This is a genomic window from Cutibacterium sp. KBN10P07758 (genome assembly GCF_050286205.1).
Lineage (GTDB): Bacteria > Actinomycetota > Actinomycetes > Propionibacteriales > Propionibacteriaceae > Cutibacterium > Cutibacterium acnes.
In genome coordinates this window covers 171219-630606 of record NZ_JBNNQV010000001.1, presented here as the reverse complement: position 1 = coordinate 630606, position 459388 = coordinate 171219, and the positions used below count along the sequence as shown (strand labels likewise).

The following is a 459388-nucleotide window of genomic DNA, read 5'->3' as shown; positions in this document are numbered from 1 at the left end:
GCTCCCATCGATCCCATACCACGGTAAGTCTTGAACTGTTTACCGTTGATGAAGGCGAGCTCGCCCGGAGACTCTTCGCAACCAGCCAGTAAAGAGCCAAGCATGACGGAATCAGCTCCGGCGACCAGGGCCTTGGCGATGTCACCAGAGTATTGCAACCCACCGTCACCGATAACCGGCACATCATACTGACGAGCAGCCTTGGAAGCTTCAAAAATCGCGGTCACTTGCGGGACGCCCACCCCGGCAACGACGCGGGTAGTGCAGATTGACCCCGGCCCAATACCGACCTTGATGCCGTCAACCCCGGCCGCGCACAGCACCTTAGCAGCCTCATAGGTAGCGATATTGCCCGCAACGACGTCAACCCCCCGGGCAGCTGGCTCGGCCTTCAGCCGGGCGATCATGTCAAAAACACCCTGGGTGTGACCATGAGCGGTATCGACGACGATGAGGTCAACCCCCTCCTCAACCAAGGCCATAGCGCGATCCCACGAGTTGCCGAAGAACCCGATCGCAGCACCCACACGTAGCCGTCCTTGCGGGTCCTTGGTGGCGTTGGGGTACGTGTCAGTCTTGACGAAGTCTTTGAGAGTGAACAACCCACGCAACTTACCGTCGGCGTCGACAAGCGGCAACTTCTCAATCTTGTGGGCAGCCAGCAAAGAAAGAGCGTCAGACGGGCTGGTTCCCACTGGAGCGGTGACGAGTGGGGCTGCGGTCATGACCTCGCGGATAGGACGCTGTGGATTGTCCTCAAAGCGCATGTCACGGTTCGTGATGATACCGACCAGGTTTTCCTTGTCGTCGACGACGGGCACCCCGGATATCCGGTAGGTGTGGCAAAGCTCCTCGGCGTCAGCCAGGGTGGCATTCGGGGAGATCGTGATGGGCTCGTCAATCATGCCGGCCTCAGAACGCTTCACCTGATCGACCATGGCAGCCTGATCCTCAATGGACAGGTTGCGGTGCAGGATGCCAAGGCCACCTTCACGCGCCATAGCGACCGCCATCCGGGTCTCGGTGACGGTGTCCATCGCCGCGCTGACGAGCGGAATCGCAATGGAAATGTTGCGGGAAACCCTCGTCGTCGTCTTGACCTGGGAGGGAATGACGTTACTCTCAACTGGCTGGAGCAGGACGTCATCGAAGGTGAGGGCCAGCGGTGCCAACTCCTCAATCGTGGTCGGGCGGGAATCCGAGGTCATAAGCCACCTTTCGCCGGGATGCTCGCTATCCTATCGCCGCTCGCGTCGACGGTCTTCACCCGTAGCCTGGTCTCCGGCCTTAAGCGAGGTGACCCCGTCAGTTCGCCGCTGTCACGAAAGCCCATGCTTTCGGAATCCGCCAGACGATGAGATACCCCACGATGACCAGCGGCAGGCACACGTATGGCGACCAGTACCACTGCATCATGGTGAGTATGGCGGTAGCAACGACGCCACCAATGACAGCATCGCGATGGGTTCGCCGCAGCTGAACCGAGGCGAGCAACGCCAGTGGACCGATGAGATACCAGGGCTGCAAAGATGCCCCGAAAGCGGCAAAGACAATCATGACGCCCGCCTGCAGCCGAAGCGGGCTACCAATACGGCCGGTCACGACATTGACCGCGTTACGGCTACGCGATGCAATTCGGCCTAGTCGGATATGACAAGGCGGAATGGGGCCCCACCGCACCCAGCACCACATCATGGCAGCGACGGTAAGGGTCAGGCTGACACCAGTCGCCGGCCCAATGAGCCTATTCAACGGAATACCTCCGCTGCCTCGCAAAAACTGTACGACAAGCGCTATCGGAGAGTCGCTGGTCACCGATACCGGGCTACCAGCCGTGCTATTGAGCCAGCCCATGCCTAACCCATGGATCGCGGAAATCCCGCCGAATACAGTCAAGGCAGGAATTGCACCTGCTGCGATACGCGCGAGTAGCGCCGTCCAGCAATTGCGCGTCAACCACCGACGGCCGCCATGACGCACCGCATTGACGTGAACCAGGGCGACGATGCCAACCCCGGCCAACACGCCAGGCTGCTTGACGCTGCCAGCCAGCCCGACGAACGCCCCACCAAGAACGAGCCCGAGCCATCCCCGGCCAATCAACGCCAGACGTATGGCCACAACGAGTGCGACGAGGGACAAACCCACCTGGAGTCCGTCGTTGTGCATGCCCCCCACCACGCTCAACGTCGTCAATGGACAGCACACCGCCAGCCAGAGGGCATGATCCGGGTCGGTTCCGGCGTAGCGTGCTAAGCGAGGGACGGCCCAAACCATGAGTGCAACACCGATGAGGGCGGGTACTCGCATGAGCATCACTGACCACGTGGGATCTGCGTGAGCGATCTTCACCACGGCTGCCTGAATCCACAGTGACCCGGGGGGATACACCGCCGTCGTTGCTTGCCACGGCGTGTCAACAGCCTTGCCGAGAACTTCAGCCAAACCTTGTGGGACGCGGTATGGATCCATCCCCTGGGTGAGAATCCAACCTTGAGCCGCGTAAGCCCAGCCATCTTGGCTCAACAGCGGCGGGCTAAAGAGCAGTGGCAAGGACCAGACGACCAAAGTCAGCACGCGGCGTCCCACGAGTTTACGAGAACGCAACCACGCAATGATGATGGCGATCAGTCCTGCGATACCGCTGACAGCCACTGCCACACCGACCGGACGCACGTGCGTGGGCACACCACCTTGCGGAGATCCCCACCCCCACAACGTCACCATGACAGAGCCGACAAACCCCATCGTCAACACCTCAACCAGACGTCGCCAATCCGGCTGATTATGCGCCAGGACAGGCTGAGGCTCATCGGGGGGAACGGTCGCGATCATCACCACTCAGCGTAAGGGAACCACACCGTAAGACATCGCGAAGACGCGTCAGTGTCGAAGGTTTTGGACAATGTGACACACCCACCCGCTAAGGTAGCCAAGGCGGTTTTGCTCCGCCGCAGGCGCGGCCTTGCCCGCGGTCATGGTGATGACTGGGCGGCCGCGCTCGCCGAGTCGCTGGTGCCGGTGCGCGCTGAGATCGGTCATCACAGATGGCTGGTACCACACCGTGGTGTTGCCGGGCTTGGTGTCCAATGTCGTCAACGGATAGGACCATTCGTGCCACTTGGCATCATGACATCTCCCGTTTCCGCGAATCTCGAGGCCCTTGTCCCAACTCCACTGAGCTTGGATCAAGCCATCGACAACATTGTCTCCCCCATCGCTACTGCTATTTCTGACGCGGTGTTCTGGGCTATTCCACTGCCCGGGGGAAATGAGTTCCCGCTCATTCTGGCTTGGTTACTTGGAGCCGGACTCTTCTTCACCATTTACCTGGGCTTCCAACAGCTGCGTCCAGCATCGATCCGTCACTCCAGCCACGTGATGCGGGGCCACTTCTCCCGACACACAGACCCCGGTGACGTCACCAGCTTCCAGGCCCTCGCAACCGAGTTGTCAGGAACCGTCGGCCTGGGAAACATCGCCGGTGTTGCCATCGCGATCGCAACCGGCGGCCCGGGAGCCTCATTCTGGATTGCGGTAGCCGGATTGGTGGGCATGAGCGTCAAAATGGCTGAGGCCACCCTTGGAGTGAAATTCCGCGTCATCAACGAGGACGGAACCACTTCTGGTGGCCCGATGTACTACCTACGTGACGGTCTTGCGTCGATCGGTAAACCCACATTGGGCCGCGTCCTTGCTTCTCTCTTCGCCATCTGCACTGCCTTCGGTGTCATTGGCGCCGGCAATATGTTCCAGTCCAATCAAGCTGCCTATCAGCTCGCAATGTTCGCCGGCGGTCAGGACTCCTGGATCGGCCCCCACATGTGGGTCGTCGGCGTGGTCTTCGCGATACTCGTCGGGATTGTCATCGTCGGGGGTGCCTCCAAGATTGGCGCCGCGACCTCCAAGATTGTGCCATTCATGGGCATCCTCTACGTCATCATGTGCCTGGCCGTCATTGGCGCCAACATCTCCCAGGTCGGCAGTGCCTTTGAGGCCATCTGGTCCGGCGCCTTCACCGGTCACGGTGTCGCCGGGGGAATCCTCGGAGTCCTGATCGTCGGCGTCCAGCGTGCGGCATTCTCGAATGCGGCCGGTATCGGTACCGCTGGCATCGCCCACTCTGCGGTAAAGACGCGTCGTCCAGCCCAAGAAGGCTTCGTTGCCATGTGGGAGCCCTTCATCGACTCAGTCGTCATTTGCACCATGACGGCCATCACCATCATCATCACCGGGGTCTATCGGAACAGTGGTGCCGATGGCGTGCAAATGACCGCCCAGGCATTAAAGACCGTTGCCCCGTGGTTCAGCTCCTTGCTGACGCTAGCCGTAGTGTTATTCGCATTCTCGACGATGCTGTCCTACTCGTTCTATGGCAAGAAGGCCGTAGGCTACCTGTTCGGCAATTCGACCACCGCCGAGCGCATCTACAACGCACTCTTCCTCATCTTGCTGGTAGTCGGAGCTGCGACAAATATGGCATCGATTCTTGATCTGGCCGACGCCATGCTTTTCCTCATGGCGCTGCCGAACGTGCTAGGAATGTACTTCTTAGCACGCGTCGTGGCGCGCGAGATTAAGGGGCACCGGGAGCGTATCGACGCCGGAGTCATCCCGCAGGTTCCCGAGGATGCCCAAGTGGGCATGATGGTGGTCAATGAGGCAACCCCCGAACAGCTCGAGAATGCCGATACCGAGTATGCCCTGCGTGCCGCAGCCCAGGATGCTCGCAGTAAGGAGCTTCAGCTAGGACACACTGCCCCCGATACCGAGCGCGACTACCTGCAACACCTGCCGGAAGACCATGAGATTTTTAACACCATGGACCGGGAAGGCAAACCGCTCAAAGACCAGCGTCACGAGTCGTAGAGCCTGGAAATGGGGCGCCTCGCAATCCGCAAAGCTTCACGGCGCTGCGAGGACTACTTTCTGAGCACCAAGCCTCCTTAGAATGAAATTCCGCGTCATCAACGAGGACGGAATCGCCTCTGGTGGCCTATTCTGCGTGACGGACTGGCCCCCATCGGCAAGCGCGACCGCCACTCCGCACACAGATAGGCCGACCGAACCCCGAAGGGCTCGGCCGGCCAATCGTCGTGGGCATCTGCCCGATAATTCTCAGCCCTGGGTGTTCGGGTTCGGCATCTGGGTAGGCGGCTGCTGACCCTTGTCATTGCTGAGCTGGTTCTGCAACTGGCCCTGTGCCAGGAGAGCGGACATTTGGGCCTGCTGGATGGTCGCGAAATTCTGGGCCTGGTTCATCGACTCACGGTGCATGAGAAGGGCCTGATCGGCGTACAGACGCTGTTCGACCTCCTGCTTGAAGCTCTGCAGCTTGGCCTTCTCCAGAGCAGAAACGGTCAGGCTCGTGACAGAACCAGCATTGTTAACGACCCTCAGCTCGGCGTCCATCGTCGTAAGAACCGCGACGATTAACAGGAGCAAGGCGAGGACGCCCAGCACCGGTTGATGCGCATTGAACATGGAAATCATGAGGACGAGCCAGACTATTGCCATGATTGCGCGACCTGGGTGGAACTTGCTGTTCACGCCAACCTCGCTGATGGAGCCGAGGGGCATGGCGGCATCGTCATGCCCCAGCGGAATCACACCCAGGAGCGTATTGGACTTTCGCGCCAGAAGGCGCCGGCTCGTCACGGTCAGCTCGGTCTTGAGCCAAGCCGTCATCAATGATGGGGAATAGTGGGTGACAAAGACATTCGTCTCCCCAGGAGCGAAACTGAATTCACTTTTGCTGCGGTCTCCCTGCTGCGTGCTCTGGAAACCGGGTTGGTACGGACTGCTCACGATCTAACTCCAAATATGCACTGCGGGATGACTCGTACGCCATCACCAATGCCAATCTCGACGGGGAAAAGGTATCCTCTCTCTCCCCCCCCCCCGATGGACTTGTCCAGTCTTTCGAGTTAATCCGCTCAATACTTCCGTTTCTTTGTGACAAACATCAACCCAGATATGGCGAGGGCCCCGAACCACGACGGTCCGGGGCCCTCGACGCGACGAGGTCACTTGTCCTCGTTGTCCTCCTCGGGCTTATCGACGACGAGGGTCTCTGTCGTCAGGAGCAGCGAGGCGATAGAAGCGGCATTGGCCAGGGCCGAACGGGTCACCTTGAGAGGGTCAATGACGCCGTCAGCGATGAGGTCCACGTACTGTCCGGTCTTGCCGTTGTAACCGTGTCCGGGCTCCATCTCAGCAACCTTGGAGACGATCACGTAGCCGGGCTCGCCACCATTCTCGGCAATCCAGCGCAGCGGCTCACGAACGGCCTTAGCGACAATCTGCACGCCGGCCTTCTCGTCACCCTCGAGGTGGAGATCCCCGTCGAGCACATGGGCAGCGTGGATAAGGGCAGAGCCGCCGCCGGCGACGATACCCTCCTCGATGGCTGCACGGGTCGCGGAGACAGCGTCCTCGATGCGGTGCTTCTTCTCGTTGAGCTCGACCTCTGTGGCCGCACCCACACGAATGACGCACACACCACCAGCGAGCTTGGCGATACGCTCCTGGAGTTTCTCGCGGTCCCACTCGGAGTCCGAGTTGTCGTACTCAGCACGCAGCTGGATGACGCGACCCTCGACGTCGGCCTTATCACCGGCGCCGTCAACGATGGTGGTGTTGTCCTTGGTAACGACAACCTTCTTGGCACGGCCCAGAACCTCGAGGCCCACCTGGTCGAGCTTGAGCCCAACCTCGGGAGCGACGACCTGACCACCGGTGAGAGTGGCGATGTCCTGCAGCATTGCCTTGCGGCGGTCACCGAACGCCGGAGCCTTGACTGCCACCGAGCTGAAGGTACCGCGGATCTTATTGACGACGAGGGTGCTCAGAGCCTCCCCGTCAACGTCCTCGGCCACGATAAACAGGCTGCCGTGGGCGGCAATAACCTTCTCCAGCAAGGGGAGCAGGTCGTTCATCGACGAGATCTTGCCGGAGTGAATGAGGATGTAAGGATCCTCAATCACAGCCTCCATGCGGTCCTGGTCGGTGACCATGTAAGGCGACAGGTAACCCTTGTCGAACTGCATGCCCTCGGTGAAGTCAAGCTCAGTGCCGAAGGTCTGCGACTCGTCGACGGTGATAACCCCGTCCTTACCAACCTTGTCGAAGGCCTCAGCGATGAGGGCGCCGATGGTCTCGTCACGGCTGGAGATGGTGGCAACGCTGGCCATGTCCGAGGTGGTGTCGATGGCGCGCGAGATAGAGCGGAGCTCCTCCACGACGGCGTCGACGGCCTTCTCGATACCGCGCTTGAGGCCGACCGGGTTTGCCCCGGAGGCCACGGCGCGCAGCCCCTCGTGGACGAGAGCCTGGGCTAGCACGGTAGCGGTGGTGGTTCCATCACCGGCCACGTCGTTGGTCTTAGTGGCGACCTCCTTGGCGAGCTGGGCGCCAAGATTCTCATACGGATCAGTGAGGTCGACCTCCTTGGCGACGGTCACACCGTCGTTGGTGATGGTCGGGGCTCCCCACTTCTTGTCGAGGACAACGTAACGGCCCTTAGGACCGAGGGTCACCTTGACGGTGTCGGCAAGAGTGTCGACACCGCGCTCGAGGGAGCGACGGGCCTCCTCGTCAAACTGAAGTTGCTTAGCTGCCATGTATCAGCGCCTCACTTCTCGACGACGGCGAGGATGTCACGGGCGTTGAGGAGCAGGTACTCCTGACCGTCGTACTTGACCTCGGTGCCGCCGTACTTGGAGAAGATGACGACGTCACCCTCCTTAACATCCATGGGAACACGGGTGCCCTTGTCGTCGACGCGACCGGGGCCAGCGGAGATGACCTTGCCCTCCTGCGGCTTCTCCTTAGCGGTGTCCGGAATGACGAGCCCGGAAGCGGTGGTCTGCTCGGCCTCGAGAGGCTGGACGAGGACGCGGTCCTCGAGCGGCTTGATCGTGGTTGCCACGTCAAGACCCCTTTCTACTGAAGACGGATTATGTCGTTGTCTCTCGCCAGGGGTTGCGAGCCCCGAGCGCGACGGGCCGTCGGCGTCGCGGGTGCCTCAGGTCCGTTGGCACACTCACCACGAGAGTGCCAACCACGAAAGTACACCCGGAGTTGGCACTCAGGCAACGGGAGTGCCAGAAATGACCCGCCAAAAGTCAGCAACCTCAGCAAGAGCTGTGGTTCTTCCAGAAGTCATCAGGGTTTGACGGAGGCTGCTGACCCGGCTGCGAGCCCTGATAAGGGATCGGGTTCTGGCCGGTCTGGGGCGCACTCGTCGCGCCGCCCGAGACATGACCTAGCGGCTGATTGCCCCAGTGCTGACCCGGCTCCTGTTGCCTCGGATCCTGGTAACTCGGATCCTGGTAAGGAGGCTGCACGTAAGGGTCGCCCTGGTAAAGCTGACCGTTCCACTGCTGCGGCTGTCCCTGTGGCTGTCCGTCACCTGGGTACTGCATGGTCCACGGAGCGCCACCATTCTCCGGCTGCCCTGCCTTCTGTCCCTTTTTCTTGTTAAGGATGACCACAACAATGCCGACAATGGCCAGGACAGCGACGGCGACAACGATCCAGGCCCAGGTCGGTATGCCGTTGGAGCGTTTACTCGTCGCGGTCAGCCCCGAACCGAACAACAAATCGTTCGGATCGGTCCAGGTAACGGTGTTCCCATCAACCTTGCTCGATCCAGAATGGCTGAGGACCTTGCCCGGGAAAGTCACAGACACCTTAAAGTCGCTGAACATACTCGCATCAGGGGTGCGGTCGGAGCGCCCGCTATCGCGGAACAAGTCCGAGGTCATCTTGAAAGACACCTCGTTTTTGTCGAAGGTGATCTGCATGCCAACCTCTTTGTCGAGATTAGCAGCGGTGGTCTCCCCGGCAATGATGCACCCGATGTAATTATCGTCCTCGAACTTCTCGACCTTGCCGTCCGAGCCGGTACCGGCGGACCCCTTCGAGTTGTTGCAGTCGGAAAGCTCAGAGACGAGGGGGTCATCCGACGTGCTGGCTATTGACTTGGAGACACCAACCGTGCTTTTGAGGTGAACGTGATTCTCATCCTTGATCTCCATGGCAGTGTCAAATTTTGCGCACCCGGCAAGCAACAAGAGGGGTGCGATAATCAAAACGAGACAGCGTCTCATATGACGCGAAGCATTCAGCATGGGCATATGAAACCACGAACGGGAGCGGTAGGGGTAACTTCCGTACAAATGTGCTGACAGTTTCTCACTACCCAAGGCGCACGGAATGCCTAGAACCAGTAGCTAGGCCCCGCGCAAACCTCCATTAGCTTCCCGGCGCTGCGCCCCCATCACGCGGGCGAGCCCACCACCTCCTATTAATGATCATTGCAGCCACGGCACCACCACTAGCCAGCGTCACCAACGCACCAATACCCCACACCCAGCCGGGCAGGCCGCCCTGGCTCTTGCCTGATGCCGTCAACCCATCTGGGGAAAGAAGATCGCTGACGTCAGTCCACGTCACCGTGTCCCCGTCAACTTTGCTCGATCCAGAATGGCTAAGCACCGTGCCGGGAAAAGTCACCGACACCTTAAAATCGCCGATACCAGCCATGTCACCGACGCCAGAAGAATTAACACCTGGCACGAAATCGAACAAAGCTGATCTGTCAAGGTGGAACCGAATTATCTCATTGTCGAAAGTGATGCCGATTGGGCCATTTTCCTTGTGCCCTCTGAACACATCTGTGGACGGATCCGCAACGCTATGTGGTCGGCCTGACTGAACGGTGATATCGGTTGCCGTCATGGTGCCAGTGACCGTACAGCCGACATACGTACCGTCGTCGAATGGTTTAACCTTCACCTTGCCAGTCAGGCTGGCATTCGGTGGAGTCAACTCGGAGCAGCCGCGAAGCCGCTTGGCGAGTCCTTCAGACTGACCACTTCCATCACGATCAACGCTAGATTTGAGGACTCCAAAGGCGACGGTACCGTCGATATGGTCTTCGTCTTTAATGACGAAGCCAGCATTGAACTTCCCACAGCCGGACAGCAGGACGAGCGGGGCCAGCAGCAAGGCAAAGAAGTATGTCGCTGAGCGCCGTGTGGTCAACATGGATTCATGACATCACATCTGAGCCTGCTCCGAGCAGGCCACATGGCAGTCTCACGCGATCACATACCAGCGCCTTGGTTCTTCCGGTCGTCGGGGTGCATACGACCGTCACGCGATTCGGTCCCGAAGGCTTAAGCTTGCGTCGCCATGTAACAGGGTCTACGTCGACACCGCGTTTCTTGATCTCCACCGTTCCGACGTGGTGATGATGAACCCAGGAACGCAACGCTCTGACGTCAAGGGGCAGGACCTCTTTGACCGCAAACCATGTCAGCCACGGCGAGGCAACGGGTTCTTCTGCAGTGAGATAGGCGATACCCTCCGACACCGCGTGCAACGATCCATCGATCGCCGAGAGGCTGCCAGCGCGGATTGCTGCTGGGTGAGGCTCAGCCACGAAGGTGCCAAGTTCACCAGCTGCAGGAGCCGGAGATCCGCCGGGCAGCTCGTGAATCCCGGCAGGCTCAATGAGTACTGCCCGATCGCCCGGCCACTGATCCTCAAATCCAGACCACACCGTCGCCTCAACCAGGTCTCCACGATGTCCGACATACGTGACGGGAAGGTCTGGCAGCTGGGAGCGGTCGACGCCAGGCCCTAGCTTGACGACCGCAGGCACCGATTCAAGCACTGTCACAACAAATGACCATGGCGGCTGCACATCTTCTAACCGCCAAGTTCGCCCCCTGCCCGTGCGCCGAGCCGGATCGAGCATGACGACTGTGTTGCCGCGAGCCCGGAAGTCAGCGAAGACCGCCATAGCGTCAGCACACATCACGTGCGCTTCGGGCAGATTATGGCGCGCTAGCTCGGCTGTTACCGGATCAATCTCGGCGGCTGTCACCTCGAGGCCAGTATCAAGACATGCCCGCGCATCCGCCCCGCAGGCGCATCCAAGATCGACGACGTGGGTAAATCCGGCTTCTTTGAGGCGATGTGCACGCCACCGCGATACATCTCCACGGGTGGCCTGCTCTAGACCGTCACGGGTCCACAACATTGACGCTGCAACCGGCCCAATTTTCGCAACAGCCCGACGCCTCAGACTGATTTGGTCTAGTACCGCTGCGGCGAGATCGCCATCTATCTGTTGACGCAACCTGGTGGCAGCCAACAACGAGTCGGGATCAGCTTCAGCACCCGCTAACTCAAGAGCTTTGCGCCCCTCGCTACTAACCAGACGCCGTGCCACGGTGTAATCCACGTTGTCACCCTAGACGTACTTTCTGACAGTGTGGGTAGAATCTTCGGTCGAGACATTGCATTCGCATTCACCGCTTTCTATACGAGGAGCAACCAGTACCGTCGTGGCCGTCACCACCTACGAGAATCGATCAAGATTTACCCAGCGCCTACAGTCCCGGGGGTCAAAGAACACGACTTCCGGGGGAGATCCGTCGCGCCGTTCAGCAGGGTGGTACATCCACCATTTCATCGGTTCAGCATTCCAGTTGGGCGCCATGGCGACGACCTATTACGCGTCACGCACCGAGCCTCTCAACTGGGACGCCCACACGAACATCAGCTGGGCGCTGCTCTTTATTGCGATCATCGTGACTCCCGGCTTGTTAACCTTTGTAGAATCCTTCGTCGAACCGGACGGTTCTGGGCAGGACGTCGTCGCTGGGGTTACCATCATGCTGGCTCTCGGCAGCATTATAACGATGGGGGTCCTCGCGGATACCCCAATCGTGACAACACCGGTACCGTTCTCGATCCTGTTGCCGGTAAGCCTCGCGCTCACAGCCATTGCCCCATGCAGCCTGCCAGGGAGCAACCCTCGAGCAGACAGTATGTTTACGGAAACTCACTACGGAGCGTGGAGTTCTCGCTGGGTGGCTCCGGTGGTTTGCCTCATTCTGTGGATCATCAGGCTAGCCAGCTGACCACGATAACGCCCGCAATTGACGGATTACGCGGTTACCACTGGACGAACGACGGGGATGCCGCCGTCGCTGAGCACCCGGGCACGGAACCCATAGACGCGCTCCAACACGTCCGGGGTGAGGACTTCCGAGGGTGATCCTTCGGCATGCACCCCGCCCTCGTGTAACAACACCAGGCGGTCACAATAACAGGCAGCCAGATTCAGGTCGTGGAGGGCGACGATTGCCATCCTGTGCCCGCTGTCAGCGGCTCTGCGCACTAGGCGCAACACCTCGATCTGATTGTGCAGATCTAATGCAGAGGTGGGCTCGTCGAGCAGCAAGACCTGAGGATCTCGAACTACCATCTGCGCCAACGCCACCAATTGCCGTTGTCCGCCAGACAGCTGGGAAATGAAGCGGTGGGCGATATGGGCAATACCGACGCGCTCCAAGACATGAGCAGCACGTTCCACCGTCGCTTTGCTCCTGCTGCGAGCCGAGGTCAGGACCGACTCAAGGACGGTCAGGGATGCGGTGGCAAGCACGTCCTGGGGTAGGTAACCCACGACATCGCGCAGTTGGGCTCCGCTGACATGGCCATCGTCATCGCTGATGATCACCTCTCCCGAGGTAGGGGTCTTCAGCCCGGCGATCGCCTTGATGAGCGTGGATTTTCCCGCTCCGTTGGGTCCGAGCAGCCCAGTGACCGTCCCCCGCTCCAGCGGACCGAGGCTCACCCCGTCGAGCACGTGACGCTGCCCGTAAGACAAGTGCAGGTTAGACAGGCGGATGTTCACGATGCCCCTCCAAAGACACGATGCCGAGTGAGGATGAGGGAAACGAATACTGGCACCCCCACTAGCGCGGTGATGATCCCAATAGGTATCGCCACCCCAGGGATGATGGTGATCGACAGGGCATGGGCGGTGGCCAGTAGGAAGGCCCCAGTAGCTGCGGAGGCAGGGGCGAAGTATCGCTGCTCCTCGCCAACCAGGATGCGGGCGACATGGGGACCGACCAGACCGACGAATCCGATGACCCCAGCAAAGGCGACGGTAACCGCTGCCAGCAGTGACGCCAGAATAAGGATTCGCGACCTCAGCCGGGGCACATTCACCCCCATGGCGGCAGCACGTTCATCTCCGAGTCTCAACGCGGTCAGCTGCCCCGAATGCCTGATCGTGATGGGAATAGCGATAGCCAGGACGGCGGCGATGATGGCATTCGAAGTCCACGTAGCCCGTTGAAAGGAGCCCATCGTCCAGAAGACGATCTGTTGGAGGGCCTCCGGGGTGGCTCGGTACTGCAAGAGCGCCAGGAGCGCATGGAATCCGAATACCAGGGCGATACCAAGCAGGATCATGGACTCCCGGCCATCTTCACGGCGGCGTGAGACAGCGGCAACAATGGCAACCGCAACAAGGGATGCCACTGCTGCGCAGACCGCCACGTTGAATTGGGAATTGGGAATGATCGTCCAGTCCAAGACGATAGAGGCGGCCGCCCCAAAAGCTGCTGCTGCAGAGATCCCTAACGTGAAAGGTTCTGCCAGCGGGTTGTCCAGGATGGTCTGCATGTGCGCGCCTGCGAGCGAAAGGCACACCCCAATGAGTACCGCCATCACCGACGACGGAATGCGCAATTGCCACAGCACCATTCTGGTCTGAGCATCCACCGTGGAGGGATTGACCAGTGCTCTCAGCAGCTGGGGAAGAGTGATGTCCACGGGGCCAACCACGATGGTGACTAGGAAAGCAGCCACCGCAATGACCGAAAGCAGGACAATGGCCCAGCGCTTCCAACGGGCACGCCGGTAGTATCCCCTCACCACAGCCACCATTCCGGTGGCAGGATCCTCCCGGGCAAGGGACATGTCAGTGTTACTCACGTCGGATTCACTTCTTCAGCGTGACGAAAAACACGCCGCGGTAGCCAAAAGGCAAGTAGTCCTCATGGAATTTAGCGAAATCCTTCGTTGGGTCGACACCCTTGAATTGTTTCGGATGTTGCCATGCCGCGAACTGCTCAAGTGCGAAAACATTAAAGGGAGAGTCGTAGAACTGATGATAGACGGCATGCAACTTTCCGTCCTTCGGGGCCTTGAGTAAGGAAAATCCCGGGGTCTTGAGCAGGCCAGCCAAGGTCCTCTGTGCATCGTCATCAGTGACGTTATATCCAAGTTCGACGTGAGGAACCGACTCCGGTTTCTTCGGATCCTTAGCCCACGAACCACCGGTGGCGATGATGTGTTCAGGTTGGGTTGCCACAATCTTTTCTGGGGTGACGTCACCTGCAGATGTCCAGAGGAGGTCCGCCCCAAGGTTGTGGCCTCCGGCAGCGGTGATGACGTCGCCCAGATTGAGATTCGCATAGGTGGAGCAACAGTCCTTAAGCCCGGCAGCACGCCACAGAAATGTGCGAGGTTTGTCACTGTCCCGGGAGACTCTTCGTGACACGTCATCAACCTTCGATTGATAGAATTTATTGAATTCCTTAGCTCGGGAAACAGCCTTTCCACCAAAGATTTTACCGAGTGTCGCCATCGATTTCGTGGTGTTTTCTAGAGGCTTCCTGCGGAAGTCGATGAAAACATATGGAAGCTTGGCGCGGTCCATTTTCTGAAGAAATCCAGCCTTCTCCGCAGCCTCTTTCTGGTCCAGAGTCATGACCACCGCATCGGGCTTGAACGACAGCATATTCTCCACAGTGACGTCCCCTTTCGCGATACTGCCAATCATCGGAAGTTTGCTCACCTGTGGGCGGGCCTGACGCAATGCAGATTCGAAGCTGGGCGCCGCCTTGTGTAAATCAGCGCCGATGGCTACCACATCCTTAGCCGGATTCTCCTTGTTCAGGACACTGGTGACCATCAGCGCGCGCCCCTCAGCCAAAAGAATGCGCTTAGGTTGGGCGTCAAAGGAAACCGTACGCCCTGCAACATCGGTGACACTCAGAGCGGGAGTATGGCCACTCGACGCCTTCTCCTGGGCACCACCGGCGCAGGCACCAAGACCTAACGTAAGAGCAATCGTGGCAATGGCGCCGAGAGTTCTTGTGACATTCATGATGATGGCGGGCCTTCCTGTGGGGGGCGTACAGCGCCGATACAAAGTGGGCTTAAGGTTAGCTTTACCTAAGCCTCGGTGCAAGCATGACGCCGCGCATCCACGAAGCCCCCAGCGTCAAAGGTTTACACCGAGTATGACCACCCGGTCGGTCGACCATCGTGATAGGGCAGACAGCCGTGGAACTGCGGAACATCAGGATCAAAAACCAGCGGCAGAAAGTAGCGGTCCCCCTCCCACATCGGTAACTCGTCGAGCGAGTCGACGCGCTCCCAGGTCAGTGGCCCCTCTTCATTGGCGTCAGGGATGGCGTCGGCAAGGGGATGCCAGGAGTCGACGACGAAGATGAAACCGAAATGGTCTTCTCCGTGCCGCCCGAACCCCGGCCACGAGACGGTGCCACGTAGGCGCATAGCGTCAACCTCGATCGCAGCCTCCTCGCGCAGCTCGCGCCTCATACCGGCGACGACGTCCTCCCCCGGCTCAACTTTGCCTCCCAGCCCGTTGTACTTGCCGAGCTGCTCATCGCCAGGACGTGCAATGCGATGCACCATGAGGACACGCTCGGCATCGGGGTGCATGACGAAACCAAGGGTGGTGAGGATCGGGGTCATCATGGGCTAATCCTCCCACCCGGCAGCAAGATCAGATCATGTCCACTTTCGAAGGCATGCGGCACGATCTCGTAGGCGAACTCCAGCGGGTCGCGCGTTCACATTCCTGCCCCGACTCAGACGAGCACCGTCTCGATAGGCAATCCTGAATCAGCCGAAATATCCATGGCCGACGCAGGCAGCCCCGCCTTGATAACCTGCACACCTAAGGCCGCGATCATAGCCCCATTGTCGGTGCATAGGCCCGGACGTGGCCGTCGCAACTCAACGCCGGCGTCCGCCATCCGCTCAGCAAGCAGAGTCCGCAGACGAGAGTTCGCCGCGACTCCGCCGCCGATGAGGAAGTGAGTGAGGCCATACTCCTGGCACATGTCGACGGCTTTCGCAGTGAGAACGTCGGCAACGGCCTCCTGGAAACTGGCGGCGACGTCAGCGATGCGGAACTCAACTCCGTCACGCTGCTGGGTCTCCACCCACCGACTTACCGCGGTCTTAAGGCCGGAAAAGGAGTAGTCGAAGCGATGTTTAACCATGTCGTGGCGAGCCGTCAGTCCGCGTGGGAAACGAATCGCTGTCGGGTCCCCCTCGGCGGCAGCCTTGTCGATGACCGGCCCACCCGGGTACGGCAGGCCAAGCACGCGGGCCACTTTGTCGTAGGCCTCACCAGCAGCGTCGTCGATCGTCGAGCCGACCTCAATAATGTCTGTGGCGATGTCGTTTACCCGCAGCAAGCTGGTATGGCCGCCTGAGACGAGCAGAGCCCCACATGGCATCGGCAGCTCACCGTGCTCAAGCAGGTCGACGGCGACATGTCCAGCCAGATGGTTGACGCCGTACAGAGGCTTGTTGAGCCAGCTTGCTAAAGCTTTGGCCGCCGACAGGCCGACGACGAGTGCCCCAGCCAGGCCTGGACCGGCTGTCACAGCGATGCCGTCGAGCTCGGACAGATCCACCCCGGCGGTCGAGGCGGCCTTGTCCAACACCGGGACGATGGCCTCCAAGTGGGCTCGGGATGCCACTTCCGGCACGACTCCACCGAAGCGCACGTGCTGTTCCATCGAAGAGGCGACCTCGTTGGCGAGCAAGTCATTGCCCCGAACGATGCCAACTCCGGTCTCGTCGCACGATGACTCGATGCCCAGAATGAGCGGTTCAGACATGGTTCTCCTCGGATGGGGTTGTGGTCTCGGCGCGGGGCAAATCAACGGACATGACGAGGGCGTCGATCCCGCCGCCGTAGTAGTTGGGTCGCTGCGAAATCGTCTCGAAGCCGAAGCGTCGGTAGAGAGAAATGGCCGGGTCGTTATCGCGGCGGACCTCAAGCATCATGGTGTGACACCCCCGGGACGTCGCCCAATCCAGGCCACGGGCGAGCAGTTCGACGGCCAGGCCGCGCCCACGCGCTGCGGGCGTCACCATGATCCGGTCGAGGTCCGCGACGTCGAAACCGTGGAAGGTCGCGACGGCAGCAACCTCGTCATCCCCAGCGACTAAGGTGAGGCGGTGATCAGCCGGGGCGATCCCTTCGGCCCAGGAGGCACGCGACCACGCTGGGTCAAAGCTGGCCTGCTCAACAGCCATAACGGCGTCAAGGTCGGCCATGCGAGCGGGTCTCGTCATCACCTGAGGCCGGGCAGGGTGAGGCGGGTCGGGGTCAAGGTGGCCTTACGCGCCGTCGGAACGGTGGCATCAGGATCGCGCAAGTAGAGCGGCTCCAGCCCGACGTCAGGCATAGCCTGCCACGACGCCGCAAGCACCCCGGCGTCCAGATGCTCAGGCGATCCCGGGGTCGGCGTCAGACCGCGAACCAGACATCCCGGACCACCGATGGGCAGATCCTTCGGCAGGTCCTCAGGGCGAGTGACATTGGGGCCGTCGAGACGATGCCCGGAAGCGTCGTAGCGAGCCCAATACAGCTCATGGCGACGAGCGTCAGTACATACCACGAACTCCCCATCGACCCCAGCCCACTGCCGGGCCAGGATGTCGAGGGAACATACCGGGTGCGGGGTAAGACCGGCCAGGTGTGCCAGTACCCTTCCTGTTGCCACCCCAACCCGCAGGCCGGTGTAGGGGCCAGGGCCGACCCCAATAGCGACCTCTGCGATGTCGGTTAAAGCAATCCCGGCCTCCTCACAGCCGCGATGGATGAGGGGCATGAGCTGCTCAGCATGGGCACGAGGATCGTCGTAGTGCAGGCTGACGAGCACCTCAGATCCACGTGCCAAACCGACGCTGACAGCCGTCGACGTGTCGATTCCCAAGACGATGGTGTTCATCAGTTGTTGTCTCCGGTCTGGTCGGGAGAAATGGTGTCGAGGGGAAGTTCGGACAGCAGCGACAGGTCGACGTCTTGCCAGCGCGGGCCGAAGCCTTCCAAATAAACTACACGGGTCTCGTCGGCAGGGTCCCCGCTGCGACGGATGTCGACGTCGAGGTGGGAGCCACCGAGATCCTCAGCTATGCCAGCTCCCCACTCAATGAGAGTAACCGCCTGGTCCATAGTCTCGTCAAGGTCAAGGTCAATGAGCTCGGCGGCCGAGCCGAGACGGTAAGCGTCAACGTGGACTAACCCGGGCCGCCCCTCAGATCCGGCGTGGCGGCGCGCCAGCACGAAGGTCGGGGAGATAACGGGCCCATCGACGCCGAGCCCCCTACCTATCCCCTGCGCCAAGGTGGTCTTACCGGCACCGAGATCTCCGGAGGCCAGCACAATGTCTCCGGCACGCAACTGCGCCGCCAGCGCTGCTCCGAAGGCATGCATAGCCTCAGCGGTGGGAACGACGACCCGGGTGGGTAGTACACGAACCCAGCCACTGTTGTAGTGATAGGCCGGGCCGGGGGAAGCCTTGAGGCCCGAGACGACAAGGACGCGCGACTCCAGCTCCGTAGCGATCTGTTCAGCCCCACCGATGAGGGCTGCAACGACGTCGGCATCGTCAGGGGTAGTCAGGGCCAGATCGGTAACGTCGGCGTGGCCACCGTCATCCACCAGGTGAGCTAGACCGACAATCTGGGAACCGACGCGGGCAACAATGCCGAGACCCTGCGTCAGCCACGTCGAAACAGTCTGTGCCTCGAGATCAAGGGCGCGCGCAAGAGCCGCGGCGTCCTGCGGAACTGCGACGGCAAGTTCCGGGATCGCCTCTTGCAGGCTGGTCTGTTTATCCACGAGAACCCAGGATAGTCGTCGAACCTCACCTCAGCCTCGCCGTCCCAAGTCCTCCGGCAGGCAGCGGGACAGGTGATCCAGCCCAAGCCTTCTCACGAGCCAGACCCGTGGTGTAGCGTCCGCGACTATGCCACCAGCGACGCCACGCTGGCTAACAAAAGCTGTGGGAGGTAACGATATGGCGTCAACGCCGCGACGGAGATGGGCATGGGTGCTGCTGTTGGTCGTCGCATCGTTGGTGATCGTCGGGGTGTACCGCAAGGCTGTTCCACAAGAAGGATCGACGGCCTATGGCCAGGCCGCAGAAGCTCTCGGTGACCTCCCTGTCAAGGGACGTGCGCCGATGACCGGCTATTCGCGGGACCAGTTCGGGCCAGCGTGGAGCGACAACTCTGACCCCGCCCTCACCCATCCCTGGGGCCATAACGGCTGCGGTACCCGCGACGACGCCTTGGCTCGCGACCTCGTCGGGGCGAAGCTGAAATCCGGCAGCCGATGTCGAATAGTCTCCGGCGAGTTACACGACCCCTACACGGGACGGACGATACAGTGGAGGCGCGGTCGCAACACTTCAGCTGTGGTACAGATCGACCATGTTGTCGCGCTCGGAAACGCCTGGGTCACAGGGGCTCAGCAGCTGCCCATGGACCGGCGTCAGGCATTAGCGAACGACCCCCTCAATCTGCTAGCCGTCGAAGGACAGGCCAACCAGAACAAGGGGGCCGGGGACGCGGCGACATGGCTGCCGCCACACAAGTCATATCGCTGTGACTACGTGTCTCGCCAAATCGCTGTCAAGCGGAAATACCATCTCTGGGTCACCTCAGCGGAACGCAACGCGATGATTCGGGTGCTCTCGACGTGCCCGAACCATGCGCTGCCCGCCCGGTAAGTGGTCGACTCACCAGGTGTCGTTTCCGGAACGGCCGTATTTAGCCTCAATGTCGCGACGATCGCGGCCACGGAAATTGTGTCCGCGCGAGTCATGCCCACGATCATGGTGATCACGGGAGTCGTGACCGCGATGACGGCCCCCGTCGAATCCACGTCCACCGCGGTTGCGTCCGCCCTTGCCACGACGAGGCTTTCCGTCACGAGCCTTCTTGCCGCGCTGCTGCTTGGGAGCGACGAGAGCCTCGTAATCCTTCTCGTCAATAGGAGCGCCCAGGGCCGGGCTGCAACCGGCCACCTCGGCAACGTGGTCGTCGCCACGCGTGACCTGGGCCTCTACCGGCTTCACCCCGGCTTGACGGTACAAACGAGCCATTGTGCGACGCTGATGCGGCAGGACAAGAGAGACGACGGCCCCGTCGTGTCCGGCGCGAGCGGTACGGCCGGAGCGGTGCAGGTAGTCCTTGAAGTTCATCGGCGGATCGACTTGCAACACCAGAGTGACGTCATCGACGTCAATTCCTCGGGCCGCGACGTCAGTGGCAACCAAGACCGGCAGGGAACCGTCCTTGAATGCCGCCAACACGCGGGCACGGGCACCCTGGGTCAGGCCGCCGTGCAGAGCACCAGCCATGACGCCGGCCTCACGCAGTTGCTCGGCCATCCGGGAGGCACCTCGCTGGGTTCGAGCAAAGACGATGGTGTGGCCGCTACGGTTAGCGATCTCGCACATCAGCCCGACCTTCTCGTGAGGCTTGATCTGGAAAGCGTGATGGGTCATCGTCGCGACCGATCCCTTGTCGGGGTCGACCTCGTGGATAACCGGCTCGTGCATGTACCGCCTAACCAACTTGTTAACGGCACCGTCGAGGGTGGCAGAGAACAGCAGGCGCTGCCCGTCAGCGGGAATGGCATCGAGGATCGAGCCAACGGCCTCCATGAATCCCAGTTCAGCCATGTGATCGGCTTCGTCGAGGACAGTCACGGCGACACCGGAAAGGTCGGCGTCACCAGTCTCCAAGAGGTCGACCAGACGCCCCGGGGTGGCGACAACAAGGTCGACTCCCCTCTTAAAAGCCTTGGTCTGCGGGCCGTAGCTCATACCACCCGCGATGAGGATGGTCGATAGCCCCATTGAGGACGCCAGCGAGGACAGCACGTCGGCAATCTGCATGGCCAGCTCACGAGTGGGAGAAAGGATGAGAGCTCGAGGCCGGTTATCCTCACGCGGGGTGGCCGACAGGCGCGACAGCAGCGGGACACCAAAGGCCAACGTCTTACCCGAACCCGTTGAGGCGCGGCCCAACACGTCACGCCCAGCGATGGCGTCGGGGATGGCGGCGATCTGGATGCGGAAGGGATCGGTAATGCCAGTCTTGGCCAAAGCAGCAACGATCTCGTCGGGCACGCCAAGGGCCGAGAAACCGCCCTCGTGATCAATACCGGTGACGTCGAGATCGGTCAGCTCAGTGGCCTCCCAATCCATATTGTCGTCGTCGTGGTCGTCACGGGACCAGTCGTCGCGGCGGTGATCCGAGCGGTCTGGCCAGCGGTCATCACGGCGATCATCGCGCCAGCTGTGACGGTCCTCACGCCAGTTTCGGGAGTCCCGGCGGTCGAAGTCACGGCCGCCATTACGGCGATCCCAGTGGTCATCGCGGTCGCGCCGCTGTCCACGACGGTCCTCGCGCCAATCGTCACGGTCCCATGACGATCCGCGGCGGTCGTCACGCTTCCAATCACGATTAGCGTGGTGGCCCGGTCGACGCGATTTGTGGGAGCGGAACTCGCCGTCATCGGGCCACCTGCGGTCGTCGCGACGATCCCAGTCACGGCGGTCGTAACGACGGTCCTGACGGCCATCAGACCACTCATGGTTGCGTCGATCCTGGGAAAAACGGCGGTCTCTGCTACCGCCAGCGTCATCGCGACGCACGTCTTCCCGGGGAGTCCATGCCTCGAAGTTACGACCCCGGGAATCGGTGTGCCCGTTGCGGACACCTCCCCTAGTACGTGGCTTGTGCCCGCGGGCAGCTCGCTCAGCTGCGGTCCAGCGGCGCTTCGGGCTGCCGTCAGCCTTGAAAGATTTGGGATTGCGTTTTTTGTTGCTCAATGGGGTGTTCCCTCATGGTCAGCGGACTCCTCGGCCAGGGGCGACCGGCATCACTGCACACAAACGGCGCAGTGCCACTAACGGGGGTCGCGGAATCTGACCGCAGCACGCCGAACCCAAAGCGGGTCTCGGTGATGGAATCCTGGATGGCTGTCTGTCTCGATGGCTGGGCGAAATAGCTGCCGTGCAGGTGAATGCAATAGAACCGGAGCCGGTAACCCCGCCACGCCCTCAAGGCGCATCGAGCAACTGAAACGCATCATAGGCTCGAACGAATCGGGCCGTCGCCAACGTCAGCACTCTACCCAAAAAGGTCGTATCGACGAAATCGACCGCATTCCTCAACGAACGTCAGTCGCTGATGGTCGTGTTCCACGAGTAGGGCCGGTGGATCGTGGCACCGAGGGTGGAACCAACCATGACCGATCCCACGAGCGCAGCCACAACCCACCATCCGCTGTGAACCAGATCCATCGTGCCGGACATGATTCGACTGGTAGCCAGCAAGGCGAGCAGCGATCCTATCGTGCCAGCGATGACCGCGACGACACACGTCATGGCGACCTCGAAGAAGATCACACCGTCCACCCAGCGCGGTGTCAGTCCGAGGCGTCGCAGGTGCGCAGTGAGTCGCCTCTGCGCCAAACGCTCGTCTCGGGCCAGGGAGCCAGCCATGATGACCGTCATCATGGTGAACAGCCCGGTAGCGACGAGGGTCGCCGCGGGTAAGGGAACCTTGGGCGCCATTCGTGGGGCCATGACATAAGACGGGTCAATGTGGTGCGTCGTAGCCCAGTGGTAGGCGGTGTCCTCCTGATTTGGGCTCAGGCCGACATATAAGAATCCCCTGCTCACCGACGAGTCACTGGACTTAGCTGGTGGGGTATACCCATGCCCGATGACCTTAATCTGGCCAAGCCAGCCAAGATCTCTGGGCACAGTGATTTCGGTGCTGGAGGCCTGCTCATCGGTAGTGACCCGCAAACTTCCGGCCGTTTGCAACTGACGACGCTGCCTATCAGTCAGGGGGAAAATACTGGCGACGTCGTCGACGTTGTGAAAGGCCCACCACGCCACAGAATTGCCAGCGCGGTCGTCGCTAGAACCGTATGTCATCGGCACTTTACGGGCACCGTGCAAGTCGTCGTCGAACTGCTTGACGAGATTGCCGGGCAGGGAAGGGGAGAACCCCGGCTCTGCCAGAAAGTAGGCCATACCGTGCGGGATACCCGTGGAACTAGTGGCATTCATCTGTGCGAACAGTGAGGCGACAATAAGCAGACCTGTCGCAGTAGCGGCAACAAGCCCTGCCGTGAGCCCTGCGAACAGTCCGTGCCATGAACCCCGAGAGCGAAGGGCACGAGACGCGGCGAGCCTGCGGCCCGGTGAAACGTCGCGTCCTGAGACCAAAGCTAGTAACCACGGTGTCACCAGTCCTGCCGCCAACGACGAGAGCGCGGAAACGATGGCCACCGAAATCAGCGAGACTTTCGCTGCCACTGAAGCCCATACCAAGAGGGCGCAGGCCACGATAGCGCCACTCCATGCCAACAGACGAGCCATTTTCACATTGATGCGTTTGCCATGAACCTTGCGTTCCCGCTGACTGCTCGGGGTAACCATGACGACGGCGGTCACGATGGCGGCACCCAGGCAGGTGACAGCGCTCATAGTGGGTGATGAGACAGGTGACAGCGGGTTATCGGAGAAACGGGCCAATAATGGCCGAATAGCTATGACGAGCAGCTCACCAGTAACAAGGCTTGCTGCCGCAGTAGCCATGCTCATGAACAATGTGACGACTCGCAGCGACAGAGCTAGTTTGCGACGCGGCACGCCCATGGCAGTAAGAGGTGCGATGATTCGGCGCGCCGACGTTGTGGCGGCCGCAGCAGCCAAACCCGCCCCCAAGCCGGCGACGAGAAACCAAGCCAGATACTGCTCGACGATTTTCTTTCCAGATAGCGGTGCAAATTCCTTGGAGAGGAGTTGCTCCCTCGTTGTACATGCATCAGAATCGAGAGGATCGGAGCCCAAATCGTCATTAACCTTGCTGCACGTTCCAGCTGAATCAGACGAGGTAAAGAAAATAAGATAGTTTCCACTCAACCCAGATATTTTAGCCTGTTTTTGAGTCAGAGGCCACGCCTGCCATGTTCCAGAGCGAGACAGAATTTCACGAGAAGACTTATCGAACGTTGCCCCAACTGTTCCGACGATAGTGAGATCGTAGTTCCCAGGCTCCAGGACGAGCTTATTCTTGCCACCGATCCCTTGCCTCAGGGATGGAGTAACAACAATTTCAGAGGGTTTTGTAGGCCATTTTCCAGAGATTAAAGCGTATCTTCCCTTAGTATTGATTCCCGGCATGCTGGATTCCTGATAGAGAACCTCCTCAGGCAATCCCTTCACGGAAACTTGAGTTTCGAGATATGGATTGATTTGGCGGACTTTCCATCGATTAATAGGCACGGTAGGAGATGACGACCCAGCAAGAACTGAAAATCCTGGACTTACCAAGCCATCGGCTGCCCCGAGCGTCGATGTCACCGATTGTTCCGGGCTCAGGTTGATGGAACGATTCACCCCGAGGCTGACGGTCATGATAAGTAAAGCAACAGCCATAGGAACCATGCGCAACCAGCTTTTCCGGGAGCGCAACATCAAGGCAGCCAGATTCCACACCCACATCAGCAGGAATCCTCCAAGTGACCATCGACCAATTCGCAGGATCGGTGCGCATATTCCTTGGCTGTAGGGTCATGAGAAGAGAGCACGACGGTGCGACCCTTCTCATCTTCAGCAAGTGCGCGCAGCAGTTCAAAGACCATCTGGGAATTGCGCCGATCGAGCTGGCCAGTAGGCTCATCGGCTAGCAGTATTGGACGGTCTCCAGCTATGGCGCGGGCTATCCCGACCCGTTGGGCTTCACCACCGGATAGCTGTCGAGGATAGCGATCCTGGAGGTGGGCGATCCCAACCCGTTCGAGAGCCTCGATCGCCATAACGCGGGAACGAGAGCCGAATCCACGAACTCGAAGAATGAGTTCGACATTCTCCCGAACCGTGAAATCGACGATGAGGGAGTGCTCTTGGAAGATCATTCCGATGCGATTAAGGCGAATATCGTCGCGCTCGGACGTCGACAGGGAATAAATGTCGCTACCTTCAACGAACACCGTTCCCGAGGTCGGCTTCAGTAAGCCTGACATGATGTTGAGCAATGTCGTCTTCCCTGATCCGCTCACCCCATGCAGCAGGGTCATTACCCCAGGCTGCATGGAGACGGTGACGTCATCCAGGACGAGATTGCGATTGTGCGTGGTCGAGAAATTGTGAGATACCCCCGATACGACGATTGATCCACCGCCAGCACTAACCTCCATGACGATGGCGGTGGATCGATCCAAGGGAGACCGCCGACTCAACACCCGCGCCCAAGAGCGAAGGATGATGCCTGATTGTCGTCATACCACCAGAAATAGGGGTCATCAGTCTTGGGGCTATAATCCCAACAATGACCTCTTTGATGTGCATCGTACCAAAATGCAGCTGACCAGTTCGTGTGATTCTTCACCGAACTCAGTGTATCATTGTTACCCTTGCTAATATTCCAACTTCCAGTCGTTGTTCGATATCCGATACGCGCCTTGTAACCTGGCTCAGCGAATAGCTCAAGGCTACTTGAATGAGCCACAGAGGGCGCGACAGCAAAACTCCCCCTAACATGACAATGAGGACTCCTACGCTCACTAATTTGGGCAATCGAATCATGATGACTCCTCGTTGAGTAGGTTGTGGATATTCGCAACCTGACAGACAGCTGCCGTTAAGATAACCTACGCATATCTGACGTGGCAAAGGACGACCAGGCTCACACAACGTCCCCGCGAACCGCAGGTGATCTCGTCACCCCGAGTTCACCACCCCGACACCGCGACCCCGCCAAGATGTCGCGTGTCCCGGTTACCATGAAGTTGTGCGTGTTGCGATCATCACGGAGTCATTCCTGCCCCAGGTCAACGGGGTGACGAACTCAGTACTGCGGGTTCTGGAGCACCTTAGCACCCATGACCACGATGCCATCGTGCTCGCCCCCGGTGATGCCCAGACCCCACACGAGTACGCCGGATTCCCCGTCATTCCGTTAGCCTCCCTGCACTGGCCGGGTTACCAAGACGTCCGTGTCTCCACTAGCCCGCAGTGGACGATGGAACGTTACCTATCGGAGTTCGAGCCTGACGTCGTGCATCTGGCCGGACCATTCATGATTGGGTATAAGGGCGCCATGGCGGCAGCCTCCCTCAGGATACCTATAGTGGCGATCTATCAGACCGATATCCCCTCCTACGCGGGCCGCTACGGGCTGGGCAAGCTCGAGTTCTACGGCTGGTACCGCGTGCGTCAGATTCACTCCCTCGCTGTGGCGACTTACGCACCCTCCACCTTCTCCCGCGACCAACTCGTCAGCCATGGCGTGCCCCGGGTAGACATCTGGGGACGTGGCGTCGACAAGGTGCGATTCCATCCGTCAAAGCGCTCCCAACAACTGCACGATGAATGGGCTCCCAACGGCGAGGTAGTCATCGGATACATGGGGCGTCTAGCTGCCGAGAAACGGGTCGCCGATATGACCAACCTCGCTGACATCCCCAACACCAAGCTCGTCATCGTCGGAGATGGCCCGGCTCGCGCCGAGGTGGAAAAGCAGCTTCCTCATGCTGTTTTCACCGGCGGTCTCGGCGGGGAGGACCTCCCCCGTGCCGTCGCCAGCATGGATGTGTTTTGCTCGACGGGCGAACTCGAGACCTTCTGCCAGGCTGTCCAGGAGGCCAAGGCCTGTGGCCTCCCAGTCATTAGCCCGCGCAAGGGCGGTCCCATCGACCTCATTGACCCGTCTCGCACTGGATGGCTTTACGAGCCTGGCGATATGACCGACTTCCGCTCTCGCGTCGTCGATCTCGTCGGTGACGACTACAAGCGACACGCCATGGGCATAGCAGCACGAGCGTCGATCGAGAACCGCACCTGGGAGAACCTGTGCGCCGAACTCGTCGAGCACTACAAAGAAGCAATTCGGCTAGCTGGACGCTCAACGAGGATTCGTGCAGTCCTCTGACACCCCTTTTGGACCTCCCATTCTGGTGCGAAACCGGGGCTCATCAGCGTGACAGAACCGTTGTGACGGTTCCGGGCAGCAATTCGGCAATTTGGTCCGGAGCGTACGGCCCTGGCATTGAAATAGCCGTGGCGGCTTGCATTCCGGCGGCGCATAGAGCCGCGTCGTCAGCAGGTAGTCCGGCGGCCATGAGAGTGCCGCACATTCCGGCCAAAACGTCACCAGACCCACCTTGAGCGGTCCATGCGGGACCAGGAAGAGCGGCACGAACGCCCCCGTCAGGACGGGCAACCCATTGGATAGAGCCTTTCAGCAGGACGGTCGCGCCGAACCGCTGAGCGGCACGGACAGCCGAGCCTCGCGGATCGGCTACTACCTGACTGCGCTCTATCCGCAGCATTCGGGCCAGCTCCCCAGCATGGGGCGTAAGTAGACATCCCTCCGGCAACTCTGCCGGGAGGAGGGCCAGGGCATCAGCGTCGATCACCATGGGGACGCCTTCAGCCGCCCGTTGACTAAATCGGTCGGCGTTGCCATCGTGAGTGCCCCAACCAGACCCGATAACCCAGGACTGAACGCGACCCTCACCAATAACAACGGATGGAGCCCGGCTCAGAATGAAAGCCATGATGGCACTTGGCCCAGAAAACCGCACCATTCCCGGGCCAGTGCGCAACGCTCCGAGAACGCCGAGCACAGCAGCCCCCGGGAACTTCTCGGATCCGGTATCGATGCCGACAACCCCGCGAGAGTACTTGTCGTCAAGCGCGCCAGGTACCGGCCACAGCGACGCCATCTCGGCGAGGTCGCAATACTCATCGACATCATCGAGACACTCGCCATCATCGTCGACAAAGTCGAGGCCGATGTCATGAACCTCCAACTCTCCGCAATAGCGGGCGGCCGGGTGAGCAATATGGCACCACTTGAGGCTGGAAAAGGTTATGGTGTATGCGGCGTGAACACAGGACTCCACCTCACCAGAATTCGCATCTAGGCCCGATGGTAGATCGACCGCGAGCACTGGGATCTGGCGAGCACGCAACCAGGTGTCGATTCGCTCTAGAGACTGCGGAATACCTGGACGGCCTCCAATGCCGAGAACAGCGTCAATCGCGAGATCGTACGAGTGACTGGTGACCTCTCCGAGTGAGACACGGATGCAACCAGCGTCGAGCGCGGCAGCCATGCCAGCCTCGTGCGGTTGGCCCATGACCTGAGCGAGTTCGACCCGCCACCCGCGCTGGGCCAAAGCCGCAGCTGCGAACAGCCCGTCACCGCCGTTATTCCCACCACCAACGAGAACGAGAACACACTGGGACGCTGCCCAATCAGGCATGATCTCATCGACGGCTCCGCCCAGCAGAAGCTCCTGAGCTTTTCGTGCGACGGCCTGAGCGGCAATGTCCATGAGGTCTTGTCCCGGGTGGGCATCAAACCACCTCTGCTCAGCTGCTCGGGTGGCCTCGGCGGTACAGACACTTGCCATGACGATCCCCCTTCAGCCCCGCCCGGGGCTCTCGCTGCAGATTGGTATTCATTCAACCACGATGACAAGGGCGGGATGGGGAGGCGCGACTTAACCTTCGCAGAACACCATCGCCACCGCGACACCGGCATCGTGGGTCAGTGAGAGATGAACCCTACGCACACCCAACTCCTCGGCGCGTCGAGCCAGCGATCCACGAAGTTCGAACCTCACAGCTTCACCGTCAGTGACCACCTCGCAGTCTTGCCAGGAGAGTCCTTCTCCTCCACCCAACGCCTTGTACAGGGCCTCCTTAGCGGCAAATCGGGCAGCCTGAGAGCGCGCCGGCATCACAGCCTCAGTATGAGTGAGCATCTTGCGGACCATCCCCGGGTGGCGTTGTACAGCAGCCTCCCACCTGGAGATGTCGCAGACGTCCACCCCGATTCCGATGATCATAGGGTCAAGATTAGGGGTCCGGTCAGTTCCGAGCACCTGGCGACTGCCGCCCGACGTACGAACGGCACATCACCAAAGGTGTCCCCGGGGGCACCTAGTCTGAGTGAGCTCACTCCACCGTGACGGACTTGGCCAGATTCCTTGGCTGGTCAACGTCATGACCCTTGGCGGTGGCCAGTTCACAGGCAAAAGCCTGCAATGGCACTGCGGCTACCAACGGTTGGAGCAGGGTCGAGCAAGCCGGAAGCCCGACGAAGGTGTCAGCGTACGGTTTGACGTCGTCGTCCCCTCGCTCGGCAAGCACGATCGTCCTAGCGCCACGGGCACGGATCTCCTGGATGTTCGAGACCACCTTGTCATGAAGCTGATCTCGCCCCTTCGGTGGCACAACGACGAAGACCGGGGTGCCCTCCTCGATGACGGCTATGGGGCCGTGCTTGAGCTCGCCAGCAGCAAAACCCTCGGCATGCATATAGGCGATCTCCTTGAGCTTGAGAGCACCCTCAAGGGCCACTGGGTAACCGACGTGGCGCCCAAGGAAGAACACCGCTTCCTCTTCTTTCGCCATCACACGAGCCAACTCATAAACCGGTTCGATCTCGTCGAGAACTTCCTGAATCTTGCCAGGCATCTGGTCGAGCTCAGACATTACGCCGCGGATTTCGTCTCCGTACTTCATGCCACGCACCTGAGCCAAGTAGAGGCCCAGCAGATAGCAGGCGACCACCTGGGTGAGGAACCCCTTGGTTGAGGCCACGCCAATCTCGGGGCCAGCGTGGGTGTAGATAACAGCATCGGACTCGCGGGGAATCGTCGCGCCGTTGGTGTTGCAGATCGCGATGACCTTGGCATGCTGCTCACGAGCATGTCGGATGGCCATGAGAGTATCGGCCGTCTCACCAGACTGGGAAACTGTCACGACGAGCGTCATCGGGTCGATGATCGGGTCGCGGTAGCGGAACTCACTTGCCAGATCGACCTCGCACGCGACCCTCGTCCAGTGCTCGATGGCGTACTTGGCAACCATGCCGGCGTAATACGCCGACCCGCATGCGACGACCACAATTTTGTTGATGCGGCGCAACTCCTCCGGCGAGATATGCACTTCGTCAAGGACTAGATCACCACGGTCGGACCAGCGGCCCAATAACGTGTCGGCCACCGCACGTGGCTGCTCGAAGATCTCCTTGCGCATGAACCAGTCGTGACCCTGCTTCTCAGCTGCTGACAGGTCCCAGTCGACGTGATAAGGGCGGGCCTGGCTGGGGTTGCCCTCGAAGTCAGTGACGGTGACCCCGTCGGGGGTGAGCACAACAATCTGGTCCTGGCCCAGTTCGAGGGCCTCGCGGGTGTGCTCGATAAACGCTGCGACATCAGAGGCTAGGAAATTCTCTCCCTGCCCCAGCCCGACGACGAGCGGAGAGTTGCGACGAGCGGCCACCACTGTGTCAGGGGCGTCCGGGCTGACGGCCACCAGTGTGAAAGCTCCTTCGAGTCGTGACGCCACCGCCCCCATGGCCTCTGTCAGCGAGGACCTTCGCTGCATCTCCAAAGCGAGCATGTGAGCGGCAGTCTCGGTGTCAGTCTCCGACGAAAAAGTGATGCCCTCGCTCTCAAGCTCAGCGCGCAGCGCGGCGAAGTTCTCGATAATGCCGTTGTGAACGACTGCGACGCGGCCGTCGAAGGACATGTGGGGGTGGGCGTTCTCGTCAGTGGGAGCGCCGTGGGTGGCCCACCGAGTGTGACCGATACCTTGAGTGGACTCTGGGAGCGGATGGACTGCCAGCTCCTCTTCGAGGTGAGTTAGCTTGCCCGACTTCTTGGCTCGGTACAAGTTTCCGTCCGCCACGACCGCCAACCCGGCCGAGTCATATCCTCGGTACTCAAGACGCCGGAGCCCGTCGATGATGACGCGTTCAGCCTGCCGATGGCCGCAATAACCAACAATTCCGCACATGGCAAGAAACGTACATGAATCATGAGCGTTCCGCGACTTGAAACGCCTGAACGTTTGAACAACACCTCGCACGACCATTTGCACGTATGCGCTACTTCGCTATCTGAAGCCTCACGTGACCCCGACGATTCATAGCGTCAAACTCACATCCTGCATCGACGCATATGGAGAAAACATGAAAAGATCGAAAAGGATTGCAGCAGCCCTGACCTCGCTGACGACCATCGTGGCAACCGCCTTCGCGACCATCTCGGCAGCCCCGGCGCACGCCGCTGACAGCGACACTTCAGTTCCGCCGGAAATAACTATGCCCGGCAGTCCGGACGGTATTCCATCTGCCGGCAACGGCCCGATCAAACTGTTCACCTATCCTGCTTCTGTTTATGCCTTAGCCCACCCTGGCACCAACCCGCAGGGGGCCAACAATTTCAGCTGCAAACCGCGCGAAGGTCAGAACCCCGTCGTCCTGCTTCCCGGCACCAATTCCGACGCCTATGCGTCATGGTCGATGTACGCGCCGAAGCTCACCAAACTCGGCTATTGCGTCTTCTCCCCCAACTTCAACGGGCTCAAGCTGCTGCCAAACTTCGCCTATACCGGTGATATCCGCGTCTCTGCGAAGGCCGTCTCCGGCTTCGTTGACCGTGTCCTCACGGCCACCGGATCCAAAAAGGTCGACCTCATCGGGTGGTCCCAGGGTGGCGGCCCGCTGCCGAATTACTACATCACCAAACTCGGCGGTGACAAAAAGGTCAGCAAGCTCATCGCCCTTGCCCCGTCGAATCACGGCGTCGGACCCCGAGCCGTCTCAAGGTTCGTGAACGAGTCCATCTCTGAGGCAAAACACAAGAAGATCGAGGCCACCTTCGCCAAAGCCCACATCGCCAGCTATGAGCAGCAACTCGGCTTCTCCAACTTCAACAAGGAGCTCTATGGCAACGGTCCGGTGACACGCCCCGGCGTCAAGTACACAGTCATCGAAGGCCGCTACGACGACGCGGTCGTGCCATTCACCAACGCTTTCTTGAACGAGCCTGGTGTCAAAAACATCCTCGTTCAGGACACCTGCCGGAACGATCACGCCAGCCACGTCAATTTCACCTATGACGTAAACGTCTACCAGATGGCCGTTAATGCCCTGGATCCTGATCACGCACAACCAGTGACATGCGTATTCCAGCCGTTCATCGGCTAATCACCTGATACCGCCCCAACCCGACTGTGGGGCCTTCATATCGAAGGCCCCACACTTTGTCGTGAGGCCAGCGTCGCACCCCCTGTCGGCACGATAACCAACAACCGTAGATACAGATACATCTGAGGAGATCCATGAAGAAAAACTGGTTACTCACAACCCTCCTTGCCACAGTGACGATCGCCATGGGAACGACGACCACCGCCTTCGCCAGCCCACCTACCGACATCACTCCCGAACATCCAGGCGGGGTTACCGCGCCTCACAGCCCCGACGGAATCCCCTCGAATATTGAGGGACCAAGTACGCCCAGCTGGACCTCTGCAATCAGGTTCGCAATGAAGAATCCCGGCGCGAAGGTCCCGGGCACCAACGACTTCGCCTGCAAACCGAGGAAAGGCACCCATCCCGTCGTGCTCATCCCGGGCACATCCGAGGACGCCTTCATCACGTGGTCGTACTACGGCCCCCACCTCAAGGCAGCAGGATTCTGCGCCTACACGTTCAACTACAACCCGGAAACACATCCGCTTGTGGAAGCTGCTGAGACCAGCGGCAACATCTACTCCACGGCAGCCTTCATGGCCCACTTCATTGACAGGGTGCTCAAGACAACCGGTGCTCAGAAGGTCGATCTCATCGGCCATTCGCAGGGTGGCGGTCCCCTGCCGCGCGCGTACATCAAATATTACGGAGGCGCCAAGAAGGTCCATCATCTCGTCGGTTTAGTTCCTTCCAACAAAGGAACAAGCATGCTCGGCCTGGAGAAGTTCCTCAATGCCAGTGGAAATCCGCTCAACACTATTTTCAATGCCGTAGCGCAGTTTCACAATCTGGGATCCCTGCCCCAACAGTTGCAAGACTCCACATTTCTCAGGGAACTCAACGCGGATGGAATGACCGTCCCCGGCATCACATACACCGTCATCGCCACCCGGTTCGACAACCGAGTATTTCCGTGGACGAATACCTTCATCAATGAGCCCGGAGTCAAGAACATCGTCATCCAAGATGTCTGCCCCTTAGACCACAGCGCCCACACGAATATCCCCTATGACCCGATGACCTTCCAGATTGTCATCAATGGCCTTGGACCCCGAACGGGCCGCCCCGGTCATCTGCACCATTCGCCCATTCAGGCCCAGGTAGTTCGCCGGCAAGACATTCGATGGGCGTGGTTCGACGCTACTCGGAAATGTGCCCACCAATGACGCATTAACTACGTCCCCAACGTCGCGGTGAAGTACAGTCACTACGACCAACCATTCGGAGGCGCCCGATGAACTTGACCCCCACCACCCCCGTTGACGACGACAACACCGAACCGGGGCCGTTCATCGAATTATCGCGAGAATCGTGGGCCGCACTTTCGGACTCGACCGAGATCGATATCGACGAGGCCACCCTGGACCACATCCGTGGTCTCGGCGACCCCACTAGTCACCGCGACGTCGTCGAGGTGTACCGCCCGTTGACCCAACTCATCCACCTGTACTGCATGCACACGGGCGCCCTCTTCGACGCCTCCAATAACTTCCTCCAACTCACCCGCCACGGTATGAAGCGCACCCCCTTTGTCATCGGGATCGCTGGGTCGGTGGCCGTTGGCAAGTCGACCGTGGCTCGTCTGCTACGGGAGCTCCTGGGACGTTCCCCGCGCCGTCCGGTCGTGGACCTCGTGACGACCGACGGATTCCTCTACCCCAACCGGGTACTCGAGGAACGCGAGCTGCTTTCCCGCAAGGGATTCCCTGAATCCTACGACCGCAAGGCTTTGCTGAGGTTCGTCGTCGATGTCAAGTCCGGGATGCCTGAAGTCACCGCACCGGTTTACTCTCACGTCACCTACGACATCGTGCCCAACCAGCAACTCGTCGTCCGGCAACCCGACATCCTCATTATTGAGGGGCTTAACGTTCTACAGCCACCACGACCGCGCAGCAGTGGGACAATGGGACTAGCCCTGAGCGACTTCTTCGACTTCTCGGTATACGTCGATGCTGAGGAGGCCGACATCATCCGGTGGTACATCAACCGGTTCCTCACCCTGCGGCAAACCGCGTTCACCGACCCCCACTCGTTCTTCGGTGAGTACGCACGAATGCCCGACAACGAGGCCATCACCATCGCTAAGGAGATCTGGGACACCATCAACGGCCCGAACCTGGTGCAGAACGTGCTGCCCACCCGCGGCCGGGCTACCGCGATCCTGCATAAGGGTCCCGACCACGAGGTCCGCAATGTGTGGATCAGGAAGGTTTGAGTCGGTGTCGTCTCCTCGGGTCTGCCCCTCAGAGGCCCTACCGGTCACATGACATGCCAGGGAAACGGATCCGCGATTCGCGACGCCGCCAAGGCCTGGTCGATCTGCCCCTCGCAGCCCGGCGGCGCTACCACAACGTGATCCGGCGCCTCGATCCCCACAACCACGCTGTCACCGAACTCGTTGGCGATGGGGCGCCCCACTCCTTTCGCCAACGGCCATGACGACACCAGCCACGACGAACCAGCTACGACTAGGACGTCACCGTCGCGGGAGAAAGAAAGCTCACCAACGAGGGCCGACGCCAATCTTTCGGTGCCGAGACGATATGCCGCGTCAAGATCTTTGACCTCGGCCAGTGCGGCGTCATTGAGCAGCTCAACGTCGCCGTCGAACCAGGCCAAAGCGACAACCAGCCCGGGAACGGTCTGGCCAGTAACGTTCGAGACGAAAGGCCGCGCGTAGTCGAAACTGCGTCCGGCGCGCTCCTGATTCCCCACTACTTTGACCACGACGTGCGCAGCGAGGGTGGCGTCGGTCAGGCGAGTGGCACCGTCGAAAAGAGACCGCACCATCCGCGTGACAAGCTCGTCGGCAACCAGCTCCCAGTCGTCGCGGTGATGGCCACCCAACTCCTCAGCGATCAAAACTAGCGGGATATCACCGATAGCAGTCGTAGCAACCTGAGACATCAGCGTCGATGCCCATAGCCGTCAAAGACTCCTCGACCATCGATCGCAGACGGTTCGCCGCCCCGACGTCCAGACCGGGCAGGTCGGCATCTGGGCGGCGACGAAAGACACTCACAACGCCAGGCTCATCTTGACGGTCTCGGCCAACTCAGAGCAGATCTGATCAGCTTCCTCCTGGGTACCAGCCTCGACCATGACCCGCACGACCGGCTCAGTACCCGACGGACGCAACACCACTCGACCGGCGTCACCGAGCTTCTGGTTAGCGTCAGCAACCGCTTTATTAACGTCTGGATCGATACCAGCTCGCAACTTGTCGACGCCACGCACATTGATGAGCGCCTGCGGCAGACGGGTCATCACCGAGGCGAGCTCCTTGAGGGTCTTGCCGGTACGAGCGACGCGCGCAGCCAGGTGCAAACCGGTAAGAACACCGTCACCAGTGGTTGCGAACTCACTCATAATGACGTGCCCGGACTGCTCGCCACCCAGCGAGAACCCATTGGCGTTCATCGACTCGAGGACGTAGCGGTCACCCACCTTGGTCTGATCGACGTGAATATCGTGCGCGCGCATTGCGATGATGAGGCCAAGGTTGCTCATGATCGTCGCGACAACGGTGTTGGAGGCCAGACGGTGGTCCTCCTGCAAAGCCAACGCGAGAATCGCGATGATGTGATCCCCATCGACGATATTGCCTTCGTGGTCGACAGCCAGGCACCGATCAGCGTCACCGTCAAAGGCCAATCCCATGTCAGCCCCAACCTCAACAACCTTGGCCTGCAGCTTCTCCGGGTGGGTGGAACCGCACCGCTCATTGATGTTGAGGCCATCGGGCTGGTCATGAATCGCGATGACCTCGGCACCCTGAGTAGTGAAGGCAGCCGTCGCCGTATGGAAGGAGGCACCGTTTGCGGTGTCGAGGACAATCTTCATCCCCTTGAGAGTGTCTTGCTGGCGCAGCGAGCGCACCAGGTGATCGACGTAGGTGTCGACAGCCTGCGGGGTGTAGCGGATACGTCCTACCTTGTCGCCAATAGGGCGGGCCCACGGCTCACCCATACGCTGCTCAATGGCGTCCTCAAGATCGTCGGGAAGTTTCACGCCCCCGCGGGAGAAGAACTTGATGCCGTTATCAGGCATGGGGTTGTGAGATGCCGAGAGCATCACGCCCAAATCAGTGCGGTACTCGTTGACGAGGTAGGCCGCCGCGGGAGTCGGGATCACGCCGACGCGCAACACGTCAACACCGGCGCTGGCTAGCCCAGCGCAGACAGCGGCCTCGAGGAATTCGCCGGAGGCGCGAGGATCACGTGCTACCAGCGCGGTAGGTTGGCGGTGTCCGAAAGCACCCGCCTCGCCCAGAACGTGCGCGGCCGCGACCGAAAGGTCAAGGGCCAACTCGGCGGTGAGGTCTTGATTAGCCACACCGCGCACTCCGTCAGTTCCAAAAAGTCGTGCCATGAAGTTTCACTTTACCCACCGCTCACGCCAAGTGAGCGGAACACCCGCTGAGCGTGGGCATTTCGAGTGACTCGGTGGTAGAGGCCATGTCACCCTGTGCAACAGCCCCACCAGTCCATCCAGGAAATCACGACAGGTAGTCACCACGCCCGTGAGACCCCGAAAAACGCCTCGGGGTGGTTCTCCCCTGGGGGAGAACCACCCCGAGTTCCAGAGAAAGACCGGATCAACGCTTCGAGTACTGCGGAGCCTTACGGGCCTTCTTGAGTCCAGCCTTCTTGCGCTCTTTGACGCGGGCGTCGCGGGTCAGCATGCCGGCCTTCTTGAGGGCCGGACGCGAGGCCTCGGGGTCAACGTTATTGAGCGCACGGGCGATACCCAGACGCAGCGCACCAGCCTGTCCGGTGACGCCGCCACCACCGATGCGGGCAATGACGTCGTATGCACCCTCAACACCAGCGGTAGCGAAGGGCTCGGTCACAATCTGCTGATGGACCTTGTTCGGGAAGTAGTCCTCCAGAGTGCGGCCGTTGATCTTCCATTGGCCAGAGCCGGGAGTGATGCGGACGCGGGCGATGGCCTCCTTGCGGCGGCCGGTGGCAGCACCGGGGGCGATCATGGCGGGGCGCTTGGAATCACCGGCAGCCACGGTCGGGTTGGAGTCGGTGCGGTAGGCGATCTCACGGTCGCCTTCGGTGAACGGGGTGACCTCGGTGTTCTCGAGGTTCTCGGTTGGGGTGTCAGTCACTGTCACAATCCTTCGTGGGCGATCACTGGGCGATCTGGGTGATCTCGTAAGGCTGCGGGTTCTGCGCAGCGTGCGGATGCTCAGGGCCGCCATACACCTTCAGCTTCTTGAGCTGCTGACGCGACAGCTTGTTCTTGGGCATCATGCCCCACACCGCGCGCTCCACGGCACGGCGCGGGTTCTTCGCAAGCATCTCGCCGATGCTGGTGACGCGCAGGCCACCCGGGCGTCCGGAGTGGTCGTAACGCAGTGAGTCGGTGGCCTTCTTGCCGGTCAGCGCAATCTTAGAGGCGTTGACGACGACGACAAAGTCACCGGTGTCGATGTGGGGGGCGTACTGCGGCTTGTGCTTGCCGCGCAGGAGGTTGGCAGCAGTGGTAGCCAGACGGCCCAAGACGATGTCCTCGGCGTCAATGACGTACCACTTACGCTGCACCTCGCCGGCCTTGGGGCTGTAGGTGGTCACAGGTACCTTCTCGAACTCGGTCCCATACGTAGGATCACGCACAGGGATCTTGCAACGTGGTGGTGCTCTCGGGCGACTCCTTCACTCGACGGCGTGACACGCCGGAGACCGGAACCGCATCACGACATCGCTGTGTCGGACAGGCGGAGCGACCGCGGCGGTCAACTCCCGTTTGCTCGAAGGCAACACGGGTATTTTACACATGTGCCGCGGGAAGAGCGAATCGCCGGGCGGAGGTCGATTCCCGCCCGGCGTCTTCCCGGTCAGCACCCGGTAAGGGGCATCCTCACCGGCCGAGTCGATCCAGAGGAGGCAGACGAGGACGAGTCCCACCCAGGCCGGATGGCAGAGTCGGCACTCGCTGACGCAGATGGGCCGGACGATCCTCCGGAGCTACTCGGGGCGCTGCCGCGAGCCGCCTCCACCACGACACTTCGCGTCACCGTGTTGCCGAAAAGGTCGCTCGCCTCTACCACGATCCGGTGGTTACCCGCCGACCTCGGTGATCCTGAGAGGGTGGCTGCCAACGAGGTCAGTCCGTTCACCGACATGTCGTTGGTCCAGCGCAGCCCGGCAGGCAACGCACCGCGAAGTCGCCAGGACACCGGCTGGTCACCGGACACTGAGATCCTCACCGGAATGATCGGGTGCGAGACCGTCACGCGTTGGCGTGCCGGTTCGACCACAGTGAATCGGGGAGCGATGGCAGGACGCACCAGGTCGTTGTTCTTGACCGCGAAATGCTGGGTAGTCGTGTTGCCGGCATAGTCGGTCACTTTCATGATGAGAGTCCCCTGGGACGAGGGGAAGGAATGGAAAGCGGTGGGGTCGTCGGGGCAGTGCCCCATCCCCCACGCACCGATCCGCCGCGACGAATCGTCGTGAGTTTTCTGGATGTACCGTCCGTCCCCTTCCACATAATCTGGAGGCCGTACCAATCGGGTGAGGTGAGGTTCCTCATGTGGAATCCTGACCGTTTCCTCTCCACGACGATATCGTCGAGGGTCACCGGCGCGGCCCAAGAGTCATGGGTGTGACCGCGATAGCTCAATCCCAATCCGTGACCGGCCGTCACCGTGAGGTCATAGGGGTGCCCCTCGCGTATCGGAACCGGCACCCTGGCACCGCCAGCAGCGCAGGGCACGTCGAGTCCGTAGGGCTGGTTGTCGATGTCGTCTTTCGCGATGTCGACGAGGTGGACGTCGACGCGACAGGTCGACACTCTCACACCCTTGGCGTCCCAGGTGACGTCGAGTACCCCCGGCCTGACAGCATCAGTAAGCAGCTTCGACGCCGTTGCGGCCTCGGCCACCTTGATGTGGCGAGGCTGAGCGGAGTAGTCGTAGCTCACCGTCGAGGGGCTGACATTTGGCCGTCATGACCCACAGCACGCACCCTGAAAGTGACTTTCCCGGTCTTCTTCGGCACCGCCTTAAGATAGGCAAGATCGGTGTAGCCAGAAGCTAGATGGACGATCTTGCCGTCCGGGCCCATCGACTCGACGACGTACCCTGCTACGTCGTCGAAGGGCGCGGCGTGCCAGGATAAAATGGCTTGGCCGTCGTCGTACACCGTGTCGAGTTGCACCTCACTCGGTGCCGCAGGCACCCCCGAACCGTCACGCACTGAGATGGCACCGACATTCATCTGGTAGTCGGGGGCGGGTGCGAACTGCAATCCGAGGGTGGTCAGCGTTCGGCCTGCGAACCGGCCTAAGCGCAGGGTGGAGGTGTGCCAGCCGCCTTTGACACCGCTACCGGGCACGTCAACCGTGACGACGCGCCCCGGGTCGTCAGCGAAGACGAGGGCGGCTTTCATGGTGCCATGGTCCTTCGAGCTCTTGCGGAAGGTGATGGGCATGCTCGTGTCTGCCGTCATGGCCAAGCGGGTCTTGAACAGCCGCAACGTCGTCGTCTTGCTCATCATCCCGTGGACGACGAGCGATGACCCGCCACACCACGCTCCGACTTGATGGTACAGCAGGCTGACCGGAGCGCCATGAACGTCCTTGCGTCGGTCCGACGGGCCATAGTCGAAGTCAACCGACGGACGTGTCCCCTCGGTGTCGATCCACCACTGCCAGCTCGGCAGGATCGACTGGGCGTCCATGTCGGTCCATGATGCAGCAGCCGAGACGTCGCCCGCCGAGTACCACTTCATGCCGTGCCCGGTATTGAAGTCGGTGTGGAACTGTCTCCCGCCGATGACCGAACGAGCCGGAATGAAGTCGGCGGCCCCTACCCAGGACGATGAGTCCGCTACGCCAACCTCCGGACGGGAATGGCCAGGATGGGCTCCGGTGTCCTTCGGATTCGACGTCACTCCTGAGAAGTACATCCGCTCACGCTCAGCCACCATCCACTGGTAGGGATCCTGTTGGAAAAGTGGTACGTCCTTGTCCGCACCCTTGGGTTTGACCGCATCAGCCAGACCTCGCTGGTACATGTCGCTGGGGGTGAAGAGTGCAACCGAGGCCTTGGGGCTGTGATTTCGCCTCGACTCGTAGAGACTCGGAAGTTCGGTAGCTGACCGATGCTTGCCGTTGAACCCCGCCTGATTCGCCTCGACACCGAAGAACAAGGACTGGTATGGATCGTATCCTTCAGCCTTGGCCGCCTCGACCGAGCGATCTTGAGTCCCGGGCCAGTTGTAGTTAAGGAACACTGAGTTCATGATCCTGCCGTGGTCAAGCAGACTGGCCTTGGACGAAGACCACGTACCTGGAGTGTTCGTGTACCACTGGGTGTAGAGGCCTTTCGACGTGAGATAGCTCATGAACGGCCGGAAGCGCGAGTCCTGAAGGTTCCCCTCCTCCTCGTTGAGGAAGTACCCGTCGTAACCGAAGTACTTAGCCATCTCGACTAGTTTCTCGGCGATGATGCACCCCCGGGATGTCGGATCCTTGTCGAAGGCTTCCTTAAAAGTCAGCCCGGGGCGGAAGGCCGGGTCGAAGTAGATCGTCGCGATGGACTTGACGCCGTTGCGATGGGCGGCGTTGGTGTACGCGGGATTCGGAATGTCGACGACGCCGAACTCGAAATTGCGCGTCCGCCAGTCACTGGTGGCAGGGTCATAGAGGGACTGTGGAGTCCGTGCGGTCGCTGAGCCGTGCCAGGGGCTCCAGTAGTCGGCATACTGCCAGAAGTTGAGGACGTTGTGGGCGAACCCGTCATTGGCACGGAAATTGCCGAAGAAGGAGTTTCCGTAGTCGCCCTGCATGAGCATGACCTGGGCCTTGGCATCCAGCTCCGGATGGGCCTGGGTAGACGGATCGTGAGGGATACGAGGTTGCAGGGGCACCTCGGCACGCAGGTACCGGGCGTAAGGGTCGGTCTGGGGACTCCGCGTCCGGATGTCCTGAAGTCGATGCCCAGCGTTGCGGGGTTGGGCCGATGCCAGGGCATGGGCTCCCACGGGTGCTACGGAGTCATCGGCGACGGCAGGGGGCGTCAAGGCCGCGAGCCCCACCAGGGCAGCGACCCCAGCGATAAGCGCTCGTTTCACGGTGTTCCTTTCTACGGTGAAAGCACCACTCATGATAAATCGATTTAGCTCTGCACGGAGGGCGCTCGGGTAATCAACCCGGCACGTACCCCTGTCACGACATGGAGTTATATGTTAGATTAGGCTCGCCTAAGGCGAAGGGATGTGACAATGACTGCTCCACGACACGGTGAGGCCTCCGATGACTCCGACGTCCGGGAGGACACGGATCACATCGCATCAGCCCTGTCGCAGCGCTGTTCTTCCCTAGCCCGTCGCATCCTCAGCGGTGCCGGCATGGCCACAATGGTGGCCCACACCATGATCTCTGCCGGTGAAAGCCCAGAGAAGTGGACCTGCGATCTCCAAGCCCACGGCGTTACGGCGTCGGGGCGTTTCGTCGTCGCCCAGCGCTCCCATCCCGCCCAGGCCCTCTGCCAAGTCCCGGCCGGACTGCCCACTGATGTCCGGCTGGAGATCTCCAAAGACGCCCCAGAACCGGCCATCCGCCTCCTGGCAGCCACCCTCCATGTGCTCGGAACAATTACATGGCTGACCCCCGCCCAAGTCGACCACCTGTTGGCCACGGACGTGCTACCAAGCGAGGTATCGATCATCGCTGGATTCGACGACGCCCTCATCGGGGTCGTCGCCCCGTATCGCGCGATCCTTCATGACGCCATGGGCAGTACCGAGATCGACGTCCCCGCTCTCATTGACAACATCCCCGACGACAAAGTCTTCCCGTCCGCCGATGATGAGCTTTCCGCCTTAGACATCGTCGCCTCACTCGGCAATGCCCACCTCTCGCAGCTGTGCGACGGGGTACGCAAGAAAACTGTATTCGGCTGCAGTTGCTGGTCTCGCACAACTCATCACGCGTGCCCGCACACCGTAGGCCGGGTATTCTGCGCTGACATCGATCGCACCGGATTGACCCTCATGTACGTCAACCCTGACCAGACGGGTGCGATGTTCATACCTTTGGAACAGGACGCGACGTCCCTCACCGAGCTGGAGGCCGCCGTGACCCGGCTCCCCCTGAACTCGGATCCAGTACGCCCTACGCGTGTCTGACAGCCGGATCCGGGAGCAGCGTGGGCCCCCTCTCCCCCGAGGGGGCCCACGCCTGAATCACGGCGGTCAGTTGTACCGGAGGCGACGTAGTGCGGGAGCATGAGATGCCCGCACGTGACTCAGCGAGCCTGGTAAGCAGTGCAGCTCGCGGCGTCGCTGATGGCAACCTGCTGGGCAGTGCACATGAGCTTGTCATTGTGGACACACTCAATACGCTGACATGCACCGACGCGGCCATCAGCTGAGGACAGACCGGCGCGAGCATCGAGATGGGTGACGGTTGCGCACGTGGGCTGCCCGGAAGCTCCACCGACGGTCACCGCGAAGGCGGTGCAGCCGGAATCATTAAAGGCGCAATCGGTAACGGAACAAGAAACAACAGGAGTTGCGGTAGACATGTCGAGACCTTTCATAAATGACCACCGCGTGTCTGACATCGCCAACAATAAGCACTGAAAATATCGCCCACAAGCAAGGCTAGGCTGATCTCAGATCGCCTAGCGACAAGGAATGACGCCTGGAATCAGCGAAGCCCGACCTCTGTTTTCCCAGCCTCTTTCTGGCCCATTTTTCACAACACTACCAATGTCAAAATATTCATGCTCGCCAACTTTTGACGTAGATCGCCGCTCCATCACCTCAGCCGGCGAACACTTCAATCACCGCGTCGCTCAGAGTCATCGACTATCATTCGACCCCGTGCGACCCGATCCCGCTCCCCTCGATCCGACCGACGCCTCCCCCGCCCAGGCCCGCCGCCACCAGCCGGGGCTAGGGGTCGAGGTGTCAGCCGGGGCACACCGCTCGGGCGACCGGGTCCGGCGCGGTGTCGTCTCCTTCGTGCGGCGATCCCCCCGGATGAACGTCTCTCAGCAACGGGCCATGAATACCTTGGCCAGCACGTACCTCATCGACGTCCCCCGCGACGCCACCAGCACCTCGGTCGCCCCTGGATCCCGTCTAGACCTCCCCGCGATCTTCGGTCGCACCGCCCCGCTTACCGTAGAGATCGGAGTTGGGTCCGGCGACGTGCTGGCAGCGCTAGCGGCCGCCCATCCCGAACGAGACTTCATCGGTTTCGAGGTCTACCTGCCCTCCATCGCGACGACCCTCAACAAGCTCGAGAACGCTGGTGCAAGTAACGCCCGGGTCATCATGGCCGACGCCACAGCAGGGCTGGACCACCTCTTCGGACCCGCCGACCTCGACGAATTGTGGACCTTCTTCGCTGATCCATGGCACAAGAAGCGTCACCACAAACGTCGCATCGTCAACCCCGACACAGCCCGTTTGGTGACGTCCCGGCTGCGTCCGGGCGGTCTGTGGCGTCTGGCCACCGACTGGGACGACTACGCCCACTGGATGCTCGAAGTACTCTCAGCCGAGCCGCTGCTCAAGCCGGTCGACGCCGGGCCGGACGGTTTTAGCCCGCGCTGGCCCGAACGGCCAGTGACCCGCTACGAGAACAAGGGGCTGACGGCCGGACGCACTATTCACGACCTCACCTGGCGTCGCGTGGACGAGTCATGACCCGCTGGCGCCTGGACATCGCCTATGACGGGGCGAACTTCTCGGGGTGGGCCACCCAACCCGATCGCCGCACCGTACAGGGTGAGCTGGAAACGTGGATTCCCCGCGTACTCCGTCTCGACCAGCCCACTCCCCTAACCGTGGCGGGGCGTACTGATGCTGGCGTTCATGCCCGCGGCCAAGTGGCCCACGTCGACCTGCCCGACAACGTCGACACCTCAGCGATGCTGCGTCGGCTGTCCCGGGTCCTCACCCCCGACGTCGTCGTAAAGTCGGTGCGCCCCGTCCCCAGCACGTTCGACGCCCGGTTCTCGGCACTATGGCGTCGCTACGTTTACCGCCTGTGGGACGAGTCCTCCCGTCCTGACCCGGTGACCCGGTTCCACGTGGCACCCGTGCGGGGACACCTCGACCTCGACCGCCTCAACACCGCCGGCACTTCCCTTCTCGGGCTGCGCGACTTCGCGGCCTTCTGCAAACACCGCGAGGGCGCCACAACAATCCGTACCCTCCTCGACTGCCACGCCAAACGGCTCGACGACCCGTGCGGCACCGTCGAAGTGACCGTCCGCGCTGACGCCTTTTGTCACTCCATGGTGAGATCCCTCGTCGGAGCTCTCACCGCAGTCGCCTCGGGGCGGCGCAGCCAAGACTGGCTCGACAACGTCGCGGCCAGTACCTCGCGGGCATCATCAGTGCTCGTCATGCCGGCCTGCGGACTCACCCTCGAAGAGGTCGGCTACCCGTCCGACGAGGATCTCGCTCAACGCGCTGCCCAAGCCCGTTCCCGTCGAAGCCACAACGACATCTGCGACACCTGTTGGGAGGACCGATGAGCCAATCCAGCCATGACGACCATTCCCCCACCCACTACTTCACCACCCCAGAGGGACCCACCCGCACCCGCACTATCGCCGTCAACGTCTGGGATGATTCCATGACTATGACGACGGCCGGCGGAGTGTTCTCCGGGACTCGACTCGACCCGGGTACCGCTGTCCTTATGCGGTCAGTAACTCCTCCACCATCCGACGGCACGTTCCTCGATCTCGGCTGCGGGTATGGTCCGATCGCCTGTGCGCTGGCCCGGGCCTGCCCCGGCTCCCACATCGTCGCCGTCGATGTCAACGACCTGGCCATCGACTTGACGACCCGCAATGCCAAGGCCCTCAGGGTCGGCGATCGCGTCCACGCCTGCCGTCCTGAGGAGGTCGACCCTGACCTTCGTTTCGACGAGATCTGGTCAAACCCGCCGATCCGGGTAGGCAAGGCGGCCCTACACGAGATATTGACAACGTGGCTGACGCGCCTGAGCGACGAGGGAGTCGCGCACCTCGTCGTCGGGAAAAACCTCGGCGCAGACTCTCTCACCAGCTGGCTGTGCGAGCAAGGATTCGACGCGGCCCGAGTCGCTTCCGCGAAAGGATTCCGGGTCATCGACGTCCATGCCTGACCTGGTCGTAAACTAAAATAGTGCCACTAGGAAGCGAAGCCGACAACGACTGGAACCGGCGCTGAACCGTGTCAAGATTGGTGACGAGGACGGCCGACCCGGTCATTGAGATTCCTGTAGCAGCCGCCCCAAGCAGTACGAGGACCGTCCATCCGTGGTCGTGGTGGGCCTGGGCGGCAGGCTGCGGTATCGCCATCAGCCTCACCAATAATCCACTCCTCGTCGTCCTCATCACGGCAGCCGTCACCCTCGTCGTCGCTGTGCGCCGCACTGACGAACCGTGGGCCAGGTCCGCAAGGGTGTATGCCGGCATGGCCTTCACGGTCATCATTATTCGCGTATTCTTTCAAATTCTTATGGGTGGTGACGGGAAGGGAACAGTGCTCTTCCGTCTTCCCGAAGCGTCCCTGCCCAACTGGGCTGCCGGGATTCGCCTCGGCGGGCCGGTCACTGCTGAAGGGCTGGCCGCCACCGGTTACGACGCCCTCCGACTAGCCGGAATGCTGGCCTGCTTCGGTGCCGCCAACTCGTTGGCCAACCCCAGACGCATCCTCAAGTCCGTGCCAGCGGCACTGCACGACATTTCGGTGGCCGTCGTCATCGCGCTATCGGTCTTTCCTCAACTCATCGCCTCGGCGCAGCGGGTCCGACGAGCCCGACGGCTGCGCGGGGACACACGTAAGGGGATCCGCGCTCTGGGAGCCGTGATCGTTCCGGTGTTGGAGGACTCGGTGGAGATGTCGATGTCCCTGGCCCGCGGGATGGAGTCCCGCGGATACGGGCGCACCCGTGACGACCGTCGCGTCCGCCCGGGAACCCGCGTTCTGCTCGTCGTGTCCGTGATGGCACTGACCCTGGGGTGCTACGGCGTCCTGGCCAACCCGACCGGATCCTTCAGCACCGACCCGTCAACGTGCGCACCCGGCAGCCTGTGCTCATGGCTCCTCATGGACCGGATGGGTCAGCACATCGGCACCGTGCTCATCGTCGCCGGGATCATCGGGTCGGTCATCGGATTACGGATCTCAGGACGTCGTCTTGGGGTGAGTCGATACCGCCCCGATCCGTGGACCTGGCAGGCGACGGCGTCATGCCTGTGCGGAGCAGTTGCGATAGTCGCCATGATCTGGCTATCCCGCGCCAACCCCAAGGCCATCACCGTCTCTACTTCGCCGGTAGTTTGGCCGCCACTGGAACCAGCAATGCTCCTCCTCGTCGTGGCAGCCGTCTTCCCTGGGGTCTTTACCCCCGCACCCCAAAGATCCACCCAGGCTGACCCCGAGCAGGCCGCATCGTGGACATCCCGACAAGACGAGGTACCCCAGTTATGAGCGATGTCATCACCCTGTCGAACGTGTCGATCACCCACCCCGGGGCCTCGACTCCGACCCTCAAAAATATCAATCTCGCCGTCGCGGAGGGGGACCTGACCCTGGTCGTCGGGCGCACCGGCACCGGTAAGTCAACGCTGCTGGGAACCCTCAACGGGATCGTCCCACACTTCAGCGGCGGGCGCCTCGATGGCACCGTGACGGTTGCCGGGCGCGACACCCGCACACACCGCCCCCGCGAACTGGCCGATGTCGTCGGTGTAGTCGGACAGAACCCGGTTGCCGGGTTCGTTACCGATACCGTGGAGGACGAGATCGCCTACGGCATGGAGCAGCTGGGCATTTCGCCGTCCGTGATGCGCAAACGGGTCGAGGAAACCCTGGACCTCATGGGCATTGCCGATCTGCGCCGCAGGGCCTTGCTGAGCCTATCTGGCGGCCAGCAACAGCGGGTGGCCATCGCCGCCGTTCTGGCCGCGCAGCCTCGCATCCTTGTCCTCGACGAACCAACCAGCGCCCTCGATCCCACGGCAGCCCAGGACGTTCTTGCCTCTATTACCACGCTGGTCCATGACGTCGGCCTGACCGTGATCCTCGCCGAGCATCGTCTAGAACGCGTCATGCACGCCGCCGACGCTCTCTGGTGGCTACCCGGTGATGGTTCGGTCGTCCAGGGACGGCCCGAGGAGGTGTTGGCTCGCGCCGACGTCGTCCCGCCACTGGCTGCCCTAAGCCGCGTCATGGGATGGCCGACTGTCCCGCTGTCGGTACGCGAAGCTCGCCGTCGAGTCGGTCCACGTCCGGGCCTCCCACGTGCTCCCCAACCCTCCGAAGCGATGACTTGGCACGGCGGTGGCGACGAGGTATTGCGTGTGGAGACGCTTGGGGTCAATTACGGCCAGGTGTGCGCCGTCGATGCCCTGACAACCACCGTGGAGCGCGGCACCATCACCTGCCTCATGGGTCGAAATGGATCAGGCAAGTCGTCTCTGATGTGGGCGATCCAAGGGGCGACAAAGTCCTCAGGGAGGGTGCTGGTCAACCACGAGGGTTCTTGGGCTGACCCCCGCAAAGCCGACGCCGCGACGGCTCGACGAATGGTGAGCTTAGTACCGCAGTCAGCCTCCGACCTGCTCTACTTACCGACCGTCGCTGAGGAGTGTGCCCAGGCCGACAAGGAGTCCGAGGTGCCTGCCGGCACCACGCGCGCCATCTTGTCCCGTCTCAGGGTGGAATTGCCGGAAGATCGCAATCCCCGGGACATGTCGGAAGGCCAGCGACTGGCCCTCGTCCTAGCGGTCCAGCTGTCCAGTCGCCCCGATGTCGTCCTCCTTGACGAGCCCACCCGCGGCCTCGACTACGCCATGAAAACCGAGCTAACCAGAATCGTCAAGGGTATTGCCGCCGGCGCTACTGGCGATCCAGCGGCGGTATTGCTGGCCACCCACGACGTGGAATTCGCCGCAACAACAACGGATCGCACCATCGTCATGGCCACCGGCCACATTGTTGCCGACGGATCCACACGCTCAGTGTGCACCTCCTCGCCCGGATTCAGTCCACAAATCGCCAAGGTCTTTCACCCGGCCGATGTGATGACGATCGCCGACGTCGAGAGGCTCGTGAACACCCCGGCAGGAGACCGCCGATGAGCAGGAGGCAGCACGTCGCCGTCCGCACCTCAGCGACTTCTCGAATCCTGCTCATCATCACCGCCATGATGGGGTTGCTGGCCTTCTGCTGGCCGCTCTTCCTCAATCCGGGAGGCGCTGCCGACTATGAGACGCGCACCCCATTTCTTTTCGCCGCGATCCTGCCCGTGGTGTTGGCGGTGGTGGTCTCGCAACTCAGTTCGGACGGGATCGACGTCAAGGCCCTCGCCATGATTGGTGTCCTCACCGCATGTGGGGCAGCGCTACGCACCATCAGCCCGTCGATGGCAGGGATCTCCTTCGTCTTCATCCTCATGATTGCCGGGGCAAGGGTGTTCGGTGCGGCGTTCGGTTTCGTCCTCGGCACCACGACAATGTTCGCATCCGCCCTGCTCACCGCAGGTTTCGGGCCGTGGCTGCCCTACCAAATGATCGCCTCGGGGTTCGTCGGGCTGGGAGCGGGGCTGCTCCCCCGGGCGCGGGGAAGAGCCGAAATCGCCTGGCTATGTGGTTGGGGATTCGTGTCAGCCTTCGTCTACGGGTGGCTGATGGATTTCGCCTTCTGGCCCTTTAACCTCGGCACCAGCACCCAGCTATCTTTCGACCCGCACGCATCTCCACTGACGAACCTGTGGCATTTCGTGTTATTCAACATGGCGACATCCATGGGATGGAATCTGGGACGCGCACTCACTAACGTGGTGTGCCTAGCATTGTTAGGAGGCCCGATTCTCCGGGTATTACGGCGGGCCTCCTGACGCGCCCAGTTCGTGCCAGATGCAATCAGCCTCGGCGCGGAGGAAAACTAACTTACATTTCCGCAAGCGCCTCCGGCCCCTCAGGCAGGACCTGTCCGCCATCCACCACGATCGACTGACCGGTCACATAGCGCGCCCCATCCGAGGCGAGATACGCCACTGCCTCACCGATGTCCTTCGCCTCGCCCAGCATCCCCAGCGGCACAGACTTCGCCATCTCGGCGAGGTAATCATCACCGAGCGCCTTCAGACCTGGGGTCATAATATTGCCCGGCATCACGGCGTTGATGGTGATCTTGTCGCCTGCCAGCTCCATCGCGGCCGAGCGGATGAATCCCATCTGTGCCGCCTTGGTGGCGCCGTAGTGGGACCACCCCGGGTAGCCGGTGATGTTGCCAGTGATCGACGACGTGACCACGATGCGCCCGCGACCAGATTCACGCAGGGCTGGCGTTGCCGCTTGGACGACGTGCATCATCCCTTTCACATTCACGTCAAAGATGAAGTCAATTTGGTCATCGTCAAGATCGGCGAGACGGACCTGGGGATACACACCAGCGTTAGCAACGAGCACGGACAGGCCACCACACTCGGCAGCAACATCATTCACCACGCGAATGCAGGCTTTCTTGTCCCGCACGTCGAGTTGGTACACATCGAGTCCGTCTTCGCGCGCCTGAGCACACCTTTCCTCGGTCACACCAGTCACCGCGACACGGGCGCCGTGGAGTGCGAGTACCTCCGCGATTCCGCGACCTATTCCAGCGGTTCCACCGGTCACCAGCGCGGTACGACCAGCAAGCAATCCAGTCATTGTCACTCCTCCAACACCGTTGATCGCAGGAGACACAATTCATGGTAACAAACTGGCGCGGAAACACCGCGAATCGGTGTCCCCGACCGGATTCAGGCCACCGGGGTAATCTTCGTCAGCACCTCGCCCCAGGTGCGGTCGAGACGCCGCCCACCTACGACGATCCCGACGTGCAGCACCAGGAAAGACCATCCCAGCCCGCCAACGAAGGTCAGCAGGATGCTCCACCACGCATGTCCCGAAATCGCCACCAGCACCACGAGGGCAATCATTGGAATAGCAACGAGAATCCCTGCCCCCATACCGAGAAGGGCACCGAGACAACCGGCTCCGACCGACGATCCTGAGTTAAACCCGTTGCCCTTGCGGCTCTCGGCAACTCGCATCGGATTGACGACACTCGTCCACGAGCCGATCCCGGTCGAGAGCAGGAGAACCCCCAAAGCCTCTGCACTCACGACCGGCAGCAACTTCCACTGACCACACCACCAGGAGGCGATGACGGCCAGCGCCAAGCTGACCGGCATGGTGACGAGGAGATACGCAATCGCGCGACCGCGGCGATCCTCCACCCCCGTAACCGATGACTCAATGTGGTGCCACAGAGCCGTTCCGTCGTAGCTGATGAGCGACCCGGCATACATCGGCGTCGCAACGAGCATCGCGGCGAAGGGGATCGCGGTAAAGATGAGAGCCGTCTGCGGACCGTGCACCTCGCCCCCACCATGGACGAGCATCGGGGCACTAGCCAGCAACGGGACGAGGAAGGTGTTGAGGAGCAGAGACGTCATACGGGGGGCCCGCTTCAGGTACCTCAGGGTGCGTCCAGTAATCGCCCCGGTCGGGGTGGCCGGCATCATCCGGTCGATCCCATTCGCCGCCTTTACCTTCTCAACGCTCCCGCCGTCCCCGGTCGGTGCGACGAGGCGACGTGCGACGATGGCCTGCCACGCCCACACCATGACAGCGACCGTGGCGATGCTGACGACGAGCTTGATGGCGAAGGCTAGCCAGCGGCCATGGGCAACCTCCCACGGCATTGACCATGCCCAGCCCAACGGGGTCCACCCGATGATTCGCCCGACGTTGACCGGAACCGTGCGGGTGACTGTGGCGGTCCTCGTCACGACCTGCATCCCGAGGCCTAGACCGCAGCACAACAGCATGACGAGGATCATCATGGTTTCACGGAACCGTCGCTTAGCCATCACAGCCGACATCGCTACCAGCAGGAGATTCGACGCGATCATGGCAGCTGACCATCCCAGCAGGACACCGAGCACAGCCGTCACCATCGCGACAGCTCCGGCACTCGACCACGCGAGGACGTGCGAGACCGATGCCACAAGGGTGACGACCCCTCCCCAGCTCAATAGCCCGACGACAACGAAAGCGGGCATGAGTTCCCTCGCCCGCCTCGAAAAGACCGCATATCGCGACGGATCTGTGTAGGTGGGCTGAGCACCAAAAAGCACCGGCACAGTGATCCAGAAAACGATCAGCGACGCCCCCGCTACGGCGGTGCTAGCACCGCGAGGGTCGATAGCGAGTTGCCCGGCTGCCCGCACATAGGCGAAATAGTTCCCACCGAGGAACAGGGACACGAGGACCAGAAAGATGAGTCCGAAGATCTCGGCCGGCTTGGCACCCTTGCGAAGGGGGACCAGGGTGGTGGCCCACTGGTGCTTCAGGACCTGCGCAACCACGTAAGACCCTCCCCCATGTTGGCGTTGCCGCCGACGAGTTCGACGAACCTATTTTGCAAAGACTTGCCCTGGCATACGTCGTCGAGGGCACCAATAGCGTGGAGACGTCCCCCGGCGATAACGGCCACCGAGTCGCACAAGGACTCGACGAGCTCCATGACGTGGCTGGATATGACGACCGTCCCGCCACCGTCAACGAAGCGGCGCAGGATTGACCGAATGGTCTGACCCGAGAGTGGATCGACGGATTCGAGGGGCTCGTCGAGAACGAGAACGGCAGGATCGGCGATAATGGCGCAGGCCAAATCAATCTTCTTGGTCATACCCGCGGAGTAGTCACACACCAGGAGGTCGGCAGCGCTTGTCAGGCTGAGGGCGTCAAGGAGCCCCTCTGCGCGTTCGTTGATGGTGGCCTCGTCAAGTCGGTGTAGCATCCCGCAGAAGCGGAGTAGCTCGCGGCCAGAGAGACGGTCGAAGGTCTTCATCCCGTCGGGCAGGACACCCATCTGGGCCTTCGCCGCCGCCGGATCAGCCCAGACGTCATGGCCGAGCACCTCAACCCGACCGGCATCGGGACGCAGCAGCCCGGTAACCATCGAGAGGGTCGTCGTCTTGCCAGCGCCGTTGGGACCAACGAAGCCGAACATTGATCCGCGCGGAACCCACATGGTGAGGTTGTCGACGGCGACCTTGGGCCCAAACCGTTTGGTCAGTCCCTCGATCATGACCGCGGGTTGGCCCGGTGGCCGGGTGTCCGCAGGGACGGAAACAGCTGCCTGTGGGATGGTCCGGGATCCGGTGGGGTCATCACTCATATTACTCATCACATCATCTCAAAGGGCCAGTCTTACAGGCCACCCTCAGAAAAAGTCAGAATCATTCATAACAGTCTCTCTGTATCCGATCCAACTTGTTTGATCCTTGGCGACCGGAACATATAACAACACGTGGGGCCACACGCCCCACGACGCATAACCTTACAGTTAACCGCCATCGAGACTCAAACAGCTTAATCTTAGTTATACCCATACCAGTACGCTGGATATCGTCGCTATGAGCGATCGGGGAAGCCGACCCGGGCGAGGTGCCCAAAAAACCATCACCAACACCACGACACCGGGCGCGACAAGGCGAGACATTCATGTGGACACTGAATCCCTCTCAAAACTCACACAGATCAGCATGCAGAGCGCTACTCATGAACACGAAGGGCGAATGACAATTTGTCGTGATGAATTATTACAGATGACGCCATCGTTGATCACCCGCCTATCACGAATCAAAGTTATTTCCGTGCGTGATCCAAAAGTTAACGTCACGCTGTCCAGAAGATCTTTCCTAACTCGTGCTGCGGTCATCACATGGCGTTCTCCGTATCAACGGCATGTAAAAACATCGGTCTCATCACACACGGCGACCCATCCGGGATGGTGCCCTGAAATCCGGCAGAACCGGGCAAGCCCCGCATGTTTCCGTGGCGTCAAACCGTCACCTTCGCCTCCAATAGGCGACGTCCGAACACGCCCTTCGAAGCCCCGCCCCTCATAGGCTACGGCCGAATAGGACCAGTTCCTCCACAGCGCGTGAAAAATCTCGCAAACACGGGAATGATGGAAACAGGTTCGGTGTTGTACCACGTAAGCGGCTCTGCCAAGGGCCACGTCATGACGGACGTCGTGACGTATCTCGTTCCACAGGAGGAAGAATGGCTGTTTACACCCTTCCCGATCTCGACTACGACTACGGAGCACTGGAGCCCCACATCTCGGGCAAGATCATGGAACTGCACCATGACAAGCACCACAACACCTACGTTCAGGGTGCCAACACCGCCCTGGAGAAGCTGGCCGAGGCCCGCGAGAAGGGCGACTTCGGAACCATCAACAAACTCGAAAAGGACCTGGCCTTTAACCTCGGCGGCCACATCAACCACTCCGTGTTCTGGAAGAACATGTCCCCTCATGGGGGCGGTCGTCCGGAGGGCAACGAACTCGCTGCTGCGATTGACGAGTTCTTCGGTTCCTTTGACAGCTTCAAAAAGCAGTTTGAGGAAACCGCTAAGGGCGTTCAGGGCTCCGGCTGGGGCATGCTCGTGTGGGACGTGATGGGTCAGCGCCTCAACACCATGCAGCTGTTTGACCACCAGGGCAATCTGCCGTCAACCCAGATCCCGGTCGTCCAGCTCGACATGTGGGAACACGCTTATTACCTGCAGTACCAGAACGTCAAGGCCGACTACGTTACCGCCTGGTGGAACGTCGTTAGCTGGACCGACGCCGAGCAGCGGTTCGTCAAGGCCCGTTCGATCACCGGTTTGTTCTGATCCGTAGGCCCTGACGATCCCGTATATTTTTCATCGTCGCTGGCTGCGTCCCCACCCGGACGCGGCCAGTGATGTGCCCAGGTTGCACCAACGTGTCCGGCGAATCGGATCGGACTGCATGAACGTGCACCCGAGCTGAGCGCTTGAACTCACGCGTCCATATGCCGCTGATAGCTTCGACTGCGCGTGAGGCACTGAGGCCCCGCGCCCACCACGAGGTGGTTCGCCCACATGACGGAGCCGTCCATGCGCAAAGCCGAGCATCGCCATTCCCTATCCCGGACGATGGCCGCACTGACCGCGGTCGCCTGTGCCTCAACCTCCCTTGCCGCCACACCTGGCACAGCTGCGGCAACGTCACCGTCACAGACACCGAAAGCGATGTCATCGACGCCTTATATCTTCCCGGGCAACGACGGAAAAGCCCACAAAGTCGCTTGGGACAAGCACTCGTTCACCATCGACGGAACCCGGTTGTCGATCTGGTCCGGGGAACTGCACTACTGGCGCCTCCCCTCCCAGCAAGCGTGGCGCGACGTCATGCGCAAGGCTCGCGCAAACGGTTTCAACGCCATCTCGTTGTACTTCTTCTGGGGCCTGCACCAAGAATCCGCTGACGGCAAGTTCGACTTCTCCGGCATTAAAGACATCGACACACTGCTCACCATCGCCGAAGAGGAGGGTCTGTACGTCATCGCCCGGCCCGGCCCCTACATCAACGCCGAAATCTCCATGGGGGCCTCCCCGCCACCATGAGCAACCAGCCCGGACCTCTGCGTGGCACTGCGAACCTGGCGCGCTCAAAACAATGGCTGCATGCATTCGACGCCATCGCCCGCAAGCACCAAGTGACGACCGGCGGCGGTTCCCTGCTCATGTACCAGGTGGAGAACGAGCTGCTCGACGAGAGCTCCGACCGATCCGCCTTCCTCAAGGCGCTGACGAGCTACGTCCGGGCCGACGGCATCACCGTCCCGCTGTTTACCAACGACTACTCAATGGCCGGGCATTTTTCGGACACCTCGAAGTACGGCACCGACTTCTATGCCTATGACTCTTACCCATTAGGCTTCACGTGCAACGGAAAGCGCAATGCCCTGAGCGACCACGAAGCCGAGTTCCGGGCCATAGCTCCCACCACCCCACAGTTCATCACTGAGGCCCAAGGCGGGGCCTTCACCCCATGGGGTGCCCCTTTCACCTCCAGCGCCTGCGCCAAATTCGCCGATCCCGCATTCACCCGACAGTGGGGCGTTTCCACCATTGGTAATGGCGTCACGGCATTCAACTACTACATGCTCGAGGGCGGGACGAACTGGGGATGGACAGGGGCCCCTGCGTCCGGCTTTACCTCCTACGACTACGGCGCCGCTCTCGACGAAGAACGCACCCTCACCGACAAATTCGCGGTGCAGAAGGAGATCGGTTACTTCCAACGCGCCCTGCCATGGCTGGCAGCCACCAATCCGGTAAGTGCCCCCGAACCTACAGACGTCAAGGGCTCCCCAGTCCACGCGTACCAGCGCACTACCGGCGCAACCGGACCACGCTTCATCGGCTTCCGGTTGGGCGACTCCAACGCGACGACCGACACCACTTTCACCACCCCGCTTGATCTTGACTCCGACGGCTCCGCCAACCGCCAGCACGTCGTCGACGACCGTGATTCCGCCATCTCGTACCAGGGTTCGTGGGTGCAGCGCAGCGATCCCGGAGCCTCGGGCAAAACCCTGACGGTCTCGTCCCGCAAGGGGGACACGGCGACCTTGGCCTTCACCGGCACCGGGATCTCCGTCATCTCCGGTACCGGCACCGATCACGGCATGGTCTCCCTCCGCGTCGACGGCGACGCCCCGGTCGAAGCGACCGGTCACGTCGACTCCGACCAGAACCGGCCTGCCCAAAAAGTGCTCCACGAGTTCACCGGCCTGTCCGGCGGGCGCCACACCCTCACTGTCACCAATCTCGGCAAACCGGCGCAGGGCGGGAAGGGCACCATCGTCAGCCTCGACGCCCTGCGCGTCACCGACGACTCAGCAGCGGACGCCCACGGTGAGAAACCCTCGAACCCGGCCCGGCAGTGGGCCCGTGTCCCACAGGACACGTCCACGACCCTTCACTTGCACGGTCGTGACGCTCTCATGATGACCGCCGATTTCCCCATCGGCAACCACAAAGTGCTCTACACCACCTCCCAGCCGTTCGGGGCCCCGGTCGTCACCTCCGGGCGCGGCACCGTCGAGTACCTCATCGGTCACCGCGGTGACCCAGGCGAGACCGTCCTGCAATTCAAGGCAGGATCTTCCGCGCCCACGGTTCGGGGCTCCGGAGTACGGACCGTCTGGAACGCGACCACCGGTCAACTCCGCCTCAATTACACCCACACCGGCACTCCGTCCGATATCCGCATCGGTGAGGGCGACGACGCCTTGACCTTGCGCGTCATCGACCGGCAGAGCGCCCGCACCACCTGGCAACTCGAGAGCACTCTCAACGGCCGCACGGTGCACACTGACGTCGAGGGCGCCTACCTCGCCGGCCGGGCTGTCACCAGTGGCAGCACCGTCGCCCTGAGCGGCCAGATGGCCGAGCCCGGTACCGTCTCCATCATCCCGGACGCCACGATCACTTCAGCCAGCTGGAATGGTCGGCCCCTGCCACACTTCACCGACGCGCCAGTTCCCGGCCCGGCCGCCGTCTCCGCCCCCACCCTGCACTGGGTCTCCAAGACAGGCGCTCCGGAGGCTGCCCAGGGCTACGACGACTCGACGTGGAAGGTAGCCAGCTCCACGACAGAACGCACGCCATGGCAGAAACCGACGCTCGGCGGTGCCGCCCTGGACTCGAATCTCCTCGGCTTCTATGAGGGTTCGGTCTGGTACCGGGCTCACTTCACCGCCGACACAACACGTACGCTCAAGCTCAATGCCAACGGTGGTCAGGGCGCACCCAAGCCCAATGGCGTCGACCCGGCCTTTATGCAAGTTTGGATCAACGGCACCTACGCCGGAGCCTATCGCGCGGTCGGAAACACGACGAGCATCGAGCTCCCTTCCTCGATCAAGGCCGGCGATCCGGTCGTCCTCTCGGTCGTCGTCCACAACCTCGGCCAGAACCTCGACTGGTCCGACAACGGGTTGTCGCGCCAGTCACGCGGTCTCAACTCCGCCAGCCTGCCTGCGAAGGGGGCGGTCACGTGGCGGGTCCGTGGCGCACTAAGCACCGAACAGACCGGCGATACCGCCCGGACGATGTACAACAATGGTGACCTGTACGGCGAGCGCGCCGGATGGTACCTGCCGGGCATGCCCGACAAGGACTGGACAGCGGCCACGACGATGACCGTCGACCATCCGGGCATCCGGTGGTACCGCTCCACCTTCAACCTGTCGGTGCCCACCGGTCAGGACACCACCTTCCAGGTCGTCGTCAAGCCTTCTGGGAACGGCAAGGGTCCTGGCGGCGTGGGAGCCGACCATTCCCAGGCGACAATCTTCGTCAACGGCTGGAATACCGGCGTCTACGTCGGTGACGTCGGACCACAGACCCGCTTCGTCATTCCCGCCGGGTTCATCAACCTTCACGGTTCGAACACCATCGCCGTCGCTGTGGCCGCCAAGGAAGCGGGTTCCGGTCCTGCGTCGATCACCGTCGAGCCGACCCATTCGGTCACGGGGTCCCTCGTCGGGGACCTGAACAAGGCCCCGGCCTACAGCCCACGGACACCCGACCCCGCCACAGGCACTGTGCCCTCCTTGGTGCCGCTGCCCGCCTCCCTCAAGACCGACAGCGGAGCACCCTTCACCCTCAAGGACTCCACCGTCATCGTCGCCAAGGGTCAGGCCAGCGAGAGCGCCAAGTTCCTGGCAACGATCCTGCGTCGCTCCACCGGCTTCCCCCTACCGATCGTCTCGAGCGGCAGCGGCCACAACTCGGTCATCAGCCTGACCGTCGACCCGCACACGAGAATCGGCACGTACACCCGACAGGAAGAGGCATACTCGCTCGTCTCACGGGCCGGATCCATGACCGCCCGGGCCGTGACGAGCCATGGTCTCTTCGACGCCGTCCAGACGATCCGACAACTCTTCCCGCCACTCATCGAGTCGACCCGGCCCATGATGCGGTCATGGACGGCCCCGGCCGTTACGATCACTGACGCCCCACGGTTCAGCTACCGCAGTATCCAGCTCGATCCGGCACGTTCCTTCCTGACCGTCAACGAGGTCAGGTCAGTCCTCGACGTCATGGCAGCTCACAAGATGTCGGTGCTACACATGCACCTGGCCGACGATCAGGGCTGGCGGATCCAGATCACCAATAAGGGCCGCGCACCCGGCGACACTCTCGACTACACGAAACTCACCTCGGTGTCCGGACACACCGCAATGGACACCCAGGAGTACGGCTACCGCGATGAGCTGGGTCGCACCGGGTTCTACACTCAGCAGCAGTACCGCAGCATCGTCGCCTATGCCGCTGCTCGCCACATCATGGTGGTCCCCAAGATTGACTCGCCGGCCCACTCCAACGCGATGTTGCACGCCTTCCCCGAACTCAACAGTGCCAACTCGCATCCGGAAACCACGGTCTACGGGACGGTGCCGCAGAACGGCACTAGTGCCGTCGGATACTCCTCCCTGGACGTTGACAATCCCAAGACCTGGACGGCTCTTGCGCACATCTTCGGCCAAATCGCCCAGATGACTCCTGGCCCGTATCTCCATATCGGCGCCGACGAGTCCCACTCGACCCCACATGATCAGTACGTCAGATTCGTCACTCGGGTGGTCAACCTCGTCCACAGCCTCGGCAAGAAGCCGGTTGGCTGGAACGAGTATTCCATCGGCGGTGTGACCGCGGGCGACGCCATCCAGTACTGGGTCGGTGACACCGAGAACACCCGTCGTGCCGTCAGGGACAGAGGAGCCAAACTCATCATCTCGAAGAGCGACGCCGCCTATCTGGACCAGAAGTACACCCCGGACACTGCGATCGGCCTCGTCTGAGCCTCAAACGGCCATGGTGGGCTGCGTACTTACTACGACTGGGATCCGGAGAGTGTCATCCCCAAAACCACCGATGACGACATCCTCGGGATAGAAGGACCGCAATGGTCCGAGACTATTCGCAACGGCAGCCAATCACAGTATCTGGCCTTCCCCCGTGCCCTCGCCCATGCCGAGATCGGCTGGACACCGCAGTCGCGCAGATCGGTCGGTGACTTCCTCAACCGGATGGCCGACGACGGTGCACGCCTGCTGGCCATGCAGTCGAATTTCTACGACACCCCTGAGGTCACATGGGCCAGCGATGCTGCCGGGACCCCGAGCGTCACCGCGCCGGGTCGTCACGGCGAGGTCACCCTCGCAACCCTGGCAGCGCCGGGGACGAAGGCTTCCCCAGACGGTTCGTCGGTGACCGTCGATTCCACTGCGGACGCCGATGGCACGTCTGCCTCGACGATCAGTTCCCTCACTGCAAGCGTCGATCTGGGAGCCGAAGGTGGCGTCCAGAAGGTACGATTCGTCGATCAGCACCGCCGTGGCCTGCTGACCGCAGGTGGGCTGTATGACCTGCGCGTCTCACACGCCTGGAGCCACACCGGCACCTTTCCGATCACGGTGAAGCTGTCGGACGGCCGGGTCCTCGTCACCTCGGTGGCGGTTCGCGACGGAGCCCCGGCACAACCCACCGGCCCCGTCGTGGGCCCCTGCGACAAACCAACCGTCTCCTTCCCCTCCGGCAGCTCCGTCCGCGACGATTCTCGACTCGGCGTCTCGTTCACGCACCTAACACCGAACACTTGGGTCGACGTCCTCATCGACGGCACGAAGATCGGCACGGTGCACACGAACGCCAGCGGTTCGGGCACCCAGGACGTCCCCATCACCTATCAGACCCCCAGCGGAGCGCACCTGCTGCGCATCGCCGGACCCGACGGACGTTTCGTGGAGAAGGTGTTCACAGTCACGTCCAAGACGCCGCCCTTCCTCAACGCCATCACGAGCGGAGTCACCGCCAAGGCTTCCAGTGAGGCAAGCAATGAGACCGCTCCCAATGGCCGGGCATCGGCTGCCGTTGACGGTAATCCAAACACGTTCTGGCACTCCCGCTGGGAGGCACCCGTTGCGACCTATCCGCATACCTTGACGGTCGACCTCGGTCGCAAGTACGCATTGTCGGCGATGAGGTGGGTCTCCCGCCGGGGCAATCCCAACGGCCGAGTCAAGACTCTCGTCTTGGAGTTCTCGACCGACGGTTCCCATTGGACCGGCAGACAACCAGTCGCTCTGCCCTCCAGCTCTTACCCAACGATCGTCAGCCTTCCGAAACAGGCGGACGCACGGTATGTGCGAATCACGATGGCCTCACCTCAGGACGCCTCCCAGCCCTTCGCGGCGATCGGTGAGGTGACCTTCGCTGGCCTCGCAAACGGCCATGCCGATCAGCCCCGGCACGATCCGACGGCGCACACGTGGGCCCCGCCGGCTCACTGTCAGGTGACGCCCGAACCTTCTCCCACGGGGCGCCCCACCACGATACAACCCACCGCGACTCCCGCGAGCGGTTCCACAGCGACCCCGACCGGTACCGCTTCCCAGGCAAGTACGAGGCCCACGAGGCTTCCTGCGACGGGACGCTAAGGACAAGAGTTCCTTTCATGACGCACGCGCAACTAGATGTGTCCCCATGTGTCCGGAGTGCCCGCGCCCAGCCGCCCGCGACACTTCCGGGCTGAGACACGGTCTGGTCTTACGAGGGGCCCGTCACAGCGATGGGCCCCTCGTCGTGCATCCGGGACAGGATTCACATCACCCTCGAATCCCAGCGCCGCGACCCCCATGACCAGTACGGTGAACAGATGGGCCGGAAACCACAGTAACGGTCCTAGAACCACGGAAGGGCATATCGGTCGACCGACGGGTCCGCTCTACATTGCTTCGTGGTGCACTGTCCGCCACCGGAAGGGGCTGCCACAATGGCCGCCAACATCCCGCTTACGAACACCGCCAGTTTGACGCCCGACACGCAATTGGCGTCAGCACCAATCTCCCCCGAATCCAGACGTTTCCTGCGCCATGTCACAGCCGCCACCGCTTTCGGTGGCGGGCTCGACGGCTTCGACCTGGGCGTCATTAGCGTGGTCATCTTGCACATCAATCACGACCTCGAGCTCACCCCCGCTATGGAGGGGCTCGTCGGTGCCGCGAGCCTACTGGGCATCTTCATTGGTGCCCCACTCTTCGGCTTCCTCACCGATAAGTTCGGACGCCGCAGGATGTTCCTCGTCGACATTATTGCTTTCATCGTTATCGGCGTCGGGCAGGCTTTCGCGACGGGTGGAGTCTCCCTAGGGATCCTCAGATTCCTTTTAGGGATGGCCATCGGAGCCGAATACTCGATCGGAGCACCGATGCTTTCAGAGTTTGTTCCGGCCCGGGAGCGTGGATCGAAGCTGGCCTTCCTCGAACTATGCTGGCGCATCGGCTTCCTTATCGCTGTCCTATTGGGGTATGCGCTGCTGTGGTCTGGAGTGTCGTGGAAAGTCATCTTGGCCACTTCAGTAATCCCAGCCCTCATTGTGCTCGGGCTGCGAATCGGTCTTCCAGAATCCCCGCGCTGGTTGCTGCGTCACGGCCGTGAGGCCGAAGCACGTGAGATCGTCGAAAAGCACATGGGTCCGAAATACTTCGCCGCCGAACAGCTCAGCGACGAGTCGGTGGACGGGAAAGGCTACCGCAAGCTGTTCCGCAAGGGTCAACGGCGGCGCACGATCTTCGTCTGTATTTTCTGGACGTGCATCGTCACCCCGTATTTCGCGATCTTCACCTACGCTCCGAAAGTGCTGGAATCCCTCAACGTGAAGTCTCAAGCCGGCGGCACGATCCTCTCCAATACCATTGGCGTCGTTGGCGCGGTCGTCGGTCTGCTGGCGATCGATCGCATCGGCCGCCGACGTATGCTCATCGGGCCGTTCTGGATGCAGACCGCAGTCTTGTTGATTGTCGGGCTGTGGACCGACGCGCCGCCGTGGGTGCTGGTGGTGGGCTTGGCTCTTTTCGCCTTGGTCAACTCCTACAGCGACATTCTTACTGCGGTGTACCCTTCTGAAATCTTCGACACCGACATTCGATCCAGTGGCGTAGGGTTCGGGTCGGCAGTCAGCCGCATTGGTGCCTTCCTTGGCACCTACCTGCTGCCCATTGGCATCGGGACAATCGGGGTCAAGTGGTGCATGGTCATCGCGGCAGGTCTATGCGTCGTTGGCGCTGTGACCGGCCAGACGCTGGCACCTGAGACCATGAACCGGCCCCTGACGAAAACGGCAACCGGAGAGTTGTCACATGCCTGACCCTGGGCCCGGCGCTCAGGCTGACAGCCCAAATGGGCGGTACATCCAACTCTGGATGCCCGATCCCGTCAGCCAGGATTTCCAGACACTAGCAACAACGATCGGGGCCAGAGCGAGGGCGGTATCAATGCTATTGAGCCTGGTGCGATCGAGTACCTCGGTGACGGGGACGAAGGCGACGTTACCAGCGGTGTTACCGGGTCGTGACGCGCAGACGTCGAGCTCTTTTCCCTGGTGTATCACCCGGAGCCAGCTGTGTCCGGTGTGATACCACGGGTGGTGATCCAGACGGACCCGTGCTGCGTGGACTGGACGCACCTGAAACCCCAACTGCTCGAGTATCTTTCCCAGCACAATGTTGTACTGACCTGAATGGCCGTGCCCAGCCGCTAGCGAGGTCTCGGGGCTGAGCCAGAGGTGCCAACACGAGTAGTGGGTGTACATCCGGTGCACGAGTTGGGTTGCTTCATCGACAAGCTCCCAACCCGCCTTCCCGGACGCCCGGCACGCAGCAACGGCGTCGTCGACGGTGCGCACAGGTCGGCCAGCGGGGCCGTCAGGCATGGCCGGCTCAGGGCCGGGAGCCGCCAGGACGACGGGGGTGACGGCAGCCGCCACGCCGGCCAGCACGAGTGGGATCTTCCTCATCACTGCTCCTGGGAGTCGTCGGTTGGGGCGAGGGGGTCTTGGGGGTCCCGCCGCGCGTTGCGACGGTTCACGAGGCGCTGTTTCCAGTAGGGCTTGGCGTCGGGGCGTGCAGCAATCTCGGAATGGATCATGAGCATTGTCTTCACGCTGGCGTCCCAAGTGAACTGTTCAGCTCGGTGTCGCGCGGCGTCCCGCAGTTCTGGACCGAGCCTGGCCGCAAGGCGCTGGGTGGCGTCGGCTAGGCCCACGGCGTCGGGGCTGCCGGCCTCCCCGCTTGTCACATCGACGATCTCGTGGGCGCCACCCCGGTTCGCGGTGACGACCGGGGTGCCACAGGCGAGCGCCTCCAGGGAGGCTAATCCGAAGGTTTCTGCGGGACAGACCGACATCGAAATATCGGCTGCTGCAAAACGCCGGGCAACCTCGTCACGGCCCACGACGAACCCGTTGAAGAAGACCGGAGCGTCGCCGGCCTGCTGTTTCATGGCATCCGTGTCTGGGCCGACCCCGTACATGTCAAGGCGCAGTGGGACCCCGCGTCGATGCAATTCGAGAGCAGCAGCGACGGCCAGCTGGGGGCTCTTTTCGTGGCTCATCCGACCGACGTAGCACAGTCGTAAGATATCGTCAGGGCGCGGAGTTGGCAGTCCTGGTTCACGTTTGTTGGGGTTGAAGGTTTCTAGGTCGACGCCGAGGGGAACCTTGACGAGGCGGGCGCCGGTGTCGGCGAATTCACCCGCAGAGTAATCAGAAGTGACGACGACGACGTCGAAGGACTTGGAGAGACGACGATTGAGGGCACCAACGGCGGCTGCGACGCCGAACTGTCTGCGTACCCACATGGTGAGCATGTCGTCGAGACGTTCGTGACTAAATAGCACCGATCCGATGCCTCGACGTGAAGCCCAGCCGGCGGCCGGAGTGAGGGTCCACTTGTCAGAGGACTCAATGGAGGTGGGGCGGAAGCGGTCCAGGATGTCGAGGGCTCGCCACGGCGTAGCGATCATGCGGTAACCCGCAGAAACGCGCGGGGCTGCGATCTCGACGGTGATGCCGGATTCTGATTCGGTGATGCGGTCTTTAGGACCCGGTATTACCAGGATTCGCTCGTGACCGGCCGCAACGTACCCCTTTCCGAGAGCGTCGATGGCCACCTTCATGCCGCCGGACACCGGGCCGACAAAGTTGGCGAGCTGAGCGATACGAAGAGTGGTCACCTCTCTAGCCTATGCGGTGAATCTGAACCTCGATACTAGGGGTTGGCTCGGGACACAGGCATAATAAACGCCGGTCCTCACTAGTGAGGACCGGCGTTTTGAAGGAGGATCAGGCCTCAGGCTTCTCCTCGGCCTTCTCGTCAACCTCGGCGGCCTTCTGCTCGTCGGCCACGGGAGCCTGTGCAGCGGCGTCCTCGGCTGGGGCTTCGGGCTCGGCGTCCTTGGCCTCGGTAGCGGTGTTGATCTGCGCCTTGGCGTCAGCAGCGCTGGCCGGAGCCTTCGGAGCGACCTTGTCGCTGATGACCTCGATAACGGCCATGGGGGCGTTGTCACCCTTGCGGTTGCCGATGCGAGTGACGCGGGTGTAACCGCCGTCACGACCCTCCATGCGGGGGCCGATCTCGGTGAAGAGGATGTGCACGATGCCGCGGTCGGTGATCGTGCGGTTCACGAAACGACGGTTGGCAACAGTGTCGGTCTTAGCGCGGTTGATGAGCTTTTCGGCCAACGGGCGAACGCGCTTGGCTTTGGTGACGGTGGTCACGACGTGGCCATGTTCGAAGAGCTGGCTGGCCAGATTGCGCAGAATGATGCGCTCGTGAGCCGGGGAACCGCCAAGACGGGGACCCTTTGTGGGCTTCGGCATTCTTTTCTCCTTGTGTGTCGGTGTGGCGGGCAGGTGGACCCGCCGCAGTCCGGCTGAGGGAGGACGGGCGTCCTCCCCTCCCCTTTCCCGTCATGTGACAGATGGGGGTGTGGCCAGGGTCCACCCCCCTGGCCTCCCCTCCGAAGAGAGGAAAATCTTGAGTTGTCACGGTGTGGGGGTCTCCCCCGCGACCACCCCCACCAAGTCAACCCCAAACGCAACTAACAACACACTTGCGACTGCGAAAAAGGCCAACCCACGCGGGGGATGCAAGGGGGTCGCCCCCCTTGCACTTAATAAATCAGTACTGCTCAGTCTCCGCGTAATCGTCATCATTGGCCTCGTCGTAGGCCTCAGCTGCGGCGAGTGGGTCAAACCCCGGAGCCGAGTCTTTGAGGGCTAGGCCAAGCTCGGTGAGCTTTTCCTTGACTTCGTCGATCGACTTGGATCCGAAGTTACGGATGGCCAGCAGGTCCTGCTCAGACCGCGAGACGAGTTCTCCAACAGTATGGATGCCCTCACGCTTGAGGCAGTTGTAGGAACGAACGGTGAGGTTAAGCTCCTCGACCGGGGTGCCCAGGCTCTCGGCGTACTCCTCGTCGACTGGGCCAGAACCGATCTCGATGCCTTCAGCTTCAACGTTGAGCTCGCGGGTCAACCCGAACAGCTCAACGAGGGTCTTGCCAGCGGAGGCAATGGCGTCGCGAGGGAGGATGGACGGCTTGGTTTCGACGTCAACGACGAGCTTGTCGAAGTCCGTGCGCTGCTCGACCCGGGTGGCCTCAACCTTGTAGGTGACCTTGAGAACCGGGGAGTAGATCGAGTCGACGGCGATGCGTCCGATCTCGGCATTCGGATCGTCGTTGAGGGCGCTGGAGACGTAGCCGCGGCCACGTTCGACAATAAGTTCCATCTCGAAGCGGCCATCGTCGTTGAGGGTTGCGATGTGCAATTCCGGGTTGTGGATGGTCACACCGGCCGGCGGGTTAATGTCGGCAGCGGTGATCTCGCCGGCACCGGTCTTCCGCAGATACATGGCGACCGGCTCGTCCTCCTCCGAAGAGAGCACAAGGCCCTTGAGGTTCAGAATGATCTCGGTGACGTCCTCAACACAGCCCTCAATAGTGGAGAACTCGTGCTGGACTCCCTCGATCTTGATGCTCGTCACAGAGGCGCCCGGGATGGACGACAGCAGGGTGCGACGCAGCGAGTTGCCGATGGTGTATCCGAAGCCTGGCTCCAGAGGCTCGATGACGAACTTCGAGCGGAATTCGGAGATGGACTCTTCGGTGAGAGTGGGGCGCTGTGCAATGAGCATATTTTTCTACCTTTCGCGCCAACCGCTATATGAAGGCGCACAGGGGACACGTTGACGGGGATTCCCGCCGCGATATTCGGTTGTGAGGGTGGCGGCCGCGGCATCCGCGGACCGCCACATCGGGGGTTACCCCTCGCAATTCTCCCAGCAAATTCAGCCCAAAAACGCGACCACCACCATACAGGAAGTCACGAACTGGAATTGACCCGCCCGGGGGTTGCAAGGGGGTCGCCCCCCTGCGTAGATCACTTCGAGTAGAGCTCGACGATAGCCTGCTCGTTGACGTCAATGACGATCTGGTCACGGGTAGGCAACTGGTGAACGAGAATACGGCCCTTATTGGGACGAACCTCGAGCCATGCCGGGACGTCGCGAGTCTCGAAGGTCTCGCGAGCGATGACGATCGGGGGGAGGTCCTTGGACTTCTCGCGAACGTCGATGATGTCGTGGGTGCTCACCCGGTAGGAAGGAATGTTGACCTTCTTGCCATTGACCAGGAAGTGGCCGTGGCTGACCATCTGGCGAGCCTGACGACGGGTAGCAGCAAGTCCAGCGCGGTACACGACGTTGTCGAGACGCGACTCGAGGATCTGCAACAGGACGTCACCAGTCTTACCCTGGGCGCGGTCAGCCTCCTCGTAATAACGACGGAACTGCTTCTCCAGGACGCCGTAGGCGTAACGAGCCTTCTGCTTTTCACGCAGCTGCAGCGAGTACTCGGAGTCCTTGGTGCGACCGCGTCCGTGGACACCCGGGGGGTACGGACGACGCTCGAAGGACTTGTCGTTGCCGACAAGGTCAGTCCCGAGGCGACGGGACTTCTTGGTAAGGGGGCCGGTGTAACGGGCCATTGTGTATCAGTCCTTTGCTCTCGGAGTGGATCAGACGCGGCGGCGCTTCGGCGGGCGGCATCCGTTGTGCGGAACAGGGGTGACGTCGGAGATCGGGCCGATCTCCAAACCGACAGCCCCCAGGGAACGGATGGCGGTCTCACGACCGGAGCCGGGACCCTTAACGAAGACGTCAACGCGCTTCATGCCATGCTCCATGGCACGACGTCCAGCAGCCTCAGCGGCCATCTGAGCGGCGAACGGGGTGGACTTACGGGAGCCCTTGAAGCCGACAGTGCCGGCAGAGGCCCACGAGATCACTGCACCCGAGGGGTCAGTAATAGCGATGATGGTGTTGTTGAACGTGCTCTTGATGTGCGCCTGACCGGCGACGACGTTCTTCTTCTCCTTGCGGCGCACCTTGGTCTTGGGTGCACCCTTGTGGCCTGCAGTAGCCATGTGATGTCTCTCCTGAAATCAGTGTGATCTGCGCGTCGGTGACGGTTGGTGAGTGCCCTGTAGGCGATGACTCACTTGGCCTTCTTCTTGGCGACGGCCTTCCTCTTACCCTTGCGGGTACGGGCGTTGGTGCGGGTGCGCTGACCACGAACCGGGAGTCCGCTGCGGTGACGACGGCCCTGGTAGGTGCCAATCTCGATCTTGCGGCGGATGTCAGCAGCCACCTCACGGCGAAGGTCACCTTCGACGTGGTAGTTGGCCTCAATGTGGTCACGCAGTGCCACGAGCTGATCATCTGTCAGCTCGTGGACGCGCAGGTCACCGCTGATTCCGGTGGCCTTCAGGGTCTCGGTGGCGCGGGTGCGACCGATTCCGTAGATGTAGGTCAGGGCGACCTCGAGGCGCTTGTCGCGCGGCAGGTCGACTCCGATGAGGCGTGCCATGTGGCATCCCTTTCTTGTTCTTTCGACCCGATTGCTCGGGCCGCGAAGGTGTCCGACGTGGAGCGCCCTCGTCATTCCTGAGAACGATGGACAGTGTCTGACTGTCCGACGAGGCCCCGGCCTTCGTCCGGGGGTAGTAGCCCGAATCCGTGCTCGATGGGTTCGAGCGGGGTTCCGGGACGTGCTTCCACGGTGTCCCGAGCATTGCCCGGGAGGTCTGCACCAGCGTGTGCTAGCGGTGCGTTTATTTACTTGTGGAATTAATGTGTTCACCGCTCCCACCTGGATGATGGGCCTGACGGTGGACCTCAGGGGCCGAACCCCTGCATTCCTGCTGACCGTCGCGATGACGATCTGCGATCCCGTCGCGGCGTGGGCTCAGCCCTGACGCTGCTTGTGGCGCGGGTTATCGCAGATGACCATCACGCGGCCGTGGCGACGAATGACCTTGCACTTATCGCAGATCTTCTTGACGCTCGGCTGAACCTTCATGAGATTCTCTTTCGCGTAACGGCCCCCTGGTGGGAACCTGGGTGGTGCGCCGCTAAGCGCTTGGCAATGAGCCGCAGCTCACTTGTGGCGGTAGACGATCCGGCCGCGGGTGAGATCGTAGGGCGACAGCTCAACAACGACACGGTCCGACGGCAGGATTCGGATGTAGTGTTGACGCATCTTGCCGCTGATCGTGGCAAGAACGCGGTGCCCATTCTTGAGTTCGACGCGGAACATGGCGTTGGGCAAAGCTTCAACGACAGTTCCCTCCAGTTCGAGTGCTCCCTCTTTCTTGGCCATTACGTCCCATCTGTCCGCTACCCACACCCCCTGCGGGCGTGGTTGTGGCTCCGCACACACGAAGCCAGCAGTTGACGATACCTTCTCAACGTCGTCTCCCCAAATTGAAAGGAGCTAAAGGGCACCGGCAGTAACTCACACAGAGGGCACGCGTCCCGCCCGTAGTCCACAGTGCTGCCGGAACCCACGGCCCCGGCAGCACTACAGATCAACCTCAGTCAAGGGGCCCGAATGGCACTCCGCGCTTCTCGAGTTCGGCCTGACCGCCATCGGGCTCCGACAACACCCACAAACCTTTACTGGTTACGGCAACGGTGTTCTCCCAGTGGCTAGCCCACGAGCCGTCCACCGTGACAACAGTCCACTCGTCGTCCAGGGTCGCGGTGACCTCCGTGCCGAGGGTGGCCATCGGCTCGATGCACAGCACCATGCCCTCAACGATCTTCGGGCCACGTCCGGCCCGCCCCCAGTTGGGGACATCCGGATCCATGTGCATCTCGGTACCGATCCCGTGGCCGGTGTACTCACGAATAATGCCGTAGTCACCGTCATGGGATTCCAGGGATGCCTGCACCGCTGCGGAAATGTCGCCGATCCGGGCTCCAGGCGCGACCTTGGCGATACCGGCCCACATCGACTCACGGGTCACCTCGGATAAGGTCCGAGCCTCCTCGCTGACATCTCCCACGAGGACGGTCCGGGCAGCATCTCCATGCCACTCATCAACGATGGCGCCATAATCGATGGAGACGATGTCGCCGTCCTTGAGCTCCCGCTCGCCGGGGATGCCATGGACGATCGTCTCGTTAGGGCTCACACAGGCAACACCCGGATAGGGCGGCAGACCCCAGTCACCCCCGTAATTGAGGAAGTTTGACCTGGCGCCATGCTGCTCAAGGACGTCCCGACCGGCTCTATCGATGTCGGCGGTGGTGGCCCCGGGCACAGCGACCGCTCTCATGGCTTCCAACCCCTCAGCGACGACGAGGCCAGCCCGTCGCATCGTGCGAATCTGGTCGGGCGTCTTGATCTGGAATCGGTTGCGACCCAACACGTCAGTTCTTGGAATCGAGTGCGGCGAAAATGCGCTGACGCACCTCGTCGATCTCGCCGACTCCATCCACCGGGACAAGGATGCCGGCCGAACGGTAGTGCTCCAGCAGCGGCTCAGTCTGGGAGGAGTAGACCTTCATCCGGTTACGGATAGTTTCCTCGTTGTCGTCAGCACGTCCCTCAATCTCAGCACGCTTCAACAGACGCTGAGTGAGCAGCTCAGGATCGACGTCAAGGCTGATGACGGCGTCAAGCCGCTGGCCATGCTCCTTGAGGTAGGCGTCAAGGGCCTCGACCTGGTGCATATTGCGGGGGTACCCGTCGAGCAGGAAACCGTTGGCAGCATCGTCCTGATTGAGGCGATCAACAACGATCGCGTCGGTTAGCTCGTCGGGGACGAGGTCCCCGGCGTCCATGATGGCCTTGACCTTCTTGCCCAGCTCGGTGGCGTTCTTGATATTGGTACGGAACATATCGCCGGTAGAAATCGCGGGCACGCTGTAATGCTCGGCGATGGCGGTGGCCTGAGTCCCCTTGCCTGCTCCCGGGGCGCCCATGATCAGCAATCTCATGATGACAGGAATCCTTCGTAGTGTCGTTGCTGCAACTTGCTTTCGACCTGTTTAACGGTGTCCAGCGCCACACCCACGATGATGAGGATGCTCGTACCTCCGAAGGGGAAGTTCTGATTCGCATGGAGGGAAACGAATGCGAGCGTCGGGATCATCGAAATGAGGCCCAAGTACAAGGACCCAGGTGCCGTCAGCCTCGACAACACATAGGCCAAGTAGTCCTCGGTGGGCTTCCCGGCCCGGATGCCGGGAATAAACCCACCATACTTCTTCATGTTGTCACTCATTTCGACTGGGTCGAAAGTGATGGCCACGTAGAAGTAGCAGAAGAAGATAATGAGCAGAAAGTAGGCGATGTTGTACACCGGATGGTCACCACGCGTGAAGTAGTGACCGATCCACTTTGCCGCAGACGTCTGCGGCCGGAAAGTTGCGTAGAGCACCGGAAGGTACAGGATCGACGAGGCGAAGATGACCGGGATAACGCCGGACTGGTTTACCTTGAGCGGAATGTACGTCGTCGAGCCACCAAACATTCGGCGCCCCACCATCCGCTTGGCGTACTGCACCGGGATACGTCGCTGGCCTTGCTCGATGAACACGACCGCAGCCATGACGGCTAAACCAATCGCGATCACCATGCTGAAGATAAACCAGGCGTGAGCCTGACCGGCACCATTTCGAGCGACCTTGATAGACCACAGCGAGTCAGGGAAACGCGCCGCGATCTGGGTGAAAATCATGATCGACATACCGTTGCCGATACCGCGGTCGGTGATGAGCTCACCCATCCACATGACGATGGTCGTACCGGCCGTCATGGTCAGGATCATGACGACGACTTCGAAGACCGAGGTGGAGTAGACGACTGGCAAACTGCAGGTGAATAGACGACCGGAGGTGGCAAGCGTGACGAAGGCCGTTGCCTGCAACAGGCCAAGCACGAGAGTGAGGTAACGGGTGTACTGGGTAATCTTGTTCTGACCGGACGCGCCCTCCTTCTTGAGGGTTTCCAGCTTCGGAATCACGACCGTCAGCAGCTGCAGGATGATCGACGCAGTGATGTAGGGCATGATACCCAAAGCGAAGATCGCCAACTTCAGCAAGGCGCCACCGGAAAACAAGCTGATCATCGAATACAGACCGGCGGAGGAACCGGAGCTCGCCTGGGTGACACAGGTGTTGATGTTCGTCACATTGACGTTCGGAACGGGGATGACAGACCCGAGCCGGAACACCGCCAGGATGAACAACGTGAACAGGATCTTGCGGCGAAGATCCGGTGTTCGGAACGCATTGGCGAAGGCGGAAAGCATCCGGGCCCTCTCCCATCTCGTGGACTACTGACTATGCACATCCAACCCCCATGACGCGCTGCTGGCAAATGTCTGGGAGCATGGACGCAGCGGAGGTAGCCTATCAACTTACGAGGGCAATACCCACGCGCCGTTCATCGTTACTTATCCGACCCCCTTCTGGAGCGCCATGAGACCGCCGATCATCATCTCCTCGCACCGGGGACGGATCGGCGTCGGGGTCATCGTGGCGGTGATCATCGTGCTGACGATCCTGGACCTCATCAGGTCTGGCCTTGCTGGATTGACTAACTTACCCGCCCTACTGCTCTTCGTGTGGCTGGTGTGGATCATCTGGGGAGTAGCCGAGATTCGGATCGACGACGAGGGGGTAAATATCGTCAACCAATTCCGCATCTGGGACGTGCCCTGGCGTCGGATCACCGGAGTAACGGGACGTTGGGGCCTGTCACTCACCGCTGAGCGTCGTCCGGATGCCGAGGGAATGCGCAAGCCGAGGACGATCTCAGCGTGGGCCGCCCCGGCTCGGGGCACAGCAACCGCAATGAAGGGCAATGCCGACCACATCCCGCAGATCATCATCGACTCTGAGACACCCATGAGGTGGTCCCTCGACTCTCATTCGACAGCTCGTCTTATCGAGATGGAACGGATCGAGCGTCACCCATCTGGTGCGGTAGCTTCGGCTGAAGGGCACGAAGCGGCAGGCTCAGGCACGAAGTCCTACGACGGCGAGATCCACGTGCACCCCAATTGGATGACGATTTGCGTCACTGTAGTGCTCGTCGCGACCGTTATCATCGTCTGAGGCTCACCGTACTCGGTTCCGCGGGCGAGGTTGCGACATCACCAACAGCGTGAATACCAACCGCCTGACGATCACGCTTTTTGACGCGCATGTTCATCAGATCGAGTGCAAACGCACACATGGAACCACCCAGCGCCACCACAAGAGTAATCATAAAGATCTGGTGATACCCCACATAGGCATTTCCACGATGTTTTTCAATTATTCCTGCGGTAAGTGGGTTAGCCCAGAAGATCGAGGCATACGCCAAAAATGATCCCACCGCCATCGCAGACCCATTGACGTGCTCGGGAAGATTCAATTCAGCGACCGGCGCCAAGAGCACAGCCTTACCCATAAAGATACCGAACGCCATGACCATTAACAGGATCATCGCTGGCCACATCATCCCGTCACCAACTGGCAACAACCTCACCGCCAAAGTACCGATCGCAGTAATCAGCAACGCGATACCCATCATCCTGGTCGATGACTTAAACAGGTAGTCAGCGAGTACCCCGGCCACCAGCCCGGAAATGATCCCCAACAATCCAGTATTGAAGATACCAAAGGCGCCGGCCACAGCATCAGAAGCCTTGAATACCAACGAAAGGTAGGGCGCAGACGAGTAAATGAGGTTAACGTAGCACCAGTAAACGCACAACCCAGCCAAGCCCGCAAGCCACATCCGAGGCTTTATCAGCACTGCTACCAGACCCTTGAGCGCCTCCACATTCGCTGATTCTCCCTTGCCTGCGGTGTCACCCGCCACGGCATTCTTAGGGACCCGGCGCAGCAACGCGAAGATGAGTGGTACGAGAACGAGAGTGTAGGCGATCGCGAATCCGCGCATCACCGTCGTGGTATGACCAGACCAAAGCGCCAATGCACCAATTACCACGACATTCATGAGAAACTCAACACCGCGGCGAATTGACTCCAGCAGGCCCATTGCCAAGCCCCGACCCTTCTTGTCCGCATCTTGGGACATGAAGGCGACGCCATTGACCACAGCTGGCCACCCGATAGCGTCCCACACACCCCACGATGCCGCGATGACGATCATGACGTCGAAGGACAAGTTGGGGATGGAGAACAGAATGAGACCAGTGACGAAACGCCACGTACACCACGCGCACAAAATCGAACGAACAGTGAAACGGTTGTTGATCCAGCCGCCCGGCACATAGAGGAACATCGCAATGCCGAGCCACCCCATCAGGATGCCAAATTGGTCGATCCTGATTCCGAGGGTCTCCGTAAGAGGGACGATGAGTGACCCCTTGAAAGCCTCGAATGCCGAATAGGTCAGCTGGCCCGCCAGCACCACCGTGAGAAACGGCACCGCCCTCGCGCCTCGCAAAAACACTGGGAGCCGGCTATTTTTTCCCGATTCAGATACGCTCGGGTCAGCTAAGAGAACAGTTGTCTCCATGGTTTTCCACTTTTTAGTGTGCCGCGACAGTGCCGGCCAGCAGATCTGGGACGTCGGATATCACTCCATCGACTCCCCAATTGAACAATTGGTTCGCACGATCAGCCCGGTTGACCGTCCACGCATTGACTCGAAAACCAGCTTCCTTGAACTGCACAACACTCCGCTCGGTAAGTGCAGAATCCTCAGGGTGGATGTAAGTGGCTCCCACAAGCTCCAGCATGGAACGCCAATCGTCATAGAGCGCCGCCGTCTCATACAGACATGCCACGTCCCATTGCGGAGCCGCTTCCTTGAACTTGGATAACAGCACATGGTTGAACGAGCTCACAATCACCTGACGTCCAGGCTTGAGTCTTTCAAGCTCTGCGATCACGGAATCGCGTAACTGAAGCGAACTGCGAGCTCCCTCCTCGTTCGACTTGATTTCAATATTGGCGTTGACACCAGTCTCATTCATGAAGTCGATAAGGTCCGCTAACCGCGGCAGCGGCTCCCCGATGAACTGGGGCGAAAACCATCTGCCAGCGTCAATGGCAGGTAGATCCGAGGCGGTCAACTCATTATAACGACCGCGGCAATTCGTGGTTCGATCCAAGGAGCTATCGTGGATGAGTACCGCGGTACCGTCACCAATGATATCAACATCGGTCTCGATCCACTTGATACCAGCTTCCACAGCGGCTCGGAAAGCTGACATCGTATTCTCAGGCGCACGAGAACTCAATCCTCGGTGCGCAATAACTCGTTGAGTAGACATACAAGATTTCCTTGCGTATAACAGTTGTGCCAACGTCGGCGGCACAACTGTAGCAGAACCTTGCGAAACACCATGCCGGGAAAACATTCCCAGCACGGTTCTCAACACAGATATGTCATCGTCACTTCTGGAAGCCGATGTCCTCTGCGCGCACGGTCTGGAAGGTGGAGGCACCGAAGTTCGCCAGGTTCTTCGGAACAGCAGTAAGGGACATACGTCGGTACAGTGGCAAAGTCATGACGTCATCCCAAATGGTCTTGTCAGCCTGGTTAGCCAACTCGCGGCGCTTTGAGACATCAGACTCGGTGTCGATCTTCGAAATGAGTTTCTCAACTTCTGGATCGAGGAGCTGAGAGAAGTTGGACTGCGACGGCTGCTTGGACCCCTCCGCAGCAGCGCCATAGATCTGGCGGATGTTAGCCATCGGGTACGCGGTGCCCCAGGTGAAGGCGATGACGTCGAAGGAGTGGCTGCTCAAGGTCTGGATGAAGGAATCACTCGGGGTGTTGACCAGATTGACCTTCACGCCGATCTTCGCCATGTCCTGCTTGAACAGCGCACCCTCGTTCTCGGAGGTGGGGACGCCAGTCAACTTAGCGTAATTAATGGTCAGAGTCTTGCCATCCTTGACGCGGTAGTCACCCTGCTTCTTCCAGCCGGCCTCGCCCAGACCCTTCTTAGCAGCTTCAGGATCGTAGTTGTAACCCGCAGAGTTATCCCGGTAGCCGGCCTGACCCGGCATAAACAAGTGGTTGCCCAGCATCAGAGTGTCAGGACTAACCGGCAGGCCCGCAAGGTCCGACTTGGCGATAGCGGGACGGTTGATGCCCTTGACGATAGCCTGACGCACCTTCTTATCGGACAACATCGTCGACTTGGTGTTGAAGGTGAAATGGCGCCTCTGCAACGAACCAGCCTGACGCATCTCGACATCTGGACGCTTCTGGGCAGTCCGATAGCCATCCTTAGTGGTGATGTTTGAGGCGGCGTCAATCTCCTTGTTAGCGAACGCCTTGGTCTGGGTGGCGCTATCCATCGCCTTGAAACTGACGGTATCGAGCTTCGACTTGTCGCCCCACCACTTGCCATTGCGCTTGACGGTCAGAGTCTTGGACGCCTCATCGACTTTCATCGGGATAAACGGGCCAGTGAGCCAGTCGGGGTTTAGCGTCTTCCACCCGTCGTTGAAGGTGTGGGGATCCTTGACGCCCTCCTTCGGCAGCACCGTGCTGAGGACAGTCGTCCAGTCGGGGTAGGTGGTCTTAAACGTCAGGACGACATCAGTGTCCTTGGCGCCTTTCTCCACCGAAGAAATCTGGTTGAAACCGTCGGTGCTGGCCGGCAGAAAGTCCGGAGCGAACCCGCTATTCGCCTTCCAGGTAGCCCGGTAATCGGTGTAGTCAATGGTGCGACCCGAGTTCCACTTAGCCTTCGGGTTGAGGTGCAAGGTCACGACCTGCTTACCACCCTTGGTCTCCACGTCCGTCGAGAAGATGTAATTCGGGTTCGGCTTCGGGGTGCCGTCTTCGGTGATATCGAAGTTGGTGGCACCCACGAACCGCCATATCGTTGTGCCCAAGTCAGCGGTGTCGCCGTTGACGTTCAGGGGGTTCCACTCCGTCGGCAGCTGCTCGATGGCCAGACGCAGCGTTCCGCCGTCCTTGAGTTGACCGCGGTCAACCACGTTGAGTTGAGCCATCGGGGCCGACTCCGATGTCACCCCCGACTGCTTACTTCCGCCAGACTGGTTCTTCTGTCCGCACCCGGTGAGTGCCATAACCAACACGGCCAGCACTGCCACCGGGGTCACGATTGCCTTGCGCAAGATGTCCTCCAGTGAAGTGAATGGCAGGACGCTCCTGCCATCATCCGGCCTCTGCGTCGAAAACCGGACATCACACCCTACGAAACCACCGTGAAGATCATCAAACCACCCTCAGCAAGGCAATCCGCCCCAACATCGTCGAGGAAGAACATTGGAGGGCCCGGCAACCTATGCCGAGCCCCTCCACAATCCATCAGATCTTGACGTAGCCGAAATCCTCAGCGCGGGTGGTTTGGAAAGTCGCGGCGCCGTAGTTCGTGAGGTTCTTCGGGGTTCCGGTGAACAGGAAAGACACAATCCGGTCAGCAGCCGAATATTGGCGCACCGCCGACCAGACACCAATCGCAACACTGTCGATCATGCCGATAGTCGTTCGGCAAATCACTAGACGAACCGACACACCGATGTGGGTGCCAATATAGGGAGTTGATCGCGTCACCATGTGGGGTCCAGCCCCAGTTCCAGTGGAGGAAGACCATCTTCAACCATCGCTCGTACCGCACCCATGTCGGGGTTGATGTTGTAGTTGGTCAGTGACTGATTGATCGCCTTCAAATTCGTCTGGTTGAAGGCGTTGCGCGGATCCAAGGCATACGAGGCGAGCAAGTATGCGACAACACGACGTAATTAATGAGGCGACGCACCACGTATTTGAGCACAATCGTCCTTTCTCACAGTGTGCATTGCCTGTGGCAAGCGGGCCACCGGCGAGTGTGACGACGTTCCACGCGGCAAGACTTGCCGCCACACACAGGTGTGAGGTCATCACGGCACGCGAGCCGCACGGTGTGCGTGATCACACACCTCGCCCCCGCGAGCGTCTGTTGAGATTAAATAAGTGAGGTAGGTCGTCTCTGGAATTGTGCTGTCCGTTGATAGACGACGGGAGGGATGGGAAACACTGTGTTTCCCATCCCTCCCGTCGTCAAGCGGTCGTATCTATGACGAGAAGAGGTCAGCGTTTGGTAACGCTGCCACCAGCTTTCTCGATTTTTTCCTGAGCCGACTTTGACCAGGCGTCAACCACAAGGTCAACCTTGACGGTCAACTCGCCGGTTCCGAGAACCTTGACGAGTTCGTTGTCACGCACCGCACCAACGGAGACCAGGTCGTCAACAGTAATCTTGCCGCCCTTGGGGAACAGAGCCTCGACCTTATCCAGGTTCACGACCTGGTACTCGGTGCGGAACGGGTTGTGGAACCCGCCCAGCTTCGGGGCCTGCATATGAATCGGCATCTGGCCGCCGGCGAAGAACTCGGGCACGTTCTTGCGTGCACCGGTACCCTTGGTACCGCGACCAGCGGTCTTACCCTTGGAACCCTCACCACGACCAACGCGGGTCTTGGCCTTGTGGGCACCAGGAGCGGGCTTGAGGTCATGGAGCTCAATAGCCATGTCAGTCCACCTCTTCCATGGTGACGAGGTGACGAACGGTCCGGACCATGCCGCGGAACTCCGGGCGGTCCTCCTTGATGACCGTGTCACCGATGCGCTTCAGTCCGAGGCTGCGCAGGGTCTCACGATGATTTGGCTTGGTAGCGATGCCAGACTTGATCTGGGTGATCTTCAGCTTGCTCATCAGTTAACACCCGCCTTTTCCTCCATGCGGGCAGCAGCGGCGGCCTCGTCGGCCTCCTTGCGCGCACGCAGCATGGCTGCTGGGGCGATGTCCTCAACGGACTTACCGCGGCGACGGGCGACCTCTTCGGGCTCCTCGAGCTGCTGCAACGCGTCGACGGTGGCGTGAACCACGTTGATCGCATTGGAAGACCCGAGGGACTTGGCGAGCACGTCGTGCACGCCGGCACACTCGAGAACAGCTCGGGCCGAGCCACCGGCAATAACACCGGTACCAGGGGAAGCCGGACGCAGCATCACGACACCGGCGGCCTTCTCACCGATCACCGGATGGGTGATAGTACGACCGACCAGCGGCACCTTGAAGAAATGCTTCTTGGCTTCCTCAACGGCCTTGGCGATAGCTGCGGGCACCTCTTTAGCCTTGCCGTAGCCGACGCCTACGCTGCCCTCACCGTCACCCACGACGACGAGCGCCGTGAAGCTAAAGCGACGGCCGCCCTGGACCACCTTGGCGACGCGGTTAATGGCCACGACGCGCTCGAGATATTCGTTCTGATTGCGGTTGCGATCGTTCTGGCCACGACGGTTGTCACGGCCACGACGCTCACCACCTGCACCGCCACCGCGGCGCTGGGTTCCACTCATCGTTGCTCACTTGCCTTTCGTGGGTCAGAAGTCGAGACCGGCCTCACGGGCCGCATCGGCCAGCGCGGCGATCCGCCCGTGGTACTGGTTTCCGGCCTTGTCGAACACGACCTTGGTAATGCCAGCAGCCTTGGCGCGCTCACCAATGATGGTGCCGACGCGGGCCGCCTTCGCGGTCTTGTCTCCGGACATCTCGCGCAGCTCGGCCTCCATAGTGGAAGCCGACACCAGAGTGTTGCCGGCAACATCGTCGATAACCTGAACGAAGACATGCTTCGACGAACGGGTCACGACCATGCGAGGACGCTCGACGGTCCCGAAGATCTTCTTGCGACCACGGGCCTGGCGACGAGCACGTGCCTTGGCGCGGTCGGACAGGCTCTTGCGAACAGTCAGGGTGCTTGCCATGTCACTTACCTGCCTTTCCAACCTTGCGACGGACGTTCTCGCCCTCGTAACGCACGCCCTTGCCCTTGTAGGGCTCCGGCTTGCGGATCTTGCGGATGTTGGCCGCGGTCTCTCCCACGACCTGCTTGTCAATGCCCTGAACCGAGAACTTTGTGGGGTTCTCGACGGCGAAGGTGATTCCCTCCGGGGCGTCGACGATCACCGGGTGTGAGAAACCGAGATTGAACTCGAGCTGCTTGGGGCCCTTGGACAGCACGCGGTAACCCACGCCCTGGATCTCCAGCTTCTTCTCGTAGCCCTCGGTCACACCAATGACCATATTGTTGATGAGGGTGCGAGTCAGCCCGTGCAATGAGCGATTCTCACGCTCATCGTCGGGACGCTCAACGAGGATCGCGCCCTCATCATTCTTGCTCACGGTGATGGGTTCGCGAACGGTGAAGTTCAGGGTTCCCTTGGGACCCTTCACCTCCACGTACTGCCCATCAAGCTTCACCTCGACACCGGACGGGACGGCGATGGGAAGCCTGCCAATGCGCGACATTGATTACTCCTATCTGTCTCGTCGACGGTCACCACACGTAGGCGAGGACTTCCCCGCCCACGGACTTCTCATGGGCCTGCTTGTCAGTGAGCAGCCCCTGAGAAGTGGAGATGATAGCGATGCCCAGGCCGCCGAGTACCTTCGGCAGGGCGGTGGACTTGGCGTAAACGCGAAGTCCGGGCTTGCTGATACGACGGACGCCAGCGATCGAACGCTCGCGGTTCTCGCCGTACTTGAGGGTGAGGGTCAGGGTCTTGCCGACCTCGCCCTCCTTGGGTTCGTTGACCTTATAGTCGGCGATGTAGCCCTCGGACTTGAGGATACCGGCGATTCCCGCCTTAATCTTCGAGTGAGGCATCGACGTCTGGTCGTGGTACGCCTGGTTGGCGTTGCGCAGACGGGTCAGCATGTCTGCGATGGGGTCAGTCATGGTCATGGCTGGTTTGGCCTCTTTCTCACAACGGTTTCCCTGAATGCCGCCTCCGTGGGGACCGGCTCGGGACCTTCTGTGTTGTTCAGGTAGGTATGGGGCGGGTTACCAACCCGCCGGGGCCTTATCGGGCCCGTGGATCAGCATCCTTAGACGGACGCGCGGTCACCAAGAAGACTTGGTGACACCCGGGAGCTGACCGGCGTGGGCCATCTCACGCAGGCAGATTCGGCATAGACCGAATTTGCGGTACACCGAGTGCGGACGACCGCAGCGCTGGCAACGGGTGTAAGCACGGACACCGAACTTGGGCTTGCGGGCCGCCTTGACCTTCAGAGCTGTCTTGGCCATCAGATCCTCACTTCTTCTTCTTCTTGGCGTAGTAGGCGGGACCGCGCTTGGTCTTCGCCTTCTTCGGATCATCCTTCGCCTTGAACGGGAATCCCAGGTGTTTGAGCAGGGCCTTGCCCTCCTCGTTGGTCTGCGCGGTGGTCACGAAAGTGATGTCCATGCCACGGATGCGGTCGATCTTGTCCTGGTCAATCTCGAGGAACATAACCTGCTCGGACAGGCCGAAGGTGTAGTTACCCTTGCCGTCGAACTGGTTCGAGTTGAGACCACGGAAGTCGCGGATGCGCGGCAGGGCCAGGGTCAGCAGACGGTCGGCAAACTCCCACATGCGGTCCCCGCGAAGGGTGACGTGGCAGCCGATCGGCTGTCCCTCGCGCAGCTTGAACTGAGCGATGGACTTGCGAGCCTTAGTAACCTGCGGCTTCTGACCGGTGATGGCGGTGATGTCGCGAATAGCACCATCCATAACCTTGGAGTCGTGAGCGGCATCACCGACGCCCATATTCACCACGATCTTTTCGAGACCGGGGATGAGCATCGGGTTACGGTAGCCGAACTCCTCCTGCATGGCAGCGCGAATCTGCTCGCGGTACTGCTTCTTCAGACGAGGCATCTCGTGCGCGATAGCGTCGGTGCTCACTTGGCCTCCTCCTTCTTGAGGTAGCGGACGCTGCGCTGGGCGGCGTACTCAGAGCCGTCGGGGCGACGCTTGGTGACGTCCACGCGACGGTAACCGACGCGAGTCACGACGTCCTTGCCGTCGATCTTGGTCACGAGCTGAACGTTCGAAACGTGGATCGGAGCCTCAGACGAGATGATGCCGCCCTTAGTGGTGCCGCCCTGTGGGGTGGGCATGTCGCGACGATGATGCTTACGAATGTTCACACCCTCGACGACGACGCGCTCACGGGCCGGGTCCACCGAGAGGACCTCGCCGATGGCACCCTTGTCGTTGCCAGCGATGACCTTGACGCGGTCACCCTTCTTGATCTTGAGCGACTTCATTCAGATCACCTCCGGGGCAAGCGAGACGATGCGCATGAACTTCTTCTCACGCAGCTCGCGGGCGATGGGGCCGAAGATACGGGTACCACGAGGCTCCCCGTCTCCCTTAAGGAGGACGGCAGCGTTCTCGTCGAACTTGATGTAGGACCCGTCCGGACGGCGGTGCGACTTGACGGTCCGAACGACGACGGCCTTGACGACCTCGCCCTTCTTCACGTTTCCGCCGGGGATGGCATCCTTGACGGTGCACACGATGGTGTCACCGAGGTAGGCGTAGCGACGCTTCGATCCACCGAGAACACGGATGCAAAGAAGCTCCTTCGCACCAGTGTTGTCGGCGACCTTGAGTCGCGTCTCCTGCTGGATCATGTCTTCTCCTTTGTCCCACTGGTTCCCTCCCGGGCCTGGTAGGACTGTTGAACACGAACCCCCTGGATTTTGCCAGAGGGTAACCCGCACCTCAGGGGGTACGCGGCTGTCATCCGCGAGAGGTCCCGCCACCCTCGGGCGGCGCACGGTAACCTTCGACTCCGCAGAGTCGGGGCTCCGCACTGTGCTTAAAGGTGGGCACAGTCGCAGGACAACTTCAGCAGTTTAACTCTCGTCGCGACAAATTGCCAGTCGTCGCGTTGACTCATCAAAGATGGCCGCGTGGGTCGTGACGTGGATGGGGCCAACCCTCAGGAGCCACCACCCCCAGCATCTGGGCAGACGTGCAGGTCGTCAATATCCAGAACCGGTAACGAACCATAACGCACACGCAAGCGGCTGGCAGACAAGGTGAAACGTTGGTTTGAGATTGATCCTCTGGGCTGTGGTTGGCTCCTCCAACGCTAGCCCGCCTTAGCCTAACTACGAAACGCAAGCCAAGGCGCTTACTCCCCCTGTCCCCACACACAACAAGGCGACCCACCCTTTCGGATGGGTCGCCTTGACGTCAGTGTGGTGATCGCCTCACCAACCAATCACTTAGCCTTCTCGATGATCTCGACGAGGCGCCAGCGCTTGGTGGCCGACAGCGGACGGGTCTCCATGATCCGAACGCGGTCACCCATACCGGCCTCGTTGTTCTCATCATGGGCCTTCAGACGCACGGACTTTGTCATGACCTTGCCGTACAGCGGGTGCTTGACGCGATCCTCAACCATGACGGTGATCGTCTTGTTCATCTTGTCGGACACGACGAGTCCCTCACGGACCTTGCGGCGGGTCGTCCGCTCAGCGGTGTTCTCGCTCATGCTCAGGCCTCCTTAGTGGAATCGGGATCGTCGACGATATTGAGGTTGCGCTCCTGGAGCACGGTGTACACCCGGGCAATATCCTTGCGGACCTCACGCAGGCGAGCCGTATTCTCGAGCTGACCGGTGGCCGACTGGAAACGCAGCCCGAACAGCTCCTCCTTCAGTTCACGAACCTTGTTGCGCAACTCTTCACCGGAAAGCTGGCGCAGCTCAGCAGCAGAAAGCTTCGGCATCAGTTGTCACCACCTTCACGGGAGATGAAACGAGCCTTCATCGGCAGCTTGTGGATGGCCAGACGCATGGCCTCGCGGGCCACGTCCTCCGGCACACCCGACAGTTCGAAGAGAACTCGTCCAGGCTTGATGTTGGCGATCCACCACTCAGGCGTGCCCTTACCGGAACCCATGCGGGACTCGGCAGGGTGCTTGGTCATCGGGCGGTCCGGGTAGACGTTGATCCACACCTTTCCACCACGCTTGATGTAGCGGGTCATGGCAATACGGGCAGCCTCGATCTGACGGTTAGTCAGGTACCCACCCTCGGTGGCCTGAATGCCATAGTCACCAAAGGCCAACTGGGTGCCACCCTTAGCAGCGCCGGTCCGCTTGGGATGGTGCTGCTTACGGTACTTCACTCGACGAGGAATCAACATGTCAGGCTCCTGCGTTCTCGGTCTGCGGGGCCGGAGTCTCAGCAGACTGCTTGGCGGCCTCGGCGCGACGCCGTCCACCGCGACGGTCAGGACGATCGCCCCGGCCACGACGGTTTCCACCGCGTCCACCACGACCGCCCTGGGCAGCCTGGCGAGCAGCCTTCTGGGCAGCGCGCTCCGCGCGAGTGCCGGTGACGTCGCCCTTATAAATCCACACCTTGACGCCAATGCGGCCGAAGGTGGTGCGGGCCTCGAAGAAGCCGTAGTCGATGTCAGCGCGCAGGGTGTGCAGCGGCACACGGCCTTCGCGATAGCCCTCGGAACGGCTCATCTCAGCGCCCCCCAGACGTCCGGAGCACTTGATACGAATACCAAGAGCGCCGGCGTTCATGGCGGACTGCTGAGCCTTGCGCATGGCGCGACGGAAAGCGACACGGGCAGCAAGCTGCTCGGCGATTCCCTGTGCGACCAGCTGAGCGTCAGTCTCAGGGCTCTTGACCTCGAGGATATTCAGCTGGATCTGCTTGCCGGTGAGCTTTTCGAGCTCACCGCGCACGCGCTCGGCCTCCGCGCCATTGCGCCCGATAACGATGCCCGGGCGAGCGGCGTAAAGAAAAATGGTCACGCGCTCGGAGCGACGCTCGATCTCGATGGACGAAAGACCGGCGCGCTCCAGATTCTTGTGGAGCCACTCTCGGATCTTGACATCCTCACCCACGAGCTCGGCGTACTGCTTCTCGGCGTACCAGCGGGTCTTGTGATCGGTCGTCACACCGAGACGGAAACCATGGGGATTGATTTTCTGGCCCATGTCAGGCTCCCTTCTCGGTCTCGGACTTGGCTGCAGCTGCTGGACGTCCCGACTTGGCCTTCTTACGGGCCTGACGGGCTTCCTTGGGCTCAACAACCACGGTGATGTGAGCGGAGCGCTTCAGAATCCGGCTAGCGGATCCCTTGGCGCGAGGACGGATGCGGCGCATGGTGATGCCCTCGTCGACAAAGGCCTGCGAAATGTACAGGTCGTCGGCACGCAGGCCCTCGGTCTGCTCGGCGTTGGCCATGGCTGAGGCAATAACCTTGCGAATCGGCTCGGCCGCGGCCTGCGGCTGGAACTTCAGCATGGTCACTGCATCAACGGCGTCCATACCGCGAACCAGGTTGATAACACGACGGCACTTGCTGGCGCTCATCCGGACGTGACGCGCAATAGCGTACGAGCCGGGTCGATCGCCGAGCAGGGCGGCGCGACGGCTGGGCCTCTCAGTTTTGCTCATGAATCAGATCCCTCTCGTCAGCGCCTGCGCGCCTTCTTATCGTCCTTCACGTGACCCTTGAAGGTCCTGGTCGGGGCGAACTCTCCGAGCTTGTGCCCAACCATCGATTCGGTCACGAAAACCGGGACGTGCTTGCGGCCGTCATGCACGCCGATGGTGTGCCCGATCATGTCGGGGGTGACCATGGAGCGACGCGACCAGGTCTTAATGACGTTGTGTGTGCCCGCCTCGTTCTGGGCAGTGACCTTCTTGGCCAGATGCTCGTCGACGAAGGGGCCCTTCTTCAGACTGCGTGGCATGTCTCAGACTCCCAATCAGCGCTTCTTGCCGGACTTGCGGCGACGCACGATGAGACGGCTGCTCGCCTTTTTCTTGTTACGGGTGCGACCCTCGGGCTTACCCCAAGGGCTCACTGGGTGACGACCGCCGGAGGTACGGCCCTCGCCACCACCGTGCGGGTGGTCGATCGGGTTCATGACCACACCGCGAACGGTCGGGCGAATGCCCTTCCAGCGGTTACGGCCAGCCTTACCCCAGTTGATGTTGATCTGCTCGGCATTACCGACCTCACCGATGGTGGCGCGGCAGCGAATGTCGACCATGCGCATCTCACCTGAGGGAAGACGCACAGTGGCGTATTTACCCTCGCGAGCGACCAACTGCACCGACGCCCCGGCGGAGCGACCCATCTTGGCGCCACCGCCCGGACGCAGCTCCACAGCGTGAACCGTGGTACCGACCGGAATGTTGCGCAGCGGCAGGTTATTACCCGGCTTGATGTCAGCCTCAGGGCCGGACACCACGACGGTTCCCTGGCCAACACCGTCAGGGGCGATGATGTAACGCTTCTCGCCGTCGGCGTAGTGGAGCAGAGCGATACGAGCGGTGCGGTTCGGGTCATACTCAATGTGAGCAACCTTGGCCGGCACGCCGTCCTTGTCGTAACGCTTGAAATCAATGATGCGGTAGGCCTGCTTATGTCCACCACCAATGTGACGGGTGGTAATGCGGCCTGTGTTGTTGCGACCACCCGTCTTGGGCTTGGCAACGAGCAGGGACTTCTCAGGAGTCGAGCGGGTGAGCTCGACGAAGTCCGACACGCTCGAGCCGCGACGGCCCGGAGTGGTGGGCTTGTACTTGCGGATACCCATTGGTACTTCGTTCCTTCTCTCGCGGCTCAGGCGACCGGGCCGGTGAAGATGTCGATGCGATCACCCTCGGCAACAGTCACGATGGCGCGCTTGGTGTCGGGACGCTTACCCACGCCAGTGCGAGTGCGGCGTACCTTCCCCTTGCGATTCATCGTGTTCACCGAGGTGACCTTCACACCGAAGATCTGCTCGATCGCAATTTTGATCTCGGTCTTATTAGCAGTCGGCTTGACCACGAACGTGTAGGTGTTCTGGTCGAGCAGACCGTAGCTCTTCTCGGAGACGACCGGGGCGAGGATGATGTCCCGGGGATCTCGGATCTTCAGCTCGCTCACTTGGCGTCCTCCTTCTCGGAGTCGGACTTAACGGCGTTGACGAAGCCAGCGGCCTCAGCAGCCGCGGCGGAACGGAACCACACCTCAGCGATGGTGCGCCCGTACCACGGAGATGACGGCTCGTGGAACTTCATGGAGTCCTCGTTGCCCTTGATGTCGAAACCAGCCGGCGGGTTGTCACCACGGAAGGAGTCCTCACCGTAGGGGTGCTGATCGGCAACATTGGTCTCAGGGACCTCAGGTTCAGCGGACAAGGCCTGGGTATTAGCGCTGCGGGCACCGACGAAAGCGTCGAGGCCAGCCTGGCTGAACACGATGGTCCGGGCGTTGACGACGTCATAGGTGTTGAGCTGATCGGCAGCCAGAACGTGAACCTCGGAGAGGTTACGCACCGATAACCAGTCGATTTCGTCGCTGCGGTCCAGGACGACGAGCACCTTACGAAGCTCAGCCAGACCGGACAGCACAGCCTTGGCCTGCTTAGTCGAGGGCTTGTCACCGTCAACCAGCGAGGTCACGACGAAGATGCGGTTGTCGCGAGCCATATCAGACAGGGCCCCACGCAAAGCAGCGCCCACCATCTTCTTAGGGGTGCGCTGAGCGTAGGAACGCGGCTGCGGACCGTGAACGGTGCCGCCACCGACCCACTGCGGTGCACGAGTCGAACCCTGACGAGCACGACCGGTGCCCTTCTGGCGCCACGGCTTCTTGCCGCCGCCAGAGACCTGGCCACGGGTCTTCGTAGCGTGGGTGCCCTGACGAGCAGCCGCAAGCTGGGCGACGACGACCTGATGAATCAGCGGAATGTTGGTATTCACGTCGAAGAGGTCACCGGGAAGCTCGGCCGATCCGGCCTTCTTACCCTTGACGTCAAGGACGTCGATGGTCTTGGTCTCGTTCATGCGGCATCCCCATTCTTGGCGGCCTTCTTGGCGGCACTGCGGACGACGAGCAGGGAACCCTTCGGGCCGGGAACCGCGCCGCGGACCAGCATGATCCCGCGCTCGGCGTCGACGGAGTGAACCTGCAGGTTCTGGACAGTCACGCGCTCGACACCCATGCGGCCGGCCATGCGGAGGCCCTTAATGACCTTGCCTGGCGTCGAGCAGCCGCCGATGGAGCCTGGCGAGCGGTGCTTGCGGTGCACACCGTGGGTAGCACGCAAACCACCGAAACCGTGACGCTTCATGACGCCAGCGGTGCCCTTGCCCTTGCTGGTGGCGGTGACGTCGACGAAATCGGACTCGGAGAACACGTCAGCAGCGATCTCCTGGCCCAGGGTGTATTCGGAGGCGTCGGCGGTGCGCAACTCGACGAGGTGACGTCGAGGGGTCACACCAGCCTTCTCGAAGTGGCCAGCCTCCGGCTTGGTGACGTTCTTCGCCTTGACGGCCCCGTAGCCAAGCTGGACGGCGGAGTAGCCATCAGTCTCGGGCGTGCGCACCTGAGTGACGACACACGGTCCGGCTTGGATGACGGTCACGGGAACGAGCCTATTGTGCTCGTCCCACAGCTGGGTCATGCCGAGCTTGGTGCCCAGCACGCCCTTGACAGTGCGTTCATTGGTCATGGTGCTCAACCTCACGGAAGCTTGATCTCGATGTCGACACCAGCCGGCAGGTCAAGACGCATCAGCGAATCGACTGTCTTTGGGGTCGGCTCGAGAATGTCGATGAGCCGCTTGTGGGTGCGCATCTCGAAGTGCTCGCGGCTGTCCTTGTACATGTGGGGCGAACGGATCACACAGAACACGTTCTTCTCGGTCGGTAGCGGCACCGGGCCGGCGACCTTAGCGCCCGTGCGGGTCACCGTGTCGACGATCTTGCGCGCCGACGAGTCGATGACCTCGTGGTCGTAGGCCCGCAGCCTGATGCGGATCTTTTGTCCCGCCACAGTTGTTCCTTCTACTCGTCTCTGCCGCGTCCAAGATTCCCTGACGTGGGAGTCCGGTACGCCCAGAGGGTTCCGGCGTGAGGAGCGAACTCCTCATTGGTCCCAACCTCACGATCCCGCAGATCCGGAAACCGCAAGGTCACGTCGCTCCCCTCCGACCCACGCGCTCGGGTGTGTCGCGCATCGCAAACCGCAGAACACCACCGCTCACTAGCCGTCGAGGACCCCGTGAACACTGTGGATTTGTCGGCAGTCATCCGATACTGACCCGCTTCCATGGGCCCGGCAGCGGACTCACCTTGGTGGTGACACCTCTACCGTATGGCTGCAGTGGCCGGGCCCGACCTCGAAAGATCATTGGGCGGGGCGCACTACAACCCCGTTCGGAGCAACTTCTACAGTGTGTCACCGACAAACCAGCAAGGCAAATCAGGACCGTCAGACCCCAACAACGACTCGGCAATTGAATGGTGTTCAATTGTTATCCGGTTGCCAACGCCGAGGAGTCGCCAATGTCATCGCAAAACCCCACAACTGTGGCCTGGTGGAGTGTGCGCATGAGAGCCACTGGGACCCTCGATGACGAGCCCTATCACGTCAGCGGAGCCGAGTCACTCGTTGCACCGGGAATGATCGAGCAGACCGTGGCCGGTCTAACACAACGTGCCCTTGCGCCGGGGCATACCGTCAAAGCCCGGCAGGTGCGAGTCAGTCTGGATCAACTCGACGTCGAGCCCACCATCATTCCTGCTCTTCCCACTGAGCTTAAGGAATGTCCTGATCCCGTGGCGGCTCGCCAGTACTTTGTCGACGTCTTATCCCGCTTCGTCCCCCATCCTGCCGAAGCACTGCGTGTTCTCACCGAAGGCCCAACCATGCGAGGAGCTGCCATGGTTGAAGCGGGAACTGACCGTCGGTTAGAGGCCGACCCTCTGCGTGGGGTGCGAGTTACGAAGTTCGGAGATCTCACCGAATCGGCCCCGGGAGCGTCTTTGGCACACAAGAAACACCATCATGAAGCCGTGTTGTTGGCTAGCAAAGTCGCAGCCGCACCAGGAGTACTGGCGGAATTCTGCATTTCCGACGACCCCCATTACACCCGCGGCTACGTTTGTGTCGACGGGGTCTACACGACGGTGACCAACGTCAAAGCTGACGGCGACCCCAATGGTGGACGCGTCATCCTCGTCGATACGGCACGTGCCGACCCGACCACGATCACCACGTGGCTCGAAAACCACCCCGTTCTTATCGGCCCTGCCACGGCCAGCAGCCAGAAAGCGACCTCCTGGCATGGTCACCTCTGCGGCCGTCTCAACGCATGGCGCGCTGCTGGCCTCGAGCGCCGTCCCCGCACCTTCTGTTCTGCCCAGGATCCTGACGCCGTCACAACCGACGGGCCTGCCTTGCTGTTCTCCTCATCGGACTACCTCGGCCTGTCGACCGAGCCTAAGGTTCAGCAGGCTATGAACAACACTGTCAGAAGGCTCGGGAGTAGTTCGGGTGGCTCTCGCCTCACGACGGGCACTTCCGTAGCTCACCACCAGGCTGAACATGAGATCGCCGCATGGTTGGGATACCCGCAGGCCGTGTTCATGGCCAGCGGCTACCAGGCCAACATCGCGACCATACAGTTGCTTGCCGACCCTCACGTCACCGTCATTTCTGATGCTGAGAACCATGCCAGCCTGATCGACGGGTGCCGCTTGGCGCGAGCGCGCACCGTCGTCGTCCCCCACGCCGACCTCGACGCTATCGACACAGCCCTTGATTGCGTCACGACCGACAGGGCGCTCGTACTCACCGAAGGCGTCTACTCCATGGGCGGCGACGTCGCCCCTGTCGGCGAGCTCGTCGAGATTGCCCACCGCCATGGTGCTCTGGTTGTCGTCGACGATGCTCATGGGATTGGTACGGTCGGGCCTACTGGCCGCGGCGCGACCGAAGAACTCCCGGCATCACAACGACCCGACGTCTTGTTGGGAACAGCAAGCAAAGCTCTCGGAGTCGAGGGTGGTTTCGCATGCGTCGACGAGACTCTGGCTACCCTGATGCGCAACTGCGCACGAGGGTACGTGTTTTCCAGCGCCCCTTCCCCTGTCGTCGCGGCAGGCGTGGCCGCAGCCGTGGAGTACCTACGAACTGACACACGTCGGGTCTGTAGTCTTCAAGCTAACGTCGCCCAGGCACGTCTCCTCCTGGCCGAAGCCGACCTCATCCCGCCCTCGGCCGCCCATGATCGCGGCCCGATTATCCGGATCCCCGTGGGACCGGAATCTCGTGCTGTCGCAGCTCAGGAAGAGCTGGCTCGTCGCGGCCTCATGGTCGGTGCAATCCGCTACCCCGCAGTCGCGAGGGGCGACGCCATCCTGCGTATTTGTCTCACGGCACGTCACACTGACGAGCACATTCGGATTCTCGTCACGTCCCTCCGCGAAGTCCTTGACGGCGCTCTCAGCGACGCACCACGGTGACGTTCTTCGGGAGGTCGTAATACTGATGAAGGCGGGCCTCGGTGGTTCCACGGCGGCCCGCATAGTCGGGCAACCAGTCTGGGGCGGGCAGCGCCTTCGGGACGACGACTGTGTCGCGCTCCCCACGGCGTGCCGCGTCTAGCTGGGCGTTGACCGCTCGCCAGACACTACCGTTGAGTGTCGCTCCCTCGAGCATCTCCCACGCTCCCAATGGGCCGGTACCCAGACATGACGCGGTAGTAACCATAGCCAGAACCGTCGCGAGTTGCGTCTCCGATACCGCCATAACTCGCGCGCCAGATTCCGAGGCTGGAATACAGCTGTCGCCCTGGGTTGTGCCACCCCGCATCAGCCCGACTGCAGCCCATGCCCATATCAGCGCACTCACGGTAAAAACCACTAGGCCGAGGAAGGACGTTCGTCCCCCTGGAGAACCTTGAATCAACGGCAGCGCATAGTAACCAAACGCCGCGCCCGTCGACACCCCCACCATGCCGCATCCCGGTATCCGAGCAATCATCACTGTGAGCACTACAAGGATCGCCATCACGATGCCGAAGCACACCCCGCTCAGCACTCCGGTGGCCGAGAAGTACAGTCGAATATCTCCCACGAGCTTTCGTTGCGCGAGTACCGTAATAATTCGCAGGCTGGCCGCGGCTAGCCCGACAGATGCCACACAGAACAGGGCGAGCAGGATCCCGATAGCGCGGCGGTGGAATCCGCGCCTCATGACTACCAGGCACAGAGCGATAACTGACAGCACGATCGCAAAGAACACGACCGGGTAATTGCTGAGCGAATGACTGACGGAGTGGACGATGAATGACACTCGTTTGGGAATCTCCCCGGTTGATTTCGGGTACGGATATGGGTCTCCCACTCGGTGACGACGTGCCCACAAACCCGGCATTCCCATTCTCGCGGCATTTCCCACAGCCGCCACGATCAGAGCCACCGCCCACCGAGTAGTCCATTTCCCAGCAGGTGTTATGAGAGCCATGGCAACAATTGCTCCGACGATTCCCGGCGCATTCAATTCATGGTGAATGCTTGCTACACATGACAGCACCACCGCTATCCACAAAACCCAGCCGTGGTCGACATTCGGTCCCCGCTGGGACCACAGCAGAAGGATAGAAACGATACCGAGCGCTAGACTCCACATATAGCCGATGTTCGCAGCAATGAACATGATTGTATCCCCACCCATATGTGGCTCGAACCCAATCACGGCCATTGGTGCGAGAAATGCACCGATGCCTGCTAAAAGGTCAGCACCGGGCGACACTACTTCCCGTAGATCTCGAATAAGGCCTCGCACCATGAGCCATAGTGCCAGCGACGCCGTCACAGACGAGAGTATGAGGGGAACGCGAATCCATCCCCCCATCGCCATGACGAGTTGCACCATCATGTCCGAGAAACGACCATTGCGCTCTACCAGATCGCAGACGGTGAGCCGCGCAAAATCCGCCCAGTCAATACGCCCGCCGGGAGTACCAGATCGGGTGGCGAAATACAAATCATCGATATCCCACACAGGCGTTCGCCACACCAACGCCCAATAACAGGTGACGAGCACCCAGAACCACACTATTGGGCGTCGCAGAAGTGGATGACGCCGCAGCACAACCCCCGTCTCCCCGTGTTCAGTCATTACTTCTGGTCTATCTCAGCCTCGAACCTTTGCATACGACGAAGAGTCGACTCCTTGCCCAGAATCTCCATCGCCTCGAACAGCGGCGGGGACACCCGCGAACCAGTCACGGCCACCCGAACCGGCGCAAAGGCTAGGCGGGGCTTGATGCCCATCTCGTCGCACAGTCGGGCGCGCAAGGCAGCTTGGATAGCGTCAGCGGAGAAATCATCAAGTCCCTTGAGCACCTCAACAGCGGCATGCTGGATGTCGTCGGCTCCTGCCTTGAGCTTGGCCACAGAATCCCCATCGAAGACCAGGGCGTCGTCGTCAGTCAGCAGGAAGGCCAGCTTGGGCAGAGCCTCGGACAACAACGTTAATCTTTCCCGAACTAGCGGCATCGCGGCGTAAATGACACAGCGATCCTCCTGGGTCAGATCACGACCCAGAACTTGTCGCGCCTGGCCCATCTGGTCGGCGTAGTCGAGCACACGATCAGTGAGGACCTCAGCGTCAAGGCTGCGAATGTACTGACCGTTGAGCCAGTCCAATTTAGTGACGTCGAAGACCGGGCCGCCTGTAGAAACGTCTCCCCAATCGAACCGGGACACGAAGGAATCAAAGTCCTCCATTTCCTGGCCCTCAGCAACCGTCGGGTAGGCCAACAATTGAAGGAAATTACGCAACGCCTCAGGAAGATAGCCTTGCTCACGGAACCACATCAGCCGAGCAGCCGGGTTCTTACGCTTAGAAATCTTGGATTTATCAGTATTACGCAGCAGGGGCATATGAGCGAACCTCGGCGCTTCCCATCCCAGCCACTTGTAAAGCAATAGATGCTTGGGCGTCGACGAAATCCATTCCTCACCGCGCACAACGGTATCGATACCCATCAGATGATCGTCAACGACGACGGCCATGTGGTAAGTCGGGAACCCGTCAGCTTTGAGGATCACCTGATCGTCAGGACGAGGAGCACGCACCGTGCCCCGGATAAGGTCATCAAACTCCAGATCGACATCCTCAGGAATAAGCATCCGAACCACCGGGGTCTCGGTGAAACCTGGCAGTTTAGCTCTTTCCTCTTTCGACATCCCCAGGCACATCCGGTCGTAACCGGTCTCCGGCGACTTCGCCGCAGCACGCTCCTCGCGCAACTGCTTGAGCCTCTCCTGGGAGCACCAGCAACGATAGGCGTGACCGGACTCGATGAGTTTCTCAACGAGCGGTTTGTACGTGTCTAACCGCTCAGACTGCTTGTACGGCTCATACGGGCCACCGACGAGCGGGGACTCGTCAGGAGATAACCCCAGCCACTCGAGTGTCTGATAAATCTGATCCTCCGAACCCGCCACCAGACGAGTGCGATCAGTGTCCTCGATGCGCAGCACGAACTGGCCACCGGTGCGTTGTGCCCATGCCTTGTCGAACAAGGCCATATAGGCCGTACCGACGTGAGGATCACCAGTGGGCGAGGGGGCAACGCGCGTGCGCGCGGGATGCAAATCAGTCATGATGACACGAAGTCTATCGGGATCCGCTGACAGACTCCGGTAAAGTTCCCGCCATGGCAGAACCTACTGGAAACCCGGCTGAGTCCAGCTCGGACTTCATTCATCAGGTTGTTCGCGCGGACATCCACCAGGACACCTACGGCGGGCGCGTCCAGACCCGGTTCCCACCTGAGCCTAACGGCTACCTCCACATTGGCCACGCCAAGGCCATCGTCACCGATTTCGGCGTTGCCGAGGATTTCGGCGGCACCTGCAACCTGAGACTTGACGATACTAATCCAGGCACCGAGGAAACCGAGTATGTCGAGTCGATCGTTGCAGACATTGAGTGGTTAGGTTACTCCCCGGCCCACGTTGTCCACGCGTCAGACTATTTTGAGCAGCTTTACGAGTGGGCGAAATACCTCGTACGTGAGGGGCTGGCCTACGTTGACGACCAGTCCCCCGAAACTATCCGCGAGCAGCGCGGCGGCTACGGTAAGCCGGGCATTGAAAGTCCCTATCGCAACCGTCCTGCCGAAGAATCCCTTGACCTGCTGAGGCGGATGCGTGCCGGGGAATTCCCCGACGGTTCCCGCTGCCTGCGCGCCCGCATCGATATGCAGGCCGAAAATATGTGGCTGCGCGACCCAGTCATGTACCGGATCCGCCACCAACCCCACCACTCCACCGGTACCGAGTGGTGCATCTACCCCACCTATGACTGGGCACATGGTCAGTCTGACGCTATTGAGGGCGTGACTCACTCGTTGTGCTCCCTAGAGTTCAACAGTCATCGTCCGCTCTACGACTGGTTCCTTTCTCACCTGCCCCTGGACGGCCCTGCCCCCAAGCAGCGCGAATTTGCCCGTCTCGAGTTGACCCACACCATCACCTCGAAGCGCCGGCTCAAGTCCCTAGTAACCAACAACATCGTTGACGGATGGGATGATCCGCGTATGCCCACCCTGCGCGGTATGCGTCGCCGTGGATACCCAGCAGCCGCCATTCGAGCCTTCTGCCAGGCCGTCGGCACTACCAAGAACAACTCGGTCAAGGCCATTGAGGAGTTTGAGTCCTTCATGCGCCGCGAGCTCAACGCCACCGCTCAGCGACGCATGGCTGTGTTGCACCCCCTCAAGCTTGTCCTTGATGGCTGGCCGACTGACGACGACGGCAACCCGGTGGTGGAATGGTTCCAGCTGGTCAATAATCCGGAGAATCCTGACGACGGTACCCGTCGCGTCCCCTTCACCGGAGAGCTCTGGATTGAGGCCGATGATTTCCGCGAGGACCCTCCCCGCAAATTCTTCCGCCTCTCCCCTGGACATGAGGTGCGCCTGCGCGGCGCCTACCTGGTGACAGCCACCGACGTCGTTAAGAATCCTGACGGAACTATTGCTGAGGTTCACGCCAGTTACGACCCGCAATCGCGCGGCGGAACCGCCCCTGACGGCCGCAAGGTGAAATCGACGATGCACTGGGTTTCGGCTGGCCATGCCATTCCCGTGACAGCCAACCTGTACGACCGCTTATTCAGCGCTGAGATTCCCGGGTCGCAGACCGGGGAAGCCCTTGACGATCTCAACCCACATTCCCGCGAAACACTCACCGAGGTCATGGCCGAACCGGCCCTAGCCAATGTGGCTCCGGGCGAGGTGGTGCAATTCGAGAGACTGGGATACTTCGCTGCAGATCACGACACCGCCGTGTTCCATCGCACCGTCGGTCTGCGTGACGAATGGGCCCAGCTACAAAAGCGCCAGGCCTGACTAGACAATGTTGCCGACAAAAATCCATCGATTTATCCCCCAACGCTCACCTCATTCGGTAACGATGGTGTCGCTTCCCAACCCGTTGGAAGGACACCATCTATGCATGACAACCCCCTTGGTACGAGCCTGTCGCGCCGCGCCCTGTTGGCCGGCTCGCTGGGAGCTGGACTCGCCATGACAGCAGTTGACCGCTCCTTCGCATCACCGATCCCCACAGTTTCAGACTCCACGCTCAGCACGGCGGCGCTCACAGTGTTGGCGACGACCGATATCCACGGTCATGTCTTCGACTGGGATTACTTCGCTGACGCTGCCTTTCCGCCTTCGGGGAGCGTTCCTCGGCTCCCTTGGGTGTGAGCCGCGTGGCCACGATCGCGAAACAGGTCCGCGCAGAGCAGGGCGCCGACTCCGTCGTCATGCTCGACAACGGCGACACCATCCAGGGCACCCCGCTGACGTACCTTTCAGCGAAGCAACCCGACAAGCTCGGTCACGATGAGGTCATGGCTCGCGCCTTCAACCTGGTGGGTTATGACGCTGCAAATATCGGCAATCACGAGTTCAATTACGGGATCGCAGAATTGTTCCGCTACCACAACGACCTCAAAGCCCCGCTGCTATGCGCCAACGTCATTGATGTCAAGACCGGCAAGCCCCTCACCCAGGGCAGCCTCATGCTGACCAAAAACGTTGCCGGTCACGAGGTGAAGGTTGGCATAGTCGCGGTCACTACCCCCGGCTCAATGGTGTGGGACAAGGCAAATCTGGTCGGCAAGGTCGATATCGCTGATCCAGTCAAGACCGCCGCTCGATACTCAGTACGTCTTCGCAAAGATGGTGCCGACGTCGTCGTCGTGCTCGTTCATGCCGGGCTCTCCGAAGTTCAGGCTGCCCCGGTTTACCACGGGCTGCCCGAGAATAACGCCACCGTGTTGGCAAAGTCCGTTCCCGAGGTTGACCTGGTTGTCATCGGTCACACCCATCAGGATGACCCCGTTGAGATTGTTGACGGCATCTCAGGGCACAAGGTCGTCATCACTCAGCCCGACTACTGGGCTCGTTCGGTATCTCAAGTGACGATTCCGCTGAACTTCTCCGCCACCAAGGCCACGATCCGCCACGATCAGATCACGGTCAGGCCGCGTTACACCCGCGATGTTGAGGAGGACACAGAGTTCGCCTCCGACTCCCAACTACAGACCGACCACAAGGCCACCGTCAGGTACGTCAACTCAGTTGTTGCCACCTCGACGGAGACGCTGACAACTGAGCGTTCGATGGTCGAAGACACCCCGATCCTCGACTTCATCGGCAAGGTCGAGGCCGACACCGTTGCCAAGGCGATCAAGGGCGGCACATATAACGGCATCCCGGTCATCGCCCAGGTGTCACCGTTCTCCCGCACTGCGGCCTTCCCGAAAGGTGACGTCAAGATCAAGGACATCGCCGGGCTGTACGTCTTTGACAACACGTTGGCCGGAATCCTGCTTACCGGTAAGCAGCTCAAGGACTACCTGGAGTACTCCGCGAAGTACTTCAAGCAGGTCAAGAAAGGGGCCGCCGTCAATCCGGCTCCGGCCAGCGAAGGCGGCGACACTCAGGCCGATTACCAGGGCAAGCCGGTATGGGATTACAACTATGACGCCGTTACTGGGGTCACGTACTCCATCGATATTTCCCGGCCGGTCGGCGCGCGTATCCTGGGCTTGTCGTGGCAGGGTAGGCCGGTCGCTCATGACCAGAGGTTCGTGCTGGCCATCAATAACTATCGCATGAGCGGTAGCGGGGATTACCCGCACGTGACCGAAGCTCCAGTCGTCTGGGACGAGATCCTCGAGATTCGCCAGCTACTCATCGATACTGCCATGGCAATGAAGACGATCGATCCGAAGGACTTTTTCGATCGCAACTGGTTCCTCACCACGACCGGCGAGACATGGCCAAGCAGCGGCAAGCCAGGTGACGGCGGCACATCTGGTGGGTCCCAACCGGGATCTGGCTCTCCCAATCATCCGACAACCCTGCCCGGCACTGGCGTCTGACTACGTGTGAACATTGTTAAGCCTCGGCCCACCTCAAAGGTAGGCCGAGGCTCTTCTTATCCGGGCAACGTGGAAGAGTGCGATCATGGCAGGTAAAGACCGCACGTCGTCGATACTGGAAGGATGTAGCGCTGACTACCCAAATCGTCCCGTGGGTTCCTAAGCATGGGTACCCGGCTCGGCTGGCCAACCGGAGTTGGCCGGCGAAAGTACTGCGCCGTGCCAGCATCGTTGGCCTCATCTTTGCCCTGTTCGGTCTATGGACGGCTTTAACGCCCTCACTGGTTCCCCGGACGTGGTGGATGGTTGCGGTCAATGTGTGGTTATCAACACTCTTTGCATACGGGATCGGCGGATTCATTGGCCGAATCTCGCGATGGTTAGCAGAGATCACTCGGTTACATGTGACAGTGTCGACCAGCGCCGTGCGAGGGATTCGACGTAGTTGGTATGCAATCCTCACCCTTATATCGCTCGGAATGTTCATATGGTGCACCCGACAGCAACGTTCTGTATCCGACGCTGTCGGGCTGCCACGTAAGGTGTGGTTCGCGCAGACGGTCGGGGTATTGACGGGCCTCGTCTTCTTCGTCACAACAGTGCTACTTATGCGTTTCATCGCTCACGGCATCCGAACTCTGTACACCGGTGTGCACCGTTTCATCGCCCAGCCAGTTCTCGCCGTCGTTGTCGTTGCTTTAAGCGTGGCTTTACTGCTCTGGGCGACCAATAACGTCATCGTGAGAACCACCGCCAACGGCGTCGCCCATGTCATGGCACAGACGAATGCCCAAACAGCAGCCGGACGCACCCCGCCGACGTCTCCCCTGAGGTCTGGCTCCCCGGCTTCCCTCCAGACCTGGGACGGACTGGGCCGAGAAGGCAAAGACGTCGTCACCGACGGGCCGAGCGCCGCCATGATCAGCGATGTCATGGGGAAACCGGCGAAGGAGCCAATCCGGGTATATGCCGGACTCAATGCCCAACGTGATTACACCGCGGAGGCTCGTGGCGTGCTCGCTGAGCTCATTCGCACCGGAGCGTTTCACCGTAAGGTGCTCGTCATTCAGAACGGCACGGGTTCCGGCTGGGTGGAGGAATGGTCAGTGTCTGCGGTCGAATATTTGACCCGCGGCGACTGCGCCACCGCCACCATGCAGTACTCGTACTTAGGCAGCGTCGGGGCCTTCCTCCTTGACCGCGAATCACCAAAGCAGGGAGCCCGAGCACTGTTCACCATCATCTATAACTACTGGAAGACACTTGATCCGCAGACTCGTCCCAAGCTCTACACCAGCGGGGTATCTCTGGGGTCCTTCGGAGGGCAGGCAGCCTTTGCGTCGATCAATGACATGGTGTCGAAGGTCGATGGCGCTGTGTGGGTGGGCACGCCCGGTTTCACACCAATTTGGAAGGACCTCGAAAAGCATCGACGGGAAGGGTCTCCCGAAATCGTCCCAGTGATTGGCAATGGCCGGGTTGTACGTTTCATAGGCAATCCACGCGAAATCACTCATGATCACTGGGGAGCCCCCTACCCACCCTGGCGTTCACACACCCGCATTGCCTATGTCCAGCATCCTTCAGACCCAGTGACGTGGTGGTCCCCTGAGATGATTTGGGCTGAACCCGACTGGATGCGCGAGAGAGCTGGCAACGACGTCAATCCCCACATTCTGTGGACACCGTGGTCAAGTTTTTGGCAGGTAACCGCCGACATGACCCTAGCGACGACCCCACCAGGCGGCCACGGTCACAATTACCACAGCGAGTTCATCCCCATCTGGGCTGCTGTGTTGGGGATTTCCTGCGACGACAACACCGTGGCCGCGGTCGCCAAGGCAATTCCTAAGACGTCAGCCCCTCGGTAACAGGCGGGGGCTACCCGGATGTACTTTGCTGCCTATTGCCAAGTAAGCAGAATTTATCTGTATTCACATGCGACGAGGCCCGTTCCCCTAGGGGAACGGGCCTCGTGAAAAGCTCAGATCACATCACTTGATGATCTTGGTGACTCGACCAGCACCGACGGTGCGGCCGCCCTCACGGATAGCGAACTTGAGCTGATCCTCCATGGCAACCGGGTGAATCAGGTGCACAGTCATGTCGGTGTTGTCGCCAGGCATGACCATCTCGGTGCCCTCGGGGAGCTCAACAGTGCCAGTCACGTCCGTGGTACGGAAGTAGAACTGGGGGCTGTAGTGGGAGAAGAACGGCTTGTGGCGGCCACCCTCATCCTTCTTGAGGACGTAGACCTGGCCCTCGAAGTCGGTGTGGGGGGTGGTGGAACCAGGCTTGGAGAGGACCATGCCGCGAACGACATCCTCCTTCTTGGTGCCACGGAGCAGAACGCCGACGTTCTCACCAGCGCGGCCCTCGTCGAGGATCTTGCGGAACATCTCGACACCGGTAACGGTGGTCTTCTGGGTCTTCTCGTGGATACCGACGATCTCGACCTCTTCGCCAGTCTTGACGACGCCGCGCTCGACACGACCGGTGACAACGGTGCCACGGCCGGTGATGGTGAAGACGTCCTCGATCGGCATAAGGAAGGGCTTGTCGAGATCGCGCTCAGGCTGCGGGATGTACTCGTCCACGGCGTCCATGAGGTCGAGGATCGACTGGGTCCACTTCTCATCACCCTGGAGGGCCTGGAAGGCGGAGATGCGAACGACAGGGCAGTTGTCGCCGTCGAACTCCTGCGAGGTCAGCAGCTCGCGGACCTCCATCTCGACGAGCTCAATGAGCTCCTCATCGTCAACCATGTCGCACTTGTTGAGGGCGACGACGATGGCGGGCACGCCCACCTGACGAGCGAGCAGAACGTGCTCGCGAGTCTGAGGCATCGGGCCGTCGGTAGCAGCAACCACGAGGATGGCGCCGTCCATCTGAGCAGCACCGGTGATCATGTTCTTGACGTAGTCAGCGTGCCCAGGGCAGTCGACGTGAGCGTAGTGACGCTTCTCGGTCTGGTACTCGATGTGAGCGATCGAAATGGTGATGCCGCGCTGACGCTCCTCGGGAGCCTTGTCGATCTGGTCGAACGGCGACTCCTCGTTCAGCTCCGGGTACTTGTCGTGCAGCACCTTGGAGATCGCCGCGGTGAGGGTCGTCTTGCCGTGGTCGATGTGTCCGATGGTGCCGATGTTGCAGTGCGGCTTGGTCCGCTCGAACTTGGCCTTTGCCACTGGGGCTCCTTCTGGAATGTCGCCCGCTTGTGCACGGGACGCGTCATGTGGATATTCCTGGGAGGTTCCCAGGAACGTTTCTGGACGGGCCCCCGACCAGAGGTCAGGGAACTTGTCTTATTATTCTGCACGCGCCCAGGGATAGTCAAACCAGGTTTTCCCCTCCTGCTGGCCGCAACGCGCCAGCCGCTGCCACGACTGCACGCCGGATCCATGACCCGACGCGCTACGTGGCAGCGGGCACCTCCATCGCTGGAGGAAAGGGCGCTTACTGCAGATCGTTTTCTGTCCACTGGCCACCGCCACTACGGTCAGGGGGGGTATCCGCCCGGCGACGGAGGCACCGGAGCGCCGGGCTGTGATGCCCATTGCTGATTCTGCGGTGTTTGACTCTGCGCAGGAATTCGGTACTGCCCGTTCTGAGCAGCCTGCTGACGCGCAGCCTCAGCACGCTTCTTACGCCATGCCCGAATAGCATCGAGCTTGAAGTAGGCCAGAACAGCAGCGGCGACAATGAGAACCCCGATAACGACCGCGGCAACGACAGGACCGGTCCGCAGGGTACTCGCACGGGTGCGGAACACCGTAGATTCGCCGGGTGTCCACGTCTTTTCGGAGCTGCCATCATCGAACTTGCCGTGATCGGTGATGATCTTTATTTCGCCTCTCGGCATCCAGTCCAGGGGGGTGATCACGATCATCCAGTGGTTCTTGAACGTCGTCGGCTTCAGTTCGTTCTCTACGACCAGGGGAGAATCGCTCCCCGAGTACTTCTTACTGAAGGTGAGCGCGTCGTCGGCGCTCCCCCTGACCGTGTACTGGGTGGTGCTCTTGTCGGATTTTTGCTCGACCGACCAGTTCCTGACACCCCGGAGCAGTTTTTTGACCTCCTCCTTGTTGTCCCCCAGGACAGCATTGTCGAAGGTCAGATTGGCCTCGTACGAGACCTCTTTCCCCGGGTTAAGGTGTATCGCTGTACTGGTCTTCTTGGTCTCCAGCGGCACATCCAACGTCAAAGGCGCGTCGCCCCTGATGATCTGAGTGCTCGTCTGACCCTCGTCCGATGGCGCAGAAGAGTCCTCATCCACCCACTGCGAAGGGTGGGTGACCACCATCACCGGGTCCCCGGCGTCGCGGGAGCAGATAGCCGAGCAGGAGACCTGACTAGTCAAGGACAGCGGGATCACGAATGCCGCTGTTGCCCCACTGCTCGGGTCGCTCTGCTTCGCCTGTCCGGGGGAGATCTTCAAACTGCCAGACTTGTTGCCGAGAGCCTGAGCGACCCTCTTGTCGACCTCATCCAGAGAGCCGGCCTTGATGGTGACCTTCTTGCCCACTGGGTAGGTCGACGAGAGCCGTTGGCGCACATTCTCAGGCAGGTCGTCACTCTTCGCGTCGGCGGCCTCACCATTGCCATCCTTGGTGACCTGGTCTAGGAAAGCTTTGACCTTATTCTCCTTGTCAGCGCCCCAGGCCTGCTCGGAGAAGTACCAGACAACGGCACCGACGTCCTTCATGCTCTTGAAATTCAGCTGAACGACAACCTGGTCGAAACCGTTGTCAGCCACGTGCTCGATGTCCAGCGGCGTCTGCGAGGTGAAGTTCTTGCCTCCGATCGTCAACGTCATGTTGTTCTCGGAGTCGAGGACGTTCCCAACGTTGCCGGAATCGACGATTCCGTCCTGTTCCAAACCGTCCGGCAACCACTCAAGAAGGTCATGGGACGTGAAGTTCTCCTTGCCGACGACTCCGTTAACCAACGGGGTGTTGATGTTCTGGATGTCAGAAGTCGGATCCTTGGAGCCGCCAATGATGGCACGCACCTTGGTGAGGTAGTCCTGGGGACTAGAAAAGTCGAGCTGGAAGGAGGCAACCATCGACTTTCCCTGCATGTGCAAGCCGTTGTACGTCAGCTGCGAGGGAACATGCTTCTTGATACTTGCGTCATAGACGCTCAATGGCTTGGCAAACATCTGCTTGGCTTCGTCGGAATCGTCATTGGTGAAGGTCACCGTCAAGCTCCGGGAACCCGAACCATCGTCGTTGACCTTGAGCGTTGTACCTATGACAGCACCGCACCCCGACAACACGAAGGCCATCGCCACGCACAGTGCCACGATGCCACGTCGCATTGGCGCGCTAAGACGCCGCTCGCTCACCGTCGGACTCATGACATGATCCCCCTGCCGACCGTGCCGCAGAGCAACCAGAGTACGGCAACCACTACCGCGTAAAAGCCAGTCCCAATGACGTGCGGGACGAGCGGGAAACGAGAATATGGGGGGAATCCTCCGGTCTTGTTCACACCAGTGTAGAGAAGTAACTCACCAAGGAACTGGCACATCGCGCCGAGCGCCCCCAGCATTACAAGCCCTACCAGGACCAGTGCCCCGGAGGGCACAAACCACAGGACACTGACGACTGCGACGACGAAGGTGGAGGACAGGGTCGCAACCGAGTTGACGGTATAGGCAACCTCCCAAGTCTGCCTGGACTGACGCCACGCGTATACCATCTTGATGAAGAGCGGACGTACAGCGAACACCACGGCGACGGCCAGGAACATGGTTATGAACGCCTTCAACCATGCACTGAAGTCGAATCCGGTGATCTCATAACTCTGATTGGGGTCGTCCATACCGAACCAACCAAGGAAGCTGTGAGTAACGTGGTTGGCGCCGTTGTCAATGGAGGACATCACCCGCCACAGCAAGTTGGCATAGGCTAACCCGGCAAACCCAGCCTGAGCAAGACCAGTCCAGAGCCAGAACTTCCGGGAGGCCATGGACAGATCAAACGCTTCTAGGACATCACCTCTCCAGATCCGACGGAACACTCCCCACGCGTCAGCGAACCAGTTACTAGACGGTTGTACCGCGAGCGCCCCCTGATACGGCTGCTGCATCATCGGCGCTTGACCAGCGGCGGGCATGGTCGGCAGGGGCTGCGTGATGGTGTACCCGCCCTGCTGCGGACTCGTCTGGTAAGGGCCCGGGTGCCCAGGGTTCGGCGCCATGCCGGGCTGGACGCCAGAACGCTGGCCCGGAGCCTGCGCCGGGTAGGCAGGTGCCGTGCCAGGTTGGGGCACGCTCTGCTGCCCAGGCTGGACACCCGGATGACCCATCTGCTGCCCGGGCTGAGGACCTGGACCGTAGGGACCGGAATGGCCCTGGGGCTGCCACCCACTCTGCCAGCCTGGTCGAGGGCCATTGAGCTGATCAGGGCGAGGGCTGCCCTGGGGGCCCGTGAATCCCCCAGACTGGTGGGGCTGATTCGGGAGTGGCGGATTCGGCGGCATCGTCTGCGGCTGTCTCTGAGGCTCTCCGCCCACACTCGCCGGACCTGCAGCAGGCTGTCCGAAGCCCCCGTCGGGACGCCCGGGCTGGTCTGCCGGACCAGTGCCGCGACCATCAGCGAGAATCTCCGGCCCCGAGGATGGTTGCGGTGTCGGTGTCGGCGCTGGACGGATCACCGTCTGCGAAGGATCAATGGAATCGTAGGCGTTGTTGGATTGGTTACTAGTGGAAAGCTGATCGTGTTGTTCCTTGTCGTGACCGGATTCATCCGTCATGGAGGTCCCCTTAGTTCATGACAGGGGATTTGAATTCGTCAATCCTCGGCTCGTAATGTCAAATTCCGGCAAAAGTATAACCCTATCCGAGTCAGGTGATTACATGCGTATGCCTTGCTTGGGCTTCATGAACGTTTTGGCCCGGCCCCACATTGTGGGGCCGGGCCAAAACGTTCATGAAAAAGTGAGCTTACTTGCCTCCGTTGGCCTTGGCGATGATCTCGTCAGCAACAGACGACGGGCACTCGCCATAGGAATCAAACTCCATGGAGTATGAAGCCTGTCCGGAGGTCTTTGAGCGCAAGTCACCGACGTATCCAAACATCTCGGACAACGGAACCAAAGCGCGTACGACCTTGTTTCCGTGCTCCTCAACCATCTCTTGGATCTGACCGCGGCGGGAGTTGAGGTCGCCGATGACAGTACCGAGGTAATCCTCAGGAGTCGTCACCTCAACAGCCATCAATGGCTCGAGCAGACCCGGGTTAGCCTTGCGAGCGGCCTCCTTGAAAGCCATCGAGCCGGCGATCTTAAACGCCATCTCGGAGGAGTCGACCTCGTGGTAAGCACCATCGAGCAAGGTAACCTTGACGTCCTCGACCGGGTAGCCAGCGAGGACACCGAACTGCATAGACTCCTGAACACCGGCATCAACCGAGGGGATGTACTCCTTGGGGATACGGCCACCGGTAACGGCGTTGACAAACTCATAGCCGAACCCGGGCTCTTTCGGCTCGATCGCGATGATGACGCGGGCGAACTGCCCGGAACCGCCGGTCTGCTTCTTGTGTGTGTACTCGTACTTCTCGACAGGCTTGCGCAGGGTTTCGCGGTAGGCGACCTGCGGCTTGCCGATATTTGCTTCGACGTGGAACTCGCGCTTCATACGGTCGATGAAGACATCCAGGTGGAGCTCGCCCATACCGGCAACAATGGTCTGACCGGTTTCCTCGTCAGTGTGGACGCGGAAGGTCGGGTCCTCCTCGACGAGACGCTGGATAGCGTTCGAGAGTTTCTCCTGATCCGCCTTCGACTTCGGCTCGATAGCCTGCTCGATCACGGGGGCCGGGAAGGTCATCGACTCCAGGATGATGGGGTTCGTCTGGTCACACAGGGTCTCGCCGGTGGTGGTGTCCTTGAGGCCCATGACCGCGCAGATCATACCAGCCCCAATGCTCTCGATCTCCTCGCGCTTATTGGCGTGCATCTGGTAGATCTTGCCGATGCGCTCCTTCTTGCCCTTGGTGGCGTTGAGCACCTGGTCGCCAGCATGGAGAACGCCGGAGTAGACGCGCACAAAGGTCAGCTTGCCCAAGTGCGGGTCAGAGGCAATCTTGAAGGCCAGAATCGACAGCGGCTCGTCATCACATGGGCGACGCTCAAGCTCGACGGACTCGTCACCGGGCTTGAAACCGGAGATGGCGGGAACGTCAGTCGGGGATGGCAGGTAATCGACGATGGCGTCGAGTAGCGGCTGCACACCCTTGTTCTTGAAGGAGGTACCACAGGTGACAGCGGTGAAGGCGGAAGCCAACACACCGCGACGGATGGCGGCCTTGACCTGATCGACGGTCACGGCATCGGGGTCCTCGAGGTAGAGCTCCATGAACTCTTCGTCGTTCTCAGCGACAGTCTCGAGCATCTCGGCTCGGGCGGCCTTGGCCTCGTCCTTCATGTCGGCCGGAATATCCTCGGTCTCGTAATGAGCACCGAGTTCAGTCTCGCCACGCCACGTCTTGGCATTCATCTCGACCAGGTCGACGATGCCCATGAACTGGTCCTCGGCACCGATCGGCAACTGCAGCAGGACCGGGATAGCGTGCAGACGCTCCTTAATGGTTTTGACGCAGTGGTCGAAAGAAGCGCCGGTGCGGTCCAGCTTATTGATGTAGCAGATACGCGGCACGCCGTACTTAGCGGCCTGACGCCACACAGTCATCGACTGCGGCTCGACGCCCGCCACACCGTCGAATACGGCAACAGCACCGTCGAGGACACGCAGGGAACGCTCCACCTCGACGGTGAAGTCCACGTGCCCGGGGGTGTCAATGATGTTGATCTGGGTGTCATGCCAGAAGGTGGTGGTCGCGGCGGAGGTAATGGTAATGCCGCGCTCCTGCTCCTGCTCCATCCAGTCCATGGTGGCGGCACCGTCGTGGACCTCACCGATCTTGTAGGACTTGCCGGTGTAGTAAAGGATGCGCTCGGTCGTCGTCGTCTTGCCGGCATCGATGTGGGCCATGATGCCGATGTTGCGAACCTTGCTCAGGTCAGTTTTGGCCACTGTGTTTGACCTCGAATCTTGGAGTAAGTGGTCTTCGTATGATGCTCGACGCAGATGAACCTGTGGTGAACCGCAGGTTTTCTGGGCTGGACGTGATGGTGCCCCCTCCCCGGACGGGAAGGGGGCGAACGATCACCAGCGGTAGTGGGCGAAGGCGCGGTTGGCCTCAGCCATCTTGTGAGTGTCCTCACGGCGCTTCACCGAAGCGCCCAAGCCGTTGGAGGCGTCGAGGATCTCGTTCATGAGGCGCTCAGCCATGGTCTTCTCACGACGCTCGCGGGAGAAATTCACCAGCCAACGCATCGCCAGAGTGGTCTGACGGGCAGGCTTGACCTCGACCGGCACCTGGTAGGTGGCACCGCCGACGCGACGAGACTTGACCTCCAGCGAGGGCTTGATGTTGTCGAGCGCGCGCTTGAGAGTCTGTACCGGATCAGTGTTGTTCTTGGCCCGGCAACCCTCCAGAGCGGTGTAGACGATGTTCTGGGCGACAGTCTTCTTGCCGTCGAGAAGGATCTTGCTCACAAGCTGGGAAACGAGAGGAGATCCATAGACGGGATCGACCATCACTGGGCGCTTCGGCGCGGGTCCCTTACGAGGCATGAATCACTTCTCCTTCTTGGCGCCGTAACGGCTACGGGCCTGCTTGCGACCCTTAACACCCTGGGTGTCGAGGGAGCCGCGGACAATCTTGTAACGCACACCCGGGAGGTCCTTCACACGACCGCCACGCACAAGCACCATGGAGTGCTCCTGGAGGTTGTGTCCGACACCGGGAATATAGGCCGTGACCTCAATGCCCGACGAGAGGCGCACACGGGCGACCTTTCGCAGCGCCGAGTTCGGCTTCTTCGGCGTCGTGGTGTACACGCGGGTGCACACGCCACGACGCTGCGGCGAGCCCTTGAGGGCAGGCGTCTTGTTCTTGCTGATCTTGTCAGTGCGGCCCTTGCGGACCAGCTGCTGGATTGTAGGCACCGGCTGGTATCTCTTTCCGTCTGGTGGGTTCGGAATTCCCTGGCTTCGCACTCCGCCATCGCTGCGTCGGGATCACCGCTGCCCTCGCTGCAGATTGGGAGTGCCGTGCGAACTCCGCACGGGCAAACCTTCTCGCAGCAACTCGAGCGGTCGTGAATCGCCATGCCAGGGCACGCACAAGCGTCCGGACGAACCGGACATGCCTTAACAGGGTATCCCCCTGCATTGCGAGGGTCAAACCTGACAACGCTACGACAAAGCACGCCAGGGAAACCCCGTAAGCACCGTCGGGTGAGAAACCACTACCGGTATTCTTAGGCGCCGGTCTGCGGAAGGGACATCGGACGGCCCGCGGGGGCACCCATGCCGCCCGCAGCAAGGAAGTTCCCCCGACCGTTAGCCCAGCCAGGGAGCGTACCGTTAACCTGAATACTGCCCCTGGCATGGAGCGACGGGAACACGATCGGCGGAATGCTCACCGCACCACCCTCAATCTTAGGAAGAATAATGGGGCGTCCGCTGATATCGGGCAGGGTGATTGTGCCGCCTTTAATGTCAGGAAGGGTTATCGTCCCACCCTTGATGGTCGGCAGAATGATAGGACCGGCGCTGATATCGGGAAGATAGATGGTGCCACCGTGGATTTCCGGAGGCACGATACCGTGATGGCGAGGTGACCAGGTGATTCCGCTTGATGGACGATTAGCCAGACGAGAATGCGCAGTTGCCTTGGACGTCGGCACTGGAATCGGGGCGCTCTCCGCTCGCGCATCTGGGGTCGTCACCGCGAAAACTGCCATTCCCAGGCACGCCGCGACCGCACCCGCCAGAACTGTTCGCTTCATACCGTCATCCCCTCGCAATACCAATGGTATCCTTATGCCTTCGAGTCTACGACATCAGGCGGATGGGCAACAATTCGATGTTGTCTCAGATAGTGAAGAACCCCGCGTCCTCAGACGCGGGGTTTCACAGACAAGAAGAGCAACTCAAACTGTCAGACACCAGTATGAGGCAGAGTACCTAACCCACCAGCGACACGCACAACACCCTGATCACTTCCATCAGTAACGACAGTGGCCGCCGACGTAGTAGCAGCACCCGGAACCGGCTTGACAGTAGCCTCACCGGAAGTCGGGGCCGGGGTCGGGGTAGGAGTCGGCTTCAGGGTAGGAGTCGGAGTCGGCGTGGGAGTAGGAGTCGGCGTCGGCTTAGGAGTGTCGCCACTCAGCAGGTAACCGGCCCCATGATGCAAATGCACACGAACCGTCCGAGCGGTGTTTCCATGATCAGTGAACGTCAAAGTGTAATCACCCACGGGAACATTGCCGGGGAAGGTGAAATCAGAGGTCTCGCTGGCCCACTGGTACCAGATCCTCTGCGAATCCAGCAGATCACCATAATCCTTGGTATCACCATCACGAACCAGCGATGCAGACAGCGTATCGCTAGAGTTAAAGCCCTTAGTGACCATCCGGACATACTCGTCGGCCGCCCACTTGGTGGGGTTCATGGTCGCCTTAGTGCTGTAGGACGTGAAAGAGGAACTGCCACTATCCGAAACGCGCTCACCAGAAACATTGGCACAGTACGCCCAAATGGTGTACGTGCCCGTGGAGGTCGGAGTGTAACTAACCCGCTGCTGTTCATCCTTCACAGTAGTCCACGTCTCCGGAGGCGCCGATTCACCCTTAGCGACACCCCATTTAATCTGCGACGCCCCATCCATATCGCACTTGTCAAGCCGGAAGTTGAGTGGCTTATTCACATCAACATGGTCGGGAGCGTCGATACCAAAATAGTCGGGCAGCGTTGCGTGGGCCGACGCAGCACCAGCGAACGGAGTAAGTGCAAGAGCCAGCCCAGTCAAGCTCGCCCCAATGACATGCTTCTTCACGATCGGAAACCTTTCAGTAAGCGCCATACAGCGCCGCAGACATTCTTCTGACAGCCACGGATCGGGCAACTGCGCTAGAAATACTGCCCCCCCCCCCCCCCGCGATTTTGTCAACATCATTCATAAAATAGGTAGCAGAACACAAATGCCCCACCCCAAAACCCCAACCCCCTCAAACAAACCTGACACCACGAACCACAGACAAGCCACACGACACACAGGCCCAGCCACCGCGAACACGGAGACCAGACCTGTCCGTACAGTGGTAGCTTGAGCTAGAAATGGCTGCGGCTTATGCGCCCGCTCAGATGCCCGTCTGCGGCAAACCAGTGATCGTCAGCTGTGGAGTCCTCGTGGCATCCCGGGAGACCGCACCAGAATCCATCGTCGGCATCGGCGTAAACGGCTCAGGAGCTGTCTTCTCATCCACCCTCTTGACAAGCTGGCGAGCACTGACCACCGCAGATGACTGACTACCGCTTCGGCCACCGACGACCCACGTGTACCTCACCGGCTCAGAGACAACGGCCTTGCCATCAATCACCTTGACCGGAACTCCCCTCAGACGGACCTTCATGGTGTAGGTACCCGGCTTCCCAAACAACCAGTTAGTGTGGACATGGCCCGGTTTCTTCTGCGAGATGAACTCCCCCGAGGCCAGCACCCATGAGCCAGACGCCAGCGGGGAACGTAGTTTACCGATCCCCTGCATGAACATGTACACCTTCCCCGGCCCCTTCACATCGACAAACTCGAGGTCAACAGCCCCGAAATCAGGTGCAACGCCATAGGTGTCCCAGCCCGGGAACAGTACCTCCTGTTGATTGTCGCCATTTTGGGCCAGAAGATACCCCTCGGGCGCGAAGCGGTCGTGCATGCTCTGGGGTAATTTCCGGTAGGCATTCTCCCCGACGCGCAATGTCACCGCCTCGGGTGCCCGGTAAATGGCCTGGCCACTGCGGTCATCCTTGATGACCATCGACAGCTTGCGGTTGCGGGCGATACCAGCGAAGACGTCAAGATGACCTTGGGTAATCTCGACCTTAGTGTCATCAATCTTCGGCGTTGCCGCGTCGTGGGGCGCACTGGACGGCTCTTCCGACGGATCGCGCAACGGCTCAGCGGAAGGCTCGTCCGAGTCGTCAGAAGCACCAGGCCGCTTGTCGTCGTCGGACTTCAGCACCTCCCACGACAGGGTGAACGGCTGCGACGAAACTTCCTTCCCGTCAATCTTCTTACCGACAGCAACCCCACTCATGGTGTATTTGCCGGCGCGAGTGAAAAACCAGTGGGCATGCTGATGACCCTTAATCGGCAATGAAGCCCCTTTGACAACCTGATATGTGTCACCGGCAAGGAAGGTGCCAAGCTTGCCGTTCTCGTCTGCCTCAGGTGAATTACCGACGAGGTACATCTTGCCTGGACCCGTGATCGAGGTGAAGTCAACGCGCAATGCGTCGAACCCATTCTTTGTGAAGCCCGGAGCATTCCAGCCAGGTTCAAACCATTCGGCGGTATTCTCACTGCCGGTGTAGTAGCCCTCAAGAAGTGACTCACTCAGCCCCGTGAGCCTGTACTGCCTGCCGTACGTGTCCGACTGGATTTGGAATTCGACCTCGTTTGGCTCATACATCCGCGAGTGGAGCCCATTGGCAACCTTGACGACGGGAACACCGCTGTCAGTGGTGATGTAAAAGGCGTCCGTGTGATTTTTACTCAAGACCACCTTTGCGTCCGTGGCCCATGACATCGGCGCAAACAGCGACGCAATCACGGTCATGAGGACGGCTAATAGCACCGGCCTTCGTAGGTTTTTCTTAGTCTGCATATCACTTCTTTCCAACGCGACGGGTGGTTCATAGACGGGCAGCCCAGGAGTCACCTACGCATATCCCTGGCGAGAGAACCACCATCATGCTACATGATATTGATAGTCTTTCGCATTAATAGCTCAAGCCTCCACCCCACGAAGCTCCAAGGCCCTGCTTACAACCTCCCGCCTCATGCAAAAAGCCTCTCCTCCCTCACATGAGGGAGGAGAGGCTCGCAGTCGGCGTTGATAAACCTCAGCCCAGATCGCCCAAGTCCAAGTCATCCAGCGGAACAGCCTCGCCCGATCCCGAACCGAAGTCGTAATCGAACGGGTCATAGTTCATCGTAAACGCAGCAGCCTTGGCCTCCGCAGTCGGCTCCACCCGCATATTGCGGTAGACCTCCAAACCAGTACCGGCCGGGATGAGCTTACCGAGGATGACGTTCTCCTTAAGACCAACCAAGGTGTCCGTCTTGCCATTGATCGCGGCATCAGTGAGAACCTTAGTGGTCTCCTGGAAGGAAGCCGCCGACAACCACGACTCGGTAGCCAACGAAGCCTTGGTGATGCCCATCAGCACCGGCCGGCCCTCGGCCGGACGACCTCCCTCAGCAACCGCCTTACGGTTAGCAGCCTCGTAAGCACCGCGGTCCACGAGCTCACCTGGCATCATCTGGGTGTCACCCGACTCAATGACGGTGATCCGGCGCAACATCTGGCGAATGACAATCTCAATGTGCTTCTCGTGGATACCGGCACCCTGGGTGTTGTAAACCTTCTGCACCTCCTTGACGAGGTACTCCTGCACCCGACGGACACCGGAAATACGCAACACATCCTGCGGATCGGCGGTGCCACCCATGAGCTGCTCGCCAGCGGCGACTCGCACACCGTCGCGGATAACGCGGTGGGTACCGTCGAGATCAAACTCGAGACGGGCACGGCGCGGCACGACGTACTCGACGTCGTCCTCACCGTCGTCACGTACCAATACGAGCTTGCGGCGGTTGTCGGATTCGTCGATACGGATGACACCCGCAGCCTCAGCCAGCGGCGACTTACCCTTCGGGCTACGGGCCTCGAAAAGCTCGACGACACGGGGGAGGCCCTGGGTGATGTCGTCACCAGCAACACCACCGGTGTGGAAGGTACGCATCGTCAGCTGGGTTCCGGGCTCACCAATCGACTGAGCGGCGATAATGCCAACAGCCTCACCGACGTCGACCAGATGACCGGTCGACAACGAACGTCCGTAGCAGCGAGCGCAGCAGCCCTGGGCAGCAGTGCAAGTAAGCACAGAGCGCACCTTGATCTGCGAGATTCCAGCCGCGATGAGCCGAGAAATCTCCTCATCACCAAGGTCAGAGTTGGCCTCCACCACAACATTGCCGTTAGCATCGACGGCGTCAGCAGCCAGGCAGCGGGCATACACCGCAGTGTCCAGCCCCTCAACACGCACCAGATTGCCGTTGCCATCGTCAACAGCAATCGTCTTGGGCATACCGCGGGTAGTGCCGCAATCGTTCTCCCTCACGATAACGTCCTGGGAAACATCGACCAGACGACGAGTCAGGTAACCCGAGTCCGCGGTGCGCAGAGCGGTATCGGCCTGTCCCTTACGACCACCGTGTGTGGAGATGAAGTACTCCAAAACCGTGAGGCCCTCACGGAAGTTCGACTTAATCGGGCGAGGAATAATGTCACCCTTCGGGTCAGCCACCAGGCCACGCATAGCGGCAATCTGGCGCATCTGCGTCATACTGCCTCGAGCACCCGAATCCACCATCATGTGAATCGGGTTGGTCTGGGTGAAGTTAGCCTCCATGGCGGCGGTCAGCTCGGCAGTGGCCTCGGTCCAGATCTGGATCAGATCCTGACGACGCTCCTCCTCGGTCACGGCGCCACGGTCGTACTCACGGTCGACCTTGGCAGCGCGAGTCTCATACCCAGCCAGGATCTCCGGCTTGGTCGGCGGAGTCTGGACATCACCGATGGAAACGGTCACGCCGGACAAAGAACCCCACTTATACCCGATGTCCTTAAGGTTGTCGAGGACGTGCGCCACTTCGAGCTGGGTCATGCGCTCGCTGAGGTCATTAACGATCTTGCCGATCTGCTTCTTGCCAACCAAGAAATCAACGTACGGGTAGTCGTCCGGAAGTACCTCGTTAAACAGCGCCTGTCCGAGAGTGGTATCGAGGATCACCGAGCCGTCGGCGCGAACCGTCTCGTCGTGCGGCGGCACAATGCCCTTAAGGCGCAGCTTGATCTTGGCACCAATCTCGAGCTCGCCAAGATCGTGGGCCATAATGGCCTCCGCAAGCGAGGTGAAGGCACGCCCCTCACCCTTGAGACCGTCAAGGGCCATCGTCAGGTAGTAAGCACCAATGATCATCTCGTGCGAAGGCAGAGCGACCGGGCGACCATCAGCTGGCTTGAGAATGTTGTTCGTCGACAACATGAGGACGCGGGCCTCAGCCTGGGCCTCAGGGCTCAACGGCAGGTGCACAGCCATCTGGTCACCATCGAAGTCGGCATTGAAGGCCGAGCAAACGAGCGGGTGCAGCTGGATAGCTTTACCTTCAATGAGCTGAGGCTCGAAGGCCTGAATACCCAGGCGGTGCAGCGTCGGTGCGCGGTTCAGCAGAACCGGATGCTCCTTAATGACCTCCTCGAGGACGTCCCACACCACCGGACGTTGACGCTCAACCATGCGCTTAGCAGACTTCACATTCTGAGCGTGCTCAAGGTCAGCCAGACGCTTCATGACGAAAGGCTTGAACAGCTCCAACGCCATCGTCTTCGGCAAACCACACTGGTGCATCTTGAGCTGCGGACCGACGACAATGACCGAACGGCCGGAGTAGTCGACGCGCTTACCAAGCAGATTCTGACGGAAACGGCCCTGCTTGCCCTTAAGCATGTCCGACAGCGATTTCAGCGGGCGGTTACCCGGACCGCTCACCGGACGCCCACGACGACCGTTATCGAACAGCGAGTCGACAGCCTCCTGGAGCATTCGCTTCTCGTTGTTAACGATGATCTCCGGGGCGCCAAGATCAACCAACCTCTTGAGGCGGTTGTTTCGGTTAATGACGCGACGGTAAAGGTCGTTGAGGTCCGAGGTGGCGAAGCGGCCACCGTCGAGTTGCACCATCGGGCGCAGGTCCGGCGGGATGACCGGCACGCAGTCCAGCACCATAGCCTCCGGCGAGTTACCGGAATCGAGGAAAGCCTGCACCACCTTAAGGCGCTTAAGGGCGCGGGTCTTCTTCTGGCCGCGACCAGTCTTGATAATCTCGCGCAGCTTCTCAGACTCACTCTTGAGGTCGAAATCGTGCAGACGACGCTTAACCGCCTCGGCACCCATCGAGCCCTCAAAGTACTTGCCGAAGCGCGACTTCATCTCGCGGTAGAGAATCTCGTCACCCTCAAGGTCCTGAACCTTGAGGTTCTTGAAGCGATCCCACACCGCGTCCAGACGATCAATCTGGCGCTGAGCGCGGGTTTCAATATGCTTGAGCTCCTTCTCGGCACCGTCCTTGACCTTGCGCCGCACGTCAGCCTTGGCACCGTCGGCCTCGAGCTGAGCCATGTCTTCCTCAAGCTTGACCCGGCGGGCCTCCAGCTCGGAATCACGACGCTGCTCCAGCCGCGACCGCTCGGTCTGCACCTTGGCCTCCAGCGACGGAAGGTCACGGTGGCGAGCCTCATCGTCGACGGCGGTGATCATATAGGCCGCGAAGTAAATGACCTTCTCGAGGTCCTTCGGAGCGATATCGAGCAAGTACCCCAGACGGGAGGGAACCCCCTTGAAATACCAGATATGGGTCACCGGGGCAACCAGCTCAATATGTCCCATACGCTCACGACGCACGTTGGAGCGGGTCACCTCGACCCCGCAGCGCTCACAGATGATGCCCTTGAAGCGGACGCGCTTGTACTTGCCGCAGTAGCACTCCCAGTCCCGGGTCGGTCCGAAGATCTTCTCGCAGAACAGGCCGTCACGCTCGGGTTTGAGGGTGCGGTAGTTAATGGTCTCGGGCTTCTTGACCTCGCCGTGGCTCCACGCACGGATCTGGTCGGCCGTGGCCAGGCCGATCTGCAACCGGTCGTAGTAGTTGGTGTCCAGCACGATTGTTCTCTTTCCCCCACTCGGGTGGGTGGTAGCCCCTCCTCGTCAGGAAGGGTTCCAGTCGGGGTGTCTGTGTGAGTCGGGTTGTCCGGGCCCGTCCCCACCCCCGTCAAACGGACTGTGTTCAGGGGTCGGGGGCAACGCCGTCACCCCCGACATATGGGCAGGTCAGTCGGCCATAGCGTTGTCGGCACCAGGACGACGCCCAATGTCGATACCCAGACCAGACCGGGTGTCTTCCTCAGAGCCGCGCAAGTCGATCTCTTGGCCCTCCGAGTTGAGCACCTCCACATTCAGGCAGAGTGACTTCATCTCCTTGACGAGCACCTTGAAGGATTCAGGGATACCCGGCTCAGGAATGTTCTCGCCCTTGACGATCGCCTCATAGACCTTGACACGGCCTGGAACGTCATCGGACTTGATAGTGAGCAGCTCCTGCAAAGCCCAAGCGGCGCCATAGGCCTCCATGGCCCACACTTCCATCTCACCGAATCGCTGACCACCGAACTGGGCCTTACCGCCAAGCGGCTGCTGGGTGATCATCGAGTACGGGCCGGTGGAACGGGCGTGGATCTTGTCGTCAACCAGGTGGTGCAGCTTCAGCATGTACATGTAGCCGACGCCCACCTTCGAGGGGAAGGGCTCGCCGGTACGGCCATCGAAGAGGGTCGCCTTACCGTCGGTGTCAACGAGCATCTCGCCATCGCGGGTTGGGTGGCCGTACTGCAGCAAACCGGTGATCTCCTGCTCGGTGGCACCGTCGAATACCGGGGTGGCCAGACGGGATTCCTCAGGAATATCAATGAGGCCAACCTCGCGCAGACGCTCGGCCCAATCACCCTCGGCCTGGGTGATATCCCAGCCGGAGTGAGCGATCCAGCCCAGGTGCATCTCAAGAACCTGCCCGACGTTCATTCGGGAGGGCACACCCAACGGGTTGAGGATGATGTCGACAGGGGTGCCGTCCGGCAGGAACGGCATGTCCTCGACAGGTAGAATCTTCGAGATGACGCCCTTGTTACCGTGGCGTCCGGCCAGCTTGTCACCGATGGAGATCTTGCGCTTCTGGGCGACGTAGACGCGAACCATCTGGTTAACGCCCGGCGCCAACTCGTCACCGTTCTCGGTGTCGAAGATGCGCACCCCGATGACAGTGCCTTCCTCGCCGTGAGGAACCTTAAGGGAAGTATCACGGACCTCGCGGGCCTTCTCACCGAAGATCGCGCGCAGCAGACGCTCCTCAGGGGTCAGCTCGGTCTCGCCCTTCGGAGTGACCTTGCCAACCAGGATGTCGCCAGTGCCGACCTCTGCACCGATACGCACGATGCCGTTCTCGTCAAGGTTGGCCAGCATATCCTCGGAAACGTTCGGAATATCCCGAGTAATCTCCTCAGCACCCAGCTTGGTATCACGAGCGTCGACCTCGTGCTCCTCGATGTGGATCGAGGTGAGAACGTCATCAGAGACGATCCGCTGGGACAGAATGATGGCGTCCTCATAGTTGAGGCCTTGCCAAGGCATGAATGCGGCCAACATATTGCGACCGAGGGCAAGCTCGCCGTTGTCGGTCGACGGGCCGTCGGCCAGCGGGGTGCCAACCTCAACGCGCTGCCCCACCTTGACCAGCGGACGCTGATTAATGCAGGTACCGGCATTCGAGCGGCGGAACTTTTCCAGCTTGTAGGTCTGGTAAGTGCCGTCGTCGCAGGCGATGTCGATAAGGTCAGCGCTCACCGACAGCACCGAACCGGCCTTCTCAGCAAGAGTGACATCACCGACGTCAACCGCACAACGGTATTCCATACCGGTTCCGACGAATGGAGCCTCAGTGCGCACCAGCGGCACAGCCTGACGCTGCATATTCGCGCCCATGAGGGCTCGGGAAGCATCGTCGTGCTCGAGGAATGGGATGAGAGCAGACGCCACCGACACCATCTGGCGCGGGGACACATCCATGTAGTCGACCTCGGAGCTGGGAACCTCGTCGGCCTCACCGTGGCGCTGGCGCACCAGCACACGATCGTTGGCGAAATGGCCATCGTCATCAAGCTTCGCGTTGGCCTGGGCAATGACGTGACGATCCTCTTCGTCAGCGGTCAGGTAGACGACCTCATCGGTAACATGCCCGTCAACGACCTTGCGGTATGGGGTCTCGATGAACCCAAAAGCATTGACGCGAGCGAAGGAAGCCAGCGAACCAATCAGACCAATGTTCGGACCCTCAGGGGTCTCAATCGGGCACATACGACCGTAGTGCGACGGGTGAACGTCACGGACCTCCATGCCGGCACGGTCACGAGACAAACCGCCGGGGCCCAAGGCCGACAGGCGACGCTTGTGGGTCATCTCGGCCAGCGGGTTGTTCTGATCCATGAACTGCGACAGCTGGGAGGTTCCGAAGAACTCCTTGATCGCCGCCGTCACTGGGCGGATGTTAATCAAAGTCTGCGGGGTGATGGCCTCAATGTCCTGCGTAGTCATGCGGTCACGCACGACGCGCTCCATACGGCTCAGACCGGTACGCAACTGGTTCTGGATCAGCTCGCCGACGGTACGCAAACGACGGTTACCGAAATGGTCAATGTCGTCGGGCTCAACGACGATGTCGTCCTGTCCCTCCCGCGGCAGAATCGCGGTGCCCTCGTGCAGGGCGCACACGAAGTGGATAGCAGCGACGATGTCGTCGACCGTCAGAACCTGCTGATCGAAGGGCAGGGACAGACCGAGCTTCTTGTTGATCTTGTACCGACCAACCTTGGCCAGGTCGTAGCGCTTCGGGTTGAAGTAGTAATTCTCGAGCAGCTGCTGCGCGGCGTCACGGGACGGCGGCTCGCCAGGACGCAGCTTCTTGTAGATGTCAAGGAGAGCTTGATCCTGAGTCTCGACGCCATGGTCCTTCTCAAGGGTCTGACGGATCGACTCATGAGTGCCGAACTCCTCGAGGATCCGGTCGGCAGTCCAACCGAGGGCCTTAAGGAAGACGGTCACGTTCTGCTTGCGCTTACGGTCCAGACGGACGCCGACGGTGTCACGCTTGTCGATCTCGAACTCGAGCCAGGCGCCACGCGACGGGATCACCTTACAGGTAAAGATGTCCTTGTCGGAGGTCTTGTCGGCAGTCTTTTCAAAGTAGACACCGGGGGAACGCACCAACTGGGACACCACGACACGCTCAGTGCCGTTGATAATGAAGGTGCCTTTGGAGGTCATGAGCGGAAAGTCACCAATAAAGACCGTCTGAGACTTAATCTCCTCGGTCTCATTGTTCATGAACTCCGCAGTCACGAACAGTGGGGCTGCGTAGGTGGTGTCGCGGTCCTTGCACTCGTCAACGCTGTGCTTAGGATCTTCGAAACGGTGATCCCGGAAAGACAGGGACATCGTCTGGGAGTAGTCCTCGATCGGAGAGATCTCCTCGAAAATCTCCTCGAGCCCGGACTTGGTATTAATGTCGGTACGCCCCTCTGCAAGGGCGGCGTCCACACGGGACTGCCATATCTCGTTGCCAACGAGCCAGTTAAACGACTCGACCTGAAGATCGAGAAGGTTGGGAACTTCCAACGGCTCGTGAATCTTGGCGAATGAAATTCGTCCCGACTGGGGCGAAATGGCGCTGGTGTTCTTCGACGCGGTACGCGTGGCGGCCAATGTGCGGTCCTTCCGAGAACTCCTACAACCGACCTGTCGGCCGGTCTGGGGGCATGACAAACCGCCCATGTCAAGCATGGGCGATCGCTGGCAATGGTGCAATGAGCTATTGTAATACGCCTTATTACTTTACCGCAAGTCCACGCCAGCTAGCCTTCACCACGGAGGGAACTCTATAAGGCAACGATCTCCTCTTCACTGAGACCTGGCCGTGATGGGGGTTTACCTGCCAAGCACGTGGGGCCACCCTCAAAGAGGAGTGGCCCCACGTAATGAACTTTGTAAGCAGTCACATGCTCACTTGAGGGTGACGGTGGCACCGGCGGCCTCAAGAGCCTCCTTGGCCTTCTCGGCGTCCTCCTTCTTGGCCTTCTCGAGGACCGGCTTCGGGGCGCTCTCGACGAGGTCCTTGGCGTCCTTCAGGCCCAGGCTGGTGAGGCCACGGACCTCCTTGATGACCTGGATCTTTTTGTCGCCGGCCGACTCGAGGATGACGTCGAACTCGTCTTTCTCCTCCTCGGCAGGAGCGGCCTCGCCACCGGCAGCCGGAGCACCGGCAGCAGCGACAGCCACCGGGGCGGCGGCGGACACGTCAAAGGTCTCCTCGAACTGCTTCACGAACTCAGAGAGCTCGATGAGGGTCATCTCCTTGAAAGCGTCAAGGAGCTCTTCGTTGCTGAGCTTCGCCATGATCGGCGTCCTTTCACTCGTTGGTGTTGTCCTGGGCGGCGGACGCCTCAGGGGTCTCGGTTGTCTTGGGCTCCTGGTCGGAAGCCTCTCCAGCTCCACCGATCACAGACGGCTCGGCAGCAGCCTTCTCCTGCAAAGCGCCCAGGCCGCGGGCGGCCTTCGACGGCAGGGCGTTGAAGACCACAGCGGCCTTCGTGAGGTTGGCCTTGAGGCCACCGGCGAGCTTGGCGAGGAGGACCTCGCGGGACTCGAGATCGGCGAGCTTCTTAACCTGGTCGGCGTCAAGGACGTTACCGTCCATCACACCGCCCTTAATGACCAGGAGCGGGTTGTCCTTTGCGAAGTTCTTCAAACCCTTGGCCACGGAGGCCACGTCACCGTTAATAAAGGCGAGGGCGGTGGGGCCGACGAGCTGGTCGTCGAGTCCCTCAATACCCGCCTCCTTGGCGGCAATGCGGGTGAGGGTGTTCTTCGCAACAGCGTAGGTGGCGTCACTCCCCAGTGAACGGCGCAGATCCTTGAGCGCCGACACGGAGAGACCGCGGTACTCGGTCAGCACGGTGGCGCCGGCCGAAGAAAACTTCTCCTTCAGCTCGGCGACCGCAGCGACCTTGTCAGGCCTAGCCATTGGGTCTCCTTCCCACTTCTCGTACGTCGCGCTGGCAGTCTGGACTGCTAGCGCCGGAGCCGTAGGGAGGACAAAAAGAAACCCCGGTGCGCAGGCGCACGACGGGGTAATAAATCATCTCGGCGTTCACCTGCGCGGGCCATCCATCGCTCCGGATGCTTGGCGGGAAACCCCGACCAGCGGTCTACGGCAACTCATACAGAATAGCTGGCTGTAGGTGGAGTGCCAAATTACCGGATAAGACAGCTCCAATCGCCCCAATAACATGTCCATCTGTGGATGCGCCCAGAAACTCCCCAGTGTGATGACGCCATGACCACCATGGTCACGTCCACACGTTTGGCTGAGGCACACCTGGGCAGGCGGTGGCTCGCGGAAGACGCAAAGACGGCCCCCGCAACGTCGTTGTGGGGGCCGTCAACAGTCAGTCAGTCTGCGTCGCGAGCGGCGACAGGATCGATCTGCACACCGGGACCCATCGTCGAAGAAACGGTAATTTTACGCAGGTAACGACCCTTAGCGGCGTTCGGCTTAAGACGCAAGATCTCGTCGAGAGCAGCGAAGTAATTCTCGGCCAGCTTCTCCGACCCGAAGGACACCTTCCCAATAAGGAAGTGAAGGTTGGCGTAACGATCGGTACGGAACTCGATCTTGCCGCCCTTAATATCGGAGACAGCCTTAGCGACATCCATGGTGACAGTACCGGTCTTAGGGTTCGGCATCAGGCCACGCGGACCGAGCACGCGTCCCAGACGGCCAACTTTGCCCATCATGTCCGGGGTAGCAACCACGGAGTCGAAGTCCAAGTACCCGCCCTGGACCTTGGCGATGAGATCGTCGTCACCGACCTCGTCGGCGCCCGCCTCGCGGGCAGCCTCGGCCTTCTCACCGGTAGCAAAGACGAGGACCCGTGCCGTCTTGCCAGTGCCGTGAGGAAGGTTGACGGTACCGCGAACCATCTGGTCGGCCTTCTTGGGGTCGACGCCGAGACGGATAGCCACATCGACGGTCTCGTCGAACTTGGCCGACGCGCCGGAAGCCACCAGGGCCAGAGCCTCCTCCGGGGAGTACAGCTGGTCGAGGTTCACCTTCTCAGCGGCTGCGCGATATGCCTTGCTGCGCTTCATATCTGGTTCCTTTCACCAGGTGTGGTGAGGGCAGCGCGTGCCCCTCCACAAAAATTGTTTGTGGGAAAACTGTCTGCGGGTTGGGCGCCTCAGACCTCAACCTCGACGCCCATGGACCGAGCAGTACCAGCCACGATATTCATGGCCGCCTCAATGTCGTTGGCATTGAGGTCTGGCATCTTAGTCTCGGCGATCTCACGGACCTGATCCTTGGAGATCTTGCCAACCTTGTGGGTCGCCGGGTTCTCCGTGCCCTTCTTAATTCCGGCAGCCTTCTTAATGAGCTCAGCAGCCGGCGGGGTCTTGAGGACGAAGCTGAACGTGCGGTCCTCGTAGATGGTGATTTCGACCGGGACGATGTTTCCACGCTGTCCCTCAGTCTGAGCGTTGTAGGCCTTGCAGAACTCCATGATGTTGACACCATGGGGGCCAAGAGCCATACCAACGGGCGGGGCCGGGGTGGCCTGTCCCGCTTGCGGTGCGACCTTGACGACGGCCGCTACTTTCTTCTTAGCAGGCATGTTGGGTCCTTCTTTCGGTGGTGACGACACCGGTCGGTGCCGTCAGTGTGAGTCCGAGTGTGACGAGCACCCGGACGCAGACGCACCGGCCAAGTCTAAGCAACTCGGCCGGTGGGGCCAAAATCAGGTTCAGATCTTCTCAATCTGGTTGAACTCGAGGTCCACCGGGGTGGAACGGCCAAGGATCTCAACCAGAGCCTTGATGCGCTGGTTATTCGTGTTGATCTCCGTGATCTGGGCTGGGACACCAGCGAAAGGACCATCAGTGATCTGCACCGATTCGCCGACCTCGTAATCGGCAACCTCAACCTTTGGCTTAGCCTTCGGCGAGGAAGTTTTGTCAGCGTTCTCACGACTAATCCTGGCGACAACCGACGGCGTCAGCATCTTGACGACCTCATCAAAAGTTAACGGGATCGGAGTGGTGGATTGCCCGACGAACCCGGTCACCGACGGGGTGTGGCGCACGATACCCCACGAGTCGTCAGTGAGGTCCATCCGCACCAGCACGTAACCAGGCAAATACACCCTGGTGATCGTACGGCGCGCGCCGTTGCGGATCTCGACGACCTCCTCGGTCGGGACGACCGTTTCAAAGATGTAGTCCTCCATGTTGAAGTTCTGCACCCGAGCGTCCAGGTTCTGTTTCACCTTGTTCTCCATGCCGGAGTAGGTGTGCAGCACGTACCACTCGCCGAACTTCGAGGACAGCTCACCGCGCAACTCTTCAATGGCAGCGTCAACGACATCCTGATTATCAGCATTATCAGCTTCAGAAGACTCATTCTCGTCGGCGTCTTGCTCATCGTCAGCAGCCTGACCGATGCCGAGGTTACGGGCGATGTCATCATCTGAGGCCTCGGCAGGCTCGTCGTCACCAAGATCAAGGTCGATCTCGGGCTCCTCAGCAGAGTCCTCCTCGCTGAGGTCCCCAAGGTCGATCTCGACCTCGTCGTCCTTCTCCTCGGCGGTGTCGGGGGTTAACGCGTCAAGGTTAATCTCGACGTCGTTAGTTTCACTGAAATGGGGGCTGTCACTCACAGGTCAATTCTCCAATGTGATCGTCAGTGGCCAAAGAGCTTGATGACGACCCATCCGAAGACGACGTCCAAGCCACTGACGTAGGCGATGATGAGCAGAACAAAGACGAGGACGACGAGGAAGTACTGTCCCAGCTCGTCGCCACTAGGCCACTTGACCTTGCGCAACTCAGCAACCGACTGCTTAGTGAAGGTCACCGGGCCAATGCGTTGCTTGCCCTGATCGGCGGGCTTATGGTGAGAACGCTCCTTGCGAACCGGAGCTTTCGTCAGCTTACGCTTCGGCTCGGGGCCAGCAGACTTAGCCGCAGACGCGGTAGCGGGCTCCTCATCAGCCGCGCTAGCTTCCTTGCGCACGGGCTTGCCGCGGCGGGCTGGTTTGCCAGCAGAATCCTTCTTGCGCACCGGCCGGGAAGAACGAGCTGACGCAGCGACCTCCTCCGCTCCTTCGAGCTGGTCGGGGTCGTCAATAACCATATCTTCGGGATCGGCCTTATCGGGAGTCTTATCGACGACATCGTCTGGGGTCGTCAACTCTTCAGCCTCTGGGTCGACAACGTCGTACTCGTCAGTCTCCGGAAGGTTGTTGGATGCCAGATCCTCGCCCCTTGGAGACAGCTCGCCCTTGACGGAAGGATCGTCTCCGTCGCTGAGGTTTCGCTTCTCGTCGGTCACGCTATTCCTTCGGGTCCTGCCTGACGGTTGGTGCCGTGGACCAGGACTTCGCCACGGCTGCGCACCAGGGATACGCCCCGCACATGCGTCTCGCAGGGCACGAGGGACTTGAACCCCCAACCTGCGGTTTTGGAGACCGCTGCTCTGCCAATTGAGCTAGTGCCCTTCGGCGATGCCTGGGTGACAACGCCAGCACAGGGAGTATAGGAGAGAACTCGGTCCCGCGTCGAATTAGGCACGATAGAAGCCTACAGAACTTCCGTTCAACCATCCATCGGGTGGTGGCCGCAGTCATTTCAACTACGCGGTCGTCGTGGTCCACGAACATGCCCCTTCCTGCTGCCAACTCAGCGCAGTCGTTGGGCATCAGAAATATGACAGCGGCCGCGCACCGTTACCGGGTGCAGGGCCGCTGTAAGCCTTTCATCAGGCTGCTTTTGTAATCGGCTTCAGCCCTTCAGCAGCTTCTCGCTAGCTGCGAGCAAGACGCAAGTCGACACACCCTCCATGGCCGCACGCAGCTCGTCCATGCCAGGAAACGACGGGGCCAGACGAATCGTGCGATCGTGCGGATCGCGGTGCAACGGGTGAGACGCTCCAGCTGGTGTCAACGCGATACCAGCTTCCTTGGCCAGGGCAACAACTCGTGACGCGGTACCGTCCATAACGTCGAGGGTGATGAAGTAACCACCAGTCGGGTGAGTCCAGGATGCGACACCACGTCCGCCCAGACGATGAGTGAGGACCTCATTAACGACAGCGAACTTCGGGGCAAGGATCTCGCGATGGGCACGCATGAGCTTGCGGACCCCCTCAGCGTCACGCAAGTACTGCGCATGACGCAATTGATTAACCTTGTCAGGGCCAATCGAGCGGACTGCTGCGTGTCCCAGGTACCAGTCGAGGTTGGCCTTAGAAGAAGCCAGGAAGGAAACGCCGTCACCAGCGAAGGTGATCTTGGACGTTGAGGCCAGCTCGAAAACACGGTCCGGGTTGCCCGCTTCCTCAGCCCACTGGAGCACCGGCAGGGCAGGGTGCTCAGTGTCGGTGAGGTGGTGCAGGGCATAGGCGTTATCCCACCAGATACGGAAATCTGGCGCTGTCGGCATGGATACCAAAGCCCGGACTGTGCGCTCGTCGTAAATGGCGCCATTCGGGTTGGCGTACATCGGCACGACCCACATGCCCTTGACCAACGGATCGGCAGCTAGCTTCGCAACCTCGTCGACGTCAGGGCCATGCTCTCCCAGCTCCACTGGGATCATGTCAATACCCAGATGCTCGCAGATGGCAAAATGCCGGTCGTAACCGGGAACGGGGGCGATGAACTTGACGTTCTGGCCGGACCAGGGTTTCTGTCCGGCAATACCGTGAACGAAAGCGAACATCGCCAGATCATGCATGATCGACAAACTGGAATTGTCGGCAGCAATGATGTGGTCGACGTCGACGCCCAACAACTCACCGAAAATACGGCGAATCTCAGGGAGACCTCGGTTACCGCCGTAGTTACGAACGTCGCGGCCGTCCTCGGCATGAGAAGAGACGTCAATCGTCAGTAAGTCTGCGTTGAGGTCAAGCTGAGCTGGAGAAGGCTTGCCACGGGTGATGTTGAGACAGACACCACGGGCGACGAGGTCGGCATGCTCGCTGCTCAGCTGCTGATGCAGGGCGGACAGGTCATCGTGGGACAGGTCAATCAACGGGGTGGTCATGCTCCTAATTCTGTCCCCTCGCCAGTTCAGGACAACACGCGACCCTCCAGCCCTGCTGCAGTAAGGCTTGAAGGGTCGTGGCGTCTGGCAATGCTAGGACGCGTCAGATCGTGCAGCCGATCAAGCGCGGCTCGGGCACCAAGGTGATCCCATAAACGTCGCGGACTCCGTCAATAACAGTGCGTGCGAGGGTGGTGAAGTCGCCTGAACTGGCACCGCCACGATTCGTCAAAGCCAGGACATGTTTGGTCGACAAACTCGCTGGCGCGTCCTCAGCCACTTTGAACCCCTTACCATAACCGGCGTGGTCAATAAGCCAGGCCGCACTCGTCTTGACCCGACCGTCGGACTGGGCGAAGGCCGGGGCCCCTTCCGGAACCTGGTCCGGAGACACCAGGGGGTTGGTGAAAAAGGACCCGGCACTCCAGGTGTCATGGTCATTGGGGTTGAGGACCATCCCTTTGCCGGCACGGACCGCTAACACCGTCTCACGCACCTGGGAGGTATCGACCCTCTCCCCCGGCTCTACCCCCAAACGTCGCGCTAATTCGGCGTAGCGGACTGGCAGAGAGCGGGTACCGAGGTTGAATTGCATGGTGACGTCGAGGACGACGTAGCGATCGGGCTCAGCCTTGAAACGGCTCGAGCGATACCCGAAATCACATTGGTCAGCGGTAAAAGTGCGCTGAGTATCGTCGACGCGGTCCCACGTACGCACCCGCGCGATAAACTCCCCCACTTCGACGCCGTACGCACCGACGTTCTGGATGGGCGTCGACCCGACGAGACCGGGGATGCCAGAGAGAAACTCCGGGCCGATCCATTCCTGCTCAATGGCATGGACAACGAAATCGTCCCAAACCTGGCCTGCGGCGACCGTCACCAAGGCACCCCCACACGATGACACCTCCGCGGACAGTCCCGAGGTAGCGACGCGGACGACGGTGCCGTCGAACCCATTGTCACCGACGAGGACATTCGAGCCACCGCCGAGCACCAGGCACGGCTCGCCGCGCCGATCACAGTCACGAACAGTTGCCAAGAGTTCGTCGTGGGTCGTCGCGATGACAAGGTGACGCGCCGGGCCACCCACCTTCAAGGTCGTCAGGGGGGCCAGCGGCACGTCCTCGCCACCGGACAGACAAGTCGTCGTTCCAATGACCTCGTGATGAATCGTGCTGCAGGCCTCAGTGGGGTCGTCGTCCTCGTAGGGGCCAATGACCGTGGTGCTCATTGCTCCCCCTGCCTTACGACCACTTCGACCCGGCCCAGGACCGATTGGCCATCGCACTTGACGTCGACAGCCAGAGTCGCCGCCTCCTCGCTGACCTTGCGCACCGTGGCGGCGACCTCGATAGCGGTGCCCCCCTCGGTATCCGGAACCTGGACCGGTCGGGTGAAGCGCGCTCGCTGCGAAACCACCCGCTCAGGGCCGCCGACCCAATCGATGACAGTGCCAAGAGCCGCACCCATAGTCCACATACCGTGGGCGATAACTCCGTCCATGCCGGCCTCGCGGGCAGCTCGATCACTGTAGTGGATGGGGTTAAAGTCGCCGGATGCGCCTGCGTAACGGACCAGAGTAGTCCGAGTAACGTTGATGGCTCGCGGGCCGAAAGTCTGCCCCTCCGACAGCTGTACGCTCATGCGTTCCCCTCTGGACGGGTATGCCACAACGTTGAAGTGGCATTGCCCAAGTGCTCGCCGTCGACGTGATCCAACGAGACGTTAATGCCGATGATGTCGGTATTGCCTCGGGTACGCACAGAAGTGATAGTGAGGGCGGCTGTCACCTCGTCGCCTTCATGAAGCGGACGGATCCAGTGAAAGGACTGGTCAGTGTGGATCATGTGCTCCAGGCGCAGGTCAAGCTGCTCGTCGTCGAACAACGCCTCCCACGCCCGAGACGCCAACACCATCGCGAAGGTGGGCGGAGCAATGGGGTCGTCGCCTCGATAGGCCGGAGCGTTATCCCCCAAAGCAGTGGCAAGCTCCCGGATTTTCTCTGCGGTAACAAGGTACGGGTCTGTCGTCGGGTAGGTGCGCCCAACGTCATGAGAACTGATCGACATGTCGTCAGGCTATCCCAGACCCCGCCGCCACAGAATACCTCGGAGCATTTAATTGCTCATAACACACAGCACGAGGGGCCGCCTCTAAAGCAGCCCCTCGTTTAAGGTTCTTGGGTTCAGGTCCCGGTCTCAGCGGGTCTCGCGGTGCGCGGTGTGCTTGCGGCAGCGCGGGCAGAACTTCGCCATCTCCATGCGATCAGGATTGTTTCGGCGGTTCTTCTTGGTGATGTAGTTGCGCTCCTTGCACTCGGTGCAGGCGAGCGTGATCTTCGGGCGAACGTCGCCGGACTTCTTGGCCATCTTTCCTACTTTCGAGCCGTATGGAGTGTGCGCTCCCGAGTTTCCCCGGTTAAATTGGTAGCGGGAGCGGGAATCGAACCCGCGACACAGCGATTATGAGCCGCTTGCTCTACCCCTGAGCTACCCCGCCAATGTGATCCTCGGCACCGCATCTTGGCCCGGCCCACCGGGCGAGTGGGGCCGATTCACACTCAGAGCCCCCAAGCAGAATCGAACTGCTGACCTTCTCCTTACCATGGAGACGCTCTGCCTACTGAGCTATAGGGGCAACGGATGAGAAAACTACACGAGCTTTCGACCGTTGGCAAATCAGAACCCGAGTCTCCTCAACCCCCGGGATTAAACCCCGAAACCGGCTTTCAGTCGAACCGAGCCGTCCCGCCTCATCACATCTCCAACCGACCAATGTCAGCCCGAGACCCGGTTATGGCGAAACCAACCCCCGAATCCATCCGACCCGGGGGGTTGCGTGGCAGGTGTTGGATTCGAACCAACGTAGGCGAAACCGACGGTTTTACAGACCGCTCCCTTTGGCCACTCGGGCAACCTGCCGTGCTGGCGTTAACCAGCGATCGATAATATTAGCAGGCAGGCCGCAGTCATGACCAATTGGTATGTGAATCAGGCCGCACTCGTACCACCCACCACCAGAGACGTCACCGGTTGCACGAGATCGCCCAGGACAACCGCCTCCGTACTCCGCGTGTGACACACTCCTGCATATGCGCATCGCCAGCTTCAACATCAACGGTATCCGAGCTGCCCTGAAGCGGGGATTCTCCGAGAGGATGGAGGCTCGTGACTGCGACGTAATCGGACTGCAAGAAGTGCGTTGCCGTCCTGCCGACCTACCCGAAGGAGCCTTCGGCGACCGTCACGTCTCCTGGGCACCCGGCTCGCTGGCCGGACGCAACGGCGTCGCTCTCCTCACCCGTACCGCCCCGGCCGAGGTCCGGTCCTGGGGAACCCACCTCGTCATGGCACCCGGCCAGGCTCCTACACCCGCACAGGCACTCACAGGCAACACCGACGGCCTCCCCACCGAATTGCTGCCCTTCGCCGACGAGGGACGTTACATCGAGGTCGACCTGGCCGATACTCCCCTCACCGTCGCTTGCCTCTACCTGCCCAAAGGCGCCACCCCGGATCCAGCCAACGAGAAAACCATCGCCAAGCAGGACCGCAAAATGGCCTTCCTGACAGGGTTCCGCGACCACCTAGTCCGACGCCGCCAAGAATGCACCACCCAAGGCCGTCACTTCCTCGTTATGGGTGACTTCAACATCGCCCACGAAAACGCCGACCTCAAGAACTGGAAAGCCAACCAGCGCAATGAGGGATTCCTACCCGAAGAGAGGCAGTGGTTTGACACCATCCTGTCCCCCGACACCCTCATTGACGTTGTGCGCGCCCAGCACCCCGACACCAACGGGCCCTACTCGTGGTGGAGCTGGCGCGGCAAGGCCTTCGTTAATGACGCGGGCTGGCGTATCGACTACCACCTGGCGTCACCAGAGTTGGCGAGCAAAGCCATCACGGCCGAGATTGATCGTGACCCCTCCTACTCCGAGCGCACCTCCGACCACGCAGCAGTAGTCGTCGACTATGACCTGTAAGTCAGGACGGGTCGAACATCCCCTCAACCTGACGAGCGGGCACGTCAGCCACGCTCTCGTGGGACCAATGCGGGTTGCGGTCCTTGTCGACCAGCTGGGCGCGCACCCCCTCACAAAAGTCCGAATTGCGCATAAAGGACCGCCCCAGAGCACGATCAGTCTCCAACACCTCGCCAAGACCTGACGCGGATTCAGCCCTCACGACAGCGGCCAATGCGACAGCTACCGACAACGGACAGCGCGTCGCGATGTGCTCAGCCGTCTTACGCGCGGCCGGCTCGGGACGATCAGCCAATCGACGACACACCTCGACGGGATCATCAGTGTCATAACACTCCTGAATCCACACCGCATCGCGCGCCAACTGACAAGCGACCGGATCGACGTCAACGGGCTCGCCGTCGGCGTCGACGACCTCATCTACCAAACCGGCCCACAGCGCCGAAGCCGCATCGATGAAGGCCCCGGTCATGGCTATATGGCGGCCGACAAGGCGCGGGGCCCGAGAGAGCTCGAAACACGCACCCACGTCAGGCCATAGACCAATACCCGTTTCCGGCATCGCAAGGACGAGGTCGTCGCGAGCCTCGACCCGCTTAAGGCGCAGTGCCAACCCAAGCCCGCCGCCCATGGAAATGCCATGCAGATGCGCGGTCCCCGAATGCACCTCAGCAATGGCAGCGTCAACGTCGTACTCACCATCCAACCAGTCACCAGCGGCCTCGGGATCCTTTAATACCAACGATCTGAGCTCGCGAATGTCAGCTCCCGAACAGTAGCCGCGCTCTCCCGCACCGGATAGATCGATGCTGCGCGGCGATCCCTTGACGGCCTCCCCAATAGCCCCCAGCATCTCACCAGATAACGAGTTGATCGCTCGGGGACGGTCCAAGATGATCGTGACATCGTCGGTACCGCTGATCTTCACCTCATCCATATCCCCAGCCTGCCACGTCAAGAACTCGCGTCGTCACTTTCCGCTCCCAACAACCACGGCTACCGCCATCGAACTATCCGCTGCATACCGGGCGCTCTAACAGTCAATGGACCTTGTGGGGTGCGGAACGTGAACGTCTTTGTGCGTCCACCCTTGTCCCAGGCTGTGTTCGTGCCACACCAGGCGGGCCGCCAGCACCAGGACCAGCGCAACACCAAGAGCTGCGGCACTATTGCGCCAGGACAGGTTGACCGCATCGAAGGACAACATGATGACGGTGGTCCACACCGCAGGGCGAACGAAGCGGGCAGCTTCGTCGATCAGGGGCAGTAGCAGCGCCCCCCACAGCACATACCAGGAATGCAGTGCTGGGGCACATAATGCCACGGCAAGAAATCCCAGCGCCAGGAAAGACAGCGGCTTGCACGGTAGCAACCGGACGGCCATGACCACCAACAGAAACACACCGACGAGCATGCCAATGGCCTGAGAAATCGGAATGACAGCTGCCGCTGCTTGATGTGCGCCAAAGGAACCAAGCACCATTCGCACACCCATGCCGACCAGAGTGAAGGGCGACACCGTCAACACCATACCAGGAACGTTGACGGCGTGGTACCAGCCAAACCCTAAACCCGATGCCCACGAAATACCCGAAAAAACAGCCACCGAGATAGTGAGGGACCCTACCGTTCGCCCCAAAGCCGGGAAAAGGTGGCGCGGATGCCACGACGCCATAGGATGACGGATCAGCGGCAGAGCAACTGCGACCATAAATGCCGGCTGTTTGACGGCCGCCGCGCCCCCGACAAGTACCGCGCCAATCGCCCATGACCAGCTCGTCATGCAAGCAATCCACAACCCGATAACAACCAGCCCCATCATGAGGGCGTCATTATGTGCTCCCCCGATGAAGTCCACCACGAGGATGGGGTTGAGGGTGGAGAACCAGGCTGCAAAGTGCGGGTCTCGTCCGACTCGACGCGCCACCCGGGACAACAACAACCCTATAGCGATAACGCCTAAGAGAGCCGGAACACGCATAAAGACCGACGACCAGTAGGGATTGTCCCCAGTGAGGTGGACGATCCCATGTTGGACGACGAGGGCTAAAGGACCGTAGGGGGTCTTGGTATAACGCCATTCCTGGGCAACTTGGTCGGCGAAGGCCCCAGGTAGCAACCCGGGATACCCCTCATAGGGGCTGATGCCGTTTTCCAGCAGCCAGCCCTGGGCAGCATAGGAGTAGGCGTCGTGGCTGAAGATGGGTGGAGCGAGTAGGAAAGGCAGACCCCACACGCCGAGTACAGCCCACGGGTGTAGTCCAGCACGAATACCTGGAAGGTGTTTAAAGCATCGACGCGCATGCTTCGGCAGCGGTTCCGCAGTAAGGTCACGCGGCTCGCGACCAGGCCGCAGGCGCAGCCAGGAATCGACCAGCAAACCAACGCCGACGAGGACAAGCAAGGTCCCGACGATACGCCACGTTGATCCGCGTAAACCAGCCTCGTTTAGTCGAGACCACCATGGCGAGTTCAGTGGCAGATAGGCCGGGGTCAGTGATCCGGCCGTGATGAGAATCGTCCCGACCAGCCCTTCCAGGACCGACCAGGACCTCCAGGCGCGCACATAGGCAAGCCATCTGATCCGTCGCCGCCGCCCAACCGGCTGCTTCACCGATCACCGTCCAATCCCCACGCGCTGACCAAATCGGTGCGCGACAACGATTCCGAAACACGCTTGTCACTCCAGGACAGGGCGTCAAACGGGCAGGACTCGATGCACATGCCGCAATACATGCACAGCCCCCAGTCGATAGCGAACTCGTCGAGAACGGCTACCGTGCGGGGACGGCGAGCATCGCAGTCCGGAACCGCTTCGTGGTGAGCGTCGATGGTGATGCACCAAGCCGGACACTCGCGGGCACAGATCATGCAGGAGGTGCACGCGTCGACGTCAAGGTTGATAGCCGAATGTCTCATGCCTGCCTGCCTGACGCCGTGCTTGCCATTCGACGGGCAGCTGATCGCGGGCGCCGGCCAGACATGGCCGCGATGACCTCGGCATCCGGAATATCCTCACCGTCTTTGATACGCCGCCACGTCTCAGGGTCAGGAACGCCGACCGGCAGACGTCGACTCGCGGACTTCGAGCCAGCCTGGTCAGCCGCACCCGGCCACACGGTGTCAGCTCGCTGCGCCAACACAGCTTCCTTGCGCAGGGGCGGTTTCGGTGCATCGTGGACAAGGAGGGCACGATCATCTGCCCCAGGGCCGACAAACCTCACACCAAAAAAGTCGTGGATCTCCCGCTGATACCAGGATGCCCCGGCCAGCACGCCGACAATCGAGTCCAAGGTCCCGCCGTCACGAGGCACACGGGTGGAGATAGTCACGTCGTCGCCGTCATGATTCTCGAGGCGACAAACCACGATGATGTCGGGATCCTGGCCGCGCTCCCCTGTCCCGTCGATGGCCGTCAGATGAGCCAGCCACGGGTGAGTGGACACCGCCTGGGCAACAGCGTCGTGCCAGCCGATTGCAGGGACATCGCTGGTCGTCATGCGGCCTCCCGGGACGAGGCCAACAACCCGGTGAGCGTTTCAGGTCCGGGGGGACAGCCCGGAATCCAGTGATCGGCGTCGACCCCCGCATCCGGAAGTCCAGCGACAACACCAGCTGAATCCCAGTACGGTCCGCCTGCACAGGCGCACGCTCCAAAAGCCACCACGTCAACGGGATGGTTGCGCTTGAGTTCATGGACAGTGTCAGACACCACGGGCGCCAGACCAGTTGTCACCGTCCCGGAAACGAGCACCACTATCGGGGCGCCGTCTGGGATCTCTTCGCGCACCGGAGCGTTGGCCAACACGGCAGCCCCACTCTCGACCCCACAGCAGGCCAGCGCGAGGTCGACGACGTACACGGATCCGTCGGCGAACCAGTCGATGAACTTCACCAGGTCATCCTACCGAGGATACTGTTCATCACATTCGCGTGGCAGCGCGCAGCCGGGACCGAAGTTCGATAAGCAAAGGCTCGATGGTAGCGTTAGTAGCTGGTTCCGAAGCATCCAGACGCGCATCGTCGGTGCGGTCGTCCGCCACCCATATGACACGTCAACAACGGAATCCCGCGACGAGAAAAGAGGTCAGAGTGCCTTCCACCGACACGGCACATCACACCACTGACGAGCGAGAGGTCCAGCCCCTCGACCGAGTAGTCATTCGATTCGCCGGCGATTCCGGCGACGGCATGCAGTTGACCGGCGACCGCTTCACCGCCGAGTCCGCCATCCATGGCAACGACATTTCGACCTTGCCGAACTTCCCTGCCGAGATCCGCGCCCCCCAGGGCACGATCCCCGGCGTCTCAAGTTTCCAGGTGCACTTCGCCAATTACGACATCGCCACCCCGGGTGACCAACCTGACGTCTTGGTCGTCATGAACCCCGCCGCCTTGGCCGCGAACCTCGGCGACATCCGCCGCGGCGGACTCATCATCCTCGACTCCGCCGAGTTCACCGCGAAAAATCTCAAAAAAGCCGGATACACCGAGGATCCGCGCAATGACGGCACGCTGGAGTCCTACCAGGTCGTCGAGCTCAACCTCACCGGGCTGGCCGTAGCTGCCGTCGAACCTTTCAACCTTGGCCGCAAGAATTCTGAGCGCGCCAAAAACATGTTCGCCCTCGGACTGCTGACCTGGCTATACGGACGTCCCCTCGGCCCCTCGGAGAAGTTCCTAGCTAGCAAGTTCGCTTCCAAGCCGGACATTCGGGACGCCAACTTTGCCGCGCTCAAGGCCGGGCATGCCTACGGCGAGACGTGCGAACTATTCCGGGTGCGCTACGAGGTGGCCCCGGCCCCGATGCCCGAAGGCACCTACCGTCAGGTCACCGGCAATCTCGCCACCGCGTACGGTCTCATCACGGGTGCCAACCGGGCCGGGCTGCAGCTGTTCTTAGGCTCCTACCCCATCACCCCGGCCTCCGACATCCTCCACGAGCTGTCTAAGCGCAAGGCCCACAACGTCGTCACCTTCCAGGCCGAGGACGAGATCGCTGGGGTCAGTTCTGCCATCGGTGCTTCCTTTTCCGGTTCGCTGGGCGTGACAACGACGTCGGGCCCCGGCATGAGCCTCAAGTCCGAGGCCATCGGCTTGGCCGTCATGACGGAGCTGCCGCTGGTGGTCGTCGACGTGCAGCGCGCCGGACCCTCCACCGGTATGCCGACCAAACCTGAGCAGGCCGACCTGCTACAGGCAATGTTTGGACGCAATGGCGAATCTCCCGTCCCGGTGCTCGCAGCGAAGTCCCCGTCGGATTGCTTCGACACTGCGCTGGAGGCTTGCCGTATCGCGGTGACCTATCGCACCCCCGTGATCATGCTTTCTGACGGCTACCTTGGCAACGGTGCGGAGCCGTGGAAGGTGCCTGATCTGGCTGAGATCCCGCGCATTGACCCCCATTTCGCGACCGAGCCGAACACCACCGCTGCCGACGGCTCGCCGCGGTTTATGCCTTACCGCCGTGACCCGCAAACCTTAGCGCGTCCGTGGGCGCTGCCCGGCACCAAAGGTCTGGAGCACCGCGTCGGTGGTCTGGAGAAGTCAGCCCACACCGGCGCGATCTCCTATGACCCGGCCAACCACGAGGAGATGGTGGCCACTCGGGCTGCCAAGGTGAAAGGCATCGCAAAGACCATTCCTCCGACTGCCGTCGACGATCCTTCCGGTGACGCCGACGTGCTCGTGCTCGGATGGGGTTCCGCGTACGGCCCGATCACCGCCGCCGTACGCCGAGTACGTGCTCGCGGCCTGTCCATCGCCCAGGCTCACGTGCGCCACCTTAACCCGCTACCGGAGGATCTGGGTGACGTGTTGCGTCGATACCGGCAGATCGTCGTCCCCGAAATGAACACCGGCCAATTCGCGATGCTGTTGCGCTCGAAGTACCTCATCGACGTCAAGACGATCTCGCGGGTGCGCGGGCTACCAATCTCGCCGGTGGACCTGTGCGATGAGTTGTGTCGCCACTGTGGTGACAGCAAGGGTAGCGACGATACGAGGGAGGCCTGAGATGACTGACATCACCACCGAGGATCGTCCCGCCGGCCTGGCGGATGTGCCGTTGGCGATTGAGCCGCTCAAGCGTCGGGACTTCGCCTCTGACCAGGAGGTGCGTTGGTGCCCCGGATGTGGCGATTACGCGATCTTGTCCACCTTCCAGGGTGTGCTGCCCAACCTGGGTATCGCCAAAGAGAACGCCGTCGTTATCTCGGGGATCGGCTGTTCCTCCCGCTTCCCGTATTATATGAATACTTACGGTATGCACTCGATCCATGGCCGTGCCCCGGCTATTGCGACGGGTGTGGCGGTGTCGCGTCCCGACCTGGCCGTGTTCGTCATCACTGGCGACGGCGACGCGCTGTCGATCGGGGGTAATCACCTCATCCACGCCATGCGACGCAACGTCAACCTGACGATTCTCATGTTTAACAACCGGATTTACGGTCTGACGAAGGGTCAGTACTCCCCTACCTCGGAGGCTGGCAAAGTTACGAAGTCCTCCCCGATGGGGTCGATCGACGCACCGTTCAACCCGTTGGCAGTGGCGTTGGGGGCGGGCTGCTCCTTCGTAGCTCGTGCCGTCGACTCTGATCGGAAGCATCTCGCCCAGGTACTCACCGCCGCCGCCAAGCATCGGGGCACCTCGTTTGTCGAGATGTATCAGAACTGCCCGATCTTCAATGACGGGGCGTTCGATGACTACAAGGGGCCCGAGGCCACCCAGCACCTCATCCGACTGGTTGATGGGGAGCCGGTGCTCGTCGGAGCTGACAATTCCCGCGGCGTGGTGCGCGACCCCGTAAGCGGCGAGTTAACGGTGGCTGACGTCGCCGAGGTGGGCATGGACCACGTGCTCGTTCACGACTCCCATCGCGCCGACCCGTCGCTGGCCTTCGAGTTGGCGCACTTGGACGACGGCACCGTCGTCACCCAGACCCCGGTCGGGATCTTCTACGACGTAGACCGCCCCACCTATGACGATCAGGCTCGCGCCCAAGTGAAACTGGCTTCCGGGGATGCGACCGACCCTGGCTCCCGTAACGCCGCGCTGCAACAGCTGCTACTCGGCAGCGACACCTGGCAAGTGCAGAGCTGACAACTCCCTGAGGCGAGGCCGACCGCGATTCTAACGTCGGTACCTCGCGGTTCTGAGTGCTGCTGCCCGGTCGATGTGGGGGTGACCTTGGTGGGAGGTACTATGTTCGTTGTCGGCCTAATGGGTGGGTTGATGCCTAGGTGGTGTGGGGAAGCTGGTGGGAGTCCGGCACTGTCGCGTAACCGTGACCATGCCTGTGTGGTGTGGGAGTCGGGGTACCAGGTCACGTGGGGGTGGTGTGGGGTTCCGTTGCGGGTTACGGGGTCGGCATCGACGCGTGAACGTCTGTGTTGTCTGTGGAGTCCCCTCGGGACGTTTCCGTGGAGGGACAAGATGATAGAAGCAGCAACAACGAAACGTAGGCGAGTGTTGGGCTCGCTGGTGGTGGCTGCGGTGGTGACTGGCACGGTGGGGGGTGCCTGTCCCGGCTCTAGCAGCGGGTGGGCCGAAACCCGCCGATTACGCTGCCCAGGCCGGTAAGGCAGCCGACTACATTAACGGGCATAGTGCTGATCTGACGAAGGGTGATTTGGGTCCGGAGTTGGACGGGGCGCTGGCGTTGATTTCTGCCGGCAAGACCGATGCGAAGCTTTTCGGCATGATCAAGAAAGATATTAAGGCTAAGGGGCCGTCGTATTGCACTTCTAAGAATGTGGGTGGGTGTGCGAAGGTGACGATCACCTTGCTGGCAGCTGGCGAGCCGACCACCTATGGGGGAACTGATTACGCTAAGCCGGTGACGTCGTTGCCGGATTCGGCACTCAAGGAGCGCCCGTTTCATCAGGCGTTGGACATGATCGCGTTGGAGCGGCTGGGCAAACCGATCCCGCAGAAGCTATTCAAGTCGATCACCGACTATGTCTCGGCGCGTCCCGGGCGGAATTATCCGAGTACTGATGGTCTTATGCTCGCCGCCCTGTCGCATGTGGTGTCTACAGCATACGGTCAGGAGGGGATTACGGCTGTCAAGGCGGCGCTTGTCAAACGGTTGGATGCCGATCGTCAGACAGATGGGTGGGGTTGGCCAGACCACGGTGCGAATGTGCGTGCGACGACGCGAGTGGCACCGGGTTTGTATCGGGCCGGTGACGCGAACCACAAAGACCAGGCTGTCAAGGGTCAGGCGTGGCTGGCCGGTCAGCAGCAGGTTGACGGCTCGTTCCCAAGTAATGTCGTTAGTCCCGCGTGGACGATGATGGCGACGGTGCAGGCGGTTCCGGTGTTGCGGGGTTTGCAGTCGTTGGACACTATTGGTGCTAATCCGGCTCGGGCGGTCACGGTTGATGGGTGGGTGCCGCCTCGCCGGTTGGTGAAGATGACTGTGCTGGGAGACTCCTACTCGGCAGGCAACGGAACCTTGGTTGATGGGTATCCGGCTGATGGGTCGTATCGCAGCCCTAAGAATTATGGTTCGGTGCTTACGCGCCGGTTGAATCGGGAGTTCGGGGACGATACCACGTTTCAGACTGATGTGCGGGCCTGGAGTGGCGCCCAAATCACTACCGGGGACCACACTATTGTCAGTCAGGCCGACGGAATGGATCCCCACACACATGTGGTCCTCATGACCGCCGGAGGCAACGACCTAGACTTCACCAGCGTCGTCGAAAACTGCTTCATTGAAAGAGTGTGGTCAGCAGCCGAATGTGGCGGCTCTGTTGATGCGTCACGCAAGAAGATTGATGCCACGATGACGAAAACGACGACGTTGTTGTCGCATATTCAGCAGCGGCTGGCCGATCCGGCTCACACACGGGTCATCCTGATCGGATACCCCTACCTCATCCGGGCGGACCGTGATGCCCCGGGAAGCGACGTGCCGTCTACTCGGGTGCGGGCCGCCGAGGACGAATTCCGCACCAAACAAACCGCCACAGTCAAGGCCTGGAACAAAACCCATGCCCTCAAAGTGACCTACACCCCCACCACCAGCCTGTTCAACACCCACGAACCCGAACCGCTGGTTCATAACGGTGACCAGAATCCGCAACGTTGGATCAACGCCGTCTTTGAGACCGCTGGCTACTCATATAATGGAAATGGCGTCATATTGTCAGAGCCAAGTCAAGATGAAAAGAATTGGTACCATCCGAATGTGGTCGGTCATGAGAAGATTGCTGGGTTGGTCCATGATGCGCTCCTGTCGAGAACGGTCAGGAGTGCGAGCTTGTCTGAGAGTGTTGCGCAGGTGGCCTCGGTGCCGGGGGTGCGGATGCGTGCCGCGGTGATCGGGCAAAGCCAGGTGCGCCGGGGTAACCCGTTGAGCCTAGACGCGTCCTCGTCGTATACAGCCTTTGGCCATATCCGCCGCTGGCAATGGGACTTAGACGGTGACCGACACTACGAAATCGATACCACCACGCCTGAGATCACTCGCACCCTCACCCGAATCGGAACATACCAGGCACACCTGCGCATCACCGATACCACCGGCACCACTGACACCCTCACCTTCCCAATCCAGGTCACCCGAGACGGCGACGGCGTACCCGATACACAAGACAACTGCCCCACCATAGCCAACCAAGACCAAACCGACACCGACCACAACGGCATCGGAGACGCCTGCGACCCCCACACCACCAGGACACCACGATGACCACCCACAAAAACACACACGAACAGCAATACCGCCACGCACCCCTCAACGGCCTCATCATCGGAGCCATCATCGGGGTTGCCTGGGTCCTCGTGCTTTTGATTCCTGGTTTGTTCGCGAATGACCCTTCGAGGCGAGCGAAAATGGATCTTGTCGCATTGATGTTGCCTATTCTTGGATGGATTACCGGGGCATGGGAACGGTCCTTTACTTCCCGTGGGGATCCAGCAAAAATAGAGCATGGAATTAAGGTGATCGGTGCCGCAATGATGACTGCAGTAGGAATTATGACGGCAGCCACTTTTTATACGCTAGTTGCAAGTCAAGATACCCTCCATGTGCCAGCTCGTGCCGCATACAGCACTAAGGCGTTTATCCTGTACCTGCTTCCATTAATGATGTTTCCTTGTGCCGGATGGGCACTCGGGGGTGCGCGAGTAAATAATATTCATGATACTCGATGGATCATTTCTAAGATGAGTATCATGGCGGGTGTAATGCTGTTCTTGTCTGTGACTTTCTGGTTTACCACGAGTTTATTTATAGAAGCATTATTTTTTCGAGTTCTGAGCGTATTCCCAAATAACGCGCGCCCTTGCAACAATCCGCGCCGACCATGACGAGATAGGGGACGCCTATGATCTTCTATACCGCTACTAAAGAGGCAGCAACGACCACCCACAAAAACACGGTTGAAGAGCAATACCGCCACGCACCCCTCAACGGCCTCATCATCGGAGCCATCGTTGGAGCTGTCTGGGCGCTCGTGGTCTTGGGATACCTCATATCTCTACTCCTCACAGAACAAGATACTGAGCTCTGTCCACCTGAACTCGTCATGTCGCCTATTTTTCCTGTGGCTGGGTGGCTTACCGGACTGTGGCAGCGAACCGCCGTCGACTGCGACGATATAACGAAACAAAAACGCAGAGTTAAGGCCATCACTGCCGTCATGTCGAGCCTTGCCGGTGTACTCATGGGCTCCATCGAGCGTTTCCTGACAACTCTGAGGTTCATCAACGGCAAGGAAACCCTCATATACTATCTTATTCTTCTCGCGGTGTTCTCCCTGATAGGGTGGATTCTTGGCACGGTAGACATTACCCTCAAGGAGAACGGTAGCCACTTTCTCATCAAGATGGGCGCGGCCACAGCAATCGCACTATTCACATCCGTGGCGGTGTCCTTTTATGTGTTTAACGCCATGCAGATAATTTTTTTCTTTGAGGTTTGAATAGTTTGGATCGTTGATCTAGGACGTTGAGGACTTGACCGGCGGGCATGATTCTCGCTGAGAGTAGTAGTAAAGCTTTCTCTAGTAAAGATGGTCATGCTCCGCTTATAGCCAGACGCTCGTGAGAACTAGATCAAAATTCGGAGACTACCCGCTATCGAGAAGCAAAGATGATCACTCCTAAAAGCACCATTGATAAGCAGTACCGGCGCGCACCCCTTAACGGTCTCATCATCAGCGCCGCCTAAGCTCCGGAAATTTTGCTCTCCATGTTGAGGCTGGGGAAGTCCTGATCGTCGCGCGTCGAGGGCTTCCCGTCACCCAGCTGACGCTCTATGCAGGCGGTCGCCGAGCAACCAAGCCCGCCCGCCAAGAGTCAATTTTCGATACCAGCGATCTGACCACAACTGCGATCGACAGCGAGACTGTCCTCAACGACCTACGCGGCAAACGATGACTCGTTGGTATCTCGACATCTCAGCCACTGCCTTCGACCTCCAAGTCAATGCACTAGCCATCTACGACCAGCGGTTGCAATCAGCGGCACGCGACTGCGGCCTGACGGTCGTCGCACCTTCCTGAGACGGAACGCCGAGTAGTGGCCGAAGCTGTGATAGGCGGAAATGCATGGCTAGCGCGCCGGATAGGGTGGACCTATGACCGCATCCTTCCAGGACCGGGACCCCGACGTCCGCCCAGCTGATGACCTCTTCCGCCACGTCAACGGGTCGTGGCTATCAACAACGACCATCCCCAACGATCAGGCGAGCACCGGATCGTTCCGGGTATTGCGTGACAACTCCGAGGCCGCCGTTCACGACATCCTTGAGGAACTGACCTCCGGCGACGCCCACGAGTTGCGGCAAGCGGCCAGCGCGTCAACTGACCACGAAGTCAACCTTATGGCCGAGCTGTACCGCCGATTCATGGACTCTGCCGCCGTCGAAGCCGTCGGCACGATCCCCTTGACGCCGATCTTGGCACGCATCGATCGCGTGACAACGATATCGGAGTTCATGACATTGCTAGGCCAGCACTACCGCGAATCCCTCGGCGCCTTGTTCTACCTTGCCGAGGAGTCGGATCCCGCCGATCCCACTCGTTACGTACCGTGGATGGGTCAGGCTGGACTAGGCCTGCCCGACGAGGCCTATTACCGTGACGACGACAAGGCTGAGGTCCGCGAGGCGTATGTGAGCCACGTCACCCGGATGCTCACCCTGGCCGGGCTGGACAACGCCGCCGACCAGGCTCAGGCCGTCATGGATCTAGAAACCGAAATCGCGTCCCACCACTGGGATCAGGTCCACTGCCGAGATATGAAAGCAGCCTTTAACCCCAAGACCTTTGACGACCTGGCCTCGACACATCCTGGCCTGCACCTCGAGCAATGGCGCCAAGGTGCTCGCATCCCCGTCGAAGTCCTGGCCACCGTCATCGACAACCAGCCATCCTTCTTCGATGGGGTCGAGGGAATGCTCGTCGACGAACGCCTTGACCAGTGGAAGTCGTGGGCACGCTGGCACGCCATATCTTCCCTGGCCTCCTATCTCAGCTCAGCCTTCGTCGATGAGAACTTCGACTTTTACGGTCGTGTCCTCAACGGCACCCCTGCGCTCAAGGCTCGATGGAAGCGCGGCGTCTCCTTCGTTGAATCGGCCATGGGCGAGGCCGTCGGCAAACTTTATGTCGCCAGGCACTTCCCTCCAGCAGCCAAAGAGCGAATGGACAACCTCGTCGCCAACCTGCTGGCGGCATATCGTCAGTCCATCTCGACACTGACATGGATGAGCGAGTCGACCCGAGCTGAAGCCCTTGACAAGCTCTCGGCCTTCCGCCCGAAGATCGGCTACCCGGAACATTGGCGCGATTTCTCGGGACTCCGGCTACCTGACGGAAGCCTGGTCGACGCCGTTCTAGCCTGCAATTCATTCCAACTCGACCGCACCATTGAGAAACTCTCGGGCCCCATGGATCCCGACGAGTGGCTCATGTTCCCGCAGACGGTCAATGCCTACTACCACCCATTGCGCAACGAGATCGTCTTCCCAGCAGCCATCCTGCAGCCGCCATTCTTCGACGTCGAGGCCGACGACGCCGTCAACTACGGCAGGATCGGGGCCGTCATCGGTCACGAGATCGGTCACGGTTTCGACGACCAGGGCTCGACCTGCGACGGTGCAGGCAGACTGCGTGACTGGTGGACCGCTGAGGATCGCACCGCCTTCGAGGAACGCACCAAGGGTCTCATCAGCCAGTATGACGCCCTTGTGCCGCTGCAACTACAACCGGACGGCCCACACGTCAACGGATCACTGACAATAGGCGAGAACATCGGCGACCTCGGCGGAGCGGGAATCGCTTTCAAAGCCCTGCAGATTTCTTTTGCGGGAACTGAGCCCGAGCCGATCGACGATGTGCCGTGGCAGCAGCGATTCTTCCTGTCCTACGCCCGGATCTGGCGCGAGAAACAGCGCGACGAGGCCCTACGCACTCAAATCGCCACAGACCCACACTCGCCCACCGAGTTCCGGTGCAACCAGATCGTCCGCAACATCGACGCCTTCCACGAAGCCTTCGGGGTGACCGAGGACGACCCGATGTGGCTGGCTCCCGAGAAGCGGGTCACCATCTGGTGATGATAATGCCCCCGAGTCCCACCAACTCGGGGGCATTTCTTTTGCTCAGGTCACATCGTCATGGTCACTATTCGCGCAGCAACTCGTAAGGCTTGTGAGTCTTCACTGAAACAATAGTGCGCGGCAAGCACCCCAGCGGTACGGCAGCAAGAAGGACCAGAGGGAACCACGCTCCTTGCTCCAGCACATCAGCCAACGGCACCGGGGACATCGCCACCGGCCCCAAGTTCACCCCAACAGCCGTCAACGCCATCGCTACACCACACAGCACCAGCCCGACGATGACAATTCCCAGCGCCATCACCACACCAATAAAAAGGGCCTCCATTTCAAGGCAACCGAGAATCCACTCCCCCGAGCGGCCGAAAGCCTTAAATACTGCAATCTGAGACCCCCGCTGACGCGAGATCGTCGAGCCAACACTGACCCCAAGCACCAATGCCGCCACACAGATGACGACGATGAGGATCGTCTGCATCCGCTGGACATCAGAGGTCATCTGATCGGCGTATCCGACCACATCAGCCTGGCTGGTTGCGGAAAATCCTGCCTGGCTTAGCTGCCGATGGACGTCAGCGACGTGGGCGCGCGAATCAGCCTCGACATAGGCCCTCGACACGCCCTGCTTATCAAACGCTTGAGGGGACATCCCTGCGTTGGCAGCCTCCCAATTCTTGGCGTCGTCAACATTAACGTAGACCGTATCGGGACCGTCATTGTTCGGACGGCTGGAGTCGTAAAGGCCAACAACCTTGAGCTTCGTCGGGACAGCCTCAGCTTCAGATGCCTTCGTCTTGCGCTGGTACGACACATTGATCGTCGTCCCCAGCAAAGCTTTGAGATCATGACCGTTTACCGCATCTGGCACGATGACTTCCCCTGGCCGCACTGGCCTGGTGGGGCCGTCAAAGGCCACCGCGGCGGGAGGAACATCGGGAATCTGTGCCGTGGCCCATACGATCTGCGGAAGCCCATTGTCGTCGTCGCAGAGCAGTCCAGCCTGCGACCACTCGTAGACCTTCGCCACATGGTCCATGCCCATCATCTGCCGGCGAGCTGCCGCGTTAATCGGGCCACTAGACCCACGCCCCGTACTGTCAACAACAACATAGTTGAGTCTCTTGCCCGCGTCAGCGGCGTCAATCTGGTCACGAACATGGCCTGCGACGATGGTGTTCATTGCTAGAGCGCATCCTCCCAGCAAGGCCAGGACGATGATGAACCAGCGCTGTCGGGGCAAGCTGGAGCGTCGCAAGGACACCCAGGCGTGACGCGATGCTGACATGCTCATCGTGTCGCCTCCACCGTGACGCTCAGATGTGGAAGGTCGATCGGTTGGTGCGATGCCATGATGATCGTTCCTCCGTCATCCAGGTAGTCCTGAAGCAGTTTCTCCACGGCCCACCGATTGTCGTCGTCAAGGGATGCCGTCGGCTCATCTGCCAGCAAGACTGCGGGCCGCGACGCCACAGCCCGGACGACGGCCACCCGCTGCTGCTGCCCACCGGACAACGTGCTGGCCTGCTGATTGGCCAGGTCAGCCATGCCGCAAGAGGCCAGCAACTGATACGCGATCTCGGCTTCGGCGCACAGAGCGACGTTCTCCCAGACAGTGAAGTACGGGGTGAGGAATGGGTACTGGAAGGCGTAGGCAACCAGCCCCTCACGGCGAGCCTGCTCAGGATCACGGTCGCCATGACCATGAGCAATGGTGATGTGCCCGCTCGTCACTGGAAGCAGGCCACCGATCATGGCCATCATGGTCGACTTACCCTGACCGGATGCTCCCTTAATGAGACATGCCTGACCTGCGTCAACAGTCGCATCGGCGCAATGAATCGTGCACCCCCCACGCGCGGAATCGCCCGAGGGGAATGTCTTGGTCACACCTTGCCAAGAAACCGTCATGTCACCACGCCCAATTCCCGGAATACCTCAACAGGTACGCCGATTCGATACTGCACTTGTCCTTGACCGGCTTTCCATTGCGAATGAGCGCCGGACCAAGGTCCTTCCTCGGACATGGCGCATCCGCGAGACTGTCGCCGATGCGTTGCAACTGGGAACGAGACAATGTAGAGACGGTATTCGCCGCCGACAAGGCCATCGCGATAGTCGTACTCGGGCCACTGTAGGTCTCGAGATGGCGCAAATACCCGTCCGAGATCGACTCCCACCCCCATTTCTCGGCGTCCTTAGCATTGCTGAATAGGTCGGCACTGGCCAGCGCCTGCATCGCCCACCGAGCTTCCTCGGAAGAAGTCGTCTTGACCTTCCACGGTGTGAGGCACAACCCGTCGTTGGACAGGCCGATCTCCCGCCTCATCGTCGCGATGGGCAGATCCGTCATCACCGTCTTTCTCGTGATGCAGCCCTTCGGCAGGCGGGTACGTTTGTCGACCTCTGATCTCTCCTTGTCGGACAACGCGTTGAGGGTTTTCAGGGATGACGCCGCCATGAGTTGGTTGACGTGGGCCTGCCGACTGTCTCCACCATTCACCAAATACGGGCGCAAAGCCGCGACCAGATGATCATGAGCGTAGCCATCGTCGTCGGGTAGATCGTGACCGTCGATGAGCCGGAGGTACTCATATGTGCTCTTGAGCGTCCCAGTGGCTGACGAGTTCGTCGGCTCGCGAATGAGAGAGTTCGAGGGGCTGAAGACCGTACCGAGGTTATCGACAACGGGTGCCTGCGCATCATCTTGTCGAAAGCACGCAGTGGGCAGGAGAAGCAAGATGGCTGCTATCCCCACCAAGAATCGCTGGAAAGACACATTGCGAACACTATGACGCAACAGGCTCAACCCGACGATCTTGACAACGTCAACGGTGAACATGCTTGTCAAGCCGGCATTGAAACTGGGCTAACAGCTGTGCCCTGATGTGACGAAGTCAACAGAAAAACATCGAAAACACTCGCAACCTGTGACCCACGTAGGAGTTACTCTGCAGCCACGGCGAGACCGCACGACACGATATTCAACATTAGGAAAGATCGCATCATGCCCGAATCACAAGCCTTTGCCTTGCAGTCCACCACCGAGATTCTCAAAAACAAGTTCGATTGCGCCCTCCTCCGTCACGACGCCTGGTGGCTCGTGTTCATCGCGGTGCTCATCGGGCTGGGTGCCACCCTCCTTGCTGGTATGGCCATCTGGTGCGTCGTCAACCAGCACGGGAAGTTCACCGGCCACTGGAAATGGGTGAAGTACGGCATCTCCATATCTATGGAGTGTGCACGCTAATGCGTCCATCCGATGATGCCGACCGACTCCCCTCCCCGCGAGGGGGCCAGTCCTCGCGAGTACATCGAAGTTCGAGGGTCCGTTTTCTTGTCACGAGCCCGTCATCGAGATCAAGGATTTGGATTTCTACTACTCTGACAAGCCGGTCCTCAACAATGTCACTCTGGCAATAACCCAAGGATCTTGCCTTGCGCTCATTGGCCCCAACGGATCGGGAAAGTCCACGCTGTGCAAGATCTTGCAGGGCATCCTCGCTGCCCCGAAGACGGCGACGACCAATGTCCTCGGCTACCCCTGCGGTTCCCGAATCGCGTGCAGGGCGATCTCCTACTGCGCCGACAACGATCACCTACCGCAATTCCTCACCGGGGCGGAATTCATCTCGTACACCCTGTCTCTGAGGTCCCCATCGGTTCTCGGGAAACCACGTCTGCGTGGTGCGACCGCTGACATCTTCGAACGTCTGGGAATGGCGGGTCGCCATGACGATCTTATGGAGAGCTATTCCCACGGCATGCTCAAGAAAACCCAAATCGCAGCTGCGCTCCTTGCCCACTCCCCCGTGATCATCATCGACGAGTCGCTCAACGGCATCGACATCGAGGCCCAGATGACGATCGAGGACGCCCTTTTCAACCACATCCGGCAAGGCGGTACCCAGATCATCTGCAGCCACGATTTCGCCATGCTGGACCGCTGCGCAACCCACGTCGCCATGCTCGACTATGGGAATATGGTCGAGTTCTCCGCCGTCGACCAATTGCGCGCCCGACATGCCACCATCCGTGACCTCATCGTTGGGTATATGGGGCTGGGATGACCGAGACTGACACCATCTGGGTAGCCAGTGCGGGAAAGACTTCACCCACGCAAGGCCGAATCACCGTCACACCGGCGCCTCGAACCCGCCTCCGTGAGAACCTTTCACGGACCATGACCATCATGCGCTTCATGGGGGCGTACCTGGTCCGTGTCGTCGTTGGAAAGGGGGTCCTCAAGTCACGTGCCGCCCGTCTCGGTGCCTTCGCTTGCGTCATGCTTTTCCTTCTCACCGCGACCATTCTCGCGGTGATCCTCACCCATGATGGGGCAGGCGAAGCAACAACCCGAGATCTTGTCCTGACCGTCAGTTCCCTGTCCTCGGTGGTGTGGACCGCAGCTGCCTTCCTCATCGTCAAGGTGCTCATGGCTGACGCCGGCACCATGATGGCCATCACCCACCACCTTCCCATCACGAACCGGGAGCGACAGCGCGCTGTGGGGGTCCTCGATGGAGCTACCACCCTGCTCATCGTCATCATCGGGATGTTCGCCACCAGCGTCTCGACCCTGGTGAACTTCGGCATCTCAGCCATCCCAGGATTGACAATGTGCGTTGTGATGCCAGCCACCGCCACCTATACGGTGCTGGAAATGTCCCATCGATGCTGCGACCTGGCACTCGCCCGCACCCCATTGGGCCCCGCCCGCCAGCCGATCCTTGCCGTGGTTCTCTTCTTCGTCGTCCTCGCACTGTGGCGGTCGATGCCCACAATGCTAGCTGCCATCACCTCCACACCAGAGCCATTTACCGTCTGGAGCCTCGTCTTCCACGACATCGGCTTGCACTACGGCGCTCCCGCGGTGATCGGTTGCTTCGTCGTTCTGCTCGTGCTGAGTCTCCTACCTGTCATGGTATTGCCGACATCACCGTTGGATGTACGGCATCGCTTCGTGATGTTTCCCCTCGCAGGCATCAGCAATCGCTTCCGCAACGCGGCACCCCAATTCCAAGCTCTCTTCCGCAGCCGATACAGCCTGCAAGCCGCGGTGCTCTCGGCAGGATTCGTCATACTTCTGGCAACCAGAATCGCCAGTCCGTCGTCAGTGTGGGGGGCGGAACCCATGACCATTGGTGGATTCTTCCAGTTCGCCACCCTGGCACCGACCTTCCGCACCTTCGAACCGCGGCTACCAGCATCCCGCTTTTATCTCCGGATGCTCGCAGCACAATACGCCCTCGTCTCCCCAATGCTTGTAGTGGCAGTGCTGATCGACGTATTCACTGGCCACCCAGCCCACTCCACAGCCCTCGCTGTGGCGGGAGTATGCGGATCAGCCCTCATCACCATTGCTGTTGGGATTTTTATTCCAGCTCGTGACGACAATCCCCTGTCGATCCTGCTGGGTTGCGCGATCATGCTGGCTATCGGAACGGTACTCGTAGTGTTCTGTGGAATCCTCCACCTTCCTGCCACGGCATCCATTGGCCTGGGTATCGTCAGCGCAGTCTTGCTCATCACCCACAGCATCATCACCATTTCTGATCAACGGAAGGCAGCCCGATGAAGAACCCCAAGGTCTACCTGACAAGCCTGATCATCACGATTATTGCCACACTAGCGCTGGCCACCGGAACCATCCTCATCCTGATGTTTTCGGTACACGACAACGAGTCAGCTCACCTGACTGGGCTCTTCGGCTCGGTCTACTTTCAATCGTCTGTGGAGCACTCTCACAATACTGTCAAGGCGACGATGGGAGTGGCGTCCCTGCCTCGCCTGGGGGCGGTCGCCGCAGTGATCTTCGCCTTCACCTTGCTGGTGTCTTTCATCGTCATCAAGCTCAAAACATACCGTGAGTCGCTGCTCCACTGAACCACCAACTTGGGCATCTGCCCGTCACGTGCGTCCGTGGCCCTTATGCCATCACGTAGCCGTGGCGGGGAGCATTCCCGTGTCCATTCTGGTTTTTGGTTGGGTGTTCTGCATCCTCTCGCACAGCGATCCCGTCTTATTCACCAACGCCTTCGTGATCGTTGTGGTCGGCGTCCTTGGGTCCTACCTCATCCATGAGATCGGCCACTGGTTGGCCTTGTCGGTCACATCTCCGGATGCCGAAGCTCGCTGGGAGTCGACCCTGCTGCGAATCTCCCTTATCGTTCGCGGTAGCTCATCCCCGCGAGCAATCGCGGTCAATGCGGCTGCCGGCCCCCTAGCGTGCGTCGCGTTGGGTGCTCTTACCTTGCTCATCGGTGGTGGTCTTCCGTCTGAAGCGAGGAGCACCGTGAGGGTGATCGGATGGATCTACGTGGCACACGCGGTATTCCTCATCCCGCCATCAACAGATGGCAACACCGTTCTGGCGTCCCTCATGCACCACCGCTGACGGCCACGATCTCACATCACCCTCGTGCCTCGATCGCCTCAGCCATCGCCAGGGCTCGACGAGCAGTATCGACGTGAAGGTTCTCAATCATGCGGCCCTGGTAGGTCACGACGCCCGAACCGTTGCCGTTCTCCCATGCGTCGATGATGCCGCGAGCCTCGGCGACCTCCTCAGCGTCGGGGGCGAAGACCTCGTTGGCCGGGCCGACCTGGCCGGGGTGAATGAGCGTCTTGCCGTCGAATCCCATGAGCTGGGCCTCACGGCACTGGGAGGTGAATCCCTCAACATCGCGGACGTCGTTGTAGACCCCATCCAGAATGGCGGTACCGGCTGCCCGAGCCGCCAGCATGCACATCTGCAGCGCCGTCACCACCGGGGCGCGGCCAGCCACGTGAGACGCGCGCAGCTCCTTAGTCAGGTCGTTAGTGCCCATGATGAGCACCGTCAGACGGTCGGAGGCCTCCGCGATGTCAAGGCAATCCAGCACCGCCCGTGGGGTCTCGATCATGGCCCATAATTTGACGCTCTCATCGGCCCCGGCGGCCTCCATGTCAGCGACAATAGCGTGCACGTGCTCGGCAGAGCCGACCTTGGGGACAGCGATAGCGTCCGGGCCAGCGGCAACAGCGGCAGCGAGATCATCGTGATACCACTGGGTGTCCATCCCGTTGACACGGATGGCAACCTCCCGGTAGCCGTACGGATGCTCTTTCACAACGCCAGCCGCGCGCTCACGGGCCTCAACCTTGAGATCGGGGGCCACCGCGTCTTCTAAATCAATAATGATGCCGTCGCAGTCGATGCTGCGGGCCTTCTCCAGCGCCCTGGCATTGGCGCCGGGCATGAATAAAACAGAACGGCGAGGGCGCAAAGAATCCATGCCCACAATTGTGCCGCAACCGAATCCAGCGCCGAGAGCGGGCTGAAGTCCAGTCATTGTGACCGTGAGTACTCGGTCACAATGACTGGACTTCAGCGACGACGCAGCAGATACGTATCGAACACCCACCCTAAACGCTTCTCAGCGTCGGCACGAGCGCTCCGGATCTCCTCGCGAACCTCAGCAAGGTCCCCACTGATGAGAATCTCGTCGGGAGTGCCGATGTAGGCCGCCCAGTAGATATCGATATCTGTGGGATCAATGAGGCTAAAAGTCTGACGCCCGTCAAGCATGACGATCACATCGTCAACACCCTCCGGCATCCCGTTGGCCAGCAACCGGGCAGGCGAGATCTGCAGCGCGCGGCCTTGCCGATTGAGCGGAATCTGGTGACGCGACGCCAGGGACAGCGAACTCGAAATACCAGGAATGACGTTGAGCTCAATCGGCACACCCCCGTCAGCGTCAACGGCAGCGATGAGTTTCTTGACGATGGCGAGAGTGGACTCGAACAGGCCCGGGTCACCCCACACCAGAAATCCACCGCGTTCACCGTCGGCAAGGTTGTCAGCGACGGCATGGGTCCACTGATCGAGTCGCTGGCGACGCCACTTGGCGACGGCCGCTTTGTAGTTCTCGGCGGTCTTCCATGGACGCGGCGGATCCTGCAACTCGACGATGTGCAACCCATCGAAGTCGGCGTCGGGGCGGTGACGACGCAGCACCTCACGGCGGAACTCGACGAGATCATCGACGTCGTGCTCCTTGAGGACGACAAAGAGGACGTCGAGGTGCTGGATGGCGTCAACAGCCGCCAAAGTCAGCCAATCCGGGTTGCCGGGGCCGATGCCGATGAGGTCAAGACGACGGGACACAATGTCTCCTTAGTAGTTTCGAACGTGGCGTCAGGACGAGCGAGAAACCACCTCGTCGCACAGCGCCTCAAGAGCCTGCTTGGCATCCCCGTCAGGCAGCGGAGTCAAGTGGGTACGGGCGCGGTCCGCCCGGCGCTGAATCTCGACACGAGCCTCGTCGATAACGTGGTTGGGGCGCAGCTTGTCCAATACATCAGACAGCACGGCGTCATCGGACAGATCAGCATCGAGCATCTCCTTAAGCTCGGCGTCCGCCGGATCGTCAGAAGCGCGCAGCAAAAGGGTCGGCAAGGTCGGAACCTTCTCGCGCAGGTCAGTACCTGGGGTCTTGCCAGTCACCGTCGACGTGATGTCAATGAGGTCATCGGCAAGCTGGAATACCTCCCCGATGTCCTCGCCAAACTGCTCCAAGGCGGCGACGTTCTCGGCGGACGCATGGGAGACCATCGCCCCAAAGACAGCAGAGGCTGCAATGAGTGACCCCGTCTTATCGGCAACGACCTTGAGGTAGTGGGCCAACGGATCTTGCCCCTGCGAAGGACCACGGGTCTCGGCAATCTGCCCCTGTACCAGGCGGGAGAACGTTCGGGCCTGCAACTTAACGAAGTCGACTCCCAACTCCGCTACGGCCAGGGAAGCCTTCGAGAACAGGTAGTCGCCCACCATGATGGCCACCGAGTTGCCCCACCGCAGGTTCGCTGAAGGGGCACCGCGACGCCTAGACGCCTCGTCCATAACGTCATCGTGATACAGCGAGGCAACGTGGGTGAGTTCCATGACAACAGCGGCACGCACCAGGTCGGCGTCGTTCACCGCGTCACCAAACTGGGAGCACAACACCACCAGCAGCGGGCGGAACCTCTTGCCACCGGCAGAAATGATGTGGTTGGCCGCCTCAGTCACGAAGGGGGTGTCAGCGCCGGCCTGACGACCCAGCTCGTCCTCAATGAGGGCAAGTTTGGCGCTCACCAGATCGGTGAACTCGCTGCTGGCGCTATACGACACAGTTCTCCTCTTCCAACCAAGCGATCGCCCGGTACTCGTCCGGCTGTCGCCTCGACGTGGCCTGGTCATCTTTCACTTTACTGGCTTGACGGTGCTCGCGTCTTGCCGAAGTGCCGTTGTCATGGTCTACAGATGTAGCCAGGCCGGGGTCGCAACACTTCCAGATAGCGGCCCCGGCCCCCATTAACAAACTCAGCGCAGGAAGGTGCTCGCCTGGTTGAACAGGTCAATAATCGGCTGTGGGGCAACACCCATGACGATGGTGAACACCGCACACACGATGAGGGTGATCCATCCGGCGATGGAGGGCTCGGCAACCTCCACGGGGTCGTCGCCCTCTTTCGCGGACCGGAAAAACACCACGACGATGATGCGCAGATAGAAGGCCGCTGCCACCAGGGAGAACAGCACCCCAATCAACACCAGCCAGGCGTATCCGCCACGCCATCCGGCCAGGAAGACCACCAGTTTGCCGGTGAAACCTGCCGTCAACGGGATACCGGCGAAACTCAGCACAAAGATGACGACCAGCACACCGATCCACGGATGACTACGACCAATACCCGCCCACGAGGCGATCTCAGTGGATTCGCCACCGGCGCGACGCACCATGAGGATGAGCAGCCAGAAGCCGATCGACGCCAAGCCATAGGCCGTCATGTACACCAGCACCGACGACACCGAACCCGTCTGGCCCTCGGCCATGCCGGTCTGGGTCGTCCAGGCTCCGACAACACCGACCAGCACGAACCCAGCATGGGCGATAGCGGAGTAGGCCAGCAGACGCTTCATATCGGTCTGCGCGAGACCCACGATGGCGCCCACACCCATCGAGGCCACAGCCACGACGGCGAGCACGATCTGCCAGTCCCATCTCATCGCGCCCAGACCGACATACAGGACGCGCATCAGACCGACGAGGGCGACGAGTTTGGTCGCGACAGCCATCCAGCCGCTAACCGGCGTCGGAGCGCCAGTGTAGACATCGGGGGTCCAGGAAGCGAACGGAACCGCGCCTATCTTGAACAGCAGCCCGACGGCCACCAGGATCATGCCTGCGACGATGAGTTTCGACGAGCCGACCTGAGTGACGCCCGCTGCGGCTAGATCGCCAAGCTTGAAACTGCCGGCGCATCCATACAGCAGCACGATGCCATAAAGGAACAAGGCCGAGGACAGCGCGCCCAGCAAGAAGTACTTCAGAGCGGCTTCCTGAGACAACAACCGACGACGCCGCGACATCCCACACAGCAGGTACAACGGCAGAGAGAAGATCTCCAAGGCAACGAACATCATGATGAGGTCATTAGCCGCGGCGAAACACATCATGCCCAACGCCGCGAACATCAGCAGCGGGTAGACCTCAGTGTGCTCGCGATGCTCCTGCTCGGCCTTAGCCTCCAGCGGGGAACCAGGCACCGACGACGCGCTCGCCACAAAAGCCGTCTGGGTGGTGCCGACTCGCTCAGCGAAGAGCACCACGGTCCCAAGACCGGTCGCTAGCAGAATGACCCACGTAGCCAGAGTCGGTCCGTCGGGGGCCAAAGTTCCCTGCCCGGCAACAATTCGGGTGCCACGGGCAATAGTGGTTAGCGTCGAGGCGATGGCAACAACCAGAGTGGCGACCGTCACGATGATCTGAGTCGGACGACGACCCGATCGGGGAACAAAGGCCTCCACCAGCACCGCCACGCACGCCCCTGCCATGAGGACGAACACCGGCGCCAGCGGCCCCCACTCGAGGTGCGGAGCCGCGACGTCGAGGAGCGCTGGCAGCCCAGACGCAGTAATCAACAGGGCGGGATTCACTTGAGACCCTCCTTGACGACGGGTGCCGGATCGGTGGCGTGGACCTGAGTCATGGTGGCCGTGGCCGCTGGTTCGATGGCGTGCAGCATCGGCCTGGGGAAGAACCCGAACACCAGCAGCAAAATGATGAGAGGTGCAAGCACCAACTTCTCCCGCCCGTTCAGGTCACTGACCTGCTCAGAGACACCCTGCACCGGGCCGGTCATAGTGCGTCGGTACGTCACCAGAACGTACACCGCAGCCAGCACCATGCCGATGGTGGAAATGGCGACATAGATTGGGTGACGCGACCAAGCACCAGCTAAGGCCATGAACTCGCTCACAAAGTTTCCCGTGCCCGGCAACGACAGGGTTGCCAGCCCGGCGAAGAGGAAAGTTCCGGCAAGTACCGGGGCGACCTTCTGGACACCACCGTAACCGTCGACCTTCGCCGTCCCGCCCCTGCGCACCAGGAAACCAAGCACGAGGAACAACGCTGCCGTCGAAAAGCCGTGGTTGAACATGTAGAAGATCGAACCTGTGATCGACGTCGTCGTCAGCGCGAAAATGCCAATGACCATAAAGCCGAAGTGACTTACTGAGGTGTAGGAGACGAACCTCATGAGGTCGCTCGAGGTCGCGGCCATCATGGCACCCCACAGCACCGAGATAATCGCCAGGGTGAGGACGAAGGGGGTGGCCCAGTCGGAGGCGGCGGGGAACAGGCCCAGACACAGCCTCAGCATTCCAAAGGTGCCGATCTTGTCGAGCAAGCCGACGAGCAGGGAAGACGCCCCCGCAGTGGCCTGTTCGGCGGTATCAGGCAGCCACGTGTGCACCGGGACCATCGGGGCCTTGATCGCGAAGGCGATGAAGAATCCGACAAATAATTCCTTACCAATCGCCCCCGAGAAGTCCACCTTTGCCAGGTCGCTCAGAAGGAAGGATCCGCCGTGCACCCCGACGCCGATGACAGCGAATAGCATGACCAGCCCACCAGCCAAGGAGTACAGCAGGAACTTCATCGCTGCTCGGCCTCGTCGTGGACCGCCCCATCCTGCAATGAGGAAGTACATCGGGATGAGGGTGGCCTCGAACATGAGGTAGAACAGCAAGACGTCGGTGGCAGCGAAGCAATAGATTGCCAGTCCCTCAAGCATGAGGGCCAAGCCGAAAAACGCCCCAGTTGACCAGCGAGCCGTCTCGTCGTCGCCCACATGCCACTCGGCGAGTAGCACCACCGGCACGAGGATGACGACCAGCAGGATCATCGTCAGGGAAAGGCCATCACCACCTAGCGCATACCAGGCTCCGACAGCGCGGATCCAGCGATGGGTTTCCGAAAGGTTGGTGCCATTGACGCCGACGATGAAAGCGTAGACGCCCAGTACCAGAGTGACCAGAGAAAACACCATGCCGGTGGCTCGGGCCGCAGCCCCGCGCAGCATCATGGTGATAACGCCGCCGACGAACGGCAGCAGCGCGATCACTGTGAGGATCGGGAAAGACATGTCAGCTCCTCCAGCGCTCAGGCCATCCGGCCCAGGACGACGACGAGTCCGACGACCACCACGCCGACGACCATCATGAGGCCGTAACTGCGCACGTAGCCGTTTTGGACTTTGCGGATGATCTGGGAACAAGCCGTGGTGACGGAGCCAGCGCCGTTAACCAGACCGTCGACCACCGACCGATCGAAGCCCGCGACACCGCCGGCCAGCCAACGCCCCGGCTTCACCACGACAACATCGTTGATGTCGTCGCCGTAGATGTCGTGACGACCAGCGACAAGCAGCGGATCGTGAGTCTCGGGCTCCTCGTTCGGCACATTGTGACGGTTGAGCAACCAGCCTGCCACGATGCCGAGGATCACCACGACGAGGGTGACAACCCCAATCACGCCCATATGCCACATACCGACGTGCTCAACCTCAGCGCCCGTAGCTGGAGCCAACCAGTCGCCGATCCAGTTGTTCATAAAAGCACCGGCGAAGATCGACAAAATAGCCAACACGATGAGAGGGATCGTCATGACTGCCGGAGACTCGTGCGGGTGGACGTCCGCGCGCCAACGCTTAGTCCCCAAGAAGGTCAGCATCATGAGGCGAGTCATGTAGTAGGCGGTGATTCCAGCGCCGATAAGGGCCAGCACCCCGAAGACCGCGCCCTTATCGAAGGCGGCCTCGATGATGTGGTCTTTGGAGAAGTAGCCGGAGGTACCAGGGATACCGATAATGGCGAGGTAGCCGCACGCGAAGGTCCAGAAGGTCATAGGCATCACCTTGGACAGCGCACCAAAGTGGTACATGTCCGTGTCGTCACCGGTACCGTGCATCACCGAGCCGGCCCCAAGGAACATGTTCGCCTTAAAGAAACCGTGGGTGAGCAGGTGGAAAATCGCCAGAGCCGCACCAGCCGGTCCCAAACCTGCAGCCAGCATCATGTAGCCGATCTGGCTCATCGTCGATCCGGCGAGGACCTTCTTGATGTCCTTCTTCGCCGAACCGATCCAGGCGCCGAACAACAAGGTAACGGTGCCGATGATCGCCACTGCCAACGAGGCTGCACCCGTGTGGGCATAGATCTCGTGAGAACGTACCACCAGGTAAACACCAGCGGTAACCATCGTCGCAGCGTGGATCAGGGCTGAGACCGGCGTCGGGCCCTCCATGGCGTCAAGCAGCCAGGCTTGCAACGGCACCTGAGCGGACTTACCACAAGCAGCCAGCAGCAGCATGAAGCCGAGCAACGTGGCCCAGGTTGACGTCAGCCCCGACGCTTTAGCTGAAACATCGGAGAAGCGCACGCTGCCGAACTGGGCGAGCATCGTAAAGATCGCCATCGTCAAACCGAGGTCGCCGATGCGGTTCATGATGAAAGCCTTATTACCGGCGCGGGCAGCAGCGGGACGACCAAACCAGAACCCGATAAGCAGGTAGGAGGCCAGACCGACACCCTCCCAGCCGACAAACAGGATGAGGTAGTTATCGGCCAACACCAACGTCAGCATCGCGGCAATGAAGAGGTTGAGATAGGCGAAGAACCGACGACGATCGGTGTCATGGGCCATATACCCGATCGCGTAGATGTGGATCAGCGAGCCCACGAAGGTGATGAGCAGCACAAACAGGATCGAGAGCTGGTCAATAAGCAGCCCCACTCGCAGATCCCACGCCCCGACGTCGATAAATCGGTAGACCCCCACGTCGACGGCACGAGACGCGCCGCCACGTCCGAGCAGGTCGATAAACAGGACCAACCCGATAACAAAGGCGACGATTGGGGCCACAGTGGCCAACACATGTCCCCACGCGTCGCTGCGGCGTCCCAACACCAATAGCAGCGCGGCAACCACCAGTGGCACCGCAATCATGAACCAGGCCACGTTGAACAAGCCGGTTTCCAAGACAGTCACGGTACCTCCCTCAGAACTTCAGCAGGTTGGTGTCGTCCACCGAAGTGGTGCGACGGGAACGGAAAATGGTGACGATGATCGCCAAACCGACGACCACCTCAGCAGCTGCCACAATCATCACGAAGAAAGCTCCGACCTGTCCGTCGAGAGAGCCGTGTACGTGAGCGAAAGTCACCAGCGCCAGGTTCGCGGCGTTGAGCATCAACTCCACCGACATAAAAGCCACCAAGGCATTACGCCTCGTCAGGAAGCCCACGATGCCGATAGCGAACAAGATCGCCGAGAGCACCAGGTAGTCATTCGGATTCATTCGAGTTCTCCTTGGACCTCGTGGCGGGCGGCACTGATTGACGCAAACGCCCGATGCGTCGGAGCCTTCAACTCACCGGCGTCGATAATGGCACCGCGGGTCGCCAAGGTTCCCGAGATCGAGTCCTGAGCCACCGTGCCGTCAGGCAGCAGAGCCGGAGCACCAATCTGATTCGTGCGGGCGTAGACACCGGAGTTGGGACGAACACCGGGGTGAGAGCCATGCTCGGCGTAGGCAGCCATACGGTCTGTCACCCGTTCACGCTGGGACTTCTTCTTGTCGGCCTCGCCATGAGCCAACACCATCGTGCCGACGGCAGCAGTGATGAGCAAGGCCGAAGTAGCCTCAAAGACGATGACATACTTGGTAAACACCAGCTCGGCAAGCGACTTGACGTTATTCCCACCAGCTGTGTTGGCCTGCCCCAGGCCCACCGGATGGTCAGTGCCGATAACACCGGTCGTCACTGCATTACCGACAGCCAGGATCAGCAGCACCACAAAGGCCAAGGCGGCGATCATGGCGGCCACCTTGTGACCCTTGAGGGTCTCTTTGAGGGAGTCGGTGGAGTCGACGCCGACAAGCATGACGACAAAGAGGAAGAGCATCAGGATGGCGCCGGTGTAGACGATGATCTGCACCACGAAAAGGAAAGGCGCTTCCTGGCTGGCGTACTGCACGGCCAGACAAATCATGACTACGGCCAGCGACAACGCCGAGTGGACAGGCTTCTTGGCAAAAACCATCACCAAGGCCGCAAGCACCATGATCGGTGCCAACAGCCAGAAGGCCCACTGGGATGCCGTCACCATAGGTACGAGACCGGCGAGCAGGGGGAGTCCCGTAGTCATCAGGCGGCCTCCTCATCCTTGTGTTGGGTGTCGTTGTCATCGTCCCGGTGCGCAGTGGCACCACTATTGGCCGGACCGGTCCGTACGTCGTCCTGCCCAGAGGGAGGAAGACCGTTGAAGTAGTCATCTTCGTCATCACCGAGACGGCGCGGGTGTGGCGGCTGCTCCATGCCCTCCTTGAGGGGAGCCAGCAACTCGTCCTTCGTCCAAATGTGCTTGGCACGCGAGGTGTCGGCCATCTTGAAATCGTTCGTCATCGTCAGGGCACGAGTTGGGCATGCCTCGATGCACATTCCGCACAAAATGCAGCGCAGATAGTTGATCTCGTACACGCGACCGTAACGCTCACCGGGCGAGTAACGCTCCTCGTCAGTGTTATCTGCCCCCTCGACGTAGATGGCATCGGCCGGGCACGCCCATGCACACAGCTCACAACCCACACACTTTTCCAACCCGTCAGGCCAGCGGTTGAGCTGGTGACGGCCATGCATGCGCGGCGGCATCGGCTTTTCCTTGCCCTTCTCCGGGTATCCCTGGGTGAAGGACTTGCGGAACATCGTCTCGAAGGTGATCCCGAATCCGGACCAGGCTCCCATCACAGACCTCCGTTCTCGTCGTGGTCTCGTCGAGCCACCGTGGTGGCCGTTGCAGCCCCAGCCAATGGGGCCTGCACCTGATGTGGCAATGGCGGTACCGGATAGCCACCGGCGAAAGCGTCGAAGGGTTCGTCAGGAGCCTCATCGGCCGTGGAATCAGTCTTACCACCCATGAACGCCCACACGATGAGAGCGACGAGGATGACGCCGACGACCACCAAAAAGACCGGGTTTCGACCCCATCCTTGATTGATGACGGTGCGCCAGGCAGCAATCATCAGGACCCACCCCAGCGACACCGGGATGAGAACCTTCCAACCCAGATCCATGAAGTGGTCATAGCGGAACCTCGGGATCGCGGCACGCACCCACACGAAGAAGAAGATGACGAGCTGGGTCTTGAGGAAGAACCACAACAGACCCCACCAGCCCGAATCGATGACGCCGAAGTAGTTCAGCGGCCACGGAGCGCGGTAGCCGCCCAAGAACAACGTGGTACAGACCGCCGACAGGGTCGCCATGTTGATGTACTCCGCCAGGAAGTACATGCCATAGGGGAAGCCTGAATACTCAGTGATGTAACCGCTGACGAGCTCCGATTCGCACTCCGGTAGGTCGAAGGGCAGACGGTTCGACTCACCAAACATCGTGATGACGTAGATGACGAAGCTCGGGATCAACAGCAACCAGTAATGCCCGGCGATATGGGTATTGAACCCGCCAACGACCAGGTGATTTGCCTGGGACTCGACGATCTGCGACGTCGACATCGAGCCAGAGAAGATGAACACCGTCACCAGAGACAGGCCCATCGCGACCTCGTAGGAGATCATCTGAGCACTGGAGCGCAGCGAGCCAAGCAAGGAGTACGTACCCGCCGACGACCAGCCGGCCAACACCACGCCGTAGATGCCGATGGACGCCACCGCAAGGATAAACAGCACGGCAACCGGCACGTCAGTAATCTGGAGCCTGGTGGTGTGACCGAACATCGACACTTGACCACCAAGAGGGATGACGGACCAGGACGCGAAGCAGGCTATGCCCGCTATGACCGGCGCCAGGTTGAAGACGATCTTATCGGCACCCTTCGGGGTGAGCATCTCCTTGAAGATGAGCTTCAGGCCGTCACCAACAGCCTGAAACACGCCACCAGCCCACGCCGAGTTCATGATCGGGCCGATGCGGTTCTGCATCTTGGCCAACACACGGCGCTCGAACCACACGTTGAAGATGGTCCAGGCCAGCAGGATCACGAAGAGGATGACGACCTTGACGATGATGAGCCACACCGGGTCGATGGTGGCCTCGAGGGGACTCATGCCACACCTGCCTCTCGGGAAGTTTCGGTTTCAACGGCGCTCAGCGAGACAACGGTTCCGGGAGCGTCGGGGACGGTGGTGCGGCTCTGAGGGGCAGTCGAGTCACCACGCAGCGACGGGATCCACACTGCCTCAGCCGTCATCGTCGTGTCGATCTTGACCGGAACTCGCAGACTGATAGGCCCACAGACATCAATAAGCTGCCCATTGGTCACACCAAGTTGCTCGGCCGTCAGCGGGTCGATGACGGCAACCGGCGCAGGTGCGGTAGCGACCAGTGCGTCGGCACCGGTCAGGCTTGCCGAGCCCTCCAGCAGCTGACGCCAGGTCTCCAGCACTCGGCCAACCGAACCGGCCTCAACCATGGGCGCCTGCGGTACGAGCGGGGAGGTCGACTCCATCTTGGGGTGACCGCCCGACCACTGCCCCAGGTCTCGCCACGCTTTGTGAGCCTGGGCGACCGTCGCTAGACCGGAGACCGACCCCATCTGGGAACTCAGCGCGTCAAGGACGCGGATCTCGTTCATAGGGGTCGCGGGCTGCTTGTTGACCACCCTGACACGGCCAGGGCGATGCTCCCAGTCAAGGAAAGTACCGGAGGTTTCCTCCAGCAGGCAGACCGGCAAGACAACGTCGGCTCGAGCTGAGACCTCAGAGAACCGCTGTTCGACAGACACGACGAACCCGCAATTCTCGACGGCCTCGCGAGCTCCGGTCGGGTCAGGCATATCAGCCAGCTCGACGCCAGAAACGACCAGCGCGTCGAGCTTTCCGGCCTGAGCGGCAGCCAGCATTCCGGCGGTGTCAAGGCCAGGCTGGGTCGGCAAGTTGGTGACTCCCCACGCGGCCGCGATATCGACGCGCGCCTTGGCGTCATCGACGAGACGTCCACCTGGCAGTAACTGAGGCAGCAGGCCAGCCTCGATGGCACCCATCTCGCCAGCTCGACGCGGCACCCAAGCCACCCGAACCGTCGAGTCAAGATCGTTGATGGCCGACAGGGTGCCGGGCCGGGTAGCGGCCCTCTCCCCCACCAACACGATGGTGCCCTCCCCAATGGTCCCATCGGCGACCAACTGGGCAAGAGCTTCAGGCTCCTGACCGGGCAGACAGCGAGCCAGCTCGGCACCTATCTTCGCCGAACCATTGGATAGGTGAGTTCCGACTACGGTGATCGTCGCCTTGTGACGACGCCACGCCTTCCGCAGACGCAGGAAGATCATCGGACACTCGTCCTCAGGCTCCAAGTCCACCAGGACTACCCGCGAAGCCGTCTCAAGGTCGGCGTAGGTGACCGATTCCTCGAGGCTGTGCCCGGCGACCCTGGCAGCCAGATAGGCGGCCTCCTCAGCTGAGTGTGGACGGGATCGGAAGTCGACGTTGTTGGTGCCGAGCACGACTCGAGCAAATCGCGACCAGGATAGACACGTCTCCACCGGGAGGCGCCCGCCGGTAAGGACACCGACGCTGGTACCGGCTTTCGTCAATCCAGCGGCGGCCGTCTGCAAGGCCTCAGCCCATGACGCCGGTTCCAGTACGCCGTTGTGACGCACCAGCGGAGTCGTTACCCGGTCGTCACCACGGCCGTAGCGGAAAGCGAAGCGACCCTTATCGCAGTTCCACTCCTCGTTGACGTCTGGCAGGTTGCCGGCGTTGCGGCGCTTGACCTCGTAATGACGGTGGTCGGTGCGCAGCTGGCAACCGGCCGCGCAGTGCTCACAGGTCGTCACCGTCGAGACGAGATCGAAAGGACGGGAACGGAAGCGGTACTCGGCGCTGGTAAGAGCTCCTACCGGGCAGATCTGGATGACGTTACCGGAGAAGTAGGAGTTGAAGTCGTCACCCTGATAAGCACCAATCTGGGAGACGGCACCGCGCTCCTGCAGGTTGATGAAAGGATCTCCGGCGATCTGGTCAGCGAACCGGGTACAACGCTGACACAGCACGCAGCGCTCGCGGTCTAGCAGCACTTGGGCCGAGATATTGATCGGCTTGGGATAGGTGCGCTTGACCCCGTCATAGCGAGACTCACCACGTCCGTTAGCCATCGCCTGGTTCTGCAGGGGGCACTCGCCGCCCTTGTCGCAGATCGGGCAATCCAGCGGGTGGTTAATGAGGAGGAACTCCAGCATGCCCTTCTGGGCTTTGCGAGCCATCTCGGAGCTGACCTGAGTCTTGACGACCATCCCCTCAGCGACCGGCATGGTGCAGGAGGGCTGTGGCTTGGGGAACCCACGACCGTTACCAGCGTCGGGGATCTCGACAAGGCACTCTCGGCAGGCACCGGCCGGGTCAAGCAGCGGATGATCACAGAACCGTGGGATAGCGGTGCCGATGGATTCGGCAGCGCGAATAATGAGGGTCCCCTTGGGTACGCTCACCTGCTGACCGTCGATGGTGCACGTCACGAGTTCGACGGGCTTGTTTTCGCTCATGCTCCGGCCCCCTCCAGGACTCGGCGATCGGCGTCGTTGAAGATCGAGCTGCGCTCATAGGGCAGATACTGCCAAGCGGGAATCCCCCGACATCCAGCTTCGAACTCGTCACGGAAGTGGCCAATAGCCCCGCGCAAACAGCCCACGGCACCGTCGGCCAAAGCGCAGAAAGAACGGCCACCGATATTGTCGGCAATGTCCATCAACTTGTCGACGTCACCCTCTTGGCCCTCACCAGCCTCGATGCGACGCAACATCTGGACAACCCACCAGGTGCCCTCACGGCACGGGGTGCATTTACCGCAGGATTCGTGCTTGTAAAACTCCAACCACCGCAACGTGACGCGAACCACCGAGGTCGTCTCGTCGAAGCACTGCAGAGCTTTCGTGCCGAGCATCGTCTTGGCCCCAGCCATCCCCTCGTAGTCGAGCGGGAGGTCGATGTCGTCCTTGGTCAGGATCGGGGTCGAGGAACCACCGGGGGTGAAGAACTTCAGTTCATGTCCCTGTCGCATGCCACCGGAGATGTCGAGGAGCTGACGCAGCGTAGTGCCCATCGGGGCCTCATACTGCCCAGGGTGAGCCAAGTGCCCAGACAAAGAGTAGATGGTGAAACCATCGGACTTCTCGGTGCCCATGGACTTGAACCATTCCTTGCCGTTGCGCAGGATCGACGGCACCGTCGAGATGGACTCGACGTTGTTAATGACCGTCGGACTGGCGTACAGGCCGGCAACGGCCGGGAAAGGCGGGCGCAGACGAGGCTGACCACGACGCCCCTCCAAGGAATCCAGCAGAGCCGTCTCCTCGCCACAGATGTAGGCGCCTGCGCCGGCATGGACGACAACGTCAAGGTCGTACCCGGAACCGAGGATGTTTTTGCCAATGTAACCAGCCGAGTAGGCCTCCCGCACGGCCTGCTGCACGCGTCGGACGACGTGCAGCACCTCACCGCGGATGTAGATGAAGGCCATCTTGGCCTTGATGGCGTAGGAGGCAATGATGACGCCCTCGACGAGGGTGTGCGGGGAGGCCATCATGAGCGGCATGTCCTTGCACGTGCCCGGCTCAGACTCGTCGCCGTTGACAACGAGGTAGGTCGGGTTGGGATTGTCCTTAGGCACGAAGGACCACTTCATGCCGGTGGGGAACCCGGCGCCACCACGGCCACGCAGGTTAGCGTCCTTAACCAGCGAGACAACGTCGTCAGGCGGCATCGTCAAAGCCTTACGAAGGCCGGTGTATCCGCCCTGTCGCTCGTAGTTAAGCAGCTTCCAACTGCGCTCTTCATCCCAATTGGCCGACAGAACCGGGGTCAGTGGATCGGTCACTTCTTCTCCTCTTCCACGGGCTCAGCGGGAGCGGGCAGGTTATTCGGATCTGGAGCCTTCCAGCCGCTCTGCTTAGCTAGCCGGACACCCTGCAGAGATGCCTCACCGGCGCTAGGGCCCTCGTCAGCCCGACCATCGGGGAAGCCAGCGAGCACTCGCTCAGCCTCACGCCAGCTAGTGATCTTCGCACCGCGGGTGGAATGAACCTCTTCGTCGCGAGCCAAGGAATCCAAGATTTCCTCAGCGCGGATCGGAGTCATGTTATCCATGTATTCCCAGTTGACCATCATGATCGGCGCGAAATCGCAGGCAGCATTACACTCCACCCGCTCAAGAGAGAACTTGCCGTCGGGGGTTGTCTGCCCCTCTTTAATGCCAAGCTTCTTCTCGACACGGGCAAGCACCTCCTCGCCACCCATGACGGCGCACAGCGCCGTGGTGCAGACACCGATGTGATGCTGGCCCGCAGGGTGCTTCTTATACATGGTGTAGAAGGTCGCCACCCCGGATACCTGGGCGGTGGTAATGCCGAGCACTTCAGCCGCAGTCTCAATGCCGACCGGCGAGATGCGTCCGTCCACCGACTGAACCAGGTGCAGGATCGGCAGCAACGCCGAACGGGAGTCGGGGTAACGCGAGGCGATCTGATGCATCTCCTCGATGGTGTGCTCGTCGATATTGGTAGAACGGTCGGTCTGATCGACTCCGCCGGTCCCCGAGAAGTCCGAGTGGAAAGACTCGACGTAGGGGTATCCCAGGTTGACGGGTTCGCGATCGCTCATCGGTCGACTCCTCCCATGACGGGGTCCAAGGATGCCAGAGACGGCACCACGTCAGAAAGCATTCCGCCCTCACACATGGCGGGCAGGGACTGCACGTTGACGAATCCGGGATCGCGCAGGTGGGAGCGGTAAGGCCGGACGCCACCGTCAGAAACAAGGTGGCAGCCGAGCTCGCCGCCGGCTCCCTCAATGGCCTGGTACACCTGGCCAGCAGGCACCCGGAAGCCCTCGGTGACAATCTTGAAGTGATGGATGAGAGCTTCCATCGACTCGCCCATGATATGGCGAATGTGCTCATTAGAATTGCCCTGACCGTCGGGGCCCAAAGCTAGCTCAGCCGGCCATGCGATGTGCGGGTCCTCGACCATATGACGGTCACCCTGGGTGTCCTCGAGGCGTTTGAGGCATTGCTTGAGAATGCGCACCGACTGGTCCATCTCTTCCAGGCGGATGCGGAAACGCCCGTAACAGTCACAGGTATCCCAGGTGGCGACGTCGAAGTCATACGTGTCGTAATCGCAATAGGGCTGGGTCTTGCGCAGGTCCCACGGCAGGCCGGTAGCGCGCAGAGCAGGACCAGTAACTCCCAGGGCCATACAGGTAGACAGATCAGCGTAACCAATGCCCTGAGTGCGGGCCTTAAAGATCGGATTCTCATTGCAGAACTGACCGATCTCGGGGAGGTACTTTTCCATCCGCTTGATGAGGTCACGCAACTGGTCGAGCCCGGTCTCGGGCAGGTCGGTAGCGACGCCGCCAGGACGAATCCACGCGTTGTTCATGCGCAGACCAGTGACGGCCTGGTTGAACTCCAGAATGATCTCGCGTTCCCTCAGGCCAACCTCAGCCACCGAGGAAGCACCAAGCTCCAGACCGCCAGTACCCACCGCAATGAGGTGGGATGAAATGCGGTTCAACTCGGTAATCATGACCCGAAGTACGCGAGCACGCTCGGGGACATCGTCGGTAATACCGAGCAGTTTCTCGACCGCCAGGCAATACACCAACTCGTTGAAGAAGTTCGCAACATAGTTGCACCGGGTCATGAAGGTGACGCCCTGAGTCCAGGTGCGAAATTCCATGTTCTTTTCGATACCGGTGTGGAGGAATCCAATCCCGACTCGCAGGTCTGACACTGACTCGCCATCAAGCTCAATGATGAGCCTCATGACACCGTGAGTGGACGGGTGGGAAGGCCCGAAATTCACGACGACGGTCTCGTCGCCTCGCTCGGCAGCCTCATCAACGATCTGGGCCCAGTCGCCGCCCTGGGACAAGTACTCGTGATTCTCGCTCATCAGTTGTAGCTCCTGCGCTGGTCCGGCGGTGGCACGACGGCACCCTTGTACTCGATCGGGATACCGCCAAGCGGGTAGTCCTTGCGCTGCGGATGGCCGACCCAATCGTCGGGCATGAGGATGCGAGTCAAGGCCGGGTGGCCATCAAAAATGACCCCAAACATGTCCCAGGCCTCGCGTTCCTGCCAGTCGGCGTGCGGGTAAACCGACACGACGCTGGGAACGTGTGGCAGGGAATCGACGTCGCTGCGCCCGGTACGAGCAACGTCCTCCTGACCGGGATCGGCCAGCGCCACCTCAAGGCGAATGCGACGGTTATGGGTCATTGACAACAAGTTGTAGACAACGTGCATTTCGCGTCCTGCCATGTGCGGGTAATGCACGCAGGTCAGCGATGTACAGCTTTCGAACCGCAGGGCGTCATCGTCTCGAAGAACCTTGACGAGTTCGAGGAGCTTCTCAGGACGGACGAAGAAGGTGATCTCCCCACGATCAACCACAGTCAGGCCGTCAGAAAAGTCGGGGACGAGCTCCGCCATGCGATCCGCAACCTCGTCGAACCAGCCGCCATAGAGGCGCTCAGAGTTGCCAGAGATTTCGACGGTGCGAACGATGCCGCCGTAACCAGACGTGTCTCCGGGGCCGGAGGTCGCTCCCCACATACCCTTTCGGGTATCGATGCGACGATCGGTCCACTCACGGCCCTTCGCGGGGGTGTGGACCTGGTCGGGATGGCTGGGATCAAGGAAGTTGCGGCCATCGGGGATGCGATCCCCGGAGTCCGAGCCGCCTGCGGCGCCGCGCGGGGTCGGCTTGTCACTCATCGCATGAGCCCCTTCTGCTCGAGAGTGGTCTTGGCGTCGAGGGCCTTCTTCTCCTTGGCTGCCTCGACCTCGGACATGTGGCCCATGAGTGGCCAATGCTGGATCTGCTCACGGATCTTGAAGACGGCGTCAATGAGCATGTCCGGGCTGGGCGGGCAGCCTGGCAGGTAGACATCCACCGGGACGATATGGTCGCATCCCTGGACGACCGCATAGTTATTAAAGATGCCGCCAGAGGATGCGCAAGCCCCCATCGAGATAACCCACTTGGGTTCGGGCATTTGGTCGTAAAGCTGACGGACCACCGGGGCCATCTTCTGGCTTACCCGGCCCGAAACGATCATGAGGTCGGCCTGACGGGGAGAGGCCCGGAACACCTCGTGGCCCCAGCGCGCAGCGTCGGCACGCGGGCCACCGTAGGAAATCATCTCGATGGCGCAGCACGCCAGCCCCATCGTCAGCGGCCAGAAGGAGGTCTTGCGGAGCCATCCGACGATGGCCTCCATCGAGGTCATCACGATGCCAGCTGGGACGTCGGCGTCGTACTCAGCCATCTCGCGCATCCTTTCTTTCTAAGACGTTGAGTGACGTGGCTCGCAGGCCACTCAACATATTGCTGAGCGCGACCCCCAGGCCGCGCGGGAAGATCAAGTCCAATCCAAGCCGCCACGACGGCGGATGTAGAGGTAGGGGATGAAGACCATCGCCACGAACAGCACCATCTCCACCAACGCGAAGACGCCGAGGTGGTTAAAGTCAACCGCCCACGGGTAGAGGAACATGATGTCGATGTCGAACACGATGTAGAGCATTGCCACGACGAAGAACTTGACTGGGAACTTTCCGCCTCCTGCCGGTTGTGGCGTCGGCTCAATACCGCACTCATAGATCTCGTGTTTGGCACGATTGGGTCGCTTTACCGCAAGAAGGACGTTGACTGTGATCGTCGCCAGCACGAAGACCGCGCCGAGGATGACCATCCCCACAAGGGGAGCATATCCGTTCATCTCACCACCTTTAGTCACCACCATTCGTTCAGACCATACGACTCTGATCTGACACCCTGGTACTTTGGGTTACCTAACTTCAGGCTTGGCGGCACGAAAATGCTGCCGCAGGCCACGAACTCACAACGACGGGACAATCCTCGTCAGGGTGTTGATAATACGGTCATCAAGATCTCCACTCCTAGCATCAGTGAGGTTTGCCAGCAGCTTGTTCACAAATTTCATGAGTCGACGACGAGGAAGCCCGTACGTCGTGCACATCTTCATGACACGTGGATCGCCGATGAGCCGCACGAAGATCGTCCCCAGCCGGTAGTAACCACCGAAGTGGCGTTGCAGAGCGCGCGGATATCCCTGGAGTGCCTTCTCAGCAGCCGGAGTTCGGTGACCACGGTAATGAGCCTCAGCGATAGCATCAGCCGCCATCTCACCGGCCTCCATGGCGTAGTCGATGCCCTCACCATTAAATGGGTTGACCATGCCACCGGCATCACCCACGAGTAGTAAACCGTCGCGATAGTGGGGTTGACGATTGAAAGCCATCGGCAGGGCGGCACCGCGGATCGGCCCCTCCCGGTGTTCTTCGTCGAGGGTCCATTCAGCAGGCAGATGAGACAGCCAACGTTTCATAAGGGAGCGGTAATCAGTGCGACCAAACGCGGCAGAGGAATCAAGCATTCCCAAACCGATATTGACCGTTCCATCCCCCTCAGGGAAGGCCCAGCCATAACCCGGCAAAAGGTCAGATTTTTGCGGGGCACCGTCCCACAGCTCTAGCCAACTCTCCAAATTACGCGAGTCAGACAGCGCAGAGCGGTAATAGGCGCGTACCGCCACGCCCATCGGACGATCGTCGCGCTTATGCAGTCCCATCGCTAAGCCGAGGCGCGAAGAGTTGCCATCAGCCGCTACGACAACGGGGGCGGAATACTCGGTGCCATCGGAGGTCCGGACGCCGCAAATGCGGCCACTAGGATCGAGGATCGGATCAGTGACATTGGCACCCTCAACGAGAGTGACTCCCTGCGACTCGGCGTGGCGGGCCAGACGCTCGTCAAGAACCGTGCGTCGGCACACCATGCCGAAATTGGGGTAGTCGGCCAACTCGGGCCAGGGAAGAACGAAGGGGGCGATACGTCCACCGTGGATCCGCAGCCCCTCCGTGTGTTTCCAGCCAGCCTCTTCGGAGACGTCGATACCCAGCCGGATGAGCTGCTTGACGGCGCGCGGAGTCAGGCCATCACCGCAAACCTTGTCGCGGGGGAACGTCACCTTCTCCAGCAGGGTGACATGCAGCCCCCTGCGGGCAAGGTGCGCAGCGGTCGCTGAGCCACCAGGCCCAGCACCGACGACGACGACGTCGGACTCCATCTGGCTCGTCACGTGGACCCTCCTCATTAACGCACACCGACGATCTGCACGGGCGAGTCTAGGGGTTATCGGCTACATGCGCGTCGCCGCATCAGGTTCACGAAACCGAAAGGCAGACCCACCCCCTACCGGGCATACCGTTGCCGCCGACACTTCGATGACACTATGCAGTGCTATACTTCAGCTGAAAGTCTATATGATTTTCGTCAATTCCCATACGTACGACATATCGGGAGATCGTCATGTTCGTCCAAATCGCTGCCAGCCTGGCAGCCGCATCGTCCATTGCACTCGGCATACCAGGAGCTGCCACACCCATCGATGAGAGCCAACTTCCAGTCGGTCCTCAGGTCTCGGTGACCGACTTCGCACAGCACACTGGACCGTTCGCTGCATCTAGCCCTCTCACCATCACGGTCAAGCCGGGCGCACCATGCGTGCGAGCCGATGGTTATCAGGAATCCATGGTGACCCGCGTTCTCGACGACAAGGGTCACCAGGTGTGGACCGGAACGTTCGACGAGTCGAAGCTCATCGGCGGTACTGGCCTCGGCACCGCGACATTCCACGTTGGGTCTCCCGCCGCGGCGTTCAACTTTCACGGCAGCGAGCGCACCACCTACCGGACTCTCAGCTACTGTGCCTACCCGCACTACGTCAACGGCACCCGGGAGCGTCTGTCCCAGGTGAGCGTCAAGACATTCATGGTGGATCCCGCCCTCAACTGAGTCAACGCGCGTGGGCAGCGCCAACGGGGACGACCTCGTTTGGCATGGTTTGTCGTCCCCGTTGGCGCTCATAGCGATGAGACGGTGCTGCCCATGTGGACATCTCGGTTATCCTGCCACCGTGATCGTTGACCCAGGTTCAGCCCGCCTATGTGCCCGCACCGTCTCGATCTCGGACCCAGGTCCGCTCGAAAATTACATGACGCCGAACGACTCGGTGTGCTTTTTGCACCGCAACTACGGAATGGTTGGGCTAGGTGAGGTCACGCGATTCGAGACTGATTCCCCGGCCGCCGCCGATGTCTGGTGGGAGGCATTGTGCGATGATCTCGAGCACGAAACTGAGATGCCTGGTGCTGAGGCCACTGGACCAGTCGCCTTCGGATCCTTCACGTTTGACCCAGACCGGTCATCGTCACGGTCTGTCATGATCCTTCCCAAAACGATCATTGGACGCTGGCCCGGTTATTCGTGGCTCACCCAACTCTCCTGGGACAGCATCACCGACGATTCTCCCCATCAGCAAAGCGTGCCCCGGCCCCCCGGGGCCGTGACGGTACGTGACGGTGTCGTCAGCGAGCGAAGTTGGCGCCAAGTGGCGCGACTTGTCCAGGACATCATGAGCCCCGGAGAACTCGATCAGATTGTCCTCATGCGTGACGTCGAGGCCAAAGCTGCCTCCTCTATCGACCCGCGATGGATCGTCGAGACTCTGCGTCGCCAATTCCCCAACGCATATACCTATCTCGTCGAGGGATCCGTCGGCACCACGTCGAAACTCACCGTCGGGGTGAGCAAGTCCTTAATCACATCCCGGGTACTGACGCACTCCCCCGCCACCGACGCCAATCACCAGACCCTGCTCACTGCGCTTCAAGGCAAAGGGCCTCTGGCGGCCTATCATGACGAGATCGTTGGGCGAACCTGCGCACGTCTCGAACAATTCTGCGACACGGTCCACGTTCCCGACTGCCCGGGATGTGTCTACAACGATGCCTCAACCTACCTCGTTACCGACGTCACTGGTATCAACTCCCCCGATCAAGGATCCTGTCTGGCCCTCGTGCAGGCGCTGTGCCCGCCAGCTTTTGTCACCGGACTGCCACCACATTGCGCCCTGTCCGTGCTGGCTGAGGTTGAGCACGTCGACCGTGGCCGCGTCTCCGGCCCAACTGGCTGGGTCGATTCCTTGGGCAATGGCCAGTGGGTCACCGACTGCCGTGGCGGTCAGATCGACGCAACCGACCCTTCACTCGTCCATATCTTCTCCGGCCACCCCGTCGGCCATGACGACGACGCGGACGTCTTGTCGGCCGAGGCAGAGCACCGCATCGATGTGCTGCGGGACCTCTTCTTGACGTAAGTTGAGGCCTCACCATATGAAAGCGGTGGGACGCGTCGATAGCTGACGTCGATCCTGCCGGACGATTACCGCCGCTTACGCTCGATGACCTTCTTCTCAGCCTTGCCGCCCCGAGTGTCCTGACGGGCCTCGGCCAGTTGACGCTGCGACTCCTCGCGCATCTCAGCCAGGTCCTGCTGGTTCATACCGCCCATCCGCAGGAATCCAAATACCACCACGGCAATGAACACCGATACCCATGGCGACCACCCCAACACTAACGGGATGGTGATAAGAGCAACCATGTCGAGCCCGCGAATAAGGTTAAACATCAACCCGGGAGGCATTGCGCCAGCCTGAGTTGCGACCATCGGCGAGGAGTAATCAGCTGGTTTTGCACTGACCCACCGAATCGCACCAGCAAGGCCACCAGCAGCCGTCACCAAGCCGTACATGACGGCCTGCTCCCACGGCCTTGATACCGCCGAACCGACGCCGTGGAAGGCTGGGATAACGGCAATCGCCCACAACGCTGCTACCACGGCAGGCACCACCGAGGCCGCCGAAATGACCTGGCTGGTAGTGAAAGGTAGACAGCGCACCAGCCCCTTGCTACGAGTGAGCACTCGCAGACTGGTGAAGAAAGGCACCAAAGCCGCGACAAGCACCAGGGCCGACACAGGGACCGTCAGGGCACCGAATCCCAGAGCGGAGACGGCATAGGGAACCACGGCCGTCACGATGAGGGTGAGCAGCGGCTTTGGGGACCGCATGACACGCTGCACGTCGCGCCACACCAGGGCTCTCAAACCCTCGCCTCGTCCACGGGTGGGGCGCACCTGGCCGCGTTCGATGGCTTCTCGCTCCTGAAGAATGTCGCGTATGAGGGCGAAGTCAAGAGCGAAGGCGGCCCCCTGCATACCGGAGGCCAGTGAGCCACCGGCCATGAGACGGGCGCGTCGGATTCGGTTCAGACGCAGTCGTGCTAGCACGAAGGTGACAACAAGCAGTACCGCTCCAGCTCCGGCCACCGCCCAAGCGGAAGTGAGGTTTGTGTCACTCGACATCGGCACCGCATACCACCCCGACGCCGTCGAGATAACCCCCAGCAGTACCGCCAGACCAGCCAGTCCAGCCACAGCTTCGACGGCCTTCACTGGCCAGGTACGTTCAGTGCCCTGTTCAGCGCCCGCAAAAGAGACAACTCCGGCAGCACCCAGGGCGCTCGCCAGGGTCCAGGCGACGACGGCCTTCCCAGCGGCCCCAGTAAGGGCAGCCACCAGGGCGCCCAGGACGGCACCAGCGATCACCGAAACGAGCACCGCAGCTCGTAGCCGTTTGGCGAGAAACTTGGCTCGGTCAATCGGAGCGTCCATGAGCCAGAATCCCTCAGCTGCCGAGGCAAGTACCGGCCCAAACACCCGGGCCGCGGCCAGGGCAAAGGCCAACACTCCTGACAATGCCGCCCACGCCAGCAGACCGCGAGCCGTCTGGCATCCCGTCGAGGTGCAGCCCGAGGCCTGCCCTTGGGCCTGCACGATGAGGCTGATGACCATGGCAAGGACGACGACCAACGAAAAGACGAGCACGTAGGCGTCGCCAATGGCCTGCCAGATATTGCGGGTGGTACGGCCTTTACGCCAGTCGCCCATCAGGAGGGAGAGCTGACGTTCGTCGGCCTGACCGCCGAAGAATTCGTCGGGGCGGTGAGCGATGACCAGCTCCGGGTCGGGGACGACCGCCGCCTCAGCTCTGGCATTCTGTGGTTCGGACGGGGACGCCTTGGGGCGGGGCTTGGAGTGCTTACTGTTGCGCCGACTCATCCGCGCGGGCCTCCCAATTCGACAGTTCGGGCTCCCAGGGTCTCGACAAGGGCTGGCTCGTGGCTGGCCATCACGATTGCCAGGCCGTGATTCATCTCTTCGCGCAGCCTCTTACCAAGCCATGCGACACCTTCGACGTCAAGGCGGGCCTCGGGCTCGTCCAAGACGAGGAGTTTGCGGGAGCGCACGAGGGCCGTTGCCAAGCCCAGTCGGCGCCGCTGACCGGAGGAGAGAGTGCCGGGAAGCTGGCCGGACTGTGGGACGAGCTGGACTTCCTCGAGCACCTCGTCAACGAGAGCGTCCGCGTCGACCAGCCCGTGAGCGCGGGCAAGTAAATCGAGGTGTTCTACCACCGACAGATCGGGGAAGAAGTCAAGGTCGTCAATGACCGTAGCAACGTTGCGACGAAACTCCGGATTCGTCTCGGAAACCTTTTTACCAAGCACCTCGATCGTTCCAGAGCTTGGGCGGTCGGCTCCCACCAGCATTCTCAACACCGTTGACTTACCGGCTCCGTTGCGGCCAGTAAGAGCGACGGCTTCCCCCTCATGAACGGTGAGGGAGAGGTGATCAATAATGATTCGGTCACCATAAGACTTCGAGATGTCCTTAGCGATGAGGACAGTAGAGCGGGATGCCATGCTGGCCATTCTCCCGCACTTGCAAGACCCACCTCAACCGGCATTGACTCATGGACCAACCTGCCCGAGGGGGTCAAGGGGACACGCAAGGCTACAAGACCACCCAACCCGCCCGAGGGGGTCAAGGGGGAGTCGCCTCCCCCCTTACAATAAAACCCGTGTTGACAACCCGAGCCACCCTGGACAAACACCACACTGACGTCGCATCGATGTTCGACGGGGTGGCGAAACGCTATGACCTCATGAACCAGATCATGACGCTCGGGGCGATCGACACTTGGCGCGACCTCGTCGTCGCTGCGGTAGAGCCGGAACCCGGCCAGACCATCCTCGATTTGGCGGCTGGAACCGGCACCTCCTCAGCTACGTTTGCCGCCCGCGGCGCGCAGGTTTATCCCACCGATATTTCCACCGGGATGCTGGCGGTGGGTAAGCAGCGCCAGCCCCATCTGCACTTCGTCGCCGGGGACGCCACCTGCCTGCCCTACGCCGACAACTCCTTCGACGCCGTGACGATCTCCTACGGTCTGCGCAACGTCGAGGACCCACAAAAGGCACTGCGCGAGATGCTGCGCGTCACCAAGCCTGGCGGCCGGGTCGTCATCTGCGAGTTCTCCTACCCCACCTGGGCACCGTTCCGCCACGTCTACACCAAGTACCTGCTGGCGGCGATCCCGGCCATGGCCAAGCTGGCCTCCTCGAACCGGGATGCCTATGACTACCTGGCCGAGTCGATCCTCGCCTGGCCCGACCAGCCTCATCTGGCAGACATGATGGCCGAGGCCGGCTGGCAGGCCATTGCGTGGCGCAATGTCTGTGGCGGCGTCGTCGCCTTGCATCGTGGTTGGAAGGGCAGTGACGAGAAGGAGATGGCCTGAGGTGAAAGGTCCCTCCTCCCCGATCCTCCTCGACGCCTGGGCAGCTCGCAGCTGCCCGGTCAAGACCCAGAACGCCTATGACCCCACCCTGTCAGAACCGGTCGGCGATCCGCGTGACGACGAGCTCTTCGCAGGGGCGGAGGCCCACCTGACGGTCATCTGTGACGCCCTGGCAGCCGTCACGGACGCCGTCGATCTGCGCTCGGTCACCTTGAGCGTGGCCGGTCGCCGGGTCGCCACCCGCAGGGCCATCGAGGCCGGTGCACCCGTCATCGTCTGCCCTGAGTTGCCGTCGTCCCCGCAGGAACACCGCACCGGCTCCCCCAACGCCTTGGTGCTGGCCGGCAAGCGTGCCGACGGCGGGCCTGGATATTTGCCGGTCATCGTCAAGTACTACCTGGTGCTGGAGAGCCACCACACCCTGGCGGAATTCACCTGGGTGTCCCCCCTGAATGATCCGGATCCTCGCCACGCACGGATGTCACTGGACCAGACCTTCCGCGCGGGCCGGGAACGCGCCCTCATCCAGGCCGCCCATCACTGGAGGCTCCTCGAGGGCCTGGGCCTGGTCGCCACCCCTGACGAGTGCCCCAGCCATCGACGTCTCGTGGGGCTGGTCGGCCACGACGAGATTGGGATCCTCGACGACAACTTGGCCGTCTCCTGGCTCGATCTCGACCACAAGTTCATTCGCACCTTCTCGCGCTCGTCCGCCTCGGGATGGCGTCGCCGCAGCGTGCTGGACCGATACGACCACGAGCACACCTTCCGGGTGTCGGTGGCCGAGCACGCCATCGCCGGCGGCGAGCCGATGGTCGCCCCGATCGTCGTGCGTGAGTGCGAGTCCTGTCAGTGGTGGGCCATCTGTGAGCCACGTCTCGACGATGCCGATCTCTCCCTGCGCATCTCCAAGGCTCCCCTGGACGTCCGGGAGATCTCGACCCTGCGTCGTCTCGGGGTTTCCACCGTCGACGACCTGGCCGACGCCGACCTGGACGAGCTGCTGCCGGTCTACCTGCCTGAGGTTCAACACCGTCCCCGACCCGAACAACGACTCCGGGCGGCCGCCCGTCGCGCGCGCCTCATCCGTCAGGGAGTCCTGCTGGAGCGCAACGATGAGGGACCCATCGAGGTGGCCTCGTCCCGACTGGAACTCGACTTCGACATCGAGACCTCTCCGGATGGCCGGGTCTATCTGTGGGGTTTCGAGGTCAGTGATCCTGAACGCCTGCTCGACTCGACGACCGGTGACGTGCCCTATTACGTCGCCTTCAGCGAGTTCGCTGACATGGGCGACGACGATGAGAACGCACTGGCCGCCCGCGCCATCGCCTGGCTCGACGAGATCCTCTCGGCCCACCCGGAGACGATCGTGGTCCACTACTCCGACTACGAGATCGTCCATCTGCGTCATTTCGGCCACGTCTGCCAGGACGTGGAGACTCGTCAAGCGGTACGTCGGCTGCTGGACTCCGGCCGTTTCGTTGACCTCTTCACCACCATCAAGGCGCACTTCTTCGGGGTCAACGGGATTGGTCTGAAGGTCGTTGCCAACGCCGGCGCCGGGTTCTCCTGGCGTGACCCGGACCCGGGTGGCCTCAACTCCCAGACCTGGTGGGACCTCGCCGTCCATGACCCCGATCCGCAGGTCCGCGAGTCCTCCAGAACCCGAGTCATGGAATACAACGAGGACGACGTGAAGGCTACCCTCGCTGTTCGCCGTTGGCTTGCCGAGAGGCCCTCCGAGTAATCCTGGGACGCCTGGTCACGACGTTTCGCCGTGACGGGTGTCGCCATCGGCATGAGGTCAGGCAAAGATGATCCTGGCATGGCAAAGGTATACGGTTTTGTTGACACGTCCCTGACGATCCCTATCCGCTCATCTGGAAACCCATGCGTTCCTTGACACGAATCCTTCGATTCACCTCGCAGCTGTGGAAGTTCTACCTCGGGGTCGTCATCTCGGCTGTCATCGTCGCAATCACTCAGCTGGCCGTACCCTTCGTCATCGCCCGGGCCACCGACCTCGCCGTGGCAGGCGTGCGCGGCAACGACCACCACATCCGCGACATCATGCTTCTCGCGGTGGTCACCTCGTCCTCGACGTCGTCAACTCCCTGCTCACCAACGTCAACGGATGGCTGGGCGACATCATGAGCGCCAAGATGCGCCAGATCCTGTCGACCCGGTACTTCAGCAAGCTGCTGGAGCTGCCGCAGTCCTGGTTCGACGAGGAGCTTACCGGATCGATCACCTCCAAGCTCACCCGATCGATCACCAATGTCACCGACTTCGCCAAGGCCTTCTCGAACAACTTCTTCACCCTGCTGCTGACGACGTTCGCCGTCCTCATCATTTCGGCCATCTACTACTGGCCGCTGGCCCTGCTGTTGGCGATCGTCTTCCCGATCTACGTCTGGTTGACGGCCTTGACGTCACGCAACTGGCAGACCCATCAGGACGTCATCAACCACCACATCGACACCGCCGGCGGGCGGTTCCAAGAGGTCGTCTCGCAGATTCGCGTCGTCAAGTCCTACGTCACCGAGGCCAGCGAGCAGAAACAATTCAACAACCACTACGACGCCACCGTCGACGCCACCCGCCAGCAGTCCAACCACTGGCACCTCATGGACACCGTGCGGAGGGTGGTCCTCAACGTCATCTTCTTCGGTATCTACGCCATCATCTTCGTCCGAACCGCCAAGGGATACTTCGGCGTCGGGGACATGATCCTGCTCATCCAGCTCATGACGATGGCTCGCCAGCCGGTGCAGATGATGAGTTACATCATCGACGTCGCCCAGCGCGCCGTGGCCGGGTCCAAGGACTACTTCTCCGTCATGGAGACCCGTCCGGCCCACGTACCGCAGACCGCCACGACGACCATCCGCGAGCCCGAGCCGGGCGTCCCGATGATCTCCTTCAACGACACCGTCTTCAGCTACGACGGCACCAATCGGGTCATCGACCATGCCACCTTCGACGTCAGTCCCGGCGAGAAGGTGGCACTTGTGGGCGAATCCGGGGGCGGAAAGTCCACCTTGGTGAACCTGCTGCTCGGCCTCTACCCGGTCACCGAGGGCGCCATCATGGTGGCCGGCAACGATATCTCTCAGGTGACCCCGGATGCCTTGCGACGCCGTATCGGAGTGGTCTTCCAGGATCCGGCACTGTTCTCCGGATCGATCCGGAAGAACATCGCCTACGGCACCGAGGCCACCGACGCGCAGATCCGCGACGCTGCTCACCGCGCCTACGCCGACCGCTTCATCAAGCGGTTCTCCCAGCAGTACGACACCCTCGTCGGGGAGCGCGGTATCAAGCTCTCCGGTGGCCAGAAGCAGCGCATCTCGATTGCCAGGGCCCTGCTCAAGGACGCCCCGATCCTCGTTCTCGACGAGGCCACCTCAGCCCTGGACACCAAGTCCGAGCGGTGGGTGCAGGCCGGTCTGGAATCCCTCATGGCCGACCGCACCAGCCTCATCATCGCCCACCGCCTCTCGACGATCTCCAGCGTCGACCGGATCGTCACCCTGGACGCCGGTCGCGTCGACGAGATCGGCACCCCGGCCGAGCTGGCCGCCTCCGGAGGTATCTACGCCGAGTTGTTGGCCCTGCAGGCATCCAGCTCGAAGGCCGACCGCAAGAGGCTGGAGCGATTCGGCATCAAACTGTAATGAGGACCGCGCCGACGATGGCACCGACGCAGCCGCGTCACGAACGGCGAATCGTCCCGACGCGTTTTGGGCCGGGCCGCAGCGGTGTCACGGGGTCGTGGATCAGGTAGCTCTCATGTCGAAGTGGTAACGGCGATGGATGGCGGCCCCCAGCAAGGATCCACCGAACATCCCGGCGGCCAACGCACCGAAGACCCACCACGCGGCCCCAAGCAGGTCCAAGGCTCCCGACAGGATCCTGCCTGTGAGCCACACCGCGACAACCGAGGAGATCACCCCGCATATCAGGGCGGCCAGCATTGTGGTAGCCACCTCCACAAGGATGACCTGGTCCACCCAACGCCTGCCCAATCCGATGCGTTTGAGGCTGGTCACCAGATCACTGTTGGCGGCTCTCTCCTCCTTCGCCAACAGGCCCGCCATGATGGCCGACAACACGATGAAGGTGACGGTCGCGACGATGGTGATCGTTGGCAGCGGGACATCACCGAGGATTCGGGGGGCCATGACATAAAATTCCCCCAACCCGTGCGCCTGCGCCCACTCGTTGGTCAGTCGATCCTGATCGGGGGTCAGCCCTGTGAACAGAATCGCCGATCCAGCGCCTCGTGGTATTCCTGCTTTCGGACGCACGGAGATGCGCTTGACCCAGCTCAGATCATCCGTCAGCCCGACGGTGTGTGCCGGGTCGGCCCTGGAGGGATCATTGGTCAAGTACCCGCCTGATACAAGGACGTCACGTTGGGCGTCGTCAAGCTTTGTGACGACCGCAACATCGTCAACCTTGGAGAAATACCACCATGATCCGCTGATGTTGGCGTCATCGACCTGGTGGACGGTGATGTTTTTGGCGCCTTCCAGGGCATCGGAAAACTGCTTGACCTGAGCCGACTCCAGGGCGGGCACACCCTCCATCGAGACATGGAGCAAGGCCATCCCCGGGGGCATACCGGTGCTCGTCTGCCCGTTGGCCTGGGAGAACAACGCTGAAACGATGAGAAGCCCGGTAGCGGTTGCGGTGACCAGACCCGCCGCCACACCTGCGAAGACGCAATGCCACCCGCCCCGGCTGGAAAGAGCTCGATGAGCAGCAAGAGCCCGGCCTACGGGGCGATGTGTCCGGACCAGACGAGAGAGCACGAAGGGTGCCCCCAAACCACCGGCCACTGCACACATCCCAGCGACCACAGCGACCGCGGTGAAGGTTGCGTCAGCCCCCAGGAGACCCCACAGGCACACTGCGCAGCCCAGTACCAGAGCCGCCCACCCCAGCCGACGAGCCGTGTTCATGTTGATCCCTCGCCGCTTCACGGTCTTACGACGGGAGGGAACCATGTTCACCATGGCCGCAGGAAGTACCCCGATGACCAATGCCATCACCAACGGGACCGTGGGGAATCGCCAAGGCCCCAACGGAGCAGAAGCCCTGGGGGCCATGTACCACCGCGCCGCAGCGACCACCGCCTGGCCCAGGGCCACAGACATCAGCGAGACGGTTTCTGCAACGAGGAGGGCCACCGTCTTACTCATGGCCGATACCGATCGACGGCGTACCCCGATAGCCAGAAGGGGGGATGCGATGCGTCTGAGTAGGGCCGTCAGTGCCGCGCCGGACACGACTGCCCCCAGCAGGCCAAACACCAGCCATGCCAGGTTCTGATCCACGAATGCCTTCGGCGTCAGCCCGTGAGCTTCGCTGGCAGAACGGGTCTGTGTGGTATCGCAGTCACCTGCAAGCTTCAGGGTCTCGGCGAGGAGACTGCATACGTCACCGGGCTCCTGGGAGGTGAACCCAATTTGCCCATTGCCCCTGATACCGGCACGTCCAGCGTCATCGCGGGAAATCCGCCATGACTGCCATGTGCCTGGAGCCGCAAGAACCAAGGTCGCAGCCCGATCGTAGACGGCTTCGACATGGCCGGTGACCGTGAGGTGGAGATCACCTGCCTTGGCAGACAACCGCGATCCATCATCAGCGCCAAGAGTACTGGTGGCCAGAACCTCCCCGGCCTTCGCCGGCCAGCGACCCGAGGTCAGCCGATAGCGACCTTGCGTGGCCGAACCGGCCATGGGCATCTCTTGGTAGGCGACGTCATCGTACTGTACAAGGTTGATATTGCTGTAGAGCTGGGGAAAGGGCGCCGATGCCTGCAACGTGTTATTACGGGGTATCGGTACGGGGGTACCTGGAGGCACGTCTTCCTGCAGCGAGAAGAGACCGCTGGTGGAGCCGTAGCTCGCGATGTTCTTCTGTTCATCGGACAGTTGCCGAGCATTGGTGATGCCGCTGGAGACAGTCAGAGCTACAACGACCAGAGCCAGCGGAATGACGCGAAGCCACGTCCGCCAGTTCGACACGACGAGCCGGGTGACGTGGACGATCCACATCTCATACCTCCTCGAGAACCCCGTCCTCCATGTCGAGAACCCGGTCGACATAGTCGCAGGCTCGCGGATCATGGGAGGACAGCAGGACTGCACGATCAGCACCGTCGGTGACGATGTGACGCAAGACCTTGAAGATCATGTCAGTATTGGCCCGGTCGAGCTGGCCAGTCGGTTCATCGGCGAGCACGATTCGATGACCGCCAGCAATCGCACGGGCGATCCCCACCCGCTGAGCCTGACCCCCAGACATCTCAGCAGGGCGTCGATCTGCCAATTCAGCGACCCCCACCTCTTTGAGAGCATCCATGGCAATGGCCGCAGAATTTTTAATTTCACGCGCCCGCAGGACAAGCTCAATATTCTCACGGGACGTAAAATCGGGGACGAGCCCATGATGCTGAAAAACCATCCCCATTTCATGAAGACGAATGGCGTCCCGTCGTGATTCTGAGATTTTCGTGATGTCCACTCCGTTGATGCACACCGTCCCGCGCAATGGAGACAGGAGCCCAGAGAGCACATTGAGCAGGGTTGTCTTTCCGGAACCACTCACTCCGCGAACGAGTATCAGCTCACCGGTGTGCAGCACAAGATCGACACCTTTGAGTACCTCGTCACCCTTAACATAGGAAACATGGACATCACTGGCCTTGAGGGGGTGAGCCACCCCCTCAAGGCCTTGTCGTTGCGATGTCAGCACCGATGACCCAATCCATAGGATGAGGCTTCATCATGATCTTTCCACCAGAACGACGAATCATTCGTCCACGGCTTATAATCCCAGCAATGCCCCTTCTGGTTTACATCATACCAAAATGCGGCACCATAAGGAGTCTGATTTTTTACAGAACTGAGAGAATCATTCTGATTTTTGTTAAAGTTATAGTAACCTACCTTAGTCTGTTTCGCAATGAGACCATGGAAATTCGAGTCGGCATACATTTCCAACACAGCCTTCGACGGCGCCGGCGCTGCCGCCAAAACAGTGACACCCATACACGCCGCCACGACCCCCCCCCCAACTATTTTCCTATTAACGGACATGGCTAAAGCCTCCATTCTTGATCGCCCGCTGCGCTGCGGCGTGTGATACTTAGGTTACCTAACCTAAGACAGCCTGTCAAGAGTGGGTCACAACGGCCGATCCAGCATCGCCCCGACCAGAAATCCCACAGCGCACAGCAACTCCGCCAGCCCGGTGTTCTTGAGGACCGGCACCAGGGCCATCCCGGTGGCCTTCGTGGCCAAGGCCTTCACCGGGGAGACGAGCAGAATGACCATGAGCAGGCCCAGAAGGACCCACCAGGTCGACAGGGCCGCGACGACGATGACACCGACGCAGGCCAGGGCCACCAGCACGAGGTACAAGATCCGCGTCCCCTGATGGCCCAGCTTGGTGGCCACGGTGTGCTTGCCACTGACGCGATCACCGTCGATGTCGCGCAGATTGTTGGCCACCAGCACCGCACAGGCCATCGCACCGATGACACAGGCCGTCACCCAGCCAGCCGTGCCGACGTGATCGGCCTGGACGTACACCGTGCCGCCGACGGCGACCAGCCCGAAGAAGATGAAGACGAAGGTCTCCCCCAGCCCGGCATAGCCGTAGGGGTGTGAACCACCGGTGTAGAACCAGGCCGCAAGGATGCAGGCCAGGCCCACGATGATGAACCACCAGTGTCCAGTCATGATGGTGATGATGAGTCCGGCCACCGCCGAGACCCCGAAGCACGCGAAGGCAGCAGCTTCGACGTGCGAGGGTTCAGCGACTCCTGACCCGACCAGCCGCAGCGGACCAACCCGGTCCTCCCCGTCGGAGCCGCGAATACCGTCGGAGTAATCATTGGCGAAATTCACCCCGACGACGAGCCCCAACGCCACCACGAGGCATAGGGTGGCCAGTTCCCACCGCGCACCACCGTCGGCAATGGCGATCGCGGTACCCGCCACCACCGGAGCAATCGCGGTGGGGAGGGTACGGGGACGAGCCCCCTCTAGCCATTCGGCTGCAGTGGCCATGGACAACTCCCTGAGTCAGTGGTGGAGACGCGGATCGTGCGTCAGGCGGGCACCACACCGAAGGACTTCTCGGAACGTGCACCAGTGGCGACCATATCGCCGCTGCATGTCCAACCCGTATCTGCACCAGTGACAGAAACGATGGATAATCACAGATGCCCGATACCCCACTCGAGTTCGGCAGGAGTCGTCACCGTGAGAACCATGTTCGCCAGCCTGAGCATTCCGAATTATCGGATCTACTTCTCCGGCACTCTCCTGACGAACATGGGGCAGTGGATGGCCCGTACCGCCCAGTCGTGGCTGGTGCTCGTCATTCTGACCCACGGCAATGCGGCGGTGCTCGGTTGGGTGATGGCGGTGAACTTCGCGCCCATCCTGCTCGTCACGCCGTGGGCTGGCGCTTTGGCTGACCGAATGTCCAAGCGTCGCATCATGGTGACGGCGCAGATCGTTCTGGCGATTGACGCCGCGATTCTTTCCACCCTCGTCCTCACCGGGGCGGTGCGCCTGTGGATGGTGTTCGTCATCGCAGCCATGGATGGCCTCGCCGGCGCGTTCTACAGCCCGGCCACCCAGGCCTTCGTCTCCGAGCTCGTCCCACTGAAGAACCTGCCCAACGCCGTGAGCCTCAACTCTGCCTCCTTCAACGGCGCCCGCCTGCTCGGCCCTGGCGTCGGTGGCCTGCTCATCGCCGCCGTGGGAGTCGGCTGGGTGATGGCCATCAACGTCCTCTGCTTCATCGGGTTCATCACAACCCTGTTGTTCATCAGGGCTGACCGTCTCTACGTGTCCCCACCCTCAGCCGAGAAGGCACGGGTGCGCGACGGCGTCCGGTACGTCAAGCGTCGCCCCGACCTCGTCATCCTGCTGGCGATCGGGTTCATGATGGGAACCTTCGGTTTCAACTTCAACATCTCCGATGCGGTCATGGCGACTCAGGCCTTTGGCAAGGGATCTGGCGAGTACGGTCTGCTCGGTTCGCTCATGGGTATCGGCTCGATGGTTGCCGCTCTGGGAGCGGCTCGACGCAGGCCGCGGCTGCGCTGGGTCGAGCTGGCCCTGCTGGTCTACAGCGTCAGCATGGGTTTGTCGGCCCTGGCCCCGAATTACGGCATCTTCGCCGTGCTCAAGATGTTCGTCGGGTGGGGAGCCATCTCGACTCTCATCACCGCCAACGCCATGGTGCAGACCTCGGTTACTCCGCACATGCGTGGCCGGGTCATGAGCCTGTGGGCAACACTAGTCATGGGCGGCACCCCGCTCGTCTCCCCGGTCGTCGGGTGGATCGGCAATGCCATCGGACCGCGCGCCACGGTCGCCTGGGGCGCCATCAGCCTAGGCATCACCTTTGTGGTCATCACCGCCGTCATCATGCACAACGACCGCATCCGGGTCGTGTTCGATCCCTCCAAGCGGGCCCCGTGGCTGCGACAGGTACGCGGCAAGGTAACCATCGACTACGTCCAGCAGACGAAGTGAGTTAGCCAGTTGTGCCACAGCAAGTGAGTGCGTTAATCCATCTGATCGAGCCCCTGGAAAACCGGGGTCAAGATGGTTCACTAGTGCCATGAAGAAACTCATCAACGCTGTCGAGGATGTCGTCGTTGATTCCCTGCGCGGCGTAGCGGCCGCCCACCCACACTGCCTGAAAGTCGATCTCGACCATCGCATAGTGCTGCGCGCCAGTTGTCCGGTGAACGGAAAGGTTGGTCTGGTCTCTGGTGGCGGTTCCGGACACGAGCCGCTGCACTCGGGCTACGTCGGACGGGGGATGCTCGACGCCGCATGCTGCGGCGAGGTCTTCACCTCCCCCGTCCCCGACCAGATCACCGAGGCCACCAAGGCCGTCGATGGTGGGGCTGGCGTACTCCACATCGTTAAGAACTACACCGGTGACGTCATGAACTTCGATATGGCTGCCGAGATGGCTTCGATGGAGGCTGGCACCCGCGTCGAGTCCGTTGTGATCGCCGACGATGTTGCCGTACAGGACTCCCTGTACACCGCTGGGCGTCGTGGGGTCGGCTTGACGGTGCTGGCCGAGAAAATCCTCGGCGCAGCTGCCGAGGACAAGCGCGATCTCGACGCCTTGCTCGAGCTTGCTCAACGCATTAATGACGGTGGCCGCTCGTTTGGTGTGGCCCTGACCTCCTGCACTGTCCCGGCGGCCGGCAAGCCCACTTTCGACCTCGACGAGAACAAGATCGAAATGGGCGTCGGCATCCACGGTGAGCCTGGTCGCGAAACCGCCACGTTGGGCACTGCCGCCGAGGTCGCTGCCCAGATCGTCGAACCCATCCTGGCTGACCGTGACTTCACTACAACCCCGGTCATTGCCATGCTTAACGGCATGGGCGGCACCCCTCTCATCGAGCAGTACCTCGTGTGGGGAGAAATCGCCAAAATTTTGGCGGGAAAAGGCGTCAAGGTTGCCCGCACCCTGGTCGGCAATCACATTACGAGCCTAGAGATGGCAGGATGTTCCTTGACCTTACTCTCCGCTGACGACGATCTCCTGACACTGTGGGATGCCCCGGTGGAGACTCCTGGACTTCGATGGGGATGCTGATGTCTGAAATTTCTGCCGCAACTGTTTCCGAGTGGCTCAAGAACTACTCGGCGGTCATCTCGGAACACGCGAATGAGCTCACTGACCTGGATCGTCAGATCGGTGATGCTGACCACGGATCGAATATGGCTCGCGGAATGACCGCAGTGGCCGCCCTTGATCCCGAGCCCTTCGCGTCTGCCGCTGGGCTCCTCAAGAAGGCGGGGATGACGCTGGTGAGCACCGTCGGTGGCGCTTCAGGCCCCCTCTACGGCACCTTCTTCTTGCGTCTATCGACGGTTATCAAAACCGACGGCGAGCCCACTGCCCAGCTGCTCGCCGATGCCCTCGACGCTGGCTTGGCTGGCATCGTGGCCCGTGGCAAGGCTGAGGTCGGCGACAAAACCCTGGTGGACGCCCTGTCCCCCGCCGTTGACGCCGCTAAACAAGTTGCTGCTGACGATGGCTCTGCCGCCGAGGCGCTCGCTAAGGCAGCCGAAGCCGCTAACGAAGGCCGCGATGCGACTATCGAGATGGTGGCTCGTCGCGGCAGAGCGTCATACCTTGGAGAACGAAGCAAGGGGCACCAGGACCCAGGAGCCACCTCGATGGCCCTGCTCGTGGCGTCCGCAGCACACTGCCTATCAGGAGCCAATCATGAGTGACCAAGGCGTCGGAATCGTCATTGTCTCCCATAGCTGCCCATTAGGCCGAGCTGCGGCCGACCTGGCATCCCAGATGCTGCCCGGCCCGGAAATTCCACCCATCGAAGTTGCCGCCGGTCTTGATGACACCACGTTAGGTACCGACGCCACCGCAGTGAGCGCAGCAATCGAAAAAGTGGGCAATTGTGACGGGATCCTCGTTCTCGTCGACATCGGATCGGCAATTCTCTCGGCCGAGATGGCCTTAGACCTCCTCGATGCCGATATCGCTAGCAAGGTCAAGATCTCCACTGCCCCGCTGGTCGAGGGGGCTGTAGTCGCGGCCGTCATGGCATCGACGGGGGCCGAGTTGGAGGTCGTCGCCGCCGAGGCGGAAAAAGCCTTGGACCCGAAAGTCTCCCAGCTCTCTAACGATTGAACCTATTAGACGGTGGTGCCCGGTTCGCCCAGGCACCACCGTTTCACATTCTTAGACTGGCCTTCTGACGAGGACGGTGGCTGTCACAGCTGCCAGTTGACCAGATCGTCTTCACCAAGCTCACCGTCGGGCCACACTGCCCGCACAACACCAGCTGCCGCCAGCGCCTTGCGACAGCCAGAACACGGCTTATCAGTCACGTACGCCGTGGACCCGGCAGTATCCCGAGTGGCGAAGAGTAACGCGTTCATCTCGGCATGAATGGCTATGCAGAACCCGGGGGAACCGGGCACGTCGTAGTCGGAGAATGCCGGCACCTCGCCATAATCCAGCCGGCCCCGCGGGCAAGCCCCCTCCAGACAGTCCGGACGACCGGGAGCAGCTCCGTTGTACCCCGTGGCAATGATGCGATGCTCGTGGACGAGCAAGGCCCCCACTCGACGACGGGTGCATTTGGCGCGTGCCGAGACAGCCTCCGCTATACCCAGGAAGTATTGGTCCCAATCGGGCACTGTCACGACTTTGCCGTTCACCTCGGCCATCGTGGGCTCCTCTCGCTCAACTCCATACGTTCACATCTGTCAGACGCTGCATTGACTGAATCATCATGTTCGACCTTAACCCGGGTCAGACGTCAATATCTTCGTAAGAACGCGGGTCCTCGATGGGTTCCAAATGGCCGCTCACTCTCATCTCAGGCCATTCTTCAAGGATCTCATCGATAAGGTCCTCCATAACGTCATGGCCCTGCTTGACCGTCCAGGAACCCGGAACGAGCATGTGGAACTCGAGGAATTGTCGGTACCCGGCCTCTCGGGTGCGCACCGCATGGAACGTCAGGTGGTCATTGGAATGGGCGGCAAGGAAGTCCCGGATAGCCGCGTTATCCTCTTCGGGCAAGGAGACATCGAGCAGGGCAGTACCAGACTGTCTCACGAGTTTGGCCCCGGTGACAAGGATGTTGATCCCTACCGCGAAGGCGACGATCGGGTCGAGCCGCTGCCACCCCGTCAACCAGACCAGTCCGACTCCTACCAGGACGCCGAGGGAGGTCCACACATCGGTAAGGAGATGCTTGCCATCGGCGATAAGTGTCATCGATCGACGCTTGCGACCATTCCTAAGCAGAACCCACGCCACTGCCCCGTTGATGACCGAGGCCAGTACCGACACGAGAAGGCCGACACCGGCGTCCGCGATGGGGCGCGGATAGAGGAACCGCTCAACAGCGCTGTATATGATGACCGCGGCGGCGATGAAGATCATCATCCCCTCGGCACCTGCTGAGAAGTACTCGGCCTTCGAGTGACCGAATTGGTGATTCATGTCCGGTGGACGGATCGATACCTTCAACGCGACCAGGGCGATAATTGCCGCCACAAGGTTCACCAAGGACTCGGCAGCGTCCGAGAGCAGACCGACCGATCCAGTAATGTGCCAAGCGAGGGTCTTCAGCAGGATCGTTGCGATGGCTGCCGCGATTGACAACCATGCAAAACGGCTAAGATCCTCCGGCGGCCGGTGCCGCGAGGTGACCGCGGGAATGTCGGGAATCGTCGTCACCCGAGCATTGTCCCAGCCCCATCTGTACTCCCCAAACAGGACGGTCAATCATCTGTCCGGAACGCAATGTCGGCATAGCCAACGACCAAGGGACGGCCATGCGCACCGCACGGCACGACCACTATGGCGGAGGGGCGTCACGAAGTTGAAACCTGCCTGGTGAATGATGGAGATGTAAGCATGTACTGCGAAGGTACTTCGTGACGACTGCAGGAGGTTTCTATGCCCATCAAGCCACATAAGCTCGGGATTATCGGGGTCGGCCGAGTCGGGGATGCAGTGCTGTCCGACGCCATGATGAGTGGACTCTTCGGTGAGATTTGCGTCATCGACGTCAATGAGAAGTTGGCCGCCGGTCAGGCCCTCGATCAGCATCACGCCACCGCACTGCCCAACGTCACCAATGTCGCCGTGTACGCCGGTGACTACGACGACCTGTCTAATGCCGACGTCATCATCATGACTGCCGGCCCGTCTATCGACGCGTCCAACGGCCCGGCAACCGGCGCTGCACGGCGTGAATTGGCCGCCACTAACGGCAAGATCATCCGCTCCACCATGACGCAGATCACCGGCCGCAACCACGACGCAGCCATCATCATTTGCTCCAACCCTCTTGATGCCTTGGTCCATATCGCTAGCACCGAGTTCGATCACCCGCAGGGGTTGGTGCTCGGCACCGGAACGATCCTTGATTCGGCCCGCATGTGTCGCGTGGTCGCCGACCATCTCGGCGTCGATCCAGACTATGTGCGTGGCTACATGATCGGCGAGCATGGCCCGTCCGGGTTCCCGATGTTCACTGGAGTCAATGTCGGCGGCGTCGGATTCGACGGGCTGGCCAAGCTCTTCGATGCAGACCCGATGGACCGCGACGAGCTGACCACGCGCATTAACGATGCCGGTACTGCCGTATTCAATTTGAAAGGCTGGACGAGCGCTGGCATCGGCCAATCGGCCATCACCATTGCGCGCTCTATCCTCCTCAATGAACACGCCGTCTACCCGGTTTGTACCACCTTGCACGGCCAATACGGTCACGACGGCGACGTGTCTATGGGCGTGCCGTGCGTTATCGGCGCCACGGGTGTCGAACGCATCCTCGAGGTGCCGCTGGATGACTGGGAGCAAGAGCACCTGGCCAGCACCATCAAGGCCATCCAAGAGACCGTCGAGGCGGCTTCCTGAGCGCGCTTCGACGAAGCTCGTAGGATTGAGCTATGGAACTCCCCTCGTGGCTCGGTATCCCTACCCTCGCATTCGGATTGGGGAGCCGAACCCCCCAGCAGGGTCTAGTCCTTGCTGGGGGAGGGTCCAGAGCCTCCTTCCAGATGGGTGCGCTGCGGCACCTTTATGACGTCGTCGGGATTACCCCCACCTCGATGGTGGCCACTTCGGCCGGGTCAATTGTGGCCTGTACCCTGGCTCAATGGACCGATCCAGCCAAGCAATCGGCGGCACTGCGTCAGCTAGAGGCGATGTGGCTCGAGATGACCGATCAGTCCGACATGTTCACGCCGCGGGCATGGTTTTCTCGGTTGCTCGAAATAGGCCCGGAATGGATGTCGTTGCTCAACCGGGAAGCCGCTAAAACAAAGAGCCAACGTCCCTGGCTGAGCTTGCCATTTCATCGCGGCCCGGAGCAGACGAAAGTCCCTGACCCCGCAGAACCTGTTGCCGGCCGTGACGACGACCGCCTCACCGGTCAGGCAAGGACCTTGGAAATCGCCACTCGTGACGACCCCATTACAGGTGGTTCCTGGACCCCAGGTGTCATCTTGCAGTTGCTATCAGCCCTGTCCCGATTAAGTCGCGACGGCGGTGATATTTCGACGATCGTGCGAGGGGCTGAGACCTCGGCGTCAACCTATCGTGCCGGACCTATCTTGGCGAAACTGCTCGATCGTGGCTTCTTCAAATCCGAATTATTGGCAACCTCAGGAATGTCGGTACGCATTGCCACAGTCGCCCTAGAATCCGGAGAGTTGCGATACATGACCGAGTCAGGAGTGCTCGTCGACCGTGACAACAACCCCATCGGCTCCTCAACCTTCGATGTCTCTCGCGGGGTACTCGCCTCCTGCTCCATTCCCGGGGTCTTCCGTCCCGTTGACCTCGACGGAGAGCACTACGTCGACGGTGGTCTGCGGGAAAATGTGCCCGCCGAGATGGCAATCGGGCACCTTGGTGTGACGAACCCTTACATCATCACGTGTTCGCCGCAGGGGACCGCACGAGAGTCCGATTTTGGCTCTCGCAACATGCTTGATCTAGTAATGAGAACGGTGTCGATCCTGACTGACGAGACCGAGCGAGACGAGGTAGCCTATGCCCTCAACGCTGGCGCCGTCGTCATCGGTCCCGAGATTTCAGTACACGACTCGATGACGGTCGACCCTGGATTGCTGCGTATCAACCGCGATTACGGCTGGATGTGCTCGGCAGAGAAGCACATCACGCCGGGCCCCGACGAGCACGAACTCATCAAGGATGCGGTACGCACTCGAGTGCGCGGTTGGCAACTCGAACAGGCCTGGCTCAAAGAAGAAGCCTCCCGCGAGGACATGGACGAGATGCAACACCTCAAGGACCACTTGCGTGACATCGCGGCCCGGCTGCCACGCGATCTAGCTCCTGACGGGGTTGAGACGTGGGGGCGGGTTCTCGAAGGACATGGCCACCCGCAGGCACCCGAGGATGTCGTCATCCCCTGGCAGGTGTAAAAGCCCCAGGAACGTCCGGATACGACACGACGGCGGCGAACGTCACGTTCACCGCCGTCGCAGCATTTCGTCGATGTTTCAGATGAGCTCGTTGAGGTCGGCTACCGAATCAAGAATGATGTTAGGACGGTAGGGGTACTGTTCGACTTCTTCACGCTTGGTGATACCCGAGAGCACCAGGACAGTCAGCAACCCAGCTTCCATACCAGCAACCATGTCGGTATCCATTCGGTCACCGATCATGGCGGTGGTCTCAGAGTGGGCCTCAATGCGATTCAAAGCCGAGCGGAACATCATCGGGTTCGGTTTTCCGACGATGTATGGCTTGTGCTTCGAGGCAGCCTCGATCATCGCGGCGACGGCACCGGTGGCAGGCAGCGGGCCCTCTTTGCTGGGGCCAGTCGCGTCGGGGTTAGTGCAGATAAACCTGGCACCGTCGACGATGAATCGAACGGCCCGGGTAATGGCCTCAAAGGAGTAGGTACGAGTCTCTCCGAGGACGACGTAGTCAGGGTCGATGTCGGTGAGGATAAACCCGGCCTCGTGCAGGGCCGTCGTCAGGCCAGCCTCGCCAATAACGTATAGGCGCGCGCCGGGCTGCTGGTCGGCTAGGAAATGGGCGGTAGCCAAGGCGGAAGTCCAAATATTGTCCTCCGGCACCGTCAAACCAGAAGCCTGCATCCGGGCAGCCAGGTCACGCGGGGTGAAGATGGAGTTGTTGGTCAGCACCAGGAATCGCTTCGAGGTGTCAACCCAACGATTAATGAGATCGCTGGCGCCAGGCACCTCATGGTTCTCGTGGACGAGCACGCCGTCCATGTCGGTCAGCCAGCACTCGATGTCTGCAGGATCTCTCATAGCCCCTAGCTTATCGATCGTCAACCGACCTCGGTGCATTACGGGCAGAACCTGAACGCACCTACAATCACCTAGCCGTGATGTCGTACGGGGCGAACCATCTCACCTCATATGCTCAGACACCAGTCTTGGGCAGTGTTCTCAACCCGACAACATTTTTCTTACCGGACGGAGCGGTGATTGCGACGGCTGGATTCCCCGGGACCGTTCCGGCATGAATCGACGGGAGGGACGAGGGTGCCGTGGTGGGCGGAACGATCGTCCGGTGGATGTCAGCCCCGATCGCGAACGGGGACCCGTCGGTCGGCACCGCCATTCCCCAGAAGTCGACGAGTCCTTCCATCGGTGCAGTATTGCCGGGCAGGACGTCATTTGACAGCGGAAGCGCCCTGCCAATGGCGGGGGACGTGGGGCCCAGTCGGTACAGGCCTCCGGTAGGCCAGCCATGGGCCCGGGCGGTCTCGTCGGCCAACCCCGGCAAACCGTTGATGTCACCGGGCCAGTTGGAATTCGGATGAGTGAGATTGTGGGTAACGACGTTGCCAGGACGTCCGACTGCTTGATTCCCGTTGGCGTCAAAGCTGTACGGTGCACCGTTGACACGGATGATGTTGTTCACGATGCCCACCTTCGCATCGGTCGTGAACGGGGCCTGCAATCGGATGCCCGCGCCATCTCCCTTATTGCTAGCGCGGAAGATGGTGTTGCCGTAGATCCACAGGCCGCTCACCTGTCCGGGAATGCCGGAGCCGTCGTCGTAGGACGACACCATCACTTCGGGGGCACTGCCGAAGGCGCGTCCGTTGCCGGCGATGACGTTGTTGCGGATCGTGGCGCTGGCCTTGTTCTGCGCCGAGATGACCGATACACCATAGTTGGCGTTGTCGTGCAGGTAGTTGTTCTGGATCACCGAGTTGACGGTGTTGCGGTCGGCGTCCAGGCCGGTGCCATCGTTGCCGGTCCACCCCTCACGGTTTCCCCAGGCGTTGTTCCACTCAGCGGTGACGTTCCGGGTGGTGTCCCACCAAGCGCCTGCGCCGTTCATGGTGTTGCTTCCGGGGGTCGGATTCGGGTTGCGTCCCGAGCCGTTGCGGTACAGATCGTTCTTGCGTACCACGACGTCGGTCGCCCCAAAGACACCGATTCCCATGGCGTCGTTGTCATGCAGTGACGAGTTGGCGATCACGGCGTTCTTAATGCCGTCTCGCGGAGTCACGTGCGGGTAAGGTTTGGCGTCAGCAGCGAAGCAGGTCGGCACCGAATAGCCATCGCGGGCGACCCCTGCTTCAAAATCCGACCACGGGTACAGCTGGTGATAGCCGAGCTGCACCCCAGCGTAATGAGTGTGGCTGGTCTCCACCTGGTTGATGGTGACCTGAGAAATCTGCGCCTTCGCCGAACACGGCATGACGGAGATCCCGCCGACGCCCATGACCCACATGTTCTTCGTGACCGAGTTGGCACCCCCGGTCCAGACGTTTTGCTGCGCGGTGACCCTCTGAATCGTCACACCGGTGATGTGTTCGCCGTTATGCGCCTCGACGGAGATGTCATTGAAATAGCCGTTGCGAACGGTGAGGTCCTGGATGACGAAATGCGACTTGTTGTCGACCTCGATAGCTGAACGCCGATTGCGCACCGAGGCCTTGGCGTCGATCACCGGAGCCTTCCCCGCACCGTAGGCACCTAGCAGAGTGTCGGCACCGGCGCGTCCGGAGGCATTGATGACGACAGTGCCAACGCACGTACTACCACGACGCAACAGCACTTTCCTGCCTGGGCCAAAAGCACTTTTGAGCTGGGTTAGGGAGTTCAACGGGCTCGTTTCGGTCCCCCTGCCGGGCGTGGGAGCCGAACAATCGACATAGGTCGTGGTGGTCGTGGCAGAAGCGGTGGGGGCTGCGACTGCGCCTGGAGCACCGCCAATGAGTGCTCCAAACAGTGCCAGGGTGACAGCGGTACGAAACCTCATCGGCTCTCCTACGGTGCGGCGCTGGGACCATCAGGTGAGAACCAGCAGCCTTGCTGACCCTCATGACGTGCCGACCATGTCGTCGGCTCCAATGGCATGTGACAGTCAACGCCGTCACGCCAGAGTTGTCAAGATCTCTTTCGGAACTCCGTCAGACCCGCGCTCAGACTTGTCGAGTCGAGGCCTCCGGCTGTGCCAACGCAAGCTCCACAGCTCCTTGGACCACAGCATGAGCACCCGCTCGGGACGCCTCAATGCATGGCAGATGAGGTAGATCATCGCGAAGACTGGCCCGCAACCGGCGAGCGATGCGAACATGGGCGGGGCGAGCATGGCCGCCAATAACCAATAGTCCAGGATCGAGGGCAGCCAACAGTGCAGCAACCCCCGGGACGATGGCGTCGGCAAAAGCGTCGACGGCCTGCTCAGCCCAGACGGGGGCGTGCGGTGATCCAGCAAGTTCGAACAATGCCTCGGCCGAGACGTCGTGCCTGGCAGCAGCGTCGACCAGATCCAAGTGCGCAGTGGCCCACCCTGCCCCTGGCAGATAACTCATTTCACCGGCATACCCGGCAGAACCGCGAATAGCGCGTCCGTCGAGGATGATTCCCGCTCCCACCGAGGCATCGATGAGCAGCGAGACCATCGATTCTGTGTCTGCCAGGCCACGCACATGCTGCTCGGCCAGAGCAGCGAGTACTGCGTCGTTCTCGATCATGACATTACCCACACGCCCGTCATGAAGAGCAGTGAAGTGGTCAGGGTCAGAAATTTCTGGCAGGGACTCGTTGTGACGCAACCGACCGTCGGGTCCGACGCTACCAAGAGCACCAATGACCATCGTGTCAACGGAATCCAGGCCCAGCTCTTGTAGCAGGTCGTCGAGGGCTTCATCGAGCAAAGCACCGGGGGAGCCGCCACGTAGAGGTCGCGACGTGCTGATCAACATCTCACCGTGCCAGTCAGCCAGGCCTAGCTCGACGTCCTGCAATCGGATGGCCGCCCCGGCCTGAACTCTCTTCGTGGCGTTCAGCGTAAACATCCGGGAGCGACGCCCTCCCCTGCCCCCGGCGTGCATCGATTCCTGCTCGAGGGCATCACCCTGTTCTAGGAGCGAGTTCATGGCGGCACTGACGGTGGGGCGGGTCAGACCGGTGAGCTCCTGGAGACGTCGGATTGTCACGGGTTGAGTTGCCGTTACCAGACAATCCAGTACTGCCGCCTGGTTGTGATCGCGCAAGTCGGTCAGCGACCTGCCGCCAAGCTGTTCAGCGCCGTCGGAGCGTCCTTGACCCATCAGGAACCAGCTTTCCACGAAGATTCGTCCATTTTCAGGCTCAGCTTACTTGCCTCAGATTGAGTTACGAATTACTCTTTCTAAACATCGTGGACACCGTCGCCCCGACGGAACTCGCATCGATGAAGATGGAGGAAGGCCGTGCGTGAGAGCTGTACAGCGGTGGTAACCGACCTCTCCACTCGCATACGTCCAGACTCCGTGCCCCAATCGCTATCGGAGCAATGGTTCGCCTCCGATCAGGCGGTGCGCGCCAAGTCGCCTACCGGTGTGGCACGGAAGGCTCCGAGCATGTGTACGATCGCGTCACCGCCTCCGTCATGGTGCTGGTCGACGATCATGAGATCGCCGCCAACTGCTGGCGCGTCATGGAGGTTGCTGCCCCGCTGGTGCGCTACCCGGAATCCGGTGGCGTCTACGAAATCGACGTCCCCGGCCTAGTACCCGACCGGCTTGACCCGCTAGGACGCTTTGGGGCCCGGTTCCTGCCTGACCAGTGGCAGTCATTGGTGGTGGAACTCACGACCCCACTCGACCCCGGAAGTCACACCCTAGACATTCGTTTTGTCGACGACGACGGGCTCATCGCCGACGCCACGCAACGCCTCGAAGTGGTCTCGGTGACCGGGGCCGTGGCGAGCTTCCACCACTCCGAGTGGATCCATGTTGATGCGCTTCAGGCGTGGTCCGACGTGGAGGCCTTCGATGAGCGCCACTGGGACCTCATTGACAAAGCCGTCGAGCTGGCTGCCAGCGCGGGCGTCGACACCCTGTTCACCCCTGTACTGACCCCTCCCATCGACGTCGATCCCACCAGTCCGCCGCTGGCCACTCAGCTAGTCGTCGTGCACCGTCAGGGCGACCGCTGGAGCCTCGACTTTGACCGTCTGGATCGTTGGAGTCGCATCGCTCGACGTCACGGCATCACCCACCTCGAGTTCTCCCACCTGTTCTGTCAGGGCGAAGTCGACCGTCCGGCTGACGTCTACGATGCCAACGGCAACCACCTTTTCGGTTCCCATCTGTCTACTGAGGGGTACCGCGATTTCCTGGCCGTCCTGTTGCCGGCCCTAGACCAGTGGTCACGACGCCATGGCTGGTCTGATGCACTGTACTGGCATGTCTCGGATGAGCCCCGGGCCAATCAGTACACCTCTTACCGTAAGGCCGTCGACATGGTACGTCGCACCGTCCCCGGGGCCACCGTCATCGACGCCGTGGACGATCCGAGGTTCGCCACCGTCGTCGACGTTCCGGTGACCATCTACGGACACCTCCTCGAGTGCGAGGCCGCTGGACTTGACGGCATGTGGGTCTACACTTCCTGCGCCTCGACTTTCTGGGAACCGAATCGCCATCTCGGCATGCCGCTCACCCGGCTACGTGCCCTGGGACTGCTGCTGTGGTGGCACCACACCCCCGGTCTGCTGCACTGGGCCCTCAACTTCTGGTTCGATCAGTTCTCGCGCTACCTCGTCGATCCCAACGCCGACACCTCGGCTGACTTGGCTTTTCCCTCCGGTGATAGCTCGGTCATCTACCCTCGTGTCGATGGTTCCCTCGTGCCTTCGCTGCGATTGAAGGTTCTCGCACAGCTCCACGAGGACGTCCGACTGTTGCGGCGTGTCGAAGATGCGGTCGGCCGCCCTACCATCGTCGACCTCATCGAACACTTGGCCCCCGGATCCACCGCCGATCTGGATCACCGTTACCCCTTGGAGCCTGATTTTTACCGGTCTCTGACCGCCAATTTGCTTCGCCTGCTCAAAGATATCGATGGAGCCACCGTATGAAAGTCGTCACCACATCCGGCCATCGCCGCCACTCCTCCACCCAACCCAAGCTGGCGCCGTGGTTGTTCCTGTTCCCGGCTTTGCTGCTGTTCGTCTTCATCTTCGTGTTGCCGATCGCCTATACGATCATGCAGAGTTTCTTGAAGCCAGGACAGAAGAAACTCCTGTACGCCCCCAGCGGGCACACCGCGCCGCAGTTCGCCGGAATCTCCCAGTACACAGCAGCCTTTCAGGATTCCCACTTTCTGCTGTCAATCGGGCGAGTATTGCTCATCGGCGTGGTCCAGGTACCGCTCATGCTGCTGTTTTCAGTGTGTCTGGCATTATTGCTGGACGCCCGTAGGGTGAAAGCCCGGCAGGGATTCCAGCTGGCCTATTTCCTGCCCTACGCGGTGCCCGGTGCGATCAGCGCCTTGATGTGGACCTTCCTGCTCCAGCCGCAGCTGTCACCGTTCACCTCGTTGTTCCAGAAGATGGGTCTGAACCTCAACCTGTTAGCCCCGTCGGTAGTACCTATCTCGGTAGGGAACATGATCACATGGGGCTTTGCGGGCTACAACATGGTGGTCATCTACTCCGCCCTGAAGGCCCCGCCCAACGAAATCCTCGAGGCTGCCCATGTCGACGGTGCCAGCTCTTGGCGCACCGCCTGGCAGATCAAGGTACCGATGGTGCGCCCCGCAGTCATCATGACCGCAGTGTTTTCCATTATTGGCACCATCCAGTTGTACAACGAGCCCGCGATCCTGCGAAACTCCGCGCCCCGCATCGACCCCGATTTCAGCCCGATTATGGCGGTCTACAACTTAGTAACCACGGGTGACTACTTCGGTGCTGCTGCTCGCAGCGTCATTCTTGCCGTCATCACCCTGGTGGCCTCGTTCGGATTCCTGAAGTTACAGTCACGCCGCGGAGGTGCCTTCGATGAGTGAGCAGAACCTCATGGAGTCGACGGACCACGGCACCACAGGTGTCGTGCCACCGGTCAAGCGCAACCGCGGCAAGGGAGGCAAACCACAGTTCGGCCTCACCGGAGCCTCGATGCTGGTCGTCATGATCATCGCTGCGCTGTATTTTCTTGCCCCGCTGTGGTGGTTTCTCGTCTCGGCCACGAAAAGCAACGGTGGGCTGTACTCGGGTAATCCATTCTGGTTCCATGACTTCAGTCTTGCGGAAAATTTCACCGACATCGTCCACCGCGACGGAGGCATCTACTTCCGCTGGCTGCGAAACTCCATCTTCTACTCGCTAGTTGCCGGGGTGGGTGCCGGACTGATCTCGGCCATGGCCGGGTACGCGCTGGCCAAGTTCCGGTTCCGTGGGCGAGATGCGGTGTTTAACTGTGTGCTGGCGGCGACCCTGTTGCCGATCATGCTGCTGACCGTCCCGTTATATCTCATGTTCTCAAAGGTCGGTCTGGTGGACACAATCTGGGCGATGATCCTGCCTAGTCTCATCAACCCTTTCGGCATTTACCTGTGCCGTGTGTACTCGGCAACCGTACCCACCGAGGTGCTCGAAGCAGCTCGTCTGGACGGCACGAGTGAAGCCGGCATTTTCTTCAAGATCGTGCTGCGCATCATCTCCCCCGCACTGGCCACGGTGTTCCTTATCCAGTTCGTGAGCACCTGGGCCAATTTCCTATTGCCAACAATGATGTTGACCACGCCCGAGAAACAGCCGTTAGCCGTCGGACTCGTCACGTGGCAAGCGACCATTCAGACGGGCAACCCGGCACCTACCAACATTCTCATCTTCGGGGCCTTTTTGTCAGTGCTGCCACTTGTGGCCCTCTTCCTTCTATTGCAGCGCTACTGGAAGACCGGTCTAACGACCGGCGGAATCAAGTAAGGAACAAAACATGGCAAACTTGCACAGTTTCAGTCGCCGTGGACTGTTGCTCGGAGGCGGTGTCGCTATGACGACCATGGCTCTAGCAGCATGTGGCGAATCCAAGAGTGCATCCAGCAGCAGTACGAGCAGCGGCGCCTCGGACGCGAAGGTTTCGTTGACCTTTTGGGGGTGGGCCCCCGGATACAAGGAGGCCGTCGAGCTGTGGAATAAGAAAAACCCGAACACTCAGGTCACGTGGATCGCCACCGAAGCCAGTCGCAAGATTTACCCGAAGATGCTCACGGCGGTCAAAGCCAACAACGCTCCCGACCTCGCTCAGGTAGGTTACGAGGCGCTGCCCTCCTTTGTGATCCAAGATGCGGTTCAAGACATCAAGGAATGGGCTGGTGACGTCGACAAGAATTTCACCGCAGCTGGTGCTAAGTCCGTCAATCTCGGCGGTGCCGTCTACGGAATCCCAGTGGATACTGCGCCAATGGCCATGATCTACAACAAAGCCTTATTGGACTCGTTGAAAATCAAGGCGCCCAAGACCTGGGACGAGTTCGCCAGCGCAGCTCGGGCTGTCAAGAAAGCCGACCCGAAGGCCTCGTTGACCTACTTCAGCTCCGACCCGAACTTCCTGGCTGGTTTGGTCCGGCAAGCAGGCGGACGCTGGTACGACGTCACTGATTCCACCGTAAAGGTCATCATGACTCAGGACGCCGCCTCGAGGAAGGTGGCTGACTTCTGGCAAAAACTCATCAACGAAGGCAGCATTCCCGTCCACGAGGGCTACACCCCGCAGGTGTACAAACAGATGAATGAGGACACCCTTATTTCGGAACTCTACGGCATCTGGGACACTGCACTCATCGCCCAGAACGTGCCCAAGGGGAAAGGCAAGTGGGCCGTTGCTCCGCTGCCAGAATGGCCGGACCGTCCCGGTGGAGCCGACATGGGAGGGTCAGCCACAGTGGTGCTCAAGGGTTCAAAGAACGCAGAAGCGGCCGCTAGGTTCGCCACGTGGATGAGCACTGACCCGCAGGCCGTGTCGATCTTGATTTCGAAGGGTGGCCTGTGGCCGGCCTCAACCACGGGGCTGGCGAATAAGGCCCTGCAGAAACCTGACGCCTTCTACAGCAACGACAAGGTTTTCGTCCCCTTCATCGACGTGGCGAAGAACCTCAAATACGACTGGGTTTGGGGACCCACCCAGGTTCAAGCTGGGCAAGACATGGAGAACAACTTGGTCAAGGTCTCAAAGTCGTACCCCATTACCAAGGCACTGGCTGACACCCAGGAGTCAACCTTGGCCAAGCTGAAGAAGCAGGGCATCAAGGTCGGCTGACGCTCGACGACACCTGACCGACTGCAGTCGGGAACCGAATCACCAGTGCGGATGAATCCACACTGGTGATAGGTACGTTACGCGAGAATGTCATCGAAGAACGCAGCGTGCACTTCATCACCTCGATGACAGGTCCGCTGCTGTCGGACGCCAGGAATGCCGTCCACCTTCCCTGCCAGTGCAAGCTGTGCCCCCACTGGGACTCGAACCCAGGACCCGCGGATTAAAAGTCCGCTGCTCTAACCATCTGAGCTACGGGGGCTCCCCTAGTGTAGCGATGCTTCCTTCATCATGCGAAGCGACCCGGGTATTCGGCGGCCGATTCTCGGTCCTTTGCCGCAACGCGTGTCGATACCTACTCCTAAACATCAACCTGTACTTCAGAGTTGGCATGAACTTTTTAGACTCGCCGCGGCAATGGCAACGCCCAGGACGATCACCTTCATGGCGTCCGGTATAACCCCTAGTCAAAGCCGATTAGGAGACCCTCAGCGTCGCCAGCGAACCCCAAATAACATCTTTGAGATTCTCAGCCATTTCTCGGCGTGTCGACTTGCAGGCGACGAAAAAACTCTTCGGAGCAAGTAGACGAAACCCGTTTTGACAACTTGAATTGCCCTTGTCACGCGAGGTGTTCCTGGTTGGGTCGGTGGACGGATCCGGGGAAGAGCCAGGAGTGCCCCATAGGGAGGCGGGTCCACACGCCGGAAGGAGTCAGTTCCATGGGTGTTGTGCGCCCGCTCCGGGCCGGGGTCGCAACCCTGGCCACCGCTGGTCTCGCCATCGGCGGCAGTCAATTCTTTGCCCCCCCAGCCCAAGCCACCAACAGTTCAGTAAAGGCCCGAGTGTCCGCTCGCACCGCCGTTAACATCAGGGCCCAGGCGGGCATACACGGAAAGATCGTAGGCGTACTCGAGAGGGGCCAGCAGCTCAATCAGACCGGCGTCCCCGTCAATGGCTGGGTCCCGGTCGCCTACCGTGGCCACACTGCCTTCATCGACCACCACTACCTGTCGTCAGTCGCCTGGCGCCCATCTCCCTCCAGCCCCTCCGCCTCCAGCTCTCCAGTCGGAATTGCCCAGGCAACCACGTACGTCTATGTTCGCGCTGGGCACTCTATGCAGGCCGCCAAGGTGGGTGTGCTCTCCCCCGGTGAGAAAGTCGGCGTAACCGGACGCTCCGCACAGGGCTTTAGCGAAGTTGTCTACAACGGCGTTCACCGGTGGGTTGGTTCCCGCTATCTGAGCCCCACCGCCGCCAAGCCCTCCCCGAAACCGGCGCCGGCTCCCAAGCCATCCAAGACCGTCTACACGACAGCTAACCTCAACCTACGAAACGGCGCCTCCATGAGCGCTGCGGTGTACACCTCAGTCTCACGTGGCACCGCCCTGGCAACCACCGGGCGGACTACCTCCGGATGGACCCAGATCACCCATCGGGGACGCACCTTGTGGGCCTCCAGCAAGTACCTCACCACTACTACTCCGCCCACACCGGCACCCAGGCCCGCCCCCGATCCCTCGGTGTCGCCTCGTGGCGCTCGGGCCGCCATTGTCAACTACGCCACGGCTCAAGTGGGCAAAGCCTACATTTGGGGAGGCGAGGGCCCCGACGGCTTCGACTGCTCGGGCCTAGTGTTGAAGGCCTACCAGCAGGCGGGAATTAACCTGCCCCATTACTCGGGGTCACAAATCGAGCGCGGTCATCGCATTTCCCTAGACCAAATTCAGCCCGGGGATCTTTTCGCCGCCTCGGGTGGCGGTCACGTCGGCATTTACGTCGGCAACGGGTACATGGTGGAGGCAGCCAATCCTCGTGCCGGGGTGCGTCTGAGCCCCATCCGTTCCTCGATGTACCCAGTTCGCATCAATTCAAACCTCCTCAACTGAACCAGCGTGACGCCGGCAATCCCTATCGGTTGCCGGCGTCTGCGGTGCCACCAAGGTAGGCACGCTGGTAAGCGCTCGTCTGCCCAGAAGGCCAGCATCCGGTGGGGCAATTTCTCGCCAGTGATATGACCTGGCTATGATGGCCCAGTTCGACGGTTGCCATCGCATTGATATGCATCCGTTGAGTCCCGGTCGTCCAGAGGCCTAGGACACCGCCCTTTCAAGGCGGCAACGCGGGTTCGAATCCCGTCCGGGATACCCTCAAGGGTCCTGCATCGACATCGATGCAGGACCCTAGTTATGTCCGGCCAGGTTGGTTTGTCAGCCAACCCACCGTTTCACGCCTCAGATCCAAATCATGTCATCGGCACGCTTAGGCGAAAGGATGCGCGTCATACCCGCCAGCGGCCCGCCCAACCATGGCGACCTTCAGTTGATCCGTCCTGCTCATCTCTCTTAGCACAGCAGCAGACACACTAGGTGGGCGCCCAAAACTTCTAGTTCGCTTACAGCGAACCCGGCATCCCTGCAAGATAGCCCCACTAGGCCATGCAAATACCCTAGTCACAGCTGTTTTAACCCGGCATCCAGAGGTCGATTTCCCTTCAGGGTTACATCCTTGCTATATTTTTCGAGCTGCCTGAGGCAGTGGTCGGGCTCACAAGAGTCAAGGCCCCGTAGCGCAGTTGGTTAGCGCGCCGCCCTGTCACGGCGGAGGTCGTGGGTTCAAGTCCCATCGGGGTCGCTGAAGCGGTGATGAGTTCATCACCGCTTTCGTGTTCATGCGGCCTTTGCGTGGGCACGATGGCCGGGTAGCTCAGTTGGTAGTAGCGTTCGCCTGAAAAGTGAAAGGTCACCGGTTCGACCCCGGTCCCGGCCACCTTGCAAATGACGAGGTCGCGTCAGCGCCTTTCCTAACCTCATTTGACCGAACCGCTCATGAGGCCAGAGACGAAGTACTTACCCAGGGCGATGTACACCACAACGGTCGGCAAACAGGCAATGAGCACACCAGCCATGATCTGCGGATAATTCGGGTTCTGTCCGGAAGCCAACGCATTGAGGCCGAAGGTGACCGGCCCGTTGTTCTGGTTAGTCAGGAACAGCGCAAAGAGGAAGTCGTTCCAGGCACTGGTGAACTGCCAAATGAGCGTCACGACGAAGCCTGGAATGGACACCGGTAGGACGATCTTGGTGTACGTCGAGATCATGGCAGCGCCGTCCACTCTGGAGGCCTCGACTATTTCCGAGGGCACTGCGGTCGCATAGTAGTTGCGGAAGATCAGAGTGCAAATGGGGATGCCATACACGACGTGGCACAGCACTAGGGTCGGGATCCCGGCGAACCACGGAGCTCCCTGCTGAATGTCTAACATCATGCCTGACAGCGGAATCATGATGGCCTGGTAGGGAATGAACATCCCGAACAGGAACAGCACAAAGATCACATGGGATCCAGGGAACTTCCACTTCGCGAAGACATAGCCGTTGAGGGATCCCAGAATGGCAGAGATGATGGCGGCCAGTACGGCCATCACGAGAGAACGTCCTAGAGCTGGCGCCAGGGCGCCCCAGGCGGCCTGCCAGCCTCCAACTGACCACACCCTAGGGAATTTCCACGCCGTCGTTTGGTCGTAGACAGACGGCGTCTTGAAGCTCGTCACGAGCAAGGCATAGGCAGGGGTCAGCACCAGCACGGCGAAAATCACCAGCAGCACATAGCGCACGGCGCTCATAGTCTGCTGGGCCGCCGTGCGACGCCGGCGACGTTGAGGGGCGTCAGCCAGGGTCCCACCGGGAACAGTAGCGTCACCACGTACCTCATCCGGAAGCGCTGTACTAGTCATCAGCGTCCTTGTCTCTCGGTGCGATTGGTGTACACGAGGTACGGGACGACGACAACGGCCACAATGACCAGCAGGATCGTCGCGTTGACGGCACCCGCCGTCGGGTTATTGAGCTGGAACATTTGAGTCCACATCAACGTGGCCGGGACCTCTGCGGTGTAGGAACTCTGCCCGGCAATTGCGTAGATAAGGTCGAACATTTTCATCGACATATGGCCAACGATGATGAGAGCGCTCAGAGCGATCGGCGAGAGCTGCGGGAAGAGAACGTTCCAGTAGAGCTTGAACTCGGACGCACCGTCGACCCGAGCTGCCTCACGCTGGTCTTCGGAAATACCGCGGAAACCGGCCAGGAAGAGAGCCATGATATAGCCGGACAATTGCCAGATAGCTGGGATGGCCATAGCCGCCATATTGAATTTACCCGACGAATACCAGGATGACTGCAGCCCGGACATTCCCATATGAACAAAAAGCTGGTTGAGACCGGCGGCCTGACCATCCTTAGCAGGAGACAGGAGCCACCGCCAGATGACACCAGCAGCCACGAAAGAGACTGCCATCGGGAATAGTAATATCGACCGGAAGAATCCCTCGCCGCTAACACCTTTCTCCAGTAGGAGAGCCCACAACAGGCCAAAGACCATGGTTCCAGCGACGAACACCACGGTCAGCACCAGCAAGTTCCACATGGCGTGCTGATACCGGCCATCGGCTAATAACTGTGAGTAGTTAGCCCAGCCACCGGGAGCCTTAACTCGCCCCGATTTCGTCTTTACCCGCGCCAACGATGCGAAGACCGTCTTACCGATAAACCCATAGACAAAGACGCCAACGAGAATGATCGACGGCAGCACGAGGAGAAAGCTCGGAAGCCAGCGCCTCACTCTTTTCATGATGAAATCTCCTGATTTTTTGGGGGATGAAGAGCGCTATATAGCACCCCTCATGTGAGCGCAAACGCGCAACGTTAGATCAAGAACAGTTCCGGTATGGGGTCCGACCTGCGGACCCCATCCATGGCTCACTTGCCGTATTTGTCGTGTGCAGTCACCAGCGCGGAAGCCAGGTTGTCGGCGTTCTTGTCCTGGTAGAACTTGCTCATCGCAGTGTTGATCTCGGAGCTCCATGCCAGCGAGACAGCCGCACCGTGAGCGATCGACGAAACGATCGGCACCTCTTTGAAGTCCTTCATCGCGGTCTGCTGGTACGTGCTGAAACCGTCAGGCTTGACGTCGGTACGAGCCGGGATAGATCCCTTGATCTTGTTGAACGTCGACTGGGCGTCGGCCGAACCGACGAAGCGCAACCAATCCTTGGTTGCCTCGGGGTTCTTGGTGCCGGTGGGCAGGGTGAAGGAGTCAGCCAGGAAATCGTAGACGACCTCCTTGCCGGGCACCACGAAAGCGGTGTAGTCGGCGTTGTACTTCTTGCCCTTCATGTCGAACTCCGCAACGGCCCAGTCACCCATGACGTTGTAGGCAGCTTTGCCGGAAGCCACCATGTCAGTGGCAGCCGGCCAGTCGTCGCCGTCGGAAGCGGTATTGGTGAAGGTGAGGGCCTTCTTGTAGTCCTCGATGGCCGCCTTAGCCTCGGGGCTGTCCCATGTGCCATCGGGAGTGAAAAGCTTGTTGTAGCCGTCGGCGCCCATATCAGCAGCCAGAATCGACTCGAAAAGTTCGGTCTGAGTCCAGGTGCCACCGATCGACAACGGGGTGGCGACGCCAGACGCCTTAACCTTCTCCATATCAGCAATCCAGCCCTTGACGTCAGTCGGAGTCTTGGTGACGCCGGCCTTCTTGAGGAGGGCGGAATTAGCCCACACCACATTGGCGCGGTGGATGTCGACCGGCACCGAATAGATGTGGCCATCGACAGTGAGACGGTCAGCTAGGGTCTTTGGGAAAACCGACTCGCCACCGAGTTCCTTGATAATTCCATCAACGGGCTCGATCTGCTCATTGTCGATATAGTCGGTCAGTTCAGCGCCAGCGTGACCTTGGAAGGAACTCGGAGGGTTGCCGTTCTTAAGATCGGAAGCCAGCTTGGCCTTAGCGTTAGACCCAGATCCACCAGCAACGGCAAGGTTTTTAAACCTATCGTGCGGGTACTTTTTGGCGAACATCTTCTCGAGAGCCTGCAAGCCCCTCGCCTCGGAGCCGTCGGCCCACCAGGTAAACACACCAACCTCGCCGCCGGCGCCGCCTGCCTTGGGAGTCGACGAGGACGTCGTCGACCCTTGACTCGCATCCTCGTCGGTCGTCGTGGAACTGCAGCCAGCCAGGACGAGCATCGATGCCGTCGCCAAGGCTGCGATCTTCTTCGCGTACATTCCAAACCTCCGTGTGGTTCGGTCAGATCGCCGTCTCCCGGCGCCGATGCCGCAGAGTCGATCTGTACCTGCTGGGCGACGGTGCCCAGCACAGGAAGTGTGTCATAAAAATGTTAACGACGTCCAAAAACGTGTCAGATGTGAGTTATTACGCTAAATAGGCGTCAACCCAGCGCTCCATTTCAGCGAAAACACCAGCCCGCACCGACGGAGCAGAGAGCACCACATCATGGAGTCCACCCCGGACACGGACCAAGGTGAGATGGCGACCAAGGTTAACTGCTGCGCGCGCCAACCGATCGACGTCGAGAACGGTATCAGCGGTCTTCATCGACGGCTTCCACGTCGCCGAAAGGTCGCTGCGAGCAGAAATGAGCACCAACAGCGGGACGTCAATGTGCAGCCCCTGAGCCACCTTCTGATGACCATCGAGGATAGCTGCCAACCACCCGGCGCGAGTGACGAAAGGAGCCCATGACGGATCCTTGACCTCCGGGACGTCCCATTCCCCGCCAAACTCACGACGGATTGAGTGACCAAAATTGTCCCGGGACGGGATAGGCAGCACAGTCGTCGGTTCTGCGACGCGGACTGATCGTGCCACCGGCCCAGCTAGAGCTCGGGTAAGGAACGACCCCTGAAGGTCGATCCACGGTGAGTTGAGAATAACCCCGTCAACCCATCCCGGATGACGCGACACCCACAACGGGACAATAAGCCCCCCTGTGGAGTGACCCATGATCGTCACCGAGTCGTGATCGGCCCGCAGCAATGACACCGCAGCGTCAATTTCCTCATCGTATTCGGCCAAGTCACGAACCCAGCCAGCCATCTGACCGGGAACAAGATTTCGCCCGTACCGACGCAGATCGAGCCCGAGGAAGTCATACCCCCAGCTCTCCACCACCTCAGCTAGATGAGCTTGGTAAAAGCAGTCCGACCAGCCGTGGACGTAGAGCATGGCACGGCCATGACGCGGCTCACCACGACGCACCACACTCGCAGTTAGAAGCCCGTCGGGATCCCCCACAGCCTTAGCTGCATGCGGGAGCCCGATCCGAGCGTATTCAAACCCGTCGAGTAAGGGGTCGTTCAGCCACCTCATGGCCGCATTACCGGCTCAGTCCTCCTCGCCGTAGTGGGCGTACTTCTCAGCCAAATCTGCGTACTCATCCGACAAGCCGTCCTCGTCATGAGGATCCTCCTGCTGACGGCTCTCGCCTCTCAGCTCTCGCTCCAGTGACTCGAGATCCATGTTCACCGAGCGATACTTCAAATCGCGGGCAACCTTGGTCTGTTTCGCCTTTGCACGGCCGCGCCCCATGTGGGTCGACCCCCTCGCTTCATCAATAGCGGCATTGCCGCCCAAAATCATCAACTATCGTGGTGCACAGGCTACCCGAGCGATGACCCACGTACCAAAGTGGGCCACCGCAAATTGTGTTTCCAGGCGAACGGCCTAGCAGCAAGGATGGCTCGAAACCAGCACCGCCCCCAGCTCATTCGTCGCGTCACGATGGGAAACATGACCGCACTGCCAAGCGGAAAGACCACGCTCGGCAAGCAGATCGATAGCTGCAGAGATGTTCGCGTCTGGCATGACGACGACCATCCCGACTCCCATATTGAGGGTCGCTTCGATGTCAGGCTGTGAGACGTTGCCCACCTGCTGGACGAGGTTGAAGATCGGCGCTGGTGTCCACGTGGACCGGTCGACCGTAGCAACGAGATCATCAGGCAGGACACGGGCCAGGTTGTTAGCTAATCCCCCGCCGGTGACGTGACTCATAGCGTGCACCTCGATCTGGCGGATAAGGGCCAGCAGATCAGCTGCATAAACCGTCGTCGGCTCCAACAGCTCTTCGCCAAGGGTGCGACCCAACTCATCGACATGACGGTTCAAAGCCCAACCAGCGTCAGCCAGCAGCACCTTACGGACCAGTGAGTAACCGTTCGAGTGCAGCCCCGAGGAAGCCACCGCCAACAAAGCGTCGCCCTCCTGCACGCGCTGCGGGCCAAGAATGTCGTCATACTCGACGGCGCCCGTAGTAGCGCCTGCGACGTCGTACTCGTCGTCGGTTAGCAGACCCGGATGCTCAGCTGTCTCGCCGCCCAACAGGGAACAGCCGGCTTGAGTACACGCTGCGGCGATGCCCTTGACAACAGCGGCAATCCGGTCGGGGTCGACGTGGCCGCATGCAATGTAGTCGGTGACGAACCACGGCTCAGCACCCACCACGACGAGATCGTCGACGAGCATGCCGACGAGGTCAAAACCAATGGTGTCGTGAATGTCCATGGCCTGGGCAATGGCCACCTTGGTGCCAACCCCATCAGTCGAGGTAGCCAGCACCGGGTGACGGTACTGGCCCAGGACGGAAGCGTCGAAAAAGCCAGCGAAGCCGCCCAAGCCGCCAAGGACCTCTGGACGACGGGTGGCGGCCACGTGGGCCTTCATCAGGTCAACGGCGCGCTCACCAGCCTCAATGTCGACTCCGGCACGGGCGTAGGCGGACTCGTTGCTCACTGCTGCTCCTGGTTCGGGTTGGTGTGGGTGGCGTCGGCTAGCACGGCTCGCGCCGAGACAGGCACCGGTACGGGATAAACGCCGTCAAAACAAGCCCGGCAGAGGTTATCGGCGTCAACGTGGGTGGCACGGACGAGGCCGTCAAGGCTGACGTAGCCAAGCGAGTCAGCGCCGATAGATCGGCAGATGTCCTCGACGTCAAGACCCGGGGCGATGAGCTGAGCGCGAGTAGCGAAGTCAATGCCGTAGAAGCACGGCCACTGCACCGGCGGAGAAGAGATGCGCACGTGCACCTCGGCCGCACCAGCCTCACGCAACATTCGGACCAGCTGACGCTGGGTATTGCCGCGCACGATGGAGTCATCGACGACGACGATGCGTCGTCCCTCAATGACGTCACGCAACGGGTTGAGCTTGAGCCGAATACCCAAGTTGCGCAGGGTTTGAGAGGGCTGGATGAAAGTCCGGCCCACGTAGGAGTTCTTGACAAGGCCCATGCCGTAGGGGATGCCGGACTCGTCGGCATAGCCGATAGCAGCCGGGGTGCCAGACTCTGGCACCGGGATGACGAGGTCGGCGTCGGCAGGGTGTTCCTGGGCCAGGATCTTGCCGACTTTGACGCGAACGTTGTGGATACGTCGTCCAGCAATAACGGTGTCAGGGCGAGCCAGGTAAACGTATTCGAAGACGCACCCCTTGGGCCGGGCCGCAGCGAAACGGCTGGTGCGCAACCCAGCCGCGTCAATGGCGACCATCTCGCCGGGCTCGATCTCGCGAACGAAAGTACCACCGACGATGTCGATAGCCGCAGTTTCGGAGGCGACCACCCAACCACTAGATAGGCGCCCCAGCACCAACGGTCGGATGCCCTGCGGATCACGAGCAGCGCACAAAGTGTGGTCGTCCATGAAAACGAGACTGAAGGCACCCTGAAGGTGGGGCAGGACCTGGGCGGCGACTTCCTCAAGAGTGCCGTCATAGGTCGTCATGAGGGCTGTTACCAGCGAGGTGTCGTTGCTGGAGTCCATCCGGTCTTTGTGGGGAACCTCGGTATCCGGGGCACGCTCAGCGATGAGGGCTTCGAGGGCGCCGGTGTTGGTGAGGTTGCCGTTATGGGCCAGAGCTAGCCCGTCACCACCTTGACGCGACCTGAACGTCGGCTGGGCGTTGTCCCAGATACTCGCACCAGTCGTCGAATACCGGGTGTGCCCGACGGCCATATGTCCCTGGAGGGAATTGAGGGTGGCCTCGTCAAAGACCTGGGACACCAACCCCATGTCTTTAAAGACCATCATGTGGCGACCGTCTGACACCGCCATGCCAGCTGATTCCTGGCCACGGTGTTGCAGGGCATACATGCCGAAGTAGGTGAGTTTAGAAACCTCCTCACCGGGGGCATAGATCCCGATGACGCCACAGGCGTCTTGGGGCCCGTGGTCCTGGGGGTTGAGGTCTGCGGTAAGCCTTCCGTCTGCGCGCGCCACATCAACACGCTATCGCACACCGAGGCAACTCACCGTGAATTGTGCGTCGGAGCGTCGGCGTCACCACACCCGTTCTCGACGGCGACAAGCGAGTTCAGTGTGTCGGGGCTACCCTCGATGCCGCCGGTAGGGCCAACAAGGTCGCCGCCACACCGACGCCCCACGTCACCGCATAGGCCGGAGTTGCACCACCCCAGTCAGCCAGCCGCCCGGCCAGGGTCGTCCCGAAGGCATACCCAAGGCTGTTCATAGCCGCTAGCAGAGTCATAACGGTGCCAATCCGTCCAGCCGAGGCCGACCTCTCCGCCACACTGAACAGGGTGATCATGTACGGGGCCGCCGCCATACCAAGGATGATGAGGATCGGCACCAACGGCCCAAGGCGATCGACCAGCAGCAAGGGGGCTGCAAAAAGGGCCAATCCGGCAGCGAAAAGACGCCACCTGGCCGGCAGGTCCAGACGATGAGCCAACCGTGGCAGAGCCAGCCCAGCAGCAGCGCTACCCACTGAAAGCAAGGCGTGGAACAGCCCTGCCAGGCCTGGACGTCCGGCGTCGGTGGCGAGGCTGGTCGTGCCGGTCTGCACAGACCCAAACACCATGCCCATAAAGATCATGCCAACGCAGGTGGCCGCGACACCTGAGGTGAATAGCGGGCCGGGGCCACCACGATCTGACCGTGCCGGGGCCCCGGCACGAATCGTTCTGCCCGGATGAACCTCAACGAGTTTCGACGTCGGGTCCAGGGCAAACCAACTCCCCAACACCACCAGCATGGCGCCGGCGACGATAAGCCCCGGAACGGGACCGGCCAGCACAGCGAGAGCGCCGACCGCGGCCGGGCCGAGAGCGAAGGAGGCTTCGTCAATGGCACCTTCCCAAGCAAAAGACGTTTCGAGGATCCCCGCCTCCATGGTGGGATTTGCCGCACCCATGGCGCGCCAACGAACTCTCGCCATCGTGCCAATCTGCGGAAGGAAAAACCCCGCTAAACCACCCATCACGGCCACTACCGGCCATGCGGCACCCATGACTGCAGCCAGTCCCTCAGCGATCAGGGCTGTGCCACCGACCAGAGACTGCGCAAGCAGCACGACACGCTGACCGTGACGGTCCGTCAGAGCACCAAAAAACGGGGAACCAATAGCGATAGCCAAGGCGACCACGCCGGCAGCCAGACCACCGGGGCCCAGCCGCCCCGATACTTGCGGACTGGACACCAGCAGCAGGGTGCCCAACTGGCTCATAGCTAGGGGCAAACGAGCCAGAGCGGAGACGGCGACGAACGTCCCGCCAGGCAGCGAGAACAGGGTGCGGTAGCTCACGGAACTGGAGGGCATGAGGCGGACCTCTCAATGACAGGGACAACGTGCTGCCCGCGCCTGCCCACCCTTCTGACGCGAATCCCGGTGATCGTCACACAAACGGGGCAACTCCCCGCTGAACGTCCCAGGCCCTGCCTGCCGGCACAGCCGACGGCAGGGTTATCCTACGCGGGAACACCGTGCAGTGGAACTTCGCTCCTCATTCGGCGAGGCCAGCAAGCATGAGGGCCTCGGTGAGGATCGCCCGACGGAAATCACCCAGGTGCAGGGACTCGTCGATGCCGTGCATACGCGACTCCGGGTCAGTAACAGCAGTCACCAGGACGGTGGCCTCCGGGAAGGCGTGCTGCAAGTCAGTCACCAGCGGGATAGCGCCACCAGTGCCCATCTCGACCGGCTCCTGCCCCCATGCCAGCCTGAAGGCCTCCTTGGCGACCTCGGCCTTGTCACCGGTGAAGGGGACGACGCCCGGCTGTCCCAACTGACCACGGGTCACCTTGATATGAGCACCGAACTCGACGTGGGACTCCAGATGCTTGACGAGGGCCTCCATAGCCTCGCCGGCGTCTTGGCCGGGAGCGACACGCAGGCTGAGCTTGGCCCGAGCGCTGGCAGGAAGGATATTGATGGCGTCCTTGACCGGAGTGGCGTCAATAGCAATGACAGTCACCGACGGCTTGGTCCACATCTTCTCGACTGCACGTCCGCGCCCGACCCACTGAACACCGTCGAGGATGCCGGTCTCCGCACGCAAACGATCCTCCGGGTAATCCAGTTCAGGGCCCGCGAATCCCTGCAACCCGTCGACGGTGACCTCACCGGTCCCGTCGTGAAGGGTGGCGATAAGTCGACACAGGGTGGTCAAGGCATCGGGCACGATGCCGCCAAACTGGCCGGAATGCAAGGCGTGGTCGAGGGTGGAGACCTCGACGATGCAGTCGACGACGCCGCGCAGGGTGGTCGTCACGGAAGGGACGCCCTGCTCCCAGTTGACCGAATCGGCGACAACGATGACGTCGGCGGCCAGCTCGTCCTTGTGCTCGGCGATGATGACCTCCATAGAAGCCGAGCCGATCTCCTCCTCGCCCTCGACGAAGAGGGTGACGCCGACTGGGGGCTTGCCGTCGAAGGCACGAATGGCGGCCAGATGGGCGGCGACGCCACCTTTGTCGTCGGCGGTGCCACGACCATAGAGACGCTCACCTTTGGCGGTGGCGACGAAGGGTTCAGTATGCCACTCATCAAGGTTGCCGGTGGGTTGGACGTCACCGTGGGAGTACAGCAGGACAGTGGGCATACCCTCAGGCGCCGGCCAGTGGGCGATGACAGCGGGAAGGCCGTCGTTCTCCGTGACGACGGTGACGTCGGCGGCACCGGCCTCCTTGGCAGCGGCGGCAACGAACTCGGCTCCGGACCTCACGCCGTCGGGCCGCTGGGAACTAACCGACCGGACTGCCACGTGGCGGGTGAGTTGCTCAACGGCATCGTCGAAACCAGAATCAACCTTGGCAGACAGGTCCTTGAAAGTATGAGAAAGATCCATGATCAAAGTGTAGGGCCGTCTCCGCGCCTCATCGTCGGATTATGAGGCGGTTACATACCCGACTGCTCCATACCTCAAGCAAACAGGAACCACGCGGACGCGGGTAGGACCCGACCGTCCCGAAGTCCAGACCCCCATCGGTCAATTCCCGTGATCTTTGCGAAGGAAGGGGGCGAGGATATCCATGGGCAATGGGAACACGACCGTCGAGTTCTGATCGGCTCCCAGCTCAAGAAGCGTCTGCAAATACCGCAACTGCAGGGAGGCCGGGCTCTTCGAGAGTTCGTCGGCCGCCTGCCGCAACTCGCCGGACGCCTGCATCTCGCCGCGTGCGTTGATGACTTTCGCCCGCCGCTCCCGCTCCGCCTCCGCCTCACGGGCCATGGCCCGCTGCATCGCCTCCGGAATCTCCACGTCCTTAATCTCCACGACGGACACATCGACACCCCACGGGTGCGTCTGCACCTCGATGATCTCACGGAGGTCCGTGTTGAGTTCCTCCCGGTGGGCGAGGAGGGTGTCGAGATCCGCCCGGCCTAGGACACTTCGCAACGTCGTCTGAGCGATCTGGCTCGTCGCGATCGCGTAATTCTCCACATTCATGACAGCATCCATGGGGTCCGTCACGTTGAATAGGACGACGGCGTTGACACGAGCCGGCACGTTGTCACGGGTGATGATCTCCTGCGGCGGGATCGTCAGGGTTACGGTGCGTTGGTCGACTCTGTGCAGCTTGTCGAGGCCGGGGAAGATAAACACGAGCCCGGAACCGTGCAGCCCGCGCAGTTTGCCGAGCCGGAAAACGACGCCGCGCTCATATTCGGGGATGATCTTGAAGCTCGATATCAGGAACCCGATGACGAGGATGACGAGCGCGATCGTGGTGAAGGTCCATTCGAGATCACTCATGTTCTGCTCCTGTCGGCATCGACGTCGTCCGCACCTCGGTAGTACCTGCCCCGGTCATACGTGCCCCGCACCTCGGCCTCGACCGCAGCCGCCTGCTCGACCGAGCGGTACCGCGTCCGTCCGGACCTCCAACGGGACCCGTACCTGGCAATAAGACGGTCGGCCTCGTCACCGGCTCGGTCTGTCGTCGCCTGCCCATGAACGCCGAGCACGCGGACACGACCGTCGTCGTGCGCCGTCCCGGTATCCGGCACTGACGTCTCCAGCGGCAACCCCTCTGGGATGTCCACTGGGCGCCGGCGTATGGATGCAGCGGTAGGAACGAGAGCCAGGCAGACGATAGCGATAGTCGCTATAAGAGTGACCACCTCCGCCACCGTCCGTGCCACGAAGAGCATGCCACCTGGCAAGGCCAGAGCAGCGACCATGACGCACACCGTCATACCACGATGGAACAGTCCGGCCTCGGAGTACGGCCACGGGTCGACGGGCATGGTTACCTCACGCACCGTCATCGTCGGCGAGCAAGTGTCCTTGACGGGGCATCGACCACAAATCTCGTGCTGACCGCGGTACCTGACGACCCGCTTCTGCGGATCGAAGCTCGCGGGCCACAGCCAGTGGTCCTCATGGCACTTCCATCCGTCCCGATCGTCGTGGTAGACGAAGTTCGTCGTCTTCCACTCCCGACTCATCCGGGCGCTGTGGCGACCCAAGACATCAAGCAACCAGGCCACGGTAAGCAGAAAGAGGGAGTAGCAACAGGTGAGCACCACCTGGAGGGACGGGCTCACCTCGTCGCCTCCGGCAGCTCGGCGTGTCCTTGCTCGCCCGGGGCCTCCTCGATGAAGAGCCGCTCCACCGGCAGTTCATCGACGGTCCTCCCTTCCCGGTGGTGCATCAGTCCCTGGAATGTCATCCACAAGAACGGCAGCACCCCGCCGATGATGAAGACGAGGTCCCCCGGCATGCGGAGCCACTCGAGGACGACGTTGCGGTGCTCGGTGATGTAGTTGAGCTGTCGGGCCTCGAAATAGCCTGCGTCCACCGAGTGGTATAGCTGCAGGATGCCAAGCGGCAGCAGGGTGACGACGACCATCCAGGCGAGCCCGATGTTCGTGCACCAGAACGAGATTTTCGCCAGCCTGTCGTTCCACGCAGGGATGAGGTACCTCAGCGCGAACATCGCCAAGGCCATGGCCATCATCCCGTAGACGCCCATCATCGCCCCGTGGGCATGGTTGGCGGTGAGGGCGGTGCCGATCTCGTAGTAGGACACGATCGGCAGGTTGATGAGGAATCCGAAGACACCAGCACCGACGAAGTTCCAGAACCCGACTGCAACGAGGAACATCACCGTCCAGCGATGCGGGAACGGCGTCGACGATCGCGACTCACGCCGGGCTCCAAGCTGCATGAATCCCCACGCCTCGACCGTGAGGAACGTCAATGGGATGACCTCCGCAGCCGAAAAGAAAGCGCCGATGGCCATGTGCGCGCTCGGGGTGCCCGAGAAGTACAGGTGGTGCATGGTGCCGAGCACCCCACCGGCCGAGTAGAGGATGACGTCCATGTAGATGACACCCAACGCCACCTTCTCGCGGACGACACCGAGCATGACGAAGATGTACGCCACCATGACGGTGGTGAAAAGCTCGAGGAAATCCTCGACCCAGAGATGGACCACCCAGAAACGCCAGAACTCAGCCACCGAGAGCTGAGTGTGCGTCCCGGCGAGGAGACCCACGGCGTAGAACATCGGGATCGATAGGGCCGAGAAGAAAAACACCCACGGCATATTGCCGAACGATTCGGCCCTCATCCGGGTATGCATAGCACGCCAGATAATGAACACCCACAGGAACATGCCAAGGGTGAGCAGGAGCTGGAACATCTTCGACAGGTCGATGTACTCCCACTGCTGGCCGAACACCGGACCTTTAGCCCACGAAACTCCGTAGACCGACAACGCCTCACTGGTAAGGGAACCGAATACGACGAAAGCTACTGCCCCGAGCAGCACGTAAGTCAGCACGTGTTGCCTCCTAGGCTCCTTACCCGAGACGAAGGGAGCCAGGAAGATGCCGCCGGCAAGGAAGGCTGCCGCCGTCCAGAACAACGCCAACTGAACATGCCAGGTTCGGGCAAGGTTATAGGGCAACCAGGCCGCCAAATCGAACCCAAAGAAACTCGAAATATCCGCCCGGTAATGCTCTGCCGCCGCACCAACAAGGGTCTGGAAAAGGAACAAAACAGCAATGACGAAGAAAAACCATGAGGTGGCGCGTTGCGACTTGGTAAGCCCAACCTGGCTGGGAGGGATGAAACTCAGTGACGGAGTCTCCGACTCGTGCCAACCGATGTTCTTGCTCCAGCGCCCATATATTGCGAACATGACTCCGGTACCGCCGATGAGGACGATAAGGGAAAGCACGGACCAGACAACCATGTCGGCCGTTGGACGGTTCGCCACAGTCGGGTCTGCCGGCCAGTTGTTTGTGTACGAATAGCTGTGGCCGGGCCGATCTGCGGCCGCTCCCCATGCGGTCCACGCGAAGAAGTCGGTCAAGTGCCTAGCTTGTGCCGGGCCCTTGATGTCGTCGGCTAGCAGACCGAGGTTGTGCGAATTCCTCCCGAAATACGTCGTGTAGTAGGAAACGAGATGGTGGTATGCGGCGGTCTGCTGACGTGATAGGACGAGCACGCCGGTGCGGGAGTCGTAGCGGTTGGTACGCCAGTCCTTGATGTTGGCCTGGTGCGGTTGATTCTCTCTAGCTTTGATTCGAACATCCAGGGTCAACGTCGCGGCACGACGCAGATAGTCGGCGGTGAAGTCGGGGCCAAGGTACCCACCGTGGCCGACGATGGACCCATACTCCATGAGGCCTCGGTTATTGAAGGCTTCCTGCCCGGCAACGATGTCGTCATGAGTAAACAGCACCTCTCCGGTGGTGGAGACAACCTTGTCGGGTATGGGTATGGAGTCGTTATAGGTGTGATACGCGAGGATGCCCATCACCGTGAATCCCAGGATCATCACAAGGGCGATCCCTTGCACCCAGCCTTTGCTGACGACCATCGGTCGACGACGGGTATCCTCGGGTTTCTTGCCTTCATCGCCCATGGCATAAGCCTATCGTTTATTGACGATACAATCATCATAAATGATGAGCGTGTCCGCCCCCCTACCACGGCACGATGCCAGGACAGCCCGTTTCGGGAAGCGCCCCCTATCCTTGTGCTATTGCTCTTGCACTGCAGCGGATGTCACCGAGGAGGGCCCGTGATCCTGCTGGTTGACAACCACGATTCCTTCACCTTCAACCTGGCACACCTATTGGCCGAAGTCAGCGGGATCGAGCCAGTGGTGGTCCGCCCCGAGGAGGTCGAGCGTGCAGGGATCCTCCGCCGACTGGCTGATGGCGAATTCGACCACGTGGTTATCGGTCCAGGACCTGGCTCCCCGCACAACGACAAGGACTTCAAGACCGCCGGACAGGTGATCGATGCCTCCAACAAGCTCCCCCTGCTCGGGGTGTGCCTGGGCCACCAAGGCCTCGGGTTACGTCACGGTGCCCAGTTGCAGACCATTCGGCCCCATCACGGCATCGTCAGCCGAATTCATCACTCCAGGCGCGGAATCTTCGCCGGATTACCGCAAGATTTCGAGGCAACTCGGTATCACTCACTGTGCTTGACCACGTTGGGTGACCAGATCGTCGAACATGCTCGCGCCGAGGATGGCGCCATCATGGCGTTCGAGGTTGCCGACCGGCCACACTGGGGCGTGCAATTCCACCCAGAGTCAGTCATGACGCAGGTCGGATGTCAGTTAATGACGAACTTCCTGGCGATCGGCAGCCAGCCACGACACAGCGAGGTACGCGACAAACGCGAACCGCGCAACATCCAGTCACGAAAGTGTGCCCGGACTACGGCACGGTGGACAATCCACCACCAAACGGTGGACATCGACCTCGACGAAGAAGCCACCTTCAGCCGCCTCGCTGGCGACGGTGACGCCTTCTGGTTGGACTCGGCCACCACGCGTGGCGACACCGGCCGTTGGAGTGTCATGGGCACGGCGTCGGGGGCGGCATCCGAACTGGTCAGTTACGACGTCATCACAAACACGTTGACGGTCAACGGGCGAACCCAGTCTGGTGATGTGCTGGACTTCTTGGAACGCCGTCTTGCAGATGGAGTATCACGGAGGGACCCGGAACTAGATGACATCCCATTCACAGGTGGCTATGTCGGTTTCCTGGGCTATGAGTGCAAGGCGCTGACCTTGGGCCCGAATGCGCACTGCAGCGAACTGCCCGATGCCATGTGGATGCGTCCGGCCAGCTGGATTGCGTACGACCACTACCGGCATCACGCTCACCTCCTAGCCTTGGACGACCGTGACACGCCCGGCTGCAATGAGGCCGCTGATCTATTGGACGCACTGGCTGCGACGCTGGTGAAGCGACCAGGTAGCAGCGAAGAGCCCGCACCGCTAACCGTGCCTGTGGAAGGGTCGTGGCGGCTCAGCCGAGGGGGCTACCAGGACCGTGTTGCCGCAATCCAGCAGGCGCTAACGCGCGGTGACTCGTACGAGGCCTGTCTGACCGACACGTGGACCTCCCGGTGCGACGTGGACGGCTGGCGGTTGTACCGCGCACTGCGGCGTCGAAACCCAGCCCCCTATGGGGCGTATCTTCGGTTTACCGACCCGCGTGTGGAGGTGTGCTCTTCATCCCCGGAACGGTTCCTGCGAGTACGCGACGGCATCGCTGAATCCAAGCCGATCAAGGGGACAATGGCTCGCTGTGATGATCCGGTGGAGGATGCCCGGGGAATTGTCGATTTACAACATGACGCGAAAAACCGCGCCGAGAATCTCATGATCGCTGATCTGGTGCGCAACGACCTGTCGCGCGTGTGCCAACCAGGCACGGTGGAGGTACCACGTCTGATGGCGATCGAGTCATATGCGACGGTGCACCAGATGGTGACCACGGTGCGCGGACGATTGCGTGAGGACGTCGGATTGGTCGACGTACTGCGAGCGACCTTCCCTGGTGGATCGATGACCGGGGCACCGAAGGAACGGTCCGTAGAAATCCTGGACGGTCTGGAGGTCGGCGCCCGGGGAATCTACTCGGGAATCCTGGGATATCTCGGCTTCGATCGCACCGCCGACCTCAGCATCGTGATACGGACGGTGATCCGAACGGGGTCGCAGGTAACGGTCGGTGCCGGCGGCGCAATCGTCGCAGCTTCCCAGCCTGACGAGGAGTGGCGCGAGAAAAACCTCAAAGCGGCGGCACCGTTGGCTGCGCTGACGCTGTCAGCCGGGCCAGGAATTCCCGTCACTCCCCCATAGCAGTTGGAATCGGCTTGCGCCAGGCTCGTTCGATCTCGTCAAGGGGGAGGCTGAACAGACCGTTAACCTCGATCTCACCGTGATCTATGACCTCGCCAATACGGGCAGTCGGCACACCGTGCTCCTGGCACAGCTCCTTGAACTCACGGTAGCCGTTACCGCACAGCGAAACGATCGCTCGGGCCGGGGTCTCAGAGAACAACATCACCGACGGTTCACCCTCGGGCAGACTCACCGACACGCCAAGACCCCCCTGTAGGCAGCTTTCCACAAGCGCCTGCGCCAGGCCACCGTCGGACAGGTCGTGAGCGCTAGACAGCAGGCCGCGCTTCGACGCTTCCACCATCACCGCGGCCAGAGCCTTCTCGGCATTCAGGTCGGGCATCGGGGGCATACCACCTAGGTGGCCAGCGTGGATGACGTCCTCATAGACCGATCCGCCGAACTCGCACTTCGTCGTTCCTAGCAGCAAGACAGCGTCGCCGTCGTGTGCGAAGGCCGACGGGATACGACGATGCACGTCATCAATAACGCCGAGCACACCAACGAGCGGAGTAGGCCGAATCGACTCATCTCCAGTGCGGTTGTGCAGGGAAACGTTACCGCCCGTAACCGGCACGCCAAGCTCGCGGCAGCCGTCAACCAGACCAAGGATGGTCTCGTCGAATTGCCACATGACATCGGGATCGTACGGGGAGCCATAATTGAGGCAATCAGTGACAGCCACCGGAGTTGCGCCAGAGACAGCCACATTCCGGTAAGCCTCGCAAAGAGCCAGCTGGGCGCCAAGATACGGGTTAAGGGTGGTCTGGCGTCCGTTAGCGTCCAAGGACAGCGCGATGCCGAGGTTGTCGTCAATACGAATCATGCCGGCATCGTTCGGCTGAGCGAGCACAGTATTGCCACGCACGAACCGGTCATACTGGTCGGTGATCCAGGAACGGTCGCACAGCTGGGCGGAGCCAGCAAGGGCCAGCAGGGCCCCGGCAAGACCCTCACCAGAGTTATCGCGCGGCAACGCGTTGGCGTCGTCCTCGTTGAGCTCATCAATCCACCACGGACGGGCGGCCGGCATGTCGAGAACAGGTCCGTCGTGAGCAACCGTCCGCGGATCGACGTCGACAATCCGCTCGCCCTGCCAATCAATGTGAAGTCGACCGGTATCGGTGACCTCGCCAATGACAGTGGCAGCGACACCCCAATGGGCGCAGATCTCCATGAAGCGGTCAAGCTGATCGGGGCGCACCACCGCCGCCATCCGCTCCTGGGACTCGCTCATGAGGATCTCTTCAGGGGCGAGGTTCGGGTCGCGCAGCGGAACGCGGTCGAGCTCGACGTGCATGCCACCGTCGCCAGCACTGGCCAGCTCGGAGGTGGCACAGGAGATTCCGGCGGCACCGAAATCCTGCAAAGCCTCAACTACCCCGGCGTTGAAGAGGTCAAGGGTGCACTCGATGAGCAGCTTCTCCATGAACGGGTCGCCCACCTGGACGCTGGGTCGCTTCGACTCGCCCTCTGCAGCGAAAGATTCCGAGGCAAGGATCGACGCGCCACCGATACCGTCGCCACCGGTGGCCGCACCAAAGAGAACGACGAGATTGCCTACACCCGAGGCTTTGGCGAACTGTAGGTCCTCATGACGCAGCACCCCGACGCACAGGGCGTTGACGAGCGGATTGCCGTAATAGGTGGGGTCGAAGAGGGTCTGGCCGCCGATCGTGGGCAGGCCGAGGCAGTTGCCATAGTCGGCGATCCCAGAAACAACACCGGGCAGCACACGTGCGGTATCTGGAGCATCCAGCGGGCCGAAAGCCAAAGCATTCATGACGCCGACCGGGCGAGCACCCATCGCCATGATGTCGCGAACGATGCCACCGACTCCGGTAGCTGCGCCCTGGTGGGGCTCGACGTAGGAGGGGTGGTTGTGGGACTCCGCCTTAAAAGTGACGGCCAGTCCGTTGCCAATATCGACGACACCAGCATTGTCCCCGATGCCAGCTAGCAGCGGGCCGAGCGGCGTCTGCTGAGGCAGGTCACCGAATCGGCGCAGGTATTTCTTCGATGATTTGTAGGAGCAATGCTCCGACCACATCACCGAGTACATGGCGAGCTCGCCGCCGGTCGGGCGGCGTCCCAGGATCTCCCGGATGCGCTGGTACTCGTCGGCGGACAACCCCAACTCAGCCCAGGGCTGCTCAACGTCGGGGGTGCTGACGGCGTTCTCCACTGTGTCTGCCACAGGACAAATCTAGCCGTTGAGCGACGTCATTGCCGCCTCGACCACAGATGCAGGTCACTCAAGGCGCATCGGAGTGACAGAACGTCTTACCATGAGCCAGGTGAGTACCACCACATCGAGCCCTCGTCGTCGCGTCACCATGACATGGGTTGTGTGGATCACAGCCGTGATCGCATACGGGTTTGCGGTCATGCAGCGAACCTCTCTCGGCTTCATGGGGCTAACGGCAGCCGCCCATTTCAACGCCCCCGCCTCCGTCGTCGCCACCTTCATGGTGTTGCAGCTAGCGGTCTACGCGGTGCTCCAGATTCCAGCCGGTATTACCGTCGACCGACTGGGATCAAGGGTCGTCATTACCGCTGGGTCAATCGTCATGACCGTAGGACAGGTCGTCATGGCACTCACCGGAAGCGTCGGCGGAGCAGTGCTGGCTCGCGTCCTCGTCGGATGCGGCGACGCCTTCATTTTTGGTGCCGCGATACGACTAGTGCCAGCTTGGTTCCCTCCCAAACAGACCCCTCTGGTAACCCAACTCACGGGTTTGCTAGGCCAGTTCGGACAGGTCGTCTCAGCCGTTGGCCTCGTGGCCATGGTCAACAGCAGCGGGTGGCGTTCCACCTATCTCCTGGCAGCCGGTGGTGCTGCGGTAGCGGCTGCGTTGGCATTCCTCCTCATTCGTGACGCCCCGCCCGGGGTGGAGCCGGAACGTACCGATGGCAACGTCAAACAACTCCCCCACCAGGTCGCTGAGGTCATCAGTCACCCCTCGACGCGACTGGCTTTTTGGGCACACATGTCGTCGAATTTCGCCGGAATCGTATTTTCGCTGATGTGGGGTATGCCCTACCTCACCCACGCTGAGGGACGCTCAACGGCCACCGCCTCGACACTCATGACGGTTTATGTCATCGCCAATGCCATCGCCGGACCAACGGCGGGCATCCTGACCAGCCGACATCCCATTCGTCGTGGCACCCTCATCGAGGCCATGATCGCTGCCTCCGCGGTGGCGTGGCTGATCGTCCTGGTGTGGCCAGGGCCCGCTCCGCTGTGGATGCTCTTCCTCCTCGTCATCTGCCTGGGCATCTCTCTGCCTGGCGGAAACGTCGGCTTCGATGTGGCCCGCACTTTTCAGCCAGGCAACCGGTTGGCCACCGCGACCGGTGTAGCGATTACGGGCGGCTTCTTCTTCGGTCTTTTAGAGATCGAAATTATCGGCCTACTACTCGATATGCTGTGCCCTGGCGGTCGCTACACCCTCAGCGGGTTCCGCTGGGCGATGTCGACCCAACTCGTCCTCTTTGCCATCGGGTTGGCTGGGTTAGAGGTCAACCAGCGTCGGCTCTACCAGATCATGGCTGACAACGGCGTCACCGTGCCTACCTGGCGTGAGGCCTTGGCACGGCAGTGGCGGGTCGTCAAACAGCGTCGCCGTTAAAGCCGTTACTCAGCTATTGAAATCACGGGCGGTTTCGGCACGAGATGCCGCGTCGCGACGTTCCCTAACCATCCGGGTCAGACCGCCAGTGGCCGATTGGTGACTCGCCAACCAACGGTCAGCAGTCTCGGCGGTATCACCGTCAGGGAACAGCCCGACGACTAAACGCTGGGCCATCTCGATCGGGAACTCCTGCCAGATCTGCTCAAGATCATCGAAGTAGGAGCCATTGAGATTGGCAAACGTCTGGGCACCCAGCGGGGTACGCAAACCCTCGATGAGGGCCAGACAGTGCTCATTGGACAGCTCTCCCGGGGTGCGCAGGCGACGATAAGCCTCCTGCTTCGCGGCATCGTCAGGACGAGCGGTGAGGGCCGCCATGTGATGGGCAACACCGGTCTTGGTGTGGTCACGCTCTAGCTCGGCATCCAGGTCTTCGACGCTAGCCTGGCCCAGAGCGGCCAGAGCCATCCAGGACTGCCACCTCATTTCTGGATCGACGACCAGGCCGGCGACATTGCCGTCAAGCAGGCCACGAACCCGTCCAGCCGAGTCCGGATCGGTAGCTGACAAGGCCAGGGCGTGACGCGCCCACAAGCGCTGTAGGTCGCTACCCAGCTCGGACTCGTCGAGTCCCTGCCAGGCCCGGGCTGCCTCGGCGCGCCGTGCGGTCTTGCGAGCAGAATCAGGAAGATAGTTCTCGACGGCCATTCGTAGCTGCTGCAATACGGTGGCGAGGATGGCCGGTTCGGTCTCTTTGGGACCATGCGCAGCAACGGCGTCAAGGTAATCCTGAACCTTAAGCTTGGCGTCGCGCACGGAGTTCCACAGCATCGACCAGACCAGAGCGCGAGCCAATGGGTCGGCCAGACCCGACAGGTGAGCAAGGACGGTCTTCGTACCAGTAGCGCCAAGACGCACCTTGGCGTACGTGAGATCGTCGTCGTTGATGAGGATGAGGTCGGGGGCCGGTTTGCCCGCCGCCTCAGGAACCGGGGTGCGTGGGGAGGAGATAGTGAGGTCGATGAGGTTAGTGCGCACCAAATCTTCGCCGTGCAAGGAGTACAGCCCGACGCGCAGGGTGTGGGGACGATTGACGTCGCGGCCGGTGCGGACGTCAATCGAGTCACGCACGACAGCCAGCTCGGAAACAACGCCGTCACTGATAGTAAGTTCCGGCAGCAGGACGTCGGGACCAGCAGTCTTAAGCCAAGCGTCGACCCAGGCGCTCAGATCACGTCCGCAGGCCTTTTCGAGGTGACGAATGAGGTCGTCAAGGGTGGCTGATGAGAAGGCCAATTCACGAAAGTAGTGGCGGGCCGCGCTAAAGAACCGCTCAACACCGACATGGGCCACCAACTGCTTGAGCACCGAGGCGCCTTTGGCATAGGTAATGCCGTCGAAGTTCTGACGGGCAGCTTCCAGATCGACGATATCAGCGACGATCGGGTGGGTTGTCGACTGCTGGTCGGCGGTGTAGGCCCAGGCTTTGCGCCCGACGGCGAAGTTCGTCCAAGCCTCGCGGTATTCGGTGCCGGCAACCGAGGCGTGGGCACCCATGTACTCGGCGAAGGACTCCTTAAGCCACAGATCGTCCCACCACTTCGGGGTAACGAGGTCGCCGAACCACATGTGAGCCATCTCGTGGAGGATGGTGTTGGTGCGACCTGCAAGCTCAGATCGAGTAGCTGGGCCGCGATGGATGTAGTTCTCGGTGAAGGTCACCAAACCCGGATTCTCCATCGCACCAAGGTTGTATTCCGGCACGAAAATCTGGTCGTACTTACCCCATGGGTAGGGGTAGCCAAAGGTGCGATGGTAGAAGGCCAAACCCTGCTTGGTGATCTTGAAGATCTCCTCATGGTCGACGTACTCGGCCAGCGAGGCACGAGCCAAGATACCCAGCGGAATCGATTCGGAGCCGTCACGAGAGTGCCACTCGTCTTGGAACCTGACGTAGGGGCCGGCAGCAATGGCGGTGAGATAAGTTGACATCCTCGGGGTGAGGGCGAAATCGTGCAGGAGGCCATCTTCCTCCTCCCGAATGTCTTCGTGAACCTGATTGGAGGCGACCCGCCAGTCGCTCGGGGCGATGACGTCAAAGTCGACGTGGGCTTTGAGATCGGGCTGTTCGAACACTGAGTACATCCGGCGAGAGTCGGCGGCCTCAAAGTGGGTGTAGAGGTACACCTTGCCGTCGGCCGGGTCGACGAAGCGGTGCAAGCCCTGCCCAGTGTGTTGATAGGGCAGCTTGGCGGTGACGATGACGAGGTTCTCGCGGTGAGTGTGGAGTCCGTGCAGCTGAATACGCGATCCGTCGTATTCCGGCTCGACTTCCTCGCCGTTGACGATGACCGATTCGATCTCGCCGTCGAGCAGGTCCAGGAAGGTGTCGGGCTCCGTGGTGGAGAACCGCACTCTGGTGTTGGAGGTGAAGTGGGTGGCGCCATCAGCGTCAGCACCGCGTACGTCGATACGGACGTGGTACCTCTCGACTTTGATGATCTCAGACCGGTGACGGGCTTCCTCGCGGGTCAAATTCATCGAACTCACACCACCAGAGTATGGCAGTGGCGCATGCCATGAGCATCCAGACCGAGCAGTTCCTCCCGGTGAAGCTGCGCCCCGGCTCGACCAGGGTGTCTGGTGTTCGTTCTTGGCGGGTGCGAGCCGGTAGCCAAGGAGCGGTGTCAGGGTAACTGATCCAGCGATTCCTTTGGGCAGTCAACCTGCTGGACCGTCACCCCATGGGCCACGTCGTAGATCCGACACGCGACCGAGGAAGCAGATTTTCCCGCGTCAGGTGGAAGCAGGGAGCCAGACTTCATATGCCTATAGAAGTCGACACGAAACCGGGTCCCCCGACGCGAACGCACCACCCAGTAGCCGCCAATAAGGATGTCCACCGGTCTGGTCTCGTTGAACCATGTCTGCGCGGCGTCCGCACGCGCAGCAGGAGAGGTGAGCCCTCGTGAGTCCAGTTTCTTACGCAGCGCATCGGGCACGGCGTAGTCGGCGCATGCCGCGGCATCCTCATCCGTCTCAGACTGGATCGTGCTGCAACCCGCCAAACCGAAGCAAAACAGCACACACGCAGTCACCACAACCAGGAACCGAGGACTCCTCATCGGTGCCTCCTCAGTTCTCGCAATGCAGCCACACGCCGCTCAGGTAAATGAATATCCACGATACCAGCACCTCTTGAAGTATCCACGAAGGCTGCCCGAGACAGAAGCTTGGAGCGTCGCGGTGAAAGCCCCGATCGGTATGCCCCCGGAAGCGACCAGACATCTTAGCCACGAGCGCGAGGGTATTCATCAGCGAAAACAAACGAGTCTCGCACCGGCACGTATCGGCATCAATACCCGTTACGCGAAATGAGGTTGGCCCGGCCGGGTACCGAGAAAGAATGGCATCGTCGGCGCTCCGATGGGCCACCGACCACCAATCGCGTATACACGAAAGGGCGAACCATTGTTGAATAAAGAGTTCACGGTCGATGTTCTGGTCATCGGATGGGGTAAGGCCGGCAAAACGATCGCCGGACGCCTGGCGGCGGAGGGACGCAAGGTCGCCCTCGTCGAGAGATCAGCACAGATGTACGGGGGGCAGCTGCATCAACATCGCGTGCGTGCCTACCAAGGACCTCATCGACTCGGCATCCAAGCGGGACGGTCGCGACCCCGCCTCCTACTTCACCTCAGCCGTCGCCGACCGAGACACCCTCATCGCCACATTGAACCGCACCAACCATGCCATGCTGGAGGGCAAAGTGCTCCTCCTCGACGGGGTAGCCAGCTTCACTGGGCCGCACACTGTCAAGGTGGTCGCGGGAGACGATGAGATCACCGTGCGAGCGGAGACGATCATCGTCAACACCGGATCTCACCCAGCCAACCTTCCGGTTCCCGGAGCCGATGGCCCGCGAGTCCATGACTCCACCACGATCCAGCACGTCGACCCCCTGCCGTCGCAGCTCGTCATCGTAGGCGGCGGGTTCATCGGGCTGGAGTTCGCCCAGATGTTCGCCCGATTCGGCTCCCAGGTGACCCTGCTCGAGGCCGGCGAGACCTTCGTCCCCGCCCTTGACACCGACATCGCCGAGCGTGTGCGCAACATGCTTGAGGGTGAAGGGGTCACCGTCGTCACCGGAGCGCAGGTGACCTCCTGCGATGAAACAGGTGACCATGTCGACGTCGTCACCGACGATCAGACATTCGCCGCCGACGCGGTGTTGGTGGCAGCAGGCAGACGCCCAGCAACCGAGGATCTCGATCTGACCGCCGCCGGGGTGGCCACCGATGAGCGGGGCTACATTACCGTCGACGATCAGCTGCGCACCAATATTGACGGAGTGTACGCAGTCGGTGACGTCAATGGTGGGCCGCAGTTCACCTATATCTCCCTTGACGACAACCGGGTGTTGTGGGACACCTTGCACGACGGGCCACGTCGCCGTGACGATCGAGTGGCCGTCCCAGCGACCACTTTCCTCGACCCGCCGCTGTCCCAGGTCGGCATGACGATGCGCCAGGCCCGGGAGTCCGGTCGCTCCGTGCTCGTGGCAACCAAGGACGTCGCCACGATCGCCGCCATGCCGCGACCTAAGATTGTCGGCCAAACCGAAGGCGTCATTCGAGTTCTCGTTGATGCCGACGACCACACCGTCCTGGGTGCAACCCTGTGGTGCATTGATTCACAGGAACTGGTCAACTTTGTCTCACTGGCCATGCGGTTGGGAGTGCGCTACGAAACGTTGCGTGACGGGATCTGGACCCACCCGTCCTCGACCGAAGCTTTCAATGAGGTACTCGGAGTACTCGAGCCTCTCACCTGAGAAGTGATCGAAGTCCAGTCATTGTGACCGAGTAGTCACGGCCACAATGACTGGACTTCGTTCGGTTTGACCTCAGGAGGCCTGGGGAGCTGAGACGACCTCAGGTTTGATGTTTCCGGTCTCGATCTTGACGACGTGACCGGCCTTGCCAACGGTCACTTTGGCGCTCATGGCTGCGGCCAGATTGATGCGCTGCCATCCACCCGAGGACGAGTCGAGGGCATACCCAGCATCGATTTCGGTGGCGGCCAACACCTGACGGCGCTGGGCATCGGAGAGGGTCGGGAAGGCAGTGCTCAATAGATTCTCGGCACCAGTCGGGACGACCGGAGCAGTAGTGGCGGGGGCCGGGCCACCATAGGCGGAAGCCTTGTCGAAACCGTAGGTCATGCGGGCGCGATAGGCCTTAAGAGCCGAGGCGCGATCGACCACCGGCGTCGTGGACACCGAGTCGGTGAAGGTGTTGTAGTAGCCATTCTTGTCGTTGGCACCCACATTTCCGATGCATGCCTGCACAGTGTCACCATGACCGTCGGCCTCACAACGGCGGGTGAGGTATGCCATGACCTCAGTGCGGGCGGCCTTGAGGGAGGCAACGTACAACCTATTCGTGGTCAGCGCGGCGGACACGTTGCTGTGGCCCTCGATGCGCCCACCCATGATATCCATCGGGTAGTGCACGCCGAGCACAGCGCGATTGTTGCCGGCCTCGGATGCGCGAGTAAGGATCTCGGGACCCAGCTCAGGCAAGATCTCGGCCATCGCCAAACCATAGGCATAGGCAGCGGTGGTGTGGCCCGACGGGAAAGCCTGGCTGACGGTCAGATTGGTACCCGAGGCGCCGTCCATCAGGTCGTAGCCGGCAGTAAGGAGGGCCCGTCCACCCCTCTTGTGATTCACGTCGATCCGGCTTGGCACCCGCGCAATGGCAAGGTTTTTCTTAAGGCCGCGTAGATTGTTCGGATTCCCGGAATCGGCAAAGCTGCGATCAGCAAGGTAGGGGCGCGGGTAATTGAAGTACTTCTTGGCGGCCCCGGTGCTTTTATTCGTCACTTCCTGAAACCCTGTCGACCACAGGAACCGGGCAACGTGGGTGAGGCTGCAGGAGTGAACATTCGCCGGGGTGCACTGGGCGAGCCCCTCGGCCACATACTTGCTAAGCACCGGGCCGAGGGAATCGTTATCTTCTTGCAACGGGTCCGTAAACATCGTGGCATCGCGCAGGGCACGCCACTGCTGGGATCTGCCCTGTCGGTCAGCGGCTTGGTTCGCCTCGTCAACCCCGGCCTTGTTGATCTGCTCAACGCCCTCGTCGTTGCGAGCCAAGATCTTCGAGCCTTGAGGGGTCACGTCACCGCGAAAAGCAGTGTCGAAGTTCTGCTTGTCGAGCGGTTTGGGGGTCCAGTAGCGGTCGTACTCGCTCAAGAGGGCGACGTGCGGATCTGCGGATTCATCGGGTTGGGCCGCCTGGGCGGGGCTCACCCCCACACTGCTGACGAGCGCCGTCGCACAGGCAAGGCCTAGGACAGAGGTACGAAGAACTTTCACCAGTTGACTCCTAGCGTGGTAATGGGCTGCTCGGACGTAGCCACAGGACTGTCACGAATTGACGGTATGGGGACGAGGTGACGGGCAGTGGTCTATAAGGTGACGAATTACCCACACGTCATAGGCATGTTGCCCGATAGTCTGCGCGAGAGCGCGTCTCCCATGACAGAATCCCGGAAGATACGTCATATGTTCGACCCTCCTGGAGAAACAGGACCGACGTAGCACCGAGACGTCTCCGCTGAGCGCGGCGACCGCGAGGTGGTGTGCCGTTTGGGGTCCTTCGGGGGTAGTGTGTTCGTTGTCGGCCTAATGGGTGGGTTGATGCCTAGGTGGTGTGGGGAAGCTGGTGGGAGTCCGGCACTGTCGCGTAACCGTGACCATGCCTGTGTGGTGTGGGAGTCGGGGTACCAGGTCACGTGGGGGTGGTGTGGGGTTCCGTTGCGGGTTACGGGGTCGGCATCGACGCGTGAACGTCTGTGTTGTCTGTGGAGTCCCCTCGGGACGTTTCCGTGGAGGGACAAGATGATAGAAGCAGCAACAACGAAACGTAGGCGAGTGTTGGGCTCGCTGGTGGTGGCTGCGGTGGTGACTGGCACGGTGGGGGGTGCCTGTCCCGGCTCTAGCAGCGGGTGGGCCGAAACCCGCCGATTACGCTGCCCAGGCCGGTAAGGCAGCCGACTACATTAACGGGCATAGTGCTGATCTGACGAAGGGTGATTTGGGTCCGGAGTTGGACGGGGCGCTGGCGTTGATTTCTGCCGGCAAGACCGATGCGAAGCTTTTCGGCATGATCAAGAAAGATATTAAGGCTAAGGGGCCGTCGTATTGCACTTCTAAGAATGTGGGTGGGTGTGCGAAGGTGACGATCACCTTGCTGGCAGCTGGCGAGCCGACCACCTATGGGGGAACTGATTACGCTAAGCCGGTGACGTCGTTGCCGGATTCGGCACTCAAGGAGCGCCCGTTTCATCAGGCGTTGGACATGATCGCGTTGGAGCGGCTGGGCAAACCGATCCCGCAGAAGCTATTCAAGTCGATCACCGACTATGTCTCGGCGCGTCCCGGGCGGAATTATCCGAGTACTGATGGTCTTATGCTCGCCGCCCTGTCGCATGTGGTGTCTACAGCATACGGTCAGGAGGGGATTACGGCTGTCAAGGCGGCGCTTGTCAAACGGTTGGATGCCGATCGTCAGACAGATGGGTGGGGTTGGCCAGACCACGGTGCGAATGTGCGTGCGACGACGCGAGTGGCACCGGGTTTGTATCGGGCCGGTGACGCGAACCACAAAGACCAGGCTGTCAAGGGTCAGGCGTGGCTGGCCGGTCAGCAGCAGGTTGACGGCTCGTTCCCAAGTAATGTCGTTAGTCCCGCGTGGACGATGATGGCGACGGTGCAGGCGGTTCCGGTGTTGCGGGGTTTGCAGTCGTTGGACACTATTGGTGCTAATCCGGCTCGGGCGGTCACGGTTGATGGGTGGGTGCCGCCTCGCCGGTTGGTGAAGATGACTGTGCTGGGAGACTCCTACTCGGCAGGCAACGGAACCTTGGTTGATGGGTATCCGGCTGATGGGTCGTATCGCAGCCCTAAGAATTATGGTTCGGTGCTTACGCGCCGGTTGAATCGGGAGTTCGGGGACGATACCACGTTTCAGACTGATGTGCGGGCCTGGAGTGGCGCCCAAATCACTACCGGGGACCACACTATTGTCAGTCAGGCCGACGGAATGGATCCCCACACACATGTGGTCCTCATGACCGCCGGAGGCAACGACCTAGACTTCACCAGCGTCGTCGAAAACTGCTTCATTGAAAGAGTGTGGTCAGCAGCCGAATGTGGCGGCTCTGTTGATGCGTCACGCAAGAAGATTGATGCCACGATGACGAAAACGACGACGTTGTTGTCGCATATTCAGCAGCGGCTGGCCGATCCGGCTCACACACGGGTCATCCTGATCGGATACCCCTACCTCATCCGGGCGGACCGTGATGCCCCGGGAAGCGACGTGCCGTCTACTCGGGTGCGGGCCGCCGAGGACGAATTCCGCACCAAACAAACCGCCACAGTCAAGGCCTGGAACAAAACCCATGCCCTCAAAGTGACCTACACCCCCACCACCAGCCTGTTCAACACCCACGAACCCGAACCGCTGGTTCATAACGGTGACCAGAATCCGCAACGTTGGATCAACGCCGTCTTTGAGACCGCTGGCTACTCATATAATGGAAATGGCGTCATATTGTCAGAGCCAAGTCAAGATGAAAAGAATTGGTACCATCCGAATGTGGTCGGTCATGAGAAGATTGCTGGGTTGGTCCATGATGCGCTCCTGTCGAGAACGGTCAGGAGTGCGAGCTTGTCTGAGAGTGTTGCGCAGGTGGCCTCGGTGCCGGGGGTGCGGATGCGTGCCGCGGTGATCGGGCAAAGCCAGGTGCGCCGGGGTAACCCGTTGAGCCTAGACGCGTCCTCGTCGTATACAGCCTTTGGCCATATCCGCCGCTGGCAATGGGACTTAGACGGTGACCGACACTACGAAATCGATACCACCACGCCTGAGATCACTCGCACCCTCACCCGAATCGGAACATACCAGGCACACCTGCGCATCACCGATACCACCGGCACCACTGACACCCTCACCTTCCCAATCCAGGTCACCCGAGACGGCGACGGCGTACCCGATACACAAGACAACTGCCCCACCATAGCCAACCAAGACCAAACCGACACCGACCACAACGGCATCGGAGACGCCTGCGACCCCCACACCACCAGGACACCACGATGACCACCCACAAAAACACACACGAACAGCAATACCGCCACGCACCCCTCAACGGCCTGACCACCGGCACCATCGTCGGAGCCCTCTGGGCACTAGCGATCTTCGGATACCAAGTATCCTCAATATTAGCAGGTGCAGACAGTAAACTCAGCTCACCTAGATTATTCATGTCATTTATTTTTCCTGCAGTTGGGTGGCTCACTGGGCTGTGGGAAAAGGCCGCAGTTTCCCGAGACAATGTGACAAAACAAAAACGCAGAGTTAAGGCCATCACTGCCGTCATGTCGAGCCTTGCTGGCGTGCTCATGGGCTCCATGGAATATTTTCTTACAAGCCTCAGGTTTGCTAGCAGCAAGGAAAAGCTCATACACTACCTTATTTTGATTGTGGTGTTCTCGCTAACAGGTTGGATTCTTGGTACGATAGGCACCATCATCAAAGATGATGGCCATCGTTTTCTTATCAAGATGAGTATCGCCACAGCGGTCGCACTGTTCACATCTGTTGCGGTTTGGTTTTTGTATTCAGTTTCATAAGAGTGGCATTTTTCTTCGAGTTTTGATGGACGTAAGTTACGTAGGCACAGCTCTTAGCAACAACAGTAATCTTGGGGAATCGCCCGAGCCGCGGGAGGCTACAGTGTTCCCAGTTACCACGCGGCGCCACCTCCACTGCTGTTACAGAACCAGACCCCCACTGACGCGAGGCAGCAATAAATATTCACACTAATACAGACGAGGAGCAATACCGCCGCGCACCCCTAACCACCGACACCATCGCCGAAGCCCTCTAGGTGGTTATGTTTTTGCCGCCTTTCTTATTTCCGATAGGCAACTACTCACGTAACCCCTGTTCGATCGGCTGTCGTGATCGTCCCGAATACTCTGGTGGGCACGCCACCCACTCTCCCCATACCCTTGACTCCATGAATGATGCCGTGTGCAGTGATTCCTCCCCAGTCCTCGCCGTCGACGCCGGACAGTCCAGTACCCGCGTGCGGTGCGAGCCAGGGCCATGGGGGCCGGGCTGGATCGTCACCTCGTCAGGGGTGCGCACCGCACTCCCGCTAGCCCAGCAGTTTGCGACCATCATGCACGACGTCGCGACGGCTCACCCGGAGATCACCCAGTCCGAATGCACAGTAGCTATCGGATCATCGGGGGCCCGCGACGACGAGGACCCCATTCCCGTCTTGCACGCTCTCAAACCCTTCGGCGTCAGTCGAGTACTGCTCGCCCACGACTCCATCACCTCTTACCTCGGTGCTCTCGGTGACCAACTGGGCGTCGTTACAGCGTCGGGCACCGGAGTCATCACTCTGGCCGTAGGCCGCCACAACGTGGCCCGAGTCGACGGCTGGGGGTACATCATCGGCGATGCCGGATCAGCCTTCTGGCTGGGCCGTCATGGCCTGGATGCTGTCATGCGCGCCCACGATGGTCGCGGCGAGCCGACAGTCCTTAGCCACACCATCGGCAACGACTTTGACGACATCGAGGCTGCCTACCTGGAACTCCATGCCGACCCGCTCATGGTCTCACGGATCGCGGCCTACTCAGCCACAGTCACCGCCGCAGCCGAAGAAGGGGACCACGTCTCCCGTGATATCTGCGTGCGCGCAGCCCATGAGCTAGCCCACTCCACCGTTACCGGTCTGCGCCAGACCGAACTCACCGACGCCGACAGCCCCGCCGTCGGTCTACTGGGCGGGGTTATGAAGTCTCAGCTCATCCATACCGCGATTACCAGGGAAATCTCTGCGGCGATGCCGGGAGCGCGAATCGTCGAGCCTCTCGGCGAGGGACTCGACGGCGCCGCTGCCCTACCAACCGTCAGTCCCGAGTCCCCGCTCGGCCAGCGCATCCACGTCGCCCAGTGAGCCACAACACCGCAGAATTCTGACGGCGGGGTGGACCATGAGGACCACCCCGCCGTACGTCTCCAGGACGAACACCGCTACAGCTGGGCGGACAAGAATGTCATCAACGATCGAAAGAATCCCAGCCCGTCGGTCCCGGCGCCGGTGAGCTCCTCTACAGAATGCTCCGGGTGCGGCATGAGCCCGACCACGTTGCCCGCCTCATTAGTGATGCCAGCGATGTCGTGGACCGATCCATTCGGATTAGCGGTGTAGCGGAAGACGACCCGATTATTGGCCTCCAGCGCAGCTACGGTTGCAGCGTCCGCCACGTAGTTACCCTCGCCGTGCTTAGCAGCAATATGAATGCGCTCGCTGGGACGGAAGTCGCAGGTCCACACGGTGTCCACGCTGGCAACTTGAAGCTGCTGCACCGAACAGTGGAAGCGTCGTTTCTCGTTACGCATCAGGGTGCCAGGCAGCAGATGGGATTCGCACAGTACCTGAAACCCGTTGCAGATACCGAGCACTGGCAGGCCCCCATCGACAGCTCTGCGAATAGACGACATCACTGGCGAGGCAGCAGCCAAAGCTCCTGCACGCAGGTAATCACCATAAGAGAAGCCTCCCGGAAGGATGACGGCGTCGACCCCAGCCAGATCGGTCGAGGCGTACCACAACGACACAGGCTCAGCCCCGGCCAGGCGAACGGCCCGCGCTGCATCCTGGTCGTCGAGAGTGCCAGGGAAGGTGACGACTCCAATGCGCACCATCGTCAGTCCTCCACGTGCACGTCGAAGGATTCAATGACGGTGTTGGCCAACAGCTCAGAGGCCACCTGACGGATCTCGTCGAGACGATCTTCCAAACCCTCACCAGTGATCTCGAAACGCTTACCCTGGCGCACCGTCAAGCCGTCATGGCCAAGCCGAGCGAGCACCGACGTGATGGCCTTGCCCTGGGGATCCAAGATTTCGGGTTTCGGCATGACCTCCACCACTACACGTGACATAGCCCCGATCTTATCGGCACTACAGGACTCCGACTCGCCAGGAACGTCGAGGGCCACCGGTGCAGCGTCCCCGGACTCCCCGGAAACGCTATCCCGCGAAGCCCTCGCGTGCTTGTCATCGTCGGCCTCATTGTGAGGCGTCTCATCGCTGACCTCATCAGACACGTGCCCGCCAGTCAGACGTGCCCAGGCCTCCTCATAACGCCGACTGGTGGCCTTGACGACCTCCTCTGGGAGGGCAGGCGGCTCCTGGTCACTAGCGCGATCCCAACCGGACTCATTCGTGAGCCAATCGCGCACATATTGCTTATCGAAGGAATCTGCCCCCTTGCCGGGCTGCCACGTCTCAGCGTCCCAGAATCGCGAAGAATCAGGGGTAAGCACCTCGTCAGCTAGCACGATGGTGCCGTCGACACGACGCCCGAATTCAAACTTGGTATCGGCCAGGAGGATGCCTCGCTTCCGAGCGATCTCCTCTGCACGCTGGTAGACCCGCAGCGAAAGGTCATGCAGCTGCGCTGCAACATCGGGACCGACGAGTTCTACCAGGCGTAGATAGTCGATGTTCTCGTCATGTTCTCCCTGCGGGGCCTTAATTGCCGGGGTGAAAATGGGCTCTTCGAGCCGGGACCCATTCTGCAGCCCCTCGGGAAGGCGGATTCCGCACACGGCCTGGTTGCGCTGATATTCGGCCCACCCTGAACCGGTGAGGTAGCCCCGCACGACGCATTCGACCGGGAACATGTCGAGTTCCTCAACGACCATGGCGCGCCCTGCGACCTCGGCGGGGACATCCACGCTCACGAGATGGTTATCGACGATGTCGGCCAATTGGTCGAACCACCACAAGGACATATTCGTCAAGATGGCTCCCTTGCCGGGAACATCGGGGGTCAGGACGTGGTCGTAGGCGCTAATCCGGTCCGTAGCGACCATAAGCAGGCGGCCCGGCTGATCGGGAAGACGATAGAGGCGTCGGACCTTGCCCTCAGCCAGCAATGGAAGATTGAGGTGCGAAGTGACCATGGGGGCATCATGCCACGGGTGCGGGCCCTGGCGACACAGAGAGTCCCGAGTTCACGATCTTTATAGTTATTGGCTATAGATACTATGTTTAGTGATAGCCTTGATCTATCACATCGTCGACGAGAGAGGATACCCATGAGTCTCATCAACACCAAGATCCTTCCGTTCAAGGCCAACGCTTTCCGCAACGGGGACTTCATCGAGGTCTCCGATTCCGACATCAACGGCAAGTGGGCCGTGTTCTTCTTTTACCCCGGTGACTTCACCTTCGTCTGCCCCACCGAGTTGGGCGACCTCGCCGACCACTATGAGGAACTGCAGGCCATGGGGGTCGAGGTGTTCTCGGTGTCCACCGATTCGCACTTCGTGCACAAAGCGTGGCATGCCGACTCCGACACCGTCGGCAAGGTGAACTACACGATGATCGGCGACCCGAACCTGCAGCTGACCCGCAACTTCGACGTCGAGCGCGAGGGTGCCGGACAGGCCGATCGCGCCACCTTCCTCGTCGACCCTGACGGCATCATTCAGTTCTACGAGCTCACCGCTGAAGGAATTGGACGTAATGCCACCGAGCTAGTCCGCAAGGTTAAGGCCGCCCAATACATCTACACCCACCCAGGCGAGGTGTGCCCCGCCAAGTGGGAAGAAGGCGATGAGACCCTCGCCCCGTCGATCGACCTCGTCGGCAAGATTTGAGTTCCGACCCGAGCATCTGCTGCAGGGGCGCTCGTCCCTGCGGCGGATCCCCAGACCGGTACCCTTCCCTCCCCCTCCTCACCCCTTCAGGAGAACCATGCTTGATAACGCCCTGACCACTCAGCTCAAGACCTACCTCGAGATGGTGCGCGAGCCGATCGTCCTGGTGCCTTCCCCATACCGGGGTGACGACGCCGCAAAATCGTCAAAGTCGGCTCACATGGACGAGCTTTTATCCGAGATCGCCGCCTTGTCTGACAAAGTGAGCGTCGGTAAGCCCGTCGACAATGAGCGCACCCCCTCCTTTGCCATCACCCGCCCCGGTAGCCCCATCGACATCCGCTTTGCGGGCCTGCCGATGGGCCACGAATTCACCTCACTCGTGCTGGCCCTGCTGCAGGTAGGTGGACACCCCGTCAAGGAGGAGCAGTCCCTCATCGACGCCGTGCGCGCGGTCAAGGGTGAGCACCACTTCGTCACCTACATGTCACTAACCTGCCAAAATTGCCCGACGGTAGTGCAGGACCTCAACGCAATGGCCGTCCTCAACCCGAATATTCACCACACCGCCGTTGACGGTGGCACCCACACCAATGAGGTAGAAGCCAAAGGAATCGCCTCGGTGCCGGCCATCTACCTGGACGGCGAGGACTGGGGCTCCGGGCGCATGGACATGGCCGAAATCCTCGAGCGTCTCGACGCCGACGCCGCCCAGGGAGCCAAGGAAGACCTCTCGCAGCGCGACCCCTACGACGTGCTCGTCGTAGGGGCGGGTCCCGCCGGTGCCGCGGCCGCCGTGTACGCGGCTCGTAAGGGCATTCGCACCGCCATGGTCGGGTCTCGAATCGGCGGCCAGGTACTCGATACCGAGGCCATCGACAACCTCATCTCGGTGCCGCACACCACCGGTCCGCGTCTGGCCGACGCCCTCCGCAGCCACGTCAACGACTACAACATTGACGTTATTGAGCGTCAGACCGCCAGCGCCATAGAGACCACCGGCGGTATGACCACCGTGCATCTGACCGACGGCGACCTGCGGGCGCGCTCAGTCATCGTGGCCACCGGTGCCCGCTGGCGCAACCTTGGCGTGCCTGGCGAGAAGGAATACCGCACCAAGGGTGTGACCTACTGCCCGCACTGCGATGGCCCGCTATTCACAGGCAAAAAGGTGGCCGTCGTCGGAGGTGGAAACTCCGGCATTGAGGCCGCTATCGACCTTGCCGGCGTCGTCGACCACGTCACCGTCGTGGAGTTCCTCGACGCCCTCAAGGCTGACGACGTACTACTACGCACCCTGAACTCACTGCCGAACGTCGACGTCATCACCTCGGCCCGCACCACCCAGATCCTCGGCGACGGATCCAAGGTGACCGGTCTGGAGTACGAGGACCGCACCAGCGGCGACGTTAAGACCATCGAGCTAGCAGGTGTGTTTGTCCAAATCGGTCTGCTGCCCAACACCGAATGGCTCGAAGGTGCCCTGGAGCGCAACCAGCGGGGAGAAATCGTCATCGACGAGCGTGGCACCACCTCAGCCCCCGGAATCTTCGCCGCCGGTGACTGCACCACTCAGCCGTACAAGCAGATCATCATCTCGATGGGGGCCGGCGCCACCGCTGCTCTAGGCGCCTTCGACCACCTCATCCGTCAAAATCCGACACAGAACTGAGGCCGTGTGAACCTTCATGATCTGCGGTATTTCGTCGCCCTGGCCGAAGAACACCACTTCGGCCGGGCTGCGGCGTCATGCGGTGTCAGCCAGCCCACCCTCTCAACTCAAATCCACCGGCTCGAGAACGAGCTCGGCGTGGTGCTGGCCGTGAGGGTGGGACGACGCATCGAGATCACCCCAGTGGGGGAACGCATCGCCCAAGCTGCCCGTGACATGTTGGTGCTATCCGACGACATCCGGACCATGGCGCGGGAGGAAGCCGACCGGATGACCCTCCAGCTGAGGGTCGGGGTATTCCCCACCTTAGGGCCGTTCGTGTTGCCTCAGGTGATCGCCCGATGTGACCAGCACGAGCCTGGCGTGAACATCCATATCGTCGAGAAGCGCACGGCAGAGCTGTTGGAGGCAATCCGCAACGGACAGTTAGACGTCGCCGCAGTGGCAGCCCCCGTTAATGATGACTCTTTGGTGACTATTCCCGTTTTTCGGGAGGAGTTCTTGCTCGTGACGGGGGCTGACGATGAGTTGGCCCGTGAGGAACGACCAATCAATCCGCACGACGTTCCCACCGAAGGGCTCATCCTCATGTCGGAGGGACACTGTCTAAGAGACCAGGTGCTTGAGGTGTGCAGCCCGTCTCATCCGCTGCCTCCCGACACCCTCACGGCGGGATCCCTCGAGACGCTCCGCGAACTCGTATCGGTGGGCGCCGGTCGAACCCTCATGCCGCGCAGTGCGATCTCGGCACCACTTCATGCGGACCCGCGCATCGTGGTGCGGGAGTTCACCCACCCCAGACCCCACCGCGACATCGTGGTGGCTGGCAGACCGGCCACAATGCACCGTCCGGCGGTGCAGACCCTGACCACCATCCTGCGGCAGCTACCAGGTGACGTCGTCGAGCCTCTCGGCGTTGCCGGAGCATCGTTGTGCTCTCACGGGATGTGATGACAACGTGGTGCGTGCCCCGGCACGATCACCTCACAACACCAGACCAGGCAGGTAGTTGGCAGCCTTCGGGTATTCCCGAACAATGTCCTCCACCTTGGCGCACAGCGCCTCGACCTGATCCTGGGCGCCACCAGTGAGATCCAGCGGAGAGGACACCAAACCACGTAGCTGCTCCTTGGTGAGCGGGATGCGCGGATCGGCGGCCAGACGGGCGAAAAGGTCGTTACCAGTGCGACCGGTTTCGCGCATGTCGAGGGCCACGGCTACGGCGTGTTCCTTGATGGCCTCATGGGCGTCCTCCCGACCGACGCCAGCACGCACACAAGCCATAAGGACCTTAGTAGTCGTCAGGAAGGGCAGGTAGCGCTCACGCTCAGCCTCAATGACAGCGGGGAACGCCCCGAAGTCGCCAAGGATCGTCAAAAAGGTCTCAAAAGCACCATCAATGGCATAGAAGGAATCGGGCAGCGCCACACGACGCACCACCGAACAGGACACGTCACCCTCGTTCCACTGCACTCCCGCCAGACCGGTGGCCATAGTCAAATAGCCACGTAACACAACAAGGAAGCCGTTGACCCGCTCGCAGGAACGAGCATTCATCTTGTGCGGCATCGCCGAGGAACCCACCTGGCCGGGCTTGAACCCCTCGGTGACAAGTTCGTTACCGGCCATAAGGCGGATAGACGTCGCCAGGTTAGACGGGCCTGACAGCACCTGCACCAGAGTTGACATGACCTCAAAGTCCAAGGACCTCGGGTAAATCTGACCGGTCGAAGTGAGTACCTGGTTAAACCCCAGATGATCAGCAACGCGATGCTCAAGATCGTCAAGCTTGGACTCATCACCGCCAAGCAGGTCAAGCATGTCCTGGGCAGTTCCCATCGGGCCCTTGATACCACGAGCCGGGTAGCGCTCAATGAGCTCGTTGACGTGATCCCATGCCACCAGCATCTCATCGATAGCGGTGGCGAACCGCTTGCCCAGGGTCGTCACCTGGGCGGCAACATTGTGAGAGCGTCCAGCAATGGCTTGATCGGAGAACTGAGCGGCCAGGCGCGACAGCTGGTTGAGCGTGGCAACCATTTTGTCGCGCACTAGCCGCAGCGACTCCAGCACCTGCATCTGCTCAATGTTTTCGGTGAGGTCACGGCTCGTCATGCCCTTGTGAATGTGCTCATGACCGGCCAGGGCGTTGAACTCCTCAATCCTGGCCTTGACGTCATGACGAGTAATCGCCTCCCGCTCGGCGATCGAGTCAAGGTCAACGTCGTCGAGAACCGCCTGGTAGTCGGCCAACACCTGTTCGGGATCGTCGCCACCAAAGCTCACACCGAGATCGGCTTGAGCTTCCATGACGGTCAGCCAGAGTCTGCGCTCAGCACGGATTTTGTTTTCCGGCGTCCAGATGGAACGCATGGCCGCGGAGGCATAACGGGTGGCAAGGATATTGGGTACGCTCATGAAGACTCCCCGTCGGTCAGGTTGGTGGAATTCTCGGACTGCGGTGCGCGTCCGTCAGCCATTTCGTCAACGGCCTCGAGCTCGGCTGCATGGCGGGCAATGTCCGTGCGGTGGAACCCGTCACTAACCTCCAACTGGTCGATCCTGCGGTAGGCGTCAGCGCGGGCTCCGGCCAGAGTTTCGCCGTGGCCGAGCACGACGAGAACGCGGCCACCACTGGTAACGAGGCCGTCCCCTTCGATACGAGTCCCAGCGTGCAAAACGTCCTCGTCGTCAACCGGGGCGACGACCCGGCGCCCTTTCGCCGGGCAAGCGGGATAACCCTCGCTGGCCATCACGACGCCGACGGCTGCGCCACAACGGAAGCGAAGACCGTCAACACCGGACAGGTCTCCACGAGCCGCGGCAGCCATGATCTGGGCCATAGGTGACTCCACCATACTCAGTAGTGGCTCAGTCTCGGGATCGCCCAATCGCACGTTGAACTCAACGACTTTGGGACCAGCAGAAGTGAGCGCCAACCCCACGTAAAGCAGGCCGACGAATGGGGTACCGCGATCCGCCATGGCCCTCAGGGTTGGCGAGATGATGGTAGTCGACACCGTCTCGACGAGATCGTCTGGGGCCCACGGCAACGGGGTGTAGGCACCCATGCCACCGGTGTTCGGACCAACTCCCCCATTCCCGACCCGCTTAAAGTCCTGGGCCGGCTGCATCGGAAGGGCACGGGTGCCATCACAGATAGCAAAAAGACTTACCTCCGGGCCGTCAAGGTACTCCTCAACGACCACCCGGTGATCGGACTCGAAACACCGTTTGGCATGAGCGAGAGCCTCGGCGCGATCGTGTGTGACGACGACTCCCTTGCCCCCGGCCAGACCATCGTCCTTGACCACGTATGGTGGCCCGAACTCGTCAAGGGCAGCCGAGACGGAATTGGCATCGTCGCAAGAACGGGAGGCTGCCGTCGGCACACGGGCAGCAGCCATCACTTCCTTGGCGAAAGCCTTCGACCCTTCCAACTGGGCGGCCTCGGCACTTGGACCGAAGCAGTCGATCCCGGACTCGCGCAGAGCATCGGCCACCCCGGCAACCAGCGGCGCCTCCGGGCCGACGACGACGAGGTCAGCTTCCAGGCCACGCGCCAAGGAGACAACGGCATCACAATCGCACGGATCCAACGGATGATTCGTGGCGAAGGATGCCGTCCCCGGGTTACCGGGAGCGACGTGGACGGCGGCAACCTCTGGGTCACGATGGCAGGCCAAGGCAAGGGCATGCTCGCGGCCACCGGACCCAAGGACGAGAACAGTCATGCTGGACACGGGGACTAGCCTAGAACCTACAGCGTCTATTCCCGTCAGCCGGGAGGAATCAGTCAATGAGGTCGTTGATCACGACTGACTCGTCGCGTCCGGCCCCCACGCCGATCCCGGAGACCCGAGTACCCACAAGCTCCTCTAGACGACGCACGTAAGCCTGACAGTTGCGCGGCAGATCATCGAAGGAACGTGCCGTAGAAATGTCTTCACTCCAGCCATCCAGGAACTCATAGACCGGCTTGGCGTGGTGCAAATCGGACTGGGTGACGGGCGTAATGTCGGTACGCTCACCGTCAATGTCGTAGCCCACGCAGACCGGGATCCTCTCCCAGCCTGTCAGCACGTCAAGCTTGGTGAGGAACAGGTCAGTCACCGAATTGATCATGACCGCCTGCTGCACCACCAGCGCGTCAAACCAGCCACAGCGACGCGGACGCTTAGTCGTGACACCGTACTCACCACCTTCACTGCGCAGCCGCTCACCATCATCGTCACAGAGCTCGGTCGGGAACGGACCTTCACCAACGCGAGTGGTGTACGCCTTAGCGATGCCAACAATGCGGTCGATGCGAGTCGGTCCGACGCCTGAGCCAGTACACGCGCCCGCAGCGATCGGGTTGGACGAGGTGACATACGGATACGTGCCGAAGTCAACGTCAAGATGATGGGCCTGGGCGCCCTCAAAAAGTACGACCTTGCCCTCGTCAAGGCCCTTGTTGAGAACTCGAGCCACGTCAACGACGTAGGGGCGGATGCGCTCGGCGTGGGCCAGCAGACCGTCGGCAACCTCGCCTGGATCGATAGCGCGACGGTTGTAGATCTTCACCAGGATCTGGTTCTTTTGGTCTAGAGAGGCCTCGACCTTCTGACGCAGGATCGATTCGTCGAAAAGATCCTGGACGCGAATGCCCATCCGATTGATCTTGTCGGAGTAGGTCGGCCCGATGCCACGACCCGTGGTGCCGATACGTCGACTGCCAAGAAAACGCTCAGTGACCTTGTCGAGAGTCTGATGGTACGGGGTGATGAGGTGCGCATTGGCGCTGATGAGCGGGTGCGGAATGTCTACGCCGCGGCCGCGCAAGGCATCGATCTCATCGGCCAGCACGTCAAGGTTGAGCACGACTCCGTTGCCGAGCACGGCCGTGGAGTTCGGGTTAAGGACCCCAGACGGAAGCAGGTGCATGAAGAACTTCTCGTCATCGACGACGACAGTGTGTCCAGCGTTATTGCCTCCCGAATACCGCACGCAATAGTCGACGCGTTCGGACATGAGATCGGTGGCCTTGCCCTTGCCCTCGTCACCCCATTGGGTACCCATGACGACGATTCCAGGCATGTGTTCCTCCATTTCCTCGCACCACTGTGCGGGTTGCCTCTGGTTGCATCGGCACATGCCGCTGTGCAACCAAGGACACTTTACGTGCCCATAACGACAATGGGCGCGCCGGCCCAGGCCGATCCGTTCCGCCCGCACCAGCCCAGGCCTTTTCGCCAGTGACGTCTCTAAGCGACGGTTGCGCCACCATCCGCCGGATCACCAGCGTCGTCAGCAGGCAGGACCGAAATCTCCATGAGATTCAGGCTGGCCCCCTCCAGCGGAAGGCGAGACGCGAGCGGGCCGAAGTGTGGGTCGCTGCGGTGACCGTCAAAATTGATGCGCTTGTAGCCGGCATCTTCGGCCCAGGTGATCACCGATGACATTGCTGAGGCGACGGCGTTGTCTCCAGCGGGGGTACCAGCCTGCACGGTTTCTGCCACCACGGTCGGGTTCTCGTCCACAAAAACGAAGGCCACCGCCGCGGGTTGACCATCAACAAGCGCTACTCGAGTGGCTTCGGAGTCGAGGTCTTCCAGCTCCTGACGCAGCGCCTCGTGGGCCGCCTCGCTGTCGTCGACCGGGGACCATGATGCGTGCATCCACACGTACATCTGCTCCCACAACGTCTCGAGCACGCCGGGGGCCAGGGTTGCGCCCGAGATGGCTCCGCCCGGGCCAAGGCTGACCCCCTCCAGCACCTCAACCGCTCGTCCAAAATGACGGCGAGGCAGCTCGAAGGGCGGACACGATGCGTAGACCTCTCCACCCAAGGAAAGAATGAAGCTCTCAGCGTCAGAACCAGCAATGGCCTTGGTCGCCAATGGTCGATCTACCCTCTGCTGGATCTGACGCACCAGCCGCGTACCGATCCGATGGCCCCGAGAGTCAGGATGGACCTCAACGTCGATAAATCGACGAGTACGGTGAACTACCGCCAACCACGAAACCGCATATCCGACGATTCGATTCTCGTACAGCGCAACCCTGGCGACGACATCCGGACGGTCGACGCGATCAATCAGAGAACCGGGTTCTCCAAAGGTGATCACCTTGACGTCCTCTGGCCGCATATCGCGGAAAACAACGTGCCCACTCATGTCGCCCTCCTGGGTCTGGCGACGCCTCTGACGTCGCTGTGTCTCCATTCTTCCGCCTTTTGCCACCTCACGTCACCCAAGCTGATTTTCTAGTGTCGTCATCATGACGTCCATGCCATGATTAACGGCATGTCAGATACGAACGATGCCGTCCACCTAGCCGATAACCTCAATCCGGCAGCTGAGCGGATGTTCAAGTGGATTCTCTCCTCAGACCTTGCCCCCGGGGACCCCATCCCGATCGAACAGGACCTCGCGACCCAGTTCGGGATGGCCCGTGGCACAGTTCGTGAAGCGGTGCGCGAATTACGCGCCCTAGGAATCCTTGAGGTGCGGCGTGGACTGGGGACCTACCTGTCTACGGCATCTGCTTCGACGATTCGGCCCAGTCTCGTCTACCGGAGCGTCAAACAGATCACCACTGACGAGAGCGGCACCAGGGATTTCATCGGTCTGCGAGAAATGGTAGAGGTGCGGGCCCTTATGGAGTGCTCACTGGTCACCGAAGTCACCGGCCGCATCAGCGCCGAGACCGGACGGGCCCTGCACGCCCTGGCAGCCCGGATGGACGACCCTAAGGACTCCGCCGCTGCGGACCGCCAGTTCCACCGACTGTTGTACGCGGACATGGGCAATCAACTCGCCCGCGAACTGATCGACGTCTTTTGGGACTCCCTCAATCTCGCTGGGCTGATGCTTCCACCAACTAATACAATGCCGGCCACCCGTCACGCCCACGACCTCATCGCCGACTGCGTTATCGGCCATGATCCACAGGCCAGTCGCGAGGCTATGTGGGACCACTTCGCCGCCATTCGGGAGAGGTTGGGAGGGGCACCCCGCACCTCCTGAAGAATGCACGCCACGCAACTTTGAAACAGTCAGCCTGACCTGACTAGCGGAGGATACGCGCCGGTGTGACATACCGAGAAACGTCCCGGCTTCGGCCTGGGAAAGGTGCTCGTCACGGGCAAGGTCACCTCAGCGCGTCACGGAACCATCCAGTGATCGAGGTCGGATGGGTGATCGCGGTCCCTACCACAACGGCGTGGGCTCCCAGGTCCATCGCACGGCGCGCTTGATCCGGGGTGTGGATACGTCCCTCAGCGATGACGGGACGGTCACCATCGAGCTTCTTGACAAGGGCTTCAATAACCTCATAGTCGGGCCCGTCGGTTTTGGGGCGCTCCCCGGTGTAGCCGCACAGCGTCGTCCCGATGAGGTCGGCTCCCGCTTCAGCAGCGAACAATCCGTCATCAACCGAGCCACAATCGGCCATGACGACGACGTCGTATTCACGCTTGAGGCGTTCGATCGTCTCGGCCAGGCTCAACCCGTCGGCACGTTCGCGTCGGGTGCCGTCGAGGGCGACGACGTCAGCCCCGGCAGCTGACACGCAGCGTGCATGGCGCAGGGTCGGGGTGATGTAGATGCCCTCATCACCCTCCTTCCAGATACCAACCACTGGGACGCTCACGCGCCCCTTGACGGCGGAGACATCGGAGAGTCCCTGGGCACGCACCGCCACTGCTCCCCCGGCTTCGACCGCAGCCGCCATCTGGGCCATCGTCTCGGGGTGGCGCAGCGGCTCGCCCGGGTAAGCCTGGCAGGAAACCACAAGCCCTCCTGCCATAGAGGCGATGATCCGGTCGGTGAATCCGCTCATACTTGAATCCTCCTCACATCGATGCTTGTCATTCACGCGAGCTGGCCAACACGACGCAGCACTTCGGCAACTCTCTCCACGTTGTCCCCAGTGAGGGTTGGCAGTGGCACACTCATAGTGTTGGTTTCGATAATGCCGAGAAGCTGCATGGCCGTCTTGAAAGCGCCCACACCAGCGGCCGGACCGACGACACCCTGCGGTGCGAACGCGATCTCCATCAGCTCGGCAGCCTTGTCTTGTTCAATGCGGACCGTCTCCCAATCCCCCTCACGGTAGGCCTTGTACATGGCGACGTAGCTGGTCGCATCAACGTTAGCCAGCCCAGGCACGACGCCGTCAGCACCCGACATAAAGGCCCCGTCGACGACAACCTCGTGGCCGGTGAACAGGGACAGCGGGGAGCCGGCAGCACGGTTTGCCAAGGCGAGACGGCGGAAGGACACGTCGTCAGCCGAGGAGTCCTTGCAGCCTGCGATGACCCCCTCGCGCCCCAACTTCATCATGAGGTCGACGGGCACCTTGACGTGCACACACACCGGGATGTCGTAGACGAACAACGGCAGATCGGTGGCCTCGTGCAAAGCGCGGAAGTGGTTCTCGATCTCGGTCGGCCCGGTGATGGCGTAGAACGGCGCGGTGGCGACAACGGCGTCCACCCCAATCTCCTCGGCCTGACCGATGTGACGGATGACGCGCAAGGTCTCTGTGTCAATGACGCCAGCCAGCAGCGGAACCCGACCGTCGATGATCCGCTTGGCCTCGGACAGGACACGTCCACGCATCTCGTCGTCGAAGAAGGCCACCTCGGACGTGGAACCGAGGACGAACAGACCGTCCACCCCTTGCCCGATGAGGCGGTTGATGAGCTTTTCGTAGGAGGCGACGTCCAGGTCACCGTTGGGGGTTAGTGGGGTGACGACCGGGGGAATGACGCCGTGGAACTTCGTGGTCATGGTGTTGTCCTTCGTGTTGTTCGTGGATGTCGTGTCGTTGATGGGTGTCATGCCGTCGCCATGACGTCATGAATGGAGGTGATCATGGCCAACCGCCGCTCGACGGTGGCATCAGCGGGGGTCTGGATCTTGATGCCTTGGTAGGCCTGAAGGCCTCGGGCCGCATCTAGGAAGGAGCCGACGAGATCCGTAGTCAGGAGGCTGGTGGGTTCGTCGTTTCGCAGCGGAAGGTGAGCGTCTCCCCAGGCCGGGCCATATTGGGTGGCGTCCGGACCAGCACCCGAGAGCATCACCCCGCCGAGCACACCGGCATCAGCCAGCCGGGCGACCTGACGCGCAGGGAGCTCGGGGTCATGGGACTCGACAACGCTGCGGCCCCAGTTGATCGTCAGGTGCACCCTCGTACCGACCACCGCGGTGATCTCGTCGTCCAGACTGAGGAACTCCTTCTCGCCCGGTCCGACGCCACCAGCCGCGTCACAGTGCTCGACGACGATGGCAAGTCCAGCGTCCTCGAAGAGACCGGAGAGCTCAACCAGCGAAGAAGCAAATGCTTTCGCGTCGGCCTTACGACTCGGGGCGGAATGGACCTCGACCCACCTGACGACGGGGTGTCCGACCATCTCGTGCAGGGTTCGCACGTCGTCAACGAGGTTGGTGAACCACTTGAGTGCTCGTTGACGCCCCTGCTCGTCGGAGGACGCCAGACCGAAGTCCGGATCACCGGCCAGCTGACCCATGGTTCCCGGAATGGCCGTCACGACGCAGTGGGCGAACCGGTCGCGCAGTTGATCGGCGAGCCATCGGGGATCGGCGTCGAGGCCGTCCCGGTACGGGATCTCGATACCGTCGACCCAACCGGTCTCGGCCAGGCTCCGGTACAAGCACTCCCGCTCAGCGATGGCCCGTGGCATCGCGGCGTATGCGCCAACGATGGTCGGAGCAGTCATGATACGTCCTCCTTCTCGCTCGCATCACGAGGCGACGATAGTGTCAGGGTTCCGGGAAACAGCAAGCTCTTCATCGACGTGATCCATCCGGTCAGCGGGACGCACGTGGTCGGGGCGCAACAGCTTCTGCATCCGGAGCGGGAAATTGATGGCGATAAGAACGATGATCACCGCGGTGAATACGAAGGACAAGATGAACAGGGTCCATCCGAGGCCCCAGCTGGAGGGCAGCACACCGCCAACACCGGTAGCTGGATCACCTGCCAGGGCAATGCCGAGGACCGGGGCGATAGCCCCACCAAGAGCTCCGACGTTATAAGAGAAACCCAAACCAGCAGCGCGCTTCTCGACCGGAAAGTAGTTCGAAATGAACTTCGGTAGCAGACCAGAGATACCTTGTCCGAACATCTGCTGGACAAAGATGAAAACTCCAAGAAGCACGACCCATATCACCGAGGAATGCACCATGCCTCGGCTGACGAGGAAGACCGGCAGGACGAGGAACTCCGAGATGAGCAGGGAGACCCAATAGGCCTTGCGGGTTCCGAATCTGTCACCGATAAATCCGGCCATGATGCAGCCCGCTGCCGCGCCAAAAGAAGTGGCGGTCACGAGATTGGAAGCGGTGTCGCTCGCCAGGCCCAGGGTTTGGCGATAGTAGGTAGGCAACAGAGCCTGCAAAGGCCAGGAGTAGAGGAAGGCGACAAACACCGTGATCATAACGGCCACACCTGTCGGCCAACGCGGTCCCTCGAACTGGACCATGAAGCTCACCATGACGGCCGCGACAACGACCCACAGCAATGCCAACACGAGCCCCGGGACGCCGCTCTTGAACAGGTAAATGACGATTAGGCATCCGAAAGTTGTGAGGGCCAGAACAATGTTAATGATGCTTCGCTTCGGGTTACGTGCGAAGAGCATGGTGAACATGTCAGTCTTCTTGACAGTCTCGCCGACAGCGGCGCGAGCGGCCTCCTCCTCGCGCATTTTTACAAAGTCGGCGGCCTCAGGAAGGGCACGACGCAGCCACAGGGCCAAGGCGATCGGAATAATGCCAAGCGCGAAGAGTATTCGCCAGGTATGAGGCTCAGCGGAGGTACCACGGGTAAGGTACTCGATGAGGGCATACACCTGAGCCGTCACACCGGCGCCAAGGGAAAATCCGGAAATAAGGAACCCGGAGGCCTTATTCCGCAGACGCACTGGCCAGGACTCAATGACGTAGGTGGCTGAAGAGCCGTACTCACCGGCCATACCCATGCCGATGCAGACACGGGCGACGAAGATAACCCAGAAAGCCGGGGCAATGGCACAGACGACCGATCCACCCGCATAAAGCAGAATTGAGATGACCATAGCCTCCTTGCGGCCGATCCGGTCACCGATAGCTCCCAGCAGCAGTCCGCCGAACCATCGCGCAATAAAAGCAGCGGACACCAGGGTCGCAGTCGCCGCTGGTCCGACGTGAAAGGTCCTGCCGATCTCGGTGAGGACCAGCGTGATCATGACGAAGTCGAATCCGTCCAGCAGATAACCGATCCATGCTGCCCAGAAGGATTTCCACTGCGTGCCAGTCAACTCGTCACGCCATGATTTCCTGGCTGCTATGGCCTCGACGTTGCTCATACGCCCATCTCCATTGATTGGTCGGGTTAACCCGTCGCATTACATTGGACCTTGGATGTCCTATCTCAAGGATGAATCACCAGAATCATGTTGTCAACCTGCCGACGTCTACGTGACGATAACCCCATCACTCCTGATGATCGGAGTCCTGCTCATCAGCGAGCTCTTCATCCACGTCGACGTCTACAGCATTATCAGACGGCACATCATCTCCACGCAATGCCTGCCAGGCCTCGTTGCTCAACTCCCGCAAAAGGGTGTCGGCATCGTCGGACTCATCCCCAAATCCAAGCCGCTCGGCCGCCATGGCCAACGCATGGAGGCAACGAAACACACCTTGGTTAGGCAGATAGCCCCAATCCACTGGCCCTTCGCCGTCCCACCCAGCGTCCCGGAGCTGCTCAAGGCCAAGGTCACGACCCGTACGGGCATAGGCGTACGCGGCGACATCAGCGGCATCTGTATCGCTCAACAGCGACCCTTCAGCCAGGAGGGCCCAGCACAGGGATGAGGAAGGGTGCTCCTTGACGACCGTCATGAACTCCCCACGTCCACGCTTAGCAAGTTTGCGAATGGCCGGGTCGGGCGGCAACCGCACGCCGTGATCCTGTCCCTCGATCTCAGTGGTCAGATCGGTGTTTTGCTCCTCAGCCATGATCCCAAGCCTAGGGCGAAATGCGCCGCGGCGCTTATTCGGGCCGCCAATAAAGCCCTACGACAATAAACTTGTTTCAGCCAAGGAGAGGATTATCACCATGTGCCGACCCGTCAGATGTGGCATTTGTGGCAAGACGACTTGGGCCGGATGTGGCGAGCACATCGCCCACGTCAAGGCCCAGGTGCCACCCTCGCAGTGGTGCGATGGAACCCACACGACTGCTGAGAAAACTGCGGCCCAGTCACCACATTCGCGCTCCTGAAGGTGGCGCTGACTCGCTCATTCGTGGCGCAACCCTGCCCTGACCTACACTTCACTGTGGTGTGTTTGCACCCACCAACCACCCGCGGCCCCGTCGCGGTATCTCCATCCTCGATCTGAACCGGAGTTCTGCATGCCCGTACGCAAGGATCTGCGCAACATTGCCATCGTGGCCCACGTTGACCACGGAAAGACCACTTTGGTCGACGCTATGTTGTGGCAGTCGGGAGCCTTCCGCGAGGGTGCCGAAGTCGAGAAACGCGTTATGGACTCGATGGATCTTGAGCGCGAGAAGGGGATCACGATCCTCGCCAAGAACACCGCCGTCAAGCACGTCATGAGTGACGGCGAGGAAATCACCCTCAACATTATCGACACCCCCGGCCACGCCGACTTTGGCGGCGAGGTGGAACGCGGCCTAGAGATGGTCGATGGCGTCATTCTGCTCGTCGACGCCTCCGAGGGGCCACTGCCGCAGACCCGCTTCGTGCTGCGCAAAGCACTAGCCAAGAAGCTGCCTCTCATCTTGGTGCTCAACAAGGTTGACCGTTCCGACGCCCGTATCGACGAGGTTGTCGAAGAAACCTACGACCTCTTCATGGACCTTTCCGACGACGACGATGCCTCCCTGCTTGACGTCCCGGTGGTCTATGCCTCCGCGAAAGCCGGACGCGCATCCCTCAACAAACCCGGGGATGGCGAGTTACCCGATTCCCCCGACCTACAGCCGCTGTTCGATTGCATCCTCGAGAACATCCCAGCCCCCACCTACGACGAGGGCGGGGTGCTACAGGCTCACGTCACCAACCTCGACGCCTCCCCCTATCTTGGCCGTCTAGCCCTGTGCCGTGTCGTCTCCGGTGAACTCACCAAGGGACAGACGGTGGCCTGGTGCAAGCGCGACGGCTCGGTCCAAAACGTCAAGCTCTCCGAACTACTCATGACCGAGGCCCTGGAACGCGTCCCCGCTGAGAAAGCTGGCCCCGGTGACATCGTCGCTATCGCTGGTATCCCCGAGATCACCATCGGCGAGACCCTCTCAGATCCCGAGAACCCGGTCCCTTTGCCGCTCATCCACGTCGATGAACCGTCGATGTCGATGACGATCGGTATCAATACCTCACCGCTGTCAGGTCGGTCCGGTGACAAGCTCACCGCTCGTCTTCTCAAGGCTCGTCTCGATCAAGAACTCATCGGAAACGTGTCGATCAAAGTGGCTGACACCGACCGCCCCGACATGTGGGAAGTGCAAGGCCGCGGCGAATTGCAGCTGGCCGTCCTCGTCGAGCAGATGCGCCGCGAGGGATTCGAACTCACCGTTGGCAAACCGCAGGTCGTCACCAAAACCATTGACGGCAAGCTGCACGAACCTTTCGAGCGCGTCACCATTGATGCCCCAGAAGAGTTCATGGGCCCCGTCACCCAGATGATGGGCCTACGCAAGGGCCAGATGATGCACATGGTCAACCACGGCTCCGGCTGGGTGCGCATGGAGTTCGTCGTCCCAGCCCGTGGCCTTATCGGCTTCCGCACCGAGTTCCTCACCCAGACCCGCGGTCAGGGCATCATGAACCAGATCTTCGAGAACTTCCAGCCCTGGGTAGGCGAATTGCGCACCCGTCAGAGTGGCTCGATGGTCGCCGACCGTCAGGGGGTCGTCACCTCCTACGCCTTGTTCAACTTGCAGGAGCGCGGCACGATGTTCGTCTCGCCGGGCGAGGACACCTACGAGGGCATGGTCGTCGGCGAAAACTCGCGCCCCGACGACATGGACGTCAACCCCACCAAAGAAAAGCACCTCACCAACGTGCGCTCTTCCACCGGCGACGAGTTGGAGCGCCTGATCCCGGCGACGAAGCTCTCGATGGAGCAGCAGCTTGAGTTCTGCCGCGAAGACGAGTGCCTGGAGGTCACCCCAGACGTTGTGCGCATCCGCAAGACCGAACTCAATGCCCACGAGCGGGCCAAAGCCCGCACCCGCGCAAAACATAGCTGATAGACGCCTCAGTGCTGCAGCTCCCCCTAACTAGGGGTGCTGCAGCATCATCGTCATATCACGGCGAAACACCCTGCCACCGCGGGCCCGGGGGGGGGGAGAGAGCAGAAACCAGGTCAAAAAATGCGAGCTACCAGGCGTAGCATTTTCATGTCCACGTCCCGAAAGGTTGTGATCAATGCGATCCCCCCGCGCTGCCAGTCTGGCTGCCGCGCTGGTGATGTCACTGTCTGCTGGGGTCGTCGGCGTCGCGAACGCAGAACCAACGGCTTCGCCCGAACCAAGACAGTCTTCGCCCGCTGTCGCTTCTCCAGCCACCCTGCCAATCTCGAATACCGGTGCTCACCTAGACCGTCGCTGCATGAAGGGAACCGTTATCTGCGCCTCCAAGAAGCAGCGCAAGCTCTGGATGGTGCACAACGGGCGCATCCTCATCACCCTTGACGCCCGCTTCGGTCGGGCCAGTGAGCCCACTGCCGAGGGCGTCCATACCATCTACTGGAAAGATAAGAACCACGTCTCCAGTGTCTACGGCTCCCCGATGCCATACTCGATGTTCTTTTACAGGGGCCAGGCCATTCATTACTCTTCGGACTTCTCCCGTCGTGGCTGGAATGGGGCCTCCCATGGCTGCATCAACATCCGCAATATGTCTGGTCTGAAGTGGCTGTGGAACCGCACTCCAACTGGCCGCAAGGTCATCGTATTCAAGTGATGTGACGACGCATGGCCCGGCTCCCATCAGGGAAGCGGACCATCTCGTCTCCTAGGCCACGACCGACAATGTCACAGGGGGGACTCGTAGCCCCTAGACATGGCACCGGCGCCCCACCACCACGGTGAGACGCCGGTGTGTTTCTTGGTTCGAGGATCAGCCCAGAGCCACCAGGCCCTGACCACCCTGGACGGCATCACCGACAGCCACCAGGATCCCCTTGACGGTTCCGTCCGCCGGGGCATTGATCTCGGTCTCCATCTTCATGGCCTCGAGGGTCAGGAGCACCTGACCGGCCTTGACGGCATCTCCTTCGGCCACCAGGATCTTGGCAACAGTCCCAGCTAGCGGTGCGGGAACCTCGCCCTCACCGGCCTTACCGGCGCCGCCACCGGATGCCTTCATCGGGCCGCCGGCACCGCCACCAAAGAGGATCGGCGCCATCGGCGCATTGGCGGTCTTATCAACGTCAACGTCAACGTCGTATGCGACGTCATTGACGGTCACCTTGAGCTTCATGTCAGTTTCTCCAGGTCAACGAATCGAATGGTTCTGCTGAGCCCTGCGGCCCTGACGGACCCAGGTCTCACTCGGGGCGAAACGGACGGCCTGAACCTTTCCGTCGTTGCCCAGGTAAGCCGAAACGGCGGCGCAGATGGCGGCGAGCACGTCCTCAGGAACGCCCTTGCTCGTCTTCTTGAGCCGGGAAACCTCGGCTTCCAGCGCCGCGAGTCGCTTGTTCAGCGTCTCGATGACGAGTTCATTGTTCTCACTCATCTTGTCCTCCCATCAGCCTTCTTCGCTCAGCAAGGCATGACGCCGTGCTTCTTGGCCGGACGGGACTGACGCTTAGTGGCGTAGGTCTCCAGAGCGGCGGTGATCTTGCGACGGGTGTCCGCGGGATCGATCACGTCGTCAACCTGTCCACGGGCGGCAGCCACGTAAGGCGTGTTGAAGGCGTTGCGGTACTCCTCGATCTTCGCGGCACGGGTGGCTGCGGGATCCTCAGAGTCCTTGATCTGGCGACGGAAAATGACGTTGGCAGCGCCATCGGCACCCATCACCGCAATCTCCGCGCTCGGCCAGGCATAGACGGCGTCAGCACCCAGGTCACGGTTGCACATGGCCAGGTAGGAGCCGCCGTAAGCCTTACGCAGCACCACGGTGATCTTCGGGACGGTGGCCTCGGAGTAGGCATACAGCATCTTCGCGCCGTGGCGGATGATGCCGCCGTACTCCTGCTGGACACCAGGCAGGAAGCCAGGAACGTCAACCAACTGCACCAACGGAATATTGAACGAGTCGCAGAAGGTAATGAACTCGGCAGCCTTGTCCGAAGCATTGATGTCAAGGCAACCCGACATCACCTTCGGCTGGTTGGCCACGATGCCGACGGTACGACCATTGACCCGGGCAAAGGCGGTGACGATGTTGGTCGCCCAACCGGCCTTGACCTCTAGGTAGTCGCCCCAGTCGACGATCTTGGAGATGACGTCGCGGACGTCGTAGCCCTTCTTACCATCCAGCGGAACGATGTCGCGCAGCTCAGGCTGCGGGGAGACATCGTCATTGGGGTTGGAGATCTGGGCGTCCTCAGTGTTGTTTTGCGGCAGGAAGCTCAGCAACTTCTGCGCGATGAGCACTGCGGCGTCGTCATCTTCGGCCACGAAGTGGATATTGCCCGAGGTGGACATGTGCGCATCCGCACCACCCAGGTCGTCAGCAGTCACCTCCTCACCGGTAACCGACTTGATGACTCCGGGGCCCGTAATGAACATGTGGGCCTTCTTCGTCATGATGATGAAGTCGGTCAGGGCCGGGGAATAGGAGGCGCCGCCGGCGCAGGGGCCAGCAATGATGGCGATCTGCGGCACGACGCCCGACAGCTTGACGTTCGCGTAGAACATCTTGCCGTACCCGGACAGCGAGTCGATGCCTTCTTGAATTCGGGCGCCGCCCGAGTCATAGAAGAACAGAAACGGAGTGCCGGTCAGCAGGGACTGTTCCATCGTCTCGACGACCTTCGTCGACTGGGTCTCGCCAGCCGACCCACCCATGACGGTGAAGTCCTGAGACGCGATGTGGACCGGGCGACCATGGATGGTCGCACGACCGGTGACTACGCCGTCGGCGGGAACTTCGGCCTTGTCCATGCCGAAAAGGGTGGTGCGGTGCTTACGGAACGCACCCACCTCATCGAAGGAATAAGCATCAACGAGGTTGTCGATCCGTTCACGGGCTGTCTGCTTGCCCCTGTCACGCTGCTTTTGCAGGCGATCCTCGCCCCCGCCAAGCTCCACAGCGTGGCGCTCGTCGGCGAGCTGCTCGATCCGGCCGGCCATGGTATCGGCCAGCTTGATTGGTTTCTTCTCAGCCATAGTTGGCGATCATCCTCACGCAGGCTCGACGGTCACCTGGTGGCTGTTGCCACCGACCGTCACGTTGTAGTTGACCGGTCCGGCGATGCCGGCAGCGCCGGTGCCTTCCTTCTCGGCCTTCAGCTGTGCCTCGGTCATCGCGACGCTCTTCGGGCCCTGTGCGCGTTCCTTGAGGAACTTCGGGGCAACTCCCGGGAACAGGGCGTTGGTAAGAACGTCCTCGTCGGAGCCGTCGAAGCCCTCAAGACTCTTGGCCTGCTCGACCAGCTGGTCCCACTCAGGCTCGAGCAGGTCGGCGGGACGGCAGTCGATCGGCTCCTTGCCGGTCTGCTTCTTGGCCATCTCAACGATCTCGGGATTGAGCTCGCCAATGGGCTTGCCGTAGTAGCCAAGCATGAGGTCGGCAAACTCGGCAGTGAGGTTCTTGTACGAACCATTGCCCATCAGGACGTTGAACACCGCCTGGGTTCCCACGATCTGGGAGGACGGGGTGACCAGCGGCGGGTAGCCGGCATCCTTACGAACGCGCGGCACCTCCTTCATGACCTCATCCATGCGGTCTCCAGCACCCTGGGCCTCGAGCTGGGACTCCATGTTGGAGAGCATTCCGCCCGGGATCTGGGACTGGAAGATGTTGGTGTTGACCAGCGTCTTCGACTCGAACTTCTTGTACTTCGGACGCACCTTCTTGAAGTGGTCGCGGATCTTGAGCAGGCGATCCATGTCGAGGCCGGTGGTGTACTCGGTGCCCTCGAGCATCTCGACCAAAGACTCGGTTGGGTTGTGCCCCGGGCCGAGCGACATCGACGAGATAGCGGTGTCGACGACGTCGACACCAGCCTCGATGGCCTTCTGCAGGGTGACCAGGGTGACGCCCGTGGTGGAGTGGCAGTGCAGGTTGATCTGCACGTCCGGATGGTTCTCCTTAATGCCCTTGATGATGTCGTAGGCAGGCTGCGGCTTGAGCAAAGCAGCCATGTCCTTGAAGGCGATCGAGTCGGCACCCATGTCGATGAGACGATCGGCCTGCTTGACGAAGCTCTCTGGGGTGTGAATCGGGGAAGTGGTGTAGCAGATGGTGCCCTGGGCGTGCTTGCCGGTCTTCTTGACGGCTGCCATCGCGTGCTCAAGGTTGCGAGGATCGTTCAGAGCGTCGAACACCCGGAACACGTCCATGCCGTTCTCGGCCGACTTCTCGACAAACTTGTCGACGACCTCGTCGTTGTAGTGGCGGTAGCCCAGAAGGTTTTGGCCACGCAGCAGCATCTGCAACCGGGAGTTCGGCAGCAGCTTGCGGAAAGTACGCAGACGCTCCCATGGGTCTTCGTTGAGGAATCGGATGCAAGAATCGAAGGTAGCTCCGCCCCAGCATTCAACGGACCAGAAGCCTGCCGCATCAATGTCGGCACAGGCATCAACCATGTCCTCCATGGCCATGCGAGTGGCAAGCAGGCTCTGATGCGCGTCGCGGAGCACGAGCTCGGTAACGCCAATCTTTCGTGGACTCATGAATCTAATCTTTGCACCTTCCCCGAAGCTTTCACCGACTTGGGGTCAAAGTTCCACACCCTAACAGTGTTCAGCCACGAAGGCGTTCACCTGAGGACACCGAGAAGAGGTACCCGGACGGCGCCACGAGCCTGCCGCCACGGGATCGCCTACGCGGATTCACTGACGCCATTTCCCGTCGGAGCCCGACTCCTTCAAGGCGGCCCGAATCGGCACTTTCGCACCGAACGGGACCGCCGTTTTATCCGAGGAAAAACGCATATGTCGAGAGCGTTGCTGCTGATAGTCCGACCCAACCATGGGCCGGACTCCGGCGTGGTTCAGCGTCCGGCCGCCACCTCGGCCCCGAGACGACGGATCTCAGCCAGCACCGAGACGTCCAATTCCTCGTTCGAGGCGTCTGCGAGTTTGTGCAGCCCAGCAACGACGTCGGTCAGCTCAGCGGCCATCGCCTGGCTGGCGCCGATCTGCTCCTCCACCCGCGGAACGAGATCAGCCACCCCGGCCGATAGCTCCCGTTGGCTGGCCATCTGCTGCCAACTGGTGAGCAGGGCGGTCGGCATCGCCATCAGATCAGCTAGCTCCTGGGTGCGGGACGCGGCGCGATCGGCCAAGTCGCGCACCTCGTCGAGGCGACGGTTCGCCTCCGACATGGCTTCCTCCACAGCCCGAGAAAGGTCATCGATGGCGGGGAGGGCACGTTGCCAACCGTCCACCTCGGCCCACAGCTCGGAAACAAAGCTGCGGGTCGACTCGACCTGGATGTGGGCCACCGCCAGGCCGAAACTCGTGAGATCCGCGCTGGTAGCCATGGCGTCGAGGTCGGCGACTACCCCGTTGACCAGCGGCGCTATCTCGGCGTCCATCCGGCTCCACAGGGTGAGGACAGTCACCAAGGGCCGCAACGACGCCTCAGTAGCTTCACGGGAATCAGTAATGACGTCAGCAGTGCGCTGCGATTCGGTCATCGCCTTACTCAGGGTGCGCGCGGTCCGACCGGCTTTGGACGAGAGGTCGCTTAGCCCGTCGAAGGTCTCCAGCCAGGTCTCGACCAACTGTCGAGCCCGGTTGACCTGGCTCGACAGCTGTCCCAAAGTCGTCTCGTCAACCATGCCACGGCAGGCACGGTGCTGCCGCCGACGTACCGACACCTCCTGAACCAACGCCTTGCGCATGAACGTCCCGTAGTCGGGGTATCCGGCCTGTTCGAGGGCCGTCTTGACGGCATCAAGACCACGGCGGGCTCGTTCAGGAGCACCGCATCCCTGTTCACCGGCAATCCACTCGGCGTCACGACCCGCCTGGTAGACGGTCTCGGCCGCCTGAAGCATCTCGGGCACCTGCGGGGTGACGCGCACCGACAGGTAGCCCTCCCCCAACGGCACGACGGTGGCCAGCACCGTGTAGGTGGCACCATCAGCAGCGAGGTTGTGGACGTAGGCGCAAAAAGGTTCCCCGGTTTTGATTGTCGTCCACATGGCGAGGAATGCCGCACCGGGCATCATCGGGTGACGAATAATGTTATGAGGCGCTCCGATGAGGTCATCCCAGGAGTACCGGGAGATGTCTACGAAAACCGAGTTGGCTTTCTCTATGACCCCTTTGGCATCGGTAGTCGAGAAGAAGATCTCTTCCGGCTCGACGATACGGTTCTCTCCGGTCGGTTCAGGTCGAGACATGGCCCTCCTTGGTCAGTATGTGTATGTGTGGTTCAAGGAAGTCCTCGTCATCTCACCATGTACATAGTCGCCGCCGCCACCGCCCAACGGCCAGAGGATTTCCCCGTCAGGCGCATAGTGGTCTAAACGGAACCTGCGGTCAACTCCAACCCATTAACACGTCGACCGCAACGAATCTCTCCTGCACGATGGCGGTGTCGGCCGCGAGCGCAAGGCCAGCCGCAAGCGATATGGAAGGCGTAGCACCCCTCGACGCTCCCCGGCCCTTCTTCCGCGCCCCCGAGTCACAGGCAAAGAGCGTGAATTCAATAGGGTAGAGCGAAGCACTTGGGACGAACTACATGGGCACTTCACTTGACATGAAACCGATTACCACCAAGGAACAGCAATCAGAACCAAAATGACTATAAAATACCCGTATGCGTCATGCTATCCGCTGCTGTCGGAATTGGCGGCACACTCCTAGTACAGCACCGTGATGACGAACTCCAGGTAAGCACTGTCGGCATGGCGACCTATTTCGCCGAAGCCTGGGGCCACGCCATTTTCAAGGCTTACAACGACGACAAAGCCGGACTGAACGAAGGAATCCTTATTTCCGATGGACCCCTTCCTACGCGATCGTCCCGTTCGACCGGAGAACCGATCATGACGGTCGTCATGGTCCCCGTCAACGGAAAATTGCTCGTCGACTGGAACGCCACGGTGCGAGCCAACAATTCCCCGCTCCCACCACTACCATCACACCGATGACGTGAAAAATCCCAGCCAATCCTCACAACAGAACTGGCCGGGATTCTTCACAAAACAACTCAGGCGCTGACCGAAGTACCCTTCGAACCCAGCTGCTCACAAGCCTCAACAATCCGGGCGGCCATACCAGCCTCAGCCTTCTTGCCCCACGAACGCGGGTCGTACATCTTCTTGTTGCCGACCTCACCGTCAATCTTGAGCATGCCGTCGTAGTTCTTGAACATGTGCTCAACAACCGGACGCGAGAACGCGTACTGAGTATCGGTATCGATGTTCATCTTGATAACGCCATAGGACACCGCGTCGGCGATCTCCTGGGCAGTCGATCCCGACCCACCATGGAAGACCAGATCGAACGGCTTCTCCTTGCCGTACTTCTTGCCGCACTCGTCCTGGATCTCCTTGAGGATTCCCGGGCGCAGCTTGACGTAACCCGGCTTGTACGCACCATGGACGTTCCCGAAGGTCAGAGCGGTGGTGTAGCGGCCCTTCTCACCCAGGCCCAGCACCTCGAGGGTACGCATGCCGTCAGCAACGGTGGTGTACAACTTCTCGTTGATCTCGCCGGTCACACCGTCTTCCTCGCCACCAACAGCGCCGACCTCGATCTCGAGGATGAGCTTGGCCTTCGCGGTGCGCGACAGTAGCTCCTCGGCAATCTGCAGGTTCTCCTCAACCTCGATGGCCGAGCCGTCCCACATATGAGAGTTGAATAGCGGGTCCTGGCCCTTGTCGACGCGCTCCTGCGAGATGGCAATAAGCGGGTTGACGTACTTATCTAGCTTCTCCTTCTGGCAGTGGTCAGTGTGCAAGGCCACGTTGATCGGATAATTCTTAGCAACGACGTGGGCGTACTCCGCGAGAGCAACCGCACCGGTCACCATGTCCTTCACCGTCTGGCCGGAGGCGTACTCGGCGCCACCGGTGGAGATCTGGACGATGCCGTCGGAACCGGCCTCAGTGAACCCCTGCAGAGCAGCATTGAGGGTCTGGGAGGAGGTCACGTTGATGGCCGGGTACGCGAAGCCTTGTTCCTTCGCGCGGTCAATCATCTCGCCGTAGACCTCAGGTGTTGCGATGGGCATGTTAGGCCTTTCCTATATGAACTCGCGTTGACAAGAGCTATTCTTCCGCAGGCACCCTCCCGATGTCAGTTCCGGCACCCGGCACGCTCATAGGTGCTGCGCAGCGCACATTAGTCGGCGATGCCGGCACCATCCTGTTCCACCCGAACGTGACCACCTGAGGCCGTGGAAATCGCCGCATCAATGTCAGCTAGCCGACTATCAAGCCAGGACAGTGGAACCTCCCACTGCCTGCCGTCATCGGCATAGACAACCAGACCGGGACCAGACCCAATCGACGAGCCCCCCACCTTGACCGCAGATAAATCATCCCAGTGAACCTCGTCCATAGACGTCGCCACAGGCCCTTCAGACTCGCAGCGCAATGCTCGTCGCAAGAGCAAGCCACGCGAACAGACGATGAGCGCGGGCCCCTCCCCGACGTCGAGAAGATCCTTGCGAGCGGCGTGCAGCCGCAGATTCTGGATGACGAAAAGCACGAGGAATAGCACCACCCATGCCCCGAGCATCCACATCACCATCGATAACTGGAAGGCGTCGGCCGTCAACGCCCACAACAAACCACCAATGACGACGACAATAAAGGCCTGCACCGCCAGGCGAAATCTCGTCGCATGATGATGAGCAACCCGGGAGGCACTAGGCACTGGATTGAATGCCACAACTAGTCGGAGTGGTTCCTCGGTGGGTTGCGTGCTCATGACACGAGCCTAGAGGGTGACGGTTCTCCCCGATCAGCTAGTGCGTGGCTTTGGACACCACTGCGTCGTCCAGGCGTACATAGCAATCGCGGCAGCCGCACCAGCATTCATGGAACGCGTTGACCCGTACTGGGTGATAGCCACCAACTGCTCGCATCCTTTGACGACCTCGTCGGTCAACCCGGGACCTTCCGATCCAAAGACCAAGCAACAGTCCTGCGGCAGCTGGACCGTCTCCAGTGGCACCGATCCAGGCAGATTATCCACTCCGACGGGAGTGACGCCGTGCTCGTCAAGCCAGTGTAGGAAGGAGGGGACGTCAGAGTGATGGTAAACGTGCAAATACCGGTCAGTCACCATTGCGCCACGTCTATTCCAACGACGCCGCCCCAAGATATGAACGGCCGCGACATTAAAAGCGTTGGCGGTACGCACCACCGACCCGATATTGAAATCGTGTTCCCAGTTCTGAATAGCCACATGCAACCGGGAGCGCTGGGCGTCAAGGTCGGCGACGATGGCCTCCATCGTCCAGTAGCGGTACCGATCAATAACATTGCGTCGATCGCCTGAGGCCAACAGCTCAGGATCGAGTCTCGGGTCATCAGGCCACGGTTTGGGCATCGGCCCAACACCTACGACTGTAGTCCCTAACTGGCTGGGAGTCTGCAGTGAAGGGGCATCAGCGAGTTCATCAGCGGACGAGGCACACACGGACCAAAGATAGTCTTGACCCTATGTCGAGTCTCCTCATGACCCTCCCAGCCCTGCTCACCCCAACCTGGATGGACCCTCAGGCCATCATCCAGGGCACCGGTGCTGCTGCTCTGTGGATCGTCGCGCTGATCGCCTTCGCCGAATGCGGCCTTGCCGTGTTCTTCATGCCCGGAGACTCTTTGCTTTTTGCTCTGGGAATGTTTGCCGCCGTGGGCGTTAACTCAACCGTCCCTTTGGTCCATTACGGATCTGTGACGACGACCCTCATCATCGTCAACGTGGTCCTCATCATCTGCGCTATCGCAGGAAATATCTGCGGTTACTGGATCGGCTACCTGGTTGGCCCGAAGCTTTTCCGAGAGCGAGAAGGATTCATGGGTAAGGTGTTCTCCCCTAAACATGTGGACACCACCCATGAGTTCTTCCGCAAGCATGGTTCCGTAGCGCTCATCCTGGCCCGTTTCGTACCGATCGTGCGCACCTTCGTCACCATGATTGCCGGCGTGGGACGGATGACGTTTCAGAAATTCATCACCTATACCGCTATCGGCGGCATACTCTGGGTGCTCATCGCTGTCCAGGCTGGTTATTTCCTCGGCCAAATCCCCGTCGTTCGGAACAATTTCGAGGCGGCTCTGCTCCTCATCATCGTGGTGTCAGTGCTGCCGATGGGTGTCGAATGGCTCAAGGCCCGACGCAAGGGTCAGGTCAGCCAGCCACAATCAGCTCGGCGGTCCCGCGTCGAGTGAAGGCCGAGCTGAACGTGCCGTAGGTGAGGGAATCGACTCACCTACGACGGGAGTTCGCTTGCCACGGCTGGACCTGCCCCGGCGCTAGCCATCCTTCCTCTGGCGGATTTGCGATCACCTTGTCGCGTTCGGCGACAGCCTTAATCCACGTGTTAACTGGTGCGCTCCAAACGATAACCAACACCACCGCGACGGCCATGACCCCGATGACGTCAAACCCTCCTATAAACTCTGCGCCACGAGAAAGCCACCACATCCAACCCAGTGAGAGCACCGTGAAGAGATAGCGGTCGATGGCGTGGCCTCGACCCATCGTCACCGTCAAGACGCAACCCGCCAGTGGAGTGAGCAGATAACCGGTCCAGCCTCCCGAGTCCATGCCCAAGGCGAACGACGTCAGGATCGGGCCGAGGGTCGATTGGCTCTCGCTACGCCCAGCCACCCACAACCCACAGATGATGAGAGCCCACATGGTCGACAAACCGATCACAATGACCCGTGCCACAACGATCAGTTTGGGCATCCCTGGCAACGACGGCAGATAGCCATACCTGACTGTTCCCTCAGAGGTCGTATGGGTCATGGTGACATCATGTCACTTAGCGACAACCCGAACGAGAACCGTCATCGCCGCGATGTCTCACCAGGTCGCTACCCAGGACAACACCGCTGACCAGATGAGCACTCAGGAGAAGAAGGTCGCTCCGCCAGGCGGCCCCGGCGAGGATTCGGTGTCGCCATCGTGGAAAGGACGAGCATCTGCCAACAGCTTCGCCAGTGCATCACCAGCGATAAACCGGAACGGGACAGCCGCGCCGCTACAGCGTCGAGTCAGGTCCTCCTCGTGCAGCGGTCCGTTCGAGGCGGCCAGGACAATATTTCCGTAGCGACGCCCCTTGAGGGTCGCTGGCTCCGCCGCCATACAGACGTTGGAAAACACTTCTTTAACGGACCTCACGACTCGCTTAGTCCACACAAGGGGTGCGGAGTCAGCTAAGTTCGCTACCCCGATACCGTCGGAGTGCAGGATGCGGGATACATCGGCAAAGAACTCGACAGTGACGAGGTCGCCAGGAACCCGAGCGCCGTCGAAGGCATCGAGGATGACGACGTCAGCGAAATCCTCCCGCATGGCCGCGACCCCCGATCGTCCGTCTACCGGACGCACCTTGATCCCTGAACGCACCGGTAGCGGAGCCTTGAGACGGACCTCAGCCGTCAACTCGGCGTCGGGCTCACAGACGATCTGCGGGCTGGTCGGACGGGTCGCCGCGACATACCGCGCGAGGCACATCCCTGCCCCACCGAGATGGATGACGCGCATCCTCTCCCCCGCTGGACGGTGAACATCGAGATGATCGGCGATGCGTTGCATATAGTCGAACTCCAGACGGGTGGGATCGTCGGGATCGATCCACGACTGATCCGCGTCACCGACGCGCACCATCCACGCTCCCGCCACGTCCGGGTCGGGCAGAAGTCGGCTCATCGAGACCCCAGCCTTCCGGCCAGCCAATCGTGCACCCAGTCCGAATTATCGGCCATCCACCTCGAGATCGCAGTGTCCTCCTGGCCACCACGCTTAGTGGTATCGACCATGAGGTGCTCCAGACTAGACAGGTGGGCGTCGTCGATTGCGAGGTTCCGGATGAGCTGAGCGGCCTTGGGATGGTCCTTCTCAAATCCGGGGCGACCGAAACTGTAAATGAGCTCCGCGTTGGAGATGGCGTTCTTGGGATCATCGAGATCGCGTACCGGGTAAGCATCATAAGCCCAGTGCGGCCGCCAGAGAGTGACCGCGACGTTATTCCCTGCCTTGGTGGCTTTCTGGAGCTGGGCCAGCATCGCCGGCGTCGACGAGGTCTTGAGGGTAATGCTCGACAACCCGTACATCGGCAACGTCTGATGAGCGATGGTCTTCGTCATCTCGGCACCCGGTTCAATGCTGTAAATGACGTTCCCGTAAGCGCTACCAGTTTTCTTGAGATCGGCGATGGAATGTGCCGGTGAGTTTTTATTCACGGCAATAGTGAGTTTCGCATTGTCGTACCAGCACCCGAGATTCTCCAACTTCGGGCCGTACTTGCGGATGTAGCCAGCCTGGGTCACCGGAAGCCAGGAATCAGTGATGATGTCGATGTCACCGCCAGCAGTCGCCTGATACCCGACCCCGGCGTCAAATCCTTTAATGGTGACGGTGTAGCCGTCCTTCTTGAGGACTTGCTTGATGAGACCAGCTGTCGCCCAGGACTCATCCCATCCGTTGAACGCACCGATCGTCAGGGAGGTGTTGGTATCGGGCTTCATTGCGGTGATGTCCTTGGAACGAGCTCCTGGGGTGCAATGGGTCCACTTCTGGTCAGGCGTAGCACCTGCATGGGCCTCGGGGGTCGCCTCAACTCCCGAACGTGATCCGTTGGCCGCCTCGTCACCACTGTTGTAGACCCCGGCTGTCCCGGAACACCCCGCAAGTCCCAACCCGATCAGGCCTGCCAAGAACGCCATGGCTGCCACACCGTGCGACATCATCCATCTCCCATCCATCCAGCGCCCGATGTGGCGCAAGCCTTCAGAATCTCGTCGGAGGGCCGGTGCCGACTGTAGTCCGCGCCGGGCGACACCCAGCCTGGGATGCTTAAACCATGACCTTATTGTGTCCCTGCGGATCAGGACGGAACCTCGACCAGTGCTGCGGACCAATCCTCGACGACCCGCGTCACGCCGAAACCGCCGAAGCACTCATGCGGTCGCGCTACACCGCGAACACCCTGGGACGGTGGAATCACCTGTGGGCAACCTGGCACCCCCGTACCCGTCCCGATGTTGTCGATTCGCAGGGCGTGGAATGGACGGGTTTACAGATCCTTGCCACCAAGGATGGCCAACCGGGCGACATCACGGGAATGGTGGAATTTCGCGCCTCGTACCGGGCCGGGAAGCGCCACAACGTCCTCCATGAGGTGTCCCGTTTCCAGCGTCGCGCAGGCCGGTGGATGTATGTCGACGGGGACGTCGACTAAGCACTTAGTTCTTGCCAGACTCCGCCGCGGCCGAAGAGACGACGCTATCGAGCCATGTGCCGTGCGCACCGGACGTGGCATGACAACCACCGGGCACTGCGCGTTGCGTCTGATGTCTCAGATCCCAACACCGCACAACGGAGTGGGCTTGATAGTGCTGGCCGTCGTAGTCGTCTCCTCCTGGCTCACTCCGCTTGACGGGCGGCGGACTTCTTGGCACGGTCACGGCTGAGCGGATCAGTGATGGCCTCCAGACCCTTGCCCTCGGCGTCAACGCCCATGAACAAAGCGACGAGACCACCGGTAAGCATGATGCCGGCACCGATGAAGTAACCGCCGACAAGGGGGGCCGCGCGAGGAACCGTCACCGATGAGGTTACCGAAGATGAATGGAGCGATAGCACCGGCAATCTGGGCGATCGAGAAAAAGTAGCTAATAGCCTGGCCACGAACTTCCAGCGGGAAAATCTCAGACACTGTCAGATAGGCCGAGGAAGCTCCGGCACTAGCAAAAAAGAAAGCGACGCACCAGAAGATAGTGTGGGTGGTCGGCGTCAGGGCGTCACGCTGGAACAGTATCGCACTGATAGCCAGCACTAGAGCAGCTATTCCGTAGGTGGCGAAAATCATCTTACGTCGACCAACAGTGTCGAAGAATCGTCCCAGTAGAATTGGGCCGAGTAGGTTTCCGACCGCGAATGGGATCATATACAAGCCGACGTCAGATTTAGACACTGAATAGAACTGCGACAGCACGATCTCATAGGTGAAAAAGATGGCGTTGTACAGGAAGGACTGGGTCACCATAAGGGTGACACCCAGCACAGTGCGCTTCCAATAGCGACGCAGGAACACCTCGACCAGCTCAGCACCAGACTCCTTAAACTCTACCCAACGCTGGGAGAAGTTGCGGCGACCTTGACGCCTCACCTCGGGTTCCAAGGTGATGGCCTGGTCGTCGCTAACCGGCTCAAGTTCATGCCCCGACTCCCGAACATCCTGCTCGATCCCGGCAACGATCTCTTCGGCCTGCTCACCGTAACCGTGCGTCAGCATCCACCGAGGCGACTCCGGAATGTGCTTACGAATAAGGATGACAACAATGCCGAGAACCGAACCAATAAAGAAGCCAATACGCCAGCCCCAAAACTCCGCGACCTTCGTCGGGTCAAGGAGGTAAATAGTGGCGACCGAACCGAGCATGACGCCAGCCCAGTAGGTGCCATTGACAGACAAGTCCACCCGACCGCGATACTGGGCTGGAATGAGCTCATCGATGGCCGAGTTGATCGCTGAATATTCACCACCAATACCAGATCCAGCAATAAACCGGCACACATAGAGGAACCACGTCGAGAAGGACAAACCTGCAATACCCGAACCAAGAAGGTAAACCAGGAGAGTCAGAGTGAAGAGTTTCTTTCGACCAATACGGTCGGTAAGTTTGCCGAAGAAGAGAGCACCAAGTACTTGGCCAAGCAGGTAGAAGGTTGCTGCCGCGGTAACCTCGGTGGTGGACATGTGCAGCGGTTTTGCAAAGCCATTTGCTGCGACGATCTGCACCTCAATACCGTCGAGGATCCACGCTGTTCCTAGACCGACGATAACCATGGTGTGAAATGTCGACCACGGCAGCCGATCGATACGGGCCGGTATCAGTGATGTGATCGTTCGCTCAGTGGCTTGGGCGTCTGACACAGCGGTCCTCCTCCATGTGGGGATGGCGTGAGCAGGGTATACCCACACACTCCACCAAATAGTGAGAAACATCACAGCAGGGGCGTTGGTTCAACTGACCCAACGCCCCTACGAACTGTCACAACGCCGTCACACGGCAAGCGTTCGCCATCAGAGAATCACCAAACCGTCACCGGCCTCGTTGATGTCAAAGGTCGCCGTATCGCCCTCCTGCACTTGCCCAGACAACACCTTGCGAGCCAGCTGATCATCGATGGTGGTCTGCATCAGGCGACGCAGTGGTCGGGCACCGTAGATCGGGTCGAAACCCGCCATGGCCAGCCAGTCCTTACCGGCGTCGGTCACGGCAATGGTGATGCGCCGCTCGGCCAGCCGTGAATTGAGCTTAGCCAGGTTCGTCTCGACGATCCGTCCCAGATCGGCCATCGACAACGGGTCGAACATGACCACATCGTCGAGTCGATTCAGGAACTCGGGTCGAAACGCCTGACGCACCGCCCCCATGACGGCCTCACGCTTAGCATGGTCATCAAGGCTCGCGTCTGACAGGAATTGGCTACCCAGATTGCTCGTCAAGACCAAAATGGTGTTGCGGAAATCCACCGTGCGTCCTTGGCCGTCAGTCAGACGACCGTCGTCGAGCACCTGCAACAAAATGTTAAAGACGTCGGAATGAGCCTTTTCCACCTCGTCGAGCAAGATAACCGAGTAGGGGCGACGCCGCACAGCTTCGGTAAGCTGACCGCCCTCTTCGTAACCGATGTAACCCGGAGGGGCACCGACCAGACGTGAGACGGAGTGCTTCTCCATGTACTCACTCATGTCAATACGCACCAGAGCGGTCTCGTCGTCGAAGAGGAACTCCGCCAGGGACTTGGCCAACTCGGTCTTGCCGACGCCCGTGGGGCCCAGGAAGAGGAACGAGCCAGTCGGACGGTTCGGGTCGCTGATTCCGGCCCGGGAGCGACGCACCGCATCCGAGACGGTCTTGACAGCTCGATCCTGACCAATAAGACGTTCGTGCAGCCGCTCCTCCATATGGAGCAGCTTCTCCTGCTCGCCTTGCATCATCCGCCCCACGGGGATGCCGGTCCACGAGGAAACAACCTCGGCAATGTCGGAGGTACCGACCTCCTCGGACACCATCCGTGGGGTCTCCTCCTCAGCCTTGGCAGCAGCCTCCATCTCCTTCTCAAGGCCGGGAATCTGACCGTAGAGGATCTCGGACGCTCGCCCGAAGTCGCCCTCGCGCTGGTACTTGTCGGCCGCAGTCCGCAACTCGTCAATCCTTGTCTTGAGCTCACCGACCTTGTTGAGACCAGCCTTCTCAGCCTCCCAGCGCGACTCCAGGCCGCGCAGGGTCTCCTCCTTGTCAGCCATGTCAGCGCGCAACCTCGTTAGGCGCTGCTGGCTGGCCGGGTCGTCCTCCTTCTCGACGGCGAAGATCTCCATCTTCATGCGGTCGACTTCACGGCGCAGGGTGTCGATCTCCTCCGGAGAGGAGTCAATCTCCATGCGCAGCCGAGACGCAGCCTCGTCGATAAGGTCAATGGCCTTGTCAGGAAGCTGACGGGCGGTGATGTACCGGTGAGACAAGCTGGCGGCCGCGACAAGGGCTCCGTCAGTAATACGCACCTTGTGGTGGGCCTCGTAGCGCTCTCGCAAGCCGCGCAGGATGGCAATAGTGTCCTCAACCGACGGTTCACCGACAAAGACCTGCTGGAAACGACGCTCCAGAGCTGGGTCCTTCTCAATATGCTCGCGGTACTCGTCGAGGGTAGTGGCACCGATCATTCGCAGCTCGCCACGGGCCAGCATCGGCTTGAGCATATTGCCAGCGTCCATTGCTCCCTCTCCGGAAGCCCCGGCGCCGACGACGGTGTGCAGCTCATCGATAAAGGTAATGATCTGCCCCTCGGCCTCCTTGATCTCGTTGAGGACGGCCTTGAGGCGCTCCTCAAACTCGCCGCGGTATTTAGCCCCGGCAACCATGGAGGACAGATCCAAAGAGACGACGCGACGCCCTTTGAGAGAGTCGGGAACGTCCCCGGCGACGACGCGCTGAGCCAACCCCTCGACGACGGCAGTCTTGCCGACCCCCGGTTCACCGATAAGGACCGGGTTGTTCTTAGTGCGTCGCGCCAACACCTGGACGACGCGGCGAATCTCCTGGTCACGACCAATGACGGGGTCGAGCTTGCCGGCACGGGCGCGCTCGGTGAGATCGACGGAGTACTTGGCGAGAGCCGATTCGCCTCCCTCGGACTCCTCGGAGGTGACACGACGGTCTCCACGACCTTCATTGAAGGCCGCCGCGAGGGAGTCGGGCTTGAGGCCGAGCCCTGCCAGGCCGTTCTGGACGTCGGAGGGAACCGCCGTCAGCGAAATAAGAAGATGCTCGGTAGCGACGAAGGAATCGCCCATGGCCTCGGCACGGTTCTGCGCGTCGGCGATGACTCGGGCGAAGGCCCCGGACAGCTGCGGCTGAGCTACTGAGGCGCCGGTACTTGACGGAAGGGAGCGCATCGCTGCGGTAGCGACGGCGTCGACCTGCTGAGGATCAATCCCCAAGCCAGCTACCAACGGACTGACAGTGTTGTCTGGGATCGTGAACAGTGCGTGAAGAAGATGCGAGGGCTCCACGGATGGGTTCCCGTGGGCCAACGCATGCCGAGTAGCGGCGGTGACCGCGTCACGGCTCATCGTGGTGAGATTGGTGTCCATTACGTGCCTCACTGAAGTTGAGTTGCTATGACTCAAGTATGACTCCTGACGGGACACAATCAAGTGAAGTTGAGCGTATATGACTCAACTAGCCCAAGGGAGTCGCTCCCCTACCACCTCGGAACCACTGTGAGGTCCAGCCGCTCCGCGTCGTCACGGTCAGAATGACTGGAAGAGGACGGCCTCCCGTCCCAATTGTCAGATGACACGAACGACCCTCAGATGAACGCTCGTTCTCACCTATAGGAAAAGCGGAAGCTACCGCCACCACCCTGGCAAGATATTCCCCATGTCCGATCTGCGAACCGTCCCCAAGCACACCGCCCTCCTCATCGGGCTCATGATATTTGGGCTATTTTTCGGCGCCGGAAACCTCATCTTCCCGGTCGAGCTAGGGCGCCTCGCCGGCCACAGCGCCCCCGTAACCGCCGCAGGATTTCTCGTCACCGCAGTCGGGATCCCCATCGTGGCCATCATCTCTTCCGCCGTGTCGGGATGCTCCAGCGTCCACGGCATGACCTCGCGGGTGTCCTCTCAATACGCCACGATCTTCACCTGCCTGCTGTACCTGACCATCGGCCCAGCCTTCGCCATCCCGAGAACGGCGACCGTCTCCTACGAAGTCGGCGTGGCGCCCTTTATCCAAGGCCACGGCCCGGCACTGCCGATCTTCACCATCGTGTTCTTCGCGATGACTCTGGTCGCAGCCCTCAAACCCGGAAAGCTCATGGACTGGGTAGGGCGATATCTGACCCCACTGTTCCTTGCCCTGCTAGCCATCCTCATCGTGGCAACCCTCATCCATCCCATGCCCACCGTCGCGAATCGTCCCCCGCAGCCCCCGTACGATCACCAGCCCTTCATGCACGGCTTCCTCGACGGCTACAACACCATGGACGCGCTGGCGTCCCTCGCCTTCGCCATCGTCATCATTGAAGCAATCAATCAACGCGGCTCGACGGGCCGTCACGATGTCACCCATATCACAATCCGCGCCGGGCTGGTTGCCACCATCCCGCTGACCCTCGTCTACGTATCCCTGGCATGGCTCGGGCGCACGTCCACCCTCGTCGTCCCTAACGCTGCCAATGGCGGCGTCGTCCTGGCTGGGGTTTCACGCCACTACTACGGCACGGCCGGTCAGGTGTTGATAGCCGCCATCGTGCTGGTAGCCTGCCTCAAAACAGCGATCGGTTTGGTCGTGGCCTGTGCCGAGATCTTTCGTCGCATGTTCCCGGCGGGGCCGTCAGTGCGAAGCTGGGTCGTCATCTTCAGCGTGGCGTCAGCCATCATCGCCAACGCCGGTCTGACGACGATCATCGCCTGGTCGACCCCCGTCCTCATGTTCCTCTACCCGTTGGCAATCACGGCGATCATTTTGGGGCTGCTTGACCCGTGGCTGGGTGCCAGCCGCCTCCCCCACCGCATCATGACCGGATGCGTCGTCCTGGCTGCCCTGCCAGACCTGGTGCGCGCCCTGCCGATCCAAGGGTCAGGAACCCGCGCTATCACCCACGTGGCCGACATGGTCCTACCCTGGGCGTCCGACGGTCTCGGTTGGGGGCTTCCCGCCATTATCGGTCTGGCCGCCGGTTGGGGAGCCAGTCTCATCTTGGGTCGCCCCCGTCGTTGGGGCACGAGTAGCTGAGTGGCTTTACGCTTGCGAGAGCAAGTCTTCGAGCTTGACCAGGGTGTCGTGCCAGTCGTCGACCGCGACGCACGGAATACCCATCGCCTTGACAGGATAGTCGTTGCCGTGTTCGTCAAGACGATCACCGTAAAACAGCACATCCGCCTTGGATAGGCCCGTCATCTCAAGCAACTTGGCTATACCGAAGGACTTGTCTCGACCAACTCGAGTGATATCCACGGAGGTAGACCCCCCAGCGCGCACCTCAAGATCAAGGAGCTTCCCAGCAACCGCCTCACGCAGTTTAAGCTTCTTGTCGCCGCTGGGATCCCACGCTTTCTTCGCGTCGACGGGGGCCTGCTGACCCAGTGCGGAAAAAGTGATCTGCGACTCGCGGTCTTCCAGTACCGGACCCCAGGTGTGTTCCTCCCACAGCCCGAGGTCACGGGCGCAGGTTTCGACAGCTTCCATAGCACGGGACTTCTCGTCGTCGGTCAAAGCCTCGACGTAAATACGCTGCCACTCACCGTCAACACAGCGGTAGTACTGAGTACCGCAGGCGGGCAGCAGGTGGAGCCGATCCAGCCGGGGTGCGTCGACGAGAGCCTCGACGACCTGAGTCCGGAACTGACCGAACTGGCCACCAGAGATGACGCATACACTCGTGCGATCAAGCAAACGAACAATGATGCGGGCCATCTCCTGGGGAAGGCGAGTTTTCGAGGGGGCCAACGTGTCGTCTAGATCAAACGCGACAAGTTCAGGAATCACCCTCGAACTGTACAAGGCCGACGAATGCTCACGCACGACAACGGGCCCGCACGTTTCCCAGCGGGCCCGTCTGTCGAAGGGTCAGGACACCGATGCGGCGTAAATCGAGTCGATAGAGGCACGCAGAGTCTGATCGAACTCCTGCTGCGACTGTGCGACGTTTAGCCCCTCGGCCAAAGCACGAGAGAAGCTCGCGATGAGTCCCCTGTTGCGGGCCAGCTTCTTGTTGGCCTCCTCACGGGAGTACCCACCAGACAGGGCGACAACGCGCAGGACCTTCGGATCCGCAATGAGGTCGGCATACAGGTCTTCGGAACTCGGGATCGTCAGCTTCAACATGATTTTGGCATCGAGCGGCAGAGAGTCGATGTGGGCGCGGATGAGGTTGTGCAGCCTTTCCTCAGCCTTCTCCTTATGTAGAGCGTGGATGTCGACCTCGGGTTCGAGGATCGGCACAAGACCCGCAGCGCGCACCTGTTCGGCCAGTTCGAACTGCTGGTCGACAATCTTTTCAATGCCAGCTTTGTCATCATCCAGGATAACAGAGCGCTCTTTGGTACCGAAGATGTGCTTGTCCTCGACGGCGCGATGCAGCAACTCGTCGAGGCCGGGAATCGGCTTCATGAGACGAACGTGGCGGTCTTCGTCAGCCAGGCCCTTATCAATCTTGAGAATGGGAACAATGCCCTTCTTCTCCCACAGGTAATCACCGGTGGGGATTCCCTCGATCTTGCGATCCATCGTCATCTCGAACAGGATCGCCGCGAGAATATGGTCGCTAGTAAAAGACGGGCTGGTGATGATCCTGGTCCGCATCTCGTGGACGAGATCGAACATCTTGTCCTGATCGTCTCCATAAACCTCAGGTTCTACCCCATATGCCTTGAGGGCCTTCGGGGTAGAACCGCCGGACTGGTCCAAGGCCGCAATGAATCCGGGCGCAGTACCCATGCGTTCAGTCTGCTGAGCGCGCGCATTAGTGGCTGTCATGGCGACATCTCCTTCGACTTCGATGACGTCTTCCAACGTACCCGAAAACGTGGGTCACGAAAGGTTTAGCGAGGGATCTCGTGCCACTCCCGAGCCATCCTCACCAACCCCGGGGCATGACAATTCCCAGCTTCGATCCGATCAATCGTTACCGCGATGAGTGTGGCCGATCCGGTATCAGTCATTGACTGAACGAAACCATGCAAAATGGGCCCCTGCATCTCTAACCGGGGTGCTCCCTCAGCGCTCGGCGCCCACTCGGTGCCGGCAAAGTGATCGGCCCCTGGCACAGCGAAGTCATCAGCGAGGTCCGCGCGATCTGCATCAAGCATGTGGACGATGACGCGGGACTCCTCCGTCAGGGTGGCCAGGGTCGTCGAACCATTACCCAACGACACCGACACAACAGCCGGGACGACTGACACCGACGCCAGGGAGGAGACCGTCAAGCCCTCGGGCCCAGCCGCTCCCATCGTCGTGAGGATCGCCACTCCAGCAGGGTACCCGCGAAATGCAGTGGCCAAATCGTTGGCTAGCTCGTGGGCAGAGGTCGGTGCGGGGTTCGGCGTCGTCACCCGCTTGAGTTTGTCACTCATTTTCACGATTGTCGCCAGAAAACTGCCCTCAAGGATCATGCACCCATGACCGTCTCGACGACGAGAACCACGTTGAGAGCCGAGACTGCTGCCACGACGATCCACGCGATGGCGGCCATGACACGCCCATTCGTCCATTGGCCCATCAGCCGCCGATCGCCGGTGAACCGAGCCAACGGCACCAACACGAGCGGCAACCCCATGCTCAACAGCACCTGGCTCCAGACGAGGGCCTGAGTCGGATTGGCTCCGGATGCCAGAATGATTAGCGCCGGGATGATCGTCACAAGTCGCCGGACCAGCATCGGCACCCTCATATGGAGAAGCCCGGCCATGATCTCAGCTCCGGCATACGCGCCAACGGAGGTTGAAGCCAGACCTGACGCGAACAGCCCCACCGCGAAAATAAGCCCCACTACCGGCCCCATTGAGTTACTCATGGCTGCATGAGCCTCAGCTATGCCGTCGATACCCTTAACACCTTGCAGGCTCGCCGCAGCCAACAGCAGCATCGCAATATTCACCGATCCTGCCAGCACCAGAGAGACCGCGACATCCCATCGGGTTGCTCGCAACAGCGTGGTGATCCGTTTTGGCCTGTCGTCGGTCCCGTGGCGATCACGCACCAGGGAAGAGTGCATGTATACCGCGTGAGGCATGACTGTAGCGCCCAGCATCGACGTGGCGAGCATGACGGTTTCAGTACCTTCAAACCGGGGCACTAGGCCTGACGCGACCCCACCCCATGACAGCGGGGAAAAAGCAAGACCGGCGGTGAACCCGATGGCGATGACGACGAGCATCCCGATAATGACGATCTCGAAGGTGCGCTGGCCATGACGCGACGGGATCGCCAAAATCGCCAGCGACAACGCCCCGGTCATAAGTCCACCTACGATCAGTGGGAGCCCGAACAGAAGCTGCAGGGCCACCGCCCCACCGATGACCTCCGCCAGATCAGTGGCGGCAGCGACAAGCTCGGCCTGAAACCAATAGGCCAGACGACTACCACGACGCGGCAGTGCCCCTCCGACAAGTTCGGGCAAGGAATGTCCGGTAACCAATCCGAGCTTGGCGGACAAATACTGCACCAACATCGCTACGACGTTGGCGACGACGAGCACCCATACCAGCAAGTAGCCGTAGCCGGCTCCGGCTGCCAGGTTCGCGGCGACGTTTCCCGGGTCGACGTACGCCACGGCGGCGACGAAAGCTGGCCCCATAAGGCGTATCACTCGGTTGCTCACATCGCCATCATGTCCCCTCAGGCAAGGAGCCCCAAAACGCCACAACTGTCACCCGTCAGGCGGCGAGCTGAATCGTCATGAAATCCACCGACGGAAGGATGTCACACGCGTCTGGTAGCCGTAGGGTCAGGAAAGTGAGCAGCGCTTCGATACCCCCACGACGCCCCCCGGGACGTTTGCGTCGTGGTTACCGATGGCTGCACGCCCACCCCATGATCCTCGATTCAGTAATGGCCTTCCTCGTCCTCATCGCCGCATTCGCGACGTGGGGACACGACACCAACCACAACACCGCTTACCGCGCATGGATGGCGCTGTGGGTACTGACTGTCTGTGCGTCCTGGGTGTGGGCCCGCACCAAGCCGGAAGTGACCGCTTCGGTGCTAGTCGCCTCACACATCCTTCAGCTAGCGGTCTACCCGTTCCCGTCACCGCAAAACACCCTAGTCCCCCTCATCCTCTATCAGGTGTCACTGAAGACCGACCCGCCCCGGCGCAGATTCTGGCTGGCCATGTGCGTCGTCGGCCCGGTTTCCGCCGGGGTGAGCTGGGGATTCGCCCCGACGACCTCCGAACCCATCAGCTATAACACTCACCTCATCCGCTTCTCCGTCATCATCATCGCGTGCATGGCCAGTTGTTTGGCAGCGTGGTTTGCCGGCAGCGCCACGAGAGACCGACGTCAAACCATGGCAGCGTTGCGCCAACGTGCCATCGACCTGGAGCGCGAGCGCGACCAAAGCATCAGGCTAGCCACCCAGGAGGAGCGGGCCAAGATCGCCCGGGACATACACGACATTGTCGCCCACTCCTTGTCGGTCATCGTGGTGCAGGCAGACGGTGGCGCCTACCTGGCTCACCATGAAGAGGCCGGCGATATCGAGACCCGACTGTCAGCCAGTGGGCAGGCCCTCGACACGATCGCTACGACGGCCCGTCACGCCCTTGACGAGACTCGACGTCTCGTCGGTGTGCTGCGTGACAACGATGCTGGCCCGCAGCTGTCCCCCACTCAGGGCCTTGACGACATCCCCAACCTCATCAGGGAGATGAAGGGAGCTCTCGCCATCACTCTGACGATCAAAGGCCGCTCGGAATGTCACGAACCGTTGTCCCAAGGCGCCGAACTCGCCTGCTACCGCGTCGTCCAAGAAGCCCTCACCAATGTCCTTAAACACGGCGGCCCGACGGCAACCGCCCACGTCACCATCAGCCACCACCCCGATGATGTCACCTTGGACATTCTCGACGATGGCCGCGGTACTAGCGTCACGGGTATCGAGCGCGCCGACGGGGCCGGACATGGCCTGGTGGGGATGCGAGAACGAATGTCCGCTTGGGGTGGCACCCTTGAGGTAGGGAGTCGCCCGGGCCACGGGTTCCGAGTCCGTGCCGTCATCCCTACCCGTTGATCGTCAGTTTGAGCCCCGAAGGACCACGCCATGACCGACCCGATCCGACTCCTCCTGGCCGACGACCAGCAGATGGTGCGCGCCGGGTTCCGCCTAGTCCTTGACGCCCAGCCGGATATGTCCGTCGTCGGGGAGGCTAATGACGGAGCTGAGGCCTTACAGCTCGTCGACGAGTTGGCCCCCGATGTTGTCCTTATGGATATCCGGATGCCTGTCCTTGATGGTTTGGGCGCCACCGAGAAGATCATGACAAGCCACCCTGAGGCCAAGATCCTCGTGCTGACGACCTTCGACCTTGACGAGTACGTCCACTCTGCGCTGCGAGCAGGGGCGTCCGGATTCATGCTCAAAGACGCTGGGCCCACCGAACTACTAGCCGCCATCCGCGCTGTCCGCGACGGTGACTCTGTCGTCGCCCCGTCGGCCACTCGCCGCCTCATAGAGAGGTTCATCCCCCGTCAGGGCGAAGGGGCTGCGACCATAACCGACCCGAAGCTCGTCGAGACTCTCTCAGACCGGGAGCGCGAGGTGCTTACCTGCGTCGGCGAAGGACTCACGAACGCCGAGATCGCCGAACGGCTCTACCTGGCCGAGACGACCGTCAAAACCCACATTGGCCACATCCTGTCAAAGCTGGGGCTGCGCGACCGCGTCTCCATGGTCATCACGGCCTATGATGCCGGTCTGGTGCGTCCGGGTCGCTGACCTTTCAGTTGACTACGGCGCTGCCGAAAATGGGCACATCCTCCTGCGGTAGGAGAGCCGAAACCACCCCCGGGACCGATGTGTGACGAGGGAAAACACCCTTAGCGTCAAAGGTGTTGTTAAACCTCTGACACAGGAGTTTCCATGTCTGCCTCAGTGACGGCCGCAACCACCATGACGTCTCGCACGGCCTCAGCGGTCCGCACTCTCGACCTCACTAAAACATACGGGTCCGGGACGACCCTTGTGAGAGCCCTGCGGTCGGTGACCCTCGACATACCTTCCGGACGGTTCACCGCAATCATGGGAGCGTCAGGTTCGGGCAAGTCGACCCTGCTGCACTGCATCACCGGGCTCGACTCCCCTACTTCGGGCCGGGTGTGGATTGGCGATACCGAGATCACCCATCTCGACGACGACGCCCTCACCAAGCTACGTCGCCAGCACGTCGGGTTCGTGTTTCAATCTTTCAACCTCATGCCCACTCTCAGCGCTGCTGACAACATCACCCTGCCGCTGCGTCTGTCGCACACCAAGGTCGACAAGGAATGGTTTGACCACATCACCGGAATGCTCGGCATTACCGAGCGTCTTGGCCATAAGCCGTCGCAGATGTCTGGCGGACAGCAGCAGCGCGTCGCCGTCGCCCGCGCCCTGGTGACCCGCCCCGACGTCATCGTCGCCGACGAGCCGACCGGCGCCCTCGATTCGGAGGCCAGCGGCGATCTGCTCACCTTCCTGCGTCACTGCGTCGACGATCTTGGTCAGACCGTCGTCATGGTCACCCATGATCACGACGCCGCTGCCAGGGCCGACGACATCGTCACCGTAACCGACGGCCAGGTCTCGACCGCTCGCAGCCAGGAGGCCCTGGCATGATCCACGAACGTCGTCGTCTTATACCCACGATGATCGCCGTCATCATTGGTGTGGCCTTCGTAGCCAGCACGCTGATGTTGATGGACTCGATCAAGGCCTACACGCTACGTATCCAGGCAGCAGCTGTCGGGGACGCCACCGCAGTGGTGACCGCTAAGGAGCCCTCGAAGCCTATGTCCTCGATAACTGTCGACAAGGTTGCCGCAGTGCCCGGCGTGACCTCAGTGGAGCAGACCCGTAACGCCTTCCTCCAGCGCACCGACAACGGGCAGGCCTCCTTCGTCAACGGTCACCTGGTCCCGGCCCATCCCCACTTGGTCAAGGGCCGAGCACCAGCCAAGCTGGACGAGGTAGCCGTCAACCAATCCACTGCCGGCAACAACGCCGGGATCGGATCGAAGATCATCGTCAACGACCCCTCCCGAAACGGTGCGAAGCCCATTACCCTCACCGTGGTTGGTGTGCTCGACCCGGACGCCCGCACCACGACCACACCGACTTCCCCGGAAATTTACCTATCGGCCGCCAATCTGGGACGCATCAGCGGTCATTCCGGTGCCAATACCGTGTACGTAAACTCTGACCGCCCTGCCTCGCAGATCGCACAGGAGGTTTCGAAGGTTGTCGGCACCACAGCAACGGTCCGCACCGCCGACGACGAGCGAGCCTATGAGGCCAACCAAGCCTCCCAGGGATTCGCCGCCATGACGACCTTCATGGGAGCCTTTGCCGTGATCGCCCTGGTTGTAGCCGCGATCGTTATCGTCAACACCTTTACGATCCTCGTCGTACAACGCACTCGCACCCTCGCCCTGGCGCGCTGCATCGGTGCCACCCGAAAACAGGTGCGACGCTCGGTTCTCGGGGAAGCGCTCATCGCCGGTCTCATCGGGTCGGTTGTCGGAACTGCCCTGGGTATCGGCGTCACCCAGCTCATGCTTATGGGCCTCAAGGCTGCTGGATCCCCGATCGACACCTCAGTGAGCGTCACCGTGACGTCCTGCATCATCCCAATCCTTGTAGGTGTGGTCGTCACAACTCTGGCTGCCTTGCCTCCGGCACGACGCGCCACCAAGGTCACTCCAGTGGTGGCACTCCAGCCGGTGACTGAGACGCCCACTCGCAAGATTGGACGGGTCCGCGTCGGGTTCGGAACGCTGCTCTTCCTCGCTGGTACTGCCCTTGTCATCACCTGCGCAACGAGCGATATGGAGACGAAGAACGCCGTGATGTGCGGGGTCGCCGGCGGGTTCATCAGCTTTGCCGGAGTGCTCGTGTTAGCTCCTGTCCTCATCGGAAGCCTAGGCCGAGCCATCGGTGTCGCTCGTCCTGGCGGGATTCCCGGGGAGCTGGCTATCGAGAACACCCAGCGCAACCCACGCCGCACTGCCACAACGGCGTCGGCTTTGCTTATCGGCGTCACCCTCATCGCCACCGTTGCGACGGGTGCCGCCACCGGTCGGGCCTCCATTGGCAACATGATGAACGGGCATTTCCCCGTTGACGCTACTGTGAGAGCCCAGGGCCCGCTCAACAACGCCACCATTGGCGACGTCAAGAGGTCCGACGGTGTCTGGCAGGTCGCCACTGTGACGACGGTCCCCGGCACGGTTGAGGCCGGTGGCAAGGCCACAAAGGTCGCTGTCCAGGCAGCGTCTCCGGAGTTCCCCAAGGTCGTCCGTGACGAGTCCGCTGCCAAGGGACTCGACGACAGCCACGCTGTGGGAGCGCTGCCTGGGGCCGCCGATGGCAGCAAGATCACCGTCACCGTTAATGGGAAGAAAGCCAATCTGACCCTGGTACGACATGGCAAGGACAACGAGGGACTCATCGTCACCCAAGGCATCCTCACCAAGCTGGCGCCCCATGCCCAACCCACTGAAATCCAGGTGCGTTATCAGGACGGCACCGATCAGTCCAAGGCCACCCAAGCCCTGTCCAAGTCGATGTCGACCCACCCAGGGGTAACGGTAACGTCATCGGCCGATCAGAAAGCCCAGATGGACAAGATCATCAACATCATGCTTGGGATGGTCGTCGGGTTGCTGGTGATTTCGGTCATCATTGCCATAGTCGGCGTCGCGAACACCTTGGGTCTATCGGTGGTAGAGCGCACCCGTGAGATCGGACTGTTACGCGCCCTCGGCCTGACTCGCGCACAGGTCCGATCGATGTTCGGCAAAGAAGCGCTCATGCTCTCGGGCATCGCAGCGATCCTGGGCATTGCCCTGGGGATCGGGTACGGCATCGCCGGATCCCACGCCCTTTTTGGCTCCCTCATGACCGTCGAGACATCCGTGCCATGGTTGCAGCTGCTCATCGTCGCCCTCGTTGCCGTGCTGGCCGGATGGCTGGCATCGGTGATCCCAGGCCGTCGAGGAGCCACGATCAAGCCGGCCGTCGCACTAGCTGAGGAGTGAGCAGACCTAGCGCCCTCGTGGTGACTGAGTGAGGTTTACAGCAAGCCCTGCTGCTGTAAAGCCGGGATAACCCGGTCACACAGCAGCGGGGCCTGACGCACGTCGTCATAGCAGTGGTCGAGGTCAGTCCACTCGTACTCGACGATCTCGGAGTCTGGGACGGGCTCAGGCCAGATCTCACGCCAGTTGCACACGTAGACCACACACCGGATGCCGTCAGCGTCATGGTTAGCTGCGGGGGCGTCAAAGGTGCCGAGGTGCTTGAGGTCGTCCGGATCAAGAACCAGACGGGTTTCTTCTCGGGCCTCGCGAATGGCGGCCTCCAGCGGGGTCTCCCCCAGCTCAATCTTGCCTCCCGGCAAGATGACGTGATCGGCCCCCTTCTTGCGGACGTTGAGGCAAGTCCGGCCTCGCATCAGGCACACGGCGGCTAAGCTGAATATCACGCGGTCAGGGTATCGGCCGGAACCATCCCGCCAGGTCACCACACACTGGACGGACGGCGCCACGTCGCGCCCACCCTTCGATCAACACCGGTTCCCATTGACACCCGCCTCTAAACTCACAGACCGTGACCGAACCCGACCAGCAACTGCATCGCAGTCTGCGCAACCGACACATCCAACTCATCGCCTTGGGTGGCGCAATCGGAACCGGTCTGTTCTACGGAGCAGCCGACTCTATCGCGGCCGCCGGACCGGCGGTCATCGTCAGTTACCTCATTGGTGGCGTAGTGATCTATCTCATCATGCGAGCTCTTGGCGAAATGAGCGTCCACAACCCGACTTCGGGTGCCTTCAGTGAGTACGCGCACCAGTGGTGGGGAGATCTCCCCGGGTTCATCTCCGGCTGGAACTACTGGTTCAACTACATCTTCGTGTCGATGGCCGAGCTCTCGGTGGTCGGGATCTACATCAACTATTGGTTCCCTGTCGTCCCCCGGTGGGTGTCAGCGGCGGTACTGCTTGCCATCGTCACAACCGTCAATCTCCTCCACGTCCGCGCCTACGGAGAAGTGGAGTTCTGGTTCGCCATCATCAAGGTCGTCGCGATTATTGCCATGATCGTCCTGGGCCTGTGGATTATATTCTTCGGCACCGGCTCCACCCCGGCGACTGGCATCGGCAATCTGTGGCGCAATGGCGGATTTTTGCCTCACGGCGTCACCGGGATGCTCGCCGGGATCATCGTCGTCATGTTCTCCTTTGGCGGCACCGAGCTCATCGGCATCACCGCCGGTGAGGCCGAAGATCCGCAGCGCTCCATCCCCAGGGCCATTAACCGAGTCGTCGGGCGCATCCTGCTGTTCTACGTCGGTGCGCTCATCGTCATGGTGGCGATTGTCCCGTGGACGAAGATCGACGGAAATGCCAGCCCCTTCGTCCAGATTTTCGACCTCGTCGGGATCCCGGGAGCGGCAGCCATCCTCAACCTCGTCGTTCTCACCGCAGCGATCTCGGCGTATAACTCTGGTCTGTACGCCAATGGACGCATGCTCCACGCCCTGGCCCATCAAGGGGATGCCCCCGCCTTCCTCGGCAAGGTAAATAAGGCCGGGTCGCCGTGGGCCGGGGTACTTCTGTCTAGCGCCGTAACAGCTATTGCAGTGGTCGTCGTCGGGCTGCTACCGGAACAGGCGTTCGTGTACATCATGTCGATCGCCATGATCGCCGCAATCATCAACTGGGCGACGATCATCATCACCCAGATGCTCTTTCGTCGCCGTCTCGATCCTGAATCCCGCTCCGAGCTGCGTTTCACGATGCCGGGAGCCCCCGTCACCAACTGGATCGTGCTGGCCTTCCTGGTACTCATGGTCGTCGTCATGACAACCATGCCGCCCTACCGGATCGCGGTGGCTATCGGCCCCATCTGGCTGGCTGTCCTGGGCCTGGGGTGGCAGCTGTCACGGCGCCGTCAGACTTTGTAAACGATCGGGTAAAACGACCGATAGGCGGTGACCCGAGGCTGTTTAGACCAGCACAATCACCTGTACTAGTAGGATTTTGACGACGGTTCCTAACGCGAAAAGGGCACCGTAGGCCGACTCGATCCGTTCGTCATTAACGAGAGAGTTGGCGTAGCTAAGGATGGCGGGCTGACCAACGAAGCCTGCAAAAGCACCCGTAGCGCGCTGGGCCGAAAGCTTCATACACCAGGCTGCTGCGATGACGATCGCACCACCAAGGACCAGGGTCACAGCCGAGACGGCAATAACCGCCAGACCCGTCCCGCTCACCGCCTGGGACAAGAATGCTGGCCCGGACGCCAGCCCGACGCAGGCCAGGAAGATCATGAGCCCGAGCTGACGCAGAATCGCGTTCGTCGCGTGCGGCAATTGCCACCGCAGCGGCCCCGTACGGTGAATCGATCCTAAGATCATGCCCATGACCAGCGGCCCAGCAGCGGTTCCCAGCTCGAACTGCAACCCCCTGGGCAGGGCCACCATGAGGGCACCGAGCAATAAGCCAAGAGCGGCACCCAATCCCAAAGACAGAGCATCCACTTGGGAGACGCGAGCCTCAGAGTCGCCAAAGAGGTCCGCAGCGTCGGAAAGGCGATGAGCTGGCACAACACACAGCACCCGATCTCCTGGCTGCAGGACGATATCGCTGCGAGCCAACATATCGAGGTCACCGCGACGTACTCGCGTCACCTTGCCACTGGTACGTCCGCGCACATCGATGCTGCCTAAGGTGCGGCCCACCAAGGCCGGGTTGGACACCACAAAGCGCCGGAAATCGAGCTCGTTGCGCTCGTTGGTGAGGGTGCGCTCGGAGACGTGCCCGAGGTGCTCGACAGCACGATTGACGTCGTCAGGGTTTCCGACCACCAGCACCTGATCACCGACGTGGAGATCGTCGTCGGGGGTGGCCAATCGCATCTCGCCATCGCGCAGCAGATAGGACATCCGAACCTGGTCGTCATTAAAGCCAGGGGTCTGCCGGATCGATGTCTCCCGGTCGACGACTGTCGACACCGCGGTAAGCCCAGCCTCAGCCATTGAGGTGTTGTCTTTGCTGGCCGGCCAGCATCTCTTAGCAATGATTGCGACCATAATGAGCCCGACGACGACGCCCACGGGATAGGACAGCGCATACCCCACAAGAGTATCTGCGGCTCCATGGGTAGCCATCGATGCGGCGTCAATGGCTGGTGAGGTGAGGACACCGGCGTACAGACCCGCAACGTGAGCCGGGGTTAAACCGAAGAGTCGCCCCAGGCCGAGTCCAGCTGCGGCCATCACTGCCAACCCGACGACACCGGCGAGCATGAGGCCCCACTGACGTTTGAGGTCAGATAAGAAGGTCGATCCAGCAGCCAGGCCCACGGTGTAGCAGAACAGCACGACGCCTAGGCCTTTGATCATCCCCAGGTTTTGACCGAAGCGAGGATCAAGGGCCCCGACGACCAGCCCCATAAACAGGGCTCCAGCGGCACCAAATCTCAACGGGCCAAACTTGATTTGGCCTAGCAAGGCGCCGGAGGCCAGGACGATCAGGATCGTCAGCAGTTGATGCGTGGCAAGAAAGTCGGTCAGTACTGTCATGAAGCTCCTGGCATCGTGCCGACGTTCCCGCCGCGACGGCAGGATGCGCGTCGCAGCAATCCCGGTCGATCCGGGACTTAACCCTTGAATTGTAGGCCTTCGCTCAGACACAGAGGTTGCACACAGCTGCATGGATTGATGCCGCCCAACGCGAAGGTGCCGCCACAACGAATCGCGACGGCACCCGTGATGCGCTCCATCAGGGCTTGACCAGGATACGGATCGGGTTGCCCTGGTGGGACTCGAGCTCCGCGATGCCGCTCTCGACATCCTTCAACGGGATGACCCTTGAGATGGACTCCGTGAGGTCCAGGCGGTGATAGGACAACATCTCGGCGAGCAGGGCGATGTCCTGAGACTTGTAACCAAGGTGGCCAAGGACCTGCTTGCGTTGCAGGTTGAAGTTGAGGAATGGACCAGCGTCGATGTCCTGGGCGGACAGCCCAACCGAAACCGCCTTGCCATCAACGTCGAGGGAGTCGACGCAGGCACGCAGCGTCGGCTTGATGCCGACGGCGTCGAAGGCAACGTCGATCATGCGGCCATGAGTGATGTCCTCGATTTTCTGCATGAGCTCGGGGTCGTCGCTACGCAGAGTGTGGTCGGCGCCGACTCGCTTAGCGCGCTCGAGGACAGCGTCATTGAGATCAATAGCAATGACGGGGACGCCGCCGGCAAGCTTGGCTAGTTGGACGAGGTGGGTTCCGACACCGCCGACGCCCCACACGGCCACGGCATTGCCCATGTGGACCTTGCCGGTACGCACGACGGCAGCATACGGGGTAGATACGGCGTCTGCGAGCAGAGCGGCCTGGTCCAGTGGGACGTTGTCAGGGATCTTCGTCATACCGGAGGCCTGCGCAATGTGGTACTCAGCCCATGCGCCGTCGTAGGCAAAAGCCATGAGGTTCAGATCCAGACAGTCCGTGAAGGCACCGCGGCGGCACTTGCGACACTTGAGACAAGGGCGACCGGCGGATGGGATGACGCGGTCACCCTCCTTCCAACCGATGACGCCCGCACCGAGCTCGACGATGGTTCCGGATGCCTCATGGCCCTGAGTCACTACTGGCAGAGCTGCAGGGAACGCACCGCTAATGAGACTCAGGTCAGAATGGCAAATACCGCAGTAAGCGACCTTGACAAGCACCTCACCGGGTCCCGGGTGCGGGATCGGGATATCTTCGAGGGTGATAGACCGATCTGCGGCGTGGAAACGTTCAGCAAGCATGGTTTCTGTCATCGTTGATCCCCTCTGTGAGCGCGCCGACCCCATTGCCAACTGCCAACGCTATTGATGCCGAGGTTAATACGCCATCCTGCGGTTTGCTCGCTACTTCAGCCGATCAGGACAGTGCGGCCTCGACAGCCTCCGCTAGCACCTTGTGCCCTTGCTCGGATGGATGATCCCCGTCGTCAGTGAGCAGTGCTGTGTCATCACGCGTGCCATCTGCTCCCCTAAACGGGGTACGGAAGTCGACGTAGACCGCTCCGACCTCGTGGGCGATCTTCTTGACGTTGGCGTTGAAGGCCTCGGTGATCATATCGGTCACCTTGACGTAGTCGGGCCCGTTCTCGCGGCCCGCCTTGCCGTCCAGCCCCACGTCCCAATACCCGGTGACGACAACAGTCGCTCTCGGCGTCTTCATCGCGGCCTTGACGCGTTCCAGGATCGTCCGCACTCGATCAGTCACACCGTTAACATCATCAGCTATACATGACGCATCAGAATGAGCACACTGACCCACCATTGTGTCGAGGTCGAAGTCGTTCGCACCGATCGTCACTATCGCTAGATCAGACGTTGCCAGCAGAGCCTTCGCGTTATTGGACTCAAGCTGGGTCAATAGGTCAGCGGTCTTGTATCCCGATACCGACTCGTTATGCACAGCAGCCTTCACCCCGGCTTTACGTGCCATATCGGTGCCGACTCTCTCGATGAACGTCGTGCAGCCGGTACATGTGCCGCCCTGCGGCACCGAATCACCCAGGCCGAGGGTCGCCAAAGTTCCGCCATGCTCTGTCACCTGCCCAGCTGCGTACGCCGCAGGTGTTGGAGCTTGTAACGGCGTGACCGTCGACGAGACAGCAGAGAACGCGCTCGTTGCCGGGCCCGGCGCGCTCGCGGCGCTAGACCTGTAGCAATTCTGAAACACCGACCCGAAGGCATGGGTATAAGGTCGCAACCCGATCGCTATTCCCGCCACGATCACCACAGCGACCACAACACTGAGAATCTTAAGAATTCTCTTCATACTCTCATCCTGCCTTACCAAGCCTCACCTGCATACCTCTCGCAGCAGGAGTCCAATCTGCATTCAGCAGATTCACAGCAGGCCACACCATCGTGGTCTGAAGTCAACCACGATGAGAAGGCAGTGCCAACTGGGCATGAACGACCGTCCGACCCATATGCACCCGGCCGGTCGACTCAGCAGTAAAGACTCTCGGATCTTCACTGCCCTGGTAACGCGCCACTTGCATCCCACGCACGGTGTCGGTGAGCTCGTCCACCTGCTCCGACAACTGTTCGATCCTACGTTCCATCTGAAGGATCCTTCGGATGCCGTTGAGGTTAATCCCCTCTTCCTGGGACAGATGCTGGACCATCCGCAACGCAGCAACGTCACGCATCGAGTAGCGACGCCCCCGCCCCCGAGTGCGTTCGGGCACTACAAGCCCGAGCCGATCGTAAGTGCGCAGGGTCTGAGGGTGCATTCCGGCGAGCTCTGCCGCCACTGAGATGGCGAAGATGGCAGCGTCCTTGTCGATCACCGCAAGATCAACAGCGTCGGATAGATTCCTGCTGCGCCTCACCATCTCACTTCACCTCCCATGGTCGCGGAGTGGCCTGGGGGAGGGAGTCACGAAGTCTCTCCACGACATGCCGGGCGTCGTCGTCAAGACTCTCCGGGACAGCAATCTCAACGGTGGCGAGTAGATCCCCCCTGCTGCCGTCGGAACGCGGCACTCCACGCCCCCGCACCCGGAAGGTACGGCCATTCGGTGTCCCAGCCGGAATACGCAGTCGAACGGTCGTTCCCGCTAGAGTCGGCACCTCCACCTCGGCGCCCAGAGTGGCCTCTGGAAAGGTCACTGGCACGGTGACGGTGAGGTTGTGGCCGTCACGACCAAAGATCTCGTGTGGACGCACCGTCACCTTGACGTAAAGGTCACCCGCTTTCCCGCCATTCTCGCCAGGAGACCCCTTGCCCTTAATGCGAATGCGCTGACCATCCTCCACCCCGGCAGGGATGCGGATCTGCATAGACTTGGTGGACTTAGCCCGACCCGATCCGTGGCAGACCTGACAGGGGTCCTCAACGATCATGCCTCGACCGTGACAATCCGGGCAGGGCTCGGTCATCTCGAACACCCCACCAGCCGAGCTAGCATGCATACCCGACCCTTGACAGGTCGAGCACACTCGCGGAACGGTACCAGCCCGAGCTCCAGTCCCCCGACATGCCTGGCAGGGTGCCTGAGAGACCATGTCCATAGTGACGGTGGTCCCAGACACGGCATCGTCGAAGGAAATCGTCGTCTCCCCCTCAACGTCAGCTCCCCGACGTGGCGACCGGGACGCTGTGCGACGTCCCCCGCTAGCCCCAAAGAGATTGCCGAACAGGTCACCGAACCCGTCCCCGTTGGAGGCAGTACGTAGAAAATCCTCCACGTTGACGCTGGTCTGCGCTCCACCACGCGGGAACCGGAATCCACCTGCTGATCCGAACAGGCTACGAGCCTGGTCGTACTCCTTGCGCTTCTTGACGTTCGACAGCACGTCGTTGGCCTCCGAGGCCTCCTTGAAACGAGCCTCAGCGGCTTTATCACCAGGGTGGGAGTCGGGATGGTTGTCCCGGGCGATCTTGCGGAACGCCTTCTTAATTTCTTCGGGCTTCGCGTCCTTGGAGACACCGAGGATCTTGTAGTAATCCTTCTCAGCCCAGTCCTTGGTACTCATCTAATTCCTCCCTCCCTGGCCATCGTCGGATTTGCGGTCATGGTGGCCTCATCGTAGTCGGCCAAGATCGCCGTCACTCGTTACGCGGCGTCTCGTCATCCTCGTCAGCCTGAGCGGACTCGCCATCAGCCTGGCTGGATTCATCGGCTGAGGTCGCGTTGGGATCCGGGTCCGAGACGGCCACACGTGCCGGACGCAGGACGCGATCGCCAAGCTTGTAGCCGGGCTGCATTACCTGGCTGACGGAGGTGACGGAGACCCCCTCCATCGGCATCTGCATGAGTGCCTCGTGGAGGTTCGGGTCAAAGACGTCACCCACCTCGCCGAAACTGGTCAGGCCGTGATTATTGGCGACCTTCTCCAGCTCGTCGACGACGAGCTTGAAACCGCCCTCAACCTCACCGTGCTGACGAGCCATGGCGATTGAGTCGAGCACCGGCATAAGGTCGGTGATGACCTTGTCCACACCGGACTGACGCGACAGCGCGCGGTCACGGTCAACACGCCTCTTGTAGTTGACGTATTCGGCCTGTAGACGCTGCAGGTCCTCGGTACGCTCGGCCAGCAGAGCCTCGAGTTGGGACTCACGGGACAGTTCCTCCGGAGCCGGCGAGTCAGTGGCCGACTGATCAGCGTCGATGTCGACGTCACCAACAATGTCGGCAAAACGCTCGTCGACGTTGTCGTCGCGGTTCTCGTCGGCCTGGTCGTCGTCGGGATTGACGTTCTTATCAGTCATCTGTGTTCCTTCACGTGAGTGCCGGCCGCCGGGCCATCGCGATGGCGACCCGGCGGCGGGGCTGGGGTCAGGCCGTGGCCCCGGTCACTTTTTCTCGTCCTCGTCGTCGACGATTTCCGCATCCACGACGGTGTCATCACCAGACTCCGAGCTGGCCGACTCTGCGTCTTGGCCCTGCGGGTTCTCGGCCTGAGCCTGCTGAGCGGCAGCGTAGATCGCCTGGCCCATGGCGGACGCCTTCTGGTTGAGGTCGTCCATGGCGGCCTTAACCTCGTCGTCGTTGTCGGTGCCCTTCAGGGTCTCCTTCAATGTGGCGATGGCCTCAGTCACCGGAGTCTTGGTGTCCTCGGGGATCTTGTCGGAGTTCTCGTCGAGCAGCTTCTCGGTACGGAACGCCAGGGCATCGGCCTCGTTACGCATCTCAACGGCCTCGCGACGCTTCTTGTCAGCCTCGGCGTTGGCCTCAGCCTCCTTGACCATGCGGTCGATCTCGTCCTTGCCCAGGGCGGATCCGCCGGTGACAGTCATGGACTGCTCCTTCCCGGTGGCCATGTCCTTGGCGTGGACGTGGACGATGCCATTGGCGTCGATGTCGAAAGACACCTCGATCTGCGGGATGCCGCGCGGGGCCGGCATAAGACCGGTCAGCTCAAAGTTGCCCAGCGACTTGTTATCGCGGACGAACTCACGCTCACCCTGGAACACCTGGATCATCACCGACGGCTGATTGTCCTCAGCAGTAGTGAACACCTCCGAACGCTTGGTCGGGATGGTGGTGTTGCGCTCGATGATCTTGGTCATCACGCCGCCCTTGGTCTCAATGCCGAGGCTCAGCGGGGTGACGTCGAGGAGCAGTACATCTTTGACCTCACCCTTCAGCACACCGGCTTGCAGGGAGGCGCCGAGGGCCACAACCTCATCGGGGTTGACGCCCTTGTGCGGATCCTTACCAGCGAGTTCCTTGACGAGCTCGGCGACAGCGGGCATACGGGTCGAACCACCAACGAGGATGACCTCGTCGATCTGCGAGACGTTGAGTCCGGCATCCTTCATGACGGCGTTGAACGGGGTGCGGCAGCGCTCGAGGAGGTCGGAGGTCATGCGCTGGAACTCAGCGCGGGTCAGCTTCTCGTCAAGGTGGAGAGGCCCAGCAGCACCAGCGGTGATGTACGGCAGATTGATATGGGTTTCAGAAGCCTGCGACAACTCAATCTTGGCGCGCTCGGCGGCCTCCTGCAGACGCTGCTTGGCCATCTTGTCGGCAGCCAGGTCAATGCCGTTAGCGTTCTTGAACTGGGTGACGAGCCAGTCGACGATGCGCTGGTCCCAGTCGTCACCGCCGAGGTGGTTATCGCCGTTGGTGGCCTTCACCTCGAAAACGCCGTCGGAGATGTCGAGCAGGGAGACGTCGAAGGTGCCACCACCGAGGTCAAAGACCAGGACGGTCTGGTCCTTGTCGGTCTTGTCGAGGCCATATGCCAAGGCGGCTGCGGTGGGCTCGTTGACGATACGGTCGACGGCCAGACCGGCGATCTCACCGGCCTCCTTGGTGGCCTGACGCTGGGCGTCAGAGAAGTAAGCCGGGACGGTGATGACGGCGTTCGTCACCGGCTCACCGAGGTAAGCCTCGGCATCCCTCTTGAGTTTCTGCAGGATGAACGCACTGATCTGCTGAGGCTTGTAAGTCTTGTCGTCAACACCCATGGTCCACGCTTCACCCATATGGCGCTTGACGGAGCGGACAGTGCGGTCAACGTTGGTGACGGCCTGGCGCTTGGCGACTTCGCCGACGAGGGTCTCGCCGGAGTTAGTGAATGCGACCACCGACGGGGTGGTACGAGCACCCTCAGCGTTCGGGATGACAGTGGGCTCGCCGCCCTCAAGGACGGCGACGCACGAGTTGGTGGTTCCGAGGTCGATACCGACTGAACGGGCCATAGTTGGTTTCCTCCTGATGGACGAATGTTCTGGGACTACATCCCCTTGAGCGACTTCGACTCAACTCTAGCCCCTGAGTCACGAGCACTCAAGTTGACGTTGGCTGATTTTTCATGAAGTTGAGTTCGCTACACTCAACCGACGATCCGGCGGGAGTATTCCCACCCACCGAAAGTCTCGTCAGGACATCCTCAGACGGCCCCTTCCGACCATGAAAAATGCCGGACGGCGAACCGTCCGGCAGCTTCCGCACTTCACGTCAGTGAAAATACGGGATAAGCAGGTATAACCCATACAAGACGATGAGGCCTGCGACGCCAATCGCCGTCCAGCCCAGAGCCACCAACCCGGCGGCACCGTCGCTGCCAGCCTCCGCGCGCGCATGCGCCCGATCGAGCATTAGTGCCCCACCCGAAACGACGGAGACAATGAGAACGGTGGCCACGACGGTGACGACGGACACCAGCCCTAGCGAAGTCCAATCAATATTCATGCTGCAGTCCCTCCGGCTACGGCGGAGCCCTTACGGACGCCCACCTGGGTGGAGTCATTAACGTTCCTATGGTCAACCTTGTGCTGGTTGGCCTGACGGACAATCAGTGCGGCCATGACAGCCAGCAAGCCGAGGTCGACAATGACGCCCCAAGTGCCGGCACCGGCGACGGCTGAGGTGACGGCACCAACGAGAGCGGCCGCCGGCAGCGTGACGAGCCACGCGATAACCATCTTTCCAGCGGTGGCCCAGCGAACCTCAGTGTGACGGCCGATACCCGAGCCCAGAATCGATCCCGAACAGACATGGGTGGTCGACAGGGCGAAGCCCAGGTGCGAAGAGGCCAGAATCGCGGCAGTGGAGGCCGTCTCAGCCGCAAAACCCTGCGGAGACTCGATATCACATAGACCTTTGCCCATGGTCCGCATGATGCGCCAACCACCCGAGTAGGTACCTAGACCGATGGCGCACCCCGCAGCCAGGATGACCCACCACTCTGGGCCAGTGCCGGAGGCCTGGTATCCAGCGGAAATGAGGACCAGGGTAATGATGCCCATCGTCTTTTGACCATCAGAGGTGCCATGCGCGAGAGCGACCATGGAAGCTGAGACTCGCTGGCCGTTAAGGAACATCCGCGAAGAGTGGTGGGCAGTGTGGTTGGTGATGCGGTAAGCCAGCCACGTGGCCACTAAGGCCGCGATACCCGCAACAAAAGGGGCAACCAAGGCCGGTAGAACGATCTTGCTCATGATCTTGCCAGCGTCGATGCCACTCATACCAGCCTCAACCAACACAGCACCGATAAGGCCACCAAAGAGAGCATGGGAGGAGCTGGATGGCAGACCGAACAGCCACGTTGCCAGATTCCAAATGATGGCACCGATAAGTCCAGCAAAGACCATGGGAGCAGTCACCAGGTGATCGTTGACGATACCGCCCGAGATCGTCTTGGCGACCTCAGTCGACAGGCACGCGCCAATGACGTTGAGCACAGCCGCGATGATGACGGCCACCTTGGGCTTGAGTGCCCCGGTTGCCACCGACGTTGCCATAGCGTTGGCTGAGTCGTGGAAGCCGTTAGTGAAGTCGAATGCCAACGCCGTCACAACGACGATGACCACGATTAACAGAGTCGAACTCATGCAAGATCCTTCGTGCGGGCCGTAACGCCCCCGGACGGCAAGCTGGGATCCCCCGCCCCTTACCGGAGCGGGGAGGACGGTCAGCCAGAACCCGGGAGCAGCTCCAGCCGGCTGACACGTTACGCCCAGTTGGCCTATCTTCGCGCGGCGGGATCACCTCAGATGACATCAAGGTAAACGATTTTCACCCGACACGCTGCCGTCCGACACAAAACTCCGTCGTGTAAACCCGACTTCACGCGGTGTTTGACAGCGCAGCTCCAACTATCGCACCGCTCCGCTAGCGCTGTTGTTAGCCAAGAGTTCACCATGACTTCACATCAGCCCCGGCCGCAGCAGGCGTTACACCGTTGCCCATCTTCACAGGAAGATAACAGGAGACCCATAAGGCAAAACGGACTTTCCACGTGAAACCCTTAATCCATGGCATTCCCCACGCAACCTTCCAGATTCACCCGCGCTGACGGGTCCCCCATCCGCGTCCTGGTCGTTGAGGACGAACCGAGCCTCACTGGGTTGCTCTCCATGGCCATGCGTTACGAGGGATGGGACGTCACCACCGCTAATTCCGGTGCTCATGCCGTCCACGAAGCACAGGCCACCCGCCCTGACGTCATCGTCCTCGACATGAGGCTGTCTGATTTCGACGGTCTCGAAGTCATGAGGCAGATCCGAATAAACCAGCCCACTGTTCGGGCGGTTTTCCTTACTGCCAAAGACGCCGCTAGTGGCCGTATCGCTGGCCTCACCGCCGGCGGGGATGACTACGTCACCAAACCTTTCTCCCTCGAAGAGGTCATCGCCCGGTTACGCGCCCTCCTGCGCCGTTCGGGGGCCACCGAACCCAAGCCCGACTCCATGTTGACGGTTGGAGACCTCACCCTTGACGAGGACTCCCGGGAGGTACGCCGAGCAGGCGAAGAAATCCACCTGACGACCACCGAGTTCGAGCTGCTGCGCTACTTCATGCGCAACCCCAAGCGAGTGCTCTCCAAAGCCCAGATCCTTGACCGAGTGTGGAATTACGATTTCAGAGGTCAAGCCAATGTCGTCGAGTTGTACATCTCTTACCTGCGCAAGAAGATCGACAGGGGACACAAACCGATGATCCACACCATGCGTGGGGCAGGTTACGTTCTCAAACCTGCAGAATGAGAGCGTCCAAGCGATTTCTCTCCTAGCCCGCCTATAGGCGATCACCCGCTCGCCTCGCGCTGGAACGAATCCCCCCAAAGCACAGGCCTGCATGACATCTGGATCTATGACCTCTCGAGTCCTCCCCAATGACCTCAAGTTAGCATCACGTCTATAAAGCTTCTATCCCCTTCGTGAGGCAATATGCCCCCAAGATTGGGATGACGATAAGACGAATAAATGTAATAACGGTACACGCTGTCGTCATTAATGACAGCGTATACATTAACCCCGAAGACCTCAAAGACTGGAACAGTCTCACAGGGCAAGAGAGAATCTTGCCGGTGAGACGCCGTGGTGAGCGCAAGAATACTATGACAGAAAGCCACTTGACTACCATCTAGCTATTAGCATGGGTCTTGCAGGGGCATGAATTACCTCCATGAAGGATAATGCCGTATGTGTCAAAAGGATGCCCACGAGCTGATTGACATGGCCACCGACTTCATGAATCGGCGTCCCCAGCTTTCACGTGGCGGCCATTTTGAAATCCTTGAACATGATGGCATTAGCCGCCTTTTCTATCACAGGGCTTCCTGCTGCCACTGGTATGATGTTCCTCATTCGGGGAAGCATTGCACGTGGTGTAGCAGGCTCAGCGTCGAAGAGCGCAGACGCCGCCTGATGGGACTGCTGGAACAGGAGACCACTAACGACAAGCCAGTAGGCTGGAGGCACTTACCCAAGACAAGGAGCTGGCATGTCCTCTGCCCCACTGTCTGCCACCGAGTTGGCCGGCATGATCGATCACACCCTGCTGACCCCTGAGGCCACCCACAACGACGTCGCCAAGCTGGTCGCCGATGCCAAAAAATATGGGACGTGGTCGGTGTGCGTATCGCCATCGATGCTGCCGTTGAACCTCGACATGGGTGACGTGCATCTGGCCGTCGTGTGCGGGTTTCCGTCAGGCAAGCACACCAGCGCAGTAAAGGCTGCTGAGGCTCGTGAGGCCATCGCCGCAGGGGCCGAGGAGGTCGACATGGTGATCAACCTTGGTCTGGTAAAGGAGGGACGCTGGGAGGACGTCACCGCCGATATCGCTGCCGTCAAGCAGGCCGTCCCGGATCCGAAGATCCTTAAGGTCATTATCGAGTCGGCGGTGCTGACCGACGACGAGATCGTGCGGGCATGCCAGGCTGCCGAGAAGGCCGGCGCCGACTTCGTCAAGACGTCGACGGGATTCCACCCACGTGGCGGCGCAAGCGTCGAGGCCGTCAAGGTCATGGCTGACACTGTTGGTGGACGTCTGGGCGTCAAAGCGTCCGGCGGCATCCGCGACTACCAGACGGCATGCGCGATGGTCGAGGCCGGGGCGACGCGTCTAGGAGTTTCCTCGACCGCCAAGATCCTTGCCGGAGCTCCCACGGAGTGACGCCGTGCGTAGCGTTGACGCTGTCAAAGCACGGGCTGAGTCGACGACGGATTAACCTCAGCCGCGCCCTTGGCGGCAGCCTCGCGACGTTTCCAGTTAAGCAGCCACGAGACCTCGTTGCACAATAGCTGGCGTCGCGACGCCGAGTAGTACGAGCGCGGCGAATGGCCCAGACCGTCATATACGACGCTATTGCCCATCACCCAGCACATCGGGTGGAATTCCTCTCCGGTCTCGTGGAACAGCAGCGGGGTCGCGAGCGGGTTGATGTCCAGGTCGGAGTAGCGCTCGTCATAGACCACTACCTGCTCAACACCACGCAGAATCGGGTGATCTGCCGCTTCCGGCATGGGCTCAAAGACGGCGTAGGACCTCTCAGGATGTCCGCTCACTCCTAGCACCCACTTACCGCCAAGAATGGACGACCACAGGTCCCAGTCACAGAAGGTGTTGCACGCAGTGTGTAGTCCGAGGATTGGCTTGCCAGCCTCGTGATGTTCCAGGATCTTGCTGTGGGCGCGCGACCACTCCGGGATGTAGTCCCACTCTTCCTCCGGGTCGCCACCCCCGGTATTAACGATGAGCAGATCCGCGCCGGCGAGGTGATCCAAGGCCTCCGGATACGATCGCCTCACCTCCACCTGATGGCCCCGCTCAGTCAAGACCTGGGAGACAGCCTCGGAGGTTGCGTCAAAATCGTGGATGTTGTCCGCATAACGCCCAGCTCCCGACAACACGAGAATGTGTCCCATCGGACTTCCTTCCTGATTCTGGGTAAACCCAAGGAATCACACTAGGAGACTAACTCGCAAAGGGCGAACCGGTGACGTTACAGCTTGGTGTCGAAATCTCCTCCCGAAACGAGGGCAGCGTCGTTCCAGGACATCCACGCCCAGAGTCAGCCTTGATAAGCCTCGATAGTGATGACAACTCCGTCACCTAGATCGACCGAATCACCGATGGACAGGTCGACCGTCTGGCCGCTCTCCAACTGCAACGGCTCCTGGCCGATGCGGCAAACGACGGTGCCGTTCGTCGAATGCATGTCAGTGACCTCGATCCCCCACTGGCCAGGAGCGACCTTGACGTGGGTACGGCTAATGTCCTGCCCCGGCGACGGCACCCGCATGATGTCCTCGCCATTATCGCCTCGCGGAGCCCGCCCAATAAGAACAGGACCGTAGAGGTGGGTCACCTCTCCGGTGCTCGAGACGAGGGTGGCAGCCGCAGCGTCCGACTGCGAAGACAGACGGTCGCTCGTCGAGATCGACGCAAAGCGCCAGTCGCCATGGGAATCATCCTGAGAGCGAACTGGGGCAACAGCATCCTCACCGTCAGACTCCCGGGCCTCGTCACTTGTGGCGGACTCGGTGACAGACGCAGGCCCGACGGCGGTCTCAGGAACCTCGCCCGGGGCCGGAACCTCCACGAATCCGGGAGCGCGGTCCTCATCATCGGGTGCCTCGCCTGACCCGGCGTCCTCACCCGTCTCATCAGAGCCCTCAGACTCGTCAGCCTTGTGAGCCTCGTCCGACTCTGATGTCCACGGCTTGAGCGCATCGTCACCTAACACGCGTGGACGATGGACTTCGTCGGTCTGCGGTACGATGAAGGGCTCAACATTGCCGGTGGCATCGATGATGAGTTTGCTCGCCTGGGCAACACCTAGCAGCAATGGCATCGATAGTCCCTGCCCAGCCTGCTCCATTTCGACGACGATGGTCGCCGGGTTCAGTTTCTTCTCGCTCCACGTCAACAGACCGTCACCGTGGTTGACGATCTCGCCGGTGGAGGCGTCCTTGACGACGATCTGGCCACGCGCCAGGGAATACATCTCCCCATCCACCCAAAAGAACGCCCCCAAGCTGGGCATCTTGGCCAGCCCGATGATCGAGAGGGTTTCAACAAGCGACTCGGGATCCTTGGCCTCGGCTACGTGCCGCCAGATGGACGACACCAGGCCGGAGTGGCGCGGGGCAGCTGGCTGCATGACGACGAGACTGCTCGGCCCAGTCAGCACCACCCAGGAACCAGGGATGTAGGTGGCACGCCAAGCACCGAAAGTCTGGGACATTGATCCTCCAGAAGTCGAGGCACGATTAATGCCATTATTCCGCGACTATGGACCCGAGTCGACGAACCCCCTCCAATCGGATGCGAAGTAGCCGGTACATACCGCCGTGTATGCGGCCTCTCCACCACGATGGAGAGGCCGCAGAATCACACATCAATAATGCGATGGCAGATCACTTCTCCTGCTGGGAGATGACTGCCTGGGCCGCAGCGAACCGCGCGATCGGTACACGGAACGGCGAGCAGGACACGTAATCGAGCCCAGTCTTGTTGAAGAAGTGGATCGAGTCCGGATCGCCACCGTGCTCACCGCAGACCCCGACAGACAGCTCTGGATTAGTCTTGCGGCCCTTTTCAACGGCTCCGGCAACGAGCTGGCCGACGCCCTCTTGGTCGATCGAGGCGAACGGGTTGTCCTTGAGGACCTTAGTGCGCAGGTACTCAGTGAGGAAGCCATTCTCGGCGTCGTCACGGCTGATGCCCAGCGTGGTCTGGGTCAGGTCGTTGGTACCGAAGCTGAAGAAGTCAGCAACTTCGGCAATCTTGTCGGCAACCAGGGCGGCACGCGGCAACTCGATCATGGTTCCGATCTTGACGTCGACCTTGGTACCGGCAGACTCGAACTCTTCATCGATGGCCTGCTGAACGATCCGACGATGGGTCTCAAGCTCGATTGGGGTGAAGACCAACGGGATCATGATGTGGATCTGGACGGTCTCACCCTCCTTCTTGAGCACCGACAGGACAGCGCGAATAATCGCGCGGGCCTGCATGTCAGGAATCTCCGGGTAGAGCATGCCAAGACGGCAACCACGGGTACCGAGCATCGGGTTCTGCTCGTGCAGCTTCTTCACCTGGGCCAACAGACGACGTTCCTTGTCGAGCTCACCAGCGTCAGCACCCTGGTTCTCCATCTTTTGAACCTTGAGGGACTGCTCAACGAGGTTCGGCAGGAACTCGTGAAGAGGCGGGTCAAGCAACCGGACAGTGACGGGCAGGCCCTTCATCGCGGTGAAGATACCCTCAAAGTCATCCTGCTGCATAGGCAGGATCTTGTCGACGGCTGCCTGACGCTCCTCCGGAGTGTCCGCGGTGATCATCTCGTGCATGGCCGGCAGACGATCAGCACCGAAGAACATGTGCTCGGTGCGGCACAACCCGATGCCCTCGGCACCCAGCTCGCGAGCCTTGGCAGCGTCGGTGGCATTGTCGGCGTTGGCCTCAACACCTAGGCGACGGATCTCGTCGGCCCAGGAGAGCACCTCCTGGAAGTCCGCGTTGATCTGCGGTGGAATGAGCTTGAGGCCGCTGGCGAAGACCTCACCAGTGGATCCGTCAAGGGTGATCATGTCCCCCTCGTGGATGACGGTGTCACCAATGGTCAGGGTGGCGGCCTTAGCGTCAATCTTGATGCCACGAGCGCCGGCAACGCAGGGCTTGCCCATGCCACGGGCGACAACGGCCGCGTGGGAAGTCATGCCACCGTGGGCAGTCAGAACGCCCTGGCTGACGATGACGCCGTGAATGTCGTCAGGGGTGGTCTCAAAGCGAATGAGGACAACCTTCTCGCCCTTAGCGCCACGCTCAGCAGCAACGTCAGCGTCGAAGACAGCCTCACCAACAGCAGCACCCGGGGAGGCCGGCAAGCCCTCGGCAACTGGCTGCTCGCTGTGGTCCGGGTCGATCGCCTCGTGCAAGAGCTGATCAAGCTGAGCCGGCTCGATCCGCATGAGGGCTTCTTCCTTGGTGATGACCCCCTCGTCAACGAGGTCGCGAGCCACCTTGAGGGCCGCAGCAGCAGTGCGCTTACCGTTACGGGTCTGCAGCAGGTAGAGCTTGCCATTCTCGACGGTGAACTCCATGTCCTGCATATCGCGGTAGTGCGACTCCATCTTCTTCATGGTGTCGATGAGGTCGTGGTAGGCCTCCGGAAGCACTTCCTCCATCTCGGCGAGGGAACGCGGGGTGCGGATACCAGCAACGACGTCCTCGCCCTGAGCATTAACGAGGAACTCACCATAGAGCTCCTTCTCACCGGTGGCAGGGTTACGGGTGAAGCAGACACCGGTAGCGGACGTGTCGCCACGGTTGCCGAAGACCATCTGCATGACATTGACGGCGGTACCCAAGTCGTCGGGAATCTTGTTGGCTTTGCGGTAGACGAAGGCACGCGGGTTGAGCCAGGAACGGAAAACGGCGTCAACGGCACGCATCAGTTGCTCACGCGGATCGGTTGTCCAGTTCCCACCGAGCTGCTCGTTCGACAGCTTCTTGAAGGTGTCAACGAGACCCTTGAGGTCATCGGCACTCAGATCGGTGTCGGACTCGACGCCTTTCTTCTCTTTAAGGGCGGTCAGGGCATCCTCGTAAATGTGAGCGTCGATACCCTCGACGACCTCGCCGTACATTTGGATGAAGCGGCGGTAGCAGTCCCACGCAAACCGCTCATTGCCAGCTTCCTTAGCGATGGCCTCAACGGTGTCGTCAGAGATGCCGAGGTTGAGGATGGTGTCCATCATGCCGGGCATCGAGATCACGGCGCCAGATCGCACGGAGACCAGCAGCGGCTTCTTGTCGTCACCGAGGACGCGACCGGTGCGCTCCTCAAGTCGCTTAAGGCCGTCCCATACTTGGGACTCCAGATCTTCGGGCCACTCACCCTTCCTCGTCATGGTGTCCACGCAGGCTTCGGTGGTGACGGTAAACCCGTCGGGCACCGGGACGCCGAGACGCTTCATCTCGGCAACTCCTGCGCCCTTGCCGCCGAGCAGCGGTTTCATTTCCGCACTGCCCTCGGACAAGTCGTACACGTAACGGTCAGTCATGACTGATCTCCTTCGATCTGTGTCAGCCTGTTCAGCAAATCACGGCGATCGGGCCCGTGCGACTGCGTAGCGGACCCGAGGCCCAGCCCTCAGTTGGGCCGGATATGGTCATTCTTTCACGCTGGTGGGGCATTTTCACTAGCAGCAACCACCGAGAATGACGAATATCACCAAGTCATCGTCATATCGCGCGGTCTCCGGCAGCGGTGAGTACAGCGGCGGTCCCTGATGCGCAGCTCTCATTCTTCCTCACAGCGCGTGAAAGCACGGACCACAGAATTACGACGAGCGCAAGCTCCGCCGCCATCACGCCTTCCGACCTCTGTGACTCTTCGCAGTCAGGGGCGCATGCGATACGACCCCGCAGGCTTGCGCAACCGGGTACCCGCCGTCTTGGCTCGCTGATCAACGACGTCAATGACCTTCGTCGCCGACTCCTCCAAGGCCAGGCCGGTCGTGTCAATGATGGGGCACCCCAGCCGACGCTGAATCTTGCCACCCTCGTCCAGCTCCTCGTAAATCGCGGCGAGGTCCGCGTACCCGTCCTCATTACCAAAACCGCCCAATCCACGCACTCGGCGACCACGGATTTCCAGCAGACGCTGAGCGTCAATCGTCAACCCAACAATGCGCCATCGGTCCACCGCAGCGAGCTCGGTCGGCGGAGCGATGCCAGGAACCAGCGGGACGTTAACCGTCTTGTAGCCTAAGTACCCCAGGTAGATCGATAACGGCGTCTTTCCTGATCGGCTCACACCTACCAGGCAAATATCAGCCTCGGTCAGGCGGTCGGGAATAGCGCCATCGTCGTTACGGACTGCGAATTCCATCGCGGAGATCCGGGTGAAATAGTCGGCCTCAACACCCACCGGACGGCGCGGTACCGCGTCGGCATCTAGGCCAGAGGCCTCCTCCATCGCCTCGAGCATCGGACCCATAAGGTCGAGCTCACGAATGCCCATCTCTTCACACGCATCGGAGACCATTCGGCGCATATCGGGCAGCACCAAGGTATGCACAACGCACACCCACTGCCCAGCCTCGTGAGCCTCTGAGACAGCCTCAAGGGCCGAAACCATTTCCGGGACGGTGCCGATCATGGGGTGGCGCACGATGTGCCAATGGGCCCCCTCGAACTGACTGCGGGCGGCCCGAGCCAGACGAACGGCGGTCTCACCCGTCGAATCAGCGATGACGTGTATTTCCAGGGGCGACTCTGCCATGTCGCCATCTTAGGACTGCCACACCCTGACTCTATGCCGCCACTACCGCGCAACGACTATCCATAGCTGCGGAGAAACATCCCAACAAGACAATGTTAACGTTACCATCAGCGCTTACTGACAGCTCCGAACAGCATCGCCAAGTCGGCGCCCTCCCGATCTGGGAGACTGCCACCATGGATGCTGCCACCCGGGACCCCGTTGACGAGCTCATCGCCGCCGAATCACCGCACGCCAACTCAGTGTGGGTGTTGGGGCGTCCTTCCTTGATGCATATGGCCGAGGGACGGGTTGCGGCGTGGGCTGATGACTGCCGCGATCTCGCCGACATCCCTGAAGCCATCCGCCTCAACCCCTTAACCGCAGGCGACGTTTCAGACAGCCCCGTGGTGTGGATGGGCCTGCCAGCCAGCCTCGACGAACTCGACGAACTGTTAGGAACGCTGTGGCGCATCCTTGGCCCCGATGCCCATGTCGTCGCCGGTGGGCGCATCAAGCACATGAGCCGGTCGATGAATGACGTCGCCGCCCGCTGGTTTAACGAGGTCCACGCCAGCCTCGGGGTGCGCAAAGCCCGTGTGCTGCACTTCTCGTCACCTCGGCAGCGCCCCGCCATCACCGGTACATGGCCGCGCACCAACACCGTCAACGGATTGACGATCCGAGCCCACGGAGGTGTCTTCCACACCGCCGGAGTCGACGCCGGAACCTCCCTGCTACTCGACTACCTCGACGCCATCGCAGCCGACGTCCACTCCGACGCCGTCGATCTGGGGTGCGGGAATGGTGTCATCTCCGCCCATTTGGCGCGACTGCTCCCCCAGGCCACGATTCACGCTACCGACGTGTCATGGCAAGCCATTGATTCCACCCATCTCACCGCTCAGGCGAACCAGCTCGACATCGTCACTCATTGGTGCGATGGTCTAGTCGATATACCCAATGAGAGCGTCGACGTCGTTGTCACCAATCCGCCCTTCCACCGTGGCACCGCCCAGGATCACGCCCCGACCCTGGCCATGCTGGCTGACGCCGCACGCGTGCTACGCCCCGGCGGGACTCTGTGGTGTGTATACAACAACCACCTGCCGTGGGCGTCTCATGTCCAGCGCACTGTTGGGCCGACCCACCAAGTCGTGCGGAATCGTCGATACACCGTCATCCGAACAGTGCGTCGATAAGCCGAAAGCCCTCAAGCCCGCACCGCGCCAAAGGCCGTGACCTCGACCAAACCCGCCCAAACGCACCTACCGTAGTCTCATGAATTCTCGCGTCATCCTCGTCAGCGACGATCGCTCCAGCCTTCGCTCCCCCGACACCCTGCTATGGCCCGATGCGGCCTGTATGCGCGGCATTCACACCGGTGAGTGGACCGCCCATATTTTCGAATACGCCATGTCCTTCGAGGGCAATATGACGCAAGTGCGTGAGCTCGCTGCCGCCAACGGTGTCGGTGTGCTGCATCCCCACGGCGCCCTGGCCACCGATCCGCCTGGTCTCATCGTCTGCGACGTTGACTCGACCGTCACACGCACCGAGGCCATCGATCTACTCGCCGAGTGCGCCGGGAATGCCGATGAGGTCCGCGAGATCACCGCCCGCGCCATGGTCGGAGAACTGGACTTCACACAGTCCCTGTACGCCCGAGTCAGGTGTCTGGAAGGGTTGCATATCGGGGCCCTCGAAGAGGCGTGGAAAGCCACCGTCATCACCCCTGGGACAGCCGAGCTAGTGGCCGCTGCACATGACGTTGGGGCTGCCGTCGGATTGGTATCTGGCGGGTTCACGGCCATAGTCGATCCGTTGGCCGAACAGATCAGGGCTGATTTCGCAGCGTCCAATGAGCTCGAGATCGTCGATAATCACCTCACCGGACGAGTGGTTGGTGACATCATCGACCGGGCTGCAAAGGCAACCTGGCTACGTCGCTGGGCCTCGGAACGTGGGGTCGCTCTTGAGCGAACAATCGCCCTAGGGGATGGAGCTAACGATCTTGACATGTTCGCTATCGCTGGGCTGCCGATTGCCTTCTGCGCTAAGCCGGTCGCCGTCGAGGCTGCACGAAACACCATCAGGTGTGAGCGGATAGACACAGTCCGCGCCGTGTGGGCCCACTGACCATGATCATAAAGAGCATGAGTACCCTTCCTGGAACCCTTCATTCGGCCCATAATGGCACTTGGCAGGTAGCAGAGCATGGCTGCCAAGTGTTGGCCTGGCAAGCCGACGACAAGCCCGTCATCTGGTTCGACGCCGAGCATGCTGACGAGTCCGAGGCCGTGATCCGGGGAGGAATCCCGCTGTGTGCCCCGTGGTTTGGTCACGGCCCCAACAATGATCAGGACCCCCAGCATGGTCTAGCCCGTCGCACCGACTTCGAAGTAACGGTCGCTGATCCCTTCCGCGTTGTCGGGGTTGCTGAGACCGCGTCCATCGGAATCCGTCACGAGGTTGTCATGACGAACACAGCCTTAGAAATGACGCTTACTCTCACCAACCATGATCAGAAACCACGCGTCGTCGAGGGGATGTGGCACACCTACCTGCGCGTCGCAGATGCCGCACAGGCACGGGTCAGGGGCGTTCGCGGCGCCAGCTGGCACAACTTCGCGACCGGCGACAAGGGGTCCTTCGACGCCAATGAGCTTGCCGTAGCTCCTGATACTGACACCGTCATCCAGGGAGTCGGGCCCGCCCTAGCCCTCCTCGATTCAGCGTGGGGACGCCAGATCCACGTGGAGACAACAGGGTGTCCCAGTGCCGTGGTCTGGAATCCACGCTCCTCGTCGACACATGCCGATAACCCGACAGCCCAGGCATGGCGCGATTTCGTATGCGTCGAGACCGGGGCCTGCAAGGACAATGCGGTCATTGTTGCCCCACACAGCGACCTCACCATGTCCACACGGATCAGCGTCGAAACGTTGTGATCATGGCCAAGATCGGACGCCGCGGAGGCCACACTCGACCAGACATGTGGGGCAGTGTCACGAACATCCGTGCAAACACTTCACCTGTCCACGAGCAACAGTGCTCACCCGACTCCAAATAGCAGGGGTAGCTCATCCCGTTCTAAAGAACGCCATATACAGTGATGTCACGGTTTCGGACCGCCTTCACCGGGAACGAAACAGTGTTTCTTCGACGGTTCACAGGTAGTGCTGTGTGCCGTCACCGACAACCAGCCGCACGGCGGCAGGAGGACAGATGTCAGAGCGGATTGCCAACGCAGCCCTGCGTCAGAAAGTGATGAGCGCGGACGACGCGGCTGCCCTCATCCATGACGGCGACCAGATCGGATTCGGTGGATTCACTGGGTCGGGCTACCCCAAGGAACTTCCAGGCGCACTGACCAAGCGCATCCAAGAGTCCCACGGCCGTGGTGAGAAGTTCACCGTCAACGTCTTCACCGGAGCCTCGACCGCTCCTGAACTCGACGGCGCCCTCGCCTCTGTCGACGGCATCGGCTGGCGTATGCCGTACCAGTCCGATCCCCAGATGCGAAGCAAGATCAACGACGGCACCTCCTTCTATACCGACATCCATCTGTCGGAGTCGGGCATGATGGTGCGTCAGGGCTTCTTCGGCAAGGTCGACTTCGCCGTCATCGAGGCCACACGAATCACCGCGGACGGGGATGTCGTCCTCACCTCGTCGGTTGGCAACAACGCGGTCTACTGTGACACCGCCGAGAAAGTCATCATCGAGGTAAATTCGTGGCAGTCCGAGGACCTCGAAGGAATGCACGACATCTACGGTGGTTTTGCGCTTCCTCCGAACCGGGTGCCGATCCCGATTACCCATCCCGGTGACCGGATCGGTGACAAGTTCCTCCACATCCCCCAGAACAAGATTGTGGCGATCATCGAGACCGCAGGCCCCGACCGCAACACCCCGTTCAAGCCGATCGACGACGACTCTCGCAAGATCGCCGGATTCCTGCTCGACTTTTATGACAACGAGGTCAAGCAGGGACGCATCCCCAAGAACCTGCTGCCGCTCCAGTCCGGCGTCGGCAACATCCCGAACGCCGTTCTTGACGGCCTGCTTCACTCCGACCTGGAGCATCTGACCTCGTACACCGAGGTGATCCAGGACGGCATGATCGACCTCATCGACGCCGGCAAGCTTGACGTCGCCTCCGCTACCGCCTTCTCGCTGTCGCCTGACTATGCGCACAAGATGAACGAGAATGCAGCCTTCTACCGCGATCACATCATTTTGCGCCCGCAGGAAATTTCGAACCACCCCGAGGTCATTCGCCGCCTCGGCGTCATCGGCGCTAACGGCATGATCGAGGCCGACATCTATGGCAATGTCAACTCGACCCATGTCATGGGCTCGCGGATGATGAACGGCATCGGTGGATCCGGCGACTTCACCCGCAATGCCTACATTTCGGCCTTCGTGTCCCCATCGACAGCCAAGGGTGGCGCCATCTCGGCGATCGTCCCGATGGTCTCCCACGTCGACCACACCGAGCACGACGGCATGGTTATCATCACCGAGCAAGGCATCGCTGATCTGCGTGGCCTGGCCCCACGCCAGCGCGCCCCGAAGATCATCGAGAACTGTGCCCACCCGGACTACCGTCCGATGCTGCTCGACTACTACGAGCGTGCGCTGCGCGACTGCAAGTTCAAGCACACCCCGCACCTGCTGGGTGAGGCGTACTCATGGCACACCCGGTTCCTCGAGACCGGCACCATGAAGAAGGACTGAGGTCTTACTTACAACCCTGACCCACATTCGCCCCAGGACCGTTTCGGTTCTGGGGCGATCATTATGTGCGGCAGTCGCGGCAAGTGACGATTTTCGTCACGTCACGTCATTGTGCGCGGCCGTGGCTGCGCACAGGTCGACATGCAAAAACTCCCGCCCGGGCCCGTGGGCAGGCATGTCAGTGCTGCCACCGCAGGTAAGGCGGGAGTTTTGATCATCGGCAGCTGCGTTCGCAGTCCCGAGTATTTTCTAGGGCACATCCGAGTGCCAGCAGGGTGGCCTCGTCGTACAGCCGACCGCCAATCATGATGCCGATCGGCAGCTCGACACCATCGATCCTCGTGTTGTGCAGCGGCAGGCTCATTGCCGGGCGCCCGGTGATATTCCACAAGCTGGTCCACGGTGTGAAGCGACACTGGGCGTCAAAATCGGCCGCCGGATCCTCATCGTCCCGCAAAGCCCCAACTGGCAAAGGAGGCTGGGCCAAGGTCGGGCTAACAATGACGTCGAACCGCTGCCAATGCTGCCCGACTTGACGGGCCACCATCTGGATACCGGCCAACGCCTCGGCCAGCTCGACTCCGCTGCGACGTCGGCCCCCGGCCCGCAGCCAACGAGACATGGGTGTGAAGAGCTCCTCACGTTCGGACAGGACCGGTATCGCCGCCGCCCCCACTCCCACACGCACCGAAAAGAGTCCCACTCACGCGGGCCGAACGGGGCACTCGTCTGCTCGACGACGTGGCCCATGGACTCCAAGGTGGCGGCCGTCCGGTCCAATGCGGCCAGGATGTCCGGATGGACCTGGACGTCAGCGATAACCGGTTCGCGCAGAATTCCGATGCGCAGCCGTCCCGGATCACGGCCACAGGCCGACAAGAAGGTCTCGGTCGGGGTCGGGGCGTAGAAGGGGTCCCCCCGGCCACGGCCCGGACAGCACGTCAAGAGCGGCTGCGGTGTCGCGCACCGTGCGGGTCAGCACCCCACCGCAGACCAGCCCGGGACCGTCGATCCCGTAAGGACCGGCCGAAACTCGCCCACGGCTGGGTTTGAGGCCGACGACACCGCAACATGACGCCGGGATGCGTATCGACCCGCCGCCGTCGGAGCCTTGAGCGATCGGCACCTGACCAGCCCCGACTGCGGCCGCAGCACCACCAGAGGACCCTCCCGCCATTCGGGTGTGGTCCCACGGAGTGACGGTCGCCGCCCGACCATCCGGCTCGGTCTAACAAGGAAGCCCAAACTCGGGAGCGGCCGTCGTACCGATCGGGATGGCACCGGCGGCCTTGAGCCGAGTGACGATGCCGTCGTCGTGGTCCGAAGGCGTCCCGCCGACAGCTCGGCTACCGACGGCTCGGGGCGCCCCGGCTAAGGCGTTGAGGTCCTTGACCGGGCAGGGAACACCGAACAGCGGGCCGGGACGGGCTTGTCCGGCATCGAGTTGACGCTGGAGTTTTCGGGCGGTGTTCCGAGCCCCGGTGTCATCGATCCAGGTCCAAGCGTGACATTCGTCGGCATGTGCCGCCTCGAGGGCGGCGTCGACAATGTCAAGGATCCCGACGTCACCAGCGGCGATACGGGTGGAGGTTTCCAGGGCGGTCAGTGGATCCATAGTCATGGTCCTACCACGTTCGGTGTCTTTTCCTTCGAGGCCCAGTCATTACGCCCGCATATCCGTATAAAAAATGGACTCTGGCGCAGCAAGCTAACCCGCTAGCCATGCCAACTCATATTCACGAGATTGGCCACTACGTCTAGGCTGGAATAACCCGTCACCAGGAGGATCGTGACCGAGCAGTCCACGCACCCAAAGCCCCGCCATGCCGAGCCAGAGGACGTCTCCCCGAGCGCACCGCCACGTGCCAGCGCCGAGACGATTGCCACCCTTCCCCCACCCGAAGTCCCCGAAGCCCAAGCCGCGTCGTCGGCAAAGGTGGGACGGATCGCCGCCGGGCTCTACCTCGCCGCAGCAGTCGCTGCCGCCGCTGCGCTTTTAATCGCGTGGTGGCAGTCCATCCATATGCAGACCTTCATCCAGGCCACAAACCTCATGACGTGGACCCACCCTCGTCCCGGATCCCTAGCATCAGTGCTCCTGGCCACCGCCATGATGTCCATCGCCGCCGCGATGGTGGCCATGCCCGGGATCCTGGCCGTCAATACCTGGCTGGGACGCCGGTGGGTACGTTGGGGTGCCATCGGCGGCGTTGCCGTCGGGTGCGCGGCAGTGACCCTCAACTGGGTGTCATGGATCGGGATGCCGTTCCTCATAGCCGCCGGCCTCATGGTCTGGCTGCCGCCGGTGAGACGCTGGATGGACTCGCTGCGACCAGTCACCCACGAAGCCGAACGTCCGACCTTTCCAATGAGGTACGGCAGGGTTCCCCAACACTACTGAGGTATGCGGGTTCGCACAGCTCTGACGTGGTGCGCTAGGCTATCTCAAGTCTTCAGACATTGCGGGCGTAGCTCAATGGTAGAGCGCCAGCTTCCCAAGCTGGATACGCGGGTTCGATTCCCGTCGCCCGCTCCATAGCCAGCAACGCAGACGGGCTCGACGACGTGAAGACGTTGCTGGACTAACGAGCAGCCCCGATGCTGGCCAAGAAAGTGGCTGAGCCACGATGCCCTCTTCGAGATCGTCCGGGCCATACATCGGCCACAGCACCTCATCGCACCGAACCCCCTCGTAGAAAAGGCGCACCAAGGTTTCAAAGGCGTCCATGCCTCCCACTCCGTCGTAGAAAGTCAGGAGTGCAGCGGGGCCTTCCTACCGTGGTGCGAACCATACGTCACTGGATGGCCGGATCCTACGCATGTGCGACAGCCACATGGTCATGTTGTGGGCACCACAGCGACATCGGGGGCTGCCACAGCCAGACGACGGTCACACGTCAACAGACACGCACCCAACAGACGCGCCAGCACCACGTACAGCGCGTCATAAGCAGACACGTTGTGCCGCATCTCCCACGCATCCACCATCAGTGGTTCCACCGGATACAACTCCACCTTGAATGCTCGGAAGTCCGACAATATCCGCATTGCCTCCGCATCGGTGATGAGATGCCCCAAGGAAAGGTTTCGTACGACATGGGCAATCTCTGCAGGCAGATGTTGGGGAGCAATGAACTCCTCGCCGCCCCATTGCTGCCATGCCGCATGCCCAACCGTGCTACCAACGAGCATTTCGGCGAGCACGGACGCATCGACGACGAGTGTCATCGTCCTTCCCGGCCTTCTTGCAACACCTCGACCATCGGTGGCAAATCCGTCCTAGCAGTCTGCGCCATGATGCGCTGCATCAACTGCTCGCGTGAGGGATTCTTGAGCGTGTTCTGTAGCACTTCCAGGGTGTATTCACTCAACGACTTGCCTTGCAAAGCCGCTCGCGCCTTGAGTTCCCTGCTGGTCTCCTCCGGGACGTTGCGAATCTGAATGGTCGCCATGCACTAAGCATAGCTGCCATGCACAGCGCATGCATATGGTTCTGTCGGCCTCGGCTACGACTGGCTCGGGTGTCCAGGACACCGGCATCAAGTTCAGACGATTCAACCCCAGCACTGAGATGCTTCAGTCACATAAGCTTGGACAGGAACTAGTTATTAAGTATCAGCTTTTGATGACGATCCTGGGATTCTGAGACGGATCAAGCCACCACAACGTGGCCTCCCACTCCGAATGAGAATTCACCCGCACACATCCGCCCGCGTGACTCCCAGCCGCACGAGGTTGAACAGCATGAGCTTGGTTGGCATGAGACCGAACTGGATGACCCGGCCGTGGCGCTGCCGCCACCGCGTCAACCGGAACCGCTAATTGCTTCTCGTCCCTGGTACATCCGGTCGCAGCTACGGCTGTCGCTGCCGCAAGAACGCAGGCAACTCCACGTCTCAGCCCAACCCCGTCCGCAACGTTGTCAAAAGATGCTCAATGAACCCCTCAGCATCAACTTCGCACAACAGGTCGACGTTGGGCTCTTTGCCCCAGCGCCCCAACTCGTCACCGACGGTCTGGCCACGGGTGAGCGTCCCGGTCAGCTCGACGTCGACGGCCAGTGGCCGCGTCGTCGCAAATCTCCCGGTCACCGCGTTGGCGACGACGAGCGGGTCGTGCAAGTACGCACACCATCCCAACCCGTCAGCCTCGTGGAACTCGAAGTAGAACCTCAGCGCGTCGGCCAAGACTTTCACAACCGGATGTTCCCCTAGCTCCTTCACAGCCCGACGATCCCTCTCGTCCAGCCTGATGACCTCAGTGGCCTGCAACGCCCCAAGCACGACCCGTTTGGACGCCTTCCCCCATGCCTCGAACACCTCATGGCCGGCCTCCGGGTCCACCGCGATGTTCCACTCGCTCGTCGGGCCGGTGTTGCCACGGTGGTTGATCGCTCCACCCATGACGTGCAGCCCCCGCAACAACTGCGGCAAGTCCGGTTCTTCCCGCAGCGCCAGCGCGAGGTTCGTCAGCGGCCCGGTGACGATGCCGACCAGCTCGCCGGGGTATTTCCGGGCAAGATCCACCCACAGTTGCGCACCGCTGCGCCCATCGGGGTGACGTCCGCAGTCCCCCAGCTGGGCATGCCCCAAACCGTGGGGTCCATGGGTCTCCTCGGCGGTCATCACCGGCTCGACGAGGGGCGCGTCCGCCCCACGCGCCACCGGGGCATCCATCCCGAGCAGCTCGGTCAGCCCCAGGGCATTGCGCAGCACGTCGTCCTGACCGACATTGCCAGCTGTCGTCACCACCCCGACGGTCTCGACATCGTCGCGGCTCGCCAGGTAGGCCAGCGCGAACGCGTCGTCAATCCCAGGGTCGCAATCGAGCAGAACCGGCAAGAAACGTGTGGGCATGGCGTCAGAATAGAGGCCCTCCACCGCACCACCGATCGTTGAGTCGTCCCACCTCACCTTCTGCTGAGGCTGTTCGGGCTGGTCAGAGCGCCTTTGCTCCAGGACTCGCACATCCGCGTGTCCTGCCCCCTCATTGTCCAACGGGTATGTGCCACACATTTCACTGTCCCCTGGTGCCGCCCTGCCCGAATCTTGGAAGGAATCATGCTCGACTGGGTGGACCTCATCATTCGTATCGGAGTCGGCGTCGGCCCCGGAACCCTCATCGAGATAGGAGCCGACGGATTCGGTGCAACTGATCCCCCATACCCTCCATACGGACACGTCTCGTAGCATCCCCAGTCCGGCCTGGAGCCCCTCGGTTTGGTCGTGAGCCTTCCTGGAGGACACTTGGCCTTGTCAGAGCAGGTCGTCAGCCACGTGCGTGACGACGCTGGCGAGCGAGTGTGAGGAAGTCATGACCATCGAGGAGAAGGAACCGTCCCGCGCTGAGAGGATCCTTGCGGGCACCGTCGCGTTTACGATCTGCATGGCCGTGGTGTTCGCGATCGTGGCGATCTTCATCGGTTGGCGCTGGTCGCTGAGGATGTTCGTCGGAGTCCTGCTCATCGGAATCCCCGGCGAGATCCTGCTGGAACTGGTTGGCGAGAACCGAATGTTCCCCCGCGGCGGAGGCAAACCGGGCCAGACACGAGCTGCACGTTTGCTCATCCTGACGCTCATCCTCGCCGCGTGGGCTCTCATCGTCCTCGCCCTCACCGCCCTCATCCAACCGTGGTACGGCGCCGTCGGGGAAATAGCGTGGGTCATGGTGATCGGGATCCTCGCGATCCTCATCCAGGGGATCCGGGACACCCGGAAGAAGAAGTCCTAGCCCCTCGCCATGATCACAGCGCCGAGACTCCTCCCTGGCGGCCTTTTGTACCTCTCACGCCAGGTGCTCAGGACGTCGGAGACCGTCGGCTGCTTGTCCGCGGGAACGCCGGACTGGAACTCGTCGTCGTGGATCTCCATGTCGAAGTGGGCCGACACAGCACGTACTCTCCTCTAGAGAGGCCTAGACCCCTTGGAATTGTCGAACATGTCGTCAAGGTGGGTGGGCAGGATAGTCTGGCCACACTGGCTGGATCCATCGAGATTGTGGGGCAATGGCTGCCTTGCAGATACCAATCCGATCGGCGCGACCGGTCACTGGCCCACACCCGCAGCACGAATCTCACCAGGAAAGGAAGCGTTGACCATGAAGATCAACGACAACGGCCCCAAACCGAACGCCTTCGACATCGAGACCGCAACGAAGGAGAACACGAACTACCGCACCACCGCCTGGACCGGTAAGTACCTGCAGGTGACGCTCATGTCCATCCCGGTGGGAGAGTCCATCGGCCTGGAGGCCCACCCCGACACCGATCAGTTCCTGCGCCTGGACTCCGGCAAGGGGCGCTGCGTCATGGGACCGGCTGAGGATCAGCTCGACTTCCAGCAGGACGTCAGCGACGGCTGGTCCGCCCAGGTCCCGGCCGGCACCTGGCACGACGTCATCAACACCGGTGACGAGCCGATGCAGGTCTACGCCATCTACGCCCCGGTCCACCACACCCCGGGCATCGTCCAGGAGACCGCTGCCAAGGCTGAGGAGGACGAAAAGTCCGGAGCCGACGTCCCACCGGAGTGGAGCGTCCAACCCGACAAGACCGCTGACGATCTGCACGCCTGAGGAATACCATCCGTCAGAGACCAGGCCGTCGCCAACGAGGGCGACGGCCTGGTCTCTGACGGAACGGCGTCATCACCGGTGTCACCGCCCCGACACATGGATCTCCCTCATCGACCGCGCGATCCTCGGATTCGCCGGGGCCTGCCTGGCCATGGCGTCGATCGGTGCCGTCACTGTCGTACTGACCGGCCGAGACCGTCAGCTCACCCTGGCCTTCAACTCCGCAAGCTGGGCCGTCGTCGCCCTCGACTTGTGGAGGCGGGATCGCGGGATGGGGATGCTGCAGGAGGATTCGCGGTCTGGGAATGCGATCACTTCTGTGCGACCGAGCCGGGAAACAGCCCGAGCTCCATGCCGGCGATGATGAACTCAACCTTGAGATCGAGGTTGCCGCGCTCACCCATCGACTGCACCCCGAACACATCCGGATGCCCTGCCGTCATCTCCCCGATCCTCTCAACGCCGGTCCGTCCTCCTTCATCAGCGGTCAGATAAGGCTGGATCGACACAAAGGTCTCCAAGGTGGTGTCCCCGACAAAGTCGAAGGCGAAAGCAGCCCCCTCGACCCCTCCGGGGACACCAAGCTCTGCCAGTCTCTGCACGATCGCCGCGATACGAGGCATCGCTGCCCCGAAGGCCTCTGGCTGAGCCATGAGCACCAGCGGAGCCTCTGGATACCGCTCGCACAACGCCCACTGGCGGTCGACAACCTGGCGCAGGGCGTCCTGCCAATTGGAGAAGTCGGGATCCGGCTCGATGTCCACCGCGATCTCCGCAATTGCGGCCAACTGCAATTCCTGACGAGAACTGAACTCCCGGTACAGGGCGGTGGCCTTCACCCCGAGACGATCAGCAACAGCCCTCAGGGTGAAAGTCTCGATGCCCTCGGCCAGGGCCGCGTCAATCGCCTGACGTCGCGTGAACGCAGGCTTGCGCCCTGGCCGTTTGCTGATCATTCGCGGCCCACGAGCGACCACCCCTCGGCCCGCTCCCGGGCATGCCACAGATCGGCGTAGACACCGCCGCTGGCAATGAGGTCGTCATGGGTTCCCACCTGGCAAACCCTACCGTTGCGGTCGATGACGACGATGCGATCCGCCGAACGGATGGTGTCGAGCTTGTGGGCGATGACGAGGATTGTCGAGGACTCGCGCAGCTGGGCCAGGGCGGCCTCGACGTGGGCCTCGTCCTCGGGATCGAGTGCGGAGGTGGCCTCGTCGAACAGCAGGATCGGGGCGCGTTTCAGCAAGGCGCGAGCCACCGGAACCCGTTGCCGTTCACCGCCAGACAGACGACGACCACCCTCACCGACGCTGGCATCCCATCCACCGGGCAGGCGAGCTGCGATCTCGTCGACCCCGGCCAGGGATCCTGCCTTCCATACCTGCTCGTCAGTGGCATCCGGGGCACCGATGCGAATGTTCTCCGCCAGGGTGGAGTCGTAGAGGTAGACGTCCTGGAAGACCATGGCGAGCTGACTCATGAGCTGCTCGGTCGTCTGGTCGCGCACGTCCAGTCCCCCGACACGCACCGTCCCCAAGTCGACGCCCCAGAACCGCGCCATGAGCCGGAACAGGGTCGTCTTGCCAGCCCCCGAGGGGCCGACAATGGCCGTCAAACCCCCCGCTGGAGCAGTGAACGTGACGTCATGGACGACCGGGTGCTCCTTGTCATAACCGAAGGAGACGTCCTCGAGGGACACCTCACCGGGAGCTGTCATGTCGCTCGGGGCCTCGGGCTCGGGCAGCACCTCCGCCGAGAGGATCTCGTCGACCTCACTGACCGGCTTGCGCGCGGTCTCGACGGACAGAGCAGCCGAGACGACGTCCTCCAACACCTTGGCGTAGCGCAGCGAGACGCCGACGAAAGCGACCGTCGCGACCGGGGCGAGGGTGCCGTTGCTGCCCATGCGCGCGGCCAGCACGATGAGGACGACCGCGACCGGCTGGGCACCCAGACCCGAGAGGAAGTTCGCCGTCACGCCCAGCCCCAGACACTTACGAGCGGCGCGTTCATTGGCCCGGCGTGCATTCCGAAGCGGCTCGTAGCCCTCGGCTCGTCCGGCGGCCCTCAGCACTGGTTGGGTCTCACAGAACTCGACGATGCGGGCAGCCAGTTCCTGCTCGGTCGGCTGGACCACCGACTCACCGCGAAGCCACAAGGCCCGCGAGGCGATCATAATCAGACACATCGCAGGCATCGAGATGAGCAGGGACAACCCCAACTGCCACGACCAGAACCACGAGAGCACCATCATGACGACGGTGGTCGCGGCACCGCGCACGAGTGGGGCGGTGAAATGTGCCAACCCCTCGCCCAGGTGCATGAGTCCCTGAATGAGAAGGCGGGACAGGCGGCCGAGGAAACTCGAGCGGAACCATCCCAGTGGCAGGCTCGCCACCTGGTCGCCGATGCGCACGCTGAGTTTTCCCATGACATCCATCGCGGCGAGATAGCCGATCGTCGACTGGAAGTACGTCACGACGGCCCCGGCAACGGCCAAGGCGGCGAGCACCCACACCCAGCCCTGCCAGGTCAGTCCCATCGAGGATCCACCCTCGACGAATGCCGTGATCGTCGGGATGACGGCAAACAGGCCAACCCCCTCGAGGGTTCCCTGAAGACCTGCCAGCCACAGGGAGCGACGGAACTTGGCAGCCCCTTCCTCGGTGAGAAGGGGCCTGAAGGTGTTCAGGAGCAGGATGTCGCCCGCCCAGGAAAGGCGGGAGTTCATGGTCGTGGTCATCGGGTGGCTCCTTCCATCGCTCGCCCTGCCGACAGACGCGCCCAATAGGGCTGATCGGCCAATTCCTCGGACGAACCGCAAGCTGCGATGCCACCGTTCTCCATGACGCAGATGACGTCGGCTCCGGCCACCGACTCGGCGTGGTGACCGATGGCGAGCACGGTTCGGCCTCGGGCCAGTGCGGCCAGGGCCTGCTGGATCTCCGCCTCGCAGTCCGGATCGGTGGCGGCCGTCGCCTCGTCGAGCACGAGGATCGGGGCGTCGGCGAGCACGGCGCGAGCAATGGACAACCGCTGTTTCTGACCACCCGAGAAATCAGTGTCATCCCCCAAGACGGTGTCGAAACCCTTCGGCAGGGCGTCGATGTCGTCAAGGATGTGGGCGGCACGAGCAGCCTCGCGCACCTGATCGTCGGTGGCGTCGGGACGAGCCAAGGTGATGACGTCACGAATGGACCGACGCTGCATGTACGGATCCTGGAGGACGAAGGACACCAACCGGTAGAGGTCATTCTGGGCAACGTCCTTGAGGTCGACCCCACCGATGCGCACCACCCCGGAATCCGGGTCGCGAAAGCGAGCGAGCATCGTCGCCAAGGTCGACTTGCCCGACCCCGACGGCCCGACCAGAGCCGTGACAGTTCCTGGACGCAGTGTCAGGTTGACATGACTCAGCGCCGGAATGACGCCGTCAGGGGTGAGGTAGGAGGAGCTGACGTCGTCGAAGGTGACCGTCATGTCGTCAGGAATCCGCACGCTGACCTGTGGATGGCTGATCTGCTCGATGGACAGCACGTCCTGCAGACGCAGAGCCGCGTTGCCGGCCTGTTGGTAACCCCATGCCATGTTGCCCAGTACCTCGATGGTGCGCGGCAGGACCAGGGCGATGAGTCAACAGGTGGGGACGTCGGTGACGCCCACCCAGCCGGCCTTGGCCATGAGTAGACCGAATCTTAGATTGATCGCCATGAGAGCTGCCACCGAGATCACCGACAGAGACAGGGCCGAGCCTTGATGAGCGGGCCACACCAGTCCCAGTAGAACCGGGCGAACTCCTCGCACGCACGGGTGAAGCGACGATGGGCCTTGCCGGTCTGTCCGACGTTCTTGACGACGTGGATCCCCTCCGTCAGCTCGATCGACGAGGACGAGATGTCGGCGAGCTTGTCGTCCATCTCGGCGGTCTTGGTGGCCATGTCTCGCATCGTCACCCACTGCAGCAGGGCGTAGATTGGGAAGGTGGCGATGGAGAGAAATCCCAGCCGCCAGTCCACCACGAAGGCATAGACGAGCAGTACGAGCGGAACTCCCACGGCTGCGGTTTGCTCAACGGGCGCATGGGCGACGAGCATGTGGATCTGGACGGTGTCGTCCTGGATGGCCTTGCGCACCCGACCGGTTGACGACGAGCTGAACCAGGCCAGTGGGGCCTTCGAGATGCGGTCGATGATGCGGTCCTGGAGTATGTTGCGCAGCTTGATGTCGGCGATGTGAGTGATGACGAGGGCCAACACGTAGAGCAGGGCCTGGAGGCAGAAGGCCATCCACAGCACATTGGCGGTGCGGGTGAGCGCCTCGTGGTCGACGTGGTCACCTAGCAGGATCGCGCCGAGTCTCGTCAGGGCGACGTACGGGGCAAGGGCGACGATGCAGGACGCAATGACGAGGATCCGCGCGATCAGGACGTACTCGCGGATAGGTTTCATGATCGACGACAGGGCCTTGCCACCGGCACGGTGCTTGGTCTGGTAGTCGCGAATATCTTCCGGTGCGGCAGCGCCGGGGCACACCTGCGGGGACGTGGAGGTCTTGCTCACTTCGTCAGTCCTGCCCGCTGGAAGTGCTTGCGACCCACCTTGATGCCCAACCAGCCACCGGCCAGCCCCAGCAGGAAGACGATGACATAGAGGAACAGGGTGCGTGGGTCCACAGCGCCGTGGAACCCCCGAGTGCGGGGCCGATGGGTGGCGGTCAGCGCGCTTCCAGCCATGGCGCGGGCCATCGGGAGCGGGTGGATGTCACCTTGTCGGGCCACGGTCACCTCGTCACAATTCGTAAGGCAACCCTAACTCATTAGTTATCCTCGTTAATAAATAGGAGTCATTCACGTCCTGGCAAGGAGATACACTCACAGGCCAGACAGGCGGTCCTACTGGTGACGCCGGAGGGCACACCACGTTCGGAGGAATCGCGGCCTCGTGCAGGCGCGATCACCACGGGCATTGCCCGTCACCACCTCAACGCGAACACCACAGGACTCGCCCTGCCCCCACGGCTACCCTTGAAGTGAGTTGATCGAGAGGAGACCCTCGTGGGAATCGGAAGCAACATCGGCAAGGCCCTGCTGGCTCAGGCACCCGACATGGCACCCGGCGCGGCCGTCTCGATGCTGCGCAGCATCCTGGGATTCGCCATCGACGGTGCCTCGTCGCTGCCAGGAGCGCGTCAGGCCGCTGGCAAGACCCTCACCAAGCACGACGGTGACGTCGAACAGGCCATCAGCTCCCTCGTCAACCAGCACATCGCCATGGCCGGTGCACAGGGATTCGTCTCCAACCTCGGTGGCGTCGTCACCTTGGCCGTGACTATCCCCGCCAATATCTCGGGCGTCGCGATCGTCCAGGCCCGCATGGTGGCTGCCATCGCCCACCTGCGCGGCTACGACCTTGACGACCAGCGCGTCCGGACCGCCATCCTCGCCACCCTCATGGGTCAGCGTGAGGTCGACAGCCTCATTCACGAGGAGAAGCTTCCGACGACCCCGATGGGCATCGCCACCGCCCCGGTGGGGGACGCCGATCTGGAGAAGGTTGTCGCCCGTAACCTCGTCAACGTCCTCATGGGCCAGGTTGCGGGCAAGAAACTGCCGGTCTTCGTCTCCAAGCGCGTGCCCGTGTTAGGTGGTGGAGTCGGAGCCACCACCGACGGGTTCACCACCTGGAGCGTCGCTCGTTACGCCCGCAAGCAGTTCCCGACCCGCCGCCCGCGCGGCTGAGGCCAGGATCTGTGTTCGGCCCGGGAGGCGTCAGAAGGTTTGCCGACGGCGTGCCCCGGGCCGACGTGTGCGGCTGCGACGAAGCAGTCCGACAGCCCGCGCAGCCGTCGTGCCGATGAGCAGACCCAGCGCGATCGAGCCAATGATTCCCGTGGACTCCAACGCCGTCGCGCCAGCCACGGGGGTGCCCGCGCCCAGTTGGGTCAGGGACACCAGGCCCAGGGATCCCGGGACCAACAACCAGAAGCTCGGCAGGAAGAGCACCAGACGCGGTAGTCGCGGGCGATGCATCTCGATCACCGATGATCCGAAACTCGCCACGGTCGCTCCCAGCAGGCCGCCGCCCCAGGTGGCCCCGGCAACCGTCTGGCCGATGATCTGGAAGGTCAGGGTGGTGGCCAACATGAGGGCCACCCACGGGACGAGGTATCTGGGTATCGACTCCATGAGACTCATCCCGGCGGTCAGGAGCAGGACGCCGAGGAATGGCACCCACAACCCTCGCCAGGGAATGATCTGGTTGTTGAGCTGGTCGACGGGGACCTTTGTCAGCCACGCCGCACCGAGAACACCCGCTGTGAACATGGCCAACTGGGCGGTCCCGAACCCCAGACGCGACGCGCCCGCCATCATCGCCCCTGCCGCCAGTTCAGCCACCCCGGTAACGATGAGGGCACCGGGAAGCAGCACCGCGATGGGCGGCAGCAGGCTTCGCAGCGGCCCCTCGATGAGTCCGAGTCGCGCGACCCAGAAGGCACACAGTGCGACGACAAACGCGGCCAGGAACGGGGTGAGGACGGCCAGGGCCTTCCTCTTGCCGGACAACCATATGAATCCGGCGGTGACCTGACCGGCCAGCACGGAGAACAGCACGCTGGGCCACAACGGCTGCAGTACCAGGGCGATGCCCGAGGCGACGCACACCATGCCACCATGCAGACCCAGGCGCGGGTAACGTGGCGGGATGGAACGCAAGTCCCGCAGTTGCTCGAGGGCCTCGACCGGGCCGATGGTGCCGTCGAGGAGCTGCTGACGGATACGAGCTGTGGTGGCGCTCTGGTCCAGACGGATGGTTCCTTCCACCGATTCGAAGGTTGCGGGGGTGCCACCTCCCAGGCTCACCACGACCCCGGTGGGCCAACCCTGTACCTGGACGTCGGGGCATCCCAGGTACCGACCGACGCTGCGGGTGTCGGCCTCCACCTCGTGCACCGGCTGACCACCGGCGATACCGGCTGCGGCAACGTAAGCCAGCAGTCGGCGGACGCCATTTTCGTCGAGCTCGTCCACTCCAGGTCCCATCGTCGATACCGTCGCCAGGATCAATCGTCGCGCACCTTGGGCCCTTCGGCACGCCAGTGGCCGAAATCAATATACGGGTCAGGGACGTAGGGATTTCACTCCGCCCAGCCCTCGTGCATACCCGACAACCCCGAGGAGGGCACAGACGGCAGCACACACCACAGCCACAACAGACACCCCCCGCACACTTCCCTCGACGGCAGCTGTTTGTCCTAGATAGCCGCCGGGGAGAAATCGCAGGAAGGTGTTTGACTGCGCGACGACCATGATCAGGTAGGCAAGGGGGCCGCACAATGGCCCACTTTTGCGCGACAGCACCCCCGTGGCAAACAATGCGACACCGGTGCACAGCAGGCAGGTGACCGAGAACCCGATGAATGGAGACCACGGCAGCTGAAACCGCGCGGGCATTTCCGGTACTAACACGGAATCACCATCGGGTATTAATTCGACGGGAAGCGACCGCAGTATCCACCCCGTGAGCAGTGGAAGGGCAGCGGCGCACAAGCATATCCACAGCCCCATTGACCCATACCCAATTTCCAGGGAGCGAATCGAAGCTCTCTCGACCCACCCCATGCCCGACGAGACGCACCACATGATGGTGGCGCAACCGACCAGACTGGTCAGCTCGAGACCTGTCACAGGGCGATCCCACACGTCCCCCGATGCCACCGACAGACGCGTCTTCCACAGGAAAAAGGCCACGACAACGGCCGCAACCGGCACGGCAACAAGGGCTACGGCATGGCGCCCTTTCAAGAAAGTCACGATGCTCATCATCGGTGCAGATCGCTGGAGGTCAACGAGCACCCCTCGATCGCCTGACGATGGTGCGTGTACCACTGGCGAAATGCGGTGACATCCATGCCGTCAAGGTCATTTCGTTCCGAACTTGGCGCATCATCATACTGGAATCCAGCCAGCCGAAGAATGGTGCGTTCCACGGAATTAACGCCGTCGAAGGCCTCGATCTGCTGGGGTGTCATCTCTGTAGAGAAAGTACATGCGTCTTGACCGGAAAAAGACTGAGCCAGACCCTGAGCCGTCATATCCGATAATTGTTGCGCAGAATCATATACGGTCGCATGTCCGAGATCCATGACGAACTGCTTGCTGCGTGCGTGGTATCCAGGCTCAGCAAGTAGGACGTCGTGAGGTACCGCCGTAGGCGGCATGACGGACACGACGCGCTGAGCGGGTTGCGCGTAGGACAAGGCGAGACTGCGATGTGCCGGCATGACGCACACCCGTACGTCTTCGTGTGACGAACACCCGAAGGCCAGTGGCGCATCGCGGAACAACGGCACTGGCATGACGACCCCCAGGGCAGCGATGATGAGCGGTGGGGCGACCAGGGCCACACATGGCACCACCCGACGCCACGTAAAACCGCCGGAGCGAACCGTGGACCAACGGCTGGCAGCCAGGATGCACGAGACGGAGACGATGCAAAAGAAGATGGTGCGCATGGTCACGGCCGAGGCCGTGGCGGTGTGGTTGCCACTCGGCTCTGCCATGTCCATGGACCACGCGAAGGCCACCGAGCCATACCCGGTGTTGGCAAAGAGATTCTCGTTGACAAGGACCGGTATTCCGACCACAGCGATGCACACAACCGGCGCCACCACCCACACGATGGGGTGGGACACCATCGCGGCTACCAGGTGAGCAACGGCCACCAGAGCCGGGAAGGACAGCAGAACGACGATAAGGTCTGCGACCTCGGGGGCAGTCGGGGATGCGTTGATCCAGGCCTTGACGACCAGGGGCGCCGCAACGACAACGGTCCCGATGAGCAGGGCAGCCGCCTGACGCCAGAACCAGTGCCAGTGGATGCTGAGAATGGACCTTGCCGGAGCAACCCCGACAATCATGTCCGACGGTGCCATGCGGGCCGCCGATCCTGCCCCGATGAGGCCGGCCACGATGGCCCACAACATACTGGACTCCCGGATGGTGACGGTGACGTCCTGCACCTGCCACACTCCCCAGGACCATGATCCTCGCAGCGCAATGAGACTGCAGACGGCACCGCTGGCCGTTACGAGAATCGCATACCATGATGGGAAGGGGAATGCCACGCGGTGGAGACCACGCAACGGGCGTATATCCCGGGGCGACACGGACATCAGGCTGCCTCCCCGAGGAGGGTGAGGTACCCAGCCTCAGCATCGTTGGCGTTACGGACTGGATGCTTTTGACCAACAGATTCCAGGTCAGAGTACGAGCCCTCGAAGATCAACTCTCCCTCGGAAAGGACGGCAAGCTGCGACACGAATTCCTGGAGGTCCTCAAGCAGGTGCGTCGAAACGATGACCGTCCGATCCTCGGCAAGTTCACCGAGGAGGGATCGCACCCCGATCCTGGATGCCGGGTCGAGGCCGACTGTCGGCTCATCGAGCAGCAGCACAGCCGGATCTCCGACAATTGCACACGCGATTCCAAGCCGCTGGCGCATTCCACCCGAAAGAGACTGGACGCGATCATCGGCGCGGTCGACAAGCCCCACACGATCAAGGGCCGCACCTGCCCGTACACAGCACTCCCTCGGTTCAACTCCTCGCGCCCATGCCGCATATTCCACGGCCCTCCGGATGCGAAAATGCAACGGGAGGGAAAACCGCTGGGGCAAGAATCCGACCATACTACGAATGGTATTGACGTCATCGCTGACATCGACACCATTCACCCGAAAATGACCGGACTCCGGTTCCCGTAGTGTTGCGAGAATACTGAGAAGTGTCGACTTTCCAGCCCCATTCGGGCCGAGCAACCCCCACAACCCAGAGTCAAACTCACAGGAAATATCGACGAGGCTACGCCGACGACGATACCGGTGCGATATGTGCTCGAGTTCGATCATTCATCCGACCCGAGTGTAACCCGATTTCGTCTGGGCTCCAGTCGAACTATCAACCCTGGTATAGACATCCCAGCCGTGCTTACCATGACCAGTAACGGTCAGGGATGCATTCTTTACATTAGTCCTGCGTGCGGATGCCATACGACTATCCGGCCAATGCGAGATCTGGTGATACTCAGGGACTGCCACGGATCCTACGGTGTCGGCGCAGCTCTGACGCCCACCAGTCCCGGACATCGTCGTGCCATGCTGGACAGGCTTATTTGCAAACAAAGAACAATGGCTTGCGTTAGCCTGCCCGGCGATCATCGTCATCCCAGCGCTCACCGTCATAACACCTAATACGATAGTAGAAACCAGCTCCTTGCGAGATCTCATCTCCATCACCATTTTCTCAACTAAAGATGCCACGCGGCTACATAGCCATAATCCATACCTTCAAGGCAGCGGTCATAATATCACGTATCCACCCCTGTGGCCAGTTAACCCGCTGCGACCTGTCGTACCAGTGAAGACACGAGGGCACAGCAGTAGCGCCATGGCGCGTGACGATCACACGCTAAAACAACCTCGTCCGCGGTGAAAACACCGCACTGACATCCTCGACCAGCGGCCAAGGTCGATCAGTACAGCATTGCCGAGGCCGGGTCCGAGAGAATCTCCGCAACGTCATGGAGGAAGGTCGAGCCCTCCTCGCCGTCAATGAGGCGATGGTCGAAGCCGAGGCTCATCGTCGTCACCCACCTGGGCACGACCTCCTCATCGTCACCGGTCCCGACGACCCACGGACGTCGAGCGATCGTCCCGAGAACGAGGATCGCCGATTCGGTGCGGTTGACGACCGGAGTCCCTGCGTCAAGGCCAAACACCCCAACATTGGTGATCGAGAAGGTGCCGTCGGTGTAGTCGGTGGGCTGGAGCTTTCCCTCCTTGGCGATGGCGACGATGCGGGTGATCTCCTCGGCCAGCTCGAGCATCGTCATGTCCTGGGCGTTGCGCACCACGGGCACCATGAGGCCGCGCGGGGTGGCCGCGGCGATGCCGAGGTTGATCTGGTCGCGGAAGACGATCTGGTCGGCGGCGTCGTCCCAGCGGGCGTTGACGACCGGGGTGCGTCCCATCGCCAGGCACACCGCCTTGCACCAGATGGTCAGCGGGGAGACGCGCAGTCCCTTGAACCTGCGGTCGGCACGCAGCCGGGCGACGAGGTCCATCGTCGGGGTGACGTCGCAGGTGAGGAAGGCCGTCACGAGGGCCTTGGTGTCCAGGGAATCCTTCATCGCCTTGGCAGTCACTTTGCGGACGCCGCGCACCGGGACCCTGCGAGTGTGGCCGTCAGGCTCGGTCGGGGCACCGCCGAGGAGACGACGAGACATCACCGACAGGGTCGCGAACTCAGCGTCGCCAGCAGAGGCACCGACGACAGGTGGTTCAGGCGCGGCTTGACGACCGGCCTCCGCTGCCGCCTTGACGTCGCTCCTCGTCACCGCCCCCTGCGGGCCGGTGCCCGTCACCGTCGAGAGGTCGATGCCGAGGTCGGCAGCCACACGTCGGGCCGGGGGCTTGGCGAGGACATGCCCGGCGCGGTCCATGCGCGGCGGATCCTGGCGCCTGGGCTGTGTCGGCTGCACAGGTTCGGGAACGGGCTCGACATCAGTCTCTGGACCGGTCTTGAGGGTCGGCGTCTGGGGGGCCTTCTCGGGTGCCCTTTCAGCCGACACCGCAGCTCCCCTGCGACGACGGCGTCGACGTCCGGACTCCGCGGTCAGGTGACCGACGAGGAACTCCGGCTCCTCCTCGGGTTGGTCGTCGGAACCGTCGTCAATGGTCACCAGTGGCTCTCCCACAGCCACCGTCTCGCCGGGCTCGGCACACAGCTTCGCCACGGTCCCGGCGAAAGGGCTGGGGAGTTCGACGATCGACTTGGCCGTCTCGACCTCGCACAGCACGTCGTTGATCTTGACGGTGTCACCGGGAGACACCCGCCAGGAGACGACCTCTCCCTCGGTGAGCCCTTCGCCCGGGTCCGGCATGCAGTAGTTCTTCACGTGAATGCCTCTCAGAATCAGAAGGCCAGGGAGCGGTCTACGGCGTCGAGAATGCGGTCGACGTCCGGGATGTGTTCCCCCTCGGCCTTGGCCGGCGGGTAGGGGGTCGACCAGCCGGTGACTCGCAGTACCGGGGCCTCCATAACGTAATAAAGCTCCTCACCCAGCCGAGCCGCGATCTCCGCGCCGACACCCTGGGTGCGTGGCGCCTCCTGGACGACGATGGCCCTTGTCGTACGGCGCACCGATTCGTAGACAGTCGCCATGTCGAGCGGGGAGAGGCTACGCACGTCAATAACCTCGAGTTTTCGCCCCTCCTGGGACGCCTCCTTCGCCGCCTCCAAGCAGGTATCGACCATCGGGCCGTAGCAGATCAGGGTGACCTCCTCGCCGGAGCGCGCGATTCGGGCCTGGTGCAACCCCAGCGTCGGTGTCTGCGCAACGTGGCCACGGGTGTAGTACCGACGTTTCGGCTCAAAGAAGATCACCGGGTCGGGGCTGTCAATGGACTGACGCAGCATCCAGTAGGCGTCGTCAGGGTTGGAGCAGGTAACCACCTTGAGACCAGGCGTATTCGCATAGAAGCCTTCCGGCGACTCGGAGTGGTGTTCTGGCGAGCCGACACCGCCTCCGAAGGGGATGCGGATCGTCACCGGCAGGGACCACCGGCCACCGACGCGAGCCCGGTATCGGGCCAGCTGGGAAACGATCTGGTCAAAGGCTGGGGCACTGAAGCCGTCAAACTGGATTTCCACACACGGGCGGTACCCGCGCATGGCCATACCAATCGCTGTTCCGACGATGCCTGACTCTGCCAACGGCGTATCGATGACTCGACGGCCACCAAACTGGGCTTTGAGGCCGTCCGTGATGCGGAAGACACCACCGAGGGTCCCGACGTCCTCCCCCATGAGGACAACACGATCGTCGGCTGCCAGAGCATCGGATAAGCCAGCGTTAAGGGCCTTGGCAAGGGTGGTCTCCCCCTGCGGACGCGCACTGCGCAATACTTCCTCGCTCATCACTTATCCTCCTCCCACGACGCGATTTCCTCGGCGTCAGCCAGGACGTCGGGGGTCGGCTCGGCGTACACGTCCGCCATAAGGTCAGCCATCACAGGCGTGGCATTCTCGTGAACAGCAGCGCGAACCTCAGCACCGAAGGCGTCCTCACGCTCAGCGAGGCCGTCAAGCCACACCTGGTTGATAATCCCGCGGTTCTGCAAATACGTGCGCAGCCGGACGATGGGGTCGGTCTTACCCCACGTCGACTCCTCTTCTGCGGTGCGGTAGCGGGTGGGGTCGTCGGTGGTGGTGTGAGCACCCATCCGGTAGGTCCACGCCTCGACGAACACCGGCCCCTTTCCGCTACGGGCATATTCGAGGGCCGATCGCAGCACGGCCATCATGGCGATGACGTCGTTGCCGTCGACTTGCACGGCAGGGATGCCGAACCCGGTGGCGCGGCGGAAAAGAGACGTGGGCGACTGCACCGTGGTCGGCTCTGAAATCGCCCACTGGTTATTGACGCATACGAATACCACGGGGGCGTTCATCGAAGCCGCAAAAACATAAGCCTCGTTCGTGTCCCCCTCGCTCATCGCGCCGTCACCGTGGAAATCCAGCACGGCAGCCGGATCACCTCCAGCCTCGACGTCACGCTGGACACCCATGGCATAGCCGACGGCATGCAGGGTTCCCGACCCGATCATCACTGGATATGCGCTGAAGTGGGTCGCGACGGTATCCCAGCCGCAGTGAGAGGTCCCGTCCCAAGCTCCAAGGATGTCAGCCAGACTGACGCCCATGGCGTGGGCCAGGCCCTGCTCGCGGTAGGTCGGAAACACCTGGTCTCCCTCTCTCAGTGCCAACCAAGCGCCAGCCTGGGTGGCCTCCTGTCCCAATAGCGGCGGCCACAAACCCAATTCGCCGTGGCGCTGCAGGGCGGTAGCCTCGACGTCGAAGCGTCGCGTCATGACCATCATCTCGAGAGCCTTGACGAGGTCGTCGTCGACCAGGTCAACAGGAAAGTCGGGGTGTGTGGTGAGGCGTCCCTGCTCGTCGAGGATCCGCACCATTGCAGGATCAGGACGATTAACGGGGTGTTGCCGCGCCGGAAGGACGAACGGATCCGTGCCGCCTTCGTCGGCACAAATGGTCTCGGTCACATCTTCCTCCTGGTTAAGTGTTCCGTAACTCAATTCTGAACGCCAACAAGTCCCGTTTCCAAGCGAAACCTACCGTTCCGTAAAGAGACACCAAAGATGAGGTTACCGTTGCGTAGGTTGTTCCTGGTTCCTACCCCGGACTTCGATTGGTGCCAGAACGTGCGTACCCTCAAACGGTGAGCAAAACAGTGGCAGTCATCGGTGCCGGAATGACGGGCCTGGCAGCCGCACACCACCTACACAGCCACGGCTGTCGTCCCGTCGTCCTCGAAGCGGGGCAGGGCGTTGGCGGCCAGGTCAGGTCCCGTCGTCTTGGTTCTGATGTGGTCGACATGGGACCTGAAGCCGTGCCTCTTCGCGCCCCGGGCGTCGCCGCACTCGTTGCGGAGCTGGGACTAACGGACTCCATGCGTCATCCCGTTCCTGGGCGCGTCTTATTGTCGAGCCGGCGTGGAGTCGTCGAGATGCCGTCCGGCGTAACACCAGTAGGGCCCACGAAGTTCCTCCCCACTATTGCCTCGCGCATCCTCTCCCCTGCCGGACTGTTACGGGCCGGGCTCGAACCTTTCAACGCTCACCCGCACCTTGACGACGTCAGCGTCGGCCAATTCATCGCCGAAAGATTTGGTGACGAGGTGAGCCGCGCCGTCGTCGACCCGCTACTGGGGGGTATTCACGCCGCCGACCTCAACACGTTCTCGCTAGCAGTTGCCGCCCCCGCTTTGGAGCAGACGGTCAGGAACGGCGACTCCATCGTCGCCGGAACTCTCAAACGCAATGCTGCCGGACGGTGGTCGCAGCTCCGCCATCATTCACAGCGATCCGGTCCGCGCACCCCCGCCACCGCCACCTGGAAACACGGCCTGATGATGTTGCCGGAAGCATTGGCTAGGGAGCTCACCATTCATACGAATACCCGTGCCAGGGGAATCCGTCAGGTCGGCCACGAATGGGTAGTCGATGTCACTGGTCCGCATGGCGTTGGATCGGTTGCTGTTGATGACGTCATCATTGCCACCCCCGCCAGGGTTGCGGGTGCCCTGCTTGCTACCGCATGCCCGCGAGCTTCCGAGCTGCTGTCGCAGTGTGAAAGCACTACCGTTGCCACGCTGGTTATGCAGGCTGACCTTACTGACCACCCGATCGCTACGGCCCAAACGTGGTTCATTGGTTCGGCATGGTCTGCCCTGGTGCGTCAGGTGACCAATCTCTCGACGACGTGGCACCTCGCCAAACCCACCTTTCGGATCGCCATGGGTCGGCAGCGTGGAACCCCCATCGACGATCTATCTGACGACGACCTCGTCGCCATGAGCGTGGCAGAGTTGAGACGTCTCGGACTGGCTCTTGACCCCCACGACTACGTCATTGAGCGACACCGCGGCGCCATGCCGCAACCAGCTCCTGGCCACCGGGAGCGCATGGCCCAGCTCGCCGCGACCCTCAACGGCACCGGTCTCCATGTGGGAGGGGCCGGTATCGACGGTGCCGGAGTTGGCACCGCAATTGCTGCTGGACGCCGTCTCGCACGCCACATCACCTCGAAGGAGGAGAATTAGTGACCATCACTGAGCACCCTGACCACCTGACCCGGCCCGGCAGTGCGCCCACAGGACACCCCGGTGGCCATCCGGGAGGTCATCCAGGCCACAGCCCGCTCGTCCGCGAGATCAAGCACGACCTCAACAACAAGCCTTTCATCGTCATCTGGGAGGTTACCCGCGCCTGCGCCCTGGTCTGCCAGCATTGCCGCGCCGAGGCCCAGCACCATGCCGCCCCTGGCCAGCTCACCAACGCCCAAGGCCACGAACTCATCGATCAGCTGACCAGCTACGAGCGTCCCTACCCGATGCTCATCCTCACCGGCGGTGACTGTTTCGAGCGCCCTGACCTCGTCGACCTCATCGAGTACGCCGTCAGCAAGGGCCTGCACGTGTCGATCTCGCCATCAGTGACCCCGCTATTTACCCGCGACAGGGTCAGGGCGGTGCAGGAAGCTGGGGTGTCGATGATGTCGATGTCCTTGGATGGCGGCTCAGCCACGACCCACGACGCCTTCCGGGGTTTCCCTGGCACTTTCGACCACACCGTCGAGGCCTGCCACATGCTTCGCGAGCTAGGGATGAAGTTCCAGCTCAATACGGTGTTCACGGCTAAGAACATCCACGAGGCGCCACAGATGCTTAAGAACGCCATCGACCTCGGGGCGATGATGTTCTACACATTCATGTTGGTGCCGACCGGGCGTGGCGCCCAGCTCGATATGCTCTCGCCCCTGGAGCGCGAGGACGTCCTGTATTGGCTGCACGACAACTCCACCCGCATTGCCATCAAGACGACCGAAGCCCCTCAGTATCGGCGCATCGCTTTCCAGCGCGACGCCGTCCGCCAAGGCAAGGAGCGGCCGGTTCGCCACGGCGAGCTCTACGAGTGGCTGACCCGCGAAACCAACGAGCTGCTGGGCGAAACCATTACAGAACCGCGCCCGCCACGCACCCCACTGGCGATCAACTCTGGATCTGGGTTCGCGTTCATCGACCACACCGGTGATGTCTACCCGTCAGGGTTCCTACCGATCCACTGTGGGTCGATCAAGGAGACGCCCTTCCCTGAGATCTATTGCGGATCGCCGGTTTTCCAGGGGTTGCGCAATCCGAATGGGTTCTCCGGCAAGTGCGGAGCATGCAATTTCAACCACTTCTGCGGTGGGTCTCGTTCGACCGCCTACGCCTTGACCGGGGATTATCTCGCCTCTGATCCTTCGTGCGCCTATGTGCCGCCGGGGTATGACGGTGAACTACCCGAAGGGGTTCCTGCCGAGGGGATTCCGCAGATCTGAAACCTGGACGCCGTGACGGATTCGTCACGGCGTCTGCCGTATTCCGGGCATGGTCGACCAGTGCACATTGATCAGGGGCAGCGTCGGTCGTGGCTGAACGAAAGCAGATTTGCCTCAACTTTGGCCGCTTTCAGGTCAAGGTGCCGACACAGCGAATTCCTGGCGGTGAAGTTCGCCAGAACCATTGCCAGGACGGCCAAAAATAGGCGAAGCTAGCCTTGTACGCTTTTGGGCACACAGCATCATTCGGACGAATCCAGGGGGAGCCCATGAATCACCGACGCAGGGCTCGCATTATCGGCCTATCGGTACTGTGTATGGCCGCGGGCAGCTTCGTTGCCAAGCCTGATTTCGCAGCACCGAGCACGAGTGGCACCTCGTCCGCGCCGGTCGCGTCGTGCAATGGCGACAAGAACGTCGACATTTTCAACTTCAACGACTTTCACGGCCGTATCGCTACCGGAGCCAACCTCTTCACCCCTGTCGTCGAGGCCCGCAACGCCAACGGAGCCGACAAGGTCCTGCTGCTCGACGCTGGCGACAATGTTGGTGGATCGACCTTCGAGTCTGGCTCCCTCAACGACGAGCCCACCATCGACGTGCTCAACGCCGCTGGTGTCGACGCCAATGCCGTCGGCAACCACGAGTTCGACAAGGGCTGGAAGGACCTAGCCGAGCGCATCGTGCCTCATCTCAACAGCCCCTACCTCGGCGCCAACGTCTACGAAAAGGGCACCACGAAAGTGGCGGCTCCCCTCAAAGCGTCGACGATCATTGTCAAGGATGGGGTGCGCATCGGTGTCGTCGGCGCTGTCACCCACGACCTGCCCTCCTTGGTCTCCCCTGCCGGCATTTCCAACCTCACCATTGGTGATCCGGTTAAGGCTGTGAATGCCGAGGCCAAGCGTCTCAAAAGCGAGGGCCTGGCCGACGTCGTCGTTGCCGAATACCACGAAGGCGCTGCCGACGGTTCCGGGGATGCCGCCAGCCAGGGCGGCAACTTCGCACCGGTCTACGCTGACACGTCCACCGATGTTGACGTCGTCTTCAACGGCCACACTCACCAGGTGTACTCGTGGAAGGACAAGGCCGGCGCCCCGCTCCTGCAGGCCGGCTCCTACGGCCAGCACCTGGCCAAGGTGAACGTGGCGTGGAATTCACAGCAGAAGAAACTGTGCTCTACCGGCGCCTCATTCATTGACCCGGCCACAACCCCGGCTGACGACCCAACGATCGCCAAGATTTCTTCGATCTACGACGACGCCAAGGCCAAGTCGGACAAGGCTGGCACTACCGTCATTGGGCATGAAACCGCACCGATCACCACGCCGTCGAACACATCCGATCAGTAGTTCGGCGCCGAGGTCCGCGACCGTGAATCGACGATGACCAATATGGTCGCCGACATGTTCAAGGACACCTTGGGCAAAGACGACCCGAACTTCATCGGCCTACAAAACCCCGGTGGAACCCGCGCCTCTCTGCTCGACAAGGACATCACCTACAAGCAGGCAGCCCAGGTACTCCCCTTCGCTAACACGTTGACGACCACCAGAATCACCGGCGCCCAGTTCAAGAAGGTGCTTGAGCAGCAGTGGCAACGCGCCGGGACGGCGAGGTCCCGTCACGTCCATACCTGCAGCTCGGCGTGTCCTCGAACGTCACCTACACCTACGATGAGTCCCGCAAGGAGGGCGAACGCATCACCTCCGTGTGGGTGAACGGCAAGCCGATCGACCCCAAAGGCACTTACTCCGTGGGTTCCGGTTCCTTCCTAATCGCCGGTAGAGACAATTTCACGGAGCTAGCCAAGGGTTCTAAACCCGTCGATAGCGGCAAGATTAACCTATCCGCTTGGGTGGATTGGATCAAGGCCCGCAAGACCCTTAAGCCAGACTTCGCCAAACGCGCTGTCTCCCTGACAACCTCGCTCCACGAGGGCACGTCCAGGGACACCACCTTCACCCTCGGTAAACCTGCCGATAAGGCTGTTGCCCCGACACCGTGGATTTCACCTCCAAGGATGCTGTAGTCAACACGATCATGAAGGCCCAGATCGTCCAGGACGACAAGACCGTCGACGTCGCCACCACTCCGGTTAAGGACGGCTGGTCCTCCGTGTCCGTCAAAGTACCGACCGCCAAGGGGCTGGTCAGCGGTGAGGCCACCACCGTTTTCACCTTCCCGGATTCCGGCACCACGGTGCGCTTCGCCGCCAAGCTGTCAGTACCGTCCGGCGATCATCCTGGTGGCGCTGTGATCCCGGCCCCGAAACCGGGCCAGTCTGGCACCCCGGGCCACGACGTCAATCTAGGAACCCCCGGATCTGACAAAGGCTCCAGCAACGGCAAACCCGGCCTGCCGAAAACTGGTGTCTGATCCGAGGATCGACACAACCTCATACTGAAAAACTCTGGCCTGAGGGGGTCCCGGGCCAGGGTTCTTGTGTGTCTGAGTTGGGGCAGCAAAGAGATGAAGTCTGCCGACGTGGTGGAAATGCCGGTCATGACCGTGAGTGCTGCCAATTGTCGCAGCAACAACCACCATTAGAATCGCGATTACCGCACCACGTGATGGTGGCGAGGACGGTATTCAATCCCGCCTCCGGGATTCAGGGTGTGCCTCGGATACGTCGCCGTCAGGCAGGTGACTCCTACCAGGCTTGTGAAGCCCGACATAGCGTCCTCCCTGGGCCTCCAGCTCGGCCGGGGATCCGTTCTCCAGGATCTGGCTGTGTTCCAGCACGAGCACCCAATCGGCAATCTCCACCGTCGACAGACGATGGGTAATGATGACGGCGGTCCGGTCGGCAGGGATCGTCCCCAAAGCCCGCTGCACCAAACGCTCCGAGGGAGCGTACAGGGACGAGGATGCCGACTGGAAGGTGTGTAGCTCGAAGAACTGACGAGGGTACAGCAGGAAGGTCGTCAGGACACCGACCGTCGTTCATCTGCGCAAGGCGAAGTAGCCGCCGGTGAGCAGCATGAGGCCGACGGTGATGTTGCCGATCAAGGTGATGCCCGGCATGAAGATCACGAAGAGCCGCATCGCCCGGACACTGATGCCGCGACACCGGTCAGCCAGCTAGGTGAAGATCTCCTGATTACGCGGCTCGCGATAGTAGGCCTGGACCGCCTCGATGCCGGTCATCGTCTCGGAGAGCTGGATGATGACCTGGGCCGAGGCGTTGCGGACCTTGCGGAATGTGCGGCTCGACTCCGCCGAAAACCACTTCACCAGCGGTGAGACGAAGAACAGCGACGCCAGCAGATGAGGCCCAGTCGCCAGTCCATGACAAGCAGCAGCATGGCACCGGTGGCGATGGGGTGAGGACGGCGGACATGCGGCCGTCGGACCCATGCCCCATAAGCTCGGCGATGCGCTGGTCCTCTGCTGCGCGCTTCTCCTCGGCGGTGGACATCTCGAAAGTGCTGTCGCGTTCAGCCTTCCCGTCGGTCGCGATCAACCTCCTCTCCCGGATTCTCCACGGACTCGCCGGACATCCCCCTGCTCAGCGTCGTAGGCGCTCAGCAGCTCTCGGTACTCCGGGACTGTCGCCAAGAGCTCCGAGTGCGTGCCGACGCGGATGATCGTCCCTTCCTGCGGCAAGGCGACCAACGAGGCGCCTGAGATGTACTAACCGGAGACGTTAGTTGAGCTGTTTGTCGAGTGAGCTCGCATGATCTGGGCGGCGAGGTCGTGGAACTGTTCGACCGCTTCAGCTGGGTTCAGAATGCGGATGTGGTCGCCGAGATAGAGGAGCTGTCGCACCGATTCGACATCGGGGTAGCGGACAGTGATCAGAGTCCACGCATCCTCGGTATAGGTGACGTTGGCCATGCGGGTTCCGAGAATTCGTTGGGCCAGGTCCAGGCGGGTTGAGCGCAGCAGCGCATGCACCTCGACGCCGGGGGTCGGCTCGAAGCTGGTCACCAGGTCGTGCCATACCGACCGCAGGTCTTAGTCTGGTCGGAGCACCGCGACATCCGTGAGGGGATCGCGCTCTTCGATACGGCTGGTGTTGAACATGCGGGGGGTGCCCATCGACGTCGGCCACGAGATACCAGGAGCCAGCCTTGTTCACGAGCCCGTACGGGTCCGCGGTGAGCCATTGCCCGCTGGTTTCTCCGCTCCGTCGGTAGCACAGGCGGATGCGACGTCGCTCTCTCGCTGCGGTCAGCAGGCCGAGTTCCTTTCCGGTCGTGAACCACCCTGATGGGTCGATGAGGAGTACCTCGGACAGGGGCGGGGTACCAAGCACCTGTCCTCGCGTGGCGACGGCCGTCATTTTCTCCTGGGCGCTGGCGTGGACTGCCTGCAGCCCGACCTGCTCAAGAAGGTCGGCGTCCAGCCCCGCGACAGTGAGCAGCTGAAGCTCTCCCGGATCGAGACGAGCGACGTCCAGCCGAGCCCGGCCGTCCAGCACGATCGCGCCACCGTGTGAATCGGAACGCCCGCAACTGGCAATGCTTCGACGTCACGCAGGATCGTGCGCGGTGAAATCTCGAATCGTCGGGTCAATTCTTGGCTCGTCATCCGCTCATGGGTCTGTAGGAGCAGCAGGATCGACAACAGCCTCGAGGACTTCATGGCCCCGATCCTCGCAGAAAACATGACATGAGTTGTCCTGTTTTGGTGATCGGCTAGTGCCAAATGATCCACTGACCCGAGAGACACCCATGTCGGCACCCAACCTGTTCCTGACCTACGTCAGCGACGCCAAACGGTCCACCGCCTTCTACAGCGACTTGTTCGACATCGAGCCCAACTTCACCAGCCCGCGCTACGTCGCCTTCGAGGTGACACCCGGGGTGCTGTTCGCCATCTGGACCGGGCAAAGGGGACACCACCCGCGACACGCCCCGCACGAGCGAGATCGGACTCATGGTCCCCGGTCGTCCGCGGCGGTCGATGACGCCTACCGAGAGGGGGTCGCGAAGGGCGTACACGTCATCGAGGAACCGCACGACGACGTGTTCGGCCGCACCTTCGTGATCGCCAACCCCGACGGCAACCTCATCCGGGTCAGCCCCGTCGACTGACCCGACAACCGATCCCCACGTGGCGGCGAGCACCAGCGCGGCGTCACCGTGGAGCGGGTCCTGTCCGACAACGGCGGCGTCTACCGCTCACACCTGTGGCGCAACACCTGCAACGAGCTCGGCATCAAGCACAAGCGCACCCGCCCGTACCGGCCGCAGACCAACAGCAAGATCGAACTGTTCCACCGCACCCTGGCCGACGGCTGGGCCTACGCCCGCTGCTACATCTCCGAGGCGGAGCGCCGTGGCAAGCTCGGCGACTGGCTGCACTACTACAACCACCACCGGCCCCACCCGGCCTGCGGGAACCAGCCGCCCTTCTCACGATTGACCAACATCCCCGGTCAGTTCACTTAGAGGTGAACGTACAGGTAGTCACCCACGCAGACGACGTGCCCACCACGACCTAACCCTGATGGACGACATGGCAGCGCCGCCCGGCACAAGGCAGGGACCGAGCTACTGTTCGTTGTCACCACAGTCGTGGTTGGTGGCCACGCCGCACGGCGCTGGAGAACCCTGACCTGCCACAGTTCATGCAGCATCCGTGGTGGATACGGGCAGAACCCGGGGCCGCCACGTGCAGGAGATCTCTCGTGGGTGGTTCGGATCGAGGGCGTTGAGCACCATCTGGTAGGCGACGGGATCATAGGGTAGGCGGCCGTGGCCATAGGCATCCAGAGGGCAGGCGTCCTGCACGGTCATGTTCTTGGCGCCCTTGAGAAAGGCTTGCGTGTAGGGCGTGACCGTCGTGTCGAGCCGGGTGGAGATGACGGTGTAGGCGATACCCGGGACGGTGTCGCCGTCACGGTAAACCTGTTGCATCAACGCTGATCCCTTGAGCTGCTGGCCGTAGGCCTCCATGTTGTGGTCGTAGCTCCACGTGCTAAGGAAATCCTTCACAGCCTCGGGCAGGCCGTCGACAAGCTTGTAGAGACCGACGGCGGTGGTGCCGTGGTTGGCGGCCACCAGTCCGATCAGCTTGTCGACCTTGGACGCTCCGCCATACATCTTGATGTAGGCGTTCGGCAGGATGCCGCCACCCTGCGAATGTCCGACGACGTCGACCTTCTCAGAGCCCGTCGCTTTCCGGACCCGATCCACAAAGGCACCCAGCGCCTGCGCGGAGGCGCGCACGTCACCGGTGAAGCCCCAGCCCTCGTCGAGGATCCCCGCGGGGACATTGGTGGTGAAGGTGTAGACACAGTACCCCTCATGGGCCAGATGGGGTCCGTAGAAGGACCATGTGGCGAACGCATTGCCGCCAGTACCGGGAATCAGGATGACCGGTCGGTCGCCGGGCTTGACCTTGCAGGAGAAGTCGTTCACACCCCGCGGCGCCACACCCAGGTGCTTCTCGCTGTAGGAACGCGCCATCGACGACGTATGGAATTCCGGCCCGACGCCGTTACCGGGAATACCGTCGGGGCTGTGGGCTGCCTGGACCAAGGGATGGATATCCCCCGGCGAAGTAACAGCCTGCGCAGTCGGCGCGGCAGCCATCAGGACGGCCACACTCGCGGCCATGACGGCGAATCGTGCGTTGATCTTCATCAGTGACTCCTCAGCGGAACACGGGGCGAATTTCGTGAATCATATTGATTCAATTCGAAAAGGGTAGCCTACAAAAATTTCATCTCAAGGGGTAGCCTAAACGATACATCACATTGAGAATTCTCCTAACTCGGTCAGTGAGGTCAACGCCCCTAAGGTAACCCCCGAGAGATTCCATACGACTTGGCGGTGGGGATCAGCGGGGGCGCAACTCCCCGTAGGGTGTCCTGCTGCTTGCCCTCGGCGTTCCACGATATGACCTGCGGCAAGCCCCTTGGCCTTCTAGCCAGACAGGCGCCATACTAAGGCCAACTGAAGCTATCCACACAACCCAACCCCAGCTTAAGGCTCCATGCAAGAAATAATAACCGCACAACTGTGAACGAAAGTTATCTGATATGACCGAACGCTATACTTTCGTGAGCCCGCCGGTCATGCTAATTTCGCGGCTACTTGGCGCGCTATAGCTCCGTGTATCACGCTCGTCACCCCACCGAAGAGCCCTCTTCATATATGCTGGTACCTCGCCAGTCATCTCCAGCCCGATTCATCCTGGCGGCTGTTGGTAGTTGACATTAGAAGAAGGAATTGCCATGCGTCGAAAGTCTGCCCTCGGATTTGTAGCTTTGTCCCTGTTCGCCACAGGGATGGGCGTTGCCACAGCAGTGCCGGCAACTGCCTCGCCGGAGGATACGGCAGCGCCAGTTCGCGTCGACGCTTCACGGTGGACCACCCAGGGGCGTTGGGTGACCGACGCCCAGCACCGCGTGGTCATCACGCAGGGGATCAACGAGGTCGCCAAGAGCGCCCCCTACGCCCCCGATGCCGTCGGTTTCGGTGAAGACGACGCAGCCTTCCTCGAGGCGCAGGGGTTCACCAGCGTCCGGCTGGGGGTGCTGTGGGCCGGCGTCGAGCCTCGGCCGGGCGTCTACGACGACGCTTACCTGGCCCGGGTCGAACGCACCGTGCGGATCCTCAACGCCCACGGCATCGCCAGTGTCCTCGACTTCCATCAGGACATGGTCAACGAGAAGTATCAGGGGGAGGGGTGGCCTGCCTGGGCCGCGCTCGACCACGGCATGCCCAACATCGTCAAGACGGGCTTCCCCGGCAACTATTTCCTCAACGAGGCCGTCAAATACTCCTTCGACTCCTTCTACGACAACGCCAAGGCCTCCGACGGCATCGGTGTTGCCGACCACTACGCCAGCGCCTGGCGACATGTGGCCGAGCATTTCCGAAACGTGCCCGGCGTGCAGGGCTACGACCTGTTCAACGAGCCGTTCCCGGGCCACCGCTACACGCGGTGCCTCACGCAGCTCGGTTGCCGCGCTGCTGACGCGCGACTGTCGGCCGTCCAGCAGAAGACTGTCGACGCGATCCGCTCGGTCGACAAGGCCACCACTGTCTGGTACGAGCCGATGCAGTTCTTCAACATAGGTGTCGGGACCAACGTCCGGCTCACGGGATCCAACCTGGGGTTGAGCTTCCACGACTACTGCACCAGCCAGGCCACCCTCCACTCCTATGTCGGATGCACTGCGCCCGACAACCGGGTCTTCACTAACGCAGAGAAGCATTCACGTCAGACCGGGTCGGGGCTGATGCTCACCGAGTTCGGCGCCATCACGACCCCCGCGGTGATCACGTCCCAGATGGACCTGGCAGCTCGCAACCGGGTCGGCGTCCAGTGGTGGGCCTACACTGCCGGTGATCCCACCACAGCCGGCCCGGGCACCGAGCAAGCCCTCGTCGACGACCCAGCTCGGCCACCCCAGGGGACCAACGTCGAAAGCGCCAAGCTGGCGCTGATCGCCGTTCCCCACCCGGACCGTGTCGCGGGCACCCCATCCGCGTACCACCACGACCGGTCCCGACGCGTGTTCACCATGACCTGGACCGCCCAGCGGCCCGACGGGTCGAGCGCGGAGGAGTCGGACGAGACGACTGTGGTGGTCCCTGCCATCTCAGCGCCCCACGGGTACGACGTGCAGGCGTCCGGCGCCCACGTCACCTCCCACCCAGGCGACCGGGTGGCGCGGTTGCACCTCAACCAAGGCAGTACCACGGCGAAGGTCACGATCACCCTGCGCTAACCCTTCAAGCGTCTTCAGCACCGACCTATAAGTCTCCCAGACACTTTTACGACCGGCCCTCCCCCTTGGGGTGGGCCGGTCCTTTTCGTGTCGTGGGATGCACCTGGCAGCACCACCTCCGGCCCCCATGGAGAACAGTAGGTATCCTCGCAGGGTACTACGGCCAAGGCATATTTGACGTTCCACGCTTGCCACTGCCGTCTTAGGGCCATACTGCCGCCACGCAGCTGAGACGGTGACCAATCGGGTAAGGTGACTGGTTGCCGTAGCCCATGTGAGGCCGGTGATAGTTGTAGTGGCGTGCTCAGCCCCCTGAACTCACCCCGCCGTTCAGCCTCAGAGGTGTAGCAAGCGGACGTAAGCTCAGCTAATCGGTCAAGGCGTGGTGGAATCTCTCGGTCTTCCCATTGACATATACGCGATATATCCGAGTCCACTGGCGTGTGATACCCAGTATCAGCGCCACGAGGACGGTCAGCCACTCCAACGTCACCTGCAGCGCGTGGGCATGGGGAGTGAGCAGGGCGTTGAAACGCACGACCACCACAGCGAGGGAAACTGCCAGAATGAGGAATAGGCACGACGCCGCTACCCCGCCGACGAGAGTCAGCACGTTTGAGGCAGTGAGCAGGTATAACCCCATGGCAGATACAACTCCCGCAGTCGGCAGGTTCGTGACCGTGGGAGGTTTCGCGGACGGGGTGCCCGCGACACGGTCCGGGCGGGGAACGGCGATCAGCGCCAGCTTGACGCCTTCGACGTTAATCCCCTCTGTGATGACCACGCGGCGCTGTACGTCGGTCACCCAGCGTCACTGAGTGGTCCACCGTGAAGCGACAACGCAAACCGGCGCTGCCGTATCCGCCGGCGAGGCAGTTGCCGGTGTTGCTGCGGCAATGCCCATACCTGTGGCGAACAACAAATCCGAGGAATGAGTAGAGCTTCCGGTCAGATTGAATAACTTTCGTTCACAATCGTGGCGGGGAGGTTAGTAAGGGGTTCTGACGAGAGAAGGACTTTGATAGTCACTGATCGGCCCCAATGGCTGTTCCACATCCCTCGAGGAGGATTCCCATGAAGCGTTCGGCTCTTATCATCCCGATTTTGACCGGGGCAGTGCTTGCACCGGTGGCGCCCGCGGTCGCCGTGGCGGCGCCAGCTCCGGTGAGCCAGTCTGCTGCGCGCCAGCATGCCCAGGTCGACGCCGAGCAGGCACTCGCGCAGGTCAATGCCCGCATCGCCGAGCTGCATAAGATGCCCCAGGCGCAGGTTCCCGCAAGCGAGGCTCCGAAGGTCAACTACGGCGAGGAGATCCGCAAGCTCCTCGACACGGCCTTCGAACTGCGCACCGCGATCGAGTCGATCATTGCCGGCAAGGTGCCGCCGGTGGATCTGTCCACCATCCCGGCTCGTGTCGACCTGCTGACCACCAGCGTGAAGACCATCCAGCAGGCCAACCATAACCTGGTCAACAAGGTGGAGGCTGCTCACGTCGAGCTGGGCTTCTCAATCACACGCGCCCTGATCCGCACGATCAACCCAACCAGCACCGCAGCGCAGTTGGCCGAGAGCAAGGCCGACGTGCTGTCCACGTACGCGAAGGTCGCGGCCTACCGCGACCTCAAGCCCACCGACGCGGCGACCGTGTACGTCAAGAACGGCCTCAACACGAAGATCTGGCAGACACGGATCAACCGTGACAAGTACCTCCTCGGCAAGAACGCAGAGGGGTACAAAGCGATCAACAAGGCACTCACCCACGCAACCGGTGTGTGGTTCAATCCCGCCACCACCGTCAAGCAGGTCGACGACGAGGTGAAGGCTCTGGACCTCGCTTTCCAGGCCACTCTGGACCGGGGGCCGGCTGATGGGAAGCTGCGTACCAACTGACCCACCCTCCCGGGACTTCCGTAGAAGGAGACTGGCTCGCCTTGCCCGTGAGCCCGGTCTTCTTCTCCCCTATTGACGTGTCGTCCAGGGCTTGGTCCGCGACGGATTCGCCCCACGGGTCGTCCACTTGGTGGATCATTTGTGGCACACGAGAGTTCACAGCCGTGACCGTTCAGGAACGGTCACGGCTGTGAACGCGTCCAATCGGTGCAGCGTCGAGAGGCGTTCGGCGTCGTTGCCCAGAAGGGTTCGGGCGGTATTGGTTGTCGTGGTGGAGCCAGAGTCCAGCACGCTGCGTCGTTCGGTTTCCGAGGTGTAGCAGCGGGCGTTGACGAAGTGGCCACTGGCAGTGGCTTGGCGGGTGACGTCGAGTGCTCCGGTGCGCCAGGGTGCCGCGGTGTCTAAGCCAAGTTGCGTGGCCCAGTCCTGGGAGGTGACCCCAACGGGCATGGCCAGCTGAACCCCTCGTTCGCGGTCGGTCGTGACTCAGGATCTCGTGGTTTGAGGATATTGCAGGTGGGAGTATATCGGTCTGGGATTCAAGTCTCCGTCATCCAAAGCTGCCCAAAAATCTCGCTGTTGACGTTCGCATCGCCGAATCGGGGCATCTCCTGGCAGCTCCGTGTAGTTCGCCGCGAGTATGAACCCCGGCAAGAGCCTCCCCACACCAGGCAGACTGGACCCACCGACCATGGAAGGAACCCCTGTGAGCAACCAGAACACATCCTCCGTCATCTTCGTGTGCTGGGGAAACATCTGTCGTTCCCCGATGGCTGAATTCGTCGCCAGGAAGGTCTTCGCCAACGAAGGCCTGGACGCTCGCATCACCAGCGCCGGTGTCAGCGATGAGGAACACGGCGGCCCGATGGATTCGCGAGCCAGGTCCGTCCTGAAGTCCCACGGATACCCCTGCTCGGGCCACAATGCTCACCAGATCGACGGGTCCGAGATCATGTCCGCCGACCTCGTCATAGCCGCCGAGCCACGCCACATCCAGATGATGAAGCGAATGGCCCCCGACGCCGACAACCTCCGTCTCATCCGCGACTACGACCCCAACTGCACCCCTGGCACCTCCCTGCCGGACCCCTGGTATGGCTCGGCCGACGGGTTCGAGGACACCCTCGACGCCATCGAGGCCGCAATGCCCGGAATCGTTGACGAGGTCCGCTCACTGGCCTGACCAGTTCCCCGCCATGGCGCTGGTCCCCCGAGACCAATCGTTGCGGCACTATAGGCTGTTCCCATGAGCTTGTTCTTGGTCGGCGGAGGATACGACGACTCACTGGTGGAGGTCTATGACGAGTTCGTCTCCCAGGCCCGCCATCACAATGCTGATGCTCCGATTGCGCTGGTCGTGGCCGGTCCGCCCTCCGAGTCCGCCGACCACGCCGCCGAACTGACGCGGATCGTCACCTCCCGGTGGGTTGACGCGAACATCCTCACCATCCACCTCGACGGCCCGGGTACCGCCCCGACGGTGGGCGACCCGGCCACCCCGCTGTGGGCCGAGGACGAGTCCTTCCAGCTCCCCGACAATCTCGACGCCCTTGCCGGCATCATCGTCGACGGCGGTGCCGTCCCCAGTTACATCAACGGTCTTGCACCGGCCGCCGAGCAGCTCTCGATGCTGGTGCGCGGCGGTGCTCCCTGGCTCGGCTTCTCGGCCGGTGCGATGGCCCCGTGCGTCACCGCTCTGGCAGGGGGCTGGAAATTGCAGGGACGCCAGGTCGGCCAGCAGACAGGTGCTGAGGGCTTCGACGAGGTCACCTTCGTCGAGGGCCTTGGCCTGGTCAGCCTGACCATCTCCACCCACAACGACACCCTTTCCGGCGACGGCCTCATCATCTCGAACGTCGAGTCCGGCCTGCTTTCCAGTGCCGTTGCCGTCGACGAGGCCACCTGCCTGCGCATCGACGCCTCGACCGGCCACACCGAGGTGATGGGACGTGGCCTGGTTCGCTGGTTCACCCGCGAGGTCAACGGAGTTCTCGTCCGCTCCCAGCGCTCCGTCACCCCGGAAACGGCTCCAGCCCCGCACAAGCCCCGCTTCGACGGTCTGGCAAAGGTGGCGGCGGCGACCCGTGCCGCCCACGACAAGGAGGAGCGCGCGAAGGCAGCCCGGCAGCGTGCCGAGGAGAGACGTCGCGCGCGGAAGTCCAAGTCTGCTGATGACGAGACCAAGACCTCCGAGGGCTCCGCCACCCCCGAGGACGCACCTGCCTCCGCAGCCAACCCCCAGGCTGCCGCGGATCCGACCCCGACGGCAGGCCCCGAACCCGATCCCCTCTCGGATGCCGATCCCACCGCACAGCCCCCGACGGAGGACGTCAAGCCATGAGCATGCACATTCTTGTCGTTGACGATGATCGCGCGGTACGAGAATCCCTCGCCCGATCCCTGCAGTACAGCGGCTACGAGGTCGATAGCGCAGCCGACGGCGTCGAGGCTCTCGCCCATCTATCCGGAACTCACCCCGACGCCGTCATTATGGACGTCATGATGCCGCGTCTAGATGGCTTGGAAGCCACCCGGATGCTGCGCAGCAATGGCAACGACGTCCCGATCCTCGTCCTCACCGCCCGCGATGCTGTCGACGATCGCGTTGACGGCCTCGACGCTGGCGCCGATGACTACATGGTCAAGCCCTTCGCCCTCGACGAACTCCTCGCTCGCCTACGCGCCCTCACTCGTCGTTCCCGTCCCGAGCCAGAGCAAAACGAGGCCCCTGAACAACTCTCCTTCGCTGACCTCACCCTTGATCCAGGCACCCGCGAGATCACCCGCGGGAACCGTCGCATCAGTTTGACGCGTACCGAATTCGCCCTACTAGCCGTTTTCCTACAAAACCCAGAAAAAGTGCTGGAGCGATGGTGGCTGCTACATGAGGTGTGGGGATTCGACTTCCCGACCACCGCGAATTCCCTTGAGGTGTACATCGGATATTTGCGCCGCAAGACCGAGCACGATGGTGAGCCGCGTCTCATCCACACCGTTCGCGGCGTCGGGTACGTGCTGCGGGAAGCAAATTCGTGATCCGTCGCTGGTGGCGGAGGCTGCTCGATTGGCGTCCGCGCCCCCTGCGTATGACCATGGGACGCCGGGTCAGCCTCCTAGTATCGACGTCCGTTGTCGTCGCGGTCGCTTTGACCTCCTTGTCGGCGCGGCTCATGACTCGCATCTCGCTGTATAGCGAGCTGGACGAACAGCTCACCCGAATGGCGACCACCATCTCGCCAAGTGTCGCCGCCGATCCTCAAAACCTCGGTGGTTTGGAAGCCAGCTCGTTGGCAGCCACCAACACCACCCTCATCCTGGTACGCGCCGACGGCCAAGTCACCACAGCCCCTGGAACTGAGGTCACCGTCACCGCGGGACCTCAAGAGCTAGCAGTCGCCCGCACCGGGATCGGGGTTAAAGCACACACCGTCATTGACTCCCGCGGTGTTCCGGTGCGTATCGTCGCGGTCCCCTTCACCTCAGATGGCGTCCACTACGCTCTCGTCACAGGCCAAGACCTCACCGGGACCAGGGCCACCCTAGGGTCACTATGGATCGTCCTCGTAGGCACCGGATTCGTCGGCATCGTGCTCACCGCCATCGCTGGATACGTGGCAGGCAACTCTGCGACTAGCCCTTTGCGCGACCTCTCGCGAGCTGTTCATCACGTCACCACCACCGAAGACCTGACACCCATCCAGGTCCACTCCCATGATGAGCTAGGCGATCTTGCCGTGTCGTTCAACCACATGCTGTCCTCGTTGTCGAACTCCCGGGAGCGTCAGAAGCAGCTCATCGCTGACGCCTCCCACGAACTACGAACCCCACTGACCTCGATGCGCACCAACGTCGAGCTGCTGATGGCCGATCAGAAGAGCCACATGCTCCCGGAGGAAGCACGCGGAGAGATCCTTGACGACGTCGCCGCCCAGCTCGGTGAGTTCTCCAGCCTCATTGGCGACCTCGTCCAGCTCTCGCGCGAGGACGCCCCTCCCCCGCGCCCGGAGTACTTCGACTTGTCAGATGCGGTATCCAAAGCGGTCGAGAGGGGACGACGACGCGGCCCGAACCTGGAATTCGACGTCCACCTGGAGTCCCATTTGGTGCTTGGTGACGAGGCCACCCTGGAGCGGGCTGTCACCAACCTGCTCGATAATGCGGTGAAGTTCTCCCCCGCCGGTGGAACTGTAACGGTGTCTATGGAGGGCGACACCGTCGTCGTCAGTGACGAAGGACCTGGCATCGCGGAGGCCGATCTGCCTTATATCTTCGATCGGTTTTACCGCTCTGATCGCGCCCGCAACACCCCCGGAACCGGCCTCGGCCTGTCAATTGTGGCTCATACCGTCACTAGCCATCAGGGTTGGATCAAAGCGTCGCGGGCCCCAAGCGGTGGCGCCATGTTCACGATATACTTGCCGCGAGCAGAACCTCCGGTTGAGGAACCCACGGTATCCTCATGATTGCGACCGCAGTTAGCGAGTTATCCACAGGAGACCGGTGGAAAACCGGCCCCGCTGGGGAAAACACATCAATGTCGTTCCCACAGGCGGGGTAAGAACCAATGGACAAACCCTTAATGACATCAACCCGTAACCAGCCTTACGATCCTGTTATGACCAGTCACGTCGTCGATCAGCCCGGCCCTACCCTCGTCATTCACGGTGGGGCCGGAAACGTCCCGTCACGTACTGGAGAGGAAGCCGAGAAGTTTCGTCGCTCCTTGCGTCAGGCCTTTGCAGCCGGGCAGCGAGCCCTCGACGTAAGTGCTTGTGACGCCGTCATCGCAGCCGTTACGGCGATGGAGGACGATCCACTGTTCAACGCCGGGCGAGGTGGGGTTCTCACCGCAAACGGAACCGTCGAAACCGACGCCGCCGTCATGACTGGAGACGGACACGCCGGGGCGGTGTGCTGCTCACGTCACGCCCGCAACCCGATTCAACTGGCGCATAAAGCTCTGAGGATTCACCCCATGTGCTGCTGTGTGACCCGCCCGAACGGGTCTGTCAAGACTGGGGTCTTGAGATCGCGCCGCCGGAGTACTTCGTCACCCAAGCGCGCCGCGAGCAGTTAGAGCAGGTGCTAGCCAGACGACAGCACGCCCCGAAACACGGCACCGTCGGGGCGGTTGCCCGAGATCGTTATGGACACCTAGCTGCGGCCACCTCAACCGGTGGGATCGTCGCTTCGTCGCAGGGACGCATCGGGGACTCTCCGGTCATCGGGGCCGGCACTTTCGCGCGCGACGGAGTCGTGGCAGTCTCCTGCACCGGCGATGGTGAGGCCTTCCTCCAAGGGGTAGTAGCTCATGAGGTTGACGCGCAGATGAGACTGGCAGGACAACCCGTCGACCGGGCAGCTCTGGGAGCCCTCACCGACGAGGTCTCATCGCGCCTCACTGGCCACGCCCCAGCAACCGATGGCCTCATCGCCGTCGACTCTTGTGAACAATTGGTAATCTGCCACATGTCAGCGTCGATGCTGGCTGCATGGCCAGACCACGGCGAGGTTCTCACCTCGGTGTAGTGAAGGTCAGCGCACCACGGGAAGATCGGGCCCAAACTCCAGCATCTGTTCGACGGCCCAGGGACTCAGCAGGGCCGGCATTGACCGGGCCAAGCCATACATGTCCTGCCAACCAACCCAGGCTACCTCCTCCACCTCGTCAGGGTCTGGGTTAAGTTCGACGAGCTCCTCTGGCAGGGACAATCGGGCAACAACAACCGGACAGAACTCGTCCTCCACGATGCCCCCGGAGTCGGTGGCGCGATAGGAGAAATCTGGTAGCACGACGCGCATCCGACGCGGATCAAGGTCGAGTCCGAGTTCCTGGTGAGTACGACGCACGGCGGCGTCAATAATCGTCTCCCCTACACGTGGATGCCCACAACAGGTGTTGGTCCACACCCCTGGCCACGCCACCTTCGTCAAAGCGCGCCGGGTCACAAGTACCCGACCGCCTACGTCAAGAACGTGACACGAGAAGGCGAGATGCCTAGGGGTATGTTGACTGTGGACGGTCGCCCGGGGAGCGGTTCCAATGTGGTTGCCGTCATCGTCAAGCAGGATAACGAAATCGTCATAACCGGAATCCGCGCTCGTCCCCACGTTCTCGCCATCATGATGACTCATGACGTCAAGTTACCAATAACCGCGAGTCCCGCGAAGTCGAATACGCTGTCGCTTGACGATATTGGCCCAATGTCGCCTCCTAGGCACGATTGAGACGCTGCTGATCCGTCCACCCACCCCTGATGGGAGAGCCATGGCGCACATCCTCGACATCACCCTCGCGGTGATCCTCATCCTCCGCGCCCTGCGCGGATGGACCCGAGGAGCAATTTCTGGGATCGCCAGCCTCATCGGCTTGATTGGCGGAGTCTGGGTAGGGCTGTGGGCGTCGGGAGACATCGTGTCCCGGATCACCAACAACTCATCGTCCTGGCTTGCTACCGGACCACTACGCTTTGGCGTCGTCCTCGTCATCGTCGAAGTCATCCATGGCCTCTGTAATGGGCTCGCCCGCCGCATATGCCACGCCTCTGAGACAGCAGGGTTAGGGGCCCTTGACCGGATTGGCGGCGCATTGCTGTCTGCGACCGCCACGGCCTTGGTAGTGGCGGTGGGGGCAACGGCGTTGGCCCCACTTCTGCCTCCCCAATGGACTCAGGCTATTGACGAATCAGCCGTCATCAACACCACCAACCGCGCAATTCCACCCCAAATCAATCACGAAGCGGCACGGCTTATCGGCCAGATGGCCGATACCTTCCCGAAGGTCTTTACCGGTCAGGACCCTCGTCTGCCCGGAGATGCCCCCGACGACTCCGCCGCCAATAGCCCTGGAGTACGACAAGCGGCGAGATCCATCGTCAAAGTGAGATCACTGTCGCATCAATGTGACCGGGCCTCGGAGGGCACCGGATGGGTCAGCTCACCGCACCGCGTCGTCACCAACGCCCATGTGGTCGCCGGATCTGACACAGTGACGGTGCAGGTTGGAGGCCAAGGCGCCCGCCTGCGAGCGCGTGTCGTCGCCTACGACCCCGACCTCGACCTTGCCGTGCTCGCTGTTCCTAAACTTAAGGCTCCTGCCCTAACAATGACCTCATCGGTAGACGCCGGGGACTCGACGGTCATCGCCGGATTCCCGCTGGACGGACCGTACACAGTCAACGCTGCGCGAGTGCGCGGGGCAATAACGGCTCGTGGCGAGAACATTTACGGTGACGACGATGTCGTCCGCGAGATCCTGTCTTTGCGCGGCACCGTGCAACCGGGCAACTCAGGCGGTCCATTACTGACCACCGACGGAAAGGTAGCGGGCACGATCTTCGCCAGGTCCACCTCGCAACCGCAAGCCGGCTACGCCCTCACCAACCGAGAAACCCGGCAGCTCATCAGGTCTGGTACGTATGGCTCCACCCCGGCATCGACCGGACGTTGCAGTGTCGCCTGAATCCGGAAAACCTTGGCCACCCAACCAACCAGGCGCCCCTTAGCGCTGCGCACATTTGCGGCTATCATCAACCCAAAACAACTCTGACAAGGTCTTTCGCACGTGTGGCAATCGGGTTCACGACTGCTGGCCATGCGGCACGCGATGGCAACCCATTTCAGAGGCAACATGTCCACCACGACATGGTCCTCGGACGCGATTAAGATGCCCTGCATGGCTGTTTTCATTGTCGAAACCCATTACGATCCCGCCCATTCCGAGGAGCGCATGGCTGCGCGCCCGGCCCATCTGGAGAACCTTGACGTCATGCGCGAGCGTGGCCAGCTCGCCAATGCCGGCCCGTTAGCCGACGGAAGCGGGGCGGTGCTCATCTATACCGTGCCTGACCGTGACGTCCTCAACCACTTACTGGAGGCCGACCCCTATCCCAAGACGGCCGTCCAAGTGACCTCCGTTCGCGAGTGGAAGCCGAATTACCACCATCACGTCTGAGGCCGGCGGCAGCAGAGGGCTCGGGGGTTGAAACACGTGATGTTATGGAGTCATGACGTCACCGCTCCTGTTCCAACCCCTCACCCTTCGTGGATTGACGGTTCGCAACCGCGCCTGGCTGCCGCCGATGTGCCAATATGCCGTGGATTCTCAAGACGGAATTCCCAGCACCTGGCACCTCATCCACTATGGATCTTTCGCTGTGGGAGGCTTCGGCCTCATCGTCGCAGAGGCCACTGCGGTCAGCCCTGAAGGCCGCATCAGCCCTTGTGACACCGGGTTGTGGAATGACGCCCAGGTGGCAGCGTGGCGCACCATCACTGACGCTGTCCACGAGCTTGGCGGCACGATTGCTGTCCAGTTGGGCCACGCCGGCCGGAAAGCCTCCACAGAGAAATGGTGGCCGGGTTTCCATGGCGGGGTGGTTCCTCCCGAAAAGGGCGGCTGGATTCCTGTCGGTCCAACTGCCGCACCCGCCGATGGCAAGCAGTACGCCGGGTCGCCCGTCACCGCCCTTAACGAGGACGGCATCTCGAAGATTATTGACGACTTCCGGACTGCGGCATCGCGTGCCGTGGTAGCCGGATTCGACGCTGTCGAGATTCATAGCGCCCACGGCTACTTGCTACATCAGTTTTATTCGCCGCTGTCCAACACCCGCACTGACGGTTGGGGAAGCGATTATGACGGACGAGTCCGTCTGCCGTTGGCGGTCGCTGACGCGGTGCGTGGGGCTATTCCCGACGACATGCCTCTGCTGGCCCGCCTCTCGGTCACTGACTGGCGTGACGATGGCTGGTCAGTCGAGGACTCGATCGAGCTGTCGCGTCGATTCGCCTTGGCTGGCGTCGACCTTGTGGATGCCTCCTCAGGTGGTAATTCGTCAGCCCCCATCCCGGTAGCCCCGGGATACCAGGCCGATTTAGCGGCTCGGGTGCGCGCCGAGGCGGATGTTCCCACCGCCACGGTCGGGATGATCTGGACCGGCGAATTAGCCGAGGATCTACTCAACAAGGGGTGTGCCGACGCCGTCATGGTTGGCCGGGCAGCCCTGCGTGACACCAACTGGCCACTGCGCGCCGCCCACGAACTTGGCGTCCCCAACGAGGAGGCCCCGTGGCACCCGGCGCGATTCCGCGGCGCCTGGCGGTGACAGTCGGTTTCACCACCACGGTCGGCCGCGCGTGGCTGAGAATTAGTTCGTCACGTGACCCCAGGCACACGTACAGTGCTCGAATCGGCGATGTCGATGACGACTCCACGCCGATTGGCCGTGTCCGTCGGGACCTACCGCAATCGCCACGCCCGACGAGTTGATGCGGTCCCGCCAATGCCGGGGGACGAGATGTCAGACGCACAGAGCACCAGGTCAGCATCAGTACGCAGCGAATCGGACGTGTACCGCGCAGTATGGAACACCGTCAAGGGGTCGATGGGCAACCTCGTCGAGTAGTTCGACGTGTACACGTACACGACGTTCGCAGCCTATTTCGAGGACCAGTTCTTCTCGCCTGACGACCCGCACAAGAGCATCTACATCTACGCGATTTTCTGGGCGACCTTCATCATGAGGCCGTTCGGATCGTGGTTCTTCGGTCGCTGGGCCGACCGTCACGGACGTCGGTCCGCCCTCATCATGGCAGTGACAATCATGGCCGTCGGCTCCCTCGTCATCTCCGTGTTGCCCACCCGAGGCACCATCGGAGTGGGGGCCCCGATCCTGTTGCTCATCTGTCGTATCGTGCAAGGATTCGCCACAGGAGGTGAGTACGGCACCTCGGCCACCTACATGTCAGAAGCCTCCACCAAGGGACACCGCGGTTTCTTCTCCTCGTTCCAGTACTTCACCCTCGTGGGTGGTTTAGTGACAGCCCAGGCCGTCCTACTCCTGCTGTCCTCCCTCATGAGTGAGGCCACGATCCATGCCTGGGGATGGCGCATCCCATTCTTCATCGGTGGCGTCGCAGCGCTCATCGTTTTCTTCATGCAGAAGACGATGGATGAATCGCTGAGTACCGAACATCTTAAATCCGTGCGGTCGGGTGAGGACAGCTCGTCAGGAAGTCTGAAAGAGCTCTTTGGAAACCATCTCGGTAACTTCCTCCTGGCTTTTACCATCGCCAGCGGCGGTACCCTGTGCTTCTACGTCTACACCGTCAATGCACCGAATATCGTCCATTCGACTTTCAGCAGCACTCCGATGGCGGCAACCGCAGTCAACCTCATCGCCCTATTCATCCTCATGCTCGGGCAACCGCTGGGAGGCCTCATCGGTGACCGGATCGGACGCAAACCGGTGTTGCTCTTCTTTGCCGCCGGTGGAGTCGTTTATACCTGGGTTCTCGTGACCTGTCTGTCGCATGCCCGCAAGCCCGTAACTGCATTCCTCATGCTGCTCATGGGCTATATCTTCCTTACCGGATATACCTCGATCTCCGCAGTTGTGAAGTCCGACCTTTTCCCAACCGATGTCAGGGCGCTGGGTGTTGGGATGGCCCATGGTTTCGCGAATTCCCTGTTCGGCGGCACGGCTCCACTCATTTACGTGTGGGCGAAACAGGGTGACGCGATCCCCGCCTTCATCGGGTATGTGACGGCGCTGTCCGCGGTCACCTTACTTACGATCCTCTTCGGGCTGACCACACGGACTGCGTCACACCTGGATGCGCCGACGAAGGGTGGGCACGACTAACAAAGCGGCAGTTACTCGCCCCGGTACGCGGTGATTTCTCCAACGTTTCAGGCGGTCGAACACGATGCTACGAAGCCAAACTGCCGACGGCAAGGCCCGGGAATATCCTCCGTTGACTCCCCTTGCTCGCCCTTCATATAGTGACGAATGCACGTGGTTCCCGTGTTCGCACGGGCCAAGAGGGAATCCGGTGTGAATCCGGAGCTGCCCCGCAGCGGTATATGAGAACGACCGCCGTCATGACGCACTGTGCTTTGGCATGGGAAGCGACGGCTAGTAGGAGTCCGATCAGGACGAGCTCATGAGCCCGAAGACCTGCCAGGTGTGGTCCCGCAACCGCGGGGCCCGGTTCGCGATCTCGCGGGAAGTATCGCAGCGTTCAGGGGGACCACTGTCCCTGCCGCATTCCGCCCGGTCGCGTGCCCACGGCATCGCACGGAGGAATTGCAATGAGCGCCGACCCCATTTCGACCATCCGCGTCCGCAAGCGTGACGGGTCTTTAGCCCCCTACGACGGCAACGAAGTCGCTGCCTCGATCATGGACTCGGCCCGCGGCCTTGACGACGCCGTCGCCCGGGCAACCCTGCTGCAGGCAGAGGTGGAGATCACCCTCTTTGACGGGATGACCACCGACGCCCTCGACGAAGCCGTCATTCAGGTGGCCCTAGGCAACGCTAAGGACGATCCAGCCTTTGACACTATCGCCAGCCGGATCGCCGTCAAGAAGCTCTACAAAGAGGTCTTTGGCGACACCCATGACGATCTAGGTGACGTCGACCCCGAGAGGGTGCAGGATCTGCACCGCAACTATTTCCCGCGCACGATCGCCAAGCTTGTCGCCGATGGTCACCTTGACGAGCGTCTGGGACGAGATTTCGACCTCGAGACGCTTGCAGCTGCCCTCGACCCCACTCGTGACGACCTCATCGGGTTCATGGGCGTGCGCACCATGATCAACCGTTATCTCTTGCGCACTCCCGATAAGCAGGCTTTGGAGGTACCGCAGTACTTCTGGATGCGCGTCGCGATGGGGCTGAGCCTCACTGAGGACGATCCCACTTCCTCGGCGCTGGCCCTTTACGACTCCATGAGCAACCTGCGCCACCTGGCCGCTGGATCCACCCTTGTCAATGCGGGGACGCCATCGGCTCAGCTATCTAACTGCTTCGTCATGCGCACTGAGGACAATCTGGAGCACATCGCCCAGACGATCCGCGACGTCATGTGGATCACCAAGGGCACCGGCGGCATTGGGTTGTCGATGTCGGATCTTCGCTGCGAGGGATCCCCGATCCGCTCAGATAACACTGCATCAACTGGGCCGATCCCCTTCATACACACCTTTGACTCCACACTGCGTGCGGTCTCTCGGGGAGGCAAGAAGCTCGGCGCCTTGTGCTTCTACCTGGAGAACTGGCACATGGACTTCCCGCAGTTCCTCGACCTGCGGCAGAACTCCGGTGACCCGTACCGACGCACCCGCACCGCCGACACTGCGGTGTGGATCTCCGACGAGTTCATGAAGCGTGTCGCCAAAGACGAGGACTGGTACCTCTTCGATCCCGCCGAAACCCCGGATCTCACCGAGATTACCGGATCAGACTTCTCCAAGCGTTACGCCCAGTATGTCGAGCAGGCGGAAGCTGGCAAGATCAAGCGCTTTCGGCGCACTACTGCCCGCGAGCAATTCCGAGCCATCTTGGTGAGCCTACAGACGACGTCGCACCCATGGCTGACGTGGAAAGATAGCATCAATACTCGCGCGTTGAACAGCAATACCGGGACGATCCACTCGTCAAACCTATGCACCGAAATCTGCCTGCCACAGGACCGCGACCACACCGCGGTGTGCAACCTCGCCTCGGTGAACTTGGCGGCGCACCTCGCCGGCCCGCGTGGCAAGCGTCGTCTGGATTGGGACCAGTTGGCCGCCACCACCCGGCTGGCGGTACGTCATCTCGACAACCTTGTCGACATCACCGCCTCTGCAGTACCACAGGCTCAGCGCTCCAACGAGGAAAACCGCGCAATTGGTCTAGGCGTCATGGGTCTGACGGATATGCTCGAGCAGATTCGAGTCCCCTACGACTCCCCGGATGCGTGCGAGATCGTCGACCGGGTCGTTGAGTTCATCAGTTGGCACGCTATCGACACCTCGGCCGACCTGGCCGCCGAACGTGGGGCGTACCCAATGTTCGAAGGGTCGGGGTGGTCACGCGGGATGGTTCCCGTGGACACTTTGGCCGTCCTCGAGCGCGACCGTGGCATCCCTGTCGACGTCGACCGGACGACGCGGATGGACTGGGACGCGCTGCGCGCCAAGGTGCGCACTGGGATGCGCAATGCCACCTTGATGGCGATCGCTCCGACGGCGTCGATCGGCCTCATCGCGGGCACAACGCCCGGCCTGGATCCGCAGTTCTCCCAGATGTTCTCCCGAACCACCTCGGCCGGGAAGTTCCTCGAGGTTAATCGCAATCTCGTGGCGGACCTCAAGGATCTGGGCCTGTGGGAGACGATCCGCGAGGAATTGCTGCGTCGTCAGGGTGATCCCAGCGAGATTGAGGCAATTCCGGCGCCCTTGCGTCGTCTTTACCGCACCTCCTTCACCCTGGACCCGATGGCCTACCTCAACGTGGCCGCTCGGGCGCAGAAGTGGGTGGATCAGGCCATTAGCCGCAACATCTACCTGGCCTCGCGGTCGGTCGGTGACATGGAGGACCTCTACACCGCAGCTTGGCGAATGGGTGTCAAAACGACGTACTACCTGCACATGCTGCCTCGCCACACCGCCGAGCAGTCGACGGTGGCCGTTAATAAGGCCGCCGGGCGTCGGAACGGCCCACGTCGCGGATTCGCCACTGCGGTGCGTCGGGCCTCAGGTGCCGCGACGATCAGGAAACCGGTTACCGAAACGCTCAATGCGAGCGTGGAGCCCGTCGTCTCCCTCGACCTTATCGACGGCGCCTCCTGCCCTGTTGACCCCCAGGAGCGCCAACAGTGCGAGTCCTGCCAGTGATTGACCATACTGCCCGCTGAAAGCGAGAACACCGATGATCCTTGGTTCTGGAATCCAAGAGGGGCTGCTACTCAAGCCCGTCACCTACTCCTGGGCGTACGACCTCTACAACCAGGCTGTGGCAAACACGTGGTTTCCCAACGAGATTCAGCTCGATGAGGACCTTGCCGACTTTGCCCGGATGACCCCAGACGAGCACCATGCCTTGACCCACCTCATGAGCTACTTCAACCCCAATGAGCTGCTCGTCAACAAAGCGCTGGCTTTTGGGGTCTACCCCTATGTCAACGCTGCCGAGTGCCACCTATACCTGGCCAAGCAGATGTGGGAGGAGGCCAACCACTGTATGGCCTTCGAGTATGTCCTCGAAACCTTCCCGATTGACCGCGACGAGGCCTACCGATCCCACATCCACGTCCCCTCAATGGCTCGCAAGGAAGCTTTCGAGGTGGCGTTCATCAAGCGGATGACCGAGCAGACTCTTGATATCACCACCGTCGAGGGTACGCAGGACTTCGTGCGCAACCTGATTGCCTACAACATTATCCTCGAGGGGATTTGGTTCTACTCCGGCTTTATGGTCGCATTGTCGTTCCGTCAGCGGAACCTCCTTCGCAACTTCGGTTCCCTCATCGACTGGGTGGTCCGTGACGAATCCTTACATCTGAAATTCGGGATGAACCTCATTCTGACGGTGCTGGAGGAAAACCCCGAAATCGCCACCGACGAGTTCGCGGCCGAGATCCACGATATGATCGTTCAGGGAGTCGAGATGGAGGAGCAGTATAACCGTGACATGCTCCCGCGAGGGATCCTCGGAATGAACGCTGATTACGTTAATGACTATGTCAAATACCTGGCAGATCGTCGTCTCGAAGAACTCGGATTCGAGCCAGAATACCGCGTAGCTAACCCTGCCAAGTGGATGGCCACGGCCAATGACACCTTGCAGGTTGTGAACTTCTTCGAGGCCACCAATACCTCTTATGAGGTCAATGCCCACGCCACCGGCAGTCGGTGACGCGCGCCGCGACGAGTCGAACATTCGCTGCGGCGCGCGGTGAGCGTGCATGAAGTCGCCACAGCATGCACGCTGACGTGTCGGCCCCAAGTATGGTCTTGGGGCCGACATCGTCCCTTGTTAGAGCCCACTAACGTGGACGAACTTTTAGCCCACCGGAGGCGTAATGGCATCCGGTCTCCAAAAACTACGTGACCGTCAAAAGGCTCATGGTCTGTCTGACCTGGAGCGCCCTCACGGTCGTCCTCGCCGTCGTGCTGGGAGTTTTCGTCACTTGATGGGCGGGGGTCGTCGCCATCACAGCCACCGGCGCCTCCATTGACGGGCTGCCATCCGAGGAGGCTCGTGCGTTACGCGACCGCATGACGGAACTGGCCGAAGGCAAGGACGCGGCGCTGTGATCGAACAGAGGGCCAGCGAAGCGCGGGGCGGCGAAGAGGTTGTTGAGCAACGTCCCCACTGGGCGACTCCACTCGTGCGAGGCTGGATGATTATTGCAGCCGCTGCTGTGGCAGCCGCTTGGGATGTCACGTATCAAGATGACGGTACTTGGCGGAATCAAGTTGTCCGAAGTCGAACAATCAACGGTACTGTTGCCGATCGGCGATGATGAGCAGGTACGCGCCGCCCTTGACACCCTGTGGCCTAGGTTCCGACTAGACGCAGTGCCCCTCCATGGGATTCCGAAACGAGCGCGGTGGTTCCGGTGGTTTGATTAGAGAATCGTCGGCTGGGGGTTCAACGAGGAGGTCGTCGTGACGCGCAGGGGTTGTTTACCTGGACCGTCAGCGTCGTTCCTCATGCTCGGTCGCAGTCGGTAAGACTGTCCCAGGGGCCGATACAACGCAAACTCGGCTTGGCTGATATCGACGTGCATACCTCGTCTGGCCCAGTGACGGTTTCCTGTCCCCACCTCGACGCCATGGACGCCCAGGTCTTCGCCGTCGGTCAGATGGATCCGCCCGTGCCGCCCGTGGCCGGGAACTGTCACCCGAGTCTCCCCCGCACCAACCATCTACCGTTACGCTTGTCCACCATGAACAAGGTGCTGGGAATTGACGTTGGTGGTTCCGGGATCAAGGGAGCCCCGGTTGACCTCGAGGTCGGAGACTTTGCCGAACCGAGGCTTCGCATTCCCACCCCGGAGAAGTCGTCCCCCGAGAACATCGTTACCGTGCTGCGTGAGATCGTCGACAATTTCGCCCCCACCATCGGTGACGGGCCGGTTGGCATCTCTTTCCCCGCCCCGGCACGCCACGGCGTCATTCCCTTCATCGCTAACCTCGATCAGGGTTGGGCCGGCCTGCACGCCGAGAAATATATTAGTGACGCTCTCGGCCGCCCAGTGACCGTTCTTAACGACGCCGACGCCGCAGGTGTGGGCGAGGTCCACTACGGCGCTGCGAGGGGAGTACCTGGCGTTGTCGTTCTCACCACTCTGGGCACCGGCATCGGCTCTGCCGTCATCAATAACGGCATCCTGCTGCCGAACACCGAGCTTGGGCACCTCGAGATTGATGGTCACGACGCCGAGAAGCGCGCTGCCTCCTCGGTTAAGGATCGCAAGCACATGTCTTACAAGGACTGGGCAACCAAGCGTCTGCAGCGTTACTACGAGGTCGTCGAGATGCTCTTTTCCCCCGATCTCTTTGTCGTCGGTGGCGGTATCTCTAAGGACCATAAGAAGTTCTTCAAGTACCTCAAGCTCGAGACGCCGATGGTGCCCGCCCAGTTGTTGAATCGAGCTGGCATCATCGGTGCGGCCTGGCAGGCCCAGTGGCGTCTAGAGCATCCTGACGCCACCGAGGAAGAGGTCGTCAAAGCTGCCAAGAAGGCGAAGGACGCTGACTGAGGCCACGTGAGAACTAGGGATCGTTCGTCGGAGTAGAGGGGCGAATATCTGCGGGGTCCTGGTCAGTCACGCACTCAACCCCACGTATCACTCGGTTTTCGTGCCGCGGAACGATGCGCGACGACCTTCCGCCACGGCATGGTGGATGCCATGACCACGGATGAAAGGAACTCATGACCAAGCAAGAATTCATCCTTACCTTCATTTCGGTTGCGATCTTCTTAGTTCTTCTTGTTCCTACGCTTATCTACAAGATTCGCAGGGAGCGGAAACTCCCCACCGGCGAGCCGGTACCCGTGACTCAGGGGCAACGTTTCATGGCCTTGCTGGGTGATGCCATGTGGGTAGGCCTGCTTACGCTGGCAGGATGGGGCTTGTTTAGCGGCGCCACACTCGGGTATGAGTTCAACCACGTCGACCAAAAATCAGCCATCGAGCAGGCCATTCACCCCGCAGGCAGCGCACTCCTGCTAGGAATTAACGTCGGCTACGTACTGATATCGCTCGTGGGACGCCTTGGCGTCTCCCCTGGAACGAACTCCCGACAGCTTGCCTGGGTAGATTCGACCGGTCGCCCGGCAGGGCGCGGTCACACTTTCGTTATCGGTCTGGCTTTCATCTTGTCCATTCTCGGCAAGACGTCGGTCGGAGTCTTTGCGTCGATCGGTGGCACCATCCTCTTCATCGAGGCAGTCTCCGTACTCACGACTAAACGCGGCATTATCGGCAAACTCATGCATGTGAATCTCGTCGATGCCAGATGCATCACGCCGCAACCATGCTGACTTACGCATCGCCCGCCCAAAGAGGACGGGCGATCGTCACCTTCACCTGTTCAGCCCTGACGGGTCTTCAGCCGCGGGTTCTTCTTATTGATGACGTAGACGCGACCATGACGGCGCACCACCTGGGAGCCGGGCTGGTTCTTCAGAGATCGTAGCGAGTTCCTGACCTTCATAACCTTCTACGTCCTTGACGATACCATCTTATTGGTACTCGTTCTCACTATCAAACCAGCTCCATATCCTGAGACTCAGCCCAGTACATCCAGCGGTAGAGACCCGCCCTGTCAGCCATCGACTGCAAAGCCAACGCCGATTCTCGGCCGTCATCTGTTGATCATATCGCAGCAAGGATCCCCACCCCATCCAGTCAAAATTCTGGTTGCTTACCTCTCAAGATCCCTCAGGTTAGCGACGCAACGAAGACGACCTTGATGATGTGCATACGATTCTCGGCGTGCTCGCGCATCGTCAAAGCATCAGCGCACACCCAAGTCGGATGAAACTCGTCAGTCAAACCATTAAAACCGGAACATCGGCATACTCAGCCAGTCCCTCCACTACCGACCGATGACCCCCGGATACTCATATATATGACCCATCATCCGACCCGCATCTTTTACAGACTCCTTATGCCCCATATCGGATCCACTCGTCACATGCTCACCCTATCCGTAAGCCGCCACCTCGAGAGCACACCGAGTACGCGCCGACGCCTTCTTAAAAATCAGGGCATATTCTTCCTCGCAAGCATAGGATGCTCAGTTCCGCAGCACTTAGCATCCTTAAGCTGCGCAGCCAAACCGGCGATGGATTCAATTTCCTCAGCACCACAAGCATGTCAACGACAACGATCTTCACAGTAAAATCCGTGACATGATATTCCTTCTTCGACGTGTCCATCTCTATCCGACTAACACATATTAGCTGTTCTATTTACGAGGCCTATCAATAATCCATTGAATCACGAGCAATCGGGCACGTCATACAATGATTTCCATCAATCATGATGGCATGTAAAACCATCAAAGCCCAGCGAATTAACTACGCTTGCGGCGATAATTCTCTACACGGCATGAGCTGAGGACGTACCCCCCTTGCCAACGTCACCTCACGGTCGTACCGTGGTGATTAGCAGCTAGCCGAGGCGCTAGCCGCCATATAAGATTCCCAAATAAGAGGAGAAGCAATGCGTCGGTCAAGAATTGCTGTCGCTGCTGCGACGGCTACTGCGCTGGTCGGATCAATCGCAGCAATCACCCCCTCCCCCCAGGCAGAAGCTAGCTCCAATAGGCCACGCTCGGTAGCTCAAGCCGCTATCGCCACGGATGGAAAGGGGATAATCAACAAGGACTGCCGTGATGCAGTCATCAACGATGCAAAGCTGCGTGCCGCGATTGCCGGTGCGTTGGTTAAGGCTGGATTTAGTTCCGCCGACGCGGTGGCTCTAGCGCCGCGTATTGCCAGAGAAATGGCAAAAGAGGGCGTCCTCCTCATCAACCACCACAAGCTAAAGGCTCTCATCGGAGCCCAGGTGGGTCTGCTCACTGATGCGAAGATCCAGCGTGCTGCCGCTGCAGTGGACCTCGGCATCAAAGCCACTCTAGCTGCGACAATCATTCCCAACGCGCTGCATTCAGCGGCATTCAAGGATGCGGTGGTCGCAAATCTTGTCGCCGCCGGCGTTGACAAGAAGTTGGCAAAGGCTACGGCTGTCGCCATTGCCGCAACTGCGCTCAATCCCGCTCTCGGGCCGATCGCAAAGACTGAGGCCATTAAGGCTGAGATCGGTGCCCAGGCAGCTCTCCTAGTGAGCAGGGGTGTGCACCTCAAGAAGGCGGCCATCGAGCATATCATCGGTCGGAGTTTCGACGCTGCCGTTGCCACGGCAATCGTCAGTTCTCCCATCCTAAATGCGCGTATCGTCACCCACTTGGTTAGGGCTGGGATAGACAAGTCCCTTGCAGTCCAGATCGCACCTCGCATTATCGATCGGCTGGCCAAGGAGCCGCTTCTTGCGCTCAACACCGCCAAGCTCATGAAGAACATCACTCGACAGATTGTTGACGTTATCACCGCCGACAAAGCTATCAAGACTGCTGAGCAGCTCGAGAAAGAACTGCCGGCTCTGGACGACCTTGTGAAGAAGGCTTGCTCCTGCCCGAAGCCGACTCCTACTCCCACTCCAACACCAACCCCTACTCCCACTCCAACACCAACACCAACCCCTACTCCCACTCCAACACCAACCCCTACTCCCACTCCAACACCAAAACCAACCCCTACTCCAACACCAAAACCAACCCCAACTCCCACTCCAACACCAACCCCAACACCGAAACCAAAGCCAACCCCGGCTCCGGCTCCGACTAGTGGGGCGACCTCTGATGAATCGACCAGCCGCTCGGGAGGCCATTCGCAGGGTGGCTCCGGGACTCATTACATCCATCACGGTGTTGCCCCTGTGCTGACCCACTCAAGTGATCTTCCGTCAACGGGATTCTGATCACCATCGGCGATAACCCCTTGGGGTGGTTTATCAGCCAATCACAATGGCCATGGCTCACAGTTCTTGTGGGCCATGGCCATTGTTTTTCAGCCACGAAATCGGCAACCAGGATCTGTAACAAGTAATCCCACCCACCACCTCTGGGTTTTCACCACACCGTGTACGGCACCGATATGGTCAAGATATCGTCGATCCCGGGGGGCAGCTCGGGTAGATCATTCCCGTTCTGGACTCGACGGGTCACATCCGATCTGGGGCATCAATACCCAGCAGGTCAAGGCCTCGGCCAAGCACCCGACGAGTAGCCGCGCACAAGGCCAGACGCGATCCGCGAACCTCGCCGGTACTACGCAACACCGGGCACTGCTCATAAAACACCGAGTAAGCGCCAGCCAATTCGTAGAGGTAAGTGCACAGCTTGTGCGGAGTTAGGTCGGTAGCAACAACCTCGACGATCTCTCCGAACCTCGACAACAACAGGGCCAACTGTTGCTCGGCTGGCTCGTCGAGGACGCTGATGCGACCCCAATCCATCGCATCCAGGTCGGCCTCGGGATCGACGTTCGGGTTGGCCTCAGCGGCCGCTTTGCGCAAGATCTGTGAGACGCGGGCGTGAGCGTACTGCAGATACGGGCCAGTGTCACCGGTGGTCTGCACCATCCGCTCAGCGTCAAAAACATAGTCCTTCTGCAAGCCGTTGGACAGGTCGGCGTATTTAATGGCAGCCAAGGCGATATTCGGAGCCGCGTGCGTCTCGGCCTCGTCGAGCAGATCCGACAACGACACTGTGCCACCCTCACGAGTCTTGAAAGGACGGCCATCAGGGCCAAGCACCATGCCGTAGCCGACGTGCTCGGCCTCGACGTCGTCAGGCAGGAACCCGGCCATTCGGGCCACCTGGAAAAGCACTTCAAAGTGATGGCTCTGGCGCACGTCGGTGACGTAAATAATGCGGTCGGCCTTGAGTTTGCCCACGCGACGACGAATCGCAGCGAGATCGGTGGCGTCATATCCGAAGCCACCGTCCCTCTTACGCACGATCATTGGGGCATCCTGCCCCTCGACGAAAACGCACAGTGCGCCGTTGTCCTCGACGGCCAGGCCGTCAGCCACGAGCTCGTCCACAACCCGCGGCAGGTCGTCGTTGTAGCTGGACTCGCCGGCCACGTCCTCGTCCGTCAGCAGCACCGACAGACGGGCGTAGGTGGCGTTGAACCCCTCCAGGGAGATGTCAATGAGAGTACGCCAGATCCGCAGAGTCTCGGCGTCCCCACCCTGCAGTTTGACAACGCGACGGCGCGCACGGTCAGCAAACTGCGGGTCAGCATCGAAAGTCTTCTTGGAATCCTGGTAGAGCTGCTCGACACCGGACAGGTCGAAATCTTCGACGTCCATCCGTTTCTCGACGATGTACTCAATGAGCATGCCGAACTGGGTGCCCCAGTCACCGATGTGATTCTGTGGGATAACGGTGTGCCCTTGAGCGCTCAGGACACGGTTGAAGCAGTCGCCGATGATGGTGGAACGTAGGTGACCGACGTGCATCTGCTTGGCGACATTGGGGGCCGAATAGTCGATGACAACTCGCTCGGGTTTCTCAGCCTGGGCGATCCCGGCGTTGGGATCGGTGACGAGATCAGAGGCCACCCGAGCCAGAACGTCGGTACGCAGGCGCAGATTGATGAATCCGGGACCGGCGATCTCGGGGGTTTCGCACAGATCCTCGATATCTAGCTTGGCAACAATATCGGCGGCCACGTCGCGAGGTGGACGTTTCTCCTCCTTGGCCAGGCGCAGGGCGACGTTGGATTGGAAATGTCCGAACTGTGGCTTAGTGGCCGGGCGCAACTGCGGGTCAACTCCGATGGCGGACTCGATGCGGGCAGCAAGCTGAGAGGGAAGAGACGACATGGCGGCATTATCCCACGAGAGGGCCAGCTCGTCACAGTCGGAGGCGCCACAGGCCCCGTAGTGACGTTTTTGGAACAAACACCGCTGCAAAGACGTTTGCCTTAACGATAACGATGTTTCGACAGGGAGGATCTATGAGCGTTCCAACTATCACTCTCAACGACGGAGTTCCCATCCCCCAGCTCGGCTTCGGCACTTGGAAAGTTCCTGCCAACGAGGCCGAGAAGGCCGTCAGCGCCGCCCTGGAGGCAGGTTTCCGCCATATCGACACCGCAGCCATCTACGGCAACGAGGAGGGTGTGGGCCGTGCACTCGCCGACTCCGGTCTGGATCGCAAGGACCTTTTCGTCACCACCAAGCTGTGGAATGACTCCCATCATGCCGACGATGCTCGCAAGGCCATCGAGACCAGTCTGGCCAAGCTGGGCCTCGACCACGTCGACCTCTACCTCATCCATTGGCCAGCCCCGGTCAAGTACGGCGACGCCTACATCGAGGCGTGGAACGCCCTGCAGGACTTCAAGTCAGAGGGCCTGACGCGCTCCATCGGTGTGTCGAATTTCAAGACCGAGCATCTGGACGCCATCGAGGGGGCCGCTCCGAGCGTCGACCAAATCGAGATGCATCCCTCGTTCAACCAGGCGACCTTCCGAGCAGAGCTGGCTGAGCGCGGCATTAACCCGGAGGCCTGGAGCCCGCTGGGCCAGTCGAAGGATCTCGACAATCCCGTCCTCACCGATATTTCCAAGGCGACTGGAAAGACGCCCGCCCAGGTCGTCATTCGCTGGCACCTGCAGATCGGCAACATTGTTTTCCCGAAATCGGTCACCCCGTCGCGCATCGTCGAGAACTTCGATGTGTTCGATTTCGAGCTGTCTGACGAGCAGATCGCCGCAATTGATGGCCTGGATCACGGCAACAGGCTCGGTGGTGACCCTTCTACCGCCGACTTCTGATTCTGCGACAGTGACCGGTCATAGCTTGGCCCCGGCAACGCGGTTGTCGGGGCCAATCGTCTGTCCTTACGAGTTGAGCGCCTTGTGGACGCCATTGTCAGTCTGTCCCAAAGTCGGTTCTCGTCGACTGACGACATCCCAGATCATTTTAAGCCGAGACCCGAATTCGCGACCCCAGCCATACCACCACACGTTGTCGCGAGGCTGGGTGCGATCGGGGACCCCGACAGCGTCAAGCCCGGTCATCCGGCACGTCGCGACGGTACGAATCTCGTGGTAGTCCTGCGTCACCATGATGGCCCGGTCGACCCCGAAGATCCGTCGAGCCCGAACACAGGTGTCGTAGGTGTCGAGACCAGCGACGTCCTCGACGATCCTGGCCGCCGGAACTCCCTTGCTGACGAGGTACGTCTTCATCACCTTGGGCTCGTTGTAGTGAGTCTCTCGGTGGTCCCCCGACACCAAGATGACCTTGGCCTTGCCGCTGCGGTAGAGATCCGCGGCAACGTCGAGGCGTCCTCGCAGATAGGCCGACGGGGTACCCGAGGGCAGGACTTGGGCACCGAGGACAATGGCGACGTCGCGCGGTTCAGTGTCAGCGACGTCGTGAACCTTGCCATATGACAGTGCCCCAGCCAGCGCCCAAGGCCCCAACAGTGCAACAAAGGCAGCAATGCATGTCGACACGACCACAGTGCGAATTGGGTGTCGGCGGCACGAACTCACACTCCCACTGTATAACCCGTGTTTCGGCATCCAGCGACTGCAATGGCATGTGGTAGCACAAAGAGGTCACCACGGCACCACGCCGCCTATCCAAAACTTTGTCGCTATCCCTACCGCTTATCGCCTTTGCAGAGATTAACCACTAGGAGACCAATAATGACCACAAGAATAACGACCGCGACGATCAGGATCGAGATAATCCAAGACTCACTCGACATCAATAATACATCCACGCGCTAGACCTTCCCTTCAGCTAGCAACCCAGCAGTAATTTTCATAAACTATGACAACCCAGCTTGCCCTAGTCTGTAAGCTAGGCTGTTGCGTTAAAGTCCTTTACAGAGAGATCCAGAAACCTTGATCCAGAAAACACACCAGCATAACTAGTAATTGTGCCACCAAACCTCACATGAGAAGGAGATAGCCTTTGATAGTGAGCACCAGAAATACTTCCTCCCCGAAATTGAAGGTATGGACGGTATCCCTGCCGCCAAACACCACCCGCAGTGATCACCGACGGTGCTCGCGGTACCACGTCACTAGCGAGGCCGTCGACGGATCCTGAGCCTTCAGGGCGTCATCGTCACCGGACACAGCCGGGGCGATCTGCAGCGCAAGCTTTTTACCTAATTCGACACCCCACTGGTCAAAAGAGTCGATACCCCAGACGGCACCCTGCACAAAAGTGATGTGCTCGTAAAGGGCAATGAGCTCACCAAGCACCTTCGGGGATAGTTCGGGAGCCATGATTGACGTCGTCGGACGGTCTCCGGCAAAAACCCGAGCGGGAACAATGGCCTCATCAGTGCCCTCGGCACGCACCTCGTCGGCGGTCTTACCGAACGCCAACGCGGCGGTCTGGGCGAAGAAGTTGCTGAGGAACAGCTCGTGGACGTCGGTACCGCCATCCTTGGTCGGATGGGCTGGATTAGCCACCGCGATGAAATCGGCCGGAATGACGCGAGTGCCTTGGTGGATGAGCTGATAGAAGGCGTGCTGACCGTTGGTGCCTGGCTCACCCCAGAAAATCTCGCCGGTGTCGGTGGTCACTGCTGAACCATCCCAGCGCACCGACTTGCCATTCGACTCCATAGTCAGCTGCTGCAAATAAGCCGGGAAACGGTGCAAATACTGTGAATATGGAAGCACCGCATGGGAATGAGCATCCCAGAAATTGGTGTACCAGACGTTGAGTAGACCCATGAACAACGGCACATTGCGCTCCGGCTCGGCAGTGGCGAAGTGCTCGTCGACGGCGTGAAATCCGGCCAGGAAGTCCTCGAAACTCTTCGGCCCGATCGCGACGGCAAGCGACGTACCGACGGCGGAATCCACCGAGTATCGGCCACCCACCCAGCTCCAGAACCCAAAGGCGTTCACTGGGTCGATGCCGAACTCCTCGACCTTGTCCAAGGCCGTCGAGACGGCGACAAAGTGCTTAGCGACGGCGTCACGTCGAGCCTGCTCGGTGTCGGCAATCGCACCGGCAGCGACCAAGCCGTCAAGCAGCCACGCACGCACGCACCGGGCATTGGTCAGCGTCTCCAAAGTGGTGAAGGTCTTAGAGGCAATGATGACCAGGGTCGTCTCAGGGTCAAGATCGGCGGTCTTGACAGCGACATCGGTCGGGTCAATGTTGGAGATGAAGCGGCACTCCAGACCGTCCTTGACGTAGGGCTTGAGGGCCTCATAGGCCATCACGGGGCCAAGATCGGAGCCGCCAATGCCCACGTTGATGACAGTGCGAATCGGCTTGCCGGTGACTCCCTTCCACTCACCCGAACGCACCTTATCCGCAAAGGCGTAAATCTTGTCGAGCACCTCGTGAACATCGGCAACGGGATCCTGACCGTCAACATGCAGCTCGTCAGTGCGGGGACGACGCAGCGCGGTATGGAGGACGGCGCGGTCCTCGGTGACGTTGATGTGCTCACCGGCATACATCGCGTCACGACGCTCGGTGACGCGCATCTGCGCAGCCAGTTCGAGGAGAGCGTCACGAATCTCGTCGGTAAGGAGGTTCTTCGATAAATCGACGTGCAAATCCGCGACGTCAAAGGTGTAGCGCTCAGCGCGGTGAGGGTCGGCGTCGAACAAACGGCGCAGTTTATGTGGCCCGTCAGCGAAGCGGGACTTTAGGCCGGAGAGTGTGCCCCATGCGGGGGTGGAGGTAGCGTCGATGGGAGTCTGCATAACCCTAAGCCTAGGAGATGGGGCAGTGCTCGTGCGTCACACCATCACGTCGCTTCGCCTATCATATTCGCGATCGACTAAAGGAGGACGCGTGAGCGCGAAGTATCGTCGGGCTCTGGCCCTGACGTCGGTTCTCGTCATCTCGACGTCAATCCTGACCCCGCCGGTATGTCCTACCCCCACGCCTTGGTCGGTTTCGGCTGCCCATGCTGCGCCTCCGGGAGCCACGCCTCCTGGCAACCTGACGATGAACGCGTCCCTCGACCGGTCGGGCACCGTGCAGGTCAAAGGGGCATTACGAACCCACACCAAGCAACCGGTTTCAGGGGCCCTCATCAACCTGGCAGTAGATGGAAAGCCCCTTGCCGTCGGCGTGACACACGACAACGGATCGTGGTCTGGCACCTTCCGGTTGCCTCCCACTATGCAAGCTGGCACCCACGAGTTGTCCGCCACCTTCGACGGCACCGAAGGGGTCGGGGCAGCCTCAGCAAGCGGCACTTTCTCAATCGCTGCCCAACCCACTGTCCTCACCGCAGCCGTGAAACCGACAACCGCCGCCCCGGGAGCATTACTCAATGTCAACGGGACAGTGACCCTTCCCACTCACCGTCGGGTCACCGACAGCCACGTAGCGATTCTGCTCGGTACTGACGGCCAGGCGGCATTAACGGCCCCCACCGACTCCCAGGGCAATTATCAAGCCGCGTTCCAGGTGCCGCTGGATGCCCCAAACGGCCCACTCACGGTCACGGTCAAATTGGTCGATTCCCGGTATGGAGTTTCGCAACAGGCGGTAACGGTGCAGGTGAAGTCAGCCAGCCCGACTCCTACTCCAACACTCACCCCCTCCCCTACGCCAACCAGCGTGACGCCCACCCCGTCGTCACCCAGCACCCCGGTCGCCACTCATGACAGTGAGGAATCCCCGGACGGCCGGATCCCTAAGACGTCGACTAGCCCTATTCCAACAGCGCGACGTAGCGTCGTGGACGCCTTCGGTGGGCGCAAACCGATTCTCATCCTCGCGGGAGTCATCGGGGTTCTGCTGCTCGGTGTCCTCCTCGGCTCCTTGACCCGCCGCCGCGGCGACAACGTCCATTCCAGCGACGAGGGGGATGGCAACTCCCTCTTCGACGAGTGGGATGGCCCTGACTCGCACTAAAGGCGTCACCCATTGACGCGTCACCCACTGACCACGTGCGATCAGGCGTCCGCGTCTGCAACAACCTGCAAGACCGAACGGCAGCGCTCACGCAGGGCCGAGACGATACCGTCCTCACAAGCATCCCCGACGAGGACGTCGTCAAGACAGACCGCAAGGGCACCTGCGGCTAGCCAGCGTCGCAGCGCATAGGAGCCAACGCCACCGCGCGGAATGAGGGCAGCCCCGGGAGCCATTCGGGTGAGGATATCGCCGTAGCTAGCCGAGCCCATGTCAGCCGGGGCAACTTGGACGGCGTCAGCACCAGCGCCCCAGGCAGCCCGTACCTCGTTAGGGGTCAGAGCGTCGGGGGCGGCGGGGATACCAGCCTGACGCAGAGCATCAAGAACCTCACGGTTTGCGGCCACCGGGAGGGCAAAAGAGACCTTATCGTCAACAAGCCCCTGAACGTCCTCGACAGTCATCACGCCATGGACACCAACGACGGCGCGGCGACGGTAAATCCTCAGCACAGCGCGACGACGCTCAGCATCAGCGACCGGGAGGGCAAAAACGCGCACCTTCTCCTGAATCATCGCTTCAACAGGAGCCATAAGGTCAGCTGCGGGAACGTCAGGAAGTACCGCGATGATCTTTCCCGCCACCACTTCGTCGGGAAAAGTCAGTCGATCATCAGTGCGGCCCAAATCGTCAACCTCTGCGCTCATAAGTCACATCATGCCCTATGAGGGGCATCTAGCCGACACAAAGAGCGACCAGCACTCGGCCGCCCACATTTTTCGTGTCTGGGATGGAATAACACACGTTCGGCCCGTGTTGCCCTATATGTACGCCGGTGGTCGGCTCTTGGCCACCCCGAACGAAGGAGATGTTGCATGGCTAACACCGTAAATGTTCCGAATCCTGCTGGACAGACGACTACTAAGCTCGAAAACGCTGAATCCGGTTTCAAGGCCTCCGAAACCCTTGCCGCGAACCTTCAAAAGGTTCTCGTTGACTTCATCGCCTTGGAGTTGGTCGGCAAACATGCCCACTGGAATATCGTCGGCCCCAACTTCCGTGACCTCCACCTCAACCTCGACGAGGTCGTCGAAATTGCCCGTGAGGGCGCTGACGAGATCGCTGAGCGTATGCGTGCCCTTCACGCCTCCCCAGACGGTCGTCCCGCAGTCGTAGCTGCGAGCACCACCCTGCCGGAATCCCCTCAGGGCGAGGTGCTGACCCACGACGCCATCAAGGTCGTCACCGCTTCAATCGAGTCCGTGACCGGCACTATGCGTGAGGTCCACGATCAGGTTGACGAAGAGGACCCCACCTCCGCTGACATCCTGCACGGCCTCATCCAGCAGCTTGAACAGCAGGCATGGTTCATCAGCGCTGAAACTCGCACTCCAACTGCTCACTGATTCACCAGTTCAGACGCAACCCATCGTTCACCATGCTGTGGGTCCCGAGATTATCTCGGGATCCACAGTGCGTATTCACCGACCGCCACACTCGTCGGAGGCCGCCACTACATTGGGCACAGCCCTTTCTGAATCGTCCGCCCCAAGGAGACACCGTGCGACTGGCCGAAGCCCTTGACGACATGGTTGACGGTCGTGCCCCCGTCACTACCGACCGCGGGGAACGTCAACCGGGCTGGGACTCTCCCGGTGCCCGCCCCCTCGACGCCGACATGGCGCTAGACCACATCGAGCGCGCCGTCGCCGCCGACGGCATCTCGATGTACGAGCACCAAGAAGAGGCAATACTGGAAATCCTGGCGGGGAATCACGTCATTGTCACTACCCCGACCGGATCCGGGAAATCCCTCATCGCTACCGCCGCCCACTTCGCGTGCGTCGCAGCCGGCGGGCGCTCCTACTACACCGCCCCCATCAAGGCTCTCGTCAGCGAGAAATTCTTCAGCCTGTGCGAGATCTTCGGAGCCGCCAACGTCGGCATGGTCACCGGGGATGCCTCGGTCAACGCAGACGCCCCCATCATCTGCTGCACCGCCGAGATCCTCGCTAACATCGCTCTGCGCGAGGGCCATCACGCCAGCATCGACCAGGTCGTCATGGATGAGTTCCACTTCGTCGGCGACCCCGACCGCGGCTGGGCCTGGCAAGTGCCACTGTCCGAGCTTCCCCAGGCCCAACAGATCATCATGAGCGCCACTCTCGGTGACGTCTCCGACCTCTCCGTCGGCCTGACGACCGCCACCGGGCGCCCCACCAGCGTCATCACCGGGGTCGTCCGCCCCGTCCCGCTGGAGTACTCGTGGTCTATGAAACCCGACCACGAAGCCATCGAGGAACTCGTGGCCGATCAGAAAGCCCCGGTTTACATCGTCCACCCCTCCCAGAAACAGGCCGTAGAACGTGCCCAATCCATGACGTCAATGAAGTTGGTGAGCACCGAAGAGCGACACGCCATCGCCGCTGAGATCGCCGGTTTCCGCTTCGCGAAGGGGTTCGGATCGACGGTGCGCAAGTTCATCACCGCCGGGATCGGCATCCACCATGCCGGAATGCTGCCGAAATACCGCCGCCTCATCGAAACTCTCGCCCAGCAGGGCAAACTCAAGGTCATCTGCGGCACCGACACCCTCGGCGTCGGGATCAACGTGCCAATTCGAACCGTCATGTTCACATCCCTGACGAAATTTGACGGCCGACGCACCCGCGTCCTCAAGTCCCGCGAGTTTCACCAGATCGCCGGGAGAGCTGGACGTGCCGGATTCGACACCGTCGGCTACGTCGTCGCGCAGGCACCCGAGCACGTCATCGCCAACCACAAAGCCCTTGCCAAGGCCGGTGACGACCCCAAGAAACGTCGCAAAGTGCAGCGTCACAAGCCACCGGAAGGATTCGTCAACTACTCCGAGGAAACCTTCACTAAGCTCATCGAATCCACCCCGGAGACCCTCCATGCTCGCATGAGAATCACCGAGGCGATGCTGCTCAACCTGTTGCAGCGTGACGAGGACACCGCCCGGGCCGTCCAGCACCTTGTCGAGGCCGCCACCCCGGCCGTCGCTGAACGACGTCGTCTCTACCGCCGAGCAGTCCAGATTGGGCTGTCTTTGTTGCGCTCCGAGGTTGTCCATCGCCTCGAGGTACCCACACCTGGGGGCCGCCGATTTGCCATGAACGAGGCGCTGCAGGACGACTTTGCTCTCAACCAACCACTTTCGGCCTTCGCCAGCGAGGCCGTTGCGACCCTCGACCCGGATTCCCCCAGCCACGCCCTTGACGTCGTCAGTGTTATCGAGGCCACCCTCGATAATCCGATGACCGTCCTCATCGCCCAACAGCACGCCGCCCGCGGTGAGGCCATCGCGCACATGAAAGAGGACGGCTACGACTACGAGGACCGGATGGCCGCCGTCGAGGAGATCGAGTGGCCCCGCCCCCTTGAAGACACTCTGAACGCCCTGTTCGATATTTTCGCCCCGAGCCACCCGTGGGTCCCCGCCGACGCCCTGCAACCCAAGTCGGTGGTACGCGACATGTACGAACGCGCCATGACCTTTGGCGAGTTCTGTGCCCACTACAAGGTGCAACGCAGTGAGGGGCTCGTGCTGCGCTATCTCACCGACGCCTACCGGGCGCTGCGCCAGACAGTGCCCGAGTCCGAGCGCACCGACGAACTGAGTGACGTCATTTCGTGGCTCGGCGAGGTTGTCCGCTCCACCGATTCCTCCCTCATCGACGAATGGGAGGACCTCACCCATCCCCTCGACGAGGAACCCGAGGAGGTCCGCCCGGCGCGGACGTTCACGTCCAACCAACGAGCCTTCACCGTCATGGTGCGCAATGCGATGTTCCGCAAGGTGATCCTGGCTGCCGACGACGACTTCGAAGCTTTGGGAGCCCTCGAACCCGAACGGTCGGCCATGACGACCACCGCTTGGGAGGACACTCTGGGCACCTACTGGGACGAGCACGACGAGATCAACGATGGGCCTGACGCCCGCGCTCCCGGTCTGTTCATGATCGAAAACGAATCGAGACGACGCGACAGCCGGATATGGCTAGTTCGTCAGATCATCGACGACCCAGCCGGTAACCACGACTGGTCAATCACCGCGACCGTTGACCTTGACGAGTGCGACGAGGCCGACGACCTAGTGCTGCGTACCAGAGCGTTCGCCCGGCTGGACTGACGTTCGTCACCACGTCACCGTAGGTTCCCCGCCCGGTCCGCCCATTCCACTGCCCGTCCACCTCGCAAGGTGGCAGGCATGTCGATCACTCGCTGATTACTGCTCCCCCGCCACGGCAGGGTGAGGGTGCGGTGGACCAGCTGGAAGGGACCGTCAACCAAGACGTCAATCTGGCCCAGCATGTCGGCCAATTCAGCATCACGACGTGCCTGTCTCATCAACGCCTCGACGGTGTACCCGGACCATGACCACACGTCCCACCCCATCTCATGAGCGGCGCGGGCCAACCTTGCACATGCACGAGGTTGACGGCTCGCCTCTCCCCCCGACAAGGTCAGCCCACTGGCCAACACCGACGAGTTCATAGCGGCGATGACCTCCTCAACGTCGACCTCCTGACCACCGCAGGGATCCCACGTCGCCGGGTTATGGCACCCAGGACACTGCAGCGGACACCCTTGGGTAAAGACCGTGAAACGGATGCCGGGGCCGTCAACGATCGACTCCGGCTCGATCCCAGCGATCCTCACCCGTGCTTAACGCGGTCTCTGACTTCGGCGCGCTTGGCGTCGTTGAAACGATCCAACGTGCCCACCAGATATCCAGTGATGCGACGGATCCGGTCGAAGGGGCCCGATCCTTCAGCCCGACCGCATCCGGGACACTCGTCGTCGATAATTCCGGTGTAGCCGCACTGTGGATCCCGGTCGACGGGATGGTTGATAGAGCCGTATCCGATGCCACTGGCTGCCATGTGTCGCACGATCGCCACGAAGGCGTCGACATTGCGGGCTGGATCCCCCGACAGCTCCACGTAGGAAATATGGCCACCATTGGTGAAGGCGTGGTAGGGAGCCTCGATGGCGATCTTGTCTGCGGCACCGATATGGCACCAGACCGGCACGTGGAAGCTGTTCGTGTAGTACTCGCGGTCGGTCACTCCCGGGATCGACCCGTAGCGCTGCCGATCCATTCGGACGAACCGCCCCGACAGTCCCTCAGCCGGGGTGGCCAGGGCCGAGAAGTTCAGGCCGGTGCGCTCGGCAGCCTCGTCCATACGTTCCCGCAGGTGACCAACGATCCGCAGGCCTAGCTGTTGCGCTTCTTCCGACTCACCGTGGTGGACTCCGATCAACGCCGTAAGCGTCTCGGCAAGCCCGATGAACCCCACCGAGAGAGTCCCGTGTTTCAGCACCTCGGCGACGGAGTCATCGGCACGCAGCTCCTCAGAGTCGATCCATACCCCTTGGCCCATGAGGAAGGGAAAATTGCGCACCAGCTTGTGAGATTGGATCTTGAGACGGTCGAGGAGCTGGTCAATGACCAGATCAATCATCCGGTCGTACGAAGCGAAGAAGGCATCGACGTCGTGATGGGCTTCGATGGCCAATCTGGGCAGGTTGATCGACGTGAACGATAGGTTTCCACGTCCCCAGGTCTGGGCCCGGGACGGGTCATGCACGTTCGACATCACCCGAGTGCGGCAACCCATGTACGCGATTTCCGTCTCGGGGTGGCCAGGCCGGTAGAACTCGGCGTTGAAGGGGGCATCCTGGAAGGAGAAGTTCGGGAACAGCCGCTTGGCGCTCACCCGGCACGCCAGCCGGAACAGGTCGTAGTTAGGATCGCCCGGGTTGAGGTTGACCCCTTTCTGTACCCGGAAGATCTGGATCGGGAAGATCGCGGTCTCCCCGCCACCCAGCCCCGCCTCGGTGGCCTCCAACAGACAGCGCATTGCCATCCGCGCCTCCGGGCGTGTGTCGGTACCGTAGTTGATCGACGAGAATGGCGTCTGCGCTCCGGCCCGCGAGTTCATGGTGTTGAGGTTAGCGATGAGGGCCTCCATCGCCTGGTAGGTCTGGCGTCGGGTCTCTTCGAGGGCCTGACGACGAATCCGCTCGGCAAGGCGATCAGTGTCGCGGGCGAGCCCAGCAAACAGCCGCCCGACCTGCTCGCGCTCGGCAGCAAGACCAGTCTCGTCAGGTTCCAACGTCCATTCCGAGGCTGCTTCCCGCACCTCGTCGACCTTGTCCTCGTCGCCCCCAAGAACCTCGAAGATTCGTGCCAGACCGGTCTGGGCGGCGCGCTTAAAGGTCTTGGCGACGCCCGGTGCCATGTCACGATCAAAATTTGGCACGGCCTGACCACCGTGCTGGTCATTCTGGTTGGACTGGATGGCAATGCAAGCCAGGGCTGCGTATGACCCGATGGACTGCGGGGCACGCAGCACGCCGTGGCCGGTGGAGAACCCGTGCTCGAACAAGTCGGTGAGGTTAATCTGGCAGCAGGTAGTTGTCAGAGTAAGAAAATCGAGGTCGTGGATATGGATGTCACCGTCACGGTGGGCGGCGGCGTGGGCAGGGTCGAGTACCTCCAGCAAGTTGAACTGTTTGGCTGACTCGGTGCCATAGCGCAGCATCGACCCCATAGCGGAGTTGCCGTCAACGTTGGCGTTCTCCCGCTTGGCATCAGCCTCCTCTGCGGACGCGAAAGTGATCTCGCGCAGGGTGCGCATCAATGCTGACTGCTGGTCACGGGCGACGGTGCGGCGCTGTCGGTACAGGATGTATGCCTTGGCGACGTCGTCATGCCCCTGGTCCATGAGCGTCTTCTCGACGAGATCCTGGATGGTCTCAACGTCCGGGGTCTCCTCGCCCATCTCGCTCAGCCGAGACATGACCTCCAAGGCAACCTCAGATGCATGCAACTCGGAGGTACCCATCCCGCATGCCACGAAAGCCTTACGGACAGCCTCGACGATCTTCGTCGAGTCGAAGCGGATCACCCTGCCGTCACGTTTGCGAATGGACGTCGGTACTGCGCGTTGCTGACTAATGGTCTGGTCGTCTGGTTGAACGATCGTCGACATGCTCACTCCTCGAAGCAGCGCACAGGTGGAGCATGGATAGCCCCGGGTCGTCCCGCGCGCCCGTTGTCGTACCGGGTCGTTGACCCGGGTACTGGCAGGTATTCGGACTTCAGGGCCCTCCGTCGTTAGACGGGTTCCTACCGAGCGACGCTTCCCAGCCAGCTGGCCAGTGCGTGATGTCGCCGTCGTTCCCTGTTACCGCTGCGGGGCAGTTCCGGTTTCCCACCGGATTCCCTCTTGCCTCCCATCACCGCCACACGAAGGGTTATCCCCTACATCTGGTGCCTGACGATGGGAACCAGCACAAGATAAAGGGTATACGCATTGGTGGCACACCTGCACGCGACCCCCCGAGTTGCCACGAAACAGCGCAGAGTCTGGCCTTACAAACCGGTTTTCCATCCTTGTAGCGGCGGCTGGCATGATGGACACACGCTCAGGGAAAGGACACTCCCATGAAGATCACCAGCACATCCATCACCGAGGGTCAGCCAATCGAACTGGCCTACGCCCACGCCGACGCGGGCGGCAAGAACATCAGCCCCCAGCTCAGTTGGACACCCGGCCCAGAGGGCACCAAGTCGTACGCCATCACCATCTACGACCCTGACGCCCCCACCGGATCAGGTTTCTGGCACTGGATTCTCGCCGATATCCCGGCCGACGTCACCTCTCTTGGCGAGGGCGGCCCGCTGCCCGCTGGGGTACGGGAGTGGACCAACGATTACCAGGAGGAGGGCTATTCCGGCGCCTGTCCGCCTCCCGGCCCCGCTCACCGTTACATCCACACTGTCCATGCCATGCCGACTGAACACCTCGACATTCCCGACGAGGCGGCAAACGTCCAAGTGCGCTTCGCCATCCACACCACCGAGTTGGACTCGGCGTCAATCACCGGAACCTTCCAGCAGTCCTGAGCCATCCTGTACCGATGAGGCAGGTGTCGCGGGTGTCCGCGGCACCTGCTTGACTGACATCGTGAAGGTTCGGCAGGCACTTCTCATCGTCCTTGTCCTTTTCGGCCTGGTTTCGGTGCCCCTTTCTGCCAGCGCCGCACCGCCAAGCCCTACTCCGACGACCACCAGTACCGCGTACGTCAGTGAGACCCCGACCTCACGGCCATCGGTTGACGGGGGCCCGGGAGCGGGTATGGGCTGGGATTCGACCCCGGTGTCCTCCGACATGGCCGCGAGAATGGACTGTGCTTCGGTCATGTTTGTAGGCGTGCGAGGGTCGGGGGAGACCCCGCCGTACGGCGACACGATTACGTCAATCCGTGACGCCCTAGCGCAAAAGTGGCGAGGCAAGGGGACCGTTCGTCAGGTGTACCTGAACTACCCGGCCGCTGACCCCCACACCTTGCAGAACACCCCGATGAGCTCTCTGCTCTTCGACTCCACGATGCCATCAACCGAATATTTCGATTCAGCAGCTCTGGGAGCCAAAAAACTCATCGCCTTGCTTAATACCGAGAAAAAGCAGTGCCCTAAGGAATGGGTGGTTCTCGCTGGTTTTTCCCAGGGGTCACAAGCCATCACGCAGGCCCTTGCTCAGACCGACACCCCACAGCGTCTAGCAGGTGCCATCCTGGTCGGAAACCCCGACCATTACCCCGGCCAGAACGTCCAGGAGGTCAGTGGAGACGCCGACCAGTCAGCAATTGGTATGGCCGCCATCCTCTACTACCTACGTGAGCGCGCGAATGCCACCCCGGGCGCTAATCGTGACGCCCAGATGCGGGCCATCATCGAAGCCACGCTTAGTCTGAGCCAAAACTCCATCAACCAGAAAGCCCTCGATGCCGACATGTCGAAGGCCGGAGCTGCAATTCCAGCGGAGGCATACCCGGAAACGTATTCGGTGTGCATGAAGGGTGATCCGGTCTGCGATACCGCACCGGCCCTCACACGCATCCTCACCTTGCAGTCGACTTGGCAGGACGAACTCAATCAAGGCCGTCCGATTCACATGGGCTACACCCGCACAGTCATGGAAGGGGCGTTGGACCGCATTGCTCAGCGTATTAACGCCATCGGTGCCGCCGAGGCAAAGGGGACTCCCCTGCCTCACGGGTCGACGGTGGCGGTGACGACTCGCGACTGGGGACCGCTTCAGATCGGCGTGGCTGTGGGTGCAGGTGTTGCTGGGCTAGGGGCGGGCTGGCTCTTGGGACGTGCCGGTCGACGTCGTCAGCGTCGCCGCCGTTGGCACTAAACGGGTTAAATCTCGAAGAACCACTGCCCCGTGGCCACAACGCCAATGACATCGGCCAGCAGAAGAATACCGAAGGCTGCCAGAAGAGCTGAGATACCGCGGCGGACTGCCACCGCGTGACTTTCTCGAATACCCGTCACCATGCTGGCGACACGATCTGGTCCGCCAATGAGATACGCGATCACCAGGACAATCAGCAGACTATGGCTACAGGCGACCCAAATTAGCGATTCGACGACAGCCCAGCTCTGATGCGGAAGATGAGCAGCGTGTACCAGCATCGCCCAGAACGCTGGGTCGATGAGGGACGACAGTCCTACGAGAAGACCGCTGACAGCCAGAGCTCGAGGCGCCGTCGAGCGTGGCGCTGCAGAAGTATCCCCCCCGAAATCCTTCGTCGGCGCACCCGGACGCGATCGCCACGCCGCCCAGGCAACAAACACCACACCAAGGACGGTCACGAGGCACACCCACACCACGTGGGGGACGTGGAACCCATGGACGCCCAACCGAGTAAGCAGCGCTCCCAGACCAAGCACCCCGGCAATCCCAAAACCAGCGGAGGTCCCTACCGAGGTGACGAGGAGAGTCACGACCCCGCGCCGCCTGACCCCGAGCCCGAGTGCTGCCAACAGCACCAGGGACCCCAACGGATCGAATCCGGCGATACCGAGGGCGAAAGCCGCAGCGAGGAAAGACAGCACAGGGAAAGGCTACTCGGTAGCCATTTTTCGAATGGCATGAACTGCCCCCGCGTCGCGCAACAGAGAAGCTCCCTCAATTTCACTTCCATGCCATCTTCGTGCTACCATCTTTGGGTTGGGTTTGCCAGGTGAGCCCGATGCGCGAGTGGCGGAATGGCAGACGCGCTGGCTTCAGGTGCCAGTGTCCCTTGGGACGTGGAGGTTCAACTCCTCTCTCGCGCACAACGAATAAGAAGCCTCGGATCGAAGTCCGGTTCGAGGTTTTATTACGCTTGTATTTCATCACACGTGTAGTGCACTCGCTCCCGCATTCGTCAGCTGAGGGGGCTCTCGAGGCGTTTTAATCGGCTTTTTTGCCCACCATGGTGGCCGTTCGGCTTCCGTTAACAGACGAAAGTGCACCAACCTCGCTACGAAGTGGACCTGAGAGAACCCTTATTCCTACTTTATGTGGTGTCCGCCGGACAAAGCCGGCGCGAGCACCTCATCGGGTGCCGACTCATGGACAAGAGAGGACACACCATGATCAAGAACCGCCTCGTCGCCGCTGGAGCAGCAGCTGCCCTCGCAACTGGTACCGCCCTCATGGCTGTGCCGGCCCACGCTGCCACTCCGGCCCCTGCCCCCACCCCTGCCCCCTCTGCTCCTGCCAAGCCGGGCATCAACGTCTCGAAGCTGCCGATCCACATCGATTTCGACTGCCTCAAGAAAAATGCCCAGGAGCGTCACCAGATCGAGCTCAAGATCGCCAAGATCCTCGTCAAGGACGGCACCGCCAAGTCCAAGGCTGTGGCCGTTGATTCCGCCAAGGAGATCATCGATACCGTTCTCAAGGACCCGAGCCTGCTGGCCAAACCGGGTGCCCTCGTGACCAAGATCGTCAAGATCATTACCGACAATGCTCTCAAGGCTTTCGGCGACACCACCGCCCTCGGCGATCTCAAGCAGCTCGCTCAGGACATCGTCAACAACCTTAAGGCCGCCAAGGCTTGCTTCGTCATTAACATCCCGGGGCAGCCCCCGAAGATCCAGCATGTCGGCCATCTCGGCGACCTCCAGTCCGCCGCTTGGCTTCCGGCCAGCCAGGTCCGCTGAGTATCGCTAACTCTCACGGTAACGCCATAAACCGAGCGACCATGTGACTCATGTTGCCCGACATGAATGGGGCTGCGGGTTTTCCCGCAGCCCTTTGTCACGTCCCCGCTTCACATGCGTAGGTGCAGCACTTATGTGCACATGACACTGACTGACATGCACGTCTAACCAAGTTCGTATGCGTACACGTCCCCAAGCCATCAGATGAGCCTCCATTCATCTAGTGTCAAGGCTACGGCCATTAAGGCACAAACATCACATGCAAAGGAGCGTGGGACATGACCTTCACCAAGAAGCTGAGCGCACTGGCCATTGCGGGCACTATGGCTATTACCGGAGCCTCTATAGCGACAGTTCCGGCTGTGGCTGCTGACAAAGCTCCAGCCCCGGCCACTGCCACCGTCCAGTCGAAACTCATCACCGGGTACACCACCAGCACTGATCAGTAGGGCACCAAGCTCTTCTTCCGCAAGAACATCGTCCCCAACGCTAAGGGTGCCGTCGTCATCGTCCACGGCGCAGCTGAACACTCCGGCCGCTATGACTACCTGGCTAAGCGTCTCAACGACGCCGGCTACTCAACCTACCGCTTCGATCACCGCGGGCATGGTCGTAGCGCGCGCCCATACGTCGACAACGCCATCCCACGTGGCCACATCGACGATTGGAGCAACCTCGTCAACGACGTGCACCAGTTCGTGCAAATCGCCCACCAGGAAAACGCCGGCAAAAAGGTGTTCCTCTTCGGGCACTCCATGGGTAGTTTCGCCGTCCAATCCTACGGCGCTAAGTACCCGGGAACCGTTGCCGGCATCGTGAGCAACGGTGGTGGCATTGCCGTCAACCCATGGGGCCGCGACACCGAAGGGCCGGAGAAGGTCACCGCACACGACCTCACCGACGCCGAGAAGAACGCCGCACCCACGATCAGCCAACTCCTGCCGATGGATAAGCTCACCAGCTTTAACGGCATCCTGCTGACCCAAGCGGTGCGCCATCCCAAGGCCATCCACCTGCCCTCGACCGCCGCCGAGGCCTTCATCCAGTTCAAGAACCCGCTGGCGAACGGCGTTTGCACCGACCCGGCCGTCATCGAGGACTACAAGAAGGATCCCCTCAACAACAAGTACATGAGCCTCGGCATGGTCAAGCAGATGGGCGTCGCACAGGTGTACAACACCTTTAACGCTCCATCCTTTAGCGAGCCGACCCTTATCATGCACGGCGCCAACGACGGCATCGTCCCCTCGTACTTCGACGTCAACTGGTACAACGCCATTGGCTCTAAGGACAAGAAGATCATCGAGTGGGAAGGCCTGATGCACGAGACCATCAACGAGCCCGTCAAAGATCAGGTCGACGATACGATCATCAACTGGATTAACGCTCACAACAAGTGAGCACTACTCAATGATGTCCTCATAGCGGCTGAGCCCAGGTATTCCCTGGGCTCAGCCGGTGCCGTTATACGATCACTAGGTAAGTGATAAATCACCATCACGTGGCATTACAGCGCGGCTTGAGCATCGTCACCACGACCCGCTCGTCATTGCTTCGGTGAGCCACACATACGAGGTAAGGTCTCCTCCATGTTGCCGAAACCTAACCTTCCTCTGCGGGTCACAGCCGTCGCACTCACGACCTGCCTAGCGCTCAGCGCCTGCTCCTCCCATAGCGATGTGAAGAACCCCAGCCAGTCCGGCAGTTCCTCCACTGCTGGCGTATCAAACGCCACCTTGGCGAAGATTCCAGCCGCTCAGGCCGGGGCAACGGACATCACCTTCAATGCCGCCCCCGAGAAGGTCAAGGCCATCTTCCCGCGCTTCGCAAAGGCGCGGAACCTCAGCACCGCAGTAGAGGTCGTCAAAGGGCGCATGCTGCGCGATTCCTGGCAGCAAAACGCTTCTGACGTCAACGTCACCTCCCAGATCATTGCCTCCAATGACGCCGCATTGGGCGTGCTGGTGACCAACCAGACCACTATCGCCGGTAAGAAGCAGACGATTCCGGCCACCATCTGGTACTCGACCGCAGCCCAGCAGTCATACTCCTCTCCCGCCCTCGTCAAGCCCGACAAATGGGCTGACCTGACGACAGCGCTGCAGGATGCTGGCAAGGATCAGTCCCTCGACGGCGGAAAAATTGCCGCGGCCGTCAAGGCGAAATCGGCCCCGTATGGCAGCGGCCCCGCCCTCGGTTTTAGCCACAACGGTGACCTCTTGGCCAGCTTTGCCTCGGGAGTCGTCACCGATAAGGCCGTCACCCTCGTCGTTCCCAGCGACAAAACGAAGGGAATGCTCAGCAACTTCGGCACCCAGGCTCAGAAAGCCTCAACAAATCCCGGCACGTTCACTGGAACTACCTCCCAGCCCGTAGATGAGTCCCTCAAAGCCACGGACACGAGTGGTCGCCCACCAACAGCCGTCGGCCCGGACTGTCGGGTACTGCACTGCGTCGCAGTCACCTATGACGATGGCCCCAGCGCCATGACCCCAGAACTTCTCAACACCATCAAGAAGTTCAAGTTGTCTATCACCTTCTTCGAGATGGGCAACAGCATCATGGCCTTCCCAAATACGGCCCAGAAGGTGGCTGCCGCCGGCATGGAGATCGGCAACCACACAGTCACCCACCCGAATCTTCCGGCGAAGACCCCGGATCGCATCCGTCGTGAACTGGAGCACAACTCGCAGCTCATTAAGCAGTTCACCGGGGCCACTCCGCTGTTGTTCCGCCCACCCTATGGCGCTCACAACGACACTGTTGACAAGGTCGCCAAGGACAATGGCATGGCAATCATTCAGTGGCAGATTGACAGCGAAGACTGGAAGAACCGCAACCCTGAGATGACGTATAAGAACGTCATGACCGCGCTGCCGTACACCGCACCTATCGTCCTTGAACACGACATCCAGAAGGCATCAATCGACGCCGCCCCGCAGATCTATAAGGATCTTGAAGCAAAGGGCAAGACCATCGTCAGCGTCAGTGAACTGTCCCTCAACACCGGGGGTTACCAGGCCGGTCACGCTTACTGCAATGGAACGGTCAAGCCACAAAGCGGCTATAACTGCAAAGGATGAGGATCCGACCGGGGGGGCGCACGGCTGTAGAAGGTCTCACTCTGCTGGCCTGTGCTGCGCTGGGGTTCTACCTGCTGCTCAGTGGCCGCGTTCACCTGTTCGTCGGCACCATCATCACGACCCTGCTGTGGGTTGCGTGTCCGGTCCTGACGGTCATGGGCTTGTGGACCCTGGCCCACGCGGTTCGTCACCCGAATACCACAGGGCATCATCGTGCTCGGATCGGACTACTTATCGTTGCCCCTGTCGCCCTGGGATTATTCGTCCCGCTAGAGCCACTAACCCTGCTCGGAGCGGCGAGTTACCGTCCCGCAGTGCGGGGCACCTCGTCATCTCCGGCTCACTCGAGCTCGTGGAATAACGGTTTACCGGCGGCTCCTACGTCGATATCCCCGGTAGCTATCGACCCCAAGACCGGAAAAACCGTCGGCGGATACGACAACGGCGGCGACAACATCGGGTCTGACCGCAACGGCCCTATGGGTCCACCACCGGCCCAATGGCCCGCTCTCAAAGGCAATCCGGCTGAACTCACCATCTACGACTACGTGCAACGGGCTGATGATCCCCGCGGTATCGCCACGCTTAAAGGCAGAAAATTGACGATGATCGGCTTCGTCAGTGCCGCCCCAGAAGACCCAGCTCATGCCTGGGTGCTGGCCCGACTCAAAATGTGGTGCTGCGTGGCCGACGCACTGCCGTTCATGACGACGATGGTGGGAGCCTCGTCTCGTCCCACCGGCGGTTCGTGGATCCGCGTCACCGGCACGTACCTGCCTAGTTCCCCCAACGGCGACACTCGCTTCAGGGTGGAACGCATCGACCAGATCCCGGTACCGGAGAACCCGTATATATGAGCGAGCTGCCTCCCCAGGTAAATGCCTGGCTCGTGATCTTCATCGGTATCTGGCTACAGGCCGTACCCTTCCTGCTCTTGGGAACGATCATCTCATCGACCCTAACAGCCTTCCTCAAACCGCAAGCTCTGGCCCGTTTCCTGCCACGTCAAACTGCCTTGGCCGTAGTGGTCGCGGGGCTTGCCGGCATCGCCCTTCCCGCCTGCGAGTGCGCCTCGGTGCCCACCACCAAGTCCTTGGTCAGGGCAGGCGTACCGACAGCCGCAGCCCTCACCTTTATGGTGGCTTCCCCGGCCATCAATCCGGTCGTCATAGCAGCCACCGCGGTTGCCTACACCGTCAATCCTCGGATGGCTGTAGCGCGGTTCATCGCCGGATTGTTGGCCGCCGTCCTCATTGGTTTGGGGTGGATCTGGCTAGGGCGTCCTCTCCGCGGGGTTGATGACGGCTCCCCGGGATCTGCCTGCGAGGAGGCCTGCGGACTACATGACCACCAACCGCGCACCATGTCCGCAATGGCCGAGACCTTCCGCAGCGAGCTAACTCACGATTTCATCCAATCCTGCGGCTTCCTCGTCATTGGTGCGGCGATCGCTGCCACCGTCAAGGTCTGTGTTCCGATCGCCTGGATGCAGGCTTTGACGATCAACGTTGTAGTGGAGGCAGCAGTATTGAGCCTGCTAGCCGTCATCGTCGCCCTGTGCTCAGAAGCCGACGCCTTCATGGCTGTTTCTCTGACGAGTTTCTCCCCCACCGCCCAGCTGGCCTTCCTGGCGATCGGACCGATCGTTGACGTCAAGCTGATGGCTATGGAGGGCGGGGCCTTTGGTGCTGGGTTCCTTAAACGGTTCGTCCCGCTGGCAACGTGCTGCTGCTTCGTCTCAGCAATCCTCATTGGTGCTCTCATCTTTTCCTCATAGCCAACCTGCACTGATGACCACAACTGGCACGAACCAGTGACAGAGTGTGCCCCAATATCGCCAGTCATCTGAGAATTCGAAGAACTCTCCCAGAATATCGGCGACGCTCGGCGTTGTGATTCTTCCCTACTTGAGCAGAGCCTTAATCTATAAATCGTGAGTGCCTCCCCGCGTCGCTCGATTCGAGCCCTGGCCATCGCCTTGGTTGCCCTGCTCTCACTTGGAGCCTGCTCTCACGACGACGGGGACCCCAACGCCTCGCCCTCAGACATCCGGTCAACCATGAAATCCACCTCCGTGGCCAGCGACCATGTCTCAGGGGCGTCGATGACATCAACGTCCTTCCGCAAGCCGTCAGACATTTCCATCAAGGTCCCAACTATCACCACCGCCCGTAATCTCAGCCAGGCCATCGAGGTCGTCCGTGAGCGCACCCTACGCGGCGCTGCATGGGATTCGGCTACGAAGGTCACTATGACCGGCCATTTCATCTCCTCGACAACTGACCTACTTGGGGTCGAGTTGCAGGCTGAAGTGACGAAGGGCAAAACAACCTCTCAGTCCACAACGACGTTGTGGTACGACGCCACAATGAAACAAACCCTGTCAGCGAGCGCCCTCATCTCGTGGCCCGGTTGGCCAAAGTTCAGCCAGGAAGTTGTTAAATCTGCCCATGCCGATGGCCTCAACGGCAAGAAGGCTGAGGCGGCCCTCCAGCAACCGCAAGCCCCCTATGGCACCGGACCTGCACTGTCATTTGACTCCAAGGGGGACCTGCTTGTGAAGTTCCCGGCGGGAGCTATCGATAGCGTTCAACGTACTGTTCTCATCGATTCCAAGGCCGTCTCTCCGACGCTCAGTGGGCTCGGCCAGAAGGCCCTCGGCGCCTCACTACACCCGACGTCGTTCACCGGTACCCCGTCAACGGATGCGACATGGTTTACCAAACTCAAGACGAGCCCGAAACCAGCAGATTCTCCGAACACCAGGCCCCTCCCGGGCGACCCGGCCACCAAAACGAGCAGCACACCGACCCACCCCTCAACGGCAATTGGTGTCGACTGCATCGTCGAAAACTGTGTGGCCCTGACCTATGACGACGGACCCGCTGATACTACTGCGAAGGTCATTGATGGTTTCACTCACGCGAAAGCCGCCGCCACCTTCTTCCTGCTCGGGACCAACGTTGACAACCACCCAGACACCTCCACCTTGCTGGCCGGCTCCGGTTTCGAGGTTGGCAGTCACTCGGCCAGCAACCGAACTCTGACGACACTCGGGCCTCGGGGCCGCACAGCTGAGATCACCGATGCCGTCAATGCCCTAAGTAAGCTCACTGGACGACCGACGATGCTCTTCCGTCTGCCGTATGGTGCGCACAACGAGCAGATCGATGCCGCGATGGCCAAACAGAATCTGGCCATGGTCAACTGGACCGCCGATTCCAATGACTGGCAGAACCGTAACGCCGGCAAGATCACCAAGACGGTGACCGAGTACGCCACGACCTACACCCAGCCGATCATCGTGCTGCACGACACCTATTCGTCAACAGCCGACGCGACCAGCGGGATAATCGAAGCGCTCCGTCACAAGGGCATGACACTCGTCACCGTCTCTGAGTTGACCGTCAATACTGGTGGCCTCGAAACCGGCAAAGTTTACTGCCGTGGTACTGCCGTCAACCAGAATGGCTTCGGCTGTCACAACTGACACGATCTATCGGTCACAGATCGTCAGCCCTGCCTTAGCTCCGGCGCATCACCTTACGCAACATAGGATTCAGCAAGTCCAAGACCTCGACAATGCGCAATATCTTCGCCAGGACGAGGAATAGGGCAACGAACAGCACCCCGCCGATCAAGGTACCGCCAGCGTGACCGACCCACGCGCCATGACCCGCAGCGTCGATCCCATGAGCGACGAGGTATGTCGGAACCGCAGCAACGATCGAGGCCACAGCGAGCTTGGTCCACAGTCGGTTAACCTCTCCCATGCCAATACCGCCGAGCTGGCGAGAAGCCACCACCAGCCACGCCACCGCTCCAACAAGGTTGGCAATGGTCTGAGCAGCCGCCACGACGACAAGGGCATGCTGAGGCGGAAAGACGAACATCGTCACCAAGATGATGAGCTGGACGCCCGTAGTAACCGCCTGCATGATGAGGTTGAGCTTGCCGTCCTCGCGGGCGAAGCAGTAGCGCTGCTGCAGGGTAGCGATACCGAAGGGCAGCAGGCCCACCCCCATGACCGCCACGGCTCGTGCCAACGACCCGACCTGACCAGGTTCCAGCGAGAACACTGTCTGCACGCCGGGGCGGGCCAGCACGACCATCGCCAGCGAACATGGGATGATCGCTAGGGCTGGCATTTCCAATCCCTGACGCAGCAGCTTTTTCATGGCGGAATTGCTGCCGTCGGCATTAGCCCGGCTCATTCGTGGGAAGAGTGCAGTAAGAATTGACGTCGTGATGAAGCTCTGCGGCAGCATAAAGATCAGGAAGGCGTTGTCGTAGGCACTAATCGACGACGACACCTCCGGGTGCACCAGGCGTACGTGGGACAGCATCTTCTTCATGATGATGCCGGCGAACTGAGCGATGACCAGTGCGGTGAAGGTCCACACCGTGATACGCGCGGCAGCTCCCAGACCGTAGCCGCGGATTCCCCAGCGAGGACGCCACCGGAACCCGCCGCGATGCAACGGGATGATGAGGAACAAGCCCTGGATGATGATGCCCAAGGTCGTCGTTCCGGCCAATACCCACACCATCTCAGGGGTCCAGGTAGCGGGGTCAGGATGGGCTCCGAATTGCACCAGGAACCACACCAGTCCGGCAATCTGAATGACGTTCGCCAGCACCGGACTCCACATGAAAGCAGCAAATTGGTTGCGTGCGTTAAGTACCTGGCCGAGGATCGCGTAGAGACCGTAGAAGAAGATCTGCGGCATGCATATAAACCCGAAGAAAATGGTGAGGTGACGAGTCGCCCCACTCGATGAGAAATAGAGATCCAAGAGCCATGGCGAGGCCAACGTCGCCACAGTGGTAACGACGAGCACTGACGCGAACGACACCGTCAGCAATCGATCGACGAACTCTTGACCACCGTCTGGCTGCTTCATGGCCCTGGTGATCTGCGGAATAAGGATGGCATTGAGTACTCCCGCACTGAGCAGGATGAACACAACATTTGGCAGGGTGTTAGCGGCCTGGAAAGCGTCGAGGGTTAATGAAGTACCAGCCGCAATGACGGTGAGCAAGTATGTGCGGACGAATCCCAGAATCCTCGACACCATCGTGCCGGCAGCCATGACGATGCTGGCGCGACGCAACGACCCCTCAGCAGGAGCCTCGGGGGCAGCCGACGTTGCTGGGGAGGTGATGACCCCGGAGATAACCCGGGTGCGATCGAAGTCCTCGTCGGCGCCAAACCGCCTCAGGCTACGGCGAGAAACATCGGCACCGAAAGTGACGGCGTCAATGTCGAGGCTGTCATAAACGTCTACTGGCGGGGCAGCCTCCGGAAGACGGAGAAGGTCATAAACGTCGTCATCATGGGATTCAGGCATGGTCGCCTTAACGGCCGGTCCCGGCGTAGACGACGGCCTCGCCTTCAGCATCGAGCCCGAAGGCGGTATGAGCAACGCGAACGGCCTCGTCAACCTGATCGGCATCCACAACCACCGAGATGCGAATCTCGGAAGTCGAGATCATCTGCAAGTTAATGCCGCAGTCGGCCAAAGCACGGAAGAACGTCGAGGTGACCCCGGGGTGAGTCCTCATGCCCACGCCGACCACCGATACCTTGCCAATCTGGTCGTTGTACAGGATCTGCTCGTAGCCCAACTCGTCCTTGACGGCGGTCAGGGCGCGGACTGCCGTGGGTCCGTCATTCATCGGCAAGGTAAAGGAGAGGTCCGTACGCCCATTCATAACCCGCGAGGCATTCTGCACAATCATGTCGATATTGATGTCAGCGTGAGCGATGATCTCGAAGATCTGGGCAGCTCGACCCACCGCGTCAGGAAGACCGGCGATGGTGATCTTGGCCTCCGAGCGGTCATGGGCCACCCCGGAGATGATGGCCTCTTCCATGTCAGATCCCTTCGTGATGTCGGTAGGGTCCTTGACCCAGGTGCCGGGTTTGTCAGAGAACGAGGAACGTACGTGCACTGGCACGTCCTCACGGCGGGCGTATTCGACGCAACGCAGATGGAGGATTTTGGCACCGCAAGCGGCCATTTCGAGCATCTCCTCGTAGGAGATCTCAGGAATGCGTCGGGCACCCTTGACGATCCGTGGATCAGCAGTAAAGACACCGTCGACGTCAGAGTAGATCTCACAAAAATCAGCGCCCAGGGAGCTGGCCAGGGCGACCGCAGTGGTGTCAGACGCCCCCCGCCCTAGGGTGGTGACGTCCTTAGTTGTTTGGGAAACCCCCTGGAATCCCGCGACAATGACGAGGTCTCCGGCCTCCAAAGACTTCTCAATTCGCCCGGGGGTAATGTCAATAATGCGGGCATTGCCGTGGGCCGCGGTCGTAATAACTCCAGCCTGAGAACCGGTGTACGAGCGTGCCGGGATACCCACGTCAGACAGAGCCATCGCGAGCAGGGCAGCGGACTGCCGCTCACCCGTCGTCAGGAGCATGTCGAGTTCCCGGGGAGCGGGCTGTGGGGAAACCTCCAAGGCGAGGTCCATCAGGTCGTCAGTGGTGTCACCCATAGCCGAGATGACGACGACAATGTCATTGCCCGCCTGCTTTGTGGCGGCAATACGGCGCGCCACGCGCTTAATCGATGCGGCATCGGCCACTGAGGACCCGCCGAACTTCTGGACGACTCGCGTCATCAACCCTCCTGCCAGGTTCGGACACCAAAGTCTAACCGGCGACAGTACGGCGACCCCGCCGTACACGGGAGCGCCGCAGTCTATTGCGTGACGCCGTGACGCAAAGGCTGTCAGGCGCGATTGCCACGATAGTAGGAACAGGGAGTAAACCCAGGAAAGACTTGCCGCTGACCCAGGTAACTCGGGTATGTCTGAAGCCTCACGTATTCTTGGGTACATGCGCTCAGACAGGCACGGCAAGCTCTACCCCCTGGCCATGTTCGGAATCGTAAGTATCCTGACCGGACTGCTAATGGCTGGATTCGTTGTGCCCCTGGCGGCTTTAACCGGCGGAACGGCCAAGATGGTTGCCAGTAGCATGGAGGACCTACCTCCCGAATTGATGAGCACACCGCAGGCTCAAAAGTCCCACATTCTGATGGCCGATGGATCGGTACTAGCCACCTTCTACGACGAGAACCGCGAATACGTTCCGTTGTCAAAGATCTCCAAGCAGATGCAAACGGCCCAGGTCGCTATCGAGGACAACCGATTCTTCTCCCATGGTGCGATCGACCTCAAAGGCACCGCTCGCGCCCTAGCGACAAACATCGCCGGATCAGCCCGGCAGGGCGGATCAACTCTGACCCAGCAGTACGTCAAGCAGATCCGTATCGAGGCTGCCGTAGCTGCGGGCAATGAGGAGGGCGTGCAAGCCGCCCAGGAGCCGACGATCACCCGAAAGATACAAGAGTTGCGCTATGCGGTGGCTATGGAGAAGAAGCTCTCTAAGAAACAGATCCTGGAGCGCTACCTCAATATCGCCTATTTCGGTGACGGTGCCTACGGCGTCGAGTCTGCAGCTCATCACTACTTTGGGACCACAGCCGCCAACCTTGACCTCGCCCAGTCGGCGATGCTAGCTGGCCTGGTACAGAACCCGGTCGCCTACGACCCAGTAAACCACCCAGAGGCAGCCATGAACCGCCGCAATATCGTGCTGGCACGTATGGCCCAACTTAACCTCATCAGCGCTGACCAAGCTCGGAAGGCCGAGGCGACCGTCTTCGACAAGTCGAAGGTCTTTTATCCGAAAAACGGCTGCATCTCATCGAAGTACCCGTTCATCTGCGACTACGCGTATCGCAGCTTGTTGCAGATGCCGAGTCTGGGCAAGAACCCCGAGGAGCGGGCCAAGATGGTCAAGCGTGGTGGATTGACAATCCAGACGAGTATTGACCCAAAGGTTCAGGATGCCGCCCAGAACGCCGTCTCGAACGTCGTCGGGCCCAAGGACCCAGTTCTTGCCGGAACAGCCATCGTCCAGCCGGGCACCGGCTTGCTCATGGCGATGGCACAGTCTCGTCCCATCATGGGCGACAAGCCCGGGCAAACCTACTACAACTACATGGCACCGGCCTCAATGGGCGGAGCCACTGGTTTCCAGGCAGGGTCGACTTTCAAGGCCTTCACGACGGCTGCGGCCATTGCCAAGGGCATACCCATGAGCAAGCATTACACCGCATCCTCTCCCATGGACTTCACCGGCGAAAAGTTCACCAGCTGTAAGGGCACCTTTAAGTCGGGGCCGTTCCGGGTGCGCAACTCAACCGGACACTCGTGGAACATCGGCTTGCGTGAGGCGGCCGCGTGGTCGGTTAACACCTACTTTGTCCAGCTAGAGCAGGACGTCGGTATGTGCGGGGTCACCAAAATGGCTCAGGACAGTGGCGTGAAACTCTCTAGCGGTAAGGACATCGTCAAGACCTTCCAGAAGGTGCCATCGTTTACCCTCGGTACTGCTTATGTGTCCCCACTGTCCATGGCTTCGTCCTATGCGTCCTTCGCCTCACGTGGCATTCAGTGCGACCCCATTATTCTCACGTCGGTTAAGAATCGCGATGGTTCACCTCTTAAGGTCCCGACCGGCAATTGCAAGCGAGTCATGCCGCAGAAGGTTGCTGACGGCGTTAACTCGGTGCTTTCAGGTGTCATGGACGCCACGGGTATGCCCGCGAGGATTCCAGGTGGTTATCCGCAGGCCGGCAAGACAGGTACCACCGACGCCCATGAGGCTGCCTGGTTCGACGGGTATACCCCGCAGGCTGCCGGTGTAGCGATGATCGCTGCCGATGGTGGAAACTCCTACTTCCGTGGCGATAAGTCCCGCTCGATCAAGGGCATCCGGACCTCTACCGGGGTCTACCTCAACGGTTCTGGTGGTAGCGACGCCGGCAAGATCTACCGTGCGGCGATGGCCGGCGCCCTCCAAGGCAAGCCCAAGACAGAGTTCGTAGCTCCCACCGACGAGGTGCGCTACGGCAAGCTCATCAAGATTCCCAGCACTGACGGGATGACCTATCCCCAGGCCAAAGCTGCCATTCTTAAGGCGGGATTCCGCACCAAAGTGTGGCATGTATGGGACGACTCAGAGCCCGGTACCTACCTCGGCACGGATCCCGAGGGGTCAGCCCACGCCGGAGCCGCCGTCACCCTCAAAATATCGAAGGGCCCGAAGCCAGCCCCTAAACCGACCTACGCTCCTCCGCAGCCGCCACAAAACCAGCCAAACAACCCCGGCAATGAGCAGCCCGGTGGCCAGCAGAACAACCCACCCGGCGATAATACCGCGGGTAATAATGGCGGCACCGAGGGTAATAATGGCGGCGATTACGGGGGTAACACCGGAGGTGGTCAACAGAACCCGCCCGGAACGACGGGACCTCGCTGACATGAGAGCCGCCATGAAGACGGGCTTCACAGCGGTCGCTAGCGTTATTGGGGTCGGCGTTGCAGGTCTGGCCTACGGTGTAATCGAAGCGCATCGATTTGTGGTGCGTCACGTCGAGGTGCCGGTATTAAAGCCCGGCAGCTCACCGTTGCGCATACTGCATATGTCAGACTTACATCTGCTAGCCCGCCAGGAGACCAAGCGGCGGTTCATTCGTCAACTCGACGCTCTCAATCCTGACCTTGTCATCAACACCGGCGACAACTTTTGCTCGGCCGACTCGCTCCAGCCACTTCTCGACGACATGTCGGGGCTGCTACAGCGGCCTGGGACATTCGTCTTTGGGTCCAATGACTACCTGGTACCAAAGTTCAAGAACCCGTTCTCGTACCTCCTATGGGGACGCTCTCAGCAAGCCACCGAACCAGTGCCAGAGCTTCCCCATGAGGAACTTCGTCAGGCTTTCACCTCTGCGGGATGGCTCGACCTCAACGACAAGTCCGAAACGCTGGAGGTGGCCGGTCACCGGTTGACTTTGCGCGGTACTGACGACGCCCATCACGACCGCGACCATTACGAGGAGGTGGCTGGCCCACCTGACGGCGAGGCGGACCTCAATATCGGCGTCACCCATGCCCCGTATCTCAAGATTCTCGACGCCATGGTTAGCGATGGTATGGACATCGTTTTCGCGGGTCACACTCATGGCGGACAGGTATGCCTGCCCTTCACCGGAGCCATTATCACCAACTGTGATTTAGACACTGAACGCGCCAAAGGGCTGTCTCAGCACGGCCGCGGCGGACACACCGGGTGGCTGCACGTGTCGGCCGGATTGGGATGCTCCCCCTTCGCTCCGTACCGGACTTTCTGCCGGCCGGAGGCCACCCTGCTTACCCTCGTTCCCCGACCCTGACAGGGCCAGCTTGGCGCTTTCGACCAAGCTGGGTTAAAGTATGCGTCGGCCATTCCAATGGGAAAGATGACCGTGGTCGCGGGGTGTGGCGCAGTTTGGTAGCGCGCTTCGTTCGGGACGAAGAGGTCGCAGGTTCAAATCCTGTCACCCCGACCATCCATTCTTCAGTTGACAGATTTCGTCAGCTTTGGGGACTCACCCTGATCTTGTATCACCTCTCAAGGGGCCTATTCTGGCCGTGATCTCACACTGTGGGCCCTGCCGCGGCAACAGTGTGGTGGCCGGGGAGGCTCCACTGTGCCGAAATCGGAATATTTCAGCCTTTGGTCTTGTTCCACCACTGAAAGCGATTGAAGGAGGAACCACCGTGGCTGCACGCGCACTTATCGCCGTCACCGACTTCGGAGTCGAGGAGGCCGAGCTCGTCGAGCCCCTCAACGCCCTCAAGAAGGCCGGCATCGAGGTAACCGTCGCCTCCAACAGCGGCGAGTCCATTCAAACCGTCACCGGCGACAAGGATTGGGCGTCCAAGGTGAACGCTGATTCCAGGCTTGCCGACGCCAAGGCTTCCGATTACGACTTGCTCGTCATCCCCGGTGGCACCGTCAATGCGGATACCTTGCGTATTGACGAGGACGGACGCCGCCTGGTCAAGGAGTTCGCAACTGCTGGCAAGCCAGTCGGGGCTATCTGTCACGGACCGTGGGTACTGATTGACGCCGACGTTGCCAAAGGCAAGACGATGACCTCCTATATCTCCATTCGACCGGACCTTGAAAATGCCGGAGCTTCCTGGGTAGACAAGGAACTTTTCCGTTGCCCCGGCAACGGCTGGGTACTACTTACCTCGCGCAACCCCAACGATCTACCCGCCTTCGCTAAGGCTCTGGTCGACGAGATCTCCTGATTCACACAACTTCAGAAGAAAGGGACTCGCATCTGCAGGTGTGGGTCCCTTTGCGTATGTCCAAGGGCACGACGATCTGTGTTCCGAAACCCCTAAAGCCTGCGATGACGCGGTGGACTACCCCAGATATCTCCACATCGTGAGACTGACGTCCACCCAATCGAATAATTATACACATGTTTCAATATGGTCACGATCTTGTATCAGCCTTACGAAACGGCTGACGAATGACGCTTCGCGATGGCATGGTGTCCCGAAACCGTCGGTTGGATGCCGACGTGACGTGAGAAGGAGACACCATGCGTCACATGAGGCCACTCATTGCGCTGTCCCTCGCAGGTTTGATGACGCTGTCAGCCTGCGGCGAGGATGTCGCGGCCAAGGATGACTCGGCTGCCGGATCGTCAGCCGCCGGCGGCAGCAATAACAGCGCCCCGGCCAAAGACGGCGGATCAATCACCGTTCGCGGCTGTACCCCACAGAACCCGCTCATTCCGTCCAACACCAACGAGACCTGCGGCGGAAATGTCCTCGACGCCGTCACAGCCCGCCTTATCCATTACAACCCTGACACCGCCAAGCCGGAGATGGACATCGCCCAGTCCATCGAGACCAAGGACAACCAGAACTTCACCGTCAAGATCAAGCCGGGATACAAGTTCTCCGACGGCACCAAGGTCAAGGCTCAGAATTTCGTCGCCGGTTGGAACTGGGCCGCCTACGGCCCCAATGCCCAGCAGTCCGGCTACTTCTTCGAGCCGATCGAGGGGTACGCCGACGAACAGTGTGGTGACGAAGCTTGTAAAACCAAGCCCAAGGTCAAGACCATGAGCGGCCTCAAAGTCGTTGACGACCACACCTTCACCATCAAAACCACCGAAAAGGTCTCTAACCTCAAGGTACGTTTGGGCTACACCGCCTTCGCCCCACTGCCGGATGCCTTCCTCAAGGATCCGACCAACAAGAAGTGGGAGAAGATGCCAATCGGCGCCGGGCCATACAAGGTCACCGACAACACCGCCACCGCGATCACCGTCGCCAAGAATGAGAACTACGCCGGGGCGTACCAAGGCCACGTCGACAAGGTCACCTTCAAGATCTACAACGACGCCAGTCCGGCCTACAACGACACGGTCGCCAACAACCTCGACATCAACGACCTCGTCCCGACCGACCAGCTCACCAACGACCAGTGGAAGAGTGACCTGTCTGGCCGCTGGGCCATCCGTCAGTCGGGCATCAACCAGACACTGACCTACTCCGGCAAGGACAAGCAGCTGGCCAGCAACAAGGACCTAGTTAAGGCCCTTGGCATGGACATCGACCGCGAGACCATCACGAAGCAGATTTTCGCTGGCTCCCGAACCCCCGCTGATGGCTGGGTCTCCCCCGTCGTCGACGGGTACAAGAAAGACCAATGTGGCCAGATGTGCAAGTACGACAAGGACAAAGCCGTCGAGCTGTACAAGAAGTCCGGTGGGTACAAGGGCACCCTGACCATTGCGGTCAACGGTGATGGCGACCACAAGGCATGGTCTCAGGCGATCTGCAACGGCTGGAAGAACGACCTTGGCCTCAAGTGCCAGCTCAAGGTCACCCCGGACTTCAAGACCCTGCGCGACATGATCACCAAGCGCCAGCTCCAGGGCTTCTTCCGCACCGGATGGCAGATGGATTACCCCTCCATCGAGAACTTCTTGACCCCGATGTACGCCACCGGCGCCTCAAGCAACGACAACGACTACTCGAACAAGGCCTTCGACGCCAAGCTCGCAGACGCCGCTGCCGCTACCAACACTGGGGAAGCCAACAAGCTGTACCAGGAGGCCGAGAAGATGCTGGTGGAGGACCCACCCAACATCCCGCTGTGGACGACCTCGACCCCATTCGCGTGGTCAAACAAGGTCGCCAATGTCAAGCTCACTCCATTCGGCACGATTGATTTCCAGTCGGTCAGCGTGAAGTGATTCATCCGTGATGACGCACCCGTCGGTCTGCCGAATTAGTCTCGACGGACCGACGGTGTCGTGAGGAACACCATGTCCAGATACATCGTCAGACGCATCCTCCAGATGATTCCGGTGCTCATCGGGACGACGTTCATCATTTTCTGTTTGGTCTTTGCCTTGCCCGGTGACCCTACGGCCGGACGATGCGGTGAACGCCCTTGCCCGCCCTCCTACGTCGCGGCATTCCGGGCCGAATACAACCTCGACAAACCACTACTCGTCCAGTACGGCCTGTACTTGGAGAAACTGTTGCACGGAAACCTCGGCGTCGACTATTACGGCAACACCGTCGTCTCAGAGCTCGGTGCCCGCTACCCCGTGACGATCAAGCTGGCGATCATCGCCCTGCTCGTTGAGATCGTCATTGGCATCCTCGCCGGTGCGTGGGCGGGTGTGCGACGCGGCAAATTCATCGACTATTTCGTCCTGGTGTCCTCGCTCATCGTCATTTCAATCCCGATCTTCGTCATCGGTTCGCTGGCACAGCTTGTCTTCGGTCTGCGGCTGGGCTGGTTCCCAGTGACAGCCGGGGACGGCTCATGGGGAGCACTCGTCCTGCCAGGACTCGTGCTGGGAGCGTTGTCAGTGGCCTACGTGGCCCGCCTGACAAGGTCGAACCTGCTGGAAAACCAGCGAGCCGACTACGTGCGCACCGCCAAGGCTAAGGGCATGTCGCCGTCACGGATCGTGACTGTGCACACCCTGCGCAACTCCCTCATCCCCGTGATCACCTTCATCGGGTATGACTTCGGTGCCCTTATGGGTGGTGCCATCGTCACCGAGCGCATCTTCAACATCAACGGGATCGGCAATTACGTCTACCGGTCGATCAACCAACGCGACGGTGTCTCGGTGGTCGGTGCGGTGACCTGCCTCGTGTTGGTATATCTGCTCGCAAACCTCCTCGTCGACCTGCTGTACGGGGTACTCGACCCGAGGATTAGCCATGACTGAATCACGTACGAACCTTTCCCCGCTCGGCTCTAGCGGTCCTGAGGCCATGGCCGATCCCACGCCCGGCGAGAACGATGTACTGGGCAACTCCAAGCCGCGCTCGGTGTGGAATGACGCCTGGGATTCCCTTGAACGCAACCCCCTGTTCTGGATATCGGTGACTCTTATCGTCGTCTTTCTGGTCATGGCGGCCGTCCCGGCTATCTTCACCTCGAAGGACCCCACCGACTGCAACCTGTCAGCGGCCCGGCACATCCCTTCGGCGGTACACTGGTTTGGTACCGATATCCAGGGGTGTGACGTGTACTCCCGGACGGTGTACGGGGCCAGATCGTCGATCCTTGTCGGCGTTCTCGCCACCTTGGGAACGACCATTCTCGGTGCCTTCATCGGTCTGGTTGCGGGCTTCCGCGGCGGCTGGCTCGACACCCTGCTGAGCCGAACCGGCGACGTTTTCTACGCCATCCCGCTGCTGCTCGGCGGCATCATCACCTTGTACACCTTTCCCAACGAGCCTGGCACCCCGTATCTCGTCATGGTGCTCAAAGTGGTGGGGGCGATCATCATCCTCGGTTGGCCGTCCATCGCACGACTTATGAGGTCGTCGGTGCTTCAGGTACTACCACACGACTACGTACAGGCAGCTCGCGCGCTCGGGGCGTCGTCGTGGCGAATCATCCGCTCGCACATCCTGCCCAATGCCGTCGCCCCGGTAATCGTAGTGGCCACCATCAATCTGGGTGCTTACATCGCCATCGAGGCGACACTGAGCTATCTGGGCATCGGCCTGCAAGAACCAGCCATCTCGTGGGGTGTGTCGATTTCTGACGCCTCCGGGTTGGGATACGTCCGGTCGGCACCGTTCATGCTGCTGTTCCCGTCACTATTCCTGTCTCTGGCGGTGCTGGCGTTCATCTTCCTTGGCGAGGCGGCACAGGACGCCTTCGACCCCAAACAGCACTGAGGTTTCGACATGGCACGAAAGACACTCACGCGCGCTCGTCTTCACATGGAACCGGTTGACGGGCTGCTCCTTAAAGTCGACGACCTGCACGTGGAGTTCCGCACCCGTGACGGGGTAGCCAAGGCCATCAACGGGACGAGCTTCACCTTGTCTGAACGCGAAACCCTCGCCATTCTCGGTGAATCAGGGTCGGGTAAATCGGTGACTGCACAGGCAATTATGGGCATCCTCGAATCCCCTCCAGCCCAGATTACTGGCGGGCGGATTGAGTACTGCGGGGTAGACCTGCTGACGGTGCCGGAAAAGAAACGTCGTCAGATCCGTGGCGAGCACATCTCGATGATCTTCCAGGACGCGTTGTCGTCGCTGAACCCGGTATTCCCGGTCGGATGGCAGATCGCCGAAATGTTCCGTGTTCACCGCGGTATGAACCGCTCTGATTCGATGTCCGAGGCGATCCGCCTCATGGAGAGGGTTCATATTCCCGCCGCCAAGGAGCGTGCCAACAACTACCCACACCAGTTCTCTGGCGGTATGCGTCAGCGCATCATGATTGCGATAGCGATCGCACTCAACCCGTGGGTGCTCATCGCCGACGAGCCGACGACGGCCCTCGACGTCACTGTTCAAGCCCAGATCATGACCCTGCTCAAAGAGCTCCAGGAGGAGTCCGGCATGGGGTTGATCCTCATCACCCATGATCTTGGGGTGGTAGCCGACGTGGCCGACGACATCGCGGTCATGTACTGCGGTCGGTTCGTCGAGCACGCTGACGTCCGCCGTCTCTACGACAACCCCGCCCACCCGTATACCGTCGGTCTGCTGGATTCCATCCCGCGCCTGGACCAAAAGGGACACGAGCTATACGCCATCGGCGGTCTGCCGCCATCCCTAACGAACCTGCCATCAGGGTGCTCCTTCCACCCGCGCTGCCGCTGGGCTACCGAGGAATGCCGCGTCGGCGGCGCTCCCCAGTTCGTCGAAGTCGAGCCCGGACGCTGGGCCGCCTGCCACCACACCGAGGAGGTCCTCCGTCGTGACCGTTAAGACCACAGCCGACAAAGCTAAACCCATTTTGTCGGTACGTGACCTCACCAAGCATTACCCGCTCAAATCCGGCGTGGTGCGCCATACCGTCGGCTACGTCAAGGCTGTCGACGGGGTCAGTTTCAACCTCTATCCTGGCGAGACACTCGGTGTCGTCGGAGAGTCTGGGTGCGGCAAGTCCACGCTGGGGCGTCTGCTGGTAAACCTCGAGCCGCCGACGTCGGGCACGATCACCTTCGAGGGACGCGACGTGACGAATCTCACGGGATCGGCGATGCGCAAACTGCGTCGTGACATTCAGATCGTCTTTCAAGACCCGTATACCTCGTTGGATCCGCGTATGACGGTGGGGGACATCGTCGGTGAAGCGTTCCGAATCCATCCTGACGCTGTACCGCGTCGCAAGCGAACCGAGCGGGTCAAAGAGTTGCTCGACCTCGTCGGGCTTAACCCGGAGCACATCAACCGCTACCCGCACGAGTTCTCCGGCGGCCAGCGCCAGCGCATCGGAATCGCCCGCGGCATTGCCCTGAATCCCAAGGTGCTGGTGTGCGATGAGCCGGTGTCAGCGCTGGATGTTTCGGTGCAGGCTCAGGTCGTCAACCTGCTACAGAAATTGCAGCGGGAACTGGGGATGGCGTACATCTTCATCGCCCACGACCTGTCGGTGGTGCGCCACATCTCCGATCGTGTGGCCGTCATGTACCTCGGGAGGATCATGGAGATTGGTGACGAGGAGCAGATCTACGAACGTTCCACTCACCCGTATACCCAGGCCCTGCTCTCGGCGGTGCCGGTGTCCGATCCCTCGGCGCGAGGTATGCGTCACCAGATCCTGCTACATGGCGATGTGCCCTCCCCGGCAAATCCGCCCTCCGGGTGTCGCTTTCACACCAGGTGCTGGCGGGCGCAACCGTTGTGCTCGGAAAAGGAGACCACCCTGACGATGCACGCCGACGGTCACGGCGAACATGCTTGCCGGTGTCACTTTGCCGAGATCTTCGAGAAGGCCTCGGACGACATCAGCCCCGTCTCTCGCAAGGAGAGCTGACATCGGTACCAACGCCTCACTGAGAACACAAGCACCCGCCACAGTCCACGTGGCGGGTGCTGCATCCAGGGACTGGACGATGCCAGGGATCAGTCGGCATGCCGATCGACAACGGCACACTCTTCATTGTCAATCGAGTCCAGGTCTTCCTGCGTCGTCACCACGTCAATAAATCACCCCCTCAGCCCGTCGTATCCAACGAGAGACGCGTATGCCATCCCGATGTCTCATTTCTTGCCGTAACGCCGGTTGAACTTCTCAACTCGTCCGGCGGTGTCGACAATCTTGGCCTTGCCTGTATAGAACGGGTGGCTGGCCGAGGTGATGTCGACGTCGATGACGGGGTAAGTATTGCCGTCCTGCCACTTGATCTCGGTGGAACTGGTGACCGTTGACCTCGTCAGAAAAGCCGTGTCCGCCGAGATGTCTCTGAAGACCACCGGGTGGTAGTCGGGGTGGATGCCTTGCTTCATCAGTGTCCCTCCAGCTGTGCGTACGACGAGTTCGCATCTCGTCGTCGTCAGTATATGATAATGATTCTCATATGCAACCCATGGTAGGAGATACCCATGTCACGACGCTGTCAGGTCCGCGGCACCAAGCCAGAATTCGGCAACAACGTCTCGCACTCCCAACGTCACACCAAACGCCGCTGGAACCCTAATATCCAAAAGAAGCGCTACTGGGTGCCCTCGTTGGGTAGAAAAGTCACCCTGACTCTGACCCCCAAAGCAATCAAGGAGATCGATCGCCGCGGCGTAGATATTGTCGTCGCCGAGATGCTCACACGAGGAGAGAAAATCTAATGGCCAAAAAGACCACACAGCTGCGCCCAATCATCAAGCTACGGTCGACAGCTGGAACCGGTTACACCTACGTCACCCGTAAAAACCGACGCAATACCCCGGATCGTCTCGTCCTCAAAAAATTCGATCCCATCGTGCGTCGTCACGTTGAGTTCAAGGAGGCCCGCTAATGGCCAAAAAGTCCAAGATTGTCGCCCAGAAGAAACGTGAGAAGCTCGTAGCCCAATACGCCGAAAGGCGCGCCGAACTCAAGGCCATCATGAAGTGCCCAACTGCCTCATTGGACGAACGCATGGAGGCATCGCGTAAACTGTCTCGCCTGCCGCGCGATTCATCCCCCGTGCGGTTACGTAACCGTGACCAAGTCGACGGGCGTCCCCGCGGCTACGTTGGCAAGGCCGGTGTGTCCCGTGCCCGTTTCCGTGAGATGGCCCACCGCGGCGAACTCCCCGGAATCACGAAGTCAAGCTGGTGAAGCCATGGCAGTACCGAAGCGAAAGAAGTCCCGTTCGACCACGCGTCATAGGCGGGCCCAGTGGAAGACCACGCCAACACAGTTGGTTGAGATCCGCGTTGAGGGCAAGGTCCTGCGCGTCCCGCGAAATCTGGTCAAGGCCTACCACTCTGGGCTGATCGACGTCGAGGACTGAACCCTGGGAGCCTGGGCGGTCCAGCATGACTGCTCAGGCTCATTACCAAAACGCGTCGATCCCGTAGGGTTGTCGTCATGAGCAAGCCCGAAGTGACCCTGCCGATTCCGCCCCCGACGACCTCGTCGTTGAGGACATCACCATCGGCGACGGCCCTGAAGCGTCCGCTGGCAACCTCGTCGAAGTGCACTACGTCGGCGTGGCCTTAAGCAATGGTCGTGAGTTCGATTCTTCCTGGAACCGCGGTGAGCCGCTGACCTTCCAACTAGGGGCTGGCCAGGTGATCCCCGGGTGGGATGAAGGTGTCCAAGGTATGAAGGTCGGTGGACGACGCAAACTCGTCATCCCCCACCACCTTGCTTACGGTCCGCAAGGAATCTCCGGTGTGATCGCTGGCGGTGAGACGCTGGTCTTCGTCTGCGACCTTGTCAACGTCATCTGACGTGACCCCCGCTCAAGCAGTCTTCGCGCCCGGGCCCTCATAGGGTCCGGGCGTCGCGCGGTAGCTGAGCCCGAAACCGCGCGGAAAAGCTGTGCCTCCGTTCGGGTCGGGCACCCGTACCGGAAGTCGCCCCACCGGGTTTCGTCCAGCCATCATCGCGACAGCCGCAACCATGCTCACCTTGCGGTTGGAGTAGACAGCTAGTGCGGCATGCGGGCGATGAGTCATCGCCACGTCGTACGGGGTCCCTGTCATAATCTCCACGACCGGATTCCCGGTCCGCGCCAGAGCCTTAACCATGGCGTCCTGGGCATCTCCACGTTTCAACCCGTGCGTGACCACGATGACGGCATCAACACCGACAGTCACCGCTTTCTCGACATCGGCTGTCGTCGGTTCCTGTCCGGTTGACGGAACAAGAATCGGGGTGAATCCGGCCAAGCGCAACGGCTCGACGAGGTACTCCGGATTACCCCGACGTGTTCCGGTGACGAGCACCCGTGACGGCTTGAGCGGCAGAGTGCCGTCATTGACCAGCATCGTCACCGACCTGGCAGCGATGTCGTCAGCAACCTTGCGGCCAGATCGTACCTCACGATCGGCCGCCGCGAGGTCAACCGGCCTGCCCGTAATGCAGCGACGCCGCTTCCAAGAGAGGATGCGCAGCACCGATTCGTCGAGACGCCGCTCGCTAACCCGACCGTCCGCGATAGCCCTCCGCATCGCTGTGACGACGGCATCAGCGTCATGGGGGTTCAGCAAAATGTCGGATCCGGCTTCGAAAGCCTGCACCGCAACACGCCCCCGGATCGGTTTCATAAAGGCGTTGAACTCGGCACTCGCATGCCCCTCATCGGCCGCCGTGGGGTCATTGCCCTCGGCGTCGGCAGCAGCCTTGAGCCTGGTATACGTGCCCTTCTCGTCCTCGGTCATGACCGCAAGCTGGGCGCCCTCCATGTCCAGGGCGTCGGTGGTGATGATGCCGCGATACCCCATCTGTTCGCGCAGCAGGCCAGTAAGCACTTTCTTCGACAGGGTGGCCGGCATCGTCGGGTCCAAGGTCTTAACGATGATGTGGGCTGTCATGATCATGTCCACTTCCGCGCTGATCGCCATGCGGAAGGGCACCAGGTGACGCTCCAGGGTAGTGCGACCGTACTCCACGACCGGAAGACCAAGATGGGAGTCGATCTGGGTATCACCATGACCTGGGAAATGCTTGGCGGTGGCCGCAACCCCTCTGGATTGAATGCCGCGAATCTGCTCGACGCCGAGTACCCCGACGCGCACCGGATCGTCCCCCATGGACCTCACCCCGATTACGGGATTGGCTGGGTTAGTGTTGACGTCAACGTCCGGGGCGAAGTCCACGTTAATGCCCAGGGCAGCCAGCTCGCGACCGAGCACCGCGCCTTGGGCACGCGCAGCGCTCGGGTCATTGACAGCACCCAGCGCCATATTCCCTGGAAATTCGGTGGCCGGGGAGGTAATCCGCGCGACGATACCGCCCTCCTGATCGACAGCGATGGCCAACGGCGCCGTCGACGACGTCCTCGCCGCCTCTTGCAGGCCGTTGGAAAGGTGGGCGACGGCGGCCGGATTCGTGGGCGTCGAGATGTTACCGGACCAGTTGAAGTACAGCACCCCGCCAAGGTGGTACTTCTGCACGGCCTGGGCCGGAGTGCGGACGTCATCGCCAAAGGCCAGCTGATTCTTCCTCGCCATTGAAGCGTCGTCAGCGCTGGCACCGAAGACATGGGTCCATAGCACTTGACCGATCTTCTGGTCCAAGGTCATGGAGGCGAGCTGAGACCGGGTGTCATCCGCTGCCGCTCGCGACAGCGGAAGGGCTGATGCCGCAAAGGCTCCAGCCGCGGCGGCCATGACAGTGCGTCGTTTCACGGTACTTCTCCTCATGTTGTGTTCTCGTCTGGAGTTGTGCCAACGGCTGAGGCTGACCAGTCTAAGCAGGTCGGTTCGCATGACATCTCCACCCGTAGTGATACGGTCAATGGTGTCTCCCTGACGAGACAACCTCCGGCGATCACACCGACGCGATTCGCCCATGGCAATTGTGTGTGCGACCTCGCCAGGATCGTCACGCCACAACGACACCAAGAATGTATTGGGGGAAGCAAACGATGTACGACAACAGCAGCACTACCGCAGCTATGACGATCAAACTCGACGCCGAGTTCCCCCCTGACCCGGTTTTCGAACCCGGTATCCGTCGAGCCCCATCGCGTGGATTCCACCTCACCCCCGATCAGACCAAGATCGCGCTGCGCAATGCTCTGCGTTATCTACCCCCGGAGTTGCACGAGAAGGCTGTTCCGGAGTTCCTCGAGGAATTGCGTACGTATGGCCGCATCTACGCTTACCGGTGGCGTCCAGCCGGGCATATCAAGGGACGCCCAATCGACGATTACGAGGGTCGTTGTACCGAGGGCAAGGCCTTCCAGGTGCAGATTGACAATAACCTCGACTTCGACGTCGCCCTCTATCCCTACGAACTCGTCACCTATGGCGAGACCGGTAGCGTCTGCCAGAATTGGCTGCAGTACCGGCTCATCAAGAAATACCTCTCCCAGCTCACCGAGGACACCACCTTGATCGTCATGAGCGGTCACCCGCTGGGGCTTTTCCCGTCGCGCCCAGAATCCCCGCGTGTCATCATCACCAACTCCCTCATGGTCGGCCATTTCGACAACCAGAAGGACTGGGAGATCTGTGAGGAGATGGGGGTGGCGAACTATGGACAGATGACCGCCGGCGGCTGGATGTATATTGGCCCGCAGGGCATCGTCCATGGCACCTTCAACACCATTCTCAACGCCGGAAGAATCCGGCTGGGAATTCCCGCTGACGGGGATCTCTCCGGGGTGCTTTTTGTCTCGTCAGGTCTCGGTGGCATGTCCGGGGCCCAGCCCAAGGCCGCCGAGATCGCCCACGCCGTCGGGATCATTGCCGAGGTCGACATGTCGCGCATCCAGACCCGACTGGATCAGGGTTGGGTGGGTCACGTCTCTGACGACCTTGACGAAGTTTTCGCGCTAGCCAAAAAACACATTGACGAACACACCCCAATCTCCATCGCCTACCACGGCAACATCGTCGATCTGTTGAAGTACGCCGTCGACAACAACATCAACATCCCGCTGCTATCGGACCAGACCTCCTGTCATGCCGCTTATGACGGCGGTTACTGCCCGCAGGGGCTGACCTTCGAGCAGCGCACCGAACTGTTGGCCCGCGATCGTGACGAATACGCCCGCCGCGTCAACGAATCCTTGCGCACGCACTACGAGCTCATCCGCACCCTCACCGACCGCGGCACCTATTTCTTCGATTACGGCAACGCCTTCATGGCCACCGTCTTTGAGTCCGGGGTGACCGAGATCGCCAAGGACGGGGACGCCCGCAACGGGTTCATCTGGCCGTCCTACGTTGAGGACATCATGGGCCCGGAACTCTTCGACTACGGCTACGGGCCGTTCCGGTGGGTGTGCCTGTCCGGCAAGCGCGAGGACCTCATTGCCACCGACCATGCCGCGATGGATTGCATCGACCCGAATCGCCGCGGCCAGGATCGCGATAACTACATCTGGATCCGTGACGCCGAGGCTAACAACCTGGTCGTGGGCACCCAGGCGCGCATCCTCTACCAAGATGCTCAAGGCCGTATGGACATCGCCTTGCGATTCAACAAGATGGTCCGCGATGGCGAGATCGGACCGGTCATGCTGGGACGTGATCACCACGATGTCTCCGGGACTGACTCTCCCTTCCGTGAGACCGCCAACATCAAGGACGGCTCTAACGTCATGGCTGATATGGCTACCCAGTGCTTCGCCGGCAATGCCGCCCGCGGCATGAGTCTGGTGACCCTACATAACGGCGGCGGAACCGGCATTGGTAACGCCATCAACGGCGGGTTCGGGCTCGTCCTGGACGGCTCTGAGCGGGTCGACAACGTCATTCGCAGTTCTCTGCTGTGGGATGTCATGTGCGGGGTGGCGCGACGCGGCTGGGCCCGCAACGCTCACTCCATCGAGACGGCCACCGAGTTCAACCACGAGCACAACGACGCCCAAATCACCCTGCCCTACCTGGTAGATGACGCCCTTATTGACGGATTGGTGAAGTGATGACGACCTGGACTGCTGCCAGTCTGCTGGCTGAAATCGCCGCGATTGGACGCAACGAGGACGGCTCTTATTCGCGGTTTTGCCTACGTCCCGAGGAGGTGGCGCTGCGGGAATGGTTCGTCGCAAAGGCCACCGAGTTGGGGCTGGCGATCGTCACGGACGCGAACGCTAACATCTGGGCGTGGTGGGGAACTCCGGGTCCCGACGCCGTCCTGACGGGGTCCCACCTGGATTCTGTGCCCGGCGGTGGAGCCTACGACGGGCCTCTCGGCGTCGTCTCGTCATTGGTGGCTGTGGCGAAGATGCAAGAAGCCGGGATCATGCCGGCGAAACCTTTCGCAGTCGTCGCCATGGCTGACGAAGAGGGCGCCCGGTTCGGAATGCCCTGTTTGGGGTCGCGGCTGGCGTCGGGCAAGCTCAGCAAAGCTGAGGCCCACACGCTCGTCGCTCGAGATGGGCAGTCCTTGCCGGACGCGTGGCGAGAGGCCGGCTTGAACCCCGATCTCATGGGTCCCGACGACGTTCTGCTTGAGGCATCCTGCTTTGTTGAATTGCACGTTGAGCAAGGGCGAGGTCTGGCGGATGTGGGACACCCGGTCGCAATTGCCACCGCGGTACGACCACATGGACGTTGGCGTGCCGAGTTCACCGGCCAGGGAAACCACGCCGGAACGACCCTCATACCCGATCGTCATGACCCGGTCGTCCCGATGGCGCAGACCATACTGGCAGCCCGGGAGGCAGCAGAACGCGAGGGTTGCGTGACGACGGTCGGGCGGATCAACGTCGAGCCAGGTGGTACCAACGTCATTGCCTCGGCCGCGACGATGTGGCTGGACTGCCGAGCCGAGGAATCACAGACCGTCACCAAAGTCGTCGAGGACATCCAGCAGGCCTCAGAAACTGCCGCTGACAAGCAGGGGTGCCAGGTTGTCTGGACCCGCGAGTCGTGGACCGATCGCACCGCATTCGACCTGCGCGCGCGGATGCTACAGATCCTCGGCGAGGACATCCCCCAGCTATCCACCGGGGCTGGCCATGACGCCGCAACGTTAGCGACGACGATGCCTACCGGGATGCTCTTCGTCCGCAATCCCACCGGGGCTTCTCACTGCCCCGCAGAATCAGCGAGTGACGCCGACTGCGAAGCCGGGGCCGAAGCGCTGCAAACCGTGCTAGAGGAGCTCGTCAAATGAGCACATGGTTTTTCCCGAGCGCCCTGGTAGAGGGGCGGATTGCGCACAACGTGCGCGTCCAAAGCCAGAACGGCGTCATCACTGCGGTGACGATAGGGGCCGAACCTCATCGACACACCTTCGATGGGGTCGCTGTGCCGGGATTCGCCAATACTCACTCCCATATTTTCCACCGCGGGCTGCGCGGGGCCGGGGAGGGCGAAGATTTCTGGTCCTGGCGCACCGAAATGTATCGACTAGCCAACCGTCTCGACCCAGACTCCTACTACCGACTGGCGCGAGCTGCCTTTGCTGAGATGGTGGCGGCCGGATACACCAGCGTAGGTGAGTTCCACTACGTCCATCACCAGCCTGACGGGACGCCCTATCGCGATCATGCGATGGAATTAGCCCTTGTCAACGCCGCCATTGAAGCCGGGATTCGCATCACTGTCCTCGACACCTGCTACCTGCACGCCGGACCGGGAGCGTCCCTTGGCGTAGACCAGAAGAGGTTTGGTGACGGTAGCGTCGAGGGGTGGTTGGAGCGTTGGCGCGCGCTGCGTGATGCTCTGCCCGACTCCCCCTTGGTGACGGTGGGCGCAGCTCTACATTCGGTGCGGGCCGTCAGCCCCGACGAGATGGCCACAGCTGTAAGTGGACTACCGGAACGTGTACCCATTCACATCCACGTCTCCGAGCAGCCCCGCGAGAGCACCGAATGCTTGGCTGCACATGGCCTGACGCCGACAGCAGTGCTGGACCGAGCTGGGGTGCTCTCCGACCGCACTACCATCATCCATGCCACCCATCTGACCGGCGGCGACATCGCCATGATTGCGGCTTCGGATACCGTCGTCTCACTGTGTCCAACCACCGAGGCCGATCTGGGTGACGGCATCGCGCGGGTCAAGGACCTGCAGGATGCCGGGGTGCGCATGGCAATTGGGACTGACGAGGACGTCATTACCGACCCCTTTACCGAATTGCGGATGCTGGAATCCACTGCTCGCTTGGTCACTGGGACGCGCGGTGTCATTGGTTGTGAGGCGCTGTGGAAAATCGGTACACGAAACGGGGTTGAGAGTCTCCGTCCGGCAGCTGAGCCGCTTCCACGCCAGACTTCCACACCCGGGCCTGGATCCGCTGGGCTGGCCGCCGGGGACCCCGCCGATATTGTCGTCGTCGAGCCGTCATCAGCACGCCTGGCCGGGGTGGACCCGACGCGCTGGCCCCTAGTGGCAACAGCCAATGACGTAGCGGCCACTATCGTCGCTGGGGAGTGGAACCGGCTTGATGCCGCAGTCGCCGAGGACCTGCGCCACGTATTAGACGAACTGAGAGGCCGTGACTCGTGAGCATCGTCATCAATAACATCGGTCTGCTTGTTACCAACGATCCATCTGTCGGTACTGACGAGCTCGGACAAATCCGCAATGCAGCCGTCGTGATCTGCGGGGATCGGATCGCTTGGGTAGGTCCGTCAGCACAGGCTCCGGCGGCCGATCACCAGTCCGATATGGCCGGAGCCTGTGTCATACCAGGTTTCGTCGACTCTCACAGCCACCCGGTTTTCGCCGGTGACCGGAGCGATGAGTTCGACGCGCGGATGAACGGGCAGAGGTACGAGGCTGGCGGGATTTTGCGCACTGTTCGGCGCACTCGGGAGGCTCCCATGGGGTTCCTCGACGCCGTCATGACCGGGATCCTCGACGAAATGGCACGCAGCGGGACGACGACCGTTGAGGCCAAGACGGGGTACGGGCTCGATGTCGAGACGGAGGTCAAGCTGGCGCGTGTGGCCAGTTCTCACACTGACGAGGTCACCTTCTTGGGCGCTCACGTCGTCGCACCTGAGTGCCAGCCTGATGAGTATGTCCGTCTGGTGTGTGGCGAGATGCTGCACGCCGTGCGCCCCTATGTGCGCTGGATTGATGTGTTCTGCGAGACCGGCGCCTTCGACCCCGACCAGACTCTCGAGATCCTGCGCGCTGGCACGGATGCCGGGCTGGGCTTGCGCCTCCATGCAGCCCAGCTAGGCCCCTCCGAGGTCATCCCACAAGCTTGCGAGTTGGGTCTGGCAGCCGTCGATCACTGCACCTTCTTGTCCGATGAAGACATTGACGCTCTCAAGGCCACCGGAACTGTGGCGACCCTGCTTCCGGCCGCAGAGTTCAGCACCAAACAGCCCTACCCTGACGCCCGTCGCCTCATTGACGCAGGTGTGACGGTCGCGTTGGCTACCGACTGTAATCCCGGCACCGCATTCACCTCGTCGATACCATTCTGCCTTGCCATCGCGGTACGCGAGATGGGTATGACGCCAGAGCAGGCCCTCTGGTCAGCGACTGCAGGCGGTGCCGCGGCACTTCACCGCGATGACGTGGGCGTGGTGAAACCTGGCGCCCGCGCCGATCTGGTGAGCTTGGCCGCCCCGTCGTGGCTGCACCTCATGTATCGCCCAGGTGTCCCCCTCATCGACCGGGTTTGCAAAGCGGGCCGGTTCCTTAGGCTGGACCAACCAAGGCTACGACTCGACGGCTGACATCAGAATCGTCGCTTACCCTCGGCCCGGCGCCGTTCGGCAGCGGATCGGCCACGTTGGTTGCATCGGAGACGACGGGCCCTGACCATCACAGACACAATCGCCACGACGACGTGGCTCCAAGAAAGGATGACCATGAACCCAACCACCGTTGACGCCGGTGCCCCGCTCACTCCCCGCGACGTCGTCGCAGTCGCTCGGCTGGGAGCCCAAGTGACCGTGGGAGAGGACGCGATAGAGCGGGTCAAACGGGCCTCTGACCTCGTCGAGAGCCTGGCCGACGACCCCACCCCTCATTACGGCATCTCCACCGGCTTCGGTGCGCTGGCCTCGACCCGGGTGCCGCGTGACTACCGCGTGGCTCTGCAGCATTCACTCATCCGTTCTCACGCCGCGTCGACCGGACCGCGGGTCGAGAGCGAGGTCATCCGCGCCATGATGACCCTGCGCCTCAAGACGATGGCATCTGGCCACACCGGCGTACGTCCGAAGGTCGTCACTGCCTACGCCGATCTGCTTAACTCCGGGCTCGTCCCAGTCGTGGGGGAATATGGGTCTCTTGGCTGTTCGGGCGACCTCGCCCCGCTAGCCCACTGTGCCCTCGTCCTGACCGGCGAAGGGACCGTCCTCACCCCTGACGGTGACGAAGTCGATGCGGCTACCGGCCTGGCCCAGGCCGGGCTGAAGCCTGTGTCCCTGCGCGAGAAGGAGGGGCTGGCCCTCATTAACGGCACTGACGGCATGCTCAGCCAGCTCATCATGGCCCTAGCTGACCTCGACGTTCTCGTTCCGACGGCTGATCTGGCGACCGCAATGACCGTCCAGGCGCTGTGCGGCATTGATCGGGTCTTCGCCCCTGACCTTCAGGCCCTGCGGCCCCATCCAGGCCAGGCCACCTCGGCCGCCAACATTCTCGCTTTGCTAGAAGGTTCTGACCTCATCCAGGCCGGTCGTGAAGGTGCCGCCAAGCGAGTCCAAGACGCCTACTCCTTGCGCTGTGCCCCACAGGTCCACGGCGCCGTCCGCGACACGATGGCCCATGCCCTGCAGGTAGCGAAGGTCGAGTTGGCCTCGGCTGTCGACAACCCAGTCATCACCGACGACATGAGGGTAGAGTCCAATGGCAACTTCCACGGCGCCCCCGTGGCGTATGTGCTTGACTTCTTGGCGATTGCTGCAGCCGACCTCGCGTCGATGAGTGAGCGCCGCACCGACCGCATGCTCGACCCGGCCCGCAACCGTGACCTACATCCCTTCCTGGCCGACGATCCCGGCGTCGACTCCGGGCATATGATCGCTCAGTACACTCAGGCCGGCATCGTCTCGGACATGAAGCGACTGGCCGTACCGGCCTCAGTGGACTCCATTCCAACCTCAGCCATGCAGGAAGACCACGTCTCGATGGGATGGTCGGCTGCCCGCAAACTGCGCCGCGCCATCGACGGTATGGGAGCAGTCATTGGTATCGAGATCCTGACCGCCGCCAAAGCCATCCAAATGCGCGGTTTGGAGCCCTCGAAGCTGGTGGCCGACGTCATCGAACGAATGCGCCAGACCATTCCTGGCCCCGGGCCAGACCGCTTCCTCGCCCCCGAAATCGACGAAGCCCACCGCCTGGTGGCCTCCGGCGAGCTCCTCGAGGTCGCCCGTCAGAGCGTGGAAGTGAGTTAACCACGCACGATTCGTGTACATGGCTCCGGTAGCCTGGGGCGTGCTCTGCCCATGCAGAGGTGAGCCAGTTGAGTTGCGTGTCGTCCGCATCTCGAGTGTCCTCCCCGCCGCTGCGGGGGTCGGCGGCGAGCTGTGATTCATCTACATCGAGCACTGCATTGTCAACCGGGATTCCAATGCCATCACGGCATCAAACCAGCGGGGGGACGGTACATGTCCCGGCGTCGATCATCGGAGCGCTGCTACTCGGCCCAGGAACCAATGTCACCCATCAGGCGATGGTACTCCTGACCGAGTCAGGTGCGGCGACTGGCGACATCGATGACCTTGCTGGGGTCACTCGACGAGCCATGCGCGATGCCTTCCACGAGTCGAAACTACTGACCAAGTGTGTGCAGGACATCCACGTCCTCCTGGACGCCCCCGGTGATCCTGACGAGGGATACGGCTGGGACATCGTCGACTTGTGGGACGACCGGGAAGGCGTAGTGGCCGGTGGAAGGTCCTGGGGCTAATCATGACCGTACTTGTCCTCACCGCATGTCCAGCGGATCTACGCGGACATCTCACCCGATGGCTGCTCGAGATCAGCCCAGGAGTTTTCGTCGGTCACGTTCCGGCTCGCGTCAGGGATGCACTGTGGGACAGGGTCATCGAGATGCGCCGGGATGGCCGCGCGATCTTGGTGTATACGGTTCGCGGTGAACAACACTTCGAGTTCCGGGTGCACCGCCATGACTGGGAAGTGGTCGACTTCGACGGGCTGAAGCTCATGCGGAGGCCAAACAATCGAGGTCAGACCTCAACACTCCGGCCAGGGTGGAGTTCAGCTGCGCGGCGCCGCAGAGCTTCGACACGTTAGACCGAGTACACTCGTATCTGGTAACTGCTCCTGCATCAGTCGTAGTCGGCTGGTGTATTCCCCGCCTATGCGGGGGTAGGCCGAAGCCACACACGAGGGCCACCCGTCAGGGCATCACGGCACGCTGAACCGCAGACAACGTCTTACCTAAGCCATCGTGGATGACAAGGTCGGCGGCCCGGTCGTAGCCGGTGGCCTCACGGTTAATAAAAACCAGGTGCCGGCCGCGGAAGAACCTCAACAAGGCTGCGGCCGGGTAAACGTTGAGCGAAGTGCCTCCAACGATAAGCAGATCGGCAGTACTGATCGCGGTAGTGGCGTTGTCGAGATCCTGGCTCCGCAGGGATTCCTCATAAAGAACGACCTCGGGACGCACCATCCCCCCACACGAGCACCGCGGGACTCCAGGAGCGTCCATGATCACCGAAAGTGGATGGGCCCGCCCACAAGCCAGGCAGCGGTTGCGGTGCACCGACCCGTGCAACTCGATCACCTGACGAGACCCAGCTTCTTGGTGTAGACCGTCGATATTCTGGGTGATGATTGTTGAGACTTGCCCGGCTCGTTCCAGGGCAGCCAGGGCACGGTGACCAGCATTGGGCCTGGCCTGAGGATGGACGAGGTAGGTGCGGTAGAAGTCGAAGAACTCCGCGGGATGCTCAACTAAACAGCTGTGACTGAGCATGTACTCCGCGGGGAAGGGCAGGTCATGCTGAGTGGTGTAAAGCCCGCCAGCCGAGCTAAAGTCCGGAATACCTGATTCGGTGGACATTCCGGCGCCGCCGAAAAACACTGTCGACGTCGACTCCTCGATCCAATGCGCGAGCTGTTCCCCGGTCATTGTTAGGCTTGCCTCAGCAGGGTACAGACGAGGTCGGGCTCGCTAACCATGTCAAGGCTGGCAAAGACGTTGGAGACATCGACCTCAGGGCGCTGCCAGCCGATGGTCGCGGCATGGGCGGCCAGAGCGACACAGATCTCCTGACAGCCGTCAATGAGCCACTCGGGGTCGACGTCAGGATTGACGTGGCGGGAGAACTCGGCGGCGTCATGACGCTGGGCTGCGAGGATTGCCGACAAGCCGCTGCGCAATTGTTCGACGGCCTCCTCCCCCATGGTGGAGACGACAACCGGGTCAGCCAAGTCACGACGTACTCGCTCGACAAGCAGCCCAGGAACGTCGGCGGCGGTGAGGTTGTCGTGGTCAAAAAGCCAGTCTGGTAGATAAGCCTCCACCGCATCCTCGTCGACCTGCTCAACCCGCTTGGCGACGGCCTCTAGCAAGCTGACGCCGAGCATGACGGCACCCTCAAGCTGACATAGCGGGGTCAAGGCAATGGTGATCGCGGCTCGTCCGGACTCCAACGGATTGAGCTGCTCACCTCGCTCTTGCGCTCGCAGCTCCTCCTCGCTGGCGCGACGCAACACCTCGAAGGACTCTGCGGGCGGTATCTGCACGGTCTGCGGATCAGCCTCCACCTCGTCGGTCTCGGGGAGCGGGGCACCGACATCGTCGGGGTCACACCAAGTGGTAGGAGCCTGTGGAATGTCGTTCATGGTCATTCATCTTTCCTGTCGTAGGCCGAGGTTGATGGAGTATGCTGGATCGCCGCCGACCCCACCAGCCAACCCGATCTCACCTCACGATCTCACCCTTCGCGAGCTTAATGAGACGGTCAAGCACCGCCCCACCTGAGGCGTTCGACCCGTTATGCTCGTATTCGGTCGTCACCCAGGCGTGCATCTGCGGCAGCAGGGCTGCCGTCTCGAGAGAGAACTTGCGCGGCACATATGCATCGTCGTGGTACACCGCCGCAGCACACGGCACCTCAGCAGTCCGGAGCACGTCGGGGTCGTACAACTTTGGCCACGGATGATTCGCAATGAGGTCAGCTACCTCCTTCCAAGGCCGCAACTCCTGATCAGTGTCAAACCATTCCGGCATGACGTGTTCACCCGTCAGGAGGGTAGGGTCCTCCCGGAAGTCATCAGGTAGCGTCCGGGCAGCCGACCAATCGGTGACCACACCGTCGGCATAGGACGATTCATGAATGACGGCATATAGCGGGTTACGTCCGCCGTAGGGCAGCAGCTCGGCCAGGTCATGACGGAACGCCCGCGAAGTGTGCGGGTACTCCAGCAGGTAGTGCAGCTTTTCTGCCCCGCCCGAAGCGCCCAACACATGCCCCAGCGACCGCAGTCGTGATGGACACACGACGTCACCGCTCGGGGTGGCGATCTCGCCTTTCTTCGCCAACGCCGCCAACTCAGCGAACCGCACCCTGTCCCCGGGGAAGCGCTTGTAATACTCCAGCGACTTGGCACGCAGCTGCTCGTAGCAGGCTGCGTAGATATCGTCAGCGGATCGCCCGACCGCCGACAGACCACCAGTGAAGTACCCAGCCGACAACGACTCCGGGTAGGTAGACAAATACCTGAGCAACGTGAATCCACCGAAGGACTGGCCCAGAGCCGCCCACTTCTGGATCCCGAGGTGTCGACGAATATCCTCACAGTCCTCAACGATCTCGTCGGCACGAAGATGGGTGAGGTACTCGGCCTGACTAGGCGCATCCCCCACTGGCTCACTCACCGGAGACGACAATCCCGTGCCGCGCTGATCGAGCAAAACAAGCTGGTAGTCCTCCAACGCGCGCGACAGCCAACCGGGAAACCCGGGGTCACGCAAAGTCGGGCGGGGAGACTCACACCCCGGACCGCCTTGCAGGAAGACCAGGTAGGGCTTGTCGGTTCCGTTGGGGGTGGCCACCAGACGCGCGTACACCTCAATAGTGCGCAAATCGTCAGGATTGCTGCGATTCAGCGGGACCCTCAGACGAACGTCATCGGTCAGCAGGCCAGGAATGTTGCGGTTCCACGTCATGGGATCAGCCTATGAGGTCCCGACGCCCTCACGTCGGTTCTAGCGTTCGTTCCCTCTCCCAAGGCCATCGTCGTCACTATCGCGGAGTTGAAGGAGCGAGACCGTCCCTTCAGTATTTTCTCAGTTTTCTGCCCTAGTCCAGTCTTGCTCCACCTACCATCGCGCCTTGTCGCAAGGGCTCAGCGGCGTCTTCACTTGAAACTACCGCGTGACACCCACTCACCTATACTGAGCAAATTTTGAGAATCTCTCAGGAACACGTACAGTTCATCAAGCCCTTTAAACCTGCGGCAACGCTCGGAAGGAACATCACATGACCAACACCTCGACCAACGCCGGGACGACTCTCAAGCGCACCGTCGCTCTGGCCGCTGCGGCGAGTCTCGCCGTCATGGGCACCATCGCCGAGGAGGCTCACGCCGCCCCTGCCGGCAACCTTGGGGCTCATGCCGAGAAGGCTCCCACCCAGCACACCAAGAAGGCACCGGCTGAACAGGCCAAACGCGCCACGACGTACACCGCTCGGTTCGCGCTTACTCGCGTCCACCTCAACGTCCGTTCTGGACACAGCACTGAGTATCGACGCTACGGGCTCCTCCGTCCCGGCGACAAGCTCCTTATTATCGGCGAGGATGTCCGGGGCTGGACTCCTGTCAACTACCGCGGCAAGACTGCCTGGGTGGCCACCCGTTACATCACTAAGATGAACCGTCCGGTCGGTATCTACGCCCAGCGTGGCGATCACAATGCCCGCTCGAAGGCTGTCCAGCGCGACCTATCGACCCTCAACTACTTCCCGGCCAAGTGGGTCGGCTTGCCCTATGGCCCGATCACTACCAACGCCGTCAAGGTGTTCCAGAGGGCCAACGCTCTCAAGCAGACTGGCGTGACCGACGCCGTCACCCTGGGACTGCTCAAATCGAAGGCCGACTACCAGCGAGCCGCAGCGGCCGAGAAGAGCTCCACGTACAAGCACGCGGAGCATCACTCCGAGCACTCCTCGAGCACCTCCCGCTCGACTGCCCGTCCAGCGCGCAACACGTCCCCCGACGTTTCCACGAGTGGTATAGCTGGAAGCTGCCAGGCTTCCTTCTACGACGATTCCCAGACCGCCTCCGGTGAATCCTTCAGCTCGTCAGCCCTGACGGCTGCCTCCAAGACCTACTCTTTCGGCACTCGCCTCAAGGTCACTAACAAAGCCAACGGACAATCAGTCGTGGTGCGCGTCAACGACCGTGGACCCTACGTCTCTGGTCGCTGCCTAGACCTCTCCTCGGCCGCCTTCTCTCGGATCTCGTCGCTCAGCGCTGGCGTTGCCGACGTGACCTATGCGAAGGTCTCCTGACCGAATACCATCGCAGCAGATTGTGACAGCGTCGGCCCCCCGATCCCTGGTGGATCGGGGGGCCGACGCTAGTTTCAATACTTCTAAGGCATCAACCAGCCGGAGCCTCCGGGCCGTCGTTGAACCACCAGGTCGCTTGACCCGGAACCCCAGCCCTCTTAGCTTCCTCAGGCGCCTCAACCTTGTCGAAGTCGTGGATATTGCCCTCGGAATCCTCCCAGCACACCACCTCACGGCGCACCGGGATCTGCACGGTCACCAGGTCTGTGACGACGTAGCGACGCAGCTTGGCACCGGCAGGCAGCCCCACAGCCGGGGCGGAATCGACGGTGTGAGCTTCCTCGTCACCGTGATCGTCGCTGAGCACCTTGGGACGGTTCTCTTCGTCGTCATCGGTATCCTCAGCGTCAGAGCCGGCCTCGGAGACGACGATCGGGGTGACGACAGTGTCCTGACCAGCCTCGTCGGCATCAGGCTCAGAGTCGTCAACCACATCGGCCTCGACAATGTCAGACTCGCTGACGGCACCACGTCCGGGATGGGCAATGGCTATGTCGTCGTCATCGCTAATCTCCAAGCCAGAACGACGAGCAGGTTCCATGCCGTAATGCCCGTAAACCTCGGCCTCGCGGTCGCGCGAGAGATCGTCTTCCTCGGACGCCTCGGGAGCCGTTTCGATGAGGTTTCGACTAAACGGGACGTTGACCTGGCTGGTGGAGTATTCGGCGCCTCGCACCGGAATGAAGTACTCATGGCCCTGCGAAAGCACGGTCACAAAGGTCGCAGCTCCGGTGACCTCGTCGGCAAAGATCTGCTGGATCGTCCCGACCTTCTCGCCGTCCGGTCCGACGACTTCGGCGTCGAACAGTCCGGGGATGTCCTTGGGATCCATGGCACTGATGTCCATGTATCGACCTCTCGCTAGGGGGTTGGAACGTACGCGCATACGCGTACTCTTTATTCAGCTTGTCATACCGTGCTGTGCAACTGACGCAACGTCGCCGGGCGCGTCTCGAAGTAAGACGCACCCAACGGTGATCGAAGTGCTTTATCCGAGACCCGACATCAGCATGCGTTGATCGCACTGACCATCCTGTTTAAGGCTGTTTTGTTGGCTGCCAACCCGAACGTAGTGACACCCTCAGCATCCAGTGGGTGTATTTCTCAGCCTGTCGCATGCTCCCGTGGGCCCATCTGCCAGGATCACAAGGAGCTTGTAGGATCGTTCTGTGATCTTCAAACGTGTCGGTGACTCCCGTCCATACCCTAGCCACGGGTACACGCAGAAGAAATGGTCCCAATTGGCGCCCGTTCAGGTGCGTCTGGACCAGCTCGTCACGACAAAGAGCACCCTGAACTTGGCGAATCTCCTCGAAGATGACTCCACCTTTTATGGAGACCTCTTCGCCCACGTCGTAGCTTGGCATGGCGACCTCTACTTAGAGGACGGCCTGCATCGCGCTCTGCGTGCCGCACTGCAACAGCGTCAGACCCTGCACGCTCGTGTCCTTGACCTGAATGGCCGTCATGACTTTCGATGAACGTCGCCACTATCTGAGGATGGCGGGGACCCCGTTAACCCTGCTAGCCCTCGTCCTCCTCATCGCAGTGGCCATCCGCGCCGGATGGAAGGCCGTGAGTGCCCCCATCCCGCCGCCGCCTCTTATTCCCTGCGTCGATCAGGACGTCAACGGCGAACTGACGACCCAAGACATCACGGTTTCGGTGTACAACTCGGGACACACCCGTGGACTGGCCGGGAGCGTATCCAAGCAGCTCACCAACGTAGGGTTCGTCATCGACTCGGTGTCTAACCGTCAGCCGAGCGTCAAGAAAGTCACCATCATCGGTCAGGACGCCAAAAACCCCGAGGTGGGGCTAGTTGCCGGTTATTTCCCGGGGGCGGTCGTGAAGTCAGATCCCAAGCGCGTCGACCATGAGGTCGAGGTGGTACTCAGCGATCGCGACCCAAACTTCAAGACGACTGCGCCGAAGTCAGTGAAAGTCAACGGGTCGGTGTGTCTGCCATCTCCCTCACCGACTCCATCCATACTCGCGTCGCCGGGGGAACAGCCCTCCTAGGGCTTACCGGAACTCTTGCGCAGCGGCTCCTCAGTCAGCAGTCTGCACCCGCAGGCCGTGCCAGCGTGCCAAACGACCGCCCCGACTGATCTCGATAAGCCTCTCAGCGACGGTCCGACGCTTCCCCTGGGGCACGACGATTAGCAACTCGTCACCTTGTTCCAGCACTGTTCCGGCGTGCGGGGTAAAGGATCTGTCACCGCGAATGATAAGGGAAACGACGCAGTTGCGTGGAAGTCTCAGTTCGCGGATTGTCACCCCAGCCAGACGCGACCCTTTGGGCACGTCGGCCTGCAGTAAGTCAGCAGCGATCTCGTCGAGGGGCGCAACCTCGATGGAGACATCTTTAGCCATCTGGGGATCGACGACGCCGAGAATATCCGCGGCGGCAGGCAGAGTTGGGGCTTGGATGCAGGTGAAGACAACAACGAGAACCAGGATAACGTCGAAGAACTTGTCCGCACGATCCATATTCGACGCCATTGGGATGGTTGCCAGAATAATGGGCACGGCGCCGCGCAGGCCAGCCCACGACATGAAGAGTCGTTCGTTGCGTTCGAACCCGAACCATATCGTGCAGGCGGCCACAGCCACTGGGCGCGCAACGAGGGTGAGCAGCAGACCGGCAGCGATGCCTACCCCGACCGAACCCCAGGTGAGGCGATCGGGGTTGGCTAACAGACCGAGCATGACGAATAGGCCGATCTGGCAGATCCAGGCGATGCCTTCTGAGAAGGACCTGGTGGTGTGTTGGTAGGGAAGATCGCCGTTGCCGATGACGACGGCGGCGATGTAGACGGCCGAAAACCCGGAGACGCCAATCCACGCTCCTGTGCCATAGGCAGTGACGGCCCATGCCATCGCGGCGATAGCGTACAGGTTGCCCGATGGCAGGGTGATACGCCGACTGACCTTGCCGGCTACCCACCCCACGAGCAGACCGACGAGGATGCCGCCGATGAGTTGGACGGCGATCGATCCGAGTAGCGGAAGGACACCGGCGTTCGACTCCCCGGTGGCCACTCCCGTCAGGGCAATGACGACGAGAACGGTTGGGGCGTCATTGAGGCCCGACTCGGCCTCCAACACAGACCTCAAGTGATTCGGCAACGAGACCCCGCGCAGTACCGAAAAGACTGCGGCAGAGTCAGTGGGTGCAGTGGCTGCACCGAGCAAGGCGGCGACGCTCCAATGCAAACCGAGCACATAGTGGCCGAGCAGCGTCATGACACCAAAACAGACCCCGACGCCAACGGTTGCAAGCAGGGCAGCCGGGGCCAAGGCTGGTCGGATGTCCTTCCAGTTCGTTGAGAGTCCGCCCTCGGCAAGGACGAGCACGAGAGCAGCAAAACCAATAGCGTGTGCGCCAGCTAAATCGTTGAAGTTAATACCGAACCCGATCGGGCCGAGCAGCATGCCAACCAGCAAGAACAGCAATAGTGCCGGCAGTCCCAGACGAGTGCCAATCCGGGCTGCGAAAGCGGCGAGCAACACGACGACAGCGCCGAGGAATAGAGCGAGATCGGCTGGCTGCATGACTTCCATTATTGCAACCGAGCAAACGGGTTCTTCGCAGCTGAGGACGCAGATCAGTGATCGGAGCCAGGTGATGATAGGGATGGCGGTCCCGCGATGCTCTGATTTGACCGATCAAACCTCTGCTGGAGCGAGCATCGGCGTCCTGGGCCCTAAGACTGGCTGGTGGCGTGCTTCTGTCGTTGCAGAGCCCTATCAAGGATGGGTTCGGTGACGGCGGTAACGATCGTCACCACAACGCTGGCGCCAAAGGCGTAGCTGACCGGCAGCATGAGAGTGGAGTAAAACCACCAGAGCACAAGAAACTCAAGGCTTTCCTTGGTGACTTTATTGACCACCAGATGGCCCAATGGGGCGATAACTCTTGCCAACACCCCCATGAGCAAGGAAACACCTATTCCTAGGGCAAATAGCACCAGTCCCCCCACAATGACGGTCTGCCAGGTCCACGGTGAGTCCAGAGAGCACCCGGGAAATACCAAGGCGAAAACCGCTGGAACTATGAGGAACGGGGCCATGACAAAGACAACGACGCCGATGAAGAACGCACCCGCACCCAAAATCCCCAGCAGATTATCGAATTTTTGAGATAACGCCATGTCAAGCCTCATCCTAGAACGACAACGATCCACGGCCGCCTTGACTAGATCATACGGGAACCTCGCTTTATCCAAAACGAAGATAAGGGGGCCTTTTCCCATACTTCTGTGCATTACAGCAACCTTGCACGTGTGAACCAACCGCTCCTCCGCAACAGGAACGGGGGCGCACCCTGAGGGCGACGGGCGGCACCACATAACGAAGTCCCGGGGATGCATATCCCCGGGACCCAGCTGGCGGTGACGGAGGGATTTGAACCCTCGGTAGCTCTCGCTACACCCGCTTTCGAGGCGGGCACTTTCGGCCGCTCAGACACGTCACCGTAAATAAGGGTAGCGAATCCGTCGCCACACACCAAAATCCGAATGTCAGGAACGCATCGGGTAGGCGTCGAGAGTGTCAGGGACGGTTGCACTCGTCCTCACTTGTGACCTCAGCCTCCTACGCAGCCTCGACCTCGCCGTCCAACTTCACATTCTTCTGGTCAAACCTCTTTGCCACCACAAGCGCCAGCCCGATGTAGAACACCAGGAGTCCGGCCATGATGAAGGACATCTGATAGATCGTACCGACGATCGACAGGTGACTAAGGTTCAGGTATGTCAGCGGTACCGCCGCATACACGATCGCGAAAACCAGCGCGATGCCATTGTTTCGGGTCACGATGAACATATTTGAGATCGGCGAGGTGACAAAATTGACGAAGAGCCACGGCACCAGCGCCACCGCAATGTCCGCCGATTGGTGAAATTTCGCACCCAACAGCCACGGAAGCACCGGTGGGATGAGTAAGTACAGCAACCCGAACGGCACAATGCCGATGAGGAAGGACCTCACGACCGACTTTTTGACGGTTTGGTAAAACCTCCCGGCATCAGAAACCGACAATTTCTGGAAGAACACCTGGGATAGTGCCTGGTTGATGACGGACGCTGGCATCTGCATGAGGGTCCACGCGATCGAGAACCGTCCATATCCCGACGTCGAAAACCTCACCATGATGATCATGTTGACGCCCTGCTGACGAATAGCGTCGACGATGACATTGGGCGCCGTCAACAACGGCAACTGACGATACTTACGCATCAGGGTGCGTAGCGGAACCTCTGCCTCCTTGATGCCACGCAGGTCCGAGCCCAACTGACGCCGGAAGTTGTTAAGAGCCAGACACTTGCCCAAGAAGGTGGCGATCACCTGGCCGAACGCCCCCAGACAGACCGCACACGACCCGATTCTTCCCGCCGCCGTCGTCGACTGGCACCACACCGCATTGGTCCCGATGACACCGAAACGTTTACGCCGATTAGCCCAGAAGTTCACAACGTTCACCTGAGCATACGTGAAGGTGATCGGGCCCACCGCCAACAACCACCACCTGGCCTGGGGCTTGCCCAGCAGACCGCTGAGGTAGGGACCGAGCGGAACCATCGCTGCCATCGCGACCCCAGAAACGATGGCATTGATGCGGGTCGCCAGTCGGAATACCCGCTTGGCCTCCGAATCGTCACGAGGCAGCACGATGGCCATGTCGTAGCGCAGCGCGGCAGCGGGGATGACGAACTGGGATACCGCCATGATGGCGCCGTAGATACCCCAATCAGCTGGGTCAATATGGTGGGTGACGTAGAGGGTGGCCAGAGCTGCAATCAGCTGAGCCAGGCCAGTGCCACTAATAACCTTCGTCACTGAAGCGAGGAACTCATGGCGCTGGATGTATGCCCGAGTACGGGGGAACCGGACGCGTTTCTCCCCGGGCTCTGGTGTCGCCCCGGATCTTGCGGGTGTCGGTTCCGTCGTCGTGTTGGTCACCCGTCCACGGTACAGGCCCGATGTCCGTCAAAGAATTCGCGCAACAGAGCAGACGACTCCTCGGCCATCACACCTGTGACCACTTTCGGCCGGTGTGGCAACCTCGGATCGCGCATGGCATCGAAGAGGGAACTGACGGCACCGGCCTTCGGATCAAAGGCTCCAAAAACCACTCTCGGGATCCTCGCAGCAACAATGGTTCCGGCGCACATGGTGCATGGTTCCAAGGTGACGACGAGGGTGCAATCACCGAGACGCCAGCCGTCACGGGCTTCCGCAGCACGACGGATGGCCAGCACCTCCGCGTGGGCCGTCGGGTCGCCGGTGCGCTCCCGTTCGTTGCCGGCTTCGGAAAGGACTTCGCCGTTAGCGCCGAGAATCACCGCGCCGATGGGAACGTCACCCCACGTGGCGGCGCGGCGCGCCACGTCAAGGGCCTGGGTCATGGCCTGACGCCAACCCGGCACCGGACCGGCCACAGGTCAGCGCGCCGAAGCGTTAGCGGCCCGCTCGAACTGCGGCCCGAAATGAACCCGGGCAGCAATGTCGGACAGGATCTCGTCAGAGTCCTCGTCAGCGTCAGCGAAAGCCTCCATGTCAAACTCCCCCAACCCAGCATCAGCAAGCATGTCGCCGTCACCCATGGTCTCGGGATCGTCATCGGGATCAGGAATGTCCTCACCGAGGAAATCAGCGACATCGCGGGCTATCGGCCAATCGTTGGCCTGGGTCGCGTCGGACAGAAAGACCTGCACATTTCGGCCACGCACCCGGACGATGACGTAAAACTGGTGATCGATGGACACCATACCGACAGCCCCAGCATCACCGGGCAAACGCCTCAGCTGGGTGATGAGCTCATCGAAGTCATTAGCGAGCATCGGTTCCATAGGAACTGCGACGCGCTCACCGTCATCGTTGTAGAGGGCTACTACAAAGTCGATCTCATCCTCGCTGGCGTCCTCGAGATCGTCGTCATAGTCATCATCGTCGTAATCGTCGTCCCCGTCATCGCCGTAGTCGTCGTCATCAGACAACTCGTCGTAATCGTCGAGATCATCGTAGTCATCGACGTCATCGTCGGGGACGAACTCGTTATCGTTGAACCGGGACATGACGACCTCCTTGGGGCGGCGAACGTCTCCATCGTTGCAGACATTTCGCCGGGGAAACAGTCGCAAGGCCGATTTACCCGCCACATTCTCAGGAAGCACCACGCTCCCCTACCCGGCCCCACTGTCCGTTCCTGCCAATACTTAAGGCCCACTCACCAGACGGGGAGCCGAATGCTACCAACGCGCCCCCATGTGCCAAGGTTGGACTCGTGGAACTCAACGTCATGGATCATCCGCTCGTCTCTCATAAGTTGACCTTGTTGCGCTCGGTAGACACCCCCAGCCCGGTTTTCCGCCAGCTTGTCGAGGAACTTGTCACCCTCATGGCTTACGAGGGCACCCGCGAGGTGCGCATCGAGCCAACCACCGTCACCACCCCACTCACCGCCACCGAGGGCGTCGCCCTGACCCGCCCTAAGCCCCTCGTGGTTCCGATTCTGCGCGCCGGCCTGGGAATGCTCGAGGGCATGATGCGCCTCATCCCGTCAGCTGAGGTCGGCTTCGTGGGCATGGCCCGTGATGAGGAAACCCTCCAACCGATGACCTACGCTGAGCGTCTCCCCAAGGATCTCTCTGGCCGTCAGTGCTACGTCCTCGACCCGATGCTGGCTACCGGCGGTTCCTTAGGCGGCACTGTCGAGTTCCTGGTTCGCCGCGGCGCCGACCACATCACCTGCCTGTGCATCCTGGCTGCCCCTGAAGGCATTGAGAATTTCCGCAAGCTCGTCAGGGACCTTGACGTCCCCTGTCACCTCATCGTCGCCGGCCTGGACGATCATCTCGACGAACACGGCTACATCGTCCCTGGCCTGGGTGACGCCGGCGACCGTCTGTACGGCCTGGCGGAATGACTATCCTGCGCCCAGCCGACCTGCGTGGCTTAGCGGCTTTACTCGGCTCCCAAGAACCCCGCGCAGTCGTCCCGCCGTGCTGGCATTGGGTGCTCCTCCTCGACCCAGTCGTCCCCGGCAACCTCGACGAGGACGGTTACGTGATCGGCTCACCGATCACCCCAGAACCGGGCATGATGAGGATGTTCGCGGGCGGACGCGTGCGCACCATCTCCCCACTGGCTCTCAACAGCGAGACCTCGCGCACTACTAAGGTGGCCTCAATCACCGACAAGGAGGGTCGTCGCGGCCTGCTCCACTTCGTGACAATGAGGTCCACGTGGTCCCAGGGCGGCCGGGAGTGCCTTGTCGACGAGCAGGACTACGTCTTTATGCCGACTCGCTCCGCAGGTCCATCGCCGGAGGGCGCCGGTTACACCGGCAGCAACGGCTTCCTGGTAACCGAGCCCCTGTTAGTGACCTTTTCAGCCTTGACAGCGAACCCGTATCGGATCCACTGGGACCGCGACTTCTGTCGCCGCGCCGGACATGACGGCCTGGTGATCCACGGACCATTAAAAGCCCTGCTTATGGCTCAGGCGTTTGCGGACACGGGCGCAGACTTCACTGGTAAGCGGTTTTCTTACCGGTTCCGCGCCGCCGTGACGGCCCCGACTCGACTCACCGTCGGCATCGAGGAAGACGAGGCCAAGGTTCGTCGCCCCGATGGCACCGTGACCGCTACGGCAACCCTAGGATGAGCGGTGTCGAGAGCGGCGCGTTAGTCCCAAGTAACCTCAGTTCGCCAACCCCGCGACGACCTCAGCGCCGGGCAGGGAGAGTACATCGCCTCCACTGACGATGAGCTTCGAGCTGCGCAGCCCTGATCCAATGCACACCGCTTCAGCCTCGGCTACCCGCGGATCGATCCAGATCGGCCATTCAGCGGGCAGCCCTACCGGGGTGATACCGCCGTATTCCATCCCGGACATGCCAACAGCCTCATCTATCGGCGCGAAGGATGCTTTACGGACGTCGAGCTTTTTGCGCACTACTTTGTTGACGTCGACCCTTGTCGTCGCCAAAACCAGACATGCAACATACTTTTCGATGTCACCACGCTTCCCCCTGACGATGACGCAGTTGGCGCAGGTCTCCGGGCCCTCACCGAACGCCTCGCACAGCGCCTCGGTATCAGCAATCTCAGGGTCAATGCTGAAGACGACTGCCGACGGCAACTCGGCAACTCGACCGGCGACCGTCGCCGCCAGCAGCTCGGGATGGTCGGCAGCGGGCAGGTGTTCAACGGAGTCGTACATGTGACCCACCGTAGCCACCGTCGATCCATCGACGAGGCCATCTCTCATGCCTCTTATGGAGTTCGCCGGCGACTACTCATGGGGCTACGACCCTGCCCACATCTTCGCCGTCGAGAGCGCCTATGGTGGCCATCCAGCCTCTGCGACCCTCGTCCTACCGCCCTACAGCGCCATTATTACGTCGCGAGCGTGACGGCGTCGCTGCATCTGAAGTGTGACGAAAACAGCATCACAGAGGACCTCACGATCACTTTTCCCGCCCATGCGCTACGTCTGATTCGCCGATCAATTTGCAGGTGAGGCGATGAGGTCCATACTTTCTTGAGTGATTCGCAGCCATGAACGGCAGGCGGTGGCCAAAGCCACCCAGCCGATCGTTGATCGTGAACCGATCCGATCCATGAAACCTGGACTAGCCCTAGCCGCATTAGGAATCGTCTTCGGCGATATCGGCACCTCAGTCCTTTACTCTCTCCAAACGGTGTTCTCAATGGAGAACCATGCCGTGCGCCCAACCCACGGTGACGTCATGGGGATCATCTCGATGATCTTCTGGTCGATCCTGCTCGTGGTGTGTGTCAAATACGTCATATTCGTTATGCGCGCTGACAACGACGGCGAAGGGGGCATCCTCGCCCTGATGGCCTTGGTACGTCGACTCATGGCTAGCCACAAGGGCACTGGCATGACGGCGCTCCTACTCGGCATCGTTGGCGCCGGCCTATTTTACGGAGATTCCTTTATCACCCCAGCGATTTCCGTGATGAGCGCTGTGGAAGGCCTCACGGTAGCCAACCCGGATGCAGAAAAGATCGTCCTGCCAGCCTCGGTCGTCATCCTTACCCTCTTATTCATCGTGCAGAGACGGGGAACGGAGGTCATTGGCAAGGCCTTCGGACCGGTAATGGCGACCTGGTTCCTCACCCTGGCGGCCTTGGGCATTCCGTGGATCATCCACCACCCGGTCATCATTACGGCCTTGTCTCCGCACTGGGCAATCCTGTTTTCCATCGAGCGTCCAGCGATGGCTTTCATTGCGATGGGCGCGGTCGTCTTGACGATTACCGGTGCCGAGGCGCTATACGCCGACATGGGCCACGTCGGGGCTCCATCGATCCGACTTGCCTGGTTCGGCCTTGTGCTCCCCTGTTTGCTCATCAACTACCTGGGCCAGGGGGCCATGATCCTGTCGCACCCCGACTGGATCGATAACCCGTTCTTTAGGATGGCTCCCGACTGGGCGACTATTCCGCTTGTCACCATCGCCACAATGGCCACCGTCATCGCTTCTCAGGCAGTCATCTCGGGGGCGTTCTCGATGAGTTCAGAGGCCGCCCGCCTGGGGTTACTGCCGCGCCTCGGCGTGCGTCATACCTCGAAGTCCGAGGGCGGCCAAATCTATATCCCAGAGGTCAACTGGACCCTCTTTATCGGCGTGCTAGCCCTCATCCTCATCTTCCAGACCTCGTCGAAACTAGCCACGGCTTATGGTTTGGCCGTGACCGGCACCTTCCTCCTGACGACGAGCCTGTTTCTGGTGCTGGCTCACCGGGCATGGCATTGGCCGATGTGGGCTCTCATCTTTTTTGGTGTCATTGTCGGCGGCGTCGAGTTGTCGATTTTCTCCGCCAATCTGTTGAAGATCGCCTCTGGCGGCTGGATCCCGCTGTTGTTCGCAACCATCGTCGTCATCATCATGACGACGTGGCGACGCGGCACCGCCTACATCGCCAAGCAGCGACAAGATGATGAGGGGCCGCTGGACGACTTCCTCAACTGGATGCACGAAACCAAGCCAACCCGCGTCCCTGGCCTGGCCGTTTACCCGCATCCTGGGCGGGCAACAACCCCGTTGGCCCTGCTTAATAACCTCAGGTTTAACCATGTGCTGCATGAGCACAACATCATCATCTCGATAGTGGTGGAGAACGTGCCGCACGTGCGGCACGTCAACCGTATTGAGAAAGTAGACCTCGGCAGACCCACCGACGGCATCACTTATATCGCGTGTCACGTCGGGTTCACCGATTCCCAGGACGTCCCCAAGGCGCTAGCTCTGGCGGCGGCCAAGTGTCCTTGGCTCAAGGATCATCTCGACGAGGCGATCTACTACCTCTCCCTAGTAGACGTGAAGCGGGACGAACCACAACAGGGTGCGCACATGGCCGGCTGGCGCAAGATGCTTTACATCACTATGTCGCGCAACCAGGCCGATCGCACTCGGGTGTTCCGGATACCGCGCACTCGCGCGGTGGTTATGGGTGAGGCCGTCGCCTTGTGACGGTCTGTCGCTGATACTCACAACTGATTCCCGAGGCCTACTGAGCCTCGGGAATCACCTTTTCTCAGGGTCTATAAGTTCCTGGAATCGCGCCGCGAAAGCCTCTTCGGCATTGACGGTGTCGATGTCGCGACGCACCGTCTCTGGTACCGTGACGGCCTCTGACCAAGGAAGACGCTGCTGCCATTCTTTCTCACCGTGGCCGATAGTCCAGGCATCGAAGATTTCGGGAGTGCACTCGGGATGAAACTGTACCCCCCATGCACGCTCAGCGAACCTGACGGCCTCGATCTGACCGGTGGGATCGCGCGCCAGCAGAACGGCGTCCTCGGGCAGGACGACCGCAACATCGTTGTTGAAATGAATACCGCGATGTCCGTCGTAGACCGACAGCAGCGGGTCCTTCTTTCCCTCCGGGGTGAGGTGCATCTCGGCCGCTCCAAGGCAGAAATGGTCGGAGGTGCAGACCTGTCCTCCCAGCGCGACGGTGGCGAGTTGGTGACCCAGGCAGATGCCGAGGAAGGGCGTACCTGCCCTCACTGTCCGGGAGATGAGCTGGCGGGTAGGCGCGAGCCACGGAGCCTCAGCATCGTCCTGGCAGCTCATAGAGCCGCCCAGCACCACGAGTGCGTCAGCGTCCACAATCGGCGGCACCGGATGGTTCCAGGCGTTGATCTCGGCGACGTCTGCCCCGGCGTTGCGCCAAAGTTGCCCGAGTCTGCCTGAGCTGCAGGAGGGCTCGTGAACGATGACCAAGATCCGCGTCATGGGGAAACACTACGAGCTTTCTGTCACGGCCGTATGCCAGAACTGCTGCAACCGGAGTACAGATTTCGCCCGACCGGACGCCAGTTGCTGCTACTAAGTGACGGGCAGGTGGTGCTGCTGTCAATTTTCGCCCATGATCTGCCGCTCTTGGCCATCACCGTTCCGATTATCGTGTTCGCCTTTGCTCTTTTGTCGATTCTCAGGTCGGACCGCTTGACGGGCGCGGGAAAGGTGATCTGGATCGTCGTCTGCTTCCCACTTGTCGGACCGATCGTGTGGTTTATCGCAGGTAAGAGTTGAGACGCGGATATTTCTGTCTGCTTCCGGAGAGAGCCTCCTCGAGACGACGAAACCCCGCCACAAAGGCGGGGTTTCCATCTGCGCGCCCGGAGGGATTCGAACCCCCAACCTTCTGATCCGTAGTCAGATGCTCTATCCGTTGAGCCACGGGCGCATTGTGCTGTGCACGTTGCTAAACGTTACAGCCTTCAATTCCGTAATGCAAATTCGCGTAATTCAGTCCCCGGAAATCCGCCTGACAAGCGGGTTTGCGGAACACCAGATGCGAGACACCAGGCCGCCGAGGGGTATCGTCGATCCCAACTCCAGGACCTTCATCCGAGGCACTACCAGCCCCACCATGCACAAAGCCCGGCGCCCCCTATAGGAGTCACCGGGCATCCGCGGAGGTGGCGGGATTTGAACCCGCGATGGGATTACCTCCCAAACCCGCTTAGCAGGCGGGCGCCATAGACCTGACTAGGCGACACCTCCAAGTGCCGTGTCAGCCTACTCTCTCAACCCCAAACCCTCCAATTCCGGGCCGCGACAACGCGCCCCATCGACCCCGACACGCCCCCGACAAGGGACGTCTGCGCTGCGCAGGCCACTGAGGCAGTCACGATCGCCGCCCGCCAGCCAGGCGGTACCGCCCCGTATTGGGTGCAGCGGTTAACATGGGGTCCACCCCATCGACATTTACGGAAAGGGATGTGCATGGCTGACGCGTCGCGCGGCGCCAACTCGCCGTCTCCACGTCACGCCGCTCAACCGGATTGGATGAACGATCCGGAGGCCAATGAGGACACACATGTCCTGCGGCGGGCGGATCTCAGGGCAGCCGCCCGGCCACCGACGCGTTCCCCGCGTCCACGCCGGTCCGCTGCTGAGCCCCCTGTTAACGCCCCACAGCCCCTCAACGAGCCGAAATCCCGCCCTAGCCCAGCCCGACGAGCCGCAACCGCCAAGGCTTCACCAGCTAGCCGCAGCCGCCGCAGACCATCGCGGTGGAACGAGGAGGCCAGACGCAACCATGCCTTCAACACCTGCCTGGGATGGACGATACTTGGGGCCATCGTCCCCGGCTTAACCCTGTCTCGTAGCCGTGCCCCGCGTCGCCGCGTCACAGGTCTGACGATCATCGGTCTTCTCCTCATTGGGCTGACCATTGCTGTTTTCTTCATCCTGGCTAACCCGACAGTTGCAGCGTCGATCGTCGTGCGACCCAAGTTGCTCACCGCTCTAACCTGGGGCTTGCCGAGTCTTGCCGTCGCCTTGGTGGCATTGCTGACCTTCTCCCACCTCGACCTTCGACCTCAGGGCATCACCCGCGGACAACGCTGGGTCTCGACCATCCTTGTCACCGCATTGTGTACCACCATCGCAACCCCGCTAGCTGTCGCTGGCCGGTATGCCTACGATCAGGACCACATGCTCGGCCGGATCTTCACCGATAAGCGGTCCGGCACCCGCCCATCCATCAACTACAACCAGGACGTCAAGGCGATTTGGGCGGCCAAGCCGCGAGTCAACGTCCTGCTCGTCGGCGCCGACGACAGCAAAGTGCGCAACTATCGCGCCGAGAACTCCATGAACACTGACACGATCATGGTGGCGTCGATTAATACCTCCAACGGTGATACCTCGATCTTCCAGATCCCCCGCAACACCGCGAGAATGCCATTCCCGTCTGATTCGCCGCTGCACAGGGACTTCCCCAACGGTTTCGTCGGGAAAGACGGTGACGGTAACAACCCCGACTACATGGCTAACGAGATCTGGTCGACGGTAAAGGCCCGCTACGTCGATCGCATGGGCGCGACCGACTACCCCGGGGCCGACGCCCTCAAGCTGGCCACCGGAGAGGCCCTCGGCCTCAAGATCGACTACTTCGTCATGCTCGACATTGACGGCCTTCAGAAGCTCATTGACGCGCTCGGCGGAGTGTCGGTGAACATCAACGAGCGCCTGCCCATCGCAGGCAATACCGAGGGCAAGAGGCCGGACGGTTACCTCGAGATTGGCGCCAACCAACACCTCGACGGCTACCACGCCATGTGGTACGCACGGTCGCGCTCAGCGAGCACCGACTACGACCGGATGGGACGCCAGTCTTGCCTTATCAAGGCCGTTCTTGACCAAACCAGCCCGCAGACTGTGTTGACCCGCTTCGAATCGATCGCTGATGCTTCCGGGCAGATGGTGGTCTCTGACATACCGCAGGGAATGCTGCCGGCCTTCGTCGACCTCGCCATCAACATGCGTGACGCCAACATCAACCGCGTCGTTTTCACCAATGGCAAGCACGGATTCTTCTCTTCCCACCCGGATTACGATCTCATCCGCAAACAGGTGGAGGCCGCCATCCATGGCGTCTCTGCGTCAAAAAACAAGAACAAGCCGGTAACGGGGGCTTCGTCTGCTAACACCCACAAGACCGCCATGGCGCCGCCGAGCCACAGCGGGTTAAAGAAGTCCCCGCAGACCCCCGCTCCACGCCCGTCACCCGATAACCACGACGTCTCCCAATCTGTGACTGACGCCTGCGCCTATAACCCGCAGCAGCCCTGACGCCTCTCCTGGGGCCGCGCCTGTGCGGTTCGTAGGCGTCGCTCGGGGTCAATGTCGCGGGGGTGCGGTACTCTCGCGAATCACCAGCGGGGCCGGAACCATGACCGACTTCCTCGGAGCACCCTGCAACTGGGCTAGGAGCTCCTCGGCGAGGCGTTGACCGACCGCCGCGAAGTCCTGTCGCACCGTCGTCATCGTCGGCCACACCGTATTTCCCAGGACGTCGTCGAATCCCACCACAGACATATCGTCCGGGATCCTGACACCCATATCGAGCAGACCGATGACGGCTCCTGCCGCCATTTCGTCATTGCTGGCTAACACGGCTGTTGCTCCGGCGTCCTTGAGGTAGCGTGCCGCATCGCGTCCTGACGAGGCCGTCCAGTCCCCGATGATGACATCGGGGATCTCGCGGTCGTTGGTCTCCAAGCACTCTTGCCAGGCCTGGCGGCGTACCACAGCCTGGCGGGAATAGTCCGGGCCGCTGACGAGGTGGACTGTGCGATGCCCCAATGCCAAGAGATAGTTAACGGCGGTACGCACACCGGAGGCCTGGTCACATCCGACGGTCGAGAAACGGCTGCACGGAGAGCCAGCCATCACGACTGGGATTCCCGGCGGTACCTCAAGGTCCTCGGGATGGTCAAGCTCAAGCCCCTCAATGATGAAGCCGTCGACTCGCCCCGCCATCCGCTTCATCGCGTGCCGGTACGACCTGACGGAGTCGTCAGCAGGCTCAAGACGATCAAGGACGACGGCAAGCTCGCTGCGGCGGGTGGCATCGACAATGGCTTGAACGGTCCGCAGCTCTCCGGTGCGTGAAAGGTCGGTAGCAAGGACGCCGATGGCACTCGTGCGGCCCGAGCGCAGGCTGCGAGCAGCCACATTGGGCGAATAGCCGACTTCGGTCATGGCCTTGAGAACCTTGTCGACAGTTTTCTTGCGAACGGCGTCGGAGTTGTTGACGACCCGCGAGACGGTCTGTTGGGATACCCCGGCAGCCGCGGCGACATCACCCATTGAGGGGCGAGACGGTCCTCGACGCTGCCGCTCGGTCATATCACTGCACCCGCAGGGCAGCAGGGCCAGGGGTAACGACGTAGAACTCGGGGTGGGCGAAACCGGCCTCCCGGAAGGAGTCCGCGACCTGCGTGGCAACCTTGTTACGAACGTCGCGATCGACCAGAGCGATGGCGCAACCGCCGAATCCGCCGCCAGTCATCCGCGCGCCAAGAGCACCAGCAGCGCGGGCCGCGTCGACAGCGGTGTCCAGTTCGGGACAGGTGACCTCGTAGTCGTCACGCAGGGAGTCGTGGGAGGCATTCATAAGCGGCCCCACTTCGCGGATTTGGCCGGTATCGAGGAGCTTAACGAACTGGGTAACACGGTCGTTCTCAGTGACGACGTGGCGGACGCGGCTAGCCATCCCTTCGTCATCGAGGGCGGCCACGGCGGCCCCCAAGTCACCGACGTCACGCAGGCTACCAACTCCGAGGATGCGTGCGGCATTCTCGCAGGCCCGCCGTCGTGCCTCATACTGGCCGTCGACCAGCCGGTGGGGAGCGCAGGTGTCGATGACAAGCAGTTCTAGGTCGGCGGTGGCCAGGTTGAAGGGGACTTGACGAACCGACCAGTCGTCACAGTCGATGAGGAGGGCGTGACCTTCGGTAGTGCGCAGCGAAGCGGTTTGATCGAGCCCTCCAGTGGGAGCCTCAGCAACCTCGTTCTCCGCAGCGCGGGCAGCATTGACGAGGCCAATACGGCCGGAGTCAGAGTCGGTGAGATCAAGGTCGTAGAGGTCGGCGAGGGCCAGACCGACGCCACACTCGACGGCTGCCGACGACGACAGTCCCGCACCCAGGGGGACGCACGTGACCAGTGCAGCCTCGAATCCCCCGAGGCCATGCCCGGCCTGACGCAGCGCCCACGCGACACCACCGGTATAGGCCTTCCAACCAGCAACCGACCCAGGAGCGATCTCGTCGAGGGTTCCCTCCCAGGTGAGAACGCTGTCGTCAAGCTGGGAGACGAGGATGACCTTGTCGTCATCACGGCGTCGAGCAGCGACGTAGATGCGATGGGGAAGGGCGATTGGCAGGCAGAAACCGTTGTTGTAGTCGGTGTGCTCGCCGATGATGTTGACACGTCCGGGGGCCGCCCAGACGCCATCGGGGCTACCACCAATGTGCCCGCCAAAGAGGTGCCGGGCGCGAGTGGCACCCTCCTCTACCGACCATGCTGTGCCGATCGTCGGGGTCTGGTGGTCTGCCGCAATGGCGTGGGGTGTCTGCGACATAAATGGCTCCTTTGCCGGTCAAAATCCCGTGACAACGAGGCTGAGCGTACGACGATGCCAGTGGCGCTGCGTCGACTTCGCTCACTCAAAATGTTTACGTACTCAAAACTACCGGGTGCAGATGCGCTCATGCCGCACCGGGGTCTATGGTTCCCCACGGGGCGACGCCAACGAGGCCGTTCCTCCCCGCACCAACCGAAAGGACCACTCCGCACCATGCCGTTGGAGACACTCATCAACGCAGGGTTCGTTGATTACCTGATACTGCTCATTTACTTCGTGTTCGTCCTGGGAATCGGACTGGCCGCCAGACATCAGGTGTCCGACTCCCTCGACTTCTTCTTGTCCGGACGCAGCCTGCCCGGATGGGTGACAGGGCTGGCATTCGTGTCGGCGAACCTCGGCGCCGTCGAGATCATGGGAATGTCGGCTAATGGAGCCCAGATCGGCATCCCGACGGTCCATTACTTTTGGATCGGCGCTATACCCGCGATGGTGTTCCTTGGCATCGTCATGATGCCCTTCTACTACGGCTCCGGTGTGCGCTCCGTGCCAGAGTTCATGCTCAAACGGTTCGGCCCAGCAGCGCACCTCGTTAACGCGATCTCCTTCGCGCTAGCCCAGCTTCTTATCGCCGGTATCAACCTGTACCTGCTTGGAACCATCGTCCATGCCCTGCTGGGATGGCCGCTATGGGTTGCCCTCATCGTTGCCGCGATGATCGTGCTCGCTTACATCAGCCTTGGTGGCTTGTCGGCGGCTATTTATAACGAGGTGCTGCAATTCTTCGTCATCGTCGCTTCCCTCCTACCCCTTGTCATCATCGGTTTGCATCGGGTAGGTGGCTGGAGTGGCCTCAAGGCCAAGATCACTGCTGCCGCCGAGGCTCATCCTGACGTCGTGACGCCGGCTGCCCAGCAGCTTCATTCCTGGCCTGGCCAAGCATTGTCCGGATTCGGCAGTCCAGTGATGTCTGTCATTGGCATCACGCTCGGACTCGGATTCGTGCTGTCTTTTGGCTACTGGACGACGAATTTCGTCGAGGTGCAGCGGGCAATGGCATCCGATTCTCTGTCGTCTGCACGCAAGACGCCGATTATCGGGGCCTTCCCGAAGATGCTCGTGCCCTTCCTCACCGTTTTGCCAGGCATGCTCGCTGCGGTCCTCGTCCCTGAAATTGCCCGCATGAAGGCTGGTGAGAAGGTTGCTGGTGGCGCGTCAGGTAGTTTCGTCCAGTACAACGATTCTGTGCTGTTTCTCATCCGCAACCTGTTGCCGACCGGTCTGACGGGCGTGGCGATCACAGGTCTGCTAGCTGCGTTCATGGCTGGTATGGCGGCGAATATTTCGGCGTTCAACACCGTTTTCAGCGTGGACATCTGGCAGCACTACGTCATTAAGGACAAGCCCGACGGCTACTACGTCAAGGTGGGACGCATTGCCACAGTCATCGCGACCGTCGTCGCCATTGGAACGGCGTTTATGGCGTCCGGGTTCTCCAACATCATGGACTACTTGCAGACGTTGTTCGGATTCTTCAACGCTCCGTTGTTTGCAACGTTTATCCTCGGCATGTTCTGGAAGCGCTCAACCCCGCATGCAGGCTGGTCGGGCCTGGTCGTCGGCACGCTAAGTGCGGTGACGGTGTGGGTTATGAGCCTAGCGGGAGTTTTTACCTTGCCAGGCCAGGGGACGGCATTCCTTGCCGCTACGGTCGGATTCGTCGCAGATATCATCGTCAGCATTGTGGTGTCCTTGTTTACCGAGCCTAAGCCTGCAGCAGAGCTGGTCAGGTTGGTGTACTCGGAGACCCCGAAGGAGCACCTCGTCGACCCACTGGAGAAGGATCTCCCGTGGTATCGCCGTACGGTCCCGCTCGGCATGACCGTGCTCGCCATCACCGTCGTTCTCAACATCATTTTCTGAGGAGCTTGCCATGTCCAACGGAACTGCTACGGCTCGTCGCAATCGCAGTAAGGTCGCTCGCGCGATGGACATTCGGACCGTCATAGGTGTGCTGCTCGGCCTCTACGGAATCATCTTGACGATTACTGGGTTGGTAAAGGGATCTGACGCTCACGCCGACCTGGTGTCTGGAATGTGCCTGCTCGTCGCAGGGGCAGTATTCCTCGTGTGGGTGAGGCTCCGCCCGGTCAAGGTGCCGGAAGTAGCCGAGGAGGCCAGCGAGTCGGCTGCAGGAAGGGGCTGAGCCGCCGCGATGTGGCCCGCAGCGATATAAGCCATACACGTCAGACAACAGCAGTGGCGTTCCAGAGTATTTCTGGAACGCCACTGCCGGGTTAGATGGTAGGTCAAATATTTTGGCGGTATCCGCGTGATTCGTCAAGGCGGTGTGCGACGTCGACGGCGAGGTCGTCCATCTCTTTGGGGTCTCCGATTCCGGGACGGACGATGTGGGTACGCCCAACTTGGCCATGGTAAAGAGTGAGGCGAGACCGTGACTCGGTGAGCGCGGCTTTCGTGACCTTGTCCCAGGTTCCGCGGCGGTCCTGTCCGGCGCCGTGGATGTGGTAGCCCTTATCGTCCAAATCGACGTAGAGCTTCATGTGAACCATGGACCATGCTGCAGTGACAGCCAAAGCGATACCGCAGGCGAGGACGGCGATGAAGATGATGGTCACCACCTCGTGCCAGCTCTTGGCGATGCTGATGATCATGAGGACGGCACCAACGATGGACAAGACGCCGGCAATGATGAAACCACGGATAGGAGGTTCCGGCGACATGACGTGCCTGGTCGTGCCGGGTGGAAGATCCGTCACGTCCATCCTGGGCATCCCCATCTCCCATCATTGCAAGGCTGACATGCGAGAGCCTGGCCCTCGGGTGCCGCACCTGGGGACAGGCTCCGTGGCGGCGAGAGTGGGATTCGAACCCACGGAGGTTGCCCTCGGCCGCTTTCAAGGCGGCTGCACTCGTCCACTATGCGATCTCGCCAACCGGGCACGACCCGGTGGCCCCATCTTAGCCATAATTCATCGGGCATATTCATCGTCCCGGACCTAGACCCGCTCATACCTCGCCTAGACGTTGACGAATCCGAGCGCGGGCATCGTCCGGTGACGCTAATTTCCGACCCCTGGACGACGGCAATTACGAGGTTCGCCCTGTCCCGGCAGCATCTGTCAGCCATCACCGTCTTCCGGGTTGTGTGAGCACGCCAATGAGTTCGTTGACCTTCAGCGGCTTAGAGGACGACCGCCTCGTAACGATCTGGCCAGACTGATCACCTGAACGCCATCTCACCTGCCACACCTCAGTCATGCGCACGGTGTAATTTCCTGGGTGCTGGTAGATGTAACCGCAGTCCGGAGATTGGGCTCGCGGATCGGCATTTTTCGGGCGTGGGGTTGAATGAGCGCAGCGGACGGTTTTCTCGCCGGTGCTGTAGATGGTCTCGACTCGTGTGGCGTCAAGGGAAACGATAATTCCGCGCGAGGAATCGCTAGAGGTGTGACGTTCTGACCCGGGATTGTGGAACCATAACGGCTGCCCCACTGCAGTGATGTTCCACTTGTTGGCCGAAGGTCGCGGCTCAACGTAGACAACTGGCTTAGCAAGGTGAATATTCGTCGCAAGATCGACAGACCAGTCACGGGCTTCTTCCCGAGTTGACACTTTGGGCCTTACGGGAGATGGAGATAGCGTCGTACGGTTAGGCTTCGGTTCCATTAGACTCAAGTTGAGTCCAAGCAGGTACGGAATCCTAGGACTGGCCAATGACAATATAGATGAGGCGATATAAGCGTCGCTCTCTCGCCGATCCACTGACTTTGACAGCTTGGGGGACGTCGGGGGTTGACGCTTACCTGCATGGGGGTTACTCTGCTTGTGATGAGAGCCGCCATGCCCAGGCGTACCGCGCTTAGCGCCCTCCCGTATTTTAATCCCCGACTTGTGATGGGAACCCTTGTCCGAGAACCGAACATATACAGTATGACTATCAGGATCGACACTGACACCCCCTGAAGCAAAAGAAGACCCGGGAGAAAAACTCAACATGAAAGACGTTGCCAGAACCAGCGATAAACCCTTCATACTCGACATGACGCAACCTCAGCACTTTCAGCTTCAACGATCTTTAAACTGTCACCAATCCTCCTCATGGAGAGTTCGTCTTTCCTCATCCGGCCAGGCGTCAACGTCCCGTCCTTGGGATTCACAAACCGCCAGTTAGATATATCAGCGCAACCGATAATGGCAATCTCCGAATCATCGCCCTTTGACACCCTATTGACGGTCACGCTAGAGAATGGCGTCTTGACAGGCAGCACTCTGTGGCCCCGGCTCTTCGCTTCAGAGTACGCTTTTCGAATCGCCTCGGTACCATCCTCACTGAGGATGCCTTGTAGCTCTGCAGACACCGAGTTCACCCCATCTCCGACCTCAAGCTTGTAAATCTGTTCCAAATACGTCTCATAGACCTTCTTCGCCTCCAAGAACAACGCATCCTGCTTCGTCCCTGGAGCCGGAGTTGCCGTCACCTTCACAAACTTCGGCGCCTCCGCACTCGGCGTTAGGGTCGGACTTTGTGCCGGGGCCACGCTCGCAACTGGAGTTATCCCGCCCGTCGCACCAGTGGAATCCTCATCAGCGCCACATGCCGCTGTCCCTAGACCGACCATGACAAGGGCCATCATCAAGCACCAATAGTGTCGTCCAGCGCGATCCTGTCTCATCACCATGACGGAATCATGAGGGGTACCACTACCCGTTGAGAACCCTCATGTGTGGCATCTGTGGATAACGCCAGGAAACTGGGAAAACTTCGTCTGCGAGCGTGAAGGATTTGGGAGCGCTCACCCCTGTGGCAGGCTTAACACATGCATGTGATCACCGTCCGCCCGACCGACAAGACAGACTCCAAGGGGCGCCATCGTCCCGGCCCTGAATGCATTGAATGGACCGAGGTCCCCACACCGAAACCTGGCCCTGGGGAAGTCCTCGTCAAGGTGAAGGCGGCCGGCATTAACCGCGGCGACCTGCTGCAGCGCCAAGGCCTCTACCCGCCGCCGAAGGGCGTCTCGGAAACCATGGGCCTGGAGGTTACCGGCGTCATTTCCTCCCTCGGTCAAGACGTCACAGGCTGGTCCGAGGATGATGAGGTCATTGCGCTGCTAGCCGGCGGTGGTTACGCCGAGTACGTCATCGTCCCGGCAGGCCAACTCCTGCCCATCCCTGAGGGCATCGACCCGGTAACCGCGTCAACACTCATTGAGGTTACTGCCACTGTCATCTCCAACATGGACCACGTCGGCCTAGCCAGGGGTGAAACCTTCCTCGTGCACGGCGGCGCCGGCGGCATCGGCCAGTTCGCTATCCAATACGCCAAGTCGCTCGAATGCACGGTCATCACCACCTGTGGCACCGCCGAGAAGCAGGAGTTCTGCCGCACTCTCGGTGCCGACGTCGCCCTCGACTATCACGAGGACTGGGTTGCCGGCGTCAAAGACGCTACGGGGGGTCGTGGTGCCGACGTCATCCTCGACGTCATGGGCGCTAAGTACCTCGACCTCAACGTCGATGCTCTCGCTATTGGCGGGCGTCTCGACATCATTGGAATGCAGGGCGGCATCAAGGGAGAGCTCAATATTGCAAAGCTTCTCAACAAGCGCGCCCTCGTCACCGCTACTAGCCTGCGGCCTCGCCCCCTTGAAGAAAAAGCCAAGATTTGCCAGCGGGTCCGTGAGGTTGCATGGCCGCTCTACACCAATGGCAGCATCAAACCCGCCCCAGTTGAGTCCTTCCCCATGTCCGAGGCAGGCAGGGCCCACGAACGGCTCGAATCCGGTGAGGTGCTCGGCAAGGTTGCACTGACCCTCTGACGCCCTAAAACCCACAACGACCTGTCATGGCTGGCCCATGGCAGGTCGTTTTATGTTCTAGGCGTAGCCCCGATAGCTTCCCGGTCCAGCTATTCGCATCCCGTCCGCCAGCTGATAGCCCATACCTCATCATCTCCATCAACTTTCAGCTTAGCCAACCGCATATCCATTTGGGACGCTGCATATATATGCGCTAGAGTGGTTGCCGTGTCCAAGGTCATCACTCAGCTTCCCGTCGGCGAGCGCGTCGGCATCGCATTCTCCGGAGGACTCGACACCTCCGTCGCTGTCGCGTGGATGCGCGAAAATGGCGCGGTTCCGTGCACCTACACCGCCGACATTGGTCAGTACGACGAGCCCGACATCGCGTCAGTGCCGGGTCGCGCCCTCGACTACGGCGCTGAGATCTCCCGACTTGTCGACTGCAAGGCAGCGCTCGTCGAGGAGGGACTGAGCGCTATCGCGTGCGGCGCGTTCAACGTTCGCTCCGCCGGGCGCCCCTACTTCAACACCACCCCAATCGGTCGCGCCGTCACCGGCACTCTGTTGGTACGCGCTATGCATACCGACGACGTCTCCATTTGGGGCGACGGCTCCACCTATAAGGGCAACGACATCGAGCGGTTCTACCGCTACGGCTTACTCGCCAACCCGCAGCTGCGCATCTATAAGCCGTGGCTCGACGAAAACTTCGTCGCTGAACTCGGTGGCCGTGACGAGATGAGCGCCTGGCTTACCGCCCACAACCTGCCTTATCGCGACTCCAAGGAAAAGGCCTATTCCACCGACGTCAACATCTGGGGCGCCACCCACGAGGCCAAGAAACTTGAATCCCTGCACGTCTCCATCGAGTCCGTCAACCCGATCATGGGCGTCAAGTTCTGGGACCCAGACGTCAAGATCGATACTGAGGAGGTGACGGTCTCCTTCGAGCAGGGCCTGCCCGTCGCCATCAATGGCAAGGAATACGACGATAAAGTCGCCCTCGTTCTGGAGGCCAACGCCATCGGCGGTCGTCACGGCCTCGGTATGAGCGACCAGATCGAAAATCGCATTATTGAGGCGAAATCCCGCGGCATCTATGAGGCCCCGGGCATGGCCCTGCTCCACATCGCCTACGAACGTCTCGCCAACGCCATCCACAACGAAGACACTCTGGAGACTTATCACAACGAGGGGCGTCGCCTCGGGCGGCTGCTCTACGAGGGACGTTGGCTCGACCCGCAGTCCCTCATGATCCGTGAATCTCTCACCCACTGGGTCGCCAGCGCCATTACTGGATCGGTCACGCTCAAGCTGCGTCGTGGCTGGGACTACTCCATCCTTGACACCACCGGACCGAACTTCTCGTACCACTCTGAGAAGTTGTCGATGGAGCGCGTTGAGGGGGCTGCCTTCGGCCCGACCGATCGCATCGGCCAGCTCACGATGCGCAACCTCGATATCGCCGATACCCGCGAAAAGCTTGAGCTCTACTCCGCGCAAGGCCAGCTCGCCAGCCACGCCGACCTCGTTGGGCAGCTTGAGACCGGCGGCGCATCAGCTATCGCGTCCAACGGCGACGATGACGACGACAGCCAAAAGACTCTCGACGCTGCCGCAATGGAAGTTGGCGTCAACTGATCGCCACATGTTCGGGCCGCCCGGGATACCTGGTCGGCCCGAATGAGTTTTCTTGAGCCACCTCGCGCCATCAGAAAGGTGACTCATCACGTAACGCGCTACCGCTACGAGTAATAACCCGACGTCTCCCAGCCCTATCCATTATTTTCGCCGTCATCTTGTGGGCTGCTTTCAGCATCGCCTCATTAGCGTCAGATGATAAAGGCAGCACCCCGGTTGCCACCATGGCAATCATCTTCGGTTGGATTCCGTCATTTCTCTTCATTGCCATGACGAGGATGCAGACCGAATTTGTCATCGCACTCATCAGGACCAGCGAGAACTCAGCTTCTATCCGCAAAAGGTTGCGCTGACCGCACTATTGTGAGCGGGACTTCGTATCGTCTTGCGCAACCCCACTCAGACTTGGGTGGCGGCGAGGTACTAATACGTCGAATTGTTATAGAGTGCTTGGGTGCACGGTTACCGGGATGTCATCGCTATTCGGGAGGTGTGGACGACCCTCCTGTTGGCAGCCCTTATCCGGATCCCGATTTTCAGCCTCGGAATCGTCATGAGCGTCCATGTCGTCAGCTCGCTTCATCTGGATTACGTGCGCGCCGGAGCGGTAACGACTGTGGTGACCGTCGCGACCATGATTTCTGGACCATGGCGCGGCAGTATGGTCGACCGCCGCGGGCTGCGGCGCACGATGCTTCCCTCACTCATCACCACCACGATCGCGTGGGGACTGTGTCCCTGGCTAGGGTACTTCCCTCTTCTCGTGTTGTGCGCGATCGGCGGGCTGTGGAATTACCCCATCTTCACCATCCCGCGTCAGGTCCTTATGGCGGCTGTGCCTGCGTCACGACGTCGCGCGGCATTGTCACTCGATTCTGTGACCGTGGAGATCTGCTACATGATCGGCCCTACAGTTGCCATCATCGCAGCGACGACAATCGGAACCCGGATCACCATCACGGCATGCGGGTTCGTTGCCGCCATCGGAGCCATCGGCCTGATGGTCCTCAATCCCGCAACAACAGAGCCTTCTGAGGACAGCCCAGCCCGGCCTGCTACTCCGGCCTCAGCCGCGCCGATCGTCCCGGCGCCACATAGCCGCAAGATGGCGTGGCTATCCCCCCGGTCAGCATCCATCCTCTTCGCAGTCGTTGCCACCGGATTTTGTCTTGGGGGACTTGAGTTGACGGCAGTCGCCGAGATGAGGTCAATGGGCCACCCCGAAATGATCGGTTGGGTGCTGGCCGCATCCGGGTTTGGGTCAGCCATCGGCGGCACACTGTACGGGGCCTTGCCTCGAGGCGCATCGACCGCGCTTCTCCTCGTCTTCCTAGGGACGCTAACCGCCTTACCAGCCTTGTCGCGCGGCCCAGCGTCAACAGCCATCCTGCTATTTGTGGGCGGGGTGTTCTGCGCTCCGACGATTACGTCCTCCATCGATGCGCTGACCGATCTAGTGCCCGCAGACTCACGAGGCACCATCATCGGATGGCAGGGATCATGTCTCAACGGCGGGACGGCCCTGGCAGCCCCGCTCATCGGCGCCATTATGGACGCCACCGGCTGGCAGTGGGGATTCCTAGTCGCTGGAATCGCAGGCGCCGTTATTGGAGCCACCGTGTGGACGGCGGAGAGAGTTGTCCGGAAGCGCCAGGCCGTGTGAGTGGAGCTGGGGACGGCACCAAGGGGAACGAACGTCCTCAGCTGTCCCTCACCACTCGCTCGGTGAGTCCGCAGAAACCGGCGACGGCCTTCCCGGGCTCAACTCATCGAATCGCGGCCGAACCGGATCCTCGACTCCCCCACTAGCCTCCGAGGTCTGCTCAGGCTTCTCACCCTTGTCACCATGGTCAACTGTGGTGTCAGCCGGATCACCAGCAGTCGCGCTAGCGGCCGCTTTATTCTTCCCTTCAGCCGCTCTGCGGTCGGCGTCAATGCGATCTCGCACCGCCTCTTCTGAAGATGGCACCGACATCGTCTGTCGCCTCGGCTGCTCCTCCTGAGCGGCAACAGGCTCCGGAGCGTCTTTCCACTCGTCACCTAGATAAATGATGGTGTCGTCCTCTTTGGGAGCACTCATCCCGTTGGTGGCAACGTTCACCGAAGAAGGCTTAACAACAAACATCACCACAGCGTCCGGCATGGCCTCCCGGAACATTTCCCAGTTGCGGTTTTCGTCCAGTTTGACCCGTCGTACCCGCTTGCCATTACGCCACATCTTGTCCATCGCTGAGTGCGAAGTCGGGGGGTCAAAGGCCGTCCTTGCTTTGAGGATCTGCGCCGTGCCGGTAGTGGCGTCACCGTCATCTCTCTCATCCATCCGCTCCAGCTGGAAGACGTTCGCCCGTCCCAACGCACGCCGATAGTGCACGGACGCAATTGAATTGGTGTCGTCATCCGGCGTGCATGCCACCATCGAAGCGATTCCGGCAAGGTCCATATCTTCGGTGGCATATTCAGATAGAAAATCCGCAGCCTCGCATCTCAGACCAGCTTTACGTACCGCGTACAGGTCATACGCACGTCGGGTGACGATGAGAGTCGGCACATCGAAATCGCGTAGGGTCTTGGCGGTATCGATAGTCCAGGCAGGTGACCCCGCAAACATCACTCCACGCGGACTCGCAGAGGCCAGCCCGAGTTTCTCGGCGAGTCTTCCAATACCCAGACCGTAGATAGCGACAGTACAGACGATCACGAGGAAGACCAGCGGTACGAGTCGGTCGACTTGGCTGGCCATACCAGCGATCTGGTTAGCAAAGGAGAACAACCGCTTGGAATGTTCCGGATCAGATGCGGCGATCTGCTTCGCCTGCTCCCGCACGTGGTCGGCGGACTCACTGAACTGCATGGCAAAAATCGACGCCACCGACGCCGCCACGATTCCTCGCGGGGCCATGAACGACATCAGGGTGCGTTCTTGACGGGTCGTCTCGGTGCCGACCAACCCCAACAGCACCGAAGCGGGCCGAATGACGAGCACAAGCAGCGCAACGAAAATCAGGCCGGCAGACAGAATGTCGAGGATCTGAGAGGGGGTCACGCGTCCTGCAAGCATGATGAACAGGACGCCAACGAGGAGCACCTGCAGGTGTTCCTTGAACTCGATGACGGGCTCAAGCTCGAGGTTGCGCTGGTTCGCCAGGTAGATGCCGAGCATCGTAACGGCGACCAGGCCCGATTCCTCCCGAATAACGTTAGCGCCAACACACGTCCCAACGGCGACCCCGACAAAAATCACGCCTTGTAGGAAGTCCGGGATGAGGTGCCGTCTCATCATCGCGGTGACGATCCACCCGATAGGGCCAGCGAAGAGCAGCCCGACCAATAGGGTGAGCCCCAGGTTCAAGACGCCTTGCCCGATGGAAGACCCGTCGATGCTGGTTATGGCCTGATACACCAGTAATGCCAGGATGGCGCCGAGCGGATCGACGACGATTCCTTCCCACCTCAACAGAGCACTCACTCGCCGGGTAGGACGCAACTGACGCAGGATCGGGTTAATCACCGTTGGGCCGGTGACGATGAGGATCGCGCCCAGCAGCAGGGAAACGCGGCCATCAAACCCCAATGCCATCGCCGCGCCGGTGATGAGAACCCACGCCAGCCCTGCGGTGACGGTGCACAGCTGAAAAATCGGTCGCCCGAGGTCACGGACTTCGCGCAGCTTGAGTCCAAGTGACCCCTCGAAGAGGATAATCGCTACTGAAAGGTTGACACCATCGAATAGCAGCTTCCTCCCGAAGATCTCATCGGGAGTGACCCACTGTCCGAGGGCGAAGCCGATCACGAGGAGGAACAGCAGCGCGGGAAGGCGTAACCGCCATCCGAGCCACTGGGCACCGACCGCGAGTACCAGTACAAGTGCCATGTATGTTGTCGCATCCACCTGAGCACTCTAACCGGGATAACGGCGGTTTTCCCACGCGGGATCCACTACGGAGTGGACACCGTAGGCATATAGACGAAAGTCGAACGTCCAAATAACATCCTATCCAAAAGTACACATCCAGCTGTTTTGAAACCCCCCTTCTCATTCGCCTCTAGCAGCGAAAAACTCCGAATTGAATCTGTTTACATCGGCCTGACAAGCGCGTTTGGACATCCAATTTGATCACTGTCAACGTCAGATGAAGTTGCGAAAAGCGCTTGTAGCATCACTGGCAGTTGACGTCGAACAGCCGCCTTGGCCCATTGGAAAGGAGCCATCGTGAATCGGATGAACGATCGAACTCTTCCATCCTGCGCCAACCTCAGAGCGGTCTTCCAACATCCCTTGCTCGAGGGCGATAGCACTGCCGCGACGCCCGACGACCAGCAACTGGAGCGCACTCTGCAGGCCCGCGCTCGCGCCGCCTGCTCTACCTGCCCTCTTTTTGAACAGTGCTTGGAGAACGCCATCCTCGATCACGACGTCGCTGGGTTCGCTGCTGGAACAACGCCGCGCCAACGCTCCCGCATCCGCTCCTACCTCGGCGTCAAGGTGCGCCCTGACGATTTGGAGTCTTTCGCCGGAATCATCGGTCGCGGCCATCAAGTTGCCACTCAGGACGTCATGAGGCTTCGCCGGGCTCACCCCGACCAGCCACTGAGCTTCATCGCAGACCGTCTCGGCTGCTCACTATCCACCGTGAAACGGCACCTGCGGCGGGCACGCGACACCTCGCTGGCTCCACGCCGCGAGAGGTCTTCGAGGGTCACTGCAACCCGTCTGGCTGCTGCCTACGAGTCAGTGACCGGTCGGCCCCACCCAGGTCGTGCAACGTTGGCTGCCTGAGAACGTCACGTTTTATTCACCGCTTGATCATCGCATGGTGGCAAGCTGGCTGGCATGACATTTACTCCTCGCATGGTGGCCCTCGATATTGACGGGACCCTCGTCAATCATCAGGGGGAGCTTCCGCACGCGGTCCGTGAGGCGGTCGCCAAGATTGATGTTCCCGTCGTCCTGGCGACCGGGCGAGGCCTGTTCGGCGCGGTCCCGATCCACGAAGCACTCGGTCTGCAAGGCGGACACGCGGTGGTGTCCAATGGCGCCGTCACCGCGACGATGTCCCCACTCAAGGTTCAAACCGAGATCACCTTTGACCCGCGTCCAATCATTGACCACGTCATGGACGTCTATCCCCAGGCGCTCATCGCCGTCGAAGAAGTTGGCGTCGGGTATCGACTCAACCAGCTCTTCCCCGTCGGGGAGTTGCAGGGCGAGCTCCACATCGAATCGATTGAGAAGTTGGCATCACGCCCTGCCCCACGGGTGATCATCCGTGATCCCAACGGTTACGCCGACTCCTTCCAGGACCTGGCGCACAGCCTCGACCTCCACAGCGTGTCCTACGTCATCGGCTGGTCAGCTTGGCTCGACATCACCCCAGAGGGAGTCACCAAAGCTTCTGCCCTTGACGCTCTATGCCGCCTCAAAGGGATCGACCCGAAAGACGTCCTAGCCATTGGTGACGGCAACAACGACATTGAAATGCTGCAGTGGGCCGGGCGCGGCGTAGCCATCGGAGACGCCTCCGAACAGGTCCAAGCCGCCGCCGACGACATCGCGCCATGTTTTGAGGACGGCGGCACCGCGGTTGAGTTGGGGCGGTGGTTCTGAGGCGAGGGCGTCATCCATGACCACTACCTGTACTTTTGGACACTTTGTGATGTATTTTCGGTCAGCATCACCCTCACCTCTAGCACTTACTTACACAGTCAATCATTTCCCCACAAGGCAAGATCATGGATCTTCAAGAACTCGCTTCCGAACTCAACAATTTCGATACCGAAACCTTCGAAGTTAAGGACTACATTGATTACGCTGAAATGGCATTCGGCTCTACCTGTTCCTCGTCCTCCTGCACGTCCACCTGCAGCTCAACGTCGTCCTGAACCACCAGTGAACAACTCGAATTTCAGCCTAGTCCGACATGCAGCTGAGCCCCCTTCGCTCTCGGATCATTCCCGTAGCGAACCACTCCATTGATGGTGTGGGGTGCCCACCTGGTGCCCCACCCCCAAGTACAGAGAGATCAACACATGGTCGACCACGTGGTTGATGTCCACGACATCACCGTCACTATCAAAGGCAGAACAATTCTGTCGAATTTGAGCATCCAGGTTGAGGAGGGAACGTTCCACGGAATCATCGGACCCAACGGAGCCGGCAAGACGACCCTGTTCAACGCCATACAGGGATTCCGTAAACCCGCTCAAGGATCAATCGAACTCTTAGGTCACTCCCCGTACCCACGCAATCTTGACCTGCTGACGCAGATTGGTATTCAACCACAACGACCGGCCTTTTTCCCTCACACCACCCTGCGCGAACACCTCTGCGCCGTCGCCGACATCTACGCAGTAGCTGCGTCGAGGGTTGACGACCTCATTGGGGCCCTCGGTCTGAGTCATGCCTCCCGTACGCGTGTCGAGAAACTGTCGGGAGGAGAGCGTCAACGACTGGCCGTGGCTACCGCCCTAGTGCATCGTCCCGCTGTCCTGTTCCTCGACGAACCCACTGCCGGTCTGGACCCAGAAGCTCGCGCTGGTCTGGTCTCCCTGCTGCAATCGACCGACCTGCTGCACATGACAACTCTGTACACCACCCACCACCTTGACGAGGCAGAACGGCTGTGTGACACCGTCTCCATCATCGAAAACGGGCGAATCATCGTCAGCGAAAGCCCCAGCACCCTCATCCGCGAAGCCGATCTGGGCGCCACCGTGCTGCTGCCCAACGCGCTCCACCAGGCAGACGACATCGCTGCTTTAGCCGGACAATCCAATGTGCGTGTCACCCGAGACGGCGTCTCCATTCGCACCCACGACACAGCTGGCCTGTTCGCCACCCTGTCAAACCACCACATCAACACACGCGGCGCCCAGGTCCACGAAGGTCACCTCGAAAACGTTTACCTCCAACTCACAGGCAAGGATCATGTCGACTAAATCACGAGCCCTCACCCGTGTCCTCCTGCGCGACGACCTGCGAGATTGGTCGACGCTGATATTCACCTTCATCTTCCCCTCAGTCCTGCTCGTCGTTCTCATACTCACCATCGCTGATCGCGTGCCCGGTATGGATCTCACCGGCGAGATCAGTTCCAATGTCATAGCCTTCGGGGCATCTTTCGTCGGCATTTTCTCCGGAGCTTCCCACCTGGCCACCTGGCGGGAAAACGGAATGTTTACCGTTATGCGAACCTTCCCGTTATCGTCACGCACCGTCTTGACGTGCCAGGCACGTTCTGGAGTCGTCATGCTCATCACTCAGGCAGCCCTGTTGGTTGTCGTCGCAGTCTCGATGGGTATGCGCCTCAAGGTCACCGCACTCGCAGCCGTGATACCACTCGCATTGGGATACTTGCTGTTCTTTACCCTTGGCGTGCTCTTAGGGATCCTCCTGCCCACCATGGCCGGAGTCTCCATGGCTGCCAACGTAATTATCCTCGGTTTGGGCTTCCTCGGCGGTGCCATCATGCCAGTGACATTGCTTCCTCACTGGGCACAAATCGTCGCGCCGTGGACACCCATCTACCACCTGCGCGAAGCTGCCACCATGCCACTCATCGGTGTCGGCACGTGGATCAAAGCCGGAACAGGAATGGCATACCTGCTCGGTGTCACCGCGCTCTTGGCCATCGTTTCCGAACGCACCATGCGATGGGAATGAGCAACGTCGTCTCGATGGCGATCCCGAGCGGTTTCCTCGTCTGCATCGGAACCAAAGATGAACGTATCCTCAGTTCCGACGAACTGCGGCAGCGGTGGATGCGAACACGTCCAGACCTCCATAGCGTGTCCTACATCACCGGACTATTCGATGAGGGCGGCACTGCCAACGAGCTCAATCGGTGGTTCGCCTGAAACCTCTACCGACGCGACCCTCAACCACCTGCCACGAGGGCTCCCCGGACCTCCGCTGAGTGGCAACATCTCCCGTGTGTTGCAGTTTCAACCGGAATAACTGCGCTGCCCACAAAGTGCAGTATCATGCACTGTATGGACACGGGCGCAGAGCCATTGGCACATGCGATCGGCGCACGGGTCAAGCAACAGCGCATGACCCGGAGATGGACGCTCGATCAGCTCGCCAGCTACGCCGGGGTGAGCCGCCGCGTGCTCGTAAACGTCGAGCAGGGCGCAGTGAATCCACGCGTAGGCACCCTGCTACGACTCTCGGACGCGCTCGGCGTCGGGCTCCCAGCCCTCGTGGAACCCCCGGCTTCGCGCACCCCGAAACTCACCCGTAATGGGCAGGGCGCTGCCCTCTGGACTGGCGAAGCAGGCGGCAAGGGCATGCTGGTCGCGGGCACGGAGCCGCCGGATGTGGTCGAACTGTGGGACTGGACGCTCGCGCCCGGTGAGCGTCACGACAGCGAAGCGCACAGCGACGGCACCCGAGAACTCCTGCACGTGCAGGAGGGGACAGTCATAGTCGAGGTCGACGGAAACCGCTACGACCTTGCACCCGGCGATGCGTTGTCGTTCTACGGCGACGCCGCCCATGCCTACATAAACTCAACCGATAATTCTGCCCGGTTCTCACTGACGGTGTTCGAGCCGGACGTGGGAACCGCACACTGAAAGGAAACCCCGATGCCTGAACCCATGACTCCCGAGACCTTCCTCGACGCCTGCACAGTGGACGAGGCCGTATTCGAACTGCGCCCAGACTACCGAGCCCTGCTGCTCGTGGTCGACGGCCTCACCCCGCCTGCATCCGGAGAGGGCAACAACATGGTCGACACACTCATCGCTCAGGCGGAGGCCCACGCGCGTAATCTCCTGGCAGATTCGCCAGTGAATGAGCTTGCGCATATCGCCTCGTGGCGGGAGGCATTTCGGGGCTTCGGGGCGAAGCCACAGCGCACGCGCAACTGTCTCGAAGCCCTCACCCGCCGCGCCGAGAAAGGTCTACCGCGGGTGAACGCGCTTACTGACGTCTACAACGCGATCTCGGTGCTGCACCAGATTCCCCTCGGCGGCGAGGACCTTCATCGCTACAACGGCCCGGCACGTCTGATCCGTGCCACGGGACAAGAATCGTTCGACACGACCGCGAACGGAGAGGCCATGATCGAGCACCCTGAAATCGGTGAGGTCATCTGGTGCGACGACGCCGGGGTGACGTGCCGGCGGTGGAATTGGCGGCAGGGTCGACGCACCGGCCTCACCGATACCACTCGGACGGCGTTGTTCATCCTCGACGCCCTCGCCCCAGTTACCGACGAGGAACTGCACGCCACCAGCGACGCACTCATTGAGGCGCTGGCGAACCTAGGCGAAAACGTGCAGACCACAACACGGCTGATAGGCGCGCAACCCAGCGGGAACTGACGACGAAATCACGATCATCACACTCACTGTGCTCGATTCGACCGGCCACCATGCCTATCACCTGGGCGAACATACCCACATTGCAGAGCTGACCGTCGAGCATACGAGATCAACACTCACGTCCACCGGCATCAAAGGCCTGCGCAGCTCACGCGTCCTCACCCGTGTGAGATACGTCGCAAGTAGGCTCCATCAGTATCGCTGACTGGATGCTTATCACCACGTTCAAAGTACGCGCATGTAATTCGTACACCTATGCAATAAAAGCAGCCGTGTGGGTTTTAGTGTGATTATTTTTGTTCGTGTCGGTAATCGACATATGCGAAAAAGGCGAGCTGTCTTAGTGGTAGCATTTCAGCTTGTTAACCGCAGGTTAGCTATCACCAAGTTTCCAACCCCTAGGAGAAACGATGCGTCGAACAAGAATCACTGTGGCAGCTGTGACAGCAACTGCCTTAATCGGCTCACTATCAGCTATCACCCCCCTCCCCGCGAATGCTGCTTCTAACGGGAACAGCTCCATAACCCAGTCAGCTGCCTTCAGCCCCCGCGCCACGACAAAGATCAGCGAGGACTGCCGCAAAGCCATCATCAACGACCTGAAACTGCGCGGCGCGATCGTCGGAGCACTCGTCAAGGCTGGACTCAGCGCAGCCGACGCAGCCGCCCTGGCCCCCCGTATCGCCGCCGAAATGGCAGCAGAGGGTACCCTTACCATCAACCATCACCGACTGAAGGTCCTCGTCGCTTCCCAGCTGGGCCTCGTAGCAGACGCTGCGGTCCAACACGCAGCTGCAGCCATCGACCTCAGCTTCAAGGCCATCCTAGGCGCGTCGATCATCCCCAACGCACTAGGATCAGCCGCGTTCAAGAACGCGGTCATCGCAAACCTCGTCGCTGCTGGTATCGACAAGCACCTGGCACGAGCCACCGCCGTGGCGATCGTCGCCACCGCACTGAACCCCGCCCTCGGGCCCATCGCGAAGTTCGAACTCATCAAAGCTGAGATCGCCGCCCAAGCAGCTCTTCTCATCCGAAGGGGCGTCCATCTCCAGAAGGCAGCCATCGAGCACGTCATCGGCCGCGCCTTCGACGCCGCTGTCGCGACCGCGATTATCAGCTCTCCGATCCTGAGTGCACGCATCGTCACTCACCTGGTCAGGGCTGGAATAGACAAGTCCATTGCCATCAGCCTTGCACCGCATATCGTCAAGCGCCTGGCCAAGGAGCCGCTACTGGCGTTCAACACCGCCAAGCTCGTCAAGGACATCGCCCGGCAAATCGTCGACATCCGCAACACCCAGGAAGCCATAGCAGTCTACAAGCAACTCAAGGCTGAACTACCAACCCTGGACGGACTCGTCCAGAAGGCCTGCACCCCCGAGCCGACTCCTACGCCGACACCGGCTCCTACGCCGACCCCGACTCCTACGCCGACACCGGCTCCGACACCGACACCGGCTCCGACACCGACACCGACACCGGCTCCGACACCGACACCGGCTCCGACACCGACACCGGCTCCGACACCGACACCGGCTCCGACACCGACACCGGCTCCGACACCGACACCGGCTCCGACACCGACACCAACGCCCACTCCAACACCGACCCCAACCCCAACCCACGGGGCCACAACCACCACGCCGATCAGCCGGACAACGGACCGCCACAACCTCGGGTCTCATCACACCCGCATCGCGGCCCCCGCACTGATCCACGCGAAGGCCCTCCCAGCAACAGGAACGGGAGCCTGACAGCCTCAGGAAACAACGCAAGGTTCCTCTCACAACTAACAATGGTCGTGGTCCCACAAGCCTGTGGACCACGACCATTTACATTCCCCCAAGCAAATGACTCGCATACGGGTGTTCTCCAGGAACAACCACAGCAAAATCACCAACCTACCGAGAAACAATGCTTGGATCCAGCTCCACATCCTTCGGATAGACTATCTCCAAGGGGTAATCAAACGCTCGTCTGCCAAGCGGAAAATATACCAACGCTGTAACAACAAGGCCCACGAGCCACGAGATGTCCGCTCCACCCATCGCTGCGGCGACCGGCCCCACATAAAAGGCCTGAGAGATGAACGGAATCTGCACAACCACGCCTAGCAAATAAACAACAATGGTCGGCCAGTGGAGCTTGCCATAACGGCCCCTCGGAGTGTACAGCGCAGGAATGTCAATACAGCCACGACATATAAGGTAATAGTTCAGCAAGTTGATCGCCGACCATGGCAGGAAAAACATCAGCAGAGTCAAGATGAAAGACTTGAAAACTTGCAGAAAATCCGACGACGCCGCGAGCGCCGTCAGGACAACCACAACATTGAAACCAATCACGAAACCGAAACGAGTCTTCGGAGAGACACTACTCTTACCGGTGAAACCCGAAAGAGCTGTCGACAACGCCATGACTCCGCCATACGCATTCAAGGTGTTGATGGTCAGCTTGCCAATCACAATGGAGATGAAAACCAAGATCGCCAAAACACGATTCTGGGCAAGGTTCCCCATAAACCCAACCTGATCGCCAATGAAAGCTTGACCACCAGCAGCAGCAATGAACACACCCAGCGTCATCGAAATCGTAGCTCCAAGTACTGATCCCGCGAAGGGACCGAACCACGCACTCCCAAACTTCGTGTCACGGGGAAGATAGCGTGAGTAATCACTGGCATACGGTGCGTAAGTCAACTGCCATCCTGCCGCTAAAGCAATCGACAGGAGGAAAGGCACCACCGAGAAGTGCACATCGGTCAGCTGCGGCCCAAAGGAACTCACTTGGAACAGACGAACCGCGACATAAAGCAGCCCCAGGAGGCCAATTGTCGATGACACCTTCCCCAGCTTGTGGATTAGGTCATACCCAAACATGGCAATAATTGCCGTCAGAGCTGCAAAAACCAGTATTCCGATCCACCTGGACTGGACACCAAATGCATTGTTGATAGCTTGTCCAGCCAAGACAGTTCCAGTAGCAGCGAAGCCAAAGTAGAGAAGCAGTACGAGAAACAGCGGAAGCACAGCACCATAAACGCCAAACTGTGCCCGCGAACTGATCATTTGTGGGAGCCCCAGCGCGGGCCCCTGAGCGGAATGGAGCGCCATAACAGCGCCGCCGATGACTTGCCCAATAAAAAGGCCAATTATCGCCCATACAACATCGGCCCCGAAAACAATCGCCAAAGCACCATTCACGACAGCCGTAATCTGCATATTCACTCCGAACCACAGTGTGAACTGACTCTTCGGAGCGCCGTGCCTTTCGTCGTCAGGAACCATATCAATCGTTCGCTTCTCAACACCGCGACCAGCCCCAGAAGCGGTTGGAGCCGTATTTCCATGACGAATTTCATCCTGAGCACTATTTGGCGCGGACACCACAATTCCTCCTACCGAGCGACGGCCATGTCGCTTTACAGTCGCCCACAAGGACTTCATCCTTCTCTGAACGAGATACCCATTGCACCTGCGGGATAGTGCCATTCAAGCGAGCCTGGCGCAGCAACCGCCAGACAAGTGCCACACTCCAGACACGCTGCGTACTCCACGGAAATAGTGCCATCGGACTCCTCTGAATACACGTGCGCCGGACACACTCGCACCAATAGCTTTCCCGTACCTGTTCCGCGCGCAATGTCTTGGTTAACATGAATGTGGCTGTTATCCTCATCCACGTCATAATGATTTTTTGCAAGACGACAGGCTACAGACCCGAAACCATCACTTTTTGCTGTCATCACAATGCCCTCATTGCTCTGAACCCGATTGAGGCGATCTGGGAAAAACTCAGGTTCGATGACCTCACCGCAGAGGCTACCGTCGGAAGTAAGTGTTTTCGAGGGGTCATATCGAGACCATAAATCTTATACATCACGTCCGCCGCGAGCTGACCGACATCGTCGTACATTTCTGGAGATTCCAGGAATGCCGGGGCGTTCCGATAAGTATTCATGTCGCGACCCACGAAACTTTCATTGCAAGTGGAGATATAACCATCCAGAGTCCCATGACCGACATCATGGTTACGCAAGGCTAGATCAACCGATTTCGCAGCGGCGAGGGCGGAACCTGCAGCGAGGTCCATCCCCCGTACCGTAAACCCAGTGTTCAGCGTAAAGCCGGCAGCGTCGCCGACGATCAAGAGCCCTGGCGCAACCAGGTCGTGCTGCATACTGGCACCACCTTCAGCTACAAGATGACAGCCGTATTCCAGCAGCTCGCCACCAGCAAGGAGTGGCGCAACAACCGGGTGCGTCAAGAAGTGGTCGTGCAGCTGCGAGCTTGACTCCCCACTCCTTTCTAAATCATCCAACCGTAGGACGATCCCGGCTGACACGCTGTCAATATTCGTGTAAAGGAACCCACCTCCCCCAACACCTTTCGTGCAGTCACCGACAACCGCGTACGCTGCCCCCTCGCCGTTCTTAACTTGGAACCGTTCTTCGATGACTTTCGGGTCAAGGCCAATTACCGACTTCACGCCGACGGCAAGATTGTTCTTAGGCTCCGGTCCACGGAGCCCAGCGTCACGACTCAGAAATGAATTCACACCGTCGGCAGCAATGACCACACGCGAATACAACTCATCGTCACCAGCTCGAACCCCGACGAACTGCCCATCACGCTCGATCAACGAGTCAACGCGAACACCTGACATCACAGTGACGCCAGCTTCCTCGCATTTTTCCGACAGCCACGGATCAAGTTTCGCCCGAAGGACGGTAACAGCGTTAACGGGGTCCACGAGTCGCGCATCTCGATAATCAACTGCAACAGACGAATCCCTATTCAGAAACATCAGTTGGTTGCGAATGATCTTGCGCTCGACCGGAGCATCTCGAAGGAAGTTCGGAAATATCTCCTCAAGGACCCGACAGTAAAGAACACCTCCTGAGAGATTTTTGCTTCCAGGTTCTCGGCCACGCTCGACAAGGAGTACTTCGTGCCCCTCACCAGCTAGCTCGTACGCCGCGACGGCACCAGCCACACCACCCCCGACGACAATGACATCGAAATCAGGCTCAACGCCCGGGACATCCCACAACGGCGGCGGTGTCTCCGAAGGCTGGGAGCCCACACCCCGCAACAGTTCTGCGATCCCAGTCATCGCGCCAATGCCTTTGTCAGCTCGGGAAGAACTGCATAGAGGTCTCCGACAATTCCATAATCAGCCTGCTCAAAAATAGGCGCATCTGAATCCGAATTGATAGCGACGACAGTCTGGGACTTATTCATGCCGACAACATGCTGCAGCTGGCCAGAAATTCCCACCGCAATGTAGAGCTCAGGTGAAACCTGTGCTCCGGAGATTCCTACGTAGAGTTTCTTCTCAAACCAGCTCACCCCTTCAGCTAGAGGACGCGAACACGCGAGCTCCGCACCTAACTGTGCAGCCAAGTCATGCGCAATATGAAGGTCTGCCTCCTCACGAAAACCGCGTCCACAAGCAACAATGCGTTTCGCAGCAGCCAGATTCGTGGCCTGGCTACCAGCCTTGTCACTGGAGACCACGGTGGCCCCATCTACGGTTGCGCTCACCTGCGTCAGCTCAGGGCATGGTCCCTCAGATGGCCCCCCAGGTTCGCACACGAACACGATCGGCGTGGAAAGCGAGAGCGTCTGCTCCAACACACCACCCAACTGCAGCACAGTAGCCTTGCCAGCTTCCAGCTCTTGCAGACCACGATAAATGGGTGCGTCAAGCTGGACAGCCACCGCAGCTGCAAGAACACGGTCCGCAGAAGAAGTGCCAGCAAGGACCACATCGCCGGGCTCAGCTGCGACCTGTTCCGCCGCGAATCCAGCCACCGCCTCGACCGGCACCGCTGCCGGAAGTTCAATCTGAACAACGCGATCGGCCCCGGAAAAACGATCGGCAGCCACACCAACAGCCACTACGACCGTGCTGTCACCTCTCTGGCCAGTCAACTCCAGCATATGAGAAATGTTTGGCTGCGCAGTGACAATCCAACTCGTCGACATCAAGACTCCCTTTCACGCCTGTTTAATTCTTGTCAAATGACCGATGCATCACGGAGTGCAGCAACAAGTTGGGCAGCAGCACCATCCCCACTGAACACTTGATGCTTCCGCTCCTTCACCGGAGCTGGCCCACGCGAGACAACATTCACCGTTGCCCGCGAAAGATCCAACTCGGAGCACTTCACATCCTCCATCGGCTTCTTCGCCGCCTTAAGAATGTCCTTCATTCCCGGCGCTTTCGGAGTCGTCGCATCTGGAGTGGTGGCAATAACCGCAGCACCATCCGTGCGGACAACACGGCTACCACCGTCGTAGTTTTGCGTAATTTGCCAACCCGTTCCAGAAGGCTCGACGTGCGTGACTTCCAGGAAAGTAGGAAGTCCGAGGCGAGCTCCAACAAGTGCAGGCATCAATTGCGCACCCTCGTCAACAGACGCATCTCCAGTAACGACTAAAGTGACACCCCCGATTCGTTGGATGAGAGCCGCGAGCGCGCCCGCAACCTGGACGCTCGACCATTCACTCGTCTTGTCGTCCCCCAAGGTCATAACTCGATCCAGACCACGAGCCAAGACGTTTTTCTTCTCCTTGGCAGCAGTCGCTGCGACCGTTCCAACACTGACACCCACAAGTTCGGTACCAGAAACATCGGCCGCCTCTCTGGCAACCTGAATCGCGGCCGGATCATAGTCACTGATGCCGAGTTTCCCGCGGGACCAATCGATCCTCCCATCTGGTTCTACACGTGCGTCCTGCGGATTAGCGGCTACTTTATATGCCACAGCAATTGTCATGGGTTTTCCCTTCTGGCCGACACATAATATCGGTCCGATTTGGTCATCAGTCACTTAGCGGATGGCAGACAGAACTCCCGCGAACTTCACGTACTCCACGTCAGACATTCATTTGTCGTCATTCGCCGATCGGCCCCATTCAGCGGCGACGGCTCCTGCTGTCTGTTCACCCAAACGCGGCGACGACTCCGAGGACACCTCCAGATTGCCGCACCCGAAGTCCGCCGGAAATCGTAGGTACGGCATCTTTCCGAGCTCCGGGTGTGTGAAGTGACCGAGCGAATGGCGCGCAACCACATGCTCACTTTCAAGCGCCTCTTTGAGATCCCAGATGGGTGCAGCAGGGACACCTGCTTCCTCGGTCTTCCGCAACAGTTCGGCAACGGTCATCGTCTGCGTCCACCCGGACACCAACTGCGTGAGCTCTTGTCGTTTATTCGCGCGGTTCATATCACCGAGATAGGCATCGTTGGCACCAAGGTCCGGCCTTCCCATGAGGTCGGCCAAGCGTGCCCAAATTCGATCGTTTGCCACTGCCAAGGCAACCAGTCCGTCCTTAGCAGGGTAGGTGTCGAATGGAACCGAAACCGGATGACGATTTCCGATTCGTCCCGGCAATTTTCCATCGGCAAGAAGGAGACTCAGATTAGTCACCTGCAACGCAAGCAAAGAATTGAACATTGAAACGTCGACAGTACGACCGACCCCAGTACGCTCACGCTCATACAGTGCTGCACAAATCGCCCATCCGGCGAAAATCCCTGAAACGACGTCACCCAGTGATTCACCAACGCGTGTCGGCTTTCCTCCTTCAGGACCCGTGGCAGCCATGATTCCGCTCATCGCCTGTACAATGAGATCATACGCGGGACGATTTCGGAACGGCCCCTCTTGACCGAAACCCGAAATGCTGGCGTATATTATTCGCGGATTGGTTTTATGTACACTTTCCGCATCCACTCCCAAACGCTTCGTGACTCCAGGTCGAAAGTTTTCTAACACGACGTCTGCATGCTCAACGAGCTTCATGAAACGCTCATGGTCCTTGGGATCTTTGAAATTCAGGACGACGCTCCGTTTACCATGGTTCAATTCAGCGAAGTATACGCTCTCCTCGCCCTTGAAAGGTCCCAAATGACGCGCGTCATCACCATTCGGTGCCTCGACTTTGACCACATCAGCACCTAGATCTGCAAGGAAAGCACCGCAGTACGGGCCTGCCAGGACACGCGAGAGATCGAGAACTTTGACTCCCTCGAGCACACCTTTGGACACGATCAAGTTCCTTTCTTACTCATCCCGGACACAGACGTCAGCGTGACCGGTTAAACAGCTGACGCGCGATAACGATCCGTTGGATCTGGTTCGTGCCCTCGTAGATCTGTGTCACCTTGGCGTCTCGGAACATCCGCTCGACAGCAGAATCCTTGGAATAGCCGATGCCACCGAGCAGCTGGACTGCATCTGTGCACACTGCCATCGCTGTGTCGGAAGCGAAACATTTGGCCGCCGCGCCGAAGTAACTCACATCGTCAGTCTGGCGCCCACTACGATCAGCTGCAGAGTATGTCAGCGCTCGCGCCGCCTCCAAACGCATTGCCATGTCTGCGAGCATGAATTGGATTCCCTCAAAATTGGATAGTGGCTGGCCAAACTGCTTGCGCTTCTGGACGTAATCCGTGGCAATGTCTAAAGCTCCCTGGGCAATTCCCACTGCTTGAGCAGCAATCGAGACACGAGAGTTGTCAAGCGTACCCAAAGCAACACTCAGACCGTGCCCTCGACGGCCAATTACTCGTTCCTTGGGGATACGCGTATTCTTGAAAACCACTTCCCTGGTAACTGACCCGCGTATCCCCATTTTGTGCTCCGGAGCCCCGTAGCTAATGCCCGGGTCATCTGCATGGACCATCAACGCGCTGATTCTGTGGCGCGGATCGTCTGGGTCAGTAACCGCAAATACCACCAGGTACTTGGCCTCGCCAGCCTCCGTGACCCAAGCCTTGACACCGTTCAGGACGAAACTGTCCCCATCTTCGTCGGCTCGACACTTTAGTGCAGCTGGATCTGATCCAGCATCAGCCTCGGAGAGCGCATATCCGAAAAGCGCCTTACCCGACGCAACTTCAGAAAGATAACGTTTCCTCTGCTCCTCGCTACCGTATTTGAGAAGGGGGACGGTACCAAGCTCATTGGACGATATGACGGTGGACGACGACGCACAGACTCGAGCGACCTCTTCCATGATTATTGCGGACGCAATCGCATCCGCACCGTCGCCACCATACTGCTCTGGGATTCCAGGAGCCGCGAAACCCGCCTCAACGAGAGCATCATACTGCTGCTGCGCAAAAACTCCTTTATCGTCGACTTCTGCAGCGTTGGGAGCAAGCTGCGACTCAGCGAATTCTCGAACAAACTGGCGCAGCATTTCATGCTCTTCTGACAAGTGATACAGCATTCTGACTCCACATCATTATCGATCGCGCTTCCGGCTTCATTGCTTTCAGCAGTTCTCTTACAAAAAGCAAGATACTAAGCAGCATCGAAAGCACGCAATACTGTGACACCGTCAGCTGTTTCACATAAGAAATAGTCAGTTCCAGATGAGAAACACCGCCACAATTTAGTGACAAATCTGACGCAATTTCTTGTACAGTGTGATCTTTATATCAATTTCGGCAGCTCAGCGCGCACCCAGTCGATACTGGATCGCTCGAGCAGCCGCGAAGAGATGGCCAAGGAGCGCCTGATCGAGCTGGCTGCTCTCAAGCGCCGTTCTGTACGTCGTGGCAAGCGAAGCCAACGGATAGCCCGAGACATCTACAACTGGGACAGCCAGAGTCGACCATCCGACCGTCACCGAATCGATTTCGCGCGCCCACCCGCGTTTTCGTGTTTCAGCGAGCATCGCATGAAGCTCAGTAGTCGACGTCGGCGAATTTGAATGACCAGCCGACAATTCGGCCGAACTCGGGTACAGCGCATCCACCTGGGTCCATGACAGGCAGGACAGCATCGCCCTCCCGCTCGCAGTAATTTCAGCCGGGAGCCGAACCCCGACCTCAGTTATGAGTGAGGGGGTATGAATGCCCCGCTGCTCCACAACGTATATGACTTCAGATCCTCGAAGTAATGCAAGGTGAATACTCGAATGGGTTTCGTCCACAAGATGGTCGATAATCGGGAGACTCACGCGGCGCAACGGCTCCTGCCGTTGGTACGCAGCGGCCAACTCGTAGGCCGCTGGGCCAAGCGAATACCTACCCAACTCTGAATCATGGACGGCGTAGCCCTCGCTCACGAGCGCAGCAAGTATTCGGTACGTCGTAGTTCTCGGAATGCCCAGCCGCCGCGCCAAGGCACTTGCATATTGTGGCTCAACGTGCTCAGACAAAGCACCCAACACCTCAAGTGCCGTAATTGTTGACCGGCTGGGTTCCATGAACACAGGCTAGCTACTTCCCCACCTGGTCTCGATGTGGGTCCCATGATCACTGCGCGCAGTGCTAGTGATCCATGCACAATCGAGTATGAGCTCGGGCACTAAACTACGCCTACCTCTCACCTCTCCCGGGTCACGGCTAGCACTCCCCTGGGGATCTCGCATTCATCCCCCAAGTTCATCGCCGCGATTCGCCCAGCTGCCCGCGCCTCAAACAACTTCGGCAACAGCATGGCGGCCAACGTCGTCGGTGAGATGGTATTGACGTAAATCTTCGTCCCGCCCTCAAATCCGGCCAGGGTCGA

At 60.9% G+C, this 459388-nt stretch carries 427 protein-coding genes, 15 tRNA genes, 17 pseudogenes and 2 riboswitches (2 of these 461 only partly in view); of the genes and pseudogenes, 180 read left to right on the top strand and 279 right to left on the bottom strand.

What is annotated here, in order from left to right:
* From guaB to ACOYO3_RS03110, 3 genes are all read right to left on the bottom strand, one after another.
* Positions 1-1208, bottom strand: the 5' portion of a protein-coding gene (gene guaB / locus ACOYO3_RS03120) for an IMP dehydrogenase (RefSeq protein ID WP_427305759.1). 307 nt of this gene lie to the left of the window's left edge; only the first 1208 of its 1515 coding nucleotides appear in the window; its start codon is at positions 1206-1208; its stop codon lies off the left edge, out of view.
* A gap of 97 nt (positions 1209-1305) precedes the next feature.
* Positions 1306-2835 (bottom strand): polyprenol phosphomannose-dependent alpha 1,6 mannosyltransferase MptB, encoded by a 1530-nt coding sequence (gene mptB, locus ACOYO3_RS03115; protein WP_002515961.1) that lies wholly within the window; start codon positions 2833-2835, stop codon positions 1306-1308.
* Positions 2836-2883: 48 nt separating this feature from the next.
* The gene (locus ACOYO3_RS03110; protein ID WP_002523508.1) at positions 2884-3192 is read right to left on the bottom strand and encodes a hypothetical protein; all 309 of its coding nucleotides are present in this window, start codon (positions 3190-3192) and stop codon (positions 2884-2886) included.
* Between ACOYO3_RS03110 and ACOYO3_RS03105 the strand changes: the two genes are divergently transcribed.
* Positions 3130-4869 carry an alanine/glycine:cation symporter family protein gene (locus ACOYO3_RS03105; protein WP_002525127.1) on the top strand — a complete coding sequence of 580 codons (1740 nt, stop codon included), beginning with the start codon at positions 3130-3132 and terminating at the stop codon, positions 4867-4869. The genes ACOYO3_RS03110 and ACOYO3_RS03105 overlap by 63 nt on opposite strands.
* Before the next feature lie 249 nt (positions 4870-5118).
* Here the strand turns inward: ACOYO3_RS03105 and ACOYO3_RS03100 are convergent, their stop codons facing one another.
* The 6 genes from ACOYO3_RS03100 to ACOYO3_RS03075 all read right to left on the bottom strand — a co-directional run bounded on the left by ACOYO3_RS03100 (position 5119) and on the right by ACOYO3_RS03075 (position 11257).
* Positions 5119-5688: a hypothetical protein gene (locus ACOYO3_RS03100; protein ID WP_002519620.1), complete on the bottom strand. Its 570-nt coding sequence runs from the start codon at positions 5686-5688 to the stop codon at positions 5119-5121.
* A gap of 338 nt (positions 5689-6026) precedes the next feature.
* Entirely contained in the window at positions 6027-7622 is a 1596-nt protein-coding gene (gene groL, locus ACOYO3_RS03095) for a chaperonin GroEL (RefSeq protein WP_002514777.1), read from the bottom strand.
* Positions 7623-7633: 11 nt separating this feature from the next.
* Positions 7634-7930 carry a co-chaperone GroES gene (groES, locus tag ACOYO3_RS03090; protein WP_002514778.1) on the bottom strand — a complete coding sequence of 99 codons (297 nt, stop codon included), beginning with the start codon at positions 7928-7930 and terminating at the stop codon, positions 7634-7636.
* A gap of 205 nt (positions 7931-8135) precedes the next feature.
* Complete coding sequence (locus tag ACOYO3_RS03085) at positions 8136-9140, bottom strand: LppM family (lipo)protein (protein WP_002525128.1); 1005 nt, start codon at positions 9138-9140, stop codon at positions 8136-8138.
* Positions 9141-9258: 118 nt separating this feature from the next.
* A complete protein-coding gene (locus tag ACOYO3_RS03080; RefSeq protein ID WP_002517609.1) occupies positions 9259-10053 on the bottom strand; it encodes an LppM family (lipo)protein in 795 nt (264 codons plus the stop codon).
* A gap of 4 nt (positions 10054-10057) precedes the next feature.
* Positions 10058-11257: a THUMP-like domain-containing protein gene (locus ACOYO3_RS03075; protein WP_002517654.1), complete on the bottom strand. Its 1200-nt coding sequence runs from the start codon at positions 11255-11257 to the stop codon at positions 10058-10060.
* 103 nt (positions 11258-11360) lie between these two features.
* Here ACOYO3_RS03075 and ACOYO3_RS03070 point away from each other — a divergent pair, with 103 nt between their 5' ends.
* Positions 11361-11939, top strand: coding sequence for a hypothetical protein (locus ACOYO3_RS03070; RefSeq protein ID WP_014167047.1), 579 nt, complete (start codon positions 11361-11363; stop codon positions 11937-11939).
* 26 nt (positions 11940-11965) lie between these two features.
* On the opposite strand, the gene ACOYO3_RS03065 is transcribed toward ACOYO3_RS03070, so the two are convergent.
* The 8 genes from ACOYO3_RS03065 to tsaE form a co-directional block, all read right to left on the bottom strand.
* Positions 11966-12718 (bottom strand): ABC transporter ATP-binding protein, encoded by a 753-nt coding sequence (locus ACOYO3_RS03065; protein WP_002525131.1) that lies wholly within the window; start codon positions 12716-12718, stop codon positions 11966-11968.
* Positions 12715-13794, bottom strand: coding sequence for a FecCD family ABC transporter permease (locus ACOYO3_RS03060; RefSeq protein ID WP_002517618.1), 1080 nt, complete (start codon positions 13792-13794; stop codon positions 12715-12717). Before ACOYO3_RS03060 ends, ACOYO3_RS03065 begins: the two co-directional genes overlap by 4 nt.
* A gap of 22 nt (positions 13795-13816) precedes the next feature.
* Positions 13817-14986: an ABC transporter substrate-binding protein gene (locus ACOYO3_RS03055; RefSeq protein ID WP_002517611.1), complete on the bottom strand. Its 1170-nt coding sequence runs from the start codon at positions 14984-14986 to the stop codon at positions 13817-13819.
* A 125-nt stretch (positions 14987-15111) separates the two neighbouring features.
* A complete protein-coding gene (locus tag ACOYO3_RS03050; protein WP_002517671.1) occupies positions 15112-15603 on the bottom strand; it encodes an NUDIX hydrolase in 492 nt (163 codons plus the stop codon).
* A 113-nt stretch (positions 15604-15716) separates the two neighbouring features.
* Positions 15717-16760: a tRNA (adenosine(37)-N6)-threonylcarbamoyltransferase complex transferase subunit TsaD gene (gene tsaD, locus ACOYO3_RS03045; protein ID WP_002517602.1), complete on the bottom strand. Its 1044-nt coding sequence runs from the start codon at positions 16758-16760 to the stop codon at positions 15717-15719.
* Positions 16753-17220: a ribosomal protein S18-alanine N-acetyltransferase gene (rimI, locus tag ACOYO3_RS03040; RefSeq protein ID WP_002520620.1), complete on the bottom strand. Its 468-nt coding sequence runs from the start codon at positions 17218-17220 to the stop codon at positions 16753-16755. The genes tsaD and rimI overlap by 8 nt, the downstream gene beginning before the upstream one ends.
* A complete protein-coding gene (tsaB, locus tag ACOYO3_RS03035) occupies positions 17220-17879 on the bottom strand; it encodes a tRNA (adenosine(37)-N6)-threonylcarbamoyltransferase complex dimerization subunit type 1 TsaB (RefSeq protein ID WP_002516067.1) in 660 nt (219 codons plus the stop codon). Before tsaB ends, rimI begins: the two co-directional genes overlap by 1 nt.
* On the bottom strand, positions 17879-18772 hold the full coding sequence (gene tsaE / locus ACOYO3_RS03030) for a tRNA (adenosine(37)-N6)-threonylcarbamoyltransferase complex ATPase subunit type 1 TsaE (RefSeq protein ID WP_002525133.1): 894 nt from the start codon (positions 18770-18772) through the stop codon (positions 17879-17881). The genes tsaB and tsaE overlap by 1 nt, the downstream gene beginning before the upstream one ends.
* A 211-nt stretch (positions 18773-18983) precedes the next feature.
* Between tsaE and ACOYO3_RS03025 the strand changes: the two genes are divergently transcribed.
* Entirely contained in the window at positions 18984-19664 is a 681-nt protein-coding gene (locus ACOYO3_RS03025; RefSeq protein WP_002520618.1) for an HNH endonuclease family protein, read from the top strand.
* A 9-nt stretch (positions 19665-19673) separates the two neighbouring features.
* Here ACOYO3_RS03025 and ACOYO3_RS03020 read toward each other — a convergent pair whose 3' ends face one another.
* The 4 genes from ACOYO3_RS03020 to ACOYO3_RS03005 form a co-directional block, all read right to left on the bottom strand.
* On the bottom strand, positions 19674-21149 hold the full coding sequence (locus ACOYO3_RS03020) for a DEAD/DEAH box helicase (RefSeq protein WP_002519625.1): 1476 nt from the start codon (positions 21147-21149) through the stop codon (positions 19674-19676).
* A complete protein-coding gene (locus ACOYO3_RS03015; RefSeq protein ID WP_002519626.1) occupies positions 21125-21589 on the bottom strand; it encodes a hypothetical protein in 465 nt (154 codons plus the stop codon). Before ACOYO3_RS03015 ends, ACOYO3_RS03020 begins: the two co-directional genes overlap by 25 nt.
* Before the next feature lie 538 nt (positions 21590-22127).
* On the bottom strand, positions 22128-24467 hold the full coding sequence (locus ACOYO3_RS03010) for an ABC transporter permease (RefSeq protein ID WP_427305758.1): 2340 nt from the start codon (positions 24465-24467) through the stop codon (positions 22128-22130).
* The gene (locus ACOYO3_RS03005) at positions 24467-25162 is read right to left on the bottom strand and encodes an ABC transporter ATP-binding protein (RefSeq protein WP_002520614.1); all 696 of its coding nucleotides are present in this window, start codon (positions 25160-25162) and stop codon (positions 24467-24469) included. The genes ACOYO3_RS03010 and ACOYO3_RS03005 overlap by 1 nt, the downstream gene beginning before the upstream one ends.
* A 593-nt stretch (positions 25163-25755) precedes the next feature.
* Here ACOYO3_RS03005 and ACOYO3_RS03000 point away from each other — a divergent pair.
* Positions 25756-26895, top strand: a complete 1140-nt coding sequence (locus ACOYO3_RS03000; protein WP_002525134.1) for a glycosyltransferase family 4 protein — start codon at positions 25756-25758, stop codon at positions 26893-26895.
* 43 nt (positions 26896-26938) lie between these two features.
* On the opposite strand, the gene ACOYO3_RS02995 is transcribed toward ACOYO3_RS03000, so the two are convergent.
* The 3 genes from ACOYO3_RS02995 to glmS all read right to left on the bottom strand — a co-directional run bounded on the left by ACOYO3_RS02995 (position 26939) and on the right by glmS (position 30779).
* Positions 26939-28384 carry an NAD(P)H-hydrate epimerase gene (locus ACOYO3_RS02995; protein WP_002517663.1) on the bottom strand — a complete coding sequence of 482 codons (1446 nt, stop codon included), beginning with the start codon at positions 28382-28384 and terminating at the stop codon, positions 26939-26941.
* Positions 28385-28474: 90 nt separating this feature from the next.
* Positions 28475-28822 carry a holo-ACP synthase gene (locus tag ACOYO3_RS02990; protein ID WP_002516024.1) on the bottom strand — a complete coding sequence of 116 codons (348 nt, stop codon included), beginning with the start codon at positions 28820-28822 and terminating at the stop codon, positions 28475-28477.
* Positions 28823-28931: 109 nt separating this feature from the next.
* Positions 28932-30779 (bottom strand): glutamine--fructose-6-phosphate transaminase (isomerizing), encoded by a 1848-nt coding sequence (gene glmS, locus ACOYO3_RS02985; RefSeq protein WP_002515975.1) that lies wholly within the window; start codon positions 30777-30779, stop codon positions 28932-28934.
* Positions 30780-30954: 175 nt separating this feature from the next.
* Between glmS and ACOYO3_RS02980 the strand changes: the two genes are divergently transcribed.
* The 3 genes and pseudogenes from ACOYO3_RS02980 (at position 30955) to coaA (ending at position 34237) form a co-directional block, all read left to right on the top strand.
* Positions 30955-31974 carry an esterase/lipase family protein gene (locus tag ACOYO3_RS02980; protein WP_002519630.1) on the top strand — a complete coding sequence of 340 codons (1020 nt, stop codon included), beginning with the start codon at positions 30955-30957 and terminating at the stop codon, positions 31972-31974.
* Between the two features lie 134 nt (positions 31975-32108).
* Positions 32109-33123: pseudogene (locus tag ACOYO3_RS02975) on the top strand (alpha/beta fold hydrolase).
* A gap of 130 nt (positions 33124-33253) precedes the next feature.
* Complete coding sequence (coaA, locus tag ACOYO3_RS02970) at positions 33254-34237, top strand: type I pantothenate kinase (RefSeq protein WP_002516012.1); 984 nt, start codon at positions 33254-33256, stop codon at positions 34235-34237.
* Between the two features lie 44 nt (positions 34238-34281).
* On the opposite strand, the gene ACOYO3_RS02965 is transcribed toward coaA, so the two are convergent.
* From ACOYO3_RS02965 to ACOYO3_RS02930, 8 genes and pseudogenes are all read right to left on the bottom strand, one after another.
* Positions 34282-34929: a hypothetical protein gene (locus ACOYO3_RS02965; protein WP_002515962.1), complete on the bottom strand. Its 648-nt coding sequence runs from the start codon at positions 34927-34929 to the stop codon at positions 34282-34284.
* Positions 34898-35044, bottom strand: coding sequence for a hypothetical protein (locus ACOYO3_RS02960; protein ID WP_002519631.1), 147 nt, complete (start codon positions 35042-35044; stop codon positions 34898-34900). Before ACOYO3_RS02960 ends, ACOYO3_RS02965 begins: the two co-directional genes overlap by 32 nt.
* Positions 35041-36393: a phosphoglucosamine mutase gene (gene glmM / locus ACOYO3_RS02955; protein ID WP_002514806.1), complete on the bottom strand. Its 1353-nt coding sequence runs from the start codon at positions 36391-36393 to the stop codon at positions 35041-35043. Before glmM ends, ACOYO3_RS02960 begins: the two co-directional genes overlap by 4 nt.
* Before the next feature lie 226 nt (positions 36394-36619).
* Entirely contained in the window at positions 36620-37141 is a 522-nt protein-coding gene (rpsI, locus tag ACOYO3_RS02950; RefSeq protein WP_002516077.1) for a 30S ribosomal protein S9, read from the bottom strand.
* A 22-nt stretch (positions 37142-37163) separates the two neighbouring features.
* Positions 37164-37607: a 50S ribosomal protein L13 gene (gene rplM, locus ACOYO3_RS02945; RefSeq protein WP_002516042.1), complete on the bottom strand. Its 444-nt coding sequence runs from the start codon at positions 37605-37607 to the stop codon at positions 37164-37166.
* A 263-nt stretch (positions 37608-37870) separates the two neighbouring features.
* A pseudogene (locus tag ACOYO3_RS02940) lies at positions 37871-38958 on the bottom strand (hypothetical protein).
* The gene (locus ACOYO3_RS02935) at positions 38955-39425 is read right to left on the bottom strand and encodes an endo-beta-N-acetylglucosaminidase (protein ID WP_070735758.1); all 471 of its coding nucleotides are present in this window, start codon (positions 39423-39425) and stop codon (positions 38955-38957) included. Before ACOYO3_RS02935 ends, ACOYO3_RS02940 begins: the two are co-directional and overlap by 4 nt.
* Before the next feature lie 393 nt (positions 39426-39818).
* Positions 39819-40826 (bottom strand): annotated as a pseudogene (locus ACOYO3_RS02930) (endo-beta-N-acetylglucosaminidase); the annotation flags it as partial.
* Between the two features lie 435 nt (positions 40827-41261).
* Here ACOYO3_RS02930 and ACOYO3_RS02925 point away from each other — a divergent pair.
* The gene (locus tag ACOYO3_RS02925) at positions 41262-42167 is read left to right on the top strand and encodes a hypothetical protein (protein WP_002525140.1); all 906 of its coding nucleotides are present in this window, start codon (positions 41262-41264) and stop codon (positions 42165-42167) included.
* Between the two features lie 119 nt (positions 42168-42286).
* Here ACOYO3_RS02925 and ACOYO3_RS02920 read toward each other — a convergent pair whose 3' ends face one another.
* Positions 42287-42580, bottom strand: coding sequence for a DUF1540 domain-containing protein (locus tag ACOYO3_RS02920; protein WP_002514812.1), 294 nt, complete (start codon positions 42578-42580; stop codon positions 42287-42289).
* Between the two features lie 172 nt (positions 42581-42752).
* Here ACOYO3_RS02920 and trmB point away from each other — a divergent pair, with 172 nt between their 5' ends.
* The 6 genes from trmB to ACOYO3_RS02890 all read left to right on the top strand — a co-directional run bounded on the left by trmB (position 42753) and on the right by ACOYO3_RS02890 (position 48891).
* A complete protein-coding gene (trmB, locus tag ACOYO3_RS02915; RefSeq protein WP_009640344.1) occupies positions 42753-43697 on the top strand; it encodes a tRNA (guanosine(46)-N7)-methyltransferase TrmB in 945 nt (314 codons plus the stop codon).
* Entirely contained in the window at positions 43694-44533 is an 840-nt protein-coding gene (gene truA, locus ACOYO3_RS02910) for a tRNA pseudouridine(38-40) synthase TruA (RefSeq protein WP_002517612.1), read from the top strand. Before trmB ends, truA begins: the two co-directional genes overlap by 4 nt.
* Positions 44530-45150, top strand: coding sequence for a class I SAM-dependent methyltransferase (locus ACOYO3_RS02905; protein ID WP_002517665.1), 621 nt, complete (start codon positions 44530-44532; stop codon positions 45148-45150). The genes truA and ACOYO3_RS02905 overlap by 4 nt, the downstream gene beginning before the upstream one ends.
* A gap of 68 nt (positions 45151-45218) precedes the next feature.
* Positions 45219-46481, top strand: coding sequence for an energy-coupling factor transporter transmembrane component T (locus tag ACOYO3_RS02900; protein ID WP_002517603.1), 1263 nt, complete (start codon positions 45219-45221; stop codon positions 46479-46481).
* Entirely contained in the window at positions 46478-48133 is a 1656-nt protein-coding gene (locus ACOYO3_RS02895; RefSeq protein WP_002525144.1) for an ABC transporter ATP-binding protein, read from the top strand. Before ACOYO3_RS02900 ends, ACOYO3_RS02895 begins: the two co-directional genes overlap by 4 nt.
* A complete protein-coding gene (locus ACOYO3_RS02890) occupies positions 48130-48891 on the top strand; it encodes an ECF transporter S component (protein ID WP_002525145.1) in 762 nt (253 codons plus the stop codon). The genes ACOYO3_RS02895 and ACOYO3_RS02890 overlap by 4 nt, the downstream gene beginning before the upstream one ends.
* 52 nt (positions 48892-48943) lie before the next feature.
* On the opposite strand, the gene fabG is transcribed toward ACOYO3_RS02890, so the two are convergent.
* The 3 genes from fabG to ACOYO3_RS02875 form a co-directional block, all read right to left on the bottom strand.
* Positions 48944-49705 carry a 3-oxoacyl-ACP reductase FabG gene (gene fabG / locus ACOYO3_RS02885; protein ID WP_002517606.1) on the bottom strand — a complete coding sequence of 254 codons (762 nt, stop codon included), beginning with the start codon at positions 49703-49705 and terminating at the stop codon, positions 48944-48946.
* 92 nt (positions 49706-49797) lie between these two features.
* Complete coding sequence (locus tag ACOYO3_RS02880) at positions 49798-51411, bottom strand: hypothetical protein (protein ID WP_002517622.1); 1614 nt, start codon at positions 51409-51411, stop codon at positions 49798-49800.
* On the bottom strand, positions 51393-52136 hold the full coding sequence (locus ACOYO3_RS02875; RefSeq protein ID WP_002520607.1) for an ABC transporter ATP-binding protein: 744 nt from the start codon (positions 52134-52136) through the stop codon (positions 51393-51395). Before ACOYO3_RS02875 ends, ACOYO3_RS02880 begins: the two co-directional genes overlap by 19 nt.
* A gap of 328 nt (positions 52137-52464) precedes the next feature.
* Here ACOYO3_RS02875 and ACOYO3_RS02870 point away from each other — a divergent pair, with 328 nt between their 5' ends.
* Positions 52465-52959, top strand: coding sequence for a hypothetical protein (locus ACOYO3_RS02870; RefSeq protein ID WP_002525146.1), 495 nt, complete (start codon positions 52465-52467; stop codon positions 52957-52959).
* 157 nt (positions 52960-53116) lie between these two features.
* A complete protein-coding gene (locus ACOYO3_RS02865; RefSeq protein WP_002517672.1) occupies positions 53117-53734 on the top strand; it encodes a superoxide dismutase in 618 nt (205 codons plus the stop codon).
* Between the two features lie 149 nt (positions 53735-53883).
* On the opposite strand, the gene ACOYO3_RS02860 is transcribed toward ACOYO3_RS02865, so the two are convergent.
* Positions 53884-54069: a hypothetical protein gene (locus ACOYO3_RS02860; protein WP_002522073.1), complete on the bottom strand. Its 186-nt coding sequence runs from the start codon at positions 54067-54069 to the stop codon at positions 53884-53886.
* On the opposite strand from ACOYO3_RS02860, the pseudogene ACOYO3_RS02855 reads away from it, so the two are divergent.
* The 3 genes and pseudogenes from ACOYO3_RS02855 to ACOYO3_RS02845 form a co-directional block, all read left to right on the top strand.
* A pseudogene (locus tag ACOYO3_RS02855) lies at positions 53981-58875 on the top strand (beta-galactosidase); the annotation flags it as partial. The gene ACOYO3_RS02860 and the pseudogene ACOYO3_RS02855 sit on opposite strands and share 89 nt — an antisense overlap.
* Positions 58876-58971: 96 nt before the next feature.
* Positions 58972-60381, top strand: a complete 1410-nt coding sequence (locus ACOYO3_RS02850) for a discoidin domain-containing protein (RefSeq protein ID WP_002525149.1) — start codon at positions 58972-58974, stop codon at positions 60379-60381.
* A gap of 335 nt (positions 60382-60716) precedes the next feature.
* A complete protein-coding gene (locus ACOYO3_RS02845) occupies positions 60717-62090 on the top strand; it encodes an MFS transporter (RefSeq protein ID WP_002520603.1) in 1374 nt (457 codons plus the stop codon).
* A gap of 15 nt (positions 62091-62105) precedes the next feature.
* Here the strand turns inward: ACOYO3_RS02845 and ACOYO3_RS02840 are convergent, their stop codons facing one another.
* From ACOYO3_RS02840 to secY, 12 genes are all read right to left on the bottom strand, one after another.
* On the bottom strand, positions 62106-62738 hold the full coding sequence (locus ACOYO3_RS02840; protein WP_002519640.1) for a hypothetical protein: 633 nt from the start codon (positions 62736-62738) through the stop codon (positions 62106-62108).
* Complete coding sequence (locus ACOYO3_RS02835) at positions 62738-63955, bottom strand: glycosyltransferase (protein ID WP_427305755.1); 1218 nt, start codon at positions 63953-63955, stop codon at positions 62738-62740. Before ACOYO3_RS02835 ends, ACOYO3_RS02840 begins: the two co-directional genes overlap by 1 nt.
* 109 nt (positions 63956-64064) lie before the next feature.
* Positions 64065-64601, bottom strand: coding sequence for a 50S ribosomal protein L17 (gene rplQ / locus ACOYO3_RS02830; protein ID WP_002517574.1), 537 nt, complete (start codon positions 64599-64601; stop codon positions 64065-64067).
* Between the two features lie 301 nt (positions 64602-64902).
* Positions 64903-65919, bottom strand: a complete 1017-nt coding sequence (locus ACOYO3_RS02825) for a DNA-directed RNA polymerase subunit alpha (RefSeq protein WP_002517587.1) — start codon at positions 65917-65919, stop codon at positions 64903-64905.
* 245 nt (positions 65920-66164) lie between these two features.
* The gene (gene rpsD, locus ACOYO3_RS02820) at positions 66165-66770 is read right to left on the bottom strand and encodes a 30S ribosomal protein S4 (protein WP_002514832.1); all 606 of its coding nucleotides are present in this window, start codon (positions 66768-66770) and stop codon (positions 66165-66167) included.
* Positions 66771-66800: 30 nt separating this feature from the next.
* Positions 66801-67208 carry a 30S ribosomal protein S11 gene (gene rpsK / locus ACOYO3_RS02815; protein ID WP_002514833.1) on the bottom strand — a complete coding sequence of 136 codons (408 nt, stop codon included), beginning with the start codon at positions 67206-67208 and terminating at the stop codon, positions 66801-66803.
* A 71-nt stretch (positions 67209-67279) separates the two neighbouring features.
* Positions 67280-67651: a 30S ribosomal protein S13 gene (rpsM, locus tag ACOYO3_RS02810; RefSeq protein ID WP_002514834.1), complete on the bottom strand. Its 372-nt coding sequence runs from the start codon at positions 67649-67651 to the stop codon at positions 67280-67282.
* A gap of 378 nt (positions 67652-68029) precedes the next feature.
* Positions 68030-68143, bottom strand: a complete 114-nt coding sequence (gene rpmJ, locus ACOYO3_RS02805; RefSeq protein WP_002514836.1) for a 50S ribosomal protein L36 — start codon at positions 68141-68143, stop codon at positions 68030-68032.
* A gap of 78 nt (positions 68144-68221) precedes the next feature.
* Positions 68222-68443: a translation initiation factor IF-1 gene (gene infA, locus ACOYO3_RS02800; RefSeq protein WP_002514837.1), complete on the bottom strand. Its 222-nt coding sequence runs from the start codon at positions 68441-68443 to the stop codon at positions 68222-68224.
* Positions 68444-68657: 214 nt separating this feature from the next.
* Entirely contained in the window at positions 68658-69497 is an 840-nt protein-coding gene (gene map, locus ACOYO3_RS02795; RefSeq protein ID WP_002523458.1) for a type I methionyl aminopeptidase, read from the bottom strand.
* 1 nt (position 69498) lies between these two features.
* Positions 69499-70068: an adenylate kinase gene (locus tag ACOYO3_RS02790; RefSeq protein WP_002525150.1), complete on the bottom strand. Its 570-nt coding sequence runs from the start codon at positions 70066-70068 to the stop codon at positions 69499-69501.
* Positions 70065-71384, bottom strand: a complete 1320-nt coding sequence (secY, locus tag ACOYO3_RS02785; protein WP_002514840.1) for a preprotein translocase subunit SecY — start codon at positions 71382-71384, stop codon at positions 70065-70067. The genes ACOYO3_RS02790 and secY overlap by 4 nt, the downstream gene beginning before the upstream one ends.
* A 169-nt stretch (positions 71385-71553) precedes the next feature.
* Between secY and ACOYO3_RS02780 the strand changes: the two genes are divergently transcribed.
* The gene (locus ACOYO3_RS02780) at positions 71554-72192 is read left to right on the top strand and encodes a hypothetical protein (RefSeq protein WP_002517571.1); all 639 of its coding nucleotides are present in this window, start codon (positions 71554-71556) and stop codon (positions 72190-72192) included.
* Here ACOYO3_RS02780 and ACOYO3_RS02775 read toward each other — a convergent pair.
* The 26 genes from ACOYO3_RS02775 to rpsJ all read right to left on the bottom strand — a co-directional run bounded on the left by ACOYO3_RS02775 (position 72182) and on the right by rpsJ (position 87702).
* On the bottom strand, positions 72182-73540 hold the full coding sequence (locus tag ACOYO3_RS02775; protein ID WP_002545509.1) for an MFS transporter: 1359 nt from the start codon (positions 73538-73540) through the stop codon (positions 72182-72184). The two genes, ACOYO3_RS02780 and ACOYO3_RS02775, sit on opposite strands and share 11 nt — an antisense overlap.
* A gap of 79 nt (positions 73541-73619) precedes the next feature.
* Entirely contained in the window at positions 73620-74366 is a 747-nt protein-coding gene (locus ACOYO3_RS02770) for a glycerophosphoryl diester phosphodiesterase (RefSeq protein ID WP_009640054.1), read from the bottom strand.
* 121 nt (positions 74367-74487) lie between these two features.
* Positions 74488-76191, bottom strand: a complete 1704-nt coding sequence (locus ACOYO3_RS02765) for an ABC transporter family substrate-binding protein (protein WP_002525690.1) — start codon at positions 76189-76191, stop codon at positions 74488-74490.
* A 193-nt stretch (positions 76192-76384) separates the two neighbouring features.
* Entirely contained in the window at positions 76385-76552 is a 168-nt protein-coding gene (locus ACOYO3_RS02760; protein ID WP_002519644.1) for a hypothetical protein, read from the bottom strand.
* 120 nt (positions 76553-76672) lie between these two features.
* Entirely contained in the window at positions 76673-76957 is a 285-nt protein-coding gene (locus tag ACOYO3_RS02755) for a hypothetical protein (protein ID WP_002519645.1), read from the bottom strand.
* Between the two features lie 189 nt (positions 76958-77146).
* Entirely contained in the window at positions 77147-77587 is a 441-nt protein-coding gene (rplO, locus tag ACOYO3_RS02750) for a 50S ribosomal protein L15 (RefSeq protein ID WP_002516008.1), read from the bottom strand.
* Between the two features lies 1 nt (position 77588).
* Positions 77589-77771 (bottom strand): 50S ribosomal protein L30, encoded by a 183-nt coding sequence (gene rpmD / locus ACOYO3_RS02745; protein ID WP_002514851.1) that lies wholly within the window; start codon positions 77769-77771, stop codon positions 77589-77591.
* Positions 77771-78418 (bottom strand): 30S ribosomal protein S5, encoded by a 648-nt coding sequence (rpsE, locus tag ACOYO3_RS02740; protein WP_002516004.1) that lies wholly within the window; start codon positions 78416-78418, stop codon positions 77771-77773. Before rpsE ends, rpmD begins: the two co-directional genes overlap by 1 nt.
* Before the next feature lie 24 nt (positions 78419-78442).
* Positions 78443-78826 carry a 50S ribosomal protein L18 gene (gene rplR / locus ACOYO3_RS02735; RefSeq protein WP_002514853.1) on the bottom strand — a complete coding sequence of 128 codons (384 nt, stop codon included), beginning with the start codon at positions 78824-78826 and terminating at the stop codon, positions 78443-78445.
* Between the two features lies 1 nt (position 78827).
* Entirely contained in the window at positions 78828-79370 is a 543-nt protein-coding gene (rplF, locus tag ACOYO3_RS02730) for a 50S ribosomal protein L6 (RefSeq protein ID WP_002516006.1), read from the bottom strand.
* Positions 79371-79398: 28 nt separating this feature from the next.
* Positions 79399-79806: a 30S ribosomal protein S8 gene (gene rpsH, locus ACOYO3_RS02725; protein WP_002514855.1), complete on the bottom strand. Its 408-nt coding sequence runs from the start codon at positions 79804-79806 to the stop codon at positions 79399-79401.
* A 159-nt stretch (positions 79807-79965) separates the two neighbouring features.
* Entirely contained in the window at positions 79966-80151 is a 186-nt protein-coding gene (locus tag ACOYO3_RS02720) for a type Z 30S ribosomal protein S14 (RefSeq protein ID WP_002515981.1), read from the bottom strand.
* 7 nt (positions 80152-80158) lie between these two features.
* The gene (gene rplE / locus ACOYO3_RS02715) at positions 80159-80791 is read right to left on the bottom strand and encodes a 50S ribosomal protein L5 (protein ID WP_002517568.1); all 633 of its coding nucleotides are present in this window, start codon (positions 80789-80791) and stop codon (positions 80159-80161) included.
* Positions 80788-81156, bottom strand: a complete 369-nt coding sequence (gene rplX, locus ACOYO3_RS02710; protein WP_002514858.1) for a 50S ribosomal protein L24 — start codon at positions 81154-81156, stop codon at positions 80788-80790. Before rplX ends, rplE begins: the two co-directional genes overlap by 4 nt.
* Positions 81157-81525, bottom strand: a complete 369-nt coding sequence (rplN, locus tag ACOYO3_RS02705; protein WP_002514859.1) for a 50S ribosomal protein L14 — start codon at positions 81523-81525, stop codon at positions 81157-81159.
* Between the two features lie 596 nt (positions 81526-82121).
* The gene (gene rpsQ / locus ACOYO3_RS02700) at positions 82122-82394 is read right to left on the bottom strand and encodes a 30S ribosomal protein S17 (RefSeq protein WP_002516022.1); all 273 of its coding nucleotides are present in this window, start codon (positions 82392-82394) and stop codon (positions 82122-82124) included.
* A 2-nt stretch (positions 82395-82396) separates the two neighbouring features.
* Entirely contained in the window at positions 82397-82630 is a 234-nt protein-coding gene (gene rpmC, locus ACOYO3_RS02695) for a 50S ribosomal protein L29 (protein WP_002514861.1), read from the bottom strand.
* A complete protein-coding gene (gene rplP / locus ACOYO3_RS02690) occupies positions 82630-83049 on the bottom strand; it encodes a 50S ribosomal protein L16 (RefSeq protein WP_002516060.1) in 420 nt (139 codons plus the stop codon). Before rplP ends, rpmC begins: the two co-directional genes overlap by 1 nt.
* A gap of 1 nt (position 83050) precedes the next feature.
* The gene (gene rpsC / locus ACOYO3_RS02685) at positions 83051-83860 is read right to left on the bottom strand and encodes a 30S ribosomal protein S3 (protein ID WP_002515984.1); all 810 of its coding nucleotides are present in this window, start codon (positions 83858-83860) and stop codon (positions 83051-83053) included.
* 1 nt (position 83861) lies between these two features.
* Positions 83862-84323 (bottom strand): 50S ribosomal protein L22, encoded by a 462-nt coding sequence (gene rplV, locus ACOYO3_RS02680; protein ID WP_002515971.1) that lies wholly within the window; start codon positions 84321-84323, stop codon positions 83862-83864.
* Between the two features lie 17 nt (positions 84324-84340).
* The gene (gene rpsS / locus ACOYO3_RS02675) at positions 84341-84622 is read right to left on the bottom strand and encodes a 30S ribosomal protein S19 (protein ID WP_002516048.1); all 282 of its coding nucleotides are present in this window, start codon (positions 84620-84622) and stop codon (positions 84341-84343) included.
* Positions 84623-84637: 15 nt separating this feature from the next.
* Complete coding sequence (gene rplB, locus ACOYO3_RS02670; protein ID WP_002514866.1) at positions 84638-85474, bottom strand: 50S ribosomal protein L2; 837 nt, start codon at positions 85472-85474, stop codon at positions 84638-84640.
* A gap of 26 nt (positions 85475-85500) precedes the next feature.
* Positions 85501-85809 (bottom strand): 50S ribosomal protein L23, encoded by a 309-nt coding sequence (gene rplW / locus ACOYO3_RS02665; RefSeq protein ID WP_002514867.1) that lies wholly within the window; start codon positions 85807-85809, stop codon positions 85501-85503.
* Positions 85806-86711, bottom strand: coding sequence for a 50S ribosomal protein L4 (rplD, locus tag ACOYO3_RS02660; protein WP_002516089.1), 906 nt, complete (start codon positions 86709-86711; stop codon positions 85806-85808). Before rplD ends, rplW begins: the two co-directional genes overlap by 4 nt.
* The gene (rplC, locus tag ACOYO3_RS02655; RefSeq protein ID WP_002517578.1) at positions 86708-87379 is read right to left on the bottom strand and encodes a 50S ribosomal protein L3; all 672 of its coding nucleotides are present in this window, start codon (positions 87377-87379) and stop codon (positions 86708-86710) included. The genes rplD and rplC overlap by 4 nt, the downstream gene beginning before the upstream one ends.
* A gap of 11 nt (positions 87380-87390) precedes the next feature.
* Positions 87391-87702, bottom strand: coding sequence for a 30S ribosomal protein S10 (gene rpsJ / locus ACOYO3_RS02650; protein ID WP_060597145.1), 312 nt, complete (start codon positions 87700-87702; stop codon positions 87391-87393).
* 557 nt (positions 87703-88259) lie between these two features.
* Between rpsJ and ACOYO3_RS02645 the strand changes: the two genes are divergently transcribed.
* Entirely contained in the window at positions 88260-90176 is a 1917-nt protein-coding gene (locus ACOYO3_RS02645) for a 6-carboxyhexanoate--CoA ligase (RefSeq protein WP_002525155.1), read from the top strand.
* On the opposite strand, the gene ACOYO3_RS02640 is transcribed toward ACOYO3_RS02645, so the two are convergent.
* Positions 90157-91416 carry a hypothetical protein gene (locus ACOYO3_RS02640; protein WP_427305915.1) on the bottom strand — a complete coding sequence of 420 codons (1260 nt, stop codon included), beginning with the start codon at positions 91414-91416 and terminating at the stop codon, positions 90157-90159. The genes ACOYO3_RS02645 and ACOYO3_RS02640 overlap by 20 nt on opposite strands.
* 419 nt (positions 91417-91835) lie before the next feature.
* On the bottom strand, positions 91836-93254 hold the full coding sequence (gene gltX / locus ACOYO3_RS02635; protein ID WP_427305914.1) for a glutamate--tRNA ligase: 1419 nt from the start codon (positions 93252-93254) through the stop codon (positions 91836-91838).
* A gap of 128 nt (positions 93255-93382) precedes the next feature.
* On the opposite strand from gltX, the gene ACOYO3_RS02630 reads away from it, so the two are divergent.
* The 4 genes from ACOYO3_RS02630 (at position 93383) to ACOYO3_RS02615 (ending at position 98996) form a co-directional block, all read left to right on the top strand.
* Positions 93383-95080: a glutamine--tRNA ligase/YqeY domain fusion protein gene (locus tag ACOYO3_RS02630; RefSeq protein ID WP_002521993.1), complete on the top strand. Its 1698-nt coding sequence runs from the start codon at positions 93383-93385 to the stop codon at positions 95078-95080.
* A 102-nt stretch (positions 95081-95182) separates the two neighbouring features.
* Positions 95183-95440 carry a hypothetical protein gene (locus ACOYO3_RS02625; protein ID WP_002525157.1) on the top strand — a complete coding sequence of 86 codons (258 nt, stop codon included), beginning with the start codon at positions 95183-95185 and terminating at the stop codon, positions 95438-95440.
* A complete protein-coding gene (locus tag ACOYO3_RS02620; RefSeq protein ID WP_002525158.1) occupies positions 95437-97125 on the top strand; it encodes a bifunctional metallophosphatase/5'-nucleotidase in 1689 nt (562 codons plus the stop codon). The genes ACOYO3_RS02625 and ACOYO3_RS02620 overlap by 4 nt, the downstream gene beginning before the upstream one ends.
* 77 nt (positions 97126-97202) lie before the next feature.
* On the top strand, positions 97203-98996 hold the full coding sequence (locus ACOYO3_RS02615) for an alpha/beta hydrolase (protein ID WP_002516036.1): 1794 nt from the start codon (positions 97203-97205) through the stop codon (positions 98994-98996).
* A gap of 123 nt (positions 98997-99119) precedes the next feature.
* On the opposite strand, the gene tuf is transcribed toward ACOYO3_RS02615, so the two are convergent.
* Positions 99120-100313 carry an elongation factor Tu gene (gene tuf / locus ACOYO3_RS02610; protein ID WP_002514878.1) on the bottom strand — a complete coding sequence of 398 codons (1194 nt, stop codon included), beginning with the start codon at positions 100311-100313 and terminating at the stop codon, positions 99120-99122.
* Here tuf and ACOYO3_RS02605 point away from each other — a divergent pair.
* Positions 100278-100688 carry a hypothetical protein gene (locus tag ACOYO3_RS02605; RefSeq protein WP_427305749.1) on the top strand — a complete coding sequence of 137 codons (411 nt, stop codon included), beginning with the start codon at positions 100278-100280 and terminating at the stop codon, positions 100686-100688. The genes tuf and ACOYO3_RS02605 overlap by 36 nt on opposite strands.
* Here ACOYO3_RS02605 and ACOYO3_RS02600 read toward each other — a convergent pair.
* From ACOYO3_RS02600 to ACOYO3_RS02480, 25 genes are all read right to left on the bottom strand, one after another.
* The gene (locus tag ACOYO3_RS02600; RefSeq protein ID WP_427305913.1) at positions 100625-102445 is read right to left on the bottom strand and encodes a hypothetical protein; all 1821 of its coding nucleotides are present in this window, start codon (positions 102443-102445) and stop codon (positions 100625-100627) included. The genes ACOYO3_RS02605 and ACOYO3_RS02600 overlap by 64 nt on opposite strands.
* A 35-nt stretch (positions 102446-102480) precedes the next feature.
* Complete coding sequence (locus ACOYO3_RS02595; protein WP_002519655.1) at positions 102481-103437, bottom strand: hypothetical protein; 957 nt, start codon at positions 103435-103437, stop codon at positions 102481-102483.
* A gap of 637 nt (positions 103438-104074) precedes the next feature.
* On the bottom strand, positions 104075-106168 hold the full coding sequence (gene fusA / locus ACOYO3_RS02590) for an elongation factor G (RefSeq protein WP_002525160.1): 2094 nt from the start codon (positions 106166-106168) through the stop codon (positions 104075-104077).
* Between the two features lie 132 nt (positions 106169-106300).
* The gene (gene rpsG, locus ACOYO3_RS02585; RefSeq protein ID WP_002514883.1) at positions 106301-106771 is read right to left on the bottom strand and encodes a 30S ribosomal protein S7; all 471 of its coding nucleotides are present in this window, start codon (positions 106769-106771) and stop codon (positions 106301-106303) included.
* Between the two features lie 3 nt (positions 106772-106774).
* Positions 106775-107146 carry a 30S ribosomal protein S12 gene (rpsL, locus tag ACOYO3_RS02580; RefSeq protein ID WP_002514884.1) on the bottom strand — a complete coding sequence of 124 codons (372 nt, stop codon included), beginning with the start codon at positions 107144-107146 and terminating at the stop codon, positions 106775-106777.
* A gap of 314 nt (positions 107147-107460) precedes the next feature.
* Positions 107461-107991 (bottom strand): hypothetical protein, encoded by a 531-nt coding sequence (locus ACOYO3_RS02575; RefSeq protein ID WP_002515948.1) that lies wholly within the window; start codon positions 107989-107991, stop codon positions 107461-107463.
* Between the two features lie 152 nt (positions 107992-108143).
* Positions 108144-109070: a hypothetical protein gene (locus ACOYO3_RS02570; protein ID WP_002525161.1), complete on the bottom strand. Its 927-nt coding sequence runs from the start codon at positions 109068-109070 to the stop codon at positions 108144-108146.
* Between the two features lie 277 nt (positions 109071-109347).
* Complete coding sequence (locus ACOYO3_RS02565; protein ID WP_002515977.1) at positions 109348-110871, bottom strand: choice-of-anchor M domain-containing protein; 1524 nt, start codon at positions 110869-110871, stop codon at positions 109348-109350.
* Positions 110872-111109: 238 nt separating this feature from the next.
* A complete protein-coding gene (locus ACOYO3_RS02560; RefSeq protein ID WP_002517572.1) occupies positions 111110-114991 on the bottom strand; it encodes a DNA-directed RNA polymerase subunit beta' in 3882 nt (1293 codons plus the stop codon).
* Positions 114992-115159: 168 nt separating this feature from the next.
* Complete coding sequence (locus ACOYO3_RS02555; RefSeq protein ID WP_002517564.1) at positions 115160-118639, bottom strand: DNA-directed RNA polymerase subunit beta; 3480 nt, start codon at positions 118637-118639, stop codon at positions 115160-115162.
* A gap of 297 nt (positions 118640-118936) precedes the next feature.
* The gene (gene rplL, locus ACOYO3_RS02550) at positions 118937-119329 is read right to left on the bottom strand and encodes a 50S ribosomal protein L7/L12 (RefSeq protein WP_002514890.1); all 393 of its coding nucleotides are present in this window, start codon (positions 119327-119329) and stop codon (positions 118937-118939) included.
* A gap of 13 nt (positions 119330-119342) precedes the next feature.
* Positions 119343-119957, bottom strand: a complete 615-nt coding sequence (gene rplJ / locus ACOYO3_RS02545) for a 50S ribosomal protein L10 (RefSeq protein ID WP_002516081.1) — start codon at positions 119955-119957, stop codon at positions 119343-119345.
* Between the two features lie 428 nt (positions 119958-120385).
* The gene (gene rplA / locus ACOYO3_RS02540; RefSeq protein ID WP_002515965.1) at positions 120386-121084 is read right to left on the bottom strand and encodes a 50S ribosomal protein L1; all 699 of its coding nucleotides are present in this window, start codon (positions 121082-121084) and stop codon (positions 120386-120388) included.
* A gap of 89 nt (positions 121085-121173) precedes the next feature.
* Positions 121174-121605 carry a 50S ribosomal protein L11 gene (rplK, locus tag ACOYO3_RS02535; protein ID WP_002525163.1) on the bottom strand — a complete coding sequence of 144 codons (432 nt, stop codon included), beginning with the start codon at positions 121603-121605 and terminating at the stop codon, positions 121174-121176.
* 129 nt (positions 121606-121734) lie between these two features.
* Positions 121735-122646, bottom strand: a complete 912-nt coding sequence (gene nusG / locus ACOYO3_RS02530) for a transcription termination/antitermination protein NusG (RefSeq protein WP_002516053.1) — start codon at positions 122644-122646, stop codon at positions 121735-121737.
* Positions 122647-122669: 23 nt separating this feature from the next.
* Positions 122670-123320 carry a preprotein translocase subunit SecE gene (gene secE, locus ACOYO3_RS02525; RefSeq protein WP_002515969.1) on the bottom strand — a complete coding sequence of 217 codons (651 nt, stop codon included), beginning with the start codon at positions 123318-123320 and terminating at the stop codon, positions 122670-122672.
* A 93-nt stretch (positions 123321-123413) separates the two neighbouring features.
* A tRNA-Trp gene (locus ACOYO3_RS02520) sits at positions 123414-123486 on the bottom strand.
* A 283-nt stretch (positions 123487-123769) separates the two neighbouring features.
* Positions 123770-125035, bottom strand: coding sequence for an aminotransferase class I/II-fold pyridoxal phosphate-dependent enzyme (locus ACOYO3_RS02515; RefSeq protein ID WP_002516082.1), 1266 nt, complete (start codon positions 125033-125035; stop codon positions 123770-123772).
* Between the two features lie 103 nt (positions 125036-125138).
* Positions 125139-126269, bottom strand: coding sequence for a UDP-N-acetylmuramate dehydrogenase (locus ACOYO3_RS02510; RefSeq protein WP_002516000.1), 1131 nt, complete (start codon positions 126267-126269; stop codon positions 125139-125141).
* Complete coding sequence (locus ACOYO3_RS02505) at positions 126266-126682, bottom strand: MaoC family dehydratase (protein WP_002517590.1); 417 nt, start codon at positions 126680-126682, stop codon at positions 126266-126268. Before ACOYO3_RS02505 ends, ACOYO3_RS02510 begins: the two co-directional genes overlap by 4 nt.
* Positions 126679-127107 (bottom strand): FAS1-like dehydratase domain-containing protein, encoded by a 429-nt coding sequence (locus ACOYO3_RS02500; protein ID WP_002514899.1) that lies wholly within the window; start codon positions 127105-127107, stop codon positions 126679-126681. Before ACOYO3_RS02500 ends, ACOYO3_RS02505 begins: the two co-directional genes overlap by 4 nt.
* A 129-nt stretch (positions 127108-127236) precedes the next feature.
* Positions 127237-127407: a 50S ribosomal protein L33 gene (gene rpmG, locus ACOYO3_RS02495; protein WP_002514900.1), complete on the bottom strand. Its 171-nt coding sequence runs from the start codon at positions 127405-127407 to the stop codon at positions 127237-127239.
* A gap of 55 nt (positions 127408-127462) precedes the next feature.
* Positions 127463-127537: transfer RNA gene (locus tag ACOYO3_RS02490), tRNA-Met, on the bottom strand.
* A 65-nt stretch (positions 127538-127602) separates the two neighbouring features.
* Positions 127603-127675, bottom strand: a tRNA-Thr gene (locus tag ACOYO3_RS02485).
* A gap of 202 nt (positions 127676-127877) precedes the next feature.
* Positions 127878-127959 (bottom strand) — tRNA-Tyr (locus tag ACOYO3_RS02480).
* Positions 127960-128129: 170 nt separating this feature from the next.
* Here ACOYO3_RS02480 and ACOYO3_RS02475 point away from each other — a divergent pair.
* Positions 128130-129023 (top strand): exodeoxyribonuclease III, encoded by an 894-nt coding sequence (locus ACOYO3_RS02475; RefSeq protein ID WP_002515952.1) that lies wholly within the window; start codon positions 128130-128132, stop codon positions 129021-129023.
* Between the two features lies 1 nt (position 129024).
* Here the strand turns inward: ACOYO3_RS02475 and ACOYO3_RS02470 are convergent, their stop codons facing one another.
* The 5 genes from ACOYO3_RS02470 to ACOYO3_RS02450 form a co-directional block, all read right to left on the bottom strand.
* Positions 129025-129960, bottom strand: a complete 936-nt coding sequence (locus tag ACOYO3_RS02470) for an enoyl-CoA hydratase/isomerase family protein (protein WP_002515985.1) — start codon at positions 129958-129960, stop codon at positions 129025-129027.
* Positions 129961-130056: 96 nt separating this feature from the next.
* Positions 130057-131637 (bottom strand): polyprenol phosphomannose-dependent alpha 1,6 mannosyltransferase MptB, encoded by a 1581-nt coding sequence (mptB, locus tag ACOYO3_RS02465; protein ID WP_014167066.1) that lies wholly within the window; start codon positions 131635-131637, stop codon positions 130057-130059.
* On the bottom strand, positions 131634-131942 hold the full coding sequence (locus tag ACOYO3_RS02460) for a 4Fe-4S binding protein (protein ID WP_002516088.1): 309 nt from the start codon (positions 131940-131942) through the stop codon (positions 131634-131636). The genes mptB (ACOYO3_RS02465) and ACOYO3_RS02460 overlap by 4 nt, the downstream gene beginning before the upstream one ends.
* Positions 131939-132523 (bottom strand): NADH-quinone oxidoreductase subunit C, encoded by a 585-nt coding sequence (locus tag ACOYO3_RS02455; RefSeq protein WP_002516021.1) that lies wholly within the window; start codon positions 132521-132523, stop codon positions 131939-131941. The genes ACOYO3_RS02460 and ACOYO3_RS02455 overlap by 4 nt, the downstream gene beginning before the upstream one ends.
* Positions 132520-132918 carry an NADH dehydrogenase gene (locus ACOYO3_RS02450; protein WP_002516075.1) on the bottom strand — a complete coding sequence of 133 codons (399 nt, stop codon included), beginning with the start codon at positions 132916-132918 and terminating at the stop codon, positions 132520-132522. Before ACOYO3_RS02450 ends, ACOYO3_RS02455 begins: the two co-directional genes overlap by 4 nt.
* A 152-nt stretch (positions 132919-133070) precedes the next feature.
* On the opposite strand from ACOYO3_RS02450, the gene ACOYO3_RS02445 reads away from it, so the two are divergent.
* The 7 genes from ACOYO3_RS02445 to ACOYO3_RS02415 all read left to right on the top strand — a co-directional run bounded on the left by ACOYO3_RS02445 (position 133071) and on the right by ACOYO3_RS02415 (position 142597).
* Positions 133071-135038: a 2-oxoacid:acceptor oxidoreductase subunit alpha gene (locus ACOYO3_RS02445; RefSeq protein ID WP_002525166.1), complete on the top strand. Its 1968-nt coding sequence runs from the start codon at positions 133071-133073 to the stop codon at positions 135036-135038.
* Between the two features lies 1 nt (position 135039).
* Complete coding sequence (locus tag ACOYO3_RS02440; protein WP_002525167.1) at positions 135040-136125, top strand: 2-oxoacid:ferredoxin oxidoreductase subunit beta; 1086 nt, start codon at positions 135040-135042, stop codon at positions 136123-136125.
* A 415-nt stretch (positions 136126-136540) separates the two neighbouring features.
* Positions 136541-138724: a PKD domain-containing protein gene (locus tag ACOYO3_RS02435; RefSeq protein WP_002545417.1), complete on the top strand. Its 2184-nt coding sequence runs from the start codon at positions 136541-136543 to the stop codon at positions 138722-138724.
* A complete protein-coding gene (locus ACOYO3_RS02430) occupies positions 138721-139344 on the top strand; it encodes a hypothetical protein (protein WP_014172561.1) in 624 nt (207 codons plus the stop codon). Before ACOYO3_RS02435 ends, ACOYO3_RS02430 begins: the two co-directional genes overlap by 4 nt.
* A gap of 17 nt (positions 139345-139361) precedes the next feature.
* Positions 139362-139958 (top strand): hypothetical protein, encoded by a 597-nt coding sequence (locus tag ACOYO3_RS02425; RefSeq protein ID WP_002519598.1) that lies wholly within the window; start codon positions 139362-139364, stop codon positions 139956-139958.
* 453 nt (positions 139959-140411) lie between these two features.
* Entirely contained in the window at positions 140412-140540 is a 129-nt protein-coding gene (locus ACOYO3_RS02420) for a hypothetical protein (protein WP_002515415.1), read from the top strand.
* Positions 140541-140614: 74 nt separating this feature from the next.
* A complete protein-coding gene (locus ACOYO3_RS02415; RefSeq protein ID WP_002518028.1) occupies positions 140615-142597 on the top strand; it encodes a M13 family metallopeptidase in 1983 nt (660 codons plus the stop codon).
* Between the two features lie 67 nt (positions 142598-142664).
* Here the strand turns inward: ACOYO3_RS02415 and ACOYO3_RS02410 are convergent, their stop codons facing one another.
* From ACOYO3_RS02410 to ACOYO3_RS02400, 3 genes are read right to left on the bottom strand one after another with little or no spacing between them, the layout of a single operon-like run.
* Positions 142665-143888 (bottom strand): ABC transporter permease, encoded by a 1224-nt coding sequence (locus ACOYO3_RS02410; protein ID WP_002518015.1) that lies wholly within the window; start codon positions 143886-143888, stop codon positions 142665-142667.
* Positions 143885-144505, bottom strand: coding sequence for an ABC transporter ATP-binding protein (locus ACOYO3_RS02405; RefSeq protein ID WP_002515382.1), 621 nt, complete (start codon positions 144503-144505; stop codon positions 143885-143887). The genes ACOYO3_RS02410 and ACOYO3_RS02405 overlap by 4 nt, the downstream gene beginning before the upstream one ends.
* 1 nt (position 144506) lies before the next feature.
* Positions 144507-145436, bottom strand: coding sequence for a hypothetical protein (locus ACOYO3_RS02400; RefSeq protein ID WP_002515381.1), 930 nt, complete (start codon positions 145434-145436; stop codon positions 144507-144509).
* Between the two features lie 165 nt (positions 145437-145601).
* Between ACOYO3_RS02400 and ACOYO3_RS02395 the strand changes: the two genes are divergently transcribed.
* From ACOYO3_RS02395 to ACOYO3_RS02375, 5 genes and pseudogenes are all read left to right on the top strand, one after another.
* Complete coding sequence (locus tag ACOYO3_RS02395) at positions 145602-145844, top strand: hypothetical protein (protein WP_002515413.1); 243 nt, start codon at positions 145602-145604, stop codon at positions 145842-145844.
* Positions 145844-146664, top strand: a pseudogene (locus tag ACOYO3_RS02390) (ATP-binding cassette domain-containing protein). Before ACOYO3_RS02395 ends, ACOYO3_RS02390 begins: the two are co-directional and overlap by 1 nt.
* A gap of 113 nt (positions 146665-146777) precedes the next feature.
* Positions 146778-148172, top strand: a complete 1395-nt coding sequence (locus tag ACOYO3_RS02385; RefSeq protein ID WP_002524507.1) for a hypothetical protein — start codon at positions 146778-146780, stop codon at positions 148170-148172.
* Entirely contained in the window at positions 148169-148480 is a 312-nt protein-coding gene (locus ACOYO3_RS02380; protein ID WP_002515372.1) for a hypothetical protein, read from the top strand. Before ACOYO3_RS02385 ends, ACOYO3_RS02380 begins: the two co-directional genes overlap by 4 nt.
* A 61-nt stretch (positions 148481-148541) precedes the next feature.
* On the top strand, positions 148542-148991 hold the full coding sequence (locus tag ACOYO3_RS02375; RefSeq protein ID WP_002519595.1) for a hypothetical protein: 450 nt from the start codon (positions 148542-148544) through the stop codon (positions 148989-148991).
* Positions 148992-149007: 16 nt separating this feature from the next.
* On the opposite strand, the gene ACOYO3_RS02370 is transcribed toward ACOYO3_RS02375, so the two are convergent.
* From ACOYO3_RS02370 to ACOYO3_RS02280, 19 genes are all read right to left on the bottom strand, one after another.
* Entirely contained in the window at positions 149008-149871 is an 864-nt protein-coding gene (locus ACOYO3_RS02370) for an HpcH/HpaI aldolase/citrate lyase family protein (protein WP_254926945.1), read from the bottom strand.
* Between the two features lie 92 nt (positions 149872-149963).
* A complete protein-coding gene (gene cobF / locus ACOYO3_RS02365; protein WP_002524506.1) occupies positions 149964-150746 on the bottom strand; it encodes a precorrin-6A synthase (deacetylating) in 783 nt (260 codons plus the stop codon).
* A 30-nt stretch (positions 150747-150776) separates the two neighbouring features.
* Complete coding sequence (locus ACOYO3_RS02360; RefSeq protein WP_002524505.1) at positions 150777-151751, bottom strand: polyprenyl synthetase family protein; 975 nt, start codon at positions 151749-151751, stop codon at positions 150777-150779.
* Positions 151741-151935 carry a hypothetical protein gene (locus ACOYO3_RS02355; protein WP_002519593.1) on the bottom strand — a complete coding sequence of 65 codons (195 nt, stop codon included), beginning with the start codon at positions 151933-151935 and terminating at the stop codon, positions 151741-151743. Before ACOYO3_RS02355 ends, ACOYO3_RS02360 begins: the two co-directional genes overlap by 11 nt.
* Before the next feature lie 8 nt (positions 151936-151943).
* Positions 151944-153560: an NADH-quinone oxidoreductase subunit NuoN gene (gene nuoN, locus ACOYO3_RS02350; protein ID WP_002518014.1), complete on the bottom strand. Its 1617-nt coding sequence runs from the start codon at positions 153558-153560 to the stop codon at positions 151944-151946.
* Positions 153557-155050 (bottom strand): NADH-quinone oxidoreductase subunit M, encoded by a 1494-nt coding sequence (locus tag ACOYO3_RS02345; RefSeq protein ID WP_002515375.1) that lies wholly within the window; start codon positions 155048-155050, stop codon positions 153557-153559. Before ACOYO3_RS02345 ends, nuoN begins: the two co-directional genes overlap by 4 nt.
* 17 nt (positions 155051-155067) lie before the next feature.
* Positions 155068-156954: an NADH-quinone oxidoreductase subunit L gene (nuoL, locus tag ACOYO3_RS02340; protein WP_002515367.1), complete on the bottom strand. Its 1887-nt coding sequence runs from the start codon at positions 156952-156954 to the stop codon at positions 155068-155070.
* Between the two features lie 10 nt (positions 156955-156964).
* Positions 156965-157264, bottom strand: a complete 300-nt coding sequence (gene nuoK, locus ACOYO3_RS02335; RefSeq protein ID WP_002515419.1) for an NADH-quinone oxidoreductase subunit NuoK — start codon at positions 157262-157264, stop codon at positions 156965-156967.
* Complete coding sequence (locus ACOYO3_RS02330) at positions 157261-158115, bottom strand: NADH-quinone oxidoreductase subunit J (protein WP_002515420.1); 855 nt, start codon at positions 158113-158115, stop codon at positions 157261-157263. The genes nuoK and ACOYO3_RS02330 overlap by 4 nt, the downstream gene beginning before the upstream one ends.
* Positions 158115-158711, bottom strand: a complete 597-nt coding sequence (gene nuoI / locus ACOYO3_RS02325) for an NADH-quinone oxidoreductase subunit NuoI (protein ID WP_002515396.1) — start codon at positions 158709-158711, stop codon at positions 158115-158117. The genes ACOYO3_RS02330 and nuoI overlap by 1 nt, the downstream gene beginning before the upstream one ends.
* Complete coding sequence (gene nuoH / locus ACOYO3_RS02320) at positions 158711-160033, bottom strand: NADH-quinone oxidoreductase subunit NuoH (RefSeq protein ID WP_002524503.1); 1323 nt, start codon at positions 160031-160033, stop codon at positions 158711-158713. The genes nuoI and nuoH overlap by 1 nt, the downstream gene beginning before the upstream one ends.
* Positions 160030-162468: an NADH-quinone oxidoreductase subunit G gene (locus ACOYO3_RS02315; protein WP_002515430.1), complete on the bottom strand. Its 2439-nt coding sequence runs from the start codon at positions 162466-162468 to the stop codon at positions 160030-160032. Before ACOYO3_RS02315 ends, nuoH begins: the two co-directional genes overlap by 4 nt.
* Entirely contained in the window at positions 162465-163799 is a 1335-nt protein-coding gene (nuoF, locus tag ACOYO3_RS02310) for an NADH-quinone oxidoreductase subunit NuoF (protein ID WP_002515397.1), read from the bottom strand. The genes ACOYO3_RS02315 and nuoF overlap by 4 nt, the downstream gene beginning before the upstream one ends.
* Positions 163796-164581: an NADH-quinone oxidoreductase subunit NuoE gene (nuoE, locus tag ACOYO3_RS02305; protein ID WP_002515387.1), complete on the bottom strand. Its 786-nt coding sequence runs from the start codon at positions 164579-164581 to the stop codon at positions 163796-163798. Before nuoE ends, nuoF begins: the two co-directional genes overlap by 4 nt.
* Positions 164578-165879: an NADH-quinone oxidoreductase subunit D gene (locus tag ACOYO3_RS02300; RefSeq protein WP_002514932.1), complete on the bottom strand. Its 1302-nt coding sequence runs from the start codon at positions 165877-165879 to the stop codon at positions 164578-164580. The genes nuoE and ACOYO3_RS02300 overlap by 4 nt, the downstream gene beginning before the upstream one ends.
* Positions 165879-166703, bottom strand: coding sequence for an NADH-quinone oxidoreductase subunit C (locus tag ACOYO3_RS02295; protein WP_002518030.1), 825 nt, complete (start codon positions 166701-166703; stop codon positions 165879-165881). Before ACOYO3_RS02295 ends, ACOYO3_RS02300 begins: the two co-directional genes overlap by 1 nt.
* Positions 166700-167257: a NuoB/complex I 20 kDa subunit family protein gene (locus ACOYO3_RS02290; protein ID WP_002515395.1), complete on the bottom strand. Its 558-nt coding sequence runs from the start codon at positions 167255-167257 to the stop codon at positions 166700-166702. The genes ACOYO3_RS02295 and ACOYO3_RS02290 overlap by 4 nt, the downstream gene beginning before the upstream one ends.
* A 93-nt stretch (positions 167258-167350) precedes the next feature.
* The gene (locus ACOYO3_RS02285) at positions 167351-167734 is read right to left on the bottom strand and encodes an NADH-quinone oxidoreductase subunit A (protein WP_002519591.1); all 384 of its coding nucleotides are present in this window, start codon (positions 167732-167734) and stop codon (positions 167351-167353) included.
* Between the two features lie 96 nt (positions 167735-167830).
* Positions 167831-169108 (bottom strand): geranylgeranyl reductase family protein, encoded by a 1278-nt coding sequence (locus tag ACOYO3_RS02280; protein ID WP_002519590.1) that lies wholly within the window; start codon positions 169106-169108, stop codon positions 167831-167833.
* Positions 169109-169323: 215 nt separating this feature from the next.
* Here ACOYO3_RS02280 and ACOYO3_RS02275 point away from each other — a divergent pair, with 215 nt between their 5' ends.
* Both ACOYO3_RS02275 and ACOYO3_RS02270 read left to right on the top strand, forming a co-directional pair.
* On the top strand, positions 169324-169809 hold the full coding sequence (locus tag ACOYO3_RS02275; protein ID WP_002524502.1) for a hypothetical protein: 486 nt from the start codon (positions 169324-169326) through the stop codon (positions 169807-169809).
* A gap of 199 nt (positions 169810-170008) precedes the next feature.
* Positions 170009-171172, top strand: coding sequence for an isochorismate synthase (locus ACOYO3_RS02270; protein ID WP_002520105.1), 1164 nt, complete (start codon positions 170009-170011; stop codon positions 171170-171172).
* A gap of 65 nt (positions 171173-171237) precedes the next feature.
* Here ACOYO3_RS02270 and ACOYO3_RS02265 read toward each other — a convergent pair whose 3' ends face one another.
* Together ACOYO3_RS02265 and ACOYO3_RS02260 are read right to left on the bottom strand one after the other, a co-directional pair.
* Complete coding sequence (locus ACOYO3_RS02265) at positions 171238-172974, bottom strand: DUF6297 family protein (protein ID WP_002524500.1); 1737 nt, start codon at positions 172972-172974, stop codon at positions 171238-171240.
* Positions 172971-173624 (bottom strand): ABC transporter ATP-binding protein, encoded by a 654-nt coding sequence (locus ACOYO3_RS02260; RefSeq protein ID WP_002524499.1) that lies wholly within the window; start codon positions 173622-173624, stop codon positions 172971-172973. The genes ACOYO3_RS02265 and ACOYO3_RS02260 overlap by 4 nt, the downstream gene beginning before the upstream one ends.
* A gap of 41 nt (positions 173625-173665) precedes the next feature.
* Between ACOYO3_RS02260 and ACOYO3_RS02255 the strand changes: the two genes are divergently transcribed.
* The 4 genes from ACOYO3_RS02255 to ACOYO3_RS02240 all read left to right on the top strand — a co-directional run bounded on the left by ACOYO3_RS02255 (position 173666) and on the right by ACOYO3_RS02240 (position 178173).
* Complete coding sequence (locus ACOYO3_RS02255) at positions 173666-174493, top strand: demethylmenaquinone methyltransferase (RefSeq protein WP_002520107.1); 828 nt, start codon at positions 173666-173668, stop codon at positions 174491-174493.
* A 1-nt stretch (position 174494) separates the two neighbouring features.
* A complete protein-coding gene (locus ACOYO3_RS02250; RefSeq protein ID WP_002515411.1) occupies positions 174495-176243 on the top strand; it encodes a TM0106 family RecB-like putative nuclease in 1749 nt (582 codons plus the stop codon).
* A gap of 143 nt (positions 176244-176386) precedes the next feature.
* Complete coding sequence (locus ACOYO3_RS02245) at positions 176387-176650, top strand: hypothetical protein (protein ID WP_002515427.1); 264 nt, start codon at positions 176387-176389, stop codon at positions 176648-176650.
* Positions 176647-178173 carry an ABC transporter ATP-binding protein gene (locus ACOYO3_RS02240; RefSeq protein ID WP_002524497.1) on the top strand — a complete coding sequence of 509 codons (1527 nt, stop codon included), beginning with the start codon at positions 176647-176649 and terminating at the stop codon, positions 178171-178173. The genes ACOYO3_RS02245 and ACOYO3_RS02240 overlap by 4 nt, the downstream gene beginning before the upstream one ends.
* 102 nt (positions 178174-178275) lie before the next feature.
* Here the strand turns inward: ACOYO3_RS02240 and ACOYO3_RS02235 are convergent, their stop codons facing one another.
* From ACOYO3_RS02235 to ACOYO3_RS02220, 4 genes are all read right to left on the bottom strand, one after another.
* Positions 178276-180561 (bottom strand): hypothetical protein, encoded by a 2286-nt coding sequence (locus ACOYO3_RS02235; RefSeq protein ID WP_002524496.1) that lies wholly within the window; start codon positions 180559-180561, stop codon positions 178276-178278.
* 1 nt (position 180562) lies between these two features.
* On the bottom strand, positions 180563-181261 hold the full coding sequence (locus ACOYO3_RS02230) for an ABC transporter ATP-binding protein (protein ID WP_002518024.1): 699 nt from the start codon (positions 181259-181261) through the stop codon (positions 180563-180565).
* On the bottom strand, positions 181255-181620 hold the full coding sequence (locus ACOYO3_RS02225; protein WP_002525907.1) for a hypothetical protein: 366 nt from the start codon (positions 181618-181620) through the stop codon (positions 181255-181257). Before ACOYO3_RS02225 ends, ACOYO3_RS02230 begins: the two co-directional genes overlap by 7 nt.
* 72 nt (positions 181621-181692) lie before the next feature.
* Complete coding sequence (locus ACOYO3_RS02220) at positions 181693-182580, bottom strand: 1,4-dihydroxy-2-naphthoate polyprenyltransferase (RefSeq protein ID WP_002515366.1); 888 nt, start codon at positions 182578-182580, stop codon at positions 181693-181695.
* 204 nt (positions 182581-182784) lie between these two features.
* On the opposite strand from ACOYO3_RS02220, the gene ACOYO3_RS02215 reads away from it, so the two are divergent.
* The 4 genes from ACOYO3_RS02215 to dhaM all read left to right on the top strand — a co-directional run bounded on the left by ACOYO3_RS02215 (position 182785) and on the right by dhaM (position 186214).
* Positions 182785-184062: an MFS transporter gene (locus tag ACOYO3_RS02215; RefSeq protein ID WP_002520111.1), complete on the top strand. Its 1278-nt coding sequence runs from the start codon at positions 182785-182787 to the stop codon at positions 184060-184062.
* 88 nt (positions 184063-184150) lie between these two features.
* Positions 184151-185152, top strand: a complete 1002-nt coding sequence (dhaK, locus tag ACOYO3_RS02210) for a dihydroxyacetone kinase subunit DhaK (protein WP_002518009.1) — start codon at positions 184151-184153, stop codon at positions 185150-185152.
* Complete coding sequence (gene dhaL / locus ACOYO3_RS02205) at positions 185140-185796, top strand: dihydroxyacetone kinase subunit DhaL (protein ID WP_002520112.1); 657 nt, start codon at positions 185140-185142, stop codon at positions 185794-185796. The genes dhaK and dhaL overlap by 13 nt, the downstream gene beginning before the upstream one ends.
* A complete protein-coding gene (dhaM, locus tag ACOYO3_RS02200; protein ID WP_002514950.1) occupies positions 185789-186214 on the top strand; it encodes a dihydroxyacetone kinase phosphoryl donor subunit DhaM in 426 nt (141 codons plus the stop codon). The genes dhaL and dhaM overlap by 8 nt, the downstream gene beginning before the upstream one ends.
* Before the next feature lie 83 nt (positions 186215-186297).
* Here dhaM and ACOYO3_RS02195 read toward each other — a convergent pair whose 3' ends face one another.
* From ACOYO3_RS02195 to ACOYO3_RS02185, 3 genes are all read right to left on the bottom strand, one after another.
* Positions 186298-186756 (bottom strand): deoxycytidylate deaminase, encoded by a 459-nt coding sequence (locus ACOYO3_RS02195; protein ID WP_002514951.1) that lies wholly within the window; start codon positions 186754-186756, stop codon positions 186298-186300.
* 85 nt (positions 186757-186841) lie between these two features.
* A complete protein-coding gene (locus ACOYO3_RS02190; RefSeq protein ID WP_002524494.1) occupies positions 186842-187825 on the bottom strand; it encodes a cation diffusion facilitator family transporter in 984 nt (327 codons plus the stop codon).
* Positions 187826-188017, bottom strand: coding sequence for a hypothetical protein (locus ACOYO3_RS02185; protein ID WP_002515398.1), 192 nt, complete (start codon positions 188015-188017; stop codon positions 187826-187828).
* Between ACOYO3_RS02185 and ACOYO3_RS02180 the strand changes: the two genes are divergently transcribed.
* Together ACOYO3_RS02180 and ACOYO3_RS02175 are read left to right on the top strand one after the other, a co-directional pair.
* Positions 188000-188965, top strand: a complete 966-nt coding sequence (locus ACOYO3_RS02180; protein WP_002524493.1) for an L-lactate dehydrogenase — start codon at positions 188000-188002, stop codon at positions 188963-188965. The two genes, ACOYO3_RS02185 and ACOYO3_RS02180, sit on opposite strands and share 18 nt — an antisense overlap.
* 32 nt (positions 188966-188997) lie before the next feature.
* Positions 188998-190500, top strand: a complete 1503-nt coding sequence (locus tag ACOYO3_RS02175; RefSeq protein ID WP_002515399.1) for a patatin-like phospholipase family protein — start codon at positions 188998-189000, stop codon at positions 190498-190500.
* Between the two features lie 78 nt (positions 190501-190578).
* On the opposite strand, the gene ACOYO3_RS02170 is transcribed toward ACOYO3_RS02175, so the two are convergent.
* From ACOYO3_RS02170 to ACOYO3_RS02160, 3 genes are all read right to left on the bottom strand, one after another.
* Positions 190579-191397 carry an HAD-IIA family hydrolase gene (locus ACOYO3_RS02170; RefSeq protein ID WP_002518039.1) on the bottom strand — a complete coding sequence of 273 codons (819 nt, stop codon included), beginning with the start codon at positions 191395-191397 and terminating at the stop codon, positions 190579-190581.
* Between the two features lie 76 nt (positions 191398-191473).
* Positions 191474-193330: a right-handed parallel beta-helix repeat-containing protein gene (locus tag ACOYO3_RS02165; protein WP_002524492.1), complete on the bottom strand. Its 1857-nt coding sequence runs from the start codon at positions 193328-193330 to the stop codon at positions 191474-191476.
* 163 nt (positions 193331-193493) lie between these two features.
* Positions 193494-194627: an ROK family transcriptional regulator gene (locus tag ACOYO3_RS02160; RefSeq protein WP_002524491.1), complete on the bottom strand. Its 1134-nt coding sequence runs from the start codon at positions 194625-194627 to the stop codon at positions 193494-193496.
* A 224-nt stretch (positions 194628-194851) separates the two neighbouring features.
* Between ACOYO3_RS02160 and ACOYO3_RS02155 the strand changes: the two genes are divergently transcribed.
* From ACOYO3_RS02155 to ACOYO3_RS02140, 4 genes are read left to right on the top strand one after another with little or no spacing between them, the layout of a single operon-like run.
* Complete coding sequence (locus ACOYO3_RS02155) at positions 194852-196420, top strand: DUF4091 domain-containing protein (protein ID WP_002525663.1); 1569 nt, start codon at positions 194852-194854, stop codon at positions 196418-196420.
* The gene (locus ACOYO3_RS02150; RefSeq protein ID WP_002525664.1) at positions 196417-197352 is read left to right on the top strand and encodes a carbohydrate ABC transporter permease; all 936 of its coding nucleotides are present in this window, start codon (positions 196417-196419) and stop codon (positions 197350-197352) included. The genes ACOYO3_RS02155 and ACOYO3_RS02150 overlap by 4 nt, the downstream gene beginning before the upstream one ends.
* The gene (locus tag ACOYO3_RS02145; protein ID WP_002515383.1) at positions 197345-198271 is read left to right on the top strand and encodes a carbohydrate ABC transporter permease; all 927 of its coding nucleotides are present in this window, start codon (positions 197345-197347) and stop codon (positions 198269-198271) included. Before ACOYO3_RS02150 ends, ACOYO3_RS02145 begins: the two co-directional genes overlap by 8 nt.
* Before the next feature lie 10 nt (positions 198272-198281).
* Positions 198282-199604: an ABC transporter substrate-binding protein gene (locus ACOYO3_RS02140; RefSeq protein ID WP_002518033.1), complete on the top strand. Its 1323-nt coding sequence runs from the start codon at positions 198282-198284 to the stop codon at positions 199602-199604.
* A 188-nt stretch (positions 199605-199792) separates the two neighbouring features.
* Here the strand turns inward: ACOYO3_RS02140 and ACOYO3_RS02135 are convergent.
* A tRNA-Lys gene (locus ACOYO3_RS02135) sits at positions 199793-199866 on the bottom strand.
* A gap of 460 nt (positions 199867-200326) precedes the next feature.
* On the opposite strand from ACOYO3_RS02135, the gene ACOYO3_RS02130 reads away from it, so the two are divergent.
* From ACOYO3_RS02130 to ACOYO3_RS02115, 4 genes are all read left to right on the top strand, one after another.
* Positions 200327-201493 carry an SH3 domain-containing protein gene (locus ACOYO3_RS02130; RefSeq protein WP_002515365.1) on the top strand — a complete coding sequence of 389 codons (1167 nt, stop codon included), beginning with the start codon at positions 200327-200329 and terminating at the stop codon, positions 201491-201493.
* Positions 201494-201678: 185 nt separating this feature from the next.
* Positions 201679-201751, top strand: a tRNA-Glu gene (locus tag ACOYO3_RS02125).
* Between the two features lie 413 nt (positions 201752-202164).
* Positions 202165-202238, top strand: a tRNA-Asp gene (locus tag ACOYO3_RS02120).
* A gap of 61 nt (positions 202239-202299) precedes the next feature.
* Positions 202300-202373 (top strand) — tRNA-Phe (locus ACOYO3_RS02115).
* A gap of 40 nt (positions 202374-202413) precedes the next feature.
* On the opposite strand, the gene ACOYO3_RS02110 is transcribed toward ACOYO3_RS02115, so the two are convergent.
* From ACOYO3_RS02110 to ACOYO3_RS02055, 12 genes are all read right to left on the bottom strand, one after another.
* Positions 202414-203340 (bottom strand): carbohydrate ABC transporter permease, encoded by a 927-nt coding sequence (locus tag ACOYO3_RS02110; protein WP_002515368.1) that lies wholly within the window; start codon positions 203338-203340, stop codon positions 202414-202416.
* Positions 203340-204236, bottom strand: a complete 897-nt coding sequence (locus ACOYO3_RS02105) for a carbohydrate ABC transporter permease (RefSeq protein ID WP_002518038.1) — start codon at positions 204234-204236, stop codon at positions 203340-203342. Before ACOYO3_RS02105 ends, ACOYO3_RS02110 begins: the two co-directional genes overlap by 1 nt.
* Before the next feature lie 128 nt (positions 204237-204364).
* On the bottom strand, positions 204365-205672 hold the full coding sequence (locus tag ACOYO3_RS02100) for an ABC transporter substrate-binding protein (protein ID WP_427305725.1): 1308 nt from the start codon (positions 205670-205672) through the stop codon (positions 204365-204367).
* Between the two features lie 148 nt (positions 205673-205820).
* On the bottom strand, positions 205821-206777 hold the full coding sequence (locus tag ACOYO3_RS02095; protein ID WP_002515422.1) for an alpha/beta hydrolase: 957 nt from the start codon (positions 206775-206777) through the stop codon (positions 205821-205823).
* Between the two features lie 15 nt (positions 206778-206792).
* Positions 206793-206996: a DUF3073 domain-containing protein gene (locus ACOYO3_RS02090; RefSeq protein ID WP_008597657.1), complete on the bottom strand. Its 204-nt coding sequence runs from the start codon at positions 206994-206996 to the stop codon at positions 206793-206795.
* Between the two features lie 135 nt (positions 206997-207131).
* Positions 207132-208199 carry a phosphoribosylformylglycinamidine cyclo-ligase gene (gene purM / locus ACOYO3_RS02085; RefSeq protein WP_002515370.1) on the bottom strand — a complete coding sequence of 356 codons (1068 nt, stop codon included), beginning with the start codon at positions 208197-208199 and terminating at the stop codon, positions 207132-207134.
* Positions 208196-209683 (bottom strand): amidophosphoribosyltransferase, encoded by a 1488-nt coding sequence (purF, locus tag ACOYO3_RS02080; RefSeq protein ID WP_002515373.1) that lies wholly within the window; start codon positions 209681-209683, stop codon positions 208196-208198. The genes purM and purF overlap by 4 nt, the downstream gene beginning before the upstream one ends.
* A 94-nt stretch (positions 209684-209777) precedes the next feature.
* Positions 209778-211022 carry an MFS transporter gene (locus tag ACOYO3_RS02075; RefSeq protein WP_002515432.1) on the bottom strand — a complete coding sequence of 415 codons (1245 nt, stop codon included), beginning with the start codon at positions 211020-211022 and terminating at the stop codon, positions 209778-209780.
* Positions 211023-211206: 184 nt separating this feature from the next.
* Positions 211207-212550, bottom strand: coding sequence for a dipeptidase (locus ACOYO3_RS02070; protein WP_002524486.1), 1344 nt, complete (start codon positions 212548-212550; stop codon positions 211207-211209).
* 141 nt (positions 212551-212691) lie between these two features.
* Positions 212692-213459: a slipin family protein gene (locus ACOYO3_RS02065; protein WP_002518008.1), complete on the bottom strand. Its 768-nt coding sequence runs from the start codon at positions 213457-213459 to the stop codon at positions 212692-212694.
* On the bottom strand, positions 213456-214253 hold the full coding sequence (locus ACOYO3_RS02060; RefSeq protein WP_002518035.1) for a hypothetical protein: 798 nt from the start codon (positions 214251-214253) through the stop codon (positions 213456-213458). Before ACOYO3_RS02060 ends, ACOYO3_RS02065 begins: the two co-directional genes overlap by 4 nt.
* The gene (locus tag ACOYO3_RS02055; RefSeq protein ID WP_002518011.1) at positions 214250-216583 is read right to left on the bottom strand and encodes a nitric-oxide reductase large subunit; all 2334 of its coding nucleotides are present in this window, start codon (positions 216581-216583) and stop codon (positions 214250-214252) included. Before ACOYO3_RS02055 ends, ACOYO3_RS02060 begins: the two co-directional genes overlap by 4 nt.
* A 159-nt stretch (positions 216584-216742) precedes the next feature.
* On the opposite strand from ACOYO3_RS02055, the gene pabB reads away from it, so the two are divergent.
* Complete coding sequence (gene pabB, locus ACOYO3_RS02050; protein ID WP_002515369.1) at positions 216743-218830, top strand: aminodeoxychorismate synthase component I; 2088 nt, start codon at positions 216743-216745, stop codon at positions 218828-218830.
* Here pabB and purL read toward each other — a convergent pair.
* Positions 218817-221069, bottom strand: a complete 2253-nt coding sequence (purL, locus tag ACOYO3_RS02045) for a phosphoribosylformylglycinamidine synthase subunit PurL (protein WP_002524485.1) — start codon at positions 221067-221069, stop codon at positions 218817-218819. The genes pabB and purL overlap by 14 nt on opposite strands.
* A 139-nt stretch (positions 221070-221208) precedes the next feature.
* On the opposite strand from purL, the gene ACOYO3_RS02040 reads away from it, so the two are divergent.
* The gene (locus tag ACOYO3_RS02040) at positions 221209-222507 is read left to right on the top strand and encodes an MFS transporter (RefSeq protein WP_002524484.1); all 1299 of its coding nucleotides are present in this window, start codon (positions 221209-221211) and stop codon (positions 222505-222507) included.
* A 9-nt stretch (positions 222508-222516) separates the two neighbouring features.
* Here the strand turns inward: ACOYO3_RS02040 and pepN are convergent, their stop codons facing one another.
* The 3 genes from pepN to ACOYO3_RS02025 form a co-directional block, all read right to left on the bottom strand.
* Positions 222517-225051 carry an aminopeptidase N gene (gene pepN, locus ACOYO3_RS02035; RefSeq protein ID WP_002524483.1) on the bottom strand — a complete coding sequence of 845 codons (2535 nt, stop codon included), beginning with the start codon at positions 225049-225051 and terminating at the stop codon, positions 222517-222519.
* Positions 225052-225197: 146 nt separating this feature from the next.
* Positions 225198-225635, bottom strand: coding sequence for a hypothetical protein (locus ACOYO3_RS02030; protein WP_002515401.1), 438 nt, complete (start codon positions 225633-225635; stop codon positions 225198-225200).
* 10 nt (positions 225636-225645) lie between these two features.
* Positions 225646-225825 carry a hypothetical protein gene (locus ACOYO3_RS02025; protein ID WP_002519572.1) on the bottom strand — a complete coding sequence of 60 codons (180 nt, stop codon included), beginning with the start codon at positions 225823-225825 and terminating at the stop codon, positions 225646-225648.
* Between the two features lie 313 nt (positions 225826-226138).
* Here ACOYO3_RS02025 and ACOYO3_RS02020 point away from each other — a divergent pair, with 313 nt between their 5' ends.
* Positions 226139-227344 carry a dihydrolipoyl dehydrogenase family protein gene (locus tag ACOYO3_RS02020; RefSeq protein ID WP_002519571.1) on the top strand — a complete coding sequence of 402 codons (1206 nt, stop codon included), beginning with the start codon at positions 226139-226141 and terminating at the stop codon, positions 227342-227344.
* Between the two features lie 72 nt (positions 227345-227416).
* Here the strand turns inward: ACOYO3_RS02020 and ACOYO3_RS02015 are convergent, their stop codons facing one another.
* Positions 227417-228892 carry an acid phosphatase gene (locus ACOYO3_RS02015; RefSeq protein WP_002524481.1) on the bottom strand — a complete coding sequence of 492 codons (1476 nt, stop codon included), beginning with the start codon at positions 228890-228892 and terminating at the stop codon, positions 227417-227419.
* A gap of 607 nt (positions 228893-229499) precedes the next feature.
* On the opposite strand from ACOYO3_RS02015, the gene ACOYO3_RS02010 reads away from it, so the two are divergent.
* The 3 genes and pseudogenes from ACOYO3_RS02010 to ACOYO3_RS02000 all read left to right on the top strand — a co-directional run bounded on the left by ACOYO3_RS02010 (position 229500) and on the right by ACOYO3_RS02000 (position 233559).
* A complete protein-coding gene (locus tag ACOYO3_RS02010) occupies positions 229500-231683 on the top strand; it encodes a PKD domain-containing protein (RefSeq protein ID WP_002545417.1) in 2184 nt (727 codons plus the stop codon).
* Positions 231680-232242 (top strand): annotated as a pseudogene (locus tag ACOYO3_RS02005) (hypothetical protein). Before ACOYO3_RS02010 ends, ACOYO3_RS02005 begins: the two are co-directional and overlap by 4 nt.
* 363 nt (positions 232243-232605) lie before the next feature.
* The gene (locus ACOYO3_RS02000) at positions 232606-233559 is read left to right on the top strand and encodes an N-acetylglucosamine kinase (protein WP_002524423.1); all 954 of its coding nucleotides are present in this window, start codon (positions 232606-232608) and stop codon (positions 233557-233559) included.
* Between the two features lie 77 nt (positions 233560-233636).
* Here the strand turns inward: ACOYO3_RS02000 and purQ are convergent, their stop codons facing one another.
* Both purQ and ACOYO3_RS01990 read right to left on the bottom strand, forming a co-directional pair.
* Positions 233637-234311 (bottom strand): phosphoribosylformylglycinamidine synthase subunit PurQ, encoded by a 675-nt coding sequence (purQ, locus tag ACOYO3_RS01995; protein WP_002516327.1) that lies wholly within the window; start codon positions 234309-234311, stop codon positions 233637-233639.
* A gap of 2 nt (positions 234312-234313) precedes the next feature.
* Positions 234314-235576 (bottom strand): phosphoribosylaminoimidazolesuccinocarboxamide synthase, encoded by a 1263-nt coding sequence (locus ACOYO3_RS01990; RefSeq protein WP_002522522.1) that lies wholly within the window; start codon positions 235574-235576, stop codon positions 234314-234316.
* Positions 235577-235711: 135 nt separating this feature from the next.
* Between ACOYO3_RS01990 and ahpC the strand changes: the two genes are divergently transcribed.
* The 3 genes from ahpC (at position 235712) to ACOYO3_RS01975 (ending at position 238898) form a co-directional block, all read left to right on the top strand.
* The gene (gene ahpC / locus ACOYO3_RS01985; protein ID WP_002514430.1) at positions 235712-236275 is read left to right on the top strand and encodes an alkyl hydroperoxide reductase subunit C; all 564 of its coding nucleotides are present in this window, start codon (positions 235712-235714) and stop codon (positions 236273-236275) included.
* 97 nt (positions 236276-236372) lie between these two features.
* Positions 236373-237947 carry an alkyl hydroperoxide reductase subunit F gene (gene ahpF / locus ACOYO3_RS01980; protein ID WP_002524425.1) on the top strand — a complete coding sequence of 525 codons (1575 nt, stop codon included), beginning with the start codon at positions 236373-236375 and terminating at the stop codon, positions 237945-237947.
* A gap of 6 nt (positions 237948-237953) precedes the next feature.
* Positions 237954-238898 carry a hydrogen peroxide-inducible genes activator gene (locus ACOYO3_RS01975; RefSeq protein ID WP_002516268.1) on the top strand — a complete coding sequence of 315 codons (945 nt, stop codon included), beginning with the start codon at positions 237954-237956 and terminating at the stop codon, positions 238896-238898.
* Positions 238899-238931: 33 nt separating this feature from the next.
* On the opposite strand, the gene purB is transcribed toward ACOYO3_RS01975, so the two are convergent.
* The 4 genes from purB to ACOYO3_RS01955 all read right to left on the bottom strand — a co-directional run bounded on the left by purB (position 238932) and on the right by ACOYO3_RS01955 (position 244153).
* Positions 238932-240365 (bottom strand): adenylosuccinate lyase, encoded by a 1434-nt coding sequence (gene purB / locus ACOYO3_RS01970; protein ID WP_002524426.1) that lies wholly within the window; start codon positions 240363-240365, stop codon positions 238932-238934.
* On the bottom strand, positions 240362-241681 hold the full coding sequence (gene purD, locus ACOYO3_RS01965) for a phosphoribosylamine--glycine ligase (protein WP_002524427.1): 1320 nt from the start codon (positions 241679-241681) through the stop codon (positions 240362-240364). Before purD ends, purB begins: the two co-directional genes overlap by 4 nt.
* Positions 241682-241739: 58 nt before the next feature.
* Positions 241740-243038 carry an adenylosuccinate synthase gene (locus tag ACOYO3_RS01960; protein ID WP_002525476.1) on the bottom strand — a complete coding sequence of 433 codons (1299 nt, stop codon included), beginning with the start codon at positions 243036-243038 and terminating at the stop codon, positions 241740-241742.
* 155 nt (positions 243039-243193) lie between these two features.
* Positions 243194-244153: a GNAT family N-acetyltransferase gene (locus ACOYO3_RS01955; RefSeq protein WP_002519466.1), complete on the bottom strand. Its 960-nt coding sequence runs from the start codon at positions 244151-244153 to the stop codon at positions 243194-243196.
* 69 nt (positions 244154-244222) lie between these two features.
* On the opposite strand from ACOYO3_RS01955, the gene ACOYO3_RS01950 reads away from it, so the two are divergent.
* A complete protein-coding gene (locus tag ACOYO3_RS01950) occupies positions 244223-244957 on the top strand; it encodes a FadR/GntR family transcriptional regulator (RefSeq protein WP_002516214.1) in 735 nt (244 codons plus the stop codon).
* Positions 244958-245081: 124 nt separating this feature from the next.
* Here the strand turns inward: ACOYO3_RS01950 and ACOYO3_RS01945 are convergent, their stop codons facing one another.
* From ACOYO3_RS01945 to ACOYO3_RS01925, 5 genes are all read right to left on the bottom strand, one after another.
* On the bottom strand, positions 245082-245771 hold the full coding sequence (locus tag ACOYO3_RS01945; protein WP_002518076.1) for an N-acetylmannosamine-6-phosphate 2-epimerase: 690 nt from the start codon (positions 245769-245771) through the stop codon (positions 245082-245084).
* 32 nt (positions 245772-245803) lie between these two features.
* Positions 245804-246775: a dihydrodipicolinate synthase family protein gene (locus ACOYO3_RS01940; protein WP_002518064.1), complete on the bottom strand. Its 972-nt coding sequence runs from the start codon at positions 246773-246775 to the stop codon at positions 245804-245806.
* The gene (locus ACOYO3_RS01935; protein ID WP_002516203.1) at positions 246772-247674 is read right to left on the bottom strand and encodes a DUF4862 family protein; all 903 of its coding nucleotides are present in this window, start codon (positions 247672-247674) and stop codon (positions 246772-246774) included. The genes ACOYO3_RS01940 and ACOYO3_RS01935 overlap by 4 nt, the downstream gene beginning before the upstream one ends.
* A gap of 24 nt (positions 247675-247698) precedes the next feature.
* A complete protein-coding gene (locus ACOYO3_RS01930) occupies positions 247699-249303 on the bottom strand; it encodes an MFS transporter (RefSeq protein ID WP_002516296.1) in 1605 nt (534 codons plus the stop codon).
* Positions 249304-249430: 127 nt separating this feature from the next.
* On the bottom strand, positions 249431-249958 hold the full coding sequence (locus tag ACOYO3_RS01925) for a DUF3151 family protein (protein ID WP_002524429.1): 528 nt from the start codon (positions 249956-249958) through the stop codon (positions 249431-249433).
* 397 nt (positions 249959-250355) lie between these two features.
* Between ACOYO3_RS01925 and typA the strand changes: the two genes are divergently transcribed.
* Both typA and ACOYO3_RS01915 read left to right on the top strand, forming a co-directional pair.
* Positions 250356-252218, top strand: a complete 1863-nt coding sequence (gene typA / locus ACOYO3_RS01920; RefSeq protein WP_002516314.1) for a translational GTPase TypA — start codon at positions 250356-250358, stop codon at positions 252216-252218.
* A 361-nt stretch (positions 252219-252579) separates the two neighbouring features.
* A complete protein-coding gene (locus ACOYO3_RS01915) occupies positions 252580-252933 on the top strand; it encodes a L,D-transpeptidase (protein ID WP_002519467.1) in 354 nt (117 codons plus the stop codon).
* Between the two features lie 156 nt (positions 252934-253089).
* Here the strand turns inward: ACOYO3_RS01915 and ACOYO3_RS01910 are convergent, their stop codons facing one another.
* From ACOYO3_RS01910 to ACOYO3_RS01890, 5 genes are all read right to left on the bottom strand, one after another.
* Positions 253090-253452 carry a biotin/lipoyl-containing protein gene (locus ACOYO3_RS01910; RefSeq protein ID WP_002516357.1) on the bottom strand — a complete coding sequence of 121 codons (363 nt, stop codon included), beginning with the start codon at positions 253450-253452 and terminating at the stop codon, positions 253090-253092.
* 15 nt (positions 253453-253467) lie between these two features.
* Positions 253468-253710, bottom strand: coding sequence for a hypothetical protein (locus tag ACOYO3_RS01905; RefSeq protein ID WP_002516246.1), 243 nt, complete (start codon positions 253708-253710; stop codon positions 253468-253470).
* Positions 253711-253736: 26 nt separating this feature from the next.
* On the bottom strand, positions 253737-255311 hold the full coding sequence (locus tag ACOYO3_RS01900) for an acyl-CoA carboxylase subunit beta (protein WP_002516292.1): 1575 nt from the start codon (positions 255309-255311) through the stop codon (positions 253737-253739).
* A gap of 15 nt (positions 255312-255326) precedes the next feature.
* Positions 255327-256820, bottom strand: a complete 1494-nt coding sequence (locus ACOYO3_RS01895) for a methylmalonyl-CoA carboxytransferase subunit 5S (RefSeq protein ID WP_002514451.1) — start codon at positions 256818-256820, stop codon at positions 255327-255329.
* 320 nt (positions 256821-257140) lie between these two features.
* Positions 257141-258499, bottom strand: a complete 1359-nt coding sequence (locus ACOYO3_RS01890; RefSeq protein ID WP_002518078.1) for a hypothetical protein — start codon at positions 258497-258499, stop codon at positions 257141-257143.
* A 426-nt stretch (positions 258500-258925) separates the two neighbouring features.
* Here ACOYO3_RS01890 and ACOYO3_RS01885 point away from each other — a divergent pair, with 426 nt between their 5' ends.
* Positions 258926-259252, top strand: a complete 327-nt coding sequence (locus ACOYO3_RS01885; RefSeq protein ID WP_002524431.1) for a hypothetical protein — start codon at positions 258926-258928, stop codon at positions 259250-259252.
* A 59-nt stretch (positions 259253-259311) separates the two neighbouring features.
* Here the strand turns inward: ACOYO3_RS01885 and fbaA are convergent, their stop codons facing one another.
* From fbaA to ACOYO3_RS01870, 3 genes are all read right to left on the bottom strand, one after another.
* Entirely contained in the window at positions 259312-260337 is a 1026-nt protein-coding gene (gene fbaA, locus ACOYO3_RS01880) for a class II fructose-bisphosphate aldolase (protein ID WP_002518068.1), read from the bottom strand.
* Between the two features lie 110 nt (positions 260338-260447).
* The gene (locus ACOYO3_RS01875; protein WP_002524432.1) at positions 260448-260930 is read right to left on the bottom strand and encodes a hypothetical protein; all 483 of its coding nucleotides are present in this window, start codon (positions 260928-260930) and stop codon (positions 260448-260450) included.
* Positions 260931-261071: 141 nt separating this feature from the next.
* Complete coding sequence (locus ACOYO3_RS01870; RefSeq protein WP_002514456.1) at positions 261072-261662, bottom strand: TrmH family RNA methyltransferase; 591 nt, start codon at positions 261660-261662, stop codon at positions 261072-261074.
* A 113-nt stretch (positions 261663-261775) separates the two neighbouring features.
* Here ACOYO3_RS01870 and ACOYO3_RS01865 point away from each other — a divergent pair, with 113 nt between their 5' ends.
* Positions 261776-262504 carry a DedA family protein gene (locus ACOYO3_RS01865; protein ID WP_002514457.1) on the top strand — a complete coding sequence of 243 codons (729 nt, stop codon included), beginning with the start codon at positions 261776-261778 and terminating at the stop codon, positions 262502-262504.
* Positions 262505-262541: 37 nt separating this feature from the next.
* On the opposite strand, the gene ACOYO3_RS01860 is transcribed toward ACOYO3_RS01865, so the two are convergent.
* The 3 genes from ACOYO3_RS01860 to ACOYO3_RS01850 form a co-directional block, all read right to left on the bottom strand.
* Positions 262542-263027: a hypothetical protein gene (locus tag ACOYO3_RS01860; RefSeq protein ID WP_002524433.1), complete on the bottom strand. Its 486-nt coding sequence runs from the start codon at positions 263025-263027 to the stop codon at positions 262542-262544.
* A 162-nt stretch (positions 263028-263189) separates the two neighbouring features.
* On the bottom strand, positions 263190-263993 hold the full coding sequence (locus ACOYO3_RS01855) for a spermidine synthase (protein ID WP_002519472.1): 804 nt from the start codon (positions 263991-263993) through the stop codon (positions 263190-263192).
* The gene (locus tag ACOYO3_RS01850; RefSeq protein ID WP_002524434.1) at positions 263990-265048 is read right to left on the bottom strand and encodes a glycine betaine ABC transporter substrate-binding protein; all 1059 of its coding nucleotides are present in this window, start codon (positions 265046-265048) and stop codon (positions 263990-263992) included. Before ACOYO3_RS01850 ends, ACOYO3_RS01855 begins: the two co-directional genes overlap by 4 nt.
* Before the next feature lie 98 nt (positions 265049-265146).
* Here ACOYO3_RS01850 and ACOYO3_RS01845 point away from each other — a divergent pair, with 98 nt between their 5' ends.
* A complete protein-coding gene (locus ACOYO3_RS01845) occupies positions 265147-265524 on the top strand; it encodes a YchJ family protein (RefSeq protein WP_002547743.1) in 378 nt (125 codons plus the stop codon).
* Between the two features lie 185 nt (positions 265525-265709).
* Here ACOYO3_RS01845 and ACOYO3_RS01840 read toward each other — a convergent pair.
* Positions 265710-267294: pseudogene (locus ACOYO3_RS01840) on the bottom strand (MFS transporter).
* A 78-nt stretch (positions 267295-267372) separates the two neighbouring features.
* Positions 267373-269946 carry an ATP-dependent chaperone ClpB gene (gene clpB / locus ACOYO3_RS01835; protein ID WP_002524436.1) on the bottom strand — a complete coding sequence of 858 codons (2574 nt, stop codon included), beginning with the start codon at positions 269944-269946 and terminating at the stop codon, positions 267373-267375.
* Between the two features lie 289 nt (positions 269947-270235).
* Here clpB and brnQ point away from each other — a divergent pair, with 289 nt between their 5' ends.
* A complete protein-coding gene (gene brnQ / locus ACOYO3_RS01830) occupies positions 270236-271594 on the top strand; it encodes a branched-chain amino acid transport system II carrier protein (protein WP_002518082.1) in 1359 nt (452 codons plus the stop codon).
* Between the two features lie 6 nt (positions 271595-271600).
* Here brnQ and ACOYO3_RS01825 read toward each other — a convergent pair whose 3' ends face one another.
* The 4 genes from ACOYO3_RS01825 to ACOYO3_RS01810 form a co-directional block, all read right to left on the bottom strand.
* Complete coding sequence (locus tag ACOYO3_RS01825; RefSeq protein ID WP_002518085.1) at positions 271601-272347, bottom strand: HAD-IIB family hydrolase; 747 nt, start codon at positions 272345-272347, stop codon at positions 271601-271603.
* 81 nt (positions 272348-272428) lie between these two features.
* Positions 272429-273373, bottom strand: coding sequence for a fructose bisphosphate aldolase (locus tag ACOYO3_RS01820; protein WP_002516319.1), 945 nt, complete (start codon positions 273371-273373; stop codon positions 272429-272431).
* Positions 273374-273402: 29 nt separating this feature from the next.
* Positions 273403-273972 (bottom strand): flavin reductase, encoded by a 570-nt coding sequence (locus ACOYO3_RS01815; protein ID WP_002516174.1) that lies wholly within the window; start codon positions 273970-273972, stop codon positions 273403-273405.
* A complete protein-coding gene (locus ACOYO3_RS01810; protein WP_002519476.1) occupies positions 273969-275156 on the bottom strand; it encodes an Nramp family divalent metal transporter in 1188 nt (395 codons plus the stop codon). The genes ACOYO3_RS01815 and ACOYO3_RS01810 overlap by 4 nt, the downstream gene beginning before the upstream one ends.
* 236 nt (positions 275157-275392) lie before the next feature.
* Here ACOYO3_RS01810 and ACOYO3_RS01805 point away from each other — a divergent pair, with 236 nt between their 5' ends.
* The 4 genes from ACOYO3_RS01805 to ACOYO3_RS01790 all read left to right on the top strand — a co-directional run bounded on the left by ACOYO3_RS01805 (position 275393) and on the right by ACOYO3_RS01790 (position 280596).
* On the top strand, positions 275393-276592 hold the full coding sequence (locus ACOYO3_RS01805) for a sensor histidine kinase (RefSeq protein ID WP_002518074.1): 1200 nt from the start codon (positions 275393-275395) through the stop codon (positions 276590-276592).
* Between the two features lie 30 nt (positions 276593-276622).
* Complete coding sequence (locus tag ACOYO3_RS01800) at positions 276623-277297, top strand: response regulator transcription factor (RefSeq protein WP_002516256.1); 675 nt, start codon at positions 276623-276625, stop codon at positions 277295-277297.
* A 144-nt stretch (positions 277298-277441) separates the two neighbouring features.
* A complete protein-coding gene (locus tag ACOYO3_RS01795) occupies positions 277442-278176 on the top strand; it encodes an ABC transporter ATP-binding protein (protein ID WP_002516354.1) in 735 nt (244 codons plus the stop codon).
* The gene (locus ACOYO3_RS01790; RefSeq protein ID WP_002524437.1) at positions 278173-280596 is read left to right on the top strand and encodes an ABC transporter permease; all 2424 of its coding nucleotides are present in this window, start codon (positions 278173-278175) and stop codon (positions 280594-280596) included. Before ACOYO3_RS01795 ends, ACOYO3_RS01790 begins: the two co-directional genes overlap by 4 nt.
* Before the next feature lie 35 nt (positions 280597-280631).
* Here the strand turns inward: ACOYO3_RS01790 and ACOYO3_RS01785 are convergent, their stop codons facing one another.
* Positions 280632-281012: an NUDIX hydrolase gene (locus ACOYO3_RS01785; RefSeq protein WP_002519479.1), complete on the bottom strand. Its 381-nt coding sequence runs from the start codon at positions 281010-281012 to the stop codon at positions 280632-280634.
* A 155-nt stretch (positions 281013-281167) separates the two neighbouring features.
* On the opposite strand from ACOYO3_RS01785, the gene ACOYO3_RS01780 reads away from it, so the two are divergent.
* Positions 281168-282526, top strand: a complete 1359-nt coding sequence (locus tag ACOYO3_RS01780; protein ID WP_002524438.1) for an amino acid permease — start codon at positions 281168-281170, stop codon at positions 282524-282526.
* A 42-nt stretch (positions 282527-282568) separates the two neighbouring features.
* Here ACOYO3_RS01780 and ACOYO3_RS01775 read toward each other — a convergent pair whose 3' ends face one another.
* The 9 genes from ACOYO3_RS01775 to ACOYO3_RS01735 all read right to left on the bottom strand — a co-directional run bounded on the left by ACOYO3_RS01775 (position 282569) and on the right by ACOYO3_RS01735 (position 292422).
* Positions 282569-284146, bottom strand: coding sequence for an aspartate:alanine exchanger family transporter (locus ACOYO3_RS01775; RefSeq protein WP_002516194.1), 1578 nt, complete (start codon positions 284144-284146; stop codon positions 282569-282571).
* Positions 284147-284345: 199 nt separating this feature from the next.
* Positions 284346-285389 carry a zinc-binding dehydrogenase gene (locus ACOYO3_RS01770; RefSeq protein ID WP_002524439.1) on the bottom strand — a complete coding sequence of 348 codons (1044 nt, stop codon included), beginning with the start codon at positions 285387-285389 and terminating at the stop codon, positions 284346-284348.
* A gap of 103 nt (positions 285390-285492) precedes the next feature.
* The gene (locus ACOYO3_RS01765) at positions 285493-286401 is read right to left on the bottom strand and encodes an SGNH/GDSL hydrolase family protein (protein ID WP_002524440.1); all 909 of its coding nucleotides are present in this window, start codon (positions 286399-286401) and stop codon (positions 285493-285495) included.
* 103 nt (positions 286402-286504) lie between these two features.
* Positions 286505-286966, bottom strand: coding sequence for a heat shock protein transcriptional repressor HspR (locus ACOYO3_RS01760; RefSeq protein WP_002514480.1), 462 nt, complete (start codon positions 286964-286966; stop codon positions 286505-286507).
* Position 286967: 1 nt separating this feature from the next.
* Positions 286968-288110 (bottom strand): molecular chaperone DnaJ, encoded by a 1143-nt coding sequence (gene dnaJ / locus ACOYO3_RS01755; protein ID WP_002516350.1) that lies wholly within the window; start codon positions 288108-288110, stop codon positions 286968-286970.
* Positions 288111-288183: 73 nt separating this feature from the next.
* Positions 288184-288849, bottom strand: a complete 666-nt coding sequence (gene grpE / locus ACOYO3_RS01750) for a nucleotide exchange factor GrpE (RefSeq protein WP_002516191.1) — start codon at positions 288847-288849, stop codon at positions 288184-288186.
* Positions 288850-288933: 84 nt separating this feature from the next.
* Positions 288934-290787 (bottom strand): molecular chaperone DnaK, encoded by a 1854-nt coding sequence (gene dnaK, locus ACOYO3_RS01745; RefSeq protein WP_002514483.1) that lies wholly within the window; start codon positions 290785-290787, stop codon positions 288934-288936.
* 259 nt (positions 290788-291046) lie between these two features.
* Positions 291047-291280 carry a hypothetical protein gene (locus ACOYO3_RS01740; protein WP_002514484.1) on the bottom strand — a complete coding sequence of 78 codons (234 nt, stop codon included), beginning with the start codon at positions 291278-291280 and terminating at the stop codon, positions 291047-291049.
* The gene (locus tag ACOYO3_RS01735; protein WP_002514485.1) at positions 291277-292422 is read right to left on the bottom strand and encodes an inorganic phosphate transporter; all 1146 of its coding nucleotides are present in this window, start codon (positions 292420-292422) and stop codon (positions 291277-291279) included. The genes ACOYO3_RS01740 and ACOYO3_RS01735 overlap by 4 nt, the downstream gene beginning before the upstream one ends.
* Positions 292423-292845: 423 nt before the next feature.
* Between ACOYO3_RS01735 and ACOYO3_RS01730 the strand changes: the two genes are divergently transcribed.
* Both ACOYO3_RS01730 and ACOYO3_RS01725 read left to right on the top strand, forming a co-directional pair.
* Positions 292846-293577 carry a response regulator transcription factor gene (locus tag ACOYO3_RS01730; RefSeq protein ID WP_002516358.1) on the top strand — a complete coding sequence of 244 codons (732 nt, stop codon included), beginning with the start codon at positions 292846-292848 and terminating at the stop codon, positions 293575-293577.
* A 200-nt stretch (positions 293578-293777) separates the two neighbouring features.
* Positions 293778-293960, top strand: a complete 183-nt coding sequence (locus ACOYO3_RS01725; RefSeq protein ID WP_002519483.1) for a hypothetical protein — start codon at positions 293778-293780, stop codon at positions 293958-293960.
* A gap of 124 nt (positions 293961-294084) precedes the next feature.
* Here the strand turns inward: ACOYO3_RS01725 and ACOYO3_RS01720 are convergent, their stop codons facing one another.
* A complete protein-coding gene (locus tag ACOYO3_RS01720) occupies positions 294085-294294 on the bottom strand; it encodes a hypothetical protein (RefSeq protein WP_002519484.1) in 210 nt (69 codons plus the stop codon).
* 22 nt (positions 294295-294316) lie between these two features.
* Between ACOYO3_RS01720 and deoC the strand changes: the two genes are divergently transcribed.
* Positions 294317-294991: a deoxyribose-phosphate aldolase gene (deoC, locus tag ACOYO3_RS01715; protein WP_002516188.1), complete on the top strand. Its 675-nt coding sequence runs from the start codon at positions 294317-294319 to the stop codon at positions 294989-294991.
* Between the two features lie 23 nt (positions 294992-295014).
* Here the strand turns inward: deoC and ACOYO3_RS01710 are convergent, their stop codons facing one another.
* The 4 genes from ACOYO3_RS01710 to ACOYO3_RS01695 form a co-directional block, all read right to left on the bottom strand.
* Entirely contained in the window at positions 295015-295743 is a 729-nt protein-coding gene (locus tag ACOYO3_RS01710) for a ThuA domain-containing protein (protein ID WP_002518209.1), read from the bottom strand.
* A gap of 146 nt (positions 295744-295889) precedes the next feature.
* Complete coding sequence (locus tag ACOYO3_RS01705) at positions 295890-297065, bottom strand: FHA domain-containing protein (protein WP_002516272.1); 1176 nt, start codon at positions 297063-297065, stop codon at positions 295890-295892.
* Between the two features lie 172 nt (positions 297066-297237).
* Positions 297238-299889, bottom strand: a complete 2652-nt coding sequence (gene ppdK, locus ACOYO3_RS01700; protein WP_002516208.1) for a pyruvate, phosphate dikinase — start codon at positions 299887-299889, stop codon at positions 297238-297240.
* Between the two features lie 338 nt (positions 299890-300227).
* Positions 300228-301112 (bottom strand): pyruvate, water dikinase regulatory protein, encoded by an 885-nt coding sequence (locus ACOYO3_RS01695; RefSeq protein WP_002516217.1) that lies wholly within the window; start codon positions 301110-301112, stop codon positions 300228-300230.
* A gap of 92 nt (positions 301113-301204) precedes the next feature.
* Between ACOYO3_RS01695 and ACOYO3_RS01690 the strand changes: the two genes are divergently transcribed.
* The 4 genes from ACOYO3_RS01690 (at position 301205) to ACOYO3_RS01675 (ending at position 305834) form a co-directional block, all read left to right on the top strand.
* On the top strand, positions 301205-302293 hold the full coding sequence (locus tag ACOYO3_RS01690) for a class I SAM-dependent methyltransferase (protein WP_002524441.1): 1089 nt from the start codon (positions 301205-301207) through the stop codon (positions 302291-302293).
* 79 nt (positions 302294-302372) lie between these two features.
* Positions 302373-303230, top strand: coding sequence for a phosphoserine phosphatase SerB (serB, locus tag ACOYO3_RS01685; protein WP_002519680.1), 858 nt, complete (start codon positions 302373-302375; stop codon positions 303228-303230).
* 2 nt (positions 303231-303232) lie between these two features.
* A complete protein-coding gene (locus tag ACOYO3_RS01680) occupies positions 303233-304042 on the top strand; it encodes an aldose 1-epimerase (protein ID WP_002519486.1) in 810 nt (269 codons plus the stop codon).
* Positions 304043-304319: 277 nt separating this feature from the next.
* A complete protein-coding gene (locus tag ACOYO3_RS01675) occupies positions 304320-305834 on the top strand; it encodes an acetyl-CoA hydrolase/transferase family protein (RefSeq protein ID WP_002516227.1) in 1515 nt (504 codons plus the stop codon).
* A 214-nt stretch (positions 305835-306048) separates the two neighbouring features.
* Here ACOYO3_RS01675 and ACOYO3_RS01670 read toward each other — a convergent pair whose 3' ends face one another.
* Positions 306049-306510 (bottom strand): amidase family protein, encoded by a 462-nt coding sequence (locus ACOYO3_RS01670; protein WP_002519488.1) that lies wholly within the window; start codon positions 306508-306510, stop codon positions 306049-306051.
* Positions 306511-306693: 183 nt separating this feature from the next.
* Positions 306694-307449 (bottom strand): annotated as a pseudogene (locus ACOYO3_RS01665) (amidase).
* Between the two features lie 174 nt (positions 307450-307623).
* Here ACOYO3_RS01665 and ACOYO3_RS01660 point away from each other — a divergent pair.
* Together ACOYO3_RS01660 and ACOYO3_RS01655 are read left to right on the top strand one after the other, a co-directional pair.
* On the top strand, positions 307624-308235 hold the full coding sequence (locus ACOYO3_RS01660) for a hypothetical protein (RefSeq protein ID WP_002524444.1): 612 nt from the start codon (positions 307624-307626) through the stop codon (positions 308233-308235).
* 61 nt (positions 308236-308296) lie between these two features.
* Positions 308297-308370 (top strand) — tRNA-Gly (locus tag ACOYO3_RS01655).
* A 108-nt stretch (positions 308371-308478) separates the two neighbouring features.
* Here ACOYO3_RS01655 and ACOYO3_RS01650 read toward each other — a convergent pair.
* The 4 genes and pseudogenes from ACOYO3_RS01650 to ACOYO3_RS01635 form a co-directional block, all read right to left on the bottom strand.
* Positions 308479-308589: pseudogene (locus ACOYO3_RS01650) on the bottom strand (globin); the annotation flags it as partial.
* Positions 308590-308672: 83 nt separating this feature from the next.
* Positions 308673-309062, bottom strand: coding sequence for a type II toxin-antitoxin system VapC family toxin (locus tag ACOYO3_RS01645; RefSeq protein WP_002516267.1), 390 nt, complete (start codon positions 309060-309062; stop codon positions 308673-308675).
* Positions 309059-309286: a FitA-like ribbon-helix-helix domain-containing protein gene (locus ACOYO3_RS01640; RefSeq protein ID WP_002514501.1), complete on the bottom strand. Its 228-nt coding sequence runs from the start codon at positions 309284-309286 to the stop codon at positions 309059-309061. The genes ACOYO3_RS01645 and ACOYO3_RS01640 overlap by 4 nt, the downstream gene beginning before the upstream one ends.
* A gap of 444 nt (positions 309287-309730) precedes the next feature.
* On the bottom strand, positions 309731-310801 hold the full coding sequence (locus tag ACOYO3_RS01635) for a nucleoside hydrolase (RefSeq protein WP_002516308.1): 1071 nt from the start codon (positions 310799-310801) through the stop codon (positions 309731-309733).
* Between the two features lie 313 nt (positions 310802-311114).
* On the opposite strand from ACOYO3_RS01635, the gene ACOYO3_RS01630 reads away from it, so the two are divergent.
* On the top strand, positions 311115-311564 hold the full coding sequence (locus ACOYO3_RS01630; RefSeq protein WP_002519683.1) for a hypothetical protein: 450 nt from the start codon (positions 311115-311117) through the stop codon (positions 311562-311564).
* On the opposite strand, the gene ACOYO3_RS01625 is transcribed toward ACOYO3_RS01630, so the two are convergent.
* Complete coding sequence (locus ACOYO3_RS01625; RefSeq protein ID WP_002519491.1) at positions 311561-311704, bottom strand: hypothetical protein; 144 nt, start codon at positions 311702-311704, stop codon at positions 311561-311563. The two genes, ACOYO3_RS01630 and ACOYO3_RS01625, sit on opposite strands and share 4 nt — an antisense overlap.
* Positions 311705-311930: 226 nt before the next feature.
* On the opposite strand from ACOYO3_RS01625, the gene ACOYO3_RS01620 reads away from it, so the two are divergent.
* On the top strand, positions 311931-312407 hold the full coding sequence (locus ACOYO3_RS01620; protein ID WP_002516275.1) for a cupin domain-containing protein: 477 nt from the start codon (positions 311931-311933) through the stop codon (positions 312405-312407).
* Positions 312408-312718: 311 nt separating this feature from the next.
* Here ACOYO3_RS01620 and ACOYO3_RS01615 read toward each other — a convergent pair whose 3' ends face one another.
* From ACOYO3_RS01615 to ACOYO3_RS01600, 4 genes and pseudogenes are all read right to left on the bottom strand, one after another.
* Positions 312719-313363, bottom strand: a complete 645-nt coding sequence (locus ACOYO3_RS01615; RefSeq protein ID WP_002519493.1) for a TetR/AcrR family transcriptional regulator — start codon at positions 313361-313363, stop codon at positions 312719-312721.
* Entirely contained in the window at positions 313360-315153 is a 1794-nt protein-coding gene (locus tag ACOYO3_RS01610) for an ABC transporter ATP-binding protein (RefSeq protein WP_002524446.1), read from the bottom strand. The genes ACOYO3_RS01615 and ACOYO3_RS01610 overlap by 4 nt, the downstream gene beginning before the upstream one ends.
* Positions 315150-316969 (bottom strand): annotated as a pseudogene (locus ACOYO3_RS01605) (ABC transporter ATP-binding protein). The gene ACOYO3_RS01610 and the pseudogene ACOYO3_RS01605 overlap by 4 nt, the downstream one beginning before the upstream one ends.
* On the bottom strand, positions 316966-317154 hold the full coding sequence (locus ACOYO3_RS01600) for a hypothetical protein (RefSeq protein ID WP_002519494.1): 189 nt from the start codon (positions 317152-317154) through the stop codon (positions 316966-316968). Before ACOYO3_RS01600 ends, ACOYO3_RS01605 begins: the two are co-directional and overlap by 4 nt.
* A 309-nt stretch (positions 317155-317463) precedes the next feature.
* Here ACOYO3_RS01600 and ACOYO3_RS01595 point away from each other — a divergent pair, with 309 nt between their 5' ends.
* A complete protein-coding gene (locus tag ACOYO3_RS01595; RefSeq protein ID WP_002514512.1) occupies positions 317464-318147 on the top strand; it encodes an EcsC family protein in 684 nt (227 codons plus the stop codon).
* 30 nt (positions 318148-318177) lie between these two features.
* Here the strand turns inward: ACOYO3_RS01595 and ACOYO3_RS01590 are convergent, their stop codons facing one another.
* The 8 genes from ACOYO3_RS01590 to pdhA form a co-directional block, all read right to left on the bottom strand.
* Positions 318178-319449 (bottom strand): threonine/serine ThrE exporter family protein, encoded by a 1272-nt coding sequence (locus ACOYO3_RS01590; RefSeq protein ID WP_002519495.1) that lies wholly within the window; start codon positions 319447-319449, stop codon positions 318178-318180.
* A 78-nt stretch (positions 319450-319527) separates the two neighbouring features.
* Positions 319528-320232 (bottom strand): hypothetical protein, encoded by a 705-nt coding sequence (locus ACOYO3_RS01585; RefSeq protein WP_002514514.1) that lies wholly within the window; start codon positions 320230-320232, stop codon positions 319528-319530.
* Positions 320229-321581: a hypothetical protein gene (locus ACOYO3_RS01580; RefSeq protein WP_002520713.1), complete on the bottom strand. Its 1353-nt coding sequence runs from the start codon at positions 321579-321581 to the stop codon at positions 320229-320231. The genes ACOYO3_RS01585 and ACOYO3_RS01580 overlap by 4 nt, the downstream gene beginning before the upstream one ends.
* Entirely contained in the window at positions 321581-322315 is a 735-nt protein-coding gene (locus ACOYO3_RS01575) for an ABC transporter ATP-binding protein (RefSeq protein WP_002514516.1), read from the bottom strand. The genes ACOYO3_RS01580 and ACOYO3_RS01575 overlap by 1 nt, the downstream gene beginning before the upstream one ends.
* Positions 322316-322705, bottom strand: coding sequence for a hypothetical protein (locus ACOYO3_RS01570; protein ID WP_032500049.1), 390 nt, complete (start codon positions 322703-322705; stop codon positions 322316-322318).
* A gap of 233 nt (positions 322706-322938) precedes the next feature.
* Positions 322939-324348 carry a dihydrolipoamide acetyltransferase family protein gene (locus ACOYO3_RS01565; protein WP_002524452.1) on the bottom strand — a complete coding sequence of 470 codons (1410 nt, stop codon included), beginning with the start codon at positions 324346-324348 and terminating at the stop codon, positions 322939-322941.
* A 32-nt stretch (positions 324349-324380) separates the two neighbouring features.
* The gene (locus tag ACOYO3_RS01560; protein WP_002519499.1) at positions 324381-325385 is read right to left on the bottom strand and encodes an alpha-ketoacid dehydrogenase subunit beta; all 1005 of its coding nucleotides are present in this window, start codon (positions 325383-325385) and stop codon (positions 324381-324383) included.
* Positions 325385-326440: a pyruvate dehydrogenase (acetyl-transferring) E1 component subunit alpha gene (gene pdhA, locus ACOYO3_RS01555; protein ID WP_002519500.1), complete on the bottom strand. Its 1056-nt coding sequence runs from the start codon at positions 326438-326440 to the stop codon at positions 325385-325387. Before pdhA ends, ACOYO3_RS01560 begins: the two co-directional genes overlap by 1 nt.
* 299 nt (positions 326441-326739) lie before the next feature.
* Between pdhA and hemG the strand changes: the two genes are divergently transcribed.
* From hemG to ACOYO3_RS01525, 6 genes are all read left to right on the top strand, one after another.
* A complete protein-coding gene (hemG, locus tag ACOYO3_RS01550) occupies positions 326740-328089 on the top strand; it encodes a protoporphyrinogen oxidase (RefSeq protein WP_002519689.1) in 1350 nt (449 codons plus the stop codon).
* Entirely contained in the window at positions 328089-329369 is a 1281-nt protein-coding gene (locus tag ACOYO3_RS01545) for a TIGR04053 family radical SAM/SPASM domain-containing protein (protein ID WP_002518160.1), read from the top strand. Before hemG ends, ACOYO3_RS01545 begins: the two co-directional genes overlap by 1 nt.
* Positions 329370-329686: 317 nt before the next feature.
* Positions 329687-330721 carry a bifunctional metallophosphatase/5'-nucleotidase gene (locus tag ACOYO3_RS01540; RefSeq protein WP_002524454.1) on the top strand — a complete coding sequence of 345 codons (1035 nt, stop codon included), beginning with the start codon at positions 329687-329689 and terminating at the stop codon, positions 330719-330721.
* A gap of 33 nt (positions 330722-330754) precedes the next feature.
* Complete coding sequence (locus tag ACOYO3_RS01535; protein ID WP_002516250.1) at positions 330755-331090, top strand: 5'-nucleotidase C-terminal domain-containing protein; 336 nt, start codon at positions 330755-330757, stop codon at positions 331088-331090.
* On the top strand, positions 331072-331401 hold the full coding sequence (locus ACOYO3_RS01530) for a hypothetical protein (protein WP_325176427.1): 330 nt from the start codon (positions 331072-331074) through the stop codon (positions 331399-331401). The genes ACOYO3_RS01535 and ACOYO3_RS01530 overlap by 19 nt, the downstream gene beginning before the upstream one ends.
* A complete protein-coding gene (locus ACOYO3_RS01525; RefSeq protein WP_002518216.1) occupies positions 331374-331748 on the top strand; it encodes a hypothetical protein in 375 nt (124 codons plus the stop codon). The genes ACOYO3_RS01530 and ACOYO3_RS01525 overlap by 28 nt, the downstream gene beginning before the upstream one ends.
* 213 nt (positions 331749-331961) lie before the next feature.
* Here ACOYO3_RS01525 and ACOYO3_RS01520 read toward each other — a convergent pair whose 3' ends face one another.
* Both ACOYO3_RS01520 and ACOYO3_RS01515 read right to left on the bottom strand, forming a co-directional pair.
* A complete protein-coding gene (locus tag ACOYO3_RS01520; protein ID WP_002516278.1) occupies positions 331962-332210 on the bottom strand; it encodes an ABC transporter ATP-binding protein in 249 nt (82 codons plus the stop codon).
* Between the two features lie 243 nt (positions 332211-332453).
* Positions 332454-332729: an ABC transporter ATP-binding protein gene (locus tag ACOYO3_RS01515; protein ID WP_002514526.1), complete on the bottom strand. Its 276-nt coding sequence runs from the start codon at positions 332727-332729 to the stop codon at positions 332454-332456.
* Here ACOYO3_RS01515 and ACOYO3_RS01510 point away from each other — a divergent pair.
* Positions 332711-332959 carry a hypothetical protein gene (locus ACOYO3_RS01510; RefSeq protein WP_002524180.1) on the top strand — a complete coding sequence of 83 codons (249 nt, stop codon included), beginning with the start codon at positions 332711-332713 and terminating at the stop codon, positions 332957-332959. The genes ACOYO3_RS01515 and ACOYO3_RS01510 overlap by 19 nt on opposite strands.
* Positions 332960-333005: 46 nt before the next feature.
* Here ACOYO3_RS01510 and ACOYO3_RS01505 read toward each other — a convergent pair whose 3' ends face one another.
* The 3 genes and pseudogenes from ACOYO3_RS01505 to ACOYO3_RS01495 all read right to left on the bottom strand — a co-directional run bounded on the left by ACOYO3_RS01505 (position 333006) and on the right by ACOYO3_RS01495 (position 333983).
* Positions 333006-333302, bottom strand: coding sequence for a WYL domain-containing protein (locus tag ACOYO3_RS01505; RefSeq protein WP_002514528.1), 297 nt, complete (start codon positions 333300-333302; stop codon positions 333006-333008).
* A gap of 178 nt (positions 333303-333480) precedes the next feature.
* Positions 333481-333657: pseudogene (locus ACOYO3_RS01500) on the bottom strand (hypothetical protein); the annotation flags it as partial.
* A complete protein-coding gene (locus tag ACOYO3_RS01495; RefSeq protein WP_002519691.1) occupies positions 333654-333983 on the bottom strand; it encodes an HTH domain-containing protein in 330 nt (109 codons plus the stop codon). The gene ACOYO3_RS01495 and the pseudogene ACOYO3_RS01500, both read right to left, overlap by 4 nt.
* Before the next feature lie 65 nt (positions 333984-334048).
* Between ACOYO3_RS01495 and ACOYO3_RS01490 the strand changes: the two genes are divergently transcribed.
* On the top strand, positions 334049-334411 hold the full coding sequence (locus tag ACOYO3_RS01490) for a VOC family protein (protein WP_002520721.1): 363 nt from the start codon (positions 334049-334051) through the stop codon (positions 334409-334411).
* A 36-nt stretch (positions 334412-334447) separates the two neighbouring features.
* Positions 334448-334768 (top strand): annotated as a pseudogene (locus tag ACOYO3_RS01485) (integrase core domain-containing protein); the annotation flags it as partial.
* Between the two features lie 177 nt (positions 334769-334945).
* On the opposite strand, the gene ACOYO3_RS01480 reads toward ACOYO3_RS01485, so the two are convergent.
* Positions 334946-335965, bottom strand: coding sequence for an esterase/lipase family protein (locus tag ACOYO3_RS01480; RefSeq protein ID WP_427305721.1), 1020 nt, complete (start codon positions 335963-335965; stop codon positions 334946-334948).
* Between the two features lie 593 nt (positions 335966-336558).
* On the opposite strand from ACOYO3_RS01480, the gene ACOYO3_RS01475 reads away from it, so the two are divergent.
* Positions 336559-338061 (top strand): cellulase family glycosylhydrolase, encoded by a 1503-nt coding sequence (locus ACOYO3_RS01475; RefSeq protein ID WP_002516234.1) that lies wholly within the window; start codon positions 336559-336561, stop codon positions 338059-338061.
* A gap of 367 nt (positions 338062-338428) precedes the next feature.
* Here the strand turns inward: ACOYO3_RS01475 and ACOYO3_RS01470 are convergent, their stop codons facing one another.
* On the bottom strand, positions 338429-338797 hold the full coding sequence (locus ACOYO3_RS01470; RefSeq protein WP_370530981.1) for a hypothetical protein: 369 nt from the start codon (positions 338795-338797) through the stop codon (positions 338429-338431).
* Positions 338771-338965 (bottom strand): annotated as a pseudogene (locus tag ACOYO3_RS01465) (cellulase family glycosylhydrolase); the annotation flags it as partial. The gene ACOYO3_RS01470 and the pseudogene ACOYO3_RS01465, both read right to left, overlap by 27 nt.
* A 170-nt stretch (positions 338966-339135) precedes the next feature.
* On the opposite strand from ACOYO3_RS01465, the gene ACOYO3_RS01460 reads away from it, so the two are divergent.
* The gene (locus tag ACOYO3_RS01460) at positions 339136-339951 is read left to right on the top strand and encodes a CAMP factor family pore-forming toxin (RefSeq protein WP_002516212.1); all 816 of its coding nucleotides are present in this window, start codon (positions 339136-339138) and stop codon (positions 339949-339951) included.
* 156 nt (positions 339952-340107) lie between these two features.
* On the opposite strand, the gene ACOYO3_RS01455 is transcribed toward ACOYO3_RS01460, so the two are convergent.
* Both ACOYO3_RS01455 and ACOYO3_RS01450 read right to left on the bottom strand, forming a co-directional pair.
* Positions 340108-340401: a hypothetical protein gene (locus tag ACOYO3_RS01455; protein WP_002514536.1), complete on the bottom strand. Its 294-nt coding sequence runs from the start codon at positions 340399-340401 to the stop codon at positions 340108-340110.
* Positions 340402-340437: 36 nt separating this feature from the next.
* Entirely contained in the window at positions 340438-340644 is a 207-nt protein-coding gene (locus ACOYO3_RS01450) for a hypothetical protein (protein ID WP_002519513.1), read from the bottom strand.
* A gap of 46 nt (positions 340645-340690) precedes the next feature.
* On the opposite strand from ACOYO3_RS01450, the gene ACOYO3_RS01445 reads away from it, so the two are divergent.
* The 5 genes and pseudogenes from ACOYO3_RS01445 to ACOYO3_RS01425 all read left to right on the top strand — a co-directional run bounded on the left by ACOYO3_RS01445 (position 340691) and on the right by ACOYO3_RS01425 (position 345480).
* Entirely contained in the window at positions 340691-341134 is a 444-nt protein-coding gene (locus ACOYO3_RS01445; RefSeq protein WP_254926927.1) for a low molecular weight protein-tyrosine-phosphatase, read from the top strand.
* Positions 341135-341197: 63 nt separating this feature from the next.
* Positions 341198-342292: a cyanophycinase gene (locus ACOYO3_RS01440; protein WP_002524458.1), complete on the top strand. Its 1095-nt coding sequence runs from the start codon at positions 341198-341200 to the stop codon at positions 342290-342292.
* Positions 342293-342294: 2 nt separating this feature from the next.
* Complete coding sequence (locus ACOYO3_RS01435) at positions 342295-342987, top strand: response regulator transcription factor (RefSeq protein WP_269146799.1); 693 nt, start codon at positions 342295-342297, stop codon at positions 342985-342987.
* A 50-nt stretch (positions 342988-343037) separates the two neighbouring features.
* A complete protein-coding gene (locus ACOYO3_RS01430; protein ID WP_002519694.1) occupies positions 343038-344414 on the top strand; it encodes a sensor histidine kinase in 1377 nt (458 codons plus the stop codon).
* A gap of 101 nt (positions 344415-344515) precedes the next feature.
* Positions 344516-345480: pseudogene (locus ACOYO3_RS01425) on the top strand (isoaspartyl peptidase/L-asparaginase family protein).
* A 6-nt stretch (positions 345481-345486) separates the two neighbouring features.
* Here ACOYO3_RS01425 and idi read toward each other — a convergent pair.
* Positions 345487-346086 (bottom strand): isopentenyl-diphosphate Delta-isomerase, encoded by a 600-nt coding sequence (idi, locus tag ACOYO3_RS01420; protein WP_002516279.1) that lies wholly within the window; start codon positions 346084-346086, stop codon positions 345487-345489.
* A 133-nt stretch (positions 346087-346219) separates the two neighbouring features.
* Here idi and ACOYO3_RS01415 point away from each other — a divergent pair, with 133 nt between their 5' ends.
* From ACOYO3_RS01415 to ACOYO3_RS01385, 7 genes are all read left to right on the top strand, one after another.
* Positions 346220-347413, top strand: a complete 1194-nt coding sequence (locus ACOYO3_RS01415) for a MarP family serine protease (protein WP_002516302.1) — start codon at positions 346220-346222, stop codon at positions 347411-347413.
* 213 nt (positions 347414-347626) lie between these two features.
* Positions 347627-347905 carry a YciI family protein gene (locus ACOYO3_RS01410; RefSeq protein ID WP_002535539.1) on the top strand — a complete coding sequence of 93 codons (279 nt, stop codon included), beginning with the start codon at positions 347627-347629 and terminating at the stop codon, positions 347903-347905.
* A gap of 52 nt (positions 347906-347957) precedes the next feature.
* On the top strand, positions 347958-349058 hold the full coding sequence (locus tag ACOYO3_RS01405; protein ID WP_002516312.1) for an NADH:flavin oxidoreductase/NADH oxidase: 1101 nt from the start codon (positions 347958-347960) through the stop codon (positions 349056-349058).
* Positions 349059-349148: 90 nt separating this feature from the next.
* Positions 349149-349358: a hypothetical protein gene (locus ACOYO3_RS01400; protein WP_002522591.1), complete on the top strand. Its 210-nt coding sequence runs from the start codon at positions 349149-349151 to the stop codon at positions 349356-349358.
* Between the two features lie 6 nt (positions 349359-349364).
* Positions 349365-350597: an MFS transporter gene (locus tag ACOYO3_RS01395; protein WP_002518193.1), complete on the top strand. Its 1233-nt coding sequence runs from the start codon at positions 349365-349367 to the stop codon at positions 350595-350597.
* 137 nt (positions 350598-350734) lie between these two features.
* A riboswitch (cobalamin riboswitch) is annotated at positions 350735-350934 on the top strand.
* Between the two features lie 112 nt (positions 350935-351046).
* Complete coding sequence (locus ACOYO3_RS01390; protein WP_002518197.1) at positions 351047-353617, top strand: ribonucleoside-diphosphate reductase subunit alpha; 2571 nt, start codon at positions 351047-351049, stop codon at positions 353615-353617.
* Between the two features lie 34 nt (positions 353618-353651).
* Positions 353652-354638 carry a ribonucleotide-diphosphate reductase subunit beta gene (locus tag ACOYO3_RS01385; protein ID WP_002518167.1) on the top strand — a complete coding sequence of 329 codons (987 nt, stop codon included), beginning with the start codon at positions 353652-353654 and terminating at the stop codon, positions 354636-354638.
* A 187-nt stretch (positions 354639-354825) separates the two neighbouring features.
* Here the strand turns inward: ACOYO3_RS01385 and ACOYO3_RS01380 are convergent, their stop codons facing one another.
* Complete coding sequence (locus ACOYO3_RS01380) at positions 354826-355098, bottom strand: hypothetical protein (RefSeq protein WP_002518199.1); 273 nt, start codon at positions 355096-355098, stop codon at positions 354826-354828.
* On the opposite strand from ACOYO3_RS01380, the gene ACOYO3_RS01375 reads away from it, so the two are divergent.
* From ACOYO3_RS01375 to ACOYO3_RS01360, 4 genes are all read left to right on the top strand, one after another.
* Complete coding sequence (locus tag ACOYO3_RS01375) at positions 355036-355248, top strand: hypothetical protein (protein ID WP_002522231.1); 213 nt, start codon at positions 355036-355038, stop codon at positions 355246-355248. The two genes, ACOYO3_RS01380 and ACOYO3_RS01375, sit on opposite strands and share 63 nt — an antisense overlap.
* The gene (locus tag ACOYO3_RS01370) at positions 355163-355357 is read left to right on the top strand and encodes a hypothetical protein (protein ID WP_002518203.1); all 195 of its coding nucleotides are present in this window, start codon (positions 355163-355165) and stop codon (positions 355355-355357) included. The genes ACOYO3_RS01375 and ACOYO3_RS01370 overlap by 86 nt, the downstream gene beginning before the upstream one ends.
* A 50-nt stretch (positions 355358-355407) precedes the next feature.
* Positions 355408-356490, top strand: coding sequence for a polyphosphate--glucose phosphotransferase (gene ppgK, locus ACOYO3_RS01365; RefSeq protein ID WP_002516244.1), 1083 nt, complete (start codon positions 355408-355410; stop codon positions 356488-356490).
* A 173-nt stretch (positions 356491-356663) separates the two neighbouring features.
* Positions 356664-357275: a membrane protein gene (locus ACOYO3_RS01360; RefSeq protein ID WP_002516377.1), complete on the top strand. Its 612-nt coding sequence runs from the start codon at positions 356664-356666 to the stop codon at positions 357273-357275.
* Positions 357276-357325: 50 nt separating this feature from the next.
* On the opposite strand, the gene ykgO is transcribed toward ACOYO3_RS01360, so the two are convergent.
* Both ykgO and ACOYO3_RS01350 read right to left on the bottom strand, forming a co-directional pair.
* Positions 357326-357448, bottom strand: a complete 123-nt coding sequence (gene ykgO / locus ACOYO3_RS01355) for a type B 50S ribosomal protein L36 (RefSeq protein WP_002516195.1) — start codon at positions 357446-357448, stop codon at positions 357326-357328.
* 227 nt (positions 357449-357675) lie between these two features.
* On the bottom strand, positions 357676-357789 hold the full coding sequence (locus ACOYO3_RS01350; protein ID WP_002516207.1) for a hypothetical protein: 114 nt from the start codon (positions 357787-357789) through the stop codon (positions 357676-357678).
* A gap of 115 nt (positions 357790-357904) precedes the next feature.
* On the opposite strand from ACOYO3_RS01350, the gene ACOYO3_RS01345 reads away from it, so the two are divergent.
* Both ACOYO3_RS01345 and ACOYO3_RS01340 read left to right on the top strand, forming a co-directional pair.
* The gene (locus ACOYO3_RS01345; RefSeq protein WP_002519520.1) at positions 357905-358138 is read left to right on the top strand and encodes a hypothetical protein; all 234 of its coding nucleotides are present in this window, start codon (positions 357905-357907) and stop codon (positions 358136-358138) included.
* A gap of 323 nt (positions 358139-358461) precedes the next feature.
* Positions 358462-359778: a hypothetical protein gene (locus ACOYO3_RS01340; protein ID WP_002529717.1), complete on the top strand. Its 1317-nt coding sequence runs from the start codon at positions 358462-358464 to the stop codon at positions 359776-359778.
* Positions 359779-360021: 243 nt separating this feature from the next.
* Here the strand turns inward: ACOYO3_RS01340 and argS are convergent, their stop codons facing one another.
* Positions 360022-361770: an arginine--tRNA ligase gene (argS, locus tag ACOYO3_RS01335; RefSeq protein ID WP_002524464.1), complete on the bottom strand. Its 1749-nt coding sequence runs from the start codon at positions 361768-361770 to the stop codon at positions 360022-360024.
* Positions 361771-361826: 56 nt separating this feature from the next.
* On the opposite strand from argS, the gene ACOYO3_RS01330 reads away from it, so the two are divergent.
* The gene (locus ACOYO3_RS01330; RefSeq protein WP_002516180.1) at positions 361827-362648 is read left to right on the top strand and encodes an aldo/keto reductase; all 822 of its coding nucleotides are present in this window, start codon (positions 361827-361829) and stop codon (positions 362646-362648) included.
* Positions 362649-362714: 66 nt separating this feature from the next.
* Here the strand turns inward: ACOYO3_RS01330 and ACOYO3_RS01325 are convergent, their stop codons facing one another.
* Together ACOYO3_RS01325 and pgi are read right to left on the bottom strand one after the other, a co-directional pair.
* Positions 362715-363341, bottom strand: a complete 627-nt coding sequence (locus ACOYO3_RS01325; RefSeq protein ID WP_002516318.1) for a SanA/YdcF family protein — start codon at positions 363339-363341, stop codon at positions 362715-362717.
* A gap of 543 nt (positions 363342-363884) precedes the next feature.
* On the bottom strand, positions 363885-365567 hold the full coding sequence (gene pgi / locus ACOYO3_RS01320; protein WP_002524466.1) for a glucose-6-phosphate isomerase: 1683 nt from the start codon (positions 365565-365567) through the stop codon (positions 363885-363887).
* A gap of 247 nt (positions 365568-365814) precedes the next feature.
* On the opposite strand from pgi, the gene ACOYO3_RS01315 reads away from it, so the two are divergent.
* Positions 365815-366732, top strand: coding sequence for a membrane protein (locus tag ACOYO3_RS01315; RefSeq protein ID WP_002524467.1), 918 nt, complete (start codon positions 365815-365817; stop codon positions 366730-366732).
* Positions 366733-366773: 41 nt separating this feature from the next.
* Here the strand turns inward: ACOYO3_RS01315 and ACOYO3_RS01310 are convergent, their stop codons facing one another.
* The gene (locus tag ACOYO3_RS01310) at positions 366774-367439 is read right to left on the bottom strand and encodes a bifunctional 4-hydroxy-2-oxoglutarate aldolase/2-dehydro-3-deoxy-phosphogluconate aldolase (RefSeq protein ID WP_002516229.1); all 666 of its coding nucleotides are present in this window, start codon (positions 367437-367439) and stop codon (positions 366774-366776) included.
* A gap of 168 nt (positions 367440-367607) precedes the next feature.
* Here ACOYO3_RS01310 and ACOYO3_RS01305 point away from each other — a divergent pair, with 168 nt between their 5' ends.
* Both ACOYO3_RS01305 and ACOYO3_RS01300 read left to right on the top strand, forming a co-directional pair.
* On the top strand, positions 367608-368138 hold the full coding sequence (locus ACOYO3_RS01305; RefSeq protein WP_002516345.1) for a Dps family protein: 531 nt from the start codon (positions 367608-367610) through the stop codon (positions 368136-368138).
* 155 nt (positions 368139-368293) lie between these two features.
* On the top strand, positions 368294-370885 hold the full coding sequence (locus ACOYO3_RS01300) for a DEAD/DEAH box helicase (protein ID WP_002518228.1): 2592 nt from the start codon (positions 368294-368296) through the stop codon (positions 370883-370885).
* A 14-nt stretch (positions 370886-370899) separates the two neighbouring features.
* On the opposite strand, the gene nrdG is transcribed toward ACOYO3_RS01300, so the two are convergent.
* Together nrdG and ACOYO3_RS01290 are read right to left on the bottom strand one after the other, a co-directional pair.
* Positions 370900-371415, bottom strand: a complete 516-nt coding sequence (gene nrdG / locus ACOYO3_RS01295) for an anaerobic ribonucleoside-triphosphate reductase activating protein (protein WP_002516264.1) — start codon at positions 371413-371415, stop codon at positions 370900-370902.
* The gene (locus ACOYO3_RS01290; RefSeq protein ID WP_002525481.1) at positions 371412-373754 is read right to left on the bottom strand and encodes an anaerobic ribonucleoside triphosphate reductase; all 2343 of its coding nucleotides are present in this window, start codon (positions 373752-373754) and stop codon (positions 371412-371414) included. Before ACOYO3_RS01290 ends, nrdG begins: the two co-directional genes overlap by 4 nt.
* 76 nt (positions 373755-373830) lie before the next feature.
* A riboswitch (cobalamin riboswitch) is annotated at positions 373831-374024 on the bottom strand.
* A 185-nt stretch (positions 374025-374209) separates the two neighbouring features.
* Here ACOYO3_RS01290 and ACOYO3_RS01285 point away from each other — a divergent pair.
* Both ACOYO3_RS01285 and ACOYO3_RS01280 read left to right on the top strand, forming a co-directional pair.
* Entirely contained in the window at positions 374210-374671 is a 462-nt protein-coding gene (locus tag ACOYO3_RS01285; protein WP_002518185.1) for a YbhB/YbcL family Raf kinase inhibitor-like protein, read from the top strand.
* A gap of 232 nt (positions 374672-374903) precedes the next feature.
* A complete protein-coding gene (locus tag ACOYO3_RS01280) occupies positions 374904-375968 on the top strand; it encodes a cutinase family protein (RefSeq protein ID WP_002519704.1) in 1065 nt (354 codons plus the stop codon).
* 5 nt (positions 375969-375973) lie between these two features.
* Here ACOYO3_RS01280 and ACOYO3_RS01275 read toward each other — a convergent pair whose 3' ends face one another.
* The gene (locus ACOYO3_RS01275) at positions 375974-376672 is read right to left on the bottom strand and encodes a membrane protein (protein ID WP_002514571.1); all 699 of its coding nucleotides are present in this window, start codon (positions 376670-376672) and stop codon (positions 375974-375976) included.
* Positions 376673-376811: 139 nt separating this feature from the next.
* Between ACOYO3_RS01275 and ACOYO3_RS01270 the strand changes: the two genes are divergently transcribed.
* From ACOYO3_RS01270 to ACOYO3_RS01240, 7 genes are all read left to right on the top strand, one after another.
* A tRNA-Leu gene (locus tag ACOYO3_RS01270) sits at positions 376812-376894 on the top strand.
* Positions 376895-377173: 279 nt separating this feature from the next.
* Positions 377174-377767: a hypothetical protein gene (locus ACOYO3_RS01265; RefSeq protein ID WP_002519526.1), complete on the top strand. Its 594-nt coding sequence runs from the start codon at positions 377174-377176 to the stop codon at positions 377765-377767.
* A gap of 278 nt (positions 377768-378045) precedes the next feature.
* Positions 378046-378216 (top strand): hypothetical protein, encoded by a 171-nt coding sequence (locus ACOYO3_RS01260; protein ID WP_002516172.1) that lies wholly within the window; start codon positions 378046-378048, stop codon positions 378214-378216.
* Positions 378217-378243: 27 nt separating this feature from the next.
* Positions 378244-379167 carry an alpha/beta hydrolase gene (locus ACOYO3_RS01255; protein ID WP_073860679.1) on the top strand — a complete coding sequence of 308 codons (924 nt, stop codon included), beginning with the start codon at positions 378244-378246 and terminating at the stop codon, positions 379165-379167.
* Positions 379168-379356: 189 nt separating this feature from the next.
* Complete coding sequence (locus ACOYO3_RS01250) at positions 379357-380850, top strand: polysaccharide deacetylase family protein (protein WP_002516237.1); 1494 nt, start codon at positions 379357-379359, stop codon at positions 380848-380850.
* The gene (locus ACOYO3_RS01245) at positions 380847-381707 is read left to right on the top strand and encodes a TIGR03943 family putative permease subunit (RefSeq protein WP_002524470.1); all 861 of its coding nucleotides are present in this window, start codon (positions 380847-380849) and stop codon (positions 381705-381707) included. The genes ACOYO3_RS01250 and ACOYO3_RS01245 overlap by 4 nt, the downstream gene beginning before the upstream one ends.
* Positions 381704-382627 (top strand): permease, encoded by a 924-nt coding sequence (locus ACOYO3_RS01240; protein WP_002516276.1) that lies wholly within the window; start codon positions 381704-381706, stop codon positions 382625-382627. Before ACOYO3_RS01245 ends, ACOYO3_RS01240 begins: the two co-directional genes overlap by 4 nt.
* A gap of 233 nt (positions 382628-382860) precedes the next feature.
* Here the strand turns inward: ACOYO3_RS01240 and ACOYO3_RS01235 are convergent, their stop codons facing one another.
* Positions 382861-383040, bottom strand: a complete 180-nt coding sequence (locus tag ACOYO3_RS01235; protein WP_002519528.1) for a hypothetical protein — start codon at positions 383038-383040, stop codon at positions 382861-382863.
* Here ACOYO3_RS01235 and ACOYO3_RS01230 point away from each other — a divergent pair.
* Complete coding sequence (locus ACOYO3_RS01230) at positions 382955-384340, top strand: polysaccharide deacetylase family protein (RefSeq protein ID WP_023031397.1); 1386 nt, start codon at positions 382955-382957, stop codon at positions 384338-384340. The two genes, ACOYO3_RS01235 and ACOYO3_RS01230, sit on opposite strands and share 86 nt — an antisense overlap.
* A gap of 34 nt (positions 384341-384374) precedes the next feature.
* Here the strand turns inward: ACOYO3_RS01230 and murJ are convergent, their stop codons facing one another.
* Positions 384375-386252, bottom strand: a complete 1878-nt coding sequence (gene murJ / locus ACOYO3_RS01225) for a murein biosynthesis integral membrane protein MurJ (RefSeq protein ID WP_002519708.1) — start codon at positions 386250-386252, stop codon at positions 384375-384377.
* Entirely contained in the window at positions 386209-387483 is a 1275-nt protein-coding gene (locus ACOYO3_RS01220; protein ID WP_002514581.1) for an aspartate kinase, read from the bottom strand. The genes murJ and ACOYO3_RS01220 overlap by 44 nt, the downstream gene beginning before the upstream one ends.
* Positions 387484-387670: 187 nt before the next feature.
* Here ACOYO3_RS01220 and ACOYO3_RS01215 point away from each other — a divergent pair, with 187 nt between their 5' ends.
* From ACOYO3_RS01215 to ACOYO3_RS01175, 9 genes are all read left to right on the top strand, one after another.
* Positions 387671-390193: a transglycosylase domain-containing protein gene (locus ACOYO3_RS01215; RefSeq protein ID WP_002514582.1), complete on the top strand. Its 2523-nt coding sequence runs from the start codon at positions 387671-387673 to the stop codon at positions 390191-390193.
* A 1-nt stretch (position 390194) separates the two neighbouring features.
* Positions 390195-391109, top strand: a complete 915-nt coding sequence (locus ACOYO3_RS01210) for a metallophosphoesterase (protein WP_002519532.1) — start codon at positions 390195-390197, stop codon at positions 391107-391109.
* Between the two features lie 79 nt (positions 391110-391188).
* A tRNA-Pro gene (locus ACOYO3_RS01205) sits at positions 391189-391265 on the top strand.
* Positions 391266-391476: 211 nt separating this feature from the next.
* The gene (locus ACOYO3_RS01200) at positions 391477-392016 is read left to right on the top strand and encodes a type 1 glutamine amidotransferase domain-containing protein (protein WP_002516283.1); all 540 of its coding nucleotides are present in this window, start codon (positions 391477-391479) and stop codon (positions 392014-392016) included.
* Between the two features lie 299 nt (positions 392017-392315).
* Positions 392316-393983: a peptide ABC transporter substrate-binding protein gene (locus ACOYO3_RS01195; protein WP_002526132.1), complete on the top strand. Its 1668-nt coding sequence runs from the start codon at positions 392316-392318 to the stop codon at positions 393981-393983.
* Between the two features lie 72 nt (positions 393984-394055).
* Positions 394056-394979 carry an ABC transporter permease gene (locus tag ACOYO3_RS01190; protein ID WP_002518178.1) on the top strand — a complete coding sequence of 308 codons (924 nt, stop codon included), beginning with the start codon at positions 394056-394058 and terminating at the stop codon, positions 394977-394979.
* Positions 394980-395025: 46 nt separating this feature from the next.
* Positions 395026-395943, top strand: a complete 918-nt coding sequence (locus ACOYO3_RS01185) for an ABC transporter permease (protein WP_002519534.1) — start codon at positions 395026-395028, stop codon at positions 395941-395943.
* A 45-nt stretch (positions 395944-395988) separates the two neighbouring features.
* Positions 395989-396990 carry an ABC transporter ATP-binding protein gene (locus tag ACOYO3_RS01180; protein ID WP_002516303.1) on the top strand — a complete coding sequence of 334 codons (1002 nt, stop codon included), beginning with the start codon at positions 395989-395991 and terminating at the stop codon, positions 396988-396990.
* Positions 396980-398041 carry an ABC transporter ATP-binding protein gene (locus ACOYO3_RS01175; RefSeq protein WP_002516371.1) on the top strand — a complete coding sequence of 354 codons (1062 nt, stop codon included), beginning with the start codon at positions 396980-396982 and terminating at the stop codon, positions 398039-398041. The genes ACOYO3_RS01180 and ACOYO3_RS01175 overlap by 11 nt, the downstream gene beginning before the upstream one ends.
* A gap of 227 nt (positions 398042-398268) precedes the next feature.
* On the opposite strand, the gene ACOYO3_RS01170 is transcribed toward ACOYO3_RS01175, so the two are convergent.
* Positions 398269-398514 (bottom strand): type B 50S ribosomal protein L31, encoded by a 246-nt coding sequence (locus ACOYO3_RS01170; RefSeq protein WP_002516274.1) that lies wholly within the window; start codon positions 398512-398514, stop codon positions 398269-398271.
* Positions 398515-398610: 96 nt separating this feature from the next.
* On the opposite strand from ACOYO3_RS01170, the gene rpmB reads away from it, so the two are divergent.
* From rpmB to ACOYO3_RS01145, 5 genes and pseudogenes are all read left to right on the top strand, one after another.
* Positions 398611-398847 (top strand): 50S ribosomal protein L28, encoded by a 237-nt coding sequence (gene rpmB, locus ACOYO3_RS01165; protein WP_002514593.1) that lies wholly within the window; start codon positions 398611-398613, stop codon positions 398845-398847.
* On the top strand, positions 398847-399017 hold the full coding sequence (gene rpmG, locus ACOYO3_RS01160) for a 50S ribosomal protein L33 (protein WP_002514594.1): 171 nt from the start codon (positions 398847-398849) through the stop codon (positions 399015-399017). The genes rpmB and rpmG (ACOYO3_RS01160) overlap by 1 nt, the downstream gene beginning before the upstream one ends.
* A complete protein-coding gene (gene rpsN, locus ACOYO3_RS01155; RefSeq protein WP_002516294.1) occupies positions 399017-399322 on the top strand; it encodes a 30S ribosomal protein S14 in 306 nt (101 codons plus the stop codon). Before rpmG (ACOYO3_RS01160) ends, rpsN begins: the two co-directional genes overlap by 1 nt.
* A 4-nt stretch (positions 399323-399326) precedes the next feature.
* Entirely contained in the window at positions 399327-399497 is a 171-nt protein-coding gene (gene rpmF / locus ACOYO3_RS01150) for a 50S ribosomal protein L32 (protein WP_002514596.1), read from the top strand.
* A gap of 77 nt (positions 399498-399574) precedes the next feature.
* Positions 399575-399939: pseudogene (locus tag ACOYO3_RS01145) on the top strand (FKBP-type peptidyl-prolyl cis-trans isomerase).
* 12 nt (positions 399940-399951) lie between these two features.
* Here ACOYO3_RS01145 and ACOYO3_RS01140 read toward each other — a convergent pair.
* Positions 399952-401823, bottom strand: coding sequence for a glycoside hydrolase family 3 protein (locus tag ACOYO3_RS01140; RefSeq protein WP_002524473.1), 1872 nt, complete (start codon positions 401821-401823; stop codon positions 399952-399954).
* A 236-nt stretch (positions 401824-402059) separates the two neighbouring features.
* Here ACOYO3_RS01140 and ACOYO3_RS01135 point away from each other — a divergent pair, with 236 nt between their 5' ends.
* The 7 genes from ACOYO3_RS01135 to cas2e all read left to right on the top strand — a co-directional run bounded on the left by ACOYO3_RS01135 (position 402060) and on the right by cas2e (position 410340).
* A complete protein-coding gene (locus tag ACOYO3_RS01135) occupies positions 402060-404087 on the top strand; it encodes a urocanate hydratase (RefSeq protein WP_427305718.1) in 2028 nt (675 codons plus the stop codon).
* On the top strand, positions 404087-405283 hold the full coding sequence (locus tag ACOYO3_RS01130; protein WP_002516352.1) for an allantoate amidohydrolase: 1197 nt from the start codon (positions 404087-404089) through the stop codon (positions 405281-405283). Before ACOYO3_RS01135 ends, ACOYO3_RS01130 begins: the two co-directional genes overlap by 1 nt.
* Complete coding sequence (locus ACOYO3_RS01125; protein ID WP_002525482.1) at positions 405280-406620, top strand: formimidoylglutamate deiminase; 1341 nt, start codon at positions 405280-405282, stop codon at positions 406618-406620. Before ACOYO3_RS01130 ends, ACOYO3_RS01125 begins: the two co-directional genes overlap by 4 nt.
* A complete protein-coding gene (gene hutI, locus ACOYO3_RS01120; RefSeq protein WP_002524477.1) occupies positions 406617-407807 on the top strand; it encodes an imidazolonepropionase in 1191 nt (396 codons plus the stop codon). Before ACOYO3_RS01125 ends, hutI begins: the two co-directional genes overlap by 4 nt.
* Positions 407808-407936: 129 nt before the next feature.
* On the top strand, positions 407937-409478 hold the full coding sequence (gene hutH, locus ACOYO3_RS01115) for a histidine ammonia-lyase (protein ID WP_002519539.1): 1542 nt from the start codon (positions 407937-407939) through the stop codon (positions 409476-409478).
* A gap of 176 nt (positions 409479-409654) precedes the next feature.
* A complete protein-coding gene (locus ACOYO3_RS01110; RefSeq protein ID WP_002519540.1) occupies positions 409655-409993 on the top strand; it encodes a hypothetical protein in 339 nt (112 codons plus the stop codon).
* A gap of 2 nt (positions 409994-409995) precedes the next feature.
* Positions 409996-410340, top strand: a complete 345-nt coding sequence (gene cas2e / locus ACOYO3_RS01105) for a type I-E CRISPR-associated endoribonuclease Cas2e (RefSeq protein ID WP_002516265.1) — start codon at positions 409996-409998, stop codon at positions 410338-410340.
* A gap of 106 nt (positions 410341-410446) precedes the next feature.
* Here cas2e and ACOYO3_RS01100 read toward each other — a convergent pair whose 3' ends face one another.
* The 3 genes from ACOYO3_RS01100 to ACOYO3_RS01090 all read right to left on the bottom strand — a co-directional run bounded on the left by ACOYO3_RS01100 (position 410447) and on the right by ACOYO3_RS01090 (position 413224).
* Complete coding sequence (locus ACOYO3_RS01100) at positions 410447-411181, bottom strand: NAD-dependent protein deacylase (RefSeq protein WP_002524478.1); 735 nt, start codon at positions 411179-411181, stop codon at positions 410447-410449.
* 2 nt (positions 411182-411183) lie between these two features.
* On the bottom strand, positions 411184-411903 hold the full coding sequence (locus ACOYO3_RS01095; protein WP_002524479.1) for a hypothetical protein: 720 nt from the start codon (positions 411901-411903) through the stop codon (positions 411184-411186).
* A gap of 73 nt (positions 411904-411976) precedes the next feature.
* Complete coding sequence (locus ACOYO3_RS01090; protein WP_002524480.1) at positions 411977-413224, bottom strand: alpha/beta fold hydrolase; 1248 nt, start codon at positions 413222-413224, stop codon at positions 411977-411979.
* Positions 413225-413537: 313 nt separating this feature from the next.
* Here ACOYO3_RS01090 and ACOYO3_RS01085 point away from each other — a divergent pair, with 313 nt between their 5' ends.
* Positions 413538-414569, top strand: coding sequence for a septal ring lytic transglycosylase RlpA family protein (locus ACOYO3_RS01085; protein WP_002516261.1), 1032 nt, complete (start codon positions 413538-413540; stop codon positions 414567-414569).
* A gap of 91 nt (positions 414570-414660) precedes the next feature.
* Here the strand turns inward: ACOYO3_RS01085 and ACOYO3_RS01080 are convergent, their stop codons facing one another.
* A complete protein-coding gene (locus tag ACOYO3_RS01080; protein WP_002516219.1) occupies positions 414661-415476 on the bottom strand; it encodes a hypothetical protein in 816 nt (271 codons plus the stop codon).
* Positions 415477-415798: 322 nt separating this feature from the next.
* Here ACOYO3_RS01080 and ACOYO3_RS01075 point away from each other — a divergent pair, with 322 nt between their 5' ends.
* Both ACOYO3_RS01075 and ACOYO3_RS01070 read left to right on the top strand, forming a co-directional pair.
* Positions 415799-416110, top strand: a complete 312-nt coding sequence (locus tag ACOYO3_RS01075) for a type II toxin-antitoxin system VapB family antitoxin (RefSeq protein ID WP_002516339.1) — start codon at positions 415799-415801, stop codon at positions 416108-416110.
* Positions 416088-416651, top strand: coding sequence for a LytR C-terminal domain-containing protein (locus ACOYO3_RS01070; protein ID WP_002518212.1), 564 nt, complete (start codon positions 416088-416090; stop codon positions 416649-416651). The genes ACOYO3_RS01075 and ACOYO3_RS01070 overlap by 23 nt, the downstream gene beginning before the upstream one ends.
* A gap of 30 nt (positions 416652-416681) precedes the next feature.
* Here the strand turns inward: ACOYO3_RS01070 and ACOYO3_RS01065 are convergent, their stop codons facing one another.
* From ACOYO3_RS01065 to ACOYO3_RS01040, 6 genes are all read right to left on the bottom strand, one after another.
* Positions 416682-418196: a potassium/proton antiporter gene (locus ACOYO3_RS01065; RefSeq protein WP_002519718.1), complete on the bottom strand. Its 1515-nt coding sequence runs from the start codon at positions 418194-418196 to the stop codon at positions 416682-416684.
* Between the two features lie 143 nt (positions 418197-418339).
* Positions 418340-418888, bottom strand: a complete 549-nt coding sequence (locus ACOYO3_RS01060) for a hypothetical protein (RefSeq protein WP_002524534.1) — start codon at positions 418886-418888, stop codon at positions 418340-418342.
* A gap of 133 nt (positions 418889-419021) precedes the next feature.
* Positions 419022-419109: transfer RNA gene (locus ACOYO3_RS01055), tRNA-Ser, on the bottom strand.
* 119 nt (positions 419110-419228) lie between these two features.
* Positions 419229-420596, bottom strand: a complete 1368-nt coding sequence (locus tag ACOYO3_RS01050; protein WP_002519546.1) for a lipopolysaccharide biosynthesis protein — start codon at positions 420594-420596, stop codon at positions 419229-419231.
* Entirely contained in the window at positions 420593-421042 is a 450-nt protein-coding gene (locus ACOYO3_RS01045) for a nucleoside deaminase (RefSeq protein WP_002519547.1), read from the bottom strand. The genes ACOYO3_RS01050 and ACOYO3_RS01045 overlap by 4 nt, the downstream gene beginning before the upstream one ends.
* A 36-nt stretch (positions 421043-421078) precedes the next feature.
* On the bottom strand, positions 421079-421711 hold the full coding sequence (locus tag ACOYO3_RS01040) for a tRNA adenosine deaminase-associated protein (protein ID WP_002516258.1): 633 nt from the start codon (positions 421709-421711) through the stop codon (positions 421079-421081).
* A gap of 224 nt (positions 421712-421935) precedes the next feature.
* On the opposite strand from ACOYO3_RS01040, the gene upp reads away from it, so the two are divergent.
* Both upp and ACOYO3_RS01030 read left to right on the top strand, forming a co-directional pair.
* On the top strand, positions 421936-422562 hold the full coding sequence (gene upp, locus ACOYO3_RS01035; RefSeq protein WP_002519548.1) for a uracil phosphoribosyltransferase: 627 nt from the start codon (positions 421936-421938) through the stop codon (positions 422560-422562).
* Complete coding sequence (locus ACOYO3_RS01030; RefSeq protein ID WP_002524533.1) at positions 422559-423302, top strand: MaoC/PaaZ C-terminal domain-containing protein; 744 nt, start codon at positions 422559-422561, stop codon at positions 423300-423302. Before upp ends, ACOYO3_RS01030 begins: the two co-directional genes overlap by 4 nt.
* Positions 423303-423338: 36 nt before the next feature.
* Here the strand turns inward: ACOYO3_RS01030 and ACOYO3_RS01025 are convergent, their stop codons facing one another.
* Positions 423339-423908: a YbaK/EbsC family protein gene (locus ACOYO3_RS01025; protein ID WP_002519549.1), complete on the bottom strand. Its 570-nt coding sequence runs from the start codon at positions 423906-423908 to the stop codon at positions 423339-423341.
* On the opposite strand from ACOYO3_RS01025, the gene ACOYO3_RS01020 reads away from it, so the two are divergent.
* Positions 423907-424053: a hypothetical protein gene (locus ACOYO3_RS01020; RefSeq protein ID WP_002516179.1), complete on the top strand. Its 147-nt coding sequence runs from the start codon at positions 423907-423909 to the stop codon at positions 424051-424053. The two genes, ACOYO3_RS01025 and ACOYO3_RS01020, sit on opposite strands and share 2 nt — an antisense overlap.
* 207 nt (positions 424054-424260) lie before the next feature.
* Complete coding sequence (locus ACOYO3_RS01015; protein WP_002519550.1) at positions 424261-426141, top strand: potassium transporter Kup; 1881 nt, start codon at positions 424261-424263, stop codon at positions 426139-426141.
* Positions 426142-426195: 54 nt separating this feature from the next.
* Here ACOYO3_RS01015 and ACOYO3_RS01010 read toward each other — a convergent pair whose 3' ends face one another.
* Positions 426196-426909, bottom strand: a complete 714-nt coding sequence (locus ACOYO3_RS01010; RefSeq protein WP_427305716.1) for a type 1 glutamine amidotransferase — start codon at positions 426907-426909, stop codon at positions 426196-426198.
* A 33-nt stretch (positions 426910-426942) separates the two neighbouring features.
* Between ACOYO3_RS01010 and ACOYO3_RS01005 the strand changes: the two genes are divergently transcribed.
* Positions 426943-427209, top strand: coding sequence for a PLDc N-terminal domain-containing protein (locus tag ACOYO3_RS01005; protein ID WP_002519551.1), 267 nt, complete (start codon positions 426943-426945; stop codon positions 427207-427209).
* A gap of 81 nt (positions 427210-427290) precedes the next feature.
* Here the strand turns inward: ACOYO3_RS01005 and ACOYO3_RS01000 are convergent.
* Positions 427291-427363 (bottom strand) — tRNA-Arg (locus tag ACOYO3_RS01000).
* Between the two features lie 230 nt (positions 427364-427593).
* Positions 427594-427683: transfer RNA gene (locus tag ACOYO3_RS00995), tRNA-Ser, on the bottom strand.
* Positions 427684-427905: 222 nt separating this feature from the next.
* Here ACOYO3_RS00995 and ACOYO3_RS00990 point away from each other — a divergent pair.
* Complete coding sequence (locus tag ACOYO3_RS00990; protein ID WP_014167105.1) at positions 427906-429759, top strand: LCP family protein; 1854 nt, start codon at positions 427906-427908, stop codon at positions 429757-429759.
* Positions 429760-429807: 48 nt separating this feature from the next.
* Here the strand turns inward: ACOYO3_RS00990 and ACOYO3_RS00985 are convergent, their stop codons facing one another.
* Both ACOYO3_RS00985 and galK read right to left on the bottom strand, forming a co-directional pair.
* Positions 429808-430779 carry a LacI family DNA-binding transcriptional regulator gene (locus tag ACOYO3_RS00985; RefSeq protein ID WP_002516316.1) on the bottom strand — a complete coding sequence of 324 codons (972 nt, stop codon included), beginning with the start codon at positions 430777-430779 and terminating at the stop codon, positions 429808-429810.
* Positions 430780-430819: 40 nt separating this feature from the next.
* Positions 430820-432055: a galactokinase gene (gene galK, locus ACOYO3_RS00980; protein WP_002524531.1), complete on the bottom strand. Its 1236-nt coding sequence runs from the start codon at positions 432053-432055 to the stop codon at positions 430820-430822.
* A 216-nt stretch (positions 432056-432271) separates the two neighbouring features.
* On the opposite strand from galK, the gene ACOYO3_RS00975 reads away from it, so the two are divergent.
* Positions 432272-433981: a sodium:solute symporter family protein gene (locus tag ACOYO3_RS00975; RefSeq protein WP_002516233.1), complete on the top strand. Its 1710-nt coding sequence runs from the start codon at positions 432272-432274 to the stop codon at positions 433979-433981.
* 64 nt (positions 433982-434045) lie between these two features.
* Complete coding sequence (locus ACOYO3_RS00970; RefSeq protein ID WP_002519553.1) at positions 434046-434264, top strand: hypothetical protein; 219 nt, start codon at positions 434046-434048, stop codon at positions 434262-434264.
* Positions 434265-434367: 103 nt separating this feature from the next.
* Here ACOYO3_RS00970 and ACOYO3_RS00965 read toward each other — a convergent pair whose 3' ends face one another.
* The 4 genes from ACOYO3_RS00965 to ACOYO3_RS00950 all read right to left on the bottom strand — a co-directional run bounded on the left by ACOYO3_RS00965 (position 434368) and on the right by ACOYO3_RS00950 (position 436761).
* Positions 434368-434859 (bottom strand): hypothetical protein, encoded by a 492-nt coding sequence (locus ACOYO3_RS00965; RefSeq protein ID WP_002519554.1) that lies wholly within the window; start codon positions 434857-434859, stop codon positions 434368-434370.
* A gap of 68 nt (positions 434860-434927) precedes the next feature.
* Positions 434928-435013: transfer RNA gene (locus tag ACOYO3_RS00960), tRNA-Ser, on the bottom strand.
* Positions 435014-435208: 195 nt separating this feature from the next.
* Positions 435209-435694, bottom strand: a complete 486-nt coding sequence (locus tag ACOYO3_RS00955) for a hypothetical protein (protein ID WP_002524529.1) — start codon at positions 435692-435694, stop codon at positions 435209-435211.
* 416 nt (positions 435695-436110) lie between these two features.
* Positions 436111-436761, bottom strand: coding sequence for a hypothetical protein (locus ACOYO3_RS00950; RefSeq protein WP_002524527.1), 651 nt, complete (start codon positions 436759-436761; stop codon positions 436111-436113).
* Positions 436762-436899: 138 nt separating this feature from the next.
* Between ACOYO3_RS00950 and ACOYO3_RS00945 the strand changes: the two genes are divergently transcribed.
* Positions 436900-437901, top strand: coding sequence for an NAD(P)H-quinone oxidoreductase (locus tag ACOYO3_RS00945; protein WP_002524526.1), 1002 nt, complete (start codon positions 436900-436902; stop codon positions 437899-437901).
* 198 nt (positions 437902-438099) lie between these two features.
* Complete coding sequence (argG, locus tag ACOYO3_RS00940) at positions 438100-439524, top strand: argininosuccinate synthase (protein WP_002524525.1); 1425 nt, start codon at positions 438100-438102, stop codon at positions 439522-439524.
* 70 nt (positions 439525-439594) lie between these two features.
* On the opposite strand, the gene ACOYO3_RS00935 is transcribed toward argG, so the two are convergent.
* Complete coding sequence (locus tag ACOYO3_RS00935) at positions 439595-439795, bottom strand: hypothetical protein (protein WP_230606499.1); 201 nt, start codon at positions 439793-439795, stop codon at positions 439595-439597.
* On the opposite strand from ACOYO3_RS00935, the pseudogene ACOYO3_RS00930 reads away from it, so the two are divergent.
* Together ACOYO3_RS00930 and ACOYO3_RS00925 are read left to right on the top strand one after the other, a co-directional pair.
* Positions 439719-439877 (top strand): annotated as a pseudogene (locus tag ACOYO3_RS00930) (DUF4282 domain-containing protein); the annotation flags it as partial. The gene ACOYO3_RS00935 and the pseudogene ACOYO3_RS00930 overlap by 77 nt on opposite strands.
* Positions 439878-439978: 101 nt before the next feature.
* On the top strand, positions 439979-441187 hold the full coding sequence (locus ACOYO3_RS00925; RefSeq protein WP_002516269.1) for an MFS transporter: 1209 nt from the start codon (positions 439979-439981) through the stop codon (positions 441185-441187).
* Between the two features lie 48 nt (positions 441188-441235).
* Here the strand turns inward: ACOYO3_RS00925 and ACOYO3_RS00920 are convergent, their stop codons facing one another.
* A complete protein-coding gene (locus ACOYO3_RS00920) occupies positions 441236-443395 on the bottom strand; it encodes a cation:proton antiporter (RefSeq protein ID WP_002518166.1) in 2160 nt (719 codons plus the stop codon).
* A gap of 339 nt (positions 443396-443734) precedes the next feature.
* Here ACOYO3_RS00920 and ACOYO3_RS00915 point away from each other — a divergent pair, with 339 nt between their 5' ends.
* The 9 genes from ACOYO3_RS00915 to ACOYO3_RS00875 all read left to right on the top strand — a co-directional run bounded on the left by ACOYO3_RS00915 (position 443735) and on the right by ACOYO3_RS00875 (position 450608).
* On the top strand, positions 443735-444301 hold the full coding sequence (locus ACOYO3_RS00915; protein ID WP_002516189.1) for a WhiB family transcriptional regulator: 567 nt from the start codon (positions 443735-443737) through the stop codon (positions 444299-444301).
* A gap of 72 nt (positions 444302-444373) precedes the next feature.
* Positions 444374-445129 (top strand): HAD family hydrolase, encoded by a 756-nt coding sequence (locus ACOYO3_RS00910; protein ID WP_002519558.1) that lies wholly within the window; start codon positions 444374-444376, stop codon positions 445127-445129.
* A gap of 125 nt (positions 445130-445254) precedes the next feature.
* On the top strand, positions 445255-445404 hold the full coding sequence (locus ACOYO3_RS00905) for a thiazolylpeptide-type bacteriocin (RefSeq protein WP_002516220.1): 150 nt from the start codon (positions 445255-445257) through the stop codon (positions 445402-445404).
* A 93-nt stretch (positions 445405-445497) separates the two neighbouring features.
* Positions 445498-446460 carry an ABC transporter ATP-binding protein gene (locus ACOYO3_RS00900; RefSeq protein WP_427305715.1) on the top strand — a complete coding sequence of 321 codons (963 nt, stop codon included), beginning with the start codon at positions 445498-445500 and terminating at the stop codon, positions 446458-446460.
* Positions 446450-447184, top strand: coding sequence for an ABC transporter permease (locus tag ACOYO3_RS00895; RefSeq protein ID WP_002519725.1), 735 nt, complete (start codon positions 446450-446452; stop codon positions 447182-447184). Before ACOYO3_RS00900 ends, ACOYO3_RS00895 begins: the two co-directional genes overlap by 11 nt.
* Entirely contained in the window at positions 447181-447378 is a 198-nt protein-coding gene (locus ACOYO3_RS00890; RefSeq protein ID WP_014167110.1) for a hypothetical protein, read from the top strand. The genes ACOYO3_RS00895 and ACOYO3_RS00890 overlap by 4 nt, the downstream gene beginning before the upstream one ends.
* A 135-nt stretch (positions 447379-447513) precedes the next feature.
* Positions 447514-448098 carry a helix-turn-helix domain-containing protein gene (locus ACOYO3_RS00885; protein ID WP_002519560.1) on the top strand — a complete coding sequence of 195 codons (585 nt, stop codon included), beginning with the start codon at positions 447514-447516 and terminating at the stop codon, positions 448096-448098.
* A gap of 24 nt (positions 448099-448122) precedes the next feature.
* Positions 448123-448851, top strand: coding sequence for a B3/B4 domain-containing protein (locus ACOYO3_RS00880; protein ID WP_002524522.1), 729 nt, complete (start codon positions 448123-448125; stop codon positions 448849-448851).
* Between the two features lie 410 nt (positions 448852-449261).
* Positions 449262-450608 (top strand): adhesin, encoded by a 1347-nt coding sequence (locus ACOYO3_RS00875; protein WP_427305713.1) that lies wholly within the window; start codon positions 449262-449264, stop codon positions 450606-450608.
* A 147-nt stretch (positions 450609-450755) separates the two neighbouring features.
* On the opposite strand, the gene ACOYO3_RS00870 is transcribed toward ACOYO3_RS00875, so the two are convergent.
* The 9 genes and pseudogenes from ACOYO3_RS00870 to ACOYO3_RS00830 all read right to left on the bottom strand — a co-directional run.
* Positions 450756-452243, bottom strand: coding sequence for a purine-cytosine permease family protein (locus tag ACOYO3_RS00870; RefSeq protein WP_193371708.1), 1488 nt, complete (start codon positions 452241-452243; stop codon positions 450756-450758).
* Between the two features lie 53 nt (positions 452244-452296).
* Positions 452297-452599 carry a ferredoxin family protein gene (locus ACOYO3_RS00865; protein ID WP_002524518.1) on the bottom strand — a complete coding sequence of 101 codons (303 nt, stop codon included), beginning with the start codon at positions 452597-452599 and terminating at the stop codon, positions 452297-452299.
* Positions 452599-453969 carry an FAD-dependent oxidoreductase gene (locus ACOYO3_RS00860; RefSeq protein ID WP_002524517.1) on the bottom strand — a complete coding sequence of 457 codons (1371 nt, stop codon included), beginning with the start codon at positions 453967-453969 and terminating at the stop codon, positions 452599-452601. Before ACOYO3_RS00860 ends, ACOYO3_RS00865 begins: the two co-directional genes overlap by 1 nt.
* Positions 453966-454799 (bottom strand): electron transfer flavoprotein subunit alpha/FixB family protein, encoded by an 834-nt coding sequence (locus ACOYO3_RS00855; protein WP_002519729.1) that lies wholly within the window; start codon positions 454797-454799, stop codon positions 453966-453968. Before ACOYO3_RS00855 ends, ACOYO3_RS00860 begins: the two co-directional genes overlap by 4 nt.
* 77 nt (positions 454800-454876) lie before the next feature.
* On the bottom strand, positions 454877-455638 hold the full coding sequence (locus ACOYO3_RS00850) for an electron transfer flavoprotein subunit beta/FixA family protein (protein WP_002516253.1): 762 nt from the start codon (positions 455636-455638) through the stop codon (positions 454877-454879).
* A 108-nt stretch (positions 455639-455746) separates the two neighbouring features.
* Positions 455747-456913, bottom strand: coding sequence for a CaiB/BaiF CoA transferase family protein (locus ACOYO3_RS00845; RefSeq protein WP_002516351.1), 1167 nt, complete (start codon positions 456911-456913; stop codon positions 455747-455749).
* Positions 456914-456950: 37 nt separating this feature from the next.
* Positions 456951-458099: an acyl-CoA dehydrogenase family protein gene (locus tag ACOYO3_RS00840; RefSeq protein WP_002514161.1), complete on the bottom strand. Its 1149-nt coding sequence runs from the start codon at positions 458097-458099 to the stop codon at positions 456951-456953.
* Positions 458100-458324: 225 nt separating this feature from the next.
* Complete coding sequence (locus ACOYO3_RS00835; protein WP_002519730.1) at positions 458325-459083, bottom strand: IclR family transcriptional regulator; 759 nt, start codon at positions 459081-459083, stop codon at positions 458325-458327.
* Positions 459084-459202: 119 nt separating this feature from the next.
* A pseudogene (locus ACOYO3_RS00830) lies at positions 459203-459388 on the bottom strand (DUF4921 family protein) (it continues 1065 nt past the right edge of the window).

Bases quoted from the DNA above. Each gene is read 5' to 3' on its own strand.
- ACOYO3_RS01990 (WP_002522522.1), bottom strand. From the start codon at position 235,576: ATGGTCACTTCGCACCTCAATCTTCCATTGCTGGCTGAGGGCAAGGTC.
- ACOYO3_RS03105 (WP_002525127.1), top strand. From the start codon at position 3,130: ATGACATCTCCCGTTTCCGCGAATCTCGAGGCCCTTGTCCCAACTCCA.
- ACOYO3_RS02440 (WP_002525167.1), top strand. From the start codon at position 135,040: ATGACTGACATCACCACCGAGGATCGTCCCGCCGGCCTGGCGGATGTG.
- ACOYO3_RS00900 (WP_427305715.1), top strand. From the start codon at position 445,498: ATGGTGTGGGGTGCCCACCTGGTGCCCCACCCCCAAGTACAGAGAGAT.
- ACOYO3_RS02000 (WP_002524423.1), top strand. From the start codon at position 232,606: ATGAATGATGCCGTGTGCAGTGATTCCTCCCCAGTCCTCGCCGTCGAC.
- ACOYO3_RS01955 (WP_002519466.1), bottom strand. From the start codon at position 244,153: ATGGAGACACAGCGACGTCAGAGGCGTCGCCAGACCCAGGAGGGCGAC.
- ACOYO3_RS02065 (WP_002518008.1), bottom strand. From the start codon at position 213,459: ATGAGTGATCTCGAATGGACCTTCACCACGATCGCGCTCGTCATCCTC.
- serB (WP_002519680.1), top strand. From the start codon at position 302,373: ATGAATTCTCGCGTCATCCTCGTCAGCGACGATCGCTCCAGCCTTCGC.
- ACOYO3_RS01625 (WP_002519491.1), bottom strand. From the start codon at position 311,704: ATGGAGATCCACGACGACGAGTTCCAGTCCGGCGTTCCCGCGGACAAG.
- ACOYO3_RS01495 (WP_002519691.1), bottom strand. From the start codon at position 333,983: ATGTTTTCTGCGAGGATCGGGGCCATGAAGTCCTCGAGGCTGTTGTCG.
- ACOYO3_RS02565 (WP_002515977.1), bottom strand. From the start codon at position 110,871: ATGCAGACTAAGAAAAACCTACGAAGGCCGGTGCTATTAGCCGTCCTC.
- ACOYO3_RS02645 (WP_002525155.1), top strand. From the start codon at position 88,260: ATGAGAGCCACTGGGACCCTCGATGACGAGCCCTATCACGTCAGCGGA.
- ACOYO3_RS02160 (WP_002524491.1), bottom strand. From the start codon at position 194,627: ATGGGTCAAGGACGCTCCGACGGCGCTGAACAGCTTGGCGGCAGGTCG.
- ACOYO3_RS02195 (WP_002514951.1), bottom strand. From the start codon at position 186,756: ATGGCCGAGGTGAACGGCAAAGTCGTGACAGTGCCCGATTGGGACCAA.
- ACOYO3_RS02515 (WP_002516082.1), bottom strand. From the start codon at position 125,035: ATGACCACCCCGTTGATTGACCTGTCCCACGATGACCTGTCCGCCCTG.
- ACOYO3_RS01615 (WP_002519493.1), bottom strand. From the start codon at position 313,363: ATGATCAGCAAACGGCCAGGGCGCAAGCCTGCGTTCACGCGACGTCAG.
- ACOYO3_RS01435 (WP_269146799.1), top strand. From the start codon at position 342,295: ATGCACATTCTTGTCGTTGACGATGATCGCGCGGTACGAGAATCCCTC.
- ACOYO3_RS02570 (WP_002525161.1), bottom strand. From the start codon at position 109,070: ATGGCGCTTACTGAAAGGTTTCCGATCGTGAAGAAGCATGTCATTGGG.
- ACOYO3_RS01960 (WP_002525476.1), bottom strand. From the start codon at position 243,038: ATGGAGGAACACATGCCTGGAATCGTCGTCATGGGTACCCAATGGGGT.
- ACOYO3_RS02595 (WP_002519655.1), bottom strand. From the start codon at position 103,437: ATGGGTCATCCGGGTGTCCAGCCTGGGCAGCAGAGCGTGCCCCAACCT.
- ACOYO3_RS02460 (WP_002516088.1), bottom strand. From the start codon at position 131,942: ATGAGACATTCGGCTATCAACCTTGACGTCGACGCGTGCACCTCCTGC.
- ACOYO3_RS02145 (WP_002515383.1), top strand. From the start codon at position 197,345: ATGAGTGAGCAGAACCTCATGGAGTCGACGGACCACGGCACCACAGGT.
- ACOYO3_RS01010 (WP_427305716.1), bottom strand. From the start codon at position 426,909: ATGACGCGGATCTTGGTCATCGTTCACGAGCCCTCCTGCAGCTCAGGC.
- ACOYO3_RS01475 (WP_002516234.1), top strand. From the start codon at position 336,559: ATGCGTCGAAAGTCTGCCCTCGGATTTGTAGCTTTGTCCCTGTTCGCC.
- ACOYO3_RS03085 (WP_002525128.1), bottom strand. From the start codon at position 9,140: ATGCCCATGCTGAATGCTTCGCGTCATATGAGACGCTGTCTCGTTTTG.
- ACOYO3_RS01085 (WP_002516261.1), top strand. From the start codon at position 413,538: ATGACCAACACCTCGACCAACGCCGGGACGACTCTCAAGCGCACCGTC.
- ACOYO3_RS02180 (WP_002524493.1), top strand. From the start codon at position 188,000: ATGCCCATCAAGCCACATAAGCTCGGGATTATCGGGGTCGGCCGAGTC.
- ACOYO3_RS01535 (WP_002516250.1), top strand. From the start codon at position 330,755: ATGACCAATATGGTCGCCGACATGTTCAAGGACACCTTGGGCAAAGAC.
- grpE (WP_002516191.1), bottom strand. From the start codon at position 288,849: ATGACTGATAAGAACGTCAATCCCGACGACGACCAGGCCGACGAGAAC.
- tsaB (WP_002516067.1), bottom strand. From the start codon at position 17,879: ATGAACACCATCGTCTTGGGAATCGACACGTCGACGGCTGTCAGCGTC.
- rplC (WP_002517578.1), bottom strand. From the start codon at position 87,379: ATGACCAATGAACGCACTGTCAAGGGCGTGCTGGGCACCAAGCTCGGC.
- ACOYO3_RS02755 (WP_002519645.1), bottom strand. From the start codon at position 76,957: ATGACCTCACACCTGTGTGTGGCGGCAAGTCTTGCCGCGTGGAACGTC.
- ACOYO3_RS02255 (WP_002520107.1), top strand. From the start codon at position 173,666: ATGGACCAACCTGCCCGAGGGGGTCAAGGGGACACGCAAGGCTACAAG.
- rplN (WP_002514859.1), bottom strand. From the start codon at position 81,525: ATGATCCAGCAGGAGACGCGACTCAAGGTCGCCGACAACACTGGTGCG.
- ACOYO3_RS01245 (WP_002524470.1), top strand. From the start codon at position 380,847: ATGAGGATCCGACCGGGGGGGCGCACGGCTGTAGAAGGTCTCACTCTG.
- rplA (WP_002515965.1), bottom strand. From the start codon at position 121,084: ATGAAGCGCAGCAAGGCATATCGCGCAGCCGCTGAGAAGGTGAACCTC.
- ACOYO3_RS01020 (WP_002516179.1), top strand. From the start codon at position 423,907: ATGCCTCTTATGGAGTTCGCCGGCGACTACTCATGGGGCTACGACCCT.
- ACOYO3_RS00935 (WP_230606499.1), bottom strand. From the start codon at position 439,795: ATGGCAATGAAGAGAAATGACGGAATCCAACCGAAGATGATTGCCATG.
- murJ (WP_002519708.1), bottom strand. From the start codon at position 386,252: ATGCTGAAGGCGAGGCCGTCGTCTACGCCGGGACCGGCCGTTAAGGCG.
- ACOYO3_RS03020 (WP_002519625.1), bottom strand. From the start codon at position 21,149: ATGGATTGGGAGGCCACTGAGCTGACCGATCTCGACGTCACCGGTATT.
- ACOYO3_RS01340 (WP_002529717.1), top strand. From the start codon at position 358,462: ATGCGTCGGTCAAGAATTGCTGTCGCTGCTGCGACGGCTACTGCGCTG.
- ACOYO3_RS01950 (WP_002516214.1), top strand. From the start codon at position 244,223: ATGATTAACGGCATGTCAGATACGAACGATGCCGTCCACCTAGCCGAT.
- ACOYO3_RS00895 (WP_002519725.1), top strand. From the start codon at position 446,450: ATGTCGACTAAATCACGAGCCCTCACCCGTGTCCTCCTGCGCGACGAC.
- ACOYO3_RS01765 (WP_002524440.1), bottom strand. From the start codon at position 286,401: ATGAAGAGAATTCTTAAGATTCTCAGTGTTGTGGTCGCTGTGGTGATC.
- ACOYO3_RS01790 (WP_002524437.1), top strand. From the start codon at position 278,173: ATGATCCACGAACGTCGTCGTCTTATACCCACGATGATCGCCGTCATC.
- ACOYO3_RS01940 (WP_002518064.1), bottom strand. From the start codon at position 246,775: ATGACACCCATCAACGACACGACATCCACGAACAACACGAAGGACAAC.
- rplP (WP_002516060.1), bottom strand. From the start codon at position 83,049: ATGTTGATTCCTCGTCGAGTGAAGTACCGTAAGCAGCACCATCCCAAG.
- ACOYO3_RS01910 (WP_002516357.1), bottom strand. From the start codon at position 253,452: ATGAAGCTCAAGGTGACCGTCAATGACGTCGCATACGACGTTGACGTT.
- ACOYO3_RS01570 (WP_032500049.1), bottom strand. From the start codon at position 322,705: ATGGTGATGGAGATGAGATCTCGCAAGGAGCTGGTTTCTACTATCGTA.
- ACOYO3_RS02625 (WP_002525157.1), top strand. From the start codon at position 95,183: ATGCATGACAACCCCCTTGGTACGAGCCTGTCGCGCCGCGCCCTGTTG.
- rpsM (WP_002514834.1), bottom strand. From the start codon at position 67,651: ATGGCACGCCTCATCGGAGTCGACCTGCCGCGCGACAAGCGCCTCGAG.
- groL (WP_002514777.1), bottom strand. From the start codon at position 7,622: ATGGCAGCTAAGCAACTTCAGTTTGACGAGGAGGCCCGTCGCTCCCTC.
- ACOYO3_RS02780 (WP_002517571.1), top strand. From the start codon at position 71,554: ATGAGACCGCCGATCATCATCTCCTCGCACCGGGGACGGATCGGCGTC.
- purQ (WP_002516327.1), bottom strand. From the start codon at position 234,311: ATGGTGCGCATTGGAGTCGTCACCTTCCCTGGCACTCTCGACGACCAG.
- rpmG (WP_002514594.1), top strand. From the start codon at position 398,847: ATGGCCAAAAAGACCACACAGCTGCGCCCAATCATCAAGCTACGGTCG.
- ACOYO3_RS01140 (WP_002524473.1), bottom strand. From the start codon at position 401,823: ATGGCCGCCGCGGCTGGAGCCTTTGCGGCATCAGCCCTTCCGCTGTCG.
- hutH (WP_002519539.1), top strand. From the start codon at position 407,937: ATGACCATGAACCCAACCACCGTTGACGCCGGTGCCCCGCTCACTCCC.
- ACOYO3_RS01135 (WP_427305718.1), top strand. From the start codon at position 402,060: ATGTATTGGGGGAAGCAAACGATGTACGACAACAGCAGCACTACCGCA.
- rimI (WP_002520620.1), bottom strand. From the start codon at position 17,220: ATGACGAGACCCGCTCGCATGGCCGACCTTGACGCCGTTATGGCTGTT.
- ACOYO3_RS01030 (WP_002524533.1), top strand. From the start codon at position 422,559: ATGACTATCCTGCGCCCAGCCGACCTGCGTGGCTTAGCGGCTTTACTC.
- ACOYO3_RS00970 (WP_002519553.1), top strand. From the start codon at position 434,046: ATGGACATTCGGACCGTCATAGGTGTGCTGCTCGGCCTCTACGGAATC.
- ACOYO3_RS01575 (WP_002514516.1), bottom strand. From the start codon at position 322,315: ATGATCGAACTCGAGCACATATCGCACCGGTATCGTCGTCGGCGTAGC.
- coaA (WP_002516012.1), top strand. From the start codon at position 33,254: ATGAACTTGACCCCCACCACCCCCGTTGACGACGACAACACCGAACCG.
- ACOYO3_RS02870 (WP_002525146.1), top strand. From the start codon at position 52,465: ATGAGCGATCGGGGAAGCCGACCCGGGCGAGGTGCCCAAAAAACCATC.
- tsaD (WP_002517602.1), bottom strand. From the start codon at position 16,760: ATGTCTGAACCGCTCATTCTGGGCATCGAGTCATCGTGCGACGAGACC.
- ACOYO3_RS02030 (WP_002515401.1), bottom strand. From the start codon at position 225,635: ATGAGGAGTCCTCGGTTCCTGGTTGTGGTGACTGCGTGTGTGCTGTTT.
- ACOYO3_RS03080 (WP_002517609.1), bottom strand. From the start codon at position 10,053: ATGTTGACCACACGGCGCTCAGCGACATACTTCTTTGCCTTGCTGCTG.
- ACOYO3_RS02295 (WP_002518030.1), bottom strand. From the start codon at position 166,703: ATGAGTGACAAGCCGACCCCGCGCGGCGCCGCAGGCGGCTCGGACTCC.
- ACOYO3_RS01235 (WP_002519528.1), bottom strand. From the start codon at position 383,040: ATGGCCTGGCTGAGATTACGGGCGGTGGTGATAGTTGGGACCTTGATG.
- galK (WP_002524531.1), bottom strand. From the start codon at position 432,055: ATGTCGCAGACACCCCACGCCATTGCGGCAGACCACCAGACCCCGACG.
- ACOYO3_RS00885 (WP_002519560.1), top strand. From the start codon at position 447,514: ATGGACACGGGCGCAGAGCCATTGGCACATGCGATCGGCGCACGGGTC.
- pdhA (WP_002519500.1), bottom strand. From the start codon at position 326,440: ATGGTGCGGATCCTCGACGAGCAGGGACGCCTCACCACACACCCCGAC.
- ahpF (WP_002524425.1), top strand. From the start codon at position 236,373: ATGCTTGATAACGCCCTGACCACTCAGCTCAAGACCTACCTCGAGATG.
- ACOYO3_RS01230 (WP_023031397.1), top strand. From the start codon at position 382,955: ATGACATCAACGTCCTTCCGCAAGCCGTCAGACATTTCCATCAAGGTC.
- rpmC (WP_002514861.1), bottom strand. From the start codon at position 82,630: ATGCCGAAGCTTTCTGCTGCTGAGCTGCGCCAGCTTTCCGGTGAAGAG.
- ACOYO3_RS02290 (WP_002515395.1), bottom strand. From the start codon at position 167,257: ATGGCTGAGTACGACGCCGACGTCCCAGCTGGCATCGTGATGACCTCG.
- rpmF (WP_002514596.1), top strand. From the start codon at position 399,327: ATGGCAGTACCGAAGCGAAAGAAGTCCCGTTCGACCACGCGTCATAGG.
- dhaL (WP_002520112.1), top strand. From the start codon at position 185,140: ATGGGGATGCTGATGTCTGAAATTTCTGCCGCAACTGTTTCCGAGTGG.
- ACOYO3_RS02500 (WP_002514899.1), bottom strand. From the start codon at position 127,107: ATGTCGATCAGTTCTCATGACGTTGGGCGCACCTACCCGACGACAGAC.
- ACOYO3_RS01400 (WP_002522591.1), top strand. From the start codon at position 349,149: ATGTCGATGACGACTCCACGCCGATTGGCCGTGTCCGTCGGGACCTAC.
- ACOYO3_RS02845 (WP_002520603.1), top strand. From the start codon at position 60,717: ATGGCCGCCAACATCCCGCTTACGAACACCGCCAGTTTGACGCCCGAC.
- nuoE (WP_002515387.1), bottom strand. From the start codon at position 164,581: ATGAGCGATCGCGAACCCGTCAACCTGGGATACCCCTACGTCGAGTCT.
- ACOYO3_RS00975 (WP_002516233.1), top strand. From the start codon at position 432,272: ATGCCGTTGGAGACACTCATCAACGCAGGGTTCGTTGATTACCTGATA.
- ACOYO3_RS01770 (WP_002524439.1), bottom strand. From the start codon at position 285,389: ATGACAGAAACCATGCTTGCTGAACGTTTCCACGCCGCAGATCGGTCT.
- ACOYO3_RS01620 (WP_002516275.1), top strand. From the start codon at position 311,931: ATGAAGATCAACGACAACGGCCCCAAACCGAACGCCTTCGACATCGAG.
- ACOYO3_RS01305 (WP_002516345.1), top strand. From the start codon at position 367,608: ATGGCTAACACCGTAAATGTTCCGAATCCTGCTGGACAGACGACTACT.
- rpsH (WP_002514855.1), bottom strand. From the start codon at position 79,806: ATGACCATGACTGACCCCATCGCAGACATGCTGACCCGTCTGCGCAAC.
- ykgO (WP_002516195.1), bottom strand. From the start codon at position 357,448: ATGAAGGTCAGGAACTCGCTACGATCTCTGAAGAACCAGCCCGGCTCC.
- ACOYO3_RS02270 (WP_002520105.1), top strand. From the start codon at position 170,009: ATGACGCCGAACGACTCGGTGTGCTTTTTGCACCGCAACTACGGAATG.
- ACOYO3_RS02455 (WP_002516021.1), bottom strand. From the start codon at position 132,523: ATGACGACCAGCGATGTCCCTGCAATCGGCTGGCACGACGCTGTTGCC.
- ACOYO3_RS01450 (WP_002519513.1), bottom strand. From the start codon at position 340,644: ATGGTCGGTGGGTCCAGTCTGCCTGGTGTGGGGAGGCTCTTGCCGGGG.
- ACOYO3_RS02075 (WP_002515432.1), bottom strand. From the start codon at position 211,022: ATGCCCTCCAGTTCCGTGAGCTACCGCACCCTGTTCTCGCTGCCTGGC.
- ACOYO3_RS00945 (WP_002524526.1), top strand. From the start codon at position 436,900: ATGCATGTGATCACCGTCCGCCCGACCGACAAGACAGACTCCAAGGGG.
- ACOYO3_RS01060 (WP_002524534.1), bottom strand. From the start codon at position 418,888: ATGGGAAAAGGCCCCCTTATCTTCGTTTTGGATAAAGCGAGGTTCCCG.
- ACOYO3_RS01675 (WP_002516227.1), top strand. From the start codon at position 304,320: ATGTCAGAGCGGATTGCCAACGCAGCCCTGCGTCAGAAAGTGATGAGC.
- ACOYO3_RS02380 (WP_002515372.1), top strand. From the start codon at position 148,169: ATGAAGAACCCCAAGGTCTACCTGACAAGCCTGATCATCACGATTATT.
- ACOYO3_RS02235 (WP_002524496.1), bottom strand. From the start codon at position 180,561: ATGTGGATCGTCCACGTCACCCGGCTCGTCGTGTCGAACTGGCGGACG.
- ACOYO3_RS02430 (WP_014172561.1), top strand. From the start codon at position 138,721: ATGACCACCCACAAAAACACACACGAACAGCAATACCGCCACGCACCC.
- ACOYO3_RS02300 (WP_002514932.1), bottom strand. From the start codon at position 165,879: ATGAGCGAGAATCACGAGTACTTGTCCCAGGGCGGCGACTGGGCCCAG.
- ACOYO3_RS02140 (WP_002518033.1), top strand. From the start codon at position 198,282: ATGGCAAACTTGCACAGTTTCAGTCGCCGTGGACTGTTGCTCGGAGGC.
- ACOYO3_RS02995 (WP_002517663.1), bottom strand. From the start codon at position 28,384: ATGGCAAGTGTCTGTACCGCCGAGGCCACCCGAGCAGCTGAGCAGAGG.
- fbaA (WP_002518068.1), bottom strand. From the start codon at position 260,337: ATGCCCATCGCAACACCTGAGGTCTACGGCGAGATGATTGACCGCGCG.
- ACOYO3_RS02640 (WP_427305915.1), bottom strand. From the start codon at position 91,416: ATGGCCGTGATTGGGTTCGAGCCACATATGGGTGGGGATACAATCATG.
- ACOYO3_RS00860 (WP_002524517.1), bottom strand. From the start codon at position 453,969: ATGACTGGGATCGCAGAACTGTTGCGGGGTGTGGGCTCCCAGCCTTCG.
- ACOYO3_RS02965 (WP_002515962.1), bottom strand. From the start codon at position 34,929: ATGTCTCAGGTTGCTACGACTGCTATCGGTGATATCCCGCTAGTTTTG.
- ppdK (WP_002516208.1), bottom strand. From the start codon at position 299,889: ATGACTGACCGTTACGTGTACGACTTGTCCGAGGGCAGTGCGGAAATG.
- ACOYO3_RS01405 (WP_002516312.1), top strand. From the start codon at position 347,958: ATGACGTCACCGCTCCTGTTCCAACCCCTCACCCTTCGTGGATTGACG.
- ACOYO3_RS00920 (WP_002518166.1), bottom strand. From the start codon at position 443,395: ATGGCACTTGTACTGGTACTCGCGGTCGGTGCCCAGTGGCTCGGATGG.
- ACOYO3_RS01215 (WP_002514582.1), top strand. From the start codon at position 387,671: ATGTCTGAAGCCTCACGTATTCTTGGGTACATGCGCTCAGACAGGCAC.
- ACOYO3_RS01285 (WP_002518185.1), top strand. From the start codon at position 374,210: ATGAAGATCACCAGCACATCCATCACCGAGGGTCAGCCAATCGAACTG.
- ACOYO3_RS00835 (WP_002519730.1), bottom strand. From the start codon at position 459,083: ATGGAACCCAGCCGGTCAACAATTACGGCACTTGAGGTGTTGGGTGCT.
- ACOYO3_RS01220 (WP_002514581.1), bottom strand. From the start codon at position 387,483: ATGACGCGAGTCGTCCAGAAGTTCGGCGGGTCCTCAGTGGCCGATGCC.
- ACOYO3_RS01265 (WP_002519526.1), top strand. From the start codon at position 377,174: ATGGACAAGAGAGGACACACCATGATCAAGAACCGCCTCGTCGCCGCT.
- ACOYO3_RS01360 (WP_002516377.1), top strand. From the start codon at position 356,664: ATGACCAAGCAAGAATTCATCCTTACCTTCATTTCGGTTGCGATCTTC.
- ACOYO3_RS02770 (WP_009640054.1), bottom strand. From the start codon at position 74,366: ATGTCTACTCAACGAGTTATTGCGCACCGAGGATTGAGTTCTCGTGCG.
- dnaJ (WP_002516350.1), bottom strand. From the start codon at position 288,110: ATGAGTACCAAGGACTGGGCTGAGAAGGATTACTACAAGATCCTCGGT.
- ACOYO3_RS01540 (WP_002524454.1), top strand. From the start codon at position 329,687: ATGGCCGCGGGCAGCTTCGTTGCCAAGCCTGATTTCGCAGCACCGAGC.
- ACOYO3_RS00985 (WP_002516316.1), bottom strand. From the start codon at position 430,779: ATGGGTGATGTCGCCGCGGCTGCCGGGGTATCCCAACAGACCGTCTCG.
- ACOYO3_RS01315 (WP_002524467.1), top strand. From the start codon at position 365,815: ATGAACGCGTCCCTCGACCGGTCGGGCACCGTGCAGGTCAAAGGGGCA.
- ACOYO3_RS02385 (WP_002524507.1), top strand. From the start codon at position 146,778: ATGACCATCATGCGCTTCATGGGGGCGTACCTGGTCCGTGTCGTCGTT.
- ACOYO3_RS01430 (WP_002519694.1), top strand. From the start codon at position 343,038: ATGACCATGGGACGCCGGGTCAGCCTCCTAGTATCGACGTCCGTTGTC.
- ACOYO3_RS02025 (WP_002519572.1), bottom strand. From the start codon at position 225,825: ATGAATACCCTCGCGCTCGTGGCTAAGATGTCTGGTCGCTTCCGGGGG.
- ACOYO3_RS02630 (WP_002521993.1), top strand. From the start codon at position 93,383: ATGGCAGAACCTACTGGAAACCCGGCTGAGTCCAGCTCGGACTTCATT.
- ACOYO3_RS01025 (WP_002519549.1), bottom strand. From the start codon at position 423,908: ATGAGAGATGGCCTCGTCGATGGATCGACGGTGGCTACGGTGGGTCAC.
- ACOYO3_RS02420 (WP_002515415.1), top strand. From the start codon at position 140,412: ATGACTCGTTGGTATCTCGACATCTCAGCCACTGCCTTCGACCTCCAA.
- fabG (WP_002517606.1), bottom strand. From the start codon at position 49,705: ATGACTGGATTGCTTGCTGGTCGTACCGCGCTGGTGACCGGTGGAACC.
- ACOYO3_RS02895 (WP_002525144.1), top strand. From the start codon at position 46,478: ATGAGCGATGTCATCACCCTGTCGAACGTGTCGATCACCCACCCCGGG.
- ACOYO3_RS01510 (WP_002524180.1), top strand. From the start codon at position 332,711: ATGCGGCCGTCGGACCCATGCCCCATAAGCTCGGCGATGCGCTGGTCC.
- ACOYO3_RS01460 (WP_002516212.1), top strand. From the start codon at position 339,136: ATGAAGCGTTCGGCTCTTATCATCCCGATTTTGACCGGGGCAGTGCTT.
- ACOYO3_RS01390 (WP_002518197.1), top strand. From the start codon at position 351,047: ATGAGCGCCGACCCCATTTCGACCATCCGCGTCCGCAAGCGTGACGGG.
- ACOYO3_RS01690 (WP_002524441.1), top strand. From the start codon at position 301,205: ATGTTAACGTTACCATCAGCGCTTACTGACAGCTCCGAACAGCATCGC.
- ACOYO3_RS02040 (WP_002524484.1), top strand. From the start codon at position 221,209: ATGACATGGGTTGTGTGGATCACAGCCGTGATCGCATACGGGTTTGCG.
- rplD (WP_002516089.1), bottom strand. From the start codon at position 86,711: ATGAACGAGACCAAGACCATCGACGTCCTTGACGTCAAGGGTAAGAAG.
- ACOYO3_RS01915 (WP_002519467.1), top strand. From the start codon at position 252,580: ATGAAGGGAACCGTTATCTGCGCCTCCAAGAAGCAGCGCAAGCTCTGG.
- typA (WP_002516314.1), top strand. From the start codon at position 250,356: ATGCCCGTACGCAAGGATCTGCGCAACATTGCCATCGTGGCCCACGTT.
- ACOYO3_RS01040 (WP_002516258.1), bottom strand. From the start codon at position 421,711: ATGTCCCGGTTCAACGATAACGAGTTCGTCCCCGACGATGACGTCGAT.
- ACOYO3_RS02240 (WP_002524497.1), top strand. From the start codon at position 176,647: ATGAGCGCCAAGATGCGCCAGATCCTGTCGACCCGGTACTTCAGCAAG.
- ACOYO3_RS00840 (WP_002514161.1), bottom strand. From the start codon at position 458,099: ATGCTGTATCACTTGTCAGAAGAGCATGAAATGCTGCGCCAGTTTGTT.
- ACOYO3_RS00875 (WP_427305713.1), top strand. From the start codon at position 449,262: ATGCGTCGAACAAGAATCACTGTGGCAGCTGTGACAGCAACTGCCTTA.
- ACOYO3_RS01890 (WP_002518078.1), bottom strand. From the start codon at position 258,499: ATGTCTCGACCTGAACCGACCGGAGAGAACCGTATCGTCGAGCCGGAA.
- pgi (WP_002524466.1), bottom strand. From the start codon at position 365,567: ATGCAGACTCCCATCGACGCTACCTCCACCCCCGCATGGGGCACACTC.
- ACOYO3_RS01905 (WP_002516246.1), bottom strand. From the start codon at position 253,710: ATGAGTGAGAACAATGAACTCGTCATCGAGACGCTGAACAAGCGACTC.
- ACOYO3_RS01760 (WP_002514480.1), bottom strand. From the start codon at position 286,966: ATGGTGAGGCGCAGCAGGAATCTATCCGACGCTGTTGATCTTGCGGTG.
- ACOYO3_RS01695 (WP_002516217.1), bottom strand. From the start codon at position 301,112: ATGGCAGAGTCGCCCCTGGAAATACACGTCATCGCTGATTCGACGGGT.
- ACOYO3_RS00880 (WP_002524522.1), top strand. From the start codon at position 448,123: ATGACTCCCGAGACCTTCCTCGACGCCTGCACAGTGGACGAGGCCGTA.
- ACOYO3_RS01865 (WP_002514457.1), top strand. From the start codon at position 261,776: ATGTCGAGTCTCCTCATGACCCTCCCAGCCCTGCTCACCCCAACCTGG.
- infA (WP_002514837.1), bottom strand. From the start codon at position 68,443: ATGGCCAAGAAAGAGGGAGCACTCGAACTGGAGGGAACTGTCGTTGAA.
- ACOYO3_RS02790 (WP_002525150.1), bottom strand. From the start codon at position 70,068: ATGAGATTGCTGATCATGGGCGCCCCGGGAGCAGGCAAGGGGACTCAG.
- ACOYO3_RS01925 (WP_002524429.1), bottom strand. From the start codon at position 249,958: ATGGCTGAGGAGCAAAACACCGATCTGACCACTGAGATCGAGGGACAG.
- ACOYO3_RS01440 (WP_002524458.1), top strand. From the start codon at position 341,198: ATGAGCTTGTTCTTGGTCGGCGGAGGATACGACGACTCACTGGTGGAG.
- ACOYO3_RS02090 (WP_008597657.1), bottom strand. From the start codon at position 206,996: ATGGGGCGCGGCCGTGCAAAGGCGAAACAGACCAAGGTTGCCCGCGAT.
- ACOYO3_RS01100 (WP_002524478.1), bottom strand. From the start codon at position 411,181: ATGACCGGGGAACAGCTCGCGCATTGGATCGAGGAGTCGACGTCGACA.
- ACOYO3_RS02890 (WP_002525145.1), top strand. From the start codon at position 48,130: ATGAGCAGGAGGCAGCACGTCGCCGTCCGCACCTCAGCGACTTCTCGA.
- ACOYO3_RS01885 (WP_002524431.1), top strand. From the start codon at position 258,926: ATGCTATCCGCTGCTGTCGGAATTGGCGGCACACTCCTAGTACAGCAC.
- ACOYO3_RS01170 (WP_002516274.1), bottom strand. From the start codon at position 398,514: ATGAAGCAAGGCATCCACCCCGACTACCACCCGGTGGTCTTCAGAGAC.
- ACOYO3_RS01845 (WP_002547743.1), top strand. From the start codon at position 265,147: ATGACCTTATTGTGTCCCTGCGGATCAGGACGGAACCTCGACCAGTGC.
- ACOYO3_RS01725 (WP_002519483.1), top strand. From the start codon at position 293,778: ATGACGATAAGACGAATAAATGTAATAACGGTACACGCTGTCGTCATT.
- ACOYO3_RS03050 (WP_002517671.1), bottom strand. From the start codon at position 15,603: ATGATGACCCCGATCCTCACCACCCTTGGTTTCGTCATGCACCCCGAT.
- ACOYO3_RS02405 (WP_002515382.1), bottom strand. From the start codon at position 144,505: ATGACGGTTTCTTGGCAAGGTGTGACCAAGACATTCCCCTCGGGCGAT.
- ACOYO3_RS01280 (WP_002519704.1), top strand. From the start codon at position 374,904: ATGGGCTGGGATTCGACCCCGGTGTCCTCCGACATGGCCGCGAGAATG.
- ACOYO3_RS01180 (WP_002516303.1), top strand. From the start codon at position 395,989: ATGGAACCGGTTGACGGGCTGCTCCTTAAAGTCGACGACCTGCACGTG.
- ACOYO3_RS01930 (WP_002516296.1), bottom strand. From the start codon at position 249,303: ATGAGCAACGTCGAGGCCATAGCAGCCAGGAAATCATGGCGTGACGAG.
- ACOYO3_RS01015 (WP_002519550.1), top strand. From the start codon at position 424,261: ATGAAACCTGGACTAGCCCTAGCCGCATTAGGAATCGTCTTCGGCGAT.
- ACOYO3_RS01095 (WP_002524479.1), bottom strand. From the start codon at position 411,903: ATGACCATGAACGACATTCCACAGGCTCCTACCACTTGGTGTGACCCC.
- ACOYO3_RS02105 (WP_002518038.1), bottom strand. From the start codon at position 204,236: ATGAAAAGAGTGAGGCGCTGGCTTCCGAGCTTTCTCCTCGTGCTGCCG.
- ACOYO3_RS01250 (WP_002516237.1), top strand. From the start codon at position 379,357: ATGTTGCCGAAACCTAACCTTCCTCTGCGGGTCACAGCCGTCGCACTC.
- rplJ (WP_002516081.1), bottom strand. From the start codon at position 119,957: ATGGCTAGGCCTGACAAGGTCGCTGCGGTCGCCGAGCTGAAGGAGAAG.
- ACOYO3_RS00890 (WP_014167110.1), top strand. From the start codon at position 447,181: ATGAGCAACGTCGTCTCGATGGCGATCCCGAGCGGTTTCCTCGTCTGC.
- hemG (WP_002519689.1), top strand. From the start codon at position 326,740: ATGACGGGCCTGGCAGCCGCACACCACCTACACAGCCACGGCTGTCGT.
- ACOYO3_RS00850 (WP_002516253.1), bottom strand. From the start codon at position 455,638: ATGACAATTGCTGTGGCATATAAAGTAGCCGCTAATCCGCAGGACGCA.
- ACOYO3_RS03010 (WP_427305758.1), bottom strand. From the start codon at position 24,467: ATGTGGGTGTGGAATCTGGCTGCCTTGATGTTGCGCTCCCGGAAAAGC.
- ACOYO3_RS01415 (WP_002516302.1), top strand. From the start codon at position 346,220: ATGGCGCACATCCTCGACATCACCCTCGCGGTGATCCTCATCCTCCGC.
- ACOYO3_RS01185 (WP_002519534.1), top strand. From the start codon at position 395,026: ATGGCCGATCCCACGCCCGGCGAGAACGATGTACTGGGCAACTCCAAG.
- ACOYO3_RS01080 (WP_002516219.1), bottom strand. From the start codon at position 415,476: ATGGACATCAGTGCCATGGATCCCAAGGACATCCCCGGACTGTTCGAC.
- rplK (WP_002525163.1), bottom strand. From the start codon at position 121,605: ATGCCTGCTAAGAAGAAAGTAGCGGCCGTCGTCAAGGTCGCACCGCAA.
- ACOYO3_RS01590 (WP_002519495.1), bottom strand. From the start codon at position 319,449: ATGGGACCTGGAGTGGACGAGCTCGACGAAAATGGCGTCCGCCGACTG.
- ACOYO3_RS01855 (WP_002519472.1), bottom strand. From the start codon at position 263,993: ATGAGCCGACTTCTGCCCGACCCGGACGTGGCGGGAGCGTGGATGGTG.
- ACOYO3_RS01730 (WP_002516358.1), top strand. From the start codon at position 292,846: ATGGCATTCCCCACGCAACCTTCCAGATTCACCCGCGCTGACGGGTCC.
- glmS (WP_002515975.1), bottom strand. From the start codon at position 30,779: ATGTGCGGAATTGTTGGTTATTGCGGCCATCGGCAGGCTGAACGCGTC.
- ACOYO3_RS01330 (WP_002516180.1), top strand. From the start codon at position 361,827: ATGAGCGTTCCAACTATCACTCTCAACGACGGAGTTCCCATCCCCCAG.
- deoC (WP_002516188.1), top strand. From the start codon at position 294,317: ATGTCCTCTGCCCCACTGTCTGCCACCGAGTTGGCCGGCATGATCGAT.
- rpmG (WP_002514900.1), bottom strand. From the start codon at position 127,407: ATGGCCAAGAAGTCCGGCGACGTTCGCCCGAAGATCACGCTCGCCTGC.
- rpmJ (WP_002514836.1), bottom strand. From the start codon at position 68,143: ATGAAGGTTCAGCCGAGCGTCAAGAAGATCTGCGATAAGTGCAAGGTC.
- ACOYO3_RS01900 (WP_002516292.1), bottom strand. From the start codon at position 255,311: ATGGCTGAGAAGAAACCAATCAAGCTGGCCGATACCATGGCCGGCCGG.
- ACOYO3_RS03100 (WP_002519620.1), bottom strand. From the start codon at position 5,688: ATGACGGCTTGGCTCAAGACCGAGCTGACCGTGACGAGCCGGCGCCTT.
- ACOYO3_RS01190 (WP_002518178.1), top strand. From the start codon at position 394,056: ATGTCCAGATACATCGTCAGACGCATCCTCCAGATGATTCCGGTGCTC.
- ACOYO3_RS02245 (WP_002515427.1), top strand. From the start codon at position 176,387: ATGCGTTCCTTGACACGAATCCTTCGATTCACCTCGCAGCTGTGGAAG.
- rplR (WP_002514853.1), bottom strand. From the start codon at position 78,826: ATGGCAAGCACCCTGACTGTTCGCAAGAGCCTGTCCGACCGCGCCAAG.
- ACOYO3_RS01735 (WP_002514485.1), bottom strand. From the start codon at position 292,422: ATGAGTTCGACTCTGTTAATCGTGGTCATCGTCGTTGTGACGGCGTTG.
- ACOYO3_RS02215 (WP_002520111.1), top strand. From the start codon at position 182,785: ATGTTCGCCAGCCTGAGCATTCCGAATTATCGGATCTACTTCTCCGGC.
- ACOYO3_RS01580 (WP_002520713.1), bottom strand. From the start codon at position 321,581: ATGTCCGTGTCGCCCCGGGATATACGCCCGTTGCGTGGTCTCCACCGC.
- ACOYO3_RS01800 (WP_002516256.1), top strand. From the start codon at position 276,623: ATGACCGACCCGATCCGACTCCTCCTGGCCGACGACCAGCAGATGGTG.
- ACOYO3_RS02720 (WP_002515981.1), bottom strand. From the start codon at position 80,151: ATGGCCAAGACAGCTCTGAAGGTCAAGGCGGCCCGCAAGCCCAAGTTC.
- ACOYO3_RS01410 (WP_002535539.1), top strand. From the start codon at position 347,627: ATGGCTGTTTTCATTGTCGAAACCCATTACGATCCCGCCCATTCCGAG.
- ACOYO3_RS01600 (WP_002519494.1), bottom strand. From the start codon at position 317,154: ATGGCCCGCGCCATGGCTGGAAGCGCGCTGACCGCCACCCATCGGCCC.
- ACOYO3_RS02760 (WP_002519644.1), bottom strand. From the start codon at position 76,552: ATGATCGACAGTGTTGCGATTGGTGTCTGGTCGGCGGTGCGCCAATAT.
- ACOYO3_RS01815 (WP_002516174.1), bottom strand. From the start codon at position 273,972: ATGATCCTTGAGGGCAGTTTTCTGGCGACAATCGTGAAAATGAGTGAC.
- rpsQ (WP_002516022.1), bottom strand. From the start codon at position 82,394: ATGAGCGAGAACACCGCTGAGCGGACGACCCGCCGCAAGGTCCGTGAG.
- ACOYO3_RS01870 (WP_002514456.1), bottom strand. From the start codon at position 261,662: ATGCCCAAACCGTGGCCTGATGACCCGAGACTCGATCCTGAGCTGTTG.
- ACOYO3_RS00855 (WP_002519729.1), bottom strand. From the start codon at position 454,799: ATGCTGGAGTTGACTGGCCAGAGAGGTGACAGCACGGTCGTAGTGGCT.
- ACOYO3_RS02315 (WP_002515430.1), bottom strand. From the start codon at position 162,468: ATGAGCGAAAACAAGCCCGTCGAACTCGTGACGTGCACCATCGACGGT.
- ACOYO3_RS03005 (WP_002520614.1), bottom strand. From the start codon at position 25,162: ATGGAGGTTAGTGCTGGCGGTGGATCAATCGTCGTATCGGGGGTATCT.
- ACOYO3_RS00965 (WP_002519554.1), bottom strand. From the start codon at position 434,859: ATGGGGATGCCCAGGATGGACGTGACGGATCTTCCACCCGGCACGACC.
- nuoI (WP_002515396.1), bottom strand. From the start codon at position 158,711: ATGGGAGCCTGGTCCGGATTCGGGATCACCTTCGAGACGATGTTCCGC.
- ACOYO3_RS02150 (WP_002525664.1), top strand. From the start codon at position 196,417: ATGAAAGTCGTCACCACATCCGGCCATCGCCGCCACTCCTCCACCCAA.
- ACOYO3_RS01260 (WP_002516172.1), top strand. From the start codon at position 378,046: ATGACCTTCACCAAGAAGCTGAGCGCACTGGCCATTGCGGGCACTATG.
- ACOYO3_RS02865 (WP_002517672.1), top strand. From the start codon at position 53,117: ATGGCTGTTTACACCCTTCCCGATCTCGACTACGACTACGGAGCACTG.
- ACOYO3_RS00905 (WP_002516220.1), top strand. From the start codon at position 445,255: ATGGATCTTCAAGAACTCGCTTCCGAACTCAACAATTTCGATACCGAA.
- ACOYO3_RS01645 (WP_002516267.1), bottom strand. From the start codon at position 309,062: ATGACACTCGTCGTCGATGCGTCCGTGCTCGCCGAAATGCTCGTTGGT.
- truA (WP_002517612.1), top strand. From the start codon at position 43,694: ATGACCCGCTGGCGCCTGGACATCGCCTATGACGGGGCGAACTTCTCG.
- ACOYO3_RS01065 (WP_002519718.1), bottom strand. From the start codon at position 418,196: ATGGAAGTCATGCAGCCAGCCGATCTCGCTCTATTCCTCGGCGCTGTC.
- ACOYO3_RS01005 (WP_002519551.1), top strand. From the start codon at position 426,943: ATGCCAGAACTGCTGCAACCGGAGTACAGATTTCGCCCGACCGGACGC.
- ACOYO3_RS01310 (WP_002516229.1), bottom strand. From the start codon at position 367,439: ATGAGCGCAGAGGTTGACGATTTGGGCCGCACTGATGATCGACTGACT.
- ACOYO3_RS01895 (WP_002514451.1), bottom strand. From the start codon at position 256,820: ATGAGTCCACGAAAGATTGGCGTTACCGAGCTCGTGCTCCGCGACGCG.
- gltX (WP_427305914.1), bottom strand. From the start codon at position 93,254: ATGGCCTTGTTCGACAAGGCATGGGCACAACGCACCGGTGGCCAGTTC.
- nuoH (WP_002524503.1), bottom strand. From the start codon at position 160,033: ATGAGTCCCCTCGAGGCCACCATCGACCCGGTGTGGCTCATCATCGTC.
- glmM (WP_002514806.1), bottom strand. From the start codon at position 36,393: ATGGCACGACTTTTTGGAACTGACGGAGTGCGCGGTGTGGCTAATCAA.
- rpsD (WP_002514832.1), bottom strand. From the start codon at position 66,770: ATGGCCCGTTACACCGGCCCCCTTACCAAGAAGTCCCGTCGCCTCGGG.
- ACOYO3_RS01640 (WP_002514501.1), bottom strand. From the start codon at position 309,286: ATGGCGACCATTCAGATTCGCAACGTCCCGGAGGAGACCAGCAGGGAA.
- ACOYO3_RS02055 (WP_002518011.1), bottom strand. From the start codon at position 216,583: ATGGGCGATGAAGGCAAGAAACCCGAGGATACCCGTCGTCGACCGATG.
- ACOYO3_RS02905 (WP_002517665.1), top strand. From the start codon at position 44,530: ATGAGCCAATCCAGCCATGACGACCATTCCCCCACCCACTACTTCACC.
- ACOYO3_RS01850 (WP_002524434.1), bottom strand. From the start codon at position 265,048: ATGGATGGGAGATGGATGATGTCGCACGGTGTGGCAGCCATGGCGTTC.
- ACOYO3_RS02220 (WP_002515366.1), bottom strand. From the start codon at position 182,580: ATGGCCACTGCAGCCGAATGGCTAGAGGGGGCTCGTCCCCGTACCCTC.
- ACOYO3_RS02170 (WP_002518039.1), bottom strand. From the start codon at position 191,397: ATGCACCGAGGTCGGTTGACGATCGATAAGCTAGGGGCTATGAGAGAT.
- purB (WP_002524426.1), bottom strand. From the start codon at position 240,365: ATGAGCGTACCCAATATCCTTGCCACCCGTTATGCCTCCGCGGCCATG.
- brnQ (WP_002518082.1), top strand. From the start codon at position 270,236: ATGTCCGATCTGCGAACCGTCCCCAAGCACACCGCCCTCCTCATCGGG.
- rpsG (WP_002514883.1), bottom strand. From the start codon at position 106,771: ATGCCTCGTAAGGGACCCGCGCCGAAGCGCCCAGTGATGGTCGATCCC.
- ACOYO3_RS02285 (WP_002519591.1), bottom strand. From the start codon at position 167,734: ATGGTGGTGACTAAAGGTGGTGAGATGAACGGATATGCTCCCCTTGTG.
- ACOYO3_RS01130 (WP_002516352.1), top strand. From the start codon at position 404,087: ATGACGACCTGGACTGCTGCCAGTCTGCTGGCTGAAATCGCCGCGATT.
- ACOYO3_RS02990 (WP_002516024.1), bottom strand. From the start codon at position 28,822: ATGATCATCGGAATCGGGGTGGACGTCTGCGACATCTCCAGGTGGGAG.
- ACOYO3_RS01210 (WP_002519532.1), top strand. From the start codon at position 390,195: ATGAGAGCCGCCATGAAGACGGGCTTCACAGCGGTCGCTAGCGTTATT.
- ACOYO3_RS02505 (WP_002517590.1), bottom strand. From the start codon at position 126,682: ATGAGCGTACAGCTGTCGGAGGGGCAGACTTTCGGCCCGCGAGCCATC.
- purD (WP_002524427.1), bottom strand. From the start codon at position 241,681: ATGACTGTTCTCGTCCTTGGGTCCGGTGGCCGCGAGCATGCCCTTGCC.
- ACOYO3_RS02920 (WP_002514812.1), bottom strand. From the start codon at position 42,580: ATGAAAGGTCTCGACATGTCTACCGCAACTCCTGTTGTTTCTTGTTCC.
- ACOYO3_RS01935 (WP_002516203.1), bottom strand. From the start codon at position 247,674: ATGACTGCTCCGACCATCGTTGGCGCATACGCCGCGATGCCACGGGCC.
- ACOYO3_RS02330 (WP_002515420.1), bottom strand. From the start codon at position 158,115: ATGACTACGGGACTCCCCCTGCTCGCCGGTCTCGTACCTATGGTGACG.
- ACOYO3_RS01585 (WP_002514514.1), bottom strand. From the start codon at position 320,232: ATGATGAGCATCGTGACTTTCTTGAAAGGGCGCCATGCCGTAGCCCTT.
- ACOYO3_RS02165 (WP_002524492.1), bottom strand. From the start codon at position 193,330: ATGAGGTTTCGTACCGCTGTCACCCTGGCACTGTTTGGAGCACTCATT.
- ACOYO3_RS01740 (WP_002514484.1), bottom strand. From the start codon at position 291,280: ATGAATATTGATTGGACTTCGCTAGGGCTGGTGTCCGTCGTCACCGTC.
- ACOYO3_RS02225 (WP_002525907.1), bottom strand. From the start codon at position 181,620: ATGGAGGCTTTAGCCATGTCCGTTAATAGGAAAATAGTTGGGGGGGGG.
- ACOYO3_RS01290 (WP_002525481.1), bottom strand. From the start codon at position 373,754: ATGTCGACGATCGTTCAACCAGACGACCAGACCATTAGTCAGCAACGC.
- ACOYO3_RS01240 (WP_002516276.1), top strand. From the start codon at position 381,704: ATGAGCGAGCTGCCTCCCCAGGTAAATGCCTGGCTCGTGATCTTCATC.
- ACOYO3_RS02370 (WP_254926945.1), bottom strand. From the start codon at position 149,871: ATGGATTCTTTGCGCCCTCGCCGTTCTGTTTTATTCATGCCCGGCGCC.
- ACOYO3_RS01945 (WP_002518076.1), bottom strand. From the start codon at position 245,771: ATGAGCGGATTCACCGACCGGATCATCGCCTCTATGGCAGGAGGGCTT.
- ACOYO3_RS02110 (WP_002515368.1), bottom strand. From the start codon at position 203,340: ATGACTAGTACAGCGCTTCCGGATGAGGTACGTGGTGACGCTACTGTT.
- ACOYO3_RS03055 (WP_002517611.1), bottom strand. From the start codon at position 14,986: ATGAATGTCACAAGAACTCTCGGCGCCATTGCCACGATTGCTCTTACG.
- ahpC (WP_002514430.1), top strand. From the start codon at position 235,712: ATGAGTCTCATCAACACCAAGATCCTTCCGTTCAAGGCCAACGCTTTC.
- rplQ (WP_002517574.1), bottom strand. From the start codon at position 64,601: ATGCCGAAGCCCACAAAGGGTCCCCGTCTTGGCGGTTCCCCGGCTCAC.
- rpmB (WP_002514593.1), top strand. From the start codon at position 398,611: ATGTCACGACGCTGTCAGGTCCGCGGCACCAAGCCAGAATTCGGCAAC.
- ACOYO3_RS00950 (WP_002524527.1), bottom strand. From the start codon at position 436,761: ATGGTGATGAGACAGGATCGCGCTGGACGACACTATTGGTGCTTGATG.
- ACOYO3_RS02470 (WP_002515985.1), bottom strand. From the start codon at position 129,960: ATGGATGAGGTGAAGATCAGCGGTACCGACGATGTCACGATCATCTTG.
- ACOYO3_RS01795 (WP_002516354.1), top strand. From the start codon at position 277,442: ATGTCTGCCTCAGTGACGGCCGCAACCACCATGACGTCTCGCACGGCC.
- ACOYO3_RS02355 (WP_002519593.1), bottom strand. From the start codon at position 151,935: ATGGGGGCCGGGGCCGCTATCTGGAAGTGTTGCGACCCCGGCCTGGCT.
- rplV (WP_002515971.1), bottom strand. From the start codon at position 84,323: ATGAGCAAAACTGAGAGGCCCAGCCGTCGCGCCGCCCTGCTCGGCGAT.
- ACOYO3_RS02575 (WP_002515948.1), bottom strand. From the start codon at position 107,991: ATGAAGCGAACAGTTCTGGCGGGTGCGGTCGCGGCGTGCCTGGGAATG.
- rpmD (WP_002514851.1), bottom strand. From the start codon at position 77,771: ATGAGCAAGCTGAAGATCACCCAGATCAAGTCTGGCATCGCTACCAAG.
- ACOYO3_RS02345 (WP_002515375.1), bottom strand. From the start codon at position 155,050: ATGTCTTTCCCGATCCTCACAGTGATCGCGCTGCTGCCGTTCGTCGGC.
- ACOYO3_RS01775 (WP_002516194.1), bottom strand. From the start codon at position 284,146: ATGACAGTACTGACCGACTTTCTTGCCACGCATCAACTGCTGACGATC.
- ACOYO3_RS01560 (WP_002519499.1), bottom strand. From the start codon at position 325,385: ATGAGCGAGGAAGTATTGCGCAGTGCGCGTCCGCAGGGGGAGACCACC.
- ACOYO3_RS02260 (WP_002524499.1), bottom strand. From the start codon at position 173,624: ATGGCCAGCATGGCATCCCGCTCTACTGTCCTCATCGCTAAGGACATC.
- ACOYO3_RS02445 (WP_002525166.1), top strand. From the start codon at position 133,071: ATGACACGTCAACAACGGAATCCCGCGACGAGAAAAGAGGTCAGAGTG.
- ACOYO3_RS02600 (WP_427305913.1), bottom strand. From the start codon at position 102,445: ATGCGACGTGGCATCGTGGCACTGTGCGTGGCGATGGCCTTCGTGTTG.
- ACOYO3_RS00990 (WP_014167105.1), top strand. From the start codon at position 427,906: ATGGCTGACGCGTCGCGCGGCGCCAACTCGCCGTCTCCACGTCACGCC.
- ACOYO3_RS01195 (WP_002526132.1), top strand. From the start codon at position 392,316: ATGCGTCACATGAGGCCACTCATTGCGCTGTCCCTCGCAGGTTTGATG.
- ACOYO3_RS01705 (WP_002516272.1), bottom strand. From the start codon at position 297,065: ATGTCCCAGACTTTCGGTGCTTGGCGTGCCACCTACATCCCTGGTTCC.
- ACOYO3_RS02510 (WP_002516000.1), bottom strand. From the start codon at position 126,269: ATGAGCACCACGGTCATTGGCCCCTACGAGGACGACGACCCCACTGAG.
- ACOYO3_RS02475 (WP_002515952.1), top strand. From the start codon at position 128,130: ATGCGCATCGCCAGCTTCAACATCAACGGTATCCGAGCTGCCCTGAAG.
- rplF (WP_002516006.1), bottom strand. From the start codon at position 79,370: ATGTCGCGCATTGGCAGGCTTCCCATCGCCGTCCCGTCCGGTGTCGAG.
- ACOYO3_RS02280 (WP_002519590.1), bottom strand. From the start codon at position 169,108: ATGAGGAGGGTCCACGTGACGAGCCAGATGGAGTCCGACGTCGTCGTC.
- pepN (WP_002524483.1), bottom strand. From the start codon at position 225,051: ATGAATTTGACCCGCGAGGAAGCCCGTCACCGGTCTGAGATCATCAAA.
- rplX (WP_002514858.1), bottom strand. From the start codon at position 81,156: ATGAAGTCGCTCAAGATCAAGAAGGGTGACCGCGTCAAGGTCATCGCT.
- ACOYO3_RS01785 (WP_002519479.1), bottom strand. From the start codon at position 281,012: ATGCGAGGCCGGACTTGCCTCAACGTCCGCAAGAAGGGGGCCGATCAC.
- ACOYO3_RS02275 (WP_002524502.1), top strand. From the start codon at position 169,324: ATGTTCGTCCAAATCGCTGCCAGCCTGGCAGCCGCATCGTCCATTGCA.
- clpB (WP_002524436.1), bottom strand. From the start codon at position 269,946: ATGGACACCAATCTCACCACGATGAGCCGTGACGCGGTCACCGCCGCT.
- upp (WP_002519548.1), top strand. From the start codon at position 421,936: ATGGATCATCCGCTCGTCTCTCATAAGTTGACCTTGTTGCGCTCGGTA.
- ACOYO3_RS02185 (WP_002515398.1), bottom strand. From the start codon at position 188,017: ATGTGGCTTGATGGGCATAGAAACCTCCTGCAGTCGTCACGAAGTACC.
- nuoK (WP_002515419.1), bottom strand. From the start codon at position 157,264: ATGAATCCGAATGACTACCTGGTGCTCTCGGCGATCTTGTTCGCTATC.
- rplO (WP_002516008.1), bottom strand. From the start codon at position 77,587: ATGGCTATTGAGCTCCATGACCTCAAGCCCGCTCCTGGTGCCCACAAG.
- ACOYO3_RS02875 (WP_002520607.1), bottom strand. From the start codon at position 52,136: ATGATCGAGGGACTGACCAAACGGTTTGGGCCCAAGGTCGCCGTCGAC.
- ACOYO3_RS02840 (WP_002519640.1), bottom strand. From the start codon at position 62,738: ATGAGGAAGATCCCACTCGTGCTGGCCGGCGTGGCGGCTGCCGTCACC.
- ACOYO3_RS01515 (WP_002514526.1), bottom strand. From the start codon at position 332,729: ATGGGTCCGACGGCCGCATGTCCGCCGTCCTCACCCCATCGCCACCGG.
- ACOYO3_RS01810 (WP_002519476.1), bottom strand. From the start codon at position 275,156: ATGGGGCCAGCTTTCGTCGCCGCCGTGGCGTACGTCGACCCGGGAAAC.
- ACOYO3_RS01565 (WP_002524452.1), bottom strand. From the start codon at position 324,348: ATGCCGGACCCGGGCGAAGGGCTCACCGAGGGAGAGGTCGTCTCCTGG.
- cas2e (WP_002516265.1), top strand. From the start codon at position 409,996: ATGACCGTACTTGTCCTCACCGCATGTCCAGCGGATCTACGCGGACAT.
- ACOYO3_RS02175 (WP_002515399.1), top strand. From the start codon at position 188,998: ATGGAACTCCCCTCGTGGCTCGGTATCCCTACCCTCGCATTCGGATTG.
- ACOYO3_RS01680 (WP_002519486.1), top strand. From the start codon at position 303,233: ATGATCATAAAGAGCATGAGTACCCTTCCTGGAACCCTTCATTCGGCC.
- ACOYO3_RS00865 (WP_002524518.1), bottom strand. From the start codon at position 452,599: ATGACAGCAAAAAGTGATGGTTTCGGGTCTGTAGCCTGTCGTCTTGCA.
- dhaM (WP_002514950.1), top strand. From the start codon at position 185,789: ATGAGTGACCAAGGCGTCGGAATCGTCATTGTCTCCCATAGCTGCCCA.
- rpsE (WP_002516004.1), bottom strand. From the start codon at position 78,418: ATGAGTGGAACCCAGCGCCGCGGTGGCGGTGCAGGTGGTGAGCGTCGT.
- ACOYO3_RS03060 (WP_002517618.1), bottom strand. From the start codon at position 13,794: ATGTCCCTTGCCCGGGAGGATCCTGCCACCGGAATGGTGGCTGTGGTG.
- ACOYO3_RS01385 (WP_002518167.1), top strand. From the start codon at position 353,652: ATGATCCTTGGTTCTGGAATCCAAGAGGGGCTGCTACTCAAGCCCGTC.
- rpsC (WP_002515984.1), bottom strand. From the start codon at position 83,860: ATGGGCCAGAAAATCAATCCCCATGGTTTCCGTCTCGGTGTGACGACC.
- ACOYO3_RS02155 (WP_002525663.1), top strand. From the start codon at position 194,852: ATGGTTCGCCTCCGATCAGGCGGTGCGCGCCAAGTCGCCTACCGGTGT.
- ACOYO3_RS02410 (WP_002518015.1), bottom strand. From the start codon at position 143,888: ATGAGCATGTCAGCATCGCGTCACGCCTGGGTGTCCTTGCGACGCTCC.
- ACOYO3_RS01070 (WP_002518212.1), top strand. From the start codon at position 416,088: ATGGCCGTCATGACTTTCGATGAACGTCGCCACTATCTGAGGATGGCG.
- ACOYO3_RS02980 (WP_002519630.1), top strand. From the start codon at position 30,955: ATGAAAAGATCGAAAAGGATTGCAGCAGCCCTGACCTCGCTGACGACC.
- ACOYO3_RS01610 (WP_002524446.1), bottom strand. From the start codon at position 315,153: ATGACCACGACCATGAACTCCCGCCTTTCCTGGGCGGGCGACATCCTG.
- rpsN (WP_002516294.1), top strand. From the start codon at position 399,017: ATGGCCAAAAAGTCCAAGATTGTCGCCCAGAAGAAACGTGAGAAGCTC.
- ACOYO3_RS01090 (WP_002524480.1), bottom strand. From the start codon at position 413,224: ATGACGTGGAACCGCAACATTCCTGGCCTGCTGACCGATGACGTTCGT.
- ACOYO3_RS02130 (WP_002515365.1), top strand. From the start codon at position 200,327: ATGGGTGTTGTGCGCCCGCTCCGGGCCGGGGTCGCAACCCTGGCCACC.
- ACOYO3_RS02935 (WP_070735758.1), bottom strand. From the start codon at position 39,425: ATGAAAGCCGCCCTCGTCTTCGCTGACGACCCGGGGCGCGTCGTCACG.
- ACOYO3_RS01370 (WP_002518203.1), top strand. From the start codon at position 355,163: ATGTCACGTATCAAGATGACGGTACTTGGCGGAATCAAGTTGTCCGAA.
- ACOYO3_RS01710 (WP_002518209.1), bottom strand. From the start codon at position 295,743: ATGGGACACATTCTCGTGTTGTCGGGAGCTGGGCGTTATGCGGACAAC.
- dnaK (WP_002514483.1), bottom strand. From the start codon at position 290,787: ATGGCCCGTTCAGTCGGTATCGACCTCGGAACCACCAACTCGTGCGTC.
- dhaK (WP_002518009.1), top strand. From the start codon at position 184,151: ATGAAGAAACTCATCAACGCTGTCGAGGATGTCGTCGTTGATTCCCTG.
- ACOYO3_RS01045 (WP_002519547.1), bottom strand. From the start codon at position 421,042: ATGACCCAGGCCCTTGACGTGGCGCGCCGCGCCGCCACGTGGGGTGAC.
- ACOYO3_RS01490 (WP_002520721.1), top strand. From the start codon at position 334,049: ATGTCGGCACCCAACCTGTTCCTGACCTACGTCAGCGACGCCAAACGG.
- ACOYO3_RS02265 (WP_002524500.1), bottom strand. From the start codon at position 172,974: ATGAGTCGGCGCAACAGTAAGCACTCCAAGCCCCGCCCCAAGGCGTCC.
- ACOYO3_RS01345 (WP_002519520.1), top strand. From the start codon at position 357,905: ATGCCCCATATCGGATCCACTCGTCACATGCTCACCCTATCCGTAAGC.
- ACOYO3_RS03015 (WP_002519626.1), bottom strand. From the start codon at position 21,589: ATGACGCTGGCGGTAGCAGAGACCGCCGTTTTTCCCAGGATCGACGCA.
- ACOYO3_RS02925 (WP_002525140.1), top strand. From the start codon at position 41,262: ATGACTGCTCCACGACACGGTGAGGCCTCCGATGACTCCGACGTCCGG.
- rplB (WP_002514866.1), bottom strand. From the start codon at position 85,474: ATGGGTATCCGCAAGTACAAGCCCACCACTCCGGGCCGTCGCGGCTCG.
- secY (WP_002514840.1), bottom strand. From the start codon at position 71,384: ATGCTTTCCGCCTTCGCCAATGCGTTCCGAACACCGGATCTTCGCCGC.
- idi (WP_002516279.1), bottom strand. From the start codon at position 346,086: ATGAGTCATCATGATGGCGAGAACGTGGGGACGAGCGCGGATTCCGGT.
- ACOYO3_RS01805 (WP_002518074.1), top strand. From the start codon at position 275,393: ATGATCCTCGATTCAGTAATGGCCTTCCTCGTCCTCATCGCCGCATTC.
- ACOYO3_RS01455 (WP_002514536.1), bottom strand. From the start codon at position 340,401: ATGCCCGTTGGGGTCACCTCCCAGGACTGGGCCACGCAACTTGGCTTA.
- ACOYO3_RS02400 (WP_002515381.1), bottom strand. From the start codon at position 145,436: ATGTTCACCGTTGACGTTGTCAAGATCGTCGGGTTGAGCCTGTTGCGT.
- mptB (WP_002515961.1), bottom strand. From the start codon at position 2,835: ATGATCGCGACCGTTCCCCCCGATGAGCCTCAGCCTGTCCTGGCGCAT.
- ACOYO3_RS02070 (WP_002524486.1), bottom strand. From the start codon at position 212,550: ATGGATCTTTCTCATACTTTCAAGGACCTGTCTGCCAAGGTTGATTCT.
- ACOYO3_RS01110 (WP_002519540.1), top strand. From the start codon at position 409,655: ATGCCATCACGGCATCAAACCAGCGGGGGGACGGTACATGTCCCGGCG.
- ACOYO3_RS02100 (WP_427305725.1), bottom strand. From the start codon at position 205,672: ATGTACGCGAAGAAGATCGCAGCCTTGGCGACGGCATCGATGCTCGTC.
- ACOYO3_RS02425 (WP_002519598.1), top strand. From the start codon at position 139,362: ATGATCTTCTATACCGCTACTAAAGAGGCAGCAACGACCACCCACAAA.
- ACOYO3_RS02395 (WP_002515413.1), top strand. From the start codon at position 145,602: ATGCCCGAATCACAAGCCTTTGCCTTGCAGTCCACCACCGAGATTCTC.
- ACOYO3_RS01480 (WP_427305721.1), bottom strand. From the start codon at position 335,965: ATGAAGATCAACGCACGATTCGCCGTCATGGCCGCGAGTGTGGCCGTC.
- rpsK (WP_002514833.1), bottom strand. From the start codon at position 67,208: ATGGCTACTGCAGGCCACAAGGGTGCACCCAAGACCAAGGTGCGCCGC.
- rpsS (WP_002516048.1), bottom strand. From the start codon at position 84,622: ATGCCACGCAGTCTGAAGAAGGGCCCCTTCGTCGACGAGCATCTGGCC.
- ACOYO3_RS00910 (WP_002519558.1), top strand. From the start codon at position 444,374: ATGGTGGCCCTCGATATTGACGGGACCCTCGTCAATCATCAGGGGGAG.
- ACOYO3_RS01125 (WP_002525482.1), top strand. From the start codon at position 405,280: ATGAGCACATGGTTTTTCCCGAGCGCCCTGGTAGAGGGGCGGATTGCG.
- rplL (WP_002514890.1), bottom strand. From the start codon at position 119,329: ATGGCGAAGCTCAGCAACGAAGAGCTCCTTGACGCTTTCAAGGAGATG.
- ACOYO3_RS02095 (WP_002515422.1), bottom strand. From the start codon at position 206,777: ATGAGGTGGCTGAACGACCCCTTACTCGACGGGTTTGAATACGCTCGG.
- ACOYO3_RS02850 (WP_002525149.1), top strand. From the start codon at position 58,972: ATGGCCGACGACGGTGCACGCCTGCTGGCCATGCAGTCGAATTTCTAC.
- ACOYO3_RS02825 (WP_002517587.1), bottom strand. From the start codon at position 65,919: ATGCTCATTGCACAGCGCCCCACTCTCACCGAAGAGTCCATCTCCGAA.
- ACOYO3_RS01860 (WP_002524433.1), bottom strand. From the start codon at position 263,027: ATGCCCAAACTGATCGTTGTGGCACGGGTCATTGTGATCGGTTTGTCG.
- ACOYO3_RS02415 (WP_002518028.1), top strand. From the start codon at position 140,615: ATGACCGCATCCTTCCAGGACCGGGACCCCGACGTCCGCCCAGCTGAT.
- trmB (WP_009640344.1), top strand. From the start codon at position 42,753: ATGTCAAAATATTCATGCTCGCCAACTTTTGACGTAGATCGCCGCTCC.